At 35.4% G+C, this 435,605-nt stretch carries 438 protein-coding genes, 3 other RNA genes, 21 pseudogenes, 10 riboswitches and 6 other annotated features; of the genes and pseudogenes, 107 read left to right on the top strand and 355 right to left on the bottom strand.

The window, feature by feature from the left end; genetic code table 11:
• Nucleotides 1-121: 121 nt before the first annotated feature.
• Together ORL93_RS13490 and ORL93_RS13485 are read right to left on the bottom strand one after the other, a co-directional pair.
• Nucleotides 122-1,171 (bottom strand): annotated as a pseudogene (locus ORL93_RS13490) (IS4 family transposase); the annotation flags it as partial.
• A gap of 161 nt (nucleotides 1,172-1,332) precedes the next feature.
• Nucleotides 1,333-2,322 (bottom strand): ketoacyl-ACP synthase III, encoded by a 990-nt coding sequence (locus tag ORL93_RS13485; RefSeq protein ID WP_018783354.1) that lies wholly within the window; start codon nucleotides 2,320-2,322, stop codon nucleotides 1,333-1,335.
• A 146-nt stretch (nucleotides 2,323-2,468) separates the two neighbouring features.
• Between ORL93_RS13485 and ORL93_RS13480 the strand changes: the two are divergent.
• Both ORL93_RS13480 and plsY read left to right on the top strand, forming a co-directional pair.
• Nucleotides 2,469-2,660 (top strand): annotated as a pseudogene (locus ORL93_RS13480) (hotdog family protein); the annotation flags it as partial.
• Between the two features lie 117 nt (nucleotides 2,661-2,777).
• Nucleotides 2,778-3,410, top strand: coding sequence for a glycerol-3-phosphate 1-O-acyltransferase PlsY (plsY, locus tag ORL93_RS13475; RefSeq protein WP_098135982.1), 633 nt, complete (start codon nucleotides 2,778-2,780; stop codon nucleotides 3,408-3,410).
• Between the two features lie 798 nt (nucleotides 3,411-4,208).
• Here plsY and ORL93_RS13470 read toward each other — a convergent pair.
• Nucleotides 4,209-5,435, bottom strand: a complete 1,227-nt coding sequence (locus ORL93_RS13470) for a phospholipase D-like domain-containing protein (RefSeq protein WP_098161036.1) — start codon at nucleotides 5,433-5,435, stop codon at nucleotides 4,209-4,211.
• Nucleotides 5,436-5,762: 327 nt separating this feature from the next.
• Between ORL93_RS13470 and ORL93_RS13465 the strand changes: the two genes are divergently transcribed.
• Entirely contained in the window at nucleotides 5,763-6,008 is a 246-nt protein-coding gene (locus ORL93_RS13465) for a hypothetical protein (protein WP_097794138.1), read from the top strand.
• 34 nt (nucleotides 6,009-6,042) lie between these two features.
• Here ORL93_RS13465 and ORL93_RS13460 read toward each other — a convergent pair whose 3' ends face one another.
• The 7 genes and pseudogenes from ORL93_RS13460 to ORL93_RS13435 form a co-directional block, all read right to left on the bottom strand.
• The gene (locus tag ORL93_RS13460; RefSeq protein ID WP_098017375.1) at nucleotides 6,043-6,549 is read right to left on the bottom strand and encodes a DUF3189 family protein; all 507 of its coding nucleotides are present in this window, start codon (nucleotides 6,547-6,549) and stop codon (nucleotides 6,043-6,045) included.
• 144 nt (nucleotides 6,550-6,693) lie between these two features.
• Nucleotides 6,694-7,071: pseudogene (locus ORL93_RS13455) on the bottom strand (DDE-type integrase/transposase/recombinase); the annotation flags it as partial.
• Nucleotides 7,072-7,099: 28 nt separating this feature from the next.
• Nucleotides 7,100-7,234 (bottom strand): annotated as a pseudogene (locus tag ORL93_RS31510) (sporulation protein YhbH); the annotation flags it as partial.
• Nucleotides 7,235-7,465: 231 nt separating this feature from the next.
• Nucleotides 7,466-8,554 carry a CDP-glucose 4,6-dehydratase gene (gene rfbG, locus ORL93_RS13450; RefSeq protein WP_098161037.1) on the bottom strand — a complete coding sequence of 363 codons (1,089 nt, stop codon included), beginning with the start codon at nucleotides 8,552-8,554 and terminating at the stop codon, nucleotides 7,466-7,468.
• 26 nt (nucleotides 8,555-8,580) lie between these two features.
• The gene (locus ORL93_RS13445; RefSeq protein WP_098017402.1) at nucleotides 8,581-9,540 is read right to left on the bottom strand and encodes an NAD-dependent epimerase/dehydratase family protein; all 960 of its coding nucleotides are present in this window, start codon (nucleotides 9,538-9,540) and stop codon (nucleotides 8,581-8,583) included.
• A 119-nt stretch (nucleotides 9,541-9,659) separates the two neighbouring features.
• Nucleotides 9,660-11,726, bottom strand: coding sequence for a hypothetical protein (locus tag ORL93_RS13440; protein WP_040119404.1), 2,067 nt, complete (start codon nucleotides 11,724-11,726; stop codon nucleotides 9,660-9,662).
• A 16-nt stretch (nucleotides 11,727-11,742) separates the two neighbouring features.
• Nucleotides 11,743-12,492, bottom strand: a complete 750-nt coding sequence (locus tag ORL93_RS13435) for a sugar phosphate nucleotidyltransferase (protein WP_098161039.1) — start codon at nucleotides 12,490-12,492, stop codon at nucleotides 11,743-11,745.
• A gap of 354 nt (nucleotides 12,493-12,846) precedes the next feature.
• Here ORL93_RS13435 and ORL93_RS13430 point away from each other — a divergent pair, with 354 nt between their 5' ends.
• Nucleotides 12,847-13,146: a hypothetical protein gene (locus ORL93_RS13430; RefSeq protein WP_098161040.1), complete on the top strand. Its 300-nt coding sequence runs from the start codon at nucleotides 12,847-12,849 to the stop codon at nucleotides 13,144-13,146.
• Nucleotides 13,147-13,471: 325 nt separating this feature from the next.
• Here ORL93_RS13430 and ORL93_RS13425 read toward each other — a convergent pair whose 3' ends face one another.
• From ORL93_RS13425 to ORL93_RS13385, 9 genes are all read right to left on the bottom strand, one after another.
• Complete coding sequence (locus tag ORL93_RS13425) at nucleotides 13,472-13,675, bottom strand: DUF1657 domain-containing protein (RefSeq protein WP_006094476.1); 204 nt, start codon at nucleotides 13,673-13,675, stop codon at nucleotides 13,472-13,474.
• 675 nt (nucleotides 13,676-14,350) lie between these two features.
• Nucleotides 14,351-14,743 (bottom strand): RidA family protein, encoded by a 393-nt coding sequence (locus ORL93_RS13420; protein ID WP_098160438.1) that lies wholly within the window; start codon nucleotides 14,741-14,743, stop codon nucleotides 14,351-14,353.
• A gap of 409 nt (nucleotides 14,744-15,152) precedes the next feature.
• Complete coding sequence (locus ORL93_RS13415; protein ID WP_265959133.1) at nucleotides 15,153-15,626, bottom strand: hypothetical protein; 474 nt, start codon at nucleotides 15,624-15,626, stop codon at nucleotides 15,153-15,155.
• Nucleotides 15,598-17,730 carry a site-specific integrase gene (locus ORL93_RS13410; RefSeq protein ID WP_265959132.1) on the bottom strand — a complete coding sequence of 711 codons (2,133 nt, stop codon included), beginning with the start codon at nucleotides 17,728-17,730 and terminating at the stop codon, nucleotides 15,598-15,600. The genes ORL93_RS13415 and ORL93_RS13410 overlap by 29 nt, the downstream gene beginning before the upstream one ends.
• Nucleotides 17,727-18,407 carry a site-specific integrase gene (locus tag ORL93_RS13405; protein ID WP_257130755.1) on the bottom strand — a complete coding sequence of 227 codons (681 nt, stop codon included), beginning with the start codon at nucleotides 18,405-18,407 and terminating at the stop codon, nucleotides 17,727-17,729. The genes ORL93_RS13410 and ORL93_RS13405 overlap by 4 nt, the downstream gene beginning before the upstream one ends.
• Nucleotides 18,408-19,028: 621 nt before the next feature.
• Nucleotides 19,029-20,243, bottom strand: a complete 1,215-nt coding sequence (locus tag ORL93_RS13400; RefSeq protein WP_018783455.1) for a multidrug efflux MFS transporter — start codon at nucleotides 20,241-20,243, stop codon at nucleotides 19,029-19,031.
• 160 nt (nucleotides 20,244-20,403) lie between these two features.
• The gene (locus tag ORL93_RS13395) at nucleotides 20,404-21,267 is read right to left on the bottom strand and encodes a GNAT family N-acetyltransferase (RefSeq protein ID WP_265959131.1); all 864 of its coding nucleotides are present in this window, start codon (nucleotides 21,265-21,267) and stop codon (nucleotides 20,404-20,406) included.
• 14 nt (nucleotides 21,268-21,281) lie between these two features.
• Nucleotides 21,282-22,631, bottom strand: a complete 1,350-nt coding sequence (locus tag ORL93_RS13390) for a HAMP domain-containing sensor histidine kinase (RefSeq protein WP_265959130.1) — start codon at nucleotides 22,629-22,631, stop codon at nucleotides 21,282-21,284.
• Complete coding sequence (locus tag ORL93_RS13385) at nucleotides 22,628-23,299, bottom strand: response regulator transcription factor (protein WP_265959129.1); 672 nt, start codon at nucleotides 23,297-23,299, stop codon at nucleotides 22,628-22,630. Before ORL93_RS13385 ends, ORL93_RS13390 begins: the two co-directional genes overlap by 4 nt.
• A 177-nt stretch (nucleotides 23,300-23,476) precedes the next feature.
• Between ORL93_RS13385 and ORL93_RS13380 the strand changes: the two genes are divergently transcribed.
• From ORL93_RS13380 to ORL93_RS13370, 3 genes are read left to right on the top strand one after another with little or no spacing between them, the layout of a single operon-like run.
• Nucleotides 23,477-24,409 carry an ABC transporter ATP-binding protein gene (locus ORL93_RS13380; RefSeq protein WP_003206779.1) on the top strand — a complete coding sequence of 311 codons (933 nt, stop codon included), beginning with the start codon at nucleotides 23,477-23,479 and terminating at the stop codon, nucleotides 24,407-24,409.
• Entirely contained in the window at nucleotides 24,384-25,100 is a 717-nt protein-coding gene (locus ORL93_RS13375; protein ID WP_265959128.1) for an ABC transporter permease, read from the top strand. Before ORL93_RS13380 ends, ORL93_RS13375 begins: the two co-directional genes overlap by 26 nt.
• Nucleotides 25,100-25,828: an ABC transporter permease gene (locus ORL93_RS13370; protein WP_006094465.1), complete on the top strand. Its 729-nt coding sequence runs from the start codon at nucleotides 25,100-25,102 to the stop codon at nucleotides 25,826-25,828. Before ORL93_RS13375 ends, ORL93_RS13370 begins: the two co-directional genes overlap by 1 nt.
• A 59-nt stretch (nucleotides 25,829-25,887) precedes the next feature.
• Here ORL93_RS13370 and ORL93_RS13365 read toward each other — a convergent pair whose 3' ends face one another.
• Complete coding sequence (locus tag ORL93_RS13365; RefSeq protein ID WP_018766677.1) at nucleotides 25,888-26,601, bottom strand: DUF554 domain-containing protein; 714 nt, start codon at nucleotides 26,599-26,601, stop codon at nucleotides 25,888-25,890.
• Between the two features lie 461 nt (nucleotides 26,602-27,062).
• Between ORL93_RS13365 and ORL93_RS13360 the strand changes: the two genes are divergently transcribed.
• A complete protein-coding gene (locus tag ORL93_RS13360; RefSeq protein ID WP_265959127.1) occupies nucleotides 27,063-28,160 on the top strand; it encodes a CapA family protein in 1,098 nt (365 codons plus the stop codon).
• A 45-nt stretch (nucleotides 28,161-28,205) separates the two neighbouring features.
• Here the strand turns inward: ORL93_RS13360 and ilvA are convergent, their stop codons facing one another.
• From ilvA to ORL93_RS13330, 6 genes and pseudogenes are all read right to left on the bottom strand, one after another.
• Nucleotides 28,206-29,468, bottom strand: coding sequence for a threonine ammonia-lyase IlvA (gene ilvA, locus ORL93_RS13355; RefSeq protein WP_265959126.1), 1,263 nt, complete (start codon nucleotides 29,466-29,468; stop codon nucleotides 28,206-28,208).
• A 32-nt stretch (nucleotides 29,469-29,500) separates the two neighbouring features.
• Nucleotides 29,501-31,174, bottom strand: coding sequence for a dihydroxy-acid dehydratase (ilvD, locus tag ORL93_RS13350; protein ID WP_016114381.1), 1,674 nt, complete (start codon nucleotides 31,172-31,174; stop codon nucleotides 29,501-29,503).
• A 43-nt stretch (nucleotides 31,175-31,217) separates the two neighbouring features.
• The gene (locus tag ORL93_RS13345; protein ID WP_018783448.1) at nucleotides 31,218-32,231 is read right to left on the bottom strand and encodes a ketol-acid reductoisomerase; all 1,014 of its coding nucleotides are present in this window, start codon (nucleotides 32,229-32,231) and stop codon (nucleotides 31,218-31,220) included.
• A gap of 15 nt (nucleotides 32,232-32,246) precedes the next feature.
• Entirely contained in the window at nucleotides 32,247-32,477 is a 231-nt protein-coding gene (locus ORL93_RS13340; RefSeq protein ID WP_018783447.1) for an ACT domain-containing protein, read from the bottom strand.
• Nucleotides 32,474-34,198, bottom strand: coding sequence for an acetolactate synthase large subunit (ilvB, locus tag ORL93_RS13335; protein ID WP_098160432.1), 1,725 nt, complete (start codon nucleotides 34,196-34,198; stop codon nucleotides 32,474-32,476). The genes ORL93_RS13340 and ilvB (ORL93_RS13335) overlap by 4 nt, the downstream gene beginning before the upstream one ends.
• Before the next feature lie 24 nt (nucleotides 34,199-34,222).
• Nucleotides 34,223-34,726, bottom strand: a pseudogene (locus ORL93_RS13330) (aminotransferase class IV); the annotation flags it as partial.
• A 514-nt stretch (nucleotides 34,727-35,240) separates the two neighbouring features.
• Nucleotides 35,241-35,486 (bottom strand) — a binding site (T-box leader).
• 240 nt (nucleotides 35,487-35,726) lie between these two features.
• Between ORL93_RS13330 and ORL93_RS13325 the strand changes: the two are divergent.
• Both ORL93_RS13325 and msrA read left to right on the top strand, forming a co-directional pair.
• Nucleotides 35,727-36,485 carry an SDR family oxidoreductase gene (locus ORL93_RS13325; protein ID WP_003202700.1) on the top strand — a complete coding sequence of 253 codons (759 nt, stop codon included), beginning with the start codon at nucleotides 35,727-35,729 and terminating at the stop codon, nucleotides 36,483-36,485.
• A 91-nt stretch (nucleotides 36,486-36,576) separates the two neighbouring features.
• Nucleotides 36,577-37,113, top strand: a complete 537-nt coding sequence (gene msrA, locus ORL93_RS13320) for a peptide-methionine (S)-S-oxide reductase MsrA (protein ID WP_018766685.1) — start codon at nucleotides 36,577-36,579, stop codon at nucleotides 37,111-37,113.
• Nucleotides 37,114-37,187: 74 nt separating this feature from the next.
• Here msrA and speB read toward each other — a convergent pair whose 3' ends face one another.
• On the bottom strand, nucleotides 37,188-38,132 hold the full coding sequence (speB, locus tag ORL93_RS13315; protein WP_006094454.1) for an agmatinase: 945 nt from the start codon (nucleotides 38,130-38,132) through the stop codon (nucleotides 37,188-37,190).
• 517 nt (nucleotides 38,133-38,649) lie between these two features.
• On the opposite strand from speB, the gene ORL93_RS13310 reads away from it, so the two are divergent.
• A complete protein-coding gene (locus tag ORL93_RS13310; RefSeq protein WP_097794153.1) occupies nucleotides 38,650-39,726 on the top strand; it encodes an N-acetylmuramoyl-L-alanine amidase family protein in 1,077 nt (358 codons plus the stop codon).
• Nucleotides 39,727-39,883: 157 nt separating this feature from the next.
• On the opposite strand, the gene ORL93_RS13305 is transcribed toward ORL93_RS13310, so the two are convergent.
• Nucleotides 39,884-40,522 carry a FusB/FusC family EF-G-binding protein gene (locus tag ORL93_RS13305; RefSeq protein ID WP_097794154.1) on the bottom strand — a complete coding sequence of 213 codons (639 nt, stop codon included), beginning with the start codon at nucleotides 40,520-40,522 and terminating at the stop codon, nucleotides 39,884-39,886.
• A 142-nt stretch (nucleotides 40,523-40,664) separates the two neighbouring features.
• On the bottom strand, nucleotides 40,665-40,928 hold the full coding sequence (locus ORL93_RS13300; RefSeq protein ID WP_003206761.1) for a CD3324 family protein: 264 nt from the start codon (nucleotides 40,926-40,928) through the stop codon (nucleotides 40,665-40,667).
• 291 nt (nucleotides 40,929-41,219) lie between these two features.
• Between ORL93_RS13300 and ORL93_RS13295 the strand changes: the two genes are divergently transcribed.
• Nucleotides 41,220-41,537, top strand: coding sequence for a polysaccharide deacetylase family protein (locus ORL93_RS13295; RefSeq protein WP_265959125.1), 318 nt, complete (start codon nucleotides 41,220-41,222; stop codon nucleotides 41,535-41,537).
• Nucleotides 41,538-41,588: 51 nt separating this feature from the next.
• On the opposite strand, the gene ORL93_RS13290 is transcribed toward ORL93_RS13295, so the two are convergent.
• Nucleotides 41,589-42,926 (bottom strand): sodium-dependent transporter, encoded by a 1,338-nt coding sequence (locus ORL93_RS13290; protein WP_003203801.1) that lies wholly within the window; start codon nucleotides 42,924-42,926, stop codon nucleotides 41,589-41,591.
• A gap of 303 nt (nucleotides 42,927-43,229) precedes the next feature.
• Nucleotides 43,230-43,453: a binding site (T-box leader), on the bottom strand.
• 230 nt (nucleotides 43,454-43,683) lie between these two features.
• Here ORL93_RS13290 and ORL93_RS13285 point away from each other — a divergent pair.
• Nucleotides 43,684-45,318, top strand: coding sequence for a putative polysaccharide biosynthesis protein (locus tag ORL93_RS13285; RefSeq protein ID WP_265959124.1), 1,635 nt, complete (start codon nucleotides 43,684-43,686; stop codon nucleotides 45,316-45,318).
• 52 nt (nucleotides 45,319-45,370) lie between these two features.
• On the opposite strand, the gene cysK is transcribed toward ORL93_RS13285, so the two are convergent.
• The 5 genes from cysK to ORL93_RS13260 all read right to left on the bottom strand — a co-directional run bounded on the left by cysK (nucleotide 45,371) and on the right by ORL93_RS13260 (nucleotide 52,430).
• On the bottom strand, nucleotides 45,371-46,288 hold the full coding sequence (gene cysK, locus ORL93_RS13280; protein WP_098160431.1) for a cysteine synthase A: 918 nt from the start codon (nucleotides 46,286-46,288) through the stop codon (nucleotides 45,371-45,373).
• A 15-nt stretch (nucleotides 46,289-46,303) separates the two neighbouring features.
• Nucleotides 46,304-47,512, bottom strand: a complete 1,209-nt coding sequence (locus ORL93_RS13275) for an MFS transporter (protein ID WP_097794156.1) — start codon at nucleotides 47,510-47,512, stop codon at nucleotides 46,304-46,306.
• Between the two features lie 375 nt (nucleotides 47,513-47,887).
• Nucleotides 47,888-49,450, bottom strand: coding sequence for a Vga family ABC-F type ribosomal protection protein (locus tag ORL93_RS13270; protein WP_265959123.1), 1,563 nt, complete (start codon nucleotides 49,448-49,450; stop codon nucleotides 47,888-47,890).
• A 330-nt stretch (nucleotides 49,451-49,780) separates the two neighbouring features.
• A complete protein-coding gene (hflX, locus tag ORL93_RS13265; RefSeq protein WP_003206751.1) occupies nucleotides 49,781-51,040 on the bottom strand; it encodes a GTPase HflX in 1,260 nt (419 codons plus the stop codon).
• A 583-nt stretch (nucleotides 51,041-51,623) separates the two neighbouring features.
• Complete coding sequence (locus ORL93_RS13260) at nucleotides 51,624-52,430, bottom strand: polyphosphate kinase 2 family protein (RefSeq protein WP_098134988.1); 807 nt, start codon at nucleotides 52,428-52,430, stop codon at nucleotides 51,624-51,626.
• Between the two features lie 114 nt (nucleotides 52,431-52,544).
• On the opposite strand from ORL93_RS13260, the gene ORL93_RS13255 reads away from it, so the two are divergent.
• On the top strand, nucleotides 52,545-53,366 hold the full coding sequence (locus ORL93_RS13255) for a YwqG family protein (RefSeq protein ID WP_097794159.1): 822 nt from the start codon (nucleotides 52,545-52,547) through the stop codon (nucleotides 53,364-53,366).
• Nucleotides 53,367-53,765: 399 nt separating this feature from the next.
• Here the strand turns inward: ORL93_RS13255 and ORL93_RS13250 are convergent, their stop codons facing one another.
• The 3 genes from ORL93_RS13250 to ORL93_RS13240 all read right to left on the bottom strand — a co-directional run bounded on the left by ORL93_RS13250 (nucleotide 53,766) and on the right by ORL93_RS13240 (nucleotide 56,775).
• Nucleotides 53,766-55,049, bottom strand: coding sequence for an MFS transporter (locus ORL93_RS13250; protein WP_097794160.1), 1,284 nt, complete (start codon nucleotides 55,047-55,049; stop codon nucleotides 53,766-53,768).
• 272 nt (nucleotides 55,050-55,321) lie between these two features.
• A complete protein-coding gene (locus ORL93_RS13245) occupies nucleotides 55,322-55,834 on the bottom strand; it encodes a hypothetical protein (RefSeq protein WP_018766695.1) in 513 nt (170 codons plus the stop codon).
• A 374-nt stretch (nucleotides 55,835-56,208) separates the two neighbouring features.
• A complete protein-coding gene (locus ORL93_RS13240; RefSeq protein WP_006094441.1) occupies nucleotides 56,209-56,775 on the bottom strand; it encodes an undecaprenyl-diphosphatase in 567 nt (188 codons plus the stop codon).
• 243 nt (nucleotides 56,776-57,018) lie between these two features.
• On the opposite strand from ORL93_RS13240, the pseudogene ORL93_RS13235 reads away from it, so the two are divergent.
• Nucleotides 57,019-57,331 (top strand): annotated as a pseudogene (locus ORL93_RS13235) (RNA-guided endonuclease InsQ/TnpB family protein); the annotation flags it as partial.
• A 162-nt stretch (nucleotides 57,332-57,493) separates the two neighbouring features.
• Here ORL93_RS13235 and ORL93_RS13230 read toward each other — a convergent pair.
• Nucleotides 57,494-57,919, bottom strand: coding sequence for a hypothetical protein (locus ORL93_RS13230; protein WP_097794161.1), 426 nt, complete (start codon nucleotides 57,917-57,919; stop codon nucleotides 57,494-57,496).
• A gap of 58 nt (nucleotides 57,920-57,977) precedes the next feature.
• Entirely contained in the window at nucleotides 57,978-58,574 is a 597-nt protein-coding gene (locus tag ORL93_RS13225) for a DedA family protein (RefSeq protein WP_033796992.1), read from the bottom strand.
• A 477-nt stretch (nucleotides 58,575-59,051) separates the two neighbouring features.
• Between ORL93_RS13225 and ORL93_RS13220 the strand changes: the two genes are divergently transcribed.
• Entirely contained in the window at nucleotides 59,052-59,453 is a 402-nt protein-coding gene (locus ORL93_RS13220) for an SMI1/KNR4 family protein (RefSeq protein ID WP_097794162.1), read from the top strand.
• Nucleotides 59,454-59,553: 100 nt separating this feature from the next.
• Here ORL93_RS13220 and ORL93_RS13215 read toward each other — a convergent pair whose 3' ends face one another.
• From ORL93_RS13215 to ORL93_RS13200, 4 genes are all read right to left on the bottom strand, one after another.
• A complete protein-coding gene (locus ORL93_RS13215; RefSeq protein ID WP_265959122.1) occupies nucleotides 59,554-61,305 on the bottom strand; it encodes an MFS transporter in 1,752 nt (583 codons plus the stop codon).
• A gap of 34 nt (nucleotides 61,306-61,339) precedes the next feature.
• Nucleotides 61,340-61,879 carry a PadR family transcriptional regulator gene (locus tag ORL93_RS13210; RefSeq protein ID WP_097794164.1) on the bottom strand — a complete coding sequence of 180 codons (540 nt, stop codon included), beginning with the start codon at nucleotides 61,877-61,879 and terminating at the stop codon, nucleotides 61,340-61,342.
• 298 nt (nucleotides 61,880-62,177) lie between these two features.
• Entirely contained in the window at nucleotides 62,178-62,822 is a 645-nt protein-coding gene (locus ORL93_RS13205; protein ID WP_097794165.1) for an alpha/beta family hydrolase, read from the bottom strand.
• Nucleotides 62,823-62,976: 154 nt separating this feature from the next.
• Complete coding sequence (locus ORL93_RS13200; protein WP_006094433.1) at nucleotides 62,977-63,297, bottom strand: hypothetical protein; 321 nt, start codon at nucleotides 63,295-63,297, stop codon at nucleotides 62,977-62,979.
• 343 nt (nucleotides 63,298-63,640) lie between these two features.
• Here ORL93_RS13200 and ORL93_RS13195 point away from each other — a divergent pair, with 343 nt between their 5' ends.
• Nucleotides 63,641-64,102 carry a hypothetical protein gene (locus ORL93_RS13195; protein ID WP_003196732.1) on the top strand — a complete coding sequence of 154 codons (462 nt, stop codon included), beginning with the start codon at nucleotides 63,641-63,643 and terminating at the stop codon, nucleotides 64,100-64,102.
• A 43-nt stretch (nucleotides 64,103-64,145) separates the two neighbouring features.
• Here ORL93_RS13195 and ORL93_RS13190 read toward each other — a convergent pair whose 3' ends face one another.
• The 4 genes from ORL93_RS13190 to ORL93_RS13175 all read right to left on the bottom strand — a co-directional run bounded on the left by ORL93_RS13190 (nucleotide 64,146) and on the right by ORL93_RS13175 (nucleotide 68,677).
• Nucleotides 64,146-65,408 (bottom strand): MFS transporter, encoded by a 1,263-nt coding sequence (locus ORL93_RS13190; RefSeq protein ID WP_006094432.1) that lies wholly within the window; start codon nucleotides 65,406-65,408, stop codon nucleotides 64,146-64,148.
• A 107-nt stretch (nucleotides 65,409-65,515) separates the two neighbouring features.
• The gene (locus ORL93_RS13185; protein ID WP_265959121.1) at nucleotides 65,516-67,147 is read right to left on the bottom strand and encodes a YndJ family protein; all 1,632 of its coding nucleotides are present in this window, start codon (nucleotides 67,145-67,147) and stop codon (nucleotides 65,516-65,518) included.
• Nucleotides 67,144-67,764, bottom strand: a complete 621-nt coding sequence (locus tag ORL93_RS13180) for a DUF4166 domain-containing protein (protein WP_097794167.1) — start codon at nucleotides 67,762-67,764, stop codon at nucleotides 67,144-67,146. The genes ORL93_RS13185 and ORL93_RS13180 overlap by 4 nt, the downstream gene beginning before the upstream one ends.
• Before the next feature lie 4 nt (nucleotides 67,765-67,768).
• The gene (locus ORL93_RS13175) at nucleotides 67,769-68,677 is read right to left on the bottom strand and encodes a DoxX-like family protein (RefSeq protein ID WP_265959120.1); all 909 of its coding nucleotides are present in this window, start codon (nucleotides 68,675-68,677) and stop codon (nucleotides 67,769-67,771) included.
• Nucleotides 68,678-68,877: 200 nt separating this feature from the next.
• A riboswitch (Lysine riboswitch) is annotated at nucleotides 68,878-69,064 on the top strand.
• A gap of 230 nt (nucleotides 69,065-69,294) precedes the next feature.
• On the opposite strand from ORL93_RS13175, the gene ORL93_RS13170 reads away from it, so the two are divergent.
• The 3 genes from ORL93_RS13170 to ORL93_RS13160 all read left to right on the top strand — a co-directional run bounded on the left by ORL93_RS13170 (nucleotide 69,295) and on the right by ORL93_RS13160 (nucleotide 72,476).
• Nucleotides 69,295-70,524, top strand: a complete 1,230-nt coding sequence (locus ORL93_RS13170; protein ID WP_097794168.1) for an aspartate kinase — start codon at nucleotides 69,295-69,297, stop codon at nucleotides 70,522-70,524.
• 144 nt (nucleotides 70,525-70,668) lie between these two features.
• Nucleotides 70,669-71,388, top strand: a complete 720-nt coding sequence (locus ORL93_RS13165; RefSeq protein ID WP_097794169.1) for a response regulator transcription factor — start codon at nucleotides 70,669-70,671, stop codon at nucleotides 71,386-71,388.
• A complete protein-coding gene (locus ORL93_RS13160; RefSeq protein ID WP_097794170.1) occupies nucleotides 71,385-72,476 on the top strand; it encodes a sensor histidine kinase in 1,092 nt (363 codons plus the stop codon). The genes ORL93_RS13165 and ORL93_RS13160 overlap by 4 nt, the downstream gene beginning before the upstream one ends.
• A 188-nt stretch (nucleotides 72,477-72,664) precedes the next feature.
• Here ORL93_RS13160 and cyoE read toward each other — a convergent pair whose 3' ends face one another.
• The 6 genes from cyoE to asnA form a co-directional block, all read right to left on the bottom strand.
• Nucleotides 72,665-73,588 carry a heme o synthase gene (gene cyoE / locus ORL93_RS13155; RefSeq protein ID WP_018783264.1) on the bottom strand — a complete coding sequence of 308 codons (924 nt, stop codon included), beginning with the start codon at nucleotides 73,586-73,588 and terminating at the stop codon, nucleotides 72,665-72,667.
• A 253-nt stretch (nucleotides 73,589-73,841) separates the two neighbouring features.
• On the bottom strand, nucleotides 73,842-74,660 hold the full coding sequence (locus tag ORL93_RS13150; RefSeq protein WP_097794171.1) for a DUF4097 family beta strand repeat-containing protein: 819 nt from the start codon (nucleotides 74,658-74,660) through the stop codon (nucleotides 73,842-73,844).
• Between the two features lie 21 nt (nucleotides 74,661-74,681).
• Nucleotides 74,682-76,202, bottom strand: a complete 1,521-nt coding sequence (locus ORL93_RS13145) for a hypothetical protein (RefSeq protein ID WP_098124821.1) — start codon at nucleotides 76,200-76,202, stop codon at nucleotides 74,682-74,684.
• A 37-nt stretch (nucleotides 76,203-76,239) separates the two neighbouring features.
• Complete coding sequence (locus tag ORL93_RS13140) at nucleotides 76,240-77,130, bottom strand: ABC transporter ATP-binding protein (protein ID WP_098160425.1); 891 nt, start codon at nucleotides 77,128-77,130, stop codon at nucleotides 76,240-76,242.
• Nucleotides 77,131-77,424: 294 nt separating this feature from the next.
• Nucleotides 77,425-79,440, bottom strand: a complete 2,016-nt coding sequence (locus ORL93_RS13135) for a class I SAM-dependent methyltransferase (RefSeq protein WP_098160424.1) — start codon at nucleotides 79,438-79,440, stop codon at nucleotides 77,425-77,427.
• A 376-nt stretch (nucleotides 79,441-79,816) separates the two neighbouring features.
• Nucleotides 79,817-80,800 carry an aspartate--ammonia ligase gene (asnA, locus tag ORL93_RS13130; RefSeq protein WP_006094420.1) on the bottom strand — a complete coding sequence of 328 codons (984 nt, stop codon included), beginning with the start codon at nucleotides 80,798-80,800 and terminating at the stop codon, nucleotides 79,817-79,819.
• A 70-nt stretch (nucleotides 80,801-80,870) separates the two neighbouring features.
• Nucleotides 80,871-81,131, bottom strand: a binding site (T-box leader).
• A 603-nt stretch (nucleotides 81,132-81,734) separates the two neighbouring features.
• Here asnA and ORL93_RS13125 point away from each other — a divergent pair.
• The gene (locus ORL93_RS13125; protein WP_003196698.1) at nucleotides 81,735-81,872 is read left to right on the top strand and encodes a DUF3934 family protein; all 138 of its coding nucleotides are present in this window, start codon (nucleotides 81,735-81,737) and stop codon (nucleotides 81,870-81,872) included.
• A gap of 131 nt (nucleotides 81,873-82,003) precedes the next feature.
• Here the strand turns inward: ORL93_RS13125 and ORL93_RS13120 are convergent, their stop codons facing one another.
• On the bottom strand, nucleotides 82,004-85,219 hold the full coding sequence (locus ORL93_RS13120; protein WP_098160423.1) for a DEAD/DEAH box helicase: 3,216 nt from the start codon (nucleotides 85,217-85,219) through the stop codon (nucleotides 82,004-82,006).
• 160 nt (nucleotides 85,220-85,379) lie between these two features.
• Nucleotides 85,380-87,053 (bottom strand): ribonuclease J, encoded by a 1,674-nt coding sequence (locus ORL93_RS13115; protein WP_265959119.1) that lies wholly within the window; start codon nucleotides 87,051-87,053, stop codon nucleotides 85,380-85,382.
• A 108-nt stretch (nucleotides 87,054-87,161) separates the two neighbouring features.
• Here ORL93_RS13115 and ORL93_RS13110 point away from each other — a divergent pair.
• A pseudogene (locus ORL93_RS13110) lies at nucleotides 87,162-87,389 on the top strand (hypothetical protein); the annotation flags it as partial.
• Nucleotides 87,390-87,447: 58 nt separating this feature from the next.
• Here the strand turns inward: ORL93_RS13110 and ORL93_RS13105 are convergent.
• From ORL93_RS13105 to ORL93_RS13080, 6 genes and pseudogenes are all read right to left on the bottom strand, one after another.
• A pseudogene (locus ORL93_RS13105) lies at nucleotides 87,448-87,909 on the bottom strand (LysE family translocator); the annotation flags it as partial.
• Between the two features lie 96 nt (nucleotides 87,910-88,005).
• The gene (locus ORL93_RS13100) at nucleotides 88,006-88,938 is read right to left on the bottom strand and encodes a response regulator (protein WP_097794177.1); all 933 of its coding nucleotides are present in this window, start codon (nucleotides 88,936-88,938) and stop codon (nucleotides 88,006-88,008) included.
• Nucleotide 88,939: 1 nt separating this feature from the next.
• The gene (locus tag ORL93_RS13095) at nucleotides 88,940-90,253 is read right to left on the bottom strand and encodes an ATP-binding protein (protein WP_006094415.1); all 1,314 of its coding nucleotides are present in this window, start codon (nucleotides 90,251-90,253) and stop codon (nucleotides 88,940-88,942) included.
• 73 nt (nucleotides 90,254-90,326) lie between these two features.
• The gene (gene malS, locus ORL93_RS13090) at nucleotides 90,327-92,060 is read right to left on the bottom strand and encodes an oxaloacetate-decarboxylating malate dehydrogenase (RefSeq protein ID WP_095995493.1); all 1,734 of its coding nucleotides are present in this window, start codon (nucleotides 92,058-92,060) and stop codon (nucleotides 90,327-90,329) included.
• Nucleotides 92,061-92,112: 52 nt separating this feature from the next.
• Nucleotides 92,113-93,552, bottom strand: a complete 1,440-nt coding sequence (gene aspA, locus ORL93_RS13085) for an aspartate ammonia-lyase (protein WP_265959118.1) — start codon at nucleotides 93,550-93,552, stop codon at nucleotides 92,113-92,115.
• A 24-nt stretch (nucleotides 93,553-93,576) separates the two neighbouring features.
• Complete coding sequence (locus ORL93_RS13080; protein WP_003196680.1) at nucleotides 93,577-94,848, bottom strand: cation:dicarboxylate symporter family transporter; 1,272 nt, start codon at nucleotides 94,846-94,848, stop codon at nucleotides 93,577-93,579.
• A gap of 379 nt (nucleotides 94,849-95,227) precedes the next feature.
• Here ORL93_RS13080 and pyrH point away from each other — a divergent pair, with 379 nt between their 5' ends.
• Nucleotides 95,228-95,971 (top strand): UMP kinase, encoded by a 744-nt coding sequence (gene pyrH, locus ORL93_RS13075; protein ID WP_003196676.1) that lies wholly within the window; start codon nucleotides 95,228-95,230, stop codon nucleotides 95,969-95,971.
• Between the two features lie 173 nt (nucleotides 95,972-96,144).
• Here pyrH and ORL93_RS13070 read toward each other — a convergent pair whose 3' ends face one another.
• Nucleotides 96,145-96,813, bottom strand: a complete 669-nt coding sequence (locus ORL93_RS13070) for a nucleoside/nucleotide kinase family protein (protein ID WP_265959117.1) — start codon at nucleotides 96,811-96,813, stop codon at nucleotides 96,145-96,147.
• A gap of 310 nt (nucleotides 96,814-97,123) precedes the next feature.
• On the opposite strand from ORL93_RS13070, the gene ORL93_RS13065 reads away from it, so the two are divergent.
• The gene (locus ORL93_RS13065) at nucleotides 97,124-97,546 is read left to right on the top strand and encodes a GNAT family N-acetyltransferase (protein WP_097794179.1); all 423 of its coding nucleotides are present in this window, start codon (nucleotides 97,124-97,126) and stop codon (nucleotides 97,544-97,546) included.
• A 100-nt stretch (nucleotides 97,547-97,646) separates the two neighbouring features.
• On the opposite strand, the gene cls is transcribed toward ORL93_RS13065, so the two are convergent.
• Nucleotides 97,647-98,858: a cardiolipin synthase gene (gene cls, locus ORL93_RS13060; protein ID WP_003196670.1), complete on the bottom strand. Its 1,212-nt coding sequence runs from the start codon at nucleotides 98,856-98,858 to the stop codon at nucleotides 97,647-97,649.
• 85 nt (nucleotides 98,859-98,943) lie between these two features.
• Here cls and ORL93_RS13055 point away from each other — a divergent pair.
• Nucleotides 98,944-99,228 (top strand): annotated as a pseudogene (locus ORL93_RS13055) (lipase family protein); the annotation flags it as partial.
• A gap of 63 nt (nucleotides 99,229-99,291) precedes the next feature.
• Here ORL93_RS13055 and ORL93_RS13050 read toward each other — a convergent pair.
• The 5 genes from ORL93_RS13050 to ORL93_RS13030 all read right to left on the bottom strand — a co-directional run bounded on the left by ORL93_RS13050 (nucleotide 99,292) and on the right by ORL93_RS13030 (nucleotide 104,400).
• Nucleotides 99,292-100,437 (bottom strand): ABC transporter permease, encoded by a 1,146-nt coding sequence (locus tag ORL93_RS13050; RefSeq protein WP_097794180.1) that lies wholly within the window; start codon nucleotides 100,435-100,437, stop codon nucleotides 99,292-99,294.
• Between the two features lies 1 nt (nucleotide 100,438).
• Nucleotides 100,439-101,548, bottom strand: coding sequence for an ABC transporter permease (locus ORL93_RS13045; RefSeq protein ID WP_097794181.1), 1,110 nt, complete (start codon nucleotides 101,546-101,548; stop codon nucleotides 100,439-100,441).
• Nucleotides 101,549-101,581: 33 nt separating this feature from the next.
• Entirely contained in the window at nucleotides 101,582-102,520 is a 939-nt protein-coding gene (locus ORL93_RS13040) for an ABC transporter ATP-binding protein (protein ID WP_265959116.1), read from the bottom strand.
• Between the two features lie 133 nt (nucleotides 102,521-102,653).
• A complete protein-coding gene (locus tag ORL93_RS13035) occupies nucleotides 102,654-103,757 on the bottom strand; it encodes a sensor histidine kinase (protein ID WP_265959115.1) in 1,104 nt (367 codons plus the stop codon).
• A gap of 4 nt (nucleotides 103,758-103,761) precedes the next feature.
• The gene (locus ORL93_RS13030; protein ID WP_003196658.1) at nucleotides 103,762-104,400 is read right to left on the bottom strand and encodes a response regulator transcription factor; all 639 of its coding nucleotides are present in this window, start codon (nucleotides 104,398-104,400) and stop codon (nucleotides 103,762-103,764) included.
• A gap of 218 nt (nucleotides 104,401-104,618) precedes the next feature.
• On the opposite strand from ORL93_RS13030, the gene ORL93_RS13025 reads away from it, so the two are divergent.
• Genes ORL93_RS13025 through ORL93_RS13010 form a run of 4 tightly spaced genes read left to right on the top strand, consistent with a single transcriptional unit; the run spans nucleotide 104,619 to nucleotide 107,629 of the window.
• Nucleotides 104,619-105,164, top strand: a complete 546-nt coding sequence (locus ORL93_RS13025; protein WP_309534111.1) for an RNA polymerase sigma factor — start codon at nucleotides 104,619-104,621, stop codon at nucleotides 105,162-105,164.
• Nucleotides 105,161-105,613, top strand: a complete 453-nt coding sequence (locus tag ORL93_RS13020) for a hypothetical protein (protein ID WP_098160417.1) — start codon at nucleotides 105,161-105,163, stop codon at nucleotides 105,611-105,613. Before ORL93_RS13025 ends, ORL93_RS13020 begins: the two co-directional genes overlap by 4 nt.
• Nucleotides 105,606-106,676 carry a hypothetical protein gene (locus tag ORL93_RS13015; protein ID WP_018782474.1) on the top strand — a complete coding sequence of 357 codons (1,071 nt, stop codon included), beginning with the start codon at nucleotides 105,606-105,608 and terminating at the stop codon, nucleotides 106,674-106,676. The genes ORL93_RS13020 and ORL93_RS13015 overlap by 8 nt, the downstream gene beginning before the upstream one ends.
• A complete protein-coding gene (locus ORL93_RS13010; RefSeq protein ID WP_097794185.1) occupies nucleotides 106,673-107,629 on the top strand; it encodes a LiaF transmembrane domain-containing protein in 957 nt (318 codons plus the stop codon). Before ORL93_RS13015 ends, ORL93_RS13010 begins: the two co-directional genes overlap by 4 nt.
• A gap of 86 nt (nucleotides 107,630-107,715) precedes the next feature.
• Here the strand turns inward: ORL93_RS13010 and ORL93_RS13005 are convergent, their stop codons facing one another.
• From ORL93_RS13005 to ORL93_RS12990, 4 genes are all read right to left on the bottom strand, one after another.
• Nucleotides 107,716-108,963, bottom strand: a complete 1,248-nt coding sequence (locus tag ORL93_RS13005) for a DUF445 domain-containing protein (protein ID WP_097794186.1) — start codon at nucleotides 108,961-108,963, stop codon at nucleotides 107,716-107,718.
• 191 nt (nucleotides 108,964-109,154) lie between these two features.
• Complete coding sequence (locus tag ORL93_RS13000) at nucleotides 109,155-110,510, bottom strand: D-serine ammonia-lyase (protein WP_265959114.1); 1,356 nt, start codon at nucleotides 110,508-110,510, stop codon at nucleotides 109,155-109,157.
• A 179-nt stretch (nucleotides 110,511-110,689) separates the two neighbouring features.
• Complete coding sequence (gene kdpA / locus ORL93_RS12995; RefSeq protein ID WP_033796032.1) at nucleotides 110,690-112,357, bottom strand: potassium-transporting ATPase subunit KdpA; 1,668 nt, start codon at nucleotides 112,355-112,357, stop codon at nucleotides 110,690-110,692.
• A gap of 109 nt (nucleotides 112,358-112,466) precedes the next feature.
• Nucleotides 112,467-112,608, bottom strand: a riboswitch (cyclic di-AMP (ydaO/yuaA leader).
• Between the two features lie 238 nt (nucleotides 112,609-112,846).
• Entirely contained in the window at nucleotides 112,847-113,401 is a 555-nt protein-coding gene (locus ORL93_RS12990; protein ID WP_097794188.1) for a TlpA family protein disulfide reductase, read from the bottom strand.
• Nucleotides 113,402-113,570: 169 nt separating this feature from the next.
• Between ORL93_RS12990 and ORL93_RS12985 the strand changes: the two genes are divergently transcribed.
• Nucleotides 113,571-114,269, top strand: coding sequence for a Type 1 glutamine amidotransferase-like domain-containing protein (locus ORL93_RS12985; protein WP_003196629.1), 699 nt, complete (start codon nucleotides 113,571-113,573; stop codon nucleotides 114,267-114,269).
• A gap of 69 nt (nucleotides 114,270-114,338) precedes the next feature.
• Here the strand turns inward: ORL93_RS12985 and ORL93_RS12980 are convergent, their stop codons facing one another.
• Together ORL93_RS12980 and ORL93_RS12975 are read right to left on the bottom strand one after the other, a co-directional pair.
• Nucleotides 114,339-115,748: an MATE family efflux transporter gene (locus ORL93_RS12980; RefSeq protein WP_265959113.1), complete on the bottom strand. Its 1,410-nt coding sequence runs from the start codon at nucleotides 115,746-115,748 to the stop codon at nucleotides 114,339-114,341.
• A gap of 30 nt (nucleotides 115,749-115,778) precedes the next feature.
• Entirely contained in the window at nucleotides 115,779-116,543 is a 765-nt protein-coding gene (locus ORL93_RS12975) for a DUF2087 domain-containing protein (protein ID WP_006094400.1), read from the bottom strand.
• A gap of 894 nt (nucleotides 116,544-117,437) precedes the next feature.
• Between ORL93_RS12975 and ORL93_RS12970 the strand changes: the two genes are divergently transcribed.
• Nucleotides 117,438-118,658 (top strand): macrolide family glycosyltransferase, encoded by a 1,221-nt coding sequence (locus ORL93_RS12970; RefSeq protein ID WP_265959112.1) that lies wholly within the window; start codon nucleotides 117,438-117,440, stop codon nucleotides 118,656-118,658.
• 95 nt (nucleotides 118,659-118,753) lie between these two features.
• Here the strand turns inward: ORL93_RS12970 and ORL93_RS12965 are convergent, their stop codons facing one another.
• The 7 genes from ORL93_RS12965 to ORL93_RS12935 all read right to left on the bottom strand — a co-directional run bounded on the left by ORL93_RS12965 (nucleotide 118,754) and on the right by ORL93_RS12935 (nucleotide 126,309).
• Entirely contained in the window at nucleotides 118,754-119,002 is a 249-nt protein-coding gene (locus ORL93_RS12965) for a hypothetical protein (protein ID WP_018764369.1), read from the bottom strand.
• A 96-nt stretch (nucleotides 119,003-119,098) separates the two neighbouring features.
• Nucleotides 119,099-120,487, bottom strand: a complete 1,389-nt coding sequence (gene fumC, locus ORL93_RS12960; protein WP_018782480.1) for a class II fumarate hydratase — start codon at nucleotides 120,485-120,487, stop codon at nucleotides 119,099-119,101.
• A gap of 108 nt (nucleotides 120,488-120,595) precedes the next feature.
• Complete coding sequence (locus tag ORL93_RS12955; protein ID WP_003206694.1) at nucleotides 120,596-121,381, bottom strand: TerC family protein; 786 nt, start codon at nucleotides 121,379-121,381, stop codon at nucleotides 120,596-120,598.
• Nucleotides 121,382-121,573: 192 nt separating this feature from the next.
• Entirely contained in the window at nucleotides 121,574-122,977 is a 1,404-nt protein-coding gene (gene nhaC / locus ORL93_RS12950) for a Na+/H+ antiporter NhaC (RefSeq protein ID WP_097794194.1), read from the bottom strand.
• A gap of 457 nt (nucleotides 122,978-123,434) precedes the next feature.
• Complete coding sequence (locus tag ORL93_RS12945) at nucleotides 123,435-123,965, bottom strand: cysteine hydrolase family protein (protein WP_097794195.1); 531 nt, start codon at nucleotides 123,963-123,965, stop codon at nucleotides 123,435-123,437.
• 462 nt (nucleotides 123,966-124,427) lie between these two features.
• Nucleotides 124,428-125,318, bottom strand: coding sequence for a TIGR03943 family putative permease subunit (locus tag ORL93_RS12940; protein WP_265959111.1), 891 nt, complete (start codon nucleotides 125,316-125,318; stop codon nucleotides 124,428-124,430).
• A 16-nt stretch (nucleotides 125,319-125,334) separates the two neighbouring features.
• Nucleotides 125,335-126,309, bottom strand: a complete 975-nt coding sequence (locus ORL93_RS12935) for a permease (protein WP_306482356.1) — start codon at nucleotides 126,307-126,309, stop codon at nucleotides 125,335-125,337.
• Nucleotides 126,310-126,496: 187 nt separating this feature from the next.
• Between ORL93_RS12935 and ORL93_RS12930 the strand changes: the two genes are divergently transcribed.
• On the top strand, nucleotides 126,497-127,684 hold the full coding sequence (locus ORL93_RS12930; RefSeq protein ID WP_097794198.1) for a GTP-binding protein: 1,188 nt from the start codon (nucleotides 126,497-126,499) through the stop codon (nucleotides 127,682-127,684).
• Nucleotides 127,685-127,769: 85 nt separating this feature from the next.
• Here the strand turns inward: ORL93_RS12930 and ORL93_RS12925 are convergent, their stop codons facing one another.
• A complete protein-coding gene (locus ORL93_RS12925) occupies nucleotides 127,770-128,084 on the bottom strand; it encodes a DUF3784 domain-containing protein (RefSeq protein ID WP_265959110.1) in 315 nt (104 codons plus the stop codon).
• A gap of 157 nt (nucleotides 128,085-128,241) precedes the next feature.
• Here ORL93_RS12925 and ORL93_RS12920 point away from each other — a divergent pair, with 157 nt between their 5' ends.
• Both ORL93_RS12920 and ORL93_RS12915 read left to right on the top strand, forming a co-directional pair.
• Nucleotides 128,242-129,207, top strand: coding sequence for a DMT family transporter (locus ORL93_RS12920; RefSeq protein WP_003196604.1), 966 nt, complete (start codon nucleotides 128,242-128,244; stop codon nucleotides 129,205-129,207).
• A gap of 16 nt (nucleotides 129,208-129,223) precedes the next feature.
• Nucleotides 129,224-129,895 (top strand): GntR family transcriptional regulator, encoded by a 672-nt coding sequence (locus ORL93_RS12915; RefSeq protein WP_006094393.1) that lies wholly within the window; start codon nucleotides 129,224-129,226, stop codon nucleotides 129,893-129,895.
• Nucleotides 129,896-129,957: 62 nt separating this feature from the next.
• Here the strand turns inward: ORL93_RS12915 and fbpA are convergent, their stop codons facing one another.
• The 5 genes and pseudogenes from fbpA to ORL93_RS12890 form a co-directional block, all read right to left on the bottom strand.
• Complete coding sequence (gene fbpA, locus ORL93_RS12910; protein ID WP_003196601.1) at nucleotides 129,958-130,128, bottom strand: Fur-regulated basic protein FbpA; 171 nt, start codon at nucleotides 130,126-130,128, stop codon at nucleotides 129,958-129,960.
• Nucleotides 130,129-130,319: 191 nt separating this feature from the next.
• A pseudogene (locus tag ORL93_RS12905) lies at nucleotides 130,320-131,149 on the bottom strand (cation diffusion facilitator family transporter).
• A 279-nt stretch (nucleotides 131,150-131,428) separates the two neighbouring features.
• Nucleotides 131,429-132,529 (bottom strand): DUF4179 domain-containing protein, encoded by a 1,101-nt coding sequence (locus ORL93_RS12900; protein WP_265959109.1) that lies wholly within the window; start codon nucleotides 132,527-132,529, stop codon nucleotides 131,429-131,431.
• Nucleotides 132,526-133,092, bottom strand: coding sequence for a sigma-70 family RNA polymerase sigma factor (locus tag ORL93_RS12895; protein WP_265959108.1), 567 nt, complete (start codon nucleotides 133,090-133,092; stop codon nucleotides 132,526-132,528). Before ORL93_RS12895 ends, ORL93_RS12900 begins: the two co-directional genes overlap by 4 nt.
• Nucleotides 133,093-133,346: 254 nt before the next feature.
• Nucleotides 133,347-134,141, bottom strand: coding sequence for a PP2C family serine/threonine-protein phosphatase (locus ORL93_RS12890; RefSeq protein WP_003196590.1), 795 nt, complete (start codon nucleotides 134,139-134,141; stop codon nucleotides 133,347-133,349).
• Between the two features lie 162 nt (nucleotides 134,142-134,303).
• Between ORL93_RS12890 and ORL93_RS12885 the strand changes: the two genes are divergently transcribed.
• From ORL93_RS12885 to ORL93_RS12875, 3 genes are read left to right on the top strand one after another with little or no spacing between them, the layout of a single operon-like run.
• On the top strand, nucleotides 134,304-134,714 hold the full coding sequence (locus ORL93_RS12885; RefSeq protein WP_006094388.1) for a MarR family winged helix-turn-helix transcriptional regulator: 411 nt from the start codon (nucleotides 134,304-134,306) through the stop codon (nucleotides 134,712-134,714).
• Nucleotides 134,698-135,027, top strand: coding sequence for a DUF3147 family protein (locus ORL93_RS12880; protein WP_097794201.1), 330 nt, complete (start codon nucleotides 134,698-134,700; stop codon nucleotides 135,025-135,027). Before ORL93_RS12885 ends, ORL93_RS12880 begins: the two co-directional genes overlap by 17 nt.
• 14 nt (nucleotides 135,028-135,041) lie before the next feature.
• A complete protein-coding gene (locus ORL93_RS12875; protein WP_097794202.1) occupies nucleotides 135,042-135,974 on the top strand; it encodes an alpha/beta hydrolase in 933 nt (310 codons plus the stop codon).
• A 46-nt stretch (nucleotides 135,975-136,020) separates the two neighbouring features.
• On the opposite strand, the gene ORL93_RS12870 is transcribed toward ORL93_RS12875, so the two are convergent.
• The 8 genes from ORL93_RS12870 to ORL93_RS12835 form a co-directional block, all read right to left on the bottom strand.
• Complete coding sequence (locus ORL93_RS12870; RefSeq protein ID WP_018782488.1) at nucleotides 136,021-136,413, bottom strand: hypothetical protein; 393 nt, start codon at nucleotides 136,411-136,413, stop codon at nucleotides 136,021-136,023.
• A gap of 97 nt (nucleotides 136,414-136,510) precedes the next feature.
• Entirely contained in the window at nucleotides 136,511-137,095 is a 585-nt protein-coding gene (locus tag ORL93_RS12865) for a histidine phosphatase family protein (RefSeq protein ID WP_033794541.1), read from the bottom strand.
• A gap of 142 nt (nucleotides 137,096-137,237) precedes the next feature.
• Complete coding sequence (locus ORL93_RS12860) at nucleotides 137,238-138,326, bottom strand: serine hydrolase (protein ID WP_097794204.1); 1,089 nt, start codon at nucleotides 138,324-138,326, stop codon at nucleotides 137,238-137,240.
• A 135-nt stretch (nucleotides 138,327-138,461) separates the two neighbouring features.
• Complete coding sequence (locus tag ORL93_RS12855) at nucleotides 138,462-139,088, bottom strand: cupin domain-containing protein (protein ID WP_003196576.1); 627 nt, start codon at nucleotides 139,086-139,088, stop codon at nucleotides 138,462-138,464.
• 171 nt (nucleotides 139,089-139,259) lie between these two features.
• On the bottom strand, nucleotides 139,260-139,421 hold the full coding sequence (locus tag ORL93_RS12850) for a hypothetical protein (RefSeq protein WP_003196574.1): 162 nt from the start codon (nucleotides 139,419-139,421) through the stop codon (nucleotides 139,260-139,262).
• Nucleotides 139,422-139,586: 165 nt separating this feature from the next.
• Nucleotides 139,587-140,381, bottom strand: a complete 795-nt coding sequence (gene ucpA / locus ORL93_RS12845) for an SDR family oxidoreductase UcpA (protein ID WP_003196572.1) — start codon at nucleotides 140,379-140,381, stop codon at nucleotides 139,587-139,589.
• Between the two features lie 161 nt (nucleotides 140,382-140,542).
• A complete protein-coding gene (locus tag ORL93_RS12840; RefSeq protein ID WP_018782492.1) occupies nucleotides 140,543-141,067 on the bottom strand; it encodes a DUF4398 domain-containing protein in 525 nt (174 codons plus the stop codon).
• Between the two features lie 134 nt (nucleotides 141,068-141,201).
• Nucleotides 141,202-142,470 carry an MFS transporter gene (locus ORL93_RS12835; protein WP_097794205.1) on the bottom strand — a complete coding sequence of 423 codons (1,269 nt, stop codon included), beginning with the start codon at nucleotides 142,468-142,470 and terminating at the stop codon, nucleotides 141,202-141,204.
• A gap of 119 nt (nucleotides 142,471-142,589) precedes the next feature.
• On the opposite strand from ORL93_RS12835, the gene ORL93_RS12830 reads away from it, so the two are divergent.
• The 5 genes from ORL93_RS12830 (at nucleotide 142,590) to ORL93_RS12810 (ending at nucleotide 145,595) form a co-directional block, all read left to right on the top strand.
• Entirely contained in the window at nucleotides 142,590-143,804 is a 1,215-nt protein-coding gene (locus tag ORL93_RS12830) for a helix-turn-helix domain-containing protein (protein ID WP_040119388.1), read from the top strand.
• 68 nt (nucleotides 143,805-143,872) lie between these two features.
• Nucleotides 143,873-144,052, top strand: a complete 180-nt coding sequence (locus ORL93_RS12825; RefSeq protein ID WP_006094378.1) for an H-type small acid-soluble spore protein — start codon at nucleotides 143,873-143,875, stop codon at nucleotides 144,050-144,052.
• A 226-nt stretch (nucleotides 144,053-144,278) separates the two neighbouring features.
• Nucleotides 144,279-144,614 carry an antibiotic biosynthesis monooxygenase family protein gene (locus tag ORL93_RS12820; RefSeq protein WP_006094377.1) on the top strand — a complete coding sequence of 112 codons (336 nt, stop codon included), beginning with the start codon at nucleotides 144,279-144,281 and terminating at the stop codon, nucleotides 144,612-144,614.
• Between the two features lie 3 nt (nucleotides 144,615-144,617).
• Nucleotides 144,618-145,223, top strand: coding sequence for a dienelactone hydrolase family protein (locus tag ORL93_RS12815; protein ID WP_006094376.1), 606 nt, complete (start codon nucleotides 144,618-144,620; stop codon nucleotides 145,221-145,223).
• A 12-nt stretch (nucleotides 145,224-145,235) separates the two neighbouring features.
• Nucleotides 145,236-145,595, top strand: a complete 360-nt coding sequence (locus ORL93_RS12810) for a hypothetical protein (protein ID WP_040119387.1) — start codon at nucleotides 145,236-145,238, stop codon at nucleotides 145,593-145,595.
• A gap of 30 nt (nucleotides 145,596-145,625) precedes the next feature.
• On the opposite strand, the pseudogene ORL93_RS12805 reads toward ORL93_RS12810, so the two are convergent.
• The 8 genes and pseudogenes from ORL93_RS12805 to ORL93_RS12770 all read right to left on the bottom strand — a co-directional run.
• Nucleotides 145,626-145,841, bottom strand: a pseudogene (locus ORL93_RS12805) (hypothetical protein); the annotation flags it as partial.
• Between the two features lie 83 nt (nucleotides 145,842-145,924).
• Nucleotides 145,925-146,095, bottom strand: a complete 171-nt coding sequence (locus tag ORL93_RS12800; protein WP_003196553.1) for a DUF3951 domain-containing protein — start codon at nucleotides 146,093-146,095, stop codon at nucleotides 145,925-145,927.
• Nucleotides 146,096-146,157: 62 nt separating this feature from the next.
• Nucleotides 146,158-146,469: an AzlD domain-containing protein gene (locus tag ORL93_RS12795; protein ID WP_033796026.1), complete on the bottom strand. Its 312-nt coding sequence runs from the start codon at nucleotides 146,467-146,469 to the stop codon at nucleotides 146,158-146,160.
• On the bottom strand, nucleotides 146,460-147,185 hold the full coding sequence (locus tag ORL93_RS12790; protein WP_040119386.1) for an AzlC family ABC transporter permease: 726 nt from the start codon (nucleotides 147,183-147,185) through the stop codon (nucleotides 146,460-146,462). Before ORL93_RS12790 ends, ORL93_RS12795 begins: the two co-directional genes overlap by 10 nt.
• Nucleotides 147,185-148,015 (bottom strand): TrmB family transcriptional regulator, encoded by an 831-nt coding sequence (locus tag ORL93_RS12785; RefSeq protein WP_003196548.1) that lies wholly within the window; start codon nucleotides 148,013-148,015, stop codon nucleotides 147,185-147,187. Before ORL93_RS12785 ends, ORL93_RS12790 begins: the two co-directional genes overlap by 1 nt.
• Nucleotides 148,016-148,129: 114 nt before the next feature.
• A pseudogene (locus ORL93_RS12780) lies at nucleotides 148,130-148,272 on the bottom strand (alanyl-tRNA editing protein); the annotation flags it as partial.
• A 209-nt stretch (nucleotides 148,273-148,481) separates the two neighbouring features.
• A complete protein-coding gene (locus ORL93_RS12775) occupies nucleotides 148,482-148,895 on the bottom strand; it encodes an NUDIX domain-containing protein (RefSeq protein ID WP_040119384.1) in 414 nt (137 codons plus the stop codon).
• Between the two features lie 99 nt (nucleotides 148,896-148,994).
• The gene (locus tag ORL93_RS12770) at nucleotides 148,995-149,900 is read right to left on the bottom strand and encodes a DNA-binding domain-containing protein (protein ID WP_040119383.1); all 906 of its coding nucleotides are present in this window, start codon (nucleotides 149,898-149,900) and stop codon (nucleotides 148,995-148,997) included.
• Nucleotides 149,901-150,081: 181 nt separating this feature from the next.
• Between ORL93_RS12770 and ORL93_RS12765 the strand changes: the two genes are divergently transcribed.
• Entirely contained in the window at nucleotides 150,082-150,684 is a 603-nt protein-coding gene (locus ORL93_RS12765; RefSeq protein WP_040119382.1) for an HD domain-containing protein, read from the top strand.
• Between the two features lie 208 nt (nucleotides 150,685-150,892).
• Here ORL93_RS12765 and ORL93_RS12760 read toward each other — a convergent pair whose 3' ends face one another.
• Entirely contained in the window at nucleotides 150,893-151,684 is a 792-nt protein-coding gene (locus ORL93_RS12760; protein ID WP_040119381.1) for a PspC-like choline-binding domain-containing protein, read from the bottom strand.
• Between the two features lie 333 nt (nucleotides 151,685-152,017).
• On the opposite strand from ORL93_RS12760, the gene ORL93_RS12755 reads away from it, so the two are divergent.
• Entirely contained in the window at nucleotides 152,018-152,482 is a 465-nt protein-coding gene (locus ORL93_RS12755) for a VOC family protein (protein WP_018782499.1), read from the top strand.
• Between the two features lie 279 nt (nucleotides 152,483-152,761).
• On the opposite strand, the gene ORL93_RS12750 is transcribed toward ORL93_RS12755, so the two are convergent.
• From ORL93_RS12750 to ORL93_RS12700, 10 genes and pseudogenes are all read right to left on the bottom strand, one after another.
• Nucleotides 152,762-153,511 (bottom strand): GNAT family N-acetyltransferase, encoded by a 750-nt coding sequence (locus tag ORL93_RS12750; protein ID WP_018782500.1) that lies wholly within the window; start codon nucleotides 153,509-153,511, stop codon nucleotides 152,762-152,764.
• Nucleotides 153,512-153,614: 103 nt separating this feature from the next.
• Nucleotides 153,615-154,043 (bottom strand): NUDIX hydrolase, encoded by a 429-nt coding sequence (locus ORL93_RS12745; RefSeq protein WP_003196533.1) that lies wholly within the window; start codon nucleotides 154,041-154,043, stop codon nucleotides 153,615-153,617.
• Nucleotides 154,044-154,060: 17 nt separating this feature from the next.
• Nucleotides 154,061-154,858 carry an ABC transporter permease gene (locus ORL93_RS12740; protein WP_040119379.1) on the bottom strand — a complete coding sequence of 266 codons (798 nt, stop codon included), beginning with the start codon at nucleotides 154,856-154,858 and terminating at the stop codon, nucleotides 154,061-154,063.
• Nucleotides 154,859-154,860: 2 nt separating this feature from the next.
• Nucleotides 154,861-155,844 (bottom strand): annotated as a pseudogene (locus ORL93_RS31275) (ABC transporter ATP-binding protein).
• A gap of 11 nt (nucleotides 155,845-155,855) precedes the next feature.
• The gene (locus ORL93_RS12725; protein ID WP_040119378.1) at nucleotides 155,856-156,665 is read right to left on the bottom strand and encodes an ABC transporter permease; all 810 of its coding nucleotides are present in this window, start codon (nucleotides 156,663-156,665) and stop codon (nucleotides 155,856-155,858) included.
• Nucleotides 156,656-157,627, bottom strand: coding sequence for an ArsR/SmtB family transcription factor (locus tag ORL93_RS12720; RefSeq protein ID WP_040119377.1), 972 nt, complete (start codon nucleotides 157,625-157,627; stop codon nucleotides 156,656-156,658). Before ORL93_RS12720 ends, ORL93_RS12725 begins: the two co-directional genes overlap by 10 nt.
• Before the next feature lie 132 nt (nucleotides 157,628-157,759).
• Nucleotides 157,760-158,344: pseudogene (locus ORL93_RS12715) on the bottom strand (DJ-1/PfpI family protein).
• A gap of 98 nt (nucleotides 158,345-158,442) precedes the next feature.
• A complete protein-coding gene (nfsA, locus tag ORL93_RS12710) occupies nucleotides 158,443-159,177 on the bottom strand; it encodes an oxygen-insensitive NADPH nitroreductase (RefSeq protein ID WP_040119376.1) in 735 nt (244 codons plus the stop codon).
• 197 nt (nucleotides 159,178-159,374) lie between these two features.
• A complete protein-coding gene (locus ORL93_RS12705; RefSeq protein WP_018764335.1) occupies nucleotides 159,375-159,692 on the bottom strand; it encodes a magnetosome magnetite crystal formation protein family in 318 nt (105 codons plus the stop codon).
• 112 nt (nucleotides 159,693-159,804) lie between these two features.
• The gene (locus ORL93_RS12700; RefSeq protein WP_040119663.1) at nucleotides 159,805-160,383 is read right to left on the bottom strand and encodes a YdcF family protein; all 579 of its coding nucleotides are present in this window, start codon (nucleotides 160,381-160,383) and stop codon (nucleotides 159,805-159,807) included.
• 182 nt (nucleotides 160,384-160,565) lie between these two features.
• On the opposite strand from ORL93_RS12700, the gene ORL93_RS12695 reads away from it, so the two are divergent.
• Nucleotides 160,566-161,243, top strand: a complete 678-nt coding sequence (locus tag ORL93_RS12695) for a DUF421 domain-containing protein (protein WP_018782509.1) — start codon at nucleotides 160,566-160,568, stop codon at nucleotides 161,241-161,243.
• Between the two features lie 21 nt (nucleotides 161,244-161,264).
• Here ORL93_RS12695 and ORL93_RS12690 read toward each other — a convergent pair whose 3' ends face one another.
• Both ORL93_RS12690 and ORL93_RS12685 read right to left on the bottom strand, forming a co-directional pair.
• A complete protein-coding gene (locus tag ORL93_RS12690; RefSeq protein ID WP_040119662.1) occupies nucleotides 161,265-162,623 on the bottom strand; it encodes an MATE family efflux transporter in 1,359 nt (452 codons plus the stop codon).
• Nucleotides 162,624-162,719: 96 nt separating this feature from the next.
• Entirely contained in the window at nucleotides 162,720-163,553 is an 834-nt protein-coding gene (locus tag ORL93_RS12685) for a MerR family transcriptional regulator (RefSeq protein ID WP_003196509.1), read from the bottom strand.
• Between the two features lie 293 nt (nucleotides 163,554-163,846).
• Between ORL93_RS12685 and ORL93_RS12680 the strand changes: the two genes are divergently transcribed.
• Nucleotides 163,847-165,004 carry a cation:proton antiporter gene (locus ORL93_RS12680; protein ID WP_040119375.1) on the top strand — a complete coding sequence of 386 codons (1,158 nt, stop codon included), beginning with the start codon at nucleotides 163,847-163,849 and terminating at the stop codon, nucleotides 165,002-165,004.
• A gap of 138 nt (nucleotides 165,005-165,142) precedes the next feature.
• On the opposite strand, the gene ORL93_RS12675 is transcribed toward ORL93_RS12680, so the two are convergent.
• From ORL93_RS12675 to ORL93_RS12645, 7 genes and pseudogenes are all read right to left on the bottom strand, one after another.
• The gene (locus ORL93_RS12675) at nucleotides 165,143-166,495 is read right to left on the bottom strand and encodes an aspartate aminotransferase family protein (RefSeq protein ID WP_033796022.1); all 1,353 of its coding nucleotides are present in this window, start codon (nucleotides 166,493-166,495) and stop codon (nucleotides 165,143-165,145) included.
• 190 nt (nucleotides 166,496-166,685) lie between these two features.
• Nucleotides 166,686-168,236, bottom strand: coding sequence for a solute symporter family protein (locus ORL93_RS12670; protein ID WP_003196504.1), 1,551 nt, complete (start codon nucleotides 168,234-168,236; stop codon nucleotides 166,686-166,688).
• Between the two features lie 2 nt (nucleotides 168,237-168,238).
• Complete coding sequence (locus ORL93_RS12665; RefSeq protein WP_018764329.1) at nucleotides 168,239-168,577, bottom strand: DUF485 domain-containing protein; 339 nt, start codon at nucleotides 168,575-168,577, stop codon at nucleotides 168,239-168,241.
• 192 nt (nucleotides 168,578-168,769) lie between these two features.
• A pseudogene (locus tag ORL93_RS12660) lies at nucleotides 168,770-169,382 on the bottom strand (sterol desaturase family protein).
• Between the two features lie 83 nt (nucleotides 169,383-169,465).
• Nucleotides 169,466-169,759, bottom strand: a complete 294-nt coding sequence (locus tag ORL93_RS12655; RefSeq protein ID WP_006094347.1) for a hypothetical protein — start codon at nucleotides 169,757-169,759, stop codon at nucleotides 169,466-169,468.
• 19 nt (nucleotides 169,760-169,778) lie between these two features.
• A complete protein-coding gene (locus ORL93_RS12650) occupies nucleotides 169,779-170,411 on the bottom strand; it encodes a LysE family transporter (RefSeq protein WP_040119373.1) in 633 nt (210 codons plus the stop codon).
• Between the two features lie 141 nt (nucleotides 170,412-170,552).
• Nucleotides 170,553-171,281 (bottom strand): YqcI/YcgG family protein, encoded by a 729-nt coding sequence (locus ORL93_RS12645; RefSeq protein ID WP_003196494.1) that lies wholly within the window; start codon nucleotides 171,279-171,281, stop codon nucleotides 170,553-170,555.
• Between the two features lie 269 nt (nucleotides 171,282-171,550).
• Here ORL93_RS12645 and cspB point away from each other — a divergent pair, with 269 nt between their 5' ends.
• Together cspB and ORL93_RS12635 are read left to right on the top strand one after the other, a co-directional pair.
• Nucleotides 171,551-171,748 carry a cold shock-like protein CspB gene (gene cspB, locus ORL93_RS12640; protein ID WP_003196492.1) on the top strand — a complete coding sequence of 66 codons (198 nt, stop codon included), beginning with the start codon at nucleotides 171,551-171,553 and terminating at the stop codon, nucleotides 171,746-171,748.
• Between the two features lie 120 nt (nucleotides 171,749-171,868).
• Nucleotides 171,869-172,117 (top strand): DUF2564 family protein, encoded by a 249-nt coding sequence (locus ORL93_RS12635; RefSeq protein WP_003206638.1) that lies wholly within the window; start codon nucleotides 171,869-171,871, stop codon nucleotides 172,115-172,117.
• 31 nt (nucleotides 172,118-172,148) lie between these two features.
• Here ORL93_RS12635 and ORL93_RS12630 read toward each other — a convergent pair whose 3' ends face one another.
• The 3 genes from ORL93_RS12630 to ORL93_RS12620 form a co-directional block, all read right to left on the bottom strand.
• Nucleotides 172,149-172,325: a zinc-finger domain-containing protein gene (locus ORL93_RS12630; RefSeq protein ID WP_003196489.1), complete on the bottom strand. Its 177-nt coding sequence runs from the start codon at nucleotides 172,323-172,325 to the stop codon at nucleotides 172,149-172,151.
• Between the two features lie 12 nt (nucleotides 172,326-172,337).
• Nucleotides 172,338-172,997, bottom strand: coding sequence for a ribonuclease H family protein (locus ORL93_RS12625; protein ID WP_040119372.1), 660 nt, complete (start codon nucleotides 172,995-172,997; stop codon nucleotides 172,338-172,340).
• Nucleotides 172,998-173,667: 670 nt separating this feature from the next.
• On the bottom strand, nucleotides 173,668-174,153 hold the full coding sequence (locus tag ORL93_RS12620; protein WP_097794211.1) for a QueT transporter family protein: 486 nt from the start codon (nucleotides 174,151-174,153) through the stop codon (nucleotides 173,668-173,670).
• 6 nt (nucleotides 174,154-174,159) lie between these two features.
• Nucleotides 174,160-174,204: riboswitch (PreQ1 riboswitch) on the bottom strand.
• Nucleotides 174,205-174,335: 131 nt separating this feature from the next.
• Between ORL93_RS12620 and ORL93_RS12615 the strand changes: the two genes are divergently transcribed.
• From ORL93_RS12615 to ORL93_RS12605, 3 genes are all read left to right on the top strand, one after another.
• Complete coding sequence (locus tag ORL93_RS12615) at nucleotides 174,336-175,208, top strand: aldose 1-epimerase family protein (protein ID WP_040119370.1); 873 nt, start codon at nucleotides 174,336-174,338, stop codon at nucleotides 175,206-175,208.
• Between the two features lie 95 nt (nucleotides 175,209-175,303).
• Nucleotides 175,304-175,690 carry a reverse transcriptase-like protein gene (locus tag ORL93_RS12610; protein WP_003196481.1) on the top strand — a complete coding sequence of 129 codons (387 nt, stop codon included), beginning with the start codon at nucleotides 175,304-175,306 and terminating at the stop codon, nucleotides 175,688-175,690.
• Nucleotides 175,691-175,703: 13 nt separating this feature from the next.
• The gene (locus ORL93_RS12605; protein ID WP_265959107.1) at nucleotides 175,704-176,609 is read left to right on the top strand and encodes a DMT family transporter; all 906 of its coding nucleotides are present in this window, start codon (nucleotides 175,704-175,706) and stop codon (nucleotides 176,607-176,609) included.
• 2 nt (nucleotides 176,610-176,611) lie between these two features.
• Here the strand turns inward: ORL93_RS12605 and ORL93_RS12600 are convergent, their stop codons facing one another.
• Nucleotides 176,612-176,872 (bottom strand): DUF6123 family protein, encoded by a 261-nt coding sequence (locus ORL93_RS12600; protein WP_003196477.1) that lies wholly within the window; start codon nucleotides 176,870-176,872, stop codon nucleotides 176,612-176,614.
• Between the two features lie 374 nt (nucleotides 176,873-177,246).
• On the opposite strand from ORL93_RS12600, the gene ORL93_RS12595 reads away from it, so the two are divergent.
• Complete coding sequence (locus ORL93_RS12595; protein WP_265959106.1) at nucleotides 177,247-177,807, top strand: cysteine hydrolase family protein; 561 nt, start codon at nucleotides 177,247-177,249, stop codon at nucleotides 177,805-177,807.
• 51 nt (nucleotides 177,808-177,858) lie between these two features.
• On the opposite strand, the gene ORL93_RS12590 is transcribed toward ORL93_RS12595, so the two are convergent.
• From ORL93_RS12590 to ORL93_RS12550, 9 genes are all read right to left on the bottom strand, one after another.
• The gene (locus tag ORL93_RS12590; RefSeq protein ID WP_080740246.1) at nucleotides 177,859-178,710 is read right to left on the bottom strand and encodes a GNAT family N-acetyltransferase; all 852 of its coding nucleotides are present in this window, start codon (nucleotides 178,708-178,710) and stop codon (nucleotides 177,859-177,861) included.
• A gap of 220 nt (nucleotides 178,711-178,930) precedes the next feature.
• Nucleotides 178,931-180,910, bottom strand: a complete 1,980-nt coding sequence (locus ORL93_RS12585; RefSeq protein WP_265959105.1) for an acetoacetate--CoA ligase — start codon at nucleotides 180,908-180,910, stop codon at nucleotides 178,931-178,933.
• Nucleotides 180,911-181,176: 266 nt separating this feature from the next.
• The gene (locus tag ORL93_RS12580; RefSeq protein ID WP_040119365.1) at nucleotides 181,177-181,428 is read right to left on the bottom strand and encodes a hypothetical protein; all 252 of its coding nucleotides are present in this window, start codon (nucleotides 181,426-181,428) and stop codon (nucleotides 181,177-181,179) included.
• Nucleotides 181,429-181,539: 111 nt separating this feature from the next.
• Nucleotides 181,540-181,680 (bottom strand): FbpB family small basic protein, encoded by a 141-nt coding sequence (locus ORL93_RS12575; protein WP_006094338.1) that lies wholly within the window; start codon nucleotides 181,678-181,680, stop codon nucleotides 181,540-181,542.
• A gap of 247 nt (nucleotides 181,681-181,927) precedes the next feature.
• Nucleotides 181,928-182,794 (bottom strand): 5'-3' exonuclease, encoded by an 867-nt coding sequence (locus ORL93_RS12570; RefSeq protein WP_018782519.1) that lies wholly within the window; start codon nucleotides 182,792-182,794, stop codon nucleotides 181,928-181,930.
• Nucleotides 182,795-182,928: 134 nt separating this feature from the next.
• The gene (locus ORL93_RS12565; protein ID WP_265959104.1) at nucleotides 182,929-183,660 is read right to left on the bottom strand and encodes a P-type ATPase actuator domain-containing protein; all 732 of its coding nucleotides are present in this window, start codon (nucleotides 183,658-183,660) and stop codon (nucleotides 182,929-182,931) included.
• A gap of 394 nt (nucleotides 183,661-184,054) precedes the next feature.
• Nucleotides 184,055-184,218: riboswitch (M-box (ykoK) riboswitch) on the bottom strand.
• Between the two features lie 67 nt (nucleotides 184,219-184,285).
• Nucleotides 184,286-184,672 (bottom strand): DUF350 domain-containing protein, encoded by a 387-nt coding sequence (locus ORL93_RS12560; RefSeq protein ID WP_040119363.1) that lies wholly within the window; start codon nucleotides 184,670-184,672, stop codon nucleotides 184,286-184,288.
• Nucleotides 184,669-185,901 (bottom strand): glutathionylspermidine synthase family protein, encoded by a 1,233-nt coding sequence (locus ORL93_RS12555; protein WP_265959103.1) that lies wholly within the window; start codon nucleotides 185,899-185,901, stop codon nucleotides 184,669-184,671. Before ORL93_RS12555 ends, ORL93_RS12560 begins: the two co-directional genes overlap by 4 nt.
• 3 nt (nucleotides 185,902-185,904) lie before the next feature.
• On the bottom strand, nucleotides 185,905-186,216 hold the full coding sequence (locus tag ORL93_RS12550) for a hypothetical protein (RefSeq protein WP_040119361.1): 312 nt from the start codon (nucleotides 186,214-186,216) through the stop codon (nucleotides 185,905-185,907).
• Nucleotides 186,217-186,298: 82 nt separating this feature from the next.
• Here ORL93_RS12550 and ORL93_RS12545 point away from each other — a divergent pair, with 82 nt between their 5' ends.
• On the top strand, nucleotides 186,299-186,748 hold the full coding sequence (locus ORL93_RS12545; RefSeq protein WP_018764313.1) for a hypothetical protein: 450 nt from the start codon (nucleotides 186,299-186,301) through the stop codon (nucleotides 186,746-186,748).
• Between the two features lie 240 nt (nucleotides 186,749-186,988).
• On the opposite strand, the gene ssrS (ORL93_RS12540) is transcribed toward ORL93_RS12545, so the two are convergent.
• From ssrS (ORL93_RS12540) to ORL93_RS12520, 5 genes are all read right to left on the bottom strand, one after another.
• A non-coding RNA gene (gene ssrS, locus ORL93_RS12540) (6S RNA) lies at nucleotides 186,989-187,172 on the bottom strand.
• Nucleotides 187,173-187,193: 21 nt separating this feature from the next.
• Nucleotides 187,194-187,376, bottom strand: a non-coding RNA gene (gene ssrS / locus ORL93_RS12535) — 6S RNA.
• A gap of 115 nt (nucleotides 187,377-187,491) precedes the next feature.
• Nucleotides 187,492-188,325, bottom strand: a complete 834-nt coding sequence (locus tag ORL93_RS12530; RefSeq protein ID WP_040119360.1) for a sulfurtransferase — start codon at nucleotides 188,323-188,325, stop codon at nucleotides 187,492-187,494.
• 2 nt (nucleotides 188,326-188,327) lie between these two features.
• Nucleotides 188,328-188,600 (bottom strand): DUF2533 family protein, encoded by a 273-nt coding sequence (locus ORL93_RS12525; protein WP_003196439.1) that lies wholly within the window; start codon nucleotides 188,598-188,600, stop codon nucleotides 188,328-188,330.
• Between the two features lie 56 nt (nucleotides 188,601-188,656).
• Nucleotides 188,657-189,112 (bottom strand): GNAT family N-acetyltransferase, encoded by a 456-nt coding sequence (locus ORL93_RS12520; protein WP_018764311.1) that lies wholly within the window; start codon nucleotides 189,110-189,112, stop codon nucleotides 188,657-188,659.
• A 71-nt stretch (nucleotides 189,113-189,183) separates the two neighbouring features.
• Between ORL93_RS12520 and ORL93_RS12515 the strand changes: the two genes are divergently transcribed.
• On the top strand, nucleotides 189,184-189,438 hold the full coding sequence (locus tag ORL93_RS12515; RefSeq protein ID WP_040119359.1) for a DUF3931 domain-containing protein: 255 nt from the start codon (nucleotides 189,184-189,186) through the stop codon (nucleotides 189,436-189,438).
• Between the two features lie 3 nt (nucleotides 189,439-189,441).
• Here ORL93_RS12515 and ORL93_RS12510 read toward each other — a convergent pair whose 3' ends face one another.
• Nucleotides 189,442-193,101 carry a dynamin family protein gene (locus tag ORL93_RS12510; RefSeq protein ID WP_040119358.1) on the bottom strand — a complete coding sequence of 1,220 codons (3,660 nt, stop codon included), beginning with the start codon at nucleotides 193,099-193,101 and terminating at the stop codon, nucleotides 189,442-189,444.
• A gap of 490 nt (nucleotides 193,102-193,591) precedes the next feature.
• Here ORL93_RS12510 and ORL93_RS12505 point away from each other — a divergent pair, with 490 nt between their 5' ends.
• On the top strand, nucleotides 193,592-194,755 hold the full coding sequence (locus tag ORL93_RS12505) for a DUF418 domain-containing protein (RefSeq protein ID WP_098160396.1): 1,164 nt from the start codon (nucleotides 193,592-193,594) through the stop codon (nucleotides 194,753-194,755).
• 19 nt (nucleotides 194,756-194,774) lie between these two features.
• On the opposite strand, the gene pbuX is transcribed toward ORL93_RS12505, so the two are convergent.
• The 3 genes from pbuX to ORL93_RS12490 form a co-directional block, all read right to left on the bottom strand.
• On the bottom strand, nucleotides 194,775-196,097 hold the full coding sequence (gene pbuX, locus ORL93_RS12500) for a xanthine permease PbuX (protein WP_040119356.1): 1,323 nt from the start codon (nucleotides 196,095-196,097) through the stop codon (nucleotides 194,775-194,777).
• Nucleotides 196,098-196,099: 2 nt separating this feature from the next.
• Nucleotides 196,100-196,693: a xanthine phosphoribosyltransferase gene (locus tag ORL93_RS12495; RefSeq protein WP_016114144.1), complete on the bottom strand. Its 594-nt coding sequence runs from the start codon at nucleotides 196,691-196,693 to the stop codon at nucleotides 196,100-196,102.
• A 106-nt stretch (nucleotides 196,694-196,799) separates the two neighbouring features.
• Nucleotides 196,800-196,901: riboswitch (purine riboswitch) on the bottom strand.
• 126 nt (nucleotides 196,902-197,027) lie between these two features.
• A complete protein-coding gene (locus tag ORL93_RS12490; protein WP_040119660.1) occupies nucleotides 197,028-197,774 on the bottom strand; it encodes a type I methionyl aminopeptidase in 747 nt (248 codons plus the stop codon).
• A gap of 439 nt (nucleotides 197,775-198,213) precedes the next feature.
• Between ORL93_RS12490 and ORL93_RS12480 the strand changes: the two genes are divergently transcribed.
• Nucleotides 198,214-198,687 carry a cytochrome c oxidase subunit II gene (locus ORL93_RS12480; RefSeq protein WP_040119355.1) on the top strand — a complete coding sequence of 158 codons (474 nt, stop codon included), beginning with the start codon at nucleotides 198,214-198,216 and terminating at the stop codon, nucleotides 198,685-198,687.
• A complete protein-coding gene (locus ORL93_RS12475) occupies nucleotides 198,684-200,333 on the top strand; it encodes a b(o/a)3-type cytochrome-c oxidase subunit 1 (RefSeq protein ID WP_018782524.1) in 1,650 nt (549 codons plus the stop codon). The genes ORL93_RS12480 and ORL93_RS12475 overlap by 4 nt, the downstream gene beginning before the upstream one ends.
• 90 nt (nucleotides 200,334-200,423) lie before the next feature.
• Here ORL93_RS12475 and ORL93_RS12470 read toward each other — a convergent pair whose 3' ends face one another.
• From ORL93_RS12470 to ORL93_RS12365, 22 genes are all read right to left on the bottom strand, one after another.
• On the bottom strand, nucleotides 200,424-200,975 hold the full coding sequence (locus tag ORL93_RS12470) for an SMI1/KNR4 family protein (protein WP_235356818.1): 552 nt from the start codon (nucleotides 200,973-200,975) through the stop codon (nucleotides 200,424-200,426).
• Nucleotides 200,976-201,073: 98 nt separating this feature from the next.
• Nucleotides 201,074-201,553 (bottom strand): GNAT family N-acetyltransferase, encoded by a 480-nt coding sequence (locus ORL93_RS12465; protein WP_040119353.1) that lies wholly within the window; start codon nucleotides 201,551-201,553, stop codon nucleotides 201,074-201,076.
• A gap of 84 nt (nucleotides 201,554-201,637) precedes the next feature.
• Complete coding sequence (locus ORL93_RS12460) at nucleotides 201,638-203,155, bottom strand: carboxypeptidase M32 (protein ID WP_040119352.1); 1,518 nt, start codon at nucleotides 203,153-203,155, stop codon at nucleotides 201,638-201,640.
• A 147-nt stretch (nucleotides 203,156-203,302) separates the two neighbouring features.
• Nucleotides 203,303-205,240, bottom strand: coding sequence for an ATP-dependent DNA helicase (locus ORL93_RS12455; protein ID WP_040119351.1), 1,938 nt, complete (start codon nucleotides 205,238-205,240; stop codon nucleotides 203,303-203,305).
• A 133-nt stretch (nucleotides 205,241-205,373) separates the two neighbouring features.
• A complete protein-coding gene (locus ORL93_RS12450; RefSeq protein ID WP_003196411.1) occupies nucleotides 205,374-205,559 on the bottom strand; it encodes a DUF3921 domain-containing protein in 186 nt (61 codons plus the stop codon).
• Nucleotides 205,560-206,103: 544 nt separating this feature from the next.
• Nucleotides 206,104-206,415, bottom strand: coding sequence for a hypothetical protein (locus ORL93_RS12445; protein ID WP_265959102.1), 312 nt, complete (start codon nucleotides 206,413-206,415; stop codon nucleotides 206,104-206,106).
• Between the two features lie 70 nt (nucleotides 206,416-206,485).
• Nucleotides 206,486-206,743: a hypothetical protein gene (locus ORL93_RS12440; RefSeq protein ID WP_265959101.1), complete on the bottom strand. Its 258-nt coding sequence runs from the start codon at nucleotides 206,741-206,743 to the stop codon at nucleotides 206,486-206,488.
• 39 nt (nucleotides 206,744-206,782) lie between these two features.
• Nucleotides 206,783-206,974, bottom strand: coding sequence for a hypothetical protein (locus ORL93_RS12435; protein ID WP_265959100.1), 192 nt, complete (start codon nucleotides 206,972-206,974; stop codon nucleotides 206,783-206,785).
• Between the two features lie 377 nt (nucleotides 206,975-207,351).
• Nucleotides 207,352-207,759 (bottom strand): hypothetical protein, encoded by a 408-nt coding sequence (locus ORL93_RS12430; RefSeq protein WP_265959099.1) that lies wholly within the window; start codon nucleotides 207,757-207,759, stop codon nucleotides 207,352-207,354.
• Nucleotides 207,756-208,052, bottom strand: a complete 297-nt coding sequence (locus ORL93_RS12425) for a hypothetical protein (protein WP_265959098.1) — start codon at nucleotides 208,050-208,052, stop codon at nucleotides 207,756-207,758. Before ORL93_RS12425 ends, ORL93_RS12430 begins: the two co-directional genes overlap by 4 nt.
• Nucleotides 208,052-208,435, bottom strand: a complete 384-nt coding sequence (locus ORL93_RS12420) for a hypothetical protein (RefSeq protein WP_265959097.1) — start codon at nucleotides 208,433-208,435, stop codon at nucleotides 208,052-208,054. Before ORL93_RS12420 ends, ORL93_RS12425 begins: the two co-directional genes overlap by 1 nt.
• A gap of 12 nt (nucleotides 208,436-208,447) precedes the next feature.
• Nucleotides 208,448-209,266, bottom strand: a complete 819-nt coding sequence (locus ORL93_RS12415; RefSeq protein WP_265959096.1) for a hypothetical protein — start codon at nucleotides 209,264-209,266, stop codon at nucleotides 208,448-208,450.
• A gap of 40 nt (nucleotides 209,267-209,306) precedes the next feature.
• Entirely contained in the window at nucleotides 209,307-209,930 is a 624-nt protein-coding gene (locus tag ORL93_RS12410; RefSeq protein WP_265959095.1) for a terminase small subunit, read from the bottom strand.
• Nucleotides 209,923-210,246: a hypothetical protein gene (locus ORL93_RS12405; RefSeq protein ID WP_265959094.1), complete on the bottom strand. Its 324-nt coding sequence runs from the start codon at nucleotides 210,244-210,246 to the stop codon at nucleotides 209,923-209,925. Before ORL93_RS12405 ends, ORL93_RS12410 begins: the two co-directional genes overlap by 8 nt.
• A 2,641-nt stretch (nucleotides 210,247-212,887) precedes the next feature.
• Entirely contained in the window at nucleotides 212,888-213,766 is an 879-nt protein-coding gene (locus ORL93_RS12400) for a hypothetical protein (RefSeq protein WP_265959093.1), read from the bottom strand.
• A gap of 801 nt (nucleotides 213,767-214,567) precedes the next feature.
• Nucleotides 214,568-215,566 (bottom strand): tyrosine-type recombinase/integrase, encoded by a 999-nt coding sequence (locus tag ORL93_RS12395; RefSeq protein WP_265959092.1) that lies wholly within the window; start codon nucleotides 215,564-215,566, stop codon nucleotides 214,568-214,570.
• Between the two features lie 27 nt (nucleotides 215,567-215,593).
• Complete coding sequence (locus ORL93_RS12390) at nucleotides 215,594-216,736, bottom strand: THUMP domain-containing class I SAM-dependent RNA methyltransferase (protein ID WP_265959091.1); 1,143 nt, start codon at nucleotides 216,734-216,736, stop codon at nucleotides 215,594-215,596.
• 180 nt (nucleotides 216,737-216,916) lie between these two features.
• Nucleotides 216,917-217,308: RNase P RNA component class B (gene rnpB / locus ORL93_RS12385), an RNA gene on the bottom strand.
• An 87-nt stretch (nucleotides 217,309-217,395) separates the two neighbouring features.
• Nucleotides 217,396-217,731 carry a cell division regulator GpsB gene (gene gpsB, locus ORL93_RS12380; protein WP_016114126.1) on the bottom strand — a complete coding sequence of 112 codons (336 nt, stop codon included), beginning with the start codon at nucleotides 217,729-217,731 and terminating at the stop codon, nucleotides 217,396-217,398.
• A gap of 97 nt (nucleotides 217,732-217,828) precedes the next feature.
• Nucleotides 217,829-218,383: an SLOG family protein gene (locus ORL93_RS12375; RefSeq protein ID WP_040119349.1), complete on the bottom strand. Its 555-nt coding sequence runs from the start codon at nucleotides 218,381-218,383 to the stop codon at nucleotides 217,829-217,831.
• A gap of 56 nt (nucleotides 218,384-218,439) precedes the next feature.
• Nucleotides 218,440-218,961, bottom strand: coding sequence for a CotD family spore coat protein (locus ORL93_RS12370; RefSeq protein ID WP_191664147.1), 522 nt, complete (start codon nucleotides 218,959-218,961; stop codon nucleotides 218,440-218,442).
• 151 nt (nucleotides 218,962-219,112) lie between these two features.
• Nucleotides 219,113-219,649: a YppG family protein gene (locus ORL93_RS12365; protein WP_265959090.1), complete on the bottom strand. Its 537-nt coding sequence runs from the start codon at nucleotides 219,647-219,649 to the stop codon at nucleotides 219,113-219,115.
• Nucleotides 219,650-219,824: 175 nt separating this feature from the next.
• Between ORL93_RS12365 and ORL93_RS12360 the strand changes: the two genes are divergently transcribed.
• Nucleotides 219,825-220,016 carry a YppF family protein gene (locus ORL93_RS12360; RefSeq protein ID WP_265959089.1) on the top strand — a complete coding sequence of 64 codons (192 nt, stop codon included), beginning with the start codon at nucleotides 219,825-219,827 and terminating at the stop codon, nucleotides 220,014-220,016.
• A 23-nt stretch (nucleotides 220,017-220,039) separates the two neighbouring features.
• Here the strand turns inward: ORL93_RS12360 and ORL93_RS12355 are convergent, their stop codons facing one another.
• The 3 genes from ORL93_RS12355 to ORL93_RS12345 all read right to left on the bottom strand — a co-directional run bounded on the left by ORL93_RS12355 (nucleotide 220,040) and on the right by ORL93_RS12345 (nucleotide 222,101).
• Nucleotides 220,040-220,366, bottom strand: a complete 327-nt coding sequence (locus tag ORL93_RS12355) for a YppE family protein (RefSeq protein WP_006094321.1) — start codon at nucleotides 220,364-220,366, stop codon at nucleotides 220,040-220,042.
• A gap of 33 nt (nucleotides 220,367-220,399) precedes the next feature.
• Nucleotides 220,400-220,642: a hypothetical protein gene (locus ORL93_RS12350; RefSeq protein WP_003206610.1), complete on the bottom strand. Its 243-nt coding sequence runs from the start codon at nucleotides 220,640-220,642 to the stop codon at nucleotides 220,400-220,402.
• 433 nt (nucleotides 220,643-221,075) lie between these two features.
• Nucleotides 221,076-222,101: a DUF2515 domain-containing protein gene (locus tag ORL93_RS12345; protein ID WP_040119346.1), complete on the bottom strand. Its 1,026-nt coding sequence runs from the start codon at nucleotides 222,099-222,101 to the stop codon at nucleotides 221,076-221,078.
• A 103-nt stretch (nucleotides 222,102-222,204) separates the two neighbouring features.
• Between ORL93_RS12345 and recU the strand changes: the two genes are divergently transcribed.
• Together recU and ORL93_RS12335 are read left to right on the top strand one after the other, a co-directional pair.
• On the top strand, nucleotides 222,205-222,807 hold the full coding sequence (gene recU / locus ORL93_RS12340) for a Holliday junction resolvase RecU (RefSeq protein ID WP_003196400.1): 603 nt from the start codon (nucleotides 222,205-222,207) through the stop codon (nucleotides 222,805-222,807).
• Between the two features lie 65 nt (nucleotides 222,808-222,872).
• On the top strand, nucleotides 222,873-225,572 hold the full coding sequence (locus ORL93_RS12335) for a PBP1A family penicillin-binding protein (protein ID WP_265959088.1): 2,700 nt from the start codon (nucleotides 222,873-222,875) through the stop codon (nucleotides 225,570-225,572).
• Between the two features lie 23 nt (nucleotides 225,573-225,595).
• Here the strand turns inward: ORL93_RS12335 and ORL93_RS12330 are convergent, their stop codons facing one another.
• The 17 genes from ORL93_RS12330 to ORL93_RS12250 all read right to left on the bottom strand — a co-directional run bounded on the left by ORL93_RS12330 (nucleotide 225,596) and on the right by ORL93_RS12250 (nucleotide 241,088).
• The gene (locus tag ORL93_RS12330; RefSeq protein ID WP_265959087.1) at nucleotides 225,596-226,114 is read right to left on the bottom strand and encodes a YpoC family protein; all 519 of its coding nucleotides are present in this window, start codon (nucleotides 226,112-226,114) and stop codon (nucleotides 225,596-225,598) included.
• Nucleotides 226,115-226,118: 4 nt separating this feature from the next.
• The gene (nth, locus tag ORL93_RS12325) at nucleotides 226,119-226,766 is read right to left on the bottom strand and encodes an endonuclease III (RefSeq protein ID WP_006094317.1); all 648 of its coding nucleotides are present in this window, start codon (nucleotides 226,764-226,766) and stop codon (nucleotides 226,119-226,121) included.
• Nucleotides 226,767-226,781: 15 nt separating this feature from the next.
• Nucleotides 226,782-227,489, bottom strand: coding sequence for a DNA replication protein DnaD (gene dnaD, locus ORL93_RS12320; protein WP_016114116.1), 708 nt, complete (start codon nucleotides 227,487-227,489; stop codon nucleotides 226,782-226,784).
• 144 nt (nucleotides 227,490-227,633) lie between these two features.
• Nucleotides 227,634-228,821: an aspartate transaminase AspB gene (aspB, locus tag ORL93_RS12315; RefSeq protein WP_003206480.1), complete on the bottom strand. Its 1,188-nt coding sequence runs from the start codon at nucleotides 228,819-228,821 to the stop codon at nucleotides 227,634-227,636.
• Nucleotides 228,822-228,839: 18 nt separating this feature from the next.
• Nucleotides 228,840-229,316, bottom strand: a complete 477-nt coding sequence (locus ORL93_RS12310; RefSeq protein ID WP_040119343.1) for a cell wall elongation regulator TseB-like domain-containing protein — start codon at nucleotides 229,314-229,316, stop codon at nucleotides 228,840-228,842.
• A gap of 7 nt (nucleotides 229,317-229,323) precedes the next feature.
• On the bottom strand, nucleotides 229,324-229,494 hold the full coding sequence (locus tag ORL93_RS12305) for a YpmA family protein (RefSeq protein ID WP_000412180.1): 171 nt from the start codon (nucleotides 229,492-229,494) through the stop codon (nucleotides 229,324-229,326).
• 412 nt (nucleotides 229,495-229,906) lie between these two features.
• Nucleotides 229,907-232,699: an ATP-dependent DNA helicase DinG gene (dinG, locus tag ORL93_RS12300; protein WP_265959086.1), complete on the bottom strand. Its 2,793-nt coding sequence runs from the start codon at nucleotides 232,697-232,699 to the stop codon at nucleotides 229,907-229,909.
• Nucleotides 232,700-233,068: 369 nt separating this feature from the next.
• Complete coding sequence (gene panD, locus ORL93_RS12295; RefSeq protein WP_006094314.1) at nucleotides 233,069-233,452, bottom strand: aspartate 1-decarboxylase; 384 nt, start codon at nucleotides 233,450-233,452, stop codon at nucleotides 233,069-233,071.
• A gap of 13 nt (nucleotides 233,453-233,465) precedes the next feature.
• Nucleotides 233,466-234,314, bottom strand: a complete 849-nt coding sequence (gene panC / locus ORL93_RS12290) for a pantoate--beta-alanine ligase (RefSeq protein WP_265959085.1) — start codon at nucleotides 234,312-234,314, stop codon at nucleotides 233,466-233,468.
• A complete protein-coding gene (gene panB, locus ORL93_RS12285) occupies nucleotides 234,314-235,150 on the bottom strand; it encodes a 3-methyl-2-oxobutanoate hydroxymethyltransferase (RefSeq protein ID WP_265959084.1) in 837 nt (278 codons plus the stop codon). The genes panC and panB overlap by 1 nt, the downstream gene beginning before the upstream one ends.
• A 383-nt stretch (nucleotides 235,151-235,533) precedes the next feature.
• On the bottom strand, nucleotides 235,534-236,514 hold the full coding sequence (locus ORL93_RS12280; RefSeq protein WP_033796006.1) for a biotin--[acetyl-CoA-carboxylase] ligase: 981 nt from the start codon (nucleotides 236,512-236,514) through the stop codon (nucleotides 235,534-235,536).
• Complete coding sequence (locus ORL93_RS12275) at nucleotides 236,499-237,692, bottom strand: CCA tRNA nucleotidyltransferase (protein WP_018780976.1); 1,194 nt, start codon at nucleotides 237,690-237,692, stop codon at nucleotides 236,499-236,501. Before ORL93_RS12275 ends, ORL93_RS12280 begins: the two co-directional genes overlap by 16 nt.
• Nucleotides 237,679-238,824, bottom strand: coding sequence for an N-acetyl-alpha-D-glucosaminyl L-malate synthase BshA (gene bshA / locus ORL93_RS12270; protein ID WP_018764288.1), 1,146 nt, complete (start codon nucleotides 238,822-238,824; stop codon nucleotides 237,679-237,681). Before bshA ends, ORL93_RS12275 begins: the two co-directional genes overlap by 14 nt.
• A complete protein-coding gene (gene bshB1, locus ORL93_RS12265; protein WP_026008439.1) occupies nucleotides 238,821-239,525 on the bottom strand; it encodes a bacillithiol biosynthesis deacetylase BshB1 in 705 nt (234 codons plus the stop codon). Before bshB1 ends, bshA begins: the two co-directional genes overlap by 4 nt.
• 11 nt (nucleotides 239,526-239,536) lie before the next feature.
• Nucleotides 239,537-239,932, bottom strand: coding sequence for a methylglyoxal synthase (gene mgsA, locus ORL93_RS12260; protein WP_006094308.1), 396 nt, complete (start codon nucleotides 239,930-239,932; stop codon nucleotides 239,537-239,539).
• Nucleotides 239,933-239,946: 14 nt separating this feature from the next.
• A complete protein-coding gene (gene dapB / locus ORL93_RS12255) occupies nucleotides 239,947-240,747 on the bottom strand; it encodes a 4-hydroxy-tetrahydrodipicolinate reductase (RefSeq protein WP_006094307.1) in 801 nt (266 codons plus the stop codon).
• Nucleotides 240,747-241,088, bottom strand: coding sequence for a nucleotide pyrophosphohydrolase (locus ORL93_RS12250; RefSeq protein WP_044880798.1), 342 nt, complete (start codon nucleotides 241,086-241,088; stop codon nucleotides 240,747-240,749). Before ORL93_RS12250 ends, dapB begins: the two co-directional genes overlap by 1 nt.
• A gap of 504 nt (nucleotides 241,089-241,592) precedes the next feature.
• On the opposite strand from ORL93_RS12250, the gene ORL93_RS12245 reads away from it, so the two are divergent.
• On the top strand, nucleotides 241,593-242,474 hold the full coding sequence (locus ORL93_RS12245) for a YitT family protein (RefSeq protein ID WP_018780978.1): 882 nt from the start codon (nucleotides 241,593-241,595) through the stop codon (nucleotides 242,472-242,474).
• A gap of 105 nt (nucleotides 242,475-242,579) precedes the next feature.
• Here ORL93_RS12245 and ORL93_RS12240 read toward each other — a convergent pair whose 3' ends face one another.
• The 32 genes and pseudogenes from ORL93_RS12240 to ORL93_RS12090 form a co-directional block, all read right to left on the bottom strand.
• The gene (locus tag ORL93_RS12240) at nucleotides 242,580-243,218 is read right to left on the bottom strand and encodes a uracil-DNA glycosylase (protein WP_018780979.1); all 639 of its coding nucleotides are present in this window, start codon (nucleotides 243,216-243,218) and stop codon (nucleotides 242,580-242,582) included.
• Nucleotides 243,219-243,419: 201 nt separating this feature from the next.
• On the bottom strand, nucleotides 243,420-244,103 hold the full coding sequence (locus ORL93_RS12235; protein WP_018764284.1) for a zinc metallopeptidase: 684 nt from the start codon (nucleotides 244,101-244,103) through the stop codon (nucleotides 243,420-243,422).
• A gap of 104 nt (nucleotides 244,104-244,207) precedes the next feature.
• Nucleotides 244,208-244,996, bottom strand: coding sequence for a sporulation protein YpjB (gene ypjB / locus ORL93_RS12230; RefSeq protein WP_040119339.1), 789 nt, complete (start codon nucleotides 244,994-244,996; stop codon nucleotides 244,208-244,210).
• A gap of 78 nt (nucleotides 244,997-245,074) precedes the next feature.
• On the bottom strand, nucleotides 245,075-245,761 hold the full coding sequence (gene lit / locus ORL93_RS12225; RefSeq protein ID WP_018764282.1) for a lipoprotein intramolecular transacylase Lit: 687 nt from the start codon (nucleotides 245,759-245,761) through the stop codon (nucleotides 245,075-245,077).
• Nucleotides 245,762-245,788: 27 nt separating this feature from the next.
• Nucleotides 245,789-246,379 (bottom strand): lipoprotein heptaprenylglyceryl N-acetyltransferase LhaT, encoded by a 591-nt coding sequence (gene lhaT, locus ORL93_RS12220; RefSeq protein WP_040119338.1) that lies wholly within the window; start codon nucleotides 246,377-246,379, stop codon nucleotides 245,789-245,791.
• Between the two features lie 124 nt (nucleotides 246,380-246,503).
• On the bottom strand, nucleotides 246,504-247,271 hold the full coding sequence (qcrC, locus tag ORL93_RS12215) for a menaquinol-cytochrome c reductase cytochrome b/c subunit (RefSeq protein ID WP_003206500.1): 768 nt from the start codon (nucleotides 247,269-247,271) through the stop codon (nucleotides 246,504-246,506).
• Nucleotides 247,272-247,328: 57 nt separating this feature from the next.
• The gene (qcrB, locus tag ORL93_RS12210) at nucleotides 247,329-248,003 is read right to left on the bottom strand and encodes a menaquinol-cytochrome c reductase cytochrome b subunit (protein ID WP_000932700.1); all 675 of its coding nucleotides are present in this window, start codon (nucleotides 248,001-248,003) and stop codon (nucleotides 247,329-247,331) included.
• Entirely contained in the window at nucleotides 248,004-248,516 is a 513-nt protein-coding gene (gene qcrA / locus ORL93_RS12205) for a menaquinol-cytochrome c reductase iron-sulfur subunit (protein WP_040119337.1), read from the bottom strand.
• A gap of 139 nt (nucleotides 248,517-248,655) precedes the next feature.
• Nucleotides 248,656-249,117, bottom strand: a complete 462-nt coding sequence (locus ORL93_RS12200; RefSeq protein WP_018764280.1) for a YpiF family protein — start codon at nucleotides 249,115-249,117, stop codon at nucleotides 248,656-248,658.
• A gap of 164 nt (nucleotides 249,118-249,281) precedes the next feature.
• Nucleotides 249,282-249,818 carry a ReoY family proteolytic degradation factor gene (locus ORL93_RS12195; protein WP_003206504.1) on the bottom strand — a complete coding sequence of 179 codons (537 nt, stop codon included), beginning with the start codon at nucleotides 249,816-249,818 and terminating at the stop codon, nucleotides 249,282-249,284.
• A 73-nt stretch (nucleotides 249,819-249,891) separates the two neighbouring features.
• On the bottom strand, nucleotides 249,892-251,154 hold the full coding sequence (locus ORL93_RS12190; protein WP_040119336.1) for a tetratricopeptide repeat protein: 1,263 nt from the start codon (nucleotides 251,152-251,154) through the stop codon (nucleotides 249,892-249,894).
• Between the two features lie 121 nt (nucleotides 251,155-251,275).
• A complete protein-coding gene (aroA, locus tag ORL93_RS12185) occupies nucleotides 251,276-252,559 on the bottom strand; it encodes a 3-phosphoshikimate 1-carboxyvinyltransferase (protein WP_040119658.1) in 1,284 nt (427 codons plus the stop codon).
• Nucleotides 252,560-252,890: 331 nt separating this feature from the next.
• Nucleotides 252,891-254,003 carry a histidinol-phosphate transaminase gene (gene hisC / locus ORL93_RS12180; protein ID WP_018780985.1) on the bottom strand — a complete coding sequence of 371 codons (1,113 nt, stop codon included), beginning with the start codon at nucleotides 254,001-254,003 and terminating at the stop codon, nucleotides 252,891-252,893.
• Nucleotides 254,004-254,017: 14 nt separating this feature from the next.
• Nucleotides 254,018-254,128: pseudogene (locus ORL93_RS31270) on the bottom strand (chorismate mutase); the annotation flags it as partial.
• A complete protein-coding gene (locus tag ORL93_RS12175; protein ID WP_040119335.1) occupies nucleotides 254,076-254,369 on the bottom strand; it encodes a chorismate mutase in 294 nt (97 codons plus the stop codon). The gene ORL93_RS12175 and the pseudogene ORL93_RS31270, both read right to left, overlap by 53 nt.
• A complete protein-coding gene (gene aroB, locus ORL93_RS12170) occupies nucleotides 254,366-255,457 on the bottom strand; it encodes a 3-dehydroquinate synthase (protein ID WP_003206512.1) in 1,092 nt (363 codons plus the stop codon). Before aroB ends, ORL93_RS12175 begins: the two co-directional genes overlap by 4 nt.
• Nucleotides 255,457-256,629 (bottom strand): chorismate synthase, encoded by a 1,173-nt coding sequence (aroC, locus tag ORL93_RS12165; protein WP_018780987.1) that lies wholly within the window; start codon nucleotides 256,627-256,629, stop codon nucleotides 255,457-255,459. Before aroC ends, aroB begins: the two co-directional genes overlap by 1 nt.
• 520 nt (nucleotides 256,630-257,149) lie before the next feature.
• Complete coding sequence (gene ndk / locus ORL93_RS12160; RefSeq protein WP_003206516.1) at nucleotides 257,150-257,596, bottom strand: nucleoside-diphosphate kinase; 447 nt, start codon at nucleotides 257,594-257,596, stop codon at nucleotides 257,150-257,152.
• A 125-nt stretch (nucleotides 257,597-257,721) separates the two neighbouring features.
• A complete protein-coding gene (gene hepT, locus ORL93_RS12155) occupies nucleotides 257,722-258,684 on the bottom strand; it encodes a heptaprenyl diphosphate synthase component II (protein ID WP_265959083.1) in 963 nt (320 codons plus the stop codon).
• Between the two features lie 32 nt (nucleotides 258,685-258,716).
• Nucleotides 258,717-259,430 carry a demethylmenaquinone methyltransferase gene (locus ORL93_RS12150; RefSeq protein WP_265959082.1) on the bottom strand — a complete coding sequence of 238 codons (714 nt, stop codon included), beginning with the start codon at nucleotides 259,428-259,430 and terminating at the stop codon, nucleotides 258,717-258,719.
• Nucleotides 259,431-259,460: 30 nt separating this feature from the next.
• Nucleotides 259,461-260,216 (bottom strand): heptaprenyl diphosphate synthase component 1, encoded by a 756-nt coding sequence (locus ORL93_RS12145; RefSeq protein ID WP_098160386.1) that lies wholly within the window; start codon nucleotides 260,214-260,216, stop codon nucleotides 259,461-259,463.
• 383 nt (nucleotides 260,217-260,599) lie between these two features.
• Complete coding sequence (gene folE / locus ORL93_RS12140) at nucleotides 260,600-261,169, bottom strand: GTP cyclohydrolase I FolE (RefSeq protein ID WP_003206523.1); 570 nt, start codon at nucleotides 261,167-261,169, stop codon at nucleotides 260,600-260,602.
• 122 nt (nucleotides 261,170-261,291) lie between these two features.
• Entirely contained in the window at nucleotides 261,292-261,564 is a 273-nt protein-coding gene (locus tag ORL93_RS12135) for an HU family DNA-binding protein (protein ID WP_001043860.1), read from the bottom strand.
• 352 nt (nucleotides 261,565-261,916) lie between these two features.
• Nucleotides 261,917-263,395, bottom strand: a complete 1,479-nt coding sequence (gene spoIVA / locus ORL93_RS12130; RefSeq protein ID WP_016114091.1) for a stage IV sporulation protein A — start codon at nucleotides 263,393-263,395, stop codon at nucleotides 261,917-261,919.
• A gap of 247 nt (nucleotides 263,396-263,642) precedes the next feature.
• Nucleotides 263,643-264,353 carry a hypothetical protein gene (locus ORL93_RS12125; RefSeq protein ID WP_026008435.1) on the bottom strand — a complete coding sequence of 237 codons (711 nt, stop codon included), beginning with the start codon at nucleotides 264,351-264,353 and terminating at the stop codon, nucleotides 263,643-263,645.
• A 109-nt stretch (nucleotides 264,354-264,462) separates the two neighbouring features.
• Nucleotides 264,463-264,666, bottom strand: coding sequence for a DUF2768 domain-containing protein (locus ORL93_RS12120; protein ID WP_265959081.1), 204 nt, complete (start codon nucleotides 264,664-264,666; stop codon nucleotides 264,463-264,465).
• A 565-nt stretch (nucleotides 264,667-265,231) separates the two neighbouring features.
• Nucleotides 265,232-265,483, bottom strand: coding sequence for a stage VI sporulation protein F (locus tag ORL93_RS12115; protein WP_018764271.1), 252 nt, complete (start codon nucleotides 265,481-265,483; stop codon nucleotides 265,232-265,234).
• A gap of 116 nt (nucleotides 265,484-265,599) precedes the next feature.
• Nucleotides 265,600-266,622: an NAD(P)H-dependent glycerol-3-phosphate dehydrogenase gene (locus tag ORL93_RS12110; RefSeq protein WP_006094267.1), complete on the bottom strand. Its 1,023-nt coding sequence runs from the start codon at nucleotides 266,620-266,622 to the stop codon at nucleotides 265,600-265,602.
• A gap of 18 nt (nucleotides 266,623-266,640) precedes the next feature.
• Nucleotides 266,641-267,951, bottom strand: a complete 1,311-nt coding sequence (gene der, locus ORL93_RS12105) for a ribosome biogenesis GTPase Der (protein ID WP_003206531.1) — start codon at nucleotides 267,949-267,951, stop codon at nucleotides 266,641-266,643.
• Nucleotides 267,952-268,075: 124 nt separating this feature from the next.
• Nucleotides 268,076-268,261: a capping complex subunit for YIEGIA gene (locus ORL93_RS12100; protein ID WP_016114087.1), complete on the bottom strand. Its 186-nt coding sequence runs from the start codon at nucleotides 268,259-268,261 to the stop codon at nucleotides 268,076-268,078.
• Nucleotides 268,258-269,151: a YIEGIA family protein gene (locus ORL93_RS12095; protein ID WP_003196321.1), complete on the bottom strand. Its 894-nt coding sequence runs from the start codon at nucleotides 269,149-269,151 to the stop codon at nucleotides 268,258-268,260. The genes ORL93_RS12100 and ORL93_RS12095 overlap by 4 nt, the downstream gene beginning before the upstream one ends.
• Nucleotides 269,144-269,754: pseudogene (locus tag ORL93_RS12090) on the bottom strand (YphA family membrane protein). The gene ORL93_RS12095 and the pseudogene ORL93_RS12090 overlap by 8 nt, the downstream one beginning before the upstream one ends.
• Before the next feature lie 118 nt (nucleotides 269,755-269,872).
• Between ORL93_RS12090 and ORL93_RS12085 the strand changes: the two are divergent.
• Nucleotides 269,873-270,007, top strand: coding sequence for a YpzI family protein (locus ORL93_RS12085; RefSeq protein WP_003206535.1), 135 nt, complete (start codon nucleotides 269,873-269,875; stop codon nucleotides 270,005-270,007).
• A gap of 53 nt (nucleotides 270,008-270,060) precedes the next feature.
• On the opposite strand, the gene ORL93_RS12080 is transcribed toward ORL93_RS12085, so the two are convergent.
• The 5 genes from ORL93_RS12080 to ORL93_RS12060 form a co-directional block, all read right to left on the bottom strand.
• A complete protein-coding gene (locus ORL93_RS12080) occupies nucleotides 270,061-270,252 on the bottom strand; it encodes a response regulator transcription factor (protein ID WP_080547189.1) in 192 nt (63 codons plus the stop codon).
• 226 nt (nucleotides 270,253-270,478) lie between these two features.
• Nucleotides 270,479-271,528, bottom strand: coding sequence for a type 2 isopentenyl-diphosphate Delta-isomerase (gene fni, locus ORL93_RS12075; RefSeq protein ID WP_098160385.1), 1,050 nt, complete (start codon nucleotides 271,526-271,528; stop codon nucleotides 270,479-270,481).
• A gap of 12 nt (nucleotides 271,529-271,540) precedes the next feature.
• A complete protein-coding gene (gene rpsA / locus ORL93_RS12070; protein ID WP_006094253.1) occupies nucleotides 271,541-272,689 on the bottom strand; it encodes a 30S ribosomal protein S1 in 1,149 nt (382 codons plus the stop codon).
• Between the two features lie 354 nt (nucleotides 272,690-273,043).
• Nucleotides 273,044-273,721 (bottom strand): (d)CMP kinase, encoded by a 678-nt coding sequence (cmk, locus tag ORL93_RS12065; protein WP_097794222.1) that lies wholly within the window; start codon nucleotides 273,719-273,721, stop codon nucleotides 273,044-273,046.
• Nucleotides 273,722-273,854: 133 nt separating this feature from the next.
• Entirely contained in the window at nucleotides 273,855-274,028 is a 174-nt protein-coding gene (locus ORL93_RS12060) for a DUF5359 family protein (protein ID WP_003196311.1), read from the bottom strand.
• A gap of 206 nt (nucleotides 274,029-274,234) precedes the next feature.
• On the opposite strand from ORL93_RS12060, the gene ORL93_RS12055 reads away from it, so the two are divergent.
• Nucleotides 274,235-275,209, top strand: a complete 975-nt coding sequence (locus tag ORL93_RS12055; RefSeq protein ID WP_003196313.1) for an asparaginase — start codon at nucleotides 274,235-274,237, stop codon at nucleotides 275,207-275,209.
• 28 nt (nucleotides 275,210-275,237) lie between these two features.
• Here ORL93_RS12055 and ORL93_RS12050 read toward each other — a convergent pair whose 3' ends face one another.
• From ORL93_RS12050 to ORL93_RS11995, 12 genes are all read right to left on the bottom strand, one after another.
• On the bottom strand, nucleotides 275,238-276,221 hold the full coding sequence (locus tag ORL93_RS12050; RefSeq protein ID WP_097794223.1) for a YpdA family putative bacillithiol disulfide reductase: 984 nt from the start codon (nucleotides 276,219-276,221) through the stop codon (nucleotides 275,238-275,240).
• 112 nt (nucleotides 276,222-276,333) lie between these two features.
• Nucleotides 276,334-276,864: a peptidoglycan recognition protein family protein gene (locus ORL93_RS12045; protein WP_003206547.1), complete on the bottom strand. Its 531-nt coding sequence runs from the start codon at nucleotides 276,862-276,864 to the stop codon at nucleotides 276,334-276,336.
• Nucleotides 276,865-276,942: 78 nt separating this feature from the next.
• Nucleotides 276,943-277,179: a DUF3961 domain-containing protein gene (locus tag ORL93_RS12040; protein ID WP_026008432.1), complete on the bottom strand. Its 237-nt coding sequence runs from the start codon at nucleotides 277,177-277,179 to the stop codon at nucleotides 276,943-276,945.
• A gap of 140 nt (nucleotides 277,180-277,319) precedes the next feature.
• A complete protein-coding gene (locus tag ORL93_RS12035; RefSeq protein WP_033798763.1) occupies nucleotides 277,320-277,541 on the bottom strand; it encodes a hypothetical protein in 222 nt (73 codons plus the stop codon).
• A gap of 98 nt (nucleotides 277,542-277,639) precedes the next feature.
• The gene (gene gudB, locus ORL93_RS12030; RefSeq protein WP_003196304.1) at nucleotides 277,640-278,923 is read right to left on the bottom strand and encodes an NAD-specific glutamate dehydrogenase; all 1,284 of its coding nucleotides are present in this window, start codon (nucleotides 278,921-278,923) and stop codon (nucleotides 277,640-277,642) included.
• Nucleotides 278,924-279,182: 259 nt separating this feature from the next.
• Entirely contained in the window at nucleotides 279,183-279,785 is a 603-nt protein-coding gene (locus ORL93_RS12025; RefSeq protein ID WP_006094247.1) for a genetic competence negative regulator, read from the bottom strand.
• A gap of 77 nt (nucleotides 279,786-279,862) precedes the next feature.
• Nucleotides 279,863-280,762 (bottom strand): MerR family transcriptional regulator, encoded by a 900-nt coding sequence (locus ORL93_RS12020; RefSeq protein ID WP_097794225.1) that lies wholly within the window; start codon nucleotides 280,760-280,762, stop codon nucleotides 279,863-279,865.
• A 29-nt stretch (nucleotides 280,763-280,791) separates the two neighbouring features.
• The gene (locus tag ORL93_RS12015; protein ID WP_006094245.1) at nucleotides 280,792-281,565 is read right to left on the bottom strand and encodes a metallophosphoesterase; all 774 of its coding nucleotides are present in this window, start codon (nucleotides 281,563-281,565) and stop codon (nucleotides 280,792-280,794) included.
• A 137-nt stretch (nucleotides 281,566-281,702) separates the two neighbouring features.
• Complete coding sequence (locus tag ORL93_RS12010; RefSeq protein WP_006094243.1) at nucleotides 281,703-282,185, bottom strand: LysM peptidoglycan-binding domain-containing protein; 483 nt, start codon at nucleotides 282,183-282,185, stop codon at nucleotides 281,703-281,705.
• A gap of 22 nt (nucleotides 282,186-282,207) precedes the next feature.
• Nucleotides 282,208-282,771, bottom strand: coding sequence for a CPBP family intramembrane glutamic endopeptidase (locus ORL93_RS12005; protein ID WP_097794226.1), 564 nt, complete (start codon nucleotides 282,769-282,771; stop codon nucleotides 282,208-282,210).
• Entirely contained in the window at nucleotides 282,752-284,299 is a 1,548-nt protein-coding gene (locus ORL93_RS12000) for a RecQ family ATP-dependent DNA helicase (RefSeq protein ID WP_097794227.1), read from the bottom strand. Before ORL93_RS12000 ends, ORL93_RS12005 begins: the two co-directional genes overlap by 20 nt.
• Complete coding sequence (locus ORL93_RS11995; protein ID WP_142308392.1) at nucleotides 284,289-285,350, bottom strand: YpbB family protein; 1,062 nt, start codon at nucleotides 285,348-285,350, stop codon at nucleotides 284,289-284,291. Before ORL93_RS11995 ends, ORL93_RS12000 begins: the two co-directional genes overlap by 11 nt.
• Before the next feature lie 319 nt (nucleotides 285,351-285,669).
• Between ORL93_RS11995 and ORL93_RS11990 the strand changes: the two genes are divergently transcribed.
• The gene (locus tag ORL93_RS11990) at nucleotides 285,670-285,918 is read left to right on the top strand and encodes a ferredoxin (protein ID WP_003206564.1); all 249 of its coding nucleotides are present in this window, start codon (nucleotides 285,670-285,672) and stop codon (nucleotides 285,916-285,918) included.
• 117 nt (nucleotides 285,919-286,035) lie between these two features.
• Here ORL93_RS11990 and ORL93_RS11985 read toward each other — a convergent pair whose 3' ends face one another.
• Entirely contained in the window at nucleotides 286,036-286,614 is a 579-nt protein-coding gene (locus ORL93_RS11985) for an ECF transporter S component (protein WP_033796014.1), read from the bottom strand.
• Nucleotides 286,615-286,777: 163 nt separating this feature from the next.
• Nucleotides 286,778-286,915, bottom strand: a riboswitch (FMN riboswitch).
• A gap of 266 nt (nucleotides 286,916-287,181) precedes the next feature.
• Here ORL93_RS11985 and ORL93_RS11980 point away from each other — a divergent pair.
• Nucleotides 287,182-287,865 carry a hypothetical protein gene (locus tag ORL93_RS11980; protein WP_003206567.1) on the top strand — a complete coding sequence of 228 codons (684 nt, stop codon included), beginning with the start codon at nucleotides 287,182-287,184 and terminating at the stop codon, nucleotides 287,863-287,865.
• A 29-nt stretch (nucleotides 287,866-287,894) separates the two neighbouring features.
• On the opposite strand, the gene ORL93_RS11975 is transcribed toward ORL93_RS11980, so the two are convergent.
• The 14 genes from ORL93_RS11975 to ORL93_RS11910 all read right to left on the bottom strand — a co-directional run bounded on the left by ORL93_RS11975 (nucleotide 287,895) and on the right by ORL93_RS11910 (nucleotide 301,616).
• A complete protein-coding gene (locus ORL93_RS11975) occupies nucleotides 287,895-288,509 on the bottom strand; it encodes a peptidoglycan DD-metalloendopeptidase family protein (protein WP_033796015.1) in 615 nt (204 codons plus the stop codon).
• 83 nt (nucleotides 288,510-288,592) lie between these two features.
• Nucleotides 288,593-289,165 (bottom strand): cob(I)yrinic acid a,c-diamide adenosyltransferase, encoded by a 573-nt coding sequence (locus ORL93_RS11970; RefSeq protein WP_265959080.1) that lies wholly within the window; start codon nucleotides 289,163-289,165, stop codon nucleotides 288,593-288,595.
• 415 nt (nucleotides 289,166-289,580) lie between these two features.
• The gene (locus ORL93_RS11965) at nucleotides 289,581-291,356 is read right to left on the bottom strand and encodes an ATP-binding protein (RefSeq protein ID WP_003206574.1); all 1,776 of its coding nucleotides are present in this window, start codon (nucleotides 291,354-291,356) and stop codon (nucleotides 289,581-289,583) included.
• The gene (gene resD / locus ORL93_RS11960) at nucleotides 291,356-292,072 is read right to left on the bottom strand and encodes a DNA-binding response regulator ResD (RefSeq protein WP_026008430.1); all 717 of its coding nucleotides are present in this window, start codon (nucleotides 292,070-292,072) and stop codon (nucleotides 291,356-291,358) included. The genes ORL93_RS11965 and resD overlap by 1 nt, the downstream gene beginning before the upstream one ends.
• A 355-nt stretch (nucleotides 292,073-292,427) precedes the next feature.
• Entirely contained in the window at nucleotides 292,428-293,585 is a 1,158-nt protein-coding gene (ccsB, locus tag ORL93_RS11955; protein WP_018764253.1) for a c-type cytochrome biogenesis protein CcsB, read from the bottom strand.
• A 14-nt stretch (nucleotides 293,586-293,599) separates the two neighbouring features.
• Nucleotides 293,600-295,225: a cytochrome c biogenesis ResB family protein gene (locus ORL93_RS11950; protein WP_265959135.1), complete on the bottom strand. Its 1,626-nt coding sequence runs from the start codon at nucleotides 295,223-295,225 to the stop codon at nucleotides 293,600-293,602.
• A 149-nt stretch (nucleotides 295,226-295,374) separates the two neighbouring features.
• The gene (gene resA, locus ORL93_RS11945) at nucleotides 295,375-295,896 is read right to left on the bottom strand and encodes a thiol-disulfide oxidoreductase ResA (RefSeq protein WP_265959079.1); all 522 of its coding nucleotides are present in this window, start codon (nucleotides 295,894-295,896) and stop codon (nucleotides 295,375-295,377) included.
• Nucleotides 295,897-296,082: 186 nt separating this feature from the next.
• Nucleotides 296,083-296,811, bottom strand: a complete 729-nt coding sequence (gene rluB, locus ORL93_RS11940) for a 23S rRNA pseudouridine(2605) synthase RluB (RefSeq protein WP_018764251.1) — start codon at nucleotides 296,809-296,811, stop codon at nucleotides 296,083-296,085.
• 288 nt (nucleotides 296,812-297,099) lie between these two features.
• Nucleotides 297,100-297,630: a spore maturation protein SpmB gene (gene spmB / locus ORL93_RS11935; RefSeq protein ID WP_018780997.1), complete on the bottom strand. Its 531-nt coding sequence runs from the start codon at nucleotides 297,628-297,630 to the stop codon at nucleotides 297,100-297,102.
• Entirely contained in the window at nucleotides 297,627-298,223 is a 597-nt protein-coding gene (spmA, locus tag ORL93_RS11930) for a spore maturation protein SpmA (RefSeq protein WP_016114058.1), read from the bottom strand. Before spmA ends, spmB begins: the two co-directional genes overlap by 4 nt.
• Nucleotides 298,216-299,337: a D-alanyl-D-alanine carboxypeptidase family protein gene (locus ORL93_RS11925; RefSeq protein WP_098160378.1), complete on the bottom strand. Its 1,122-nt coding sequence runs from the start codon at nucleotides 299,335-299,337 to the stop codon at nucleotides 298,216-298,218. The genes spmA and ORL93_RS11925 overlap by 8 nt, the downstream gene beginning before the upstream one ends.
• 109 nt (nucleotides 299,338-299,446) lie before the next feature.
• A complete protein-coding gene (locus ORL93_RS11920) occupies nucleotides 299,447-300,361 on the bottom strand; it encodes a superoxide dismutase (RefSeq protein WP_003206588.1) in 915 nt (304 codons plus the stop codon).
• Between the two features lie 350 nt (nucleotides 300,362-300,711).
• Nucleotides 300,712-301,203, bottom strand: coding sequence for a DUF3907 family protein (locus tag ORL93_RS11915; RefSeq protein WP_018764247.1), 492 nt, complete (start codon nucleotides 301,201-301,203; stop codon nucleotides 300,712-300,714).
• 23 nt (nucleotides 301,204-301,226) lie between these two features.
• Nucleotides 301,227-301,616, bottom strand: coding sequence for a hypothetical protein (locus tag ORL93_RS11910; RefSeq protein WP_003196277.1), 390 nt, complete (start codon nucleotides 301,614-301,616; stop codon nucleotides 301,227-301,229).
• A gap of 219 nt (nucleotides 301,617-301,835) precedes the next feature.
• Between ORL93_RS11910 and mprF the strand changes: the two genes are divergently transcribed.
• On the top strand, nucleotides 301,836-304,418 hold the full coding sequence (mprF, locus tag ORL93_RS11905; RefSeq protein WP_003206592.1) for a bifunctional lysylphosphatidylglycerol flippase/synthetase MprF: 2,583 nt from the start codon (nucleotides 301,836-301,838) through the stop codon (nucleotides 304,416-304,418).
• A 5-nt stretch (nucleotides 304,419-304,423) separates the two neighbouring features.
• Here the strand turns inward: mprF and ORL93_RS11900 are convergent, their stop codons facing one another.
• Entirely contained in the window at nucleotides 304,424-305,206 is a 783-nt protein-coding gene (locus ORL93_RS11900) for a hypothetical protein (RefSeq protein ID WP_141556412.1), read from the bottom strand.
• Nucleotides 305,207-305,635: 429 nt separating this feature from the next.
• Between ORL93_RS11900 and deoD the strand changes: the two genes are divergently transcribed.
• The 4 genes from deoD (at nucleotide 305,636) to ORL93_RS11880 (ending at nucleotide 309,309) form a co-directional block, all read left to right on the top strand.
• The gene (gene deoD, locus ORL93_RS11895) at nucleotides 305,636-306,343 is read left to right on the top strand and encodes a purine-nucleoside phosphorylase (protein ID WP_000110708.1); all 708 of its coding nucleotides are present in this window, start codon (nucleotides 305,636-305,638) and stop codon (nucleotides 306,341-306,343) included.
• A gap of 187 nt (nucleotides 306,344-306,530) precedes the next feature.
• Nucleotides 306,531-308,345, top strand: a complete 1,815-nt coding sequence (locus ORL93_RS11890) for a sensor histidine kinase (protein ID WP_097794232.1) — start codon at nucleotides 306,531-306,533, stop codon at nucleotides 308,343-308,345.
• 107 nt (nucleotides 308,346-308,452) lie between these two features.
• The gene (locus ORL93_RS11885) at nucleotides 308,453-308,983 is read left to right on the top strand and encodes a tyrosine-type recombinase/integrase (RefSeq protein ID WP_018764243.1); all 531 of its coding nucleotides are present in this window, start codon (nucleotides 308,453-308,455) and stop codon (nucleotides 308,981-308,983) included.
• Between the two features lie 131 nt (nucleotides 308,984-309,114).
• A complete protein-coding gene (locus tag ORL93_RS11880) occupies nucleotides 309,115-309,309 on the top strand; it encodes a DUF3924 family protein (protein WP_003206602.1) in 195 nt (64 codons plus the stop codon).
• A gap of 116 nt (nucleotides 309,310-309,425) precedes the next feature.
• On the opposite strand, the gene ORL93_RS11875 is transcribed toward ORL93_RS11880, so the two are convergent.
• From ORL93_RS11875 to ORL93_RS11865, 3 genes and pseudogenes are all read right to left on the bottom strand, one after another.
• Complete coding sequence (locus tag ORL93_RS11875) at nucleotides 309,426-309,635, bottom strand: hypothetical protein (RefSeq protein ID WP_179863329.1); 210 nt, start codon at nucleotides 309,633-309,635, stop codon at nucleotides 309,426-309,428.
• 64 nt (nucleotides 309,636-309,699) lie between these two features.
• A pseudogene (locus ORL93_RS11870) lies at nucleotides 309,700-310,833 on the bottom strand (RNA-guided endonuclease InsQ/TnpB family protein).
• Between the two features lie 428 nt (nucleotides 310,834-311,261).
• A complete protein-coding gene (locus tag ORL93_RS11865) occupies nucleotides 311,262-312,107 on the bottom strand; it encodes a DUF72 domain-containing protein (RefSeq protein ID WP_097794691.1) in 846 nt (281 codons plus the stop codon).
• 134 nt (nucleotides 312,108-312,241) lie between these two features.
• Between ORL93_RS11865 and ORL93_RS11860 the strand changes: the two genes are divergently transcribed.
• Complete coding sequence (locus tag ORL93_RS11860; RefSeq protein ID WP_006094211.1) at nucleotides 312,242-313,495, top strand: ATP-binding protein; 1,254 nt, start codon at nucleotides 312,242-312,244, stop codon at nucleotides 313,493-313,495.
• A gap of 125 nt (nucleotides 313,496-313,620) precedes the next feature.
• On the opposite strand, the gene ORL93_RS11855 is transcribed toward ORL93_RS11860, so the two are convergent.
• The gene (locus tag ORL93_RS11855; protein ID WP_006094209.1) at nucleotides 313,621-313,749 is read right to left on the bottom strand and encodes a hypothetical protein; all 129 of its coding nucleotides are present in this window, start codon (nucleotides 313,747-313,749) and stop codon (nucleotides 313,621-313,623) included.
• Nucleotides 313,750-313,895: 146 nt separating this feature from the next.
• On the opposite strand from ORL93_RS11855, the gene ORL93_RS11850 reads away from it, so the two are divergent.
• A complete protein-coding gene (locus ORL93_RS11850) occupies nucleotides 313,896-314,333 on the top strand; it encodes a hypothetical protein (RefSeq protein ID WP_097794693.1) in 438 nt (145 codons plus the stop codon).
• Between the two features lie 69 nt (nucleotides 314,334-314,402).
• On the opposite strand, the gene ORL93_RS11845 is transcribed toward ORL93_RS11850, so the two are convergent.
• Nucleotides 314,403-316,442 carry a transglycosylase domain-containing protein gene (locus tag ORL93_RS11845; RefSeq protein ID WP_098160702.1) on the bottom strand — a complete coding sequence of 680 codons (2,040 nt, stop codon included), beginning with the start codon at nucleotides 316,440-316,442 and terminating at the stop codon, nucleotides 314,403-314,405.
• A gap of 312 nt (nucleotides 316,443-316,754) precedes the next feature.
• Here ORL93_RS11845 and ORL93_RS11840 point away from each other — a divergent pair, with 312 nt between their 5' ends.
• From ORL93_RS11840 to ORL93_RS11830, 3 genes are all read left to right on the top strand, one after another.
• Complete coding sequence (locus ORL93_RS11840) at nucleotides 316,755-317,375, top strand: DUF47 domain-containing protein (protein WP_000231447.1); 621 nt, start codon at nucleotides 316,755-316,757, stop codon at nucleotides 317,373-317,375.
• A gap of 11 nt (nucleotides 317,376-317,386) precedes the next feature.
• Nucleotides 317,387-318,385, top strand: a complete 999-nt coding sequence (locus tag ORL93_RS11835; protein ID WP_006094199.1) for an inorganic phosphate transporter — start codon at nucleotides 317,387-317,389, stop codon at nucleotides 318,383-318,385.
• Nucleotides 318,386-318,502: 117 nt separating this feature from the next.
• A complete protein-coding gene (locus tag ORL93_RS11830) occupies nucleotides 318,503-319,303 on the top strand; it encodes a sulfite exporter TauE/SafE family protein (protein ID WP_018764237.1) in 801 nt (266 codons plus the stop codon).
• Between the two features lie 292 nt (nucleotides 319,304-319,595).
• Here the strand turns inward: ORL93_RS11830 and ORL93_RS11825 are convergent, their stop codons facing one another.
• Nucleotides 319,596-319,820, bottom strand: a complete 225-nt coding sequence (locus ORL93_RS11825; RefSeq protein WP_097794695.1) for a hypothetical protein — start codon at nucleotides 319,818-319,820, stop codon at nucleotides 319,596-319,598.
• 373 nt (nucleotides 319,821-320,193) lie between these two features.
• Here ORL93_RS11825 and ORL93_RS11820 point away from each other — a divergent pair, with 373 nt between their 5' ends.
• Nucleotides 320,194-320,706 carry a Crp/Fnr family transcriptional regulator gene (locus ORL93_RS11820; protein ID WP_033798759.1) on the top strand — a complete coding sequence of 171 codons (513 nt, stop codon included), beginning with the start codon at nucleotides 320,194-320,196 and terminating at the stop codon, nucleotides 320,704-320,706.
• 21 nt (nucleotides 320,707-320,727) lie between these two features.
• Here ORL93_RS11820 and hmpA read toward each other — a convergent pair whose 3' ends face one another.
• Nucleotides 320,728-321,936, bottom strand: a complete 1,209-nt coding sequence (gene hmpA / locus ORL93_RS11815; protein ID WP_098160704.1) for an NO-inducible flavohemoprotein — start codon at nucleotides 321,934-321,936, stop codon at nucleotides 320,728-320,730.
• A gap of 308 nt (nucleotides 321,937-322,244) precedes the next feature.
• Between hmpA and ORL93_RS11810 the strand changes: the two genes are divergently transcribed.
• Entirely contained in the window at nucleotides 322,245-322,442 is a 198-nt protein-coding gene (locus ORL93_RS11810; RefSeq protein WP_016131282.1) for a hypothetical protein, read from the top strand.
• A 53-nt stretch (nucleotides 322,443-322,495) separates the two neighbouring features.
• On the opposite strand, the gene ORL93_RS11805 is transcribed toward ORL93_RS11810, so the two are convergent.
• The gene (locus ORL93_RS11805) at nucleotides 322,496-323,347 is read right to left on the bottom strand and encodes a YhfM domain-containing protein (RefSeq protein ID WP_018781006.1); all 852 of its coding nucleotides are present in this window, start codon (nucleotides 323,345-323,347) and stop codon (nucleotides 322,496-322,498) included.
• A 111-nt stretch (nucleotides 323,348-323,458) separates the two neighbouring features.
• On the opposite strand from ORL93_RS11805, the gene ORL93_RS11800 reads away from it, so the two are divergent.
• On the top strand, nucleotides 323,459-324,235 hold the full coding sequence (locus tag ORL93_RS11800; protein WP_098160705.1) for a class I SAM-dependent methyltransferase: 777 nt from the start codon (nucleotides 323,459-323,461) through the stop codon (nucleotides 324,233-324,235).
• Between the two features lie 35 nt (nucleotides 324,236-324,270).
• On the opposite strand, the gene ORL93_RS11795 is transcribed toward ORL93_RS11800, so the two are convergent.
• Nucleotides 324,271-324,480, bottom strand: a complete 210-nt coding sequence (locus ORL93_RS11795) for a hypothetical protein (protein WP_016114037.1) — start codon at nucleotides 324,478-324,480, stop codon at nucleotides 324,271-324,273.
• 306 nt (nucleotides 324,481-324,786) lie between these two features.
• On the opposite strand from ORL93_RS11795, the gene ORL93_RS11790 reads away from it, so the two are divergent.
• On the top strand, nucleotides 324,787-326,325 hold the full coding sequence (locus tag ORL93_RS11790) for a bifunctional metallophosphatase/5'-nucleotidase (protein WP_018764232.1): 1,539 nt from the start codon (nucleotides 324,787-324,789) through the stop codon (nucleotides 326,323-326,325).
• Between the two features lie 43 nt (nucleotides 326,326-326,368).
• Nucleotides 326,369-326,629 (top strand) — a binding site (T-box leader).
• Nucleotides 326,630-326,686: 57 nt separating this feature from the next.
• A complete protein-coding gene (brnQ3, locus tag ORL93_RS11785; RefSeq protein ID WP_006094185.1) occupies nucleotides 326,687-328,042 on the top strand; it encodes a branched-chain amino acid transport system II carrier protein BrnQ3 in 1,356 nt (451 codons plus the stop codon).
• Nucleotides 328,043-328,069: 27 nt separating this feature from the next.
• Here the strand turns inward: brnQ3 and ORL93_RS11780 are convergent, their stop codons facing one another.
• From ORL93_RS11780 to gltP, 9 genes are all read right to left on the bottom strand, one after another.
• Nucleotides 328,070-328,333, bottom strand: a complete 264-nt coding sequence (locus ORL93_RS11780) for a DUF3992 domain-containing protein (RefSeq protein WP_003196240.1) — start codon at nucleotides 328,331-328,333, stop codon at nucleotides 328,070-328,072.
• Nucleotides 328,334-328,603: 270 nt separating this feature from the next.
• Nucleotides 328,604-329,236 (bottom strand): response regulator, encoded by a 633-nt coding sequence (locus ORL93_RS11775; protein WP_003196238.1) that lies wholly within the window; start codon nucleotides 329,234-329,236, stop codon nucleotides 328,604-328,606.
• 1 nt (nucleotide 329,237) lies between these two features.
• Nucleotides 329,238-330,290: a sensor histidine kinase gene (locus ORL93_RS11770; protein WP_003196236.1), complete on the bottom strand. Its 1,053-nt coding sequence runs from the start codon at nucleotides 330,288-330,290 to the stop codon at nucleotides 329,238-329,240.
• Complete coding sequence (liaF, locus tag ORL93_RS11765; RefSeq protein WP_016114031.1) at nucleotides 330,290-331,030, bottom strand: cell wall-active antibiotics response protein LiaF; 741 nt, start codon at nucleotides 331,028-331,030, stop codon at nucleotides 330,290-330,292. Before liaF ends, ORL93_RS11770 begins: the two co-directional genes overlap by 1 nt.
• Before the next feature lie 108 nt (nucleotides 331,031-331,138).
• On the bottom strand, nucleotides 331,139-331,801 hold the full coding sequence (locus tag ORL93_RS11760; protein ID WP_003196232.1) for a PspA/IM30 family protein: 663 nt from the start codon (nucleotides 331,799-331,801) through the stop codon (nucleotides 331,139-331,141).
• A 44-nt stretch (nucleotides 331,802-331,845) separates the two neighbouring features.
• Entirely contained in the window at nucleotides 331,846-332,202 is a 357-nt protein-coding gene (locus tag ORL93_RS11755; protein WP_003196230.1) for a lmo0954 family membrane protein, read from the bottom strand.
• A 200-nt stretch (nucleotides 332,203-332,402) separates the two neighbouring features.
• The gene (locus tag ORL93_RS11750; protein ID WP_265959078.1) at nucleotides 332,403-333,719 is read right to left on the bottom strand and encodes a Na+/H+ antiporter NhaC family protein; all 1,317 of its coding nucleotides are present in this window, start codon (nucleotides 333,717-333,719) and stop codon (nucleotides 332,403-332,405) included.
• 94 nt (nucleotides 333,720-333,813) lie between these two features.
• Nucleotides 333,814-333,918, bottom strand: a riboswitch (SAM riboswitch).
• Between the two features lie 150 nt (nucleotides 333,919-334,068).
• The gene (locus ORL93_RS11745) at nucleotides 334,069-334,587 is read right to left on the bottom strand and encodes a ribonuclease FAU-1 family protein (protein ID WP_018781009.1); all 519 of its coding nucleotides are present in this window, start codon (nucleotides 334,585-334,587) and stop codon (nucleotides 334,069-334,071) included.
• A 65-nt stretch (nucleotides 334,588-334,652) separates the two neighbouring features.
• On the bottom strand, nucleotides 334,653-335,924 hold the full coding sequence (gltP, locus tag ORL93_RS11740) for a glutamate/aspartate:proton symporter GltP (RefSeq protein ID WP_097794699.1): 1,272 nt from the start codon (nucleotides 335,922-335,924) through the stop codon (nucleotides 334,653-334,655).
• A 497-nt stretch (nucleotides 335,925-336,421) separates the two neighbouring features.
• Here gltP and ORL93_RS11735 point away from each other — a divergent pair, with 497 nt between their 5' ends.
• Both ORL93_RS11735 and ORL93_RS11730 read left to right on the top strand, forming a co-directional pair.
• Nucleotides 336,422-337,663 (top strand): murein hydrolase activator EnvC family protein, encoded by a 1,242-nt coding sequence (locus ORL93_RS11735; RefSeq protein ID WP_003196224.1) that lies wholly within the window; start codon nucleotides 336,422-336,424, stop codon nucleotides 337,661-337,663.
• A gap of 164 nt (nucleotides 337,664-337,827) precedes the next feature.
• Nucleotides 337,828-337,992: a hypothetical protein gene (locus ORL93_RS11730; protein ID WP_165774932.1), complete on the top strand. Its 165-nt coding sequence runs from the start codon at nucleotides 337,828-337,830 to the stop codon at nucleotides 337,990-337,992.
• Between the two features lie 83 nt (nucleotides 337,993-338,075).
• Here ORL93_RS11730 and ORL93_RS11725 read toward each other — a convergent pair whose 3' ends face one another.
• The 12 genes from ORL93_RS11725 to ORL93_RS11670 form a co-directional block, all read right to left on the bottom strand.
• A complete protein-coding gene (locus ORL93_RS11725) occupies nucleotides 338,076-339,434 on the bottom strand; it encodes a sodium-dependent transporter (protein ID WP_097794700.1) in 1,359 nt (452 codons plus the stop codon).
• A gap of 111 nt (nucleotides 339,435-339,545) precedes the next feature.
• Nucleotides 339,546-339,791 (bottom strand) — a binding site (T-box leader).
• Nucleotides 339,792-339,967: 176 nt separating this feature from the next.
• Nucleotides 339,968-340,585, bottom strand: coding sequence for an NAD(P)-binding protein (locus ORL93_RS11720; RefSeq protein ID WP_097794701.1), 618 nt, complete (start codon nucleotides 340,583-340,585; stop codon nucleotides 339,968-339,970).
• Entirely contained in the window at nucleotides 340,560-341,312 is a 753-nt protein-coding gene (locus tag ORL93_RS11715; protein WP_097794702.1) for a sirohydrochlorin chelatase, read from the bottom strand. Before ORL93_RS11715 ends, ORL93_RS11720 begins: the two co-directional genes overlap by 26 nt.
• Nucleotide 341,313: 1 nt before the next feature.
• A complete protein-coding gene (gene cobA, locus ORL93_RS11710; protein ID WP_265959077.1) occupies nucleotides 341,314-342,087 on the bottom strand; it encodes a uroporphyrinogen-III C-methyltransferase in 774 nt (257 codons plus the stop codon).
• A gap of 249 nt (nucleotides 342,088-342,336) precedes the next feature.
• Nucleotides 342,337-342,549: a DUF3906 family protein gene (locus tag ORL93_RS11705; RefSeq protein WP_006094165.1), complete on the bottom strand. Its 213-nt coding sequence runs from the start codon at nucleotides 342,547-342,549 to the stop codon at nucleotides 342,337-342,339.
• A gap of 11 nt (nucleotides 342,550-342,560) precedes the next feature.
• Nucleotides 342,561-344,183 (bottom strand): nitrite/sulfite reductase, encoded by a 1,623-nt coding sequence (locus tag ORL93_RS11700; RefSeq protein ID WP_097794704.1) that lies wholly within the window; start codon nucleotides 344,181-344,183, stop codon nucleotides 342,561-342,563.
• Between the two features lie 11 nt (nucleotides 344,184-344,194).
• Nucleotides 344,195-344,788, bottom strand: coding sequence for an adenylyl-sulfate kinase (gene cysC / locus ORL93_RS11695; RefSeq protein WP_265959076.1), 594 nt, complete (start codon nucleotides 344,786-344,788; stop codon nucleotides 344,195-344,197).
• Between the two features lie 12 nt (nucleotides 344,789-344,800).
• Complete coding sequence (sat, locus tag ORL93_RS11690; protein WP_097794705.1) at nucleotides 344,801-345,937, bottom strand: sulfate adenylyltransferase; 1,137 nt, start codon at nucleotides 345,935-345,937, stop codon at nucleotides 344,801-344,803.
• 45 nt (nucleotides 345,938-345,982) lie between these two features.
• Entirely contained in the window at nucleotides 345,983-346,687 is a 705-nt protein-coding gene (locus ORL93_RS11685) for a phosphoadenylyl-sulfate reductase (protein ID WP_097794706.1), read from the bottom strand.
• 85 nt (nucleotides 346,688-346,772) lie between these two features.
• Nucleotides 346,773-346,916 (bottom strand): YezD family protein, encoded by a 144-nt coding sequence (locus ORL93_RS11680; RefSeq protein WP_003196202.1) that lies wholly within the window; start codon nucleotides 346,914-346,916, stop codon nucleotides 346,773-346,775.
• Nucleotides 346,917-346,985: 69 nt separating this feature from the next.
• Nucleotides 346,986-347,094, bottom strand: a riboswitch (SAM riboswitch).
• A gap of 106 nt (nucleotides 347,095-347,200) precedes the next feature.
• Entirely contained in the window at nucleotides 347,201-348,517 is a 1,317-nt protein-coding gene (gene lysA / locus ORL93_RS11675; RefSeq protein WP_265959075.1) for a diaminopimelate decarboxylase, read from the bottom strand.
• 331 nt (nucleotides 348,518-348,848) lie between these two features.
• A riboswitch (Lysine riboswitch) is annotated at nucleotides 348,849-349,031 on the bottom strand.
• A gap of 88 nt (nucleotides 349,032-349,119) precedes the next feature.
• Nucleotides 349,120-349,512, bottom strand: a complete 393-nt coding sequence (locus tag ORL93_RS11670) for a DUF3888 domain-containing protein (RefSeq protein ID WP_097794708.1) — start codon at nucleotides 349,510-349,512, stop codon at nucleotides 349,120-349,122.
• A gap of 207 nt (nucleotides 349,513-349,719) precedes the next feature.
• On the opposite strand from ORL93_RS11670, the gene ORL93_RS11665 reads away from it, so the two are divergent.
• Together ORL93_RS11665 and pssA are read left to right on the top strand one after the other, a co-directional pair.
• Nucleotides 349,720-351,606: an LTA synthase family protein gene (locus ORL93_RS11665; protein ID WP_265959134.1), complete on the top strand. Its 1,887-nt coding sequence runs from the start codon at nucleotides 349,720-349,722 to the stop codon at nucleotides 351,604-351,606.
• Nucleotides 351,607-351,986: 380 nt separating this feature from the next.
• On the top strand, nucleotides 351,987-352,694 hold the full coding sequence (gene pssA / locus ORL93_RS11660) for a CDP-diacylglycerol--serine O-phosphatidyltransferase (RefSeq protein ID WP_026008425.1): 708 nt from the start codon (nucleotides 351,987-351,989) through the stop codon (nucleotides 352,692-352,694).
• 30 nt (nucleotides 352,695-352,724) lie between these two features.
• Here pssA and ORL93_RS11655 read toward each other — a convergent pair whose 3' ends face one another.
• The 21 genes and pseudogenes from ORL93_RS11655 to ORL93_RS31265 all read right to left on the bottom strand — a co-directional run bounded on the left by ORL93_RS11655 (nucleotide 352,725) and on the right by ORL93_RS31265 (nucleotide 371,376).
• A complete protein-coding gene (locus ORL93_RS11655; RefSeq protein ID WP_097794710.1) occupies nucleotides 352,725-353,696 on the bottom strand; it encodes a 2-hydroxyacid dehydrogenase family protein in 972 nt (323 codons plus the stop codon).
• Nucleotides 353,697-353,846: 150 nt separating this feature from the next.
• On the bottom strand, nucleotides 353,847-354,011 hold the full coding sequence (locus ORL93_RS11650) for a DUF4025 domain-containing protein (RefSeq protein WP_003196190.1): 165 nt from the start codon (nucleotides 354,009-354,011) through the stop codon (nucleotides 353,847-353,849).
• Nucleotides 354,012-354,080: 69 nt separating this feature from the next.
• Complete coding sequence (locus ORL93_RS11645; protein WP_265959074.1) at nucleotides 354,081-355,103, bottom strand: histidinol phosphate phosphatase domain-containing protein; 1,023 nt, start codon at nucleotides 355,101-355,103, stop codon at nucleotides 354,081-354,083.
• A 12-nt stretch (nucleotides 355,104-355,115) separates the two neighbouring features.
• Nucleotides 355,116-355,439, bottom strand: a complete 324-nt coding sequence (gene hisE / locus ORL93_RS11640; protein WP_006094152.1) for a phosphoribosyl-ATP diphosphatase — start codon at nucleotides 355,437-355,439, stop codon at nucleotides 355,116-355,118.
• A 12-nt stretch (nucleotides 355,440-355,451) separates the two neighbouring features.
• Nucleotides 355,452-355,757, bottom strand: coding sequence for a phosphoribosyl-AMP cyclohydrolase (gene hisI / locus ORL93_RS11635; protein WP_016114006.1), 306 nt, complete (start codon nucleotides 355,755-355,757; stop codon nucleotides 355,452-355,454).
• Nucleotides 355,754-356,512, bottom strand: coding sequence for an imidazole glycerol phosphate synthase subunit HisF (hisF, locus tag ORL93_RS11630; protein WP_018764211.1), 759 nt, complete (start codon nucleotides 356,510-356,512; stop codon nucleotides 355,754-355,756). The genes hisI and hisF overlap by 4 nt, the downstream gene beginning before the upstream one ends.
• Entirely contained in the window at nucleotides 356,506-357,225 is a 720-nt protein-coding gene (hisA, locus tag ORL93_RS11625) for a 1-(5-phosphoribosyl)-5-[(5-phosphoribosylamino)methylideneamino]imidazole-4-carboxamide isomerase (protein ID WP_097794712.1), read from the bottom strand. Before hisA ends, hisF begins: the two co-directional genes overlap by 7 nt.
• Entirely contained in the window at nucleotides 357,198-357,827 is a 630-nt protein-coding gene (gene hisH, locus ORL93_RS11620) for an imidazole glycerol phosphate synthase subunit HisH (protein WP_006094151.1), read from the bottom strand. The genes hisA and hisH overlap by 28 nt, the downstream gene beginning before the upstream one ends.
• Entirely contained in the window at nucleotides 357,828-358,412 is a 585-nt protein-coding gene (gene hisB, locus ORL93_RS11615; protein WP_006094150.1) for an imidazoleglycerol-phosphate dehydratase HisB, read from the bottom strand.
• On the bottom strand, nucleotides 358,412-359,701 hold the full coding sequence (gene hisD / locus ORL93_RS11610; protein ID WP_265959073.1) for a histidinol dehydrogenase: 1,290 nt from the start codon (nucleotides 359,699-359,701) through the stop codon (nucleotides 358,412-358,414). The genes hisB and hisD overlap by 1 nt, the downstream gene beginning before the upstream one ends.
• 14 nt (nucleotides 359,702-359,715) lie before the next feature.
• Nucleotides 359,716-360,351 carry an ATP phosphoribosyltransferase gene (gene hisG, locus ORL93_RS11605; RefSeq protein ID WP_018764206.1) on the bottom strand — a complete coding sequence of 212 codons (636 nt, stop codon included), beginning with the start codon at nucleotides 360,349-360,351 and terminating at the stop codon, nucleotides 359,716-359,718.
• Nucleotides 360,327-361,589, bottom strand: coding sequence for an ATP phosphoribosyltransferase regulatory subunit (gene hisZ / locus ORL93_RS11600; protein ID WP_265959072.1), 1,263 nt, complete (start codon nucleotides 361,587-361,589; stop codon nucleotides 360,327-360,329). Before hisZ ends, hisG begins: the two co-directional genes overlap by 25 nt.
• A gap of 349 nt (nucleotides 361,590-361,938) precedes the next feature.
• Entirely contained in the window at nucleotides 361,939-362,517 is a 579-nt protein-coding gene (gene leuD, locus ORL93_RS11595; RefSeq protein WP_265959071.1) for a 3-isopropylmalate dehydratase small subunit, read from the bottom strand.
• Entirely contained in the window at nucleotides 362,495-363,889 is a 1,395-nt protein-coding gene (gene leuC, locus ORL93_RS11590; RefSeq protein WP_098160719.1) for a 3-isopropylmalate dehydratase large subunit, read from the bottom strand. Before leuC ends, leuD begins: the two co-directional genes overlap by 23 nt.
• Nucleotides 363,889-364,953: a 3-isopropylmalate dehydrogenase gene (leuB, locus tag ORL93_RS11585; protein WP_265959070.1), complete on the bottom strand. Its 1,065-nt coding sequence runs from the start codon at nucleotides 364,951-364,953 to the stop codon at nucleotides 363,889-363,891. The genes leuC and leuB overlap by 1 nt, the downstream gene beginning before the upstream one ends.
• Nucleotides 364,954-365,038: 85 nt before the next feature.
• Nucleotides 365,039-366,559 carry a 2-isopropylmalate synthase gene (locus ORL93_RS11580; RefSeq protein WP_265959069.1) on the bottom strand — a complete coding sequence of 507 codons (1,521 nt, stop codon included), beginning with the start codon at nucleotides 366,557-366,559 and terminating at the stop codon, nucleotides 365,039-365,041.
• 1 nt (nucleotide 366,560) lies between these two features.
• A complete protein-coding gene (ilvC, locus tag ORL93_RS11575; RefSeq protein ID WP_006094145.1) occupies nucleotides 366,561-367,571 on the bottom strand; it encodes a ketol-acid reductoisomerase in 1,011 nt (336 codons plus the stop codon).
• A gap of 27 nt (nucleotides 367,572-367,598) precedes the next feature.
• Nucleotides 367,599-368,111, bottom strand: a complete 513-nt coding sequence (ilvN, locus tag ORL93_RS11570) for an acetolactate synthase small subunit (protein WP_016113993.1) — start codon at nucleotides 368,109-368,111, stop codon at nucleotides 367,599-367,601.
• Nucleotides 368,108-369,808, bottom strand: coding sequence for an acetolactate synthase large subunit (gene ilvB / locus ORL93_RS11565; RefSeq protein WP_265959068.1), 1,701 nt, complete (start codon nucleotides 369,806-369,808; stop codon nucleotides 368,108-368,110). The genes ilvN and ilvB (ORL93_RS11565) overlap by 4 nt, the downstream gene beginning before the upstream one ends.
• A gap of 72 nt (nucleotides 369,809-369,880) precedes the next feature.
• Nucleotides 369,881-370,109, bottom strand: a binding site (T-box leader).
• Between the two features lie 16 nt (nucleotides 370,110-370,125).
• Nucleotides 370,126-371,022, bottom strand: a complete 897-nt coding sequence (gene ilvE / locus ORL93_RS11560; protein ID WP_097794719.1) for a branched-chain-amino-acid transaminase — start codon at nucleotides 371,020-371,022, stop codon at nucleotides 370,126-370,128.
• Nucleotides 371,023-371,179: 157 nt separating this feature from the next.
• Nucleotides 371,180-371,376, bottom strand: a pseudogene (locus ORL93_RS31265) (hypothetical protein).
• 57 nt (nucleotides 371,377-371,433) lie between these two features.
• Here ORL93_RS31265 and ORL93_RS11555 point away from each other — a divergent pair.
• Entirely contained in the window at nucleotides 371,434-371,673 is a 240-nt protein-coding gene (locus ORL93_RS11555) for a DUF3911 family protein (RefSeq protein ID WP_016113990.1), read from the top strand.
• 193 nt (nucleotides 371,674-371,866) lie between these two features.
• Nucleotides 371,867-372,106, top strand: coding sequence for a YkuS family protein (locus ORL93_RS11550; protein WP_003196153.1), 240 nt, complete (start codon nucleotides 371,867-371,869; stop codon nucleotides 372,104-372,106).
• 351 nt (nucleotides 372,107-372,457) lie between these two features.
• On the opposite strand, the gene ORL93_RS11545 is transcribed toward ORL93_RS11550, so the two are convergent.
• On the bottom strand, nucleotides 372,458-372,547 hold the full coding sequence (locus tag ORL93_RS11545; protein WP_016113989.1) for a hypothetical protein: 90 nt from the start codon (nucleotides 372,545-372,547) through the stop codon (nucleotides 372,458-372,460).
• 115 nt (nucleotides 372,548-372,662) lie between these two features.
• Nucleotides 372,663-373,064, bottom strand: coding sequence for a GerW family sporulation protein (ytfJ, locus tag ORL93_RS11540; RefSeq protein ID WP_018764198.1), 402 nt, complete (start codon nucleotides 373,062-373,064; stop codon nucleotides 372,663-372,665).
• A 345-nt stretch (nucleotides 373,065-373,409) separates the two neighbouring features.
• Between ytfJ and ORL93_RS11535 the strand changes: the two genes are divergently transcribed.
• Nucleotides 373,410-373,772, top strand: coding sequence for a hypothetical protein (locus ORL93_RS11535; RefSeq protein ID WP_003196147.1), 363 nt, complete (start codon nucleotides 373,410-373,412; stop codon nucleotides 373,770-373,772).
• Nucleotides 373,773-373,805: 33 nt separating this feature from the next.
• Here ORL93_RS11535 and ORL93_RS11530 read toward each other — a convergent pair whose 3' ends face one another.
• The 3 genes from ORL93_RS11530 to ORL93_RS11520 all read right to left on the bottom strand — a co-directional run bounded on the left by ORL93_RS11530 (nucleotide 373,806) and on the right by ORL93_RS11520 (nucleotide 376,613).
• Nucleotides 373,806-375,149: a TrkH family potassium uptake protein gene (locus tag ORL93_RS11530; RefSeq protein WP_006094139.1), complete on the bottom strand. Its 1,344-nt coding sequence runs from the start codon at nucleotides 375,147-375,149 to the stop codon at nucleotides 373,806-373,808.
• A 716-nt stretch (nucleotides 375,150-375,865) separates the two neighbouring features.
• Nucleotides 375,866-376,021 carry a hypothetical protein gene (locus tag ORL93_RS11525; RefSeq protein ID WP_016113985.1) on the bottom strand — a complete coding sequence of 52 codons (156 nt, stop codon included), beginning with the start codon at nucleotides 376,019-376,021 and terminating at the stop codon, nucleotides 375,866-375,868.
• 172 nt (nucleotides 376,022-376,193) lie between these two features.
• Nucleotides 376,194-376,613 carry a MarR family winged helix-turn-helix transcriptional regulator gene (locus ORL93_RS11520; RefSeq protein ID WP_003206336.1) on the bottom strand — a complete coding sequence of 140 codons (420 nt, stop codon included), beginning with the start codon at nucleotides 376,611-376,613 and terminating at the stop codon, nucleotides 376,194-376,196.
• Nucleotides 376,614-377,119: 506 nt separating this feature from the next.
• Here ORL93_RS11520 and ORL93_RS11515 point away from each other — a divergent pair.
• Entirely contained in the window at nucleotides 377,120-377,563 is a 444-nt protein-coding gene (locus tag ORL93_RS11515) for a YrvL family regulatory protein (protein WP_006094138.1), read from the top strand.
• Between the two features lie 67 nt (nucleotides 377,564-377,630).
• Nucleotides 377,631-378,185 carry a thioredoxin family protein gene (locus tag ORL93_RS11510; protein ID WP_006094137.1) on the top strand — a complete coding sequence of 185 codons (555 nt, stop codon included), beginning with the start codon at nucleotides 377,631-377,633 and terminating at the stop codon, nucleotides 378,183-378,185.
• Between the two features lie 27 nt (nucleotides 378,186-378,212).
• On the opposite strand, the gene bacA is transcribed toward ORL93_RS11510, so the two are convergent.
• The gene (gene bacA, locus ORL93_RS11505) at nucleotides 378,213-379,007 is read right to left on the bottom strand and encodes an undecaprenyl-diphosphate phosphatase (RefSeq protein ID WP_003196138.1); all 795 of its coding nucleotides are present in this window, start codon (nucleotides 379,005-379,007) and stop codon (nucleotides 378,213-378,215) included.
• A 193-nt stretch (nucleotides 379,008-379,200) separates the two neighbouring features.
• On the opposite strand from bacA, the gene ORL93_RS11500 reads away from it, so the two are divergent.
• From ORL93_RS11500 to ORL93_RS11485, 4 genes are all read left to right on the top strand, one after another.
• Nucleotides 379,201-380,559: an MATE family efflux transporter gene (locus ORL93_RS11500; protein WP_097794721.1), complete on the top strand. Its 1,359-nt coding sequence runs from the start codon at nucleotides 379,201-379,203 to the stop codon at nucleotides 380,557-380,559.
• Nucleotides 380,560-380,633: 74 nt separating this feature from the next.
• Entirely contained in the window at nucleotides 380,634-380,807 is a 174-nt protein-coding gene (locus ORL93_RS11495) for a hypothetical protein (RefSeq protein WP_006094135.1), read from the top strand.
• 18 nt (nucleotides 380,808-380,825) lie between these two features.
• Nucleotides 380,826-380,975 carry a hypothetical protein gene (locus ORL93_RS11490; RefSeq protein ID WP_003196135.1) on the top strand — a complete coding sequence of 50 codons (150 nt, stop codon included), beginning with the start codon at nucleotides 380,826-380,828 and terminating at the stop codon, nucleotides 380,973-380,975.
• A gap of 228 nt (nucleotides 380,976-381,203) precedes the next feature.
• Entirely contained in the window at nucleotides 381,204-382,112 is a 909-nt protein-coding gene (locus tag ORL93_RS11485) for an aminoglycoside phosphotransferase family protein (protein WP_097794722.1), read from the top strand.
• Here the strand turns inward: ORL93_RS11485 and ORL93_RS11480 are convergent.
• The 5 genes from ORL93_RS11480 to ORL93_RS11460 all read right to left on the bottom strand — a co-directional run bounded on the left by ORL93_RS11480 (nucleotide 382,109) and on the right by ORL93_RS11460 (nucleotide 385,180).
• Complete coding sequence (locus tag ORL93_RS11480; RefSeq protein ID WP_016113979.1) at nucleotides 382,109-382,270, bottom strand: hypothetical protein; 162 nt, start codon at nucleotides 382,268-382,270, stop codon at nucleotides 382,109-382,111. The genes ORL93_RS11485 and ORL93_RS11480 overlap by 4 nt on opposite strands.
• 97 nt (nucleotides 382,271-382,367) lie before the next feature.
• Complete coding sequence (locus ORL93_RS11475; RefSeq protein WP_097787086.1) at nucleotides 382,368-383,141, bottom strand: hypothetical protein; 774 nt, start codon at nucleotides 383,139-383,141, stop codon at nucleotides 382,368-382,370.
• 23 nt (nucleotides 383,142-383,164) lie between these two features.
• Nucleotides 383,165-383,611, bottom strand: coding sequence for a flavodoxin (locus ORL93_RS11470; protein ID WP_016113977.1), 447 nt, complete (start codon nucleotides 383,609-383,611; stop codon nucleotides 383,165-383,167).
• Nucleotides 383,604-383,756, bottom strand: coding sequence for a hypothetical protein (locus ORL93_RS11465; RefSeq protein ID WP_167535671.1), 153 nt, complete (start codon nucleotides 383,754-383,756; stop codon nucleotides 383,604-383,606). Before ORL93_RS11465 ends, ORL93_RS11470 begins: the two co-directional genes overlap by 8 nt.
• A gap of 245 nt (nucleotides 383,757-384,001) precedes the next feature.
• Nucleotides 384,002-385,180, bottom strand: a complete 1,179-nt coding sequence (locus tag ORL93_RS11460) for a M20 metallopeptidase family protein (RefSeq protein WP_371399140.1) — start codon at nucleotides 385,178-385,180, stop codon at nucleotides 384,002-384,004.
• Nucleotides 385,181-385,494: 314 nt separating this feature from the next.
• On the opposite strand from ORL93_RS11460, the gene ORL93_RS11455 reads away from it, so the two are divergent.
• The 5 genes from ORL93_RS11455 (at nucleotide 385,495) to dltD (ending at nucleotide 389,813) form a co-directional block, all read left to right on the top strand.
• Complete coding sequence (locus ORL93_RS11455; RefSeq protein ID WP_006094128.1) at nucleotides 385,495-385,641, top strand: teichoic acid D-Ala incorporation-associated protein DltX; 147 nt, start codon at nucleotides 385,495-385,497, stop codon at nucleotides 385,639-385,641.
• Between the two features lie 12 nt (nucleotides 385,642-385,653).
• Complete coding sequence (gene dltA, locus ORL93_RS11450; RefSeq protein WP_018781030.1) at nucleotides 385,654-387,168, top strand: D-alanine--poly(phosphoribitol) ligase subunit DltA; 1,515 nt, start codon at nucleotides 385,654-385,656, stop codon at nucleotides 387,166-387,168.
• Nucleotides 387,165-388,331 (top strand): D-alanyl-lipoteichoic acid biosynthesis protein DltB, encoded by a 1,167-nt coding sequence (gene dltB / locus ORL93_RS11445; protein WP_018781031.1) that lies wholly within the window; start codon nucleotides 387,165-387,167, stop codon nucleotides 388,329-388,331. The genes dltA and dltB overlap by 4 nt, the downstream gene beginning before the upstream one ends.
• A gap of 70 nt (nucleotides 388,332-388,401) precedes the next feature.
• Nucleotides 388,402-388,641: a D-alanine--poly(phosphoribitol) ligase subunit DltC gene (gene dltC / locus ORL93_RS11440; RefSeq protein WP_003196126.1), complete on the top strand. Its 240-nt coding sequence runs from the start codon at nucleotides 388,402-388,404 to the stop codon at nucleotides 388,639-388,641.
• The gene (gene dltD, locus ORL93_RS11435) at nucleotides 388,638-389,813 is read left to right on the top strand and encodes a D-alanyl-lipoteichoic acid biosynthesis protein DltD (RefSeq protein ID WP_018781033.1); all 1,176 of its coding nucleotides are present in this window, start codon (nucleotides 388,638-388,640) and stop codon (nucleotides 389,811-389,813) included. Before dltC ends, dltD begins: the two co-directional genes overlap by 4 nt.
• A gap of 17 nt (nucleotides 389,814-389,830) precedes the next feature.
• Here the strand turns inward: dltD and ORL93_RS11430 are convergent, their stop codons facing one another.
• Nucleotides 389,831-390,928, bottom strand: a complete 1,098-nt coding sequence (locus tag ORL93_RS11430) for an NAD(P)H-dependent flavin oxidoreductase (RefSeq protein ID WP_265959067.1) — start codon at nucleotides 390,926-390,928, stop codon at nucleotides 389,831-389,833.
• A gap of 117 nt (nucleotides 390,929-391,045) precedes the next feature.
• Here ORL93_RS11430 and ORL93_RS11425 point away from each other — a divergent pair, with 117 nt between their 5' ends.
• Complete coding sequence (locus tag ORL93_RS11425; protein ID WP_003196122.1) at nucleotides 391,046-391,954, top strand: S66 peptidase family protein; 909 nt, start codon at nucleotides 391,046-391,048, stop codon at nucleotides 391,952-391,954.
• A gap of 354 nt (nucleotides 391,955-392,308) precedes the next feature.
• On the opposite strand, the gene ORL93_RS11420 is transcribed toward ORL93_RS11425, so the two are convergent.
• The 3 genes from ORL93_RS11420 to ORL93_RS11410 form a co-directional block, all read right to left on the bottom strand.
• Nucleotides 392,309-392,707 (bottom strand): SseB family protein, encoded by a 399-nt coding sequence (locus ORL93_RS11420; RefSeq protein WP_003196121.1) that lies wholly within the window; start codon nucleotides 392,705-392,707, stop codon nucleotides 392,309-392,311.
• Between the two features lie 112 nt (nucleotides 392,708-392,819).
• Entirely contained in the window at nucleotides 392,820-393,389 is a 570-nt protein-coding gene (locus ORL93_RS11415) for a cysteine hydrolase family protein (RefSeq protein ID WP_097794724.1), read from the bottom strand.
• The gene (locus ORL93_RS11410) at nucleotides 393,389-393,811 is read right to left on the bottom strand and encodes a carboxymuconolactone decarboxylase family protein (protein ID WP_371399141.1); all 423 of its coding nucleotides are present in this window, start codon (nucleotides 393,809-393,811) and stop codon (nucleotides 393,389-393,391) included. The genes ORL93_RS11415 and ORL93_RS11410 overlap by 1 nt, the downstream gene beginning before the upstream one ends.
• A 126-nt stretch (nucleotides 393,812-393,937) precedes the next feature.
• Here ORL93_RS11410 and ORL93_RS11405 point away from each other — a divergent pair, with 126 nt between their 5' ends.
• Both ORL93_RS11405 and ORL93_RS11400 read left to right on the top strand, forming a co-directional pair.
• Nucleotides 393,938-394,396 carry an Lrp/AsnC family transcriptional regulator gene (locus ORL93_RS11405; RefSeq protein ID WP_003196118.1) on the top strand — a complete coding sequence of 153 codons (459 nt, stop codon included), beginning with the start codon at nucleotides 393,938-393,940 and terminating at the stop codon, nucleotides 394,394-394,396.
• Nucleotides 394,397-394,492: 96 nt separating this feature from the next.
• Nucleotides 394,493-394,675: a DUF3913 family protein gene (locus tag ORL93_RS11400; RefSeq protein WP_003196117.1), complete on the top strand. Its 183-nt coding sequence runs from the start codon at nucleotides 394,493-394,495 to the stop codon at nucleotides 394,673-394,675.
• Between the two features lie 59 nt (nucleotides 394,676-394,734).
• Here the strand turns inward: ORL93_RS11400 and ORL93_RS11395 are convergent, their stop codons facing one another.
• Nucleotides 394,735-395,748: a CPBP family intramembrane glutamic endopeptidase gene (locus ORL93_RS11395; RefSeq protein ID WP_029426983.1), complete on the bottom strand. Its 1,014-nt coding sequence runs from the start codon at nucleotides 395,746-395,748 to the stop codon at nucleotides 394,735-394,737.
• Between the two features lie 228 nt (nucleotides 395,749-395,976).
• Between ORL93_RS11395 and ORL93_RS11390 the strand changes: the two genes are divergently transcribed.
• On the top strand, nucleotides 395,977-397,434 hold the full coding sequence (locus ORL93_RS11390) for an alanine/glycine:cation symporter family protein (protein ID WP_255262411.1): 1,458 nt from the start codon (nucleotides 395,977-395,979) through the stop codon (nucleotides 397,432-397,434).
• A gap of 30 nt (nucleotides 397,435-397,464) precedes the next feature.
• On the opposite strand, the gene ORL93_RS11385 is transcribed toward ORL93_RS11390, so the two are convergent.
• From ORL93_RS11385 to ORL93_RS11290, 20 genes and pseudogenes are all read right to left on the bottom strand, one after another.
• Entirely contained in the window at nucleotides 397,465-398,241 is a 777-nt protein-coding gene (locus ORL93_RS11385) for an ABC transporter permease (protein ID WP_097794726.1), read from the bottom strand.
• Nucleotides 398,241-399,143 (bottom strand): ABC transporter ATP-binding protein, encoded by a 903-nt coding sequence (locus ORL93_RS11380; RefSeq protein ID WP_097794727.1) that lies wholly within the window; start codon nucleotides 399,141-399,143, stop codon nucleotides 398,241-398,243. Before ORL93_RS11380 ends, ORL93_RS11385 begins: the two co-directional genes overlap by 1 nt.
• Nucleotides 399,144-399,157: 14 nt before the next feature.
• The gene (locus tag ORL93_RS11375) at nucleotides 399,158-399,949 is read right to left on the bottom strand and encodes a hypothetical protein (protein ID WP_018781040.1); all 792 of its coding nucleotides are present in this window, start codon (nucleotides 399,947-399,949) and stop codon (nucleotides 399,158-399,160) included.
• Nucleotides 399,946-400,644 (bottom strand): ABC transporter ATP-binding protein, encoded by a 699-nt coding sequence (locus ORL93_RS11370; protein WP_003206361.1) that lies wholly within the window; start codon nucleotides 400,642-400,644, stop codon nucleotides 399,946-399,948. The genes ORL93_RS11375 and ORL93_RS11370 overlap by 4 nt, the downstream gene beginning before the upstream one ends.
• Nucleotides 400,644-401,021, bottom strand: coding sequence for a GntR family transcriptional regulator (locus ORL93_RS11365; RefSeq protein WP_018781041.1), 378 nt, complete (start codon nucleotides 401,019-401,021; stop codon nucleotides 400,644-400,646). The genes ORL93_RS11370 and ORL93_RS11365 overlap by 1 nt, the downstream gene beginning before the upstream one ends.
• 127 nt (nucleotides 401,022-401,148) lie before the next feature.
• On the bottom strand, nucleotides 401,149-402,366 hold the full coding sequence (locus ORL93_RS11360; protein WP_097794728.1) for an acyl-CoA dehydrogenase family protein: 1,218 nt from the start codon (nucleotides 402,364-402,366) through the stop codon (nucleotides 401,149-401,151).
• 13 nt (nucleotides 402,367-402,379) lie between these two features.
• On the bottom strand, nucleotides 402,380-403,567 hold the full coding sequence (locus ORL93_RS11355) for a CaiB/BaiF CoA transferase family protein (RefSeq protein ID WP_097794729.1): 1,188 nt from the start codon (nucleotides 403,565-403,567) through the stop codon (nucleotides 402,380-402,382).
• A 99-nt stretch (nucleotides 403,568-403,666) separates the two neighbouring features.
• Entirely contained in the window at nucleotides 403,667-405,049 is a 1,383-nt protein-coding gene (locus ORL93_RS11350) for a putrescine aminotransferase (protein ID WP_006094114.1), read from the bottom strand.
• Nucleotides 405,050-406,543, bottom strand: coding sequence for an aldehyde dehydrogenase family protein (locus tag ORL93_RS11345; RefSeq protein ID WP_265959066.1), 1,494 nt, complete (start codon nucleotides 406,541-406,543; stop codon nucleotides 405,050-405,052).
• A 202-nt stretch (nucleotides 406,544-406,745) separates the two neighbouring features.
• On the bottom strand, nucleotides 406,746-408,875 hold the full coding sequence (locus ORL93_RS11340) for a sigma 54-interacting transcriptional regulator (protein WP_098135130.1): 2,130 nt from the start codon (nucleotides 408,873-408,875) through the stop codon (nucleotides 406,746-406,748).
• A gap of 137 nt (nucleotides 408,876-409,012) precedes the next feature.
• Nucleotides 409,013-409,261, bottom strand: coding sequence for a biotin/lipoyl attachment domain-containing protein (locus ORL93_RS11335; protein ID WP_003196104.1), 249 nt, complete (start codon nucleotides 409,259-409,261; stop codon nucleotides 409,013-409,015).
• A gap of 27 nt (nucleotides 409,262-409,288) precedes the next feature.
• Nucleotides 409,289-409,579 (bottom strand): SAV0927 family protein, encoded by a 291-nt coding sequence (locus tag ORL93_RS11330; protein WP_265959065.1) that lies wholly within the window; start codon nucleotides 409,577-409,579, stop codon nucleotides 409,289-409,291.
• Nucleotides 409,580-409,597: 18 nt separating this feature from the next.
• Nucleotides 409,598-410,896, bottom strand: coding sequence for a Glu/Leu/Phe/Val family dehydrogenase (locus ORL93_RS11325; protein WP_003196102.1), 1,299 nt, complete (start codon nucleotides 410,894-410,896; stop codon nucleotides 409,598-409,600).
• Nucleotides 410,897-411,115: 219 nt separating this feature from the next.
• A complete protein-coding gene (locus ORL93_RS11320) occupies nucleotides 411,116-412,465 on the bottom strand; it encodes an APC family permease (RefSeq protein ID WP_265959064.1) in 1,350 nt (449 codons plus the stop codon).
• 415 nt (nucleotides 412,466-412,880) lie between these two features.
• Nucleotides 412,881-413,849: a class 1b ribonucleoside-diphosphate reductase subunit beta gene (gene nrdF, locus ORL93_RS11315; protein WP_003196100.1), complete on the bottom strand. Its 969-nt coding sequence runs from the start codon at nucleotides 413,847-413,849 to the stop codon at nucleotides 412,881-412,883.
• A gap of 181 nt (nucleotides 413,850-414,030) precedes the next feature.
• A complete protein-coding gene (locus ORL93_RS11310; protein WP_003196099.1) occupies nucleotides 414,031-415,419 on the bottom strand; it encodes a ribonucleoside-diphosphate reductase subunit alpha in 1,389 nt (462 codons plus the stop codon).
• Nucleotides 415,420-416,467: 1,048 nt separating this feature from the next.
• Nucleotides 416,468-417,166, bottom strand: a pseudogene (locus ORL93_RS11305) (ribonucleotide reductase N-terminal alpha domain-containing protein); the annotation flags it as partial.
• Nucleotides 417,153-417,512: a class Ib ribonucleoside-diphosphate reductase assembly flavoprotein NrdI gene (gene nrdI / locus ORL93_RS11300; protein WP_006094109.1), complete on the bottom strand. Its 360-nt coding sequence runs from the start codon at nucleotides 417,510-417,512 to the stop codon at nucleotides 417,153-417,155. The pseudogene ORL93_RS11305 and the gene nrdI, both read right to left, overlap by 14 nt.
• 545 nt (nucleotides 417,513-418,057) lie before the next feature.
• Nucleotides 418,058-418,369, bottom strand: coding sequence for a hypothetical protein (locus ORL93_RS11295; protein ID WP_006094108.1), 312 nt, complete (start codon nucleotides 418,367-418,369; stop codon nucleotides 418,058-418,060).
• A gap of 24 nt (nucleotides 418,370-418,393) precedes the next feature.
• Nucleotides 418,394-418,588, bottom strand: a complete 195-nt coding sequence (locus ORL93_RS11290; RefSeq protein WP_003196093.1) for a hypothetical protein — start codon at nucleotides 418,586-418,588, stop codon at nucleotides 418,394-418,396.
• 217 nt (nucleotides 418,589-418,805) lie between these two features.
• Between ORL93_RS11290 and ORL93_RS11285 the strand changes: the two genes are divergently transcribed.
• Nucleotides 418,806-419,384, top strand: a complete 579-nt coding sequence (locus tag ORL93_RS11285; protein WP_003196092.1) for a GNAT family N-acetyltransferase — start codon at nucleotides 418,806-418,808, stop codon at nucleotides 419,382-419,384.
• A 37-nt stretch (nucleotides 419,385-419,421) separates the two neighbouring features.
• Here ORL93_RS11285 and ORL93_RS11280 read toward each other — a convergent pair whose 3' ends face one another.
• The gene (locus ORL93_RS11280) at nucleotides 419,422-420,024 is read right to left on the bottom strand and encodes a histidine phosphatase family protein (RefSeq protein ID WP_018764170.1); all 603 of its coding nucleotides are present in this window, start codon (nucleotides 420,022-420,024) and stop codon (nucleotides 419,422-419,424) included.
• 94 nt (nucleotides 420,025-420,118) lie between these two features.
• Nucleotides 420,119-420,277, bottom strand: a complete 159-nt coding sequence (locus ORL93_RS11275) for a hypothetical protein (RefSeq protein ID WP_097794735.1) — start codon at nucleotides 420,275-420,277, stop codon at nucleotides 420,119-420,121.
• 232 nt (nucleotides 420,278-420,509) lie between these two features.
• Here ORL93_RS11275 and ORL93_RS11270 point away from each other — a divergent pair, with 232 nt between their 5' ends.
• A complete protein-coding gene (locus tag ORL93_RS11270; protein WP_003196089.1) occupies nucleotides 420,510-420,695 on the top strand; it encodes a YkvS family protein in 186 nt (61 codons plus the stop codon).
• A gap of 47 nt (nucleotides 420,696-420,742) precedes the next feature.
• Here the strand turns inward: ORL93_RS11270 and queF are convergent, their stop codons facing one another.
• From queF to queC, 4 genes are read right to left on the bottom strand one after another with little or no spacing between them, the layout of a single operon-like run.
• Nucleotides 420,743-421,240, bottom strand: a complete 498-nt coding sequence (gene queF / locus ORL93_RS11265) for a preQ(1) synthase (RefSeq protein WP_018764169.1) — start codon at nucleotides 421,238-421,240, stop codon at nucleotides 420,743-420,745.
• Nucleotides 421,241-421,268: 28 nt separating this feature from the next.
• The gene (queE, locus tag ORL93_RS11260) at nucleotides 421,269-421,985 is read right to left on the bottom strand and encodes a 7-carboxy-7-deazaguanine synthase QueE (RefSeq protein WP_097794736.1); all 717 of its coding nucleotides are present in this window, start codon (nucleotides 421,983-421,985) and stop codon (nucleotides 421,269-421,271) included.
• Nucleotides 421,978-422,472 carry a 6-carboxytetrahydropterin synthase QueD gene (gene queD, locus ORL93_RS11255; protein ID WP_097794737.1) on the bottom strand — a complete coding sequence of 165 codons (495 nt, stop codon included), beginning with the start codon at nucleotides 422,470-422,472 and terminating at the stop codon, nucleotides 421,978-421,980. The genes queE and queD overlap by 8 nt, the downstream gene beginning before the upstream one ends.
• A complete protein-coding gene (queC, locus tag ORL93_RS11250) occupies nucleotides 422,472-423,134 on the bottom strand; it encodes a 7-cyano-7-deazaguanine synthase QueC (RefSeq protein ID WP_018764167.1) in 663 nt (220 codons plus the stop codon). Before queC ends, queD begins: the two co-directional genes overlap by 1 nt.
• A gap of 93 nt (nucleotides 423,135-423,227) precedes the next feature.
• Nucleotides 423,228-423,271: riboswitch (PreQ1 riboswitch) on the bottom strand.
• Nucleotides 423,272-423,691: 420 nt separating this feature from the next.
• Between queC and ORL93_RS11245 the strand changes: the two genes are divergently transcribed.
• A complete protein-coding gene (locus ORL93_RS11245) occupies nucleotides 423,692-424,900 on the top strand; it encodes an ATP-binding protein (RefSeq protein ID WP_097794840.1) in 1,209 nt (402 codons plus the stop codon).
• A gap of 8 nt (nucleotides 424,901-424,908) precedes the next feature.
• On the opposite strand, the gene ORL93_RS11240 is transcribed toward ORL93_RS11245, so the two are convergent.
• The 4 genes from ORL93_RS11240 to ORL93_RS11225 all read right to left on the bottom strand — a co-directional run bounded on the left by ORL93_RS11240 (nucleotide 424,909) and on the right by ORL93_RS11225 (nucleotide 428,828).
• Nucleotides 424,909-425,025 (bottom strand): DUF6254 family protein, encoded by a 117-nt coding sequence (locus ORL93_RS11240; protein ID WP_000018497.1) that lies wholly within the window; start codon nucleotides 425,023-425,025, stop codon nucleotides 424,909-424,911.
• A 276-nt stretch (nucleotides 425,026-425,301) separates the two neighbouring features.
• A complete protein-coding gene (locus ORL93_RS11235; protein WP_003196082.1) occupies nucleotides 425,302-425,835 on the bottom strand; it encodes a DinB family protein in 534 nt (177 codons plus the stop codon).
• 139 nt (nucleotides 425,836-425,974) lie between these two features.
• Nucleotides 425,975-427,669: a M3 family oligoendopeptidase gene (locus ORL93_RS11230; RefSeq protein ID WP_003196081.1), complete on the bottom strand. Its 1,695-nt coding sequence runs from the start codon at nucleotides 427,667-427,669 to the stop codon at nucleotides 425,975-425,977.
• A gap of 712 nt (nucleotides 427,670-428,381) precedes the next feature.
• On the bottom strand, nucleotides 428,382-428,828 hold the full coding sequence (locus ORL93_RS11225; protein WP_003206377.1) for a MarR family winged helix-turn-helix transcriptional regulator: 447 nt from the start codon (nucleotides 428,826-428,828) through the stop codon (nucleotides 428,382-428,384).
• Between the two features lie 210 nt (nucleotides 428,829-429,038).
• On the opposite strand from ORL93_RS11225, the gene ORL93_RS11220 reads away from it, so the two are divergent.
• Nucleotides 429,039-430,562: a DUF3149 domain-containing protein gene (locus ORL93_RS11220; RefSeq protein ID WP_097794738.1), complete on the top strand. Its 1,524-nt coding sequence runs from the start codon at nucleotides 429,039-429,041 to the stop codon at nucleotides 430,560-430,562.
• A 29-nt stretch (nucleotides 430,563-430,591) separates the two neighbouring features.
• Here ORL93_RS11220 and ORL93_RS11215 read toward each other — a convergent pair whose 3' ends face one another.
• A complete protein-coding gene (locus ORL93_RS11215; protein ID WP_006094100.1) occupies nucleotides 430,592-430,873 on the bottom strand; it encodes an aspartyl-phosphate phosphatase Spo0E family protein in 282 nt (93 codons plus the stop codon).
• 552 nt (nucleotides 430,874-431,425) lie between these two features.
• Between ORL93_RS11215 and ORL93_RS11210 the strand changes: the two genes are divergently transcribed.
• On the top strand, nucleotides 431,426-432,193 hold the full coding sequence (locus tag ORL93_RS11210) for a divergent polysaccharide deacetylase family protein (protein ID WP_006094099.1): 768 nt from the start codon (nucleotides 431,426-431,428) through the stop codon (nucleotides 432,191-432,193).
• A gap of 41 nt (nucleotides 432,194-432,234) precedes the next feature.
• Here the strand turns inward: ORL93_RS11210 and cbpA are convergent, their stop codons facing one another.
• The 4 genes and pseudogenes from cbpA to ORL93_RS11190 all read right to left on the bottom strand — a co-directional run bounded on the left by cbpA (nucleotide 432,235) and on the right by ORL93_RS11190 (nucleotide 435,414).
• Nucleotides 432,235-432,858 carry a cyclic di-AMP binding protein CbpA gene (gene cbpA / locus ORL93_RS11205; RefSeq protein ID WP_018764164.1) on the bottom strand — a complete coding sequence of 208 codons (624 nt, stop codon included), beginning with the start codon at nucleotides 432,856-432,858 and terminating at the stop codon, nucleotides 432,235-432,237.
• A 123-nt stretch (nucleotides 432,859-432,981) separates the two neighbouring features.
• Nucleotides 432,982-433,611, bottom strand: a complete 630-nt coding sequence (locus ORL93_RS11200; RefSeq protein WP_003196074.1) for a class II aldolase/adducin family protein — start codon at nucleotides 433,609-433,611, stop codon at nucleotides 432,982-432,984.
• A 472-nt stretch (nucleotides 433,612-434,083) separates the two neighbouring features.
• Entirely contained in the window at nucleotides 434,084-434,866 is a 783-nt protein-coding gene (locus tag ORL93_RS11195) for a DeoR/GlpR family DNA-binding transcription regulator (protein ID WP_003196072.1), read from the bottom strand.
• Nucleotides 434,867-434,894: 28 nt separating this feature from the next.
• A pseudogene (locus ORL93_RS11190) lies at nucleotides 434,895-435,414 on the bottom strand (type 2 periplasmic-binding domain-containing protein).
• Nucleotides 435,415-435,605: the final 191 nt, after the last annotated feature.

The following is a 435,605-nucleotide window of genomic DNA, read 5'->3' as shown; positions in this document are numbered from 1 at the left end:
CATGTGATGTCAGAGGGCTTCGCCATGTCGCTTTCACTTCATGGTGCCTCTCAGGCTACGGGAGTGGAGTCTATTCTCCCGATTGGACTTTCACCAACTAGATAATGTGTCCTTATCTGGACACGCCGATTTGCCAACGCAAAGAATACCAGTCATGTACCTGTCCCATCGGGACAATATCTGTAGGGGTGTTTGTCATATATACATTGATACCACTGAGTCGTTTACTACGAGAAGAATACTTCATTCCTTTCTTTTTTTCTCTTACAGCTTGATCCTGTAATCGTTTTTGTTGTTGTTCTTTGGTTAGTCGATGAACAATCACACGAGTTGAGACTTTATCATTCATTCCTACATAAGCGTTGAATATTTCACATGTTTGTCCTGGTTGAAAAGAGTTCATTAACGTTTCCATATCTATCTGTATATACTCTGTACCTTTCTTGATTCTGCCATCTTGAAAATAATCAGGGTTAGAATTTTTTTGATAAATACGTGTATTCGATTTGATACGTGAGATATAATATGCCTTTTTATCTTGTATATGTTGAAGATCTTTCAAGTGAAAATAACCTAAATCACGGATAAATAAATCATTCGCTGTCACAGTTGGGGCACATAGAGAACCATAGGTTCGATCATGTTGTTTACCTGGGCCTGTATGAATATGTAGGAACTGCCCACTTAATAAATCATACTCAAGCTGAATCTTCATCCCAGCTGTATGACTGCATCCTCCTGCACCTGGATAAACAGATGAAAATACATCGGGAAGTTGAAAGGCAGTTGAATCTAGGATACGAATACGCTTGAAAATAGAAGCGTATGGAGAAGTGAGCATCTTAGTTGAAGATAACTTTTGATTGAGAAGTTCGGCTAACACTTGTTGTAGAAATTGCACGGCTGTGGCATTAAATCGTTGATTCAGTCCTTCAGGACTGATGAGCACTTCTGTTGATGCTTCTAAACAGCTACATAAATGAGTTAAAGAGGTTTTAGCGACATTTTGACTGATCCATACACATATAGCGACTAAATCTTTTGCTTGGTACTTACTAGTTCTTTGTACAAAACCAACATTTCTAGCAAGATCTCTTAAGAAATTTGGAGATAAAAAGTTTTGAATCTCTTGAGCAAATAGTTGTAATTCATCCGATACAGAAATAGACATACAAAAAACGCCATCCTTTCCTATGATTCTACAGAAAGGATAACGCCTTTTTTGCTTTAGAGGTAGTGCAAAAACTTAGCTTTATAGCGATGGAACAGAATCCCTATAAAGATTTTTAATGTAATAAAATACGTTTATGTTACTATTGGATATTTCATCTCCTATTCCCTTGCTAAATGCCATTTAATGATATGTCCAGCGTGTGTAAGACCTCCTCCAAACCCATAGAGTAAGAGAGTGTCCCCTTTTTTCACCTTTCCTTCATTCATACCTATGTCTAATGCTAATGGAATGGAGACAGAAGAAGTATTTCCCATGTATGTTACACTTGTTAACGTTTTATCCAGTGGGAAACCTGATTTTTCACATATAGATTCAATCATTCGTAAATTAGCACTATGTGGAACAAACCAGTTCACCTCTTCCAGTTGTAACTCTGCTTGACATAACAATTCTTTAATACCAATTGGTAGTGTCCGTGCTGCCCACTTATATACTTCTCTTCCATTTTGAACTATCTTCCCATGTGTTCTTAAAGGATTTCCAAACATGGTAGTAGATAAATTTTTACGATATACATGCATGCCTCCTTCCCCATTTGTCCCAATATGGGTAGCTATAAAGCTAGACTCTTCTTCAGCTTTCTCTACTAAAACAGCTGCGGCTCCATCTCCAAATAAGATACATGTAGTTCGATCTGTATAGTCTGTAATCTTAGATAAGGTTTCTGTCGTTACAATTAAAATCTTGCGATGAAGGCCAGATGTAATTAAACCATTCGCCAGATGTAATCCATATGTAAAACCAGCACAAGTCGCATTGAAATCAACAGCACCTGTATGTTGAATATTAAAATACTCTTGTATTTGGCAGGCTACACTTGGAAAAGTGTAGTCAGGCGTAGTTGTTGAAACGAGAATACAATCCACGTCGACAAGACTTTTATGATAACGTTCCACTAAGTTTTCAATAGCTTTAAAAGCTAATGTAGAGGCATATTCGTTATCACCAGTAATTCTTCTTTCCTTCATCCCAGTTCTTTGTACAATCCATGCATCATTTGTATCTACTAATTTTTCTAAATCATCATTGGTCAGCTTTTTTTCAGGTACATAGGTACCAATAGCTGTAATTCTTGCTTTTGATTGCATACATTTATCCCCCTTTACTATTTTCACACTTAGTTATATAATCAAATAATAGTACTAGGTACTAATTATTGTCAATATTCGAACATTTTATTTCTGGAAATTAAACTAACTAAAATATCTAGCTATGGTATAAAGGAGAGACATTCATGCTCAATATTCAACAAATTGAAGAAATTATTCCCCATCGTTATCCCCTTTTATTAATTGATCGGATTATTGAAGTAGAAGAAGGAAAGCGTGCAGTTTAGATCCAAAATGTTGTAACTAATGAAGGATTTTTGACCAGTCATTTTTCTGACTATTCAGTCATGACCGGCGTCCTTATTGTAGATGCCCTTTTAACATGAATAAATAAGTAGAAGTTTATTGAAAAATTTTCTGGAGAAGAACAATGCTAAAACCCTGTATTGATGTAGAAAAAAAGAAATTCAGAATAATGTAAAGGGAGAAGAGTGATGATTGATATTTTAAAGATTTTTGCGGCCTTAGTTTTGGGATACCTTTTAGGAAGCCTTAATACAGCGGTGATTGTAGGGAAAATATACGGCAAGGACATAAGAAGCCATGGAAGCAAAAGCGCCGGGCTTACCAATACTCTGAGGGTACTTGGGAAATCTGCTGCGGTGTTTGTTCTTGCGGGAGATATATTAAAAGGGGTAATTGCCTGTTATATAGGCTTGTTCCTTAGCGTTTACTTTTATTCGGGAGAGGCTAAAGATTGCGTAAGCCTTTTAGCGGCGGGCGCAGGGGCGGTTATAGGGCATAACTGGCCGGTATATTTTGGGTTTAAAGGAGGCAAGGGAGCACTTACAGCAGTGGCTGTACTGTTTATGGTTGACTGGGTTATGGCCCTTTTATGCCTTGGCTTTTTTGTGATAATAGTAGCTTTAACCCGTTATGTCTCTTTAGGTACAATATGTGCTACATTGCTTGTTGCGGTCATTTCATTTATTCCTGTTTTTGGGAATACCTTATATTTTTATATATTTGCATTCCTAATGGCGTTTATGGTTATTTTCAGGCATATGGAAAATATACAAAGGCTGCTTTTAGGAACAGAAAATAAACTTATTTTTCCACAGCGTTGAGCATGTCGTCAAAATAGAAAAAATTGGGGTTAGTTAACCGTTTAAGGAGGACGGCAACGATTCTTTACTTTTGGAGCCACTCAAGAAAAATGTACTTTATAATCCTATTTTTGGTATATCTCCTACCTTAGTAGTAATAAAGGGTTAATATAAGTAATCACATCATGCGTAAATATTAACGTACACATTGAATAGAAGAAATCAAAAAATACGTTATCCTTTCCTATGATTCTACAGAAAGAATAGCGTATTTTTTATTTTAGGGGGGTATTTTGTTTTGTTAGCTTGATAGCGATGGGGTAGCACCACATCGCCATCAAGCTAAGAAATTGGTTGTTCCTCAAAACGAAAAAATCGAGCTAAATTCTCATAAATAACTGTAAAATAATAAAATTGTCGTTTTGGGGACACTTCAAAATACTAGATTGATGGATATGTGGTGCTACTCCCTTATAAACAAAAGAAATCCCTCTAAACTAATTAGAAGGGTTTCTTTTGTGTTCAGCTTAGATACATTCTATGTAGAATCATTGAAATACACTAATTCACTACAATTTATGTTATTTTTTAAATACTCCAAAGTAAACTTCCGAACATTAGTTTACATTCAAATCCTCATAAATATTAGGCTTATCCCAATCCCCCTAATATCCTCAAAATTAGGAAGAAAAGTATACATTTAAAATATGATAAAGTGAACCTTTAATCAGTGGGGGTTTTATTCATCCCCCACTGATTATTAGCCTTCACCAATCGGGCTTTTACGGGCAGTTTACCTCCCACCTAACTCCTTTGTTTTTACAAATAATACTCAAACATTTTTGCAACCTTTTCTTTCATTTTTTCTTTTATAGATAATTGATTGACGTCAGAGGATGTTACTCGCTTTGAATTTTGTAAGTCTGCATGAATGACTGGCTTTATTTTAGAAATATAGACAGGGTCATGGATATAACAGTTCATTTCTTCATTTAAATGAAACGAGCGCGAATCAAAATTCACGGTCCCAACCATCAATACGTTTTCATCAATCAAGAATGCTTTACCGTGTAACACCCCCTCTTTATAACCATATACTTCCATTCCTTGTTTTAACGCTTTTCGGATATATGGGTACGCTGCTTCTTTAACTAACAGTGCATCCGAATGAGGTGAGAACAGAATTTTGACACGAACTCCCCTCTTTCTTGCATCTACTAATGCGTTCCAAATAGTTTTGTCTTTTGGTATAAAATAAGGTGTTACTATAATGATGGACTCTTTTGCTTGTTGAAACAGCCTTGCATAATCTTGCCCAAGTTTTTCTCCGCTGTAATATGCAGTAAATCGATGCGAGGTTGTTCCCTTTTCCTTTGTCGCACTGTGTATCGGAATCGGTTTCTCTGAGTTTTTCTTCCAGTCTAAAACAAATTGGTGTTCTAGATCTTGAACTCCTTCTCCTCGTATTTGAAGGTGATAATCTCTCCAGTGACCGAGTTTTGCTTTTTCTCCTAAATACTTCTTGCCAATATTAAATCCGCCAATGTACCCAATCCTTCCATCAATAACTGAAATACGACGATGATTTCGATGATCCAAAGAAGGAGAAAGATAAGGAAAAGCAGGCTTATTGTAATACGTAAAATGCACTCCTTTTTTAACTAATAATTCTCTTTCCTTTTTCTTTAGTAAAATTCCTCCTAGCCTATCCACTGCATAGTATACTTCTACACCTTCCTGACTTTTTTGCCTCAACAAATCTAGAAACTGATGACTTACTTTATCATCAGCAATAGAGAAGAAGCTAATATGCACGTAATGTTTTGCTTTCTTTATATCTGAGAATAATTGATTGTTTAACTGTTTCCCATCTGTATACATAGTAATATCACTTTGACGAATAGGGTACTGGCTAGGCTTTTGGGCAAATCTCCCACTTTTTTCAGCTACTGTTCTGTCAATTTCATCCCAAACAAACAAAACAAAACATACGCCGATAAATACAAAGAGGAGCAATCGGAAAATTTTACCTATCTTTTTCAGCATATCTAATCTCCTTTATATATCGTTGTTTTTTCTGTTAGTTTTTGTTATCGGGACAAAATTATTCCATAGCCATCCATGAAGCTAGTCTTTACCATAGAACATGTAAGTAAATTACGTTCTTACATGGTAGATTTTCTTATGAATTTTCTATTCAAGTCAAGTTAACATAACCCCACTTATCAGTAGTATCCGAAAAAGCCAACCTCTTATCTTTTTCGGATAAGGGATCCCGCCACATCACTATCAAGCTAACAAAACTAAATTTCCTTAAAATGAAAAAAACGCTATTCTTTCTGTAGAACCATGGGAAAGGATGGCGTGTTTGGCATGAACTTATCGACTTTTGATAAACTAGAATTGTTTTCTAAAGAGTTACAACGATATATGTCACCTGATGCTTTAGAACAATTAGCTAGAGAGAGCGGGTTTGTTTTATCTGTAAAACCTTATGATGAACGCGCGGAAGCTGATTTATATTTTGAAATGTATTTGAAAGAACGCGGCTTATTTATCGGCGATGAAGAACACGAAATTGATAAGGTTGTGATTCGAAAGAAAGTTGAAATGTTATAGAAAAAAGCAGGATAGCAATATATCCTGCCTTTTTTCATTTAAAAGTCTTATTCTCTAATATAACAACGTAATCATTTGTCAGTCTACCAGCTTCTTTTGTATAATCCACCAGTCTTTGTACATTGTCACAACAAATCTTTGCGCCCCATACAAGTAATGGAACACCAATAAAATCAATATGTAATCTTCTAGAGAATAAACCACCAAACGTCATAGGAAGTGGAACAGTTGGTGACGTATTTGAAAAAATGATTTTTTCGTTGTTTTGATATTGATGTTGAAGAATTTCGCCTAGATTTTTCATAGATGGTACCACAACTTTCGATGCCCCGCACCCTACTGTATAAACAGGATTGCCTCCCTCATCTCGGCCATGAAAAATAATTTTCCCCATATCAGAAGTTTTAAGTTTATTAAAATAGTCCACATTTAAAATTTCTTCTCTCGTTAATTTTCGATTAGTTGGTAGTTTGTTTAAATGATACGCTGCAGCTAGTGAGGTTGTATGCGTTCCACCATAATCAGTGTAAATAAAAATCATATTCTCATTCCTTTGTCACTTACATTCAATATTGATTAGTATCACCATTTCATCATTTACTAATCAAAAACTGATATATTTGGTTCTGGAGCAAAGATAAAATAAAAGGGAATGTGGCACATATATTTCTAACGGGATTGTATTTTATACTGTCAGCCTCAATAATTGATGGATGAATTCTTTTTGATTTTGGACAGACTGATTCCTTAAATTAATCTGTCTCTTTTTCATCATATGCATGACTTCCACACCACTCAATATATCGGTTGCTGTTTAAAATGATTTGAATCCCATCATAGAGCGTACGCGTTTCTTAATAAAACGACGATCTTGTTCCACAATGTTATTTAGATATTTTATCTGCCTGATTTGGATGCCTAGTGGCATCTTTTTTTCTTTCTTCATTTTTTCTATGGCGATTGGATAATCTGGATTTTTATCAACTGTAATCACACGGGGGAGAGGGACATGAAAAGACCGCAAAGCTTTCTTGAAGAATCGCTTTGCAGCCCTATGATTTCTATACATTTAATCATTTTTATATTTTAATTTATTTCTGAAGGAACTTTTTAAGGCAGTAAAAAATATCCTTTTTATTTTTCACTATATAATACCTAAACTTCTCATCTTCAATGTTTTTATAAACAGAAAAAAGGGTAGATGATGAGCGATTATACTGGTTTAATTAGCAAGGATGTAACCAAATTTAAATAGATTCTGTTCCCAAAACTCACTTGTCATGACTTTTTTGTTTTGTTTATTCTTTTTCTTTTTCTTTTTCTGGTTCTGTTGCAAAGTTTTTAAAAGTAGGCTAAACCTTTGCAAAATAGAGTAAGGAGAATTATAGATAGGATATTTTAAAGGAATGATACATTCCGAAGTATATAATGAGAAAGGGATTATAGCTTTTCTTTTCTTAAGACTGCACATATTGTTTAATTTGATCAACACATAAATTTCTCAGCTCTGTACTGGAGTACGCCTTGTAATTTTTATACCAGTCTACTGTATGGTCTAAAGTCTGTTGAAGGGACCATTTTGGTTCCCAATTGAGCTTGAATTTTGCTTTGCTTATATCTAGGTTTAGGAATGTTGCCTCATGAAATTCTTCTGGATTTACATTTGAAGATATCCAATTCCCACATCCCCAGGACTTTATCATACCGGTAACAAGCTCTTTTACTGAGACAATATTATTTAGTTTTGGACCAAAATTCCATGCACCAGAAAAAAGGACCCCATCAGTTAAAATTTTTTCTGCTAGAAGTAAATATCCACTTAAGGGTTCAAGTACATGTTGCCAAGGTCTTACTGCATTAGTATTTCTAATGCAAATTTCTTGGTTTGATTCCAGTGCTCGTATACAATCAGGAATAATCCTGCCTATTGACCAATCTCCTCCGCCAATTACATTGCCAGCACGAACACTTGCGATTGCTTTTTTATGGTGCTCATATTTTTTTTCTGGAAAATAAGAGTTGCGGTAGGAGGAAATTAATAGTTCGCAGCATCCTTTGCTAGAACTATAAAGGTCATGTCCACCCATTGGGTCATTTTCACGGTATCCCCAAACCCATTCATTGTTCTCATAACACTTGTCACTTGTAACTATAATTCCTATTTTAGTGGATTCATGTAAACGAATTGCTTCTAATATATTCATTGTTCCCATAACATTTATATCATACGTATCTTTAGGGTGCTCATAAGAATATTTAACAAGTGGTTGTGCGGCTAAATGAAATACAATTTCAGGTTTATATTCTTTGAAAAGCTTATTTAATTTATTATAGTCTCTAATATCCCCACGAACATCAATTATGTCGTTTTGAAGGTTTGTTAAATTAAAGTTATCTTTTTTATTTTTAGGATCTAAAGAATATCCAATTACAGTCGCGCCTAATTCTTTTAACCATATGGATAACCAAGAGCCTTTAAAACCAGTGTGTCCTGTGATTAAAATCTTTTTTCCATGAAATACATTCTTAAAGCTATTATTGAACAATTGATTCACACCTTAGAAATAGATTTTCATACATTCGGATATAGATGTGTATTATGTTTATACCAATTAACAGTTTTAATAATACCTTCTTCAATACTTATACGTGGTTCCCAAGAGAGCATACTTTTAATTTTATTAATATTTGGTTTAGAAATCCTTCTTTCATTCGTTCTATAGGATAACGCACCATAATTGGGTCTTTTATTAGTCTGCAAGTGTTTAAAGAGTAATTCCACATAATATTTTAAAGGGTGAGTTTCACCGCTTCCAATATTAAAAATCTCATTTTGTATAGAATTATTTTCAATTGTTAGCATACAAGCATCTATAATATTATCTACATAGCAGTAATCTCTTAATTGATTACATAACGTTAAGTTTACATTTCTATTCTGTAATACCTGTAAAATAATATAGCAAAAAATTTTATGTGGTTCTTCACCTTCTCCGAATACTCCAAAGGGTCTTAAGGTTATAAGATCGATATTGTTTTCAGCCGCGACTTGATGAGCAATTATAGTGGCTGCAGCTTTACTACTTCCATAAATATCTACTGGTGTTAATTCCATATCTTCCTTAATAGATTCTGTTTTATTTCCATACTCAGAACTGCTTCCAATATTAATAATCTTTTTGCAATCTATAGACTTTGTTGCCTGAATAATATTAATTGTACCTAAAACATTCGTTTCAATAGCATTCATGTAATCTTTATGAGCTGAATTTACTCCGTATGCAGCAAAGTGAAAAATATAATCAGGACGGATTTGTTTTATAATATTTTGAACTTGTATCTTATTGCGTATATCTACTTCATAAAGTTTGATACTTTTTAATAGGTCTTTAATACGCCAAGGATTTGATGACTTTCTGGCTAAAATAACGATTTTTGCTTGTAATTTCAATAATCTTCTTACTAAATGAGAACCAATAAAACCGTATCCGCCAGTGATAAGAAACGTTTTATTTTTAAAATGGTCAATTATATTCATATAATTTCATTTGTCTCCTTACAAATTTTTGAGTAAAAGGAATAAATAATTTTACTTAAGAAGTTCGTGTGAATTAGGGAATAATACTAGTTATATAAAAGAGAGAATGGATTTCATCTAAAAAATGAGGGAGGATATTGGAAATAGTTTTTTACAGAGGACTCATCTAAGTTTCCAACAAATAAAGGGGTAAGAGAAAAGATATTATTAAGTACGCGACAAGTATTTTGTATTTTTTCGATATAAGGAATATATATATATTCTAAAATTGACGGATCTATTTCTACATGTTCTTGTTTCCATAAATCAAATTCATTTTCATTAATAATTTGCATACTCCCAAAGTGAAAAGCGATTAATTCATCTTGATCTATAAAAATCCTGTTTTCTGTGTTGGTTATAGAAGAATGGTTGGTTAAAATTAGATTCCAAGGTGCAGCGTTAATACCCTTTTGAGTCATGATTTTAATGTTAGAAAATAAATCGGGAATGTGATTTAAATATTTTTGATCTCCCCATCTATTCATCTCAACATCATATACATCCAAACAATATTCCAGGCACTTATCTTTCCACCATGTTAAAATATCTTTACTGTTTTGATTATTTTTAAATCCTATTAGGCCGGCCTGATACATGCCATGTGCATTTTCCAGTTCAGTAGTGCCTCTCTGTGGACAAAGAAATACAGAATACTTCCACCATTCATCTAAAATTATAGTAGGCTTTGTAAAGAAAAACATATCTGCGTCACAGTATATAATGTGATCAACTTCAGAATAATATTTAAGAATATGAAGGCATAGAGGGGCTTTTAATGTCCAGCAGTATTCCTGCAAACTTCTTTCATTCTTTATACTTAAGAGTTCTTGATTTTCTATGTCTTTCACATGAATCAGTATTGCATGCTCCAATTTTAAGTTTGTTAGAATTTGATAAGTAAAATTATCCATACAACAGATCCACACAATAAAATTTGTGCCATGGCTTTCTAGGGAATAATAGCAAGTCAGACCTTGAATTAAACGTTTTTGACTTATAATCATTGAATAATTCATAAAATGATTTGATAGATTCATTTTTCTTCTTAACTGTGAATCTTTATATAAAGTTTGCGCCTCATTTATGTCTTTAACACTTAACAGGCGCTGTGTTTTTTCACCTAATTTTTCTGTCAATTTTGTGAGGATAAACTGAATTTCTTCTAGATAGGGGGTATAGATAAGGTGTAATATATTATTCGGTATTGAAATTTTACCTAAAGACCAAAGGTCAAAATCCTGTTCATTGAAAACGGTAATGCATGCAAAATGATATACAATTAGTTTATCTGTTTCAATGTATACCTCGTTTTGATTTTTATCAATTATATAATTGTTATTATAAATACAATTCCAAGGTGCGGCATTTATACCTAGATCGCTTGAGATTTTTACTTTTGGAAAGTAAATAGGAATTAAATCTAAATATTTTTGGTCACCAAATCTTCCTTTATCAGGATTAGCACTACACCAATCTAAGCATTTATCTTTCCACCATCGTACGCTTTTTAATCCGTAGAAATCGTTTTTAAACCCAATTAACCCAGCCTGATATTTCCCATATTTTTCTTCTACCCAGTCACGGTCTCTCTGTGGACAAAGATAAATAGAATTGTCACCCCATTCTTCAAATATCGTGTTAGGATCAGAGAAGAAATATAAATCACTATCACAATAAAGAACAGATGGCAAATTATAATTTACCAATAAATATTCAATAAGTACGGACTTTAAAGTCCAACAATATTCACTGACTGTCCTATTTCTTTTAATATCTTTCAAATTTGGATCTTCTATATCATCTACCTGCAAAAGATTTACATTATTCAAGTTCATTTCTTTCAATGTTGAATAAGCAAACACATCTATACAACAAATCCATAATGTAAACGTTTGTGAATTTTGCATTAGAGATTGGTGCAAAGCAATTATTTTCAAGACGTATTCTGTTCCAACTATGGCACAAAAATGATTTTCAGAGTGAGGCTGTTTATTATAAGGTAGAGGATAGATTTGTTTGCTTGTAGTTTTTTTAGAGTGGTCAATAGCTGAAGCATCTGAAGATAACGGAAAATCCTTTTCTATTTTAAAGGGAGTATAGCGGTGCGGCCAACCTTTCTTTCTATTGTTAAAACGCAATGTTTATTCACTCCTTTCAACTATTTTTGTTAGGGTTCCAGCTTTCATTTGCATCTTTAAGATCTTTAGGTGTGTCTACACTAATCCAATAATCATTGTGCTCATAAACTGCAAGTTCCTTGTTTTTTATTAAATTTAGTAGAGGTTCTTCTTCAAGCATACAATCATTATCATTCAAATAATCGAATATTCCTTTATTAAATACAAAAAAACCTCCATTTATTACAGCATTAAGTAAGGGTTTTTCCTTAAAATCCACAGCAATCCCGTTTTCAATCTGTAAAAGACCATATTGACTACTTTTTTTTATACCGGTTAATGTTGCGATTTTTCCTTTGTCTTTATGAAATTTTATAAGTTCGTTAATATTTATCTTTGCTAATCCGTCACCATAAGTTAATAAAAACATTTCATCCTGTATATGCTTTTCAAGTTTTTTCAATCTGGTTCCGGTCATTGTTTCAATCCCTGTATCTATAAATTTTATATTCCACTGTTTTGGTTCTTCAAGCAACTGGTAATGATTATTCTTTAAATCTAAATTAAAATCATGTTCTTTCCATATATAGTCCATGAAATATTCTTTGATTTTTTCACCTCCATACCCTAATGGTAGGACGAATTCATGATGTCCAAACTTGCTATACCAATTCATTATATGCCAAATGAGAGGTTTTCCTTGAACATGAACTAATGGTTTGGGTATATTCCCCAGAATACCTTGCATCCTCAATCCTTTTCCACCACATAAAATTATGACTTTCATAGTCTTCTCTCCATCCCCTTCAGTTATTTAGCTAATTTAAATTATGCTATCACTATATAAATGGTATACACACTTGTACCATTAATTTTACAGAAGATATTTTCCATAAAAATACTGGTTAAAATACAAAATAAAGCCTACTCAAATGTATGAGTAGGCTTATTGCCTTAACATTACTTCAAGGTTACAAATGGATTTCAAAATCTAATAAGCATAGACATATCACTAAGCTAAACATACAAAAACCGGATAGGGATCCATTTATTTCATCATTATGAAACAAGCTTAGTCCATTCTTTTAGTGCACTCATAGAATAAAGGGATATAAATCTTATTAAAAAGGGTTGGATTTCGATGTCTTTCGAACGCAGAAGACGTGGAAGATTTGATAGACGAGAAAGAGAGTTTTTCGATGAAAGAGAATGTTTTGAGGAAAAGAATTGCTTTGTTGAGCGCAAAAGACGCTCAAGATTAGATCCCATACGAGAGGGAGATAAGATTCAAGTGTTCTCTGGTAGCAATCGAATCGATGGAACAGGAGTTTTTATTAAAGTTGAAGACAGATTTCTTGTTTGGGTTGATGAATGTGCGAATATTAATGTTACAAGCCTAGATGTTATTAGTGTTTGTAGAGAACATTCTTGTAATGCTTGAAGCATAACATTGCCATAAATCTTTTATTACCCCATAATCTTGCCTCAGGGACAAAGATAGTAGCAATCCATCTCAAACTTTTAAAATCAACACTTCAAATCCAAAAAAACAAATTGGGGTTCAGCCCATGCCCATCAAGCTAGTATTTTGAAGTGTCCCCAAAACGACAATTTTATTATTTTACAGTTTTTTATGAGAATTTAGCTTAATTTTTTCGTTTTGAGGAACAACCAATTTCTTAACTTGATGGGCATACGGCAGAACCCCAGATATATAAATCTAACTATGATAAGACCTCTGCAAAAAATCTGAAGATTACTGCGTTTTATTGATTATACTGAGGCTCATCTTGTTGAACCTCCTGAACACGTGGTTCTAAAGAATCAATAATTATCTGCGCTTGCTGAGCTGCATTTTGATACAGTTGTTTTGCTTGCTGATTGTCAGTATCAAGAACAAATCCTTCTAAACATGCTTGAGCACTTTTTAATCCAGAAATAGTTTGCTTAAGCTTAGTAATTACTGTCATAATTAAATTCCTCCTTATAATTATGAATTCACTATTTAGAATAGCTATTTTCTACTGAAAATATGATTTCTAAATCTTGGTTATCTTTATAAAAGGGGTAGTGCCACATCGCTATCAACTTAAGAAAAGTAAACACCCCCAAAACAAAAAAATGAGCTGATTTCTCAAAATAACTAACTGTAGAGAAAGAAAATTTTCATTTAGGGGGTACTTCAAAACCTTAGCTTGATGGCGATGGGGTCTCGCCACATCGCTATCAAGTTAAGAATTCTAAGTCCCCCAAAAACGAAAATTTTATCCTTTTATAGTTATCCATAGGAATTTAGTTCATTTTTTGTTTTTAGGCGTTATAAAATTCTTAAGTTGATGGCTGTGTGGCACTACTCCATCACTATCAAGATAAGAAATACAAATACCCCCAAAACGAGAAAATTGACATCTTCATGTGAAAATATACAATTTTTTTGTTTTGGGGGTGTTATAAAATTCTTAAGTTGATGGGCATGGGGTCTCGCCAACAAAACGCGAATTTTGTACGCTAAGCAAATTTTCATTTAAAAAAGTCGAATTCCCGTACACTAAGGATTCGACTTTTTTAGATTGATTTATTCAATTAAAGCTCCCGATAATACAATAAGATTCATCATATAATTAATTATTGTTTATCAAAAGAGATTAATTAATTTCCTTACATGCCCATGCGTCTATCTCCACTTTAAATACAGGAGCTGCTAATGCCACCACATAAATCATAGTAGTACAAGGAAGATGTTCACCTAGAAAATCTCCAATAATTTCCCTTCTCTTCTCTGCATTAAAATCACCTACTAAATAAAATACTATCTTCGTTAAATCTTCTACGTTCATATTAGCAGCCTTAAGATTTCTTCTAATATTATCTAGAGCTAATTGTAACTGCTCCAATGGATCATCTGGAACCATTCCATCTATTTCCATGCCTAATTGACCTGATAATGTGAGCCATTTATTGGGACCTGTTACTTCTATTTGATGTACATATGGTGCTACTGGTTTATGTACTGTTTCTGGATTTCGGGATTTCTTCAACTAGAATCATTCCTTTACTGAAATTTTATAATAATCTAAATTATTATATCAGTTTTTTGAGTTTGGTGTTAACCTGCCTTGTTAGCTAAATTATATTTCTTCATAAACTTTTTTGTAACATATTTATCCAATTTATTTTCTCTAAAAGTACCGAAAACGACCGTTTAAAGAACTCTATTTAGTTCTAACAAAGCTGAAATAAATACGGTCAAAAACCAGTTCTAAAACTCATTACCAAAAACAAAGTTCCATAACAAACATTAAATGTCGTTTATGGAACTTTGTTAAAGTACGGTAAAACCAAGTTTTTTAACTTAGGAATCCCTTAGCGTACGAAATTCGCGTTTAGTTGGCGAGACCCCTAGCTGGTTTAGTTGAAGAAGGGAGGGTGATGCTTACCGTGTATCACCTACTTAAACAATTCAAAATAATTTGCCACCCATTTTGAATTGTTTTCTGCAATATATTGTTCTGCCAAAATCAATCGCTGTACAAGCTCTTTCTTAGACATCTTCATATACTTTCGTTCCGTGTTTTCTATGCTTCGGTCTGAACGTATACGTCGATAATCAACAGAAGTAAATGCAACTGAACGCTTTTGTGTAGACTTGTTGATATTTAATTTTTTCTTATATGAGTTGCTATGCTGCTTATAATACGCATTCAATTCTTGATTTGTACTAATCGTGTTACGATGAATCCCTTTCCCTTCGGGATCAATGTCTTTTGACTTCTCTGATACAGTCTTGAGTGTAACAGGGAGGTTTTGTTTGACCAGAAGGTCAATTGCCTCCTTCCCTAACAAGAGAGAACGCTGGCTTCGAGATTCATGAACCTCTTTGAGCCACGTTCGGTTATCTTTTGAAGGAAACGTCTGGTTCATATGTCTGTTCCTCCCGATATTTCTCAATCAATTCAATTTCCTTTAACTCGTTTCTCGCAAGTTTCCGCATCTGTTTCGCCTTATTTACTTCAATCGTCAAATCCAGGGAAGCATACCGCTTTTCCATATCCTTAGATAAATCAACCACTTCAAGGAGTTCATGTTTCTTCTCAGGTTGCGGAATTTTTGCTACACATCCTAAACATGCCATTTTTACAGGACATACTTTATCTGTAACGCAAGTACCGCCCAACACATTGTTATATACACCTACTTTGGCCTTGTGTTCCTCCCACTCCCGCTGAAGTTCTTCAGGACTGCGAAGAATCACTTCATCTAAGTCAACATAGTTTAAAATTACGCTGTGTAATTCTCCAACCTTTTCAGCTACTTGACTTGGAGTGGGTTCAGAGTAATACCTTGTTACATTCAAATCACGCTGATGAAGGATTTTCGCTACAATATCAACGGGAATTTCCTGACGTTGAACAGCTTCTGTTGCGAAAGCGTGACGCAGTAAGTGTGTTTTAATGATCACAGGTTTTCCTTCTTGTGTCTCGAAATGCAATCCATGCAAGAGAAAACGGAGACATGAATGAATGGTTCTATCCTTAAGTCCTTTCTTGTTATATTGAAAGAAGTAGGGCTTTGTCTCTGGAAATAGGTGTTTCCTGTCACCTTGATACTTTACACTTGGCATTGCTCCATTATAATGTTTTTTCAGCATCTTATTGACTCTTTTCATTAGTTCGAAGGTTTGCTTGCTAATTATGTAAGACTCAACCGTATCTCGTCCTTTTGGGACAGCGTAGAAGGAATATTTTAAATCGCCATTCACCCTCATGGCTTGTAGGCAATCTTTTGCACGGTTAATTTGTAATAGTTCATTGATTCTCGCTCCTGTTGTCGTCAGAATGTCTACCGCCAATAGACCGAAGGTTGATGCAGCATAGAATGGCTCCATATCGAATAAAATACCTTCGGCTTTGTCTCTTTGTTGAGTAACAAAAGTAGTTTGAGATAGAACTCCTTTGTGATGAGATTCGAAAGGGCTAGGATTGCTAATTGATCCTTCTTCGCCATATCCCCATGAGAATAGGAGTTCTCGTTTCTGTTCAAGCCCTTCATCCATCACATTTTGAAACCACTTTCCTAATACGCCTTCTTGCAAGATTTCTGCAAACCATAGACCTTCCGCTACATCATCATCTTCTAATCGTTCGGCTTTTACAAACTCTACAAAGTAATGATTGTTGGCCTCCGAATATGTCCTTGTTCGCTGTTCAGCTGATGTTACAATAAATTCTGTAAATTTCTCTTTCTGGTACAGAACAAAGGAAGGTTTGTCCCATAAGCGGAAGTAAAACCGCTCTCCGATGCGTTCAGGTTCATCATAATGAAATTCTATGGGTAATGTGACCTCTCTCTTTTCCGCTTGTTTACAGGCTGTCAGAAAGGCTTCTCGCAATCGTTTCATCTGATTCCATCGAAAGTTTGCTTCCGCCCGAATTTGAGGAAGGTAAGGGAGAATGACATCCGTCTCACTCTTGCGAGTGTTTTGAGCTTGTTCTCTTGCTTGTTTAGTGAACGTAAAATCTCGGCTATCAAACAAAGTCTTAGGGAGTAAGAATTGCTGAAAATACTCCCGTTGTTCTTGATTTAACTTTGCTATAAGCCATTTGTTAGTCGAGTAGGAAATTGATTTATAACGACTTAAAAACCTTGCTCGCTGGTCATTTGAATGTTCGGGATAAATAAGGCCTTTCAGGTACTGGTACATGTGTTTTTCTGTATCAAAATCAGCAAAAGTTTGCAATTCATAAGTATGGAATATATCCTTGAATCTTGGACACAATGTGCGAAGTTGGTTTGCTATGCTATTAGTATCTAAATTTCTATCTCCACTAATAAGCATATATAATAGCAATTGATTTTGCCAAGGCGTATCTAGACACTGATTTAGAAAGTATTTTACAGGGGATTCGTCTAATTTATCTAAAAGAAACACCCCTCTGTTATCCTGCAAATGAAGAAAGTGTTCATACACTTTTCCTATTAATTCATTATAAAATGGGGAGGTAGGTAAATCTGTTATTGTTGTCATAATTCATCCTCCAAATCATCCAGTAGAGCCTGTATATCCACTTCTAACTCCATGTCTTTTACTGTGTTTACAACAGTCAGAGTAGGCTTTTTTGTTCTTTTTTGTTTTGGCTGCTTTATGTATTCCTTTTCTTTCTCTGCTATATGTTCCAGCATCTTGTCATGGAAACCTCGATGCCTTTCCTCGTCAAAGTGGTGTTCATACACTTCAATCGTGTCTTTTTGTTTCCATTTCATGTATTTAATAAGTTCATCTTTACGTTGAGCAATTTCTGCATCCGTTTTAGAGACATTATAAATTTCACGCATACTTGTCGTAACAAACCAATGTCTTATTTTGTGCGGATTTAACCTTATGTCCATCAACGTCATTACCTTATTCCAGTGCAGATACCAGGTCTGATATGACAACGGTGTTCCTCGTTCCGTCAGAAACATGGGTGCATCGTTAGGTAGGGAATCAAAATCCTGCCCTAAAGGGTCAAATATTTTCCGCTCCTTGTTGATATATTGAAACAGGAGTTTCGTGGTGTCTTTACTAAAGCGAAGAAATTTCACTCTGCGACCATGACTCCCTTTATTAAACGTGCTGACTTCTTGAAAGGACTTACGGGAACGATAGTCCCCAATCGTAAGTTCAATAACTTCAGATGCCCTTGCTCCTGTCTCAAATAACATACGGGCGTGACCTTCTCTCGCAATGACCAATTTGCATGATTACCTGTCTGTTTGACTTTATGGTAGAGAAGAGGATCATCAATGATTTCAGGTTGCCATTCCTCAACCTCTTGTTGTGCCACTGGCGGACTTTTCTGAGAATCTTCTTTTACAAATCCTATTTCTTTCTTAATATGTACAAAGTCGCTTTCAGGAATCTTCCATCCTTGCTTGTCGCTATTGCGAAATGCGTTCGGAAACTTGCCAGAGCGTAGCCATCACTTAATTGTTTCTTCATGTTTCCCTAAAGCGGTCGCCATCTCTTTCACTGTATATACTTTCATCTAAACACCTCATATAAGACTGAAAATTCAAAAAAACAATATAAATTCTTATTATAACTAAAGTAATTGTTGCTGTAAATGCGCTTTTCATGAGGATGTGTTGTTGTTGTAAATGAGGTCATGCAGAGGTCTGTAAAATTAAAAAAGTACACCACTTTCAATAAGTGATGTACCAATATTTATATAATGTGTAACATTATATAAGTTCTTTACTCTTAGTAAGGAAAGAGAACTATTAATCATTCTTTATTTTACAGAGTAGCTTCATCCTTTTTTACAACTTACATATTTCACCTTGTTAACTAACTTTCAAATGCTCTTTTTCTGACACCACTGCACCTTTACTATTGAAATATACCCAAATGCAAGCTAAGAATAAAAGCGATGCTGTAGAGAAGAATACATATTGAAACCCGGCATGTGCGGCAATTTGTCCACCGAGTACTGGTCCAATCATATTTCCTAAAAACTGAAAGGATTGATTATATCCAAAAATACGTCCAGTCACATGTTGTGGTGTATGTTGTTTAAGTAGAGTTTGTACGGAAGGTAACAATCCAGCTTGTGCAATCCCTAATAGAAAACGCAATATGAATAATTGCCAAGCAGCTGTCACAAATGCTTGTGGAATAAAAACAATTCCTGCAACGAACAATGCTACAACTAACGTTTTTTGAGGGCCAATATGATCCGATAATCTCCCTAGTTTAGGAGCTGCTAAAATGACTGCTAGACCTGTTGCAGATATCACTGCCCCCGCAATTATCTCAATATGATCCGTATGAGGCCCCGCTAAATGTTTCACATACAACGTAATAATAGGTTGTATGGACATATTTGCAAGTTGAATCATAAAGGTTACTACAAATAGGCTTATAATAAAATGTTTCGCCGGAACCATCGTCCATACTTTTTTTGGTTGCTCTTTTTTTGCTTGAACAGAATGATTCGATTCATGTAAAAAGAAAAAAACAATTAAAAATGAAAGAAATAAAAAAGCACCCGTTACTAAAAATACATGACGCATTCCGATTAATTCAGACAAATAGCCACCAAGCATCGGGCCAAGTAAGGAACCACTTACACCACCTGTTGATATAGTAGAAATTGCCCAGCCTGAATGCTCTTTCGGTGTTTCTGCTGCTATAAATGTGATTGCAGTCGAAAGAAATCCTGACACTGCCCCCATTAAAAAACGAAGTGCAACTAATTGATATACATTTGTAACAAATCCCATAAGCGTCATAATCATTGCCATACCAAGACTCGCACGAATGAGCATCAATTTCCGACCATGTATATCACCGAGTTTCCCCCATATTGGTGATACAATCGCACCCATTAAAAAAGTTACACCGAATGCAAGTCCTGACCACTGTGCAATTTCAGATGTACCCGTTACTCCTAGATCCTCAATATAGAAGGATAAAAATGGTATCACTAAACTCATACCGGCTGCAGTGGTAAAACACCCAAGCCAACAAATGATTAAATTTCTTTTCCAGCTGGCCATTTTTGCACCTTCTTTCTTAGATACCCATTCTACACCCTTTTCTTAAAAAAGTTTAGCAATATGATTCATAGATCAAACCTTATTCAAAAACTACAATAACATGTAAGAACAATAAACAACACTCCTATTGCTTCTGTGACATTTCTAATCAAAGCAATCTCTATATAATATGTATTACTTGCGCACCACAACTCTCCTCATAAAACTCAATCGGACCTGCCTGACCAATCACTGCATATTCATAACCAATTTGCTGCATTTCAGCCAAGCATCTATGTAATAGTTCTCTTCCTACACCCTTTACACGATTATTTTTAGCGATTCCCATCGGTCCAAACAGCCCCTTCTTTCCTCTTACAACATCATAACAAGCAAAACCAATAATCTTCTTCTCTTGCACTGCGATATATATTGGCATTTCTTGATATATTTGAAAACCATTATGAATTGCATCGATCCATCTTTCTCCAAATTCAAACATAACAAATTGAAGAAGTTCTTCTAAATCAGATTGAACAGCTCGTCTAACATTGCAAACGGCATGTTTCATACTTGTTGATATTTCACAACTATTCAAATTTACAGTCATATCTCTTGGTACTGAAACAATCTGTAAAATACTTTGTTTCATATCTTCGTCTATTAGACTTGCTATTGTCTCATCTTGCTGAAGGATCACGCTTAAAATATGTCCTTCATTCACATATAATTGATTAAATCGCGCCATCTTATGTTTAGCTAACTGTAATATCTCCATTGTTTTATAAGAAACTTTGTATCCTTGTACTTCTATATATCTTTTATCTTGAAAGCCCCTTTGTTGTAATTGTACAAATTTCGTTACAAAATCTAGCCCTATATTATGAAATAAATACATATATAATTCACTACAAACCCCTGTTCCTTCTTTATAGGCTCCTATAAATAAATCTAACGGGCGAATGATATACTCATTATATTTAGATTCTTTGCTTGCAATTTGAAAGATTCTATTTACACGCTTTGTGAATCGAAACTCTTCCATGTATATTCTCCCTTCTACGGCAATTTTTTAAATATACACTTCGCTCCTGTATCATCAGATTCTATACTCCAGTCGATACCCATCTCTTTCGCCATAACAGCAATAATAGATAATCCAATTCCCGCACCTTTATTTTGCGAATGAATATTTTGAAAACCTGGCCCATGGTCAACAACTGTAATTGTTTTTTCCCCATGGTTTACATATACCCCTATAAACTTCCCATCATCTGCATGCCTAACTACATTTTGAATTACATTATCTATAATTCTTTGAAACCAATTTTCATCGATATTCCAAAACAATTGCTTTTCTGGAATCACAATATCAACCTCAAAACCTTTCTCATCTAATATGTCATACCATGATGCAACAACCTTTCTCATTAAACGTGTCATATCCCTTCGTTCCGGATGATATGGATATTTCTTTGCCCTTATTAATGAATACGATAGTAAGTTCTCTATTAACTCCGCTAAGTAATTAATTTTTTCATCCATTCGTACGATTGTTTTCTGTCCTTTGACTGAGATAACTTCTTCTTTTAAAGAATCTATTTGTGCACGCATTGTCGTTAATGGCGTTCGCAAATCATGAGAAAGATCGGCAATTAGTTTTCTACGAAATTGCTCCTCTTCCTCCTCCTTCAATCGACTTTGCTGTAAAGCCTCTACCATACGATTAAAAGACTCTTCTAATAAGCCGATCTCGTCTTGCTTTGATATAGAAATTTTTGACGGAAGTGTCTGGTCTTGCGGAAGTTCCATTGCTTTTTGTAGCTTTAATAATCTTTTTCTAATCTTAAGAAAAAAGATGATAGAGATAATGATAAATGTTGTGAAGCATCCAATAATAACCATTTCAAAAACAATTTCATATCTTTCACGTATTTGAGCAATTGGTGCCTTCACATATTTCCTCGGAATTTGAAATACCATAAATGCCCCTTGCTTCTCTTTTCCAATGTAAGATACAACTGTAAATGGATCCCCTTCAAAACTCCTTTTCATAAATGCAACTGCATCACTTGCACTCCACTCCTGTGGAATATTTTGTTTTTTAGGAATTTGAAGGTTCGTTTTCCCTTTATTATCTACCCAAAACATTGATCCTTCTGGATATTTCCCTTGAAATTCTTGAAAAGTTCGCTCAATTCCTTCAGGATTTTTTCCGTGTAAATCTGTCGCTTTATTTCTCCATTCCTCTTCTATTTGCACACTAGAATACGCAACTTTAAAATCCTCTATCCACTCGATATATTTAATGAAGAGAAACGAACTGAGTGGGACAATGAGAGGTAACAATATAATCGCTATAAATATGATAAATAAGTACTTTCGTAATAGTGATGTACTTTTTATCATACTTTACACCGATAACCTATTCCACGTATTGTTTCTATTATTTGAGGACTACTTGGATTTCTCTCTATTTTTTCGCGTAAATGACGGATATGAACCATCAATGATTTATCTCCTTCTATGTAGGATTCATTCCATACTGCCTCAAAAATTTGTTCTTTCGTTAATGTACGATTCATATTCTTCATCAAATAAAAAAAGATTTGATGCTGCTTTCCTGATAAAACAATTTCTTCACCCGTGTCTATATCAACAATCCGGTATTCTTTCATAAATACTTTTAAATGTTTCACATGTTGCACTTCTGCTCCATCTTTGTTATACCGCCTTAATAAAACTTCAATACGTGCCATTAACTCTTTTGGATGGAATGGCTTTGTTATATAATCATCAGCAAATGTTAATCCATATATTTTATCTTCTAATGTTGTTCTTGCAGTTAACATAATAATAGGGGTATCTGGATATTCACTTTTAAAACGTTGACCTAGTGTAAAACCATCAAGGCCTGGCAACATAACGTCTAAAACAATTACATCTGCTATTTCACATACTTCATTCGTACCATTCTCTGAAGTAAACCATGCAACTTCATACGCTTGTTTCTGCAGTTCTCTTTTGACCCATTCCCCAATCTCGTGATCATCCTCAACATATAAAATGTGTGTCATTTCTTCACCTTCATATACAAATTTAACCTTTCTCTTCCATCATAAGGAATACAACACGATTTGAAAACCAGCACACTCCAAAATTAGGGAATACTGTATAAATTTAAACAAATCTTAAACTCTTCTAACATTATCATTAACCTTTATTTCCTATACTTGATTTGAGGTGATAGGAACATGAATTATATTTTGAAAACGACAGGGTTAACAAAAAGATATCGAAATGATTATGTAGTACATAACGTAGATTTAAAAATTCCAAAAGGAGAGATTTATGGATTTCTCGGGCCTAACGGAGCTGGCAAAACAACTAGCATTCGCATGTTATTAGGTCTTATTAAACCAACGCAAGGAAAGGTCGTGATATTTCAACAAGATTTAGCTAAAGAACGCTTATCCATATTATCTAAAATTGGAGCTCTCGTTGAAAATCCATCTTATTATGCCCACCTAAATGCCATTGAGAATTTAGAGGTTTACCGGATTTTAAGAAATGCTCCGAAAGAAAAAATTGAGGAAGTGTTACAAATTGTCGGTTTACAACATGCTGCCAAACAAAAGGTAAAAGAATACTCATTAGGAATGAAACAACGGTTAGGAATTGCAATTGCCTTACTTGGTGATCCACAGCTATTAATTTTAGATGAACCGACAAACGGACTCGATCCAGAGGGGATTCATGAGATTCGTACGTTAATTAAGCAATTAGCAAAAGAAAGAGGAATTACCATCCTTATATCTAGTCACTTATTAAGTGAAATTGATCAAATGGCAACTTATGTTGGTATCATTGCAAAAGGAAAGCTTATTTTTCAAGACAAAATAGAAACATTGCGCCGCCATGCTCAGCACTCTATTTCACTTATGACAGACAAATCAGATGCAGCTTGGAAAATCATTCTCGCTAAGGGGATTCCTTCTATGCAAGAAGAGCAGCGAATTATTCTATCAAATGTATCAAATGAAACTGTTGGCGAAATTGTAAAAACACTTGTAACACATAACATTTCTGTATTCAGAATTGAAGAAAATAAAAAGTCACTCGAAGAGATATTCTTACAGCTTATAAAGGAGGAAGAGACACATGTACAAACGCCTCTTTCAATCTGAGCTTTTAAAAATAAAAGGGAAGTGGATTTGGTTTTTAATCTTTTTAGGACCAATAGGTGTTATTTCTCTTCAGGCATGTAACTTCTTTCTTCGATATGATTGGTTGACAAAGAAATATGCGAAGGACTTATGGAGTGGCCTCATTTCTGAAGCTCAACCGCTTGCTCTCACAACTCTTATATTAGGAATTACGATTGTTACTTCTTTAATTGCACACATAGAGCATCATTCTAGTTCATGGAAGCATCTCTTATCCTTACCTATTTATAAGCGACATATTTTTCTAGTAAAATTCATACTGGTATTTTTCCTGCTTGCTGTATCTTGTTCTTTATTATTAATTGGCATAGTTGGATTGGGTTTAGCATTACAATTCGATGCTTCCATTCCATGGCTTTCTATATTTAAAATGAGTTTCTATCCTTATTGGTCGGCACTGCCAATTGTAGCGCTACAACTATGGATTGCTATCATATTTCAAAACCAAAGTATCGCATTTACAATCGGGCTTTTAGGAACTATTTTCACAATGTTTTCAGTAGCTCTTCCCAATTGGTTCATATGGAGATGGCCAAGCCTACGTATTGACTGGGGGTCTCCACTTCTATGTGTAGCAATAGGCCTAATCGTTGGTATATGTATGTTATGTATTGAAACAGCAGATTTTACTAGAAGGGATGTGCATAAATAATGCTTTGGCTTAAAACCATACAAGCTGAATTTTATAAAATTAAAAAAACCAAAATATGGACATTACTATTTTTAAGCCCGATTTTAGCAGGAGTAATAGCTTATGCAAATGCCTCAAACTATCCCGATTATAAACATTGGGAGTTAATTTATAATATCATGATAATGGTACATGGTATGTTGCTTCTTCCATTATTAACAGGCATTTTCACTGCATTTATTTGCCGATATGAACATTCAAATGGTGGTTGGAAACAACTTTTAGTACAACCTATATCACGATATCACGTCTATATTATAAAATTTCTCTTTATTCTCTTATTTATAGGTGCGATGCAAGTCTTCTTCATTATAAGTTATATTAGCGTTGGACAACTTTTGCATGTCCCTGGGCCATTCCCTCTAGCTACTATAGTAAAAAGTGTAGTAGGCGGCTGGATTGCTACCCTCCCTTTAATCGCCTTACAATTATGGGTTTCAAGTATTTGGTCCAGCTTTGCAGCACCGATTGCTTTAAATGTTATAGCTTCCATACCCGCTATGATAATTGCGAATTCTGCAAGGTTCGGTCCCATCTATCCATGGTCCCAACCTTTTCTCGCTATGCTTCCTAAAGAAGGCTCTGGGCTGTTTTATATCTCTGTTCAAACACTAGTATTTGTCGTAATCGGGAGCTTTGTGATTGTATTTATAGGTGGCTTTGTTCATTTTATGAAAAAAGCATATTAATTTTTTACATACAAATAGCCCAAAACTATTTCAAAACAGGATTGGGCTATTCAGCCTAACTAAACATACAAATCATATCCATATATAATAGAAACAATAATCCCAACTACCACTATCCCAGGCAATAAATTTGCCACTTTAATTTTAATAAAACCAAGTAAATTGAGTCCAATTGCAAAAATCATAATCCCACCAGTCGCAGTCATTTCTACGATAAACTGATTCATTAGCTTCTCTGGTACAAAACTATTAATTTGCGTCGCGAAAATCGCAATACCTCCCTCATATAAAATGACTGGTATTGCTGAAAATAGTACGCCTATTCCAAGCGTTGTCGTTAAAATAAGCGAAATAAATCCATCAATAATTGCTTTTGTAAATAGCACATCATGATTTCCACGAATACCGCTATCCAAAGCTCCAAGTATCCCCATTGCTCCGATAGCAAAGATTAATGTAGCTGTCACAAATCCAAGAGATATACTCCCTTCTCCTTTTGAGCCAACCTTTTTTTCTAGCCAATCCCCTAAACTCTTTAACTTTCCTTCTAACTCCAACCATTCTCCAATCACTGAACCAATAACAAGACTTATAATTACAACAAGAAAGTTTTCGCTTTTTAATCCCATTTGAAGACCAAGTACAGTAACAGCTAAACCAATTGTATGCATAACTGTCCCTTTCATACTTTCTGGAATATTACTTAATAGTTTACCTAATATAGTACCAATTAGTATACAAATTCCATTCACTACTGCTCCTAATATAACCATTATGCCTTCTCCATCCTCTTCAAGCATTATTTTTCAAATTTTTATATCTAACATACAACAAAATACACGGGATTTTAACGGAATTTTCAAAACTCTACAAGTAAAATCGACTTATGTATTGTATTTTTTCCTCGTTTCATGTTACCGTAATATTACACTATGAGATGAGCTCTTAATACATAGCTATCATCTGACATAAGCATCTTTCATCTTACATACCATGTCTAGCATACATAAAGTGAAACTTTAATCAGCTCTCACCAATCAGACTTTTACGGGCAGTTCATCTCCCACCTTAACCTCTTTGCTTCCGCTGAATTTTAAGACGGGAGTGTTACTGTCCATAAATAGCGGGATAAACTATTAAGCACTTACTCATTTTTGTACATATTATATGAAACTCTCATCATTGAACTTTCTAAAAGGAAGTCATGATATAAAAAGAAAAAGGAAAGATAACTATGACACCTTTATTTAAACGATTTATTTTAATAGTAATTCTCATTACACCGATTGTTTTATTGATAAATAACTCCTTTACATCAAAAGCAAAAGATACAGCTGGCGTAGAAAATAAAACGAAAAAAGCAACGGACACAAAGAAGAAAGAGAATCCTGAAATTACAATTACTTTCTCTGGTGATACGATGTTCGATTGGAATTTACGACCAGCTATTCAAAAAAACGGTGCTGATTATCCGTTCCAGCATGTGAAAGATGAAATAACCAAAGCTGATATTTCCTTTATAAACTTGGAATCTGCATTTACAACACGGGAGAAAAAGGCCCCTGGTCAGTCATTCTGGATCAAAAGCGATCCTTCCACATTACAAGCTATTAAAAACACAGGCTATGACATTGTGAATATTGGCAATAACCATACGCTCGACTATGGACAAGATGGTTTAATGGATACGATATCTCATGTAGAAAAACTAAAACTCCCTTATATTGGAGCTGGAAAAAATGCAGATGATGCATACATAGCTAGAGAAATCACAGTAAAAGGGAAAAAAATTAAATTCCTTTCCTTTGTTCGTTTTATGCCTGACTTTACCTGGGTAGCTGGTAAAGACAAGCCAGGTGTTGCAAATGGATATGATATCAATCTAGTAACAAAAACGATTAAAGAACAAAAGAAAGACGCCGATTATCTGATTGTGTATATGCATTGGGGTGTTGAAAAATCTAATAGACCTGTAGACTACCAAAAACAATATGTACCGAAAATAGTCGAAGCTGGTGCTGATGCGATTGTTGGAAGTCACCCACATTGGTTACAAGGATTTGAATACTACAACAAAGTCCCTGTCGCTTATTCATTAGGAAACTTCTTATTCCCTAACTATGTAAAAGGAAAAAGTGCTGAAACAGGTGTATTGACCCTTACATTTAAAGGAAAAGATGTACAAATGTCAATTAACCCTTATATCATTCGTAATGATCAAATTTCACCAGCCACCCCTGAGGAAAAGAAAAAAACACTACAATATTTACAAACCATTTCAACTGATGTAGAAATTGATGAAACTGGAACAATCAAAAATAAACGTAGTTAGAAAAAAGGAAGCTTTTCACTAAAAAGCTTCCTTTCTTTTTGTATATTAAATTAACAAATCAAACAAAACAGGATTTTTATTTAACTCCATAAATTGAATATTATTTTCTCGAAAACGGGTAATTAACGGTTCATAATCTTCTTTATGTTTTAGCTCCACTCCAACGAGTGCAGGTCCATTTTCTTTATTATGTTTTTTAATATACTCAAAACGAGTGATGTCATCCTCTGATCCTAATCCTTTATCAAGAAATTCTCGCAATGCTCCTGAACGTTGCGGAAATTCAATAATAAAATAATGTTTTAACCCTTCGTAAATGAGAGAGCGTTCTTTCATTTCCTGCATTCTATCAATATCGTTATTTCCACCACTTAACGTACAAACAACGGTTTTCCCTTTAATTTCGTCCTTATAAAAATCGAGTGCTGCAATTGAAAGAGCACCAGCTGGCTCCGCAACGATTGCATTTTTTTTGTACAATTCTAAAATCGTTGTACAAATTTTCCCTTCAGGAATCAATACAATATCATCCAATACGTCTTTACACGTTTCAAAGGTTAATTTCCCTACCTTTTTGACAGCTGCTCCATCAACGAAACTATCGATTTTTTCTAGGGCCACGTTTTCATTTTGTAAAAAAGCTTCTTTCATCGATGCTGCTCCCTTTGGTTCCACACCGATTACTTTTGTCGTAGGACTCACACCTTTTACATATGTACCAATACCTGATGCTAAACCACCGCCACCAATTGCTGTGAAGACATACTCCACATGTTTCTCCATATCGTGTAAGATTTCAACAGCGACTGTCCCTTGACCCGCAATTACATATGGATCATCAAACGGATGAACAAACATCATGCTATTTTCCTCACAATAGCGCTGCGCTTCTTGGAAAGAGCTATCAAATGTGTCCCCAACTAACACAATTTCCGCATAAGTACCACCAAAAAATTGTACTTGAGATACTTTTTGCTTAGGTGTTGTTGTTGGCATAAAAATTTTAGACTGAATCTTCAATAAATTACACGTATAAGCAACCCCTTGCGCATGATTACCAGCACTAGCACATACAACCCCATTTTGTAATTGTTCTTTCGATAAGCTTTGAATTAAATTGTAAGCACCTCGAATTTTAAACGAACGAATTACTTGTAAGTCTTCTCGTTTCACATATACATCACATTCATATTTCTCAGATAAAACTGAATCCCGCTGGAGCGGTGTTTTATTGACGATATCCTTCATATGATTATGAGCCACAAGGATATCTTCGATTTTCACTCTCTCCCTTACATTTTGCACCATCTCGTATCATTCCTTATCTCTTTTATATAGATTTAATCAAAATTTTGCATTTTTAGCACTGCACCTGTATTCGCTGATGTTACCATTTGTGCATAGCGCCCAAGCCATCCTGTTTTCACTTTTAACTCTGGTTTTTTCCATTCTTTTCTCCGTTTTTCTAATTCTTCATCACTTACTCTCACTTCAAGTAAACGTTCCTCTACATCAATACATACAATATCGCCTTGCTCGAGAAGTGCAATCTCTCCGCCAGCAGCAGCTTCTGGTGAAATATGTCCTACTGAAATGCCGCGTGATGCACCTGAAAACCGACCATCTGTTAATAGTGCAACATCTGCGCCTAATCCCATACCAGCAATTGCTGAAGTTGGAGCTAACATTTCTGGCATACCAGGTCCACCTCTTGGGCCTTCATAACGAATAACAACAACATCTCCTTTTTTCACTTTACCTAGCATAATCCCTGCAAGCGCCTCGTCTTGAGACCCAAAAATAACACATGGTCCTTCGAAACGTTTCACTTCTGTTGCACCACTTTTAATAACAGCACCATCTTTTGCAAGGTTTCCTTTTAATATACGCAGACCACCTTCTTCACTATGAGGATTTTCAAGAGAGTGAATTACTTCTTTATCTTGAATTTCTGCATGAGCGATGTTTTCTCGTAATGTCTGGCCAGTAGCTGTAATACGGTCCAGATGGAGTACACCTTCTTTTCTACTTAACTCTTTTAAAATAGCGCTGATACCACCTGCACGATCAATATCTTCCATATGCCAATTAGAAGCTGGGCTCACTTTACATAAATGTGGAACGCGTCTTGAAACTGCATCAATTCGGCTCATATCATAATCAAGTCCCGCTTCCTGTGCGATTGCTAACGTATGTAATACCGTATTTGTTGATCCTCCCATCGCCATATCTAATGCAAATGCATCGTCAATCGCTTCTTCTGTTACGATATCTCGTGGTTTAATATCACATTCAATTAATACTTTTAATTTTTCAGCTGCTTGTTGAATTAGTTCTTCACGCCTTGGGTCTGTTGCTAAAATGCTACCATTCCCAGGAAGCGCAAGCCCTAATACTTCACATAAACAGTTCATTGAATTTGCAGTGAACATACCTGAACAAGAACCACAAGATGGACAACCGTGATCTTCAATATCCTTTAACTCTTCTTCTGAAATTCTCCCAGATTGATAGGCACCTACCCCTTCAAAAACGGAACTTAAGTCGACTACTTCTCCTTTTGATGTTTTCCCTGCAGCCATTGGACCACCAGAAACAAATACAGTCGGAATGTTAACACGTAATGCGGCCATCATCATACCTGGTGTGATTTTGTCACAGTTCGGAATACAAATCATCCCATCAAACCAGTGTGCATTTACTACTGTTTCCACTGAATCGGCGATAATTTCACGGCTTGGGAGCGAATAGCGCATACCGATATGCCCCATCGCAATCCCATCATCTACCCCAATTGTATTAAACTCAAACGGAACCATACCAGCTGCACGTACCGCTTCTTTTACAAGACGACCAAATTCATTTAAATGTTTATGACCTGGAATAATTTCAATGAAAGAATTACAAATTGCTACAAACGGCTTATCAAAGTCTTCATCTTTTAAACCAGTTGCTTTTAATAAACTACGATGTGGTGCTTTGTCAAATCCCTTTTTAATCATGTCACTTCTCATCTTTTCAAGTCCCTTCTGTTCATTTTCACTTATCTATCTCCTACTACTTTTTCACTAACTCTTTCCCCTTTGGCTGCTGGATCCAAGTCATCATCTCTCGTAATTCTGCTCCTACTTTTTCAAGTTGATGATTTTGCTCTGCCTTTTTCATCGCATTGTAAGTTGGACGTCCTGCTTGATTTTCTAAAATCCATTTCTTTGCAAATTCGCCTTGCTGAATCTCCGCAAGAACTCGTTTCATTTCTTTTTTCGTTTCATCTGTAACAATTCTAGATCCTGTTACATAGTCACCAAACTCTGCTGTATCTGAAATAGAATGGCGCATATTCGTTAGACCACCTTCGTACATTAAATCAACAATTAACTTTAGCTCATGTAAGCATTCGAAATATGCAATCTCCGGACGATATCCACCTTCTGTTAACGTTTCAAAGCCTGCTTTCACAAGTGCAGTTACCCCGCCGCATAATACAGCCTGTTCTCCAAATAAATCCGTCTCTGTTTCTTCTTGGAATGATGTTTCAATTACACCAGCACGTGTACAACCAACTCCTTTGGCATATGCAAGAGCTACATCAAAAGCGTTTCCAGTCGCATTTTGATAAACGGCAACTAAAGCTGGAACACCATTTCCTTCTTGAAATACGCGGCGAACAAGATGTCCTGGACTTTTTGGCGCAACCATCGCTACATCTACGTAACTTGGTGGCTGAATTTGTCCAAAGTGAATATTAAATCCATGTGAGAAAAGCAACATCTGTCCTTCGCGAAGATTCTTTTCTACTTCATTTCGATATACATGCGCCTGCTGTTCATCTGGCAATAATACTTGTACAACGTCTGCGGTTCTTACCGCTTCTGAAACTGACATTACTTCAAAACCATCCGCTTTCGCTACGTTAAAAGATTTTCCTGGACGAACACCCACTACAACATGAACACCGGAATCACGTAAATTTTGAGCTTGCGCATGACCTTGTGACCCATAACCAACTACTGCCACCGTTTTCCCTGCTAATACCTCTAAATTTGCATCTTTTTCATAATATGTTTTCATCTTCACATACACTCCTTATAATTTATTTACTTGCAAGACATCAATTAACTTTTTTAACTGATTTACGAGCAATATCGCTTCATTTTCTGTACAAACTGTCGTAAGTTTCATTTCCGAAATCTCTCTTGTTTCTCCTTCATTTAAATTTAAAAAAGAAATATTATAACCACGCCGAGCAAAAATTCCACTTACTCTTAGTAAAACTCCAGGATCGTTATTGACAACGAGTGAAAAAGTATGACTCATTCTTGCCACCTCTTCATAATCATTTCATGATTCCCTTTATTAGGAGGGACCATTGGAAATACGTTTTCGCCCTCTTCTACACAAAAATCAACAACAACTGGTCCTTGATGACAAAATGCTTCTAACATGACTTGTTTCGCTTCAATCGGATTTGTAGCGCGCAAACCTTTTACTCCATATGCTTCTGCTACTTTTACAAAATCAGGCGATCCAATCTGTGATTCTGATAAACGATTTTCATAGAACATCTCTTGCCATTGTCTGACCATACCTAAAAACTTGTTATTAATAATAAAAACTTTCACTAGAATATTGTTTTCTGCAATTGTTTGCAATTCTTGAATGTTCATTTGAAATGAAGCATCTCCCGCAATACAGACAACTGGCTTATCCTCAAATGCAAGCTGAGCACCGATTGCTGCTGGGAATCCAAATCCCATCGTTCCTAGTCCACCAGATGTTAGAAATGTTCGCGGCTTTTGCGCCTTATAAAAATGTGCTGCCCACATTTGATGCTGCCCAACTTCTGTGGTCACAATTGCTTCACCATTTGTTAATTCACTTACTAAATGAATCACATGCTGCGGCTTTAATTTTGATTCACTCTGTTCATATGACAGCGAGTATTCTTCTTGCCATGTTCTTACTCTCTCTACCCATGAATCAGTTTGGCACTCTATTCGCATATCTACCAACATGTGCAACGCTCGCTTCACATCTCCAACGACTGGATATTCTACTTTCACATTTTTATGAAGTTCCGCTGGATCAATATCGATATATACCTTTTTAGAATGAGGTGAAAATAGTTCTAACTTTCCTGTTACTCGGTCGTCAAAACGAACACCTAAGGCAAGAAGTAAATCGCATTCCGTTACTGCCATATTTGCGGCATACGTACCATGCATGCCTAGCATTCCTAAAAACAGTGGATCTCCCGGCGGATAAGCGCCGAGTCCCATTAAAGTCGAAACAACTGGAATACGGTTCTCTCTTGCAAATGTTAGAATCTCTTCAGATGCATCTGCATGAATGACACCGCCGCCGATATACAGTAGCGGGCGATCTGCTTTTGAAATTGCCTCCGCCACGCTCTCCAGCTGCATTTTGTCTGGTTCGATCCGTGGCTTATAACCAGGAATTTGAACTTCTCCTTCAAAAACATTCGTTACAATAGAATTTTGAACATCCTTTGGAATATCAATTAACACCGGACCCGGTCGTCCACTTTTGGCAATATAATATGCTTCCTGCAATATACGTGATAGCTGATTCACATCTCGTACTTGATAATTATGCTTTGTAACCGGCATTGTGATTCCCACAACGTCCGCTTCTTGAAAACCATCTTTTCCAATGAGAGGTGTTGCTACTTGCCCTGTAATTACTACTAAAGGAATCGAATCCATATACGCATCTGCTAAACCAGTAACTAAGTTTGTAGCCCCAGGGCCGGAGGTAGCAAATACTACCCCGACCTCTCCAGAAGCTCTCGCATACCCTTCTGCTCCATGAATAGCTGCTTGTTCATGACGCGTTAAAACATGTTTCAAACCACTGCGATACAGCGCATCGTAAACTGGTAAAATAGCTCCGCCCGGATAGCCAAACACTGTTGTTACACCTAATTTCTTTAAACATTGAATAACATGTCCGGCACCTGTTACTTTTTTTACTTCTCCATGATCCACTTCATCACACACTGCATGTTGTTCCTTCATTTTGCTAACTCCTTCCCCTATTCGTTAAGCTAAGCTTTCTGCTAGTCCCGGAACGCGCACTCCTCGCTCTCTCGTTAACTTTTTAAATTCTTCTGTTAACTGTTTCGTTACTTCTCCTGGTTTTCCAATTCCGATTTCTCTTGAATCCACTCTTACAACTGGAATTAATTCAGCAGCAGTTCCTGTTAAAAACACTTCATCCGCTACATATACATCGTGACGAGTAAATGGTCTTTCTTCACAAGGAATATTTAACCTTTCACAAAGTTCAATGACACTATTCCTTGTAATCCCTTCAAGAGCCCCTAAATATGCAGGTGGCGTTACTACTTTTCCATCTTTCACAATGAACACGTTATCTCCCGATCCTTCACAAACATATCCTTGTTGATTTAACATAAGTGCTTCTAGCACACCTGCTTGTGCTGCTTCAATCTTTACTAATACGTTATTTAAATAATTCATCGACTTAATACGTGGATCAAGTGCATCTGGCATGTTACGCCTTGAAGCAACAGATACAACAGCCTTTTCTTTTTCTACTAATTCCCCATTCATATAGATATACTGGTTACCCATCTTACATCGCTCCTCTTTTTTATCTCTTTATGTGCAATCCATCTTTTTATCGATTGCTGAGAAGAATGCATTTTATCAGAACATTCTGTATATTAATTATAAAAATATCCTCGCCTCAACAATCGATTTTCTACAAACGTGTAGCAATCCATTGCTGAGACGAGGGAATCGTGGTACCACTCAGCTTCCTTATACTTCTCGCGAAATATATGCTCTGTAAGTCCTATTAGACTTTTGTTCTTTTACCGGGAACAACTCCGCTGCTCTCTACTCATTTTTTTCAAGGACAGTGCTCTGAGGTGATCTTCAACCGATACAATTGTTACCACCCTCACAGCCACGGGGCAGCTCTCTGAAACAATTTGTATCGTTTACTCTCCTCTTCTTTGCATTCTTCTATTCTCTTTTCTAAAGTAAAAACTCTCGCCTCAGCAATCAATCACTACGTCATAGTAGCTTTGATTGCTGAGGCGAGAGTTTCGCGGTACCACTCAGCTTCCTTATATTTCTCACAAAATATAAGCTCTGTAAGTCCTATCAGACTATCACCCTTTTACCGGGGATGAAACCGCCGCTCTCTACTCGGTTTCCCTTTCGCAAGCGATGCTCCAAGGTGATCTTCAATGATTCGATCGTTACCACCCTCACAGCCATGGGGCAGCTCTCTGAAACTTTCATAATCATCTACTTTCCTCTTCTTTGCATATACAATATATAAAAATTAGAAAATTCTAAATTAACTTTTAAGTTATTACACGTATTATAGGACTTCATTCTTTTCATTGTCAACATGTTTTTTGAAAAATTTTATTTTAAATTATAATCCGAACTTTTTATCAAAATAAAAAAGGAATGAATCTCAATTCAACACTCATATATTACTTAAGGCTTGTCTATTAGAAAAGACAGCTTCATACATATGTAAAATTATTAAGGAGATGATGTGAATATGTTAAAAGGAAAAGTTGCATTGGTTACTGGAGCAAGCCGTGGAATTGGACGCGCTATTGCAAAACGCTTAGCAAACGACGGTGCATTAGTTGCTGTTCATTATGGAAATCGTAAAAGCGATGCAGAAGAAACAGTGCAGGAAATTCAATCAAATGGCGGTTCAGCTTTTTCTATAAATGGTAACCTCAAATCGTTACATGGTGTAGAATCTCTTTACCAATCTTTAGATGACAAATTGCAAAAACATACAGGTGAAAATAAATTTGATATTTTAGTAAATAACGCAGGAATCGGTCCGGGAGCCTTTATTGAAGAAACAACTGAAGACTTTTTCGATCGAATGATTTCCGTGAATACAAAAGCCCCATTTTTTATTATTCAACAGGCATTGTCACGTTTACGTGACAATAGCCGTATTATCAATATTTCATCAGCTGCAACACGAATTTCTTTACCCGATTTCATTGCCTACAGCATGACAAAAGGCGCGATCAACACAATGACTTTTACACTAGCAAAGCAACTTGGAGCAAGAGGGATTACAGTTAATGCGATACTACCAGGCTTTATTAAAACAGATATGAATGCTGAACTCTTAAGTGATCCAATGATGAAACGATATGCAACTGAAATCTCTGCTTTCGGCCGTTTAGGAGAAGTAGAAGATATTGCAGATACCGCTGCATTTCTTGCTTCCTCTGACAGCCGATGGGTTACTGGACAATTAATTGATGTGAGCGGTGGTTCTTGTTTATAAAAAAACATATAGTTTCAAATCTTTTTTATTGCGCAATAAAACAATTTATATAATACTAGATAAAACATATCTATTTAGGAGGATTACAGCAATGACAGAAAAAACATACGAACTCGCAACCTTTGCAGGCGGCTGCTTTTGGTGCATGGTAAAACCATTTGATGAACTTCCAGGTATTCAAAAAGTTGTTTCAGGCTATGCTGGTGGCCACACCCCAAACCCAACATACGAACAAGTAAAGTCTGGAACATCTGGGCATTTAGAAGTTGTTCAAATTACTTTCAATCCTTCTATTTTCTCTTATCAAAAATTACTAGATTTATACTGGCCACAAATTGATCCAACTGATGATGGCGGGCAATTTTTTGACCGTGGACCATCCTATCGCACAGCGATTTTTTATCATAATGAATCGCAAAAAGAGCTAGCCGAAAAATCAAAGCTAGCAATAGCAGAAAGCGGTATGTTTAAGGATCCAATCGTGACGGAAATTCGTTCAGCTGCTCCTTTTTACGAAGCGGAAGAATATCATCAACATTTTTATAAAAAAAATCCTGAGAAATATGCTCAGGAGCGTAAAGAGTCTGGTCGTGAAGATTTTATTAAGGAAAATTGGCAACAGAAATAATAAACAGACATCTTTAAGGCTGATGAAAAATTGTTTCATCGGCCTTTTTATATTTCAGTATAATAATTAACTCCTTACTTATTCACTTCATTTTTTAACTGCAACGCAATCAAACTAGCAAAATCATGTACTAGTGTCGCAGCTAATAAAGAAGTAATTTGAGCTTGATCATATGGCGGTAACACTTCCACTAAATCGAAACCAATATAATTAAAACCACTTAATGAACGCACCATATTTAATGTCTCACGACTGTTAAATCCCCCAACTTCTAATGTCCCTGTACCAGGCGCACAAGATGGATCTACAAAATCAATATCAAACGTTAAGAAACACGGTGTATCGCCAATCGTTGTTCGCATTTGCTCAAGGATACTTTCAAAACCACGATTACATAATTCTGCTGTTGTAATAACGTTATATCCTAAGTCATTGCTAGCTTCTATATCACCAGGATGATTCAATGTTCCACGAATTCCAATTTGAAATACTTTGTCTGGCTGTAGTAGCCCTTCTTCATGTGCACGTATAAACGGCGAACCGTGCCAATATTTTTCCTCATAATATGTATCCCATGTATCTGTGTGCGAATCGAAATGAATCATTGCCACAGGTCCATGAACTTTCGCTGCCGCACGAAGGCTTGCTAATGTAACAGAATGATCCCCTCCAAGACCTATCGGGATAATTCCTTGCTGCATTAACCCAAAAACGGCTTCCTCTATTAAATCATAGCTGCGATGAATATTATGTGGAATCACAGAAACATCACCAATATCAATCGCATTTGTGTCATCAAATGGGTATACATGGTGAATTGGATGATATGGAAATAAGGTCATCGATGCCTGACGAATTGCTTGTGGAGCAAAACGAGCACCAACGCGAAAAGAAGCAGCAGTATCAAATGGCATTCCTAAAATAGCAACTTTTGCTTGCTCATTACTTGATGGCAATCTCATAAATGTACCTGTCGTACAAAACTCTGGTTTTACATCTGGTGTTAGTGGATATTTCATTTCTCATTTCCCCTTTTCAAACATAATTTTTTGCATCCGAAAGAAACTTTTTTTATATGAATGTTTTTTATTAAAATGCAAAAATCATGCCATATAGAAAATGATTCGTTACCCTCTATTCACTCTTTTTCTGTCTATGCATAATTGCATAGCTTATTCTAATCAACATACAAAGTATGAAAAATAGTTTTTATTAAAAGACAAGAAATTTCATAAATCACTTATTAAAAGAGTGCGTTTATAAAATGGCACACATGATATAATAGGCGTTTTTATTTTACATATATAATTGTAATTGGTGCGGTCTATTCAAGGGATGATAATGATTCAAGAAATAAAGTAAATTACTTAAATTGCAAACCCACTTAATTTATGACAAAAAAGCAAATTAAATTTCAATAAATCAAAAAATATTACATTTATATTACAAGACACATTGATTATTTCAATATTACAGAATATAATTCTTTTGTGAAAATAAAAACTAAAATTATTCATTATTTGGGGGATATGGAAAATGAAGAAATCTATTTTACCAATTTTAATGACTGCAATGTTTGTAGTTCCTACAGTTTCTCATGCAAAAGAAAATGTAGTTGTTCAGAATCATACATATGCAATTGAGCAAGGTGAAGAAAATGGGGCTATGGTTCCACATTGGTCAAAATATGGAGGTTCTTGGTATTACTTTAATGAAGATGGTAATACAGCTAAAGATTGGAAAAAGATCGTCGGCACTTGGTATTTCTTTGGTAAAGATGGAATTATGGTTACAGACTTGAAAACTATTAATAAAAAAACATATTATTTTAATGATAATGGAGCTATGATGACAGGTTGGAAACAATTTAATGGACCTGTGTCTTATAACGGAAAATGGCGTTATTTTAATGAAGATGGCTCCATGGTTAAAGATTGGAAAAATATTAAAGGCACTTGGTATTACTTCGATGAAGAAGGATTCATGGCCACAGGTAAAAAAACGATTATAGGACAAACATTTTACTTTAATGATAATGGCAGCATGGTGACAGGTTGGAAACACTTTGGTGGTTCCGACGGATGGCATTACTACAATGAAGATGGTTCCATGGCTATAGGAGAAAAATTGATTAATGATAAAGGGTATTATTTTAATGATAATGGGACTATGGTGACAGGTTGGCGTGAGATTACTAGTGGGCCCTATAAAGGCACTTGGTATTACTATAATGAAGATGGTTCCATGGCTACAGCATGGAAAAATATAAAAGGGACTTGGTATTTCTTTTATGGAGATGGGACTATGGCTACTGGCTGGTTAAAAGAAGGATCTACTTGGTACTATCTAAATGCAAATGGTTCTATGGCTACTGGCTGGTTAAAAGAAGGATCTACTTGGTATTATCTAAATACAAATGGGACTATGGCTACTGGCTGGTTAAAAGAAGGATCTACTTGGTATTATCTAAATACAAATGGTTCTGTGGCTACTGGCTGGTTAAAAGAAGGATCTACTTGGTATTATCTAAATACAAATGGTTCCATGGCTACTAGCTACCTGTTCATTGATGGAAAGTGGTATCACTTTGCAGATAATGGCGTTATGATCTAAGTGAATTTCAATGGGTAGAGATTTACATCTCCTACCTATTGAAAAGTATCCCTAGACCTGTTCCCTCTATTCTTTAGGGAACAGGTCATTTTTGTTTTCTTGAACTCACACACAATTATAGTGATGAATGTAGTTTAGTACGATCTTTTGCAATAATTTATTTCCTCAATCTCTCAATAAAGTCATGTAATTTATCAAGCGAAGTCATATTCTGATTACATGCTATACTATCTTTACAAATATAGTTTCCTTTTTTAACAAAAGTACCTGGTACATCACCTTTTATTTCAACTAAAAACAGACCTACTTCTTCGTGACCATGACACAATGAACAAATACTCTTTTTATTTATACTTTGAAATGTTCCCTGTAGGCCAACAAACTTATTTCCGTTCTTTGCTATAATAAACTTTCTGCCCGTTCCTTTATCAATCCAACCTAAATACGACATTTCTTTCATATTTATTTCTTCTATTTCAGGAAGCTTCAATTTTTTAGCTTTAGGAAATATTTTTTTTAACGCTTGTGGTGTAATTTCCTGAAACGGAATAACATATGGATTTAACTGAAGTAAAAACGATTCTGCGTTCTCTCTATTTTCAACTGCCAAAATCGTATCGATTATTTTTTTTTGTTCATCAGTAAGATTTTCAAAAACATGTAACACTTTTTCTATTGCAAGAGACTTCAGCGCAGCAATAACACCTCTATCGTTTGCTGTTGCGTGTCCATGCGCTAGAATATGAGTTTGTGATTTTATAAAATTATATTGATCACTTCTAATAAATGCTTCCATTATTATCACTCCATACAAATTGTTGATCTCTTTTTATTGTATACAATACACTTATTTTATAAAATGTCGAAAACGATTCATAAACAAAGTATACACAAAAAGCACTGATTATTTCTAATTGAATAATCAGTGCTTTTCATTATTATTTTGAATACACGATTTTTTTTATCGTTTCCGTAGAAAGAAAGTATTCCTCTGCTAATTGATGAATGGTAGTTCCACTTTTAAAAGCATGTTTAATGTCTCTATTCCGCGCATCAAGTTGCTTTCTTCCGCCAGATCGTGTACCCCATTTATAATGTTTAGTTTCTTGTTTGGGAATGTAAATTGTTTCACCTTGTACATACTTTTGAATTTCTACAATTAAGCTTTCTGGTAAAACAGTCGCTGCCTTTACGTATTTCATTTCTGCTCGCCCCTTATTTTTTATGGTTCATTTCAATAAGGTGCAAAGCCAAATATAAAAGAAATGATACGAGCTCATTTTGGCGATTGAATATTACTTGTCTACCTCACGCAAAGTATCGCCATTTCCATACTTGGCTTTGCATGAGACGCTGCAGTGTCTGGCAATTGTATTGTAATCGCCATATCAACACCTCCTAATATACCTTTTGATTCAACTTTATTATATGATAAATTTTCCTCACTTGCATCCCACTACTTTTTAAAATTAAAAATAATGTGAGGGCGCTTTATGAACAAAAGAATCATTACATCATTGATTATACTAACCACTCTTCTCTTCCTACTCTTTGGAACTTATAAATTAATGAATTCACGAACGTATCAACTATTTGGTAAATTAACAAATCGGGTAGAAACAAATCAAAAAGTCGTCGCCCTAACCTTCGATGATGGTCCTACAAAAAATGTAGAACCTGAATCTATCATTTTATTACATTCCATGTATGACGATTCTAATAAGGCCTTAAAGACCATTGAAAGCATTTTAGATTCTTTATCTAAAAAAGGCTATCAATTTGTTACAGTAAACGAATTGCAGAAAAGATAATTCTATAATTAAAAGGCTCTAGCATAACGTTATGCTAGAGCCTTTTGTACTTTAAATCACTCCAATTACATTTAAAAATACGATAATAATTGCAATTGGTGCGATATAGCGAAGTAAGAATAACCATAATACAAATAATTTATAGCCTTTATTTTTACTGACACCCAGTTCTTTCATTAATACATCTTTCTTCATTTTTAACGGCACGAAGATTGCAACTAATAATACACCAAGCGGCATAAGAACATTACTTACTGCAAAGTCTGCTAAATCAAACACTGTTTTTCCAAAGAGCTTCACATCACTTAATACACCATATGATAGTGCCGATGGAATTCCAACAACAAAGATTAGTAATCCAACAATCAATGCCATTTTTTCACGTTTTCCCTTTCCTTTTTTCGTTAAGGAAGCAACACTAATCTCTAACATAGAAATTGCAGATGTTACAGTAGCAAAAAAGAATAGTAATAAGAAAATAATGAAAAATAGTTTTCCAAATGCCATTTTACTGAAGATAGCCGGTAATACAATAAATAGTAATCCCGGTCCTTGAGATGGCTCCATTCCAAATGCAAATACAACCGGGAAAATTGCAAGTCCCGCAAGTAATGTAATAACAAGTGTTAAACCAACAATAGAAAATGCTGAACGCGGTAAATTTTCTTCTTTCGGCAAGTACGAGCTATACGTTACCATTACTGCCACACCGACAGATAATGAGAAGAACGATTGCCCCATCGCATATAAAACAATCTCAGACGTTACATGCGAAAAATCAGGTTGTAAGAAGAAACGTACCCCTTCTCCCGCTCCATCTAATGTAAGCGCACGAACAATTAACACAAAGAACAAAACGAATAGTGCTGGCATAAAGTATTTATTTACTTTTTCAACACCATTTTGCACGCCTTTACTTACGATAAAAATAGTAATAAGAATAAATAATAGCTGTGATCCAACTGCTAAATATGGATTGGAAATGATTTCACCAAATGTTGCTTCGTATGCACCATTTCCTTCCCATAGTCTACCTGTAATTGCATTCCATAAATATAATAAAATCCAACCTCCTACAACACTGTAGAAAGAAAGCAATATGAAACATGTTACAATCCCTAACTTACCAACCCACGGCCATAATGTTTTAGGAGCGATCTCTCTATACGCATCAACAGCCTCTTTTTGCGTACTTCTTCCGATTGAAAATTCTGCCAATAATAAAGGTAAACCAATCAGTAAAGTAAAACCAATGAATATTAGGAAGAAGGCACCGCCCCCTCCAATACCGGCCATATACGGAAACTTCCAAATTGCGCCAAGGCCAATTGCTGAACCTGCTGCAGCTAAAACGAAACCTAATTTCGATGTCCATTGCTGTGAATTCATCTTTCTATCTCCTCTCTTCTTCTATTTTTTCTTGTTATTACATTTCATACTTACTCGTATTGTTCTATCCTCTTCCCTTTCTAATACAACCACTTCCCTTCAGAAACAAAAAATCGCCCCTACAGTAACGTAGGGACGATAAAAATATCGCGGTACCACCCTAGTTGTGAAGAATAATAAGAAACCGCCGAAATAAAAAAAGCCCCTACGAAAACGTAGGGACGATAAAATATCGCGGTACCACCCTAGTTATGAAGATACAACTAAAATAACCCCTAAATAAAAAACGTCCCTACGCAAAAACGTAGGGACGATATATATCGTGGTACCACCCTAGTTGTGAAAAAATTCTTCACCACTTTATTTTATAACGGTATATACTACCGTCTTTCATTTCCTCACAATGTGAGATTTATGAAAGATGCTCCAGGACGAACTTCATGAATAATCTATATACTGATTCGCACCAACCATCAGCTCTCTGTCATAGGGAGATTTTCACTACTTTACCCTTTCATTGCCCAACTATATGTTTTCCGAATTGATTACTATCATTTTTATCATACAATAAAAAGAGTGTCAACTGATTTTTTTGAATTTTTATGTATTAATTTGCTATTTGTTGCTATAAAAATTCAAAATATGACTTTTTGATGAATACTATTGCACGACTTATGGTTTATGCTTTATAAAATCCACTGACAGGTTTATAGTAGTATAGGATGATTGTAACAGAGCACGAGTAGGAGGAAAGGTTTTGTCTACTTCAAAAGTTTTAAAAGGTACAGCTTTACTAAGCGGAGCCACAATGATTTCGCGTATTTTAGGCTTTATATACTTCTTCCCCTTTCAACTATTAGTTGGTGAACAAGGGGTTGCTTTATATGCGTATGCATATTCTTGGTATGGCATCTTGCTTAGCTTTTCAACAGCCGGCATTCCAATTGCTGTGTCGAAATTTGTTGCTAAATATAATGCATTAGGTGACTATAACACAAGTAAGAAACTGTATAATTCTAGTGTAAAAATCATGCTGCTTATGGGTTTCGCTGGATTTTTAATCTTATTTATCGGAGCACCTTACGTATCGCAGTTTATTATTCGTTCCAAAACACCTGATCCGGGGTTTATCGCTGATGTAACACTTACAATGCGAGCATTAAGTTTTGCGCTCATTATTGTTCCAGCAATGAGTGTAACACGTGGATACTTCCAAGGATTCCAACATATGAAGCCAAGTGCTGTTTCTCAAGTTGTGGAACAAATTGCACGTGTCATTTTCATTTTAGTAGGTAGTTTTATCGTTTCAAAATTACTAGGTGGTTCCGTTGCTTCTTCTGTTGCAGTCGCTACATTCGGAGCTGTTATTGGAGCAATTGCCAGCGTTTCAATTTTAATCATGTATTGGAAAAGATATAATCATTTAAAACCACCTGCAGGCGAACTAAAAACAAGGGCTTCAAACGTTTCATTAAAAAGCATTTATATGGAGCTACTTCGTTACGCAATCCCTATTGTTTTTGTAGGGATCGCTATTCCACTTTATACTTTAGTGGATCAATATACAGTTGCTGATGCACTAAGAGCAATTGGAACACCGCTTGAAACTGCGAATGCGATTTTCGCTTATATAACGAACTATGCTCAAAAATTAATTATGATTCCCGCTTCGCTCGCAACTGGATTTTCACTTACGATTATTCCAGCGATAACAAAATCATTTACAAGCGGGAAACTAGAAGAATTACAAGAACAAATTACAAAGATTTTCCAATTATTATTATTCTTCACAATCCCTGCTGCATTTGGACTCGCTAGCATCGCATATGATGCATTCCGCATGGTATATATGAGTCCTGATACCGCTTTAGGCGGGTCTCAATATTTAATTTCTTATGCACCATCAGCAGTATTAAGTGCGATTTTCACTGTTTCAGCAGCCATTTTACAAGGCATTGATTATCAGCGAAAAACAATGATTGCATTCTCAGTTGGTATTCTCGTAAAAATCTTAGTGAATACGCCACTTCTATATCTATTAGGTGGGCATGGAGCAGTACTTGGCACAATTCTTGGATATCTCGTTTCTGATATCATTATGCTATATTGCATCGTCAAATTTGCAAAGTTTGATATTGCAGAAACAGCTAAAACAGTATTTCTTATTACAATTTACTCCGCAGCAATGTCCGCTGTCGTAATAGGATTAAAAGCGATTATCGGATGGTTGATCCCTGGACAACCTTATATCGAATCATTGCTAATCGTTATTATTTGCGGCGTGGTTGGAGGAATTGTCTATCTTACTTTCGTATTAACAAGTGGCCTAGCATCACATATTCTTGGTGATCGGATTGGTCGTTTACCTATATTAAAAAAATTAGTAAAATAAAACAAAGAAGAGATTGTATATGATACATACAATCTCTTCTTTGTTATGTTTCTTATTCAAACAATCCCATACTTAAATAACGCTCTCCCGTATCAGGTGCAATACATAACACTTTCTTACCAGCACCTAATTGTTTTGCTATCGTGATTGCAGCATAGACCGAGGCACCTGAAGATGGTCCTACTAATATTCCCTCTTGTTTTGCTAGATTTCTCATTGTACTAAGCGCTTCTTCATCCGCAATTTGAATAATTTCATTATATATTTCCGTATTTAAGTTTTTCGGAATAAACCCTGGGCTTGTTCCAACTAGTTTATGAGGACCCGGCACACCACCAGATAAAACAGGAGATCCTTTCGGTTCAACTACTGCAATATATAAATTTGGTAGTTTCTCTTTCAATATTTCTCCTGTGCCAGTAATGGTTCCACCAGTTCCAGCAGTTGCTACAAATGCATCTAGCTTTCCATCCATTTGTTCATAAATTTCAAGAGCTGTTGTATAGCGATGAATATTCGGGTTTGCTGGATTTTCAAACTGCTGCGGAATAAAGCTATTTGATATTTGTTTTTGTAATTCTACCGCCTTCGCAATTGCTCCTGGCATTCTTTGTTCTGCAGGTGTCAAAACAACTTCAGCCCCATATGCCTTAAGCAAGTTAATCCGTTCTTTTGACATATTATCTGGCATAATTAAAATCGCTTTGTATCCTTTAGCAGCTGCGTTCATCGCTAAACCAATCCCTGTATTTCCACTTGTTGGTTCAATAATCGTATCACCTGGCTTAATGAGCCCTTGCTCTTCCGCCATATGAATTAAATTATACGCCGCTCGGTCTTTCACACTACGAGATGGATTAAACATTTCCAATTTCACATACACATCTGCCGCATCTTCTGGAACGAATCGCGATAACCGTAAGACAGGTGTATCTCCAATTAATTCTGTAACATTTTTACATAGTTTCATAGCGCATCCCCTATTCTATTGTGTTTTTCGATCGCTTGGTAGTAACCATGACGTAAGTCCAATTAATGGTAAACAACTACATAATACCATAATAAATTGCAGACTATACACGTCTGCTAATTTCCCAAGAACAACGGCACCTAATGCTCCAAGGCCAAACGCAAGACCGACAATTAACCCTGACACCATTCCAACTTTTCCCGGAACAAGCTCCTGCGCATACACAACAATAACACTAAAGCTACTGGAACTAATAAAACCTATACATAAAAATAATGGCACAACCCACGCTAGAGAAACATGTGGTAATAAAAGTGCAAGCGGCGCAGAACCTAGCATTGAAAATACGATAATATTTTTCTTACCAAATCGATCTGCTAATGGCCCACCAAAGAATGTACCCAGTACCCCAGCAATCATAAAAGCAAATACAAAGTACTGTGCATTTTTAATAGACAAACCATAATGCTCGATTAAATAAAACTGATAGAAGTTCCCAATGCCAGCTCCATACCAAGAACGAACAAAGGTTAAGAAAACAAGAAGAACAATTACAAACTTAATATGCTTACTAACAATTGCATTCTCCGCCTCAAGTGCAGCTCGTTTCTTTCTTCGCACCGCACCATTTACTAACTCATTTTTGTACCAATTTGAAACAAAAATTAATAACACAATACCTACCGCTGCAAAAGCCGTGAATCCAAGTGATCCAAATTGCCCAAGCGGAACAAAAATTAGCGCTGTAAAAATTGGTGCAAGAGAATTCCCTGTATTTCCTCCTACTTGATAAATTGACTGCGCTAACCCTCGCTTTGCACCAGCTGCCATATAAGCAACACGTGCGCCTTCAGGATGAAAGACTGCTGATCCTAATCCGATAAATAAAACTGAAATAATAACGATAATAAAGTTTGGTGCGAACGCAAGTCCAATCATCCCAAGCATACTCGAAAACATACCGAGCGGTAATAAAAATGGAGATGGCTTCTTATCTGAATACATCCCAAACACCGGCTGCATAATCGATGACGTCATATTTAACGCGAATGCAATCCATCCTACCTGCATATAAGACAAATTCATCGACTTTTCCAAAATAGGAAACAGTGCCGGTACAACAGCTTGCATCGAGTCATTTAAAAAATGACCGAAACTAATCGCAAATAAAATACGATATATCGTTGGTGAAGCTATTTTATTTTCCTTTGAAACTGCCTGCATAATTCACTCTCTCCTTCCCTAAAAAACAGAAAATGTAACTAATTAACATTACACTTACTGTAATAATTTCTGATTTTTAAAACATTTTCTATTCTATACTGGTTTTATTTCTTTTTCCAGCAACACAACTTCGATTTCATCTATATACATAAAATCATTAAATTTATATATTTTTATAAAGTTGAATGGAAGAAGTTTTCTTTAGATTATTTTATATCAGCAAAGATGAAGAAAGAGACAAACAAGATTGTTGCACTCTTACTTCCATGATCAGTAGTTCTATCCGCATGTTAGCAAAAACAAAAGACAACACCTAGCTCAAAAAAAGTACATCACTCCATTAGTCGTGATGTACTTTTTTCTAATCAACTTTAATTATAATTCTCGTTTTTCTTTTAAAAGTTTTTGAAATTCTATTTCTAATTCTTCGGACGGTTCAATACTTAAGCGACTTAGCACTTCCGATATTTTTGTTTCAAGTAAAAGAAGCTTATCTTCTTTCGTATCTCGCGTCTTTTCCACTTGATTGAGTTTATATTGCTGATAATTCCCTTCAAATAATTCAATCTTTTGATTACGGATTGTTAAAATGCGCGTAGCAATATTTTCGATAAACCGGCGATCATGCGAGACAAAGATTACACTTCCTTCATATTCTTTTAGAAGAGACTCTAACGCTTCAACAGCTTCCATATCAAGAAAGTTCGTCGGCTCATCTAACACTAAAGTATTAATATCACTTAAAAATAGCTTTGTCAGCGCTACTTTCACTCGCTCACCACCACTTAAAACCCCTACCGGCTTATAAACATCATCTCTGAAAAAATGCATTCTCGCAAGAACCGTTCGAATCAGTGTTTCATCCTGTTTTGAAGAGAGTTGGACATTTTCGATAATTGATTTCTCCGTATCTAATATGTTTAAGTTTTGACTAAAATAGCCAATTTTAACAGCTGGTGAAAGCTTAATGCCATACTCTTGGTTCATGATTTTTTTGACAAATGTCGTTTTCCCACTTCCATTTGAACCGATAATCGCTAATTTATCACCGCCCCGAATGTGAAAACTTGTTTTGCTCCAAAGCACACGTTCCCCAACTTTACCTGTTACACCATCTACACGAAGAATAATCCGGTTTTTAAACGTTGCTGCATTTGGCAAATTCATCTTAATTGGTGAGAGCCCCTTTACTTTTTCTACCTTTTCAAGTTTTTCTAATCTCGTTTCGATGGCCGTTGCTGTTTTTTGTAGCTTCTTTTGCTTTTTGGCAAAGTATGGCTTTGCTCCTGTAATTCTCGCTTCGGATTTACTTACCTTTTTTGGCGCCTTTGTTGCTCTTTCAGCTTTTTTCTCTTTTAACTTTAACGCTTCTTCCAACTGCTTTTTCTTTTTCTCATACTTTTCATACGCTAATTGTTCTTGATTTAGCTCTATTTCTTTTTGTTTTACATAATCACTATAGTTGCCTGTATACTCTTTTATTTTCCCTTCATTCAATTCCCATATCGTTGTACAAAGAGCATCTAAAAATGCACGGTCATGCGAAATAATGATAAATGCCCCTTGCCAACTTTTCAACTTTTTCTCCAACCATTCGATATGTTCTGTATCAAGATTTGTAGTCGGTTCATCTGCAAGTAAAAGCTCAGCATCTTTCATAAGAGCTTTTTGGACATATTCTTGCGTCACTTCCCCACCACTTTTTGTTGTATCTGTTCGTTTAAGCTGCGGCAAAAGCTCACACCTAGTACGTTGAATAACATTTCCTTCTTCTGGAGAAATTTTTCCAGCCAACATTTGAAATAACGTCGTTTTCCCGCTTCCGTTTTTACCAACTAACCCAATTCGAGCATTTTGATGAATTTGCAATTGGTCCACATTTAGTAATAAACGATCCTGTACATAGTACTTTATATGATTAGCTTCTAATAAAAACATAGTAACATCCCCTTTTATCCAGTTTAGGAGACAAAAAAATGCCCCCTATATCCATTCAGAATAGGAGGCATAATTATATATAGGTGTACACCAAAAGAGACTATCCCTTTTAGATCCAACTATACAAAGCCAATCCTATTCTGAAAAACGCAAATTAAAGGCATCACAAATAACAGTATAATCATCTGTTAAAAATAACCTTCAATTGTTTGTTTTCGTAAATAGGATTAGTACTTCATGTAATTGGGTCACCCTTCCGTTCTTTCAATTTCATTAACACTATTTTTAGTATAGCTAGAAATTTCAAATAAAATCAATGTTTTTTTCATTTTAAATAACAAAACGCTTATATTTTTCAAAATCACTCGTCTTACATTCGAGTGAAAGTTTTGTACCTTCATTTTCATAGCTCGTAGATACAACATGAGCATGATCATTGAAATAGGATACAACTTGCCCTTGATCATAAGGAATTAACATCTCACACTTTGTATACTCTTTGTAAATGTAAGAACGAATCATTTCTACAAGCTCTTCAATCCCAATTTGTTGTTTTGCAGATAGATATACTCGGTCCTCCTGGATTTTCGGAATTTCAACATCCATCATATCTGATTTATTATACGCATAAATCGTTGGGATGTTTTCAACACCAATTTGTTTTAATGTTTGGTTTGTAATCTCAATTAATTGTTCATAATTTGGATTTGCATAATCCACTACATGAATCAATAAATCCGCCTCCGCTACTTCTTCTAACGTTGAACGGAATGCTTTCACAAGATGATGCGGTAATTTGCTTACAAAACCAACTGTATCTGTTAATAAGAATGATTTATTATCTGGAAGTTCAATATTGCGTACGGATGTTTCCAAGGTCGCAAATAGCATATCCTTTTCAAACACTTGCTTCTCAGTCGAACCATTAAAGATTTCAAGCATCGTATTCATAATCGTTGATTTACCTGCATTTGTATATCCTACTAATGAAACAACAGGAATTTCGTTTTTCTTACGCTGTTTACGCTGCGTTTGACGTTGTGCAACAAGCGCTTCTAATTCTTTATTTAATACTGCAATTTGCTCTTCAATTTTACGACGGTCCAGCTCTAATTTCTTCTCACCGACACCTTTATTCTTCGTACCAACGCCGCCGCTCTGTCTTCCTAAAGATTCACGAAGACCGATTAAACGCGGCATCATATATTGTAGGTGCGCGACTTCAACTTGCAACTGCGCTTCTTTCGTCTTAGCACGCTGCGCAAAAATATCTAAAATTAAAATGGTACGATCAATTACTTTACAATCTAAGTCAGCTTCTAAATTTCGAATTTGTGAAGGCGATAACTCATCATTAAAAATAACCATATTCGCATCTGCTTCCTTCACAAAAGCAGAAACCTCTTCAATTTTCCCTTTTCCAATATAATGTGATGGATTCACGCGATGTAAATTTTGCGTAACTCTCCCTATAACTTCCACATCACAAGCTTCTGCAAGATTCGTTAACTCCTCCATTGAATATTCAAAATCACTTTCACTATTTAAATTAACTCCAACTAATATCGCTTTTTGTACTAGTTCTTCCATATATTTATTCCTCCATTTCGATTACGTAAAATTAAAAAACACAGGTCACTGCCTGTGTTTTTCGTAAACGGATGAGAGTACACCAAATAAACAAAAGAAAGCAACATTGCTTCCAAATTGCTACATGGTCAATACGTCACAAATGATATACGTATCCAAAAACATATACGTATATCACATCATTCTATTATAAAGGCAAAACAAAAAGAGGGCGTATTCGTCCCTCCCTCTTTTCACATATCAGTTCAATAAAGGGTTCCTTTAAAATAGGCAGACCAATCCCGTTCACTCTGTACACAGACAGAGCCTTTGAGCGCTATTCAATTATCGGCACAAAGCTTTGAGACGTAATCTGATTAAAATCAAAGGAGACCCCTCCGTTCATTAAAAGTTACATAAATCTTAGCATAATTATGTAGTTTTCACAACATTAAACTTCACTTACGGGCATAAATAAAATCATTATTTTTCTAGTGTATTCTTCATTTTTTTACGCATAATTTAATAAAGTTCTCGTTTTTTATTTTGCAACACTTTATGGGTGAAATCTATAATTAATGAATCGAATTCATCCCATACAAGCTTAACGACCTATATCTTGCACGTGTTCAATCTCTTCTTTTTCTTCTTTCATTTCATAATAGTATGATGGCAATTCTATTCTATGCTGCAAGAAATAATCCTCAATCAATGAAATGATCACTTTCAATGTTTTCACACGCGCATATAATTTATCGTTACTAGCGATAATATTCCATCTTGCATTCGGTTTATCTGTTTTCTCAAACATTTCTTCCATTGCCCGGGCGTATTCATCCCACTTTTCACGATTGCGCCAATCTTCATCTGTAATTTTCCATCTCTTAAGAGGATTTTTCTCTCGATCTTTAAATCGCACTAACTGCTCATCTTTACTAATATGATAGAAGAATTTTGCTACTATGTAATGATCATCTGTTAATAATTTTTCGAAATCATTGATTTCATCGTATGCTCTATTCCATTCTTCCTTTGTAGCGAATGCCTCTACACGCTCTACCAATACACGACCATACCAGGAGCGATCAAAAATTGTGATTTGACCATACTGAGGAATTTTCCTCCAGAAGCGTTGCAAATAATGATAACGTTTTTCATGAGGAGCAGGCGCACCAATTGGATTTACTTGAAATCCACGCGGATCCAGATGCTCAGTAATTCGTTTAATTGCCCCTCCTTTTCCAGCCGCATCCCAACCTTCCATCGCCATAATAACGGCTATTTTTTCTTTTTGTAAAATTTGCTGCAACGCTAATAAGCGCTTTTGATACTTTTCAAGCTTCTTATTATACTTTGATTTTGATTCCATTCTTTTCGTTAAATCTACTTGAGCAAGACGATCTTTTGTCATAAAATAATCCCCCTTTCCCTACACTAACGCTATTTTAACATAATTTTCAATATTTTTGATTATTTCCAGAAAACACAAACAAGTTGTTGTACAATAAGAGTGGGGTGATACATTATGAAACAAACACTACAAAACGTGCTCGAAAAATATAGTGCCATGCATCTAGAAAAACATATTTCAAATTCTCTTGAGCCAACAATTCAAATTCGTCTACGTAAAGGATCTGATGAGCAAATAGCAGTAGGAACCTCAAAATTAGGAGGGTTTCCAGACTTACCTGATGAATTAAAGATTCCAACATACAACGACATACCGTTACACTTTATTGGACAGCTGAATTTAGAAGAAATACAACCTTATCACAAAGGAAACCCACTGCCTACGAAGGGCATGTTATATTTCTTTTATGACGCAGAAGAACAACCATGGGGGTTTGACCTAAGAGATATTGGAGGGCATCGCGTTCTGTACACGGAAAATATAGAAAACCTAAAACGACGAGAACTTCAAACAGAAGTGTTCCCTCCTTCCATCATCTCCTTTCAAGAAACTTGGACATTAGCAAAAGAAAAAGTCGGAGAAACAGGTTTATCAAATGATGATGAATGGGATCTTTATAAAGAAATAGAAGAATTGTATATCGATGGATTGCATCATTTACTCGGCTCCGCACAAGCTATACAATCAGAAGCAATGGCGGAAGAGTGTCATCTTGTTACAAACGGAATCTATTTAGGAAATGGGTACCCCTCAGATCAAGAGATAAAACATTTGCCTGGCAGCGCCCAAGATTGGATGTTACTGTTACAACTTGATACCAATGATGAATCTGAAATGGATTGGGGAGACACTGGCTTATTATATTTCTGGATCAAAAAAGAAGATTTATTGCAAAGAAACTTTGAAAATACATGGTTGATTTTGCAATGTTGTTAAATCAACCATGCATTTTCAACATATCTCCTCTGTTTCTATACTGTAATTCGTATAAAGCGAAAAAGAATAGAAAAAATGGCCAACTTTTTCTACAAAGTTGGCCCATCTATTATAATTTCAGTTCTTCTATATGAAAAAGCTCAATAACCACTTGTGTACTCCTCTAACCCTTAGTTTTTGCATCACATTACTAATATGATTGCAGACAAGCCTTCTACTAAAGTACACCTTTTATCAGCGGAGGGCTTCATCCTCTACTAAGCTATTAAAAGAAGATATACCTCTTACAATTTTATGAGATTCATTTTGTGCAGTAACTTCTTTGATTTCTTTTAGTAACTATTTATCCATCTCTTTTTCTCTGTCAGTACAAATCAATCTGCAAAACTTTCAGGACTTCTATTTTATTTCATGTTCTTCACCTTTTCTAGACCATATCACAACAGGAATGAGTAATAAGGCTAACGCCCCTCCAGCTAATGATAATGCCGCATAACTCGAATTCGCTACCACCATGCCGGACATTGCTCCCCCAGAAGCTCCTGCCAATGCAATAAAAACATCCACTTTCCCTTGTGTCTTTGCACGCGTTAAAGGTTCTGTTGCATCAACAATTTGAGCAGTACCACTTATTAAACCAAGATTCCACCCTAATCCAAGTAAAGAAAGGGCAACAATCAGGAGTATTAAAGAATCGCTTGGTGCAATGGCAGCTACCACTCCCGCACTAAGTAGTATAACTCCGGAAGCAATACTCATTGCCATTCGACCAATCTTATCAACAAGAATTCCTGTAACAAGTGATGGAAGGTACATTGCTCCTACATGAAATCCAATAACAAGGCCCACTTCATTTAATCCATGACCATGGTGTTCCATATGTACGGGAGTCATAGTCATAATCGCAACCATGACAACTTGAGTAAGTATCATAACGATGGCCCCAACTGTAATGCCCCTTTTATTTGCTATCGATTTCTCAGTTATCGCACGCCCTTTATTTGTATGTTCCTGTTTATATGTTTCTATCCTGTTCGCTATTATTAATGGATCTGGACGAAGCATAACGAAAAGTACGAGACCTGCTAACAAAAATGCAGCTGCTGATAATATGAACGGACCAGCAAGTTCAGGAACACCAATAGAAAGAGCAAAGTTCCCCATTACCCCTACCAAATTGGGTCCTGCTACCGCACCAAAAGTCGTCATAACCATTGTAATACTAATAGCAGTCGCCCTTTGCTTCTTATTTGCTAAATCCGTACCGGCATAACGGGCTTGTAAATTTGTGGCTGTGCCTGCACCATATATAAGTAAGGAAGCAAGTAAGAGAATAATACTATTTGTTAAAGCTGCGATTACAACACCAATAGCACCAAGCCCTCCTACCATAAATCCTGTCGCAAGCCCGATCCGGCGTCCATAACGCTGAGAAAGCCTTCCTACTACTAAGGCTGCTCCTGCAGATCCCATTGTAAACATGGCTGCTGGCAATCCCGCGAATGCATCTGTTCCAAGCATTTGCTGCGCAAGAAGTGCGCCTACCGTAATTCCAGCAGCCAATCCCGCACCACCAAACATTTGTGAAATACTTACGATCACTAATGTTCGTTTATATATCTTTTGTTGTTCTTCTACTGTATACATATGATTCCTTATTGAACCATCAGCTGTATCAAGCATTTTCTCACCTTCTTTATGAAAGATTTTCCTTTTTTAAATGTACTATGTTTAATGTTTCATATTCAATAACATTTTCATCCGTTCTTTTCTTTCTAAAAGAGAAAAACAAAAAAACTGCCCAAATGCTTTGATTTAGGGCAGTTTTTTCTTAGGCACAAATGTTTTTTATTTATTAAACTAAGATTCTCTCATTTATTTGCAAACTCTACACATCACATTGTTAATATGATTACGAATAAGCCTTCTTGTTACTAAATTTATCTTCAATTCTTTTATCTACCCCATTTATTCTCCATTACTTTAAAATACAAATTTTCAAACTCACTAAAATATTTACCATAAAACCCTAACATTTCAATGTAAATGTTAACAACTTCAACTAAATCAAAATGATCGCCATTTTTAGCTAATTCATAACTATCATCAACACTATATAAATCACGATATTCATCTTCCCAATACAAACCTCTGTTGACTAAAAGTCTAGTTGTGGATTTAATTGACTCTTCAATCATTAGCTCATTTCGTACTAACTTTTCATGAATTACAGAAAGAGTTAATTTCACAGCATACTCTTCATCAACTATTCTACTAAACTCAAATAACTTCCCTTCAATATCATCTATCTTTTCTTTAGACATTAAGGATATCTCAATTATTTCATATGGCGGGCTGTCACTCACTTCAATCACTTTATCACACCATTGAATTACTTCTTCTTTGCTCCACAATCCGCAACAAAGCCCTAAGCCATAAATACTAGTTAGTTTTTGAATACAATCCAAAACTTCTCACCTTCAATTTCTCATATACATTTTCATTTAGTTTTAAACCCAGTATACGATACATTCATTTAAAATTATAATGTTTAAATTTAATATTATAATATACATTACATAAATTCTTTACAAATGCTTTCTATCCCTTTGAAGATTTTGATGCATATAGAACCTTTCTGAGGAATGAGAAAAAGTATTGAGTAAAATTCTCTATAATAAAATGAACCAACCCTCGATGATATCGATGATTGGTTCATTTACATGATTTCACAATAGAACATTTTTCAATATATACTTACTAAAAATCGTGTAACTATTTTTCTATTGCTGACTATTCTCTCATGCACACGTTAGCACTTACTCCACCGATTCGACTCTTTTCAGCTCGTTTTCCCTTGAAAAATAGGTTTCGCAATTAATGTAGCGAAAGGTCGTATTTTAAATACAACGTACTGCGTAAATAATGCTATTAATATTCCATGTACACATCCTGCAATTACATCCAATGGATAATGTACTCCTACCCATATTCTCGAAAAAGCTACACCAAGTGCTAAGAAAAACCAAGTATATTTAAAACGATAGGCAGATAGCAATAGTGTAGCTGCAATTACAACAGCTGATGTTGCATGATCACTTGGAAAAGAAGAATTGGCAGCATGATCTACAAGTTTTGTGATGTTATGTGAGACAAAAGGACGCTCTCTATAAATAAATATCTCGATAATTCTATTGATGGAATACGCTAAAGTAAACGCAACAATCGATTGAAAAGCCATTACACGAAATTGAGGTTTATTCTTTATCCATAACAGGATGAGTAGTAACACGAAAGCATATTGTACATATTCTGCAAATATAATCATTACATCATCTATCAGTGGATATTGCTGTACCTTACTATTTATAAAGTTGAACCATTCATAATCTAAGTCTTTAAAATTCATTACATAATCTCCTTTATTGCTATAGAGTCCACGCTACATTTCAACAAAATATACCTTTGGACTCTAATAAATTCTTATTATATTTTTTTATTGTTTCCACCTACAAATCATAATCTATTCAATTTTAATAAGATTACTCACAATGTACTATCTTATTTTGTGACATAAACATTACATTTTTGTAAGGTTCTTTTTTCATTTTGATAGTTTAACTTATTTAAAATGTTTATATGAAAAGATTTATCGGTGATTTGTATAGAGAATCTCGATATCCGAAATATGGTTCGGAATCGAAAAATGTCAAAGTCGATTTCTGATGTGGGCTAGGGTGCTTTTGTAAAAGTGCGAAAAATTTGGAGGTCTACTTGTAAAAATAGATCCAGCATACACATCACAAGATTGTTCAAGCTGTGGAAATCGCGTAAAAAAATCCCTATCGATTCGGACACATATTTGTACAAAGTGTGGAACGATATTAGACCGGGATCACAATGCGAGTCTAAACATTTTGCAAAAAGGATTAGAACAATTACATGTGAGAACGACGGAAGACTGAAACTGAAGGGCAAGGTTGTGTCCAAACAGTATAAACGGCGCCTGTGGAGAATATGTAAGACTGCTTGGGAAACCCCAAGCAGCAACCCTCTATGAAGCAGGAAGCCCCTTCTTCAAACAACTCATAAGAGTGTTAAGAAGGAGTCATTCACAAGTCAACTACTTAGCTCATTCTAGATATTGTTTGAACTATAGTTTGAATTCCGGTTGAAATAATAGATGCATTTATATTTCTTGCATCTATTTTAATGATATTTTCTTTATAAAAATTTGATAAATAATTTTCATCAATAGGCCTCAATAGTACATGTTCAGCATGTAAACGTTGAATCAAATCAGTTGCATTCATATTTTGCGGTAAGGCAAGATGTAACTTTGTATCAAGAGAAATCGGCCTTTTATAGTCAATGCTAACTTCACAATCTTGGAGTTGTCTTTTAATTTCTTGATGTAATAGTATCGATTTTTTTGCATATTTTTTTGCAAGTCGCTTACTGTGCGTATGAAACATGCCACTTTTCAAATAAATCTTCAGCGCTCCTTGTGTAATAAGGCTTGTATCATAATCAATTACTCGTTTTAATGCCAAAAAATTACTGAGAATATCTTGAAGTGGGAGTATTACTGCTCACGAATAACGGGATAACTTAGTTTCTATCTTTTTTGAAGCGAAAATATACAAAAATCAAACCCACAAGGATAACTAGCACAATTAAAAGAATGAGGCTATAACGGTGAGCATAGTGTACTACATGACGCCACTTTTCTCCCAGTTCTAATCCTAACTTGATAAAGGTGAAACTCCATAATAATGCTCCTGAATATGCATAAAGGCAAAAAGTCCAAAATCGAAAACGAGAAATACCAGCTAAATAGGCAGTAACATGGCGAACCCCAGGAATAAAATAGCCAATAAATAATAAGGCAGGACCAATCTTCTGAAACAAAATCTGTGTTCGATTTATTTTATTTTCTGTAATATGTATTTTCGGACCAAATTTCTTTAAAAACGGAATCCCAAGTTTCACTCCTAACACATAACTAATAGAAATACCAATTGACGAACCGATACATGCACTTAGTAATGCAAGTAGAAATTTCATTTCCCCTTTATATACATAGTACCCTACAAACGTTAACAACGTTTCATCAGGTATCGGTAACCCGATAATTCCACCCACTAAAGCAATAATAATCCCGAAATATCCAAAATGCGAAATGAGATAATGTAATTGTTGTTCTATTGTAATCACCATCCATACCAATTACGAACTGGTATCTCAATCATTGAGACACCTTTTTAAACAAAAAACATTATATACCTCCTAGTATTATTCCAATAAACCCCATTAAAATTCTAACCGTATAACTTATTTCCGAATATAAAGTGAAACTTCCATCAGTGGGAGTCTTCACTTCCCCGCCGATGATTAGCTGAACGAATCGAGCTTTTACGGGATAAAATGTGTTACTCCACTTTTTTCTATATTTTCAAAATGAAATTGTATTGATTTCTCTTTTTTATCCAAATATAATTAAATATGGATTTTGTATTGTGCTAATAATAGCCTTTATTTCATAGTGTGTATCTCTAGAATTAGAAATATAAAAGATAAATAAGCAAGTTATATAAGATTTATGGTTTATAAGAAAAATCAAAGTTAACAAAACAGATAAAATTATAATATGGGGTTACACAAAAACGTTTGGAGTGTGTACATATGGTATACAAAGATATTCTAAAAAAGATCCATGATGCACCAACTGATTATGATTTTAGTAAATTAACTGAATCCATTATTGATGAAGAATCTATGCTTAATGGTATACCCCAAGATTACATTATCTTCTTAAAAGAAGTTGGATACGGATCTGTTTCTAATGCGTATTTTATGTTCTATGGAGGACTTATTGAAGCGGATGAAATATATGACGCAGATGAAAATCCAGAAATAAAAACTGTTTTATTATTTGGTGATAACTTTGCTGGCGATGCGATAGGCTTTCAAACTACAAATAGCTGGGAAATTGTTGAGATTTGGCATGAGGACTTATCAATCGTACCGAGAGACGAAACGAGTTTTAAAGAATTAGCTCAAAGCATATTTTCAAAAGAGCTTTAAGCGATTAGTCACTTTATCTAAAATAAAAAAAGCATTCCACCATTGCAGCTGTGGAATGCTTTTCTCTCATTAATCAAATCATATTGATTCCTTATTTACTTCACCATCCCTTACTCGCTAACCCTTTTCTTCTCCTACCAAGTCGAAACTTTCCTTTATAAAACACCAAACTCACCAAACCACAAAGTAAAATAATTGGTGCACTTACTTTATATAAATCTGTAAAGCTCATTGCCATCTTATTTTCGGCATAATGACTAACATCATTTGAGAATGCAAGGATATCTTTCTTTATACTTTTTTCTTTTTCTTCCACTCCTTTTGTTACTTGCCTTGTAATTTCTTCTCTTTTTCCTTCTCTATATTCCACTGGAACTCCATTTAAAGCTTCATTCACTTTTTCATGAATCAATTTCTCTTTTTGTTCCTTACTCAAGCCGAGATTGTCTTCACTTTGTTTTTTTTCAGCATTTGATTCTAAACTTTTATTTCGGATTTTTTCTTTTGTTATTTGCAATATTTTTTCTTGCTCAACCTGATCCACATGAATATTACGAACTTTCTCTTCAGCATAACGATAAACATTGTCTTTATTTACAGATAGATTATGAGTTAAAGTTGATACAAATATAGCAACAGCTAATACAATCCCTACTTGTCTCAACATCGATACAATGCTTTGGGAAGCGGTTAGTAATTCCCCTTCAAATGAAGAAGCACTTAAAATCGTAATGGGACCTACGACTAAACCATATCCAGCACCTAATATCATACAAGGAATAATAATATCTGCACTTGTTGAATCTACTCCTATCATTTGTAACCAATAATACGCTATGCTCATCACTATGAAACCCGATAAAATAATAAAAACTTTCCCAAGCTTTTTAATTAGCGTTGCAGATAGTGGGGAAACAATAAATATCATTGCTGAAATAGGTGTAACTAAAAAAGCCGCTTCCATTTCTGTTCGATATTGTATTTTTGTAAGAAAAGTCGGAAGTAAGACAGTTACTCCAACCAAAAATAGATTGCTTAATATGACCACAATAGATGCTCCAACAAAGGTTCGATCTTTAAATAGCTGCAAATTCACCATAGGCGCTGAAACTTTTCTTTCGACTAAAATAAATAACAAGAGAGAGAGAATACTAGTAATATAGCAAATCCACGCTACGTTACTCAGCCAACCCCATGTGTTCCCCTTAACTAATACAAGGGTGAAAAAGAAAATTGCAGAGCTACTTAATACTAATCCGATCCAATCTATTTTGGATTTAATACATTCTTCATTTTTTATTTGTAGCATAACAAAGCATAAAACAACTCCAATTACACAAATCGGAATATTGACAAAAAATACCCATCTCCAACCTAAATTTCCTGTAATAACCCCACCTATCACTGGTCCGATTGCCGCCGAAAACCCTTGTGTTACTCCTAAAATACTAAGCGCAATGTGTCTCTTAGCTAACGGAACTGCTGATACTCCAATTACCATACTCGTCGGAAATAAAATCGCGGCTCCTATACTTTGAATAAAGCGAGAAAAGATAAGAAAATCTCCAGTATTCGCAAATGCACAAAGCGCCGATCCACCACCAAAAACGATTAAACCAATGATGTACATCTTAGCCTTTCCAAAAATATCAGCAATACGTCCTAACGGGATTGCTAGCACCGCAATTGTCATTGTATACACATTTAATATCCAAGACATTTTTTCTAATGACGTATTTACACTAGATTGTATTGCTGGTAAAGCGATGTTCATAATGGTGGTATCAATCATACAAAGAAAAATACCTAAACACATCAAAAACACTATCTTAAGCCCCCTTGATTGCTCCATTGCAATCTCCCCCTTTATAAATTAGCACTTCTTTTTATTCCTTGTTTTCCCTATCTTCTTCCAGTGTAAGTTGGACTAATTTCTTCTTTAATGTCTCAACTTGCGCAGCATACGATGCAATACCAACATCAAGCGAAATCTCCTCTACAAATGTTATACCCTCTCTCCATTTCTCATATTTCAAGCGAAGATCTGCAATATATGCTTCTTTCCTTTCAATTTCTTCTTCAATCCATCTCTTCATTGTCTCTCCATCAGCATAATTACCAAAATACATTCGCATTAAAAAGTCCGAGCGTAACACATCCTTCTCTACATCAGTCTTCATATATTGATAAAACTCTTCTCTTCCTTCATCCGTTATGAAGTACATTTTTTTATTTGGCTTTCTCTCTTGCATAATAACCTCTTTTTTGATTTTCCCTTCCTTCTCTAACTGCCTTAAAGTTGGATAAATCATACCAAAGCTTCCATCGAAAAAATGAGTGAACACATCTTCAAATACAATTTTTATGTCATAGCCAGACAGCTCTTTTTCCATCAATAGCCCTAAAACAACGTCTCTTCCTTTCATTCAAGACACCTCGCAATTCATATAATCAACAATCATATCAACAATGTTAATATGATTGTTGATTATACATTATATTTTAGTATTTGTAAAATGTAACCAATTAAATTTTCATTTCATACCCTGTAAAGAATTTAAAACAAAAGACTATGTAGAAAAATCCTAACGGGTTCGGATTTGAAGTACAAAATTAAAAATAACCATTTAAAAAGAGGTGCAATTAGCACCTTTTTTTAAATGGTTATTTTAGCAAGTGAACTAGCACCCAAATTGGTGAACTTTTGATAATATCAGTTTATCACTAATTTGTCCTAACGGTTTCTTGGAGTTTTTCCATTACCCTTGATAAAGCTAAAATTGAATTTGTTGTTTCAAATTCTCCAACATCTAAGGAATGGTTTGCATTTTGGACAACATCAATCTTTAAATTTGATTTACTTAATTGGTCAATTTGATTTGAATTGTAATGATGGTCTTTATCCCCGATAACTAAAAGCCCCTGATGATGACTATTCAAGATTGAGTCAAAAATCGAATCAGACTTTATCAGAGGAGTGAGTAAAATCATTTTTGACTTTAAGAATTCATCTCTCTTCATTAAGTCATTCGCAATTGGAATTGTTCCGAGTGATTTTCCTAAAAAAATCGAATTGTTGTATTGCCCATTTTTTAAAGCATCTAAAATCACAGGATTAATATCATCCATTATTATTTTGGTTATTTCTTCAATATTTTTTTTCATTGTTTGCTCATCATAGGCGTAATGGATATGGACAACATCGATTTTGTTTTGGAGCATTACCATCGTCGAATAATAAAACAAGGGTTTATCATAATTGTAACCGGAACCTGAAAACATAAAGCAAATCGTTTTGGAACCCATTTCTATATGTGTATAACTAATCGCTTTATCGCTTGTTTGTATCTCCTTTTTCTTTCCTTTCATCATTTTCCCCTCCGAAACTTTTATAATATTATAACATAAATTACCAACTTCTCTTTTTATTTTTCTCAACTTTCGCAAAAAATAAAAAAATCAATATCACAATAATAATCCCGCCTATAAACATTTCTTAATTTACTCATTCATAACCTCCTTACTACTTAGAATTCATATTTTGTCTCTGATAATCAAGAGGAATATCCACCGCAAATTCTCTATCTGCAATTGGTGTATTTACAACAAAGGACTCCGTTTCTAAATAACCCACTACCTCTCCTTGTTCATTTCGATTTTCATATTTCAAAACAAGTCCTGTATTTCGATCAAACCAATAATGAAATATTTTTGCTTGAAATTTTTTAGCATTAGCACCTATAAATTCTCCTTGAACTACAATTGTGTCATAACCCCTATACGTTTCATGTTGGTTTACTATATTCCCCTCCTTCGCCAGCTGAATTAGTAATGTTTCCTCCACGTTTTCACCTCCCCATATTCATCCTATCTATTTATTACCTACCAACTTGAAAAAAGTTCATTTTCTTCCTGTAGAATTACATATAAAATAAAGCTAATCCTTCTATCAACTAAGAAAGATTAGCTTTATAACTCGTGCATATACACAATAAGATAATTTTCTACCTTCCCGTCCAGTGCTTTCTTATCACTTCTACGACAATTCCCGGGTTATCCCAGTGCAGCATATGTGTCGCGTCACTTTTCTATAACTGCTAAATCAAATATACATGCATAACTTCTTTAAAATTAGAAAATGCTAACAAAATCAAAACTATCCGCTATAGCGAATTGGAGAATCATACATGACAAGAAAAATATTATTCTTACTTGCTTTCATATGTTTTGCAGTTCCACTTCAAACAAGCGCTTTTACTTTTGCAGAACTCCCTGTTACATCAAAATCTAAGCAGTGGTATATTGAAGTTGATAAGGCTAAGGATCCTCAAGCATTACCATCAAAAGCAGATATGTTTCATTCATACAGCTTGCTTGTAAAGAATATCGGTAAGGACGTATCTAACGTATCAGTTGAAATACGTCACAATAACCCGAAATCAAAAGCCTCTTTCAAGCCTTTCAACAAGTCTGATATGAGCGTGTCATATAGTCAAACTAGTTTTACAAAAATGAAATTCCCATTATATGAAGACGCCAATTCATTTGATATTGTTATTAGCTGGGAAGAGAAAGATTTTAGTTATAATGGTCACCCCGAAAAAGCAGAAAAACAATTTACGCAAACATTTGTATTTCAGGAACAGTGAGCTCTACCGTTTAACAGGGCTTACTGTTTTTTGTTAACCTATATTAATCAAACTTGCGAATGCTCGGAACAAGTAGCGCGATTGCTACTACGACAATTGCTGCAATAGCTAGAATGATAATTGTCACAGTACCACCAATTATATTCGCCAACCAACCGACAACTAAATACCCTAACGGCAATAATGCAAACGATCCTAACATATCAAGACTTGCTACCCTTCCGAACGCTTCTTCTGGCACGAGTTCTTGCAAGCTCGTTTCCCATATTAGGCCAAAAATCATAATTCCAAACCCCTCTAATGCCATTAACCCTATTAATCCTGGTGCCCAAGAAACAAAAGGCATTAGTAAAAGTGACATCCCACTAATGAGAACACCTCCATAGGCAAGCAATCCTCGTTTATGCCACCTCTGTCTCCCGCCAAAAATAAGAGCTGCCACAACAGCCCCAGCTCCAGAACACGCCATTCCAAGTCCATAAACAAACGGTTCAAACTGATGATGTATATTAAATAGCCAAGGGATTAATACAACGATAATTCCTGCGTAACAAATATTAATAAATGAAAATGCTAAAATTGTAATCCAAAGCCACGGATGGCTTTTTAAAACAACAATACCTTCTGTAAAATCTTTTTTGAGATTCATTTTTTGATTTGTTTGTTCCTGTACTTTTTTAGCTGTTACGTCTTTTAAAAACAATAAACAAATAAAAGATAACAAATAAGTCAATGCATCTAACCCAAACCCGATTCCAGCCGATGCAACTGAAACAATAAGCCCGCCAAGCGCTGGGCCTATTAAACGAACGCCTTGATTACTCATTTGCGTTAATGCGTTAGCTGCATTCCGAATTTCTGGCACGAAAACCCTTGCTCGCACCGCTGCATATGCCGGTTGAAACAGGCCTTCCATTAGTCCATATACTGCTACTAATACATATAGAATATTGATTGTTAAAGTGTCTGTAAAAATAAGTGTCGCAAGTGTTATCATCACTATGCATCGAACAATATCAGTAAATAACATTAATTTAACTCGATTCATGCGATCAACGATTAACCCAGAAAACGGTAAAACAAGAATATTCGGAAGCATATACATAGCCATCGTCATCCCCATAACCACCGTTGAACCTGTTAATGTATATACTACTACTGGAAGAATTACCATTGTAACCGAGCTTCCAAGTACAGAAAGCAGCTGACCAATCCATAAGAAAGTAAACTGCCGTGATTTTGTAACAGGTAACAATAAATTACTTACATAACTCCCCTTATTTTTTGTCTGTATTTCTCCTTGCATATGTATCCCCTTCCTCTAAATATCTTCCTTCTTTTTCCTTTTATTATAACATTTATTTTTTTCTTTCTTTTCTAATAATTTAGTTTTTAGATATATCAAAAAAAATTTCAACGACATCTCCCTTCCGTTCTCTCAATCTCATAATCAATCTCTAAAAACCTCACACCAAACACCCACATTTGATGGTGCGCTGTCAAAATCTGATCAGTTTTTTCTTTTATCGTAAAAGTCTCAGCTAACGGTAATCGAATCGTAAAGAAAGGGGTATGTAAATAAATCCCTTCGTCTCCTTTTGTACTCTCTCTTAACTGACTAGTAATGATAAGATCTTTGTTATCATTACGTAATTTTAAAATACCCGTCATATTAGAAAATGGTAGCGGCAAAGCAATATTCATATATGTATCTCCTCTATATGTATGCTGTGAATAAAGAGCTACAAAGATCGTTTCATCCTGCTCATTTTTTCGAATCCATGCCCTCACATCTTCTCTACCATCTCGTTCACCTTTTACCGCAATGATATTACCATACATAGCTTCCCATCTATTGCCCATTCCTAAATGAATTTGCTGTATATGTCTACTTATTTTTTCATAGAGAAAGGCAAAGGGCCGAAACCAACGAGACCACTTAATGTTTGCTTTTAATTGATAATTTTTCGTATGCTCATAAAAATCAATGATAAGTGGAGATACTTTTCTTTCATCAAACCCCATACTATGAAAATCACTCATTTGCTCTACAAGACCTGTATACTCTTTCTTCTTTATGAAATCCTGTTGCAAGAAAAGCGTTTCCCCCACTTTCATCTTCCCTTTGATACGACTCATCGGTTTTCCATAATGAATGTAAGCTGGCACATTCTTTTCAATCATCCAGCCAATAAAAGCAGGCAATGTTACACCAATTCCATTCACAACACCATGAATCCAAACCATTTGCGTAATTGTGATCGTCATAACTTGCTTAAAGTTCCCATATGAGTATACTAACGAAAATAAAATCGTTATCATAAGTGTACTCGATGAAATGATAAGAAAGATTTTTGCAATTATCGAAGTGAATTTTGTTTTCCATACATAAACACCATAAGCATAAAGTGAGATGAGATAAATTAATACCGCAAAGAACTCGAATGTTCTTGAATAAGTAATACCAATCGCTACTGTCATCGGTGAAATAACAATAATAACCGTGATAAATTTATATAGTTTACTTTTCTTTTGTTGCTTTCTCCCAAGTAAACCTACAGATAAAGGTAGTAAAAAGGCTGAATAATGAAAGTGAGCTGCCGTAAGCAAAACAATATCTGAACTAAACTGCATAATGGATATATTTGCTACAGAGGCAAAGAACCAAAAACCACCTAAAAACAAATAAATAAATCCGCTATCAATTGCCGTCTCTTCTAAAGGCTTCCATCCTCTTTCTAGTAACCTACTTACGCCGAATAATGCAATAATGCCTGTATATATAAACCAAATCATTGCAAATAAAAAATAATCTGTTATGAAGGCAATCATCGCACTGATTGCAGCAACCGGATAAAGTAACAATACAAATTTATAAAATAAAACCTGTGATCCATCTCTTTTTTCCTTATCAACAATGCATAGTGACATTGGTATAAATAAAAAAACAGATAACACTATGATACATTCAACGGGATTTAGTTTCGGCCATTCCAATATAATAAAAACCATATAACAAATAAGGCCAAGAATTATATTTTTCATCTAGTCTGATCCCTTTCTACAAACGTTCCCTTATATGAGAAAAGCGGACCAAATAATGGATTTCGTACTTGAACATGAATTTTGTAACAGTTTAATACATCATCATAGCTCTCTATAACTTTCGCCTCTCCATATAAAAATTTGGGTAGTGGTATTTTCTTCCCAAGTATGTAAAACCATTGTTTTTTTGATGAGATATGCATTGCTCCTTCTTCATCAACATAAAAGGCAAGTGTTGATACGAGCAAGTACGGTTCACCAAAGTAATCAATAATTTCATTCTGTTTTGTATTCAGGTACATAACGGCATTGAAATAACGTTTTTTGTTATCAAACCGAAACATCCGATTCCACCTTACAAAAGCATTTCCTTTCGCATCCTCTTCAGCAATATTATGTATTGTAAACGGTACTTCTTTTCCTCTTTCTGAAAAGAACATGCGAAACTTAGATGCAACTCTTAAAAGCATTTTGACAAGAAACGATCCTTCATCAATTTCATCCATTTTCCCTTCACCTATAAAACTATTGTTTTCCGTAATTGCATAACGTTTTTGTAATTTCGGGTGTAGCTGCTGATAAGATTCTCCTAATAATACTTCATAGATGCTAGCCACGCATTTACCCCCTTCTTTTTCTCTTACAATTTTTCGCTCTTGGTAAATCACTACTGTTCATATACCCAATAATTGATAATCCAATTAATATAAAATTTAAGGCAATGGGGTTAAATGGTTGGATAAAACTCAAAATATTTGTGAATCCTGCTACTATGGTTAGACCAATTAAAATAATAATGTGCAGCAGCAATAACTTCTGTTTTTGAAACGGCAACAACCATATGATCCCGAATCCTATTTCTAAAAAGCCAATTATTTTAAGCGAAAGAATGCTATTTTCGTTTGAACCAATAAGTACAGAAAGCATCTGTACCTCTTCTGGGTGATTAAATAATACTTTTGGTATAAGCCCTTGATACATCCATACAAAAGAAAGTAAAAAACAAATAAGCCAATACGTAATCGATTTTCTTATTAACAAGCGAGGATGCAACCCTTTTTCTAACCATAATTTTAAAGCATCAAAGCTCCATGCTGTCGCCCATCCTAATAGCGGCCGAAATACATATGAATCTATAATCCTCCCTACACCACCAAATCTCGTCTCATAATCATACTGCGTTTCAAAGCAAATCATTTCTCCATTCGGTGTATATTTCCAATAGCCTCTTCCTATTTGTATCAATGAAAGTCTATTGTCTGTCCAAAATTTTAGCGAAGATATTCTTTCTCCTGTTTCCTTTTGGAATTCCCCTACCGATTCCCCTTCACCAACTATTTCAAGCCCAAAACCGATTTTTGTTTTGTATAAAAAACGTTGTGGTTCATCATCTTGTTTCTCTAAATATGATATTTCAGTAAAGCGAGCATCCCACTCTGTATGTAACATCGGATCTTGCGTATACTTCCATAATTCATCCATTGATGTTACCATTTCTGTTTGAACATAAATCGGTTTCTGCCTCTTCATCCTCTCTCCCTCCACTCCCTCTATATCACTAATGTATACGTAAAATTCGATTCTATCTATATTTTTCAAATAATTCTTTCATTACACGAAAAGACTTAATTTTCAAAATATTAACAAAGCACTTGATTTCCTAAAATATTTTAATTATTATAAAACAAATGTTACCAAACAACTTTATAAACCAAATACTCTCGCCCAAAACGTGAGATAGAGGTTGCAACGCTTATAAGTATTCTAAAGGAGACACAGAGATGTCGATGAATTTAGAAAAAAGGAAGTGTTGCCGAAATTAATAAATTTCTCTGCATTTATTAATTGGGGCTGTTTTCGAATAGAAACAGAACTGTCATATGTACAGACGTGTATATATGAAGAGCTATCTACAAAAAAGAGATATCATGCTTTATATGATATTCTTTTTTGGCGGTTTTTTTATTAGCTCCTTTTTCTGTTTCCCTTTTCCTGTAACAGCACCATCCTCACCTATTTGAGATGGTGTTTTTTTGTTTTTCTTTCCGGTAACTACAGGAATATTTAGGGACTTATACATCTCTCTTATATGTTTTTTACACCTTTCCTGATTAATTAATAAAAATGGATGAAAGAAGGAATTTGTAATGGAAACGATTGTTCAAAAATTCGGTGGTACTTCTGTCGGAAGTATTCAGCGCATTCAACATGTAGCAAATTTAATTATTGAAGAATATGAACGAGGGAACGGTGTTGTTACAGTTGTATCTGCAATGGGAAAAAGCACAGATGAGCTTGTCGCACTTGCTACTGCTATTACCGAAAATCCGAGTAAACGTGAAATGGACATGCTTTTAACAACTGGCGAACAAGTTACCATTTCTTTATTAACAATGGCGCTGCAAGCAAAAGGATACGACGCTATTTCACTAACTGGGTGGCAAGCTGGTATTACGACTGAATCTGTACATGGAAGTGCAAGAATCTCTGATATTAATACTGAACGTATTCAATCCCTTTTACAAGAAGGAACAATTGTAATCGTTGCTGGCTTCCAAGGACTAAGTAAAGAGAACGAAATTACCACACTAGGCCGCGGTGGTTCTGATACAACTGCTGTTGCACTAGCAGCTGCGCTGAAAGCGAAAAAATGTGATATTTACACAGACGTAACAGGTGTATACACGACTGATCCACGCGTTGTAAAAGACGCATATAAATTAGATGAAATTTCTTATGATGAAATGTTAGAGCTCGCAAATCTTGGTGCTGGTGTACTGCATCCACGTGCTGTTGAATTCGCGAAAAATCATAACGTAGTTTTAGAAGTTCGTTCAAGTATGGAACAAGAAAACGGAACAATTGTAAGGGGAGAATGTAACATGGAACAACAATCAATCGTAAAAGGTATTGCATTTGAAGATAATATTACACGCGTAACAATTAAAGGATTAGAACAAGGAGCACTTTCAACTGTTTTCTCTACGTTGGCTACCGCTCACATTAATGTTGATATTATTATTCAAAGTATTACAAATGAAGGTACTGTACATCTATCCTTCTCTATTCATTCGGGTGACTTAAGAGAAACATTAGAAGTATTAGAACAAAATCAAGAAGCACTTCACTATGAATCTGTAGAATATGAAAATCATCTAGCAAAAGTATCAATTGTTGGATCCGGCATGGTATCCAATCCAGGTGTTGCCGCTGACATGTTCTCTACATTAAAAGACGAAAATATTCATATTAAAATGGTAAGTACATCTGAAATTAAAGTATCTGTTGTCATTGATCGCCTATATTTAGTAGATGGTGTAGAATCTCTTCATCAATCTTTTATGGCAAAAATTGAACCGATGGTACAAATGAATTAATTTCATTTTCAAAAATAACAACAAGGAATATTTCTTTGTTGTTATTTTTTTATCTAGCAAAATAGTATTATGTTACACTATTACATGTGAAATATTTTCCAAATCATTTTAATGAGACAAAAAACATGTAAAGGCGGATACATAATGAGAACAGAAAATATTCTTTTAGTAGATGACGAGCAAGGTATACTAGATATGTTAGTACTAACCTTAAAGAAAGAAAATTTTATTCATGTAACAACCGCTCTAAACGGAAGTGAGACGTTAAACTTAGTTAAAAATCATCCATTCGATATTATCTTACTCGATGTTATGCTACCAGATATAGACGGCTTCGAATTATGTAGACAAATACGGAACTATACAAATACCCCTATTCTATTTGTGACAGCGCGCTCTAGTGACTTAGATAAATTAACAGGCCTCGGAATTGGTGGGGATGATTACATAACAAAACCATTTAACCCTTTAGAAGTAGCTGCTCGAATTAACGTACAATTACGCAGACAACAAATGTTAATACATCATCATAAGAAAGAACACTCTAATTTACATTTTGAATCCTTTTCTCTATATCCAAGCGAGGGACTGATAACAGTAAACGGAAAATCTGTACATTGCACTGCTAAAGAACTAGAATTACTTACTTTCTTATGCACACATCCAAATCGGATTTTTACAGCTGAGCAATTATATGAACAAGTGTGGGGACTTACTTCTATGGGTGATGATAAAACAGTAGTCATGCATATTTCTAAATTACGTAAAAAAATAGAAGAAGATCCTAAATCCCCTACATACATTGTTAATTTGAGAGGAATTGGCTATAAATTTATCCCGCATACTAAGGAGCAACAAAAATGAAAATTGGTTTCCGACTAGGCTTTCATTTTATTCGTAGTTTATGTATCGGTACTTTTTTTATGGGGATTTTCATGGCCATCTTCATGGAAGGCATACTACCTCTTATCGGAATAAGCAAAGAGAACAAAGACACGGAAGCTCTTATCGTTTTTTGCCTCTTTGTATGTACTCTTATTTTAGGCGCTATTTTATATGGATGGCATATCGGGAAACCTTTATTTCGAATAATTTCATGGATTAACCATCTAGCAGAAGGCTCTTATGTAACTCCAGAAAGTACGAAACAAATGTACAATAAAAAAACAGGAAAATTAAAAGGCCCTTATCGCTTATATAAAGACGTCTTTCTAAATATAGAACATTTAACAAATAGATTACGAGAAATAGAGAATGAACGAGAACAACTTGAGAAAATGAAACGCGAATGGATGGCAGGAATCTCTCATGATTTAAAGACACCTCTCACTTATATTACAGGATACAGTGCACTTATGTTATCATCCGACCATGAATGGAGTGAGGAAGAAAAAGAGAAGTTTCTGCAAGAGATTCAACAAAAAGGGGACCATATGAAGGAGTTAATTGAAGACTTAAACCTCTCGTTCCGCCTTCATGATTCACAAATCCCGCTAAAAAAAGAAGAAATAAATATCATTGAATTTACAAGAAGAATGATAGCTGATATGACAAATGATCCACGATCTGAACACTATCATTTTAGCTTTCACGCAGACAAAACGAACATTATTATTCCTATTGATACAAAATTACTACATCGCTCTTTGCAAAATTTATTTATGAACGCCGTTTTACATAACCCTGTAGAAACAAAGATCCATACCTCGATTCTATTAGAGGACACTGTACATATTATAATAGAAGATACTGGCGTCGGTATGGATGAAATGACAGTTCAAAATCTATTTAAACAGTACTACCGAGGTACAACTACAAACGTTTCAAATGAAGGAACTGGTTTAGGAATGGCTATCGCCCAAAAAATTATAACGGCACATGGTGGAACCATTCAAGTAAACAGTGAAATAGAAAAAGGAACAACGATTCATATTACCCTTCCAACTCTATAGTACTTATTATCGACAAAAATATAGTTTTATTAAAGTGACGATTACTTTCGTTCAATTTAGTAGCACAAACGTAAGTAAAATTTATTCACACGCTAAAAAACCAATCTCTCATTCTAATACACGAGAAATTGGTTTTTTTATTCTTTACAAATTAAATTGTTCTAAAACTTTTCATTCGTTACCTATATTCATCTTCCAAAAAAGACACCTATAAGGGAATAGATAATGATCGTTGAAAATAAAATCGTCATATGGAAAAGAGAAAAAATAAACAATGATTTTGCCCATTTCTCTGAATCCATCTTTTTATAACCATAAATGCTTAAAACAAGCCATAAAATACTTAAAAGAAGCGCTACTAGCATAAGACCAATGCTTAAAGATCCTAAAAGAACACTTATTCCAATTAAAACAATTAAATAGATATTCGTTTGTATATATGTTCTTTTAACACCTTTGACTACTGGAAGCATCGGAACCTTTGCAGCCTTATACTCATCATGTTTGCGAATAGCTATGGCGTAAAAATGAGGCATTTGCCAAATAACCATTATGATAAAAAGCCCAATAATAGCCGGATGCATTATATCCGGATAAATAGCAGCCCAGCCAATGAGTGGTGGCATTGCCCCTGAAACACTTCCAATTTCTGTGTTGTAAATTGTTCTTCTCTTACTCCACATTGTATACGGTACAACATACAAAAATAAGCCTAAAAACCCTAATAAGGCTGCTAAATATGTGGTTAGTGCAAGAAATACTAACCCGGAGATTGTCATCAATATTCCAAGCCATAATACAGCCTTAGGGCTTATTTCTCCGGTTACAGTTGGTCTCTTTTTGGTTCTCTCCATAATCGAATCAATATCACGATCATACAGATTATTAAAAGCCCCTGCTGCACCTATGATTAAAATAGAACCTATGAAAGCAAATATAATCTCTGGAATTTTCTCAAACGGGCTAATCTTATATTTATATAAAGCCAATGTTAACCCAGCAAACATTGGGACCAAATTCGATTTAATAATTCCGGTTTTAACCGTTTGGGCTAAAATGTTCGATAACTGTCGTTTCGAATTCGAATTTGTTAATTCTTTTTTCCTTCGCATGACACCCTGTACTCCTTTTCATTAGACGTTTTTACCATGTATATAGTATTAATATACTCCCCGGTATATTAATACTATATGATATTCCTGTCAAGAAAAAGAGAGTATACAGTGCACCGATGAAGAGCAATCTAGAATAATTTAAAAAGTTTATATAAACACACCTATAAAGAGATTTATACTGTACAAACATATTCTAAGTAGAGCGAGAGTATCCATTCAGAATGTATCTTTCATAATCGAACTTTATTTTTTAAAGCTGTTTCACACTCTCATTACGTTTTAACTCAATCGTTCCTGTCATAGACTGCACCGTTAACTTTGTATCATTCCCTTTTCCAGTTCCTATACGACCTTTTACCTTATGATTGTTTCCTTTTTCACCAGTTGAAAGTGAAAATTCATTTTTTATTTGGCCCGTACGCGTTGACAAGTCAACCTCTAGATTTTTTGGCTCTCTCTTAAAGTTTATATTTATATGAGATGATTCGGTTTTTATTTTACTTTCATTTTTTAAATTTGAAACAGCGGATACATTCACCTCTCCCGTATCGTTTTGAATATCGAAGCTTCCTTCCACTCCCTGTAACGTAATCCCTCCTGATTTGGAAACTCCTTTTATATTGTTTCCTTTATACTCTTTTATTGTCATATCACTTGAATCGCTATACAAATTCAATTGTTCAGATGCTATATTTTCACCTATTACCTCACCTGACTCTGTTTTAACATCTATTTTTTCATATGTTTTTTCAGGAAGGTATATATGCACAGTAGCTGTTTTTAAATTTACAATGGATGAAGAGTGTTCTGTAATAACTTCTAATTTCTCCCCATTCTCTTTCACTTTTACATCTTTTATCTCTCCTATATCAACTTTAATATCTGTTTCTGTCGTAGAATGGAGTTTAATATTTTCTCCTACTGTTTTTATATAAATCTCATTTATATTTTTCACGGCGAACTGTTTGGAGACTGGCGCTTCACTCTCTTTTGTACCACAAGCCACTATACTTAAAGTCATTAGACTTATAGATGAAAATAAATATATTTTCTCTTTGATTCCCTTCATTACATCACCCCTCTTGACTACTTACTTGAATATTAGCCGTAGCCTTCCCATTTGCTGTAACTGCCCAATTAATGCAATACTTAGCAATAAGATAGATAACCCCATATACAAAATAGCGTATGATGTTGATATTCCTAAGAAGTCTACATATGGAAGATGATTAACTGGCCCTAAATACCATAAAAGTATATACATGACTTCAAACAATTTATGCGTTCGGCTCCACACTCCAAATACTAACGCTAGCGTTGGAATGAACACTATACCGCTAAGCCAAGAAAACAAGAATGAAATATCTTCAATTAATATAAATTGAATGATAAGACCACTGGAGATAATGAGACCCACGATAACACCTGAAATCCATGTTGCAAAAAACTTATACAATGGGGAACAACTCGAAATAATAATTTGATCCGTACCATAGTATTTTTCTCTCGTCATCATCTGTGACCAAATTGCAATTGGCCAAATTATAATAATAGGTAGCCATCCTTTTGATATATCTACCGGACATATCAATCCAAATGCTATAAGCCCAATCGCAATTACATACCACCAAATCGTAAACCCTTTTAACATAATCGATAGCTCCGCTTTAATTAAACGAAACATACTAATGCTCTTTGTTTTCGTTATAGAAGTGAATATAAAAGAGTTATGATTTTGTTCATTCACAGCGATTGTTTTCTTATTCCCTTCAACCTCTCTTACCTTTTCCTTTACTTTGGTAAATGTAAGAAATCTATTAAACACAAGGGACGTTAGCCAAATTAGTAACATCGCCATTCCAATCCAAACCAAACTTGTTACAAGTATTTCTGCATCCCAAGTCAATCCATCCCAGTGAAATGTTTTAATCTTTCCCTCTACCGGGTTATACCCGAATCCTCCACCATTTGTTCCTCTTAAAAATTCATATTCTCTCATTGCATCATGTATCATATCAGAACGAATGATTCCTAAACCAAATACATCTAAATAACGATTTGACATTTCAAACGACATAATCGCTAATAACACCCACAAGAAAAAGAACACAATATTGCCTACTACACCTTTTAGACCAGGAAACACATCAAAAAAAGTTGTGAATGCCGCTAGAAGCAATAATGAAGGAAATACAATATAAAAGAGTGGATATAAATAACCACCTAATTGAAACGAAAGGTCTTCCCCACGTATAAATTGCATTACCATAAAAGCAATGATAAATACCGTCTCAATGACCACTAAAACAATAAAATTAGAAATCGTTTTACTAAAAATATATTGAAATTTACTTATAGGTGAAGCGGCAATCAATTGCCCTACTCCTAACTGTTGATCGTCTGAAATTTGACTTCTTAACATATAAAAACCAAGCAACCAAATAAATAAAGTAGAAGTCATTGCTCCCATACCACCAAGCCAATTTGAATTATATATTCCTCTAACTCCACCAAGATAAAATATTTCATAGCCTGCTGAAGCTGCTGGCACACAAGCATATCCCAAAAAAATCGTTAATCCAATTACAATTAGAAATGGATAACTTCTCATTTGTCTAATTAAATTGTTTTTAATGAAATAAAATAGATTATATACATTGTTCAATTTTATGCCCTCCTTTCAAAGAAACATAATATAAGTAAGCATCCTCAAGAGAGGCTGCGATTATATGTGCTTTAGCACTAGGCGCATTGCTGGAAACGATGCGTGTATGAATTCCATCACTCCGGTGAATCGCGCTGCTTACTATATATTTCTTTTGAACATGATGTAACTCAGAAGCTGGTATAACCCACTCCCATACTTTTCCCTCTACATGCTTTAATAGTTGTTCAGGTCTCATATGAGCTAATACATTTCCTTTTGATAATAAAGCAATATCTGTCGCAATTGATTCAATATCCGTTACAATATGCGTCGATAAAATAACAATTCTATCCGTAGAAAGACTAGATAATAAATTTCTAAATCTAATTCTTTCTTCAGGATCCAATCCTACTGTCGGCTCATCTACAATCAATAATTTCGGGTCATTTAATAAAGCCTGTGCAATTCCAACTCTTTGCCTCATTCCACCAGAGTACCCACCTAATAATCGTTTCCGATCATTCGTTAAGTTCAGCGCTTCAAGCAGTTCATTGATCCGCTTTTTAGAAGAACTCATTGATAAACCTTTCATCGCTGCGATATACTCTAGAAATTCGACCGCGTTCATATTTGGATAGACGCCAAAGTCTTGCGGTAAATATCCGAGCTCTGAACGTAACAACTTCGGTTTCTTTTGAATATTTTCCCCATCCCATATCACGCTACCATCCGTCGGTTGTTCAATTGTTGCTAACATACACATAAGTGTAGACTTCCCCGCACCGTTCGGGCCTAAAAGTCCTAATACTCCTGGTTTTAAATGTAAACTACAATCATTCAATGCTATTTTCTCACCATATTTTTTTGTTACGTGGTCAATTATTAATTCCATCACGTTACCTCCTCACTTTATGAAACAAGTGTAAATTTTTATCACTTACGTTTTCTTATTTTCATTGTAGGTGGTGAAAGTAAAATCTAAGTAAAATCTAGGAAAAATTAGTTTAAAATATAAAACTAGTAAACATAATTTCTAAAGCTCAATTTATACATGCTCATAAAAAAAGATTCCGAAACAGATTATATGTAAATCCGTTTCAGAATCTTTTCTGGAACGAGGCAGCGAAATCGAATTTTGCTAGCCCCATCTTCTATCTTTTAAGTAAAAAACATGATTCCGTCTCTTTTATCTTTTCTCAAACACAATCAAACATGTACTATTCGGCAATGCTATTTGTTCACCATGTTCACCATACAATGTAACCTTTTGCGATAAATGTTCTATATAACCTTCTAGAAGGTACTGCTTGGCCTCAATTACTTTTACATTCTCTGAGCCTACAACACTCTCTACAAAATCAATATATTCTTGAAGTGTGAATACACCAAATTGTTCTTGCACCTCATGTGGATACGCTTCTTCTCCCCACGTATACGTATATAAAAATTCCATTGCATCATTAACTGGCATTCTTACTCGATCCACATCTAATATATTCATCTTAATTTGTCGCCCTTGAAAATCACGTTGATAATTTTTTAAGAAAGGCATAGCGGTTTCATCATGAAAATGTAATTCACACCATTCTTTACTTTCTGTCTTTACTCCATCACGAATAATCCAACGTCCTCCAGAAGTCAATACTCGAAATACACTTCTCACTAGACGTTCCATTGTCGCAACATTAAATTTCTTACCATCTGTTTCTCCGTAAGAAAAAATCTCATGATTTACTGAACCACAATGAACTGTAGAAATACTTTCCGGATGGAATGTATCTGCAAGATGTAAAGCATCGCCTAGTGTAACTTCCCAGTTGTAGCCTTTTTCGTATTTATCACTTGTTAACTTCTCAATTACATTTCGTGATAAATCTATTCCAATAACCGATTTATTCGGATAAATCTCTTTAAATTTATTCATCATTACGCCCCCACCGGGACCAATTTCTACTATTGTATCTCCTACTACATATGGAAGAACCACAACTTTATCATCTACACTTCCATTCATATGCGAAAGATATTCTTCCTCATTTTCCAATCGATCAAACACATCCCGGCGTAAGCCAAATATTTCACATAACATCATGACAGCTTGTTCATAATGAGCATTATTTTCTTTTTTACAGGCTAAACAAAATTCGATGAGTGTTTTTCCAACCTCACTTGTTCCAAAACCAATTGTTAATACGTTTTCAGTTTCCTTTAATTCAGGATACATTTCTGATTGAGGAATTCGACTCATATTTAGCAATTCTACTATTGATACACTTCGCAATACTTTTTCAATTGCTCGTTTCGTATAAATATTTAAGTATTTATCTCCCTCTCTCTCATAATACAATGCGTCCATAAGAGGCTGGAAACTGATATGATCTATATTCTTCTGAGTAATATGTTGGTAGGCTAATGCAAATACTTTCACGAATTCTTCAAAACTAAAATGAGTTAATGCTGCTTCTACATACCAAAGGTCATAATCAAATAAAACTGTAAACATTTCTTCTAACCTATCATTCATAATTGAATCATACTCTTGAACAAAATATGTATCGTTAGGTGAAGCATTCGTACGTAACCGCCGAATTCGCTGCTTTACACTATATTCAATCAGTTCTCCGCAAAGTATTTGTTCAATACGTTCATATACCTCTTCCTTCACTCTTATCCATAACTTATCAGATACCCCGGTAATAATACATTCATTTAAAACACGAAGCACTTCACGCAGTTCATCTTTTTGAATCACACCTCGCTGCCATAATCTTACCAGTTCATCATGAGAAGTCATGGATACTTCTCCTCGTAATACTTGCCCTATTAATCCATGCGTACGAATAAGTGTAAACGTTACATCATCATATGGAAAATAGCGTCTATAAATATAAGCTGAATCTTCGTTATGTGCTAAAAACGATACCCCTAAATCCTTCCACTTCTTGCGCTGCGTTACAGAACCACACTTCGATACTTCACTCCAGCATAATACAGTTTCTACACGAGCACGAATACCGTATGAAGCATTCATTTTTTCTAAATGCCTTAGCGTCCGTTCCACATACTCTAATATACTTCGGTAATTCCTTTCTACACTCACCACTCCATATTCTTCCAACAAAAATCCTAACCATATATTCGCTTCTTTCGTATACATGTTTCCATTTCGTACTTCTTCTATTGCATGTAAACTATGTAACATACTTTTCTCCCCCTTTTGGTTATCCAATAAACATTCTGTCAGAGACATATATAAATTAAATGCGTAACCTGTATCCTAATAGCCGAACTACTACATACATGTTATTTCAAATTCCAGTCTATCATACAATTAGTTGTTATTTTTTTGATAATGTACAGCATTCCAATTTACGAAACATAAAAAACATCCAAAAATATCATGTGTCTCTTTTTTCTGCTTTATATACCACAGAAAAAGATATCTCTTGATATTTCGGATGTTTTTTGAAGAGTTTCATACCTCAAAACTAATGAAAAGATAGAGCTAATTTAAATCATGTTTGGTAAACTTATGAATCAACAGTCCCCGTTCAAAAAATAATTCGATGCATTCTTTATTAAAACAAGTGAATGTTTTCCTTCTTACACGCTTCACGCATTTCATCAGGCCATACAGAAGTTTGAACCTCACCGATATGCGCTTTACGTAAGAAGTACATGCACATTCTTGATTGTCCAATGCCACCACCAATTGTAAGCGGGAGCACGTCTTCTAAAATTCCTTTATGGAAATCGTAATCACGTTTGAAATCTTCGCCTTTCTTCGTTAACTGTTCATCAAGTGATTTACTATCAACGCGAATTCCCATTGATGATAATTCAAATGAAGATTGCAGTACTGGATGCCAGAATAAAATATCTCCGTTTAATTTCCAATCGTCATAGTCAGATGCGCGTCCATCATGCTTTTCACCAGAGCGAAGTGCATCGCCAATTCCGATAATAAAGACTGCACCATGCTCTTTCGCAATCGCGTGCTCACGATCTTTCGGCGTTAACTCTGGATATTTATCTTCTAATTCTTGAGATGTGATAAATACGATATCTTCCGGTAAATACTTCCCGAGGAACGGATATTTTTCAAACAAATGATCTTCTAAATCTTTGAATATTCCATAAATTGTACGTACTGTTTCTTGTAAGTAATCCACTGTACGCCATTCTTTTCGAACAATTTTCTCCCAATCCCATTGGTCAACGTAAATGGAATGCGTTGCATCAAGTTCCTCATCACGGCGAATCGCGTTCATGTTTGTATATAAACCTTCACCAGCTTCGTAACCATATTCATGTAGTGCAAATCGTTTCCATTTCGCTAGTGAATGAACAATTTCTAATTCTTCTCCTGAGTGAAGCATATCAAATTCAATTGGACGTTCTACACCGTTTAGGTGATCGTTTAAACCTGATTTTTTCGTTACGAATAATGGTGCAGATACGCGGAATAGTCCAAGACGTTTTGCTAATTGATCCTCAAAAAATGTTTTAACTTCCTTAATTGCGATTTGTGTCTCTCTTACTGTCATTAATGATTGATACATGTTGGTTTCCTCCTAAAATGTTTGGATGTAGTGGAAAGAAGCCAACAAAAAAAGCCCTTCTTTCCCAAAAAACTGGGACGAAAGGCTTTGGTTCCGCGGTACCACCCAAATTAGCAACAGAGGTTGCTCACTTATTCAGTACGGAGATTAGAGAAATCTCGATACTGTTCTTCTTGTAACGGCGAAGTTTCCGGCTAAGTCTACTTTCCTCTAAAGGATTTCGGTTAGCGACTCCAGGAGGTTCTTCATAACAGGCTTCGTATCAGGCTCACACCACCCCTGACTCGCTTTGACTACATCCTACTACTACTCGTCCTTTCATAGTCGTTTTGTTGTCACATCTCTGAAACATTTTATTAATGATTATTCTATACAAAAAAACAAGAAAGTCAACAAAAAGTTTGAAAATATTTTTCAATTCTTTATTTTACGGCTTTATTGATTGTTGTAAATAAAACATCTTTATAAAGTAAAACTTTAATTAGCGGTGGGGGCTTCATCCCCCACCTATCTCCTTTGCTTTTGCTGAATTTTGAGGTGTGAATCTTACCGTTCACGAATAGCGGGATAAAATTTATCGCTTCTTTTGTGGCTTCAATCCAAAAAATAATTTACTCAACGTAACCATCATGTATATGACAAGTAGTGTAATTGTCCGAAAAACAGAATCCATTGTATTTCTCATAAATTTCATTTTCTTTATAATTTTTATCATATGTAATAACATTCTACAATTCGAATAAATCTATACAAATTTCGATAATGATTTCATAATGCATCAAATTACTTCCCATTTTATGATATACTAGAGCATTCAGTTGTTTGTTCTGATCAGCAACTGTTAGGAACAAACATAGTCATGGATCGAGATTATATTTCAAAGACATTGACTACTATCAAAGTAGATTTTCTATAATAATAACGGAGTGATTATATGAGTAAAACGAAAGCTAAAGCTAAGAAGGGGACAGGTCAAGGAACAGGAAGTAAAGGCTGGAACCGCTGGCAATCTAGCGCTAAGAAAAAGAAAAATGCGAAACCTTATAAAAGTAAAGGTACAAAAAATAGTTAACAAAAATATATGATCCACTTACTTTGCTCGAAAAAGAATGTAATTATTACGTTCATAATGAAAAAAGCTATTCTTTGGCATTTACGAAAGAATAGCTTTTATTTCCTTAAAACCCTCTAATATTTACGATGTTAAATCATAAGAATCTCTCTAATTTCTTCCTCCGTAATCGAAGATAGCTTCTCCTGACCTGGCTCAATCACTTCTGCAATTAAATTCTTCTTGCTCTCTTGCAACTCATTCATTTTTTCTTCAATCGTGCCATGCGCTACTAATTTGATCACTTGTACAGTATTCTTTTGTCCCATTCGATAAGCACGGTCTGCCGCTTGCTGTTCGACTGCAGGATTCCACCATAAATCGTACAATATAACGGTATCCGCTCCTGTTAAATTGAGACCAGTACCACCAGCCCTTAAAGAAATAAGGAACAAATCCCCCTCTCCTTCGTTAAACCGATTGCATAACTCTACACGTTCAAACGCCGGAGTATTCCCATCTAAATAAAAATACGGGACAGCTTGACGGTTTAACTCCCGTCCAATGATGGAAAGCATCTTCGTGAATTGTGAAAATATAAGAATTCTCTTCCCTGTACTTCTGCACTCCTCCACAATTTCTAGAAGCTGTTCAAATTTAGCTGAACTCCCCCTATAGTCATCGACAAACAAACCTGGGTGGCAACAAATCTGCCGAAGTCTCGTCAAACCAGCCAAAATTCTAATTTTGTTTTTACGCAATGTATCTTTGTTTAAATGCTTTAATGTTTCTTCTCTCAACTTTGCTAAATAAGCTGCATAAAGCTTTTTTTGATCTGGTAGTAGTTCAGATGATTGTAAGTGCTCTATTTTCTCTGGTAATTCTTTCAAGACTTCTTCTTTTAAACGACGTAACACGAACGGCTTCACCCGTTTTGCAATGTTTTCACGCCTCAAGTCTCCAAACTCTTTTCTTCCTGGAAGCAATTCCGGGAATACTACATAGAAAATAGACCAAAGTTCCTCTAATGAATTCTCTACAGGAGTTCCAGTCAGTGCAAAACGATACTCTGCTTGAATCGCTTTCACTGCTTTTGCAGTTTGCGTCGTATGATTTTTAAATGCTTGTGCTTCATCAAGAAATAACGTATGGAATGGCTGTGCATATAACTTTACATCTCTTCGTAACAAAGGATACGACGTAATAATAACGTCAAACTTTGTAGCATCTTTTAAAATATTTCGGCGTTCTGTTTGATTTCCATCCACAATAATAGCTCGAATATCTGGAGCAAATTTCTTTAATTCACTTAGCCAGTTATAAACTAAAGAAGACGGCGATACGACTAATACAGGTAGCTTCTTCTCTCGAATTTCAGGCAAAATAGAAGCGATAAAAGTAATGCTTTGCAGCGTTTTACCAAGTCCCATATCATCTGCTAATATGCCACCAAAACGATAATATGCGAGTGTCTTCATCCATTCAAATCCATATTTTTGATATTCCCTAAGGACTGTAGCTAAGCTATCTGGTACAGTAAACTTTAGATTTTTAGGGCTTTGAATGTTTTCTACCAACTCTTGAACAGATTGATCTACACTCAAAACATTTCCTTCTTGAAGTGAACTCATCCATTTTACACTGCGCACGAGCGGTACATTCACTTCTTCTCCTTTTAGAATTTCTTTGCGAATACCCGATTCCTTTATAAACTGGTTAATCTCATTAAACTCCTCGCTCTCTAGGGATAGCAAGGAACCGTTCGCTAATCGATAATATTTACGTTTCTCCTCAAGTGCTGCTAATACACCTTTAATCTCAGCTTCCGGAATTCCTTTTATATCAAAACTGAATGATAACCAATCCATTCGCTCTTTCCGCCTTACCCTTATGAGAGGTGCACTGTTTCCTCTATGAATGCGCAACTTAATAGCTGTAGTCGCATAAATCTCCAGTAAACCTTTCAATTTCGGAACAACGTGATATAAAAAATTATATTCCGCTTCCTCATTATGCATAAAATAACCGCCTTCTGTTTTCGCGAAGGCACTCTCATTCATAATTTCTAAAATTTCTTGTTCTTTTTTCTCCTCCCGATTGAAAACTGAAGGTTGTCCATCCTCTTCTAACGGATTGATAACAACATTTCCATATTGGAATTCTAGTCCTGCCAGTAACCGATCCTTGACTCGATCTAAAAACAATTTGGCTTTGAGAGGTGTTTTTTCAATACGTTCCGATACAACCTCATCAATCCGAACGTTACCAAGCTTCATTAAACCTGGTACTACTTTCGCTACGAAATGTTCCATTTTCTCAATTGAAATATGAAATTGATTACTTCTAGAACGATTCATGATTCTCTTTAATTCAATAAGCCGATTACAATCCTCCACGTTTAAACGATATAGCTTCCCTCCAAAAAGAGCATAACTATATGTATCCATTACTTGAACTTGTTGTAACCCACTAATCTCAAGTATATATCCCCCATTTACACCTTTATTGAACTCAAAATTTATAGGTAATAATCCTTTTGAGACATGTACACCATGAAATGATTTTCCATCATGCTCAACCGTTACAAATGAAGTAGCGGAAAGCAGTGAAAGCATATAATCCCAGGACGCAGGTGGAATTAAAATCATACTTTCATCTTGTTCAGCGTTTATTTGCAACGATTCTACATACATTTTTTCATTTCGGTAAATTTGAATCAGTTGTTGAATAACAGCATCCGTTTCTGGCTGAAAACTATAAGCATCTGACGTGTAAGTAAAATTATTTGAACATATGAAAGGCTCTCTTTGTTCCACTCTATTAAGAAACTCTCTAAGCTTATATACAGTGTATAACTTCTCTAACTTTACCTGAATACCAAACAGCGCCCCCCCGTTTTTAGAAGATACTGGAATACAAAAGAATTCCACATCAAGTATTTTTCGTGTATCAAATCGGTGTTGCTTACTTTTAGGTCGCAGTGGCTTTTCATCAAATAAATCCAACATACCACTCGCTAGTTGAGCATCTTTAGAGTTCATGGGATCTTTTTTTGAATTAACTTCTAACGATTGTCCACTTCGTTGAAAATTATTTATATATAGTAATACAGCTGCAATATGTTGACAATATGTATGAAAAGAAGCAAGTGAAGGACAACTGCATTCCCCAACAATATCACCATTATGAGCGGTTTCTATCTTGACATAGAAATCTCCGTTCCCCTTCACTGTTGCCTCGCAAATATTTCTCTGAGTATCGTAATTAGTAATATCAACCTTGTCTGTCTTATAATAGGCCTCACCCTTTTTATATGAGGTTTCTCCACATAATCGTTTAATTATTGTTTTATTTAATGTAAAGCTCATTATTTTGACCCTTCCCTAAAAATAAAAAATTTATCTTTCTTAACGTTATATAAAAAAAACATTAGAATACAAACATTTCTAATGTTTTTTATCTACTCTTATACAACATTTTACATGTATACACAGTAATATCAAACAGCAATTACTTAAAACAGTCCGTTTAAACTTCAATTATTATAGGAAGAATCATTGGTTTTCTTTTTGTATGTGAGTATACAAACTGTCCAAGTACTTCTTTTATTTCTTTCTTAAGAACATTCCATTGACTAACATTTTCTTTTTGTAAATTGTTAATGGTTGTTACAATCAATTGGTTAATCCTCTGCAAAAAGTCTTCCGAATCACGAACATATACAAATCCACGAGAAATCATATCCGGACCAGAAATAATTTTCCCTTCTGTTTTACTAAGTGTGATAACTATAACAAGCATACCATCTTCAGAAAGCTGTTTACGATCGCGTAAGATTGCGTTTCCAACATCTCCAATACCCAATCCATCTACGTATATATTTCCTGCAGGTATTCGTCTGGATTTCCAAGCGACTTGATTCTTTATATCAACAACATCACCATTACTAATAACATAAATATTCTCTTTCTTAACACCAACGGACTCTGCTAATAGACTATGATGATGTAACATTCTAAATTCACCATGAATAGGAATGAAATATTTAGGTTTCATTAAAGTAAGCATTAATTTTAATTCTTCTTGATAGGCATGTCCAGAAACATGCATTCCCGTTGAACTGCCCGATCCATAAATAACATTGGCTCCCAATAAAAATAAATTATCTATAATACGTGAAACATTACGTTCATTTCCTGGGATAGGAGTTGCGGCTAAAATGACAGTATCTTCAGATAGGATATCTACCTGTCGATAGTTTCCACTGGCTAAACGGGATAAAGCAGCCATAGGTTCACCTTGACTTCCAGTACAAAGAATAGCTACCCTTTCTGGGTCCATTTGATTGATCTCATTTGCTTCTATTAACATTCCCTCAGGAATATTCAAATAACCTTGTTCTAAAGCAACAGACACTACATTAACCATACTCCTCCCAAGCAAAGCAAGCTTTCTATTCGTTTTTATAGCCGCATCTACCACTTGCTGTACGCGATTAACATTAGAAGCAAATGTAGAAACAATGACTTTTCTACGAGCTTTGATGAACGCTTCTTCAATGCGCTCACCTACAGATCGTTCTGATGGAGTAAATCCAGGGCGTTCTGCATTCGTACTTTCCGAGAGCAGAGCTAAAACGCCACCACTTCCGATTTTAGCCATTTTATGAATATCTGGGTATTGATTATTTACAGGAGTCAAATCAAATTTGAAGTCGCCTGTATGTACTACAGTACCTTCTGGTGTATAAAAAGCAATACCAAGGCAGTCAGGAATACTGTGATTCGTTTTAAAAAACGTCAAGCTTATTGAACCAAATTCAATAACCGATTCAGAATCAATAACAAATAATTGCGTTAAATTTTGAAGCCCATGTTCTTTTAATTTAATTCCAATTAAACCGATTGTTAATTTTGTTGCATAAATTGGTACATTCAATTGTTTTAATAGATACGGGATACCGCCAATATGATCTTCGTGTCCATGTGTAACAACTAAACCGCGAATTTTATCCTTATTTTCTTGCAAGTATGTAGTATCCGGGATAATCAGATCAATTCCTAATAAACTTTCATCTGGAAACTTAGAACCGCAATCAATTACCACAATATCATTTGAATATTGTATGGCATACATATTTTTCCCTATTTCATTTACTCCACCTAAAGCAAAAATGGATAGTGCATTTTCTACTGTGCTCAAAGTTAATCCCCCTTTGGGAAAACATTCAAATATATTCGAAGAAATATGGAATTCTTTTTTATGATTAACCCATCTAACTAAAGATTATTCTGATTTATAGCCGAATAAATATTTTTTCATATTTACATGAAAAGAATGGTTTTACATGAAGATGAAGATTTACGTCCGTCATCTAACATACATCATCGTGATAAATATGCTATGGAGTTTTCAGATGAATATGTGGATCACTCTAAGATACAAAAAGTGCATTCACCTGGAAAAGTGGAAGATACGAATGATAAAATAAATAATAGAAAAGGTGGCTTTTGCCATTCCAAAAAAGACATACTCTAATTATATTTTTAAAAGGATAGCTAAGGCATAATTATTTTCTTCCTTGGCTATCCTTCTCTTATATGAGATCCCCACCCCCTTTAATTGCTTCATATCCAAACCCAACTAAAACAATTCCCGCAAAAATAGAAATCCATTTCATCATACGGTTATTTACAAATCTTCTTCCAAAATGAATAGAAGTCGCCATAAATAAGTCCCAAATCATAATCCCAACAAATATTGTAATGCTGTACAATAACGCTTGTTCTTTGCCTACTGCACTAATCGCACTTGTTAAGACAGCTCCGTAAATGCCAATCCAAAATATAATATTAAGTGGATTAGAAATTGCAATTAAAAATCCTGAAGCAAATGATTTCATTGGGTGTTCTCTTTCTCCATTCCCTTTACTCTCCACCTGCTTAGAAGCATCTTGTATACTTTCATATCCAAGATATATTAGCGTAAAAAAGCCAAATATCCAAATAATTAACTTCGCACCAGGTGTTGTTAAATAGACAGAAACACCAAAATAAATTTATATTCAATTACACCCTTTTATTACTATTAAATGGATAATATTCAAAATTTTAATCATAGAAAAAAGGACGCTCATTTGTAAGCATCCTCTTTTCTATTCTACCTCCATCAACCTTTTCGCCTCAAAATACAACACTTGAATAAACTTCTTCGTATTAATTCTCGTATGCCCGGAAGTTGCTAGTTCTTCCTTCGTCATTTCTGTCATACGTTTACGAACAATGGTAAAATCAAAAAATTTCGGAGCGTAGCTTTCAAATTTAGGGTTTGAAAAATCAGTTAAACCCAGAGAGGCCAAATGATTTAATGACTGATAAATCGCTCGGCGCACCCTTTGTTCTGAAGCTTTTCTTTCTTTATCAATTTCCGTTTCTGAGGCTGCACCACCTAATTTTTTGACCGTAATATAGTGAAAAATATCTTTCAATGCTGGAAAACCAAATTCAAATGTTTTTTCTTTTTCTTGTCCCAATAAATATTCCAACATACTAAGTAAATCTTTACTTCCATTCTCTCCAGCAATACCAAGTTCTGATAATAAATAGCGACCTGAGTCCATTATCTTCTTCTCTTCTAGCAACGGTTCATTTCGCACCTGCGGTTGTTCCCATTGAAAGACGTTATTCAGTGATTTTTGAATATCTTGTATAGATCGCTCCAGACGAATACGATCCATCACTTTTCGCACAACAGATACAACCTCAATTTTATTTAATGGTTTCGTAATATAATATTCAACACCTAGAGAATACGCTTCTCCAATTAATTGTTTCGACTCAACTTGAGAAATCATAATTATTTTCCCTGTAAACGACGGTGCAATATGACGTACTGTTTCAATGCCATCGCGAATTGGCATTAATAAATCAATAAATAAAATATCTACCTTTTTAAAATTCAACTGATCTACTTCAACAAAAGCACCATCTTCCGCTTCTCCCACTACTTCTCCAAGATCACCATCTTCAATAATTTGTGATAGCATAGAGCGGAATACTTCATCATCATCTACGATATAATAAAACACTCTATTCCCCCTCTCGCGTTAAACTAGACTCTGGTAAACGGACAATAAACTTGCATCCTCTGCCGCTCTCCCTGCATTGCAGATTCACTTCTCCCCCAAGTTCTGTAACCATCTCTTTTATATAAGAAAGACCAATTCCTGTAGATGGTGTACCTGTTTGATCATACTTCGACGTAAAACCTGGTTTAAATACGAGTTTTTTATATTTTGGTGAAATACCGGGACCATCATCTATTACTTCAAACATTATATTTCTTTCTTGTTTATATGTCTTTATTATAATTGTACCAGTGTTCTCAATTGCTTCAACAGCATTTGCAACTAAATTATTTAATATCGACAATACAGTATAAACATGATATTCCTCATGCTCACCTTCTATGTTTTTAGAAAATGTTATCTCTTTCCCTAATAGCTGGGCGTACTTCTCATTTATCCTGACAATCATTTCTGTCAATTCATGACCTTCTATGTATTCAGAAAGATTTTTATCTAATAAAAGCTTTGATAACCCCGCAAAAATTCTTTGATTGTCTTTTTTTATTTCGTGTACTTCCCCAGCAATTTTTAATACTTTTTTACTATGTATTTCTATGCCACCCGCATCATTACTAGCTTGTAAATTTCGATATAATTGATATGCTTCTTGTGTAATTAATTCTGCATTTTGAAGTGTCTTTTTTAAATGAACAGATTCCACATATAAGTTAGAAAGATGCATTAACATTTTTTCATTTTCTTTCCGGACTTGTGCTTCCTTTAATTTCGTTTCATATAGACTCATCATATTTAAGAAACCAAGGGCAAAGAAGCTTCGAAAAACAGCGATAATAATCAATTTATTTATTTCAGAAATCGTAATTGTTGTACCAAGCACTAAAACATGATAAAAAGTAAGTTCTGACATACTTGCTATAATCTCAATTGTAATCCCAAGGCACCCTATTATAAATGGTTTCTGATGAAATTTATTCACTCTACATAATGAAAAAAGACTTCCATACACAAAATAATAAAAGAACACTGGATAACGCAAATAAAAAGAATCAGTTATATGAAAAGACCCTTGTAGCATCCAATCAAGACAAATCCGAACTCCTACCACCGATAACCCGACGAATACACCGGCTACTGCCGCTGGTATTTTACGTAAAAATAACAATAAAAAGAAAAAGATTGGCGTCCCAAAACTTACACGAAAGGTATCATTAAACGGATGAAAATTTAATTCTCCGGCAATTGGAACAATTAATATCAAAATAATTAAAAGGGACATATCTTTCTTCCACAATTGATTCCAATTCAAAGATGCCACTTCCTATTTATGAAATATATTTTTCAAAAATTGAACAAGGAAAGCCCGCTTATAATATAAACGGGCTTTATTTCTATATTGTTACCTGTTTAGCTGCTTTTACTTGGCGATATTCAGGTTGCCACATTGCCTCTTTAACAGCTTTTCTGATATCGTTATCACTGAATTCCTCACGAGTAACCCCTTCAGCAACCGCTGCTTTAGCTACTTCAATTGCTACTATCTCTGAGATGTTACGTAGTTCTTCTACCTCCGGAAGAATAGGTGCTCCTGGTTGACTTGTATCTACCATGCTTGCCACTGCTTCTGCTGCTGCTGCAAACATACCATCTGTCATTACACTCGCACGAACAACAATTGTTCCAAGACCAAGCCCTGGGAAGATAAGCGCATTATTTGATTGTCCGATTACATACGTAACACCATCATATGTAACTGGCTCAAATGGGCTTCCAGTTGCCACAAGTGCCCGTCCTTCTGTCCAATGTATTAAATCTACCGGTTTTGCTTCTGCAAGCGGTGTTGGATTCGACATTGGTAAAATAATTGGTCGTTCTACATGAGAAGCCATTTCTTTTACAATTTCTTCTGTAAATGCACCAGCTACTGTTGATGTACCAATTAAAATTGTTGGTTGTACATGTTTCACAACTTCTGCAAGCCCAACCGTTTCACTTTGCTTCCATTCGTTCACTTCAGATTCCATACGTGTATATGGGAGTTGGAAATCAAGAAGACCTTCCATATTATCTGTAAGTAAACCATTACGGTCAATACACCAGAAGCGCTCGTTTGCTTCTTTCTCTGATAGCCCAGCACGAACCATCGCATCTCGCACTTGATCAGCGATTCCAATTCCAGCTGTACCAGCTCCAAAGACAACAACTCGGTGTTCACAAAGTGGGACACCTGAAGTTTTCACTGCTGATAATACAGCTGCAAGTGAAACTGCACCAGTTCCTTGAATATCATCATTAAATGTACATACATGATCACGATATTTGTCTAAAATTTTACGTGCATTGCGTGAGCTAAAGTCTTCCCAGTGCAACAATGCTTTTGGAAACTTGTTACATACAGCTTTTACAAATGTATCGATAAATGTATCATAGGCCTCGCCAGTTATACGAGGATGACGGTTTCCAATATAAAACGGATTACTTAAAAGATCCTCACGGTTCGTACCAACATCTAAAATAACAGGTAATACACGACTAGGATCGATTCCAACTGCTGCTGTATAAACTGCTAACTTCCCAATAGCAATATTAATACCACCAACACCCCAGTCACCAATTCCTAATATTCCTTCACCATCTGTTACAACAACTAAATCAATATTTTCAGCTGTTGCACCAATGTTAGAAAACGCTTCTTCTATGCCAGAAGGATCATTTATGGATAAATACACTCCACGTGGTTTACGATACTCATGACTATATCTTTGAATGGCTACACCAACAGTTGGCGTGTACACAATTGGAAGCATCTCACGTAAATGATCTGTAAGTAAACGATAAAATAACACTTCATTACGATCATGGAGTGCTGTTAAATATACGTTTTTTAATAAATCGTCTGGCTGTGAACAAAACTGTTCATACGCACGGCGTGCTTGTTCATCCAATGTTAATACCGCAGGTGGTAATAACCCTTTTAGCCCTAGTTCTTCTCTTTCTTCTTCTGTAAAAGCAACCCCTTTATTTAAAAGTGGTGTAGCTAATACTTCTACTCCTCTTAATGTCGTTTCTAATACACCATTAGAGGTAACTGTAAATTTACTCATACCATCCCTACCTTTATTTATATATGCCATTTCTATATTGTAAACAAAAAAGAGGGGAATGTCCCCTCCTCTTTTAATTTTTCTTTAAAAGAGTTGCTCCCGCAATCCCCGGATGTGTCATTTCATATGGATCTAAAATTAAATCTAACTCTTCTTGTGACAGCACACCATTTTTTAAGCAAAGCTCCCTAACAGATTGCCCTGTCGCAATTGCTTCTTTAGCAACGCGAGCCGCTGCTTCATAACCAATATGTGGATTCACTGCCGTAATAATTCCTACACTTTTCTCAACATATTCTTTCAAGTGTCCTTCATTTGCTTCAATTCCTTTTAGACAATTATCTGTAAAGGCACGGAAACCGTTATTCATAATACTAATCGATTGAAGTAAGTTGAAAACAAGTACTGGCTCCATAACGTTTAGCTCTAATTGACCCGCCTCTGACGCAAGACAAATCGTATGATCATTACCGATTACTTGGAACGCGATTTGATTAATCACTTCTGGCATAACAGGGTTTACTTTCCCTGGCATAATAGATGAACCTGGTTGACGAGCTGGAAGCATAATTTCTGCAAGTCCAACACGTGGACCAGATGCCATTAAGCGTAAATCATTCGCGATTTTGGACATGTTCATCATACATACTTTCAGTGCAGCTGATACTTCCGTATATGCATCTGTATTTTGCGTTGCATCTACTAAATCTTCCGCTCCAACAAGAGGTAGTTCACTAATTGAAGCTAAATGTTTTACCACCGCTTCAATATACTCAGGATCCGCATTTAATCCTGTACCAACTGCTGTTGCTCCCATATTTACTTCATATAAATGTTGACGGGATTGCTGAATTCGTTTCATATCACGTCCAATTACACGAGCATATGCTTTAAATTCTTGTCCAAGACGAATTGGTACAGCATCTTGTAAATGTGTGCGCCCCATTTTAATCACATGGTCAAATTGCTCTGCTTTTAATTCGAATACATCATGCATATAGCCCATTGTTTGTAGTAACACTTCTAGTGCATTTAATGTCGCAATATGAATTGCTGTTGGGAATGCATCATTTGTTGATTGTGCCATATTCACGTGGCTATTTGGACTAATATAATGATAGTCTCCCTTTTCCATTTCTAATAATTCAAGGGCACGATTGGCAATGACTTCATTCGCATTCATATTCATAGAAGTTCCTGCTCCGCCTTGAATCGGATCCACGATAAAATGATCATGCCATTTCCCTTCAAGAATCTCTTGTGCTGCTTCGGCAATTGCGCCACCTTTTTTCAGTTCCAATCTTCCTACATCAGTGTTCGCCAGTGCGGCTGCTTTTTTTACAATTGCCAAAGCTTTAATTAAACCTTCATGGATTTTATACCCTGTAATTGGAAAGTTTTCTACAGCACGCATCGTTTGAACTCCATAATAAGCATGCGTTGGCACTTCTTTTTCACCTAAAAAATCTTTTTCAATTCGTACATTTTTTGTAGTTCCAGTTAATGTTGCCATTATTACTCACTCCTCATCTATTTCTTATGCTGCTTCTGTTTGTTTGACTGTTTCTACATATTGTTTCGCTTTCTCATGATCAAATTCGCCTTCCCACTTCGACATCACGATGGCCGCTAATGCATTCCCTAATACATTGACAGATGAGCGAATCATATCTAAAATGCGGTCGATACCAGCAATTAACGCGATACCTTCTAACGGTAATCCCATTGAACCTAATGTTGCTAATACAACAACAAATGAAGCACCTGGAACTCCTGCCATTCCTTTTGACGTCAGCATGAGAACAAATAACAATGTAATCTGCTGCGTTAATGGCATGTGCACTCCATACATTTGAGCGACGAACAATGCTGCTAATGCTTGGTAAATAGCCGAACCAGTTAAATTAAATGTATACCCTGTTGGAATAACGAAAGAAGCAACTGCCTTCGGACAACCGAACTCTTCCATTTTTCTCATTATATTAGGTAAAACAGCTTCTGAACTTGCTGTTGTAAACGAAAGAATAAGTTCTTCTTTTAAAACTTTCATTAATGTAAAAATGTTTATCCCTACCATTCGTGCATTAATACCTAATACAACAATAACAAATAGTATAACAGTTACATACACAGCTAGCACTAATTTTCCTAAAGGAAGTAGTGTTGCCACACCAAATTTTGCAACCGTAACAGCAATCAGTGCAAATACACCAAATGGCGCAAACTTCATAACCTGATTTGTAACCCAAAACATCGCTTCGAGCACACCTTCAAAGAAATTAAACACCGGTTTTCCTTTTTCCCCAATTGCTGCAACTCCTAAACCAAATAACACAGAGAAGAAAATAATCGGTAATAAGTCTCCTTGTGCAATTGATTCAAATACGTTCTTTGGTACGATGTGAACAATCGTTTCTGCAAAACCTTTTTTCTCTGTTGCATCAGCCGTCTGTTTATATGATGAAATATCACTTTGCTGTAAGTTATTCATATCAACACCCGTTCCTGGATGGAACACGTTTGCTGCGATTAATCCCATTAAGATCGCGATTGTTGTGATAATTTCAAAATAGAGAATTGTCTTACCGCCTAATTTTCCGAGCTTTTTCATATCCCCTACACCAGCTACTGCAACAATCAGCGCTGAAATAACGATCGGTACTACAATCATTTTAATTAAATGGATAAATATATCCCCAATTGGTGTGATATAAGAAATTGCTGTTTTATTGCCATAAAAGATTGCCCCTACTACAATCCCTAAGACAAGTGCAACAAAAATCTGTGTTGCTAATCCGAATTTTTTCATATATTTTCATCCCTTCATGCGAACGCTTTCAATTTGTATTTACAAAAGCTTACTCACATAATATAGGCGAACCTACAAAATCAGACAAAAAACTACAGATTCGTCACAAAAAATTCGAATTTTTTTCTTTAAATATTCATTGACACCCTTTGAAGATAAAAAAATGAAAATAACATTGATAAAACATCAAATTATTTTATATAATCTAAAAAGTAAGTTTATTTGAACGTAAATGAGATGAAAAGGAGTTGATATTATGAAGAATCATACAAAAGATCTCATTATAGCTCTTCCTTTTTCTATTTCATTTTCTCGTAAAGGAGCAAAGGCATTCGCCTCTGCTCCTTTTTTATTGCCATATGTATAGGAGGGAAAATCCATGAAACCATACAAACGTGTTCTAATTAAATTAAGTGGTGGTGCTTTAGCTGATCAAGATGGAAATAGTTTCGGTTCCAAACGTTTAGAACATATCGCAACGGAGATTTTATCAATCGTCGATTTAGGTATTGAAGTTTCTCTTGTCGTTGGTGGAGGAAACATTTTCAGAGGAAACTTAGCTGAAGAATGGGGGATTGATCGCGTTGAAGCAGACAATATAGGGACATTAGGTACAATTATTAATAGTCTCATGCTGCGCGGTGTATTAACAAGTAAGACAGATAAAGAAGTACGCGTTATGACATCTATCCCCTTTACAGCCGTGGCAGAACCCTACATCCGTTTACGGGCTGTTCATCATTTAGATAAAGGATATATCGTTATCTTTGGCGGCGGGAATGGGCAACCGTTCGTTACGACAGATTACCCGAGTGTCCAGCGAGCAATCGAAATGAATAGCGATGCCATTTTAGTTGCAAAACAAGGTGTAGACGGTGTTTTTACAAGTGACCCAAAACGAAATAAATCAGCAAAAATGTATCGTCATTTAAATTATAATGATGTCGTTCGAAACAATATAAAAGTGATGGATCAATCAGCCTTATTACTTGCTCGCGACTACCATTTACCAGCTCATATCTTTAATTTTGATGAACCTGGAGTTATGAAAAAAATATGCTTAGGTGAGCATATTGGCACATTAATTAATCATGAGTTAACGGAACTCGTAGAAGAAAAGTGACTTTTTCTAGAGTAAAAAAACTGCAACTTTGACTTTAAAAATAGGTGCGGTATTTTCCGCACCTTACTCTTTCTAAAAAAGTAGTATCATAACAATATAAAAAAACTGTGCCCCAATTATACACAATTCATGAAACGCCCTTCCAATAACTGTTATCAGTATCACTGTTACAATCACAAACTCTTAAATAAAGCCTTCGGTGCTTCAATATCATTATTAATTAAAACTACCTCTGCACATTCCTTCGGTCCATGCTCTTCTATATACATATGACAAGCAGCGTGATACCTTTGTAAAAACATTCTCTCTGCCTTTTCTTTATTCCAAAAGTTTTTTGCTTCTCGACTCGAACCACGTTCTCTCGCAATTTCAAAATCCGTTTCTACGAATATTTTATAATCAAATAAATGTTGCAACTCTTTTTTTAATAAAAAAGTACCATCAATTATAAATACCATGTCTTTTGAAGCAAGTATGGGATCTGGTTCAATGTACATATCCGTTTCTAAATCATGTGATCTCATATCATATCGCATATCACCACCAGGCCCTAACGGAATCAATAACCGCTCAGCAAATGCCTTATAATCATGAGCATCTTCATAATATCCTTTAGCCGATTCCTTACCTTGTGAATATCTAACTATTCTTGAATTATGAAAATTATCTATACTTGTTCGAACGGCTTTTCCTCCCTGCAAATGAATTTCTTTCTGTAACTCATTTGCAAATGTTGTTTTCCCAGAAGCTGTTATACCACTAACACCGACTCTTAAGGGATGATCTAATTTAACCATGAACATACGCTCTACAATCTCACGAATAATAGTTTGACGACTCAATTCCATCCTCCTCAATCATCTTTGTTTATCCTTCAAAAGATATTTTGATGAAAAAATACGTTTCGAGTATGAAATTTCATACAATTTATTCTCGCTTTTTAATTGTTATATGGTTTGAACAATTAAAATAACACTCTGAATGGTATTACTTTCAACACATTCACAATAGATGTTTTAAAAAACAATAACCAGAATATTAGGATATTTATGTTAAAATAAGTATATTGAGATGATGAAGATACGTATTCAAGAAAAAGTAATTCATTTTATATTCTAAATCATTTCACAAAAATTGCAGGAGGAGAAATTAATGAATTTACATATTACGAAAGAATTAAATGGAACTGATAAAAACAACGTTAACAATCGGCTTTATGAATATAATTTAAAGTATTTCCCAGTGGATTTAAGAGGTAGATACCAAGAGATTAATTTATTTCTTAAGGATGAAAACAGCAAGGTTCGCGGAGGAATATTAGGTGAAATTTGCTGGAATTGGTTAGAGATTCATACTTTTATAATTGATGAAAACATACGCAAACTAGGTTATGGGACTAAACTTTTATTAGAAATCGAACAAATAGCTTTAGAAAAGAATTGTGATTTCATAAAAGTGGATACTTTAAGCTTTCAAGCATTAGACTTTTATAAAAAGCACGGTTATCAAGAATTTGGTGTCCTTGATAATGTCGGCAGAGACTATAAACATTACTATTTAAAAAAAGACTTATAGATCATTTAATTTTTGAAAACTTGGATTGAAAACACTACAATGAAAATTAAAATGCTCAGAGAATAAACTCTAAGCATTTTAATTTTCATTTATATGATTCCTATAAATAATAATTAACCAACCATGCTATTTTTTCTTTACACTTCTCTAAAAATGATAAATTTGCAAAGAATGATGAAGTTATCTCCTTTGAATCTTGAAAATCTTGTGTTAACGCTTGATTTATTTGTTGAATCATCGGGCCACCATATACATAAAAATCCATCTCATCATTAATATGAAAACTACGCGAAGTGAAATTTGTTGTACCAATCACAGTTATTTCGTTGTCGAGTATCATTGCTTTCCCATGAAACATCCCCTTTTTATATCCATATACAGTGATTCCATTTTCAATTGACTGACGAATATATGGGTAGGCTGCTTCTTTAATAAGCGGAACGTCCGGTTTGTAAGACCAAAGTATTTTTACCGATACTCCCCGCTTTCGTGCCTGAATTAAAGCATTCATAAGTTCTTTATCTGTCGGTATAAAATAGGGCGTGGCAATCACGATAGAACGCTTTGCTTCTTTTATTAATTCCATATACTTCGTAACAACTTTATGTCCATTATAACTAGACATAGTGTGTAACGTCTTTCCTTTAATAGTAGATTGAGCTGTTCTTGCAATTTCTTCTGAAGTATCCCGTTTCCAATCTAACGCAAACTGCTCCTCTAAATCTGTTACCCCTTCTCCCTGCAATCGCACATGATAATCTCGCCAATATCCAAAGCGCTTATCTTTCCCTAAGTATTCATTACCTATATTAAAACCACCACTATACCCTATTTTCCCATCTATCGTTGTAATACGGCGATGATTACGATGATGGAGCGAATAAAAAAAGAATGGGAACTCCGGTTTCCTGCTGTATGTAAAATGGACACCACTTGCCTGCAATTCATTTTTATATTTTCTTTCAAAAGATAAATCATTAATCCAATCAACCGATAAGTATACTTGTACCCCTTCTTCTGCTTTTTCCTTTAACAAATTTAAGAAAGTATGGCTACTTTTATCATTCGAAATGATATAGAAATACGTGAAGATAGAATCTTTCGCTTCTTTTATATCGGAAAAAAGCTGATGATATAGCGTTTTTCCCTCTACATATAATTGAAAATCACTATAACGAGGAGCATACTCTTTCCGTTGGTTTTTATCAGCTTCCACTTTCCTTCCTAGCGTTACATCAATATGCATCCAAACAACTAGAAAAATCACTGCACTAATGATAATAGAAATAATACGTAATATCTTTTTTGCCATGTCAGTCCCCTTTAGCTTAGACTCACTTTCATTATATAGTGTTCAACAAAATCTAATTTTAATGCTCAATAAAAAGGAGGACGCTATGAAAAACAATACAAGAAAAAAACCTATCGTTTTTGTCCCAGGACTATTTGGCTCTATGAGCAATATAATTATTCCCAGCACAGGTGATTGGAATTTCGGAATCTCTGCGTTTGTATATGAGCCTTTCATCATGATGTTAGAAAACATGAGATACGAAAGAAATAAAAATCTTTTTATCTCTTTTTATGATTGGCGACAACGAATTCAGACCGCTGCTCAAAATTATTTATTAAAAACCATTAATTTAGCAAAACACATAACAGGATCCCATAAAGTAAATTTGAAAAGATACTTTAGATTACAAACATACAAAAAGGGATGCGGCACCATACCGCATCCCTTCCTATTACATAAAATTCCTCGCGTCATTATTACGACCAAACTTATAAATCGCAATTAAGAAGAAGGCAATTGCAAAAGCAAACAAAATTAAAATGTTTAAATATAAATCTGCAAATGGCGTCCCTTGTTGTAATTTTCCTATCGTATCTAATAACCAACGTTGAGGGAGAAAATCAGCTATTTTTTGCACGGATGTTGGCATAATTTCAAACGGAAAGAAGCATCCGGCAAGTAAGCACGTTGGTGTTATTATAATATTTTGCATAGCATTTGCAGAAGTTGCATTTTTCGCAAAAGATACAATGGCTAGTGACATACCAATTGCTACTAAAGCAAATATCATCAGTACGCCAATCATGACCATAAATGGCATATTGATATTCGTATGAAAAACGTTCGTCATAAATAACACTGCGACAACAATTTGAACGACTAAAACAATCATATTAACAGCTACGTTAGATAATATAAATTTTTTCCCATCTATCGGTGTTGATAATAATCTAAAATACGTTCTATTCTCTTTTTCCTTTAAAATGAGTTCTGATAAATTCACCGCTGAAAACAACATAAACATAATGAGATAACCGACAGTTTGATTCGTCATATCTTTATTTTTTGAAGTATCTTGAAGCGTCTCAGCTTTTACTTTAAATGAACTTTTTTGATAACCCGCATACATGTTATCAAACGTACTTTGATCATTTTGCGCGACTTTACTAATAGCAACTATATTATCAATATAATTATTCAAGTATGATTTTACAAACCCTGTTACTTGATCACCTTTTATCGATGCAACCTCAATATGACTCGGTTTCCCATCTCGAACACTTTGTGAAAAACCTTTATTTAACGTAATTACTCCATCAAGTTTTTTCGAAGTAAGCTTATCTTCTACTTCTGATTCCTTAATCTTACTCACTTTCACATGATTTAATCCCTCTAAAAACTTCACCGTATCATTTGCTATATACTGATTTTCTTTATTTACAACCCCAATGTTTAACGTCCCTTGCCCTACATTTCCATATATCGAAAAAGAAATTAAAGACCCTATTATTGGTAAACCAATAATAATTAGTAATCCTTTTTTATTTTTCAAAAGCACAGATAATGTTTTTTGTATAAGCCATAAAATATCTTTCATACTATAACCCCTCCCGTCTGCGTAATGCGATAATCGCAAGCAATAAAAAGAGTGCTGAAATACCAAGATTTAAAACGATAACGGGTAATGCAGCTCCTATGTCATTTGCATAAACAATTTTCATAATCGCTGTATTCGCCCATGTTAATGGTGATAAATTCGTAACTACATTTTCTTCAACTACGAAATATGCTCCTCCAAAAATAGAAGCTAATTGCACAACAACCATAATAATCGCTTTAGATGCTTCTCCTGTTTTTGTAATATATCCAATTCCTAATCCAAAGCTAATTGCAAGCAAGACTTCCGTTAATAAAATAAGAAAGATTACTCCAAGATGGTCACCCCAATTCGCCTTATAGACAAATTTACTAAAGAAAACGACGAGAAGTAGACAAAGCGTATTTGCTACAAGACTACCAAATATTTTCCCTATAAAAATTTCTGCTTTACTAACAGGTGCCGCAATTAAGCGATCACCCGTTTTTCTAATTCGCTCTCCACGAATTAAATAACTTGCTCCCATCGCTGCATATAAAGCAATCATTGTCGTCATTACAATTGCATAGTAATCCATAGAGCTTGGTTTTTTAGCAGCTTGTAAAGATGTTTCTTTTATATAATCATCATGATTTCCATTTGAGATAACTGTGCTAACCTTACTAAGATCCACTTTCGCAACTTCTACTGCTACATTGTACTTATCAACAAATGTCGTAAGCATCCCTTCAATGATACTTCCTTCAACACTATTTCGATCACTCTCATATAATTTCACACCGTCTTTATTCATTTCTAAATATCCGGCATATTTATTTTGTTTCACTTCTTCTTTGCCATCTATTTCATTTGAGGCTTTTTTAAAGTGAATTCCCGATTTACTTGTTTCTTTCGCAAATGCTTCAAATGATTGAGAGAACGTACTACTTGCTTCATCTTTATATAATACTTGTATATCTTTAATAGACTGGCCTTCCCCCTTAAATGCATTCGTTAAAGCTGTTCCTAATACAAGCATAAGCACAATTGGGAATGCCAACATAAAAACTAATGTTCTAATATCCCGAAAGTCTCTTTTGATGTGCATAATCGCAATATTGAAGATGTTCAATCGATGAACCTCCCTTTTTCTCTTAATAAAAATTTATTTATCTCGTAAATTTCTGCCTGTCAGTGTAAGGAATACTGTTTCTAAGTTAGGCGCTTGTTCTTCTAACGAACGGATCTCAATATCATGATTAATAAAATGTTGAATAATTTTGTTTAAATTATTCAACCCTGCATCAGAATGCACTTTAATCACGTTCTCTTCGATTTGAACAGCTTTGACGCCATTAATCTCTTTTAATTTAGCTACTTCTAGCTTTTCGACTGACTTCACTTCAATCCAAATATCCTTTGTATCTGTAATAATCGCTTTTAATTGTTCTTTCGTACCTTCTGCAATTACTTTACCGTGATCTACAATTGCAATTTTTGTACAAATTTCTTCTACTTCTTCCATATAGTGACTTGTATAAATAATTGTGCTCCCCATCTCATTTAATTTTCGTACAGACTGAAGAATGTAGTTTCTTGATTGCGGATCAATTCCAACGGTCGGCTCATCCATAATAATTAACTTCGGATGATGCGCAATGGCACAAGCAATGTTAAGTCTTCGTTTCATCCCACCCGAAAAGTTCTTTGGATAACTTTTATGTTTATCACTTAGTCCTACAAACTGCAATGCTTCTTCTACTCTCGCTTTTAATTCTGCACCTCGTAATCCATACAAACCCGCAAAGAATTTCACATTTTCATAGGTGGTTAACTCCTCATAAATTGCTATATCTTGTGGTACAATTCCAATGTTCATTTTCGCAAAACGATTATGTTTCTTTGTATTTTTTCCTAGTATGCTAATCTCACCTTCATTACTTCTTAACAATCCAGCAATCATATTAATTGTTGTACTTTTACCAGCACCGTTTGATCCTAGAAATCCAAATATCTCTCCTTCTTTAATAGCTAAAGACATATTATCTACTGCGATGAAATCACCAAATTTTTTTGTTAAATTTTTTATTTCTAATGCGTTCATCATTTCACCCCTATTTCAGTTTCTCTGCTGTTATTATAAACAAAAAGAATGAACCTGCTCAGTGCAGAAGTTCATTCTTTTCACATGAGAATATTCACTTTTTTCATATGAGATCATTCATCTCAATCATGTCTTACTGAATCGGCAACAACATTGTTACCGAAAAGCCATTCGTTCCATCTACAATTATTTTCCCATTAACAGACGCTGTTCTCTCCTCTATCCCAATAATACCGAGTCCTTTTTTAACAAAGACTACACCCTTCCCGTTATCTTTCACCTGTACCTTGACCATCTTGTTAAGTACATGAATATCTATTGAAATAACTGTCGCATCAGCATATTTCATCGCATTCGTTAACGCCTCCGTAATATTTTCACCAATGATTTTCCATTGGATAGGGGAAATTGTATCCAAATTCCCTTTATACACAAACGGAATTTTTATATCATGCTTGCCCGCAAACTCATCTATGAATAATTTCATACGATGAATTCCAATTTGTTCAGTTGGTGGTTTCATATTTTTAAGGGTAATTCTAATATTTTCAATCCCATCTTTAGAAATATGAATCGCATTTTGTAGTAACTCCGTAGCTTTGTCTTTATCTATTTCCATCAATCTCTTTGCTGCTTCCATTTGAATAAGTGCACCTGTCATGGAGTGACCAATTTTATCATGAATTTCTTGTGATAATCGATTTCGTTCTTCTAATTTAAATGTGTATTCTGATTGCCTTATGTATTCTTTATTTTCATGTAAACTTTTTGTGAGCCGCTGCATATCTTTTCGCATCTTATCATTTTGCTTTTCAAGCTTTAGTAATCGTACTATGTAACGGTCTGCCATCGTTAAAACAAGAAAACAAAATGCAGTAATGAGTCCATATGTCATTTGAACACTTTCATCCGCAAAAACGATAGGGAGAATCATAATGAAAAAGATCTGCCATTTCTTTTCTATGTAATAAGATACAATTTCGTATAAGTTCAAAGGTAAAAACAAAATAAAAAACGGATGAATCCTCCATGTAAACAAAGCGATAATACCGATTGATAGTCCAATTAATATTTTTTTATACGCATCTTTTTTTAAAATAGAAATTGTCACGTTTACACAAAGGTACGAAAGCAAAGTAAATATAACCCACGGTAAGTTCATAACATTTGAGTGAATATAACTGAACACTATATATAAGAAGACAATTAATTTACTTACAATGAACCAAAACTCCATAAAGTCAGTCTACTTTCCCTGTTAAATAATAAATCGCAATTTGCGTACGATGTTCAAGACCCGTTTTCCCTAAAATAGACGTAATATAATTTGCAATTGTTCCTTCTGATATAAAAAGCTGTTTTGAAATTTCTTTATTAGAGAAACCTTTTGCAATTAATGCAATAATACTGAGTTCCCTCTCTGTAAAAAGAGTCTTATCTATTTTCGACTCCTCTTCTTTATTTTCCAGTAAGTTACACTTAATTTTATCAAGCACTACGTCTTGCATAACAGTTTGCCCGTTATATACTCCTTTTATCGCATCACGAATGCGCTCCGGGTCGTTATTTTTTAACAAATAACCTTTCGCTCCGTTTTTTACTGCCTCCAAAATATACTCATCATCATCAAATGTCGTTAAAATAAGCGGCTTTGTTTTTGTCTCCTCACAAATTAGCTTCGTCGCCTCTACACCATTCATATTTGGCATTCGAACATCTAAAAGTGCAATATCTACATCATGTTTTTTGCAATAATCTAGAGCCTCTTGCCCATCATTTACTGTTTCTAGCACTTCGAATTCTTCGTATGTACTTAAAATAATTTTCATGCCTTCTCTAATAAAAGAGTTATCATCGGCTATCAATACTTTTATTTTCATGTTTGTTAGTATAGGAGTTCCTCTACTAACATTCACATCCTTTCTCCATGTAACATTTCCCTATTTCTCATTATATACTTCTCTATAACATTTTTTCACACCTTTTGAAGTAGCCTCTTCTCTTAAAATATATTATTCTTTTTTTACATCATGTGTAGGGGGACTTCCCATTTCTTACGTCTATATAATAGAATGCGTCAAAAAGGAGGGAGAGAACCATTGAGGAAAAACAATTAATTGAAAAAGCACAACAAGGAAGTGAACATGCTTTTCGTATCCTTGTACAAACATATCGTCATTATATTTTCCAAGTTATTTTTGCTATTTTAAGACATGAGGAAGATGCACAAGATATCACACAAGAAGTATTCGTAAAGATTCACGCCTCTCTCCCTAACTATCAATTCCGCGGATTAAAAACGTGGATGGCACGGATTGCTACAAATCATGCCATTGATTATAAGAGAAAGAAAGAAAGGGAAAAAGTAGAGCTCTCCTTATCAAACGAAACTCAGGAAAATATAAAATCCTCTCATAATATTGAGGCATTGTTACTGACGAAAGAGCAAAAATTGCTGATTGCTCAAAAACTAAGAGAACTTCCAGAGAATTATCGTGATGTCGTTCTCGCACATTACTTAGAAGACAAAAGTTATCAAGAAATTGCTACTCAACAAAATGCTGAAATCAAAACAGTCGAAATGAAGCTTTATAGAGCAAGAAAATGGATCAAAAAACATTGGAAGGAGGAAGATTTTTTATGACGCATTTTTCAAAAGAAGCTTGGTGCAATTACACTTTAGATCTTCTATCACATAACGAACGTGAATCTATGGAACAACATCTTTATGAATGTGATCATTGTTTAGCACTTTATATGGAAATCATTGATGAACAAAATGAAAACCTTCCAATCATAAATGGTGATTCATTTACAAATGAGGTTATGAAGCAAATCAAATTCGAAAAACTTAAGTCTGAAGAAAAAATGAGTAAGAAGCAACCAAGACAAATAAAGAGTACGCTCATTCACTACATAATTGCAACTGCAGCTACTTTAATTTTTATGGCAAGCGGTTTATTCCATTATATTTTCACAGTGACTTCTAGTTTTGAACAATCTTCCAAACAAAGTGGGGTTTCGATTTCAAAACAAATTTTAAACAAAACTATACACACTTCAAAAACGAACGGAGGTTCAAAACATGAATAAAAACCCATTTTTAGCGCTAGTTCTAGGGTTGATTCCTGGGCTTGGACATTTATATTTAAAGCGAATTGGTCGTTTTATTATATATGGTGGTAGTTCATTATTATTATTTCTCGCTGCGATAGGCTTTACTATTAACTTCGGAAATCACGGGATTGTTTTCCTTATCCTATTTTTATTAGCACTTGTATGGGGAATAAATATACTAGACTTAATTATTTCTATAGTGAATCAGTCATGGAAAAAAGAGAAAGATCTAACGCAAGAAGCAGCACGTGAAAGTGAACGATTTTATATCATTCTCTTATCCATCATCCCTGGACTTGGGCATTTCCAATTAGGACTTATGCAGCGTGGACTTACATTTTTAGTCGCTTTTACAGGACTAGGTAGCATGATTATATTCGTTACACTATTAACATCTCGTGAAAGCTTTCTTATCTTTCTCGCTACGTTACCTGTTCTATGGATTTATAATTTCTTCGATGTCGTCCAGCAGCTGCAGAAAAAAGAACGTGGGGAAATATTAGTCGATCGTACTATTTTCGAAGATTTTGAGGAGCACCGAGAACAAGGAAGGAAAAGTAAAACATTCGCTTCTATTTTAGCGATGTTCCCTGGAGCGGGTCATATGTATTTAGGCTTACAGCGCCGTGGTCTTCAACTAATGGCAGCCTTTTTACTTGCCATTTATATGCTTGATTTATTAAGACTTTCCGCCTTCTTATTTTTAGTACCTATCATTTGGTTTTATAGCTTTTTCGATACATTACAGCAAACATCCAAATACGGAAAAGAAGATTTACAAGACACACCTATTATCGATTATTTTATTAATCATCAAAAATGGCTTGGTATCGGACTCATCGGGTTAGGATGCTATTATTTACTAGATCAAACACTCCTCCCTATTTTTGACGATTATTTCGCTACTATATTCAATATTCATATTAGTGAATTATATTATCGCTATTTCCAAACATCTATCGTTGCCCTCCTTTTAATTGGTGGTGGCTTTAAATTATTACTAGGGAATAAAGAAGAAAAAGGCGGTGCTAAAGAATGAGAACATGGCGTGTAGGAACGATATCTATGGGGATTTCAATTATCACATTAGGTTGTTTCTTATTATTTTCAACTATAAAAGGTATACAAGTATTTGATAACTTCACAGCATGGTGGCCTATTCTTTTCATTGTGCTTGGCATCGAGATTTTACTATACGTTATATTCTCTAAAAAAGAGCAGCCTATTATTAAATATGATATATTTAGTATTTTCTTTATCGGCGCATTAGGGACCGTTGGAATTTCATTCTATTTCTTATTATCCACTGGATTACTAGAGGAGATTCGTTATTCCATTGGAACAACTGAGCAAACGAATAACATCCCAGAAGTGCAACATGACATCCCTGATTCTATTAAAAAGATTGTAGTTGATACGAGTAATACTCCTCTTACAATAGAAGGTAGTAACATTAATAAAGTGCATTTATTAGGAACATATGAAATGACTATGAAAGCAAATGAAAAGAACAAACTAAAACAGGAAGATTTCATTGCCATTCACACAGTTGGTGAAACAATGTATGTGACATTAAAACCATTACCTGTTCACCATAAATTCTTTGCTTCACAGTCAAGAATGACAGCAACACTTGTCCTCCCGCAGAATAAAAATGTGGAAATTCGCGGTTCTGAAAGAGAACTCTCTCTTTACCCAGGCCAATTACAAAGCAATTGGTCTGTACAAGAAATATCAAACGTGTCTGTTCATCTTGTAAAAGATAGCGACATAACACTATCAGCAGTAACAAATCAAAAAGATTCTCATGGGAATACACCTTGGGAACATGTAGAAGAGTTAACGAAAAAGGTGAATAATTCTTCAAAAGAAAATCCAGATTCAAATCAGCAAGAACAATGGTATAAAAACACACTAAAGCTCGGAAACGGAACACATCAGCTAAACATTCAAAAAGCTTATAATACAAACATAAGCCTTCTTGAAGAATGAAACGCTAGCATATAATTGAGGAAGGAAACTTCTTCGGATACTAAAAACCTTCCACATGCATTTCATATCATGAGGAAGGTTTTTTTCTATATAAGTGCTTTAATCCCTTCCAAAACTAACCCAATCATAAACCCGCAAACAGCACCATTCACACGAATCCATTGCAAATCTTTGCCGACGTTATTTTCAATCATTTCAATCAATGTTTGATCGTCTAACTTATCAAGGTTTTCTTGTACAAGCTTTCCAATCTTGGAATGATTATTTTCAACAAGATTTACAATTTGCTTTTGCAACCAGCCTTCTATTTTTTGAACTGTTACTGGATCTTCTTTCACTTTGTTCATTTGCTTCGTTAAAAATGGAAGAAGATATTGATCTGCAAACTCTTCTTTTTTAATAAAAGCGACTGCTCTTACCTGCGCTTGTCCTAACAATTCTTTTATCTTGTCAGCCGCATTCCAATTTGCGATCCAACTTTCTTTCCAATTCTCTAATTCCTGTAATACCGCTTCATTTTCCTTCACATTAATAAGTTCTTGACGAACTTTCACTAATATAAGTTGTCTTGTGGTATTATCAGGATTTTGTAAACTACTAATATTACTAATCACGAACTTCTGCAATATGCTTCCGATTTTTTCTTCATCTACAATATTCATGAAAGATTTTAGAGTAAATTGCAAGAATCCATCCACTTTTATATTTTCCATCGCTTTCATGCCTAAACTTCCAAGTTGATAACGGGCTTCATCTTGAGCCGTCCACTCTTTCGCTTTAACTAACATGTAATCAAGTGTTTTTTCATCATATTCTTGTACAACCAATTGATCAATAAGGACTTGCAGTATATTTCCTGTATTAATCGTATGTAAATATGTTTTTAATTCTTTTTCAATTACAATAGCTAACTTTTCGATATCAATTTGAAGAATCGCTTTTTCAGCAATTGTAACAATCCCTTTTTTCACAGCATCAGATTGCAGCTCTCTTTCTGCAATCTGTAACACCATTTGTGCTAACTTCATTTCCTTCACTTTATTTGTTATGCTTTCTTTTGTCAGCCAATCATTCTCCAGTGTGGAAACGAGGCCTTTCGTAACCCGTTTACGATTTTTTGGAAGTAGGGCTGTATGCGGAATTGGAATTCCCATTGGATGACGGAATAGTGCCGTGACTGCAAACCAATCAGCAAGCCCCCCTACTAATCCTGCTTCAAATCCACCTTGTACAATTGTTCCTATCATCGATTCCTGAAATGGAATAGTCGCCGCAAACCCTACTCCCATTACCCCAAGTGAAATACCCGCTAAATATTTTGACTGTAGTGACATTGTATATACACATCCTCTTATTTATGTAAAATGAAGCTTTCTATTGTATAACGAATTTATTAAGCTTATATCGTCAAGTCCTTACTTTCAAAAAAACCCTATATCTATACTATAATGAACCACGTTAAAAATAACAAAAAAATTCGAATAAAAAAACACGGGGGTTAAACTACCCTCGTGTTAAATTACTTCTAGTTCTCTAGCGCTAAATTCAAGCCTTTTTGATAATATTGCTTCCTCACTTCTTCAGGAACCATACTTCCACCAGTCCCCCAAATAATATGTGTACCCTTCCTCACTTTTTCTGTTAAATTATGCTTCAATAAATAATCGGTTCCCTCTTTACATAATTTCATTGGTCCTATCATCCCTGCTAGTGCAGAAGGTTCTAAATGGAGCCCCTCTGTATCGACTAATTTCTTAAGTAACTTATACAACCGTTCATCGCTAACTGTATAACTACCACTTAAAAAAGGTTCCATAGTTTTACCCACAAATCCAGATGGTCTTCCTACAGCAAGTCCGTCCGCGTCTGTGACATTATCAATGCCAATATCTTGTACAGAAATTTTATCATGAAGTCCAGTCATTAAACCAAGTAACATACATGGAGAGTGGGTAGGTTCTGCAAAGAAACAATGGGCATTGTCTTTATACAATAACTTTAAGCCAAATGCTACTCCTCCAGGCCCACCACCTACTCCGCACGGAAGGTAAACAAATAAAGGATGTTCATCATTTACTGTTATCTCTAACTCTTCTAATTGTTTTTGCAAACGAGATGCCGCTACCGCATATCCTAAAAACAAATCATGGGAGTTTTCATCATCAACAAAATAGCAACTAGGGTCTGCATTTGCTTGCAGTCGCCCTTCTTCTACCGCTTTACTATAATCAGCTTCGTATTCAATCACTGTCACATTTTTACTTCTTAACAAATCTTTTTTCCACTCTTTTGCATCGGCTGACATATGAACAGTCACATTAAAACCTAACTTAGCACTCATAATACCTATACTAAGACCTAAATTTCCAGTCGAGCCTACTGCAATTGAATATTGCGAGAAGAAACTTCGAAACTTATCACTATCTAAAATCGAATAATCATCTTGTATCGTTAACATTTGATGTTGAAAAGCTAATTCCTCTGCATGTTTGAGAATTTCATAAATTCCCCCTCTTGCTTTAATAGATCCTGATATAGGAAGATGACTATCACACTTTAACAATAATTCACCTAATATAGGTTGTTGATAATCCTGTTCTAAGGATTGTTTCATGGAAGGAACTCTCACTAAAGGTGATTCTATGATACCGTTCATTCCTTTTGTTTCTGGAAAAACCTTAGCAATATATGGAGCAAAACGTTTCAACCTTTCCTCTGCATCCCTTACATCTTCTTGAGTGAGGGGGGATTTTTTAATTCCCGTTTGAAATTTTTCGATATTGAGATTAATCCAAAATACTTCTTCCATCGAAATGAGCCTGCTTAGTAAAGGATATTGGCCTTTCCATTTTTGTATATCTTTGCTTTCAATCTCCTTCATTTATCTAATCCTCCTAATTTTCTTATAGCAATTTGCACAATAAAATTATATTAAATTAATTTTAATACAGTTTAACATATAATCATCTTTATGTTAATTTTATTTACTTTAGTTAAATTAAATTTAACACCTTGTTAAAGAGAATGCATTAGTAAAAGCCTAAACAAATTAAAGTTTCACTATGATATTGTAAGAAATTCAGCAACCGGTCCTAGTATAAGTACCGGCAGAAATGTTAAGGCACCTATTAAAAAGATAGTCCCAAGTAGAATTCCTCCAAATAACCGATTATCTGTTTGAAAAGTTCCTCTAGTCTCAAGTACAACCTTTTTCCTTTTGAGTCCAACTGCGACGGCAAGCATTGTAATCACACCTAAATATCTACCAATATACATAACAATTCCCGTTGAAAGATTCCAAAAAGGCGTGTTATCCCTTAATCCTTCAAATCCGGATCCGTTGTTAACAGCAGATGACGTGTATTCATATATAATTTGCGTTAAACCATGAAAACCCGGATTAGAAATTGCATCTGTTCCTAGATTCGTAGAAAATGCAATTGCTGCAGTTCCAAGAATAAGTAATGGCTGAGACACAATCGTGACTGCTATTAACTTCATTTCTTTTCCTTCTATTTTTTTGTTAAGAAACTCCGGTGTACGTCCCACCATTAATCCGGCTAGAAACACAGCAATCATTGCATACATGACGACATTCATAAACCCAAGTCCGATCCCTCCAAACACGGTACCTAAAAGCATGTTTATAAGTGGAACCATTCCACCAATCGGTGTTAATGTGTCGTGTGTTGTATTAACACCACCTGTTCCAGAGGCACTTGTAACAGTTGCATATAAAGCAGAAGAGATGACGCCAAGACGAGTTTCTTTCCCTTCCATATTTCCTTGTGAACTTTCTATCCCTAATTGATTTAACAATGGATTCCCCTTCAATTCAGATATAGCAAGCGTACAAAATCCGATAATCAAAAGAATGAACATTGATATAAAAAACATTCTACCTTGTTTCCGATTGCCAACCATTCTTCCGTATACAAATGGAAAAGCCATCGGAATTAACATTTGTAACATCATTTGTAGCACGTTACTTATCATATTGGGATTTTCAAAAGGATGCGCAGAAACTGTTCCAAAAAAACCTCCTCCATTGTCACCAAGTTCTTTAATAGAAAGCAAAGACGCTACCGGTCCACGAGGAATTTCTTGTGCCGTTCCTTCCAACGTTTTCACAACAATTGTTGGATCCAGTGTTTGCGGTGTCCCTAAAACCACAAATATCAATGATGCCACAAATGAAATTGGCAATAATACTCTTGTAATTGCTTGTACAAAATCAACAAAGAAGTTTCCTATTCTTTTCCCCGCTAGTACACGAATAAACGTAATACCAATTGACAATGAAGTTGCAGGTGCCGCAAACATCATAAATGTCACACCTACCATTTGAGAGAAATATGATAAACTACTTTCTCCCCCATAGTGTTGTAAATTCGCATTCGTCATAAATGTAATTGCTGTATGAAATGCTAATGTTGGTTCTAATCCTAAAAAGTGATTCGGGTTTAATGGAAGAATCCCTTGTAATCGAAATATCGAATATACAACCAAGATACAGAAAAAATTTGTGCTCATTAAGCAAAACATATATTGTTTCCAAGTCTGACTATGCCCTTTAATCCCAGCAACTTTAAATAAGATGTTTTCCAGTGGGCCAAATACCTTTTGAAATGGTTCCTTACGCTGAAAAGCATTGTATATATAGTCTCCCATCGGTTTTGCAACAATTACGAATAGGCCAATTGTAATTAGACTTGTAAGCCAGTTCATCCTCTTTCCCCTCTCTGTTTCCATTACACCCAAAAACAAATGTTATATTTTACCATTAAGAGAATAAAAAGAAAACACCAGGTTGCACCTAGTGTTTTTTACACACACAAGCCCCCCTCTCAAAACGCTGACGAGGTTAGCTGTCGGATTCGGGCCTTGAGAGTAGCCCTACCTATAAAAGGATTCACCCCTAGTGACAATGCACAAATTTGGTTCCCCCGCTCCTGAAGTGGATTAAGCGGTTTATTATTTGGCTGTAAAATCTACATTGAGCTATTCTGATTGTTAATATACTCCTCTAAATGATAGTTGTAAAGAGAGAGAAAACAAAAAAGAAGGAATCTTCTCACAATAAACTCCCAATACATATGAATAATGCTAATCTCTATAAATATAGTAGCACATGAAATAGTGAAAAATAGTATCATTGGAAATCACCCACTTCCATTTCCTATCCCTATGAGAAGCTTTGTAACCTTTATCCCCCTCTTACTTCTCAATTAATTGTTTGAATTTCTTTTCCAACTGATCCGGAGGTAATACTCCACGCGCTTGATCTATAATAATCCCATCTTTATCAACAAAAAACGTTGTTGGCAGTGAAACAATTTTATAATCAAGTCCCGCCACCCCATCCATATCTAATAAAACTGGGAACTTAAATCCAAAACGATCTGCAAACGCCTTTGCTTCTTGTACTGCATCTCCAATCGTTGCATTCACCGCAAAAATTTCGATTTCACCTTTATATTTATCGTAAAGACGAACTAAGTCCGGCGCTTCCATTTCACATGGTCCACACCATGACGCCCAGAAGTTGATAACATACGGTTTTCCTTTTGCATCATTTAATGAATAAAGCTTTCCGTCTAATCCTTTTAGTGTGATTTTCGGCGCCTTAAATCCTACTTGAGGTAATACTTCTTTCTCTTGCAGTGCTGCTTGTTTTGCTTTCCGTTCTTTTTCTTCTTGCTTGGAATTATAAAAGTTAACTCCAGCCCAAATAAGTGCTCCAGCTAGTATAATTACAATTAATTTTTTCACTATTTTTCCTCCTATTATCGAGTTCACTTTTTATTTAACTTCGGTATATCACACACCTTTCCTTTATTCATTCATACTTTTTACTTTTCATCTTTTGTTGCAGAAGGAAAGCCACTCTCCTGTAGCGAAATTTTATCAATAATAAAAATCTATTAGGTGGTGCTTCATTATGAAGTTAGCTGTAATTGGCGGAGGTTATCTCGAACAGACAGATCATTTCCATATAAATCAACGACTTATAGAACTAACTGGGAAACAATCTCCAAGAGTATTGTTTATCCCAACAGCAAGCAATGATGATGAAGGTTATATAAAAGAATTTAGAGAAACATTTGAAAAGCAGTTAGGGTGTGATGTTCACATTCTATGTTGCATAAAAGAAAGCTATAGCGAAGATACAATAAGTGAAATGATTCATTTTGCTGATTTCATCTATCTAGGCGGAGGAAATTATATCAATATGCTTGAAAAGTGGAAAGAAAACAAAATAGATGAAAAGTTAATAGCAGCCCTACACAATGGAACATTCATTGCAGGATATAGCTCTGGTGCTATGTGCTGGTTTACAACCGGCTTCCGTTCTAATTATAAAGGAGATGGCTATATAGAAAGCGATGGCTGGAATATGGTAAACAAACACTTCTGTCCCCATTACAATCAGCCAGATAGAGCAACTGCTTTCCATTTATTCTTACAAAATCATGCATGTGATATAGATGGAATTGCTTTAGAGGATAATTGTGCTTTATATATAACAGAAAATTCCTTTGAGATTATCGGAGATCCAGAGAAAGCTTGGGAATTCTATATGAATGATGGAAAACTCATAAGACACCATTTTGATGTAACTTTGAAAAGTTATTTATGAGTTGTACTCATACAAAATAAAAATGTCCCTAAGCTTTCAAGCTTAGGAACATTTTTATTTACTTTCAATCTAACTAACAAGTCGCGTAATCCGTTTCTTCTGCCATGAAAGTTTATAATACCCATATTGTAAAAGTAAACTCACAATAAATGCTGCTGGATATCCAATCCATATACCCTTTATACCAAGACTTGTATGATACGAAAGGTAATAGGCAACAGGAACTTCTACAAGCCAAATTGATACAACACCGATAATAGTCGGCCATAGTACGGTTCCACTTGCCCGCATTGTCGCACCAATAATTTGCGCATGACCGAAAATTAAATAACTCCATAATGTAATCATCACTAAACTATGAGCAATTTCGATTGTATTTGGACTTGTTAAGAACAATGATAAAATTTCTCTTGAGAACAAATAAATAAGAGCAATTAATACCCCGCCGATGATATAATTCATCACAATACCTGCCCGAACAACTTTCTGTAATCGATCAAATTGATTCGCACCAATGGATTGTGCAGCAAAAATGGATACTGTAATTCCAAGACTCACTGCTGGCATTTGTACATAACTTGCCACTTGGTTCACGACTCCATAGGCTGCGGTCGCATCAGAACCGAAGCGATTTACAAATGCAATGACTGCAATCTCAGATAACGAAACTAATATCATATTAATACTTGCTGGAATACCAAGACGTAGTAATAACTTTAATAATTCCCAATCCATCCGAAGATATTTTCGTACTGTTGCATCCAATTGCAATGGATGATTTTTCTTCTTTAAATAAATAAGCATTACAACAAACGTTATAATCGTTGATATAACAGAAGCATAAGCTGCTCCATAAACATCAAGTTCCGGCAATCCTAACCAACCAAAAATAAGAACAGGCAACAATATCATGTTCAATACTGTACTAACAATTAAAAAGTAAAATGGCGTTTTGGAATCTCCTGTACCTCGCATAAATGTTGTATATGCAAAATATAAGAATAAGACCGGCATTGAAATAAATAAGATACGTGCATAGTGAACACTCATATCAATAATGTTTTCTGGTGTACCCATAAGGCGCATAATGTCCATTGCGAATATACTTCCAACTATCGCTAAAATGACTCCAATAACAAATGTAAAGGTCAATGTTGTACCAACGATTGCTTTTAAACGCTCTTCATTACGAGCACCAAACGCTTGCCCAATCAAAATTGAACTACCAGAGCCAATTCCAATTACAAATGAAACAAGTAGAAAGAACAATGGAAAGAATGCAGAAATGGCAGCTAAATCATTCACACCGAGCCATCGTCCTACCACTACCATCCCAAACAATTGTCCAACTGATTGTAATACATTACTTAAAAGTAAAGGAACTAAGAACATGGACATTGATTTCCATATCGGTTTCTTTTCCTTCTCATGATTTTGTGATTCTACACCTTCTTGGGTGTTATCTGTAGGTGATTCCAAAATTCATTTCTCCTTTCTTTTGTCTTTTTCTTATAATTTAACCCAATATTTACTTCCATCAGCTGTTCGATCTAGAAAACCATATTCAATTAAATACCTTCTCAAGGTTACAAAATCCGGATACACACTTTCTAAAATTTGATTCACTTCTTTTTCTGTATACTTCTCACTACTATCAAACTTTTTCACTAAATGTCTCAATATGATAAGTTTACGCTTTTGTTTCTTCGGAAATTTAACAAGCGGCCCATTTAATCCTTCGGTAAAATGCAATTTCAACACTTCATCATTCTCTTCTTCCGTAATGTTATATCTGTCATCCACCATTGTAGCTGTGCGGTGAATCGGTAAAAATTTAGACTGCACTTTTGATTTTTCTTCCGACAATTCCATCAGCGTTAAAAACACCTTAGCCTGTTTCATCTTCTCCCGTAATGTAAATCGATGATTACGAATTGTCGATGTACTGCCTCCATCCATCTCTTTCACAATTTCTTTATCATTTAAACCCATATAAAAAAACTGCACCATTTTCTTTTGTAAATCTGTTAAACCTGTAAACTTCTTATCCAGACTTAATAAATATGCGAACATAGATGTATGTTCCTTTTCAATATGCAGCTGTGCAAATTTCTCTGCTTCATATAAAACATTATGATCTTGATAAATAACACCTTTTATAAAAGTTTCTCCGCAAGCTAAGCAAATGTATTCTTCTGTATCCTCTTCAAATACATATCCTTTTTTCAGTTCTTCAACGGAAGCATCCCAAAACTTCTCTGAAATATCACTCATACTAAACAATCCTCCAAAAAGTTTATCATTAACCTAAACAAATTACGATATCGTTTATCTACTTTATCATATTATCATAAACTTCACAAACATTTCAACATTACGTTTGCTTATTTTATAAACAAATTTAAAAACGTTTGTATACAATGTGAACTAAAAGGAATTTTATAGTTAATAAAAAAACAAAAATCCGTGAAAAGATTTTTGTTTTTTTACGCCCATTATATCGCCTTATTTACGCTTCATGTTCATTTCTATATCATGATCAAAAGCAACAGATTACTGTTTCACCACAACATCTATCAAGATCTTACTTACTTTTATGATTTCTTTTTTATTCGTTAGTTGGTTCCAATCCCCTCAAAATCTATTCGAATATTCACAACCATTCAAAGTGAAAAGCAGTTGAGTTTTTCTTCATCTCCCACTGAGTATTATCCCTCACCAATCCGACTTTTACGGACAGTTAATCCCCAGCCTAACCTCTTTGCTTTCGCCGAATTTTGAGATGAAGGTTTTACTGCCCGCAAATAGCAGGATAAATGAAACTCCCTCTTATTTCTTATCTATCTGTTTCTCAAGATAACATTACTGCTTCCGCTCTATTCAATCCGCTCCATATAAGTGCAATCTATACCCCCACACAAAATATTTTTTATTTTTATAGACAAAATCAAAAATAGTTTGTTATAATCCGGACAAAAGATAAATATGTTTAATTTTTAATCCGACGTTATTCATCTGAAAATATAATATACATCCACAAAAAATAGAGATTTTATTATGACAATCATCATATTTTGTACGTCGCACTGCTATAGGAATCATTACTGATAAAACCTGTATTCTCTTTGCTAAGGTATGTATCAAACTATATTTACTGGAGGGGTAAAGATGAAAAAAGCGCTTTACATCAACATGGGTGGAGAAGGACATGTAAATCCAACACTTGGATTAGTAAATGATTTAGTAAAACGAGGAGAACATATCACCTATTATTCATCCAATCATTTTGAAGAAAAAATCAAAAAAGCCGGTGCCCAGTTCCGTCCCGTTGATCAAAAGGCACACAGAAAGCTTGCAGAAAGTATGGGTCTTATGGCTTCCCAGCCTCAAGAATATTTATTGCAATTTCTAAATGCAATGGAAATGATCACCGACCCCATCCTAGAAGAAATTTCCAACGAAACGTATGATTATATTATATACGATGCACAGTCTTTACCTGGAAAATGGATTGCCCACCAAAACAAATTATTATCTATTGCAACTTGGACCACTTTTGCATATTCACAAGATCAAAAAATAAATATGTCCCTGACAGGAATAGATGATATGGAACAAAAACAAGAGCATTTGACCATGCTAAAAGCATTTTTACAATTAGAAGAAATCGCCAAACGCAAACAATATTTAGAAAACAAATACGAACTTCCATTATCTTACAACTTCTTACTTTGTCCTGGTTCAGGAGATTTAAATATCGTCTTCACTTCTTCCTATTTCCAAAGGAATAGCAGCGCTTTTAAGAATAACTATATTTTTGTCGGACCTTCCATTACTAAAAATGAAACTGCAAACGATTTTCCAATGAATCTATTAAAAGACACACATGTGATTTACATTTCTATGGGAACGATAATGAACAACCAGCCAGACTTCTATCAAAAGTGCTTTACCGCTTTAAAAGATTTAAAGGTTAAAGTGGTGCTTAGTATAGGCAAACAATTAAAAGCAGAGCAGCTAAAGAATATACCCGATAATTTTATTGTTCGTAACTATGTTCCTCAATTAGATGTACTTCGCCAAACTGATGTCTTTATTAGCCATTGTGGAATGAATAGCACCAGTGAATCACTTTATTTTGAAGTACCCTTAGTTATGCTTCCTATCATAAATGATCAACATACGATTGCTGAACGAGTGAAAGAACTTGGTGCAGGAGCTATGTTAAATATTCAACAACTATCGGCGGAGGATATCAAAGAAGCTGTTAGTGAAGTGTTAAGGAATCCTATTTATAAGAACAATACGAAAAAAATTAGTCAATCATTTCGTAACGCGGGTGGTTATTCTAGGGCTGCTAATAAGATTTTCAAATTTACTCGTTCATGAAAATCATTAAAGATCCATGTTTTCACTAACATAGATCTTTTTTCATAGCCCATAAGCATTATCTTGTAGCTCCAATTACCGGATTTACTTTTAATCTAAACTCTTTTCCTTCTCTCAATAAATTTAAGTGTAACAAATCCTACGATGAAAGATAAAAAAACGAAGAATAATTGTATGTAGTCAACATCAAAGAAGTGATTAGCAGATACTGCTGGAGTTATTGTTGCAACGCTCGTCCAATCCCGTGAATCCTGCATGTAAAAGTATGTGAATATAGTTCTTGGTAACAATTGTAATACGATAAATGTGATCAGCACCGCTAGTGTAGAAATGGCGTATTTCATTCTCCTCACCTGCCTTTCATTTCAAATATTTTACCATGAAAAAAGAGCCAAGATTCTAAAATTAGAACCTGGCTCTCTCTCCATTATGAATTAAAATTATTCTTTCGGCGCAATCATTTTCTTTGGATCTACAATTTCATCAAACTGTTCTTCCGTTAATAATCCTGATTGTAATGCTGCTTCTTTTAACGTTAATCCCTCTTTATGAGCATGTTTAGCAATTTTCGCTGCATTTTCATAGCCAATATGTGGATTTAATGCTGTAACAAGCATTAAAGAACGATTTACATTTTGGTTAATCACTTCTTTATTTGCTTCGATACCAACCGCACATTTATCATTGAACGAAACTGTTGCATCAGCTAATAAACGAGCAGATTGTAAGAAGTTATATGCAATTACTGGCTTAAATACGTTTAACTCAAAGTTACCTTGGCTCGCCGCAAATCCAATTGTTGCGTCATTTCCCATAACTTGCGCTGCAACCATTGTTAATGCTTCACTTTGCGTTGGATTTACTTTACCTGGCATAATAGAGCTTCCTGGCTCATTCGCAGGAATAATAATTTCACCGAGACCACTACGTGGACCGCTCGCAAGCCAACGTACATCATTAGCAATCTTCATTAAATCAGCTGCTAATGCTTTTAATGCACCATGTGCAAACACAACTTCATCATGACTCGTTAATGCATGAAACTTATTCGGTGCAGACACGAATTGTTTTCCTGTAAACTGACTAATTTCCTCTGCGACCATCTCACCAAATTTAGGATGAGCATTAATTCCTGTTCCAACTGCAGTACCACCAATCGCAAGTTCCTTCATATATGTATTGCTATCCGCAATCATACGCTCTGTTTTTTCAAGCATACGATGCCAACCGCTAATTTCCTGTCCTAGCGTTAAAGGCGTTGCATCTTGCAGATGCGTACGACCAATTTTAATAATATTTTGAAACTCATTTGCTTTTTTCTCTAATGTTACTTTTAATTTTGTAATTGCCGGTAACACTTGGTTTTCCACCGCAATCACACATGCAACGTGAAGTGCTGTCGGGAATGTATCATTTGAACTTTGAGACATGTTTACATCATCATTTGGATGAATATGCACATCAAGCCCTTTTCCCTTTAAAATTTGATTCCCCCGGTTTGCGATTACCTCATTCACATTCATATTTGATTGTGTACCGCTACCTGTTTGCCATACAACAAGCGGGAAATGTTCATTCCATTTTCCTGCTAGGATTTCATCCGCTGCTTCTACAATCGCCTGCGCTTTTTCTTCTGATAACTTTCCTAGTTTCTGGTTACTAATCGCAGCACTTTTCTTTAAAATTGCAAATGCTTGTACAATTTCAATCGGCATATGCTCCGTTCCAATCGGAAAGTTTTCTTTACTGCGTTGTGTTTGCGCTGCCCATAATTTATCAGCTGGAACTTTCATTTCTCCTAATGTATCTCTTTCAATTCTGTACTCCATGTTTTCATCCCCTTGAAAATATAATAGCTACGCTTTTATTGTAACAGACTTCCCTTCAAATGATAAGGATTCTCACTCCTGTTTATTCATAATTCTATATTTAAAAAATTATGTTTCAGATGAATCGGGAGATAAAAACCAACCAGAAACGCCAATCGCAATTAATACGATATAAAAAATAGCTTTCCACGTAACCGATTGGGGAAAATCCTTATTAATTATTCCAACCATAGGGTGTGCTAGCGTTGAAATAATAAGTTTCACACCGACCCACCCAACAATCATAAAAGCTGCCGTTTCAAGACCTGGTCTTTCACGCAATATCTTCACGAAATAAGTAGCTGCAAATCGCATAATAATTAAACCAATCATTCCACCAGTTAAAATAACGAAAAATCTCCCTGCATCAAGGCCACCTATCATTCCTTTATTCAAGGGTGTAATTGTCAGTGTAAGGGCCACTGCTGCTAAAATCGAATCAATCGCAAATGCAGTATCTGTAACCTCTACTTTCAGAACTGTTAGCCAAAAACCACTTTTCTTTTTTGGAGTATTTTCTTCAATCTTTTTTTCGTGCTCTCCGTACTTTTCTCTTTGCCACTTCTTTTTTCGATATACTTTAACCAAACTTCTAGCAGAGAGAAACAATAAATAAATTGCACCAATCGCTTGCATCTGCCATACATTCACGAGAAATGAAATTAAAAATAATGACCCAAATCGAAATATGAATGCTCCGAATAATCCATAAAATAAAGCCTTTTTTCTATCATCTTCAGGTAAATGTTTAACCATAATAGCAAGTACAAGAGCATTATCTGCAGATAAAACTCCTTCTAATGCAATAAGAATTAATATAACTCCCCCATACTCCAGCAGTAATGATTCAGTCATATTTCTCCTCCTGTTTTTGATACTATATATTTTGCTTTTTGATAAGGGAAATATACTAATCTCATTAGAAACTGAACAACCCGTAAGTTCTAATCGAACTTACGGGTTAACTTCGTACTATACGATGAAGAATTGTCATCTTCTATAAAAATTAAAAAACTCTAATACACCAATGGAAGGGATGATTTTATATTATGACACTTGCTTCCCTCTTTCAGCATCATCAACATACCAAATGAATTTCCCTGTATATCCGTATATAACTGCCAATGCTAATGATACAAAGCTCATCCACATGAATGGAATGTATGATAATGTTGCGACCCCTAATATACCAGCCATGTAAATCCCATTATCAGACCATGGAACCATACCTGAAGTTAGCGTTCCGCCCACTTCTGAGTTACGAGCCAATATACGACGATCGAGCTTTAATTTATCATAGCTGTCTTGCATAATTTTTGGAGTTAAAATAAGTGATACGTACATTGCGCAGCCGAATACGTTTGCCAGGAAAGCGACGATTAATGTGGACAGTGTTACATTTCCTGCAGAGTTTAGTTTCTTCTCAAATTTTGATACGATTACTTTTAAAACACCGAGTTTTTCAAGTAACCCTCCGAAACCTAATCCAAAAATAATAACTGCTACTGAACCAAGCATACCATTGATTCCACCGCGATTTAGCAACTTATCAATGAAGTCCACACCTGATTCAATAGAAAAACCGTTATATGCTGTTCCAATTGCCTCTCCAAAGTGCATACCTTGGAACAGAGTTGCCCAAACTGCACCGAGAAGCGCTCCCATTGCAATTGTTGGCATTGATGGTTTTTTCATTGCTAATAGTGCGATGACAATAACTGCTGGTACAAGCATCCATATTTTAATATCAAATTGCTTTAATAAAGCTTCTTTTAAAAATTCCACTTTGTTTAAATCAACATTATCTCCACCATACATCCATCCGGCAACTGTAAACATAATACCGGTAATAATATATGCTGGTACATCTAATACAAGCATAGCTCGAACATGTGCAATAACATCTACTTTTGCCATTGAAGCAGCAAGTACCGTACTATCAGAAAGCGGAGATAACTTGTCTCCAAAGTATGCCCCTGAAAGTACTGCTCCAGCAACTAGTGGAAGCGGTAAACCAAGACCTTCACCGATTGCCATCATGGCAATACCAGCTGTACCAACTGTTCCCCATGATGTACCTGTTGCAATGGAAGTAATTGAGCAAATAATTAAGGTTGCTAATAAAAATACACTCGGATGAATAAATTCTAATCCGTAGTAGATCAATGTCGGTACAACACCGCCAGCAATCCATGTCCCAATTAATGCTCCTACAGCAACTAAGATGAGAACAGCTTCTAATCCGTTGGAAATTCCTTTTGTAATTGCATCTTGCAATTCTTGATAACGAAACCCTAACCTTAGTCCAAGCGCAATTACTAAAAACCATGAAATAAATAGCGCTAGTTGAATCGGCAAATTAAAGATCGTTTGAAAGGAAAAGACAACAGCAAGAAATAGTAATAAAAGAATAATGATTTCTGGAATTGATGGTAATCTTACACTTTTCATTTGCTTCTCTCCTTACAAGTCGATAACATGATGTATGTCGCCTAATATGTACTTTTGTATATAATGCACAAAGACAAACTATAATTTTCATATTATTCCGATTTGTTTTTTTAGTATAATAAATATACACCTTTTCTATTGTAAAAGTAGAGCGGACATTTCGCAATGAAAATTATAAAAAATATTGTATTTTTATTTATCATTTTAACCGAGAAGACCCCCTCCTCTAAACGAAGTGAAGGTGGGGGTAGTTCAATACTTACCAAAAAGCCTTATTAAAAAGAAAGTCTAAAAAATAGATTTTAAAATAGAAATCATATGTACAACAATTATTCCATTTTCTAACATTGTTATTTTAGAATTATGTACATCGAAAAATAACATATATGAATAAACAGAAATATCCGCGCTATATTATTTGCCATTCTTAAAAATTCATCCGCAATCAAAATACCCACTAAAATCTAATTTGCTCAGCAGATTTAACATGAGCGAACCATTGTCCAATTACTTGGTTATGATGATCGATAATTTGGGATGCAGATAAGATTGTGGAGTCGTATGTACTATGTCCATCTTCTACAAGAGTAAGATCATATCCAAAACTATAAGCACGTCTACATGTTGCATCCACACAAATCTCAGATTGAATTCCTGTCACTACAATTTGTGTTATATTTCTTTCGTCTAGCTCCTGTTGCAGATTCGTTCTATGAAATGAATCTGGGTGATTTTTCTTAAGAACAATATCCTCTGCTAATGGAGCTATAGATTTATGAATCCCCCAACCTAAAGTCTTTGGTTCAAGTGGTGAACCAACTTTCCCATTATACTTCATATAAAAAACAGGTGCTTGAGCAGATCGAGCTTTTGAAATTAACAACTGAATATTTTCTAACAATTCCTTTCCTTTATATAAAGGTTGCTTCTCTTGAAAAGAACCTGTTTGTACATCAATAATGAGTAATGCTACACAATTTCTTATCATAAAAATACATCCCTCCGAAAGTTTTCCTTCCCAATACAATTACAAAACATATTCACTTATACATTCATATTTTTAATCTATCCAAAATACGCTATCCAATTACGTATAATTGTTTAATAAAATAAAGGTGTAGAGTTTGCTGTAATTTATAAAGTGACAATTCTCTTCATCCCCACTAATTATGAGTTAAAGTAATTGAGGTTTCGGAAAAATAATATCCTGAAGACCAATCCATAAAAAAGCTTTCTTTACCCTAATGAGTAAAGAAAGCTTTTTTATTTAATGTACCAGATCTTTTCTTTTAAAATCATACAGGCTTAATACTCTTTATATATGTTTTGTAATTCTTTTTTTCGATTACTAACTTTCACAAACTTATCCATATGTCGCTTTAGAAAGAAGATACAGTGGGTATGCCTTCACCCCTTATTCCTTAGCAATGCTAATAGCTCTTTCAAATTATCATTGCGGCAAAGCATCATACACATATGGATCCTTCGGCTTTTCCACCTTTTCTACTTTACTTACTTTTACAAGTGGAAACAACGTCCCTTTATATGTCGTTTCATCTAATGTCCCTGTGACTTTCACCCACGTCTCTTCTGACAGAGTGTTTATTTCGTCTCCAGAAACAATCATTCCCCGCACAGAAACATCTGCAATACAACATGTAATGCCGTACCGAGCAACCACTGTTTTATCTCCTTTCACTTCTTTATCATTATATATAAAACCAGTAAATGTAATTTGTTTCCCCTTAAATCCAAGAACATCCTGACCAATTACATCCATCGTTTGAATGTAATTTTTATCATCAACTTGTATTGTTTTTTGTTTCAGCACATTTCTTGCTAATTCTTCTGATGACTGCCCTGATGCAGGAAGATTTTGAATCGGCTCCTCTTCTTTATCAACTAATAACTCTCTCCAATCAGAACTAACCTGTTTCGTTTGTGGCACTTTCTTCTCTACACTCTTTGCCTGTGCATTCTGATTCATTCCTCGCTTTGATGCGAGACTACCATCAATCGTTACATTCGAGAATAAAAATGCACTAACAATAGGAACAAGAAACAAGGCGTATAACAGAAAAACACCCATTTTTGATTTCGGCACTGTTTGAGGTTCACAACAACCACAAGCATTTTGTTTCTCTTCACCATTTTTCCATACTTGTACACATCCAAGAAGAAGTGAAACTGCAAAGGCCGCATATGTGAACTTTATCATTTTCGGTGCAATGAAATGGTCAATATTCCCTGTTACAAGAAGTTTAAATAACAGCATTGCAAAACCAATTAAAATGATACCGCGAATATAACTATGGCATCTTCTTTGTTCTTGATTACGCATTTTTCCCCCTCCTTAATCACATTATCAGCTGAACAACAATATACACAGCCACGATTACAATCCCAATAAACGCGAATACAAATTTCTTTTGGAAATAAGCAAATAACATAAATGTATTTTTAAAATCAAGCATTGGACCAAATACAAGAAATGAAAGAAGAGCTTTAGTAGAAAATATATGACCAAAAGATGCTGCGATAAAAGCATCAGCTGCTGAACAAAGGGATAATACATACCCAAATCCCATCATCACAAATGGTGAAATTACTTCACTATGTGCTACTGCATCAAGAGCATTTCGATCTAAAAACGTTTGAAATAAACTTGCCAAGCACGCACCAATTAATAAATATTTCCCTGTATCAAAAAACTCATCAACTGTATGATTTACAACATCTTTCCAACTCTTTTTTTGTTTTTCATGTATTGGAACTATTACATCCTTTAATACATTTTTCCCATGGTAACAGTAGTACACAACTAATCCAATAAGAAGTGCAACTAGAAAAGTTATACCAAAGCGAGCATATATAATCGACGGATTTGTTTGAAACGCATAAAAAGTTGATAAAAAAACAATTGGATTCATAATGGGAGCACTCACCAAAATAACAATACCAACATGAAGTGGTAACCCCTTTTGAATGAGCCTTCTTACAATAGGAATGATGACACATTCACACATTGGAAATATAACGCCTACAAATGCCGCTGGTAGCATCATAGCGATAGGTGACTTTGGTAGTACCTTTTGAATCATATCTTCCGTCACAAATACTTGAATAATGGAAGAAACAATAACCCCTAATAAAATAAACGGGACTGCTTCAAAGAAAATACTTAAAAAAATTGCATTTACGTTTAACCATTCTTTTGGAATACTCTTGTGCAAGTTTGATAGGCTTGTAAAATCTACAAAAAATAACAAAAAAAGAAAGATAACAATGAGGATCGTACCAATTAACTCCTTTGATATTCTATTAAAAACCAACTTCCTCGCCTCCGTTTTATTCATATTTAAACGTATGCTTGTCCTCTTCTTCTATGACAAATCCCAAACATTTTTCATACTTCACTTCTATTCGTAAATCGTAATCATTATGATTTATTGTTGCATTTCTCTTTAAAATTATTTATCATAAAACGTAATGTTTTCGATTTAACAGGAGGAATATACAATGAAAAAAATACCCATTACCGTTTTAAGTGGTTTTTTAGGTTCTGGAAAAACAACATTATTGAATCATATTTTGACAAATAGAGCGGGCTTAAAAGTAGCTGTCATTGTAAATGATATGAGCGAAGTAAATATTGACGCTGCTCTTGTGAAACAAGGAGGTTTTTCTCGTACAGAAGAAAAATTAGTAGAAATTCAAAACGGCTGTATATGTTGTACACTTCGAGAAGACTTAATTATTGAAGTAAATCGCCTTGTAGAGACAGGAGATATTGACTACATTGTTATTGAATCTTCCGGCATTAGTGAACCAATTCCTGTTGCACAAACATTTACGTATATAGATGAGACACTTGAAATTGATTTAACGAACAAATGTCGTCTCGATACAATGGTTACCGTAGTCGATGCAAACCGATTTTGGGATGATTTTGCAGCTGGTGAAAGTTTACTAGATCGAAAGCAAGCAATTGATGAAACAGATACTCGAGAAGTTATCGATCTACTAATTGATCAGATTGAATTTGCAAATGTTATTCTTTTGAACAAAGTGGATTTACTAGAAAAAGAAGATAGTATGGAACTCTATCGCCTCTTACAAAAATTAAATCCTGGAGCAAAAATCATTGAATCTTCATTTAGCGTGGTTCCACTAGATGAGATTTTAAATACAAATTTATTTAACTATGATGAAGCAAGTCAAGGAGCTGGTTGGATTCAAGAGTTAAATAATGATCACCATACGCCAGAAACAGAAGAATACGGCATTAGTTCTTTTGTTTATCGCCGCAAACGTCCATTTCATCCTGTTCGACTTATGAATTGGTTACAAAAATGGCCATTAGATATTGTAAGAGCGAAAGGTTTTTTCTGGCTTGCATCTCGTAATCACATGATGGGGCTTCTCTCTCAAGCTGGCTCTTCCATTACCATTCAAGGAGCTGGTGAATGGGTTGCAACATTACCTGCAGCTGAGCAACAGCAAATACTTAGGGAAGAACCAGAAGTCTTAAAAAATTGGGATGATCAATATGGGGATCGAATAACAGAACTAGTCTTTATTGGAGTTGAAATGAATCAATATGAAATTGAACGCTCTTTGGATACATGCTTATTAACCGGGGAAGAAATGAATCAGGAGTGGGATGATTTTGTTGATCCAATTCCCCCTTTTACCGTTGTCTCATAATACAAAATTCATAAGATTACTAACTATAAAGTGATTTCAAAAACAAGATGGCTTCCTCAAAAGGTTACCATCTTGCTTTCGTTTATCATTCAGATTTATGAGGCTTATTTATTACATTAGCCCATATAACAAGTACAATTGTACTTATAACAACAAAAATCCCATACCCAACCCCTGCAGCATCACCAATTGATTCTAGTCCAAATGGTAACAGAGCGGTAGTAATTCCTATTACGTAAGAAAAAATCCCAGATATTTTTGCAAGTTTCTCTTTATCCCCCACGAAAGTCTCTTCTTGGTATCCTGCAATGAGAAATAATCGCTTTTTTATATGAATTTGGTATCCCATAATAATGATTAACATGCCCATAAGAAAACTGATTATAAATCCACCGATCATCAAATCCCTCCTTTACAATATTTTACCATAATTATAACTATTACATGTCTATCTTTAATATTAAAAAATTCTGTTTATTTTTAATATTACTCGTGATATATTACATATTGTATTCAATATTTCAATTAGATTTTCTTTCTGAAAGGAGGACCCAGCTATGGATTCAGGAAGATTGAAAGGCATTATTATGGTCATTACAGGTGCTAGTTTATGGGGATTATCCGGGACCGCTGCACAACAACTGTTTCAACAAGAAAATGTTTCTACAGAATGGTTAGTTACAATTCGATTACTTATATCCGGAATTATTTTGCTCTTATTCTCCTCATTTGGCAGTAAAAAATCAGAAGTACTTGGCATTTGGAAGCAAAAAGCTGAGGCAAACAAAATAATTCTGTTTGGATTGTTAGGTATGCTTGCTGTACAATATACCTATTTTGCTTCTATTCAGGAAGGAAATGCTGCAGTCGCAACATTGTTACAATATTTAGCACCAATATTTATAACTGTTTACCTTATCTTTAAATGGAATATTCGTCCTACTAAAATCGATTTTATTTCTATCGTACTATCTTTAATCGGGACCTTTTTCTTGCTAACGAATGGATCCATTGATAATTTAGCTGTTTCAACACCAGCTATCGTTTGGGGCATTTTATCCGGTTTATCACTAGCATTCTATAGCCTTTATTCAAAGGAATTATTAGAGAAATGGTCTTCATCTGTCATTGTTGGATGGGGGATGATTATTGGAGGAGTTGGTGTAACCGTCTTACATTTTCTCTCCACGAACGAGTTTATCTTATTATCTGGCATGAAATATTTTCAGCCTAACAATCTTTTTCTCATTACATTCGTTGTTATTTTCGGCACACTCATCGCATTTTATTTATATTTAGACAGCATACGATATCTTACACCGAAAGAAACTACATTATTTGGTTGTACAGAACCACTTGCAGCTATCATTTCTTCTATTCTCATTTTGCATGTTCCGTTTCAATCGTTCCAATTTTTAGGCGCTCTTTGTATTATTGTAATGGTACTTGTACTAAGCCAAAAGCCAGATGAAGGAAAACCGAAACTACGACTTGCCGTTACGAAAAAACAAAACATAAAATGAAAGGAACTGTTCGATCATGCCTATTCCTCAAAACTATCGAAAGCAAGAAAGAGTATCTGCTAAATCCCTCGTTTTAAACCAACTACAAGATTGGATTATTGAAGGTGTTTTACAACCTGATGAAAAGATTAATGATGGAGAGCTAGCTGAAGCTTTAGGTGTGAGCAGAACACCGGTTAGAGAAGCACTGCAAGTGTTAGAACTTTCAGGACTGGTCGAGATGGTTCCAGGACAAAAAACAAAAATCACCCCTATAAAATTAGAAGATGTATCTGTCATTTATGAAACGATCGCTGGCCTTCATACCATTATTGGAAAACAAGCAATTCATCAAATAAACGACACCGACCTGATAAGACTTTCTGAAATAAACGAGGCATTTCAAAATGCTATAGATGAAAAAAATTCAAAACAAGCATTAAACTTAGATATACAATTTCATAATACAATCGTATCAATCGCTAAAAATACATATATCGAGCCTTTCTTAGCAAACATACAACTTCATGTGTTACGTCTTGAATACCTTTTTTTCCAAAACTTCATTCCTGCACGTAAATCGATTGAAGAGCACAATTTAATAATTGAGGCATTAAAAAACCAGGATGCAGCACAAATAGAACAAATCATGTCTCAAAACTGGTTACGACCAATGAAAGAAATCCAAAAAATAATCTCTATGAAATAATGAAAAGAGCCGTTTACGTGTTCTCTCAACACAAACGGCTCTTCCTTTACAATTCTATATAACTATGCGCGAATCTCGGCATATTTCTCAATGTCCCTATACTCTTTTTCTAGTTCCTCTAAAGAAAGCTCGTATAATTGTCGATCGAGAATTTTAAACACACCCGCCCCAATTAACTGATCAATTAACTGCCTCTTACGATTTTCAACAGCAAAACGGAGTTGACTACTCATCTTTTAAAAACTCCTTTCCACAATCATTGAAAATGATAATCTCTATCAATTACCACTTTGATTATAAAAGATGATATTTTAGAAGTAAAGTAATATCATGAAATATTTACCTTACAAACTGTTTGTGGCCACATTATATATATGTATGTTTCCTAAGATGGTTTATGACACTTTTTATCATCTTTTTTCTTTCATACTTTGCAAAGTGGTTCTTTATGGATAGAGTCCCTCTCTATTTCTATTTGAATCGTAACATGTTCTACATGAAAACTGTCCTTCAATAAACGTATTGCTTCTGCTAATACACTTTGTGCTTCCTCACCTTTTTCTATAACAAGATGACACGTTAAAACTTGAAAATCTGATGTAACCGACCATATGTGTAAATCGTGCACTTCTTTTACAATTGCAATGTTTAATAATGTATCTTTCACTTCTTCCACATCAATATATGAACGGTTTCATGTGTTACACGCCAGCCACTTATAATGACTAAGATGGAAACGAGGATACTGGCAATTGGATCGGCAACTGTCTAGCCAAAAAATTTAATAAGTAGCGCTGCAATAATTGCTCCCACTGATCCTAATAAATCACCTAAGACATGCAAAAAAGCACTTCGTACATTTAAATTTCCTTTCACATCTCCGCCTCGCATTAAAATCCATGCTGACGTAATATTAATGAACAAACCGAAAACAGCAATCATTAACATGCCATTGCTTGCAATCTCTACTGGTTCATGAAAACGGCGAATTGCTTCGATAAAAATGTATATCGAGATAGCAATAAGAACGCCACCATTGCACAATGTGGCTAATATTTCAATTCGCTTATACCCATATATTTTGTCTAAAGTCGCCTTTTTTTCTCCAATTTTAAAGGCAAGTAAACTTAAAGCAAGAGAGACTGCATCACTTAGCATATGCCCAGCATCTGATAAAAGTGCTAAACTATTCGTTACAAATCCACTAATAACCTCAGCAATCATAAAACTTGTCGTTAATATGAATACAACCATTAACGCTTTTTTATTTTGTGAATGACCATGATTATGTGAATGTCCCCTATAAATACCCCTTCAATAATAATTCCAGCATTCTATTATGCAACAAATATTACTAATTTATCATGATTTATCCATTTCAATTCATACACCACGAGTCACTCCTTTACTTAATTTCTTCGTGATTGTTAACACCAGTTCCTTGTTTCCCCGCAAAAAATATAACTATTTATTGTTTATAGTGGTTTCATGAAAAAGGACTGCCTTGTGTAAACAAGACAGTCCTTACACCTATTACTTCTTCAAATCAATCACAATATCATCTAAAACAATATCTTTACTTTTTGCTTCTTTTTTAGGTACTTCAATCTTCTTCTCTTTTCCACCACTCATTTCTACCCCGCCATGGTTTTCAGGAGTATGAACTCGCAAATTAATCCGGGGAGTAATAATTAGTTTCGTTGCATTTTCATTGAGCTTTTGAAATGTATCACTCCAATGAATATTATAGGAATCCTTACCTGATCCACCATTTCCTTCTCCAGAATAATGATTACCTAAATCATCTTTAACTTCCAACTCAACATCTACAGCATCCCATTCCTTCCTTGTATTTTTAGAAACTTCTTGATTGTAATAAAGAATAAACGTTATCGGTGACACTGCCACCTTTTCCATATTTACTTTTACGCCTTCTTTTTCGGAACTTCCACTAATTATTTTTTCTTTACTATCCATTGCCTTTACAGTAAGAGCAAAATTCCAATTCCCTTTTATTTCTTTCTTTTTATCCGGTATTTCTATTTTGTCTATATTCCATCTAAGGTTTATTTTGTCTTTTTTATTACTGCTATGATGTGTCTTTGTCGCCATACCTACATACTTTTTATCTGCAACTTTAGAAATTTGAGAACTTCCTGTTCCTCCATCAGACCCCATTATATCTAACCCACCTAATATAATTGGGTCATCTCCTAAATCTTGCTCACTTTCCATTGAATATGTTATTGATACAGTTCGTCCATCAGAAATCACATCATTGATTGTTATTTTAATCCCATTACTTTCCCTCACCATATTTAACTCAGTAGAAAATTCTTTATAATTTTCATAAAGTCCCGTTCTACCATTATCTAAAAATCGAAAAATATTACCTACAATCGGAAGCCCTCCTGCATAAGTAGGAAATCCAATTCCAAGTGTTGCAACTGACAACCCTACTAAAATAGATGCAACAGCGACAACCTTTTTCCAGTTCTTCGTTTTTTTCTTTATATATATAGCCTGTTTTAAGTTACGTTTCACTTTTTCCTTTTCAAATTCATAAGCCTTCATTTCCTCTAATTCTTTTTCATCTATATCAATGTCATTTAACAGCTCGTAAATGTCTTTCATATTACACTACCTCCTAAACTAAGATTCGTAGCATTTTTTTGTAATTTCTTTTTCCCTCGATAAATCCGATTATCTATCGCCGCTCGCGTTAAACCGAGCTTTTCTCCTATTTCCTCCGTCTTTAACCCTAGAAGAAATTTCATGATAAAAATCTTTTGATCTATAGGCTCTAATTGATTAATTAACTTTATCAGTTCATCCCTAGCTTCCATTATAATCAGTTCATCTTCTATCGATTTTCCTGTATTTACATCAAAATCATCTGAGGTAACCTCAACTTCCTTAATGGATTTTCTATAGTAATCAATTGCTTTAAACTTAGCAACCACTGCAATCCATTTCTTAAAATCTTCCGGCTCTCCATGAAACCTGTTTGCATTATTCCAAACTGAAAGAAAAATATCATTGATACATTCGTCTATAAGTCCATCATTTTTAAGCGGAATAAGAACCTTATGTACGATTGCTTTTATTAATGACAAATAAGTATCGACAATAAACTCTAACGCATCTTCTTTTTGTCGCTGCAGCCTTTTTATAAAATTTTTCTCATTTGATTTCATTTCGCAATTCCCCTTATTTTTTTGTAAAAGCTTTTACACCCTATATAACGTACAGGAAAATTTTTTCTCTCATATTTATAATCATTTTTTCATTTTCATAGAGTAAATGTGTTTCCACATATACAATAAACCTTCGATACACTAGAAATATACTGAAGGTTTATTTGCATTGGATTATTTAAATTTTACGTTTATTCAAGAAAAAGAAAATGAGCTTAGAATGGATTTATCCTAAGCTCACTTTATGAAAAATATTAATTCGCATATTCTCTATTTTCTGTATCAATTGACCACCCAATGATAGTCGCACAATCTCTTCCCTTCCATTCAAGCACATTCGCTAATGCAGGTTCAATCTGAAGAGAATCTCCTTTATGCAGTACTTCAAGTAAAGATTGATCATCATCAAACGTTTGCTTATCACACTCTAACACACCGTCTGTCGCCAAAACAATATGATTCATTCCCTTCTCTAATCCACGAACCCCAGAAGTGAAGCAGGGCGAATTAGCAGCAAAAACATTTTTCCTTCCAATATATTCATAAAATTTACGTTTATTTAATCTCCCTTTTCCATTCTGTAATTGTTCCGAATGAAATAAATAAGCAAAGCACTCTCCTACTGATAACCAATATAAAAATTCACCTTTTCGTAAACAAATTAAGCACGCGAGTTCTTCATTCTCTTGTTCACATTTCTCAATAAATAACTCATCTGTAAATAACGCTAATAAATACATATGTGTATGATGAAACGCAAGATGAACTGGATATGAGAATAATTCTTGTAATTTCTCTTTTCTTTCAGAAATTGCTTCTATTATATAATGTATATTTTTCGTTTTATGATGAGCATCAAAGATCATAACAAATTCAAATTCTAATTGCGGATCCCACCAAGCTAGTACTGCATCTCCTCTTTCATACGCATCACTCTCTTGATTCCCGCCATATACACCAACTGAAAGAGGACCACATTTTTCAACATGTATTTGGTCTAAATACATCTTTTCATGACTAATCCATTTAAATGTATTCACTTCTATCATCCTCTCTCTTGCTATTTGTATGCCTTTACATTAAGAGTACCGTATATTTCAAGAAAAATAAACTTTTTCAATAATTTTTATGCAAATAAAGGAATTTACTTCTTGCAAAACGAATATATCGTATTATAAGATATAAATAAAAAATGGAGGAATATTATCATTATGAAGAACATCAATCAAAATTGGGAAACCATTTATTATCATTTACGGTATGAATATGAAGATAATCTTTCTCACCAAGCCATTCGGATTCTTCAAATCATTTCCCGAGAAACGGAGACTACAATTGGTAAAGTTGCATCTGAATTAGGCTTATCTCATAATACAGCATCAGAGCATGTGAAACGCCTTATTCAAAAAAGATTCGTTATAAAGGAGCGAAATAAACAAGATGAACGAGTCGTTAATCTAACATTGACTACAGAAGGTAAGGAAGCGTTAACGAAACATACATTATTAGATGAAGAAAAATTAAAAGTATTAGAATCTCAATTTTCAAAAGAAGAACAGCAATTAATTGAAAAGGCTTTTTCATTACTAGCAAAGGAGTCAAAATATGCATTTCCTCGTTAAAGTAATCGTTTCCGCCCTCATCATCGGTGGTGTAACTGAGTTTGCCAAACATTATAGTACAATTGGTGGTTTTATCGCTGCCCTTCCACTCATCAGTTTGCTTAGCTTGTTTTGGCTTTCATTTGAAGGTGGGAGCAAACAAGATTTAAGTCAATTTACTTTAGGAGTATTATACGGATTTCCTGCATCAGCACTTCTATTATTTGTTGTTTATATTGGATTAAAAAATTCTTTTTCACTCAGTTCCTCTGTACTATTCGGTGTAGGCATTTGGTGTATCGTATTTGCTTTTCAAAAAACATTTCAATCTTAGTGGAGGCTATTACCATGAATCGTTTTGTAAAAGTACGTGGAAAGAAAATAGAAGTTTGCACAATGGGAAATGGCTCTCAGACCGTTGTAATTCAAACAGGGATGGGATGTTCCTTTTATGATTGGTTCCAAATTGCAGAGAAGCTTTCTTCAAATTATACCGTAGTTCTATTTCACCGCCCTGGTTATGGGAAAAGTGAACTTGGTAACGAACCACGTACAACACTACAAGCAACAAAAGAATTACAGGAACTATTACATATGTTAGCTATTCGACAACCCATAATTTTAGTTGGTCATTCTTATGGAGGGTTATGTGCGCAACATTTTGCTATGGTACACCCCAATCAGTTAAAAGCTTTGATTCTTGTTGATTCTACTTCTGTAAACTTACATCGATTAGATGAACTGGATTTACCTACCTCTGATCAAACCGATTCGGATGATATATGGCTACAAAAATATAGGGATTATTCCAATATGAATGCCGACGCACTTCGTGCAGAACTAGACTCTACATTAAATCAATACAGTCACTTGTCACCATATAAACAAAAACAATACGTGAAATTCCTTACATCACCTTTCTTATATAAGGCTACTACTTCTGAACTTTCAGAGTGGAAATCTTGTGCACATAGAATAAAACAACTTAGAGTCACATTAAAAATACCATTAATCGTCATTGGAAGAGATCCCAATCATTCTATCGGGCAAATGATTCAAGAAGGAATGCCTAATGAAGAAGCTAAAAAGCTTGAAAAAACATGGCAAGAACTTATTCAAGAACAACGTATGCTCTCCCAAAACAGCCGATATATTCTCGCTCAAAATGCTAGTCATGGAATCGAAAGTGATCGCCCTGATATCATAATTCAGGCAATCCATTCCTTCGAAGTAAGTGACGTACATGACCCTGAAAACAATGAGCATTCTAGAATTAAATAAACATGCAAAAAAGAAAGCAGCCTTCACTGCTTTCTTGTCTTTTCATCTATTCATAACCTTCCTCGTCTTCATCACCATCATAATACGAGTTTCCATTATTCACATATATAGGTCCATTCGCAACATCAATACGAAGTACCCATGCCCAAGGTACAGCTAAGCGTTTATGTAATGCCCGCCAAAACCCTATTGACTTTCTTTCATACTCCTGGAACTCCTGAAGTATATCCTTGTAGGAGGAACCGTCTAGCTGAATATTTGCTTCTAGTAAACGAGAATAGGCATAGTGCTGTAATTCGAGTTCGGCAGCAACTTCCATCTCTTCTGGTGTTGCCATACCAATAATTGTTCCATCAGGTGGCACAATTTCATATACGTTATGAACTTCAATGAGCCCTTCTGGTGGATGATCTACTAACCCCTTCTCTTTCTCAAACATGTAAACAGCCTCCTTTATCATGCATTTTTTTATGTTACAAAAGCATACTTCTCTAACAAACCCGTTCTTTCCTGCTTTCTCGATAAAATTTTACAAATTATTCACATGATGACCTGTTTCTATATTTCAGTTTACTTTCTACTCTTGCAGTAGAAAGTAAACTCTCTTCATTAAAAGTCAATTTATATACATCTGGCATGTCGAGTGTTTTCCAAAAATGATAATCATATGTAGAATCAAAATAATTCATTATTAATACCATAATATTTCCATGGGTACCAACTACAATATTTTTCCCTTTATATTGTTTTAATATATTTTGAATACATGTAACACCACGCTTTTGTGCAATATCATTTGATTCCCCGCCTTTAAACGAGAAGATGGGATTCTCCCACACCTTCATAATTGCTTCCTCAAAATCTTCTACCGGTTCTTTACTTAGTAGTCTCTCACGCAATTCTTCTTCAATTTGTATTGGCAATTGGAATTGGTTTGCAACCCCTTGAACCGTTTGAATCGCTCTTTTGTATGGACTAGAAATTACAACATCAATTTTCTCTTCTTTTAATAACTCTGCCACACTTTGCGCATCATTCCGTCCTTTTTCGGATAATGGACGTTCTCTTTCTTCCGGTGTATATATAGAATGGGCGTGACGGACAAAATATATATGAGTCATGAAAACCCTCCTTTTATTTCCTCTTCTATCCCATTGATTCTATTAGATATAGACCAATTCCTTTCAATATTTTTTGCTGTATAACAAACAAAAGGCACTTCATGAAAAAAGCACCTTTTGTTTACATAATAAAATTATATTGTTATAACTTTTTTCTAAATTCCTCACTCATTACTACAGATCGAATAAAATAATCTAAGTTATTCTTAAGTTTTTGTAATTCCATAGAATCTAAATCATTAGACATAAAGACTATTTCAACCTTGTTTCCTTCTTTATCTGTACCATAAAAACTATTTGTCAATACAAATGGAGTTGAACCTCCTTTTTTACCAGCATGTTCATATATACTATCTCCAACAGTCCCATTAAAAATCTTCTCAATCTCATCTTGCATTGGCTTTGGAAAAGCATTTCTATTATTGATTTTCCCTATTAGACTCATGTAGTCTTTTGCAGTTGCCCTTACTAACCTATCAGACCAAATACGTTGAAATTCCATGTCAACTTTTAATGGTATATTGTGTTTTTTCCATTCCGCTTCATCTTTCATCCATTCATGTATTTTCAAAGCATGCTTTCTATATTCATCCATAGACATTTTACGTAACACTTCTAATGATTGATCTTTAGGTACATTCAGTTCTTTTTCTACATACCCTCTCATATATAAGGGGGATGTATATGGATAGAATACATCATGGCTATTTAGCTCTAATTCTTTTAAGCTATTATTTATTCTTTCGAGTCCTAATTTTTCTAATAAATAGGTTGTATTTGCATTAGAACTAAAGTGAATCATACCTCGGGCTACTTCTTCTAAAGAAAGCTTTTCATTTTTTATTGCATTTCTTATTTTTGCATCCTCTAACCATGCAGGATGCGCTCCAGCATCTGTGTCTGGTACGTAGTATTTTTCTAAATCTTGTAATGGAATTTGCTCCTGTGGATTTATCTTTTCTTCTGAAACTTGTTTTGCAAATTCCACTGCTACTACTATTTTTGCCATACTTGCTAACGGTAGTTTTTTATTTTCATTCACAGTAGCTAAAATTTCACCATTTCTTCTAATCATTAATGAACATGTTTGCTCATTCTTATGCTCTTTTATGTAATCTAGCACATAGTTTGGATCTTCTTTTGAATAGTAATATTCCATAATCGCTAAAATCGCTATGATGATTGCTATAATAATAAAAATACTCCATCCTATAACCTTTAACACCTTCACTATATTGCTCCCCCTAACAAAATACCTTTTATCAATATATTCATTATGTCAAATGTATAAGGGGGTTTTATGTAAAAAAATCCAGTGTTTTGCTAGAAACACACAAATGAAATAGCCCTCACTCGAGAACAAGGGCTACTCTATCTCACACGAAGTCACCTCTCCGTTTAATACAACCACTATATCAGACCGCTGTTCATCCGTAAAACGCTTTAAATTAGGTGGTCCAATCACAACAGATTCTTTAATAGGTGCAAGATCCTTAGCTAAATGTTCAGCATTAACACCGTAAGCGACTTGGAATACTTCTGGTGGGGTCATTCTAAGGACATCTGAACCCTCAGCTGTTTCAAATTGATCATTATTGAAGAAGAGATGTAAATGGGCTTCTTCTGATACAGCCGTAATCCAGTGCCACCAACCCATTGGAATAAATACCGTTTGCCCAGCTTTCGCTCGATAATTTTGCAGTTGATTCGTTTCTGGATTTAAAATAGAAGTAATTGCTTCTCCAGAAACGATGACATCTAATTCCCAAGCGTTTGGATGCCAATGTGGTTCCCTCATATGACCTTTCGTCATAAAAAGATCGACAAACGCTCCTCCAATCATTGCTGGTAATTGTGTTGAAGTCACTTCATAAGCAATATTTTTATCATCTCGTTTAAAAAATATATTTTCCCGTGAGTCAAAGAAAAGATTTGGTGTCCCAGAACTTTTCTTTAAGTTTTTATTATCTGGAACATATCCTGAATTAGCCATTCGATCCCTCTTTTCTATTCCCAACATTTCATACTTAACATTGTATCGTATGGAAGAAATCAAACTGATGTGCCTATCTACTATCGTTTTTACATAACAAAAAAACATGCTCCACAATGCTAGCATGTTTTGTGATATCCTTCACATTGTTTAACTAAAAAATAAACCTCTTTACTTACCATGATGTAACATTAAATCGCCAAGTTCTTCTTCAATATGATTTAACTTTGCAATCCCTTCTTTCCATTTGTGGATATAACGTGAAACTCCAAAAACAAATAAAGCAATAATAGTAGAAAGAATAATACCATATACGATAGCTACTGTACTCATAAGTTACACTTCCTTGTAATAGGTTATACATTTATTATATTCCTTTTTTTGATGAAATAGTGGAAATTCAAGTTATTGTAACAAAATTGATTTTTCTAATTATACAAAAAAACACCCTAATAGGAGAAACCCTAAAAACATTAAGATTCCTCCTATATTTAAATATTACTCCACACCAACAGAAACTGTTTCTGGCAATGTACTTCCACCATCAATTACAATGTGTGTTCCTGTTATGTAACTTGATTCGTCAGATGCAAGGAATCCAGCTAATTGTCCTACTTCTTCAATTTTCCCTAAACGTCCTAACGGAACACCTGAAGCGATTCCATCAATAACACTATTCGGTTCATTTGGATCAGACTCATTTGCAATTTGCTCTGCCATTGGCGTCATAATATAGCCTGGACAAATCGCATTTACCGTAATATGATGCTTGGCTACTTCACGTGCTAACGCTTTTGTAAATCCCCAAATAGCGGCCTTGGTTGTCGCATAAGCTGTTTCTCCTTCATCTGCAACTAGCGTTCCTGTTACAGAAGACATGTTCACGATTTTTCCATAGTTTTTCTCAATCATATATGGCAAGACTGCTTTAGAGAAGTTCCACACACCGTTAATATTTACTTGAAATTGAAAATCACGCATTTCATCTGACATCTCTAAAAAGTTAGCAAGACGAATAACTCCTGCGTTATTCACTAATATATCAATCTTCCCATATTTTTCGTATACATCTTTTGCTATTTCTTTTACAGCTGCAAAGTCAGTTACATCTACTTCGTAACTAGCTGCTTCTAACCCCTTACTAACAATTTCTTTTGCTGTTTCATGAACCTTTTCTGAAATATCAACAAGTAATACTTTCGCTCCTAATTCAGCAAATACATGGGCAATTCCAGCACCATTCCCCATTGCAGCACCGGTAACAAAAGCAACTTTTCCATCTAATTTTCTCATTTCATAGCCCCCTTATGATTTGTAGAAAACTTTTCCAACAATTTTATTATACCAAATATTTCCTGTGTTTTTTTATTTCTTTCATTTGTTAAAAAATGTTCAAAAAGAAAGGCTGTCATAAAAATGACAGCCTCATACATACCTTTTCAAATACTATTCTATTAGTTTTTCTTCGCTTCTATTTTTTCTTGTGCATTTTCAGCTTTATCCAATACTTCTCCAGCTTTCTTCTGCTTTTCTTTTACTTCATCAATACTATCTACCGCTTTAATTACTTTATCAATTCCTTCTTCGTCCACTTTTTTCTGCTTTGCAATTCTTTCCTTTTCTTTTTCTTCAATGTCTTTTGCCTTTTGAAGCATATTTTCTGCGTTTGACTTTACAGATTTCTCAAGGGATGCATCCTTTTTCTTTTGTAATACTTGGTTCGCGTCATCCTTTGCTTCTAAATATTTACCATCTTTTAACGCCGTTGCACCATGATCCATCAGGCTAGCAACTTCTTTATAGGCTTTTACCTCGTTCGTAGATTTTTCTTTTTCTGCTTTTTCAAACCACATAATTGCGTCACTATATTTCTCATCTTTTAATGCCTGCATACCTGTATCAACTTGGATATCGTAATTACTGCTACATCCAGCCACTATAAACAGTACAAAAAGCATTACAACCATTTTGTATTTCATGTTGTTCTTCTCCCTCTCTCTTGCCATTCAACATGGATTTCTAAATTTAATTTATCATAACTAAAAAACACTTTCAAAAAAGAAAAAACTTCATTTCCTTCAAAATGAAGTTTTCCTAGAAAAACATTGTACATCTATGCTGATACATCCACTTGTTTTTTCACATCCATTTGTTTCATCCCTAATAATACTACCATCCATACTCCAATAGCCGAAATAACCATTACCATACTAGTTGGCATTATATCTAATAAAAATCCATACAAAATAATTCCAAGAGGCGTAATTGCCGTAGAAATTGTTTCAATTAATCCAAAAACCCGTCCTAGATATTGTGAATCAGTTGTTTTCTGAACATATACTTGAAGGGGAACATTGATGGAAATGCTCGTCATTCCAAAAATAAGCATAAAAATTATATAGTAAATAAAACTTACCGTCCCTGGAATTGTAACTAATAACGGAAATGCAGTACACAAATACAAACCCGCTAAGACAAATAAACTAATGCGAACTGCGCGAAATAAATTATTCATTTCCTTACGAACAGATAAAACAATTGATGCAACCAACATTCCTACCGCCAACATTCCTTCCACAACACCTAGTTGCTGAGACGATAAACGTAAGTTTTGAATGATAATATACGGAAGTGCAACAAACAGTGCACTTCCAAAGAAATTAATCCAAATAAACACTTTTAACATCGTATACATATCATCACGTCTTTTTACATATAAGAATCCTTCTTTAATACTGGATAAAAAATCAGCTTTCTTCTGTTCTGCTTGTACTTTATACAGATCAAATACAATAAAAAACTGTACAATTACCGCTAAAAAAAATGTAATACCATTTAAAAGAAAAAAGAATTTCATTGAAAACAAACCAAACACCATTCCACCAATAACTGGTGCTAAAATAGTCGAAAGTGCTGTCGCTGTTTGGTTTAAAGAACTCGCTTGTTGAATACGTGCACTGTCAACTAAAGTTGGAATAGAAGCCGTAAAAGAAACAGAATAGAAACTTGCACATATCGATAACAGTGCTGCAGATACATAGATGAATAGAAGTGAAATGTCAAATAAAGTAGAAAGTGCAAACATCGTGAACATAATAAGACTACTTAATAAATCCGCACCAATAACAACCCACCGTCTGTTTATTCGGTCTGCCACAGCCCCTGCAATTGGTCCACATACCATTCTTGGAATAGAACCACAAATAAGCGTAATTGCAAAACCTACTCCTGATCCTGTTGTTTTTAAAACATATAACCCCATTGCAAACGTATAAATCCCAGCACCTAATAAAGAAGTCATTTTTCCAATCATCATCAAAATGATATTTCTCGTTGCGATTTTGATTCTTGGATCATTTTGACTTATACTTACATCCCCCATTACGCCACTCTCCCCTAAAAAGTTAAATTGTGTTAAACTTATTATATAATCATTTTTCAAATTTTAACAACAAAAAGTTTAATTGTATTTAACTTTTTTTATAATAAAGGAGCAACGATATGGCTACTCTTGGTGAAAAAATTAAAGCATTGCGAAAAGAAAAGCGTCTTACTCAGACACAATTAGCTGGCTCAGAGCTAACGAAAAGTATGCTGAGTCAAATTGAAAATGGGAAAGCAACACCTTCTATGAAGACATTACAATATCTTGCTAGTCAGCTTGAATGTGAAGCAAGTTTTTTACTAGAGGAGGACAACGAAGAAGTAACAAAGCTGATTCCAAAAATGGAACAAGCTATAAAAAATAATCAATTTGAAGAAGCGTATCGTACACTGCTACCTATTGTTCAAAAAGAACTACCACCTACTTTAAGTACAGCTCGTTTATATAAACAATTTATAAGCGTTGCATTTAATATGAAAGATTACAGCATACATTCCTATATTGAAAAAGCCGTAGAAATTTTTCAAAAGTATACTTTATATCGTGAAAGTACACAAACTAGTTTAAAGCTGTGTTATGTATTATTTGTCCATAAAAAATATAAAGAATGCCTAGAACTTCTTACCTCTATTCGAAAAGAGTATGAAGCAAAACAATTAGAAATGGATCTTATTATACAAATAGAATTATTCTTATGTGAGGCAATTGTTTTACTCGCATATGGTGATTATGAAGGGTGCGAAAAAATTATCTTACAAGCTCTTGACTTCTCAAAAGAAAATCAAGTGTATTATAAAACAGATGAATTTTATCGAATTCTCTCCTACCAAAATGTAATAGTGGCAGATGAAAATAAATATCTACACTATATAAAAAAATCCGAACAATTTGCCGTTTTCACAGAAAATATTTTATCTATTGCGATTATAGATATTTTAAAAGCTTATTATTATAATACAATAACAAATGAATATACATTAGCTCTCAAACATCTAGATTTATTTAGAACAAAACTTCAAGATAAACCGCTCTTTCAAGAGGACGGGGTTTATTACCTAGAAAAAGGAAAGGCTTTATACGGCCTTAAGCGATATGAAGCAGCATTAGAAACATTACAGCAAGCGACAATTCCAGATTATATGTTTCACCCACTAGACCAAGCATGGATTATAACTGGGGGGGCTTACCGTGCCCTTTGTTATATGGAACTCAAAAATAAGAAAAAGGCGCTTCGAGAAGCAACAGAAGCTTTTCATGCTATACAAGAATTCCCTGATTCGACATTTACTGCGTTTATTAAAGAAACATTACAAATAATACAAAAACTTTAAACCCATCTCAAAATGGTATATTATTCCTCCTTTTTAGCAAAAATAATAAAGATGGGAGGAATGTAAGAATGAATGTACAACGTGCAAAAGAGCTTTCCGAGTCATCAGAACAAGCGCATGTTAGTTTTCAAGGCATGCCCGTTATGATTCAACATGTTGATGAAAGCAATGAAACCGCCCGCATATATGATGCAACGAATCCAGATCGCGAATTAACAGTTCCAGTTAATAGCCTAGAAGAAATATAAGAAACTCCACTTCAGTTTTATTTGAAGTGGGGTTTTTCTTGTATGCCGTATGATTTGTCTTTCCAAATATTTTTATCATCACTGCACGAATAACGTAAATTTCTATTTTTTCAACAGTTATCCTAATATGGTACGGGATATTTCTCAAAACATTTTTATACTCAAAAGACATACTATTCAATCTTTATGATATGATACAATCCATAAGTATATTTGGAGGGATACGATGAGGGATACAAAGCAAAGTAACGAACCTTATTATGCAGTTATATTCACTTCCCAGCTTTCACAAGACACGACTGATTATGGCGATGTCGCTGAAGAAATGGAAAAACTCGCTAAAGGGCAACCTGGCTTTATAAACGTTGACAGCGTACGGGATGCATCTGGTCTCGGTATTACAATTTCATATTGGGAGTCACTTGAAGCAATTAAACAATGGAGAGAAAATGCAGCACATACTATAGCAAGACAAAGAGGTCGTGAACAATGGTATGAAAGCTTTCATATGAAAATATGTGTTGTAGAAAGAGAATATAATTTTCAGAGGAAAGGTTTATAATCAATGAAGAACAAAGTAGCTCTGATTGTTGTTCACGAAATATACGGCATAAATCAGCATATGCAGGATGTCATATCCAGGTTTTCTTCACCACAGGTAGATATCTTCTGCCCAAGTCTTTTACAGCTAGATGCTCCTTTTCATTATAATGATGAACAAAAAGCTTACTCCCATTTTATGCAAAACGTTGGATTTCAACATGGAAAAGAAAAAATTGAAGAAATGATTATACAGTTTTCAAAAAATTACCCATATATTGGACTCATAGGTTTTAGCATTGGCGCAACCATCTCTTGGCTATGCAGTAACAATCCAAAAGTTAATTTTATTATTGGCTGCTATGGCTCTCGCATACGAGACTACTCTTATATTATTCCTACATGTCCTACTCTTTTAATTTTTCCAGAAACAGAATTGAACTGTTCCATTTCTTCTCTTATTACGACATTGCAAAGACAAGACAACTCATTTCTACATATACAACAGTTCCCAGGAAATCATGGATTTCTGGATCCTTATACTACAAACTATAACGAACAATCTACAAAACAAGCATATGAAATGATTGATTCATTTCTTCTAAAAACTATAACGAAACAAATGTATTAAAGGAGTTTTGCTATGTCATTTACATTACTTTTACTTGCTTTCGTTATTCTAATCATTCTCATAACGTTAGCTTTCATTTTTACAACTCTTCAAAATCGTAAATATTTAAACCGTCCTTATCGACATTCCTTTATCGTTATGACCTTATTTCTTGGACATTGGATTTTAGTTTTGACTAGTTTTTATACATTACTCCCTAATTATATTAGCGATTTTATTTTTCTACCAATCTGGTATTTTCTTTGTATTTTAGGATTTATGGTTTTCATAAAAGAATGGAAAAATAATCGAATTATTTCTGTATCCGTCGGTGCTTTCTCTTTTATCAGTCTACTCTTCGGCATACTATTACAAGGAATTGCTAAAATGTAAGTTTGTTTTATAGGAGCTGATTTTTAAGAATCAGCTCCTTTTTCTACACGTAAATAGGAAGCATTTCGCAAACGATCGTTCCATCCATACAGGAATGAATAGATATAGTGCATAGGCTATAGTCATCCAAATTGCGAAAGATAGAACTTGTTGTGATGAAAGCGTCGAAAAAATACTAGAGGAAGAATAAAGAATGAAAGTATCTAAAAACAACCCTATCCCGGTGCCGAAAATCCCCCACCTAACTTCTTTACTTTTTCTGAATTTTGAGATGGGGTCTTACTGCCCGTTAACGCGGGATAAATAAAAAGAGGAAGAAAAGCCTAAAATCAACTTCTCTTCCCTCTATTTTTTTTATGAGATTGTATTGTCATGGAATCACAAGGTGTGTAGTAAATTTGTGGAGTTGCTTTATTAACAAGCATTGTAAAAGTAAGCAGACCAATGATGAAGAAGATAAAAACTATAAACAAAATAGCACCTATCGTTAAAAGAATCATAACACCACCCCTATTTCATTCATGATATTACACTCTTCGATATACTATGAAAGAAATCCTTGTTATATAAACAAACGTAACAAAATAATCACAATCACCCCAGTTAACACTGTTCCTAACAGGCTACGTGTATAAACAGCAACAAAGAATGTCGGAATTGCTGCAATTATATAATCCCATTGCATCGTTTTATTCATAAAGAGCACTTCAGCAAGGAGCGCCGCCAATATAGCAATTGGTATATAACTTAACCATTTTAATCCCCAATCTGGAATTTGTATTTTACTAAATACAATGAGCGGTAATAGGCGCGGAATTAAAGTAACCAGACCTGCTCCAATTAAGAGTAATAACACATCGATTCTTACTTCCATCTTTCAATCACCACCCCTATTGTTGCTGCCGTAAGTGTTGCAATTATAACTGCTACGCTTGCCGGAACGAAAAAATGTATGCTATATGCGATTACAATTGCCACAATCGCAACACCGAGATGAATGACTAATTTTGGATGACTACTCATTAACTGCAGGACAAATAATCCAATAAACATAGCTGGTAAAGCATAATCCATACCATACGTATGAGGGTTTGGTATCCACTCACCAAAAATACCACCGATGACATTCGCAATGATCCAGTTTAAATATGCTGTCACATTTAAACCAAGCATCCATCTCTCGCTTAGATACTTCTTTTTTGAAGCTTGCTGAACCGCAAGACCAAATGTTTCATCTGTAATTTGCGAGCCAATTATCATATTTTTCAAGAAAGGAACCTTCATTAAATACGGGGCAAGCGCAGCACTCATTAACAGATGACGTAGATTGACAAAAAATACGGTGAAAATAATTGCAGAAGTAGGTGCTCCAGCGGCAAACATACCAGCGAGTATAAATTGTGAGGAACCAGCATAAATCAAAGTAGACATTAATGCTATTTCTGTTAACGAAAACCCTGCTGTTTTTTCAATTACACCAGCTGCGATACCAATACTTAAATACCCTAGTACAGTTGGTAAACAATCTTTCACTCCCTGTTGAAATGTTTCATTCCCGTGCATTGTCATCTGTACTTCAGCCCTTGCCATCACTCTTCCCCCTTCGTTTCTTGCATCAAGCGTTTACCCGTTACAACGTGAACTAAATCTGCATTACCACGCCATAATGCATCTAATTTATCAGGACCAAATTCCTGTGTAATTTCTTCAACCATAATGTCATGACGAATATATTCTGTTGCGACAAGCACTAATGCTGGATCATATGTTGTAACAGCCCATGATGTACTATGTTCTGAAAAATTGGCAATAAGCACCTCTTTTCCATCTCGTGCAACAATTGTTAAATGCCCCCCCATCCGCTCTTTCACAACATCTGGAGTCATATAATTATGATGAAATGTTGTTCCTATTTTTGTTTGAGGTGCCCCAAAAAGTATCGAAAAAACATGTACACCTTCTTGTTCCTTTTTGTGAATAAGAGGCTCCAGCTCGCTCACTTGCTGTTCCCATACAGAAATCCATAACTCTTCTTCTGCACGCTCAATAATGTTACTTATTTCCTTTAAAATTCGTTCATCCGTACGAATATGGGAGATTACATCTACTTGACGCTCCTGCTCTAAACAATTTAACTTCTGATCAAGGAAATCAAATGACTTTTCAAAATCTTGTCGCATTCGATTCATTAACTCACTTGCCGATACTGGAACGTACTTAACTGGTTCTGAGGGTACTAAATGCACTGCGCCTTTATCCATTAATTTCCCAAGTACCTCATAAATCATGGAACGCGGTACACCCGTTTGTTTACTAATTTCATATCCTGTCGCAGGATAATGTTTTAATAAACCGATGTATGCTTTACATTCATATTGTGAAAACCCTAACTTTTGCAATTCTTTCATGACTTCATCCACTGTAATCCCTCACTTCAATTTACCTCTATTTGCATTTACATGACAGCGCGTACTTCAAAACGACGATTTTGCTTTCTTTACTTTTACAGCTTCAAAAGTATTCTCACCTTATGTAAGTACGCCTGTATCGCATTCTTGTCCTCCGCCAGTTGGATAAAATATCGTTTCTTTTACAAATACTCGGTTTCCATCCACTCTTGTTACTTCTGTTTGACAGTTTTTTTATATGCATCCTGTAAAAATAATGCCTCTGTCATGTTCCCACTCCTTTAGTAGTTATTACTATACCTACTAATATAAAAAGAAAAAAATGTACATTCAATAAAATTCTGAATTTTGATTCAATTAACAAGAAATAAGCTATCTTTAAAACAAGATAGCTTGATTACATTTATCCCGCTGCTAATCCTCAGCGAAGGTTTTCTTCCTCTCTACTAAGAGCTCGATACATTATATTTCCATATACTTATTTAAGTTTCTCATATTCCTTCAAAGCATTTTGTAAAGTTAAGGTTAATGGTTCTGGAAGACTATCTAATGAAAACCACCCCACTTCACTAATAGCATGTTGTCCCAGATTTTCTGCTATCCCATTCGTTACTTTTGCAATATACGTCGGACATACCCAATGTGCTTCTTCTTCAGGTAAAATGTGATTCGTCACACATAATAACGATGTGAGTTCAATTTCTAACCCTACCTCTTCTTGAATCTCCCTGACAACTGTATCTTCTGCTGTTTCCATCCATTCCACTTTTCCACCTGGGAGACTCCAGTGCGCTTGCTCTGGTGCCTTCTTTCTCCGTACAAGTAATAACTCGCCTTGCTCGTTTAAAAGAAACGCTCCAACACCGACGCGTGGATGTAACTTTTGGTTCATATTAACTTCTCCTCTTAATTTGTAAGTTTTCTTGATTTTAACATAAAAATAATAGAGCTACTTTCTATCAGCTTCATAAAAACCAATAGAAAGTAGCTCTCATTGTTTCATAGATATTATTTGTTCTTTTGTATCCATTTTGTCATGATGAAGTTTGTTTTTCTCCAAATATTGTTTACACATATTCACAAAAGCTGGTAATGTTCGAATTTGATCAATATCAGAGCTCTCAATAAAACGATTCATTTGATTTGTCATTTCGTCCATACTAGAAATAACCTCTTCTTTTTCATATCTCAATCTCTCATTTTCAGCACGAAGATTTTGAAGCTCTTTCTGTATCTCATGTGTATTATTTTCTTTTGTATGCCCAGCTGCCATACTCGAAAGTTTGTAAATCCCTTCCATAAATTGATATAGTTCTTGTTTCTTGCCCTCTACACCAATTGTTTCAAAATTATCGACAATCCCTGATAATATAGTAACCAGATTATTCTCTGTCTTTTCACTTTGGACCACTATACTTTTTACTCTATTCTCCTTCTCACAAACATACTGTTCTGGCTCGTGCTTTTTCTTACGCCCCGGCTTACCCTTTTTTATATTTTCAAATGGCAGCTCTTGATTTTTTAATTTATAATACGTATTCTGCAGTTGACTTTCTGTTTTCGGAAATAATTGTAGATTCTCTTTACTAATTGCCTTTGAAGTATCTGAAATATTTAAATTGTAATGCTGACAAAATTGATACGTAGCATATAAAAGTTCTAATTCAGATTTCAACCACATCATTTGAGATTGTTCGTATGCAAATAAACCACCCATTTTTTCAATCTCTCTTTGAAAAGCTATCATTTTATCATATAAGTCCATTAATTCTGCATACGTCACATGGAACTCTCTTTCTATTTTTCTACATTCCTCTTCCACTTTCTGAATATTTTTTATTCCATTTACAATATTTTTCAAAAGATCTAGTACATGAATTGCTGTCTGTTGGTACATTTTATATTCACTCCCACTCAGCATTTTTGCAATTTCAACTTCTTCTTTGTCTTTTGTAAAAATAAAAAAATATTATGGGAATATTTTATAATATTTCTGAATTATTAGTCAAACGAACGTAAAATTGACACATTCTATTTTTATATTAATATTAGTTTATAGCAATATGAGGGGGATCCATATGGAACATAACATTTTAAAAGTCATTGCACTAGCAGAAAAACTTAAATACGAAATGCGACATAGCTGGCTTTCTAATGGTCGACAAGAGAGTGTTGCGGAACATACGTGGCGTATGTCCCTTATGGCTGTTTTAGTTCAGCCTTATTTAGATAAAGAAGTAAACATGGAAAAACTATTAAAGATGGTTATTATCCATGATCTCGTGGAAGCAGAAGCCGGGGATATTCCTGCTTTTGACACAATGAACAGCGAACAAATACAATTACAAAAACAAGAAAATGAACAAAAAGCCATTTTGAATATTAAACATACATTAGAAGGTCCTCTTGGGGACGAACTGTACAATTTATGGATAGAGTTTGAAGCAAAAGAAACATACGAAGCGAAAGTGGCAAATGCTCTTGATAAACTAGAAGTTAAAATTCAGCATAACGAAGCCGATATCGATACTTGGATTCCCATCGAACATAAAATGACGTTCCAAGTTGCCAAACATACTGACTTTGACTCATTCTTATCAAAATTACAAAAAATTATTGAACAAGAAGGCGAAAAAAAATTAATTGCTGCTGGCATTGATGTCGAGGCATGCAAACAGTAGCAACTCACTGTTTTTCATACTTTTTTGCAGATGATTAAAGAAGTATATACCGTTTTATAGAATATTAAATTACAAAAGGTGACACACATTAATGATGTACAATGTGTGTCGCCTTTTAATTTTTATGTTTTCACTTTTTATGCTTGGATAACATTTCAGTTGTCATCTTTTCCTGTCAAAATCTTTTAAGATAGTTAAAGAGTTCTCTTTAACTCATAACACCATTATCTTTGAATGAATACCATTTTCCATCAATGAAATGTTTACCTATCGCCATTGCACCGTTAGACTGTAAATAATACCAAGTCCCATTCTCTTGTAACCAGCCTGTTTTCATCATGCCATCTGCATTCATGTAGTACCATGTATTATTATCTTGTACCCAACCTGTTTTCATCTTAGCACCAACAAAGTAATACCAGCTTTCTTTATAGCTTAGCCAGCCATTATAAGCAGCTCCGTTTCCGCTAAAATAATGCCAATGGTTGTCAATTAAATTCCAACCTGTTGCCATTGATCCATCAGAAAGGAAATAATTACCATCTGGATGTGAACCTATCCAACCTAATAGCATTTTATTATTATCTGGATTTAAAAAGTATGTCTTACCATTATATTCAAAAAAATCCCAGTGTAGCTTTCCCCCTTGGTGAACGTAATACCAATCTCCCTCATACTGAAGCCATCCTTCATTGGTATATAGCGCACCGTCTGCTCCTAATAAGTAACCATTATATTGCTCTTCAATACGACCCGTTTTCATTTTTCCATTTGCATCAAAGTAGTACCATTTTCCTCCATCTTGTAACCAACCAGTTTTCTTCATACCATTTTGATCATAGAAATACCATGTGTTTCCATCTTTTACCCAACCTGTTTTCTGCATCGTCTGTTCTGTTTTTGGAGTAATCTGTTTCACAGTTTCTTGTTTTTCTGCATGAGATACTGCAGGAGCTACAAGCATTGTAGACATTAAAATAGGCAAAATAACTTTCTTCATTTTCCATATCCCCCAAATAATGAATAATTTTAGTTTTTATTTCCACAAAGAGAATTATATTATTATATACAAATATAATCAATATTTTTTGTAATGAAATCGTAATATTTTTAACTTTATAGAAAATATATTCATTTAAAAGTAACTTTAAATGCATTTTTGAGATATTAAACAGATTAATGTATACTTTTTGTAATATAAAATAAAAAGAATGGAGAATATTTCATACTTTTGTATGAATCATTCTCCATTCTTTTTATTGATTTAACCTAGAAGGACATAGATTACAATTACAAATAAGGACAATATATTATCTAAAGAGGAGGATTATTTATGATCAAAGGATTATACGAATCACATCTACCCGTTCGCAGCCTAGAAAGATCCATACCATTCTATGAATCATTGGGATTAAAACTATATAAAAGATATGAGGATACTGCCTTCTTTTGGATTGTAGAAGAACAAAGTTGGCTCGGACTTTGGGAAGGAGAAGAATATAAAACGCCGTATCATCCTTCCCTTCGCCATATTGCGTTTCAAGTAGACTTCGAGTTTCTTCATACATCTATTAAGTGGCTGAAAGACCGAAATATTACGCCCGTTCCATTTAGTAATCGAACTACCATTGGACCTTTTGTTCGCCCTAACCAAGGCAATGCTTCTGTCTATTTTAAAGATCCAGATGATAATAGTATTGAGTTTATTAGTTTTGTTAATGTTCCAGATGAACTAAAACATATTACAGAAAAACTTTCTTTAGAAGAGTGGACTACACTATCACGATCCTATTTGTAGATGATTTAATAACTAAATATCATCGGTACCTCACTGGACAATATGATTGCTCAAATAATTAATGTGAAGGCTTTTTTATTAATAGTGTTTCTCCCATCATTTTGGCATTACACATTTATAAAGAAAAGCGACTTTTACAAGTCGCTTTTCTACATCAAATATTTCAAAGTTAAAAGTACACCCACTGCAATTACAAATATATTGAAAAAAATATACCATGCAGAAAAAGAACAAATACATTCTTTTCCCTTGAGGTATTTCTTATTTTCTTTAGTCAAATTAAAATTGATACTCGTATACAATATAATCAAAAATGTTTGTAAACCCTAGGCTCTCTGCTATAGCAATTGAAGGTTTATTCACTTCCATACAGTCCCAATAGGGCACATACCCTTGTTTGAAACATTCTTGAACAAATATATGTGCGACTTTCTTGGCAAGATTCTTCCCTCTATGTTCCAAAATTGTCTCGATATTTACCGCATGCATATTCCCACTTACAAATCCTGAAAAACAAAGACTCACCACTTGATCCTCATGCAAAATCACATACCCAATTCCTTTTTCAAAAAATGATTCCATCGAATTCCAAAATGATGTAATTTGTGAAACGAAAAATGATTGCTTGAGCAAAGAGTATGTCACAAGATTTTCCTTCGTTACTTTTAATACTGTATATACCTCATCAATGATTGGTTCATTATATGTTTTGTACGCACTTTCATATAATTTGTATACTTTTTGATTGGATTCCTCGTATGATTGTTCACATAATATTTCTCTAATTGTACGATCCCACCCTACTTGATGACCAAATCCTTCAAACCACTTCAAGTCCAAACAGGCTGCTTCTTGTGCAATTTGTTCCCTTAAAACCTTTTTTATTTCAAGGTTAAACATTTTGTTATTTGCCTCACCAATAAATACAAAACCATCTAAATTTCCAAGCCAAACTAAACCAGACCGTGGTTCGCTCGCATTGTCAACAAATATACGGCCCGAATTATTCCCTTCAATGATAGCTTGCACTTCTATATGCCTTTCCTTTTGTAGAAGATGTTTGCAATTCATAAACTGGTCTTTCTGCAATTCGTATATCATCTTTTTTCTTTCCTTTCATGTGTATCAGCGCTTAGGTTTCATCACCTGCTGTACAATCTATGAATCCCTGCAATAACTTTCTATCTTCTAGAAAAGAAAGGGTAATACCTGCTATTTCTTCACTGCTTTTCCAAGCCACTTCATAAATTAATCCATCTGGATCGCATATTTCTTTATTTCCTCCAATCACTTCTACCTCATAATACACAATGTGAACATCATATCCATTACTATTCCCCTTCTTTTCGTACATACTTTTAATGACACGTACATCATATCCCGTTTCCTCTTTCACTTCTCGTATACAACACTCCTCAAATGTTTCCTCTTCCAATTTCCCACCAGATGGAATAGACCATTTTAGTTCTGCTTCTTTTACATCTGGGCGCCCTTGCAATACCATTAACAATTTCCCATCATTATTTTTACATAATGCCGCTGCACCTTGAAATATTCCCATTTCTCTCTCCCCATTCCTTAAAATAAAACCATATTTCCTGTTCGTTTCGCATGCTTTTCTGCTTTTCGAACAAGCACATACGATATTCCAATTAAAATGATTAATAAGCTAGCTAATAAACCTAACTCTGGAAATACATTTATAATACTTTTTCCTTCCATTAATAATGAACGGAAAATTTGAAGTACATACGTTAATGGAAACAAAGCTGCTAGTACTTTGCCCCATAGTGGTAATACAACAATGGGAATGCGTACACCCGCAAAAAATTGCATCGGTTCTTCTAATATTGTAAATAGAATACTAGCATCTCGTGAAAATAAAAAAATCGTATTTAAGCACCCCCCACACACAACAGCCGAAATACATAAAATCATAAAAGCAAATACAATATTTTCAACTGGTGGTATCGGTGTGTCATTCAGAAACAATGCGATGAGAATCGAAAACATCGTAAACATCCATACTCCTTCTATTAAATTTGCTCCTGCCCGGCAATACATCATCCATACACGCGATGCAGGTGTTAAAAATATAAGTTCAAGTGTTCCATTTTGGCGTTCCCATGACATTTGCCATGCCGATTGAACAAGGCTCCAAAAGAAAACATATCCAATATAACCTGTAATGAGAAAAAAACTAATCTGCTTTGGATCCATCCATTTGGCAAGTGTACTACTATTTGAAGTATCAAATGGCTTCACCGAAAAATAAGCAGTTGTAAATAATAAAACCGGCCAAATGAATAAAGAAAAATAAACCATCTTACTATGAAAATGATTGCGGTGACTTTTTTTCCATTCTGCAAAAAACATATTCACGCACTCACCTCATTTGCAATTTGTAATATTGCATCTTCCAACCTTGCTTTATGTGTTTCTAACTGTAATATACGGATTTGATATTTTGTTAATAATGATAAAACCGTTGTTGTCATATCAAAAGATGCCTTTAGTTCATATCGTATATGTTCACCCGTATGTTCTTTTTCATATTGAATTTCCTTCAGCCCTAAAGAATACTCTAATCGTTCTATCGTTTCATTCTTCATTTCAGGAATCACAATTTCTAAACGATATTCACGGACAATAGACTGGATAATTTTATCGGGAGTTCCTTCATAAAGAAGTCGTCCTTTTTCAATAATATAAAGGTGATCACAAAGTTCCTCTACTTCTTCAAGATAATGGCTCGTTTACAAAATACCCTTATTTTGTTCCTTCGCCAATCGATATACCATTTCTCTCAGCTTTTTCGCTACAGGTGCATCAAGTCCTAATGTTGGTTCATCAAGAAATAAATAATCTGGATCATTAATAAGACCTCCTGCGATTTGCAAACGTTGCTTCATTCCCTTTGAATATCGTTCTACAGGCGTATTAGCAACTTCTTTGAGCTCTACTTGACCAAGGAGAAACTGAATACGTTCCTCTAGTTCGGCTCCTTTTAATCCATACAAACTCCCGAAATATTGCAAGTTTTCTTTACCTGTTAAACGCCAATATAACATGCGTTCTCCACCTGCAATCATATTGATCTTTTTCTTTACAAGTAAATCTTGTTTTGTACTATCTATACCATCAATTGTAATGGCACCTGAAGTTGGTTCAAGAAGCGTAGCTAGCATTTTAATCGTTGTTGTCTTCCCAGCCCCGTTTACACCTAGCAATCCTACAATTTCTCCTTTTTGAATTGTTAAATCCAAACCATTTACCGCTTCAACTACTCTTCTTTTTTTACGAAAAAAACCTACTTTCTCTTTTAACTCATACCGCTTTACAAGTTGTATTGCTTGTATCATGATAAGCCCTCCTATGCAAAATGTTTTTCAATCACATACTTTTCCATTCGTTTCATCGCATATACACCCGCAATAAAATACGCAACTCCTAATCCCAATAACCACATAAGTTCAATTTGTATGGAAGCTAAATTCCCACCTTCAATCATGCACAATCGAAATGCTGATAAACCATGTGAGAGCGGCATCAATACACTCATAGGCTGTAAAAATGTAGGAAGATAACCTACTGGAAAAAACACACCACTGACAAGGCTCATAAAAATAAACAATGTATTTTGTGTTAAATATGTATCACGAAAATAGAGCATAAAAGCCCCCAACACTAGTGCTTGAGCGAATATAGCAAAAAAGAAAATAAATAATAAAAATACCACTGGTATCATATTTATTTCTCGAAACTGTAATCCAAAAAACAAACCAAAAATAAAAATCGTGATAAATTCAAGTCCCACACGCAATATCCCTTGCGCAGCTGCTCCTAGAAAATAACCTTGCCGAGATGATGGCGTTAATAACAAAACATCCAGCGTCCCTTCACGCAGTTCGGTTATCAATGTTCGGCTCACAATCATTAATAGAGAAACAGAAAATGAATAAAAAACAGCTCCTAATATAACGTACGAAAGATAATCATCCGTCTTCCCTAACTTTGCAAAATTAGCATCTAACTTTCCTTGAAACATAAAATGATATGTTAGATAAGCAAACAATACGATATATACACCAGTTAAAATATGCCCTAAAAAAAATGACCATGGGTACGCTCTACGCATCGTATAGAAATCACGACGAAATGTAGCCATAAACGTTAGCCACATGTTCTCCCCTCCCCTAATTTTTGAACAATTGGGAAATCCATAAATTGATCTAAATCAACACGAATTTGTTCTAATCGTTCTCGATTTGTTTTATAAAATACGTAATAACCTTTTCGTTCCTTTTGTATAAGACCTGTAGACTCTAACATTTTTAAATGATTGGAAACCGTTGATTTTGTAAGACTATACCGCTCTGTTAATTGCTGTGTACAAAAAGATTGAAAGGATAAATCTCTTAGCATTTTTAATCTCGTTTCATCTGATATCGCTTGTAGAATTCGCAAAAGATCCTTTGGTACTTCATCTGTATACGACGATGCGATTTCCACCTCATAATAGACTTTTATATGAGTAGAAATAAGATTATCTATTAGTAAATGAGGTGCGACAAAAGTTGATGGATATAATGTAATTGCTGATAAATCCTCATAACGATATTGCCAAGTACGGGCTTTTAAAAAGGTTATTTCCTTTTCATCAATTAAAAATCTCGGATGCAAATTTTTAGAAAGGGACAACGGGTTTTGTTTGATTGTTTCTTTCACATCATATACAGATCGTTCTAGCCATGGTTCTATTTGAAATAACTCTCGTGCAAAATAGCGCTGATGATATTGATATAAAAAATTACAAACTAATTCTTTCTCTAGTTTAGGAAAAAATGATTGAAAGCCTTTTGTATCCGTTACTCGTAATTTTTCAATCCCTTCTTCAACATAGACTTCAGCCTGAAACTCAGAGCACCAATCTATAAAATGTAACCAGTCATCGCTTTTCTCATTAATCTCATATAATATTTCTTTTTCCTCCTGATCCATCTGATTTAATACATTTTCTGCCCACTCTAATCGTTTTACATGATGGATAGGATTAGATAAAACATGTAAGCTTAATAACATTTCGCGAAATGGTGAATATACAACTTTGACATGTCGTTCAAACCATGATGTAACTCGCAACATAAATTCCCCTCTCTTTGATTCGATTTCTATCGAATCAATTTTATAATTTTGCAAAATTATTCAGTATATTAATAACTTACAATGTAAACGTCAATGAAAAATTAGAAATATTTTCATAAAATAAGACCTCAGCTACGCTAAGGTCTTATTACTTAATTCTTTTATGTTTTTAAAATACAGGAGTGTTTCTTTCTCTTCTCCCTCATCAAACAAATTGAGTTATTTAATGATTTCAGCTGCAAACTCGACATAAGCAGAGCCAACTGCTGTAATGATTTTCCCATCCACTGTTACATCTATACTTTGTTTATACTTCCACTCATGGAGATGTGCTAGACTCTCCACTTCTGGTGTTAAAGAAGTTGAAAATCTTTTATTTAGCAACACATCAGCTGCTTGTAATAAAGCGGTTCCTGCACAAATACCAGCTAACCATTTATTTTGTTCATTTATCTCTCGGGCAAGCGATAATAACTTAGGATTTTCTAGATGATGAAAGATATCTCCGCCGGGGACAATTAAAATCTCATACTCTTTTGCAATTATGCCATCTATGGAAATATGCGGTTTACACTGGAAACCTCCTTCTCCTGTAACAATCGCATTATCTACACTTGCTGTGACAATTTCAAATCCCTTACTCTTTAAAAATAAACTCGCTAGATTCACTTCAAATTCTGCAAATCCATCAAATAGAAAAAACAATGCTTTTTTCATTTCATCAGCCTCTTTACTTTCGACACACTTATACATATTCGAAAGTAAAAAACTTCTCCTTCTAAAAACAAACCTGCTAATGCAGATTTGTTTTTACCTTATCTTCTATTAAACCCTTTTTTACTCAAAAACTCCTTCATATGCATTCTTTTCTCTTTTGACATAAAAGCACTCATTGATCCTGTCCATGTTACATCCTTTTGATTTGTAGATCTTTCCTTATAATATTCATTAGTCGTACGGTCATATTCCTCTAGTAATTCATCATATTTATTTTCGTCATATAAGTTTTCATGTAAAATCGCTTCAACTGGCAAACGCGGTTTCACTGCATGACTTTCATCAGGTACTCCAACTGTCATCCCAAATACCGGGTATACTTTATCTGGTAAATGGAGCAGTTCACTCACTTCTTCTGGATTATTCCTGATTCCTCCAATATAACAAATGCCATATCCTAGTGATTCTGCAGCGAGCGCTAAGTTTTGTGCAAATAAGGATGCATCTACTGTAGCTACAATAAAGTCCTCTGCACCATCATGTTTAATCTCTGTTCCATGTTTCTCACATGCTGTTTCTAAGCGCTTTAAATCTGCACAGCAAACAAAAAATGCCGCGCAATCTTTCACATGACGATTACCTGATAACTCTGCCAATTGCACCTTTAAATTTTCATCTGTAACGTACATAACTGAATACGCCTGAACAAAATGTGATGATGCTGCATACTGCGCTGCTTGTACCATTCTTTCCACTATATTCTTAGGAATTGGTTCTTGTTTATATTTCCGAACTGATGTATGTTGCTCCATTTTATGTATCATCTCATTCATAGTAAAGCCTCCTTATTTCTTATTACTGAAAAATTAACATATCCTTTTCATTTATCACAACTTTTATGCCCATCTAAAAACTTCTATATAATATGCTCTTTTTTCACCTCAATTAAAGCAGAACCCTTCAAACCTATACAAAAAGAGAACGAATTTTTAACCATTCGTCCTCTTTCATTCTTGAAAAAATAAATCGTTTAAGCTGCTCTCAGCACTTTAACACCTTTAACAATATTCCAAACAAAGTAATAAATACCTACAATTGCAAAAGTTACATAGGTTACAATCATTCCGATTCCAACACTTGCGGATTCTCCAAAACTTAAACCGAATACACCTGAAAATGCCAATCCACCAAACAAAATTGCATATGGGAAAATGTGTGTCCAAAATGCCTTTTTCGCATGATATTTCACATCATCTTCTGCAATAAAGTAGACGATGATTGGGAATAGAAACGGTGCAAAGAAAATACTAAAATAACAAAGTGAAGATAAAATATTATTGCCTTTCATACGATTCACTCCTAAAGTTTCGTTGTTTTTGTTACCTTTATTATGGCACTTCACTACTTTAGGAACTATCGTTTTACCTTTCAATCAGATTACATTTTCGTAAGATTTATTACTATATACGATTCGTTAGCCAATACTGTGTAATCGCAAAATATTCCCTCACATTTGACTGAATAATAATCGATTTAGGTGTTTTCGCAGGAAGTCCATTTACCTTCAACCCTTGTTTTTCAGCAATTTTTTTGGCCCGAAACATATGAAAATCATTTGTAACAATCATCCCTTTTTTCTTATTTGCTGGAATAAGAGACTTTGAGAATTCAATATTTTCATCTGTATTTGTAGAACGATCTTCCATTATAATTCTTTGTTCTGCAATATTTCGCTTCATTAATCCTTGTTTCATAGCTAGTGCTTCTGAAATGTCTTCTCCTTTTCCTTTACCACCGGATACAATAACAATCGTTTGTTCATGTGTTTTTAAATATTCCGCGGCTTTATCAATACGATATTGTAAAGAATAAGAAGGCTCTGTTCCTTTCACCTTTGCTCCTAAAAGAATCATGTAGTCTGCATCGTTCGGTGCTTCCATATGACCATGCTTATAAATGTTATATTGTAAAAATCCTATATAACCTACTATAATCATTATCACAACTAAACTATACTTCATTATCTTTTTCTTCTTTATCATTTACATTTACTCCTATTTTTTCTATTCTCCCATCATAATATGCTTGTAGTTGTTTTTATAGATTAAATTTCCAATACACCCTAAATTAACCTTTAAAAGTAATATTTTTAATAAATATGGGAATATTGGATTAGGTATACACAATTTATAATGTGAATTTGCATTAAGGGGTGTAAACATTGATTGTTTTTTTATGTAATGTAGCATTCGTATTTTTACTATTTCTCTTATCACTTAAACTGCTTGGAAAATCTGCACTTGCACAACTTACACCGCACGATTTTGGAGCAATTATCTTTTTATCCTATTTAGCTTTTCAAGCTATACCTGTTGATGGCGCTTTGCAAGCTATTATAGGTATGCTAGTAGTTACATGTCTCCATCTTTTCATTACAAAATTAAGCTTAATAAATAAATTGAATCGCTTCATCCTTGGACATCCCATTATTTTAATTAAACATGGAGAAATTATTTTTGAAAATCTAAAAAAAAGTAGATATCCAATCGCTGAATTGTTATCCAACCTTCGCGTAGCAGGATATCCTAGCGTACATGAAATCGAATATGCGATTTTAGAAGCCAATGGTGCGATTAGCATTTTACCTAAAAGAGAACTTATTCCACTCACTCCAAAGGATATACATTTAAATGTCAAATATGCAGGACTACCAATTGCACTCATTGTTGATTCGCACATTCAATATGATAATTTAAAGTTAATCCATAAAAATGAGAAATGGCTCCGTAATGAATTATTAGAAAAAGGGATTAAAGATATAAAAAACATTGCATTCGCTTCTGTTCAAGAGGCTGATGGTTCCTTTGCATTTAGTCTAAAACATAAGAAATCCCCTTAATTGATTAAGGGGATTGTTCTATCAGGCCACATGTTCTCTTTCTACATTTCGTACTGATACAGGATGAGAAATACGATTCATCCCAAATACAACAATCGCTGTTAACACTTCAGATACAGGCATTACAAGCCAAATTCCATTTACTCCAAACAACTTTGGCATAATCCATAAGAGTGGAATAATGAGTAATAAACCGCGGCTCAAAATAATCAAGATAGACTTTCTTGTTTGTCTCACCGATTGGAAATACTCTCCATATACAATGTTATAACCAAAAAATACATATTGAATAAAGAACAGACTCATTCCTGTTACAGTTAGTGTCAGTAACTCTTTTGATTGAACATCAAATAAACCAATAATGTATTTCCCAAAGAATAATCCGCTCACAATTGCTACACATCCAAGTACAACAGCTGTTTTGACTGCAAAGTTTAGTCCTTCCTTCAACCGTTCAGGTAAATTTGCACCGTAATGAAAACTTGCAATTGGTTGCAATGCCGCTCCAACACCTAAGAATACTAATAGCATCATGGAGTGAATACTATTCACTATTGCATAAGATGCTACACCTAATTCTCCTGCATATTTCATAAAGGTTATGTTAAAACCAATCGTTACAATCGCTACTGTTATTTCTGCGGTGAAACTTGGAAAACCAATCACCATAATTTGTTTGACTGTATTCCATTCAAAATGAAATTTCGTCCATTTTAAAATGCTACTTTTTCTAAAGAAATGACTTAATAAAACAAGAAAACCAATTGCTGCTGACAGGATAGTCGCTGCCGCCGCTCCTGTTACACCCCAACCAAAAATAAAAATAAAAATATAATCAAAAGCAATATTTAACAACGCTGTTACAACAAGTCCTGCCATCGCTAAATTTGGATTTCCGTCGTTTCGTATAAATGTACTTAAAATATTTTCTAATACGTATATCATTCCAAATGTTAATAATACAGTTAAATAGTCTAATGCATATGGTAAGATTACTTCATTAGCCCCAAATAAATAGGCCAAATCTTCTATTCTCCATAAACAAATGATCATTAAAGCACCAACAATTACAACAGCTACTGTCATAGACTGAGTAAAAATGGATCTCGCTCGCTCTATTTTATTTTCACCTAATGCTATGGAATATAGTGTAGCTCCGCCCATTCCAATCCACAATGATATAGAGAAAAAAATGGAAAAGGCCGGGATAGCAACGTTTACTCCCGCTAAGCCATTCGCTCCGACTCCTCTGCTAATCATAACGGCATCGATTACAATATTCACCGACATTAATACCATTCCAAGAACCGCTGGTATTAAATAAGATATAAATAAATTTTTCATTGGTTTTTCTCTTAATTTCTCAGTTGTTTCCATAATAAAATGCTCCTTTTCAATTCTCTGTTCACATTTTAAACCTTCAAGCAACTTGAAGGTCAAGTGAGAATTCAAAATACATTTTTGTTATACAACCTCTTACTTCTTTTTTATTACCGGGATTTGTATTTCTGTAACTTGCTCTTCTGGATTCTCCGTCACAGAACAGTCAATTAAAGCGAGCTCAATTGCATCTCCAGACACTTCATATCCTTTCTCCTTGATATCCATTAACAGCTTCTTATAAGTTCCATCCGTTTTTTCATATGGCCCATGGTGATAAGAGCAAGCGAACATCCCTTCTTTAATTTCATCTGAAGTAATAATTTGAAACGGCATATAATCAAGGAGAATAAAAACACTGTTATATGCTTGAAATTCATTTTGAAGCAACCCTTCTTTTGACACTGTCACACCTAGGTCTCCTGAAAATAAACTATCATCTATTTGCTTCATATTTTTTTGGAGTGAATGGATATAATATTCAAACATATCATCCGTTATATTTGGTGCAATAGCTAACGCTGTAATTTTTCTCTTTGGTAATTTTTTAAGTGTCACATTATTAGCTTTTGACTTTGTAGCTTCTTTCATCAAATCGATTTTATGCTTCATTTTAGCCAATGCATATTCAATTTCTCTTTGTTTTTTTAACATCATCTCTTGTTGTTTTTTAAGTAAATTTAAGGCATAAGATGGGTTTCTTTCATCAATATATTCCTTTATTTCTTTTAAAGAAATATTTAACTGCCGTAAAAATTTAATTGTATCTAAAAGTGCAAATTGGTCGATTGTATAATATCGATACTTTGTTTGTGGATCAACAATGGATGGATGAAAAATACCTTTTTCATCGTAATAACGTAATGTTGACTCCGCAATATTATGCATTTTTGCCATTTCTCCAATAGTAAAGCGTTGATTGAATAACATATTTTCTACTCCGTTTCTTTCAAATAAATTGATTCGTTAAAAACAAATTTGTTTTTCTTCCCCTTCATTATATAGACATTTATTCCTTATTCAAAATGAATCATCCCCATGAAAATCTTCCGATTTAACATTGATTTTTCTTGAAATTTATTATATATTTATTACAGGTTCAAATTACAAGTTCAAAAGAACTCGTATAAAGACCTCTTGTTTAATGTGTTTTACATATTAGTACATTAGGCAAACTCCGAGAAATCGTTTAATAAAAACAAAAAATGAAAAGGAGAGATGAGATGGAATTTTTCTTTCAAATTGCGTTAATTTTACTAAGCACCAAAATTGCTGGTGACATTAGTGTGAGATTAGGACAACCTTCTGTACTCGGGAAATTAATTGTTGGTATTGTAATTGGTCCGGCGGTATTAGGTTTAGTTAACAATTCAGATTTACTCACACAGTTAAGTCAAGTAGGAGTTATTCTCCTTATGTTTATGGCAGGTCTAGAAACAGATTTAAAAGAACTAAATGAAAATCGCAATTCATCTTTAGCTGTTGCTGTTGGCGGTATTATTCTTCCATTTGTAGGTGGTTATGTTTCAGGACTAATTATGGGTATGGAACAAGCAAATGCTGTCTTTTTAGGATTACTTCTATGTGCAACAAGTGTTAGTATCTCTGTACAAACACTTCGTGACTTAGGAAAAATGAAGACTCGCGAAAGCACAACAATGTTGGGAGCAGCTGTATTTGATGATATTCTTGTTGTTATTTTACTAGCATTTGCCATGAGTTTCTTAGGCTCAGGTGATGTAAGCTTAACAATGATTATTTTGAAAAAGGTTGTTTTCTTCCTTTCTATCATCATAATCGGTTGGAAAGGTGTTCCAATGATTATGCGTTGGTTATCACCACTACGCGTATCAGAGTCTATAATTAGTGCGGCTCTTATCATTTGTTTCGCTTTTGCATATTTCGGTGAACTATTAGGAATCGCAGGCATTATCGGAGCATTTGCAGCAGGTATTGCTATCTCTCAAACAGATTACAAACATGAAGTAGAAAAGAAAGTAGAACCAATCGCTTATGCAATGTTCGTTCCTATCTTCTTTGTAAGCATTGGTATGAATATTACGTTTGCAGGCATTGGAGATAAAGTATGGTTTATCTTGGCTTTAACTGTAATTGCTGTATTAACAAAACTGATTGGTTGTGGCTTCGGAGCGCGCATGACAGGATTTGATTTACAATCATCTACAATCATTGGGTCCGGAATGGTTTCACGCGGTGAAGTTGCTCTTATCATTGCAGGACAGGGGCTTACTTCTGGACTACTAGCACAAGATTACTTTACAGCAATTGTAATTGTCGTTATTTTAACAACAATGATTACACCACCAATGTTAAAATATTCTTTCGGTGTAAAAGATAAGCAATTAAAACAAAGTGCATAATAGCTATATAGAGTACTAGTTTCATAATATAAAAAACGAGATGATTCTCTTCAAAAGACAATCATCTCATTTTTTATCATTTTAACCGAGAAGTCCCCCTCCTCTAAACGAAGTGAAGGTGGGGGATGAATCGTTTTTTTAAATACGTTCCATCGCTGTCTTCAATGTCCCGACAACAAAAGCAATTTCTTCACTTGAAATAATAAGAGGCGGTGCTAACGTTAAAACATTATTATAGCCTGCTGTTGTCATTCCGTTACGTCCAATGATTAATCCTTTTTCTTTACAAGCATTCACTACACTGGCAATTTTATCATTATCAATTGGTTCTTTTGTTCCTTTGTCATTTACCAGCTCAATGCCAACTAGCAACCCTTTCCCTCTAATATCTCCAACAAGTGGATGATCATCTCCTATTTCTTCTTTTAATTGCTCTAATAAAAGCGATCCCATTTGTGCAGAACGCTCAATTAAATTTTCGTTTTCCATAATCTCTAAGTTTTTAAGTGCTAACGCACAAGCTGCTGGATTGCCACCAAACGTGTTAATATGACGGAAAAATTCATATTCTCCCTTTCCTTTAAATGCTTCATAAATCTCTTTCTTCACTGCTGTTGCTGATAACGGTAAGTATGCACTTGTAATCCCTTTTGCCATTGTAATAATGTCAGGCTTTACATCATAATTCATAAAACCAAACGCTTTTCCTGTACGACCGAAACCACAAATTACTTCGTCACTAATTAGCAATGCACCATGTTTTTGACACGTCTCATGAACAGCTTTCATATAATCTTGCGGGGGCATCAAAATTCCTCCGCCTGTAATAATTGGTTCCATAATCAATCCAGCTATCGTTTCACTTAGTTCCCACGTCATAACACGATCAATTTCTTTCACACACTCTACATCATAAATATTTTGTGACGAAATCTCTGGCATTCGGTAACAATCTGGTGGCGTAACATGTAAAAAGCCAGAAGCAAATGGCTCATACTGATACCTCCGCTGTGCCTGTCCTGTCGCTGCCATCGTCGCCATTGTATTTCCATGATAACCACGATAACGTGACATAAATTTATAACGGTGTGACTCTCCCTTATGAGCATAATATTGACGAGCAACTTTAAATGCTGTTTCATTCGCTTCCGATCCACTGTTAGAGAAGAAAATAACATACTCTCCTCCAAGCCATTCATTTAACTTTTCAGCAAGCTGAATTGCAGGTTCATGAGATTGTGACATTGGAAAATATGATAATTTTTGCAATTGCTCATACGCTGCTTCAGCAAGCTCTTTTCTTCCATATCCACTATTCACACACCAAAGCCCACTCATCCCATCTAAGTACCGTTTCCCCTCTATATCTTCTACCCAGCATCCTTCTGCTTTTGCCCCAACCATTGTACTATTTGGACTAAAAGGACGCATTCCATGCCACACATACTTTTCATCCTTTGCTAATAATGCATCTGATTGTTTCGTTTTCATCATACATTCCACCTTCCAAAACAACTTATATTTTCCCAAGCTGTACTGGCGCCATGATGAGATAAAACTTTTCCCTATTTATTTTCATTCCACATGAACAAAATAAATCCTACCGACTGCCGAGTAATATTTTCAAGCAACATTACAAAACAAAAGAGCTCTCCAAGCAACTGGAAAGCTCTCTTTCTTCTTAATGCGCAGACACGTCACTAACTCCATGACCTGTGTTAGATTTAACAAGGATTTCATCGAACTTCGCTGCATCTTCTTTCTTACTTGAAAAGATTGTCCCTAAATACGCTGCTAAAAATCCAAGTGGAATAGAAATAATTCCAGGTGTTGTATAAGGGAATAATGCTTTTCCAACAAAGATTGCTTTCCCAGCTTCAGGATTCCAAACATTCGGGCTTAGTGCCACTAATACGATAGCTGATACTAACCCAACAACCATTCCACAAATTGCTCCTGTTGTATTAAAACGTTTCCAATAAATTGTAAACAAAATCACTGGTAAGTTAGCACTTGCAGCAACCGCAAATGCTAACGACACTAGAAACGCAACATTTAACGTTTGAGCAAATAACGCTAAAATAATAGATAATACAGCTACACCAATTGATGCATAGCGTGCCATGGACACCTGCTCTTTTTCTGTTGATTTTCCTCGGCGAATAATTTCATTATAGAAATCATGTGCGAAAGCTGAAGCGGCTGTTAAAACTAAACCAGCTACAACGGCTAAAATCGTCGCGAATGCAATTGCAGAAACGAATGCAAATAAGAAATCTCCCCCAAGTGCTTTTGCTAATAAAGGTGCTGCCATATTACCAGCTGGATTTGCCTGAATAATTGCAGCATTCCCTACAAATGCAGCTGCACCAAAACCTAGGAAAATGGTCATAATATAAAATGCACCAATTAACCACGTTGCATATACAACAGACTGACGTGCTGTTTTCGCGTCACGAACAGTGAAAAAGCGAACAAGAATATGAGGTAAACCAGCTGTTCCTAAAACAAGACCTAAATTTAAAGAAATCGTATCTAATCCATTTTTATATTTCACACCTGGATTTAAAAATGCCTCTTTTAGAGGTGTTGCCGTTTTCATCTGCGCAAACATTTCTGTCACGCTAAAATTAAATTTAGCAAATACAATTACTGAAATAATAAATGTCCCTGCCATTAGCAAGACAGCTTTTACAATTTGCACCCAACTCGTCGCTGTCATACCTCCAAAAATCACATACACCGTCATTAACGTTCCAACAATTAAGACGGATGTCGTATATTCAATCCCTAATAATAATTTAATAAGTGCTCCTGCTCCCACAAGCTGTGCAATCATATAGAAAATTGAAATCGTCATCGTATTTAAAGCTGCAACTCCGCGCACTTTTCTCGCATCAAAACGTGCTGCGATCATATCAGCTAATGTATATTTCCCTAAGTTTCTAAGCGGTTCAGCAACCAGATATAATACAACTAAATAGGCAACAAGAAAGCCTATGCTATAAAAGAAACCATCAAATCCAGTTAATGCGATTGCGCCTGCAATCCCTAAAAAAGAAGCAGCTGACATATAATCTCCCGCAATGGCCAAACCATTTTGCCACCCAGTTAAGCCTCCTCCTGCCGTATAAAACTCGCTCGCATTTTTCGTCTTTTTCGATGCAAAATATGTAATGACGAGCGTACCAAGAACGATAATTAAAAAAAGTGCAAACGCCGTTACGTTCAAATTTATCCCCTCCCTTTTTGTATATCTTGAAGAATTTTTTGCGAAGTCTTGTCGAACGATTCCGCTTTTTTGTTATACATCATACATAACGACCACGTCATAACAAATTGTGTAAAAGCAAAGATCCACGCCCATGTAACATCTCCAAACGCTGGTGTATTCAACACTTTTGAATAAGAAGTCAAAAGCGGCAGAGCAATAAAAAAGCTTAAAAAGAAAATGCTCATCGGAACAATAAACTTTCGCTTCTTTTCTAGCAATGCTTGAAATTCCGCTGACTGGACCACTTCTGTATAATTTACCTCACTTTGCAACTTACGTGCTGAACTCTCTCGTTTCATTTGTCCTCTCCCCTTTCCTTCAATCCTTAAATAAAATTCCCCCTCATAAACCGAAAACTAAATTTTATAAATATTCAGAAACTTACATTTATTTTAGACAATCTCTTCTCCTCTGCAAAGATTTTTCGATAGACATTTTTCGTCATATTTTCCTAATTTTTTAATATATTTTTTTAAAATAAAAAGAAGTGCTCATCGCACCACTTTCTTGTCCTTCTCTTTTTCTAAGTTACGTGCCGTCCTACTTAATTCAACATCTTTTCCGTTTTTATAAGTTCCAATTAAGAAATCATAAACTGGATTCGACACACCAAACCAATAATTTTCATTTTTATAATGATGCAAAATATGTTGTTTTTTTAGCCATCTACCAAAACCAGTCAAAGGACGGATTGGTCTATGCGCTATATAATGTTTCCATTCATAGACGAGCAACATGATAATCATCCCAATTCCAAATGAAAATGTAATCGTTATATTACTTGTAAGTCCATACAGAATGAACAAATAAATTGCAAATCCTGTCATGCTATACCATACTGGTAAAAATAATAGCTTTAAATCATCCGGGTACACATGGTGATCATAATGTAATCTCTTTAACATTTTTAGGAGGTTTCATATGAAATAAAAACCGATGTGTTATATACTCATTGATTGTATAAAAAACGATTCCCGCAAGACATGTTAAAATCGCCACCCCTGTAAATAATTGCATTTTCAAAATAATGATAAACAATATAAATACTCCAAACATAATCACAATATCATGTTGGAAAAAGAACTCCTTCATCACCCTTTTCATTCATCCTATCCCCTTTCTTAGAAAAAACAGCCATAACATATCGTTACGACTGTTTTCATTCTATCTATCTTATTCTCTTTTACTCACAAATTTGCTCGCTGTTCTATTGTAGAGAAAAAATTTTGCGAACCAAATATATTTTGTTTCGGTATAATGTGTTCAACTGCAAAGACAGTTACTTCACCTCCCTGTACCTCTCCAATAATCAGTCCCAGTATTGCATGATTTACAGCAAATGTTGGCTGCTTTGTTTGAAGTAGTCTTTCAACAGTTTGAAGAACGGCCTCATATAAAGGGTCCCTATCCGTTATTTCTTTTCGAATTTTTGGTGCTAATGTAATGATAATTTCTTTTCCATTAACTGTGGTTCGATACATAAAAATCTCCCCTTCAATCTTATATGAACAACTGTAAAGCTTTATACGCAAAATGAATCGAATACCCGACTAAGATAAAACCAGCTCCAGCTGTAATATAACCGAGTACCTTTGGTTTAAGCAATGTGCGTCCAAAATGAACAGAAAAGGCAATATTTAAATTCCATAAAATAATGCCACCAATTATGCAAAGACTATATAAAAAGGCCTCTTGTTTTGTTACTTTCGTGAGCAGTGAATTAAGCGTACTCCCATATACACCAAACCAAAAGACAAGATTTAACGGATTAGATACCGCAATTAAAAATCCTGCCATAAAGGATTGACGAAGTCCACCTACCTCTTCTTGTTTATATTCCATATTTGAATGTGAAATTCCTTGTTTTACACTTTGAAATCCTAAATAAAACAATAAGAAAAAACCTATACAATACATAAATGCTTGTACATATGTATACATAAATACAGAAGATAATCCAAAGTAAATAAGCAGCATAAATAAAATATCTGCACTCATGCCTCCTATCCCAACAAGCCAAGCATGCCAAAACCCACGTTCGATCCCTCTTTTTAACATTTCAATATTAATTGGCCCTACTGGTGCCGCTAGTGAAATTCCTAGTATAAATTGCTGTATAATTGCTCCAAACATCGCTCTATCCTTTCTATATCATTTTACTATTAGCTAATGTAAACAGTACTAAAAATAGACTAACTTTTATAAAAAATATACATATATAAAATGCCCTTTTTTATCCAAAATATGCAAAAAAGCCATCCTTAATGATGGCTTTCATTTTAGTACTTTATGATGAAATGGACATTTCCCTTCGATTGGTTCGATGTCATCTCCAATAAAATATTGTTTCCATTCCTGATGATTCGGATCACCATAATGACTAATATTGGGATGTTTCGGCAGCTGATCCCACTTTTCCACTCGTTCTCTAACCGTTTGTCTGGAATATGCCCCTTTCGGTCGATCTCCTTCTAATCCATCAAATATGATCCGTGGCTGAAATCCTATAATGAGCGAATTTCCTAAATGCCTCGTTTTTCTCTGTTTATAGGCAGGAGCATTCCCAAATGCAAACATCGGCTCCCCACCAAATGAAAATTCCCATAAGTAATGATCTGGATTTTTTGGAATTTGCTCTGGCCATGGCTGTTCATCCTTTTCATGTAAATATTGTAGCACTCTCCAAAAGTACATGCGGTAATATTCGAGCGATCTTTCTTCACACTCTGGCTCAACAAAAAGAAAAAAACCTCTTCTTACAACTGGTCGCTCATTCATTAACTGTAAAAAAGAAAACAGAGTCTTGGGTAAATGACTCCAATCATCCTGAGATAAAAACGAGTAACGAAGTTCATTTTTCTTTAAGGCCGTTAAGCCAAAATAGCACGGAAAAGTTGGCTCTAATACAACATTAGAAAAATTCTCAAATTCTTTTGAAACCCAACTTGGTATATCACTCCTAGTTTTAATTTCTTGATTATCTAACAAATAAGACTTACTCATTCTCTCACCTCATTATGTACAGCATTCATTTAAGCATATTAAGAATAAAAGTTGTCCTATACCATTTTAAAAACTTGTGTAAAAAATTATTTGAAAATACAAAAATATAAAACCGCTTACTTGACTAAAATCTACCATTTCGTGTATATTTAAAATATCATTTAGCAGAATATTCGATAATATGGCATTTTCAGTTTTATGAATTCGCAAATATTTCAAATGAAATTCACTAAATGAAAAAGTAATCGTTTTTTAGGAGGAATTGTAACATGCAAGGAAAAGTAAAATGGTTTAACAACGAAAAAGGTTTTGGATTTATCGAGATTGAAGGTGCTGACGATGTATTCGTACATTTCACAGCTATTCAAGGCGAAGGCTACAAAGCTTTAGAAGAAGGTCAAGAAGTATCTTTCGACATCGTTGAAGGAAACCGTGGACCACAAGCTGCTAACGTAGTAAAACTTTAGTCCAACATATAACAGGAGGTTACCTTATTTGGTAACCTCCTTTGTTATTCCTTTGTATATTTCCTTTTTGCAGAGTAAAAACTATGTGAAATGTGACAGAATACAAAGGAGGAATCGACAATGGGTTCACATGTAAATGATTTTGAAGAAGTAAAATTCCGCGTAGAAACAGCACAAAAAATGGTAGGTTCTGCAACAATTACAATGGATCCTGAATCACTGCAGCATGCGACAACTGCAGTAGAATCTGCACGCTCTCAGCTTGAAACAATGAAATCTGTTGCAACAGATTTAGACGAGCCTTTCTTAATGAATGAAGAAAAAAAACTAAGCCTATGCGAACACCAATTGAAAGAAGCTAAGCATTAAAAAAACATCCAGAGCTACCTCTGGATGTTTTTTATGATAATTGATTGCCATATTCTTTTAACTTCGCTCCCACTGTGCATTGCCGAATACAAAAAGAATGGGCATAGTACTTACTTTGTGTTTTTCTATAGTGTTCTTGTAAAAAACATCCTTCACAATACGTCTCTAATAAATCATTTACCTCTATAATGAGCTGCTTCTTATTCACCAGTGCACCTCTCTATTCTGCTACTTCCTTATGACTATCGATCGGTGTCCCTTCCAATGCTTGCGCGGCCAATTGATGTGCTTCTTTATTTTGTTTTCTTGTTACTGGCTCACAGACAAGCTTCAATTTCATTTGCTTTGCTTTTTGTTCAATTTGATCTAAATAGTGATTCAAATGTTCATCATAGCATGGCCACTGTCCAGCTAATTGCTGAAGTACGACTTGAGAATCACCATGAAGCGTAACTGATTCATATTTGATTCCTAATTCTTCTAATACATCCATTCCATATAATAACGCTGCATACTCTGCCTCATTATTATCATATATACCTTCTATGTAAGCATTTCGACGAACACGATACACTTTTTTCCCTTTTTTATAGTACACGCATATTCCAAGTCCCGCCTCTTTCGTTTCGATGTCATACCCTCCATCAAAGTAAATGCGAATTTCTTGCGGATCTTCTTCCACTTGTTTACTCAATTTTTTCATTTCTTTCAGCGTCCATTCCGCGCCCATTTCATCGTAAAATACGAGTTCTTTTACTCTTCCCGTTTTCTCAAAATCCACTGCAAATTGGAGAGCTTCTTCCATACTCATATAATCTGTTAGTAATTCTGTTTGAAGACCATGTTTTGTTTTATACAACCAATTCATTTTATACTTCATACTATTTTCCCCTTATATAAGACTTCATATTTTTATTTTATTATATTTTACCAAGAGTCACAGTATTATATGCGAATGAATCAAATCATATTGTAAGTAACTACCATTATCTGAACTTAACTTAGACTGCTCTCCTAACTCACAAGAAAGAGGAGCGTCCGTATGATTAGAAGGGCTTCATCCTCCATCAAAGTTCTTTGAACTCCTCAAAATTTTGAGATAAAGTGAAACTTCCATCAGTGGGGTTTTTCTTCATCCCCCACTGATGGTTAGTTGAACCAATCGGGATTTTACGAGCAGTTATCCCCCACCTATCTTCCTCATTTCTCTCTGGATCTTGAGGTAGGGGTCTTACTGTCCGTTAATGCGGGATAAAATGAAACTTTAATCAGTCCTCACAAATCGGGATAAAGCGATTACTTATAGAAATACTAACTTAGATTTAGCCCTTATCCTCTTCGAAAACAAAAAAGAAAATTCAGACACGTGTTATAGTAATGAAAAAACTATCAATTCTAACATCACAATCATTAAAGTTCCTAATCCAACAAATGCAATTTTTTTCTGAATCTCGGTTTCTTTACTGCTATTAGATATACTGAGAGAACTTACTCATATACAAATAAAGAGGCTACCCAATCCTTTCGATTTGGTTCAGCCTCTTTATTTATTACATCACCTTTTCAAATTGCACTCGTTTATTAATCCAATACATAACAGGCATACCAATTGCCATCACGACAAATTCACCAGCTGCACATGTAAGCCATGTAAGTAAAAATGGCAGATCGAATGCAAGATGAAGTTCAATCGCTATCATAAACATTGTAATTGTAAAGATAACTGTATTAAAAATCATGCGCGCCCAAACACCCTTAATAAAACGCATGGAAATAATAGTAGCAAGAAGTGCAAGAATGGATTGCCCCACTCCAAATACTAAATCATACGCAATCATAGGTGAGAAAAAGAGATTTGTTAAAAATACCCCTAAGACAATTCCATAAATTGATTTCTTATTAAATACAACGAGATGATTAAACATCTCCGAAATACGAAATTGTACATTCGTAAAGCCAAACGGCTGAATAAGTGCTGAAACAGCAATATATAATGCTGCTAAAATACCATTACCAACTAATGTTTTTATATTCATGACAAAATCTCCTTAGTTTTTTTACGTGGGATGGTTTCGAACCACGTGATTCGTTTTTAAACAACAATTTTATATTGTACGCAATAGCAAACCATTCGTCAATAGATTCCTACCATCCACTACCCTTTTTCTTATAGACCACGTATAATAAAGAATATGAAAGATTTAGGAGGTTTCACTTCATGACAGCAACAATTCAAAATGAAAAAGTGATCGTTTCCATCTCTGAAAAAGGTGCAGAGTTACAAAGCGTTCGCTTAAAAGAAGACAACACAGAATATATGTGGCAAGGAAATCCTAACTATTGGGGGCGCCGTGCACCAATTTTATTCCCAATTGTCGGTAGATTAGTGGACAATATATATTATGTAGATGGTAAACCTTATTCATTAACACAGCACGGCTTCGCTCGCGATCTCACATTTTCAGTAAAAGAGCAAAGTGAAACAAAAATTACTTATGCAGTCACTAGTAATCAAGAAACTTTACAAAAATATCCGTACGAATTTGAGTTACGTGTTTCTTATGAACTAGACGAGCAAAATATACATGTTACTTATGAAGTTATCAACCCTACTTCAAAAGAAATGTTCTTTTCTATCGGAGCACATCCAGGCTTCAATTGTCCTTTAATAGAAGGTGAATCATTTACAGATTACCATTTATCATTTAATGGCCCTGAACATTTAAAAACAAACGTTCTAAAAGGACCATTTCTTTCAAAAGAAAAACAACTAATGGTTGAAAACAAGACAGAATTACCACTTACATACGATTTATTCAAAAATGATGCCCTTATTTTTGAAAATATGAATACAAATGAAATTTCCATTCGCTCTCATAAACATAATAAGTTTGTAAAAGTAGCATTTGAAGGTTTCCCATTCGTTGGTGTGTGGACACTAGAAAATGACGCTCCTTTCTTATGTATCGAACCGTGGTATGGAATTGCTGATGAAGTAGAACCAGCTAAAGATTTCAAAGAGAAAAAAGGCGTACAATCCTTACAAGCAAATGAAACGTTTACATGTCGCTACAGCATTACAATTGGATAAAGTACATTTTTCATATTCTATCCCCCGCCCCTAGAAGTTTTTAGGCGGGGTGATTACTATCAGCTAACGCTATATAATAATGGAGGTATTCAATTTTGATTGAAGTATATATTGATGGTGCATCAAAGGGAAATCCAGGTCCTTCTGGTGCTGGGGTTTTTATTAAAGGTGTGCAGCCACCTGTGCAATTATCACTGCCACTTGGAATCATGTCCAACCATGAAGCTGAATATCATGCATTACTGGTCGCATTAAAATATTGCATGGAACATAATTATAGCATTGTATCTTTTCGCACAGATTCACAGCTTGTTGAACGTGCTGTAGAAAAAGAATATGCAAAAAACAAAACGTATGCACCACTTTTAGAAGAAGCACTAGCGTACATCAAAAGCTTTGATCTTTTCTTTATAAAGTGGATTCCAAATAGTCAAAACAAAGTTGCCGATGAATTAGCAAGAAAAGCCATTTTACAAAATTAATGGGGGTTTTAGTGTGAAAAAAAGATGGATTGCTCCTCTCGCTTTATTATTTGTCTCCTTTATTTGGGGAGCCACATTTGTTGTCGTTCAAAATGCAATGTCATTTGTTGGGCCATTTACTTTTAATGGTGTTCGCTTTTTATTTGCTGGAATCATTTTATTATTTGTCCAATTTATATTCTCGAAAAAAACTTCAAAACAAGAAGTTCAACATAGTAGCATTGCTGGTTTAATTATCGGATTTTTCTTATTTATCGGTTATTTATTACAAACATTTGGATTACTCTATACCACTTCTTCTAAAGCAGGATTTTTAACTGGACTCAGCATTGTTATGGTTCCGATTCTTTCATTTATCTTTTTAAAACAAAGAGTTACACCTTTTATCATACTTGGCATTACTGCTGCAACAGCAGGCTTATATTTACTAACCGCTGGTGATTCTTTTCAATTGAATATTGGTGATATACTTGTTCTCGGCTGTGCAATTGCTTTTGCAGCCCATATTCTCATTAACGGAGTCTTTTCTAAAAAAATATCCCCTTTATTATTAAGCACATCTCAAGTATTATCTGTTGGAATTTTCTCTTCTATCTGCGCTTTTTTATTCGAGGATTGGAAAAAGTTATTTTCAATCTCTTTATGGACGAATTCTGCTTTTTTATTTGCTCTACTTGCAACATCCGTGTTCGCAACATCCATCGCTTTTTTTATTCAAACAGCTGCGCAAAAACACACCTCTCCAACAAGAGTTGCCATTATTTTCGCAATGGAACCTGTCTTTGCTGCATTAACAGGTGTTCTTGTCGCAAACGAACAACTTTCTATTCCCACAGTACTTGGTTGCCTTTGTATTTTCTTAGGCATGATCTTCGTTGAACTTCCTTCAAAAGCAAAAAAAGAAGCGCAGGCTGCGTGATGTTACGCTTGTAACGTCCACATAAAAGCCTTTGCGCTTTTTTTATCAGTAATTTCCTCTTCCTTCAAACGCTCCAATAAAGCGATAAAATAACTACCATCAAATTGTAGTTGATGTTTAATTGTTGCCTCAATCGCTGCATTCACAATCCCATCCGACGCACCAGTATACCCTTGACCAAACATAATAAACCCTTGTGCGTCCTCTGATAATTTAAATCCTTTTGTGTGTAAGAATGAAAGATATTCTTGTACCGTTTGCATGCTGTTCCCACCTACCAAAAAATTCTCCACTTCCTATCATACATTTTTTTAGGCTTTATGAGAATGAATTTTCTTTGACAATCTCTCTTAGATTTCTTGATTTCCTAAAAGATAAAAACAACACTAAATACTTCACTAATTTTCACTTTCTCTCCTTGGTTATATTGTAAGGTATTACATGATGTGAAGATCAATAAAGAAAATGAAATAATTCCCTTATATAAAAAGGATTCATGTACAGCATCACGAAATAAATAAAGTGTAACTTTAATCCACGGGAATTTTCTTTATTCCGTACCTGTCTCTCTATCTATATTCTAAACATCGAGACAAACTTATTACCTACAAATCACGAAATAAAAAGGAGAAATGTAATGAAACAAGCTCTATTAATTATTGATGCTCAACAAGAACTTATTGATGGAAACGAGCAAGAATCTGCAGTATTTCATAAAGAGCAATTATTAACGAACATAAATATAGCCATTCAAAAAGCAATTCAATCCAATGCTCTTATTATTTTCGTCAGAGATACTGATGTTGCTTCTGGTATGGGGAAAGGATTTCAAGTACATGAGGAACTCAGAATTCCGCATGCAGCACAAATCATAGACAAACAAGCAACCAATTCATTTTATAACACCTCTTTACACGCCATTTTAAAAGAGAAAGATATTGGTCATCTCGTTATAGGCGGCTGCAAAACAGAGCATTGTATTGATACTGCCGTTAGAACAGCAACTGTACAGGGATTTGATGTCACTTTAATTAAAAATGGGCATTCCACGAATGATTCTACGATTTTATCAGCCAAAAAAATTATTGAACATCATAATAAAACACTACATGGTCATTATAATGTGGATCATTTTTCTGTTGTTAGAGATGTCGAAGAAGATCTATTTTCCCCTATTCATAATCAATATCGAGAATAGAAAAATCACATTTATAAATTAAAAAGATTCCTTTTAAAAAAGGAATCTCTTTCATCCAAATATCTGTGCAGCAATTCCATATAATTCACCATTTCTTTTCAAAAATTGAGTGCTGTTTTTCAACATAATTGGTGGTTGATTTACCTTTTGAAATCCAACTGTCTCGAGCACTGTCATAAAAAATTCTTTTCCTTCTGGTACATCAATTCTAAGCTTTCCTTTATAATCTTTTGCCAAATGATGAACAATTGTAGTTGCGATATGATCATTCGGCGCGACAATTGATCCTATAATTCTATTTTCTGGAGTTTGTACGCTCATTCCATATCCCACAATATAATTTTCTTTGTCTTTTACAACTATACATTGCTCAGATTGTTCAATTCTTCTCTGTATAAAATTACTTCTATTTACCCCGAAAGCGGCTTCATCTAACTTCACAATCCAATTACTATCTCCCTTATCATAATCCATAAAAATATGTTGCTCATTTCTATCGTAATCTTTAGGAGTTACATACTGATTACATATATACTTTGAAACATGACTAACCACTTGAAAACCTAATCTCTCATATAAAGGTCTTCCTTCTTCTGTAGCAATAAGCATAATCGATGTCTTTTCTGAAACACTTCTTATACAAGCCTCTGTAATTTTTCCTCCAATCCCCTTTCCTTTATACTGAGGATGTACAATAACCATACCAATAGATGCTAGTTTCTCTCCATATAGGATGATAGCTGCACTAGCGATTATTTCACCTTGCTTATTTTTCCCACCATATATAATTCCAGAATTAACAATTGTTTTAATTTCTTCTGAGCTATAATCCCATCCAACTGATTCAGATAAATTTATAAGATGCGGTATATCATTTTCCTGAATTCTCTCTATTGCAATCACTATCTATCCTCCTTCTATATTCCATAAATGAATGTCTCAATACAACTCCTTTGAAACTTTAATCAGTGGGGGTTTTCTTCATCCACCACTGATTATTAGCCCTCCCCAATCGTTTTTTTACGGGCAGCCCGCTCCCCACCTACCTTCCTCGTTTTTCTTTGAATCTTGAGGTGGAGATCTTACTGCCCACGAATAGCAGGATAAATAAGGAAAAACTCTATTATTCTTGCTCATTGATAATTCGTGCTAAATCCATAAAAAAGCTTAATGATTCAGGATTCGCCATGGAACCTTGATTGACTACCTTTTCTGCCGGAAATCCTAATAGAATTTTGCGGATTGGGACTTCTAGTTTTTTTCCACTCAATGTTTTCGGAATTTGCTCTACTACGTAAATTTCGTCAGGGGCAAACCGAGGCGAAACTTTTTGTTTTATTTCAGCTCTTATTGTTTCTTTTAAGTTATCACTCATATTTACTTCAGGTCTTAATACCACAAATAGCAGCATAAATGATCTACGTCCAAGGAGCTCTAAATCCACTACTAAACTCTCTATAATGGCATCCAGGGACTCAACTACACGATAGATTTCGCTCGTCCCTAGACGTACCCCTAGCCGATTGATCGTAGAGTCTGATCGCCCGAAAATGACACAGCTGCCTTTATCATCAAATTTAATCCAATCACCATGTCTCCAAATCCCTGGATACATCTCAAAATAACTTTCAAGATAACGCTTATTATTGTCATCTCCCCATAAATATATAGGCATAGATGGCATTGGAGAAGTTATAACCAACTCTCCAACTTCATTAGTAATCGAATTCCCTTCATCATCAAATGATTGTACGTTTGCACCTAAAGAACGAGTTTGTATTTCACCTGCATAAACAGGCAATATAGGAGAGCCACCAACAAATGCAGTACATACATCAGTTCCTCCACTGGTCGAAACAAGCCATACATCTGTTTTCACATTTTCATATACCCATAAAAACCCTTCCACAGGTAGAGGTGAACCAGTTGAACAAATAGCCTTTAACTTAGAAAAACTGTTTCTTTCTTTCGGCTTAATCCCTAATTTCATACATGCACTTAGGAAACCGGCACTTGTACCAAAGAAAGTCACGCCAACTTCTTCGGCAAGATCCCATAATCTATGTATACTAGGATAAGATGGGCTGCCGTCATATAAAACAATTGTACCTCCAGCTAAAAGACCACCCACTAAAAGATTCCACATCATCCACCCTGTCGTTGTAAACCAAAAAAACACATCATCTCGGTTAACACCTTGCTCAACTAATAATGTCTTAAGCTGTTCTAATAATATTCCACCTTGACTTTGTACAATTGGCTTTGGCAACCCTGTCGTTCCAGAAGAAAATAAAATCCAAAGAGGATGATCAAATGGGACCTTTTCGAAAACAAGATCACAATCTCCTCGCAATAGGTCATTCCAATACATTGTACGATTATTCAATTCAGAATCATTACTGCCAACATAAGGGATTAAAACTGTCTGCTTTAAGGTAGGTAGGCTCGATTGAATTTCCGAAACATTTGTTATTCTATTCCGAATTTTACTATTATAGGAATACCCGTCGACTGCAAATAAAATTGTCGGTTCAATTTGTTTAAATCGATCAATAACAGTATTTGTCCCGAAATCAGGAGAACAGCTGGACCAAACCGCTCCAATGCTGGCACATGCTAAAAAAGCAATTATAGTTTCAGGAACGTTAGGCATATAAGCCACAACACGATCTCCTGGTTTAACCCCTAATTCCTTTAGAGAATTGGCCACCATCGCTGTCTTTTCCTGAAGTTCTTTCCAGCTTAATTCTGTTCTCGGAGTGGTTTCTGATTGAAAAATTACTGCCGGTTTATTTTTTCTTGCATTTCGAAAAATATGTTCCGCATAATTTAAAGTAGCACCCGGGAACCATTTTGCCCCGGGCATCTTTCTTGATTCTAAAACTTGATGATACGGTGTAGTAGAAATAACTTGGCAATAATTCCAAATACTTTCCCAGAACGCTTCAAGTTCTTCAACAGACCATTTCCATAGTTCCTTTTGATTTCCAAAAGATAGCCCCTTCTCTTGTTTGAGCCATTTCATGAAAAGACTGATACCTGAGCTTTCTATTTGTTGCTGTGATGGCTCCCATAACAGCACACCTTCAGTAATCGCTTTCATTATTATTCCTCCTTAGCTATCAATTTTTTAAAGAAGTAAATAATAACTATATACAGCGTATGCTCTTAAAAAACCTTTTTTCAGAAGGGAGAGTTCGTGATTTAATAAAATGAAACTTTAATCAGGAGGGGACTTCTTCATCCCCCACTGATTATTAGCCTTCACCAATCAGGCATTTGCGCGCAGTTAATCCCCCACCTAACTTCTTTGCTTTCGCTGAATTTTGAGATGGGGGTCTTACTGCCCGCGAATAGCGGGATAACAAATTACTTTATCAATATTCCATTCAATTCTTTCTGAAATATCATAATTTCTAAATCACTTTTTAACATCTTTTCAATATCGTATTTCATAATACACTCTCTTACCTCTGGTTGAAACATCACAGTGGTATCATATTTATCTTGAAACCACTTTTGTTTTCTTAGTAACTTGAATTTTTTGTTAACGATCCCTTGTTTTTTTGATGGAACAGAAAGAATTAATTGTAACGCCACCTTTTCTATTAACTCACTCATTTCATTCCCCTTCTTTCTCCGTTACACCCCCGCCCTTAAGTATGATCCATATATAAATAAAACCCCTTCGAACCATAAATGAAGGGATTTTACATAATTTTTTTATCTTATTCAGTTACTTGATACACGATATGATACATGCCTTTTTTCGATTTTTTCTTCTATTTCTCTTATATTCTCTTTATCGCTTAATAATAATTGTTTATTCTCTATCAATAATTGTTTAAATGATTTTCGTATTTTTTTTCGCATATTTAATTTCCTCCTTCACTATTACAAATAACTTATCAAAGGATCATTTATATAAAAGATAAGTAATTATCTGTGTAGTCTTATAATAAAAGATTCGTGTGAAATCTATTTGAATTCCAAATGAAAACTAAGTATTTTTTCTGATAACTTTATCGATTAAAAGAAATCACATAAAAAATAACGCCTAATCAAAATATATTTGATCAGACGTTATCTATAGTGGTAAGCAATCTCTCTAGCATTGCTTTTACAGCATATTTATAAATATTTCAGGTCTTCCCCAGTTCATTTGGTCGCAAACAAATCGTACTTTCTCTTCATCAATTGTATGCAGTCCTTCTTCTAGCGAGCATGAAATCGGAACTTCACAATGAATTTGTGCTAATTGTAATGATATGTTTAAATTCTCCAAATCATTTTCAATTTTTGTACGCTGTGCTTTTGTTAATGCCGCTATATTTTCTAATACTGCCGCTACGGTTCCGTGTTCTTGAATTAGTTTATATGCCGTCTTTTCGCCAATTCCTTTTACACCTGGATAATTATCACTCGTGTCTCCCATAAACGCTTTGGCATGAACGATTTGCCAAGGCTCTACGCCTTTTTCTTCCATAATCTTCTCTGGCGTATAATACTCATAGTTTCCGATACCCTTACGAAGAAGCATTACCCTAACATTTGTATCAACAAGCTGTAATAAATCTGTATCGCCTGTTAAAATATATACTTCTGCCTCACTAGCGTATTCTTTTGCCAACGTACCAATACAGTCATCAGCCTCATAGCCTTTCAGTCCAATTACAGGAATAGATAACTTCGATGTCATCTCTTGCACGAGATCAAATTGCGGAATCAATTCTTCTGGTGGTGCTGCACGATTTGCTTTATAGTTTGAGAAAGATTCTGTTCGGAATGTCGTACTTCCCATATCCCAGCACGTTACAATATGCGTCGGTTCAATCGCTTGCGCCGCTGTTAATAAATGTTTCATATAACCATGAATCCCGTTTGTTGGGGTACCATCTTGTCGTTTCATAAATTGGCCGTAAACACTTGTTGCGTAAAAGGCACGAAATAATAGTGCCATGCCATCAACTAACAATACTTTTTTCATAATTCCTCTCCTACTAACAAAAAATAATAACCTCACGTTATCACGTAAGGTTATATAAATAGATTACCATTCTACGTTTCTGTTCAACTTTATCTATTATACAATGTTTTCATATATTTAGCACCATTAATAGTTTAACATGTTTGACTACAGCATGTATGAAGTAATCCAGAATACGTGTTTTTACCTGTTGAAACGACCACAGCCTTCGCAGTTCCATTTACAACACGTGTGCCTTTAAAACATACATTTTCAAGTTGAAGTGGATTGTAATCTTTCATTCGTTTTAACGGAATAAAACGTTTGCGTTCAAGATGATAACAGCTTTCAAATTTCTCTACATTCGTTTCTTTCCCTGTTAGCACCGATTCATTTACTAACAAATCCTCTGCAAAAATAATACGTACATCAGCTGGAACTGTATCACCTGCTGAAAGAAAAATCATATCCCCGGGAACTAGCTCCTCAACTGGAAGTTTCATTATTTTTGATTCGCTATTCATCTCCGCAGTTGTACATCCTTCTATCCTAGAAACAGTAACCATTACAATCTCACACTGATTTTGATTATGAACACGTTGCTTTGTAAATCCAGGGAGCATTTCACATAGTTTCATCATTACATCAAAAAGAATTGCTCTTTTTGAAGGTAATTCATTTTTCCCGTACACATGCATGCGTTTCTGCGCTTCTTTAATAGAAAGACCATCTCTTGTCGTTTTAAAATAAGCAAATACAGACTTTACATCTCTTGTTGCAATTTCAATTAACAAGTCTTTATTTTGTTTTAACATAGATTGCTCTTTCTTCATTCTTTTACTTTGTTTATGAGACATGTTACCCACAAGTTTATTTACATATAACATATTATCGTCTCCTCCTTTACAACATAGGAAGAAACGCTTTGTTTCTCAATTTATCTCACTTTAACAATGGATATCCCTAAACTCAGTTAAAGTGTCTACGCTCAACTCATAATTATTTCAGCACATAACTATAAGCTGACCGCTATTTTAGTGATAAATTATAGAGGGAGGAACAAGTCGTTTCCTGCCTACATCATATATTTTTGTTTTGCAGTATATGGGTAACGGAACCGAGTCAGAATTTGACATGCTCCTCACCTCCTCTTTCATTTGTTAGTCAGTATTTATACTATGGAAATGGTCATAGTTTGTTAATAAAAAGACCTTTACTCATAAGCGAGTAAAGGTCATTACATACATAAATAAGCGATTCCTAATCAACATAGAAATCTGCGAACCTCTCCCTCGCCGAGTTTTAGCACTGTATAGCATAGGTACATTACCAGCTACGTTAAGAAAAACCTTAATTCGATCATTCCTGTTGACCCATTGGCGTCTCTCGACATTTTTGGGCAGTAGCATTTCTCTATACAGGAGCCTCACCTAACAGAGACTTATTTTTTTATTACATAGAAAATGTTACTCCTATTTAAAATAGATGTCAACACCTTCAGTTAAAGGTTTTTCAATACGTTAAACACCCAGCAATCACGATTCCGATGGAAATTGATAAAAACATAAGGAAAAGTCCGACAGCCTGATTATCTTCTTCGATGCTTTGATTGATATTAAAACGCGGTGTGAGCCATTCAGCTAAATAAAACACAATAATCTGTGCTAAAATTCCAATCGCTCCCCATAAAACCATATCCAAAAGTGAAATAGAATTAGCTGCGGTCGAATACAAAACAATAGCAAGACCAAGAAGTCTTCCTCCAAGTGCATAACTTGCTGCTTTATTACCTTTCGCCATTAACGAAAATTCCTTGACTTTCGTTGTCACTTCCATAAGAAACAGACCGATACATAAAAGACCGATTGAAATCGCTAAATAAAGTAAGAAATTTATCATTTATAATCCTCCTTTTTAATTCCTACAGGTAAATAATAAGATTCATTCCCCGTAATTTTTTCACCGGCACGTATACCGATACTACTTGGTTTTCCTGCAATTAAAAACGATCCAAACACATACGACAGCTCCTCGTTTCCCCTTTCAGTCTCAAGTGAAACAACTGGAAGCTTTATATATTTTTGAAATACAGGAAGTTCTTTTTTATACGTTTGATATGAATTTTGATTAACAATATGGGTGTCTTTGTCACGAATTGTAACCGTGTCGCCTTCTCTACCGAACGAGGGCTTTTGAACAAAAGAACTTTTCCCTAAAAAAGGATCCTGTTCTAGGTAAGTAGGGAGCATATATTTTTTTATCCATTGTCGTTCCTCATTTGTATAAAAAGCGCCCGCCTCGGCCAATCCCCAAATCAGGCATTGAATCGATTTTGGCTGAAGCAGAAAGGATGAGATAGGATTTATAATAAAGAGATTTCCTTCCTTTACAAGTTGCAGTAGCTCAATCCCTACAAGATCTCCGGTTTTGGGATCCCTGTCCTCAACCAAGTCTTCAATAGGATATGTCTGACGATACAAAATATCAATTGGCACACCGTCTCTGTCGACCAAAGCATCGTCAGTAATTCTGAGTTCTGGCATTGACATCATTTTGTTTTTAACCTGACATAGCTGACTCAAATACGCAGTCGTATTCCAATCCTCTATATTTTCATGATGGGCTGTGAAGACAACGTTTGGACTTTCTATTCCTTTAGCAGCCTCCATCACAGCTTTTGTGATACCAGAAGAGAGAAGACGTTCCTGATTCTTATTCGGATCATGATAATCTAATTCTTTACAAACCACTCCATTCATTTGAAAGCATTCCACGATAAAAGTTGGAGTATCACTATTAAATTCAAGCATTTTGATACCACTATCCTTCAAAACAAAATCAAACCGTGAAATAATAGATTCAGGAAACAGAGATTTCATTCTAATAAAAGGCAAACTTGAAGATGGAAAACCAAATTCAAGAAGCTGAGCGTCAGACAAGGTTCGAAGAAGCCTAGCAGTCTTAAAAAATACTTTCCCCATTCTTTCTGTTGCTAATTGCAAATCTTGGATTGTTTGTTCTGTTATTTCAAAAACATGAAAAAGGCTATACTCACTCCCGTATAAGTCAGACCAAAAGTGAGGGAACCTTGAATAAAATTCACTTCGTTTCTTTATGTAAAGCGACATAATTTAACCTCCGAATCCACCCTTTGAACCGCTTCCAATTCCCCCTTTAAAATTGGACGAAGCTTGGTAGGACTTAAATTCAGATGAATTTTTGAAGGTGGATTTATTTTGATAGTATGTACTACCGTAATAATAATGCCCATGATAACTTGAACGGTTGTCATCACATCGCCACACACCAAGTTCATCATCCCAATCCCAATCAGCACAACTCTTATTCTTCGGTTTTGGAGGGAGATCTTCTGTACATCCAGATAAAGTGCTAGTCATTAAAGAAGTAAGAACACCTGTTACTAACCATTTGGTTTTTGTCACTTTCCAACGCTCCTTTGTATATTATTTTTTTATTATAATAGAATTCATGATAAAATAGAAGAAAAAGGAAGAGGGAGTACAATTGCGGTTAGAATATCGACTCAATGATGAAGCGAAACAATACCCTGCCCTATGGAGCTACGCGAACATTCCTGTTTCCGAAACCGTCGCAAGGATGACTTGTGAGTATTTCATTAAAGAAGGAGATACATATGTCGTAACAGCGACCGCGATGGATCCTGATGGAACAGCAGTATTATATGTCCAAAAAGAAGCGTTCTTCGATGATCCTTCAGAACCTACATATTCCCATATAGGTTTTGAGATTAGAGAACTACAAGAGGCAAATTCAATTTTAATAGAAAGTAAAGATGTATGGAACCATGACGAGATTTTAACGTATCTCCATTCAGATATTTTGTACGTTCAAAAAGACGGAATATTTATGGAACTCGCCTTAGATTCCAGAGAGATTGATGAAGACCGAAAGTGCTATGTTTATTATGGAAATTTTACAGGTGGGCACAGATAAAGTGAAACTTTAATCAGTGGGGGTTTTCTTCATCCCCCACTGATTATTAGTTGAACGAATCGGGCTTTTACGGACAGTTAATGCGGGGTAACAATCAAATGAAACTCCCATAATTGGGAGTTTCATTTGATTTCTAATATTTTTATGCTCTCCACACAATGAAATTCTAATCATTTCCATAGTCCCGATAAAAGGTTCCTAAAACAAAAAAACCTTACGTATAAAACGTAAGGTTTTTTATATAGCCCCACACATGCCGTTCTCTCTAGATGTCCATAAACCTGCTCTCACAGGTGGATGTTCTCATAAATGCTTTCAGCTTCCTTCTTAAAAAGATGGCATGCTGTTTACATTTAAATATTGAACTTCCGTATTATACTTATTGGTTTAAGACATACATAAGCTACGTACACCGTAGGAATTTTATATAATGTTAGTTAAAATAAGACCCCCGCACGTGCCGTCCCTCGTAAATGTCCAAAAACCCGCTACTCGCAGGTGGATGCCCTCACAGCTACCGTACATCTTCCTCCACATGGAAGGCTTGATGATGGTCGCTAAATGTTGAGCTTCCGTATAACTAACATCGGTTTTAGACATAAATAAGTTACGTACACCGCAGGATGTTTTATTTACTTGTCGTTATCTTATCACATTGCATGCAATGTGTAAAATGTAATGTTTTGAAGCAAATTCTTGCTTGTGACCTTATTTTAATACAAAATATTTTTGCATGCAAGAGGTTACTGTCCTTCTTTTACAATTTGGTTTTCTGGATAAGAAATCCAATCACTCCAGCTTCCAGCATATAACTTCACGTTACGAAAACCAGCTGTTTGTAACGCTAATACATTCGGGCATGCTGTTACACCAGATCCGCAATAGACGATTGTTTCCTTCTCTTTACTAAGATAGCGGAAACGATCTTCTTGTTCCTCTTTATCTTTGAACTGACCTTCCGATGTGATTCCATCTTTCCAAAAATAATTTTCTGCTGTTGGAATGTGACCAGCTTTAGGATCAACAGATTCTTCAGCGCCAGCATAACGTTTTGGCTCTCTCGAATCAATTAACGTAACATCTGCATTTGTACGAATTTTTTCTTTCACATCTTTCATCGTTACAAGCATGTTGTCTTGCACATTCGGTATGAATTTTTCCCGTTCAATGATTGGAACTTCAGCTGTTGTAGATAAATTTTGGTCTTTCCAAGCAGGAAACCCACCATTTAACACATATGCTTTTTGATGTCCTACATATGTTAATAGCCACCATAGACGTGAAGCCATTGCACCAGCTTGACTATCATATGCAACCACTGTCGTATTTTCATCAATACCAGCCTGAGAAAGCTTTTCGGCAAAATTCTCAAGACTTGGGAGTGGATGACGACCACCATGCTCCGTAACAGCGCTTGATAAATCAAGATTTAAGTCAAAATATAATGCATGGGGAATATGTTCTTTTTCATACTGCTTTCGTCCCCAATTTGAATCAGCTAAGTCAAAACGACAATCGACTACACGGACATGTTCATCTTCTATGTGATCACGTAACCATTCGACTGTAACAATCATGCTTAACGACCTTCTTTCTCTTGCAGACGACCTACATACTCCATAACCATATCTTCTGTTACAATTTTACGTTGCGGTGCAACACCTCGTTTAGCAAGAGCATTGATTTGCTTCGTTACCATATTAATTGCATCTACTGAGAAATGTTTTCCATTTGACGCAAGTGCTACTGCTGCTTCAATTGCCGCTTCACGCTGTGCTTCTAACTGTAAAAATGTTGTCACAATTTCATTTTGTTTACGAGAATGTGCTGTAATTGCTTTATGTACTTCCATCTTCTCTTCCCCCTAAATAATTTATACTTTCTCGCCAATTCTTCATAAGAAAATGACTAGAGTTCTATTGTAAGCCGAATCATATCTCGGCATACAATCCCATTTTCAATAATCTCTTCTTCATAATGCTTCGAAAAGTAATCAAAATCAATAGAAAAAATACGAAAACCACATTTTTGATAGAAAGCAAGCTGTGAAATACTAGAATTCCCTGTCCCTACCTCAAGGTTATGCATGTGTTTTTCTTTGGCAGTTGCAATTGCATGCTGTAATAACTGTTTTCCAAGTCCTTGCCCTTGTATTTCTTCTGAAACAGCGATATTCATAATTTCCATTGTTTGCGGTCTTGTTTCAAGTAATACATATACGCCTATAACATTTTCTTCATATTTTGCAATATATAAAAGACCTCTCTTCAAATATGAATTAATTTGCCTCTCACTGGGATCAGCAAGCAACAATAATGACATCGGCGCCTTATCTTGCGAAATACGTTCCATGACAATTTTCATGAAATTTCCCCTTTCTCTCTTGTTCTAAACCCTCCTTGTCTACCATAAGTAATACAAAGGAGGGATTCACCATGGACAACAATGAGAAAAAATGCAACGTCATCTCGATTGATGGAAAGAAAAAGAAAAACGGAACATATTCCCACCCAAAATTAGTTGTAGATGGAAAAACATATGAGTTTTCTTCATTCGTCTTATGCGGTGAAACACCAGATGGCAGACGGTTAGTTCTGACTCATATGATTTCTACAGATGAATTTGCAGGATTCGTAAAATCTCTGGATACTGTATTACAAAAGAAAATTGAACGAATCTTTTTTTCATAGAGCTTATAAAATATGAATTTCTTTTTCGATTGCTGCTAACTGTTTCTGTAATTGTTCCTTACTTTGTTCATATAGCGACACATCAATTGTCTCTGCTAAAGCGAATAATACGCTTGCATAATATTGCTTAACATCTTCCTGCATCACTTTTTTGAATAAGTCCCATTTCAATTCCCATTCTTGTTTATAATGCTGGATAAATATCTCTTCTTCATCAGCTACATATTGGGATACGACAGGCTCAAGTGATTCCTTCGTATCTTCCTGCATTGTTGCTTTATCATTTTTTTCAAAGAAACTTTTCTCATTTTTGAAATGAGATAATGCCTTTTTAAAATGCTTTATTTCTATAGAAGGAAACGGCTCTTTATGCGTAATAACTTGGTATTCATAATCTGCTGTCCCATTCATAGAAATAGATTCGTTTTCCAACTTACATTTCACTGCAATTTCATCTTTTGCACGTTGCATCGCTTCATCCATCCATTTTTCAAGACGTAGTGACGTTGCTCGCATTTCCTGTAATAAATCATGTTGGATAAAGGCTACAAGTTCCATGAGACATTCTTGCAACTTAATTTTCACATTTCCATCTGTTCGAAGGGATGCTGGGTTAATAAATTCAGTAAACACATCGTTATAACGTAAAAATAGACGTTGCTGCACATAATATAACAGTTCTTTCACTTCATTTTGCATCGCTTGCTCTTCTGCAAGTACACTATACGATGAAATAATATGAAGTAGCTGCTCACGTTCTGCTTCATATTTTTTTATTTGTTTTTCTTTCTCATCGTTCCCTTGCTTTGCTCCTTGTATCATATTTACAAGAAGCTGCTCAGCACTTTGCAATGCGCTATATAAAGAATGGACAGATACGAGCATTAAATCACGCATCATAAAGGATGTAAATGATTCTTCAAACTTTGTAATCCCCGAATTTTTCAAGATACCATACTTTTCTTTTGCAATACTCTTTCCTTGTTTCTCCTCAAGTGCACATAAGCTCGAAATTGCAAATAGACGTGGATTTCGGATACCGTATTGCAGGAGCTGGTCTGCTATATAGCCTTTTACCATTTCAAGTTCATCCTCAGACTGAGCTAAATCCGCTGCGTTAATTAAAAAGAACATTTTATCAAGCGCAAATGTATCTTTGACACGGCCAAGTTGAATTAAAAATTCACGATCCGCCCTTGAAAAGACATGATTGTAGTATGTTACAAATAAAATCGCATCAGCGTTTTTAATATATTGGAATGCAACGTCTGTATGTCGAGCATTAATAGAATCTGCTCCTGGTGTATCAACAAGTGCAACGCCTTGTCTCGTTAAAGCACAATCATAGTATAATTCCATATATTCAACAAAACATGATTTCTCTTCATTCGCTACATAATCAGAGAATTCCTCTAACGTAACTTGCACTTGTTCTCCCAAATGATTAGAAACTGCTTGATATCCCCTCTGCACTGCACGTAAAAAACTAAATGTTGTTTTCTGCTTTCCACTTGGTGACGGGTATTGTAGGATTGTATCTATTTGTAATAACGCTTCTTCAAATGTCTTTATTTCATAATGAAACAATTTATAAACTGCTTTCATATCTTCTAATAGCGCCTGCTTCGATTTAAACTGAACAATTACTGTGCCGTGAGGTTTGTCTTCTGTAATCGGTAAAATCTGATTAATCGTCGCCGTTGTTGGATTTGGTGATACCGGGAGTACATTCGCACCAAGCAATGCATTTGCAAATGATGATTTCCCTGCACTAAAAGCTCCAAATAACGCTACTGTAAATTGCTTTGTTTCAACACGTTTTCTTTTCCCGACAACTTCTTGATGCAAATGTTTAAGTGTAGGAAGAGTTTCTAATATTGTTTCCGCATCTTTTACTTGTTCTAATATACGATGAATATTTAATGTTGCTGTTGTTTTTACATTTTCTTCCTTATACGAAATGCTATCACTTTGTACCTCTTGTTCTTGTAATGTAAACTTCTCATTTACAACCTGTTTCTTCCCTTGTAATACTTTTTCTACTTGCAATTCATTTGGCACCGGTACATGATCGCTCCAAATACCTTGTAAGTAATTCTCGTATTTATCATACGCCTCAATATATTGTAATTTTGTTTCTTTTGCTGTCTGTAACATAGTATATTGCTCAATTTCTTGTTCAATATGAGCAATCTCTTTCTCCATCTTTTTCCGTAAAACGCCCGTGCTTTGCTCAAAAATTTGCTGTGCTTTCATAAAGTAGCGTTTCTTCAGCTCATTCGCAACATCCGCTGTATAAAGAAGCAAGTAATCTCCTGTAAACCCTGCACCTTGTTTAATGGTTTCTGCTAATAATTCTGGACCAAAAGAAATTCGCAGTGCATATATGTCTTTTCCGACTTCTTCTGTAAACATCCCTTCATCTTTTAAGAAAGCCACAATAAACTCTTTCACATGAAAATCAATCTGTGTTTCAACGCTCTTCCCTAGTGCTGAATAAAATGCATCTAAACGCCGCTGTTTTTCTTGCTCTGTTTTTCCTTTTGCAAATAGCAAACCAACTTTAAACTTCGTTAGCTTCGTTTCTAAATATTGATTTGCTAGCTCTCTCATTTCAAATGGCATTAAGTAAGCATTGTCTAATATTGCTTGCAATCCTTTTATAAATTCATTTTTCACGTCCGATTCTTTACTAGCCACACGTCGTTTATTTTCAATAAGCTCTTCTTTCTTTTCCATTACGTCTGTAAGCGATAGAGGTGATGCTAATTCTTTTTGGTATGGCATTAATTGTTTTTCATTTTCTGCAAGAATAAATGAAAAATGTTCTTGTAATAAATATGCCGTTTCTCTTTCCATACCATTGCCCACATACTGCTCACGCTCTTTCATAATCGAAGAAAGTAATTTCTCTAATCTTTGTATTTCATTATACGGATGGTTCATCATTCGTAAAGAAGTATAAAAAATACCATCTACTTCAATATCCCAGTTAGAAAACGATTGACTCACACTTTGCCTATAATCTTCAAATGATAGCTCATTTTCTTTATGCTTATCGATTTGATTGATAACAAGATAAACTGTTTTATTACGCTGCTTTAATTCTTTCACAAACTGCAAATTCACTTCTGACTGAACATGGTTATAATCCATCATGTAAAAAATAACATCCGCAAGATGGAGTGTTGATTCTGTTGCTAATTGATGCGCATCATCTGTTGAATCAATTCCAGGTGTATCAACGAGCATAACGCCATCAGGAATTGGCGCATCATTTCGATAAATATGAACGCCAATTATTTCATCACCATTTTTACAAAGCTGTTTCAATTCTTCCGCCGAGTATGCACCATCATATTCATAATGCTCTCCAGATTTCACTGTCACAACAACACGGTCCTGTCCCTTTTCAATTTTAACAACGTTAGCGCTTGTCGGAATCGGACTTGTTGGTAATAACTGCGCTTTATATAAGTGATTCATCATTGTCGATTTTCCAGCAGAAAAGTGACCGCAAAAAGCAATCATAAGCTGTTCTTGCTTATATTTTTGAATCACTTCAAACAACTTCAAACTATTTTCCGTATCACCATGCTTCTGCCATTCTTCATAAAAACAAACAAGCTTTTTCATACTGTTTGTCTGTACTATGTTTGTCATCCCCTTGTTCCCCTTTATTCCAAGATGTATATACCCTACTATCATACTAAATTTTCAGGATATTCTCATTAAAAATAAAAAATCCCTTTCATTCTTTTGACAGATGAAAGGGATTCTATGTAAGTTTGTTCATTTTGTTGCTCCGACTCCATTTAACACATATTTTGTAACGACAGCATACACAGCCACCGTTCCTGCAACTAATGCATATACCATATTTAGCACACCAACCTTTTTTGATAATGATTATCACTTTTGAGTATATTTTATCATTAAAGAGAATCATTATCAATATTAATTTCTAAAAAAGAAGCTCCTTGAAAATAAGGAGCTTCTTTACTACCTGTTTTAAAGGAGTGAAAAACTTGCTGTGCATCCTTATTATATCTCATAACAAACATCTTAACAGTTTCAAAAATTGGAAATCCCCTCTATCTCCTTTTGATAACATTTTGTATAATAAAAGGGCTTTATTCAAAGGAGGAAAATAATGGAACAAAGCGTTTCGAACGGTGAGAGGATTCATTCTATCGATATTATTAGAGGGATTGCTGTATTTGGTATTTTTCTTGTTAACTGGCCTGTTATTGCTGGTGTTGACACTAGTGAAATCACAGGAGGTTATGAAGGAATAGACCGTTATATTCGCCTATTTTATGACATGTTTATTCAAACAAAATTTTATACTATTTTTTCATTTTTGTTTGGACTAGGATTTTACATTTTCACGCAGCGTGCTGAGACAAAAACAGATCATCCAAAAACATTATTTGTTCGTCGTCTCCTCATCTTATTATTATTCGGCTTCATGCATTATGTCCTTTTATGGGATGGGGATATTTTACATAGCTATGCAATTGCAGGATTTTTCTTATTTTTATTTTATAAAAGAAAGTCTCGTACTGTTTTAATATGGGCTTTAGTTCTATTAGGACTTTTCCAGTTTTTCATGCTACTAACGAGTTTACTCCTTATGTTTATACCAATAGAAGAATTAAGAACTCCCCACCCCATTATGCCTTTAGAAAATTGGGAAGTACAAGTGCAAGATCGCTTTACAGACTTTTATTCTGAAGTAATCCAGACAAACCTTTTTATACTTCCAGAAATAGTTGGATTATTCTTGCTCGGCTTATATGCCGGCAAAAACGACATTTTCCGCCGAACGAAGGAACTAGATCCAAAACTAAAAAAGTGGCAAATCATTATATTCGTTTTAACATTACCTATTTGGTTCTTCATGATTCGCTACTTTGTGGCAAAACAACCATATGAACCAATCTACATGAGAGGTTTTACAATGCTTAGTGGTAAAACTTTATTTATCTTTTACATTTTCACACTTATGCGCTTATTACAGAAGGAGCGTTGGCAGAAGCTATTACGTCCATTCCAATATGTAGGACGAATGGCACTAACAAATTACATTTCAAGCACAATCATTACATTGCTTGTGTTTGGTCTGTTTTTCAAAAATTATTTACCAGTACCATTATGGATCGGCCCAATATTTTGCATCGGCTTTTATACATTACAAATCTGTATTAGTCGCTGGTGGCTCTCTCATTATCAGTACGGTCCACTTGAATATATTTGGCGCCTTGGCACATATGGAAAAATGATGCCTCTAAAAAAGAAAAGCAAGGTCTCTTAATGAGAACCTCGCTTTTTGTTTATGCTTCTGTTACAGCACTTTGCATTGGAATTTGCTCTTCTTTTGTTTTCGCTTTGCGCTGCGGAATCATATTAAACACAATATTTAAGAGTACAGCTGACGCACTTCCAAGTACAATTCCGTTATCTGTTAAAATACGAATACTTTCTGGAAGTTGAGAGAATAACGTTGGAACGACTGTTACGCCAAGGCCAATTCCAACAGAGCATGCTACGATTAATAAATTTTCTTGATTTGCAAAGTCTACACTACTTAACATTTTAATACCGTATGCCATAACCATCCCAAACATTGCTAGCATGGCACCACCAAGTACTGGCTTTGGAATAATCGTTGTGATAGCTGCAATTTTTGGAATAAAACCAAGAACGATTAACATCCCACCGCACGTATAAATAATGACGCGATTTCGTACACCTGTTAATTGAACAAGACCTACGTTTTGCGAATAAGTCGTATATGGAAATGCATTAAAAATACCACCTAAGATCATCGCTAATCCTTCGGCACGGTAACCCTTTGTTAGCTCTTTTTCACCAATCTTTTTGTTACATATATCGGATAAAGCGAAATACACGCCAGTTGCTTCCACAATCCCAACACAAGCAACGAGAATCATCGTAATAACCGGCGTTAACTCAAATGTTGGTGTGCCAAAGTAAAACGGTTGAATACCGTGAAACCACTCTGCTTCTCCAACAGCCTGCAAGCTCACCTTTCCCATAAATGCTGCAATAATCGTACCAAATAAAAGACCAAGTAATATAGAAATAGAACGGATAAAACCATCAAAGAAGCGGTACATAATTATAATAAATAGTAAAACACCAAATGCTAACGCTAAGTTTTCTAGACTTCCAAAATCCTTACTTCCAACTCCTCCAGCCATGTCATTAATAGCCGCTGGAACTAATGTAACTCCAATAACTGTAACAACAGAACCCGTTACTACAGGCGGGAACAGTTTCACAAGCTTTCCAAATAATTTTGCAAAAATAACAACGAACAATCCTGCTGCAATAATTGCTCCATATATAGAAGAAACACCGTACTGTTTACCGATGGCGATCATCGGTCCAACTGCTGTAAACGTACAACCAAGTACAACAGGAAGGCCAATTCCAAAAAATCGATTCGATAAAGCTTGTAAAATTGTTGCGACACCACACATTAATAAATCTATGGATACTAAGTATGTTAATTCTCGTTGATTTAAGCCAAGTCCTCCACCAACAATAAGTGGAACAATTATTGCTCCTGCATACATCGCAAGCATATGTTGCACGCCAAGGGATGCGATTTTAAATGGGTGTTGCTTCATGACTATTTCACCTCCGCAGTCTCATGCTGAACAAATGTAACAGTACCGTTATCAAGTGATGCAATTTCTGCAAGTGATTCTACACGAACACCGTTCTCACGTAGTTTCTTTCCTCCGTCTTGAAATGCTTTTTCAATAACAATTCCAATCCCAGCAATACTTGCACCGGCTTGCTCTACTAAACTCATTAAGCCTAAAGCAGCCTGACCGTTTGCTAAAAAGTCATCAATGATTAATACACGATCATTTTCATGGATATGATTTCTAGATAATGAAATCTCATTCGTTTCTTGTTTTGTAAATGAGTATACTTTTGCAACATACATATTATCTTGTAACGTTAACGATTTCCGCTTTCTTGCAAAAACCACTTTTACACCAAGCTCTAAACCTGCCATAACCGCTGGTGCAATACCCGAAGATTCAATCGTCACGATTTTTGTAATATTATCTTCCTTAAAACGCTGTGCAAACTCTTTTCCTATTTTTTGCATAAGTACTGGATCAATTTGATGATTTAAAAAGGCATCTACCTTTAACACATCACCAGATAAAACCTTTCCTTCGTTTAAAATCTTTTCTTGTAATACTTTCATGTTTGCTCCCCCTCTTATGCAAATAAAAAACTCCAAAAGCAGCCACCACTCGTTACAAGTGAGAGACGTGCTTTTGGAGCTTCGCAAAAAAGAATGCTAAACCAGCAATATATTCGTCCTCACCCATAGTCAAAGTATTTACGGTACTTCGGTAGAAACTTGCAGGCCATATCCCCGCGATTATATGAGTGTAGCTAACCTATTTATTTTATAGAAGGATTATAACGCACTTTTTTTACTTTGAAAAGCGTTTCTAGAAAAAAACACGTACAAATTTTACAAAAACATCTTTTTCGTTCGAGTTTTGAAACCTCTTACATTTCGTATTCTTCTACTAGAGACTCGTTAAAATAACTGGTCCATCCTTTGTAATTGCTATCGTGTGCTCGTATTGCGCTGCCAATTTTCCATCCATCGTCCGGGCAGTCCATCCATTTAAATCTACTTTTGAATATCGCATACCTACATTTACAATCGGTTCGATCGTTATTACCATTCCTTCTTGTAATTCTGATCCTTGACCTGGCTTTCCAAAATGAAAAATTGCTGGTTCTTCATGGATTTCTTTACCAATTCCATGCCCTGTAAAATCCCTTGCGACAGAAAACCCTTCCGAAGCTACATAACTTTCAATCGCATATCCAATATCACCTACACGATTTCCGATTATCGCTTGCTCAATTCCTTTATATAAAGCATTTTCCGTTACTAGTAATAACTTTTCTGCTTCATTAGAAATATCCCCTATTTTATGAGTCCATGCAGAATCAGCAAGAGCACCATTTAAGTTCACTACCATGTCAATCGTAACAATATCACCTCCCTTTAATGAGTGAGTAGTCGGAAAACCATGACACATTTCATCATTCACAGATGCACATATTGCATATGGATAATTGTTATATCCTTTTTGTTCAGGTGTCGCACCATTCTTTTCTAAATACGTTTCAACAAATGTATTAATTTCCAATGTCGTGATACCTGGTTTTATTATTTTCGCAATTTCTTGATGACACGAAGCTAGTAAATTTCCCGATTCGCGCATCAAATTTATTTCTTTTTTCGTTTTTATTGTACTCATGAAATCTCCCCTCGATAAAAGCTTTCCAAATTTAATCATACACATCCTCCTCAACAATTTCAAAAGAGCATTCATTTCACATTTTTTTCACAAATTAACATTCCAAAACTTGTAAGAATCCGCGACTTTATAAGTTCTCATCATAGACATAGTTTTTATTGTATCAATGAACACTTTTTGAAAGCACATTCGGACGTGATGAAATTATCTAAATTTTTTGTATTATAAAAATGTAAGATTTCATTTATCCAAGGAGGGGTATCATGGGGGAACATAATTTACATCAGACAGAAACTGAAAACACTCAAAAAAGTTCGTTAAAAGGAACTTTAATCTCTGTTTTTTTTATTGGTTTTTTCATTATTTTCACGTGGTTTAGCGTCTATCAAATTTTTGTTAATCGGCTATAAGATATAGTTCTGAAAAGGGAGATGGAGATATGCACTTACATAAATACGAAAAAATTTGGCTCATTTTCGGTGTCGGCTCACTGTTCGTATTTTTGGCTGTTTTAGGGATTAGTGCTTTTTATATGGGTAACAAACCACCGAGTTGTTTAACTACAATTGACCCAGAAAAGGTTCAAGCGACCGCACCATTTGATCAACCCGGCGTTAAACAAGTTGGAAAAAATCATTATCAAGTGACGATTGTCTCACAAGCTTTTTCTTTTACACCAAATACAATTAAAGTACCAAAAGGTGCAAAAGTAGATTTTGTCGTTGCAACAAAAGATGTTGTACATGGTTTTGAAATCGCAGGGACAAATGTCAACATGATGATTGAACCTGGATATGTAAGTACCGCTTCACAAGTTTTCCAAAAATCTGGAGAGTATTTAATTGTCTGTAATGAATATTGTGGTACTGGCCATCATATGATGAGCGCGAAAGTAGAGGTGACCGACAAATGATTGCACTGCAGGATAAAATAAGCAAACGAGATGCAAAATTAGCAATGGCTCATATTCACATCGCATTTATCGCCCTGTTTTTAGGTGGGTTATGCGGATTACTACAAGTTCTTGTCCGTTCAGGAAAATTCAATTTACCTGCTGGTATTGGTTATTATCAAGTGTTAACAACACACGGTGTTTTACTCGGGCTCGTCTTAACAACGTTCTTTATTATCGGTTTCTTATTTGCTTGTATGAGTAAAACAACTGGTGTCCTCTCAAAAGGTGCCCGACAAACAGGCTGGATCGGTTTTTGGCTTATGACAATTGGAACAACAATTACTGCAATTTTTATCCTACTCAATAAAGCTACTGTACTCTATACGTTCTATGCTCCATTAAAAGCACATCCTGGATTTTACATTGGCCTTACCCTTGTTATTGTTGGAAGTTGGTTCAGCGGATTTGCAATGTTTGCTCAGTATCGTACATGGAAAAAACATAACAAAGGAAAAATAGGTCCTCTGTTAAGCTTTATGGCTGTTGTGACAATGGCACTATGGCTTGTTGCAACACTTGGTGTAGCGGCAGCAGCACTTATTCAATTTATTCCATGGAGCCTAGGCTTTATTGATAAAATTGACGTCCTGGTCAGCCGAACACTATTTTGGTACTTCGGTCATCCGCTCGTTTATTTTTGGCTCCTTCCTGCCTATATGGCTTGGTATGTCATTATACCGAAAATTATTGGCGGTAAAATTTTCAGTGACTCACTAGCTCGTTTGTCATTCATCTTATTTTTACTATTTTCTATGCCTGTAGGATTCCACCACCAATTAACAGAACCAGGTATTGACCCTGGGTGGAAATACTTACAAGTTGTATTAACATTTATGGTTGTCATTCCATCTTTAATGACCGCCTTCTCTTTATTTGCAACCTTTGAACAGTTTGGGCGTTCAAAAGGAGCTACTGGACTATTTGGATGGCTTCGAATGCTCCCATGGGGAGATGCTAGATTTTTCGCTCCATTCGTCGGTATGTTAATGTTTATTCCAGCTGGTGCTGGTGGACTTGTCAATGCAAGTAACCAACTAAACCAGGTCGTTCATAATACTGTATGGATAACTGGGCATTTCCACTTAACATTAGCAACATCTGTTGTATTAACATTTTTCGGAATCGCCTATTGGTTAATTCCACATCTAACAGGACGCGTCATGACAAAGGAAATGAACCGGCTTGCCATGATTCAAACTTGCGTGTGGGCTATCGGTATGTTCTTCATGTCTGCTGGTATGCACTTTGCCGGGTTACTCGGAGCACCTCGGCGTTCTGCTTTTTCTACATATGGAAATTCGCAGCAAGCACTTGAATGGATTCCATATCAAATTGCGCAAGCAGTCGGAGGCGCCATTTTATTCGTTGGCATTGTTATCGCAATTATTATTTATGTGGATCTTGTCTTCTTCGCTCCAAAAGGACAAACGGAATTCCCAATTGGTGAAGTAGCTGATGCATCTGAACGGACACCGATGGTTTTCGATAATTGGAAGCTTTGGATTGGCATTACAGCTCTACTCATTTTATTCGCTTATACCATTCCGTTTATCGATATGATTCAAAATGCTCCGCCCGGTTCAAAAGGGTTTAAATTATGGTAAGTGAAAAGCAGAGGAGATATCCCCTCTGCTTTATTTCGAGAATAGCTATTTAATCATGTACCTGCAGGCTTAATAAGTATATTCCTTTTCTTAATATTCTTCCTTGATTTGTTCGCTATCATCATAGACTTCCCCATTTACAAGCCCTCTAATAAAACTCTCAAAGTCTTTTGCTAACCATGTAATTTTATAATCATATTCTTGATCGATATGTACAACACAAGGCTCTCCTTTCGGGCCGCACTCCCTATAATCAAGAAATATCATATCGTGTCCAGCCGAGGGACAATCACAAATAGCTACTCCTATTTCAGGATATCCCCATTCTTCAATCCAAAATTCACTACCAAATTCTCCACCTAATGAAGAACTTTTTTTATATCCAATACCATAAATACCAGTTATAGCAACATGATCCTCTGCCCAACTTGTAGGAACATCTGTAGGAAAACAATCGTTTATTGGAATTCCCCCATTATGCTTCTTCATTAACCAAATATAAGATTCAGGTAGCTTATACCCTAATTCATTTTCTAGTTTAGAAATCATTTCATCTGTAGGATATTCAGAAATATATTCATCTCTTGCATATTCGCTGTCATCCCAAAAGTTATTAAAATCAAAATTATCAAAACAACCCACTTTTATATCCCCTAAATTTCAAAAAAATGTATTTTTTATATACGATAGCATCCATAAAAAACATAAATCACTACTAAGCAAATCGTTTCAAAACTATTTTATCTTGATGGACATAAAGCCACATACATCATTTTTAAAAATTCAAAGCGACTTCCATTTGTCTCTTGAATAAAATCTCCAATTGCTTCAAAACCTGCTTTCTTATAAACATTAATTGCCCTTTGATTAAATGTTGCCACTGATAACGTTATATACTTAGGTTGATATTTTTTTTCACAAAAAACCAGACCTGCCTTTATAAATACCAAACCTAATCCATTTCCAGTCAGGTTTGGTTTCATTCCAAGTCCAATATCCACTGTATGTATATCTACTTTATTAAAACTAAAAAATCCAACAAGCCTATTATTCTCACTAACAGCAAAAGTCGTTTCTCCGCGTATTTTAGGATCTAAAAACTCCACTAAATCTTCTTGATCGGCTTCCATATCATAAAAAGAATACTTATCCTCATAGTGCCATTTAAACGCAATTTCTTCTGCTTGCTCTTGTGTCATCACTTCAAAAGTATAATTCACTTCTCTTCCTCCTTAAGCAACGCACATATACAGTAAAATGTTAATTCATAAAAAGGAGCTGCATTAAAGCAGCTCCTTTTCTTTTTATAACCCATAAATCTCTTTATATTTCGCTTCTAAATAATCCGCTAAATAATTTGCATTTAACCCTTCACCTGTTATATCCTCTAATATTTGTAATGGTTTTTTCGTTTTACCATATTGGTGAATATTTCTTGTTAACCATTCACGAATTGGTGTCACATTTCCTTCTTCTAGCAATGCATCGAAGTTTGGAATTTCCTCTAACATCTTATGTTTAAATTGCGCTGCATACATATAACCAAGTGCGTAAGATGGAAAATATCCAAAAGATCCATCTGACCAATGTACATCTTGTAGCACACCCTGTGCATCCGTTTCTGGACGGATACCTAAATAACTCTCCATCTTGTCATTCCATGCTGCCGGCAAGTCTTTTACTTCTAATGTTCCATCAAATAATTCTTTCTCCAGTTCATAACGAACCATAACGTGAAGCGGATATGTAAGTTCATCTGCCTCAATACGTATAAAGGAAGGCTTTGATTCATTAATCGCATCATAGAATTCATTTACAGATACGTTTTCAAATTGCCCATCACTAAATTGTTTCAATATATCATAATTTTTCTTCCAGAACGATTTATTACGTCCAATAAAGTTTTCAAAGAATAGCGATTGCGATTCATGAATTCCCATCGATGTACCACTGCAAAGCGGTGTTCCTTCTAATTCTTCTGAAATATTTTGTTCATATACAGCATGTCCACATTCATGAATTGTTCCGAAAACTGCCATGCGGAAGTCATTCTCATCATAACGAGTTGTAATGCGAACATCCCCTCTATTTAATGTAATTTCAAAAGGATGTATCGTTTCATCAAGACGGCCAGCCTCGAAATTATAATTTAATTGCGTTAGTAACTCTAAAGTAAAATTCTTTTGTTGTTCTTTTGAAAAATGTTCAAATAAGACATTTGTTTTTAATTCTTTATTTGATTCGCCAATATCTTTTACAAGTGGAACAATACGCTCACGTAGTTGTCCAAATACATGATCTAACACTTCTACTGTCATACCTGGCTCATACATATCTAAAAGCGTATTATACTTATAAGTTTCATAACCCCAATATGTAATAAATTTTTTCTTATATTCAACAATTTTTTCTAAGTATGGTCGGAACATTTCAAAATCAGATTTTTCACGTGCTTCTCCCCAAACACTTTCCGATTTTGCTTGCAATTTAACAAACTCTTCATACTCGGCCTGTGGAATTTTTTTATTTCGATCATACGCTTTGCGGCACTCTTCTACAATTTTCTTTGTTGTTTCGGAAATTTTATTATCTACTATTAGCTGTTCTAATTCTTTTAAATATCTTTCCATCTCATCAGAAGTTGATAATAAAAATACCTCTGATGAAAGCATTCCTATTACCTCAGAGCGTTGATCCACACCTTGTTTCGGTGCTCCTGTACGTAAATCCCAAAATATTAGGCTTAATGCTTCCCCATAATTATTTATCTTTTTCACGTGTGCTAAAAACTCTTTTTCTACTTCATATGTAGCGATTGTCATATTTTATTGCCTCCTTTTTCTACCTCACCTATATTTCGACATAAAGATATAAAGTCCTTTTCCATATAGAAAGAAAAAGCTTAGCAAACGCTAAGCTTTTTCCATTGGTGAGGAGTGCCGAAAACCGCTACTGATTACAGTTTCACTTTATAGTACCGTACCTTCTACTGGAAGTACTTTCTTTACAGCCTCAATAACCTTTTCATTTTCATTCTCTGATAAGAATAACGAAATAGTACCTTTATCTTCGCTCGTACGAATTAAACGTCCAATTCCTTGACGAAGACGTAAAATCATATATGGTACATCTACATCCCAAAACGGATCATTAACATGCTTACGTTTCGCTTCAAACACAGGATCGTTTGGAGGGAATGGTAGCGACCAAATAATGACATGTGATAGTGAAGAACCCGGAATATCTAAACCTTCCCATAAATGAACAGCGCAAAGCACAGTCTCTTGTTCATTTTGGAAGCGGGAAACAAGCTGACTAATCTCTTGATCTCCTTCATATAAGAACGGAACAGACATTTGTTCTTTATTCACATATTCTTTGAACGCCGCAAGTTCTTGTGTTGTGCGGAATAATACAAGCGTACGCCCATTTGTTTTTTGAATGTTCTCAAGCGTATACTGACATTTTCGTTCCCATTCATTTTCCTGGTTATACGATGGTAAGTATACTTTCATTTGCTCTTCATAATCAAATGGAGAAGCTACTGAGAATGATAAATAATCTTTTACCCCTAAACTATTTGCTGTAAATGCGAATGAATCATTTTCAGATAATGTAGCAGAAGAGAAGATATACGGAATCTTTTTCGAGAATACTTTCTCCTGTAGCACTTCTTCTACCGCACGTGGCATAATAACTAACGTAAAGGCACCATCACCTTCTTCTCCCCATGTAATTACATTTTTCTCATGCATAAAGAGACGAAGTGAATGTTCCAGTACATCTAAATGCTCATCAACGATATTTAAATCATAAGTGTTTACTGTATACATTTCACTTTCAAATACAAGAGCATCACCAACTTCAGCAATTTTTGCATAAAGTCGTTTCGCTTCTGTAATCACTTTTTCTGTTACTGTAATTTCTAAACGATCTGATCCAGCAATTTCTTTTTTACTTTCTCTTAATACATCAAAGAAACGCTCTGTTTGCCAAATTGTCTCTTCTACTAAATGAGCAAACTCTTCTCGAATATCATTTTGTAATAATCTTGTTAAGAGTTGCTCCATCATCGTTTGCTTTAATCGATACGTCAGTGCTTTTTGCGCTGCGTATTCCACAAGGTGTCCTTCATCAAAAACAACGCAACTGCTTTCTGGTAAAAGCGGCATTTGCCCTTCGCGTTTACGAGCATCATATGTCCAAATATGATCCATATAGAAATCTTGAGAGCAAATAATTAAATCTGCTGCTTTACGGTAATGTTCACGAGAGAGCGTTTGACCACAACGGTGACGAGAATCACATGTGAAGCAGTCTTGGAAATAATCCCAAGATACCTTTGACCATTCTTCGTCATTTAATAATGGAAACTCTTTTCGATCACCGTAATGCGTAAAGTTTTGCATTGTTCCATGATCAAATACAAACTGAGGTAATTCATAATATAGATCTTCAATTACTTCTGGAGCTCGTCCACTCATTACATCTTCAAGTTTACGTAAACATAAATAATTATCCATTGATTTCGCTAGACGTACATCAACAGATAACCCTAATGCTTCTGATAATTTCGCAATGTCCCCTTCTTCTTTCACAAGCTGCTCGATTAGCGTTTCGTCTGCACAAGCAATAATAGCTGGCTTTCCTGTATAACGCGCATAACAAATTGCATATAAAAGATACACAATCGTTTTTCCCGTTCCTACACCCGCCTCTGCGAACATAACTTTCTTCTCTTGAAACGCTCGTTCTAATTGGAATGCCATAAAAATTTGTTCATCGCGTTCTTCAAAACCTTTTTCTGGGAGGATATCGTAAAACACATCTCCAATCCACTCATTCAACTTATCATAAAAATTATCTTGTTTCCCTACTTCAAATGGTAATCTCTTCTCAGTAAACATCCTTAGCCTCCAACCAAAAAGTTTTTCTATAAAAAGATATAGCAACTGCTATATCTAAATAGCAGTTGCTTTCCCCTGTTGCAATACATAGAAATGAGCGAAAAAAATTTTCCTTTATATAAAGGAAAATTTTTCACTCTATTAATGACTTTAAGTAACGCTTATCAATCAATGTCTCATATGATAATGCAGATAAATATTCTTCCTGTGCTTTCTGTATTTCATCTGCAACTACACCCTGAAGATTAATTTCTTTTCCAAGCTCATCATACGTACGATGAATGGCCTTTTGAATCATCGACAATTGGAAACCATCCATATTTATTCCTCCTTTTGCACATTACATAATAGCCAGTATATGCGCGTCAAAGAGGTTTTATACTATGAATTACGAGGTGGGCGTTTACCAAAGTACTGGTAATAGTCTGTACGAGCCCAAATCTAAATAAGTATTGACTTTTTAGCATTTCCTCAATTCTATTTTCCGTTCAACTTTTCAGTTATATCCATAATAATACGGTCTTTATTGAAAAACAACCTTTTTATAGTAACATCACTTTAACTTAACATCAAGATAAAACAACATTTAATATTTGACCTGAGGTAAACAATGTTTCCATCAGCTTTTCGTCCCCATTGACGTATCATGCTCTATCGCCGACTACTATTTTGAAAATAAGATGTAGACATGCTATAGTTAACACGGGAGCGAGTAAGCATATCATTGCAAATGTTTGGATACTCATAAAATTATCTCCTTTTGTGGAGTCCCTTCAGGTGCAACTGAGGAGACTCCTCTTTATTTTGTTGTCTCTTTCTACATTTATAATTACTTTCTACAGTTACAGTTTTATTTAGATGCATCAACTATGTGTAGCACCAACTACGACGTACTTACCTCGTTCGGGGTTTTGAATATCCCATACTAGTTGATGCACAATCTCTGTAATACGGTGCTTACACTTGAAGAATACTTCCGCATGTTCATCTAACGGCTCATAATCCTCGATAGCGATATCAATTTCACCTAAGCGAACCAAATATGTAAGAGGGAATTCGTTCTTATCAACAGCTACGATGCCCACAGAGTGAAGCTCATTGGCTAACTCAAGTAACATATCCGATACAGTTAATTCTTCGTTTACTCTTAACATAACAACTTTTGTGTTTTTCATTTCAATCTCTCCATTTCATATGTTTTATAAGTTAGGGCAACTCATAAGGCGAAGCCGGGAGATAATCCCGTCACTTCTCCTCCTTGAAAGTGTATGGCTTCTTTCGTGGAATAATCGACTTGTCGTCACTCTCAAGTTTAGTTAAAAAGCTAGCCACAAGCTCATCGATTGAATCATATCGTCCAACTCCGTTATTTCTCTCAATGACCTCTTTCGCCTTCTTTAGAGCTGTAAACAGTCTATAGAGTGCTTGTCCGTCTGACGGTGAATCAATCTCAAAGTGTTCGGCGATTCTACGATAGTAAGCTTGATGCTTAGATTCTGCCATTGTGTCACCTCCCTTAGAAGTTGCCTTAACTTCTTGAATTCATCTTAACATAGAGTTACCGTAACTTACAACCTCTAATTTACACAAAATAAAAAACAATCCGATATCAGAAGTCTTTAACGTATCCTCAACTTTCTCTTCAATGTTCAACAATTGAGTACGAACCTCTTTAGCAACTTCTGAGTCACGTAAAAGCATTCCAACTCTTAAGATTGCTCTTCTTGTGAACATTGTAGATGAGGGTGTACGAGATGTTAGTCCGTATTTTTCTAAGTCTCCCTCATGTTGAGTGATACTTTAGTGTCATTCTTAAAGGAGGAGACTAAATCTTTACCGTCCATAATCTTATACCCATATGTTTCAAGGTTACCGACATTATGTAGGCGACCTTTAAGTGACTTAAGTTCAGTACCTTTCTAAGTCTCCCTCATGTTGGGTGATACTTATTTTAGACGGTGACTTGATGTCACTCACTAAAGTTTCCCAAACTTCTTTACCTTTAGGATACTTGGTTTTCCCAAGTCACTCTCAATTTGAGCGTCACCTATTTAGAAAATCTTTTCGAGCAAACAAAAAGACACCCAAGTGAATGAGTGTCTTTCGAGTTTCTATCGTAGCAACTGCCGAGCTAATTGTTTAGTAATAGAGCCTGCCATGATGTCTCGGTCATCTTGACGTAGACTATCGTTTCTCGTGTCCGGCTCTCGAGCAACCGTCTCCTTAAAAATATCTGCTTTACACATAAATATGTACTTGTCGTTAGCTTTGAGAATCTGTAGGGATTTGTAACCTCGCTTCTCGTATCGTGTCAATTGGATTCTATCAATGAGGATCAGCTTTCCGTAACGGTGGATACTTCCAAAGGATTCTCCATTGTGATTAATACGATATAGCAATGACTGAGCTTCCTCTTCCGATACGACAAAGCTCTTTCCACATTGTGTTGAAACTGGGTAGATTTCGATAGGGGTTTCATTGAGGGTTAAATTTTGGTGGTTTTCTAACGTGGTAATCATTTTGTAGATTCTCCTTCAAAGTATTTTATAAGGTTTTCGATGAAAAGAGTCCCGCCGCGTACCTTAATCGAAAGGAATGAATCATTCGGGAGTGCTACATGTGTCATACCATAGTGTACGATAAATCCTTGGAGATTCTTATCACTATTGTGCTTGCATGTAGTCCATTCACCGTGAGATAACACCTTTACATCGCTTCCCTCAAATGGGAATACAATAGCGTCACCATCCATGCAATTTAATTGTTTAGTTTCTCCTTTGTTAGGGAGAGTTTCAAGTTTATAAATAGTCATTAGTTAATAGCTCCTTCTTTAATGTAATTTTCACTATAGGGTTGGTTCTCACCGTTCTGTAAATCTCTAGCACCTTGTACGGTTATATATTCCACAGGTGAATGTAAATCCATTAGCTTATAAATGTCTTCTTGTACGTCCAAGCTTCCGTCAACTTCAATGTCGATATATCCACCTTCGGGAGTCTTGATTTCTTTCATGCTTCCCTGGACGATAAGTCCAGTCCACTTAGAGTTGTATCTATAGTTGATAATATTTCCGTAGTTTGTGAATGGAGTGGTCTTATCAAAGGGAACAAAAGGGATGACAATCAAGTCACCACTTTTGCACTTTAGAGATAAACGCTCTCCCGTAGAGATACGGCTTATCTCATGAACAGTCATTTATTCAGCACCTCATATGTTGATAGTAGTTGAACGTGGAGCTGATTCTCTTGATGCCATTTCTTCAGCGTCAAACTGTGTAGCGAGTTTTTGCATTAGGCCCATTTCTTCTTCAGATTTATGAGTTGAAAGATTTGGGTTGTTTTCCATTTCAGCTAGTACCTTCTCAAAAGGTAAGAACTTATTAGATTTTTCGGAATCCATCAAGTGCTTCTCTAGAAGATTACGCTCCATGCTCAACTCCCGAATGTTTTGTACCGTCATTGCTTCACGTAGGCGTTTTACACTGCTAGGAACAGGAAGAGTACCAGACATCTCGGCAACCGAGTCATAATACTTATGAGCATCAGGGTAATAGTGGGGAGAATTCATATCAAAGGTCGGAGCTGATTCCAATTCCATTAAGATGTCCATTCTTTCATTATTTTCAGCAAGGGCTAATAGGCTAAAGAACTTTTCAGATAGATTTGAATTAAATGCTCCAAGCTTTAATTTCTGGAACATTACAGGATTTTGATTCTTGAGAAGGTCTCGTTGAGTTCCGCTCAAGTCCTTGAAAGTATCATTTGTAATTACCTCTACAGAAGCGATACGGCTGTATCCGTCTGTAGTTAACTTAACAGGATTACCGTCAAGCATTGTGATGTAGTCAGATGGTTTTGTGTTTCCAAACTTAATGAAGCGAATGCCCTCATTGATTTCACGAATCTTTTCACGTTGCTTATCAAGTTTAGCGTGGACTTCTTGAATTTTCTCTTTAGCAAGGCTTCTCATTAGCTGTCCTTCTGGACTGTTATAAAATAATTCCATTTCGTTTAAGTGTGCTGACATATAAATCATCCTTTTCTATTTTGGTTTTTTGATATTCAATTTAGTTTTGTACATCTATGACATCATCTGAGATGTCTTTTCTAACGTTTGGATATTGCTCTGCATCTGCAAACTCAAGTCCTTCAATGTCTACCACAATAGTTTGAAATCTGCCGTCAAGTAACTCATGAGATGGTCTATCGTAAAGGATTCCTTGGTGTTTGCTCAATACTTCTAGATACTTGAATTTGTCCTTTGTAGGGACCTTAACTTTTCGTATCTTACTAGCCTTCATATCAATAATCTCATCATGTTGCTCATCACGGATAACGCTCGTAGCAAATTCAAGCAACTCATTATGAGATGCCACAGTGTGCCAGCTCCGTTGATTGGTCAAGGCTGTATAAGCTTTCCTAACTTGAGTATGGTTCATCAATTTGTGACCGTAATCTCTAGTGACACCTGCAATCTTAGCAGCCTTCGGAACGTTTAAGTTGGATTCGCATAAAGCATGAACAAATTTGAGTTGCTTTGGAGTGAGTTTCTCAAGATAAGGAGATGCATCAAGCATGTTCATCCGAGAATTGTCTTCTTTAGAGGGAGATAGTGCCATTGATTCATCTTCTGGGGTTTCTTCTGGGAGGTTGTCGTCATCTTCAATGCTTACATCAAAGTGTTCAGTCAAGTTTCTCACCTACCATCATAAGTAAAGCATTTGCACCGTCAAGGATGCGATTAGCTTCATCAATGAGTTGTTGGTCCACTGGATAAGGGAGAAAGCTGAATAGTTTCGCCAAAACCTCTTCAGTGGTCTTATCTTTGCTGATCCCCTTGAATGAGCGGTAAAGGTTTTGCTTTGGTACTCCAGTGACTTCACAAAGCTCACTTAAGTTCGTACCGCCGAATGTATTCAAGTAGATTAAAAATCTTAGTTGCTCACGATACTTGGGTCTAGCTTCGGGGAGCATGATATTTATTTTCATATGTTTCATTCCTTTCATGTTTTCGCTTTGTAGTGCTGAAGAGAACCACCGAGAAATTAATCTCAGTAGTTCAATCAGAACTTCCCATAAAATAGATGGACCTTCCAAGTCATCTATACTTTACAGTGTGTTGCATTGGGTAAACGCATCTTGCGGAATGCATTTAGTGGTGGGAAACGCTAGAATGTCTTCACAACATCTAAGTGAAAAGCTTAGTAGTTTTGTATCCGTAGATACGTTGATAGAGGGATTTCCATTCCCTCTGAGAGTTTTAACTCCCTTGAAGGTTTCCGACCTTCCATCGAAGTAAGCCAACCTATGAAGCTTACCCGACATATAAGAAAGAAAACTAATGAGTGTATCATGCCTATTGATACGTGGAACCACCTATGATGCTTTACGAACGCTATTGAACCAGAATAGTTTCGGCATCTAAGCAAGTAATAAGCTTGCAAGTGATTTATTTCGGAGATTTACTCCGATGGAAAAACGGAAACGTAGTTGATGAAATGAAATTGTGAAAGTGGTAAAACTTGAAGTTGTAAAAAAGAAGGGGTGTGACTGAAAAGCGAAAAGGAGGAATAAAACTCTTCAGCCACAATAAAACTGGAAAGGTCGAAATTGATGCGTAGCATGAGCTACTAAAATGACAATAAGTAGAAGTAAAGTTTTGGAGAAAGGAAAATGTAAAGGAATAAAGTTGACGGTGCGAGAGATTGCGACATCTTGAACGCTTGTCCCCTTTTCCCTCTATTAACTAGTATACTACTTTGGCACTCAAGTGTCAATACTTTTGCCTAAACTTTTTATTATAATCTATAATATATATATCCGTCAAGCACATTTTGAATGTTGGAGAAATAAAGTAGGAGACCCACAATATTTGAGCAACCTCTCGAGTTTAGGAAGACAAACAATTTGGCTGTCTCCTCTAAATGTTTCCCTCATGTTGAGGGTGAGTATGTTACCGCTCGTCACAATATGACGACTGCTTATAACAACTAACCTCGAAAGCGCTGAACGTGTTAGAGAAAACTTTCGGAGGGAAAGCCCGAACACATATAGCTATATTTACTATATTGACTACGTACCAGCCACCAGTAAATTTTTACTTGTACCCCCGGGGTGGTAGCCCTTCGCTCAAAAGTTTTTTTATTTTTGTAAGCATCAGCACAAAGCTTATCCTCATCCGTGTATCAATCAATAAGAGAAGCAATAGAGTAAGCATCATAGGAGATAGTGAGACGGTAGAGTGTGGTGCATCAGTGGTAGTGATGGGAGGGAGTAGCATCATAGGTAGTACTATATGTATGGAGGTAAGGACATACAGTAGAGCGTGGAGTGTGGGAGCTGTGAGAGGGTAGCCACCAGAGCTACCACAGTACAGTATGCGCTTATATGTATAAGCTTAATAGTATTACATTAAGTTAAGGCTCATGCTCAAGAGAACACAGCACCAGAGATATCACACCTATCTGATCCACCTGCTCAATGTACCCTTATTAAGTGGGCACTTTAATGTGGGGTTTAATGCCTGCTCTTTAGTGTGGCTTTAAAGTGTGCCGTTTAGTTTGGCAAACAAGCACCTGTTTAATTTGATAAGGATGTGCCTATTTAATATGGATACCTCAGTGGGTTTAGTTGTAACCAAAGCAGTCACTTCCTTTAATAAACATTACGTAAACTAACTAAATATAAGTGAGAGGTATTCCGTTCCCAGTAGAATAGGCTTTCGGTATCTACCTTTAGAGTATGAATAATTATGTGGGTACAGCATCTTTGGAGTTTATGCACCGTATTCACTAATATGCATCTTATCTATCCGTTTATTCACTATTCTATTCAGTAATTCTACTTCGTGGATTCACTTTGGGAAGTTGAGTTCATTATACCGTAGAGGGTATCCTTTGGAGGTTGTGTCTACTTTTGAGCGGGGATTGCTTCTAAGTTTAGTACACTATGTCCTAATGTTGGGCAATATCTTACTTACCTTTTGTTAGTTACTTCCTTAATATAGTGAAGTATATTCCACGGACGTTGGCACTCTTTTGAGGTCAATCGTTCTCTTTTGAGCCAAGTCAACTTTTAAGGTAATAATTCCCAAATAGTGTCAAGGCTTTTACCTTTACAGTTTAATCACCCTTTTGAGGAATCATCTCCACAGTTTCAATAAAACAATTGAGATTCAATACTTTTATGATTGTACTTTGGAGGGATATCTTAATTGATATTTCAATTGTGTAATATCTTATCGCTACGCTTAGTCTCTGTGTTCCGCTAAAGCTACACACTATCCGTCTTATTCAATAGATTAATGAAGTATATAGTACGGCTGATGTAACGTAGTGGAATATGACGTGGGAGACTGTGTCGACCCTTCTGTTCCTTTAAAGATTATCCTCACATATCGCCTTCGGCTAAATCATTCTAAAAACCATTATATATTATATTACGTCAAAATCGAAAAAAAACGCTGTATCCCTTGGTAGAGTAAGCGTGAATGCACTTTTAGACCTCGGCAAAATTTTTACCTTTTTGAAATTCCATTGAAGGTGACATACTCATTTGATATAATAATTACATAAAGTAAAAACCCCATCAGCGTAGGAACTGACGAGGTTTTGTGTGCCATCTGTAGGAGGAGGGCAATACTTAAATTTTAATACTTAATATAGTTTCTATTCGATAAGGCTGTCTCTTTGATAGCCTTTTTTATTTTGCTTCTATCGACTTCTTTAGTAGTCTTCGTGAAGAATTCTTCCGATGCTATCAACACTTTTGTTATCTTTTTAGTTTTCCTATCTCCGAATTCAAATCTCTCAAGAATATCCAAAGCGATCAATTTATTAACAAAGCGATTTCCCTGTTTAGGCTTCATATCAAATAGGATTTCAATATCTTTCGGGCGTAGTATTTCCAAGTATTTCTCATTCGGCTCATATGGGTTTCTGAATAGGACTTGGAGTTTTGGGTGCATGAAGTTGATCAGCTCGCTAAGATATCCCAACTCTTCTAAGCTTAAATCCTTCGATACTTCTCTCACACTAGATTTAATTACCTTTGTAAAGTTTGGAACTTTCTTACCGAGTGAGCCGATACGATAGAACTCGTCAGATAATGTATAATTCTTAGCACTTCCGTTCCCTTCGTAGTGTTCTGTAAGCATTCCACACTCAACGGCTTCTTGAAGTACTCCACTTATCGAACGGACACTCTTGCACATCTTTTCAGCTATCTCATTCATACTTAGTGGGTTATACTTTCTATCAACTATTAAACCGTTTGATTTCACTTCAAGCATTGTTGATAGTACAAATACAAGTCCCTTAACCTTTGGAGATACATCTTTTTGAAAGTGCGCGTCACACATTTGAACTGAATAAGGTCTCAAGTCAGTTTCATATTCTAACTCTAAAGTATTCTGCATTTCTCTATATTTCCTATGTACTTCTCGTTGCTCTGGTGATTTGACATCCCATCCTTGCTTTTTAAGATTCCTAGATTGCTGATGATTCTCTATTCGTTTATTTAAATCCATATTACATGTTCCTTTCTAGTTATAATTTGTCTATTCTATCATTATACTAAAATATTCCACATTTTAATAGTCACTACTCTAATAGTTACTAGTATTTTCGTTTACAATTAGTTTATGATTAAAGGTTGACTTTGCGGTTACTCTTTTGCAATCATCCGAGGAAACGGCTTGGAACGGTAAGAAGGCGCACTTATCCCCTAGCTCAAGAGATAAAGATAATCTCAAGAGATAGAGAAAAAGCACGCCTACATGTTTTATATTTCCATCCTCGTTACGGATGTCACGTATAAGATTCGTCGTCCCTTCCTACTTCGGTTATTTCTAACCGCCTTATCTTTCCACTGCAGAGCTTCCCACAGTGCTAAATACGATAAGACTCCCGTATGTCGTAACATACAAGCTCGTCCACTCCACGCCTTTCGCTTTCACTGGTAGCGTTCACCTAGCCTACACATACATGGAAGGGATATGCATTTGGTTGTGTAGCGCCTTACTTTATGACATCGGCTAGGCTCACCTGTTCAAGTTTTTAGCGTGGCGTTAGGTCATTCCCACGTTCGGAAGTCCTGCACCTTAGCACCTAAAAAAGGCAATACTTAAAAAGCCTTGCATTCCTCAAATTTTTTCGATAGAATGAAGGTACTAATTTACGGGATTTCCGTTATTTAATTGTATTCGGAGATTGTCCGGTATTTAATTGTCGTTAAATACATGGATTGTTCGTGATTTAGTTTTGCTGATTCTCAAAATTGCTTTTGAAATCTTGGAGCCCCAGTTGTCGCTGTGGCTCTTTTCTTTTGCTTAAATATCTATAAAATTCAATGGGTTATATTTGTCGTTTACACCATGTAAGGCATGACCGTATAGCTTAACGTATCGGTCAGTCATTTGCAGGGTTTCATGTCTCATAAGTCTCTGTAGGTTCAAAGAGTCCATCCCCATCTTCAAACACTTAGAAGCGAAATACCTTCTAAACGCATGACAGGTAAGCCCATCCATCTTTAAATCTTTTTTTAGTCTCTTAAACAATGTAGAAATCGCTTCAGTAGACAACTGACGGTTTGTCTTATCAGGGAACACATAAATAATCTCTTCTTCCTCTTCAAAGTAAAACTCCAGAAACATTTTATACTCAGCTAATTCCTTTTGTAGCTTCCTTGTATACGGAATAGTCGCCACACTTCTTTTCTTCCCATAAGTCATAATTGTTCGATTTTTCATATCAACATCTGACCACTTTAAATTGACCAATTCCTCTCTTCTGAGTCCTGTCGAGACCAAAAGAACGATTACCATTCGATTACGCATCAGAGCGAAGTTAGAGCCTTTAAAATGCCCTCTGTCGAAGTGCTCAATGACTTTCTTTACTTGCTGATCAGTCAGAACGTCCCTCACAATGTCTTCTTTACTAAATTTGATTTTCTTAAACGGGTTCTCTTCAGCTACTTCCTCTTCTTCTAAGTATCTAAAGAAAATTTTAAGCGTCCGAGTTTTACCGTTGATAGTAGCTACATTATTTTTAAGCTCATACTTACAGTACACAAGAAACTCCTTTGCTACCTTGGAAGTAATTTTATTTATAGCGAATAATCCTTTTTCTACACAAAAAGATTCAAACTGTCGCAGAATCCCTCTATAAGACTTCAGCGTATGAGAACTTAAATTTCTCAACTCTCTGTCCTCTAAGAATTCATTAATCGCAAATTTAAGCAACAAAAAACCCCCACCCTTTCTTCCATCCGGAAAAAGAATGAGGATATTACTGGGCAGATATTTAATAATAAGTTCTAAGTGAACCAATTATTATAAAGCCTCTTAAAAGTCTAATTACTCTTGATTACGAGGTGGGCGTTTACCAAAGTACTGGTAATAGTCTGTACGAATAAAACCGTTAAATAGTTTACGCTTTTTCGATGCATCTTTTCCATAACATTTTTCAAACGCTTCATAGCTCGTTAATAAATACAGTGACCACGTATCTAATGGGCGGAATACTTCTCCCATTTCTTTATATAATTTTTCAACAAGCGCTTTTTCACTTAAACGTTCTCCGTATGGAGGATTCGTTACAACATAGCCATATTCCTCTTTTGTTGTAAAATCTTTTACTTGCATTTGTTTAAATGAAATTAAGTCACCCAGTCCAACTTCATCAGCATTGTCCTGTGCAACTCTTATCATACGGTGGTCGATATCTGATCCAATAATTTGCAATGGTTGATCATAATTCGCTAAATCTTCTACTTCTTGACGAGCATCACGCCAATTTTCTTTACCAATCCAACCCCATGCATCTGATGCAAACTCACGGTTAAAACCAGGAGCAATATTTTGACCAATTAAAGCTGCCTCAATCGGAATTGTTCCAGATCCACAAAACGGATCAACAAACGGACGATCTGGCTTCCAATTTGTAAGTTTAATTAAAGATGCCGCTAATGTTTCTTTCAAAGGCGCTTCCCCTTGGTCAAGGCGGTATCCACGTTTATGAAGACCAACGCCACTCGCGTCAATTGTCAATGTTGCAATATCTTTTAGCATCGCAATCTCGATACGGAATAAAGGACCATCTTCTTCAAACCAAGTTGTACGTCTATATGTTGTCTTTAGTTTCTCAACAACAGCCTTTTTCACAATACGTTGACAATCTGAAACACTAAATAATGTTGATTTTAAAGACTTCCCAATTACAGGAAACTCTCCATTTTCTGGAATGTAATCTCCCCAGTTCAATGCTTTTGTTTTTTCAAACAATTCATCGAATGTTGTTGCTTTAAATTCACCAACTTTAATTTTCACACGATCTGCAGTGCGTAACCATAAATTAGTGCGACAAATCGCTTTTGCATCCGCTTCAAACGTTACTTTTCCGTTTTCTACTTGGCATTCATAACCAAGATCGCGAACTTCTCTTGCAACTAAAGCTTCAATTCCCATTGCTGCTGTTGCAATTAAAGTAACTTTTCCCATTTGCATTCACCTCTTATGTATAATCAAACAATAATTAATAGCTTTTCCTTCTATTAATTATTAAATATTACGAAGTATTTTCTTATTTACCATTTTAACTCACAAGTTATAACTTCATACAAATAAAAAGCCCTCCTCTTACAAAGGAGAGCTGAGTCATTCCATAATTGGTTCATAACGTTCTGTAAGCCATGTTCTGTTCCTTTGTACTGCAAACGGCCCACGCCTCGTACTCCGGTGGCAATCATCTATCTACAGGTTACTCGAACCTGTCCTTTTCCATCGTTCATTTCCTTGGAAAAGATTCCCCTACCATTATTTGGGTTTCTCGCTCGTGGGGTTTACCTCGTTCCACTCCTATCATTTCTTCAAGGACTTCGTCACTGTGGCACTTTAAAGGTAGTCAAACCATATCCAAAAGGACTTAGGTTTTTTCCCTGCCGTTAATCCAGCCTTACAGCCAGAATACCCTAGCTTATGAATTGGCTAGGCACGAACACTACAACCATCTCAGGTCGTGCGAGCATGGACTTTCCTCTACAACGTTGGCGTTGCAGCGATTACCCAAACGTTATGACAAACATTAGTATAGTGGAAACAAAAAGATTTTGCAATGCTTTTTTATATGTAAAATGCTTTAATCTTTTTCTGTCCCTAGATTACTCGTATAACTTACTTCCAAATACAGCTTTTTCCAGATTAGATAAACGCTTTAAAATATCCGTGTTCGTATTGTTGTATACAGGTTGTGCAACCGGTGTTGGAGCTGGTTGTTGCGGTACTTGCACTGCCGCTACTTTTTGCTCTTCTAATTCACGTTTTAAACGAACATTTTGTTGCTGTAATTGCTCAAGTTCCTTATGAAATGCCTCATAATCCTTAATAATCATATCAAGAAACTTATCTACTTCTTCTTGCTGGTAACCTCTCATACCTGTTTTAAATTCTTTTTCCAAAATATCTTTCGCTGTTAATTTAATTTTATCCGAAATCATTTTCTTCACCTCAAATTTTTACCAAAACTTTCATTAACTAAATTTTTTCAGAAACAATGTCTTTTGTCAATCCTATATACATGAGCTATATTACATATTACTCGGCATTTTCCCACTGTTCCTCTTCTATTATATCTTGTAAATCAGAAAAAAGAATGAAATAACTGTGATAATTTTCTATTTCGCCTTTTTTCTTTGCTGCTTCTACTATGTATTTAGGACTTCCTGGTTTTTCTTCATCATACACTGCCAAAAGTGCATTACTTTTTTCAATAAAAAATTGATTTTTTAATCGAAATTGCTCAGGACTTTCATATTTTCTTTTCGTAATACTATCAACATGATCTGCTTGCCCTAGAATAAACTCATATAGTTCTCGATTTCCCTCTTTCCAATTTTCCTCTTGTTCTAAAAAAGGAGTAAACACAGCAAGCTTTAAATTAGGATATTCTAGCTGCAAGTCAAAAACAACTTCAGCAGCCCATAACTCTACTCCTAACTGCCCACTAATAATAACCCATTCCAACCCTTCTTCTATAAAAGCAAGTAACTTACGATGCAATGCTTTTTTTATACAAATAACGCCTGGATGATCATCCTTAAATATCCCAAGTTCAAATGGTTTATATCCTGTTACCGCAACAACTTTCATATCAACACTCCAATAAAAAGAAAAGAACTAGCATTTTGCTAGTTCTAACATAACATTTACTTTTTAAACATTCCACCTACATTTGGTCCTGGTCCGTATGGAGATACTTGTGGTCCTACATTTGGTCCTGGTCCGTATGGAGATACATGATGCCCATGGCCACACGGTCCACCGAATCCTCCAACTCCAGGCCCGCCGAATCCTCCAACTCCAGGCCCGCCGAATCCTCCAACTCCAGGTCCGCCGAATCCTCCAACTCCAGGTCCGCCGAATCCTCCAACTCCAGGTCCGCCGAATCCTCCAACTCCAGGTCCGCCGAATCCTCCAACTCCAGGTCCGCCGAATCCTGGAGCAACAGGTTCTACAACATTCACATTTGAAACTGTTTGCGGGAAGAAATGTTGACTTTTAACTTGTTGATGATGAACATGTGTTGTATGAGTTGGGTGAATATGTGGTACCACCGTTGTGGAAAAAGTGTTCGTTACACATTGCTTTGTTGGATGAACGACAGGAGGTGTTGTGCAAATAGGTCCTACAGGTTTATGCCCTCCAAAACAAGGATGACAATGATACATAGTTTTTTTCTCTCCTCTCTCATTAAAAAATCTGACTACACTTTACAATATGAGAAAGGGGTAAAAGCCGCTTGTTATATATACCCATTTATTTAATGGAAATTTGTCTATATAATAGCCATTTAAATATGATAACTTGGACACGCAACTATCATCCTTTAGCAAAAAAGCCGCCAACTTGTTTTACAATCCCAGTGACTTGATTCATAGCATTCATCATTTGGCCTGCTGTATTCATCATTTTATTCACATCATAGTTACCATCTGACGTCTTAAATTGAGATACGAAACTAGAAAATTGACTTGGCTGCTGTTGTTGCTTTTGTTTATTCATCGTTGGATATGGTTGAAAAGGCTGTTTCGGTGGGTAAAACATTGATGGCTGATTCATAAAGGATTGTGGTTGCTGTGGTACATAAGATTGTGGTTGCTGTGGTACATAAGATTGTGGTTGCTGTGGTACATAAGATTGTGGTTGCTGTGGTACATAAGATTGTTGATTCATATAGGACTGTGGTTGCTGATTCATAAAGGATACTTCAAATGGCTGATAATAATTCGTTTGATTTCCATAATAAGGTGCAAATGGGTGCATATTATAGCGTAAATATGGATCTTCATTATATTGATAAAAATCCGGTTGTGTATACGAATTGATGTGTTGGTATACATTAGATTGCTGAAACATGCATTCTCCCCCTCTAACTAAGTTTCTACATATAGAATATGTACCTATAAAATAAAATGTGTAACCTTATAAATGTCTATTTTTGTCGGAAGTTTAAATTTTTAAAAAAATAAGAAAGTAAGCCTTTTCATGTTATGATAATGAAGAAGAAGATTCTCATTGGGGAGGAATCAACATGATATTAGGGGATTTAAAACAAGCTTTCGCTCAAAAAAAGGGGTACTCTACAGAGGATATGAATGAGTTGTTTGATTTTGCTAGACATCACTATTTAGAAGGAAAAATCTGCATCTCAGAATACCGAGTATTAATACGTGAATTAGAAATAAATGGGGCGAAACCCACACATACAACTGTAGAATCATAAAAACAAGAGGGTTTTCCCTCTTGTCACTTACATTGTTCTATTATATTCTGCAACGTGTATAAAATCGCCTGATGTGTTTCATAAAACCGCTTACCTTTTCCCTTATTTACAAAACATTGCAGTGCATTATTTTGTAAATTCTCATACACTTGGTCAATTTGTTGCACATGTATATACTTAGGCTTTTCATGTTTTATCCATTGATAAGCTAATTCTTTCCACACTTCTAACTCTTGATCAACCATATCCACAAAAGGCTTCATATCTTGATAAAAATCAAATTCTTTCTCTTCTCTTTTTTTTATAATCGTTTCATCATTGTACTGTATTAATTTTATTGAAGACTGCATTAATTTTCCATAATCCAATTTATTTCCACCCTCTTATGCACTTACTATGACGTTTTGAAACGTTTGAAGCCAACTTCCTTTTTCTTCGTGATGTAATAATTTATCCTCCATATGTTGAATGTGCATTTCTGTTATTTCTCCTCGATTACATATATCTTCACGTTTATCTTTTAAAGAATGATTAACTCTAAGTGAAACATTCATTTCCAGCAAATCAAGAGCACTTAACATTTGATCCATTTTTTTCATTACATTTTCCTTCTGAACCATCGCCATTTATAAAACGCCTCCTTCTTTGCTTTTCCTTTGTCATGTTATTTCGACGGGTCACTTACCACTCCTGCACAACTGACAAAACTAGTTGATATTCGGCAAAGAAATCGGTTTGTATGAGTTTTATAGAAGTGGTAACAATACAAAAGGGAGGTGTTTACCATGGCTAAAAATAAAAATAAAAATGAGAAGAAGAAAAAACAAAACACACAGCAAAATAAACCTGAAACTGGAAATCCGAAGCTAGATGGTCCGAACTTTCCTGCTACATAAAGTAAAACTTTAATCGGCGGGTCTATTTCTCTTACCTAGCTTCCTCAATTTCCCCTACATTTCAATTGGAATCATACTGCCCTATTGAAACTGTATAAAAATATGAATCGATTTATGTAATCCATTCGTCCCGACTCCCTGTCAGAGAGCGGGACTTTTCTTATTATATCATGAAGTCATTGTTCCTTTTAAAAAAGCTATTCAATGAAGAAAAAAGATGTATTTGTTGTTGTTTTTGTAAAAACCATTCTGTAATATTAACTTCTTCTTTCAGTTCCTGAAAGAAAAACAATGCCTCAATATCCATTTTTTTATGGAACCAATCTTTCGTTACGTTATGGTGATGTAAAACAATTGAGAAAGCATCTCTTAACTGCGGTGTATCTTTTTCTTTTGGAATTATAAAGTACCGCTCGTAATCCATTCTTGATCCTGTAGGAAACGTTCGCAAGGAAAAATCGTAAAATAACGTTTCATATTTAGGATGAAATAATAGCCAAGCTAATTTCTTTCCGAATTCTATACGTTTTTGTAATGTTTCAAATTGATAAACCGAAAAACCATATAGTTGTCCTTTTGTAGTCGGAAAAATTACAGCACTAAAATGAAAGAGCTCTTGAAATTTAAACAGTAAAGTTTGGAATACGTGCTTTTGAAAATATGGGTGTTCAATAATCGGCTTTTGAATCCTATTTTGTTCATTAATAATAAGTGCTGTAATAAGACGTGTGAGATCTCTTTTATTCCAAAAATCATTCCATTCCTTCTCCATAAAAATAGATACGTTAAAAAACTGTAATAAGTGAAAGATTGGTTTATTCATTTTCTTGCTGTACTCGTATAACAACAATTGTGGGTATGCATCTGAAAAAATAAGCCAATTTGCACTTTCATAAGTAAGGAACAGTTGCTTCCTCATTCTTTCAGATAAAATATTCGGATAATATTCCCCTGCTAAATCTGTCATATTCCACCCAGAATTTCTCGAAACCATACTCGCCAAAAATGACCATCGGATTTCTTTATTTCTCAAGTAATATTCTTGATAAGCCTGTGTGCGTGAAATATTATCTATATTTGCTAGAGCCGTCTGTTGTTTTATATATGCTATTAATTGTTTCTCTTCTATTGTACAAGAAAGTCCACTGCGCTCTCTATTTATTTTCTCATACTCATTCTGCATATGCATACAGGAATCACCACATCTCTCTTGAAAAAAATCGCATCTTTTTTGTTTTTTTTGATATAATCACCTTTGTAAGTAATTCTAGGTAAGTTGGGGTGGACAAACTATGACCATTCGTTATCCAAACGGAAAAAGGTATAATCAAGCGTTACAACCTCAAAAAACACAATTTAAAAAACATACTTATAGCAATAGAGGTATGTCTCTGGAAGAGGAACTAAATGAAACAAATCAATATTATTTAACCCATAATATTGCATGCGTACATAAAAAACCCACTCCTCTTCAAATTGTAAAAGTTGATTACCCCGCTCGAAGTGCGGCGGTTGTGAAAGAAGCTTATTTTAAACAGCCTTCTACAACAGACTACAACGGTGTATACAAGGGGAAATACATTGACTTCGAAGCGAAAGAAACAAAAAATAAAACAAGTTTTCCGCTACAAAATTTCCATCTTCATCAAATTAAGCATATGGAACAAGTAATAGCTCATAACGGAATTGCATTTGTTATTATTAAATTTACACTTTATGACGAGTTTTATTTACTTGATGCGAAACATGTCGTTTCATTTTGGAATCGCCAAGATGCTGGTGGACGCAAATCGATTAAGAAACAGGAAATCGAAGAGCACGGATACTTGTTATCATGCGGTTATCACCCTCGAATTGATTATATTCGTGTACTAGACATGGCTTATTTTTCGTGATAGAGTCAACAATAAGGCTCTTTTTTCGACTTTTGGGGAAAAAATGAAAGGTAGGAGAAAGTATAATGTCAGAAAATTATCGTTCTCGTACAGAACGAAAACATGCACAACATCAAAAACAAGAAACAAACCAAACGGAGAAACCAAAGAAAAAAGGTTCCTTTTTCAAGAAATTTTTAATTGGTTGCCTACTTCTTGGCATTGTTGGTCTTATAGCTGGAGTTTCCGCCTTTTTTGTAATGGTACAAGATGCTCCAAAGCTAAATAAAGCAAAACTTGTCAATCCGCTATCAACTAAATTTTATGATAAAGACAAGAATTTCTTTTATGAATATGGTGCCGAAAAGCGAACGAATATTACTTACGATCAAGTTCCGAAAGTAGTAGAAAGCGCATTCCTAGCGACAGAAGATGCTCGCTTCTATCAACATAACGGAATCGACGTTAAGCGTACTGGAAAAGCAATCCTTGAAAATGTCACAGGTGGTTTTGGTTCTCAAGGCGGTAGTACAATTACCCAACAGGTAATTAAAAACTATTTTCTAACGATGGAAAAAACATCAAAACGTAAAGTACAGGAATGGTATTTAGCTTATAAATTAGAGCAACAATATTCCAAACATGAAATTTTAGAAATGTACTTAAACAAAATCAACCTCGGCAATCGCTCTTATGGGGTTGCAACAGCAGCGAAAACTTATTATGGCAAAGACTTAAAAGATTTAAAATTACACGAAGCAGCGATGCTTGCTGGATTACCTCAAGGTCCAAACATTTATGATCCAACAAAGAAAGAAAATATCGATCGAGCAACAAAACGTCGTAACGTTGTATTAACATTAATGAATCGACATGGCTTTATTTCAAAACAAGAAATGGATGAAGCGATAAAAATTCCTGTAACAGAAGGACTTCTTCCATCTAAAGACGTAACCGAAATGCCTTATCAAGCCTTTTTAGATGCAGTCGTAAAAGAAATCGAAAAAGAAATGCCCGATGTAAATATTGGATCTGACGGATTACAGATTTATACGACAATTGATACAAAGGCACAAGAATACGCTGAACAATTACTGGATGGGGATATTATTAACTATCCAAACGATCGTTTCCAAGGTTCTTTCGTATTCATGGATACAAAAAATGGTGAGGTTCGTGCAATTGGTGCTGGCCGTAAAGAAAATAAAACGACATTTAAAGGACATAATATGGCCGTTGATATGCAGCGCCAAGTAGGTTCGACTATGAAACCAATTTTTGACTATGGTCCTGCTATTGAATATATGCAATGGTCTACATACCATCAATTAAATGACTCAGAATATACGTATTCCAACGGTAAAAAAATCCGAAATGCTACAAACAGCTATAAAGGTGATGTATCTTTACGTGAAGCATTGAAAAAATCATTAAACATCCCTGCTTTAAAAACAGCACAAGCAGTTGGATTAGACAAATCAAAAGGATTTGCTGAAGGACTTGGAATGACTTTCAAGGACAACACAGTATACGAATCAACAGCCATTGGTAGTAACAGCGCTTCCCCATTACAAGTAGCTGGTGCATATGCCGCCTATGGTAACGAAGGAAATTATAACAAGCCACATTTCGTAACAAAAGTTGTCTTTCCTGATGGAAAAGAGAAAAACTTTAAACCAAAAGAAATACGAGCAATGAAAGACTACACAGCATATATGATTACTGATGTTCTTCGTGATGTTGTAAAACCAGGTTCTGGTGGTACAGGTCCAACAGCTTATGTATCAGGAATTGATGTTGCTGGTAAAACAGGAACACAGAACTATGATCCAGATACATTAAAAAAATATAATATTCCAGAAAGTGCTAACAGAGATAGTTGGTTTGCAGGTTATTCACCGCAATATACGATGTCAGTATGGACAGGATATGAAAAAGATTCTGAAGAAAACTATATTGCAGATAAATCACCTTCAGTCCGAATTGCACAGCAAATATTCAAAGAAATGATGAGTAAGTTTGCTACAGATACATCTCGTTTTGAACAACCTTCTTCTGTAGAACGTGTAAATGAAGAACTCTATGTGAAAGGTGCAAAAAAGGATGCTGTTAAACAGATCAAAGTAGATCCACCAACTGGTGTAACGCCATCTTATGATGCATCATCTAATACGATTACATTAAACTGGTCTGGTTCTTCAGACGCTGAAGCTTACTCAGCAAGCTATAAAGCAAACGACGGTTCTAGTGGTAGCCTATCCGTGAGCGGTACAAACGCTTCACTTGGCGGGGTGAAACCAGGTGTAACTTACAGCTTCTCAGTAGTAGCGAAAAAAGGAACAGGTACAAGCGATGCAGCTGGTGTATCCTTTACTGTTCCTGGCGAGAGTGCAGAAGCTAAGAAAAAAGCTGAAGAGGATGCTAAGAAGCAACAAGATGAGCAGAAAAAATTAGAGGAACAGCAAAGAGCTGATAAAGAAAAAGCCGATAAAGAAAAAGCTGATAAAGAAAAAGCTGATAAAGAAAAAGCTGATAAAGAAAAGGCTGATAAAGAAAAAGCCGATAAAGAAAAAGCTGATAAAGAAAAAGCCGATAAAGAAAAAGCTGATAAACCAGATACACCAGATAAACCAGATACACCAAATACACCAAATAAACCAGATACACCAGATAAACCAGATACACCAGATACACCAAATAAACCAGATAAACCAGATAAACCAGATAAACCAGATAAACCAGATAAACCAACAACAGGTGGCGGAGAAGTTAATCCAACACAATAATACAAAGAAGAAGTCACCTTTCTCTAACGAGATGGTGACTTCTTTTTTTGTATGATTTTTTTTGCATACAGCTTTTCTATTTCTACATACAACTGTGCCAATTGAATATAGGAATGATAATGATTTGGTTGCTCTATAATAAATGAATAACGTTCCATAAAGTTAATCGGTTTTATTTGTAGCTCATCAATCTTGTTTTTAATATCCTTTAACCCTGACACTGGTTTTCCGTTTAACCAATATATACTCGATAATAAATGAGCTGCAAAGTGAATCATTGGCCTTTTTGCTTCATTTCGCTTTCGATCCTGAAAAAATATCGATATATCCTCTTTTTTGTCTTTCCATATATCTAATACAGCTGGAATTCCCATTTCTATTTCATTCCATGGCTCATATTGTTTTCCTATATCAAATAAGAAATAATGGCTTTCTAGCAATTGCACAAACGATTCATCTGTATGATATATAATCTTATCTATCTCCCCTTCAAAAAAAGGATTACATTGAAACTCATCCGGTACTTGTACAACTTGTTCCATCTTTTTATTTCCCCTTCATTCGCTTCTTACCTTCACGACACACTTCTAGTAGCCGGCATTCTTCACATTGCGGCCGCTGTGCTTTGCAATGATAACGTCCAAAGAAAATCATTCGGTGATGCGTAACTCCCCACTCTTCCATTGGCACTTTCTTCATTAATGTTTTCTCTACCTCTAGAACGGAATCTTTCCAACGGCAAATAGCCAAGCGTTTACTTACACGTTCCACATGTGTATCAACAGCGATAGCTGGGATACCAAATGCTACAGAAACAACTACATTTGCAGTTTTTCTACCTACCCCTGGTAGTTTTGTTAGTTCATCCCGATCCTGTGGTACCTCTCCATTATAGTCTTCAAGCAACATTCGGCATAACTTTTGAATATTTTTCGCTTTGTTCCGGTACAATCCAATTGAACGAATATCCTGTTGCAACTCTTCTAAAGACACATTTAAATAATCTTCAGGTGTCTTATACTTTTGAAATAAACTTTTCGTTACTTTATTTACAAGGACATCTGTACATTGTGCAGATAATGCAACTGCAATTACAAGTTCAAATGGATTATCATGATTTAATTCACAATGTGCTTCTGGATACATTTCTGCCATTGTATCTAAACAATAACGAATTTGTGTCTTGTTTAACATACCTTTCCTCCTATATCACTGCTCCAACCAATTATAAAAAGGCACTTTCCCCGTATATTTGGTCTCTTGTTTCGTTACTTGCTGCGAGCGTTGTTGATTCGCTCTAAATTTCCGTCCTTGATCTTGCGCTTGATCAACTGTCTTAATTCCATTCTTTTTCCACTCAAAGAGAATACGGTCAATATATCGGAAATTAAGTTTCCCACTCATTACAGATTCTCGAAGAGCTGCTTGAATTAAATTCGGATGATGTTGATCCTGATCTTGCCACATCGCTAATGTTTCACATTCAAAAGGCGATAATGGTCTCCCAAATTCCCGTTCAAAAATTGTATATAAATTCACTTGAAGTTTCTTTTGTTCTTCTTTTTCTTCTTCTATTGTTTCATTCATTAAAAAATGCAAGATTTTTTCCCAAAGTGGTTGCAACGAATAACTTTCGCACATCATAGCTTCAGATTTTTGACTACCTTCTAATGCTAAAAAGCCTTTTTGAATTAACGCTTGAATGATTTCCATACATTTCATTTCTGTTATTGTCATTCGTTCTGCAATCTCTGAAGGAGTTGGAAAAGAATTACCCGATTCTAGAAAAGTATGCACATGGAGTACAACCATAAATTCCATCTCATTTAAGCCTAATTTTTTATAATGCATCATAAGCAATTTTGGAATTGCGACGCTGCCTTGTTCAAACCATTGTAACATCATTTTTTTCTTCATGACCATACACCTCGCTTTCTAGTATAACACACCTGTTATAATTTTCTTTTACCACAATTCGTCAAAAAACCTCCCTATAGATAGGGAGGTCGTCTTCATTTGTTCAAAGTAACTTATGTGGTAAAAATGAAAGTAATTAGCCTTTTAAGCCTGTACTTTACTTCTCATAAACGTATTAATTCGCTCTAACGCTTTCTCTAATTGTTCAAGAGATGTCGCATAGGATAAACGAACATTGTTTGGTGCACCGAACCCTGTTCCTGGAACAAGAGCTACTTTCTCTTCTTCTAACAATGCTTTTGCCCACTCATCAACGGTTTCATATCCAGCTAACGCTACAGCCTCTTTTACGTTCGGGAATAAATAAAATGCACCTTGTGGTTTAATACAAGTGAAACCAGGAATTTGAATTAATTTATCATAAATAATGTTTAATCGTTCTTCGAATGCTTGACGCATCATTTCCACAGGCTCTTGCGACCCAGCATACGCAGCAATTGCGCCGTATTGAGCGATTGAAGTAGGGTTTGACGTACTATGACTTGCTAAGTTCGTCATCGCTTTAATAAGCTGCTTATTTCCTGCTGCATAGCCAATACGCCATCCTGTCATGGAATGCGATTTAGATACACCATTAATAATAAGTGTTTGTTCTTTTAATGCATTAGAAAGCTGGGCAATTGAAGTATATTCCACGCCGCCATAAACCAATTTCTCATAAATCTCATCAGAAACAATTAAAATGTCGTGCTCTAAACATACTTCTCCAAGCTGCTGTAATTCTTCTTTGCTGTAAATCATCCCTGTCGGATTGCTCGGTGAATTTATAATAACAGCTTTCGTCTTCTCTGTAATTGCCTCACGTAGCTGCTCTGGCTTAATTTTGTACTGATTGTCTTCTAGTCCTTCTACATAAACTGGCTTACCACCAGCAAGCTTTACTTGTTCTGGATAACTTACCCAATAAGGAGTCGGAATGATAACTTCGTCCCCTTCGTCAAGTAGCACTTGAAATAGTGTATAAAGTGCATGTTTTGCTCCATTACATACGATAATCTCAGTTGGATCATACGCTAATCCTTGATCACGAGTAAATTTCTTCGCAATTTCTTGTTTTAATGTTGCTAATCCACCAGTTGGTGTATATTTCGTATGTCCTTCTAACATTGCTTTATGTGCAGCATCCATAATATGCTCTGGCGTATTAAAATCAGGTTCTCCTGCTCCTAATCCAATTACATCATGGCCTTCAGCTTTCAATGCTTGTGCCTTTGCTGTAATTTCTAAAGTTGAAGACGGTGTTAAAGCAGCTACTCGCTTTGCTAATTTCATTTGTGGTTCCCCCTGCATCTATTTTTCAATGCTGTAATATCCAGCATATTTCCCATCTTGAAATTCTAGATAATAATACGTATAACGACCTTCTTGATCAATATATGTAATTTCCCACAACGGAACATCGTTTTCAGCACCTAATTTTGCCTTTACCAATTCTTTGGGCTTGCGTTCCCCAGCCACAATTTGTAAAGCTTTCTTTTCAGAAATGCCCTCGTTCTTTTTACGTACTAGAACATTCCCTTTTTTCTCAGGTACCCAAACAATGATTTGTTCTCCTTTTTCATCTACACCTTGTACGACTGCATATGAAGATTTTCCGTTATAATAATCAACCGTTTTTACTTTCGTAAGCTTTGCTTTTTCTTTTGCAATTTCTATAACTTTTGACTCTTTCGGAATTTTCTTTTCCATTGTCGCATTATAAACATGCACCCCATATAATCCAATGGCAACGATAACGATAATGATGGCAAAGATCCACTTCTTCATTGCATCACTACGTTCTGTATATCGTAAATACTGCTGTTTCTTTTTCGTTTTCGTCTAATGCCAATCCGAACATGAGGTCCTGCTCTTTTAAAGTGCGATTCAAACTATCAACAATTTTATATAAGTCAGACGAATATTTAATACGCGTCGTTGATAGCACTTCGATTTTCTTCTCCATGAAAACTCCTCCGTTACACAAAAATTTCTAATTATAGAAGAACGCAATACGGTTACAATAAGAGTACATTCTTTACAACCCCTGCTTCATCACCCATCTATTATAGCAGGACATGTTCAGCAAAAAAAGGTTTCAAATTGAAAACCGAAACATTTGTATACAAGAAGTAAGAAAAAATAAATTTCCTCCTACCCACATTTCATGCCTGAAGTACGTCGTACTTCAGGCATATTTTTTCACTTACTGTTATTCCTTTAGCTATTTACCGATAGTAATTCCACCTACCTCAAAGTTATCTAAAAAATAACAAAAATGAGGTAGGATATACTACCCGTCAAAAAACGATTGGCGAAGACCAAGAATCAGTAAGAAATGAAGGAACCTCAGTGATTACAGTTTCACTTTATCCGCTTTATTCTTCTAAGTGATCTAACAGTTCTTCTAACGACCCTTCATAAAGAGGAACATTTGGAATAGATTGCATAAATCTTTTTCCGTAGAAAGAGTTGGTTAAACGACGATCTAAAACAAACACCGTTCCAGTATCCGTCATTGTACGAATTAATCGTCCAAACCCTTGTTTAAAACGAAGAATTGCTTGCGGAAGTGCCAGTTTCGTAAATACGTCGTCTCCTTTATTTTTCAACCATTCACTTTTGGCTTCCATCATTGGCTGATGAGGCGGTGTAAATGGTAACCGAACAATAACAAGATAGCTTAATGCATCTCCAGGAATATCAATCCCTTCCCAAAAACTACTTGTTCCTAACAAAATTGCTTTGTCGAACTCTTGAAATTTCCGAACTAAACGACTTCGGCTACGATTATGAACACTTTGTGTTAGTAATACAAAGTCTTCTAATTCATCCGCTTGTTTTAAATTTGTATATGTTTCCTTTAGCATTTCATAGGATGTAAACAAAACGAGCATTCTTCCATTTGTCGCTTTAGCAATCTTCATAATATGATGTGATACTTCTCTTATATACACATCCTCGCTTACTTGCTTAATAAGAGGAACATCAGTAGAAACCATTAGCTTTACTTGTTCCTCATAATGAAACGGCGATGGAACTGTTAATGTGTCTGGTGCAAAGTCATATAATCCAAGTTGTTCCTGTATATAATCGAATGTATTATTAACAGTTAAAGTCGCCGAAGTAAAAATAACGCTTCGCTTTTTTGTTAAGAACTCATCCGCAAACCTTTCTCCTATATGGACAGGTTGTGCATATAACACAGTGGAATGAATTGTACCTTTCGTTTCCGTTTCCATCCATGTCACATACTCTGTTTTTTCTAATATAAGCAGCTGCAATGAGTCGACCATTTTACGCAATAATTCAATTAAATGCATAAACTCGCCTGTAACAACATGCATCTCCCATTCGATTTTACTTTGTAATAAGTCCCCTTGTTGCTCTAGCGCAGTAAGTATTTTTCTCAATTCATATACGAAGCGATTTGTTAACTCAGCTATACTTCTCCATAGCTTTCCATCCTCTTGGTCCGCGTTATATCGATAAATAAGCGGCATATTATTTGCCCCTTGTTCTTGCTTTGTTTGCTGAAATATAAATGTACGTAACATTTGAAATAATTCATCAGCATCGAATTTAATTTCCTTTAACCTATGACTCACCATTCGAAAAGCTGAGCGTGACGAATGATGAGATTTTTTCATCAATTCATATACCTTTGATAGCACATCGTCCGTCTCTAACGTACCAAAGCGTGATAAGATTAATTGAAAGTACATGCATGAAAACTGCTCTCCAAGTGTCCTAGTCGCTGTTTCTTCGATGTGATGAGCTTCATCAAAAATAATATGTTCACAAGATGCCAAAAGTGGATCTTCACTAACAAAATCTTGAAATAGTAAAGCGTGATTTGTAATAACAATATCTGCAAATAACGCTTTATTTTTTGCTCGTTGATAAAAGCAGCGACTAAACCAGTTGCTTTGCATGCCGCCCGGACTGTACGTATCACTACAAATGCGATCCCACAGTAACTTCCCGCCTTCTGGAATATTAAGCTCGTCACGATCACCAGTCTCCGTTTGCAATAACCATACTAATACTTTTGCTTTCGTAAGCGCAGCATCATAGTTTTTCTCTTCTTCTTGCAATGCATATTCAAATTTATGTAAGCAAAGATAATGTTTTCTTCCTTTTAAAAGAGCCACTTCGAATGGAAATGGTAATATACTTTCCAATAAAGGAATTTCATTTTCAATCATTTGTTGTTGCAGTTGTACCGTTTGCGTACTAATAACAACTGGCTCTTCTCTTCTCTTTGCAAAATAAATACTTGGAAGTAAATAAGCAAGTGTCTTCCCTGTACCTGTTCCTGCTTCAATTAATGAAAAACGAGAATCTCTTAATGCTGTATATATTTCCTTCATCATTCGCTGCTGACTTTCTCTTTGTTCAAAATTTGGCATCTTTAGCTCAAGTTGTCCCATTGACTTGTGTAAAAAAGCATCAAACTTAGATAAACAATCATCACCGATTTCTAATGAATAATTTCGTTTTCGAAGCGCAATATTTCGATATACTTCATATTCCTTTGCATCTTCTGTACCAAGCATCACTTTATTTAAAATATTTTCTGAAATGATATTCGCTATATCACTTTGGAATACATCGCTTAGTTCATATAAAGATTGTAATGTGACAAGCGGTAGTTTTTCTAATTGATTTAGAAATTGTAAAAATAATTCCGCTGTCACAAGAGCATCACTATCCGCACGATGCGGTTGATCATGTTCCAATTCATGTTTTTTTGCTAAATCACGCAATTTATAGCTATCAGCTGTCGGCAATAAAATTTGTGCCAATTCAACCGTATCAATTTTTGGACAGTTTACTTCTCCATATCCAGCCTGTTTTAATTCTTCCTTCAAAAAATTCCAATCAAAGTGAACGTTATGTGCAACAAAATAAGCACCCTGTAATAGTTCGGCTACCATCGGCGCTACATCGCAAAATAGCGGGGCTTGTTTCACGAGATTTTCATCAATCCCTGTTAATTCTGTAATAAATGGAGGAATCTCTCTCTTCGGGTTAACAAAAGACGAAAAGATTTCCAATATCTCTCCATCTTCTACTACAACAGCTGCAATTTGTGTAATTCTGTCCTTCCCATCTTTCCAGGAGTTCCCTGTCGTCTCTAAATCGACAACGACATAACGCTTACTCATATGTAACACCTCAATTTCTTACCCTTTCAAACAACAAAAATTCATATATTGTTACTATACCACGTTTTATATCATCTTAATGAAAAGATGGACAAAAAATAGAAGAGCCTGGTGTTGAAAAAAGGACTCTTTCTATTCATTCGAGTATATAGTTTCAAAAAAATCTTTAATCTTCTTTATTAATGAATAATTTTTCCGAACCGTTTTTTTACGTGTATTTACATAAAGTAAGCTTCCATCTGCGGGATTTTACATGCTATTATCCTCACTCACCTATTTGCGCGCCTCTCTGAATCTTGAGGTAGATGTCTTACTGCCGTGATAGCAAGATAAAATGAAAAGCTACCTCATATGAGATAGCTTTTCATTTTATAAAATCGTACCTGCTTTTTCAGCACCTAACATTTCAACAATTTGATTGTTATCATCTAACACCGCAATTTTTGGTACTTGTTTATCTACATCTTCTGTCGCTACGAGACCGTAACAAATAATAATAACTTTATCTTCAGGTTGTACAAGTCTTGCAGCTGCACCATTTAAACAAACAACACCGCTGCCACGTTCTCCTTTAATTACATACGTCTCTAAGCGAGCTCCATTGTTATTATTTACAATTTGTACTTTTTCATTTTCTACAATCTCCACTGCGTCCATTAAATCTTCATCAATTGTAATACTACCTACATAATTTAAATTTGCTTCTGTTACAGTCGCGCGATGTAACTTCGCTCTCATCATTGTGCGAAACATAGATGACTCCCCCTTATTCAACCGTTAATGTAATATTGTCAATTAAACGTACATTATCAAACTTCACTGCAATTGCAAGAATAATACGCCCACCAATTGTTTCAACTTCCGTCAAAGTTGGGTACGCATATAGATCTGCATAATCGACGATACCTTGTGTATTTTCCTCAATATATTCTTTCACAAGACATGTAATGATTTGTGGATTACGCTCTCCAGCTTCAATTCGTTTTTTCGCTATACATAAGCTTTGATATAAATGTGGTGCTTCCTCACGTTCTTTTTCTGATAAATATACATTACGAGAACTTCTTGCTAATCCGTCCTCTTCCCTAACGATATCAACAGGTACAATTGTGATTGGAATATTGAAATCACGTACAAATCCTTGGATAACAGCGACTTGCTGTGCATCTTTCATACCGAAGTAGGCACGCTTTGGCATTGTAATATTAAATAGTTTCATCAATACAGTCGCAACACCTGCAAAATGAATCGGTCTTTGCTTACCACATAATACGTCTGTACGCTTTATAACTGCAACCTTTGTTGTCTGTTCTGCAGGATACATTTCTTCTACGCTCGGATAAAATAAATAATCCACCCCGGCTTCTTTTGCTACTTTCTCATCTCTCTCGATATCCCGAGGATAGCGATCTAAATCTTCATTTGGTCCAAATTGTAATGGGTTTACAAATACGCTTAAAATAACAACTTCATTTTCTTCCCTTGCTTGACGTAATAAAGTTGCATGCCCTTCGTGTAAATATCCCATCGTTGGAACAAAACCGCTATCTTTACCACTTGCACGAATTTCACTAGCAATTTGCTGCATCTCTTGCACTGTTGTTACAATTTTCATCACTGTTTCCCTCCGTATAATGCTACACATTCTTCCTCTTTCATTGTGAATGAATGTTGTTCTTCCGGAAATTGTCCTGCTTTTACTTCAGCAACATATTGCGCAATTCCGCGTACAATTTCTTCTTGAACTGATGTATATTGTTTCACAAATTTCGGAACACGCTCCACTCCATACGAAATGAGATCATGATAAACAAGTACTTGACCATCTACTTTACTACCTGCACCAATACCTATTGTAGGAATCGTCAGCTGCTGTGATATAAGCTCTGCTAGTTGCATTGGTACGCATTCTAAAACGATTGCCATTGCACCAGCCTCTTCACATTTCTTAGCATCTTCTAACAATTTCTTTGCACTTTCAGCATCTTTTCCTTGCACTTTATAGCCACCTAATACCCCTACAGATTGAGGTGTTAAACCAAGATGAGATACAACAGGAATTCCTGCATTCGTTAAGAAGCGAATGATTGATACTACCTCATCCGCTCCTTCTACCTTCACTGCATGTGCTCCGCTCTCTTGCACGATGCGGCGCGCATTATGCATCGTTTCTTGCAAAGATACATGGTAAGACATAAACGGCATATCCGTTACAATAAAAGTTTCCTTTGCTCCGCGGCGCACTGCTTTCGTATGATGAATCATATCATCTACCGTTACTGGAATGGTAGAATCGTATCCAAGTACAACCATTCCAAGGGAATCCCCTACTAAAATCATATCAACTTCAGCTTCTTCTGAGAGCTTTGCAGATGGATAATCATACGCAGTAAGCATCGTAATCGGCTCACCGTTCTCTTTCATTTTTAAAAAATCTGTTGTCGTTTTCAAAAACTACTCCTCCTTTATTCAGGAGAGAGGAGATGGCCGAAATCATATAAAAAACCCATCTGACCAAAAAAGGGCAGATGGGTTGTGTTAGTCGGCAAAATTCATCCCTCTGTCCCAGTCCGTTGTTGGATCAAGGCAGAATCCAAATTATTTTTCTTCATTGCTTGAAATAATGGTGCAGTTCACTCAGATACTGCCCATATTCGAACTAATTATAGCAAACTAAGAAATAAAATTGCTACATTTTTTTGAAAAAATAATTTTCTATTCCTATTACAATATGTGAAATTTCAAGAATAGCAACGAATATAACAGTAAACAATTCTATTCTTACTGTCATCCAATGTACAAATAAAAAGAAGCTCCCAAGCAGGAACTTCTCTCTACTTAATTTCTATATCAGCAGAATGAATATGATGAAGTTGACCTTTATCATCTTCTAACATAAGTACACCATCCGCTGTAATTCCTTTTGCTACACCTGTAATCGTATCTTTCATCGTTCGGGCCGTAATTTCTTTTCCAATACTTATTGCATAACTTTCCCAAAGTAGTTTAATAACCGAAAAACCATTTTTTACATATTCTTGATATAACTTTTCCATTTGTAAAAAGATCTGTTGCATAAGCTCTGCTCGCACAATTGGTTTTCCTGATTCAATTGCTAAAGATGTTGCAATTTCTTTAATCTCATCTGCAAAATGTTCTTGCCCTTGATTTGCATTAATTCCAATTCCCATAATAACAGCATTAATCTTATCTGGGTCAGCCTGCATCTCTGTTAAAATACCGACAGCTTTTTTTCCTTCAATTAAAATATCATTGGGCCATTTAATTCCCACATTCACACTTGTACATTTCTCAATTGCTTGTGCTACACTAACTGCTGCTAATAAAGTAAGCTGAGGAGCATGATGAACGGGAATAGCTGGACGTAAAATAATACTCATCCAAATCCCTGTCCCTTTTGGTGAGTGCCATTTTCTACTCAAACGGCCGCGTCCTGCTGTTTGCTCTTCCGCAACGACAATTGTTCCCTCCGCCGCCCCTTCATAAGCAAGTTTTGCTGCAATATGCTGCGTAGACTCTACAGATTCTTTAAAATAAACAGTTCTCCCTATAAATTCTGTCTGTAAGCCTAATTGAATTTCATTCGCTGTTACTTTATCTGGCTTACTAGCAATCCGATATCCTAGACGGCGCACAGCTTCTAGTTCATATCCTTCGCTCCGAAGATCCTCCATATGTTTCCAAACAGCTGTTCTTGAGCAGCCAAGCTTGTCACTGATTGTTTGACCAGATACAAACTCGCCATCTGCTGCAGAAAAAATCTGCAGCAATTGTTTTCTTATAGTAGATTGCATCCTTGTAGCCACTCCCTTATTTTCTCTTTCTCATTTTCTAATCGTTCTTGTAAAATTTCTTCTTCGATTCTTTGCAACACTTCTGCCACCCATGGTCCTGGCGTTTTTTCTGTCCAACCTAACAAATCATTACCGCTTACTTTCATTTCCTGACGATTATGAATGGATAATGAATCAAATAATGACTGTACCTGATTTACAGAAAATATATCATATTTTTTTATAATAGCTTGATATACTCTTTCCGTCATTAAAGCAGTATGCAAACCTGTCTTGTATAGAAAAACTGCATCCCAAGACTTTGTTTTTCTAGAGCGGATTGCTAATATAACAGCTACAATATCTTTTATTTTTTTGTTTGAAAATTTCCATTGACGTAAGAAAACTGATGGATGTTCTTCACCAATACAATATAAGAAAAATGCCCACGCCTCGATATCGGTTTCAAAAAAATCCCAGTTATATTGCATAGCTTTTAAAATTCTTTCTTCTGACATTTGTAAATATGGTAAGTGCGTAACTAGTTTCGTCTCTACTAGTTGTTGAAGCCCATTTACACAATATTTACCCGTCAACAGCTTTTCAAACTCAACTGTAATTCTTTCAATCGCTATATGTTCCAGTAAATGTCCATACTCCTCAATCGCACGTTTCGTTTGTTCCTCTAAAAAGAATCCTAAAGTACTAACAAAGCGAATACCCCGCATCATACGTAGTGCATCTTCTTGAAAGCGATCCGCAGCATTCCCTACTGTTGCAATTTCTTGTTTACGAATTGCCTCTTGCCCCGCAAACAAATCAATGATGTTTCCTTCTTCATTCATCGCAATCGCATTCATAGTAAAATCTCGTCGTTTTAAATCTTCTTCTAATGAACGAACAAACTGAACACTACTTGGTCTGCGAAAATCTTCATAATCACTCTCCGTTCGAAATGTTGTCACTTCATACGGAATACCTTCTTGAACAACAATAACCGTACCATGTTCAAGCCCAACAGGGACATGTCTTGGGAATAAATGCATCACTTCTTCTGGAAGAGCTGATGTTGCGATATCAATATCACCAATTGGTCTATTGATAATAAAATCACGCACACTTCCCCCAACAAAATATGCTTCATGCCCATGTTGTTTCAATGTCTCAATAATTGCTCCAGCTTGTTTAAATCGTTTCATTTTTGTCATCCCTTAGTATGTCATAATAAATTGCCTCATATTGTGAAACAATATTTTCTGAACGAAATTGCTCATATACAGCTTCCATGGCACGCTGTGCCATATTTTGATGGAGATCGTCGTTTTTAAGCAATTGTATCGCTTGCTTAGCTATACCTTTGATATCTCCAACTTCACATATATATCCCGTTTCACCATGTTGAATAACTTCTGGAATACCTCCAACACGCGTACCAATACATGGCACACCACACGCCATTGCTTCTAGTAAAACGAGGCCAAAGCTTTCTTTTTCTGATAAAAGCAACATTAAATCGCTCATTGCAAGAAGCTCAGCAACATTATCCTGTTTTCCTAAAAACAAAACATGTTCTTCAATATGTAAGCTTTTCACCAACTGTAAAATTGTACAAAATTCTGGCCCATCACCAACAAGTAATAATTTCGCTGCCACTTCTTTTACAATTTTAGCAAATGACTGGACAACATCTTGTGCACGCTTGACCTTGCGAAAATTCGAAATATGAATTAATACCTTTTCATCTTCACGTATGCCATACTCTTTTTTTAGTTGGGACATATCTCTCTTAAAATAGACACGCTCATCAATAAAATTATATACAGTTTGAATTTCTTTATTTGGCTTTACAAGCTCATGTGTTTCTTGAATTAACGAGTGAGATACAGCTGTAACAACATCAGATTGCTCAATACCAAACCGTATTAAATTATTTAGAGAAGGATCTGAACCAAGTACAGTAATATCAGTTCCATGTAACGTCGTAACGATTTTAATATCGTCTCCAATCATTTGCTTTGCTAAGTATGCACAAATTGCATGTGGTATTGCATAGTGTACATGTAAAACATCCAAGTTTTCTCTCTGTGCAACCTCTGCCATTTTACTTGCTAATGCTAAATCGTAAGGTGGATATTGAAAGACAGAATATTGATTTACCGTTACTTCATGAAAATAAATGTTTGGATATACTTTATTTAATCGGAATGGAACTCCAGAGGTAATGAAGTGAATTTCATGACCTCGTTCAGCCAATTGTTTTCCTAATTCAGTTCCTACAACCCCAGAACCACCAACAGAAGGATAACATGTTATACCTATTTTCAATTTCATTTACATCCCCCTATTAAATCAGCATGTAATAAAACTGGCTTTTTACTCATAAATCCTTCAGCATACATAACTCCAACTTCTTTTCCAAACATTTTCTCACGAGCGATTACTGTTTCGACATAACCTTCTGTTAAAGGTGTCTTCACACCATCACTTCCTGCTGTAAATTGGCTTTCATAGGCTTCTAACGCGGCTATCTTTTCAGAAAGATGTTCGCTAATATCAATGCAGAAATTCGGTTTATGAAAACCATTAATCATATAATAATAAAAAGATTGTACGCGATGTGGTGACATTTCTGGCATATATTTACGAACACCTGCTGAAAACACAGCTTCTTCCACAAGTCTCGCACAATTCGCATGGTCTGGGTGACGATCTTCATAGTATGGTGCAAAAATAAGCGTTGGCTTATATGTCCGAATAATTTTTACGATTTCTCTTATATATTCTTCTTTCATATACAGACCGCGGTCTGGCATTGCTAAATTGATTCGCTCTGTCACTCCCATGATACGAGCGGCTGCTTGTGCTTCTTCTTTTCTTAGTTCAACCGTCCCATTTGAGGATAAATCGGCTTCTGTCAAATCACAAATGCCAACTTCATATCCTTGTTTTGTATATTTGGCAATAGTGCCAGCCATGCCGATTTCAACATCATCGGCATGGGCACCAAACGCTAATATATGTAATCCTCTCATAATTTGTTCCCTCATTTTCGTAACTTTCGGTAGTCTAAATCTCCTCGCTCTAATGCATGCATTAACATCTCAGCACTTGCCATATTCGTTGCAAGCGGAATCGCATACACATCACATAAACGAAGCAATGCATTTACATCTGGCTCATGTGGTTGTGCTGTTAGCGGGTCCCGAAAGAAAATCACCATGTCTAAATCGTTTTTTGCAATCATTGCACCAATTTCTTGATCGCCGCCAAGAGGACCAGATTGATATCTTGTGACTGTAAGTCCTGTCGCTTCCATAATGCGAAGGCCTGTTGTTCCCGTAGCAAAAAGTTCATGTTGTTCAAAAATTGGTTTATATGCGTATGCAAACGAAACTATATCATCTTTCTTTTTGTCATGTGCAATTAAGGCAATCTTCATCCGTCTCCCCCCCTTTAATCGATGATCTTCTCTAATCCATATACAAGATGGTCAAGATTCATTACTGTTTCAATAGCTAATTTTACTCCAGACATAAATGATGCTCTGTTGAATGAATCATGACGAACTGTTAACATTTGTCCGTCTCCGCCAAACAATACTTCTTGATGCGCAATAAGCCCTGGTAAACGCACGCTATGAATATGAATACCATCTACATTTGCACCACGTGCTCCTTTTAATTGTTCTGTTTCATTTGGATGACCTTGTTGTTTTGGTTCACGATTTTGACGAATTAAATCTACCGTTTTTACAGCTGTACCTGATGGTGCATCTAATTTTTGATCATGATGTAGTTCAATCACTTCAACATCTTGGAAATATTTCGCTGCCATTTGAGAAAACTTCATCATAAGTATTGCACCAATTGCAAAGTTTGGAGCAATAATAGTACCTACCTGTTTTTCTTTCGCAGTGTCTGTTAAATGCTGAAGTTCTTCTTCTGTAAACCCTGTCGTACCAATAACGGAACGAAGACCATGTTCAACAGCGAGTGTAACATGTTCTTTGCCGACTTCTGGTGTCGTTAAATCTAGCAATACATCCGCTTCTACTTCATTTAAACAAGTATGTAAATCCGCATAGATTGGTGCATGTAATGTAGGCATTCCAGGAAGATTTGAAATCATTTCACCACCATGCTTATAATCAACTGCTGCTACTAATTGAAAATGTGGTGTTCTTTCCATTAGAAGTACCGCTTCGTGTCCCATACGTCCTCTTGGTCCAGCAATAATCACTTTAATATCTTTCATTATTCTTTCTCTCCCTCTTCAATACGTGTCCAGCGATCTTTATCACGTGTATTAAATTTATCCATTACAATGTTATGTGCTGTTTCTAAATCAATATGTAAGCTATTTGCCATGCAGATCATAACAAATAATACATCTCCAAGTTCTTCTTCAATTGTTCGTTCTTTTTCAGTCGTTTTCTTCGGCTTCTCACCGTAATAGTGGTTCACTTCCCTTGCAAGTTCACCCATTTCTTCTGTCAAACGAGCCATCATTGCAAGCGGACTGAAATAACCTTCTTTAAATTGACTAATATATGCATCTACTTCTTTCTGCATATCTTTCATCGTTTTTTGTTCCATGTTGTTCACCTCTAATCCTTCCTCTTTCATGTTAGCCAATTCATGGCGATTTGACAAATATTATTCCTCTTTCGTCCCTATTTGCCACGTATTTTTGGATAGACTATAATAAAGTGAAACTTTCTTTTGCAAATGTTCTTCTTGTAAAAGATTAGTTGAACCAATCGGGCTCTTACGGTTGGTTAGTCTTTTCTTCTCGCCTTACTCCTTACCAACCGTTAGTGCGGGGTAAAGTGAAACTTTCTTTTGCAAATGTTCTTCTTGTAAAAGGTTAGTTGAACCAATCGGGCTCTTACGGTTGGTTAGTCTTTTCTTCTCGCCTTACTCCTTACCAACCGTTAGTGCGGGGTAAAGTGAAACTTTCTTTTGCAAATGTTCTTCTTGTAAAAGGTTACCTCTTACCAATTACAATCATACAAATGACTTACTATTCTTATCGTTTTTCTTCGTCATTAGCTATTTCAACGGAGCGAAGTAACAATTACATATTAGGGGGCTTGCTACATGAAAACCAACTTAAAGATTCGAAACATTATATTTATTTTGATTGGTTCCGCTATCTTCTCTTTTGGCATCGTAAATATTAATATTGAAAATCACTTAGCAGAAGGTGGCTTTACAGGAATTACGTTATTGCTTTATTTTCTCTTTTCGCTTGATCCATCTTATACAAACTTAATCTTAAACATCCCTCTCTTTTTTGTCGGTTGGAAATTACTCGGCCGAGCAACTTTCTTATACACATTAATCGGAACATTTAGCGTCTCCTTATTTCTATGGATTTTTCAGCGCTACGAATCATTAAATTTACATTTAAATTTGCAAAATGATATGACATTAGCAGCCCTGTTCGCTGGAGCATTTATTGGGATTGGTCTCGGAATTATATTCAAATACGGTGGAACAACGGGTGGCGTCGATATTATTGCTCGATTAGCTCATAAATATGTTGGCTGGAGCATGGGAAAAACAATGTTTATGTTTGACGCTGTTGTCATTGTCATCTCCATTCTTACATATCTATCTTATCGCGAGGGCATGTATACGTTAGTTGCGGTCTTTATCGGAGCAAAAGTCATTGACTTTATGCAAGAAGGAGCATATGCAGCAAAAGGAGCAACCATTATTTCAGATAAAAACGACGAAATTGCTGCCAAGATTTTATCCGAGATGGAGCGCGGGGCAACCTTTTTAAAAGCAGTTGGCTCTTATACAAAGATTGAGCGAAACGTACTTTATTGTGTTGTGGCAAAAAATGAAATCGTAAAACTAAAGAATATTATTACTTCAGTAGATCCTCATGCATTTGTTGCAGTAAGTGATGTACATGATGTAGTTGGTGAAGGCTTTACATTAGACGAAAATAAAAATCCATTACATAATTAAACATGCTAGATCTCTAACATTACTACACTTTCCAAATACACAACTTAAAAAGCTATCGAACCCGATATCTTTTTAAGTTGTAAACCCCTATAAAGAAAACTTCTACTATATATACTTCCCTAATTTTTCTAAATCCTCATAAATCAAATCCAACAAGCCTCTATTATAAAAAATTGATGCTGGATGAAATGTCGGAAAAATATTATATATCTTCTCGGTCCATATAAAATCTGTACTTTGATTATTTTTTAGTCTTCGTACTGGCTGCTGCAATAATTGTCCATGAACATCAGTAATTTTTTTATCTGGTCCCACTAAACGCTTTAATGCAATATTTCCAAGTGTGACAATAACCGGTGCTTGCACGTGCTCCATCTCATAATCTAACAAAGGAGCATGTATAAGTATTTCTCCCTGATTTGGAGTTCGATTATATTTCTTCTGAGCAACTTGCCCGCTCCGCTCTCTTTTCTCTCTCCATATATAAGGCCGGCTACGTACAGTGCTCGTAATATATACTTCTTCCCTTGTAAGGCCGATACGTTCTAAAAATCCCATTAACTCCTTACCTGCTCTTCCACTAAACGGAATGCCATTATGAATTTCTGTTTCTCCTGGCGCTTCTCCAACAAGCATTAGTTTCGGCTTTTCAGGACCTTGTCCACATAAAAAACCTTCTAATGGATAGGGAGCACTAAGTTTTTTCACATGCAGTACTAATGAATCTGGATATTGCATTTCCATCACCTTCACTCATAATCACTTTACCTATGCTTCTTACTATTATAACTTGCTCTTTAAATTTCATTATGCTACTTGTTATCAATTTACAATAATAAACAAATTATAAAACAAAATTCATCGCTTCTCTCTGAAACTTAAGGCTTGAGTCTTACTGTCCACAAATAGCGGGATAAAGAAAAAGACTATCGAAATCGATAGTCTTTAATCATCGCTACGCTGCATCCCTGTATAAACTAATACTAGACGAAGCAATTCAAATACCGCTACTGCCGCCGCTGCAACATATGTTAAAGCTGCTGCATTTAATACTTTACGTGCTTGCCCATATTCGTCTGTTGATACAATTCCAAGTGCTTCAATTTGCTGCATTGCGCGTTTTGAAGCATCAAACTCAACCGGCAATGTAACGAGCTGGAAAACTACACCTGCTGCCATTAAAATAATCCCTAGTAACAATAGCTTTGTCATCGATGCAAATATACCAATCATAATGAACACCCATGACATGTTCGATCCGAAGCTTGCAACTGGAACTAAAGAATGACGAAAACGCATAAACTTATAATCTTTCGCATCTTGAATCGCATGCCCTACTTCATGAGCTGCTACAGCTGTTCCAGCAACTGAATGACCATAATAGTTATCAGTTGACAAGCGAACCGTTTTGGCTGTTGGGTCATAGTGGTCTGACAAATGCCCTGGTGTTTCTTCTACAGCTACGTTATACAAACCATTTTCATCTAAAATTTTTCGAGCTACTTCCGCTCCTGTCATACCCGATGTTGAATACACCTGTGAATATTTGCTATAAGCACTGCGTACTTTTGACTGTGCATACAACGGTATGATCATAATGATCGCGAAATAAACTAAATAAAAAGCCATTATGAACCTCCATTGAAGTCGTAATTATAGTACTATCCATTCTATTTTCTTCTTTATATATTGTCAATAAAGAAACCTTACAATCCTTGTCTATATTAGTGATCTTATCGATTTTTAGAATGTATCCCACTGGTACGCTTCGCTTTCTCTCCCTTATATTTTCTCCAACCGACGTACGTTAATGTAAAGAAAATAAGTCCACCTGTAATTGTCATAAACCATATGAGAGAAGAGTCCACTTCATCTTTCTTTGCTGTTTGAAATATTTTTTGTAAATCTCCTTTTATAATCCCTACTTGCATTTGTCCACTTTTATTTTTTAACATCACATTACGGAATTCATCCAAATACGATAAATGCGCATTTACACGCTGTGATTGATTTTCCGGCAATGCAATCATTAAACTTGGATAAATCACATCAAATTCATGCAAAAATGTATTTAATGATTGTTGGAATCGTTCATCATCTTCTGTTTGAAGTGCCTTTTCAACTTTAGCAAAAGCCCCCATAACACGTCCTTCTCGTTCTATCCAAAGCGGTTGATACTTAGATACTTCCGCATCTACCACCAATTGTAGTGCCAATACATCATCTATTTTTATTTGCTGATCTAAACTTTCTTCCTCAAGCGATCGCTGTGCCCTGTCATACGCTAAAGAGATTACCCGAAAATGCATGGGTGTTAGTTTATTTTCCTTTTCATTCTCCCGCAATACAAATTGTTCTGAAAAATGTTGCAATACTTGCGTTGCTTTCTTATATTCTTCTTGTTTTACAAGTTGCAAGGAATCATCTAATAGCCCCGTTAACTCATTCCATTTTTCAGCGTATATACGTACTGGAAACAATATAATCAGAAATGCTATCATTCCAATTAAGACTCTCTTCATTCCGGTCCCCCCTATAACTACTAGTACAAAATATGTTAAGGTGGACAAGAATAGAACAGAACGAAACCGAAAAATATTTTATGAATAAAGATTTTCCATTGAAGACTTCCGCTTTTTTAATAAATATCTATACATACAATAACAAAAAGCACTCCCACATAAAATCAATATTAAAATTACACATGCTGCATGCATAAAAAACTGTTCTGGTAGCATTAAAATAATAGGATCTGTTTCACTATCAAATTGCCAATAATCATTGCTAAAAAGAAGTTTATGGAATAGTACAAAACTCTTTTCAAAATTAATTGCAATAGGCAAAGTAAGCGCAATCGGAAATATAATGGTCAAAATTGCGCCATGTAATAAAAACTTCATCTTTCGTTTACGCAATAAATACCCCCCGCCCAATAAAGCAATACTGAGCGCCATACACATCCCGTATTGAATCTTCACTAAAATATTTTTCACATCAACAAAATGAATTCTTCCACTTGTTGACATATCTAGTGTAGGCAATTGTAATGATTCATGATAAAAAGGAGAAAGGTATGTCATCAGTACATCATAGTTCTTCTTAATTTCTGATTCTGTCATATTTGCTAAATCTGGTATATTTAAAAAATGTATATCTGCATAATATAACCATTTCCCATATACAACAATTGTAGTTGCAATAGCAAAAATAGAAAATGCTATACAGTATGAGACAATAGTAGTTATCAAACGATCGAATATTCTTACACCTATCTTATTTTTATTCATTTTCTTTCTCCAATTCCTCATTTAATTTCATAACGAAAACTGTTTTCGATTTTTTCTCAAACAATAATAGTATGTAATAGCTAATACAACAATACTTAACCAAAATGTAAAGTAACCAATCTGTTCTACAAACAAATGCATAATACCATATCTCGGCATTTGCCAAAACAAATAGTCGATTACATCATTATGTAACGTCCATATACCTGCTACAATAAAATGCCACTTTTTTATACGGTAAAACGGGGCATATAATAAACCTTGTATAGCCATTGCAAAATGAGAAAGCACCAACATATAACTCATAAACTCAAGATTGCCCTTAACCATAAACATAATCCCATTTACAACAACAGCCCAAATACCATATTTCATTAAGGAAACGATTGCTAAAGCTTCTATTAGTCCCCAATTTTTATTACACAAAAAGGCCAGTAATACAAAAACAAAGAAGAAACTTGCAATAGGACTATCGGGAACAAATGGCCAAAATATCAATGAAGTTTCCATCAGTTGATCTCCATACCAAATAAAACCATATACTGTCCCTAAAATGTTAATGATGAACAAAAGTAGTAAAACCGAACGCTGTCTTAATAACGCATACACGTAGACCAATATGTATATACAACACCTTTCAAACAAAGTAACTTTTTTATTCTCTAAAACGCTATGCTTTTATTATAGCAAACTTTGTGTTACAAACAGAAAAGCTGACTACAAATTCGTAGTCAGCTTTCAATTATTTTTTATTATATTTCGTAATAAATTCTGAGAGCTTCTTCAACTCTTCATCTGTGCCCTTAAATACTCCTTTAGGCATCGCACCTTTTCCATCTTTCGCAATCTTTGCAATTTCTTCTGGTTTTAACGTTAAATTCTGCAGCGCTGGCGCCGCTGCACCACCTTGCAAGTTATCACCATGACATGTTAAACATGTATTTTTTTGCATCAATTTATAACCTTCATCATTTTTATCTACTGGTGTCGTTTTCACAATCGCACCTTGTTTTTTTGCAGCTTCCCAGTCATGATGTGCCACAGACTCCCATGTTAAAAAGATGATAGAAGCAATTGCTAAAAGCATGAATCCAGTTGCAACTGGCCGTTTCAATGGACGTCTTTCAGGACCTCGATCGAGAAATGGCGCCAATAGTAATGCTCCAAATGCAATCCCTGGCATAATAAACGCGCCGATTACAGTAAATGAGCCTGATGCATATGAGTACTTTAAAAGCTGATACAGAAATAAGAAATACCAGTCTGGAAGTGGTATATAGCCTGCATCTGTAGGATCCGCCATTCTCTCAAGTGGCGACGGGTGCGCCACCGTTAAACATAAATAACCGATTAAAAAAACCGCACCAACCATCCATTCTTTCAACAAGAAGTTCGGCCAAAACGCTTCTGTTTTCCCTGGATATTCAGAATAATCTTTCGGGATATTCGGTTTACGTGCTACAGGTACTCGTGAATCTCCCACAAACTTCATCCCTTTGCCGCGATGCATAATCTCCCTCCTTCAATTCAGTTTTTCTCCTATTCTTTCAAATTAGCAATCTCTTACTTATAGCGGACCAGAAATACCTTGTTTGCGAATCATGATGAAGTGGAAGGCCATTAAGCCTAGAAGTGCTGCTGGTAAGAAGAAGACGTGAATAGCAAAGAAGCGAGTTAATGTTTGAGCTCCGACAATTTCGGAGTGACCAGCAAGTAATGTTTTAATATAAGGGCCGATAAGCGGTGTTTGCTCCGCAATTTGAATCCCTACTTTTGTTGCAAATAACGCTTTCATATCCCATGGTAATAAATATCCGGTAAAACCAAGACCTAGCATAACAAAGAAAATAAGAACACCGACAATCCAATTTAATTCACGAGGTTTCTTATATGCACCTTGGAAGAAAACCCTAAGTGTATGTAAAAACATCATTACAATTACAAGGCTGGCACCCCAATGGTGCATGCCACGTACAATTTGTCCATACGCAACTTCATTTTGTAAATAATAAACCGATTCCCAAGCATTTTTAATATCCGGTACATAATACATTGTTAAAAACATTCCTGACAAAATTTGAATTACAGTAACAAAAAACGTAAGTCCTCCAAAGCAGTAGACGAATGCAGAAAAGTGATGTGCTGGATTTACATGTTCGGGTACTTCATGGTCGGCAATATCACGCCATATCGGTGTAATATCTAACCGTTCGTCCACCCAATCATAAATTTTATTTAACATCTATTTCGCACCCCCTCTTGGCTTTGCTTTTCCTAAATAAAGCGTTCCATCCTTCACTTTGGATTCATACACATCAAGTGGAGCAAGAGGCGGCGTTCCCTTTATGTTTATGCCATCTTTTGTGTAACGTCCCCCGTGACATGGGCAAAAAAATTGATTAGGATGCGACTTGTCTGAATTCCAGTTAACCGTACACCCTAAATGTTTACACACTGGAGAAAACGCTACAATGTCTCCGCTTTCATCTTTATGCACCCAAGCAGATTTTGGTTCTTCGGACTTGTACCATCCATCAACCTGCTTTACCTTAAAGTCAAAGCGTTTTGGTTCTGTTGTAACCTCTTTAACTTGCGCAACAGCAACCATCTCTCCCCCCGCTTCTTTCCTTAAAACTGGATCAAGTGCAAAGCGCGTCATTGGCATTAAAATTCCAGCTGCCATAAAACCTCCTACACCTGTAAGCGTGTAGTTTAAAAATTGTCTTCTTGACACACGATGTTCTTTCTCGCTCACGAAAATTTCCCCCCTCTATCAGAAATTGTCCCCTCGTGACAAAACAGTATAAAAAAATAAAAACTAGGACACTATCATGATATAATACCCACATGCGCAGGTCAATATCATACTACTCATAATCATAAGAACTATCTGCTTATTTTTTATTTTCCCACTTTTCTGTCAATAATTCCATTATATTTTTTACATGCGCATGAATTACTTCTCTTTTCGCTTGATCACTAAATTCCTCTAGCGACAAAGCAGGTAACCAAAACAAATGACCTGGTAACGTATCTACACCCTCTTTCCATGCAAAGTCACTTGTAACATAAGCAATATGTTTCAATCCTTGCTCCTGCAAATGACTTGTCCAATCTTGTAAACGCCCTTTCTCTTGCTTTTGCTGCTCCGTTAAGTACGTAAACGGCGGTAATAAAAGCACTCTTCCTTTATATTCTCTTTCTAACTCCATGCTTAAAGTTTCAATAAATTCCCCTTGCGCTACAACACTCTTCATTTCTTTTGCTACTGAAATAGAAAGAAGGGGTATAATACCAGTATCCACATACTCTCTAGCTTGTTCAAATTGCTCCGCATCTTTTACAGCCCATTTCATCATAATTCCCTCCTTTGCCCATTATCTCATTCTAAATGACAGAACTTTCACTTTATATCTATTAAACCATACTAAAACAGGTAAAAAAAGAAAAACTACCTATATTAGGTAGTTTTTCTTTAAATAGTTAGAAATTTGTCAAAATTAAAGAAAATTATCATTCCCTACAAACTTTTCAATTCCTCTGTTAACTTACAAAAAGCTTCCTTATCTTGATTGTCCAGCGCTTCATCAATTTGCTTTAAAAGTCGATCTCTTCGAAATGAAAATACACTCTCTTCTAAAAATCGTTCTGCAAGTAAACGATCTTTTTCATTTACTTCAATATGCTTTGGCAAGTACGGATTTTCTTCTAATACTGCTACATAATTTGCATTTTGGAACGATGATTTAAAATTAAGTTGAATATAAATATCCTCATCTCGATTTAAACGAATGTCATGAAATGATTTTTCTGCATCCGTCGTCATAACATTTTGTTTAAAGAAGTGAAACGGTGTATCTTTCACACAATTTGCTGACATCACTAAACCACGAGGGCAATATTTTGCATGTTCTACGAAGTGGACTTTGTGCATTAATTGATCATGACTCATTAAATAATTTAAAATCCATACACATTCACGCTGTTTCAGTTGATAATTGTTTAAAAACCATTTTACAAAATCCTTCTTCTCGTTTACAGAAACAGGGGTATTCATAGCTCTCAGTCCCTCCTCTGTCTTTCTCTTTTCTTATTTAGATTCAAGAAGCAGCATTCACTTTCCTTCCAACTTATGAAAAATCCTCTAAATTATATAGCAATTCTTCGATGTGAATTTGTGTTGGATCCAGTTGTAGTAAGCGTGTAAATACTTCTTTCGCTTCTTTTCGCAACCCTTCTTCTAATAGGAAATAACCGTACTCTTCCAAGAAATCCGGATGATTCTTAAAAGAAGTATATGCACTCTCATAGTGTTTTAATGCATCAGAATACATTTCTAATTGTTTTTTCGCAAATGCCAGATCCCAAAGTAATTGTGTATCTTGTTCTCCACTATCCATTGCATTTTCTACAACAACAATTAGTTCTTCATATTTCTCTTGTTCTTTTAAGATATATGCATATTTTAATATCGCACCTAAATGTCCTGGATCAATCTGTAATGCTTTTTGAAGCAATTCTTCTGCTTCTGCTAATTTCCCTATCTTCGCTGCAATATTTGCAAGTTCTACATAAAGAGGCACAGATAATTCATCAATTTTAATTCCTTCATGAAGTGTTTCATAGCTTTCTTGAAGCATTCCTTCTTTTTCATAACATTTAGCCAAATACATATATAAGGATGCATATTCTGGGTCTAGTTCTTTTAATTCTTTCCAAGCTCCAATCGACCTTTGATACTCTTCACCTTGATAAAGTGTAAATGCATACCCAAATAAAGAATGAATATCTTTTTGTTCTTCTAATCCTTCTTCATAGTACGTAATTGCTTCTTCCCAGTTTCCAATTGCACTTAGCGTTTCAGCTAAGCGAAGGGCAATTACAACACCTCCCATTACTTTGTGATCAGAAAGTAATGACTGGTAATAAGCAATCGCTTTTTGCTCCTCACCTTTACTGCTATAAAGTTCTGCTAGTCCAAAAGTAATAACAGGCTCTTCTGGCATCATTTCTTTTGCTTTTAATAGTTTTTGCTCTGCAACATCATCGAAGCCCTGCATTTGAAATAGATCCGCAACAAGTAGTAAAGATTGAACATACAGTTCATCGTCTTCAGAGATATCATGAAGCACTTCAATTGCCTCATCTTCTTTATCTAAATCAATATATAATTCTGCTAAAAATATTGTAAACTCACTTTCTTCTGGATATAACAAACGTAAATCTTCTGTAATCGCTAACGCTTCATCAATAAATCCAAGCGTATGATAGTAGCGAGCAATATCATACTTCTCTTCATCTGTCCCTTGTTTTACCAATTCTTTTAATTGTGTTAATCCTTTTTCCGCTTCCCCATTTTCAATATAAGAAACAGCCTGTTCAAACTTTTGCATAAATGTCTCCTTTAATTCTTATAATATTCTCTTCTGTTCATTAATCATAAACAACTGTTGCCATGTAAGCAACTCAAAGAAGCAGAAAAGAATCTTCCCAAACTGAAAAGATCCTTTTGCTTCACAGAGATTCTAACTGTTCAAAAAAATTCGGATAGGATACAGCAACTGCATCACCATTTTCAATTTGCATTTCTCCTTCTGCTATACAAGACGCAATTGCAAGCATCATGCCAATGCGATGGTCCCCATGACTATTAACAATATTCCCTTGTAACTTCTGATTCCCATTAATAATCATACCATCTGGTGTCGCTTCAATTTCCGCTCCCAGTTTTCGAAGCTCATCAACAACCGTATTGATGCGATTCGTTTCTTTTACTTTTAACTCCTCTGCATCTTTAATAATTGTTGTTCCTGTCGCCTGTGTCGCCAGTAAAGCAATAATAGGAATTTCATCAATTAACCTTGGAATAAGTGAACCGCCAATTTCAATTCCTTTCAGTTCAGAAGTTTCAATTGTAATATCTCCACATGGTTCAAACTCTTCATTTCGAACATTACGAATTGAAATAAGCGCTCCCATTTCTGATAACACATCCAGAATCCCTGTTCTTGTTGGATTTAAACCAACATTTTTCAATACAAGTTTACTATTTGGTACAATTGCACCCGCTACTAAGAAAAAGGCAGCTGAAGAGACATCACCTGGAACCTCTATTTCCGTTCCTACAAGCGATTGCCCCCCTTGTAAAGAAACAGTTCGCCCTTCTACATTCACTTCACAACCAAATGCACGCAGCATTCTTTCCGTATGATCACGAGATTGTAACGGTTCTGTTACTGATGTCACCCCTTCTCCTTGCAATCCTGCAAGTAAAATAGCTGATTTTACCTGCGCACTTGCTACAGGAGAATGATAGTGTATACCTTTTATGTTTCCTCCACGAATCGACAACGGCGTATATTGTCCATCTTCCCGACCTTCAATTTGTGCATCCATTTCACGAAGAGGGGCTGTAACACGTTTCATAGGACGTTTTCCAATAGATTCATCCCCAATTATAGTACAATGGAAAGGAGCATTCGCTAAAATACCAAGCATGAGACGAATAGTGGTTCCTGAGTTCCCTACATCTAGCACCTCTTTCGGTTCCTGTAATCCAGCTAATCCTTTTCCATATACAATGACATCGTTACCATCTTGCTCAATCATTATTCCTAATTTCCGAAAGCAAGCAATCGTACTTAAACAGTCTTCTCCTAATAAAAAATTTGAAATTTTTGTTGTTCCCTCTGCTATCGCTCCAAACATCACAGCGCGGTGTGAAATAGATTTATCTCCAGGCACAGCAATCGTTCCATTCAAACCATTTTTCCGCCTTATGAGTCTCCTCATTTTTATCACCCCTATTAAAAATAATATATACTTTTGTACACCTATATCATCTATATATATCCATTTTGATTTTCCAACATATAAGTCGCGGCTATAAAAACAAAAGAAGATCCCCACTCATTTTCTCTCTTTGTTTTCACTTGGCATGGGACTGACTGAAAAAAGCTCTGACCGCTTCTATGCACGACCGGATCCTCTCTCCCTCCTAAAAAGAAATGTTTTATGGCGGTTTTCCAATTTGTATGTATATATCTTTATTGTACTGCTTTCCTTCTTCATCGTGCAAATATGTATAGCCTAAAGAAAACGACTCCTATAATGGGAGCCGCGCCTTTTCTTAAGAATATGTTTCTTCTTTCTTTTTTTGCTCTTTCACAAGTTCCGTCAGCAATTCAATAATCTCATCATTCTCTTCTTTTAAACCAACAGTAATACGAATACCATCTGGCAAGCCAAACGCAGCACCTGAACGAACAATATACCCTTTTCTCATTAATCTTTCAAATGCTTCATTACCAGGAATCCCAAGCTTTAAGAATATGAAATTTGTTTGTGATGGATAGTAAAAAACGTCGTACTCCTTACAGAACGTATAATATTGATTTAATCCTTCAGCATTTTGCTTCACGCACTCTTGTAAAAATTCTTGATCTTCTATCGCTACCAAACCAACAGCTTGTGCAACAGCTGATGTATTAAATGGTAATCTTGCTACTTCTAATTGCTGTATGAGTTTTTCATTCCCTACAGCATAACCAATACGAAAAGCAGCTAAGCCATATGCTTTTGAAAATGTACGTAACACCATGAGATTTTCATACTCTTCAAGAAGTGGCAATGTTTGTGGATACTCTTTCGCTCCTGCATATTCATAGTATGCTTCATCCATAATTACGAGTGTTGACTTCGGAACCGCCTCTAAAAATGAAAGTAATTTTTGCTTTTCTACATATGTTCCTGTTGGATTGTTCGGATTACAAATCCATACGATTTGCGTTTGTTCATCAATTTGCTTTAGCATCGTGTCCAAGTCATGAATACCGTCCTTAAGTGGCACTTCACGAACCTCTGCCCCTTCAATTACAGCATGGTGATAGTATTGTGAAAATGTTGGATTTGCCATCACAACATTTGTACCTTTTTCTAATAAAGCGCGACTAACCATTTGAATTACTTCATCCAGACCGCTACCAAATAAAAGTTGCTCTGGTTTCACATGAAGGTGTGCGGCTACTTTTTCACGAAGTTCAAAAGCTGCTCCATCTGGATATAAAGCATATTGTGTGCTTAATGAAGCTAAAGCTTCCGTTACACGTTTTGAACAGCCGAACGGGTTTTCATTAGATGCTAATTTTACAATTTTAGATAATCCATATTCTCTTTTTACTTCTTCAATGTTTTTGCCAGGTACATATGCTTTCAAAGTTAACAATTGCTCTTTTACTCTCATTTTGATTCCCCCTGTCATTTTACTAGATCAGACCGCAGTACAATCGCCTTTTCTACATGCATACACTCTACTTCATGCTGCAACTGTCTTGTCGTGACTGTCATCATCACACGAATACACTTCTGCAAAGCATTCGGTACATCTATTTCTTTTACACACATCACCGGTAATAAGTAAAGCCTTCCAAGTCGCTTCCTGAAAACATGCATTTATGTCAGCTGTTGTAGAAATTAACACCGATACAATATCAGCCGGATAGATTCCACTGTCATTTGCTATTCTCTTCACTAAACGCTCTGTTGCAGTCAATATCTCCTCAGCTTCATTATGTTCGACTGTAATCGCGCCGCGAATTGCGCGAATCAAATAGATTCCTCATCTCTTTGAAATGCTTCTAATGTAGTATGGACAGTCTCATCTGAAATAGATACGACATTCACTACCCCATATTCCTGCATAAGTACCATACGAATTATTCCTGCGTTCGCTTTTTTATCTTGCTTCATCACTTGCACAAGGCGTTCTATATTTAGATTCCTTGGCATATGCGGATAACCATACTGAGAAAACCACCGCTTAATTTCCTTATAACCAAGGTCTACTTTATAAATTTGTTCACTTAAGAATATCGCGAATAACATACCAATTGCTACTCCATCGCCATGAGTAATTTTCCCATACCCCATCTCTTTTTCAAGGGCATGTCCTAATGTATGTCCAAAATTCAAGTGAGCACGCACACCTTTTTCAGTTTCGTCTTGCGCTACAATATTTGCTTTTACAGGAATTGCTCGCTGTAATATATAAATTAATTTTTCATCCCGTACATCTTCTAATGTTTTCACTTCTCGCTTTAACCAATGATATAATTCAACATCACCGATAAAAGCATGTTTAATCGCTTCAGCAAATCCTGAACGCCACTCTTTTTCCGGTAATGAATTTAAAAATGGTGTATGATATAGAACTGCTTCTGGCTGATGAAACGCTCCGATCATATTTTTTCCTAGAGGGTGATTAATGGCAACTTTTCCACCAACTGCGCTGTCATGTGCCAGTAACGTTGTTGGAACTTGAATAAAGCGAATACCGCGCATAAATGTCGCCGCAACAAAACCAGCTAAATCACCGATCATTCCTCCTCCAAGTGCAACAACTAAAGAATGTCGATCCATCCCATTTTCAAGCGCTGACGTATGAGCCGCATAAAAGTTTTCAAATGACTTTTCTTTCTCTCCACTTGGAACAACAAATGAAAAAACATGTTTTTCTACTTGCAATGCATCCATAACTTCTTCTAAATGAAATGATGCGACAGATTCATCAGAAATGACCATTACATTAGAAACAGTCGGTTCCATATTTCGAACAAGCGCTGTCAAATGTGACAACGCATCTTTTCCTACATATACATCATACTCTTTAGACTGCGTCTGAATATGTATTTTCTCCATTAAAATTCCCTCGCATATTCATTATGTTTCTTAATATTTTCACGAATACAATCCATACGATCTGCTCCAAATTGTTCCACTAAAGCTACTGCTAGTTCCCATGCAACAACTGCTTCCGCCACAACACTAGCTGCTGGTACAGCACAACTATCAGAACGTTCAATGCTCGCTGAAAAAGATTCTTTCGTATCAATATCAACACTTTGAAGCGGCTTATATAGCGTTGGAATGGGCTTCATGACGCCGCGTACGACAACCGGCATACCTGTTGTCATGCCACCTTCTAATCCACCAGCATGATTTGTTCGTCTCGTATACCCTTTTTCTTGATCCCAAAGAATTTCATCGTGCACTTGACTTCCTGGCTTATGTGCCGCTTCAAATCCAATGCCAATTTCCACACCTTTAAAAGCATTTATACTCATTACTGCCGCTGCTAATTTCGCATCGAGTTTTCGGTCATAATGCACATAACTCCCTACTCCAATTGGCATTCCCTCTACAATCACTTCAACAATTCCACCAATAGAATCTCCACTTGTTTTTGCATCATCAATTGCCTGCATCATCTTTTTAGATGCTTCCTCATCTAAGCAACGAACCGGGGATGCTTCTGTAATTTCTTGTAGTTGTTCTATTGAGTCATATGTAAGCTTTTCTGCCTGCACACCGCCAATTTCAATTACATGTCCAGCAACCTTTACACCTAACTCTGCTAAAAGTCTTTTCGCAACAGCTCCTGCTGCAACTCGAACTGTTGTTTCACGTGCTGAAGAGCGTTCAAGTACATTTCTCATATCACGGTGTCCATATTTAATTGCACCATTTAAATCAGCATGACCAGGTCTCGGTCTTGTAATTTGTCTTTTCATTTCTTTTGCTTCTTGTTCAGTTAACGGATCTACTCCCATAATCTTTGTCCAATGGGTAAAATCTCGATTTTCGACAACGAGTGCAATTGGAGACCCAAGCGTAAGTCCATGTCTAACACCACTGACAATTTGTGCTTGATCTTTTTCAATCTGCATACGTCTGCCACGTCCATAACCTTTCTGCCTTCTTGCTAATTCTTCATTTATATCATCTGCTACTAAAGATAACCCTGCTGGAATACCTTCTAAAATTGTCGTAAGCTGCGAACCATGAGATTCACCCGCTGTGATGTATCGCATCGGATATTCCCCTTTTCTTGTAATTATTTTATCCCACATTAATGATAGGATGAGGACTTGACCGCTTCTACGCATGAGCGGATGCTCTCTCCCACCTAAAAAGAAAGGTTTTATGTCGTCTTTCAAGTTGTATGTATATAGTGAAGATATAGGATTGCCCTATTTTCTACTATATAACTCCATTTTGTTTTTTCAACATATAACTCGTTGCTATGAAAAACTAAAGGTGACCCGCACTCGTTTTCTCGCTTTGTTTTCACTTGGCATGGAGCACAAAGAGGGGCTGACCGCTTCTACGCATGAGCGGATGCTCTCTTCCACCTAAAAAGAAAGATTTTATGTCTTGTTCAAAAGTTATTCTTCCTTCATAGAGGTTTTACTTTATGTATCAATATATCATACCGGGCCTTACTTCGTAACTATTTGAAACTAAAAAAGTGCAAGAAGAGTATTTACACTCTCCTTGCACTTTTCACTATTACCACAGTAATTAAAGCGTTTACAAATTATTTTAAAATAATTAGTAAATCCATTGATTCATTAATTTTGAGTAGTCTACTAATTCTTCTTCTTTAAAGAAAATACCAATCTCACGTTCTGCACTTTCTAGAGAATCAGAACCATGGATAATATTTTTCGCAACTGTTACACCAAAATCGCCACGAATTGTACCTAGTGCCGCTTCATGAGGTCTTGTTTTACCCATCATATTACGAGCAGTATCTACTACACCTTCCCCTTGCCATACCATTGCAAAAACAGGACCAGATGTAATGAAATCTACTAATTCACCAAAGAAAGGTTTTTCTGTGTGCTCAGCGTAATGTTTTCCTGCAATTTCTGGAGTAACTTGCATTAATTTCGCACCAACTAATTGAAAGCCCTTTTTCTCAAAGCGAGCTACAATTTCCCCAATGAAGGCACGTTGTACGCCGTCTGGTTTTACCATTAGAAATGTTTTTTCCATAAAAAATCTCTCCACTTCTGAATTATGTATGTAATTGTATATCCCCACACACATATTAACACCCTTATCACAATTGTGCAATAGTTTTGAAATAGAGAGATTTTTTTATTTGTAAAAGAAAGTCATTAAAATTTTCGTTTTCCAATATACTTTGCAACATTTTGCAACGCATATTTTGCCTGTCCACGTGGCAAAGGTTTTATTACCTCTAATGCTTTATGTAAATAACGTTCACTAAATGCAAATGCCCGATCAATTGCTGGACTTGTTTTAATATCGTGAATAATTTCTTTCATCTCACTTGCAGTTGTATTTTCATGTACGGATACAATTTTTGCACGAAGCTTTGGATCTTCCATTGCATACAAAGCTGGAAGTGTGACATTTCCTTGCAATAAATCTCCACCAGCAGGTTTTCCTAATTTTTCTTCTGTTGAAACAAAATCTAAAATATCATCAATAATTTGATACGACATTCCAACAAAATAACCATACCAAAACAAACGATTTACAGTATCACCACTTGCCCCAGAAGCAATAGCTCCCAACTGACAACTAGCCGCAATCAACAATGCTGTTTTTCTCTTAATCCGTCGTAAATACGTTCTTAAATTTTGATTATAATCATACTTATCCTTAATTTGTTCGATTTCACCCTTACACACTTCCAAAATTGTATACGATAATGCCTGGTGAGCTTCTGGAACTTCTAAATTCGTAATGCACTCTAGAGACTTTGCAAACAAATAATCTCCCGTATACATCGCAATACGATCTCCCCATTTTGCATTTACAGTTGCACTACTTCTTCGTAAGAGCGCTGCGTCAATTACATCATCATGAACAAGCGAAGCCATATGGATGAGCTCTAGAGCAACTGCAACATGTTTAATTGCATCTAACTTGTAGTCTCCGAATTTCCCCGCAAGTAGCACAAATACAGGACGAATTCGTTTACCACCAGCTTCGATAAGCTGTAATGCCGCATCTTCTATTAGTTGTTGCTCTGAGGCAACAACCTTTTTTAATTCTTTTTCTATTACATCAATATCCGATCGTAAAAAAGAGTACATAAGTTGTAACTTCATATTGTTCACCTTAACCTAAAAACGTCTTTTTTCTATTTTAATTTCGGTTTTAATCCTAAGTGCATAGCTGCTACACCAAAAGTAAATGGTTTCACTTGCACATGCTCAAGTCCTGCCGATTCAAACATCTTCGCTAATTCTTTCATCCCTGGGAATGTGCTAGCAGACTCCTGAAGCCATGAATATTCCTTATAGCTTTTTGCAAACATTTTGCCAAACAAAGGCATAATGTATTTGAAATACAAAATATACATCTGGCGAAAACCAATCATCGTTGGTTGAGATGTTTCTAAACAAATCACTTTCCCGCCTGGCTTTACTACTCGCGTCATTTCTTTTAATACATGCATATAATTAGGAACATTACGTAATCCAAACCCAATTGTTACATAGTCAAATGTATTATCTTCAAATGGAAGTTCCATTGCATTTCCATGCAGAAGCCCCACTTGCGTCAATCCTAATGCCTTTACCTTTTCTTTACCGACAGATAGCATATTTTCACTGAAGTCTAAACCATGTACCTCTCCGTTTGGACCAACAGCATTAGCAAGTGCAATTGTCCAATCAGCAGTCCCACAACACACATCTAACGCCTTACTTCCAGGTTGTACATCCATAATTTGCATCGTTTCTTTTCGCCATGCTTTATGCCTTTGAAAACTTATAACTGAATTCATTACATCGTATTTATCAGAGATTTTTTCAAATACGTCATGTACTCTTTCTTCTTTTGATTGTTGCATGCGCTTACCCTTCTTCCAATATAAAATTGCTTATGTTTTCAATTTATCTTTTAAAGCGGAAACTATCTCATCAATTTCTTTATGGCTTTGAAGAAATGATTTTTCTTGTTCATCCATTTTTTTCAACCACTCTGTAAAGACCGCTTCCACATTTCTGTCATCATCATTTGATAGAGTTGCTTGAACCGCTTGAAAAACAGGTGCAGTTTTTCTTTTAGCATGCAATTGATACTCTTTTTGAAGACGCTTATTCCCTAGCATATACGCTATAAACGGTTTCCAATGTGATAAATGAAAATGATCACATGTTTTTTGTAAAAGTGCCGATTCGATTGTCATAACACTTTTGACTACTTCATCAACTGTTTCATATGCCCTCTGATATAACATAATTTTATGTTCATTAATTTCTTTAATCCCTTCGGCAAGTGCACGAATTAATACAATATCACAATTCATTGAAAGTAAATAATAATACAGTCCACTAAAGTAATCACCTGCAAGTACTGTAAGCTGACGACGCTTATGAAATCCACTTGTTTCTTCATCTGCTTTGTTTGATACTTTTTCATGTGTATCAAGAGCGATTTGTACAAGCATAATCGTTAAAACATAGTGATCAATTTGTTCTTTATGTAAATTTGCATTTTTTAAAGCAGCGTATAAAAGCACTACCTTTTCTTCATCAATAAATGGTTCTTCAATATAGTTTATAAAATAAGGATGGCGCAGTTTTGATAGCAACTGCTCCTTTATATCCGCATACCCTCCGTAGATGTCACACACAAAAAATCACCCTTGTTTTCTAATTCATAAAACCTATTATAACACATACATTCTATTTTCTATAACCAAAACTTGGGGAATCAAGATAAACTATATGTTAGATTTCTATTCATACAATACGCATAAAAAGCAAAAACTCATTCACCTATAAGTTTATGGACAGCTATCAAAATATATGTAATTTTTTAAAGACTATATCTCTCACTCCATAAACACAAATTAAAATGGAATTCTCATTTCTCCTTGCTCATTATAAGAATTTAGATTTCACAGGCAGTAATCCCCACCTAGTTTTGTTGGATACAGACAGTATTTCCTACAAACAACCGGAATCAAAAGTAAAATAATATAAATAAAAAAGAAAAGCAGTTTCCCGCTTTCCTTTACTTTGCCTTAATAAAAGACAAAATTTCGCTACGTGCCGCTGCATCATTTTCTAACACACCGCGCACTGCTGTAGTTACCGTTTTTGCACCAGGCTTTTTCACACCGCGCATTGTCATACACATATGCTCCGCTTCAACAACTACCATAACACCATGTGGTTCTAGCACTTCCATAATAGAATTAGCCACTGTTGACGTAATACGTTCTTGAAGTTGTGGGCGACGTGCAATTGTATCTACAGTACGAGCTAATTTACTTAGACCTGTTACTTTTCCACCACGTGGAATATATGCAACATGAGCAACTCCGTAAAACGGAACAAGATGGTGCTCACACATCGAATAAAATGGAATATCTTTTACTAATACAAGCTCCTCGTGCTCTTCTCCAAACACTTTATGCAAATGCTCCTTTGGATCTTCATGCATACCTGAAAATACTTCTGCATACATTTTCGCAACACGTTTCGGTGTATCAAGTACTCCCTCACGATTTGGATCGTCTCCAATTGCCTCTAGAATAAGACGCACTGCTTGCTCGATTTGTTCTAAGTTAACTTTTGCCATCCGCTTAACCCTCCCGAAAAACCTAAAAGTGATACGAACACATTCTAGCATATTTATGATTTTAAAAGCAAAAAGAAGAGTTTCCAAAAAGGAAACTCTTCTTCCCTGTTAATATGTAAGGATTATTTAACCGCATCTTTTAACGCTTTACCAGGTTTGAATGCAGGTACTTTACTTGCAGCGATTTCAATTTCCTCACCAGTTTGTGGGTTGCGTCCTTTACGAGCCGCACGCTCACGAACTTCGAAGTTACCGAATCCGATCAATTGTACTTTATCACCTTGTTTTAAAGCTTCTAAGATAGAATCAAAAACAGCGTCAACTGCTTTTGTTGCGTCCTTTTTAGAAAGGGAACTTGCTTCTGCAACAGCATTGATTAAATCTGTCTTGTTCATGCCATTCACCTCCTCCCAAAGATAAGACTGTATAATGATCATAAAATGAGTCTTACTTTCATTTGTAGGCAATTTTTACAAATTCTATACTACAAAGATGTAGATAAATCATTATCAACGCCTATATTATACGATTCTCCTGTATAATTCAATATTTTTAAAGAAATTGTTACCTCGAAAATGTGAAAAAACGATGAAACTTGACAATATGCTACAAAATATTAGATAATGACTATTTCTTTTCTCCTCTCCACCTACCTTCCTCACTTTTCTCTGAATCTTGAGACTGGAGTCTTACAGCCTGCAAATAGCGGGATAAAAAAGCAAAAACCCCCTGCTCGCAGGGGGGTCCTTATAAAATAATGGCAATCAATCCGCCAGATCCTTCGTTAATAATTCTTTCTAGCGTTTCTTTTAATTTGTAACGAGCATTTTCAGGCATTAAAGACAATTTTGCTTGAATTCCTTCTCGAACAATTGAACTAAGCGAGCGTCCAAAGATATCAGAATTCCATATAGAAAGCGGATCATCCTCAAAATCTTGCATTAAGTAGCGGACAAGCTCTTCACTTTGCTTTTCAGTACCAATAATTGGCTCAAATGTAGATTCAACATCAACTTTAATCATATGAATAGACGGTGCAACCGCCTTTAATTTCACACCGAATCGCGATCCATGACGAATAATTTCTGGCTCATCTAGGCTCATATCAGCTAAGGCCGGCGCAGCTACGCCATATCCTGTTTGTTTGACCATTCTTAAAGCCTCTGAAACTTGATCATACTCCGTTTTTGCATGAGAAAAATCAAGCATAAGCTTTAATAAATGATCTTTCCCTCTAATTTCTACACCTACAACTTCTTTTAATATTTGATCGTACAATTCATCTGGTGCATATAAATCAATCTCTGCAACACCTTGCCCCATATCAATCCCAGCTAAACTCGCTCGATCAATAAACTCATATTGACTAAATTGCCAAACAACACGATCTACATCACGAAGCCTTTTTATATCTTTAACTGTCTCTTGAACAGCTTCTTGATAACTTTGACGTAACCAATGTCCCTCATTTAATACCATAACCCAGCTTGGTAGATTCACATTCACTTCCAAAACAGGGAATTCAAATAAAGCTTCACGAAGTACATTGTAAACATCTGTTTCTCTTAAACTCTCCACACTCATTGCTAATACAGGAATATCATGCTCCTCTGATAAACTTTGACGTAACTGTTCTGTATCTGGATGATACGGCTGTACTGTATTAATAATCATGATAAACGGTTTACCCACTTCTTTTAACTCATTGATAACACGTTCTTCTGCTTCTATATAATCTCGTCTTGGAATTTCTCCAATCGTTCCATCAGTTGTAATGACAACCCCAATAGTAGAATGTTCTTGAATCACCTTACGCGTTCCAATTTCAGCAGCCTCATGAAACGGGATGGGTTCTTCATACCAAGGTGTATTAATCATGCGTGGGCCATTCTCATCCTCATACCCTTTCGCTCCAGGAACCGTATAACCAACACAATCTACTAATCGAATATTTACTTCAAGACCGTCATCAACATGGATGGAAACCGCTTGGTTTGGAACAAATTTCGGTTCTGTTGTCATAATTGTACGTCCAGCAGCACTTTGAGGTAATTCATCTTGTGCTCGCTGACGATCTGAATCATTTTCGATATTTGGAATAACAACAAGCTCCATAAATTTTTTAATAAACGTTGATTTTCCTGTTCGAACAGCTCCTACAACCCCTAAATAAATATCACCGCCTGTGCGCTCGGCAATATCTTTAAAAATATCGACCTTTTCCAAGTGATTCCCTCCCTCAAAATTTTTGGGAATAATCCAATTTGTATTCACATACAATATCCTTCACTGATGTCTCCTATCATATGAAACAACATAAAAATATTCTAGAAGTGTGGACAATATATCATATGATTTTGTCCTAAATTCATATGACTATTTAAAAAAAACTTTTTGTTTGCATCATAAGTTGTAATACATGAAAAAACCTTTCTTCTAGAACTTATTCGCTAGAAGAAAGGTTCATGACTTATCATTTAAAAAAAATTGGTTCTCCGTTTCTTACTGTATACGGTAAAGAGTATGCGGGCACAAATGGTGTATCTTTTAAAAGCATATTACGAATATCTTCCCCCTCTTTCAACTTTTCTCCGTTTTTTTGTAACATTTCATATAAATCCATTCGATAATCAACAAAAATTTCCCCTTTTTCATTAATTACAAGCGGTAATCCTTTTCCAGAATATGGACTTGTCACTTGAGGCACATCTTTATATCCCATCTTTTTGAAATCTAGCTCATAAACACCATCTGCAATAACCTTTTTAAAAGGAGGATATTGATGTTCATCACGATACATTTGCAATTTCAACTTAACATCCCGAATTTGTTCTGCCATTCTTACATCGATTAATTTTACCGTTGGATTTGTTTCTACATCTACTAATACATATTGATATACACCACCACTTTCATATGCATTTCCAGGTGCTTCTTGTATATAACGTGGTGCAATTTTTTGAAAATCAATTGGATATTTTTGATAAATTGGTGTGCTCATATCACGCGTTTTAATTGGCAATAAACCATTATTTTGTTCCTTATATGTATTGACTGCCTTTTGTACAGCTTGCAGCTGATCTTCATAAGGGACAGCATTCTGTTTCATATTTTCTCTAGGATACATACATCCTGACAAAAGGCTTATACAACAAAATATTAAAATAATATAGTTTTTTTTCACAGACAATCCATCCTTTATTTTCTCGCTCACATCTATTAAATCTTGTTTATTCATTTCCACCTACCTCTCCACAATCTATTTGAAAACAAAGAGTGGCGATTATTCATTCTTATTGTTCGACTGGCCCACTAAATACAACGAGGAAAATAACAATCCCAGATACAACCATAAGTATATAAGCAACCAGCGCTGTAATACCTTTCAAAATTTTATTCTTTATTTTATGCCTACTTAATAAAATAAAAGCTACTGCAATAAACATGAATCCCATTGCTCCTAAAGAAAACCACATTTTTATAAGTCCTTCAGACATATACACACCCCTTAATTATTAATCTATTTTTATACTATTTTAACAAATTAAAAATTTTAGACAAATAGAAAAATAATATATGACCATTCTTTTTAGCTGGTAAAGAGCATCCGACCATACATAGAAGCGGTTAGATCCTTTTTCTGCCCCATGCCAAGTAAAAACAAAAGGAGAAAGCGGGTGGAGACTCCCTTTTATTTTCACAGCTGAGACTTATATGTTGGAGAATATTTATGTATACGTACAAATTGAAAAAACGGCAGAAAGCGTTTCTTTTCTGGCGGAAGAGAGCATCCGACCATGCATAGAAGCGGTCCGCCCCTCTTCCTGTCCATGCCAAGTGAAAACAAATAAATAAAATGAGTGTAGGTCACCTTTCGTTCTTCATAATGGCGAATTATATATTGGAAAATCAAAATGGATAAATGTAAATAAAAAAACAAAAATAAAACCGAAGCGAATGTATCATCCTCGCTTCGGTTGACCAAATACGCCCACAAACAGCTCCAATCCCATTTCTTCATAGCTATCGTATGCAATCCTCGAACCCTTTGTTTCTCATGCTTTATTTTTTAAACATTTTACTTAACGAGCTAAAGTCTGTTGGCATATTATTATTAATAATCGCTTTTACAATTTGATCTTCTTGCTCTTTTGGTACCTCTCGCCCTGCCATTACTGCGACCTGATGGATTAATTGGCGTAGTATTTTCTCATCGCGTAAATTTGCATTTTGTACAGATGATGCTAATTTAAAAATATCGTCTTTATTTACTTTCGCTTCTTTTTCAATATTATTGAAAATGTTATTATCCATTTTCTTCACCCTCTCTTCAAGTTACAATCCATCGTATGCAAAAAGAAATAAATGGTGAAAAAACCCAGAAAAATAAAAAGCTGTATACGTGCTTTTTTCACGCATACAGCTTTTATTTACAATAAATCAGGTATCGCTTCAACTTCATGTTTACGAACACGCCCCATCAATGACCCTACTGCATCTTTCACATTATTTCCATTGAATAGTACATCATATAAGGCTGCCGTAATTGGCATTTCAACTTTCATTTTCTCAGCCATCTCATATGCAGCTTTCGTTGTTCGTACACCTTCAACTACCATACCCATACTATCTAATACTTCTTCTAATGAATATCCTTTTCCAAGCATATTTCCCGCACGCCAATTTCGGCTATGGACACTTGTACAAGTTACAATCAAGTCACCCATTCCCGTTAAACCAGCAAATGTTAACGGGTTACCACCCATCTTTCTTCCTAAACGAGCGATTTCCGTTAAACCACGTGTCATAAGAGCTGCTTTTGCATTATCACCTAATCCAAGGCCATCCGTTATACCCGCGGCTAGTGCAATAATATTTTTTAATGCCCCACCGAGCTCTACTCCGACAATATCAGGATTCGTATATACTCGGAAATAACTATTCATAAACAAGTCTTGTACTTCTTCAGCTGCTTCCATACGTTTAGCAGCTGAAGTAACAGTTGTCGCTTGACGAAGCCCTACCTCTTCCGCATGGCTTGGTCCTGATAGGACAACAACATCTCGAATAAGATGCGCTGGAATTTCTTCTTCAATCATTTCTGAAATACGTTTTGAAGTTCCCGGTTCAATCCCTTTACTTGCATGAATCCAAGTAATTGGCTGTGAAACAATATCTTTCATATTTTTCAATACTTCTCGATACGCTTTCGTTGGCACGACTAAAAGTACTGTATCTACATCTACTAATGCCTCTTCTAAAGAAGAGTAGGCTACGATTGTGCTTGGCAATGTAATTCCTGGGAGATACCGGCTGTTCTCATGTTTCATATTGATTTCATCCATGAGCTCCGAACGATTTCCCCAAATACGTACATCATGACCATTGTCAGCTAATACCATCGCTAACGCTGTACCCCAGCTACCTGCTCCTACTACTGTGATTTTTTTCATAAAATCACATCCTCTCCATTAGTCTCTTGCTCTAGAAATAATTCGAATTGGCGTTCCTACGAAGCCAAACGACTCACGCAAACGATTCTTTAAGAAGCGCTCATATGAAAAGTGCATTAATTCTGGATCATTTACAAATACAACAAATGTTGGTGGTTTCACCGCGACTTGCGTTGCGTAGAAGATTTTCAAACGTTGTCCATTATGCGTTGGTGTTGGATTCATTGCAACAGCATCCATAATCACGTCGTTTAATACGTTTGTTTGTACACGAATACTATGACTTTCATTAACTTCATTAATAACTGGTAATAATGTCTGTGTACGTTTTTTCGTTTTCGCAGATAAGAATACAATCGGTGCATAATCCAAGAATTGGAAATGCGCACGGATATTTTCTTCAAATGCTTTCATTGTCTTTTCATCTTTTTTAACTGCATCCCATTTATTCACAACAATAATTACTGCTCTTCCTGAGTCATGTGCATAACCAGCAATTTTTTTATCTTGTTCAATAATTCCTTCTTCACCATCTAAAACGACTAAAACAACGTCAGATCGTTCAATCGCTCTCAATGCACGAAGTACACTATACTTTTCAGTACTCTCGTATACTTTCCCTTTTTTACGCATCCCCGCTGTATCAATAATAACGTAATCTTGACCATCTTTACTATATGGTGTATCAACAGCATCACGGGTCGTTCCTGCTACGTTACTTACAATTACACGCTCTTGACCAAGCAATGCATTTACAAGTGATGATTTCCCTACATTTGGACGCCCAATTAATGAGAAACGAATTGTTTCGTCATCATATGCCTCTTCTTCAATCTTAGGGAAATGCTTTGCTGCTTCGTCTAATAAATCACCTAAACCTAATCCGTGTGTACCTGAAATTGGGAATGGCTCACCAAATCCTAATGCATAGAAATCATAAATATCATTACGCATCTCTGGATTATCAACCTTATTCACCGCTAGTACAACCGGCTTTTTAGAACGATATAAAATCTTTGCTACTTCTTCATCTGCAGCTGTTACACCATCACGGCCATTTGTCATAAAAATGATAACATCCGCTTCATCAATCGCAACTTCTGCTTGTTGACGAATTTGTGTCAAAAACGGCTCGTCTCCAATATCAATTCCACCTGTATCAATAATGTTAAATTCATGATTTAACCATTCTCCCGCACTATAAATACGATCTCGCGTTACGCCTGGGATATCTTCTACAATTGAAACTCTCTCTCCAACAATTCTATTGAAAATAGTAGATTTCCCTACGTTCGGGCGTCCTACTATTGCCACTACTGGTTTCGGCATATAATTTCATCCTTTCAACTTGCTTCTGTTTATTATGTAAAAAACCCTTCTTTGTGCAAGAAGGGATTTGCATTCCAGAATATTTCTCATCGTATCAAAACATCTCATATTATAGCACACGTTACTAATGTTTCACAATAATATATACATTCTCTTGTAAGCGGTGTGCGATACCGTCTAAAATCGCTTCTAAATTATTTGCTACAAATTCCATTTCTTCTTTTGAGTCACAAGTAAATAAAGGTGCCCCCCCAGCAAACTTTTCTGGCGTCGTTGTAATTACAGCAAGAATATAGCTTTCTAACATCATCGTATATCTCCCCTTCCTTTTGGGGCCTCTGATGACATATGAACCGCGCTTTCTAATGTTGGCACATTCCCTATTACTGCAATCGCTTTTTTTACATCTTGATCTTGCGGGAGTACAAATACCCCTACTCTTCCATCTTCTAAATCGCGCTTAGCTAAGGGGACTAACGCCGGGGTTCCAGAATCTCTAAATATGCCTAATGCAACCGATACATCATGTAAGATTGCTTGTCGTTGTCCAAGATTGGAAATTGTTATTCTTGCGTCAATGGACTTAGGCTTTAAAATAAAGCCCATTCCATACTTCATAATTTCTTCTTGCCTTGCGGGCAATCCAATATTCATAATATAAATATTATCAATATATAGTCCTGCTCCCTCAAAGCGGAGAGGGACATGCTCAATGTCTACAAGATCACGTAACCTTTTACCAGACATCAATATTTTGGCAATAAAGAATCCTGCTGTGCCAGCAACTACACCAGCTATCCACGAATGAAACCCTATATATGTAAATGTTGTCACAAATGCTGTTAACATCGCTAAATAGTTGCGACTTTCAAATACAAGAGCTATCCCCTCAATATATGTGTTTCCACGCGGCACAAGCTCATACCCATCTAATTGCTGCAGTGTATTCCTTTCCATATTTCGAACATCTCGAAATTGAGACGCAGCTAATGTTAAGAAAGTAATCGCTGAAAAATCCTTCTTCAAAATGGATGGTATAGCAATTGCTCCTAAAGCTGCTGCAATTAATCCCATAGCAATGTGAATGATTTTTCCATGTAAACGTGTCGGATACTGCCTCGTATCTGTACGAAGCATCAAAATTCGCGTTACTGTTCCAGCAATGACGCCACATAAAATGGCTGGTGTATATTCAGTCATGTATTACCCTTGCCTTTCTTTTACATGTTTTTTTCTAAATTGTCCTCTATACGCCGATAATTTTGCGATATAAGACATCATCATAACCAGTAGTGTAGAAACAGCAATGATATCAAAGAATGTCAAACCACCAAATTCGTATGGAAAATGAAGCCTGCGAAAAATAAATGTTACCAATATTTCTCCTTGTAGTGCTCCGGCATATAAAGAACATAGACGCAATAAACGATCTCGATGTAATACAATTGATGCATATACAAGAGTACCGCTTAACATAAAAATTCGATTAATAACAATCCAAATCGGATCATACACCTCTAATAAATGAAAGCTTGTATATAGCATAGCAATGATAAGTGCCGACAATAAGGCATACATTTTTTTCCACACAGAATATAGAGCAATCCCCAAAAAGGAAATAATACCGAGTATAAGAGCGTTTATTGATACAGTGAAAGAAGCAATAGATACCGTTATCTGTGAACAAATAATAAATATTAATATAGCAGCACTAACTTTCCAACGAATTTCATCTTTTTTCAAAAAAAACGTTGTAACAACCCAGCCCACCCACGCTAAAAAATAAAAATAACTTCCATCCATATTTTCTCCTCCTATCATTTCCATTATGGGAACTTTTTATGAAAACTAATCCTTTTCTTCTTTTTGCATAGTTTTTCTTATAACAGCAACACTTTCTATTAAGGAGGTGTAGATAACGATGGGAAAAGACCGCCAAGAAAAGAAACTAAAACAATCGCGCCGTGTCGAGTCTGACCGCGACCAATCGCTGCAATATCCTGGAGCAACTGGGCTTGATACACCAGAGCAAGCTCGCAAGCAAAATCAGCATTAAACAAAATGAAAAAACAGCCGACATCGGCTGTTTTTTCATTTTCCCACAATACATTATGTTATTAATCCATGCTCCAACGCTTTCTTTATTGCTTCTACACGATTAGAAACTTGGAGCTTAGTATATATATTAATAATGTGTGTTTTAACCGTTGAAATTGAAATAAAGAGTTTCTTACCAATCTCTTTATTTGTCGCTCCAGTAGCTAGAACAATTAACACCTCTAATTCTCTCTGACTTAGCACTGTATTTGTTACTTCTTCACTTTTAAAGATAGTGCTTTAAAAGTTTCATAGCACTTCGTTACTTTATCCACTTCAATAATCTTATTCATTTCATCTTCCCCTTTCCTCTTCATTGTACGAGGCGGGTACATAAAAAAAATCAACCGAACGGTTGATTCTTTCGGTTGATTTTTTATTCTTATCTTATTCTGATTTATAAATAACCTGCAAAAAAACTTAAAAAACATTACCTATTGCTATAGCACGTCGTATCAATCCCACGTTGCGATAACCAATGATACGTGTCACCCTTCACAATAAGCGGCACTCGCTGAAGCTCAGAGAGTGTTCTCGCTCCAAGAGCCGTCATTATAAATTGTAAATCCGTATGTAAAAGTTCTATTTCATCCATTAATTTCTGGGCACCATCATTCATCAATATACGTAAAAAATACCCAGCAAAAGCAGTCGCCCGTGCCCCTAATGCAATTGCTTTTGCTACATCAAGCGCAGTTTGTATACCGCCAGATGCAATAAGAGAGAGGTTTTTATTTGTAGAGGATGCTTCTATGATTGAAGCTACCGTCTGAATGCCCCAATCATTAAAATAAGAAAGCATTCGCTTCCTTCGCTCATTTTCAACTGCAGCAAAATTTGTGCCACCATATCCACCAACATCTACAGCCGTAACACCAACATCAGTTAGCTGCTGTACCGTTTCTTTACTCATACCAAAACCTACTTCTTTTACTATAACTGGAACCGGAGAACTTGTAACAATTTGTTCAATCCGCTCTAATACGCCTGTAAAATCCCGATCACCTTCTGGCATCGTTAGTTCTTGAATGACATTCAAATGAATTTGCAAAGCATTCGCTTCAATCATATCAACCGCTCGTTTTGCCTGTTCAACGCTCGCTTCACTACCCAAATTTGCAAAAACGATTCCATTTGGATTTACCTTTCGAACAATTCGATAAGAAGATGCTTCTTTTTCATCTTTTAACGCAGCCATTTGAGAACCGACAGCCATCGCAAGGTTATGCTGCTTAGCCACGTGTGCTAACTGTTCATTAATATGTAATGTGTGATCTCCACCACCACCAGTCATCGCATTGATAAAAATCGGCGAACTTAATGAAAGTTCGCCGATTTCCGTTTCAAATGTAATGCTTTCATAACTTGAATTTGGCAAGCTTTGATGGACAAAAGCAATGTCATGAAAGCCATGTATACGAGACTGTCCGGTGGAAAGAGCGTATTCAATATGTTCTAATTTTCGTTTTGCCCTTACCACTTGTACCCCTCTTTATTTCTTTAATTTTTTCAGTTGTTCACCAATAATATCACTAAATTGGAAAGTTGCAGACTCAGAAGTCGGCTCATATTGGCTATAATCTTCTGTTTCATTATTTTCTTCAACAGCTTCTTTTATACTTAAAGAAATACGTTTTTCTGCTGCATGTACTTCAAGTACTTTCACTTTCACTTCTTGTCCCATTTCTAATACTTCATTTGGATTTTTCACGTGACGATTTGCAATTTGCGATACATGCACAAGTCCTTCTACACCTGGTAAAATTTCAACGAAAGCACCAAATGTAACAATTCGTTTCACTATACCTTCTCGAATATCACCCGCTTTAACTTCAGCAGAAACGTTTTCCCAAGGTCCTGGCTGAGCCGCTTTAATCGATAAAGAAATACGCTGCGTATCTGCATCAACCGATAATACTTTGACTTTTACACTTTGTCCTTGTGTTAACACATCAGAAGGCTGTTCAACGCGGTCATGAGAAATTTGTGAAATGTGTACTAAACCATCTACATTACCAACATTCACAAAAGCACCAAAGTCAGTTAATCGTTGAACTGTACCTTCCACAACGTCTCCTTCTTTTAAAGAAGAAATCGCTTCTTTTTTCTTTGATTCTAATTCCTGTTCTACAACTGCTTTATGTGAAAGAATAACACGATTTTTTTCACGATCTAATTCAACAATTTTCACCGCTAATGTTTTTCCTTTATAATCAGTAAAATCTTCTACATAGTGCATTTCTACAAGTGAAGCTGGAATAAATCCACGGACACCAAGATCCACAACTAAACCACCATTCACAATATCTTTTACAGTAACATCAAAAACTTCACCTGAAGTGAATTTTTCTTGCAACTCTACCCATGCTTTTTCTGCATCAACAGCACGTTTCGATAATACAAGATCATCATCTTCTAATTTAATAACTTTTAATTCAAGATTTTGATCTAATTTTACAACATCGCTCGCTTTTTCAATATGAACGTTAGCTAATTCACTAATCGGAATAACGCCATCTGTTTTGTATCCAACATTTACAAGAACTTGTTTTTCTTCAACCTTTGTTACAGAACCTGTAACAACGTCACCCACTTGTAATGCTTTTGAATCCACAACTTCTTCATTCATTTTTTCTACCATGGAAATACCTCCCTACAGAATTGACAAAGCTTTTTTATGTATATACGAAATGAAAACAAATGTTTTCATTTGCATGTTATAAGAAATTTTTAGCATATACTCGCTTCCAATACATACAACAACCTATTTTTTGCTATACACTTCATAGAAGATATAGAAGCCTATATAAATAGTATACAGCAAAATCTCCTTGAATAAAGTATGTTTTAAAATATAATAGCGAATATATTCTGACAGTTTCTCTTCTTTTACTAACTTCTTACAAATTGACTTATTTGTCAAGGAAAGTGTTTCACTATTCTCTGTTATACTAATATTTTTAAAATAAAAAAAGAAAGAGGATTCCCTCTTTCTTTATTTTGCAAACGCTCCAGAAACAATATCCATGATTTTTTGGACAACTTCTTCAATTGATAAAGAAGTTGTGTCTAACTCCAATGCATCATCCGCTTTTTTTAACGGAGAAACTTCGCGCTCTGAATCTAATTTATCACGCTTGGCAATTTCTTTTTTCAATTGCTCCAAACTAGAAGCGAAGCCTTTCTTCGTATTTTCAAGGTGTCTACGCTCCGCTCTCTCTTGAACAGAAGCAAGCATAAAAATCTTCACTTCCGCATTAGGTAGCACATGCGTACCAATATCACGACCATCCATTACCACCCCGCCCTTTTCTGCTAGAGCTTGTTGGCGGCGCACCATCTCTTCGCGAACAAGACGATGCTTGGCAACAATTGATACGCGATTTGTTACATTCGGTGTACGAATCGCTTCAGATACATCCTTGCCGTTTAAGAAAACTAGTTGTGTATTTTCACCTTGCTGAAAATCAATATTCACATTTTTTAAAACTTCCATTAAACTTTCTTCATTTTCAATATCTACATTTTGTTCCAGAGCAGCGTATGTAAGCGTACGATACATTGCACCTGTGTCAATATAGACATAAGAAAGTTCTTTCGCAACAACCTTTGCAACTGTGCTTTTTCCAGCAGCTGCTGGACCATCTATCGCAATTGAAATTCGTTTATCCACTGTAACACCTCATTTTTTTCACTTATAAAACAAAATGAAAAGCAGGTACAAATCCCCTGCTTCTCTACGCTTGTTTCATACCGATTAAACCCTCAATTATTGTAGCACAATCCTTACTAGAAGAAAATGAAAACTACTTATTGACTTGTAAAATATCAGTTATATTTTCACTTGTAACTCCTTCATAATAAACGATTTTTGATAAATATTTCACTGTGGATTCTTGCATGAAAAGCAATTGAATAATGCAGAGACAAATAAATTGAATCAATAATATACGAATTAAAGCTCCCTCAATTTTTTTCAAAGAAATATCCTCTTTTCATTTTTCTCACTCATTCTAACAACTCACGATAAAAAAATTAAGAATCCATTCCCTTCAATTATTTCCAAAATAAAGTAGTCAACTTTATTTTCATTTCTAATACAAACTTTTATACATTTCCATTGTCGAATCTAGTAAAAACATGGTATGTTCTAAATGTATTTTTTGACTAGAAAGGGGTATAAGCATTGAAAAAAATCCTAGTTTTACACACAGGTGGAACAATCGCAATGGAAGAAGATAAAGAAACTGGGGTTGTACAACCAGGGGAACAAAATCCTCTTTTAAAATTCATTCCAAATTTAGCGGATGATATTGATTTAATCGTTGAAGATGTCTTTCATCTTCCATCTCCTCATATGACTCCTAGCGAGATGTTACAATTACAAATCATCATTGACGAAAGAGTAAAACATGAAGATATCCATGGCGTTGTCATTACACATGGTACAGATACATTAGAGGAAACTGCATACTTTTTAGATTTAACTGTACAAGCGAACATTCCAATCGTTGTAACAGGTGCAATGCGCTCTAGCAATGAATTGGGTGCTGACGGTTTATATAACTTTTTATCAGCTGTAAAGGTTGCAAGTAGCAGCGAAGCGCTTGGAAAAGGTGTTCTTGTCGTGTTAAACGACGAAATTCACTGTGCAACAAATGTAACAAAAACACATACAAGTAATGTTGCAACATTCCAAAGCCCTCAATACGGACCAATCGGTATGGTGACAAAACGCGGCGTTGTCTTCCATCACGCTCTCGTAAATCATGAAACATACATGATTGGGCAAATTTCTAAAAATGTTGTTGTGTTAAAGGCATACGCTGGTATGGATGATACATTATTAGCAGCAATTGAAAACCTACCGGTCGATGGGATTGTAATCGAAGCACTTGGTCAAGGTAATTTACCACCACGAACGCTTTCTAGTTTACAACGCTTAATAATTAAAGGAATTCCAATTGTTCTCGTTTCTCGCTGCTTTAATGGAATTGTCCAAGACGTATATTCCTATGAGGGTGGAGGAAAACAATTAAAAGATATGGGAATTGTTTTCACATACGGTTTAAATGCCCAAAAAGCTCGTATTAAACTACTTGTTGCTTTAGAATGTACTCATTCTCAAGATAAAATCCAACAAATGTTTATGCACGATTAAAAAATAAGCTGTCGAAAAATTCGACAGCTTATTTTTGTTCTCTTGATACAACTGTTTGTGTAATTGCTCCACCATGAAATCTTCCATTCTCAATAAAAATTTCATTCGCATTATTTCCAGCTGCAATAACACCCGCAATAAAGATATTCTCCACATTCGTTTCCATTGTTTCTTCTGTAAATATCGGACGCCCTGTTTCTTTATCAATTTCTACTCCCATTTTTGTTAGGAAACTATGATCCGGGTGGTATCCCGTCATCGCAAATACAAAGTCATTTTGAATTGTAAATAACTCTCCGTTGCTTGTATACGTAAGCGTATGTTCGGTAATTTCTTTTACGTGAGCATGAAACTGCATTTGAATCGTACCATTACGTACTAACGCTTCAAATTCAGGTAAAATCCACGGCTTAATACTCTGCGAATATTCTCCCCCGCGATATAACACCGTTACACGTGCTCCAGCTTTTACAAGTTCTAGCGCAGCATCTACACTTGAATTTTTCCCTCCTATTACAACTACATCTCTGTCAAAATAAGGATGTCCCTCTTTAAAATAATGAGATACTTTCTCCAATTTTTCTCCAGGAACGTTCATATAGTTTGGATTATCATAATATCCCGTTGCCACTACGATATATTTCGCAGCGTATGTTTCCGTATTTCCATCACGCTTCATCGTACTTACTCTAAAGAAGTTCCCATCCTTTTGCACTTGTTCTACGCGTTCAAATGCATTTACTCGCACACCTTTACGCTTTACCACTTCACGATAATACGCAAGCGCTTGATTACGAACTGGTTTGCGGTTTTCTGTAATAAAAGCAACATCACCAATCTCTAACTTTTCACTAGAGGAAAAAAACGTTTGATGAGTCGGATAATGATAAATCGCATTCACAATATTTCCTTTTTCAATTACTAGTGGATTGATTCCCTGTTGCTGCAGTGAAATCGCTGCTGCTAATCCACACGGTCCGCCCCCGATTATAATAGCTGTTTCTTTTTGCATACTCGGTTCACTCCTAGTCTTCTGCCTCAATCTCTATTTATTACAAAACAAGAAAAAACCTACTTTCAGCAGTAGGCACCTATCTTTATTGTATTCATTTTTCATATATTTGTCATCTAAACGATACGTACATTCGATAGACGTCCGCTAAAAATTGTCTAAATCGTATTCCTTGTTGTCCCAATACATTTTCTGGATCAATCTTCCTCGTAGGATCAAGTGTTTTATGAGATACAATATCCTTTTTAGGATTTAAATTGAATGTATGACATAAATAAGCATGGTACCATGTAAACCTCGTGTAAGAATCCCAAAAGTTAACATTACCTCCATAACACATTTCAACACCAATTGCTGCTTTGTTCGCATCATAACCAAACAAATCATTGTCTGTTGGTACATTATATCTTACATGATACGCTACCTCATCAATTGGGATAATTTCTAAAATGGTTGTATCATCTACAAAGGTATGCGCCGATGCTTTCGGTTGTATTTCGTTAAAGTAATCTCGATTTCCTATCGCATTGCTGCCAGGATTCCCCGTATCATGGCTTACAATGAACCTCACCTTCGAAAGGCGGATTCCTGGTCGGGAGCTTCCGTACCCAATATAATTTCGCTCTATAGGGAACATCACCATGTCTATCAACTCCGCTCTAGAAAATTACCTTTCTTCTTTATATATGTATTCAACCTCGATATCTATATAGTACATTTCTTACACAAAGAGAAAATCAAAAATATTCGAAGTAAATACCATAAATAATAAAATACTTACAGCCGTTCCATAAAACCCATAAAACCAAACACAGTCTTCTTTTGTATCTAAACCGAAAAATTTATTTACGGATTGTAACAAAGAGGAACGTTTTACATGTTTTTTTCGTAAAACCTCTACCCGTTCCATAACATCTGTTGGCATCATAAATCTTTGGTCTGCTGTCATTTTCATTATTAATCTCTCCTTATCTTGTTTCCGTTTTGTTTATCTAAAGAGAGTATAGCACAAACGTTCTATTGGAACAAGTGTTCTTTTTTATTTTTTGTAATCGATCATCCATTTTTAACAATATTACACCTATTAACAGTAATTATTTAACCGAACCACTTTAAAAGTAATATTATAATTCCCCAGACGATAGCTATCACTGGCCCAACAATACATACTCCAAACAACAAAGACATAATTCCTTCTCCAAATATTTGCAGTACACTCGCCCTTTCACTAGAATTCCTTTTCTTTAACCTTTCTTCTAAATATACGATTCTCTTTTCCAATTCATCCACTCGCTCACTCACATCAATCTTCGTTTGCAATTTTATCTCCACATTTTCTATGATCCTTATTATGTACTTCAATAAAAAAACGTGGTTTCCTTGAAGGAAACCACGTTCTCTCTAAACTCTTTATTCTATTATACCCAGCCTCTAAAGCGGCTAGCTTCTGCCATTTTACGTACACCAACCATATAGGCTGCTAAACGCATGTTCACTTTACGAACTTGTGATGTTTCGTAAATAGAATCGAATGATCTTACCATTACTTTTTCTAAACGTTGTTCTACTTCTTCTTCTGACCAGTAGTAACCTTGGTTATTTTGCACCCATTCGAAGTAAGATACAGTAACACCACCAGCACTTGCTAATACATCAGGAACAAGTAAAATACCGCGTTCTGTTAAAATTTTAGTTGCTTCTAATGTAGTTGGACCATTTGCTGCTTCTACAACAATTTTCGCTTTAATATCCGCAGCATTCTCTTCTGTAATTTGGTTCTCGATTGCAGCTGGAACTAAAATATCACAATCAAGTTCTAATAGCTCTTTGTTTGAAATTGTATTGTTGAACAATTTCGTTACTGTTCCGAAGCTGTCACGACGATCTAGTAAGTAGTCGATATCCAATCCATTTGGATCATGTAGTGCACCGTAAGCATCAGAAATCGCAATTACTTTTGCACCAGCATCATGCATAAATTTAGCTAAGAAGCTACCAGCGTTCCCAAACCCTTGGACAACAACGCGAGCGCCTTTAATATCGATACCGCGTTTTTTCGCAGCTTCGCGAATACAGATTGTTACACCTTTTGCAGTTGCTGTTTCACGCCCATGAGATCCACCTAATACAAGCGGTTTACCTGTAATAAATCCAGGCGAATTAAATTCATCGATGCGGCTATATTCATCCATCATCCATGCCATAATTTGTGAGTTTGTAAATACATCTGGAGCAGGAATATCTTTTGTTGGACCAACAATTTGGCTAATTGCTCGTACATATCCACGGCTTAATCTTTCTAATTCACGGAAAGACATTTCACGTGGATCACAAATGATACCACCTTTACCTCCACCATATGGTAAATCAACAATACCACATTTTAAACTCATCCAAATAGAAAGTGCCTTCACTTCGTTTTCTGTTACATTTGGATGGAAGCGAATTCCACCTTTCGTTGGACCAACAGCATCATTGTGCTGTGCGCGATATCCTGTAAATATTTTAACAGTCCCGTCATCCATACGAACTGGAATTTTCACTGTCATCATACGAATTGGTTCTTTCAGTAATTCATATACCTCGTTTGGATAACCCAACTTTTCTAGGGCTTCGTTAATAACAATTTGTGTTGAATTCAACAATTCAAAATGTTGCTCCCTTTGTTGTGTTTGTGTTTGAGCTCCCTTTTCGGCTACCATAGTAAGTAAACCCCCTGTAATTTCACTTGTTTAGTAAACCTTCATTGCCTAGTATACACCGTTAAATTTGGAATGCAATAGAAAACGCTAACAAATGTATACAAACTATTCTTTATTGCAAGCGTTTTCACTATTATTATAGTCCTTTTATCGCTTTTAGAAAAGTAAAATACTTAAATATTTAAATGTTTTTTATATCACAATGTATTTTAGTCTATCTAATATCGAAAAATACTAACAAAACCTCAAGCTATTTCTACTAGCTGAGGTTTTGTTTTAAGACAAAATACTTGTATATTTGCTGAATTGCTTGAGAATCCATTAATTCTTTTCCATATTCCATAATACGATAAATTGTTGCTGTAGAAGAATTACCGTATTCTGCTAAAATCGCAATAATATCTGCCTTTAATAATGGTGTTTCTTCTTCCATCCAAAGATAAAAACGCCCATCCCATGTGTAGAGTTTCCCTCCGGTTACACCGAGATTATACAAACGATTTGCCAACGTAATCACATCTTCAAACGTTGCAAATTCATACAATATATGTTCACTCTCATCTAGAGTTACTTGCATCTCAATAAACTCATCACGAAACTCATCTTCTGTATCGGTTTCGTGATTTTCTTTTGTGACAATTACAACCATTCCTTGTGCTTGTAAAGAAAAAACTTCAACCGCAATTGGACCATCCGCTTCAAATCCAAGTTCTTTATTTGCTTCTTGCATCATATCGCGAAATAACTGTTGCACTTTCGGAGCATTTTTCCATAAATCCTCCTTCGTCAATCCTCGCTCAGATAAATCGTCAAACGTTAGGAAAATTTTGATTTTATTATAATTTAAACGTTCCAGCCTCATCTTGTAACCTCCCTACGTAACCGTTGTATCTAATTTTTATTATATGAAATAGAAAATAGATGGTTCTTTTCGAACAACTATTCCGACGTATTTAACCATTTATCCCATTCTTTTTTTGTATCACCAATGAACACATTTTGAAGTCCAATCTTGTCTTCATCTGAAACAAACTGACTTGCAAATCCAACAAGCCCTATGCAGATCTTTGAATTCTGACTTTGCAACTTCTTAATCAAATTTAGTGCGCCTTTCAAATATCGCTCTTTTGAACATGATATAAACACATATTTGGGTGCAAATTGCTTAATAACTGTATGAATCCCATCTTCCTCTAGGCCTGTCCCAAAATATGTTGCTTGATAGCCTTTCAAACGTAAATATATTGTGAAAACAAAAAGGTTTAATGTATTCAATTCTCCTGGTGCGCATATAGCCAAAGCTTTTGGCAAAATAAAATTAGTATGCGTATTATGATAAATCATTCCAATGCGTGAACATAAAAATGAATCTATATACCGCTCTTGTACAGCTGTTATCTCATCATTTCTCCGCATAGTCTCCAATTTATCAATAATCTTAACAAATATATGAGTGATTACTTTTTCTGTTGTATAAATAACAAATGCCTCGTTTAATAATTCACGGGCATGCTTTTCATCAAATTTTAACAAATAATGAAGGATATCGTCTACTAAAAACACTTCTGTACTGTACGCTACTTCAACTAAATTGTGATTTTGCAATCGATTGCTCTCTAATAACTGGACTGCTTGACCAATCATAAATCCTTCATTCACTTTATACATTAACCATTTTAAAATTCTCACATGCTCTTCTGTATATAGGCGATGCCCAGCATCATTGCGCTTTGGAGCAATAATATGATATCGTCTCTCCCAAGCCCGCAGCGTACTCGGCTGAATTCCAAGCATATTCGAAACAGCTTTTATATTATATTTCCCTTTTAAAGTTGGCATGTTTTTCCCACCTTTAAACCGAACATCTCTTATTTTTTTCCTTGCAACGTAATTAAGTGCGTTTGGGCTGGAGCTCGAAAACGTAGTGGTATCAATGTCGTTCCATACCCATTACTCACAAATAAAGTTGTATTCGGATACTTATATACGCCGCCTTTTAGATATCGTTTAAAATGAAATAGACGAATTTGTCCCCCATGGGTATGACCACTTAATACGAGGGAAATTTGTTCTTGTCCAGACATTTTGTTTACAATAACAGGATTGTGGCTAATAAGAATACGAAAGCCATTTTCTTGACAATCTGCTAGTGCCAAGTCTAAACGATCCCGTTCTAATCCAACATCATCCACCCCTAATAAGCAAAGCTTGTCGCCAGAATCTGATTCAAACAGCACTCTTGTATTATCTAAAATTTTCACACCATGTTCTAGTAATAACGCATCTAGTTCATGATAGTCAATTTCATAATCATTATTTCCCCATACAAAATATATAGGACCAATTTTACTTAATGTTTGAACATTAGCAGCAATTTGTGATAACGATACACCTTTCTCAGCTAAATCACCGCCAATAATAACAAAATCAGCTTTTCCTTTTACATTTTCAATTAAAGAAGGCGAAACAATTCTCCTATGAATATCTGAAATGAAAAATATCCTGACCTTTCCAAAGCTTTCCGGGAAATTTACAAATGATAAAGTGTGTTCTAGCAATGTATTACGCAATGCTTCTCTATACATCATAAAAAGACAAATAAAGCCAATACATATGAACGTGCCACCTAAAATCCACAACATATATTTTTCTCAACTTCCCTCTCAACAAAATGTAATTTTATCAAGCTATATTGCAATAAAGATGAATAAAATCTCATCCGATACAAAATACTTCATTCACCTTTTCAACCACTCATATAACCATTATTTTACAGCTACTATTCCTTCTCCGTTTTCTTTTTGACAGGAATTTTCAATTCTTTTCCCACTTCTAACTGATTGTCTTGTAAATTGTTATAGCGTTTAATGATTGTAGCCCCATCTTCATTGGGAAAATACTGTTTCCCAATACTTTCAAATGTCTCACCCGCTTTTACAATATGCGTTTCAAATTTTTCTGGCTGCTTCTTTTTTCCTTCACCATGTTTATTTGAATCGAAAAAAATCACTTCAAACGCATTTGTTCCAGGGACATCATTCTCTTTTGCACTTTTCACTTCGATATACTTATCCGTATACCATAAAATACTAAGTGGTAACAAAATAAATAAAAATGTTAAAACTCGAACAAAAAAGTGGTTAATCTTAAATTTAGATTTTTTCTTTTCTTTATTTCTATGAACCTCACTTCGCGGCGGTAAACCTTCTTCTGTTTGCTCTTCTTCCAATTCTTCTTCAAAATCGGGAATTTGTTTCCTCATGCTGTTCACCACCACCTTTCATTTATTTTCTTAATTGAAGTCCCATTATAAAATCAACAAGAAAGTGTGCAAAAATTGTTATAAACAAATTTCCTGTCCATTGAAACACATATCCAAATACAAAACTAATCATACATACAAAGCAAAATAAGAATGGCTTCATCACATATCGAATATGTAAAACAGCAAAAATAAGGCTAGCAATTACAAGTCCGAAATGCGTCTGTAACACACCCCGAAATAAAAATTCTTCAGCAAATCCAATAACAAACGTAATAACTAATAATTGTATGACAGAAATCCCTTGGAACATCCGCTCATTAATTCCACCATCATCAAACCACGATTCTGGGAACACTTGCATTGCAATATAATCAAATAAGATGACACCACCCGCAACTCCACTACCTATTATAAGGATGGAAACAGGTTCCCATTTCCACAAATCATAAAATTCATTCCTATTTGGAAATAATATATAGGCTAACGCGCAGCCAACACCTATAATTATTAATTGTGTTATATAGAGGTTAAGCCGTATTTCTTTCGGACCTATGTCTTCAATACTACGCCTTTGAATGTTCATCATTCCTCCGTTCTCTCATACCAAAGAGCAATTGTAACTCCGCTTCCCAATTATAGTCGAAAATTGATTGTCTTGCTCGTCTTTTTTTATAATCTTCTTTGGAAATACCGCAGTAGTCACAGCAGTTTTTTACCTCAGCTTCCTTCTTATATCCAAATTGATGTAGCATTTGTTCCCGTCTACACCCTTTAAACTGGAGCCACGATTTCATATTTTCTAATTGCCTATATTTATTCCGAAGACGCCCGTCCACTTCTAACATCAATTTTTTCATTTTCTCATCTGACAAGGATTCCATAATGAGCTTCTTCTGTTGTATGATTTTCATCTTTTCTAAATGATAACGTACAAAACGCCAATGCTGCTCACTAAACCTTGCGGCATTATAACAAATTTCTTCCACATCTTCCATTGGCAATACTTTCGTTTGGAACATCTTCTCTTGTAGTAAGGAAAATAAAAATTGAATTTGCTGTTTATTTGGTAATTCATCCTCAATGATAGAAACTGGTAGATCATGATCCAATGGACTACAAAGTAGAATCGCAATACTCATCTCTCCATCTCTTCCCGCTCTACCGATTTCTTGTAAATAAGAAGCAATATTTGCTGGATAATGAAAATGAATAATATATCTTGTATTCGGCTTGTTTACCCCCATACCAAATGCACTTGTACATATAACAAGCTGCAGTTGATCATTCATAAATTGTTGCTGAATTAACATCCGCTCTTCATGTTCCATTCCACCATGATAAAATGCAACATCTACTATACCTTTACTCCTTAAATATTCTGTCAGGCGCTCCGTCCAAGCCCTGCTAGAACAATAAATAATTCCTGGTCCTTGTAAATAAGTAACTTGCGTGAGAAGCGCTTCCTTTTTTTCTTCTATTGTTTGTACAAATTGTACTTCCATTGCAATATTTGGACGATCAATCGAATACACATGCTCTGCTACATTCGTAAGTTTTAAACTTTTTATAATATCTTGTAATACTTCTTTTGTTGCAGTAGCTGTTAATGCTAATACCGGAGGATGTCCAATAGCCGCTATAACTTGATCTAATTTTTTATAGTCTGTTCGAAAATCGTAACCCCATTGCGAAATACAATGTGCTTCATCAACGACAAATAGCGAAATATGAATCTTTTTTAGTTCTCTTATTATTGCTTCAGTTTGCAGCATTTCGGGCGAGACAAAGACAAATTTATAAGAAGATAATCTTTTTATCGCTTCTTTTTTCTCAGTTAATGTACGGAAACTATTAAACGCAATCACACGATTCTTTACTATATATTTAAGCTGCGTTACCTGATCTTCCATTAAGGATAGTAATGGAGAAACAATCAGTACTGTTCCATCTTGCATAAGACCTGGAAGTTGATAGCACATTGATTTTCCTCTTCCAGTTGGAAGCATCGCCACAACATCTTTTCCTTGCAACAAATCCACAATAACCTCTTTCTGTCCTTGACGAAATTCGTTATAACCAAACCACTTATACAGATAATCCTCAAGTCTCATTTACACCCTCCATCTGTGCTAACACAAGACGAATTTCAAAATAAGAAACTGTTTCTCCTACCGCTTGCTTTAATACACGCAACTTACGTGTTTGTAATGTTTCAATAATGCGCTGCACATGCTTAATTTTATTTTTCCCAATGAACATTTCAATAGAAAAATCTCGTTCTCGTAATGCAATTTCAACAAAATGATCCTCTATTGTTGCAACCTTTAAATTTCTAATCGTTGCAATTTCATCTAAAGAGAGCCCTTGTCTCCAAAGCTGATATGTTTTCTGCGTGGATAAACTAAACAAATCTGCCCTTTCATTCGGATAAGAAATAATTTTTGTTAATAACGGAAACTCTTTTTCATCCTCTCGAACAGATTGAATAAAGAAATGAATGGTACCCCAAAATAAGAGATAGATGCGAAATACATCTTGGTTTGTAATTTCTGCAAGTTGTTTTAATGTATATCCAATCCGTTCATACCCAGTTAGTCGATATGTAAAAATCGTTGCTTCTATTGGCAAAGTATCTTTCAACAGCATATGTATCTCTTTCCACAAACCTGCCGCAAGTTCACTTCTTGTATACGGTATCCCGATGAGGAACTGCTTGACCCACATCATGATCTCTGTATCTTGTTGAATAGGAATAAATTTCGCATTTTGCTGTTGTAAATTTGACACAGTTTGAATAATTAATGAAAGTCGTTTCCAAAAAAGTTCGCCAAGATCACCATAGTGTAAACCATGTAAATACTGTGGAAAAGAAAGTGTTTTTTTCCAAGTTTCCAGTTGTTCCTTTCCAGCATCAGTTAAAATGTACGTATTTTCATGTACATTCTGAATCCATTCTTTATGCAATACATGTTCAATTTCCTGATCATAATCAGAACGTTGTAATGATTTGTATATTCCAAACAGAAAAGAAATGTGAAATATATTTCCGTCTTGTAGTGTTTGTGAAGAACGTTTTCCTTTTAAAAGGTGATAAATGGAAGAAACAGTTCGTTCACCATTTAATTGTTTTATGCAATATAGTAAAGTATATTGTAACTGCATCACCGCTTCCACCTTTCAATTACATTTATCCCGCTATTTGCTGGCAGTAAAAGCCCGATTGGTGAAAGCTTTCTATCGATAGGGATGAAGAGAACCCCACTGATAGAAGTTTCACTTTATATTCTCTATTGTATCAAACTGTACAGCATTTAGGCATTTTGAAAATCTTGTGAAATAAATCAAAAATAAGTTGACACTCTAATTGATAAGCATTATCATTATAATTTTATGTTGAAAAGTTTGAAAAACCGTTTTACAATAAGGTTATAATTTTTATAGCGAATATTTTCACATACATATTATCAGGAGGGAAAAGAATATGGCAAAATATACAATTGTTGATAAAGACACTTGCATCGCATGCGGAGCTTGCGGAGCTGCTGCACCAGACATTTATGATTACGATGATGAAGGTATTGCATTTGTAACATTAGATGATAACCAAGGTATCGTTGAAATTCCAGATGTATTAATTGACGACATGATGGACGCATTTGAAGGTTGTCCAACTGACTCAATTAAAGTTGCTGACGAATCATTCGATGGCGACGCTTTAAAATTCGAATAGTCTTTTTATTAACTTCAAAAAATCCCCCTCATTTTATGAGGGGGATTTTTTGTTATTCATCTAACTTACAATTTAAAAAGCCATCAGCGATATTCTCTCCTCTGATGGCCAAAATTTCTATGCATTTTTCATTTTTGCAAATACCCATACTTTTAAACGTGAAAACAGCGCTACAAACACAACTGTTACAACAATTCCTTTAATTAAATTAAATGGTAGAATTGCCGCTACAATCATTTGTCGCATACCACTGCTAGACATAGCAGGCTGATTTAAAAACCAAGTGTACGCTGGTAAAATAATGAAATAATTTAACACACTCATAATGATAGACATAGCAACCGTTCCTAACATTAACCCTGTTGTTAAACTTTTCACTGTGCGATGCTTACGAAATAAGAATGCCGCTGGACCAATAAATAGACATCCCGCAATGAAATTAGCTACCTCTCCAACTGGAACTCCGGTTAAACTTCCTTGAATCCCATAGTGAAGGATATTTTTTATCCCTTCTACAACTACACCTGCAATCGGACTAAAAATAATCGCTGCAATTAAAGCTGGCACATCACTAAAGTCAATTTTTAAAAATGGCGGAAGTCCTGGAAATGGAAAATCCAACATCATAAGCAAATACGCAATACTACTCAGCATCGCCACACTCACCATTTGTACTACACTGTTTTTTTGTTTCATCATTCTCTCTCCTTTTCCATCGATCATCTCATGGAAAGTGGAAAGGTTCTGCTATGCCTATTTTTTCATGATACGAAAAAACCCTTTGTGGTTTACACAAAGGGAGAATTTTTAGGCACATCAAACAGACGTTCAAAGAGCTATCTTTTTTGAACGCTTGAACCTCCATCTTCTCCCATCCAGACTGTACTGTCGGCTTTGGAATCTCACCAAATCCTGCCTTAACGGCTCGCGGGCTTAGAACGAAAAGCAACTGTTCATCACCGCCGGTCGGGATTTTCACCCTGCCCCGAAGATAGACCGATATTCTATTTTCTTCACCATTATACAACAACATCATACAGTTGTGAATAAAAATGTTTATAACTTACGAATAGTAAGCATCGTTCTATATAAGATTTGTCTTATCAATACTCAATAAAAAAGCTATCGAATTATTTGACAACACAATCCATATTTTTTACAATCTGACTTTTTCCTGCGTAATTCCCTAGTCATTCATACAGAAAAGTGATAAGATGTTGAATTGTTAAGATAAGAGCATTTTCTTAATACGGAGGAAATGTCATGAAGAAAGAAAAAAGACACTCTATTCAAGAAACGATGAAAAAAAACTTAAGAAAAGAATACTTTTATTTAAAAAAGGAATTACTTTTCTACTGTCCAATTGATTTAGGCACATTTTCAAGAGAAACATACTATGCTACTTTTGACAAAGAAGGAATTAGTGTATATCAGTATGATAAAACAACAGAAAGTAAACTAAAGCTACGCGAGCGTCATCTGTGGAAAAGTTGGGATAAAGTGAAAATTGATCACTATTTAACAACATCACAATTTGTTTTCCAAGGAAAACGAAATTGGATTCTCTCTCTCTTTCATAAAGGGAAAGAGGCCCAAAAAATAATTAAAGAACATACTTCTTTACAAACAGAAGTTGTTTCCCGATCCTTTTTGAAAAAGCTTCCTGGTTTTCGTTCCAATACAACTTTAAACAAATATATAGGCAGCATTTGTTATACAGCACTTATTGCATTTTTATTAAAGTGGATAATTCCATTTCAAGTACAAGTTGCCTTGTATTCGTTTTCTATCGGCTGTATGCTCCTTGGTCTACTTTGCTTTACAATCGGACTAATCGAACCAACCATTGTATTATTTCGAACGAAGGAAAAAACAAGGACAAAGGTCTTTTATTATTATAGCTATTTAGCCATTTCTGGATTTATATGTGTCTTTATTTTTTGGTAAAAAAAGAGCTAGTCCTACTAGCCCTTTTTTTAATTCATATATAATTTTTGATTTGGATAAATTCGATCTTGTTGTAATGCATTTTTTACTTTTATCTCATGAACAGTCATGCCAAACTTACGGGCAATACTGACCAATGTATCCCCTTTTTGCACAATATACATCGATGATGAAACCACTTGATCCCTTTCTTCATTTAAAACAAACAATGGATTCATTGCATTTCTTTTCCCAAATGTCCAAGCACCTTTATGAACTTCTAAGTGCAGATGTGCACCTCGTGATTCACCTGTGTTTCCCACTTCACCAATTACCTCACCTCTTGTAATATGATTCCCTTGAAATACATATCTCTTATTTAGATGGGCGTAAACGGCCTCATATTCTCCATGCTTAATAAACACTACATTTCCATAACTATTTGAAAAATAGGATTTTGTCACCGTTCCACCTCGAATAGCTGCAATCGGTGTTCCGATTGGAGCAGCTATATCAATACCATAGTGTTTTCCATTTCTTGTTCCAAAATAGTCACTAATTCTTCCATCTACCGGCCATGTCCATCGTCCGTCCTCAGCATAAGCATATAATTGAGAACTAAAAAACAATCCAAAGACAAGTATCCCGACTTTTAAGCCTTTCATATACATCCTCCGTTTTTTAATAACCGCCACACTTTCTCTATTGTGGTATATTACGGAAAAAAGTATACAAAAAAGAAAGTGAATTACTCCACTTCCTTTTTACGAAAAACAATTGCACTTCGTTTATATTCAACATCTTTCACCATAAGGCGAGCATTTATCACCCTAGCTATCGCGAATAAATAATCAGATAATCGATTGACATATCGTAATACAACTTCATTTATTCCCTCTTGCTTTCCTAATGATACAATATAGCGCTCAGCTCTCCGCGTTACCGTACGTGCAACATGGGTCACCGCAGATGCTGGGCTCCCGCCAGGTAAAATAAAACACTCTAATGGCGGCGCTTCTTCTATGTAGTGATCAATTCGTCCCTCTAAATATATGACCATTTCTTCTGTTACTTTATAAGGTAATTTTTGCTGCACAATTGCTAAATCCCCACCGCAATCAAACAATTCATGCTGAATCTTTTCAAGCTCCTCATGTATGTCTTGAAAGCATTCTTCTTGAAGCATAGTCATCGCATATCCAATATGAGAATTCGCCTCATCAATTGTTCCATATGCTTCTACACGAATATGATCTTTATCAACTCGTCCACCTATAATACTCGTTTGTCCTTTATCTCCTGTTTTCGTATATAGTTTCAAATATTCTACACCTCTCTTTTTAATTTTTATTCATTACACGATCCATCAAATGTAAGTATACATTGAAAAAACGACTTAAACCTTTCTTTTTTTGATGGGAGAGAGCATCCGACCATGCGTAGAAACGGTCAGTACCTTTTAGCCCCATGCCATGTGAGAACAGAAGGAGAAAATGAGCGGGGACCTTCTTTTATTTTCATAGCCGTGAGTTATATGCCAGCAAATCAACATGGATTTATTCTTTCCTTAGTCTAAGCTTCTTGTCTTTCAATCAACTTTCATAGAGAGACTACCATCTACAAATCGTACAATAAAACAAAAAGCTCTAATATTCTTCATTCCATTGAGAAAATATTATAAACTCAAAAAGAATAAAAAATACTAGAACTTCAGTATTCACTCACAACAATATCACTTATATCGATTGACCTGGTAAATATACAGAGAATATTGTTCCTTCTCCAACGACACTTGATATAGAAACTTTACCATTATGCCCTTGTACAATGTTTTTAGCAATTGCAAGCCCTAAACCAGTACCACCTGTTTTCCCACGTGTTCTTGCTTTATCAGCTTTATAAAAACGATCAAACAAGAACGGAATGTCTTCTTCAGGAATACCAGCACCTGAATCTTGCACTTCAAACATGAGTCCATTATTTTTCGTATCAATAATAAGCTCAACATGACCACCTGCATTTGTATGCCTGATTGCATTGTCAATTAAGTTCGTTAATACTTGCTCCATACGATCTGGATCAAACGAATGTTGCTCAATTGGATTACGGAAATCAACTGTTAACCGCACATTTTTTTCTTTTGCAATCCCTTGAAATTTGCGTCCAATTTTCTCAACAAATGGATGAATATCCACTTCAGATATATGCAATTCAACATGACCACTTTCCATACGCGCTAAATCTAAAAGCTCATTCACAAGGCGACCTAAACGAACTGACTCATCATAAATAATTTGTACAAATTCATTTATTTCTTCTTTTGTTTGAACAATATCATCCAAGATTGCCTCACTATACCCTTGGAGCATAACCATCGGTGTGCGCAATTCATGAGACACATTCGCAATAAAATCTTGACGCATTTTTTCAAGGCGACGCTCTTCTGTCATATCACGAAGCACCGCCACAGCACCGCGAATTTTTGTTTGATTATATAGCGGCGTCATAAGGACAACGTAGTTACCCTTTTGTAAATTAATTTCAATGACTTGCTGTTGCTCACTTTCTACTACAAGATGAAACAACTCAACAAGTTCCGGCGGTAAATTCCTACTTAATTCCAACTCTTTTTCTTCTTGCCAAACTTGTAAAAAATGCTCCGCCGGCGGATTGATAACAACAACCTCACACTCTTGATTCAGCGTTACAACTCCATCTGCCATACTGCTTAAGATACTAGAAAGTTGTTCTTTTTCTTGCTGTAGTGCATTGATATTAAACTTTAATTGTTTTCCCATTTGATTTAACGCCGTTGCTAGCTCTCCTATTTCGTCTTGCGAAACCATAGGTGCTTTCGTATCAAATTTCCCGCGCGCTACTTCAAAGGCCACTTCACGCATTTTACGAAGTGGAGCTGTAATTCGTGTCGATAAGAAAAATGCAAAGAACGTTGTTAAAATAATCGCAATTCCCGCTGATAAAAAAATAAAATCTGTCGCTTTTTCCATACCTTGTTTCGGAACTTGCAATGATTGATACACAAACACCGCACTATGATTTGATGATTGCAGCGGCTTGCCAACAATCATAATATCATTTTCAGAGTTCTTCTTCGTTTTGTCATCAGACACTTTTTTTATTTTTTCTTTATTTTCTTTTTTATCTATAAAAACAGCTGCTAAATCTTTATCCTTTTTCAGATCTTCTATTGTAAGATCTACCAATCCTTCTTGTTTCGGTGAAGAAGAAACTTCATGATCCCCCTTCACAATAATAATCCGTGAGAGCGGATCAGCAAACTTATACGCGATATTCTCAATCGTTTTTTCGTCTGCACCTTCTTCAATTAATTCCGAAACACTTGTCGCTACTTTTGTAAGCCTGTTTTCACTCATTTCAATATAGTAATTATCAAAAAACTGCGAAAGCAAAATGGCAACAAAGCCAAGAACAAATGAAACAAGAAGCAATATGGTCATCCATAGCTTTCCTACTACACTTCTCCAAAGCATCAGTCGTTCACAACCTCAAACTTATAACCAACACCCCATACAGTTACGATCATCTTCGCCGCATCAGCTGATTTTTTACTTAATTTTTCACGTAAACGCTTTACGTGCGTATCTACTGTACGCAGGTCTCCAAAGAATTCATATTGCCATACCTCTTTTAATAATTGCTCACGATCAAATACTTTATCAGGAGCCTTTGCTAAAAATAGTAACAATTCATATTCCTTTGGTGTTAAATTGACTTCATCACCATCAGCAGTAACGCGATGCGCATCGTTATCAATTGTTAAATGCGGGAATACAATAATATCTTTTGTTGTTGTATCTTGTGTAAAGAATGTTGTTGTCACAGAACGTCGCAAGACCGCTTTTACACGAAGGACCACTTCACGTGGACTAAACGGCTTTACGATATAATCATCCGAGCCAACTTCAAATCCTTGCACCCTGTTTACTTCTTCACCTTTAGCTGTCAGCATAATAATTGGTGTCGCTTTTTTCTCGCGAATCCCTTTACACACTTCAATTCCATCTTTTCCAGGCATCATGATATCCAATAAGATTAAATCATAGTCATTTTGCAATGCTTTTTCTAAGGCTGTATCACCATTGTCAGCCTCATCGATTGTATATTGTTCTCTTTCTAAATACATTTTTAATAAACGACGAATACGATCTTCATCATCCACAATTAAAATTCTTGGTTCATTTTCCATTGCTTCCCGCTGCCCGAAAAAAACATGACAACGGTTCACACCTACCCTTCTACGATATAATACTGTTTTTACTTTTATCTCATAATAGATAATTCTAAAGCGTCCAACTTCCACCTTAACAATTATACTTCACAAGAATAATAAAGTTTGTTCATTTCTTTTCCAAAAATATGTATTTTTTTTGAACAGGACATTTAGTCCTCGACATCATTTTACAAAATCAACCTTTATTTTGCCATGTTTTTCTCAAAAAAGAAAAGAAATTGACAAAAATAAAATAGGAAAGTGACAACCACTTTCCTATTTTATTACGCTTAACTGAACGGTATGTCCCCTCTAAAAAAGAGAAAAAACCTTACGCATATGAGTGTAAACCAGCAATAATTAAGTTTACAGCTATAAAGTTAAACATTATAATGGCAAATCCAATTACCGCAAGCCATGCCGACTTCTCACCATGCCAACCTTTAGATAGACGTAAATGTAAAACTGCAGCATAAAAGAGCCATGTAATGAGTGCCCATACCTCTTTTGGATCCCACCCCCAAAAGCGCGTCCATGCAATTTGTGCCCAAATCATCGCAAAAATTAACGCTCCTAACGTAAAGACTGGAAATCCAATTGCAATAGATCGATATCCAATTTCATCAAGTAAATCACTGTTAACATTTTTCACTACTGGCTGAAGGGCCGCTGATACTCTTTTTCGTAAAATTAATCTTAATACAAGATATAGTCCCGTTCCAACAAGCAGTGACCAAATTACTGTATTTAATTTCTTTGCATTTATTATAGCAGGCATTTCTGCAATCGGTTCAAGTTTTCCAGTTGTTATTAACTTCCCTTCATGGGGTCCAACAAGTGCAGGCAGATTATATTTCATCTCGACTTTTTGTTCATTTTTATCCACCCATTGAAACTTTGCTTCATATTTCGTTGCCGAATAAACTGTTGTTACCGCTATGAATCCGACAGCGCAAACGAGTGTAAACACAACTGTTTCTAACCAAAATGTCCGTTTCGTCCTTTTTGACTGATCTACATTTTTAAGCAAATATATGACACCTGTAATAAAACTAATTGCTAAAATAGCTTGTCCAGCTGCGGCCGTTGTTACATGAATATGTAGCCAATTACTTTTCAACGATGGAATAAGCGGTGAAATTTCTCTCGGAAACATACTTGCATATGCAATTAACAAAAGGGCTACTGGTAAAGCGAATAATCCGACTATGCTTACACGATACATGAAATACATAACAATAAAAGCACCAACAAGCATCATGCCGAAGAATGTACCAAACTCAAAGAAATTACTTACTGGTGCATGCCCTGAAGCGATCCACCTTGTTACAAAGTATACAGTTTGAGCGACAAATCCTAAAATTGTTATGGTTATACCTATATTTGCCCACTTCCGACCTTTTTCTTTAATCGCCCCCCCGAAGAACAGTGTTGCAATTAAATAGAAGATGAAAGCGGCAAATAAGAAATTACTGCTGATTTGCACCATATATTCTCCCCACCTTAACTAATTTTTTGATCATTTACTTTGTCGTATGGTTGTGGAATTGTTGTTCCTTCAAGCACTTTCTCAATATCTTTCCGCAAGCCAAACCAGTTTTTATTTGTATGGCCAGCAATCCACCATTCATCTTTAACACGTTGTATCCAGATACGACGATGATTCCAATACATCCCTTGAATCACACCAACCATGAAGATAAATCCTCCGATTCCAAGAATCCATAGTGTCAAATCTTTTCTCACAATAAGCCCCGTTGCATTTCGCATTTCTACTCCTGCAAAGGTCATTTTATATTGATTATTTCCTTCTGGTTCTATGTTTTGTTGTATACCTACAAAACTCACTTCTCCTTCTGGCGTCTCTGGTGTAAACATTTTAAAAACGAAAGCTGGGTTGTTCGGAATCTTTGTTTTTGTATTTGGCTGACCATTCTCATCAAAATAAAAATCAGGAAAATAACTTAATAATTTTATAGAATACCCATCTCCTAAATCGTATGTTTCTTTTGGATTTTCTAAGTTAACTTTAATGGGTTTCCATTTTTTCTGATTGTCTTTTTTCTGTAAAGAAAAAGACATACTACCAAATTCATTTTCTTTAAAATCTAGTTGATATAGAGCAAACTGATCAAATTTTAACGGTTCATTCACTTTAATTTTAGATTCCTTTACCTTTTCTAACTTTGGTTTTTGTCCAGCTATATTTTCTTCTACAGCTTTATACAATACAGCATTTGTTTGGTAGTTTTTAGCGATCATTTTATCGCCTACACGCTCAATCGCATCATTAAATACTTTATCATCTTTACTCTTGTCATAAACTTCTTTTATAAACTTTTCATTCTTCAAATAATATTTCCCATCAGTTCCTGGGATCTCTTTTGTTTCCCCATCACGTAGCCACAGTGCTTCATCCACATACATACTCGGAAGAAAACGTAGCATTGCTCCGAATAGAAAAATGATAAGACCGATATGATTCACATATGGACCCCAGCGAGAAAATCTTCCTTTTTCCGCTAAAATATTTTCGCCTTCGACTCTTACATTGTAATTTTTTTTCTTTAAATTGGCTTGAATCTGTTCTAAATCCCCCTCTTTTGGAGAACCTGTCCCATACAATCGTTGTCTCTTTAAAAAACTTGGGTGTCTTTTTACACCCTGCTTTTTTAAAGCTTTATAAAGCGGAATTACACGATCTAAACTACATATCACAAGTGACACACCAATCGACGCAATTAAAATTATATACCACCATGAGTTATATAATTTATTAAAACCCAATTGGTAATATAGTTGTCCAAGAAAACCATATTCCTGTTCATAATATTCACTTGGTGTAACACCTGGAGGTATATACATTTCTTGCGGAAATATGGTTCCAACTGCTGATGCTAATAGAGTGATAACAATGAGCCATACCCCCACCTTTACGGAAGAAAAAAAACTCCAAACTTTATCTACTATCGTTCTCGTATGAATAAGAGAGCGCCGGGCACTCCCCTCATATCGCATATCTAATAACCTCGTATCTTCCTTGTTTTCAAAAGGTTTCCCGCAAGCTTCACAAAAAATTGTGCCTATTGGATTTACATGTCCACATTCACACTTTATCTGTTCCAATATTCTCACCGCCTCTTGTTTCTATTTATCATTGTATCTTCCAAATGCAAGTTACCACAATACTCAGAATTTTCAAGATAGGTACTAAGACGAAGCAAAGCACCTTCATCTATCAAACTCTTTTACTATTCGTTATGTAAAGGCTTTCTTTACTAAGGAGTAATTTTCTTTAAATATTCCTCCATTTGTTCCTTTGTTTGTGTACCAGTAATTTTCTCGATTACATTTCCTTCTTTATCAATTAAAAATGTTGTTGGCAGTGGACCAACGCCATATGTACCAATTATTTCTTGCCCTTTATCAATCGCAACAGGGAACTTTAATCCATATTGATTCACAAAATTTTTCACCGCAATATTCGTTTCATCTGCATCTAATGCGATGATTTCAACGCCTTTTTCTTTATATTTAGGATATAATTCATTCATATAAGGCATCTCTTTTTCACACGGTTTGCACCACGTTCCCCAAAAATTTAAAAATATCCCTTTTCCTTTCAGGTCATTTAGCTCGATTTTTTTTCCTTCTAAATCTGAAACAACAAAGTTAGGTGCTTTTTTCCCGATTTGCATTTTTTCCTTATCAACAAAAAAACCTTGATAAAGTGTGAATCCTACTGCCATGCTTAAAATAAGCAAAATGAGAATGCGAAATAGTAAGCGATTCTTCTTCATACTCTCTCCCCTCTCTTTGATGAATTTATATGTAAAAAATTTCTGTAACTACTAACTTGTCCTTTATTTCAAGCATTTGTTTATTTTAATATATATGCCTCCATAATCACTCACCAAAACGATCGGTTCAACTAATCATCCATAGGGGATAAAACTCCCCCACGGATGGAAGTTTCACTTTACCACTTATCTCGGCTTTGTAGAAGCAAGCGCACGTAATTGTTTTACTTCATGAGGTGATAACTCTCTTGCATCACCAGGGCGTAGACTTCCTACTTCTAAGAAAGCATAGCGTTCACGTTTTAATTTCATTACTTTACAGCCAAGCGCTTCAAACATACGACGAACTTGGCGATTACGTCCTTCATGAATCGTTAATTGTACAATTGCCATCTCTTTACGCTTATCCCAAGAAAGGATTTTCACACGTGCTGGTGCTGTCTTTCCATCTTCTAATACAACACCTTTTTCTAGCATGCGAATTTTCTCTCCTGTTAATGGGCCTTTTACTTTTGCAACGTATGTTTTCTCAACTTTATATTTTGGATGCATCAATATGTTTGCAAAATCACCATCGTTTGTCATAAGAAGTACGCCAGACGTATCATAGTCTAAACGACCAATTGGGAATAGGCGCTGTGTGATTTCAGGGAAAAAGTCTGTAACAACTTTTCTTCCTTTGTCATCTGATACGCTCGAAATTACGCCAGTTGGTTTATATAGTAAGAAATAAATAGGTTCTTCTTTTTCAAGAGGGATATTATTTACTTCTACTTTATCTTGAGGAGTTACCTTCGTTCCTAACTCAGTCACTACTTTACCGTTAACTTTAACTTTTCCTTGCTGAATAAGTTCTTCAGCTTTTCTTCTTGATGCAATTCCTGCTTGCGCAATCACTTTTTGTAATCGTTCCATTTCCATTATTCACCTCAAATTTATCTTACCTTCATTAGAAGGAGTTGGCAACCGCCAGAACATATAGCAGCCAGCCTAACATATCGTAAACAACATAGCTATGTTTCTAAACTTATAAAGGCCGAATTCGGTTTCAATTCTTTTTTATTGTTTACCCTCATATAGTTGTTCACAACAAAAGTTCATTATTTTGTCAAAAATATTCCACAAAAAAACCACTATTAAGCCTACCCTTAATAGTGGTCGTATACGTATTATAAGCGAATTAACTCAAAAAATGAATACCGATTACTGAAACAATAAAGAAACAAATACAATAGAACAAATAATCCCAATTAAATCTGCAAACAACCCTACCTTTAAAGCATCACCCATTTTACGAATACCAACAGCTCCAAAGTACACTGTTAAAATATAAAACGTTGTATCTGTACTTCCTTGCATTGTGGAAGCGAGCCTACCAATAAATGAATCTGGTCCATATGTAGCAATTAAATCTGTAGTAATACTTAATCCTGCCGAACCAGAAATGGGGCGTATGAGCGCAAGTGGTACAATTTCTGCTGGCACGTGAATCATATCCAACACTGGCTTCATTACAGAAATCATGGCATCTAAAGCCCCAGATGCCCTGAAAATAGAAATGGATACGAGCATCCCCACCATAAATGGTAAAATAGAAATAGCAATTTGGATTCCTTCTTTCCCACCTTCTACAAATGATTCGTACGTTGGAACTTTTTTTATCGTGCCATATAATAGAATAAAACCAATCACACAAGGTATCACCCATAATGAAATTGTATTAACAATACTCACTTTTTCCGCCCCTTTCTACTCCGTCTGCGGTAAAAATAGCGGTCAATCCAAATAGCCCCAATCATCGATAGTACTTGTGCAATAAACGTAACACCAACAATTTCAGTCGGATTCGCCGATTCATACGTCATTCGGATTGAAATCACAGTAGTCGGTATCAATGTAATTGCGGATGTATTCAAAGCTAAAAATGTCACCATAGAACGACTTGCTGAATCCTTTCCTCCATTCAGTTCCTTAAGTTGTTCCATTGCTTTAATACCAAGTGGCGTCGCTGCATTTCCTAACCCAAAAAAGTTTGCCATCATATTTGACAAAATAAATCCCATCGAAGGATGATCCTTTGGTACTTCTGGAAACAATCTTTTTACAACTGGCATAAAAAATGAGACTAATTTCTTTAATAAGCCCGCTTCTTCAGCAATCTTCATTAACCCTAGCCAAAAGACTAAAACACTAATCAGCCCAATACAAATGGTTACTGCATCTTTTGACCCTTCAAAGACTGCTTTATTCACTTCCTCCATCGTTCCGTTTATCATCGCATATACAATCCCAATAACCGCCATCGCCACCCATACGAGGTTAACCATCTGTTCCAACACCTAACATATGAGAGAAGATTTCTATCACATCATTCCAATATACTCCAGTTGTAGCAACCAACTTTCGCTTACTATAAAACAAATTACGTTCCCCTACTTTTTCTTCATTAATATAAACTATTGTCTTACCGACTTTCTCTCCATCTACTAATTTTGCACTCCTATCAAGTTCAACCTTTAGCATAACCTGTTTCTTCTCATCTTTCGTTAGCGGTATAGCGAAATCATTTTTTATATAAACATGATTTGTATACTTCTTTTCCTGCAGTCCAGAGAGCGCTCCTTGCCCTAGAACCTTCGTTAACTCATATTGCTTAAACCCTTGATCAAACAAATACATATGGTCGTCCCAATCATTAGACGCATTAAGTGTCACTACAATTAAATCTAATCCATCTTTCGAAGCTGTTGTAACAAGTGTACGCCCTGCTTTTTTTGTAAATCCCGTCTTGCCTCCTGTTGCAAATTCATAATAAGAAGTTACAAGTTTATGCTTGTTTTTCCATGGATAATCCCACATTTTCGATTGATATGTTTTTGTTCCAAAAATTTTCCGAAACATTTCATTTCCCATTGCATAACGTGTTAAAAGTGCCATATCATATGCAGACGAATAGTGCGTTCCATCCCCATCTAGACCATGTGGATTTGAAAAATGTGTATCTTTCATTCCTATTTGTTTCGCTTTTTCGTTCATCAAATAAACAAACCCCTCTATGCTTCCCCCAACATTTTCAGCAATTGCTTGTGCTGCATCATTACCGGAACGAAGCATTAAACCATAAACTAAATCCTCTAGCGGTACTTTTTTTCCAGGTTGTAAATAAATTGCCGACCCCTCTACTCGAACAGCCTTATCGCTAATACGTACAACTTCTTTCATTTTCCCTGATTCGGCAGCGAGTAAGGCAGTCATAATTTTCGTGATGCTAGCAATTTTTTGTGATTCATGTTCTAACTTTCCATATAACACACGTCCTGAATGTTCTTCCATCAATATGGCATTATGGGCGCTTACATCATTCATTTGTGCATATGTATGAATCGGTAGAACACTTGCACACATTATAATAAGTGCAATTACAATCCAAGTTCGTCTCATATTCCCCCACGTCCTTTTGGCACTTTTTGTACAAGTGTATGCTTGGCCCCTTAAAATATGAACGAAATATTCTTTTCTATACCAGCAAAAAAGACGCACAAATATGCGTCTAATACGGTGTCCACTCAAGCTGTTTCGCACTTTCAAATCGCTTTTCCACATCGGACCAATTCACAACATTCCACCAATTTTTAATGTACTCATCTTTCCGATTTTGGTATTGCAAATAATATGCATGTTCCCATACATCAAGCACAAGTAACGGTATCGTATCCCACTGTGTGAATAATTGATGAAGGGTACTTTGTAAAATTTCTAATCTTCCCGAGCGAGGTACCCACACAAGAATAGCCCAGCCAGATCCTTCTACCTTCGATGCAGCTTCTGTAAAATGCTTTTGAAAACGTAAAAAACCCCCAAAATCTTTCTCGATTTCTCGAGATAATGCACCTCTTGGACTTCCCCCTCCATCTTTTTTCATGTTATTCCAAAATATCGTGTGCAAATAATGACCTGAACCGTGAAAAGCCGCTTCTCTTTCCCAATGCTTGATTAAATCAAACTTATTTGTTTTCCTTGCTTCTTCCATCATTTTTTCTGCTTTATTCAGCCCTTCCACATAACTCCGATGATGTTTATCATGATGTAGCATCATAATCTCTCGAGAAATATATGGTTCCAGCGCATTATATGGATAGGGTAACGGAGGAAGCGTGTGACCCCCAATTGGAACAGATCTCTCAGTATACGTTCTTTCATATAACTCATATTGCTCATTTTCTTGCATAAATACTTCTTGTAAATGATTCTGGATGTGTTCCACATCATCACTTATCTCATACAGGAATTCAGCATCTGTTTCATACTCATTTTCTTTCATACGGTCTAATAGCATTTGAATTTTATAAGCAAGCATATGGACGTCATAAACTTCAGTTGCACGACTATCTAATACGTGAAGAACGCTTTCACACCAATTTTCTACTTCATGAAAATAATCCGTAAATACACCTTGCTGATTCATACGACACCTCCTCTATGCTATCCACTTTAACTATATTCAGCGTCCGCATCGTATATACCGTACAAAACAGCAAAAGAAGCTAGTCTTTCTCTAGCTTCTTTGAGTATTCTCTAATACTTATATAAAACATATACTAGAGCTATTCATCCCTACAATCAAAGACAGTAGTTCCCTCATCTTATTATATACATCCATTTTAATTCCCCAACATATAAGTCGCGGTTATAAAAATAAAAAGGAACCCCTACTCACTTTCTCCTTTTGTTCTCACTTCGCATGGGGCTGAAAAAGGATCTGACCACTTCTATCCATGGCCGGATCCTCTCTCACACCTAAAGAAAATGGTTTTATTAATACTTGTGTAACATCTTTGTTTGATAGTCCGTTTCGTAATATTCCAGCTCCTCACGCATTGTTTGAAACTTTCCTTCTAATTCTTGCATTACTTTTTCAATTGAGCTAGGCGGTATTTGTTGAAAAGCAATGGAATTTTTCCCTGTATATGCCGAGCGACTATTTTCATACCACTGATCACTTTTTGGCGAAAAGAATTCAGCAATTACTTGATGATAGATTTTATATAATGTTCTCTCAGCAGCCGTTTTTCGAAATGGTTGACTACTCAATAAAACAAGGCACGCATCCAAGCCTTCTTCACAAAATACAAGGAGTCGTCTTAATGATGATAATAAACCTTCATAATAATGTTTATTCCCTTCTGGTGACTCTTCTAATAAAGAAGGTAATGTATGATAATTAACAAAATCAGTCATTAAATCAATAACTTCTTCTAAAAATTCAGAAACTTGATGCGTTTGATTTTCAACCATTGAATTAGACATATCCTTTTCTCTCCTTTTCCATTTTACGCTATTTCTACTTTTTTATTTTTATGTAACTCAGCCATTATGTCTTGTACTTTTACCACTGTTTTATCATCAAAATTTTTTTGAAAATCTTCTATCCTGTTAATATATACACGCTTTTGCCCACGAAATTCTTTATTTTTAATAAAACAAGCTAGAGCAACGATATCACGTAAATATATGTCTTGTTCTTCTATTTTAAAAACTGGATTTCCTTCAAACGGAGTAATTCCTTGTAAAATTTCTTCAAAATAACGGACATATAATACAGAAAATGTTTTTTCTTGTTCACCCAAAATATAAGTTACTTCGGATCGATTAAAGAAATCTTCTGATGTATTAGGTTGTGCTTTTTCTAGCTCATGGCCTGCGTAACCTACTATAACCATCCGCTTTCCCCCTCTTCCTTATTTCGTTCTATTTCAACTTACTTTTCTGAATAAACAAAACTTTAATTTATTATTAATTCTTAGCAAAAAAATATATAACATTTCTATATTTATATAAAAAATAGTTTTTATATCCTGCAATTTACCTTTTTATTTTTCATGAAGTTTGTCATAATAAGAATATTGTCTCAGTTTTCTTATGCAAGGAGAGTTGTATTTATGTCGTTTTCGTGGAAACGTTTCTTACAAATCGGAAAAATTATTTTCCCATTTGTTGTCTTGACAATTGTATTCTTTCAAGCTCGGAAAGAATTGTCAGGTATTTCATTTCGAGAAGCAATTGAAACAATTAAAAACATTCCGACTGGAGGAGTCTTTTTAGCTATTACGCTCGGTGCGTTTGCTGTTTCAACAATGTTCTTTTATGACTTTGTTATGCTCCGCTATTTAAAAGCAGATGTACCTGTTCAAAAGATTTTCCGTGTTTCTTGGATTGCTAACACCTTAAATGGATTTATCGGTTTTGGTGGACTTGTTGGAGCAGGTATACGGACAATGTTATATCGGCCTCACGTAAAAGAGAATGGTAAACTTATCAAAAGCATCGCTTGGATGACAACTGCTTTTATAAATGGATTATCCCTTCTCTCATTCCTCGGTCTTATAGGAATACTAGATACAAGTTTTATTTTACATGAAAAACCTTGGCTATGGCCTGTCCTCATCTTTTTTGCTCTTTTTGTACCGCTATATATTGGATTTTCCAAAATTAAAAATCGAAAAAAGCAACACATAGAAGGACAGGAAGAAATCAAAGAGAAGAACCCAACCGTTCTATATTCACTTGTTTCATTAGTGGAATGGCTTTCTGCCGGCATCGTCATGTATGTTATTTTAATATTATTTGGAATTGACATCGATTTCCGGAAATTTTTAGGGGTTTATGTTATTGCAGCATTAGCAGGGGTTGTTAGTCTTGTACCCGGTGGTCTTGGTTCCTTTGACCTTGTCTTTTTAACTGGATTAGGACAATACGGTATCGATACAGGCGTATTATTACCTGCCATGTTATTATACCGCCTCGTATACTATATTTTACCATTTTGTCTCGGGTTAATTTTTGCCGCTTTTGAAATGACCGGAGCTGCCCTAAAAAAGATTGAAGATAAACCATTTATTGCACCCGCCTTAGAAACAACAGGTGTCATTTGGACATTACAACGTGATTTTTTAGGAAAGCTAGGTCCATGGGCATCAGCTGCTTTAACAGTCTTTACCGGCCTAATGGTCATCTTATCGACCATTTTACCGACGAGTATAAATCGTGCTCACGCATTACACATTTTAGCTCCAAAACATCTTATTCAATTTTCTTTTAGCTTATCATTAACATTTGGAATTCTGCTCCTTATTCTATCAAGAGGTATTTATTATGGAACAAAACGTTCCTACTATATGACTATTGTTTCTTTAATTGGAGCAGCCATTTTTAATACACTGAAAGGAATCGATATTGAAGAAACCTTTATTTTACTAATCGTGCTAGCCGTATTATATATGCTTCGCAAAAGATTTGTACGTGAAAAAATGTCAGTTTCGCTTTCCGATGTAGTAAAAGTATTTATATTTTTACTACTAACATTATACTTGTATAAAAACTTAGGCATCCTATTCGCAGGAGCAAAAGAAGCTTTCAAGCCCGATTTTGTCGTTCGTAATATTACGCAAGTAAAGAGAAGTGCACTTGCAGCTGCTTTCTTTGTTCCAACTTTTTTACTCATCGGTTCTCTTATCGCGAATCGCTATCGTAGTGTATTCCCTGAGCAATCAGCAAACGATAAACGTCTGCAAAACTTCTTAGATGAATATGGCGGAAATGTACTAAGTCATTTAGGTTTTTTAGGAGATAAACAATTTTTCTTTAGTAGTGATGGAAAAGCACTTCTTTTATTTTCAACAACAGGAAAACGACTTGTTGTACTCGGCGATCCAATTGGGGATCCGTCTTCTTTCCGTAACGTACTACAAGAATTTTTAGCTGAAGCGGATCGATTTGGATATATTTGCGTTTTCTATCAAATTGAAAGCAAATGGATGAGTTTATACCATGATTTTGGCTATAACTTCTTTAAACTTGGTGAAGAGGCTGTTGTTGATTTAAATACATTTACTATATCAGGGAAAAAGCGTGCTGGATTACGTGCAACTTTTAACCGTTTTGAACGTGAAGGTTATACCTTTTCCATTCATCAACCACCATTTTCAGACGAGTTATATGAAGAATTAAAAAATGTTTCAGACGCTTGGCTTGGGGGAAAAAAAGAAAAAGGTTTTTCTCTTGGATACTTTGATCGTGAGTATATAAGTCGCGCCCCTATTGCAACTTTATCTGATGCTGAGGGAAAAATCATTGCATTTACAACGTTTATGCCTGTTTATCAAACTGGTGAACTTTCTATCGATTTAATGCGTTATTATCCAGATGCACCTGGCGGGATTATGGATGCAATCTTTATTCATTTATTCCAATGGGCAAAAGAAAACAGTTATCATTCCTTTAACATCGGTATGGCCCCGCTCTCTAATGTTGGTTTATCCACACAATCCTTTTGGTCTGAGCGCGTCGCTGCAGCAATTTTCAATAACGTTCGTTATACATATAGTTTTAGTGGTTTACGGCATTTTAAAGAAAAATATAAACCGGCGTGGAGTGGAAAATATTTAGCATTCCGGAAAAATCATTCCTTGCCAATTACAATGCTTGCCGTAACAAAATTAATAGGAAAACGAAAAAGCAGCTAGCATCACTAGCTGCTTTTTCGTTTCTGAACTTGGAGTATAAACTCTTTTTCATACTTTTTTCCGTTTATATAAAATGTTCCCCATATTTTATACGTCCCTTCCTCTGGGAATGTAATACGATATTGCAATTGCTCTTCTTCATTTACAGGGACTGCATATAAAAAATGTTCTCGTTTTTCATCGATTATATAAAGCGTCGCTTGTTCTCCAGTATTGGAATTAAATTTCACACTTTCTCCTTTTTTTATTTGCAGCTGAAATGTCAATGTAGCTGCTTCATTTGGATGTAGCGCTCCAAATAAAAGCGACATTTGGTAATCACCAATTTTTTTGGTGAGCACTGTATCTTCTATTACATTCTTTTGTTTCTTCTCTTTTTCCTCTTCCCCAAAATTCTTCCTAGAAAAGAACTGTTCTGTTTTACCATGATCCTCATATAAGAAAATCGTATATGCTTTATCTTTCGTTTTGCCTGAGGATAGCTTATATGAACCATTTCCAGCAAATGCAGGAGTGATTCGCTGAATTCCCTTTAACTGCTCGTCCACGATAATAGCTCTAATACGATCATTAACTCCACGAATTTCGTTGTTATTTTTATTAAACAGTTGAAATGTAATATCTATTTTTTCATTTCCCTTTCTATTTTTTATATCCCATTTTACCTCTCGAATGTCCCCTGCTGTTTCTGTCGTTCCTTTATACTTTTGCATGTAAAATCCACCAGCTACAATAAATAGTAACGCAATTAGCCCAATGACAAGATTTTTCAAACAATCACCTGCCATACTTTTTTTATAAATTGTAACATAATTCTGACTATTGCACCTATAAAAAGAACATTGCTACATCTTCTTTCTACATATGTCCATTTTGATTTTCCAACATATAAGTAGTTGCTATGAAGAATAAAAGGTGACCCGCATTCGTTTTCTCTCTTTGTTTTTACTTGGCATGGAGCAGGAAGAGGGTCTGACCGCTTCTATGCATGGTCGGATGCTCTCTCCCCCCTAAAAAGAAAAGGTTTATATCGGTTTTTCAACTTGTATTTATATATTTCTTTTTTACAAAAACCCGCTATGTAATAAATAACAACCTATTGAAAACGTTGAATCTTGCATATACTACAAATAAGAAAAAGATTTTAATTGGTAGGATTCCTAGTGTATAATGCAGGTGATGTTGATTTATATCTATACATAACAAGGAGGATTTTTATGAGCGTTCATATTGAAGCAAAACAAGGTGAAATTGCTGAATCTATTTTACTACCTGGTGATCCACTACGTGCAAAATATATTGCAGAAACATTTTTAGAAGATGTAACTTGCTATAACAATGTACGTGGTATGTTAGGATTCACTGGAACTTATAAAGGAAAACGTGTCTCTGTTCAAGGGACAGGCATGGGTGTTCCTTCTATTTCTATCTATGTTAACGAATTAATCCAAAGCTATGGAGTGAAAAACTTAATTCGCGTAGGTACATGTGGCGCGATTCAAAAAGATGTAAAAGTACGTGACGTAATTATTGCAATGACGGCTTGTACAGACTCTAACATGAACCGTTTAACATTCCCTGGATTTGATTTTGCACCAGCTGCAAACTTTGATCTTTTAAAGAAAGCATATGATGCAGGAACAGAAAAAGGATTACATGTTCGCGTTGGTAATGTTTTAACGGCAGATGTATTCTACCGTGAAAGCATGGACATGGTGAAAAAACTTGGTGAATACGGTGTGTTAGCTGTAGAAATGGAAACAACTGCTCTTTATACATTAGCAGCGAAATACGGTGTAAATGCATTATCTGTATTAACAGTAAGTGACCACATCTTCACTGGAGAAGAAACAACATCTGAAGAGCGTCAAACTACATTTAATGAAATGATTGAAATCGCTTTAGACGCGGCAATTCAACAATAATACACAAAAGAACTTGTCATACGTCTGGCGAGTTCTTTTTATTGTTTTCTAAATCAAATAATTACTTTATATGACTTTTAATAAAAAACTATTCCACATAGAGACAGATTTTCAGCATCTACTTTCTTTTATCGTTTGTTATAATAGAGAAAATATTTATGCGAGTATTCTTTTATGAGGTGAAGACGTGAAAAAAAGAAGCATTGTCTTTAAACTATTTTTATTAACATCAACATTATTTACTGTTACCTTCCTCCTTTTTTTCGTTGGGCAATCATTGTTTTTAGAAACATTTTATATTAATAAAAAGGTTCAAACTGTCCAAACTGCCTTTGAAAAGTTTTTATCAAGTTATGAAAAGAGTGAGGGAACATTTGAGGAAATAAGAAAACTCAAACAAGAATTTCATGAAAAAACAAATGCCGAGGTTGTTTTATTAGATCCAAATGGAATTATAAAAGATGAAAATAATTACTATATTGAGATTGTGGATAAATCAAATAAATCGTATTCCATTCCACTCAACAATATTTTAACAATCGATGAATATACGAAGTTTATGAATTTACAGTTAAAGAACAATGATATCATTCGCATAGATGGACTTTTAAAAAAAGACGTAATTATACCTGTTACGATTACCACTCGTTATAATACATGGAAAAATGATAACATCATTTCTGACTTTGAATTATTCAATATTGATTGGCCAAACGCTAAGAAAAATAACTATGCAAAAGACACAAGACCTGGCGTCCAGAAATTTGAAGGGATTGTATCCAAAATACACCTTCCTTCCAAAAACGACCTTCGTCTCGCAAATAATTTAGAGACATTACAAGGAATTCAGCATTGGGAACTATCTGTAATGCTAGGTAAAACAAATTCAAATGAATTGACAACATTTACAATCGGAGAAGAGGAGAATGGAAAAAGTCAAGTTTTTGTAAAGCCAGTTATCGAAAACGGTAAAATTAAAGAATTTGCTTTTGCGATGACCTCCTTACAGCCTGTTAATGAAGCAATGCTCGTTTTAAAAGATTATTACGTTTATGCCTTAATTGTCGTATTTCTCGTTATTATTTTATTGTCCTTTTATTATTCAAAAATCATTGTTAAACCGCTTATTAAAATGAATCGTGTTACAAAAAAAATGGCTAATTTTGATTTCACTGAAAAATTACCGGTTTCAGCAGATGATGAAATTGGCGGTTTGTCTAGCAGCATTAATACATTATCGGTAAACTTAAAAGACCGAATAGACCGATTAAACGTCGCGAATACAAAATTACAACAAGATATCGAACGGGAACGCCAATTAGAAAAAACTAGAAAAGAATTTATTTCTGGCGTATCTCATGAATTAAAAACACCACTAAGTGTTATTAGAAGCTTTGCAGAAGGTATTAAAGATGGCGTCAGCAAAGATAACACATACTATACGGATGTTATTTTAGAAGAAACAGAAAACATGAATCGACTCATCGTCGAAATGCTAGAATTAGCAAAACTAGAATCTGGCACGTATAAACTAGAAATGAATACTTTTTCACTTGGTGAACTTGTCCAACAAGTGTATACGAAGCTATTATTTAGTATGGAAGAAAAACAATTACAAGTAGAAATCGATGCAAATCCCTCTATATACGTTGAAGCGAATCGCAATCGCATTGAGCAAGTTGTTGTGAATTTACTCAGCAATGCAATTCGCTATACACCTGATGGTAAAGAAATTCGTATTCGTGTTATAGAAAATGAAGAAAAAGTAAAAGTGGAAATTGAGAACACCGGTAATCCAATCCCAGAGGAAAGTTTACAAAAGATATGGGATCGCTTCTATCGTCTAGACGCTTCCCGTAGCCGCCATACTGGAGGAACTGGACTTGGTTTATCAATTGTAAAAAACATTTTGGAACTACACCATGCCAAATATGGTGTATATAATACCAATGATAGTGTCGTCTTTTATTTTGATTTACAAAAAATAAAAGAAGTCAAATAATTTGTCTTAATTTCACGAGGAGTTCACATGAAATTCACACTCTCCCTTTATAGTAGTAAACAAGTTAATCCTTTCCTTTACACATATAAAAGAGGAGAGTGCGTGAAATGAAACAAGCAGGACAACCTATTCAAAACGAAAAACAATTAGAAAAAATCAAAAATATACTTTTACAATCTTCGAAACGTGATGGCTTATTATTCGTATTAGCTGTAAATTCCGGTCTAAAAGTAAGCGAGATTTTACAATTAAAAGTTGGTGATGTCATCGATGAGAATGAAAATGTTCGTCACTCCATTTTATTTTACAATGAAAAAGTTAAAAAACATAAATGGTTCGCTGTAAACGAAGACTTACAGCATGCAATCGAAGATTATATGAGAGAACGTAAAACATGGAAACGAAATGAACCATTATTAAAGTCTCAAAAAGGAACAAAATCCATTACAAGACAGCATGCATGGTATATTTTAAACAAAGCTGCAAAAGAAGTTGGTTTAGAAGGGATTAGCTCACATACACTTCGAAAAACTTGGGGATATTGTGCATATAAATCTGGTGTTGATATTGCATTTTTACAACACTTCTTTGATCATAGTACCCCATCAAAAACTTTAAAATATATCGGTATTGCATAAAAAACAGCCATGGTTCTTATACATAAAAAAGGTTACCAACTTTAAACTTGGTAACCTTTTTTATGTTTCATATTCTCTTTTCTTGTTTCTCCTATATTGTAGTGGTACTCTAATAACAAGGGGGAGAAATTATGAACACATTAACAATTGAATTACCAAAAGAAATAGCAGAAAAACTCGGTTTATTAAAACAGGCTTATCAAAAGAAAACAGGTGCTACAATCTCAGAAAGTACACTCGTTCAATCACTTATCTCGAAGGAGTTTATTCAAGAAATCACTCCTTTTGATTTACAACAATATGTAATAAAAAAAGAACAGCGCTAAGCGCTGTTCTTTTTTATAAACCATACAACTTTATTGCACACGGTTAAGCTTTGTTTTAAATACACATTAAGCGTACCAATACTTCTTATATACACCAGGACCATCTATTTCAACTTTTAAACTTTTAAACTTTTCGATGCGTTGACGCTCCAAAATGAATTTACTAATAAAGGCCTTCCGATTACTATTACGCCTGCACGTTGATTCCTTAATATTTCTTCAGCTTGTTTACCACTTTCAAGTGAATGACCCCTCCTTAACACTCTTACGAGTCGTTTGAAGAAGGGGCTTCCTGTTTCATAGAGTGTTGCTGCTTGAGGATCCAAGCAGTCTTACATACTCTCCACAGGCGTCGTTTATACTGTTTGGACACAACCTTGCCCTACAGTTTCAGTCTTCAGTCGTTCTCACAAATAATTGTTCTAACCCTTTTCGCAAAATGTTTAGACTTGCATTATGATCCCTGTCTAATACCGTTCCACACTTTGCACAAATATGCGTCCGAATAGAAAGTGATTTTTTTACACGATTTCCACAACCAGAACAATCTTGCGATGTGTATGCTGGATCTACTTTCACAAGTAGGCCTCCAAATTTCTTGCACTTATACAAAAGCATCCTGCGAAAAGCACCCCAGCCCGCATCCGAAATCTACTTCGATACTTTCCGATTCCGAACCATATTTCGGATATCGAGATTTTCTATACAAATCACCGAATACATTTGCGTTAGATGATAACTTAATTTATGCAAAAAATCTTTTCTTTGGTTCGCTACCTTTTCGTGAAGGCTCCGAATCCGTTCTACTTGTTTCTTATAGTTCGCAGAGCCTTTCTTTTTCTTCGAAAGGTTACGCTGCGCTTTCTTCAGTAGCTTTTCTTTTTGCAGAAGAAATCTTGGATTTTCAAATACGATTTCATTGAAAAGAGCAGCATATTTATTCAGTCCCACATCTATACCAATCGCATTTTCTATCGTAATAGAGGAAGGTACAACTTGTCTTTCGACACTAAAAATAGCGTACCATCTCTTAGATTGGCGTTTTATAATCAATTGTTTAATGGTTCCTTCTATTGGACGATGCAGATGGATATCCATTTCCCCTAATCGTTTGTTATATAATTTTCCGTTCTCTGCAAATGACATCGCAAAGCGGTGTTTCCCATTCGGTTTGAATCCAAATTGAGGGAAAGTGAGACTATTATAGTCTTTATACTTTTTCAATTTTGGATAACCCACATCCCCACGAAAAAAGCCATCATATGCCTTTTCCAATCGTAAAAATACTTCTTGTAAAGGCTGTGATGGCACTTCTTTGAGAAAAGGATACCTCTTCTTATCGATGACTTGTTGTTTTTGCATGTCAGAACGTGTATACAATTGTTTGTTTTCCTTATATTTTCTTTGTTTATCTAAAAAAGCAGAGTTATAAGCTTGACGACAATATTGTAGCCAACCATCTAACGTTTCTTTTTGTTCTTTGGTTGGGAAAATCTCGTATTTTTGGCTTAGCAACATTGTCATCCCCTCCCCCTTTTTTCGATATAGTTTTTCAGATTCCTAAACACGAAATAGAATGTACGTTCCCTTTTCTGCTAGTATACACAAAGTTACATAAAAAGGAAATAGAAACTTCGTGCTATGCACGACCAACATTCATCCCCTCCCTACCACCTGGGCTATGCCCTACACGTGCTTGAGGAATGGGACTTCTGTTGGAGTACTGTTAAACTTTATTCAAAACCCACACCAGGCTATTTCCACATAAACATCAAGTTTTTTATTTTATTTACGAAAAAATATTGACAACGATAATGATAACCATTATCATTTATTAAGAAGCCAACAATTGATGAATCAACCAAACGCTCAGTAACATTGTTACCCCTCTTTTTCATATAGAAAAACACTGTACATTCCCCCTGTTTGTACAGTGTTTTTCTTTTTTGCGTTTATTCAAATAAATTGAGTTGCTCCGGTTTTGGTTCGCCGTATGTAATATGCATCATCTCCATGAGTTGTTTTGCATTATCAGCAGCATCCCCGCCTGAATTATTATTAAATAGTACATATATGTTTTTTGTCTTTTTCTGCAATGTATGTAATCGCTCTGTCCATTCTTCTAGCTCTTGTTTATTATAACGATATAAGCAGCGAACTGCTCGCCAATTTTCTCCTTTATCAAGCCATCCATGAATATTACGACCATGAAAGCGTATCAGTGCCATTTCAGGATGAGTTGCTTCTAATACAAGTGGAACAGAACCAATGCCAGCTTGTGGTTCATCACAGATCGTATGAATCCATTCTTCCTGTTCTAAAAATTGCAACGTTTTATCATGCATACTAGGATGAAACCACGTTTGATTTCGGAACTCTATGGCACACGGTAAGCCTTCCATCTTTTCTTTTGTATAACGAAGTAAATCTACATTTTTCTTCTGACAATCAAACCAAGGTGGATATTGGAATAATACCGCCTTTAATTTATGCGCTTCTTGAAGCGGAATAATCGATTGTTTAAATATTTCAAACATCTCATCAATATTTGAAAATGGAATCTCTCCTTGCATATGTCCCGTCATCCCTTGATACGCTTTAACAACAAACGAAAAATTTTTTGGCGTTTCCCCCGCCCATTTCATATAATTTCGAACCGGTTGCATAGCATAAAATGAACTATCTACTTCAACAATAGGGAAATACTCACTATATGTTCGCAATTTATTTCTATTTTCATAGGAATCTGCATATAAAGAATCATGATCTCCCCATCCTGTTAATCCAATAGAAATCACCTTTCCCCCTCCTTATCCCATTTCTATAAATCTGTACACACCTAATTAACAAAGTTTCAATCTTCTTCAAGAGCATCTTTATAAAATATGATATACTAGATGGAAGAATTTTTAAATTGAGGAGTTATTTATTTATGATTCAAGAGGATACTACTTTATCTCATGAAAAGCAAATAAAAGAATTAGAAAGAAAAGTACAGTTTTATGAGCAGTTGGTGAATCAACTACCACATCATTTTACATATAAAAACTCACAACTAGGTTTACAGTTACATAAAAAAGGGACTTCTCATTCCATCAATCGCATACCAAAGCAAGAGAGAGAATCAAACCTTGTACTAACTTGCGATTCCTTATTTCTATTTGAGCAACTTGAAAAGCACTTTGTTCATATTTTTGATGCATTTTCGCATCATGTCACCTTTATTGACAATAAAGGCATCATTACATTATGTAATCAATCTGCAGTAGATGATTTGGGAATATCACGGAGCGATATCATCGGCAAACCGATTCAACAGTTATTAAACCTACCTGAAGAAAAAATTAAGGCATTAGAAACATTAAGAAGCGGAAAAGAAATTTATAACGAAGAAGTGTTAGATACAAATTATGGAATTTCTAATAACCGAATTATTCGTGACTATAATGGAGAGATCTTCCGTGTGATTAGTGTCTTTCATTATTTAAATACCGAACGTGATGCCGAAAAACTTGCATTAGCGGGTCGAATTGCAGCTGGAATTGCACATGAAGTTCGTAATCCACTTACAACAGTACGCGGTTATTTACAATTTTTACAAGAAAGTGTTTCACCTTCTAATAAAGAGCTTTTTCAAAATTTACTCATTCCTGAATTAGATCGTGCCAATAGTATCATTACGAAATTTTTATCTATTTCAAAAGCACACGAATTTAAAAGAGAACCATTTCCCATCAATACTTTTTTACGTGAATATATCCAACAGCTACTAGCTAGTGAAGTATTTTTGCATAACATTTCTATTGAATATAATTTATCCTCCGATTTAGAAGACATATTAGTGAATATTGATCGACATGAGCTCGTTCAAGTTTTCCTAAACTTATTTCAAAATGCTGTGGATGCAAAAAGCGATAAACCTTTGTCCATTCAAATCACTAGTCATCGTTTGGATAATTTTGCTCGCATTACTTTCCAAGACAATGGAACTGGTATTCCTCCAGCGATTCAAGACTATATATTTGATCCATTCTTCTCTACAAAAGATGCAGGAACTGGACTCGGATTATCAGTAACAAGAAAAATCATTCAAAATCACAATGGAACTTTAAAAGTTTCTAGTAATGAAAACGGAACAACATTTATCATCTCAATTCCATTAGCACAAAAAGGGGCTGGCTTATAGCATCTCCCTAAAAATAATCAGTGGGGATGAAGCCCCACTGATATAATCAAATAAATATATTCAAAATATGCGATTTGTAAACTTTCAGCACACGTCATTAGCTCTCCGCCAATCCATTCCCCTAATCAATATGTATTATCTATTCCTCTTTCATGAGAAATGCCACAAAGCTTAATTCGTTCGATGTCTATTCCTGTTTCTTTTTTCACTTTTCTAACTGCTGTCTCTTCCTCCATTCCAAATCTAACATACATACACAATAAGGAATAACTAGATGCTATTCATCTCATCTTAAATATTTGATTTCCTTCTTTACGTTTCTTTACTTCAAATTTACTCTAGCTTAACGCTTATTTTGTATGATAGATAAAGAAGACAATGATATGAAAGAAGGATGAAAATGAACGTCTTATTGTCAATACGCTTTTGGATTTCCCTTATGTCATGTATATTTTTATGCTCAGCATTCTTTTTAACTTTAGAATATACGGCTACATCAAAAGCAGCAGAAAACAGCAATATAGCTCCATATGAGCTACTATATGCAAAACAAAATACAGTCCCTCTATCCTCTTCCTCATCTAAAGAAAAAAAAGTTATCAAAGGAATGATTATTACAAAAGCTGCTTCCCATCATGACCTGAATCAGATTGCTAGAAAAATTAAAGAACAATATAAAAATCAGAAAATCGATGAAATTACATTATCCATTCACAATAAAAATATTGGAAAATACGAAGAAGACCTACCTTATGAGCCAATTAGCAAAGGAACAATTTCCATTATTTACACTTCACAATCCCATTCCAACGTAATCATTCGTCTCAATGAACAATAATACACCTGCTAAAAATTTTTTCCCTTCATAAAAAAAGAGACGAATATAATCATTCGCCTCTTTTTATTTTTACAAAAATGGAATCCACTCTTTTACTTTATCAATCCATTCTTTTTGTTGTTCTCTTCTCTGTTTTTCTTCTTCTTGACGCTTTTTCTCTTCTTCTTTTCTTCTCTTTTCTTCTTCAATTGTCTTTAATTGTTTCGAATAGTCAGCCTCTGATATAAGTGATAATTGAAATGCTTTTTGACTAGGGTTTTCATCAGCTTTTTTCATAATATCTCGAAACATTGTCGTTGTAATTTGACTACCACCTGGCACATAATGCTCACTGTCTGTTTTATCATATCCTATCCAAATAGCTCCCACTAAATCCGGTGTATAGCCAACAAACCAAGAATCTTTCGCTCCGCTGCTTGGACCATCCACAAGCTGAGTGGTTCCCGTTTTTCCAGCAGTATCAATATTTTTCACCTTTGCTTTTTCACCCGTTCCTTTTTCAACAACACCCTTTAATAAGTACGTCATTTTTTGAGCAACTTTCTCACTCGTTACACGGGTTTCTTTTTTATACCATTTCCCAACTGTTTCTCCCTCAGCATTCTGTATTTCCCGGATTGCATGCCCTTCAACTTGTACACCATCGTTAGCAAAAGTAGCATAAGCTTGAGCCATTACAAACGGAGAAGTTCCAGTATGCATTCCCCCTAAAGCAATAGGAAGAGTACGGTCTTCTGCTTGTAGTGGGATACCAAAACGCTCTAATGACTTCAAACCTTTTTCCAATCCAATTTGTTCTAACAACCAAACAGCTGGTACATTATAGGACTTAGCAATCGCTTCATACATTGTAACATCACCATGAAAAGCATGATCACTATTTTGGGGCGCATAATCTTTTATATTAAGCGGCTCATCTTTTAAAACATCATACACTTCATATCCTTGTTCTAGTGCTGGTACATATACGGCAAAAGGTTTTAGGGTTGAACCAGGTTGCCTTTTTAATTGCGTTGCACGGTTAAATTGCAAAAATTGATACGTCCCCCTCCCGCCGACTAGTGCGGGTACACCACCAGTTTTCGGGTCCATCAAAACAACGCCCGTTTGCATAAGCTGATCAGCGTTACTCCCTTGGAAATAATTATCATTATTCACAACATCTTCTACTGCTTGTTGTTTTTTCGGATCAAGTTCTGTATAAATACGATATCCACCAGCTAAAATTTCATTTTGCGTCAATTCATATTTCTCCATTGCCTCACGTACAATATAATCCACATACTGCGAATATTTTCCTTTATACTTATCATCAACACCTCGTCGTAATGCAAGGCCTGTCTCTTGCTCTTTCTTGTATTGATTTTCTGTAATATACCCTTGCTCTTTCATTAGTGCTAAAACAACATTCCGTCTTTCAATTGACTTATTAAAATTTTTATATGGTGAATAGGTTGATGGTGCCTTAATTAATCCTGCTATTGTCGCAGCTTCTGCTATTGTTAAATCTTTTACTTCTTTATCGAAATATGATTTCGCTGCTTTTTTTATCCCCCAAGCTCCTTCACCAAAATAAATTTGATTCATATACATTTCAATAATTTCATCTTTTGTATACGTACGCTCTATCTTCTTCGTCAAAAAATACTCTTTAAACTTACGTGAAAATGTACGTTCTTGTGTTAAAAATACATTTTTCGCAAGCTGTTGTGTAATTGTACTGCCACCAGCAACTACTTCTCCCGCCGTAATATTTTTTAATAGGGCACTCATAATCCCACTATAGTCAATACCATGATGGCTAAAAAACTCTTTGTCCTCTACTGCTACAACCGCTTGAATCATAATATCGGGAATATCTTTTCTTTTAATACCTTCCGCCTTGGAAGAAGATAGCTTTGCTGCCACTTCTTTATTTGTATCATAAATAAGTGTTGGCTGCGGAACAGCCTGTTTTAATGCAGATATGTCTTGAATGGAGATCATTATATTTACCGCAATAAATAGGGTAACGAAAAAACCGCCAAAAATTAATAATATATTGCGCAATTTCTTCCTCTTGTTGAACCACTCAAGCATTTTCTTGAAATGAGTGTTGTTCAATTTCATTTATTCACTTCCTTCATTTATTTACACTTTCATCAGGAAAAGGAAGAAACTCCCTCCTTTTGAATTTATTATAATAACGTAATAGTTCTTCAAGTGTAAAGTATTTCTTTCTCATTCATACTTTTTGCAAGAAAAGGACATTCTACAAGTAAGATATTCATTAGTCGTTATTAATATTATTAATGCATCAATATGTATTATGTTAAGTTTTTGTAAACTTTTCGATAAAATGTTTTAAAAACCGACAGTTTTTTGTTAGAATTGACTAGCCAATATATTTTACATATATTACTTTTCGTGGGGGTAACAATAATGGTATTTAAATCTAAAAAAGATAAATTTTCTGAAATGTTAATGAATGTTTCTGAAAATTTAAAAGAAGGCGCGCAATTTTTCGTGGAGTATAAAATTAAAAATGCTAGCGATTTAAAAGAATTTTCTATGCGCATGAAAGAATATGAGTCAAAAGGTGATTCATTTATTCATGAAATCATTATGGAGCTAAACAAAGCGTTTATTACTCCTATTGAACGTGAAGACATCCTGCAACTTGCAATGAGCATGGATGATGTACTAGACGGATTAGACCACAGTGCAGGTTTATTCGAAATGTATTCTATTACAGAGGCAGATGAATACATGATTAAATTTGTGGAGGCAATTAATCAATGTGCGATTGAAATTGCAAATTCCGTTGAACTTATGTCGAATAAGAAATTAGTGGACATTCGCACAAATGCAATTAAAATTAAGGATTACGAATCACAGTGTGATGATATTCGTCGTCACGCCATTAAACATTTATTCTCTCGTGAAAAAGATCCGATCAAGATCATTCAATTCAAAGAGATTTATGAAGAGCTAGAAGAAGTTGCTGATAGCTGTCAAAGCGTTGCAAACGTATTAGAAACAATTATTATGAAGAACGCGTAAGGAGTTTGATCATGGATACAGTCTTGATTTTAACTGTTTTAATAGTCATTTGTGCTTTAGCTTTCGACTTTATTAATGGATTCCATGACACAGCGAACGCCATTGCGACAGCTGTTTCTACCAAAGCTTTGAAGCCACGACAAGCCATTATCATGGCAGCTATTATGAACTTTTTAGGTGCAATGACATTTACAGGTGTAGCAAAAACAATTACAAAAGACATTGTTGATCCTTTTGCTTTAGAACATGGATCATATGTTATTTTAGCCGCTCTGCTTGCTGCAATTGTTTGGAACTTAATTACTTGGTACTATGGAATCCCAAGTAGTTCTTCGCATGCAATTATTGGTGCAATCGCAGGTGCTGCAATTGCTGCTGCTGGTCTAAGTGCAATTAATTTCAAAGGATTTATTAAAATTATTGAAGCTTTAATTATTTCACCAATCGTTGCATTTGTTATTGGTTTTATCGTGTATAGTATTTTTAAAGTTGTCTTTAAAAACTTTAATTTAACGAAAACGAATCAAAACTTCCGTTTATTCCAAGTGTTTACCGCAGCACTACAAGCTTATACACATGGTACAAACGATGCTCAAAAAGCAATGGGTATTATTACAATGGCATTAATGACAAATGGCCTTCATAATTCTGGAGATATTCCTTTATGGGTTCAATTCTCATGTGCTCTTGCAATGGGTCTTGGTACTTCTGTCGGTGGATGGAAAATTATTAAAACTGTTGGGGGACAAATTATGAAAATTCGTCCTGTAAACGGTGTAGCTGCTGATTTATCATCATCTCTTGTCATTTTCGGAGCAACATTTATTCATTTACCAGTTAGTACAACGCACGTTATCTCTTCTTCTATTTTAGGGGTAGGTGCTTCACATCGTGTAAAAGGTGTAAAATGGGGAACTGCAAAGCGCATGTTAATTACCTGGGTGATTACACTTCCAATTTCAGCTTCATTAGCTGCTCTATTCTATTATCTATTACATTTAATTTTCTAATCAAAAGTCGTCTTCCTTATTTTTCTAGGAAGACGACTTTTTTGTGAACAATCTTATTTCTTTTCAAAAAGTGTGTATAATGAATGTTGGATTAGTTATACAGAGGAGTTGGCAATTTTGGAATATATCATGTTACTTTTCATTGGATTAATCGCAGGAACAGTCGGAAGCCTAGTAGGACTTGGCGGAGGAATTATCATCGTCCCTTTACTAATTGGACTGCATAGTTTATCACCACAACTCGCAGTTGGAACATCAATTGTGACCGTAGTTTTCACTGGTCTCTCCTCTACTCTTACTTATATGAAACATAAGCGAGTAGATTATAAAAGTGGACTTATTTTATTTATAGGGAGCGGTCCTGGAGGGATTATTGGATCGTGGGCAAACAAATTTTTGAATCAGGATTCTTTCTCTTTATATTTTGGAATTTTCCTTATTTTTGTATCTATCCTTCTCTTGTTACGTGATAAATTGAAACCTCTTTCCCTCTCAAATGCAACTGTTATTAAACGATCTTTCACGGATTCTGAAGGTAAAACCGTTTATTATCAATTCCCACCGTTTCTTTCGATTATTATCGCATTTGTAGTTGGTTTCATATCTGGATTATTTGGAATTGGTGGCGGTGTATTGCTCGTTCCAGCAATGATGCTTCTTTTTGCATTCCCTGCACAAATTGCTGTTGCAACTTCAATGTTTATTGTCTTTTTATCAGCAATTGTAAGTTCTTTGACTCATATTTCTCTTGGCAATGTAAGCTGGATTTATGCATTGATTCTTATTCCAGGCGCTTGGATTGGCGGAAAAATCGGAGCTTACATTAATACAAAATTAAGCGGTAATGCGATTATCAATTTATTGCGTATCACATTAATTATTCTTGGAACCAAACTGATTATCAGTTCTTTCCTCTAACGCGTTCTTTTTAGAATGCGTTTTTTCATACGCAGGAATACAAAAACATCCCTAAAATAAAACATAATACTGTACACACACACAACAACATCAAATTTGAAACATGTAATTTGTCCATGGTGATCACACTCCTATAGCTGGGCTGTTACCCCTATGATAGCGAAAAAAAAGACACTTTGCCTTTACAATATGCTAACAATGCAAAATCAATTATTACAAACTTTATCTATTTATTACATAAATTCGTATAATCAATCGATTCAACAAAAAAAAGATGTCATATTGACATCTTTTAGTGAAGGAGTGACCACCCCATAAAATCTTCATGGACTTGACGTGCTCGTTTATCATTTCTATCATACAATTCAGCGTAGCTATCCGTTTCTTCGTCATAAGCCATTGTATAAATAACTTGACCATCTATTTCAACTGATAGAACGACTCCACCTTTCATCTCTTCCACATGTATGACAGCATTAGCTGGAATTTTCATATCAGTCATTTTCGCATCTAACAATATACTAAACCCCCTACAGCGTATTCATTGCTAGTACTATTACACACTAAATAGTATACTACTGTAATAGCATACGTTTCGTCAATAAAATTGCTGTTTATAACAATATAAATACAAATTGAAAAACTGACATAAAACCTTTCTTTGTAAGTGAGAGAGATCATCCGACTATGCATAGAAGCAATCAGCCCCTCTTCTTGCCCCATACCAAGTGAAAGCAAAGAGAAAAACGAGTGCAGTCACATTTTGTTCTTCATAGCAACGATTTATATATTGGAAAATCAAAATGGATATATACATCACCTTTTGTATTTAAATTTATATGTATATCACTTACAATAAACTAATAGAACTAAATAATGGGGTGCTAACATTGATTCTACATAAAGGGGATATACTATTTCGTCAAGGTGAAGAAGGACCTTTATATTTTATTAAAACTGGTCTATTAAAGGTCGTTCGGTTACAAGAAGACGGAACGCCATTTTTATTTAATATTATCGTTCCTGGTGAGACAATTCCTCACCATTCTTTAATTTCACCGAAAGAATATCATGGTACAGCCATCGCTTTAATTAAGACAGAGGTCCAGCCCATTGTATGTAATACATGGTACGAAAAACTACAGGAGAATCCAGAATTATATGCTGACATCGCCATGCAACTACAAACGAAATTGCGAATGATGCAGCAACGAATCGATCAATTAACAACTGTTTCTCCAAAAGAACGTCTCCACCGTCTACAAGAGTGGTTCGCACTTTATTTGGGAGAAATCCCTATTTATGAAATATTAACACAAACAGAAATTGGACAACTTATCGGCGTACGCCGTGAAACAGTAAATCGCTTGTTACGAGAACAAACAAAAAACGAGGTAAACTAACACCTCGTTTTTTTGTTTGCCTTATGATAAGCTTGCTGCCGGTCCGAAAAATTCATAATGAATGTGTTCAGGTGAAACTCCCCATTCTACTAAAGCCGCATTAATATGCTTCATAAATGGTACCGGGCCACAGAAGTAAAATTCTGCTTCAGACGTAGGAATGATAGATTGCAGCCAATCTAAATCAATGAAACCTTCTTTATCAAAGTTTTTCATTTGTAGGTCTTGTTCTGTTGGCGAAGAGTAACAAGTGTATGCTTCTACTTGTTCATAGTCGCTCGCTACTTGCTGTACATACTCTTTCATCGCATGCACATTGCTATTTAATGCTGCGTGAATAAAGTATACCTTACGATTTGAAGTTTGCTCAATTAATGTATTTAACATACTCATCATCGGCGTAATACCAACACCGCCACTGATTAACACAACCGGTAAGTTTGAATCCATATTTAATACGAAATCTCCTGCTGGTGCACTTAATGGAAGAATATCTCCTTCTTGGATGTGATCATGTAAATAATTAGATATCTTTCCATCCGGTGTCTCTGTAGCTGTTTCTCGTTTTACACTAATACGATAATAGTCTTTGCCAGAAGCATCTGATAAGCTGTATTGACGATTATGTGTATATGTTTCACCCTCTATATTTAATTGGATCGTTACATATTGACCAGGTAAGAATGAAGATAGCTTCCCTCCATCTTCTGGTTTTAAATAAAATGATGTGATTACGTCGCTCTCTTTCTCTTTTTTTACAACGATAAAGTTACGGAAATCTTTCCATCCACCTTCTTTTTCCGCTGCCTCTTCATACATTCCTGCTTCGACACTAATAAATGCATCAGCAATTACACCATACGCTTCTCCCCAAGCATCTAACACTTCTTGTGGTGCTTCTGCAACCTCTTTAATTGCTTGTAGTAAACATTTCCCTACAATTGGATAGTGTTCAGCTTTAATTCCTAAACTTCTATGTTTATGAGCAATTTGTTTTACAACAGGAATAATAACTTCTAAATTATCAATATACGTTGCTGCTGCATACACTGCGCTTGCTAAAGCCTGTTGCTGTCTTCCTTTTTTCTGATTTGTATGGTTGAAAATATTTAATAATTCTGGATGTTCCGAGAACATAATTTGATAAAAGCGTGTCGTAATTTCAACACCTTTTTCTTGTAATAATGGTACTGTTGATTTTACAATTTCCATTGTTTTTTCACTTAACATTGTATCCCACTCCTCTATTTCCTTGTCTATTGTTATTGTAAACGAAGCCAAAATGGAAGGTTGTGATTTTAATCACTATAAACATGGTGTTTTTGTGAAAAATATATGAACGATTTAGATTTATCCCGCTATTTGTTACTAAACTAACGAATTAAATATACACCTTTATATTTTTCCAAAAAAGAAATAAGCTAACCAAAATTTTGGATAGCTTATTTCTTTTTTTGTAGAGCGTGTTCAATTATTAAAAATGACGTTTATTTCATCCAATTTTAGCCAAAACTAATAACGAAAGGAGGTAGACAAAAATGAGATTACAATCTTTCATGATTAGTGCCCTTTCTTTTTTAGCTTCGGCATTAATCTTTTATACAGTTGGCTATGTCTTACTATTAGATTTGTTACCAAAGCATCTCTTTATTATTCTTATTATTCTTTCTGCTCTTATGATTTCCTATCTTATTACACGAAAATCGTTAAATGAGCCGTCTACCAAAACAAAATAATAGAGTGAACCTTTTAGGTTCACTCTATTATCATTTCCTAGGAAAGTTTTTGACTATCTTTGCAAATTCATTTTTTCACCATACTCTTTTACAATTTGAATAATATTTTGAAACGTACCTACTTTTTCTTTTTTATGATTCAATACTTGTAAATCATAATGATCATAATAAGTTTCTAATGCTTTTAACTGGGAAGTTGATGCCCCCTCTATAGGTACAGTAAGATTCACTTCATATTGTTTATATCCTTCTCTAACTTTTTCTCCTGCAATAGTTTCACTCATTTTCTTTCCGACTACCTGTTGCATTTTTTCAGGAAAGATCAATTGAAAATAATACTCCCCTTCTTTTTCTAAAGTTTTATATAAAGAATCCGAGATTGTATAAAATACTGTGTATTTTATTTTTTTCTCATCTGTTTTAATATGAAAAGCAGTAATTTGCATGTCCTTTTTTGTCACTTCTATTAAAGCGTTCACTTTTGTATCATCATTTTGTTGCTCAGTAGCACCTGGAAGTATAGATAAAAGTTGCTCTGTATCAGATTTTGTAAGCATATACGTCTCTTTTTCATCCTGCAGCCACCCTTGGCGAGATTCCCCTCTTAGCCATGCACGATATATTTTCTTCTTTCCGTTTTTCTCAATTTGGATTTCGTACTCTGGTTCTCCAAAACCCCCTGTTATTTGTTGTTTCTCAGCTTTATTAATAATATCTACCACTTTCTTTGCTTCCTCTTGCTTTAAAACCTTTTCAAGATTTCCTTTTTGTATAATTGTTACTTGTATACTTTCCTGCATAGGATTCACCGTCTCTTCTACTTGTTTTTTCTCCTTTTTTTGTTCAACTTGACTACACGATGCTAATAAAAAAAATAGTAAGAAAAACATCCATTTTCTTTTCAACTTTTTCCCTCCTATCTAGAACAATAAGAAAAGCTTATTGTTCTTGAAAATGAAACAAAAACGTTATGTATGATGAAATAAGATATACTAAATACGAAGGGAGGTTTTCACATGTCCATTAATTTTCATGATGCTCATAATAAGTACACCTACGCCACGCGAAAAGCAGATTCCTCTTGGTGTGAAATGATTCAAAATATAATTGATGTAAGTGGTAAAAACATAATTGATATCGGCTGCGGTGGTGGTATTTATACGAAAGAACTGGCTCTTATGAGAGCTAGCAAAGTCATCGGCTTCGATTTCTCAAAAAAAATGTTGCAAGCGGCAACAGAAAATTGCGCTTCCGTCCCAAACATCTCATTTATTCATGGTGATGCCCACCATATGCCATTTGCTAATGAAACTTTTGATATTGTGGTTTCTCGTGCTGTTATCCATCATTTACAAGACATCCCGAAATTTTTACAAGAGGCCTCACGTATCTTAAAGAAAAATGGAATGCTCATTCTTCAAGATCGTACCATTGAAGATTGTACAATTCCTGGAAGCCCAAAACATATTCGTGGGTATTTCTTCTCCATCTATCCTAAACTCATTCAAATAGAGGAAAAGCGAAGACCAAAAGCAACGCACATACAACAACTAATCGCACAAAACGGCATGTATCCACTTCCCCTTCAAACAATGTGGGAAGTGCGAAAAATCCATGATTCTATTGAAACATTATTACAAGATTTATCACCACGCACAGGCCGATCCATTTTATACGAATTAACAGACAATGAACTTTCTCAATTACTCCATCACATTCACTCTAAACTAAACAATATAGCTCCGATTATTGAACAAGATCGTTGGACTATTTGGAGTGCCACAAAATTTTAAGAAAGCCTCACATAATTTTGTGAGGCTTTCTCCTTTCATAACCTAATTTTGCAACATTCTTGATACCCTCCACTTCTGGCCTGTGCACTTCCACACTTTGGACATACTAAGTATCTGGATTGACTTGTCAACAAACTTCCTTTTTGAAAAAGTAACACTTCTGCTTGTTTAAATGACCGCGAATAATATAACCATATGAAACCACAAATTACTATAATTCCGAACAATACACCCATCGCAAGCATTTCCGTCACCTCTTTTTGGTTTGTTCTTTCCAGCAAGTGGATTGTAGTATTATTCTCTATTAATAAAAAAGATTCCTGCCTTCCTGTTCTAATTGTCATATTTCTCAAAAAATTTTCACATAACCTCTATACTTTTACGTACTTTTTACAAAAGATTCCCTTCCACTTCTCATACAATAAAGTGAAACGTCCATCAGTAAGGCTTTTCTTCATCCCTCACTGATTATCAACTCTCACCAATCGGGTCTTTACGGGCAGTAAGTAAAAATCCACACCCTAAAATAATTTTAATTGAGGAGTGTCAATATGAACTATTTCTTATTACTCCCTTTTCTTATCAAACTAATTTTTTCTTTTCTATCCCCTTCTTCTCCACCTACCGACGTATCCGTGCAAATTCTCGGCCTCAATGATTTCCACGGCCAATTAAATACGACTTCAGCGTTGCACGATAAAGCTGTAGGGCGTGCTGATTACATATCTGCTTACATTCAATCCTACCGCGATAAAAACCCTAACACCTTACTTGTTCATACAGGAGATATGATTGGTGGGAGTCCTCCGATTTCAGCACTTTTTCATGATGAACCAACGATGGAGTTTTTAAATAATCTTCAATTTGATGTTGGTACAATAGGAAACCATGAGTTCGATAGGGGTCCCATTGCTCTGCAACAACTAATTAATGGCGAATCCGTTACACAAACAAGTTCATTTTCAGGTAGCTCCTTTCCTTATATATCCGCAAATATTGTATACAGTGAAACGAATCAACCACTCTTCCCCCCCTATATAATTAAATGGATTGATGGGATTCCAATCGCCTTCATCGGCGTTTCTACAAACGATACTCCTTTTTTAACAATGTACAACGATATGTCTTCTATTCGTTTTTTAGATGAAGCTTCTTCGATTAATCTTTATGTGTATCAACTACAAAAGAAAGGCATTCATGCATTTGTTATTCTTGCCCACCTAGGTGGTAATACGACAGAAAGTAATACAAATGGACCTTTAGCTGATTTAGCTAATCAAATAGATCCTGATGTTGATATCATTTTTGGTGGCCATACCCACTCCTATATAAATGGAAATGTGAACGGCAAATTGCTTGTTCAAGCCTACTCATACGGAAAAGCATTTTCAAACGTCACCTTTACATTAAATCGTAAAACGAAAGATATTACGAAAAAAGCGGCAACAATTGTCCCTGTCTATCAAAATGCAATTTCTCCTGATTTACACACAAGAAACTGGATAGATTCTTACGCCTCAAAAATCCAATCTAAAGTAGAGGAACAACTCGGAATAACGGACCATGAGTTAACTCGTAATCAAAATGAACACGGCCAATCAAATTTAGGAACAGTTCTCGCAATAGCCCAGCGCCAAACTATGCAGGCGGATATTGCTTTTGTAAATCCTGGGAGCATCCGGCATAATTTAAAAAAAGGAACAATTACATGGGAAGATACCTTCCTCATACAACCATTCGGCAACAAATTAATTAAAATGTATTTGTCTGGAAAAGAAATTCGAAACGTCTTGCAAGAGCAATGGAAAGAAGAAACTCGCATGCTACAAATTTCAGGGATTCGTTATAGTTGGAAAAATAACATCGTCCAAACAATTTCATTAGATGACGGAACACCATTACGCGATGATCAAATATACTCTGTAGTAGTCAATTCTTTCTTAGCAAATGGAGGAGATAAATTTTTGACATTTAAAGAGGGAAGAAATCGCTCCGAAGGCCCGACAGATCAGGAAGCTTTTGCAAATTTTATTCGTTCTATTTCTCATATAGATACACTCCCTCAAAATTTTTTACAGAAAATCTATTGACTTTATGAAAAAAACATGTAAAAATACTGTCAGAATACTTGAACAAAATTCATTGACGAGAACGAGTACGTTATATAAAGCTGTTCCCCAGAGAGTTGGCATCTTGCTGAAAGCCAACGTTCAGCTCGTAACCGAAAATCATCTCCGAGAAGTAGAACCGAAGGATGTAGTAAGTTCTTACCGGTCGTCCCCCGTTACAAGGAACACGTATCATGTTGTACGTTGCAAAGCCGCATACATATAGATGTATTTCTACGTGTATGAACTAGGGTGGTATCGCGGGTAAATATAACTCGTCCCTTTTTAAGGGGCGAGTTTTTTGTGTTCTTACGAATGAATTTTTATAAAAGGAGGAAACACAATGAACACTGTATCAAAAAAACATGTTTTTTTCACAGGTCTTATGCTATTTTCTTTATTTTTTGGAGCAGGTAATTTAATTTTCCCTCCAATGCTTGGACAAAACGCTGGTGAAAACTTCTGGCCAGCAATGCTCGGGTTTTTACTAACAGGAGTTGGCTTACCGTTATTAACTGTTATTGCAATCTCTCTTTCAGGAAATGGAATGCAACAACTTGCAAGTCATGTTCACCCTTTATTTGGAATTTTATTTACAGTAGTTGTATATATTGCAATTGGCCCTTCCATGGGAATTCCACGTGTCGCTAACGTCGCTTACGAAATGGGTGTTAGTTCTTTCTTACCAGAAACAATTCGTACTAGTAGCTTATCCTTATTTATATATACGGTCATTTTTTTCACTATCGTATTTTGGCTTAGCTTAAATCCTTCTAAACTCGTTGATCGTATCGGAAATGTGCTAACACCTATTTTACTATTCTCTATTTTCTTATTGTTTGCAAAAAGTGTTTTCACACCACTTGGAAATTCAGGTCCAGCGATGCAAGAGTATCAAACTTCTCCTATTTTCAAAGGATTTATGGAAGGATATTTAACAATGGATACGATCTCGGCACTTGCATTTGGGATTATCGTCGTGAATGCAATTCGCTCAAAAGGTGTAGAAGATCGTAAAGCTGTTGCAATTGCAACGACAAAAGCAGGACTTATTGCAGCTACAGGGCTCGTACTCGTATATGGAGCACTTGGCTGGCTAGGTGTAACTAGTGTTTCACTTGGATATGCAAAAAATGGCGGTCAATTACTTACTGTTATTGTACAACAGTTATTCGGCCCATATGGCCTTGCCTTATTAGCGGTTATCGTTACACTGGCTTGTTTAACAACATGCGTTGGACTTGTATCAGCATGTAGCCAATATTTCTCAACATTATTTACAAAATTTTCTTACAAAGGGATAGCAGGTATCATTTGTGTATTAGGACTTCTAGTAGCAAACCTAGGCTTAACAAAAATCATTGCAATCTCTGTTCCAATTTTACTAGTTGTATATCCAATTGCTATCGTACTCGTACTATTATCATTACTCCATAAGTACTTTGGTGGTTACCGTTCTGTTTATGTTGGTGCTTTAATCGGGGCTGCAGTAATAAGTATGTTTGATGGGCTAAAGCAAGGAAATGTATCTGTTACATTCATTACCTCTTACTTTGAATTCATTCCATTTTATAATGAAGGAATTGGTTGGTTATTACCAGCGATTGCTGGAGCAACAATCGGGCTTGTAGTCGCAAAATTAAAGAGCACAAAACCAATACCACTAACTGAAACTCCTTCTGAACCTAAAGTGTCTTAGTGAAAAACTCCCGATTAAGGGAGTTTTTCACACTTGGTAGGAAGTATGATTGAAACTACTTATTTTATACGCTTTCGTATAATACTCAAGGTTTGTATCAACTGTTTCTACTTTCACAACATCATAGCAATCTGTTTGTTTTACTAGAAATAAATAATATTCTTCTGTCGCTTCAATTATCGCAATACAACCTGTTTCAATATCGTATTGCACCTTAAGTGCTTGCAATGCATTCACGTAGTTTCCTAACTTTTTATTTTTACCCATTTCAAATACTGTTTGAACTAACATACACAATCTCCCCCTTTATATGTACTATTTCTAATCTAATGATAACGCTTACAAATGAATGCATCAATAACGTAAAACTTTAATCAGTGGGGTTTTCTTCATCCCCCACTGATTATTAACCCTCACCAATCGGGCTTTTACGGGCAGTTGCTCCACCCCTAGCCTCTTTGCTTTCACTGAATTTTGAGGTGGAGATCTTACTGCCCATAAATAGCGGAATAAAGGAAACTTCCACCAATGAAACAAGTCATATACAGTGGAAGCCACATTTTATTTCGTTAATTGATGTCGAAATGCATAAATAACAGCCTGTGTACGATCGCTTACATTCAACTTGTTTAATATATTACTTACATGTGTCTTTACGGTTTTTAATGCAATAAATAACTCATCCGCAATTTCTTGATTACTCTTTCCCTCTGCAATTAATAATAAGATTTCAAACTCTCGTTCTGTTAAATCTTCATGAAGTGGCTGTTCTTTCTTTTGACGCATACGGGACATCATTTTCCCAGTAACTTTCGGCTCAAGTACTGTTTCCCCATCATAAGTCGCTCGTACTGCATCTGCGATATCGCTCGCTCTTGATGTTTTTAATAAATAGCTCGTTGCACCTGCTTCAATAACAGGATATAGTTTTTCATCGTCTAAAAAACTTGTCACGACAACTATTTTTGCTTCCGGCCATTCTTGAATAATGGCACGCGTTGCCTCAACACCATCCATTTCATCCATAACAAGATCCATTAAAATAATATCTGGCTTTAATGCTAATGCTAATTCTGAACCTTTTCTCCCATTTTCAGCTTCGCCAACCACTTCGATATCCGGCTGAGTTGATAAATACGCTGATACACCCATCCGCACCATTTCATGATCATCTACAAGCAGTACTTTAATCATGCTACTCCCCCTCTCTCTCTATTATAATTGGTACTTTCACTTCAATTTGTGTACCTTTATTCGGAAAACTTAGTACCTTTAGTGTTCCACCAATTTCATGAACACGCTCTTGAATAGACCTCAGACCATATGATCCAGCTTTATTGACACCTACTTCAAACCCAACACCATCATCAATGATTTTTAAAATTGCATATTGATCGATTTGACGAAGACGAACTTCTGTTTTCTTTGCCTTCGCATGCCGTAACGTATTGGATAAAGCTTCTTGCACAATACGGAATAAATGATCTTCCACACCTTTTTTCAATTGAATTGGCTCAATCAACCATTCAATTTTCATATGCTGTTTTCTTGAAAGCTCTGTTAGTAACTCTTCTATACCTTCTGTTAATTTTTTACCTTCAAGTTGTACAGGACGTAAATGAAGCAGCAATGCTCTCATTTCTGATTGTGCATTTACGACCATATTTTCCACAAGCTGCAATTGCTTTTTTGTTGTTTCTGGAATTTGAGCTACCTGTTCATTAATAGCTGACATCATCATAGACATTGCAAAAAGCTGCTGACTCACTGAATCATGCAGTTCTCTAGCTAATCGATGCCTTTCTTGAGAAATAGCTTCTTGTCTCATCTCTTCATTCCAATGAGCTCGTTCATTCGTTACTTTTTGAAATAATCCGGCTTGTTCCTCTAATCGCTTAGCAAGCGCAATTACCTTTCTCTCTACTTCATGAAATTCATCCTCTGCAGTAAACGAAACGTCTTTTGGAAAATTACCTCGCTCTACTTCAAATAAAAAAGTATTTAAACCTTGAATACGCTGCTGCATATAGTAACCAATTGCATATCCAACAATTCCCCCAATAAGAAGACTTGTGCTCATAATGAACAAGCTAATTGGAACAGAAGCAATGGATTCTTTCCACAATAAATCGTATACGTCTTCTCTACTTTTCCATACATATACAATCGTACAAATAATTGCAATACTAACAGAAGATAACATAGAGTAACGAATATACATCCATGAAATATTCTTTTGCTTTTTCATTATACTTTCCTCACTTCCGTATCGCCTACGACAAGCGAAGAAATTATTTTAATACGCCGAGGAGCTTCCCTATACTGTTCTGTTTTGAATGTAACATTTCGATTAAATCCTGTCTCTTCATGTCCTGGAAGTAATACTCTACCAACAATAACAGAATGATTTAAAGATAATTCAATATCGTACGGAACATACAAACGAATGTTACCAATAACGCCACGAATAACGATAACCGTTTCTCCTTCAGGAATCATTGCCGTCGTCAAGTCAATTTCAACATCACCGACTCCGTACTGGACATTAATATCCTCTAATTCATAAATATGATCCATCATTCTTACGTTACCTACCATCATATTTTTAAGATATGGTTCTGTACGATAGATTTGTTTTTCTTCATCTATATATCCTTTTTCCTTAATTTCTACCTGTACAGTTTTTGGCTTCTGCTGTCCTTGTATAAGCTGATAACCGATGAAAGCTAAGCAAGTAACTACAACAAGCACGAAGGCTGCTGATGAAAACAGGAAGAATAAAAAAATAAGTCCTCCGACAAATAAAAACACATTACCTCTCACATAGCGATTTTTTTTCCGATAATGTCTTCCGAACATAATCATAATAAATGCAAAAATAAGAGCACCCGGTTCAAAATGTCCGAGAATCATATCAAGAAAAAGACCAAATCCAAATATGATGAGGAGCATCCCCACTAGTTGTGATTTTGAAAATTGTTTCTTCATTTCAGCTCCCCTCCTTCTTGTCACATATAAATAGAAGAAAAAGGTATTGCTTTCCAACACCTTTTCTTCTATCACTATATCATAAGCTCGTTTTATAATGTACTACAATTATTTTGTTACTTCTTTTGTTAAGGATACTTCATCCTTTTCTTTCATTTCACGCTCAAGCTTTGCAATTTTCATATCAAATGTATCACGCTCATGATCTTCATTCATGCGAAGTTCTAAATCACGAATGTGATCTTCAATTTCTTCAAATCGTAAGAATGGGTTGTTCTCATCCATTTTATGAAGAGCTGTATTCATGCGACGGTTCGCATGAGCCATGTTTTCACGTGCCATTAATTCCATACGCTTTGCATTCATTTCTTTTAGTTTATTTTTCATTTCAGAAAGACGTCGTTCTAACTCATCAATTTGCTCCACTACACCTGCATACATTTCTTCTAGTCGAGCTACTTGCCCTTCATAATATGCTACTTCTTCTAATGCACGTTCATGCAATTGCATTTCCCCTGCTTCTTGTGCAATTATCGCCTGTTTTGATCGCTTATTTACGAAATAACGAGCCTGCTCAAGTTCACGAGCAAAATTAGATTTTAGTGTTTTATGACGCTGAATTAACTTTTCAATTTTTGTTACTTCACGCTCGCTATCGCGTAAATATTGATTTAACATAGCGATTGGATTTTTTCTTTCTTTCTCATCTAAAACATTATGAAAATCTGCTAAAATTGCATCGCGTACACGTCCGAATAAAGATTGTTTCATTATAATCTTCCTCTCTTCTACTTTATGATTTAAATTGTTTTATATTAGTTTTTCATTAACTTGTTCCACTCATCTTCAAAGTTGCTATATCGTTTAGAGCCTTCTGAAGCAGAATCAACTACTACATCTTTTTCTTTTTTCCACTCACGGTATCCATAGTATAGAACTACTAATGCTACGATACCGATTAATGCTGGGGAATGGGAAAGGGCAATTGACAAGCCGATTAAACCGACAATACCCCAAGCTAACTTTCCAAAAAATGATTGTGCTCGCACAAATGATTTATAGCTCCAGTACACAATCCCTGCTCCAATTGCGAATCCTACAATACCAGCAAGACTACCAAGAGCAATCAAAGCCAAAATACCGGCCGCGATAAACGCTAAAAATTGTTTCATCTTGTGCTTGCCTCCCTTCGATTTGATACTCTTATCTTAACTATTTTTTTGACTTTCCATAACGAGCTTAAGAACCGTTTTCGAATCAGACTTAAGACCTATCCCGGGTCAGCCCTACATTAAGATGCATATAAAGTTAAACAAAGCGTATATACGCTTCATAAAGAAAAGAGGATGCCTTATATAAGACATCCTCTTCTTTACGCTGTTTTATGATATTCTTTTTTTTCCGCTACCTTCGAAAACCGCGGAAAACCAATTAAAATGGAGACTATACCACATACTCCAACTAAAATTGGATAAAACGCATATGGTAACAGTTCAATTGGAGATAATGCGGCAAATCCTGCTGCTGTTAACATTTGTGCACCGTACGGAATTAATCCTTGTATGCAGCAAGAGAAAAGATCTAACACACTCGCTGATTTTCGTGGATCAATTTCATATTGATCGGCAATATTTTTTGCAAGCGGTCCTGTGAAAATAATAGAAATTGTGTTATTCGCTGTACACATATTCGTCATACTCACTAAACCGGCGATTCCAAACTCCGCGCCTTTTTTCGAACGAATATTACGTGTTAATATATCCATTAAATATTGAATACCACCATTATATTGAATGAGTTCAACCATTCCACCGATTAAAATTGCTAGTAATACTAACTCCATCATACCGCCAATGCCAGTCGTTACACTTTTAAAGAAACTCGCTAATGTATAACTTCCATCTATTAGGCCGATAATGCCAGATAATACAGTTCCACCTGTTAATACGATGAGCACATTCCATCCAAGCAACGCTGTAACAAGTACACCTGCGTATGGTAAAATTTTCACCCAATCAAACATATGAGCTTTAATTTCTGTATGATTCCCTAATGTAATAACTACTAATAGTACAATCGTTATAATTGCAGCTGGCAGTACAATTAAAAAGTTCGTTTTAAACTTATCTTTCATTTCTGTTCCTTGCGAACGAACAGCTGCAATTGTCGTGTCAGAAATAAATGATAGATTGTCACCAAACATTGCCCCACCGACAACTGTTGCCATCGTTAACGCAATAGAAATATCTGTTTGCTGGCTAATCCCTACAGCAATTGGTGCTAACGCTGCAATAGTCCCCATCGAAGTTCCCATCGCTAGTGAAATAAAGGCCCCTATAACAAAAATCCCAGCAACGATAAACCCTTGCGGTAAAATAGATAGTGCTAAATTAACTGTAGAGTCAACTCCACCCATTCCTTTTGCTGTTTCAGAAAACGCACCAGCAAGTACAAAAATCAACACCATAATCATAATATCCGGATTACCAGCCCCTTTGGCAAACCGTTCAACTTTCACTGTAAAGCTTTCCTTACGATTCATCACTAACGCTGTTCCTACAGCTATTAAAATCGCAACAAGTATCGGCAATTCATAGAAATCACCTGTAATAATGCCAGAACCAATAAATAGCCCCAAAAATATTCCAAGCGGTAATAACGCCAAACCATTCCCTCTCGTTTGTTTCAAAATAACATCTCTCCCTATTTCTAAACCTTTTCTATTCAATAACAAAAGACCTCTTCCGAAAAGAAGAGGTCTTATAATTCTATAAGAAACACTCTCCTCATCTTTCAAGCACATGCTTGCTGGATTTGGCACAGCACTCCATCGTGAGTCCGCTGCCGAGGCATCGTAGGGCCAGTCCCTCCGCCTCTCTTTATAAGAAGGTTTCATATTTTATTTTTAATAATAATTTCTTTCCTAACTTTACTCGCTTACAAATCAAAAGTCAATTATTATTTGTATAAAAACAGTTGGTATTTTTTTGATATTTATACAAAAACACGAATAAATCAGCATAAAGAAAGGAAAATAGTCATTTTAATTTTTGAATTTCTTTTTCTAAAATTGCAATCCAAGGAAGCTTTTCTTTTTCAATTTCCTCCATAAGCCATTTGGCCGTATCCCACGCTACATTATGTTCTTCTTCAGAAATATCTCCAGCTATATACGCTTCTTCTAATTCATCTTCATCCAGTAAATATACCTCACCATTAGGTAATAACACTACATCCAAATATAAATCGTCGAAATAGGGCATACCTCGCCCATCTATTCTAAATTTTTTTGCCACATCAATATAATACTGCACTAAGTTCTTCTTTTCATCGAGCATAGCTGTAATCGCGAAGTTCTTATCATTTATAAAATACTGCACCCATGTGTATCCATCATTTACAATGCAAAGTTCTTGATTATTATATTGCTTGTAACTAGGCTCTGTCACTTTGGGCGTATGCAGTATCCCTAACATTCCTTGCTCTATGATCTTCACTTCATATGTTTTCTCTATTAGCCGTTCCCAGGACGATCCATCTCCGTATTTCCGTTTCATTATTCTCTCTCCTTTACTATGCAAAAAAGCCCCCACATCTTATGTGAGGGCTTTTACGACAATTATTACGCTGCTTGTTTCTCTGAAATCTCTTTTAAATAGGCTTGTCCTTTTGCATCGTCATATTGACCTTCCCACTTAGACATAACAACAGCTGCTAAAGAGTTACCTACAACGTTAACTGCTGTACGAGCCATATCTAAAATACGGTCAATACCTGCGATAAATGCTAAACCTTCTGCTGGAATACCTACTGTACCAAGTGTCGCTAATAGTACAACGAATGATACTCCTGGTACACCGGCAATCCCTTTAGATGTAACCATTAATACAAGTAATAATGTAATTTGTTGTGTAATGGATAAATCAATACCGTACATTTGCGCTAAGAAAATTGCCGCAATCGCTTGGTATAGCGTCGATCCATCTAAGTTAAACGAGTAACCAGTTGGAATAACGAAAGATGTAATTGCTTTCGGACAACCGAATTTCTCCATTTTCTCCATCAGTTTCGGTAAAACCGTTTCTGAGCTCGCAGTAGAATACGCTAAAATCAGCTCATCTTTTAAAATTTTGAAGAATTGGAAAATATTAATCTTGAATAATTTTGCCGTAAGTCCTAATACAACTACGACGAAGAAAATCATGGATCCATAAACGACGATTACTAATTTCCCTAACGGAATTAATGAAGCTAAACCAAATGTAGAAACTGTAACACCGATTAATGCGAATACACCAAATGGTGCGAACTTCATAACTTGGTTTGTTACGTAAAACATTGCATCTGCTACGCCTTGGAAAAATTGAAGAACCGGTCGTCCTCTTTCACCAACCGCCGCAACTCCTAAACCAAATAGTACAGAGAAGAAAATAATGGCAAGCATATCGCCATCAACCAATGATTTCATAATATTCGTCGGAACGATATTTACAAATGTATCTGCAAACGAATGACTTTGTACTTGAGCTGTCGTTTCTGCATATTTAGAAATATCAGTCTTTGTTAATTGATCCATATTCACGCCTTTTCCTGGTTGAAAAATATTCGCTACCAGTAGGCCAACAACAATCGCAATCGTTGTAATAATTTCGAAGTAAATAATTGTCTTTCCGCCTAATCGACCTAGCTTTTTAACATCACCAACTCCTGCAACCCCAACAATGATGCTCGCTACGACGATTGGTACAACAATCATTTTAATTAATCGGATGAAAATATCACCAATTGGTTTTAAGTATCCTACCACTGTGCTATCGCCATAAAAAATTGCCCCAACTGCAATACCAAGCGCAAGACCTATTAAAATTTGCCATGCAAGTCCTATCCTTTTCATACTTGCTGCAACCCCCTTCTTAGATGCATTAACTCTCCCCTTCTCTCGTTCTATGAAACTAAGAAATTAAGAGTATTACATATTATTCGACAATTCACTACATTTTGTCCCTGTTAAAAATCATAAATCAAAAAATGAAATCTGACAACAAAATAAATTTGTGTGAATACAAATAATTTTCTTGACAAAAATAAAACTCGTGTCAGAAAACCTAACATGAGAACGATTCCTCACTATTCACTTATAGATTTTAAAACAAAGCTTTATTGTGTAAAATGAAATCATTTTTATTCATTTTACGTGCTGCTAAAATTAAAAAATTCGATTCTTAATACCAATTTCAACTTTACAATTAGACGACAAACTCTCCTAAAATATTCTTAATTCCGACAATACTTAGCAATTTTATAAAATTTTCTTTACAGTATGATTACAACAATAGACACCCTTCTTCTTCTTATGATATATACATTCATAGGGAAAGGAGCTAGACAACAATGAAAAAATTTGCAACTTTCAGCGTTTTAGCAGCAGGAACTATTTTTGTTTCTCCGTTACTTTCACCAGTACACGCGGAAACAAATCAAGATAAATTATCTACAATTGAATCAGAATTAGAAGGACAACAAAGCGACTTACAAAATAAATCAGCAGAGAAAGAACAAATTGAAAAAGAAATACAAGAATTACAAAAAAAGATTGATGAACTAACTATTTCTATTAATAAAAATGAAGCTGATTTAAATGATACAAAGAAAGAAATTAGCAAGACTCAACAAGTCATTGCTGAGAAAAAGAAACATATTGAGCAATTACAAACAAACATAGATACACGTCAAGATGTCATTAAACAACGACTGCAATCTATGCAAGAAAAACCTCGCACAAATATCATTACGGAAGTGTTAACAAATTCAAATAACATCGCAGATCTTGTTGACAATATATATTCCGTAAGTTTGATTTTAAATAATGATACCGATATTGTAAAAAAACAAACAAGTGATCAAGAGGCTGTAACAGCAGAAAAAGAGGCTGTTGAGAAAAAGGAACAGCAATTAGAGGAATCCAAACAAAAATTAGAACATAAGCAACAAGAATTGCAAGCGAATCAACAGCAGCAACAAGCGCTCATTAACGATTTACATACGAAAGTATCCAAAGTAGATTCTGAGATTGAGGGATTAGAAGAATCGAAAAGCATTTTAGAAAATCAACGACAAGCGGTTCAAAAAGCAATTGAAGAAGAAAAACGAGCGGAAGAAGCTCGTAAAGCTGAAGAGGCACGCAAGGCAGAGGACGCAAAAAAACAATCTGCACCTACACCGCAAGATACGAACAAAGGTGGATTTATTAAGCCAGCCGCTGGTTCAAAAACTTCTGGATTCGGCGCTCGTTCCCTAGATAATCATAAAGGCATTGATATCGCAGCCGCTGGAACAGTTCCAATTATCGCCGCTGCAGACGGTGTTGTTATTCGTTCCGAATTATCATCCAGTTATGGAAACGTCGTTTACTTATCACATCGTATAAACGGAAAAACTTATACAACAGTATATGCTCATATGAGCAGCCGTTCTGTATCTAATGGACAAACTGTAAAACAAGGTCAACAATTAGGATTTATGGGAAACACCGGTCAATCTTTTGGACAACATTTACATTTTGAACTTCATATTGGCGAATGGAACGTGGGTAAAACAAATGCAGTTGATCCTTCTAGTTATATCGGATTATAAAGTGAAACTTTAATCATTGTTTTTTCCTCCGCATGTGGAAATTTTGAGGCATGGGTTTTATTATCCCGAAAGCAACGGTTTTGTCCCCCAAATTTTTTTAACACTTTGTAGGCATTTTACATAAACTAAAACAAAATGCCTATTCATCTAGGGGGGGGATACACATGAATACAGAACAACAAGCAGAACTACAAGAAGCCCAAGAAACATATGTTGGCCGATTATTTACGCTTGGTAGTGCGATCCTATTTTTAATTGGTTCCGTTATATCAATTGCTACAGCTTATAAAACATATACTCGTTTATTAAAAACATCTACATTACAATAAATTGAAACTTTAATCAGCGAGAGTATTACTGTCCGTGAATAGCGGGATAAAATAAAAAAGGCAGGGAATCTCCCCTCGCCTTTTTATTTTGCAAACATCTTAAATATACCAATTGCATTTAAAAATACGATTACTACTGTAATTGGAATTATATAACGTAGTAAGAAAAACCAAATGTTAAATAATGTTTTTCCCTTTGTTTCTGTAACTTCTAATTCTTTCATTAGTAAATCTTTACTCATTTTATTCGGTACAAACAATGAAATTGCTAGTACCCCTAACGGCAGCAATACATTGCTTACCGCAAAATCCACTAAGTCAAAAAATGTTTTTCCAAAGACTTTTACATCACTCATAACCCCAAATGATAGAGCGCATGGAATTCCAACCGCAAAAATTAGTAATCCAATAACAAATGATGCTGAAGGACGTTTCTTCTCATTATCTTTCGCTACAGATGCAACAACAATTTCAAGCATCGAGATTGCAGAAGTTAAGGTTGCAAAGAAGAATAAAATTAAAAACATAATAAAGAAAAATTGTCCGAATGGTATTTTTGCAAATACTGCCGGGAGAACAATGAACAATAAACCTGGTCCTTCTGTTGGTTTAACCCCTAACGCGAAGATCGCCGGGAAAATCGCTAGTCCGGCAAGCACTGTAATAAAAACTGTTAAGCTCACAATTGATGTTGCTGATTTGGCTAAATGCTCTTCTTTCTTTAAATATGAGCTGTATGTTACCATTACCGAAGCTCCTACTGTTAGTGAAAAGAAAGATTGTCCCATCGCATACAAAATCGTATCTGCTGTTAGCTTTGAAAAATCCGGTTTTAAGAAAAACTCTACACCAGCCCATGCACCATCAAGTGTAAGAGCACGAATAATAATAGCAATAAACAAAATAAATAATAGCGGCATCATATACTTACTTGCCTTTTCGATTCCTTTTTCTACACCTTTACTTACAACAAAAATAGTACAAAGCATAAAGATTAACTGAGCACCTACTGCGCTAGCAGGATTCGAAATTGTTTGTTCAAACAATTTTCCATATTCAACTGCCCCACTCCAAAAGCTTCCTGTCACACTATAATATAAATATAATAAAATCCATCCACCTACGACGCTATAAAAGGATAATACACTAAAACAAGTGACAACACCCATACGACCAATCCATGGATATAATTTACTATTTGGTACTAACAATTTATATGCAGTAACCGCTTCTTTTTGTGTACTACGACCAATAACAAACTCTGCTAAAAGAAGAGGCATACCAATAAATAAAGTTAATAATAAGAAGACTAGAAAAAACGCTCCCCCTCCGCCATTACCTGCAACGTACGGAAACTTCCATATCGCTCCAAGTCCTACTGCGGCTCCGGCTGCTGCGAGTACAAAACCTATTTTCGATGTCCATTGCTGTGTTTCTTTCATTGTAAATTCTCCTTTTCTGAACATTCCCACTTTTCTTAATTATACACTTTCATTTCATACTCGCACACCTCCTTTAGAAAATAAAAAAGCCCCCTACACGCTACTATGCATGTAGAGGACGATATATGTAATAATACCGTGGTACCACCTCGATTGGATTAAACAATCCCACTTGTTCAGGTACAGGAAAAATTCCGATACCCTATCCTTGTAACGGCGGAACCCGGGGTGCCTACTAAATAGTTCAGCATACCTCTCGCAAGCCCATTCTGTATATTTTATCGTACCAGGCTCACACCTTATCCCAGCTCTCTGAACGCATCAAATATACGTACTCTTCTTGCTCATCGATTTCATCTATTGAAGTTACTTGTGATTATAGAGTAGATTGCTATATTTGTAAAGAGGAATTTAATTTGTCCGGCTATATAAAAGTATCTGACCGCTTCTACGCATGGCCGGATGCTCTCTTCCACCTAAAAAGAAAGGTTTATCTCAGTTTTTCAATTTATATTTTAAGCAATACGTGTATTCTATTCTACACATACTCTTTCAGCTAACTCTTGTAAAAACCTTCCTCTTTTCTGCTGGTTTTGAATATACTCAAGCTTCAACACTTCTTGCAATAAAATATTCTGTTGTCTTTTTTCTAGTCGTAATTGTTTCACCTTCATCCTTACTTCATATAAGAAATCAAGATAGTCTTCATATGTCTCATCATATTTCATCGCAATATCATCCCGAATTTTTTTCGCAAGTTTTGGACTTGCACCTCCAGTAGAAACGGCAACATTGAGCTTTCCTCTATGCATAGTTGCTGGAAAATGAACATTTCCACTTTCAGGATTAGTAATCACATTCACAAGCTGGTTTAATGATGCATCTTGTGCAATATGCTCATTTAATATTGCATCACTTGTAGCTGCTACTACTAAAAATGCATCTTCTAGATCACTTTTTTCATAGTCTTTTTGAAACCAGTGAATTTTCTTTGATTCTACAAGCTTCATTAAACTCTTATCTAAACCACGACTCACTACTACTATATTCGCTCCTTCTTTTAGTAAAGGCGCGATTTTATATGATGCCACTCGGCCACCACCAATGACAACAACTCGTTTATTTCTAATTCGAACTGTAAGTGGATACACGCTCATCTCCCCTTAAAATTTCTTCCGTTTTCTGAATCAACATTTCTTGAAATACATGATTTTTCCCCAAATAAGGACATACATGTATACTCGAATAACTATAATTGCGAACCTCTCGTTCAATATGTTTCATTAACAATCCTGTAAATAGTAGGTAAGGAAGAACAACGATGTTCTCATTAGCTCGGTTTACAACTGCTTTTAACTTTTCCTCAAATCGCGGCTCCGCTGCAGCTAAATAACATACTTCTACCTTTCCAACTTTCTCTTCTTGTTCAAACAAAAAAGCAATACGCTTAATATCTTGTAACGTCTCAGGATCACTACTCCCCCTTGCAACAAGCAATAGCGTCACTTCATTTTCATACTCTTTAATGCCACTTCCCTTATACGCAGCCGATACGAGTGATTCCGAAACACCAAACGGATTCCCGTAAGTCATTACAATGTGAGGATATTTATTTTTCATTTTTTTTAACTCATTTGGGATATCTTCTTTCACATGCCCTGCTGCTAATAAAAAGACCGGAACAACAACAATTTCTGTTGCGCCTCTTCTTACGCAAGCAGCAAAGCCTTCTGAAATAAAAGGCTTTGCTAACTCTAAAAAACATAGCTCTTGAATAGGAGCTGATACACGATTCATACAAGAAGAAACAAAGTCTATCGCTTCCTCTTTCGCCTCTCGCAACCTACTTCCATGGCATATATATAACACAGCTTTCATTTTATAACACTCCGCTTACTGGATACGTAATGTCAGCCTGGCGTTCAAACCAATGAATTTTTTCACGAAAACGAACAACTTCTCCAATCACAATCATACTCGGATTTTGAATCCGCTCTTTTCCAGCAATCGTTACAATTGTTCCTAACGTTCCTGTAATGGTTCGCTGAGATGATGTAGTTCCCCACTCCACAATAGCAACTGGCGTATCTTCTCCTTTTCCATGTTTCAAAAGCTGTTCACATATATAAGGAAGATTGCTTACTCCCATATAAACAGCAAGCGTGTCAACACCTTTCGCTAAGCTTTCCCACTTCACTTCTTCAGCCCCCTCTTTCCGATGCCCTGTCACAACAGCGAAACTTGCGCTCGCGTCCCGATGTGTAACAGGAATACCAGCATATGCTGAAGCAGCAATCCCAGCTGTAATACCAGGTACAATTTCAAACGGAATACCATGCTTTGCTAACGCTTCCGCTTCTTCACCACCTCTTCCGAATACAAATGGATCTCCTCCTTTTAAACGCGTTACAATTTTTCCTTTTTTCGCATATTTAACAAGAAAAGCATGAATCGTTTCTTGTTTCATGGTGTGATAGTTTGGTAGCTTCCCACAATATATTAAGTCTGCATCTGGCTTTGCATAAGAAAGTAATTCCTTATTTACAAGACGATCATATAAAATGACATCCGCTCGTTCGATACACTTTACCCCTTTCACAGAAATTAACTCTGGATCTCCCGGCCCCGCACCAACGATATATACTTTTCCCATCATCTCTCCTCATTTCTACTATAAGGTGAAACTTCCATCCCTATTACAAATAGAAGTTACTATATAAATCCATTTTGATTTTCCAACATATAAATCACTGCTATAAAGAACAAGAGGTGACCCGCACTCGTTTTCTCTCTTTGTTTTCACTCGACATGAGGCAAGAGGAGGAGCTGACCGCTGCTATGCATGGTCGAATGCTCTCTCCCACCTAAAAAGAAAGGTTTGATATCGGTTTTTCAATTTGTATTACACTGTCTCCTGCTCATGAATGACAAATGCTGCACCTTTTCGAATCTTCTTCTTTTCATATAGAGAGATTTCCTTCACTTCTGGAAGCGGTAAAAAATACTTCTCTAGTTCTACTTCCACAAGTTTAAACGCCTGTTCTTCACTTTGCGCAACAACCACTACAGGAACAACACCATTTGCCAATACTGCTTCAAAACGATACAAATCCATATTGCTCCCTCCTAAGATGCAATCACTTCTTCTAAAATATGATTTAAGGCCCCTTGTAAATCTTCTATACCAACGCGTCCTACAAACTCATAAAATGTTTCAGCTGGCAGTTTATGTTCTTTAAAATATGTTAAAAACGATACAAGAACATTGGGAAGGTCTTCTCCATCAATCTTTCCTTTTAATTTTTGATTATAGACACCACCATCTAATAACGTACCACCTACATAAATTTCAAATGCTTCAACAATTCCTTTTTCTTTCGTTTTCAATTTCACCCCTTGCAAACCAATGTCCGCAATTTGTCTTTGTCCACATGAATTTGGACATCCTACCATATGAATACGAACCGGAACATCTAAAGCAAACTGTGTATCTAAATAATCTGCAATATTACGTAGTCTTTCTTTCGTTTCTACTAATGCAAGGTTACAATACTCAATACCTGTGCATGATACCGCATATCCGATGAAAGATTTTGGACTTGCAGAAATAGATTCAAATAAAGGTTCTTTTAACAGTCCTTCTACATTACCTTTCGGAACATTCGGAATAATGAGGTTTTGTGAGTTACATGTACGAATTTCACCATTTCCGTACTGTTTCGCAATTCTAGCAATTTCAAAGAACTCCTCAGAGCGTAAGCGACCAACCGGTACGTTAAAACCAACGTATGATAAATCCCCTTGTTTTTGCTTATGAACACCGTAGAAATATCCAGCATTCCATCCTTTTAAAGCACCCTTCCCCTTATCATGTAAATGTCCTGTATATTCTAATAATTTTTCTTTGAATTTTTCCGGTCCCCAATCCGCAACTAAGAATTTCAAACGTGCCAAATGTCGTTTTTCACGATATCCAAAATCACGGAAAACAGTAGCAATTGCAATCGCAACTGTTTTCACTTGCCCAGGAAGTATGAATAAATCTAGTTCTTGTGCTAAATACGGACGGGCAGATAACCCCCCGCCTACTCGTAAATGAAATCCCTCCACCGTTTTTCCATCAATCTCTTTTGTAGCCGGAATGAAGGCAGCACAGTTAATTTCAGCATTTGCTGCATTATATACGTTTGTACTGATCGACATTTTAAACTTTCGAGGTAAGTTTGAAAATTCTTCATTATGTTGAAAGAAATCATATACCTCTTTTACAATTGGTGCTGTATCAAATAGTTCATCACCATCAATACCAGCAAGGGGGTTCCCAATAATATTTCTTGTAATATCACCACAAGCTCCCGCTGATGATAATCCTACTTTTTCTAAGCGGTTAAAAATATCTGGTATTTGACCAATTTCAAGCCAATGGAATTGAATCGCCTGTCTTGTAGTAATATCAAGAACATCACGACCATAATCTTCCGCAATTGAAGCCAATACCTCCACTTGTTCATTCGTTAAAATACCAGAAGGAATATTAACGCGCATCATAAAATACCCTGCCTCTTTTGGACGTTGTAAATATAACCCCGCCCACTTAAATGAATCCCACTCTTCTTTTGGAATAGAATCAAATCCATTTTCAGCATAATACGGAATAGCTTTAAAGATTTCTAAGCCATCTTTTTCTAATTTCTTTTTCTCTGTAGCATTTAACTTTTCATTGTTTGCCCACACTTTGTCATAACTCATTTTTATTCCCCCTATATAAAGCTACGCTCTTGTAAGTAACCGATGATTTGTTCTGCACATTGTTCAATCGAATAAAGCTGCGTTTCTACAACCACTTCTGCTCCAAACGGCTCTTCATATGGCGAATCAATGCCGGTAAATTGCTTAATATCACCTTGCCTCGCTTTTTTATAGAGCCCTTTCGGATCACGTTTCTCACATTCTTCTATTGGACACTTTACAAACACTTCGAGAAATTCGTTCTTTTCAAGAATATCCCTTACTTGCTGGCGATCCACTCGAAATGGAGAAATAAATGCTGTTAATACAATTGTCCCTTGATCTACAAATAACTTCGCCACTTCACCAATACGACGAATATTTTCTGTCCGATCACTTTCGGAAAATCCTAAATCTTTATTTAAACCATGACGAATATTATCGCCATCGAGTACATAATTACCAATATTTTTTTCAAATAATTTTCGGGCAACCGCATTTGCTACTGTTGATTTTCCAGAAGCTGATAAGCCTGTGAACCAAAGGACAAAACTGTGGTGACCACTTTTCTTTCGTCTTTCCTCTTTTAAAACAGATGCTGTATGCCAAGTGATATTTGTTTCCATCCTACTCTCTCCTTATTTTGTAACGACTTCTTTTTGTAAACCACGAATTAATATTTCTATAACTTCTTTACGGCTAAATTCACTTGGTGGAATTTCTCCATTTCGCAACATTTCTCTTACTTTCGTCCCTGATAAAATAACATGTTCTTCTTTACTGTGCGGACATGTTTTTGTAGAAGCCATCGCCTCACATTTTGTACAGTAAAAACTATGTTCAAAGAAGAGTGGTGCAATCCCTAACTCTTCTACTGTAAAATTCGTAAAAATCTCTTGCGCTTCGTACGTACCGTAATAATTCCCTACCCCAGCATGATCACGTCCCACAATGAAGTGTGTACAACCAAAGTTTTTTCTAACCAGTGCGTGAAATATCGCTTCACGTGGTCCCGCATAGCGCATTGCTGCTGGAAAAACACTTAAAAAGACACGGTCACTCGGATAATAATTTTTCAAAAGCACTTCATAACTTTCCATACGTACATCAGCTGGAATATCATCTGATTTCGTTTCACCAACGAGCGGATTTAAAAATAAGCCATCTACAATTTCCAGTGCAGACTTTTGAATATATTCATGTGCACGATGAACAGGATTTCTCGTTTGAAAACCTACCACTGTTTTCCAGCCACGTTTTGCAAACTCTGCACGTGTTTCACTTGGATCTAAATGATAAGAAGCAAACTTATCATTTCCAAACCGCTTCACAAGCGTAATTGTTCCTCCAACATAAACATTTGGTCGATCATATAACTTTTTCACACCCGGATGGACAGTATCAGTCGTTTTATAAACAAGCAATGCTTCCTTGTCTTTATCCGGTGTAAAAATATCTTCTATTTGAATCACACCATATGTGGTCCTTTCTTTGACAAGACGAACCTCTTCACCAATTTTTAATTGCTTCGCCTTCTCTTCTGTTATTGGTAGTGTAATAGGTATACTCCATACATCACCACTTACTAAACGCATGTTTTCTATAACAGATTGATAATCTTTCTTCCCTAAAAATCCAGTAAGCGGGCTATAACCACCTATTGCAATAAGCTCTAAATCACTTAAAGCAATTTTGTCCAATTCAATTTCTTTTGTAATCCCCTTTATTTCATATGTTTCATCAATACGATTTACTAATATTTTGGTTTTACTCATTCCCCTGTCCGCCTCTTTCACATATATTTAAAATCAACCATGTCCTTATTGATCATGAAGGCCACATTCCGTTTTCATCTTTCCAGCCCATCGTCCATCCCTTGAATCTCGCTCCTCTCCCACAGGCAACGTACATTTTTCACACCCTATACTTGGATAACCCATGTCGTGCAATGGATTATAAGGCAAATCATGCTTATATACATAACGCCACACTTCCTTCCACGTCCAATGAATAAGCGGACAAATTTTAATAGATTGGAAGCGGTGATCCTGATTTATAAACCTTGTATGTTTACGCGTTTCAGATTGTTCCCTTCTTAGCCCTGATATCCACGCTTTTCCATTCGATAAAGATTCTTCAAGTGATAAAATTTTCCTTAATTTACAACAAAGATTCGGATTATGTTCCCACAAACAATCCCCATGCTTTTTTGCTTGCTCCTCAAGTGTTAGCAAGGGTTGCTTTTCAATAATTTCAAGATCCGGAAACCTTTCGCGCACCCGTTTAATTAAATCGTATGTTTCTTGAAAATGAACGTTTGTATCTAAAAATACAACTTTTGCAGATGGATTTACTTGGTTTATAAGATGTAACAACACCATCCCCTCTACACCAAAGCTACATGCGTATACAATTTCATTTTCATAATGTTTATAGGCCCACTCTAATACTTGTAACGCTCCTTTTGTTTCATCTTTCTCAAAAAAAGAAACGAAATCCTCTTTCCACGTTTCATACGTCAGCATGTTCTCCCCCCCTGTAACGCAAAAAGACGGTTTTAACCTAATAAAATAGATTAAAACCGCCTCTAGTTTTTCTAGTCAGCGCTTTTTACTTTAAGCGTACCTTTTCACTTTTTTCAAGCTGAATCACTTTTCCATCTTGCACAACAATTGTAATAGAACCATATTTCATATCCGCAAGCATCGTTTGAATTTTCTCAGCTACTTCGTCAAAATGTCCACGCACTCCCACGAACAGCCCCCCTTTTTATTCATAAAAAAAATCTTTTCCATTTCGAAAAGACTGTTCGGTAATATATTTACCTTATCTTTCAAAATGGATGCCATTTTGCTGGACTTAGCACCTTGCTTCTTATAAGCAGGTTGCTGAGCTTCGTAGGGCCAGTTCCCTCCGCTTCTCTTGATAAGCTTTGTATTTGTATTTTATCATAATTCTGATTTTTTTCAATCCTAGTTTTCCGATATATTTTATATTTTTAAAAAGGGGTTGCTCTATTTGAACAACTCCTTTTATCATTACACAAGCTCTTTTATACGTATGCGATCGTTCCCAATTATATTTTCATATGTTTCACGTTCAACAACAATTTGTGATGCCCCACCTTTTGCAAATACTACAGCCGGTCTGCGAATACGATTATAATTATTAGCCATAGAATATCCATATGCTCCTGTACAAGAGATCGCTAACAAATCTGCTGTAGCAACTTGCGGCAGTTCTATATTCCAAATAAGCATATCTCCACTCTCACAACACTTTCCAGCAATTGAAACAACTTCTTCAGCCTCTTCTTTCCCTCGATTTGCTAGCATCGCCTCATAACGAGCTCCATATAAAGCTGGTCTTAAATTATCTGTCATTCCCCCATCGACTGACACATATTTACGAATGCCAGGGATATCTTTTACAGCTCCTACTGTATAAATTGTTGTTCCTGCATCCCCAACAATACTACGACCTGGTTCAATCCATATTTCAGGAAGTGGATAATTATTTCTTGTAAATTGTTCTCTCACTGCATCTGTTACAGCATGCACATATGTTTCAAGGGTAAGTGGTGTATCAGCTTCCGTATAACGAATACCAAAACCTCCACCAACATTTAACACCGTTACAACATAACCAGTCTGCTCCCTTATCTCTTCTAAAAAATTATGCAATACTTCAACCGCTCGAACAAATCCTGCTGTTTCAAAAATTTGTGACCCAATATGTGAATGAATACCTAACACATTATAATTTGATTTCTCTAGCGCTATTCGAATCGCCTGCATTGCCTGACCAGCCGAAACTCCAAAACCAAATTTCGAATCATCTTGCCCTGTTGTAATATATTCATGTGTATGCGCCTCTACTCCAGGTGTAACTCGAATTAATATATTTACAATTTTTCCATACTGCTGTGCTAAGTCATGTAATATTTCCATTTCAAAGAAATTATCTACCACAAAGCAGCCAATATCTGCTTGCAGCGCCATGACAATCTCTTCTTCGGTCTTATTATTACCATGAAAATGAATGCGTGATGCAGGAAAACCAGCTTGCAAAGCAGTATACAATTCGCCCCCAGAAACAACATCTAAAGACATATTTTCTTCACGAGCTACTCGGCACATCTCCATGCACAAGAACGCTTTACTTGCATACGCTACTTGGTAAGAGAATCCACTTTCCTGGAAAGCACGATGAAACGCGCGGCATTTTTCCCGAATAGAAGCCTCATCGTATACATAAAGTGGGGTCCCATACTGTTTAGCTAGCTGCGTTGTATCGCATCCTCCAATTTCTAAGTGTCCTTGCTCATTGATTCGGCTTGTGCCGTGTAAATACATTTGAATTCCTCCCTTATTTCCTCTAAAACTCATAACCCCAATCTTCTTCTATTCATTGCAGCGCGTTTTTAGATAAAGTGAAACTTTAATCAGTGGGAGTTTCATCCCCAATGATTATTAGCCTTCACCAATCGGGCTTTTACGGGCAGTTGATCCTCCACCTAACTTCTTTGTTTTCTCAGAATGTTAAGATATGAGATCCTACTGCCCGTTAAAGCGGGGTAAACAAAAAACGCGCGGAACAATGTTCACACGCGTTTCTTATTAGGAATAATGTATCATGAAAAAATAAACGAGTTGTTATCTTCTCAAATAAGAAACCGCATCAACATCTCCAAATAGCTCTCCATAAAATAAAATCTTATGACAGTACTACATTTATTCAATGCAGTCCCAATATATGAATGACGTGGTCACTCTTATATTTCGGCAATAGTTCCTTTCAATCTATGATCACAGATTCCACTAAATCTCCCATAGCTTACTCTTTCCTATCGCGGCCTCTACCTTTGAGAGTAGATGAGGTAAGTCTATTTAATTTTCAAACATCTTATATTGGTATTAACAATACCAAACGAATAAATTATTTGTCAAACAATTTTTCACATTGTTTTTTTACAATTTAATTTCGTATCATCTGGTAAGCGCTTTATATCTATTTTTTTCACAGTCCATTCTCCCTCATCATTATTAAACGTAATTCTTATTTTTTCGAATGGCGGAAGTACTTTCCCACCTATGGCTTCATATTTCGTCACTTCAATTACCGCTTGAAATAAATATGTACCACTATACATTTGTTTCAAACTAACAATCTTCGGGCATTCATACGGTTTTTGTTTCCCATAATGCTTCTCAATCGCTACATTTATTTGCGGAAACAAAACAGAATAAAGAGCATCTTCTAATAATGGTGCATCATATTGTGCAGCAAAAACTGTAGGGGTAGAAAAGAATAAAAAACCACTACATATGAAACAAAATAACTTTTTCATCATAACCTCCGTATCAAAATGCGATATGGTTATTGTCTCCGTTTTCTCTTTTTCTAACCAATTCTTATAAAAATTATCCACAATTCTGCTTTGTTTTCGTATAATAGTACATAAAGATATACGACTGTTCGTATATTTAAAGTGAAACTTCTATCATTAGAACTACAATCACTAGAACCGTCACTTACAGTAGGAGAGGAGTATGTTATGCTACAACATTTGTTTCCAAAATTACGATTTGCACTTGTTGCAGTCGTTTTATTATGGATAAAAACATATATAGTGTACAAGCTAGCCTTCGATATTAAAATTGATAGCTTCTTTGAAGAAATGATGCTTTTGTTTAATCCAATTGCTTCATTGCTTTTATTTTTTGGTCTAGCTTTATTAGCATCAAAGTATCGAAATCGAATTATTATTGGAATCAGCTTTTTGCTGTCATTTATTTTATTTGGAAACGCGATGTTCTACGGTTTTTATAATGACTTTGTCACATTCCCTGTTTTATTCCAAACAAATAACATGGCTGATTTAGGAACCAGTATTAAAGAACTATTTACGTACAAGACATTACTTCTATTTGCGGATGCAATTATTCTAATGTTTATTTTACGTAAGTTCCCGAAATTTTGTGATAATACGCCACTATCTCGCTCTGAAAAACAAAGCTTTTTTAGTGGTATAACAGCTCTGTTAGCATTGCAAGTTATTGTTTCTGTCGTTCATAAACCGCAGTTATTTTCACACTCTTTTGATCGTCAAACCGTTGTGAAAAATCTAGGTTTATACACATATCATCTATTTGACATTACACTTCAGTCTAAATCTTCTGCAGAGCGTGTATTTGCAAGTGGAGACGGTTTTTCTGAGATTAAAAACTACGTGAATTCAAAAGATAAACAAGCTGATAAAAGTTTATTTGGAGTTGCAAAAGGAAAAAATGTCATTTTAATTTCAATGGAATCCACACAAAATTTTGTTATCAACAAAAAAATAAATGGAAAAGAAATTACCCCATTTTTAAATCAATTTATAAAAGATAGTTATTACTTCGATAACTTTTATCATCAAACTGGACAAGGAAAAACATCCGATGCCGAATTTATTGTAGAAAATTCATTATATCCATTAGACCGTGGCTCTGTATTCTTTACACATGCAAACAATGAGTACACAGCAACTCCTGAGCAGTTAAAAAAATATGGATATTATTCCGCAGTCTTCCATTCGAATGATAAAACTTTCTGGAATCGTGATGTAATGTATCCAGCACTCGGATACGATCGTTATTTTAACCTAAATGATTATACAGGAACAGAACAAATGTCTGTTGGGTGGGGACTAAAAGATAAAGAGTTCTTTGAACAATCGATCTCCAAGCTTAAATCTTTACCACAACCGTTTTATACAAAATTTATTACATTAACAAATCATTTCCCATTTCTTTTAAATCCAGAAGATCAATATATTAATGAGTATAATTCTGAGAGTGGTGTACTAAATCGTTATTTCCCAACCGTTCGCTATACAGATGAATCTCTGAAACTATTTATCAATCGATTAAAAGAAGAAGGGTTATACGATAACTCAGTTATTGTTATTTACGGAGATCATTACGGTATTTCTGAAAATCATAATGCTGCTATGGCACAATTTCTCGGTAAAGAATCCATAACTCCATTTGATTCGATGCAATTGCAACGTGTACCACTTATTATTCATGTACCTGGTCAAGAAGGAAAAGTTATTTCTAAAGTATCTGGACAAATCGATATAAAACCAACATTGCTCCATTTACTTGGTGTCAAAACAAACCAATCCATTGAGTTTGGTACCGATTTATTTGCAAAAAATGAGCAGCCACTTATGATTATGCGTGATGGTAGTTTCGTAACAAACGATTATGTTTATACAAAAAATATGTGCTATAAAAAAAGCACAGGTGAATCTATTGATTTAGCAATTTGCCAGCCATATATTGAAAAATCAAAAACAGAATTAAGTTATTCTGATAAACTTATCTATGGCGATTTATTACGATTTGATCCTAACAATAAATACAAAACGGGAACAATGATAACTAAATTTGAATAACCCTAAAAGCAACCTTAAATGATAACAATTTGAGGTTGCTTATTTCTTAATTAAATTTTTACCCTTTCATAAACATGATGATCTTATCTAACAAAATCTCTCCCCAAACTCAAAGCTCAGTAGAATTGAACTACCCTCACCTTCACTTCGTTTAGAGGAGGGGGTCTTCTCGGTTAAAATGATAAAAAAGTTAGACAAGGGATAAACTACTCATGAAGGCCTGCCTTAATGAACCACATCACTGAATACGATTTCACTTGATGAAATCTTTCACAAAATGGGAATTTTTTCGTACGTGGAAAGAAATTTATGTTATGATAAAACAAGTAAACTTTCATACACTAATTAAGAATTTATTACAGAAAGCAAGGGATCAGATTTTGTATAGAGCAGCAATTCCAAACTTATTTACGCTCGGAAATTTATACAGTGGATTTTTATCAATCGGCTATGCATCTTTAGGGTATTATAAACCAGCTGCTATTTTAGTACTAATCGGGATGATGTTAGATAGTCTTGATGGTCGGGTTGCTCGTTTATTGCGTGTTGATTCACAAATGGGAAAAGAACTTGATTCACTCGCAGATGTTGTAACATTCGGTGCTGCGCCTGCAGTTTTAATGTACTACACTTCCTTTTCCAATTACGGAATTATCGGACTATACATAGCAGGCCTATTCCCTCTGTTCGGAGCATATCGCTTAGCAAGATTCAATGTAACGCCTTCCTCTACTTCTATGAAATATTTCACTGGCGTTCCTATTACTGCAGCAGGAGGACTTGTTGCCTTCTTAACATTGTTTTCACATACCATTCCAAAAATTGTCCTCATTACAGTATTTGTAACGTTTGCATTTTTAATGGTAAGCCGTATTCGCATCCCAAGTTTAAAAGATGTGCCAATTCCACGATACAGTATCATTGTTACACTATTTTTAATTGGCAGTATTTATACAATGTATAAAACAAGTTTTGGCAACATTTCAGTATTTCTATTCATTGCTATTCCACTTTATATTTTGTTTATGTTATCTCAATTTATTAGGCAAAGACCTTCTCATAAAAAACGAGCAAATAAAGAAAAATAGAAAGAACCCTTCCAGTTGGAAGGGTTCTTTCTATTTTGTAACAAATTCCTTTTGGTTTACAGGTGTTAATGGTTCTTCTCCTTCTAATACAGCTAAAATGTTACGCACTGCCATTTCAGCCATAGCGTCACGAGTTTCAAATGTTGCGTTTCCAACATGCGGAGTAAGGACAACATTTTTCAGTCCCTTTAATCTCTCTGTAATTTTCGGTTCAAACTCAAATACATCAAGAGCTGCCCCTTCAATTTCATTTGTCTCTAACGCATGAGCAAGCGCTAGTTCATTCATAATTGGACCACGTGCAGCATTTATAATATATGCTGTTTTCTTCATCATTTTAAATTGTTCTTCATTAATCATATGATGAAGACTTGGATTATACGCACAATTAATCGTAATAAAGTCTGCTGTTTGTAATAGTTCTTCTAATGTTACATATGTTGCTTCTAATTCACTTTCTGTCTCATACTTACGGTTTGGACCTGTATAAATCACATTCATTCCAAATGCTTTTGCACGTTTCGCAACTGCTTTTCCAATTTCACCAAGACCGATGATTCCAATTGTTTTCCCATATACTTCTCGGCCAAGGAAAAAGAGTGGTGCCCAGCCATTAAATCCCACTGTACGACATAGTGTATCTCCTTCTGGAATTCGTCTTGCAGCCGCTAAAAGAATAGCAAATGTTAACTCTGCTGTTGCTTCTGTTGAAACTTTCGGTGTATTTGTAACCACAACTCCTTTTTCTGCTGCATACTTGTAAGCAATATTATCGTAACCTGCACCATAGTTGGCAATAATTTTCAAATTTGATGCTGCATCAATCACTTCTTTTGTTACCTTTGTAGAAAGTAAACTTAACAGTGCATCTTTATCCTTAACTCGCTTTGCTAATTCTTCGGTACTGATTAACTCTTCTTTGTCATACATTTCTATTTCATGATTTTGTAATAACTGTAATCCGATTTCTGGAATATTTCCTGCTACTAATATTTTCGCCATTACTAAGCACCTCTTCTATTTAAAAATGAGAACTTCCTTACATTTTATTGTAAGAAATCTATGTCAAAAAAGCCAAGAAATTTGATTACAGTTTTGAAAATCGACACTTTTTCTCATAAGAAAAGGGGAGATGGATATCTCCCCTTTTACTTATTGTTCTTCACTAGATTGTTTTCCCAGCTTTGCATCAATCGTTCCCTCTGCTACCGTATCACTAATTTGTTCTTGTACTACAGAATCAACTTCCTCGTTCGTTTGGGAAGTATAACTTTGATTCGTCACTTTCATACTCTGTTTATTATTTTGTTTTACCATTTAAAACCCTCCTTTATCATTCTTTCTTATTTTGAGCAAAAAGAAAGGTTTTCATCACGAAATCATGTTTTACTTTGAAACAATTACCGCTTCTTCTTCAAGCAGTTGCATCTTCCTCACCCGTTTTTCAAATGTAGCAACATGAGAAATACCATGATTACGTAATGTTTCCACATTTTCTTGGACATAATTTCCTAAATCATTTGGGTAATGAGCATCTGATGAAAGAGTAATTGGCACTTTATATTTTGCCAACACTTGTAAATAAAGTGGACTTGGACACATCTCTCGAACAGGATAACGATAATATAATCCAGCATTTACTTCCGTTGCTGTATTTGTTTCTATTAATGCCTTAGCAATTCTTTCGTAATGTGGAATCTGTACATTTTCATCTAATCGATAATTAAATACTTTTATATTATCAAGATGCGCTACAATATCAAACACTCTCGAACGAACGGCCTTTTCAACTGTTGTGAAAAATACATCATACAATGTATTTAGCTGATGGTTTTCGAAATATTCTTTCGCATCTGGGTTATCAAATCCCCATCCATCAATAAAATGCACAGAACCAATTACGTAATCCCAATCTCCTAATACCAATAATTTTTGTAATTCATCTTCCCCACCCATAAAATAATCAGCTTCAATCCCTAGACGCAGTACTACTCCTCTTTTTCTCCAGCGCTCCTTTGCCTCTTGGATTGCTTTTGTAAAATCAGAAATCGATGCTACTCGCACTTGATCTAGCCATTCTTTCTGCAGACGACCGAGCTTTGACTCACTAATGTCTACATATTTCTCATAATATTCCTTCGACTCATAAAAACGATATAAGTGATCAACAATACCAACTTCTTTTATTCCTTTTCGCAGTGCTTCTTCTAAATAGAAATCAATCCACTCTATTGTAAATGGACCCTCTTGTACTCTTTTTTGCAAGCGTTCTTGTGTTTTCATAAGCCATTCAATCGAATGCCGCTCTTCTTCTAACGGTTGATAATATTCTATTGATTGATTTATTCTCGCCAACCACCCTAGCGAATACGGCCCCTCTTCTAAATGAAGGTGATAATCCACTTTCATCGTTCCCCCCCCTTATAACGTATCAATTTCTTTACGCTCTCCTGTTTTTGAGAGCTTTCCTTGTCTCTCTTTCACTTCTTCTAACACATCTTCTAATGGAATATTTTTTGCGGCTAGTAAAACAAAGCAGTGATAAATCACATCGACCATTTCTTTTATAAGTTCTTCTTTATCATCATTTTTTGCAGCGATTACCACTTCTGTACACTCTTCCCCTATTTTTTTTAAAATCTTATCTTCACCTTTTGTAAATAAATAATTTGTATATGATTCCGAAATTGGACTTTCTTTACGCTGCTCGATGGTTTCATATAAAGACTTCAGTACGTCTTCCATCCTCAGGTCCCCCTATATGATTTTATAATGAAAGCATGTTTTCTCTCCTGTATGACAAGCTGGTCCTACTTGCTTAACAATAATTACAATCGAATCTTGATCACAATCTAAATAAAGAGACTGAACATACTGCATGTGCCCAGACGTTTCTCCTTTGTTCCATAACGCTTGCCGCGAACGTGAATAAAACCATGTTTTCTTCGTTTCTAACGTTTTTTTATATGCTTCTTCATTCATATATGCTAGCATCAAAACTTCTTTTGTTTCTTCTTCTACCACAACAGCTGGCAACAATCCCTTGGAGAAATCAGGTGTCATATTCTCACCTCAATTTTCGCTTCTTGTAATTTTCGCTTCACCTCTTGCACTGTTGCCTCACCATAGTGAAAAATAGAGGCTGCTAATGCTGCATTTACCGATGTTTTTTGAAACACCTTTACAATATGCTCTGCGCTTCCACATCCTCCTGACGCAATAACTGGAATCGAAACAGCTTCTGAAATTGTTTCTGTTAAACGAATATCATAGCCATCCTTCGTCCCATCTGCATCCATACTCGTAAGTAAAATTTCACCAGCTCCTAACTGTTCTATCTGTTTTGCCCATTGTACAGCATCGATTCCCGTATCAATCCGTCCACCGTTTACATATACATTCCATTTATTTTCTTTTACTTCCCTTGCATCAATTGCGACCACAATACATTGAGAACCGAAATGTTCGGCACCTTCCTCAATTAAATTTGGATTTCGTACTGCCGCTGAGTTAAGTGAAATTTTGTCCGCGCCTGCTCTTAGCAAGGCATACATATCTTGAACAGTTGCAATCCCGCCACCTACTGTAAGCGGAATAAACACTTTCGACGCCGCTCTCTCTACAACATCTATAATTGTTTTTCTCCCCTCATGCGTCGCCGTAATATCTAAAAAAACAATTTCATCTGCACCTGCTTTATTATACAAAGCAGCTATTTCAACAGGATCACCAACATCTTGTAATCCTACAAAATTCACGCCCTTTACAACGCGGCCGCCTTTCACATCTAAACATGGAATAATTCGCTTCGTTAACATATCTTTGTCACCTGCAATGCCTCTTCTAAATCAATTGTTTTTTTATATAGCGCTTTTCCAATAATAACGCCATATACATTCATATCGTTTAACTTCTGTACATCTTGCAATGAGCATACACCGCCCGATGCAACAATACGGATTGCCACCGCCTTCTGTAGTAATTGCAATTGCTCAAAGTTCGGACCCTCTAACGTACCGTCTTTTGCAATATCTGTAAAAATGATTGTTTGTACGCCGACACTTTCCATTTTCTTCGCAAGGTCGATATAAGAAATTTCAGACACATCTAACCAGCCTCTCGTTGCAACGTAACCGTTTTTCGCATCAATACCAACAATAATGTTTTCTCCATATAAACGAACTGCTTCTTCTAAAAAAGGACGATCATACAATGCTGCCGTTCCTAAAATGACTTTTTTCACTCCTACTGACAGTAACATTTCAACCGTTTCGAGAGAACGTATTCCTCCGCCTACTTGAACCGGAATTCGAACTGCTTTACATATATCCTCAATTACGGAAAGATTCATTGATTGACCTGCAACCGCTCCATCTAGATCAACAATGTGCAATGTTCTTGCTCCTAATTTTTCAAACAATAATGCTTGAGCACCTGGATCTTCATTCATAACTGTTTCTTTATTAAATTCTCCTTGATAAAGCCTAACACACCGTCCTTGTTTTAAATCGATAGCTGGGAAGATTTCCATGATTCTACCACTCCTTTAAAATTTCTTAACATTTGTATTCCGATATCACCGCTTTTTTCAGGGTGAAACTGTGCCCCAAATATATTTCCTTTCGCAACAATCCCTGGAATATCAATCTTATAGTCACTACTGCCACATACAATCTCACTTGGACAATCTGCATAGTAGGAATGAACGTAATACACAAATGAACCATCTTCTACTTCATTCCACAACTTAATTTCTCGTTTCTTCTTTAATTGATTCCAACCCATATGCGGGATTTTATAAGGAACTTCCAGCTTTCGAATTAGTCCTGGCAACAAACCTAACCCTTTCGTTCTCTCTATTTCTTCACTTTCTTCAAATAAAAGCTGCATCCCTAAACAAATGCCAAGGAGTGGTTTTCCTTGCACTCCAATTTCTTGAATCACTGAAACAAGATCTTTTTCCTGCAAAGCGATCATCGCTTTTGGAAAAGCCCCAACTCCTGGTAAGATCACACCGTCACTTTGTAATATCCTCTCTTTATCATCTGTTACAATATGCTCAGCCCCAATACGTGTTAACGCTTGTTCAACACTGCGAATATTCCCCATTCCATAATCTACAATTGCAATCAATTACAACAGTCCTTTCGTAGAGTTTACACCAACAATTTTGTCATTTTTGTCTACCGCTTCACGCAGTGCACGTCCAAATGCTTTAAATAACGCTTCAATTTTGTGGTGGGTATTACTGCCATATAAAATGCGAGCATGTAGTGTTATATTCGCTGCATGAGCAACCGCTCTGAAAAACTCTTCTGTCAGTTCTGTATCAAAATCTCCTAACTTAGGGTTTTTCAATTCACCTTGAAAGACAAGATAAGATCGTCCACTTATATCAATCGCTACAAAACCTAATGCTTCATCCATTGGTACATATGCTGCTCCATAGCGGTTAATACCTTCTTTATTTTGCAATGCTTCTTTCAAACAGTTTCCAAGCACAATCCCAACATCTTCAACAGTATGATGAGCGTCAACAAACACATCACCTTCTGCTTCAATTTGCAAACCAAATCTGCCATGCTTCGCAAACAAAGTTAGCATATGATCAAAGAATCCAACCCCTGTTTGAATTGAAACGTCTGTACTTTCATCTAAGTGTAAACTCAGTTTAATTTTTGTTTCTGTCGTTCCCCGTACTTGACTTGCCTCACGCATTATTTCTCCTCCTCAAATCGAATTTGAATTGCTCTCGCGTGCGCGTGTAATCCCTCTTTATCGGCGAGCGTTGTAATATGGTGTTGAACGTTTTGTAACGCTTCTTTTGTATATGATACAAAGCTCGATTTTTTCACAAAATCATCAACTGATAACGGCGAAAAGAAACGCGCTGTTCCGCTTGTTGGCAGTACATGATTCGGTCCTGCAAAATAGTCTCCAAGAGGCTCTGGGGCATACGGTCCAATAAAAATCGAACCCGCATGCTGAATATATGCCAAGGCATTCATCGGCTCATTTATATGCAACTCTAAATGCTCCGGTGCTATTTCATTCGACAATTGAAACGCGTGATTTAGCGAAGGAACAACGAGAATTGCTCCGTTTCTTTTTATCGACTCACGAGCTATTTCACTTCTTGGTAATACTCGAAGTTGCTGCTTTATTTCTCTTTCTATCTCTTTAGCAAGTTCTACACAAGTTGTAATACAAATCGCTGTTGCCCTCACATCATGCTCAGCTTGAGATAATAAGTCTGCTGCGATAAAAGACGCATTTCCAGTTTTGTCAGCAATTACAACGATTTCAGATGGTCCAGCAATCATATCGATATGAACAGCTCCAAATACCTCACGTTTTGCAAAAGCCACATATATATTCCCTGGACCGACAATTTTATCGACTTTCGGAATCGATTCCGTCCCATATGCTAATGCCGCTATAGCTTGTGCACCACCTACGGTATAAATTTCATCTACACCGGCAATTTCAGCAGCTGCTAAAATATGTGGATCTATTCCCTCTTTCCCTGGTGGTGTTACCATTACAACTTTCTGGACACCGGCAATTTTAGCAGGTAATACATTCATGAGTACCGATGACGGATAAGATGCAGTTCCTCCTGGTACATATACACCAACTGTTTGCAATGGTCTAATCAGTTGCCCACGAATCACACCTTCGTTTTCACAATCTAAAAAGGATTGCCTTTTTTGTTTTTCATGGTATGAGATGATGTTTTTCTTTGCGCATTGCAATGCTTCTAGAAATGAAGATTCTACATATTCACTCGCTTTTTCAATTTCTTCTTTTGCAACATGTAACTTTTGTAATTCAATTCCATCAAAAGTTTTTGTATAAGAAAATAGAGCCTCATCTTTCCTTTCTCTCACCCGCTCAACAATTTCTCTTACGCGTATCTGTACAGTTTCTTCTATTATATTAGCCTGTTCTCTTAACTGTTTTATTCTCTTCAGCGCTTCCGTGTAGTTTTCAGATATTACCTCCACCCAGGGTCCCTCCTTTATTTATCTGCAGTGATTACACACTCCATATTATTGATAATATCGAATATTTCGTCTTTTTTTGTTTTTAAAGCAGCTTTATTTACAATCATGCGAGCTGATATTGAATACATTTCTTCAAATACAATCAATCCATTTTCTTGTAATGTTTTTCCCGTCTCTACAATATCAACAATCGCATCTGCTAATCCAAGAAGTGGAGCGATTTCTACCGAACCTTCTATTTTAATAATTTCTACATCTTCTCCCTTATCACGAAAATAAGTGGAAGTAATATGCGGATATTTTGTAGCAATTCTCTTTTTCCGATAGCCTTTCGGATTATATGTTGGGATAGAAGCGACACAAAACTTACAACATCCTACTTCTAAATCCACCATTTCATATATATCTTTCTCATATTCCATTAAAATATCTTTTCCAACAATACCAATGTCTGCAACACCATGTTCCACATAAGTTGCAACATCTACTGCTTTCACTAGAATGAATGAAACATTCCTACTAGCGCTTTGGAATACAAGCTTTCTTCCTTTATCCATCAGTTCCGAACAATCAATCCCAATCTTTTCAAACAGTGGAATGACATGTTTCTCAAGCCTCCCCTTTGTTAACGCAATTTGAATGTTACGCATGAAGTTTCCCCTTCTTTCTGTATCACCCATTTTTCTTTCCACACATATTCCACTAATGCTTTTCCAGTCGCTTCGATCACTTTTATAATCCCTTCCTTCTTCGCAAACTGAAATGTATCTTGCAAATTCTCAAACATAGACAATTCCACTTTCCACCCATCTTTCTGAAGTAAACCACATAGTCTTTCTGCTTCTGCTATCCTATCCAAAGAATAATGAATGATCATATCTAATTTTTTTCGTTTGAATTGTTTTTGCTGTTCTTGTAATGTCCGGACAATTTGATTTACTTGTACAGCTAAGCCGACTGCTGACATCGGTTCTCCAAAATTACCAAGCAATTCATCATATCTTCCGCCACTAACAATTTCTCCCCCAACATCATATATATAACCTCTAAAAATAACTCCTGTATAATAATGCAAATGTTGAATCATCCCAAGATCAATTGATATATACGAACCATATCCTAATTTTTCAATCGTTTTATAGATTTCTTTTACCCGCGCGATTGCTTGCTTCATCTCATAGTTTGAAGCAAGCTTTTCCGCTTCTTCAATTACTTCGAGTTTTCCGAATAATCTTGGTAATTTTTCAAGTAACTGTACAGTTTCATCACGTCGATCTAAATTCTTTTCTTGTAAAAAACGGGATAACTCTGCATAATTTTTACTTTCAATATACGTACGTAAGAGCGACTCCTCTTCTTCTCCAAATGACAGCTTTTTAACAATACATTTGTATAACTGAACTTGCCCTAATTCTATTGTAAAAGCCTGAATCCCTACAGCCTGAAGAGCATGAATTGCACTTACGATACATTCAATTTCAGCACGTATATTATCAATCCCGATTATTTCAATACCTGTTTGAATGATTTCATTGTATTTTCCAGATAGTGATTCATTCGCTCGAAACACGTTCCCGCTGTATGTTAATTTTACAGGCGCTTCCTCACCGTGGGTTCCTATTACTCTTGCAAGTGGAATTGTCATATCAGGCCTTAACACGATAATGCGTCCCTGTTGGTCAAAAAACTTATACATTTTCTCTTCATCTATCGGCCGATTCCGAAAAGAAAAGACATCATAAAATTCAATCGTAGGCGTTCGTATTTCCTCATAGCCTCTTTCTAAAAAAGTACGTCGTAATTTTTGTTCAACTTCTTCTATTAATGTACACTCTTCAAATACATAATCTCTTGTTCCATCTGGATTTGCTCGTTTCCATTTTGTCATACTGCTTTACACTCCTTTCAATTCTGTTCACCAAACTTTCTCCTTCTAGTGTATGCACACTATAACAATCACGAACAAAATAAAAAGAGCCTTGTAGAAAAAATACCTACAAGGCCCCTTCATAGGGTGTAGGTACAACGGGAATAACCCTTGTACCTACACGTTGTTCACGCTAGGTTCAAGGGTTTATGTATGATGATGTAGTTGTGTAAGCATATTGATAGATTGTAATGTAAACATTATCCTTACTCCCTTTCTCCTCTTATTTTCACATAGTATATAACACGGAATTCAGAATGTAAACAAAATTCAAACTTTTTGTGTTTTTTATTACAGCTCACTAAACAAATTAGCGAGCTGTTTCTCGTTCATATTCTTCAATGTTTTGTTCATATTGAAGCGTGATTCCGATTTCATCTAAACCACTTAATAGCTTTTCTTTCCACATCTTTTCGATTGTAAAATGAAAACGATGTAGCGGAGTTGTAATCACTTCATTCTCTAAATCAACTTCTATCACATCTCTTGGACCCACAGCTGCTAGCTTTTCACGCATTTCCTTTTCCATAATGATAGGAAGCATACCATTTTTCGTACAATTCATATAAAAAATGTCTGCAAATCCCCCCGCGATAATAACACGAAATCCATAGTCAGCAAGTGCCCATGGCGCATGCTCTCTTGATGAACCACAGCCGAAATTTTCACCTGTAATTAATATGCTTGCTCCTTTTCGCTCAGGTGCATTTAGTGGGAAATCTGGATTCTCTTTCCTGTCGTCCTCATAACGCCATTCATCAAATAAAAATTTCCCAAAACCAGTTCGTTCAATCCTCTTTAAATACTGTTTTGGAATGATTTGATCTGTATCAATGTTATCGTTCATTAGTACAGCAACAGTGCCTTTATGAATATGAAATGGCTCCATCATAACTCTCCTTTCTCACATCAACGAAATGACCATAAAGCGCTGCTGCGGCCGCCATCGCAGGGCTGACTAAATGTGTTCTCGCACCCTTCCCTTGTCGTCCTTCAAAATTCCGATTGGAAGTAGATGCACAATGCTCTCCCTCAGGCACTTGATCTGGATTCATCCCCAGACACATAGAACACCCAGGCTCTCTCCATTCAAATCCAGCTTCTTCAAATATACGATGCAGTCCTTTTTCCATCGCTGCTTTTCGTACTCGTTTGGATCCTGGTACAACAAGTGCTCGCACTCCTTCTTTTACCTTCTTTCCTTTTACAACAGCTGCGGCAATTTCTAAATCTGATAAACGGGAATTTGTACAGGAACCAATAAATACATGCTGAACTGGAATTTCAAATGCACTTTGTCCTGACTGAAGCCCCATATATGCAAAAGCTCGTTCATCATTTTTATCACGTGTTTCTGGTAACTGTTCATCAATACGCATACCCATACTCGGGTTTGTTCCCCATGTTACATATGGCGCTAGTTCAGCAACATCTACCAAAATATAAGTATCATATATTGCATCTGGCTCAGTATAGAATTCCCTCCAATTCGCCACTGCCAAGTCAAACTCTTCCGGCGCATACTCACGCCCTTTTACATAAGCAAATGTTTTCTCATCCGGCGCAATAATCCCTGCTTTTGCTCCACCTTCAATCGCCATATTACAAAGTGTCATACGCTCTTCCATTTCCATATTTGTAATTGCTTCTCCGTAAAACTCCATCACATATCCAGTTCCAACTGCTACCCCATATGTAGCCAGAAGGTGTAAAATTATATCTTTTGCATATACTCCTTTAGGTAATTTCCCTTTTAATTCAATCCCCATCGCTTTCGGCTTGCTCTGCCACAATGTTTGAGTTGCTAATACATGCTCGACTTCACTTGTACCTATCCCAAACGCCAACGCTCCAAAGGCTCCATGTGTTGCCGTATGACTATCGCCACATACAATGGTCTTTCCCGGTTGTGTAAGTCCTAGCTCTGGACCAATAACATGAACAATCCCTTGATTTTCATCATCAATATCCGCCAACAGAATATTAAATTGCTTACAATTTTCACGAAGCGTATCTAATTGTTGCTTAGCAATACGATCTGTAATGTTCCAAACATCTTTTGTTGGAATATTATGATCCATCGTTGCAAATGTTAAATCTGGTCTCCGAACATTCCGATTTGCAAGCCGCAAGCCCTCAAAGGCTTGCGGTGATGTTACTTCATGCACGAGATGAAGGTCAATATATAATAAATCTAACCCATTTTCATTTGTTGTAACAACGTGTCTCTCCCACAGTTTATCTAGTAACCTTTTTGCCATTATCTCCCTCTCCCTACTAGCGCTTGTTCTTCCATTTCTTGTAGTACATATTTTGTAAAAGACGATGTTGTTTCATTTCCACCTATATCAGCTGTACATTTCCCCAATCGGAGAACAGCAGAAATTGCTTCTTCAATCGCTTCTCCTTCTCTTCTTAAATCAAAAGATTGCCCAAGCATCATTGCAACTGAACGCATCATTGCAATTGGATTCACTTTATTTTTCCCTGCAATATCTGGTGCTGATCCATGAATTGGTTCATATAGCGAAGGTCCATTCTCTGCATGACTCGCCGATGGAAGCATCCCTAAAGACCCTGCTAATACAGAGGCTTCATCACTTAAAATATCCCCAAATAAATTCTCAGTTACTATGACATCAAACCGGCCCGGATTACGAATCAACTCCATAGCAGCTGCGTCTACTAAAATATGTTCAAGTTCAATATTCGGATAGCGAAGTGCTACTTCTTCTGTTACTTCCCTCCAAAGTTTACTCGACTCTAAAACATTTGCTTTATCAATGGAAGTAACTTTTTTACGACGTTTACTTGCCAATTGAAAAGCGTAAGAAACAATGCGCTCAATTTCATGACGATGATAAGTAAGTGTATCTGTTGCTACCTCTTCTGTTTTTTCTTTTGGAAAGGAGAAATAAATCCCTCCCGTTAACTCACGAACGACAACAAAATCCACCTCATCAGCCGCCTTCAATGGGGATAAATGAGCAGTTGCTGCATCTACAGTGACAGGACGAACATTAGCAAATACACCAAGCCCTTTTCGAAGCGCCAGCAATCCTTTTTCCGGTCTTTCTTTCGCTTCGTCCCAGCGAGGTCCACCAACCGCACCTAGTAATACAGCGTCACTCGCTAAACATGCTGCTAATGTTCTTGACGGCAATGGTTGCCCAAACGAATCAATCGCAGCGCCTCCAAATTGTTCATCTTGTAAATAAAAACGGTGAGCATATAACCTTTCTACCATGTGTAAAACTTCCTTGGCACTCTCCATAATTTCTGGTCCAACACCATCACCCGCTAAACAAACAATACGTTTTTCCAATGATCAGCACCCCTTTTTTATAATTTTACTGATTATTCAGAATTCATTTTCGATAAGTAGGGGTATCCCCCCACTTATCAAAACATTACTTTGCAAGGAATAACAAAGCCTTTAATTTTCCCGCTGCATGTACATAAGCTCTAGCTGATGCTTCTAACACGTCTTGCGCAACACCAAAACCTGCAACTTGATGTGTTCCTTCTTTCAATTCAACATGAACATGAGCAAGTGCATCCTGTCCCTGTGTAATGGATTGAATGCGATAATCAGCTAACTCACACTCAAGTCCTAGAATTCTTTGAATTGCATTATAAATCGCTTCAATACTACCTGCTCCTGTTGCTGCATCTTCGTACACATTACCTGCCTCATCCTCCAGTGCAACTGTTGCACATTGTGTACTGTTGGATACAAAATGCACTTGTAATTGTTTAATGTTATACTGCTGTGTTGAAAATGCTGTTTCTCCTAGTACTAATGCACGTAAATCTTCTTCTGTAACCTCTTTTTTACGATCTGCTAATCTCTTAAATGCACTAAATGCTATATCTCGCTCTTCTTCCGTAAACTCATAACCGAGTTCTTTCATTTTTTCAGTAAAAGCGTGGCGACCAGAATGTTTTCCAAGTACAAATAAATTTTGTGCTTCTCCAATTAGTTCTGGCTCAATAATTTCATATGTCGTTACTTCTTTTAATACACCATCTTGATGAATACCTGATTCATGCGCAAATGCATTCGCTCCAACAATCGCCTTATTTTTTGGAACTACCATACCCGTTAACCGGCTTACTAATGTACTTGTTGCTTTAATCTCTTTTAGTGTTATAGAAGACTCGGCTTCATAATAGTCTTTTCTAATGTGCAAAGCAACTGCTACTTCTTCTAAAGCAGCATTACCTGCACGCTCTCCAATCCCATTCATCGTCCCTTCTATTTGCAGTGCCCCACCTTCAATGGCTGCCAATGAATTTGCTACTGCCATACCAAGATCATCATGACAATGACAAGAGAAAATAGTTTTTTCATAAGAAGGAACATATTCTTGTAAATATTTAAAAAGAGAATAATATTCTTCTGGATTTGTATAACCTACTGTATCCGGAATATTAACAACATCCGCTCCAGCTCGAATCGCAACTTCCACAGCTTCTGCTAAAAAAGAGCGAGCCGTTCTCGTTGCATCTTCTGCCGAAAATTGCACTGTAGGAAATAAGGATTTCCCTAAAGTTACAGAGCGATGAATACTATCTAATACATCCTCCTTTGACATACAAAGCTTATATTTCATATGAATATCACTCGTTGCCAAAAAGACGTGTAACCGCGGAGATGATGCACCTTTCAATGCTTCATACGCTCTCTGAATATCACTTTCCTTCGCCCTTGCTAGACTCATAACGGAAGCATTTCGAATCGTTTCCGCAATTCGTTTTACTGAGCGAAAATCACCTTCAGAAGCTGCTGCAAATCCTGCTTCCATCACATTAATCCCGAGTTTTTCTAACTGCCTGGCAATCTGTAACTTTTCTTGTTCATTTAAATTGACTCCGGGTGATTGTTCGCCATCACGAAGCGTCGTATCCATGAACAAAATCTGTTTCATATTATTTAACCCCCGCCTTTACTTTCGGTTGTACAAACGGCATCATTTCACGTAATTTACGCCCAACAACTTCAATTTGATGTTCATTTTCCTTAGCATTCGTTGCATGGAAATGCGGTTTTCCTGCTTTATGCTCTGCAATCCACCCTCTTGCAAATGTGCCATCTTGAATTTCTTTTAACACTTCATCCATCGCTTTCTTCGTATGTTCTGTTACAACGCGTGGTCCTGATACAAAATCTCCCCACTGCGCTGTATCAGAAACGGAATATCTCATATTTTCAAGTCCGCCTTCATACATAAGATCAACAATGAGCTTTAGTTCATGTAAGCATTCAAAGTAGGCAAGTTCCGGCTGATAACCAGCATCTACTAATGTTTCAAATCCCGCCTTTACAAGTGCAGTAACACCTCCGCAAAGTACAGCTTGTTCTCCAAATAGATCCGTTTCTGTTTCTTCTTTAAATGTAGTTTCTAATACTCCAGCCCTTGTTGCTCCAATTCCATCTGCATAGGATAATGCTTTTTCAATGGCTGTTCCTGTTGCGTCTTGATATACAGCAAATAACGCTGGAACCGCTCCGCCTTCAGCAAAAGTCCGACGTACTAAATGTCCAGGTCCTTTTGGCGCTACTAGAAATACGTCTACATCTTCTGGTGGTGTAACTTGATTAAAATGAACGTTAAATCCATGAGCAAACACAAGTGCATTTCCAGCTTGTAAATTCGGTTCAATTTCTGTTTCATACACTTCTGGCTGTAGTTCATCAGGCAAAAGAATCATTACTACATCCGCAGATTTTGCAGCTTCTGCCACTGAATATACAGAAAAACCATCCTCTTTCGCCTTTTCCCATGACTTTCCTTTCCGAAGTCCAACTACTACTTCAAAACCATTATCACGTAAGTTTTGTGCATGAGCGTGACCTTGTGATCCATATCCAACAATCGCTATTTTCTTCCCTTTTAATACATTTACCGCTACATCTTTCTCATAATAAACTTTTGTCATATTCTTTCTCCCCCTATATTAAAATGATTAATGAATTAACATAATTTGTTTATCTTGTTTTTTCATACTCCGCGTAAATGCAGTAACACCTGTTCTTGCAATTTCTTTTAAACCATATGGACGCATTAGCTCTATAAGAGCTTCTACTTTTTCTTGTGTACCCGTTACTTGTACGACAATGGAATCCTTTCCAACATCTATTACAGCGGCTCGGAACGGTTCAATTAAACTATATAATTCTGCTCTCGATACACTTGTTGTCGCTACTTTAATAAGAGCCAACTCTCTTGCAATCATTGCTTCTTCTGTTATATCAGATACTTTTAACACATCAATTTGTTTATGAAGTTGCTTGATCAGTTGCTCCACTTGTTGCTCGTTTTCAACATGAACAACAAATGTCATCCGTGAAATATCAGACGACTCTGTATGTCCAACCGAAATACTTTCAATATTAAAATGCCTCCTGGTCATAACACCCGTAATCCGATTCAGAACCCCACTTTGATTTCGAACTGTCGCCGTAACAATCCTTTTCACTGTCCCTTCACCCCCTCCATTTGATGAACTCCTTTTCCAGGAGCAACCATCGGCATAACTTTTTCAGACTGTAGCACCCTGCAATCAATTACAACAGGCTCTTGCAAATCAATCGCTTCTTGCAACTGTCCCTTCGCAAGTAACGGATTTTCAATTCGCACCCCTTTTATGCCGTATGCATGGGCAAGCGCTACGAAATCCGGTTGACAAGAGAGCAACGAGTGAGAATATCTTTGATTATAAAATTCGTCTTGCCACTGTCTTACCATCCCTAAAGCTTCATTATTTAAAATCAAAACTTTAACCGGTAAGGAATGTTCTTTCAATACACTAAGTTCTTGTAATGTCATTTGAAAACCCGCATCACCAACAATCGCTACAACTAATTCTTTTGGTCTGGCAATTTGTGCACCAATGGCAGCTGGAAATCCAAATCCCATTGTGCCAAGCCCTCCTGATGTCACCCACTTATCTGGGTCTTCAAGTGGATAATATTGAGCAGCCCACATTTGATGCTGACCAACATCCGTCGTGACAATTGCTTTTCCTTTTGTAATTTCATACAACATATCAATTGCTGATTGTGGTTTAATCACTTCAGAATCTTGATCATAGAAAAATGGATATTGTTCTTTTCTGCTTTTTAAAAGCGATAGCCATGCACTATGATTTTCTTTTCCTCTTTTACAGGAGAGCAGTGCCTCCAAAGCATGTTTCGCGCTAGCCACAATCGGAATTTCTGTAGGAACGTTTTTTCCAATCTCTGCTGGATCAATATCGATATGTACAACTGTAGCCTCTTTAGCAAAGTACTCTAAATTTCCTGTAAGACGATCGTCGAATCTTGCTCCGATATTTATGAGTAAATCACACTCATACAAAGCCATATTCGCTGTATAAGAACCATGCATTCCTCCCATTCCAAGAAATAATTTATCATTTGGCGGAAATCCACCTAGTCCAAGAAGTGTATGAACAACAGGTATACGATACATTCGTGCAAAATCTGTTAATTCTTTTGCAGCTTTCGCATGAAGTACACCTGCTCCGGCTAAAATCAACGGTTTTTCAGCAATATCAATCGCTTGTAATAATTTGTTGATTTGCAATGGATTCGCCTCATAATTTGGTTGATATCCCGGTAAATCCATTTGCACGTTACTACATCGCTCACCTTTTTCTACTACCATATTTTTAGGAAGATCGATAACGACCGGTCCTGGTCGACCCGTTTTCGCAATATGAAATGCCTCTTTAATAATTCTTGGTAAATCTGATGCCTTGCGCACTTGATAATTATGTTTTGTTACCGGCATCGTAAGTCCCATAATGTCCGCTTCTTGAAAAGCGTCACTTCCAATCAACGTTGTAGCTACTTGACCTGTAAAAACAACAAGCGGTAAAGAATCAATCATTGCATCTGCAAGACCAGTAATCACATTTGTCGCACCTGGACCACTTGTTGCAATGACAACGCCAGGTTTTCCTGTAATTCGCGCGTACCCTTCTGCTGCATGAATCGCTCCTTGCTCATGTCTTGTTAAAATATGAGGAATTTCGCAATCATAAATTGCATCATAGAGCGGCAATACAGCACCTCCTGGATAACCAAAAATAACTTCTACATCTTCCTTTCCTAACGCTTCTAACAACAGCTGTGCACCAGTTGCCATCTTTTCTTCCGTTTTTGAAGACATTGCTCTTACGAACCTCCTTTAAAATTGTTTTTTACAATAAAAAAATCCTACGTCCACACTCCAGCTATGTGCTGAAGGGACGAAAGATTTCGCGGTACCACCCTTCTTCGCAAGAATACTTCTTGCCTCAGTGACTCGGGGATGAGTCTAGCTAATAACGGAGCTACCGTCTAAACCTAGGCAAATGCTTCAGTTTAGCACTCAAGGGCGATGTTCGTCGACGTGAACCATCGGTTTCCAGCAACCACCGACTCTCTGTGAGGCTTCACAATCAACTACTCCTCCCTATCAACGCTTTACAACTTTATAATGAGTTATCATCCAACTTTATTTGCTTCGTAAATTTTCTCTCCATCTTCTACAACTAATTTACGAAACTCTTCTAATAAACGATTTGTATGTGGACCCGTTTTCCCAAGCCCAATCGTTCTTCCATCAACTGTCGTAACTGCAATAACTTCAGCTGCAGTTCCTGTTAAAAATACCTCATCAGCTACATATACATCGTGTCTTGTAAATAATTCTTCTCTTACGTCATATCCAAGCTTTTCTCCAATTTCCAAAATAGCGTTTCTTGTAATGCCTTCTAATGCCCCTGCAGAACTTGGTGGTGTAATTAATTTATTTCCTTTTACAATGAACACATTATCGCCAGACCCTTCTGCAACATAACCTTGTTCATTTAACATAAGTGCTTCTTGCACACCAGCAAGCTTCGCTTCAATTCGAACTAAAATATTATTTAAATAGTTCAAAGACTTTACTTGTGGTGTTAATACGTCTGGGCGATTACGACGTGTGGCAACTGTCACAACCGGTATACCTTTTTCGTAATATTCCGACGGAAATAAAGATAACTGTTCCGCAATTACAACTACATTCGGTTTCGAACAAGAATCAGGATCTAGTCCAAGATTCCCAGCACCTCGTGATACAACTAAACGAATGTATCCGTTAGATAACTTATTTTGACGAATCGTTTCAACAACAATATCTGTCACTTCTTCTAACGTATATGGAATTTCCAACATAATGGATTTTGCTGACTCGTATAAACGAATAAGATGTTCTTTGAGCCTGAAGACATTGCCACTGTAGACACGAATCCCTTCAAACACTCCATCGCCATATAAATAACCATGATCATATACTGAAACTTTTGCTTCATCTTTTGGAACAAATTCTCCATTTAAGAAAATCCATTGCTCATTCACTTAAAAGCGCCCCCTATGTTCTATGAATTTTTTATTGTTTCCTAGTTTACTCTCCTTTTTAAATAAATCAAGACAATTTTTAGAAAATTTATAATTTTTAATTTATATACATCCTTGTTTATATTGATTTATCAACATTGTTAACGTTTACAACATGTCAAAAATTTTTTTCGCCATTTTTCATCCTAAAAAATATTTGCTTAAAAGAAGGAGTTTTGTCAAATGATGCGAATCTATTGTATTCAATAAACGGGCGTCCGATTTCGTATATTCGGGAATAAAAACAACTTTTGATTGAAAAGGAGGAAAATAAGCAAAATAACATTGTATAAAAATAACAATCATATTTTTCATGCAGCTTTCATAATCCTATTTAAAAAAACAAATTGTCAAATGAAGGAGGAAAATAATATGGCATGTGTACAAATTAAAGGAACGAGACAAGAGGTAGTAGAAATGTTACAACTATTTGATTTAATGGATACGAAAGGTTTGTGTAAATTTAATAATTACGTAGAGGTATCTCCAAATGAAGAACAGAATAACAACTTCACTGCCTCAATTGACATTCAATCAAATGATGAATCTGCTCAAGATCAATTAAATGATCAGTTTGTAAGTCAAATGCTCACAGGTGTATATAACGACTAATACATTACGTATTTTTTCTTCCCCTTTCTAATCGGGCTTTTCTGAGCAGCTATCCCCCACCTCTTTGTTTTAGGAGGGGGATTTCCCTGTTCGTAAATATTAAATACATCAACATTTCTACCATATTTTCCTTAAAAACATAAATATTCCCTAAAAAATGGAGCATATTACTAGATGGTAGGAGGTGAAGAGTATGGCGAAAATTGGTGTTGAAAATTCTTTAACCGATGTTCAACAAGCTTTAGAACAACAAGGACATGAAGTAATTTCACTACGTTCTGAAAATGACGTGCAAGGGTGCGATTGTTGCGTCGTAACTGGACAAGATTCTAATGTAATGGGAATTAGTAATGCAGTAATAAAAGGGCCCGTTATTGAAGCAAGTGGCTTAACAACCGATGAAATTTGTCAACGAATTGAAAGTAGTTTATAAAAAAAAGAAGCCTCCTTATAACAAGGAGACTTCTTTTTTTATATTCACCTAAACGGGAAAGTAACATATACTGGATGAAAGCCCTACCTCTCTCTCATCAACACGGTTCCTCTGACCGCTCCTGATACACTAGCATGTGTATAAGCTTACAAATACAACTTTTTGGGTCTATTCACAAAAGTTGTTGGTAAAATTACCCGATCTTTCGCAAATTTTTCATATTGCATTTACAAGAAATATCCAATATATACTAGCTGTAACCGAGACACGAAATATCATCATAACACTTAAAAATAAATTCGTCAATATTTATTTTAACAAATTAAAAACAGACATCACAATCTGTCTGTTTTAGAATGGAGCCTTTTCTTTTACTACATACACAACAAATCCGCTTACTAACATACATAAGCCGACAGCAAAATTCTTGATGTTAATCATAACTACCTCTCCCTTATTTCATAAATCATATATATTTACATTCCAATTATATTTGTCGTTTCTGAACACACTTTTTCTAATATATCATAATTCCTAAAAAATGCAAGTTTACTTTTTAACGACCGTTTACAAACTTATCTATAGTACTTGGAACTGTACTCAAAGCCTTTTCAATCAAGTGTGTGCCACTATGTAAATGTAACACTTGTACACCACTAGATCCTACTACTAAAAACGCAACAGGATCAATTGAAACTCCTGCACCACTTCCACCTCCAAACGGATGCCCTTGTTTCGCCTCTTTTTGTTGTCCTTGTCCTGCCAAACTTTTCCCTACAGACGTTTCCCCTTTAAAATCGCTTCCCCCTGCGCCAAAACCAAAGGCAACTTTTGAAACAGTTAAAACAACCTTTCCGTCCGCTGTTGAAACAGGGCTTCCGACAATTGTATTTACATCGACCATCTCTTTTAAATTTGTCATTGCCGTTTTCATTAAGTTTTCAATTGGATGTTCCATCATTTAAACCACCTTTTTCCTCTTAATTCTTTTTTATACTTTCCAAAATAGAGGAACTCATACCAAGTTTTACAATTCATGAAAAAACACTGTTCCATTTTCAGCTTAGAATCTAAAAACAATATACATATCCTTCACTTCAGTCAGATAAAGTGAAAATTTAATCAGCCCTCACTAATCAGACTTTTACGGGCAGTTTATCTCTCACCTAACTCCTGTGCTTTCACTGAATTTTGAGGTGGGAGTGTTACCGCCTGCAAATAGCGAAATAAAGTAATGATATGCCTATCTATTTCTTGCCGGATAAAAAAGAAAAAGATATACATACTACTAATGAACCTTGCTATGAAAGGAGACTTTACGTTGACTGATAAAATTAATGAACAACATAGAACCGAAGAAGGGGACTATAAAGAAGAGTACGCAGCAGAGGTTGCTCCTCAGCATATCAACTATAACGATAAAGACGATGTAAAATCAAAAACAGCAGGATCCACAGCAGGGTTTATCGCTCTTGCTCTTGCTGTATTATCACTCTTTACATTTCCTACACTCTTCGGACTTGTTTCTGTTTTACTAGGTATTTATGCCTATAATCGTGGAGCTACTGTAACCGGTGGCATCGCTGCTATTGTGGGCGGCATTGCTGCTATTGTTGCTCTGTTATTCCGCGCTGCAATCATCGGTTTATTGTTCTCACTTTTTTAAAGAAAAAAGGTATCTCGCTTTTTGCGAGATACCTTATCCTGTGAAAACATCTTCTGATGGGTATCGAATTTTTTGTTTAGCTGGTCGCGCTAGAGAGAATACAAGCGTTAACGGACCAATTAACCCACAAAACATAACAAACATAATGATACATTTTCCAATTACAGATAACTTAGCCGTAATTCCCATTGATAACCCCACTGTACCAAACGCTGAAATTGTTTCGAATAAAAGTTGAATAAAACTAAAGTTTTCTGTAAGCATTAATAAAAATACTGCTGTAAAAATAAGAATTTGACTGGCAACTACAATCGCTAACGCTCTCGTTACCGTTGACATTTTGATTGTACGATGAAATAAAACAAAGTCTTCCTTCTTTCTAAAAAAGGAAATAACCGATGTAATTAAAATAACAAATGTTGTTAACTTAATTCCGCCACCTGTCGACACACTTCCTGCACCGATAAACATTAAAATCATCGTAAACAATATTGATGATTCTTCCATTCCTCCATAATCAACCGTATTAAATCCTGCTGTACGCGGTGTAATCCCCTGGAAAAATGAAGCCCATATCTTTTCACCTAAAGATAGTGATCCTAATGTTTTCACATTATTATACTCCAATATAAAAATCACAATCATCGCAATAACATTAAGCGCTACTGTTCCAACAATCATAATTTTCGAATGAAGTGATAGTTTCTGAAAACTACGGCTATACCATATATCAATTAACACGGTAAAACCTAAACCACCTATAACAATTAAAGAACAAATTCCAATATTAATAATAGGATCTCCTACATATCTTGTTAAATTATCTGGCCATAGTGCAAATCCCGCATTATTATAAGAGGCGATAACATGAAAAATACTATAATATAAACCTTTGCCGAAACCAAATTCCGGGATAAATCGAATGGATAAAAAAACAACTCCTACTAACTCAATACAAATAGAAAAAATAAAAACACGCTTCACTAATTTTACAAGACCACCAATATTCGTTTGGTTAAACGCTTCTCCAATTAATAATCGATGACGTAAACCAATTTTTTTCCCTAACACCCATACAATTAAAATTGCGATTGTCATTAATCCAAGACCACCTGTCTGAATTAACAACATAATGATAATTTGACCAAACATTGTAAAAGTACTAGCAGTATCTACAACTCCTAAACCGGTTACTGTCGCTGCCGAGGTTGCTGTAAAAAACGCATCTACCCAACTAATTGATTCTTTTGTCGCGAATGGTAGTTTCAATAACATTCCCCCGACAACAATTAAACAAAAAAAGCCCATTGCTAAAATTTGCGGCGGACTTAATCGTATAAAACGATTATAAAATCCTTGTTTTTTTGTTGCTTCCATATCACTAACTCCCTTAATAAAGTAAAACCTCTTTCCATACACTAATCGTTCGTTTTGACCGGACCAAATCTTACGGAAAGTAATTTTTCACCTAACTTTTTTTCAATTCCTCATACTTTTAGAGCAAACTCATTATTTTGGATAAATCTTTATAATCTCATAATATAGTTGAGCATAATCCTTTTTTCCATAGATTTCAACTGAAAAATTCCCATACCTTTCACTTCGAATTCACATTGAAGTCACACCTATCTTTTATATTATATCTATCGAAGCTGTTCCTCCCTAATAATGAGACATTCCCCAGTGTCTCGAACAGCTTTCCATCCCTAATTAAAATTGACATAAATTGTCCCCTTCCATGGCCATCTTGTATTAACGAGATGGTCTATTTTTTATCCACTATTCATTAGACTATGGGACCTCTAACTATGTTCTACCTTCCCTCTATTATTTAAAAAGAGGGAAATTTTTAAAATTCCCATACCTTTCACTTCAAGTTCACATTGAGGTCACATCTATCTTTTATATTATATCTATCGAAGCTGTTCCTCCCTAATAATGAGACATTCCCCAGTGTCTCGAACAGCTTTCCATCCCTAATTAAAATTGACATAAATTGTCCCCTTCCATGACCATCTTGTATTAACAAGATGGTCTATTTTCTTATCTTAAAATACAATTCAAATTTCCTAACAAAAAAGGAGTGAATCTATTCACTCCTTTTTTGACTTACTTCCTTTGTTCGAACGATATTCTTTTCCCTTATTATCATTACCAGTTATAAACTCCGAACTAAACTCTTGTTGAAACTGCCCTGTTTTTGGTGAACCTTGATTTCCACTTCCTTGACTCCCGTTGCGATTCGTCATCTTTCTTCCTCCTTTCATCTTCCATCATTGTTAGTATGTCTTTCCTATCCCAATCATACACATCGCATTCTTCTATGTAACAAATTTCAATTTTTCATTTTAGTATGAATAAAAAAACCTCCCTAAAACAAGGAAGGATTCTCGATTAGCCATAGTTCATCTGGCTTTTTTTCTATATAAGTTTTTTCGAAATAGATATCATTAGATGCATTTCTTCTTCAGATAGGGCCGAAAACCTTTCTTTTAAATACTGTTTTTTTGCCAATTCCATTTTTGCAACTAACTCTTTTCCTTGTTCCGTAATTTCCAAATATACAACACGACGATCAGATGTAGAACGTGAACGCGTTACAAAACCTTTATTAATTAGCTTTTCTGTAACAGCTGTAATATGACTGTTTGATACATGTAGTTCATTTGCTACGCGAGAAACCATCTCTTTTTCATTACGATTTAATATACGGAGCACGAGAAATTCATTCCATGGTATGTAATCTCCAAAAATTTTTCCCATATCATTCCGCAATGAACGAAACATAGCAAAAACATTTGCAGATAGATCCTCCATTAATTGTTCGCGATTATGAGACACCGTTTACATCTCCCTTTTATTTCATATAGTTAAATAAAAACATTATGAATTATATTACCTTATATTTTACATTTTGTCATCTTTTTTCCCATACAATCACTCATAATGTATTCACTTATTTGATAGATACACTCCCAAAACAAAACCCAATAGTAAAAATCTCCGTTATTCACTAGAGCACGTATCATTTATTATCTATTTGGAAATAAATGATACAGGTTGCTTTTCTAACATGCTGAAACTCACATCAGCCACAAAAAGGGTGCGATTCGTCGCACCTTTTTTGTTTTCACTTCCCATCAAGTATTCATGATATAATAAAATATGAATTTTTTTCCTTTTATCCCGCATTAACGGGCAGTCAGACCCCCACCTCAAAATTCAGCGAGAGCAAAGAAGTTAGGTGGGGGCAAAACTAGATTGATGAGGGCTAATAATCAGTGGGGGATGAAGCCCCCTACTGATTAAAGTTTCACTTTATAAGATGAACTTTTTGGGGGTATATCATGAATCCAGACGAAGAAAAGTTTTCAGATCTAAGTGGAAAAGATAAAACGATTGTTATTAGTAGTATTACCCTTCTTATAATTATTGCTTTTGCACTCATTTTCTTTATGTATGTCGGAGTTTTTCGCCTCATTGGTGTAGAATATACATCACGAACTGCACTGCTTCTCTTTTTTTTATTAGCCCTTATACTAGATGGAATTAGTAGTTTCTTGATTTTATTTTTCAAAGTACTTTTAACACCTCTGCTCACGCACATGTCAAAATGGCTATCCTTTTTACTGCTTTCCCTCATAGAAATCTCGCTTGATTGGCTCGTTATTCATACTGCAGATGATTGGATAGAAAGTATAACGATCTCTAATAAAGCTGAATTACTTATTGTCCTTTTCTTTTTTATCTTGGATAAATTATGGTCTACTGATAACAAAAAGAAAGAGTAAGATTACAAGCATTTCACGATAAAAATTGATACAATAAAAACAAAAATATACTAAAGAGGTGTTACATATGACATTACAACAATGGGCTGATAAAGGTATGTCCTTTGATACATACGTAAATAACATGACTGTGAACCAGTATGAATTACTACATATTTATAATAACTTTTTAATTCCGAACGAATTGCTTCCTGTTTTAGAAGAACGTCAAAACGACGGATGGCGTGTTATTGTACTATCCGCTGATTGGTGCGGAGACGCTCTTCTTTGCGTACCTGTTATGAAACGTATTTGCGAAGTTTCCAATATTGAAATGAGATTACTCATCCGTGATGAAAATTTAGAGTTAATGGATCAATATTTAACAAATGGAACAGCCCGTGCCATTCCAATCTTTATTTTTATTGATAAGGATGGAAAAGAACAGGCGGTTTGGGGACCACGTGCTCCAAAAGTGCAAGAATTAGTAACTTCTATGCGTGCTACATTACCTGAAAAAGATGATCCACAATTTGAAGAAAAACAGAAAGACATGTATGCTAATTTCCGTGCTACATTAGCTGACGACACTTCACTTTGGGAACATGCGATGGAAAATATGATTGAAAAAATAGTAAAATAAAAAAACTGCCAAATGGCAGTTTTTTTATTACATAATGAAGAAATAATAGAACACCGCAGCTAAAATAAAACGATAATAAGCAAATGGTGTTAACTTTACACGAGCTAATAATTTTAAGAATGAAACAATCGCAAGCATTGCTACAAGGAAAGCCGTAATAAAACCAGTTGCAAATAATGTGATATCTGCTGAACTTAATACGTCCCAGCTTTTAATTAAATCTAACCCTGATGCTGCAACCATCATTGGTACCGCTAAAATAAATGTATATTCAGCAGCGGCTGTATGAGATACACGAGCTAATAATCCACCACTGATTGTAGATCCAGAACGTGAAAATCCTGGCCACAGTGCTAAACATTGGAACATTCCAATTGTGAATGCTTGTTTATACGTAATCTCGTCCAATGTTTTCGCTGTACTTGGTCTTGAAAATTTCTCAGCAACAATCATTAAAATACCACCAACGATTAAACTGATAACAACGGGGCCTGGTCCAAATAAAACTTCTTTAATTTTACTATGGAATAAAACACCAAGTACTCCTGCTGGAATCATACCGATAATGATATGTAATAAATTTAAAGATGGTCCTTGTGTTACCTTGCCAATCCCAACTAATGACCATAAACGTTTCCAAAATACAACGACAACCGCTAAAATCGATCCCAATTGGATGACAACTTCAAATACTTTTGCTCTATCATCATCAAATCCAATTAAATGTCCTGTTAAAATCATATGTCCCGTTGATGAAACCGGTAAAAATTCCGTTAATCCTTCAACAGCTCCCATGATTAAACCAATTAACCAATCAGCCACGAGTAGTGCCTCCTTAATACCTTATATATACTTTTTTCACACCTTATCATAATACCTTATCCAATTTCAAAGTGCATCTATTTTTTCATTCTTTCAAAATATAACAATACATTCACATATGTGTATTTCTTTTCTATTTTCTTATTAAATTGTATGATAGAAAGAGTTTGGTCCTACATAGAAAGGAGCTTTTATGAAAGAAACCAATTCATTTTCACAAAAAATAAAACAATTTGTATTACTATTTTTCCCGATTTTTGTAACGCAAATGTCTTTATTTGCAATGAGTTTTTTTGATACAACAATGTCAGGGCATGCAAGTGCTACTGACTTAGCAGGGGTCGCAATTGGAACAAGTATATGGATTCCGATTAGTACGGGATTAACAGGAATCTTAATGGCTACCACGCCTATTATCGCTCAACTTGTTGGCTCAAAACAAAAAGAGGATGTTCCTCATATCGTGATACAAGCCGTGTATTTGGCAATCGGAGTTAGTTTACTTGTTATTCTCATTGGTTTCTTTGCCGTTTCACCAATTCTAAAAGGCATGCATTTAGAAGAGCAGGTCGAACACATTGCTTCTCAATTTTTAAGCATTATTGCAATTGGTATCATCCCTTTATTTGTCTATACTGTATTACGTGGGTTTATTGATGCATTAGGAAAAACACGTACAACAATGATTATTACATTACTTTCCTTACCTATTAACATCATTTTAAACTATGTATTTATTTTCGGTCATTTCGGCTTTCCGAAACTAGGAGGCGTTGGTGCAGCAATTGCTTCTACCGCAACATATTGGTGCATTTTATTTATTACGATTATTATTATCCGTACGAAAGAACCGTTTACATCTTTTGGTATCTTCAGGCGCTTATACCGACTTTCTATTTCAAGCTGGAAAGAATTATTAAAACTTGGGGTACCTATCGGATTTGCCATCTTTTTTGAAACGAGTATTTTCGCTGCCGTAACACTCATGATGAGTAATTTTAGCACAACAACAATCGCTGCACATCAAGCAGCAATGAACTTTGCTTCCCTTTTATATATGACACCTTTAAGTTTAGCAATGGCTATGACAATTGCAGTTGGTTTTGAAGTTGGAGCAAATCGCTGTGAAAACGCAAAACAATACAGTTTTATTGGAATTGGTTTGGCACTTGCTTTTGCCTTGTTATATTCTATCTTACTCTTTTTCTTTGACGATCAAATTGCATCTATTTATACAACAGATATTGCTGTTCATGATTTAGCAAAAGAGTTTCTCATTTTTGCGATTTTATTTCAAATTTCCGATGCAATTGCTACTCCAGTGCAAGGTGCACTCCGTGGTTATAAAGATGTGAATGTTACCTTGATTATGACACTTATTGCCTACTGGATCATTGGTCTACCTCTAGGTTATATATTAGCAACCTATACTTCTTTGGCAGCTAAAGGTTATTGGGTTGGTCTTATTATAGGGCTAGCATTTGGAGCTACCTTTCTGCTTGTTCGTCTCTTTCAAGTACAACGTAAATATACATCACAAAAGAGTCGCTAATCCTAGCGGCTTTTTTCATCATGCATAGTTCCTCTTTAAACGTGTAACATAATAAAAAAGAAAGGTGTAAATCTATGGATGAAAAGAAAAAACAGCAGTCCTACGATGAAGAGTTTGCTCCTGAAATCTCACCTGGATACAGGCAAGATATTCATAAACCGCCTCAATATAAAAATACTTCCTTTTTAGTTGGGATTGGTATTTTCGGGACAATATTACTTGTACTCATCATTTTCGTCTACTTTTAATGGGAAGGGAACTATATTATGACTAAACAATCCTCACTCTTTTCTAAAAGAGTTGTAAAAACGCAAAAAGGTTATGCTGGTGATTCTATAAATGTGCATAAACAAGTCGAACAAGGCAATCTAGAAATTGCAAAAAAAGAAATTGGACAACAAAACGAGAACCTGTGAATACAAAAAATGTCCCCACTTTTCGGGGACATTTTTATTCTACACGTTGCCGTTGCTTCGCAATTTTAAACGTATTATCTTCTTTTATAATCTTCATTCTATAACTTAACTGCATTTCATTTAAACGTTATGTCCCTCTCTTTTTTCAATATATTTATTCCATATTATCACAGAGTTTAAAAATTCTGATAATATTAATGCATATATCCAAAAAAAGGAGAGAATCATATGACATCTTATATGCGAGATATCCAGCAATCACTACCCAATATTCCTATACACTCTTATGAACAAAACGATAATGGCTGGGATAATGTAGCCATTATCATTAACAATGAATGGCTCTTCCGTTTTCCACGTAAATCCCAGTATGCAAAACGAATACCTCGCGAAAAAGAACTATGCGAAATACTTTCTCAATCGTCACAAGAGATAAAGGTCCCAAAATACCACATCTTATATAAAAATGAATTAGATTTAATTCCATTTTGTAGTTATTATAAACTCATTCATGGGGAGCCATTAACAGTACAAACAATAGAAAGATTAACTGTAAAAGAGCGTGAAACAGTTATCTCGCAGCTTGCTATCTTTCTCGCTTCTTTACATACCATTCCAATAGAACATGCTGTAAAATGGGGGTTTGATACTGAGAAACCTATCTCATATTGGCGACAGATTCAAACGAAATTACACGTTCATCTTGCTTGCACACTTACATTGTTAGAAAAAAAAGCTTTTGATTGTTTATTCGAGGATTTTTTTGAACATATGTATGCATCTGATTTCCAAAAAACAATGATCCACGCTGACTTTACACATCATCACATTTTATTTGATGGGGAGAAAAGAAGCATTGCTGGTATTATCGATTTTGGTGATGCTCAAATTGGAGATCCTGCCTTTGACTTCGCTGGATTATATAACAATTTTGGTAGTGAATTTACAAATGCCATATATAAACGGTACTGTACTCTCACTCCCCATCATGATTTATCTTTCTTTAAGCGTGTCATTCAATTTTATCAGTATAGTCCATTACTCCATAACCTTGTTTATAACTTTGAAACAAATAACGAACAGGAGATACAGAAGAATCGAAAACATTTACAAACTATACTTCGGGGAAGGAGTTAACTTCTTTCCCTATTCTTCTTTTCCTCGTATATCATTAATTTTTTATCCATTTCTACAATTAATTTATACATTTGAAACGCCTGCAAAATTTGCAATTGGACCCAAAAAGGAGCCTGTTGTTCTTTTAACCATTGAAATACTTTTACTCCATTTCCCATTAAGTATTCCTCCCATCATAAGTTCCCCTACGTATATACCGTAAATGATGAAAAGCTTTTCATGTCAATACCAAAAAGAGATGCAAATTTGCACCCCCTAATGTAGTATAGTATTCTTCGCTATCAATGCATCTTGCATCTCGTCTACTTTGCATTCATTACGAAAAGCACATCCAATACATTCAGAACAAAATGTACGTTCTGTGTAATATTCTGGTTGCTGTAACATTTCTTTCATTCTATATAAATCGTTCATTCCATCCATAATATCTTGCTCTTTTGGAACAGATTCGTACCTAGTTCCTTCTATTAAATTAACAACTTCAATTCTTTCGGGAAGAATCCCAAAAACTTTGTAGCTAAACACTGCCGTAAGCTTTTGAAAAAGAGCAAGCATTTCTTCATTTGCATCAACAACATACTTTTTAATTACAAACGATTGTGTAGACCATTCACCCACTTCAAACGTTAATGAAATGTGCACACCTAACTCGTCCATATATGTTTGTAACTTCTCATATAAAAATAAAGGTGGTGTTTTACTCGCATCATTTTTCACAAACTGTATTAGATGGTCCGTTAACTTTGCAAGAACAATATAATATTCTGCTTTAGAAGCGAACATTCCAATACGCACTTTATCCCAGTGTTTCTCTAATCGTTTTAACAACAGCATTGTTGTTTGTTTTTCTACAGGTGATGTGTAATAGTCAATAATAATTTGATTTACAATCGATTGAACCATTTGTTTCCATTCAAACGAAGAAGGTTCTCTTCTTTTTATATAGCGAAAATAAAACTTATGTGGACAACGCATAAAATCATATAAATGATAATCTGTCATCGTTTTAATTGATATTTTCCCCTGCACCCATCTTCATCTCCCTCTCACCATTAAGAAAGGTGTTTTACAAATTCAGCACCAAACTGAAGACATTTCTCTACATCTTCATCTTCTGGCGTTAGTTCTACTTTTAGCCCTTCCATTACAACTTCAGCACCGCGCTCTTGTAACTTTTCTATTAAGATATCAACAGCTGCCCCGTATTTCGGATAAGCAGAATCACAAGATCCAAATACTGCTGCTTTTTTACCTGCTAAATGAATTTCTTCCATTTCGTCATAAAAATCTAAGAAATCATCAGGAAGCTCACCATCTCCCCACGTATACGCTCCTAAAATAATCCCATCATATTCCTCTAATATAGACGCTTCTGGCGTCGTCATAATATCAATCACTTCAATATCATTGCCTGTTTCACGAATCGCTCCAGCTATATGATCAGCCATCTCCTCTGTATTTCCACTCATACTTGCAAAAATCATTACAAATTTATTCAACTGAATCTCTCCCTTGATTATGTATCGCTTCTTCTTCCTTGTTTCCTTTCTTCTCCTCTACATATTCAGCACGAATTACACGCCGTTGCCATTTTATATCTTTATTTTTAATTTCCCTTTGCCCAAGGCGAAATATCTTTTTCATCTCTCCCTCATCCATTCTGCACTTGCGAATACATTGATAATAATTATCAATTTCAACTATACTTTTAGATTAAATGAAAATGATTATCAAAGTCAATAACTATTTTTTAAAAAATAATGAAAAGGTACAAGCTTGTCCGCCAGCTATTCATATACTATAAATGAGCATAGTTCTTTCTCAGCCCTCTCTAACGGAAAGAAATAGAAGCAACTGCGATAAGCGCAGTTGCCTTTTTTTGTACTCTTTTAAGCTTTTAGTAAATTCATTGTCGCCTGTAAAAATAACTCTGCCCCATTAATTAAAGCTGATTCATCCACATCAAACTTTGGATGATGATGAGGATAACAAGTTTTGATTTTCTCATTTCCAGTTCCTAATTTAATAAAACAGCCTGGCGCTTTTCTTAAATATGCCGAGAAATCTTCCCCTCCCATCGAAGGAGCTAGCTTTACAATTCTCTCCTCTCCAAACAACTCTACCGCACTTTCTTCTACTATTTTTGTAATAAACGTATCATTGATAACCGGGTCATATCCATAGCGATATGTATACGTATACGCTGCACCATGTGCCTCTGCAATCCCCTTAGCAATTTGTTCAATCATCTCTTCCGATTCTTTCCTTAGTTTTTGATCAAAGGACCGGACTGTTCCCATTAAATATGCTGTATCAGGAATAATATTATCTGCTGTTCCCCCGTGAAATTGTGTTATGGAAACAACTCTTTGCATAAAAGCGCCTGTATTTCTAGATACAATATGTTGTAAGTTCGTAATGATTTGCGCACCAACTGCTATCGGATCTACTGTTTCTTCCGGCCTAGCAGCATGGCCACCTCTTCCTTTTACTTCAATCGTAAATACATCGGGAGCAGCCATCATAGGCCCATATACAACTCCAACCTTCCCCGTTTCTAATCCAGACATTACATGTAGGCCGATAATATAATCCACATCATCCATCACACCAGCTCTCACCATTTCCTGTCCACCACCAGGATACACTTCTTCAGCATGTTGAAATAAAAGACGAATTTCTCCTTCCCAATCCTCATTCTTATTTGCTATCGCTTCTGCTGTACCTAATAAAATAGCGGTATGTGCATCATGCCCACATGCATGCATAACCCCTGAAATAACTGATGCATATGGTTTAGACGTTTCTTCCTGAATTGGCAGGGCATCCATATCTGCACGAATTGCTATTACTTTGCCTGCCTTCTTTCCTTTTTTCTTTGCCATCACACTATACCGCGTCGGTCTTGTCACCTCGAAAGCTGAAAATGAACATAATGTATCATATATAAATTGTGAAGTTTTTTCCTCGTGGAATGATAGTTCAGGAAATTGGTGAAAATGTCTCCGCCACTTTATAATATTTTCCTCTGACACATATGTCTGCCATACCTTTTTCAAACGCTCCATTCCTGACAACCTCCTTTTCATTCTTCACATTTCTTATTTCACTGTGATTATTTAATTTCCTTGTAAGATTTTCATTTTCAAAAAATCGATTTATACACTCACAACTCATTAAAAAAAGACAAATCCATTACAAATTCATATAGAATGTAATATAATTGCTAAGTTAGGGATTTTCTTTTTTAGTATTTAGTGCTACTATCAAAAAAGAGCCTTTTTGTCTTAATTTTACCTAAAATGTGGAATTTTGTTTTTTTCACAATGATGTAGGACATGATACCTACATATAGTTACTATTTCATAAGAGAGGGAAAGACATGGAAAGATTAAAAGAGATATGGTCTCGACCACTCACACAATGGTTTGCAAAGACGGTTTATTACCTTGCAATTTTATTTGCACTACTTTGGTTGTATGGATTCCATGATACAAACACAAGTACATTTATTTACAATGAATTTTAGGGTGGGAACGTTATGAAGTTATTAGAACAAATCGAAAAGTGGGCGACAGAAACGCCTGATCAAACCGCTTTCGTTTGGCGAGATGCGAAAATTACGTACAAACAATTAAAGGAAGATTCTGATGCATTGGCGCACTGGATTTCTTCTGAGTATCCAGATGATCGTTCACCAATTATGGTTTATGGCCATATGCAACCTGAAATGATCATCAACTTTTTAGGGTGTGTGAAAGCTGGACATGCTTACATTCCTGTAGATTTATCTATTCCAGCTGATCGTGTGCTACGTATTGCTGAAAGTTCTGGTGCGAAATTACTTCTATCTCCGGTAGAAGTTGCTGTAACTGACTTACCAGTTCGCATCGTATGTGAAGACAACTTAAAAGACATTTTCTTTACTCATAAAGGGCAAACGCCAAACCCTGAGCATGCGGTAAAAGATGATGAGAACTTCTACATTATTTACACATCAGGGAGCACAGGTAACCCGAAAGGTGTGCAGATTACTTATAATTGCCTTGTTAGCTTTACAAAATGGGCTGCCCAAGATTTCAACTTACAAACAGGACAAGTATTCTTAAACCAAGCACCGTTCTCATTCGATTTATCTGTAATGGACATTTACCCATCGCTAGTAACAGGTGGTACACTTTGGGCAATCGATAAAGATATGATTGCACGTCCAAAAGACTTGTTTGCTTCTTTAGAGCAATCGGATATTCAAGTATGGACTTCCACACCATCTTTCGCAGAAATGTGTTTAATGGAAGCTTCTTTCTCTGAAAGTATGCTACCAAACATGAAAACATTCTTATTCTGCGGTGAAGTATTACCAAATGAAGTAGCTAGAAAATTAATTGAGCGCTTCCCGAAAGCAGCAATTATGAATACGTACGGTCCTACAGAAGCTACTGTTGCTGTAACAGGCATTCACGTTACACAAGAAGTTGTTGATAAATATAAATCTCTTCCTGTTGGCTACTGTAAATCAGACTGTCGCCTTCTTATTATGAAAGAAGATGGCACGATTGCACCAGATGGTGAAAAAGGTGAAATCGTAATTGTCGGTCCAAGCGTAAGCGTTGGTTATTTAGGAAGCCCTGAATTAACAGAAAAAGTATTCACAATGATTGATGGTGAGCGCGCCTACAAAACAGGTGATGCTGGCTATGTAGAAAATGGTCTTCTATTCTATAATGGTCGTCTTGATTTCCAAATTAAGCTTCATGGTTATCGAATGGAATTAGAAGAAATCGAACATCACCTTCGCGCGTGTTCTTACGTAGAAGGAGCAGTTGTTGTTCCAATTAAAAAAGGTGAAAAATACGATTATTTATTAGCGGTTGTTGTTCCTGGAGAGCATTCATTTGAAAAAGAATTCAAATTGACATCTGCAATCAAAAAAGAACTCAATGAGCGATTACCAAACTACATGATTCCACGTAAATTCATGTATCAATCTTCTATTCCAATGACACCAAATGGAAAGGTAGATCGCAAAAAATTATTGAGTGAGGTTACAGCATGACCGCATATGGATCATTTTATTTTTTCGCTATAGTGGGCATTTTATTAATACCTACTATCATAGCTGGATTAAAAGGTAAAATGTTGCGTAAATATAATGCCGTTCTAACGTTAGTAATGCTTGCACTTATTTTCTCTGACAAACCGAAGCAAGCAATGATGTTAGCAGCATTTATCATTTGGCAATACATCCTTATTAAAGGCTATTTATTATTAAGAAAACAAAATAATAATACGTCCATGTTTTACATGGCTGTTATTTTATCGATTTTGCCACTAATTCTGGCAAAAATCGCACCATTTGTACATGAATTAAAATTCATTGTATTTGCTGGTATGTCTTATGTAACATTCAGAGCAGTACAAATGGTATTTGAGATTCGTGACGGTTTAATTAAAGAATTCTCATTCTTTAATTTCTGGGAATTTGTTCTGTTCTTCCCAGCTATCTCGACTGGACCTATTGATCGTTATCGTAGGTTCCAAAAAGATATTCAAAAGCCACCAAGTGCTGAAGAATATCAAAAGTTACTCTATACAGGTATTAATCGTATTTTCCAAGGTTTCCTGTATAAGTTTATTATCGCTTATTTATTGCAGAAGCATTTTGTTGATGCAGTATTTGCGAATCAAGATACCATTTTCTCTAATGCGATTTATATGTATAGTTACAGTTTATACCTATTCTTCGACTTCGCAGGCTATAGTGCATTCGTAATTGGTGTCAGTTATATGATGGGTATTAAAACACCAGAAAACTTTAATAAACCATTTATTAGTCGTAACATTAAAGATTTCTGGAACCGTTGGCACATGACCTTATCATTCTGGTTCCGTGATTTTATTTATATGCGCTTTGTCTTTTTCGCAACAAAGAAAAAGCTACTTAAAAATCGCTACACGATTTCATATATCGGTGCATTTTTAAACTTTTTCATTATGGGCGTTTGGCATATTCTAGGTGAACATGTTTACCAGTACATTATTTACGGCCTTTACCATACTGTTTTATTTATTTCGTTTGATATTTTCGAACGAAAAAACAAGAAACATAAATTTTGGCCAAACAATAAATTCATGCATGTTCTTGCAGTAGTGATTACGTTCCATTTCGTATGTTTCGGTTTCCTAATCTTCTCTGGTCACCTTAACAGATACTTTTAATGAATAGCTTCTTTTCTTACAGCTAAGAAGTTACACATAATATATTTCGGATATAAAGGAGATTTTAAAAATGGCAGAATTTAAAGATCAAGTATTAGATATTTTAGAAGAAGTTTGTGAAAATGATATTGTAAAAGAAAATCCAGATGTACAATTATTTGAAGAAGGTATCCTTGATTCTTTCGGTACAGTATCTTTATTAGTAGAATTCCAAGAACGTCTAGATATCGAAGTATCTATTTCTGATTTTGATCGTGATGAGTGGGCAACACCAAACATGATTATTAAAAAGTTGGAAGAAATCCGATGAAAAAAGCAACTTTTGGACCGATGCTCTTAGCATTGGCCCTTTTTGCTGTATTCTTACTTATTCCAACACGCTTTCTACTTCCGCTTGTCAGTGATAAGAAAGTAGAAGAGGCGGCAACTTCTCTAAAATCAGAGAAAATACAAAGTATGATTTTACAGCAAAAAATGTTAGAAGATCCGAAATACCTTCCGATGTATGGTTCATCGGAATTTGCGAGAATGGATGCTTTTCATCCATCCAATTACTTTAAGGTAAAACCTGAAGGATTCACACCATTTCTTCTTGGTCGTGGCGGAACGCAAGACCTTATCCATGTGCTAAACTTTGCATCTACAATGGATCAATTAAAAGATAAAAAAATGGTCTTTGTTCTTTCACCACAATGGTTTGTACCACAAGGCATTGATGAAACACACTTTGCACCTAACTTTTCAAAACAACAAGGCTACCATTTCATTTTTAACAATGATTTAAAGCCTGAAATGAAAAAACAAATTGCAAAACGTTTATTGAACTTTGAAATTGTAAAAAAAGAGACGTTATTAAAAACATCTTTAGAAGGCATTGTCTATGATGATACTAAACATAAGATAAAAGCAATTGCAGCGAAACCATTTGCTTATCTTTACCGTAATATTTTAGATCGCAAAGACATATTTACAGTGATGTTCGATATTAAACCGCATAAAGAACAACTTGATCCAGCATTGAAACAAATGAACTGGAATGAAGCACGTAAACACGCGGATCAAACTGGTGAATTAGAATCAAAATCAAATCAGTATGGTATCGAAGATGATTACTTCAATAGCAAAATTAAAAAGAAATTGAAGCAACGCAAAGATTACTTAAAAAATGACGCTTATGATCACTCTCCAGAATATGAAGATTTACAAATTGCGCTCGATTTATTAAAACAATCTGGTGCAAAACCACTCTTCATTTCTGTTCCTGTAAAAGGTCCTTGGTATGATTATGCTGGATTCCCGAAAGAACGACGCGAATTATACTATAAGAAAGTTCATGAGCAAATTAAACAAGCTGGCTATCCAATTGCTGACTTTTCAAACCATGAGTATGACAAATACTTCTTAAAAGATCATATGCACTTAGGCTGGAAAGGCTGGGTATACATCGACGAAGCGATCCAGCAATTTTATAAAACAAACTAATAAAAAGACCGCTTGAATTATTCAAGTGGTCTTTTTGTATATATGCTTTGTAAATTTTCTACGGTTACCTTTACTTCTCCCAACACTCGTTCAACAATTTGCTGAGCTGATTCTTTTCTTGCTAATGAAGAAGCTTGTCCAGCCCAGAGTGACATATATTCCCCTTTGTTTTGTTTTGCAGCTTCTTGACGTATTTTAGCGGTTAATACATTTTGAACTGGATACATTGGGAGCATTTCTTCTTTTTCTTCATGTTGTTCTATAAATGTATTTCGAACCCCCCTTGCATATTTTCCAGAAAATGATCTCGTTACAGTTGTACTCGTATCTGTACTGTGCAGTACCGCTTTTTTATGTACATTATGTGTAATACTTTCTTCACTTGTTAAAAATGCTGTTCCCATTTGAATGCCTTCTGCACCTAGTGCCATTGCTGCAACAAGACCTTGCCCATTCATAATGCCTCCTGCCGCTACAATTGGGATATTTGATACTGCGGCTACCATTTGTGGAATTAATGCAAATGTACCGATCATAGAATCTTGTTCTTTCCCAATAAAAGTCCCGCGGTGTCCTCCAGCCTCGCTACCTTGTCCAACAATTACATCTACCTCTAATTCAGCAAGCACCTTCGCTTCTGCCACATTTGTAGCTGTTCCAATTATCTTTATGCCCTCTTTCTTCAACGATACAATTTCCTCTTGTTCTAACGTGTGAAATGCAAAGCTTATAACCGGAACTTTTTCTTCCTTTAACACGTGCAATTGTTCTTTATAACTTTTCGGAAGTTGTAATGATTGATTATACTCATCTATACCTAATTCTTTTCGTATCGGCTCTAATAAATTTCTTGCTACTTGTACTTTTTCTTCCTCAATTTGTATTTCTTTCGTAAGTAACAAATTTACTGCAAACGGCCTATCTGTTAACTCTCTTATTTTATAAATAGATTGACGAATTTGTTCCGGACTCATATAACCAGCCCCGAGCGTTCCTAGGCCGCCGCTATTACACACAGCCGCAACAAGCTCTGGTGTCGTAATTGCACCTGCCATACCAGCCTGAATAATTGGATACTTTATTTGTAATACATCATTTACTCTGCTTGTAAACATCCTTCTTCCCCTCCCTATGCCCTCTTATATCTTCTCGACTCAACAAACTTTTCCCTTCTTTTAAAAGGATCGAACTGCTTATAAACGAATATATTAAAAACGAAGGAGGAGATTTAAATGATTCAGCCAAATGTCTTACAACAAGGCGATACGGTAATGATTATTGCTCCAGCAGGCCCTCCAGTAATAGAACACGTCCTTGCAGGAAAAAAAGTATTAGAAACAATGGGCCTATCCGTAATAATTGGTCAAAGTGTTTACGAGAAATACGGCTATCTAGCTGGAAATGATGCAATCCGCCTTCAGGATTTACATGAATCTTTTTCCAATCCTGAAGTGCAAGCTGTTTTTTGCGCAAGAGGTGGATACGGAAGTGGTCGTCTCCTTCCTCATATTCAATATGAACTCATTCGAAACAACCCGAAGATTTTTTGGGGATATAGTGATATTACTGCTTTACATATTGCCTTTTCACAATATGCAGGACTCATTACATTCCATGGACCTATGATTGAAGAATTAGGAAAAGGAGTGAATTCTCTTTCTTTATCTTCTTTCAATCAACTATTCTATCCGTATTCAACTATTTTACCAGCAGCAGAATGCATTACCACTACATCTACTTGTACAGTTTCCGCACCATTAGTTGGAGGTAATTTAACCGTTTTAGTAAGTACACTGGGTACCCCCTATGAAATCTATACAGCGAATAAAATTGTATTACTTGAAGATATTGGAGAAGAACCGTATCGTATTGATCGCATGTTCAATCAATTACATTTAGCAGGAAAATTGAATGAATGTGCAGGAGTTGTATTCACAAGCTGCCATGATTGTATAGCCTCAAAGCAGTCTCTATCATTACAAACCATATTGTATAACTATCTCGCTCCATACAATATTCCTGTATTATTCGGCCTTCCTATCGGGCATATACAGCCAAATGTCGGAATACCACTCGGTGTTACTGCCACAATGGACACGGAAAGAAATACACTTTCTATCCCTTCAGGTGTGAAATTTTAATCATCCTCACTGATTAAGATTTCACTTTATATTAGGTTAGAAGGAAATACTCTATATAATTTTTCATTCACAGCAAAAAAAGGAAGAGCGTGTATCGCTTTTCCTTTTTACTATATATATCCATTTTGATTTTTCAACATATAAGTCGCTGTTATGAAGAAAAAAGGTGACCCGCACTTACTTTCTCTCTTTGTTTTCACTTAGCATGGGGGAGGAAGAGGGTCTGACCGCTTTTATGCATGGTCGGATGCTCTCTTCCACCTACATATTAGGTTTTATGTCGATTTTTCAATTTGTATTTATATATATTTCCTTATACCGAGTTGACTATAAGGAGTGCTGACAACAATTTTTTTACTGATAATAATTAAATATACGCCCAGATGCTATATCCGCAACCTCTTCTGGAATAAACGTTTTGCTAAGCTCTGTACCAACATTCAATACCGCCGTCGCTTCTTGATCTAGATTTTCAAATAATTCTTTCCCACGTATCGTAATAAGGGGCGTTTCTTCCGGCAACACATCTTTCACAAATTCCAATTGTGTAAAGAACGGTACGATCCATCTACCCTCTCCTTGGAAATAACGCAAACGAAGTGTTCCTTCTGATGCAGAATCATCCGCCTCTATAGATCCAGCAACATAAAAATGAGTTGTTAGCAACAATTCATAAAATTCCTTTTGTTTTTGTTTATCCTCTTCTGCTAAAACGAGTACTGTTTCTATTTTCTTTACTGGAATTTGCTCCATATGCTGCCACCCCTATTTTCAAAATAATTATACTTTAATTATACGAAATATTCTTATTTTTTTCTACATAATTATTCAAATATTTTATTGAAATAGTATCAATCATTCATCGTTACAACTGAACCAATCTTACCTTCTCTAATATTTCCGATGTTGTAACGATGGTAGCGAATTCCTCATGAAGATTTACGAGGGTCATATTATGAATTTCTTCTGCACAATATTGTAAACCATCCGGCCCTTTTCGATTAAATGTAGCTGTTGCATCACTTACTAAATACGTTGAAAAGCCTAAATTTCCAGCCATCCGTGTTGTTGTTTCCACACAGTGATTCGTCGTTAACCCAACAATAATAACCGAGTTACAGTTCTTCTCTTTTAATTGCTTTTCTAAATTTGTTCCCATGAATGCACTGTTCACACACTTTTGAATAACTATCTCCCCTTGTAATGGCTGTACTTCCTCTTTAAACTGACTTGTTTCTGCATTTGGATGAAACATCGATTCTATATTTTCTTTGTTTACATGTTGTATATGAAAAAGCGGCAAATCTCTTTGTCTCCACTCTTCTAATAAACTTTTCATATTCTCTTCTGCAAAAGGATTATTTCGCTCGCCCCAATAAGGTAGATTAAACGCTTTTTGTACATCAATAATAACAAGTGCTGACTGTTTCAGCATTATTCCTTCTCCTCTCCTGGCCGTAATTGAAATAAAAATCCAAGTTGTTGTGAAGCAGTAATAAAGCAAATATATACACAGAGCTCTACAATCTCTGCCTCACTCCAATACTGTTTCAACACATCAAACATCTTATCATCTATCGCTGAACGATTATGTACAAATACATGTGCAAAGGTTACAGCAGTACTAATCTCTTCTACCTTTTGCACATCATCTGGCTTTCCTTTTGCCATGCAATACAAACACTCATTTCCAAAAGCAAGTGTTCTACGTACTTGTTCTTTTAATTCTGCAGAAAGTGCCCCTTTTTCATATAATGTATTTTCTAATACACTCCAAGTATGTAGTATATCTGGACAATGCCCTAATGATTTTTGAAACTTTGTTTCTCCTACATCTGATAATGAAATTCTCTCCATCATTTCTCCTCCTATTCCTTTCTGTTTTATTGTAAAATAAAGTATAGCCTTTTCACATTTCATATGAATCTTTATTTATATATTTTCTTTACAAAAATTATTATTTTACTGGAGGTATAGTTACATATGCAATTAGATCGTGTAGATCGTAAAATTTTAAATGAATTATATAATGATAGTCGCCTCTCTATGCGAGAATTATCAAAACGCGTAAACTTATCCGCGCCTTCTACTGCAGAACGTGTTCGTAAGTTAGAAAATGAAGGAGTCATTCAAAAATATACAATTGATATTGATTATAAAAAAGCCGGGCTCGTCTTAGATTGTATTTTAGAAATCACCTTAAAAAATGGTGATACAACGCGCATGCAACAATTTATTCAATCGTACCCATCGGCAAGCTTTTGCTATCGCGTAACTGGAAGTCTTTGTTATATCGTTAAAATTTCTGTTCCTTCATTAGTTGAACTTGAAGAGTTTATTAATGATGTTTCTTCATATGCAACAACTGTTTCTCATATCGTATTATCGGAAGTATCCCTTACTCCTGATATCGAACATATTTTTCCAGAAGAACAAAATTAATTTTTATTCAAAATATAATAAAAAACCCCTTACAAAAAGAATAAAAATGTTTTATTATGTATTAAAATACATAAAGTTCGAGAAAGGGGCATTACATTGAAAATTTGGTTTTACGAAAAAACGATACAAGAAGATGATTTACTTGGAATTTGGGATAATGTTCCCACCATCCCTCGAATTGGGGAAAAGGTGGAAATTTTAAAAATGGTTCGTACAGTCACAGATATTAAATATGTAAAAAACGGAAACAACTTCCACGTTGAAATTGTTATCCATTAAAATAGCAGCTCTCCTCATTTATATTGGAGAGCTGCTATTTTTCATTTCCTATACTCTTATCAGTGTTCTGCCTTTGTTATAATAATTTTTTCATTCTCTACTACAACCGTTACATAATCATTCTCTTCTAATCTCAACTGATTCACAGCCTCATCTGGCAACTCCACAGCCATAAGTTGATCCGTTAAAATGACTTGACTATACATTTTATTTTGTTGTAATGGTACAACTGCCTTATCTTCATTGATAAAACGAAGAGGTGGTACCCCCACTTCTTTTACAGTTCGCCAATTTTTACGAATAAAAGGTGCCAACCATAATAAACTGATCAGAATTACAACGAGTCCAATCCATAAATTACTTTGTCCTTGTAATTCAGCAATCGAAATGACATCATCTGTTCCTTCACCACTCGTTAATTGGATGGTAGTTGCTATACAATTATTCAACGCATGAACAGCAATATTCGTCCATATATTTTTCGTTTTTATGTAAAGAAGACACATGACAACACCAAATACAAAAGCACCGACTACATCAAAATGTCCTAAACCAAAAATAAGAGAGGACACAATTACAGCACGTTTTATCCCCCACTTAAACGTCATACGCTGTAAAAAGAAACCTCGAAAGATAACTTCCTCCATAATAGGTGCAAAAATACATGCTGAAATAAAGCTAAAGATTTTTGTATATGTGCTACTCATATCAATTACACTATCATCACTTAATACACCCATTAAGAAATCTGGAACAAGATGTGCTAATATGTAAAATTGAATAAAAGATACACCGAATGCAAAAATCATTCCCATTGCGGTTGCAACTATGATTATCTTCCAGTTTAACCGTGATGGTTTATCAAAGAAGCTAGTAAATATAACATTATTTTTTCGTGTTTTTAAATATAACCATAGTAGTGGAAATACAAAAAACACCGAAATTTGCACTGCAACATCCATGACATTTTCTGAAGCGCCCACAAAGGATAGCGGTAGCACCATTACTACTATACCCAAAATCATCCATGCAAAAAAATTCCGAAGTCGTATACGTGAAAATGCGTATTGAATAAAAAACACCCCCAAGATGATATATTTATATTTTAATATGAATATCATTAAAATTCTTCCTATTTTTCTCAGTTCGCTTTTAAATACTATACCTATTAAAATATATAATAAGGAATCTATTTTGTAATTTCCTCTTTGCAAGATTTTCTGTTATAATGTTAAACGTCGCTTTTTATACCTGTTTTTTCAAAACACATTATCATGATAGGAATAAGGAGGATTACGCACATGGATTTTTTTGAAAATGTCATTACTCCGATTCATAAGTTTATTACAACAACAAACGAATATTTATGGGGTTATATTTTAATTACATTGTTAATCACTGTAGGTTGTTATTTTACAATAAGAGCTGGATTTGTTCAATTCCGTCACATTCGTGAAATGGTCCGTTTGCTAGGCGATGGCGCAAGCCCTTCTACACGTAAAGCACAAAAAGAAAAGCATGGTGTTTCTTCATTCCAAGCGTTTTGCATGAGTACAGCATCACGTGTTGGAACAGGTAACTTAGCTGGTGTAGCAATTGCTATTTCTACGGGTGGACCAGGTGCTGTCTTTTGGATGTGGCTTATCGCTATGATTGGCGGCGCATCTGCTTTCGTTGAAAGTACACTTGCACAAATTTATAAAATTAAAGACGGTAAAACATTCCGTGGTGGACCAGCATACTACATGGAAAAAGGTTTAAACAAACGCTGGATGGGTATGATTTTCTCCGTTTTAATCACAGTTAGTTTCGGTTTAGTCTTTAACGCTGTACAAGCAAATACCGTAACATCTGCATTCGATGGTGCTTTTCATATCGATCCAAAAATAGTTGGAGTTTCATTAGCTGCCCTATTATCTGTTATTATTTTTGGTGGCGTAAAGCGAATCGCACGTGTTGTAGAAATGATTGTACCAGTTATGGCAATCATTTATGTTGCAGTTGCACTATTTGTTGTCATGACAAATATTACATTGATTCCAGAAATGATAAAAGAAATTTTAGCACACGCATTTGGCATAAAAGAAATCGCGGGCGGTAGCTTTGGTGCAGCTGTTTTACTTGGTGTCAAACGTGGTTTATTCTCCAATGAAGCTGGTATGGGTAGTGCACCAAACGCAGCTGCGACTGCTAACGTAACACACCCTGTTAAACAAGGTTTTATTCAAACACTTGGTGTCTTTACAGATACATTATTAATATGCAGTTGTACTGCTTTTATTATCCTTTTATCAGACGTTCATACTGGAACAGATTTAAACGGTATTCAGTTAACACAAGAAGCGTTAAAAGCACATATTGGTCCTTGGGCTCCAATCTTTGTCGCTGTAGCAATCTTCTTGTTTGCTTTCAGTTCTCTAATCGGAAATTACTATTATGGTGAGACAAATATCGAGTTCTTAAAAGGAAGCAAAACAACACTTATGATTTACCGCATCGCTGTAATTGGTATGGTATTCCTAGGTTCTGTTGCAACCATTCAAGTTGTTTGGGATTTAGCCGACCTATTTATGGGCGTTATGGCAATCTTCAACTTAGTTACAATCATATTCTTAAGCAAATACGCATTTGCAGCATTAAAAGATTATATGAAGCAAAAAGAGGCTGGAAAAGATCCTGTCTTCTACGCCGACAGCATTCCTGGTTTAGAAAATACAGAATGCTGGGATCGTGAAAAAACAGAAGAAAAAGTTGGTTAAGAAAAATCCCCGCGAGCGGGGATTTTTCTATTATAGCACATCACGCTTTTGGAATAATGTACTTGATGCAACGAGTAATACTACAAAATAAGCAAGTACTAGCAGTAAAGATGTTGTGAAATTAAATTCTGTAAATGGTGGTTCAGCGCCGCCACTAATTAATTTGTTGCTGTCGTACATACTTAAGTTCAAATGGAAAAACACAACAAATTTCACAGTACCTTTTCCAAACATCATAAGTGCCATCTTAATTGGCCCTTGTAGGAAAAATAGGAACAATGTAATAATTAATGGCAACACAGATTTTCTAAATACATTTGCCAAGAAAAAGGCAAGTGTTACAAAGAAGAACGGTGCAAGAAGTTGATATGAGATTGATTTAAGCAATATGCTTAACGTTAAATCTGTTTTCCCTCCGTCCATTGCAATTGCACCGATAATCATTGCAATTAACATACCAGCAAAGACAACAAATAACATTGTTAGTAATACAGAAATGTATTTAGAAAATAAAATCATAATTCTTTTTCTCGGACGAATTAATAATTGCTTAATCGTTCCTTTTTGAAACTCCTCTGTAATCGTACGAGAAGCAATCGTAATACCGAAAATTGTTGCAAATAAAATAACTAAACTAATATCTGACTTCGTAAAATCTAAATATGTTCCATTAAAATCTTTAGCTTCACCCCATTTTAATATTGCGAGGACACCTAAAATTTCTAATGCAGCAATTACACCTATTAAAATATACATACCTTTTTTTGCATGTAATTTTAGCAATTCATTTTGAATTAATTTAAACATTACGCTCTCACTCCCCCTGTAATCGCTAAGAACTCATCTTCTAACGTTTTATTTTGTACTGTAACGCCATATACAAGTACATCAGCATGCACAAGTTGTTTTACAATTTGCGGAATCTTTTCTTTCGCTACAGATGTCTCAACTACGCTCCCTTGTGCCTTACCTTTAATAATTTCATTCGCTTTCTGAATTTGATCTACCTCAAATGCCACTACAACCGTTTCACCATGCTTTGCTTGCTCATGTAAGTTATACTCTTGCACAAACTGACCTTGCTTAATAATAACTACACGATCACACATCAATTCAATTTCGCTTAATAAATGACTTGATACGATGACAGCGATATTTTCCTCTTTCGCTAATCGTTGTAAATAATCACGAATTTGGCGAATACCCGCTGGATCTAATCCGTTTGTCGGTTCATCTAATATTAAAATTTTCGGATTATGTAAAAGTGCTTGCGCAATACCAAGACGTTGTTTCATTCCAAGTGAATATGTTTTCACTTTTTTATGAATGGCATGCTCTAATTCAACAAGCTTTACAATTTCAACGATACGTTCTTTACTAATTGGTGTAATTGCCATATTTGCAAAATGCTTTAAGTTTTGCATCCCAGTCATATAATCATATAGTTCAGGATTCTCGACAATCGCGCCAATTTGCTCTAGTGCCTTTTCACGCTCTGTACGAATGCTATGACCACAAATTGTAATATCGCCTTTTGTCATTGAAATCAGACCAGTCATCATCCGAATTGTCGTCGTTTTCCCGCTTCCATTCGGTCCAAGAAATCCATATACTTCCCCTTCACGAACCTCAAATGAAAGACCACGAATAATTTCATTTTTCCCTATTTTTTTATGGACGTTTTCTAATTTCACTACTACGTTTCCCAATGATTGTTCCTCCTTTAGACTTCTAGTTTTTTGTCGATGATATGACTTGTTATTACCATCAATAAAAAAGTTAATAATAAACTAAAAATTAAATAAGAAATATTTGAAGCATCATTAAAATAAAAAGATGTTTCGAAAAAACCATTTTTATCTATAACTCCAACATTTTTTATCGAAAATACATATATATTTATTTTGTCTAGCATATTAGTTATAACAAACTGGATTCCACCGAAAACAACAAAGAAAATTATAAATAACATTTTATTTAATGAGGATTTCACATTAAATAGTTTTACAACTATGATTATGAAATACAGAGAAACTAATGTACTCACTAAATCTATAATCCATAAGAAGATAGAGAACAAATGGTGTAAAAGCCCATAATTGTATAACCTATTAATGGCTTGTTGTACCCCTCCATTTGCTTTATTCTCATATATATTGATAGAAAGAAGATGTAAAAAAGCAATTCCTATTAACGACAATAGAGTAAACATTATTATAAAAAATAATAAATTCGCATATATATATTTCTTTGATGGGATGGCAACATATTGAATCATAGACCCTCTTACTATTTTTCTGAAAGAAGAGATCGCCAATAAGAAGATAGAAAATGCAGTCATACAAAATAAGAATATAAATATGATTAATGCTATATCTTGTCTATTTGAAACCCTTATCCCTGAGGACCCCTTCATATTAAATAATAAAATTAATGAAATAGTAATAAATCCAAAATAAATTATCCATACCTTCTTTTTATTACAATTATATAAATATCGAAGAAGTGAACTCATTTCCTGAACACCTCCTTAAACAACTCATTTACAGCTTTTCCCCTCTGAAAACGAAGCTCTTCTACATTCTCATGCAGTACAATCTCACCATCCTTCAAAAAGATAACCTCATCAAAAATGTTTTCAATTTCGCCAATTAAATGGGTCGAAATGATGATAGTACAATCTTCACGATAAAATTGTAATATAAGTTCTAGCACATGCTCCCGTGAAACAGGGTCGATTCCGCCAAGTGGTTCATCTAATATATAAAGTTTTGCTTTTCTCGAAAATGTTAAAATCAGCTGTAGCTTTTCAACCATTCCTTTTGACAGTACTGTAATTTTTTCTTCTAGCGGTATTTTAAATTCAGCTATCGTATCAACCGCCTTTTGAATATCAAAATCTTGATAAAAGTCTCTATAGAAAAATAAAGCCTCTTTTACAGTCATCCATTCATCAAATACTGGTCTATCAGGCATAAATGAAACAATCTTTTTTGTTTCTAAACCTACTTTCTCACCTGCTATTGTGATATTTCCTTCCGAAGGGTGCTGCAAACCTGAGATCATTTTCAATAATGTTGTTTTTCCACTACCGTTATCTCCAACAAGACCAACGATTTTTCCTTCTGTAATCTCTATGTTTAGCTCACGAATCACTGCTTTTAAACCATATCGCTTCCATAAGTTCTCTATTTTTAATAGCTCTGTCATCAGTTCCCCTCCCTTTTCTCATCTAATGAAGAACGAAGAATCGAGAGAATTTCCTCTTCTGAAAATCCTAAATTATCCATGCCATTTATAAATGAATGAAGCAGTTCCTTTGCCATATCTTTGCGCAGCTCCATAATTTTCTCCCCTTCGCTCGTTACATATCTCCCCATCCCTCTGCGTGTTACAACGATACCTTCTCTCTCTAGTTCTTGAAATGTACGCTGAATTGTATTTGGATTGACTTGTAACTCACTCGCTAATTCACGTACAGAGGGAATTTTGTCACCAGGTAATAAATGACCTGTTACAATTTCCTTTTTTATGTATTCCATCATCTGAATATAAATCGGTATGTTAGGAGAAAACTCAATTTTCATTTCTCCCCTCCTTTTGTCTTAGTGTACTAGTTAAATAGTACACTAAGATAAAAGGGATGTAAATACTTGTAAGTTAAAAATATAACAAAAAAAGGTAGTGCAACCTTCGTTGCACTACCTTCCTATTTTATTTCGTTACCATTTCTGCTTCACTTTCTTCAAAAGGCCACTTCGGTAACATATTACGGAGTTCCTTATCAGAGCGATAACCCAGTGCGTATTCTGCCTGCATAATAGTATGAATCTCACGTGTTCCTTCGTAAATAACTGGAGCTTTTGCATTTCGCAAATATCGTTCTACTGGAAATTCATTTGAATATCCATATGCCCCGTGCACCTGCACTGCATCATTTGCCGCTTCAAATGCAGCGTCACAAGCGATCCATTTTGCTAAAGAAGTTTCACGTGTATTACGTTTCCCTTCATTTTTTAACCACCCAGCTTTATAAACCAATAAACGTGATATTTCAAGGTTTGCAGACATTTTCGCAATCATTTGCTGCACAAGCTGATGTTTCCCAATTTCTTTCCCAAATGTTTTTCTCTCTTCACAATACTTTACACTTGCCTCCAAACTTGCTTGAATCAGTCCGCACGCACCTGCTGCTACTGTGAAACGTCCATTATCTAATGAAGCCATTGCAATTTTAAACCCTTCACCTTCTTCTCCAAGAAGGTTTTCCGCTGGTACTTTTACTTCATCTAAAAATACTTCACCTGTGTTGCCAGCTCGAATGCCAAGCTTTCCTTTTATCGCTTTTGTCGATACTCCAGGAAATGTTCGTTCTACGATAAAACAAGAAATACCGCGGTGCTTTAATTCCGAATTTGTTTTCGCGAATATTAAAAAGTGATCTGCCACATCACATAACGAAATCCACGTTTTTGATCCATTTAAGACGTAATAATCGCCTTGTTTTACCGCAGTCGTTTGCATCGCAACAACATCTGATCCTGCATTTGGTTCTGTTAAACCGAAAGCCCCAATTTTTTCACCTTTCGCTTGTGAAACAAGGTACTTTTGTTTTTGTCCTTCTGTTCCCCATTGCAGAAGTGTCATACTATTTAGACCTGTATGTACAGATACAGCTGTACGGAAAGCTGTGTCACCGCGTTCTAATTCTTCACAAACAATAGCCAGCGTATTATAATCCATACCCACGCCGCCATATTGTTCTGGGATACAAACGCCCATAAATTGCAGTTCTGCTAAACGCTTCAAGATTTTTTGTTCAAAATGTCCTTTTTCATCCCATTCTTTAATATATGGAATAATTTCATTATCTACAAAGGACCTCACTACTTTTCTAACACTTTGTTGTTCTTCTGTTAACGAAAAATTCATTTGTACTGCCTCCTTATATCCATTGATTTTTTGTCATTCTCGTAATGATTTCCTGAGAATACCCTAATTTTCGCAAAATCTTTTCTGTATGTTCCCCGTGGAGTGGTGGATATTTTTGCATCTGTACTGGTGTCCTTGAAAGCTTTAATGGTGAACCTACAAGTTTAAGATTTTCAATTGTTGGATGTTTCATATGAACCGTCATATCTCTCGCCACGGCTTGCTCTGTTTCTAGCGCTTCTTTCACATTAAGAATTGGTCCATTTGGAATTCCTGCTTCATCCAAAAGTTGTTTCCATTCCTCTTTCTTTTTCTTCTTCATTTCAATAGCAATCATATTGACGAGCTCATCTTTATGCTGAAGGCGACTTGCATTTGTTTTATAACGTTCTAAGCTGGATAAATCTTGTCTACCTAGCAACAAACAAAACTTATGAAACTGCTCATCGTTTCCGACCGCAACAACAAGATCACCATCCTCCGCTTCAAATACTTGATACGGAACAATATTCGGATGCTGATTGCCAAGTCTCTCTGGTAATTCATCTGTACATAAATAATTGCTCGCTACATTTACTAATGCTGCTAATTGGGAATCAAATAAAGAAATATCAATTTCTTGCCCTTCTCCCGTTCTATTTCGGTGCTGCAGAGCCGCTAAAATCCCGATACACGTAAAAAGACCTGTGAGAACATCTGAAATTGCAACCCCTACTTTTGCAGGCTCTTCATCCTTTCCTCCTGTTATACTCATAAGCCCACTCATTGCTTGAATCATATAATCATAGCCAGGAAGATGTGAAGCAGGACCCTTTTGACCAAACCCACTAATAGAAGCTAGAATAATGTCTCCCTTCACTTCTTGTAACACATCATAACCAAGTCCCATTCTTTCAAGTGTCCCAGGCTTGAAATTTTGCACAACGATATCAGCATGAGAAACAAGCTTTTTCAAAATATCCTTTCCCATTTCTGATTTTAAATTTAATGTAAGCGACTCTTTATTACGATTCGCACAAAGAAAATAAGCACTTTCTCCTTCTACAAAAGGCGGTCCCCATCCTCTTGTATCATCACCATTTCCTATATTCTCAACTTTAATTACCTCAGCTCCTAAATCACCGAGAATCATTGTACAAAAAGGACCGGCAAGAACCCGAGATAAATCAATAATTGTAATCCCTTGTAGTGCTCCCTCCAACTCCTTCTCCTCCTATAGTAAAAACCAGCAAAACCAATGAGAAAAAAAGGAGACATGTTGGTTTTACTGGTTTGTATTTACAAGCTATTGTGTAAAAAATTATTGTACTTTTACTTGTGCCAACACTGATTTAAATGCATTGATTACTGTATCTACTTCTTCATAACTAATTGTAAGCGATGGCTCAATACGAATTGTTTTCGAATTAATTAACGTTCCTGCAACAAGAATTCCTTGATCAAACATCGCCTTCGATACTTCATAACCAATTTCATCCTTATGGAATTCAATCCCAATCATTAAACCTTGGCCACGGATTTCAAATACTTTGTCTTCATGTCCTTCCGCTGCCTTTTTCAACCCTTTTAAGAAATACTCCCCAACTTCCGCAGCTCGTTCTGGTAATTTATCTTCCAATAATACATGGATTGTTGCAATTGCAGCAGCACATGCAAGTGGATTTCCACCAAATGTTGTTGTATGCATGAATGGATTTTCAAACCAGCTTTTGAATACTTTTTCTTTAGCAACAATTGCACCCGCTGGCATTACGCCCCCGCCAAATGCCTTTGCAAGACAAATAATATCCGGTACAACATCATATAATTCTGCAGCAAACATTTTCCCAGTGCGTCCCATTCCTGTTTGTACTTCATCAAAAATAAGTAGTGATCCGAATTCATCACAAAGCTCTCTCACTTGTTTCAAATAATTTTCTGGAGGTAAAATAATACCGCCCTCTCCTTGGATTGGTTCTAAAATAACAGCTGCAACATCTTCTCCAACTAAAGCGCATGTTTCAAATGTTTTTCTCATCATATCAATATCACCAAATGGGACGTGACGGAAGCCTGGAATTAATGGTAAGAATGGTTTACGGAACATTCCTTTTGCTGTTCCAGATAAAGAACCAAGACTCTTACCGTGGAAAGCACGTGTTGTGGAAATAAAAGTTGTTCGTTCACTGTACATTTTTGCTAGTTTTAATGCTGCCTCCACACTTTCCGTCCCACTATTTGTAAAGAAAGCATATTTCAAATCACCAGGTGTAATATCCGCTAAAATTTTTGCAAGAATCGCACGAAGTGGATCTAGTAAATCCTGACTATGCAATGCTTGACGCTTTAATTGATCCGTTACAGCTTTTACAACTTTCGGATTACGGTGTCCAACATTATAAATCCCGAATCCACCTAAACAATCAATATATTTTTTTCCATTGATATCCATGAAGCAAGATCCTTCATCAGACCATTCTACTGCTGCAAATTGCCCATCTTTTGTTACTGTTTTTCTATATGCGAGGAAGCCAGGATTTACGTGTTCTCTAAATCCATCTACTGTTTCTTTTTGGATCCAGTTCGCCTCTTCTGCAGAAACTTTCTCTTTTTCAATTAGTTGCAGTACTTTTGTAATATAATCATTTACACTCGTATTCTTCACATCTTGTTCATTAGATTTACTTTTCACATTCGTTCCCATCTATTTCACCTCTACAGTCTTTTTATTTGCAAACCAACCAATTGGTTCTACTTCTAGATTTATATTAATCTGCTTAATTTCTTGGAATTCCTCTAAACCAAACGTTCCTAAGCTACGACCGATACCACTTTGTTTATATCCGCCCCAAGGCGCCTCGTTGTATGTTGGGTGGTAACTATTAATCCACGTAATTCCTGCACGAAGCTTGCGGATTACACGCATCGCTTTAGCACCATCAACTGTAAATACACCTCCAGCTAAGCCGTAATCTGTACCGTTTGCTAGTTCAATTGCTTCCTGTTCATCTTTAAATTTTTGGATTACTACAACAGGACCAAAAATTTCTTCCTGCACAATACGCATATCAGATTTTACATTGACAAAGACCGTTGGTTCAATAAAGAAGCCATCACCTTTCCCATCCGCCAGTATACGCTTTCCTCCGCAAACAATTTCTGCTCCTTCATCTTTTCCAATCTCTATATAGCGTAATACTTTTTCCATATGCTCCTGACTTACAAGTGGCCCCATCTCTGATTCTGGGTTATCACCAGGTCCAACATTAATTTGCTTTGCTCGTTCTACGAAACGATTAACAAATCTATCGTAAACGCTTTCTTCTACAAGAATTCTTGATCCTGCTGAACATACTTGTCCAGCACCTGCATAAATACCAAACAGAGCATAATCAACAGCTGTTTCAAAATCTGCATCTGCAAAAATAATATTTGGAGATTTCCCGCCTAGTTCTAGCGAAATCTTTTTCATATTATCTGCCGCTGTTCTCATAATGTGCTTTCCTGTTTTTGTTCCGCCCGTAAAGGAGATCATATCAACTTTATTACTTGCTGCAATCTCATTTCCTACTATTGGCCCGGCGCCCATTACCATATTGGCAACACCTTTTGGCAATTCTACTTTTTCTATTATTTCGAATAATTTCATTGCAGTGATTGGTGTAACCTCAGAAGGCTTAAATACAATTGTGTTTCCAGCTGCTAAAGCAGGTGCAATTTTCCAAACACTCATTAGTAACGGATAATTCCAAGGAACTATTAAACCACAAACACCAACTGGCTCTCTCACTACCATAGCTTGCATCGGATCAGCTACATGATACGTTTGTCCGTCTGGCTTTGTAATCAACCCAGCATAATAGCGGAAACAAGCTGCCGCATCTCCAATATCTCCTTCTGCCTCTCGATATGTTTTTCCATTATCCATTGTTTCAAGACGCGCAAGTTCTTTCAAATTTTTATCAATTTCATCTGCTATTTTAAATAAATAAGATGCTCTTTCCGCAGCAGAAGTTTCTGACCAAATTCCGCTATCAAAGGTAGCTCTTGCCACTTCAATCGCGTATTTCGCATCCTCGATCGTTCCTTCAGATGCATATGCGATAACCTTGCCATTCGCAGGGTTAATAATCGGTCTTTTCTCTTGATTACTAGAATCTCTCCATTCACCGTTTAGATACATTTTTAAATCTAGCACTGTATATAGCCCCCTTTGTCAATCATTCATATATTATATAAGCAATTATTGTGCCAACATTTGAAATATGAAGCAATCATACAAAAACTGACGATTTCCTTAAATAACCTATACAAAGTTATGCATTTTTGCATAGATTATTACATTTCGCATAATTACAACAAAGAGAAGGGGCAGTCTATGTAGACTCCCCCTTTCTCCTTTAAAAATACGAAATTGTATCAATTGCTATTTCCTTTTCATTCATGATTTTTTGATATTTACGACTAACAGAAGACTGGCTTATCCCAAGAGCCTTTGCTGCCTTTGTTGTCGTTTTATACTGCTTCATTGCAAGTAAAATTAATTGTTCTTCTACAGAATGCAATGCTTCTTGTAGTGGCAAAACTCTTGTAATCACTGGCTTTGATTTTTTAAAATCATATCCAGGATTAAGGAATTTACTAACAAATTCAGCATCAATGACTGAATCATCTGCCGATACTACTAAACGTTCAATCATATTCTGTAATTCTCTTACATTTCCTGGCCATGAATAAAACTCTAGTAAATTTAGTGCATCAGGAGTTAAATGATAGTTTTTATTATATTTTTCATTTAACTCTTGTAAAAAATGAAACGCGAGTAGTGGAACATCTTCCATTCGTTCTCTAAGCGGTGGAACTTGCAGTGGGATGACATTTAAGCGATAAAATAAATCTTCCCGGAACGTGCCCGCTTCCACCATTTTTTCAAGACGTTTATTCGTCGCGGCAATAATTTGAACATTGATTTTCGTAGGTATTGTGCTTCCAATTGGAATTACCTCTTGTTCTTGCAATACTCTGAGTAATTTTACTTGCAGATGTAAAGGCATTTCTCCAATCTCATCCAAAAATAAAATTCCTTGATCCGCCCGCTTAAAATACCCTTCTTTTCCATTTTTATCAGCACCAGTAAAAGCACCTTTCGTATAGCCGAACAGTTCACTTTCTAACAATGTCTCTGGAATCGCACCGCAATTTAATTTTAAAAATGGCTTTGAAGATCTGTTTCCAAGTTGATGAATCGCTTGTGCAATCACTTCTTTCCCAACACCTGATTCTCCAGAAATAAGAACATTTGAAGAAAAATCAGCTATTTTTTTTGCTTGAGTAATAATTTGCTCCATTTTCGGACTACAATAAATAAGTTTCTTAAGAAAGCGATCTTTATTTTTAAAACTGTCCAACTCTTTCTTATATTGTTCGGATATCTTTTTTATCTCATGTAATTCCGTCTTTAATCGCGTTGCTTCTGTAATATCTCTTGAGGCAATAATAATACGATGAAGCTCTCCATTTTCATTAAACACAGGATTTCCAACGGCTAATATCTTTCTACCTTTTTTTGTCTCTTGTACAATCGATACCTTTTTTTGTTGTTCCAACACTAATCGTGTAACTGATGGACTAAATAACCCTTTTTTCTCTAAGTCTAACAAATTTTTTCCTAAAAGATCCTTCAAATCTCTTCCCCAAAAATCATTGATAACGGTTTCACTATAACGGATTAATTCCCCTTTATGATTAACTACTAATATTTCATCATAAATGCTAGATAAAATTGCATGTAAGTCTTTATTTAAATCCTTTATATATTCAATTTCCATAGCCATATCCTCAACCATCGGTAAATCTTGCACAATAATGACCATTCCTTCGATTCTTTGATCGAAGCTTGGTATAGGACTGTAGTCAACTAATACTCCCATCTCATTTGTTATTTGTAATTGATTTAAAATCGTTTTTCCTGTTGCAAATACATTGTTAATATGTTCCCCATTAAAAATCTGTTCTGCTGGTGCATTCATTACTTTTTCAGGAGTAGATTTAATCATCTTCAAACCAGATTCATTACAATTTACAATTTTCTTTTCACGGTCTACTACAAAAATCCCCATTGGAATAGAAGTTAAAATAATTTTCAGTAGATCCACACTTTTATTTTCTTGTTTAAATAGTTCTGCAAAAACATCTTCTCTTCTTATGTATCCCGTTAACTCTCCTCTTTCATTTTTCACTATGGCAATAGGTGCCCCAATAATTTGAAAGAGAGCTGTTAAGGAAATATTTTTGCTAAGATGACATATTGTATCTAATGAAACAGCATTTGAAAGTAACATTTTAGTCGTTAAGCGCTCACTTCTTGATAGCAGCTCCTTAACATGGACGTATGCAGATAATTGATCTTCTCTTTTTAAAAACAGAAAAGATTCTTTCATATTTTCAGCGTCTATATTCCATTCCTGTTCAGATTGATCGATCGATATGGAAACAATAGGTCTAATTTTATCATGAGCAATGGAAAACATTTTGTTACTCCTCCTTTAAACTGCTTAACTTGTATTGTATCATTAAAATTGGATTTTTTTAATTAATCTGACAATATGCATTTTTTACTTACTTAAATAAAAAAAGAAGATGGATAGTTCCATCTTCCTCCCTAAAATTAATCACTACCACTAATTAAAATATCTTCTTGAATATACGCTAATACCATCCCTGGGATTACTTTATCTCCTGCTTCTACTTCTAAAGATTGTACTTCTCCGCTACATCCCATTTTAATTACTTCCAGCTTACCATTCATATTTTTAATCGCAAACAGTGGTTCCCATTCATAAATTCGAGAGTCCTTATCAATAGCAACTTTTTCAACTGTTCCATAGCATGGGCTCGTAACTATTTCATAATACAAAATAAATCATTCCCTTCCTTTATTCTATTAATATTGCTCTGTCAACATTTGTGACTGGAGAATCATATGAAAAAAGCTTTGAAAATCTTCTACATCTTCTATTTCAATTCCTAGCTTAGGTGCCCAGTATTGCTCTTCTTCGATATCTTCCTGACTTAATAAAAGCATTCTTCCATTTTGAATAGATGTGACCATTGCTTTTCCAAAAAATTGCTGTGAATACGTGACTGCTATATCATAGCGATGATGATTCGACACAATACAGTAATAACCAATTGGTTGCTTTTCAATTTGTTCTAATAAAATGTCCAGTTTCATTTGATTCCTCCCTTTAACTTAAAAATGCAACCATCCTCTTAGACGCGACGCTTCTACAATTTTACGAACCCCTTCTATATAAGCAGCAATTTTCATATTTACCCCAAACCGTTTTGAAGTGTTAAATACATCAGAAAAGCTAGATGTAATTTTTTCTTTTAAACATTGGTCTACATATTGCTCTGTCCAATAATATCCTTGGTTATTTTGGCACCACTCAAAATAAGAAACAATAACACCTCCAGAGTTCGCTAAAATATCCGGAACAACTAAAACATCTTTCTCTTCTAATATTGTTATCGCCTCTTTCGTTGTCGGACCATTTGCAGCCTCAATGATAATCTTACACCCAAGTCTTTCTGCATTATGTTTCGTAATTACTCCTCCAATTGCTGCTGGAATGAGTACATCACATTCTTTTTCTAGCAACTCTTGGTTAGAGATTGTTTTACTAAAGAGGTTCGATACAACACCAAAAGAATCTCGATTCTCTAATAAATAAGGAACATCTAGACCGTCTGAGTTATAAATGCCACCTAAAGCATCAGATACTCCTACTACTTTCACACCAATATCATATAAATATTTTGCCAAATGACTTCCAACGTTTCCAAACCCTTGAATGATTACCCGCATATTTTGAATTGGAATATGTTTTAATTCACTTACTAATTGGAGCGTGTATAATACCCCTTTAGAAGTAGCTGTTTCTCGTCCTTGTGATCCTCCTAGCATTAACGGCTTTCCAGTAATAAAACCAGGAGAATCAAATTCCCTAATATGATCATACTCATCCAGCATCCAAGCCATAATCTGAGCATTTGTATACATATCAGGAGCTGGAATATCTTTAGTAGGTCCAACAATTTGGCTTACTGCTCTTACATAGCCACGGCTAAGTAACTCTAATTCTCTAAAGCTCATCTTCTGCGGATCACAAATAATTCCGCCCTTTGCTCCTCCATATGGAAGTCCTGTAACTCCGCATTTTAAGCTCATCCATCCGGCCAACGCTTTTACTTCCTCTGCTGTAACATCTGGATGAAACCTGATACCACCTTTTGTTGGCCCTGCTGCATCATTATGCTGAGCACGATATCCTTGAAATACCTTTGTTGTTCCATCATCCATTCGAACAGGAATACTTACTTCTAAAAAACGCATCGGCTTCTTAAGAAACTCGAATACTTCCTCTGGATAATGCAAAACATGGAGTGCTTCTTTTAATATGGATTGAAATTCCTCTAAAGCATTTTCCGACTCAACTTTTTCTTGAATAGATTGTGTTACATCCTCTTTTTCTGATTGAATTGCCACGATAACACCTCATTTATTTATTTTTACTAGTGTTATAAAGCAATAATCGTGCCAACTGGAAATATAATGTTTATATTATCGTTTCAACCTCAACTCTTTCTCTTATTTACAAAATGTCTCACGTTCTTTATGAATAGTTGAATGATTTATGCATTATTGCATAATTGTAGCCTCTACAAAATAAAAAACACCGGATAAATCCCGATGTTTTTTATTATTTTACATTTCCTGCACTTCTTCAAAATGCATTTGCGGAGGTGCTGAACGAAACATGTTCGTAATATATAAAAGATAACCGATTCCAATGGCAGCCCAGCTAAGTCCAAGAATAAGCGAATGAATATTGAGGTTAAACCATAACACAGCCACTGTACCTGCACCTAAAATAGGCATAACTAAGAAATTCAAAAAATCTTTTGTTGTTTTATATCTTTTTTGCTTTATAACATAGTAGGCAATTACAGATAAATTAACAAATGTAAATGCAATAAGCGCTCCGAAGTTAATAAGAGCTGCTGCTGTTTCTAAATCAATAAACATAGCAGAGAGCGCAATAATTCCCACAAAAATAATGTTATATACTGGAGTTCGCAAGCGAGGATGAATGTATCCAAATATCTTCTGCGGAATTACATTATCTCGCCCCATTACGTATAATAATCGCGATACACTTGTATGAGAAGCTAAGCCTGATGCTATTGTTCCCATAAATGTTCCTACTAAAAAGAAAGTTTGAAATAATTTTCCGCCGACGTATAATGCAATTTCTGGAGCTGCTGATTCTTGATCTTTAAATACGGATGCATCTGGAAAAAAGGATTGTGTAAAGTACGTAGTGACAATGAATAAAATTCCGCCAATTAAAGCAGTAAGAAAAATAGCTCGAGGAATCGTCTTCTTTGCGTTTGGTGTTTCTTCTGAAAATGTAGTTACTGCATCAAAACCTAAAAATGAAAAACAAAGAATTGTTGCCCCTGCAACTAACGGTGATATTTGTATATCTGATTGAAAAAACGGCTGAATGGAAAAGACTTCTCCAGTTCCTTCTCCTGCTATCAATCCTTTTATAACGAGAACTACAAACACAACCATTACTAGCACTTGAAATGTTACTAAGAACGTGTTGAAATTGGCAGTAACATTTACACTAATAATATTGATAAGTGTAATAAGTAGAACAAAACCAATGACCCATGCCCAATCTGGAACACCTGGAAAAAGTGCCGACATATAAATTCTTGTTAATAGTGCATTCACCATTGGTAAAAACAAATAATCCAATAATGCTGACCATCCAACAAGAAACCCAAGCCTTGCACTAATTGTCTTTTGTGTATAAGTGTAAGCAGATCCAGCAGTAGGAAAAACCTTTACCATTTTTCCGTAGCTTGCAGCTGTAAATAACATCCCTGCTAATGCAATAAGATAAGCTCCAGGAACATGCCCACCCGTTTTTTCAGAAACGATTCCAAATGTATCAAACCCTACCATTGGTGTCATATACCCAACGCCTAGCATAACAATTGACCAAAGTCCTAATGAACGCTTTAACCCAACTCCTTTTCCCACCTATCATTCCTCCTACTTTCTCTATCTAATTTTCATGTACAGATTGATAACTAAACAGAAAACGCTTTCAACGAACCGTATATGTCATATAATGCATTACAAAACCCCTTTCTTTATTCTTTAAATATTCATGCAATTTTTGAGCCAAAATTGTCTTTGTTAAAAAATTTACTAAACAGCCATATTTTTTTATGCTCCAATGAAATTACAGGTGGGATTATTTTTCTAATTGCTTCGTTAATTTTCTATTCATTTTGACATAACTTATTCAATCTCTCATACCAATAAATACAAATGAAGTGAAACTTTAATCAGTCGGCGAATAAAAACTTATCATGAGATAATAACATTATGTAAACTATTCATAACAAAAAAGCTGCCTTTATATGAAAGACAGCTTTTTCAATCTTATCTATTAAAAATCGAATACGAAATCATCGTCTGATAACTTTTCAACATTTGTTGCTTTTACATAACCATTCCCTTTTACAGAGAAGAAATCATGGTTTTTCGTATCTGTACGTAAACCGTTTAATACGATTGGGTTAATTTCTTCTTCCTCAAAGCGTGGTTCTAATCCTAAGTTCATAAGCCCTTTATTCGCATTGTAACGAACAAAGCGATTTACATCTTCAACAAGACCAATGGATGTATAAATTTCTTCTGTATATGCCATTTCAATTTCATACAGTTCCATCAATAACTCTTGTGTTTCTTTTTGCACCTCTTGTTGTTCTTCTGCAGAAAATTCCGCAAAGATTTGCTGTGCTAAAATACCAACGAATACGCCGTGAATTGACTCGTCACGAATTATTAAGTTAATAATTTCACCACTCGCTGTTAATTTTCCTTGTCCTGCTAAGTAAAGCGGATAGAAAAATCCGCTATAGAACAAGTAACTTTCTAAAAATACACTTGCTACCATAGCCATGTATAATTCTTTTTTCGTTACTTGTGGCTTCAATAAACGACGATAGTAACCTGTAATAATACCTGCTTTTTTCTCAAGCAATGGATGGCTATCTACCCATTCAAAGATCTCATCAATTTCTTCTTCCGTTGCGAGTGTCGTAAAGATATGACTGTAACTCTTCGCATGTACTTCTTCCATAGCACCCATGAAAGCTAATACACTTTTTGCTTGCAAATTCTCAAGATGAACAAGTACAAGTGGCATCCCTTCGCCGCCTTGCTTTGTATCTAAAAGTGTTAAACCACCTAATACACGCTTATACACAATTTGCTCTTCTTTTGATAATTGCACCCAAGTATTTTTGTCAGAAGATACCGCAATTTCTTCTTCTGTCCAAAACTGAGCGATGTTTTGCTTCCAAAACATTAAACTAAAATCGTCTTCTTTTTTGTTCCAGTTTACCGCGCGCATTGAATCGCCCCTTCTCTATCAATAAGCTTTTCTAACATGCGGTAAAGCTTTCAGTTTGTAATGAAAACTTAACCGCATGTTAGACGTCTTAAATTTTATAACTAAGCATGAGCAGGGTCAGAAAAACCCTGCTCATGATGTCTTACTCTTTATTTTGTATATCAATCAATTATAGTTTGCATCAAACTGTACAAGCAACGCACTCTTCCACGCTTAACTTACGTGTTCTTGTATAATACAAACTCTTTAGACCTTTTTTATGTGCATAGATGTAATAACGTGCTAATTCACGCGTAGAAATATCGCTATTTACATAAAGAATTGTACTAATTCCTTGGTCAATATGCTCTTGAATTTCTGCGATTAAATCAATTAGTTTAAACTGATTCATATCGTAAGAAGATTTATAATACCAGAACGTATCTTTTGATAAATACGGCATTGGGTAATATGTTGTCGCATTTGCATACGTTCTTGACTCAATTTGACTTACGATCGGCATTACGCTTGAAGTTGCATTTTGCACGTAACTGATCGATTGTGTCGGAGCGATAGCCAATCTATATGAGTTGTATAAACCGTGCTTCTGTACTTCCTCTTTTAGACTTGTCCAATCTTCTTTTGTTGGAATATAGATTCCTTCAAATAACTGCTGTACTTTATCAGTTACAGGACTATAGTCTGTTGTTTCATACTTTTCAAAGTATGAGCCATTTGCATAATCCGACTTATCGAAGTCTTTAAATGTTTCGCCCTTTTCTTTCGCAATACCCATACTCTTTTCAATGGAGTAGTAATTTAACATCATAAAGAATGTACGAACAAATTCTTTCGCTTCTGCACTTTCATAAGCAATTTTATTTTTCGCTAAATATCCATGTAAGTTCATAGCACCAAGTCCAACTGAATGAAGCTCATCATTTGCTTTTTTCACAGTCGGCGCGTTTGGAATAACAGTCATATCAGAAACAGCTGTTAATGCTTCCATTCCTGCATGAACTGCTTCACGAATTTCTTTATTCTCCATTACGTTTACAATGTTTAATGATCCTAAGTTACAGTTAATATCACGGCGGATAATGTCATCTGTACCATAGTCATTAATTTCAGATGTTTCTTGTAACTGGAAGATTTCCGTACAAAGGTTTGACATCTTCACAGTTCCAATATCCTTTAACGGATGTTGTTTGTTCGCATTTGATTTAAACATTAAGTATGGATAACCAGACTCAAGCTGAATCATAGCAATTTTAATGAGCATATCACGTGCACTAATATCAAGTGGCTTCTTCTTCACATTCGGATTACTCATCAGTTCATCATACATTTCATCAATATCTATATCATCTAAATGTTTTCCGTACTCTTTATATACTGTATAAGGTGCGAAAACATGGAATGGTTCGTTTTTCTCTGCAAGCTCAAAGAACTTACTCGGAACGATAATACCGATTGATAGGGACTGAATACGGCTCTTCTCGTCGGCATTTATTTTTTTTGTATCGAGGAATTCTATAATATCCCAATGGAAAATGTTTAAATATACTGCTCCGGCACCTTTTCTTTGCATATTGTTACTCCATACCTTTAAAACGTATGGGGGATAGTCATTTCTGCTATCCTCTCTATATCGCTATAGAGTTCAGACCATATCTTCTTCTCACCAAATTCTTTGTTTAACCACTCATCGTATTTTTGATGTACATGAATATGACATAAATCACAAAGTGGCAATAAATTCATCATAAGGTTTGCTTGATCAAAGCTTTCAAAAAACGGAATGGAATAATGTGATGTAATCTTAGTGTATTTATATCATATTTTTCTAAACACCTTTGACAACGAAAATCATAAAACTCAAACATATACTCTCGCATCCTGGACCAGTTTTTCCCATACTTGTTCGTTGTGCCGTAATTCAGCTCCACAAAAAATTTATTATTACAACTTTTTGAACAAAAAACTTTTGAATCTCTAACAGTATATGCTGGCCTAGAAAAAGGGTTTTCACAGTAAGAACATATTAAATTTACAAGCTGACTTCTATTCAATGTCCACCTACACTCATGCGAACATGTTTTTGTTACACTTTTATCAGAATAAAATTCACTCGCACATATAACACAAACTAATTTATATCTTTTAGTTTGACATTTCTTACTACAAAACTTTTGATTTATCCTTTTTCCTACAAATGATTTTCCACATCCAAAACATATTAAATTATAGTTTGTATTAATAAGTGCAAGCTTCTTCCGACACTCTAATATTCCACACGTTTTGGATCGTTCCATCTCTCTTTTATTATTCTGATTAACCTCATATTTACTTTTACAAATAGGACATATTTTTGTTATAAAGCTCTTTTTTCTCCCCATAACTGGATACACCCTTTGAATTTGGTTGGTTTGAGAAGCCAGGTTCGAGCTATATAGTCACCTACATAGCCACTTGGTCGTTGAACCTTCTCCCTATCTAATAGACTTAGGAGCTCGGCTGCTGATTTCCTGCAATCTTGGATTTTTAGGGGGCGCTACGTAATTTCTTCGTAGTATCCTACCTAGATATACTCAGGCGTTCCAGCAATTGACCCGGTTTTATAGTTGAGCCATAAGTTAACCCAACTGATTCGCATATGAAAACGAATCTTCAAGCAATTTCATAACTGGTACAACACCGCTTGCTGCGTTATCAATACCTTTAATTTGCTCACCGCGTGCGCGTAGCTTAGAAAGGTTTAAAGCGACTCCGCCACCAATTTTTGATAGCTGCATCGCCGTATTAATATTAAATCCAATCGAATTTAAGCTATCATCCATCTCTAACAAGAAACAAGACACCATTTCTCCTCTTCTGCTTCTTCCTGCATTCAAAAAGGTTGGTGTCGCTGGTTGGTAGTTTTGTTTTACAATCATGCTTGCAAATTGTTTTGCTTTATTAACATCACCGCGTCCTAAGTATAATGACACAATTGATACACGATCTTCGTAGCTTTCTAAGTACTGTTTTTGATTATTTGTTTTTAATGCATAATCCTTATAAAACTTAGATGCCGCCATATAAGATTGGAACTCGAAGTTTTCACCGTATGCAACGTTGTATACTTCCTCTACTTCCTCCAACTTATACTCGTCCAGAACGTTGTAATAGTAATCGTGCTTATTCATATACTCGATTCGCTCTGCCACGCTATCAAAATGAACGGTATTCGCTCTCGCTTCTTCCATAAAGACTTCTAATGCTTCTTTATCTTTATGAAGCTGGTAGAAACCGTCTTGCATTTGCGTGATTTCATTATTCAGTTCAATGTGTCGCAATCTCCCGCACCCTTTCTTTAAAATATTCTACATCTTTATTTGTTCCAGATAACTCAAATTTTGATACAATAGGTACTTCGTATCTGGATGAGATTTTATCTGCACTTGCTCCGAACATATCTCCCCAGTTGCGATTGCCACTTGCAGATACGCCTTTTAAATTTGCATTATTGCGTTCTAAAAATTCTAAAACACGTTCCGGCACATTTCCAAAACCTGTTGTATACGTAATAAGAACAAAATCTTCGTCTAATACTAGATCGTCATTAATTTGAACGGCCGGCATATTTAATTTGTGGATGAAACGCTTCACGTTTCCTGTCATAGAATCATATGCAACTAACATTTCCGACCCTCCCCTTCTTTCTTTAATATCTAGATGTCGTTTCATGATTTCTCTATATATTGTATTACGTTTCAAAACAAGACACAAGATATATGTATAAATTCTTTCTTTTTTTAACTTTTACTTTTCGACATGACAAGTCCTTTTTTTCAATACAAAGACTATGAAACAACATTCTAAAACTCATGTCAATAAAGTGCTTTTCGAAAAAGTTGTCAACGAATTTAATCATATTTACAAAAATGTTATCAATATGTTTTGTCAAAAAACAGTAAATGCTGGAGAAATATATTTCTCCAGCATCACATAAAAAAGAACAGAATTTACGAGATAATCTGTTCGAAACCGGTTACACATTATTCAGATCACACAAGTAAGGAATTCTCTCTCTTGTGGATTAAACATTTATTAAATCGAGTACATATACTTTCTTTTTTGTTACACAATAAAACATATTATTGTAATGAAAAGGACAATTATTATGGCACACCAATTTATTCGTTAGTGTGATGAGAATTTTAAAAAGACTGTACACAAAGCACCGCTCATTCGCAATGTTCAATACGTAAAATATCCTTTATAAATAAATGATGAAAATTTTCGTCTTTATCTTGCATTGTAAATACTGGCGCTTCTTCATCAAAATATACAACCATTCCCTCTACATATTGATTCATAAGCTGAAATTTCACAGTTGCTCGAATGTGAATTTCTTGCTCATATGCTACTTTCAATTTTTCTATAACTTCTTCTGTACGTTTCTCAGGAAACATAACCATTCCTACGAATCGTTTTCCTGTACCATCTTTCCACATGTAGTCCCAGTGCGGTAAAATACCTTGTTTAAATTCTCCCATAATTCTCCTCTCCTTTTCCTTCTATTAAGAACGCGGTGTTTCTATATATGTATAAATAATTTTCCCGCCGTGCTGTGCATTCCCACTGAAATGTTTAAAATCTTCTCGATTTACTACAACTTCACGAAACGTATAAAATACATCCTTAGTTACAATATACTCTTCTATCTCTCCATTTTTCAGTTGATCTAAAATTGTATTTGCTAATTGTTTATCCATGTATTTCACCTCTCTGCAATATTTTATCCTATCTTTCACAAGTCGACAATGTTAAATTTCTTACATTCACAGCAAGTATCATATACTACCATAACGGTTCATCTATACTGAATCAATTCGATATTCAAGCTTATCCTATAAAATTCAAGAAATTGATGAATAACTGGTTGAAACTTTATTTTATGTTACAATAAGAATGACAACTAGGAGGGATAATATGATTCGGAAAGCAAAAAAGACAGATGCGAAGGCAATATCTCCTTTATTGTATAACGCTCTGCATGAAATTGCTGAAAAAATCACAGGTGGGAGAACAGGAACAGAAGTCTTGACAGGGCTTGAAACTTGGTTTTCAAAAAAAGAAAATCGACTTAGCTACGAGAACTGTTTCGTTGAAGAACAAGATGGACAAGCAATTGGAATCATCGTAGCCTATCATGGCAGCCATGCAAAACAACTAGATACTCCCATTGTAAAACACTTACGAAAAATCCATCAAGATTCATCTATTACGCTAGAAAAAGAAGCTGAGCTCGATGAATATTATATTGACACATTATCCGTTTCAAACACATATGGCGGACGAGGGATCGGCTCAAAATTGATTAAAGCAGCAGAAAATGATGCCTATGAAAAAGGCTATGAGAAAATCGCATTACTTGTAAATTTAGAAAACAAGCGAGCTTTCTCTTTATATAAAAAACTTGGCTACCAAGAGGATAAAACGGTTATGCTTGTTGGAGAGCCATATGCTCATTTAGTGAAACCACTATATAAAAAAGCTTTCGTTTCTTAAAAAAAAGCACACGATTCTTTATTGTAATCGTGTGCCTTTATGTTAAATTGGTATTCAATATATTTCCATTCATTGCTTCATGAAATGTATATTCTGTACAACTCCATGGCTTCCCATGAAAAATAGGCGGACCAGACCATCCTCTAGCACGTAGCTCAGCCCCAATCATCGTATTAAAATAACTATGCCCTATGAGCGCAATTTGCCCATGTACTAACGCATATCCGACTAATGTATCAGCTGCTTGCTTCGCTCTTCCTTGTACTTCACGATAAGACTCAACACCTTTAGAATATCCAATCATCCATAATGTACGCCCAATAAATGTCCATACTTCCGGTTTGCACTTCACCCATTTCGGAACAAAGAAACTAGATGGTACTTCTGCCTCTCGAAAAAGGGAGCTTTGTATAAAAGAAAGAGAATTTGTTAATTCTGCTGCTGACTGTACCGTACGTTTTTGATCACTCGTTACAATAAGCTTCGCAGATTCGATTACTTCAACCGTCTCAATTGGTATGTCCATACTTTTTTCCATACCGTCTAAATCGTACCGCTCCATCCATTTGTGGAACGATGATACTGTCATTGATTCTGTAACATTGTTCAAGCGACCGTGACGAATAAAAGAAATTCGCATCTTCTCCACTCTCCATTCACCGCTCATCACCTATATTATTATGCACTTTTTCTTATTATCATCATACCATGGAGAAAGAGAAAGTCATACTTCCTTACATATCCGCACCGCTCTCATGAGTGACAGAAGCATGCATACCATCTAATCCATCAAAATATGTATCTGTTTCATGGATACGCATTATTTTTAATTGTTTATATGAAAATAAGAATAAAAGGATCATTATAAAACTTCCAACAATTTTAAACAACATTTTTACCGCCCCCAGTTTATTATACCCCTATATACTGATATAAGCACTTTTTTATCAATTCCCTCTCCTAAAATAGAAAAATACTTTATACATTTCTTATGAAAAATGACTATTTTTTGAAATTTTATCATGGAAACATTTACAAACAGGGGAATATAGTTCAAAATAAAGGGAAATAAAAAAGAACAATATTGTTCTTTTTTTGGTAAAACTGTAACAAGGAGAGTTGCTTATGAAAACCGCAGAAACTGGAGATATTATCGAATTTAAAGGTGGAATGCAAGGCCGTGTTCAAAAAGTAAATAAAAACTCCGTTATTGTCGATATAACAATCATGGAGAATTTTAGAGAACTAGATATGGAACCTCTTACAGTTGTAAATCACAAAAACTATACAGTTATCAATCAACATGCGTAATATAATAGAAAAAAAGGATCTGCATGTATCATACAGATCCTTTTTCATTAACGATTATCGATTGTTTCAGGATATAAATCGTGATTCATCATGCGATATTCTGCCATTTTTTCATATTTTGTACCAGGACGACCATAGTTACAATATGGATCAATCGAGATACCACCACGTGGTGTGAATTTCCCCCACACTTCAATATAACGTGGATCCATTAATTTGATTAAATCATTCATAATGACATTCATACAATCTTCATGAAAATCTCCATGGTTACGGAAACTAAATAAATACAATTTTAATGATTTACTCTCCACCATTTTTTGCTCTGGAATATAACTAATATAGATCGTTGCAAAATCTGGTTGTCCTGTTTTTGGACATAAGCTTGTAAATTCAGGACAGTTGAACTTTACAAAATAATCACGGTTTGGATGATTATTTTCAAATGTCTCTAAAATTTTTGGGCTATATTCAAATAAATATTTTGTATTTTGGTTTCCAAGTAACGTTACATCTTTTAAATCTTCATCTAATCTTCCTGCCATTTTTCATACATCCCTTCAATTCCATTCCTTATACGCCTCGTTTATTTCCCCACACTAACGCGTGAAGCTGAGGTAATACTTTTGCGTCATTCATTTCTTTGCAATGAACAGCTTTTTCAATGAGCCATTCATATTTTTGTAGTAAATTCCTAATAAGAATTGCATCATCCACTGTTTTCGTATCATCATTTCCAACTTGTAAGAAAAACGGTACATGTGGATAACGCTCATGCACTTTTATCGCATATTCAAAATCGTGATCATCAAATACAACGACTTTTAAGCTAAAATCTTTTCCTGCTAATCTTTCAATAACAGAATCCAGCATAATAAAATCAGTTTTCATCTGTGAGCTTGGGGGCTTTGGCGAAATTGTTATTTCGTCAATATGAAGCAACCATTCCTGCCATTTACTTCCTTGCGTCTCAATGGCGGTGCGAATTTGTTTTTCTTGTAATAAAGACATAAAATCGTCTATATTTTTCAACAACACTGGATTCCCACCTGAAATCGTTACATGTGAAAAATTTTCTCCACCAATTTCTACAAGCTCACTCCATATCTCTTCGGGAGTCATTTGCCGAATTTGTTCTTTCGCTGATCCATCCCATGTAAAGGACGAATCGCACCACGCGCAACTATAGTCACAACCTGCTGTACGAATGAACATCGTCTTTTGTCCAACAACCATTCCTTCACCTTGAATGGTTGGCCCGAAAATTTCCAGAACAGGAATTTTACTCACCGATCATCCACTCCCGTCTTACTTCTGCATAACTTGTTGGTGTTTCAAATAGACGAACAAATTCAACCCGTGCTCCTTTATATTCATTTGCACGGTCTTCTTTTATAAGTGCCTCTGCCATCTTCTCATATATCCAAACGACCATATTTTCAGCTGTCGTATTCATCGCTGGTAATGTTTCATTTAAATAACGATGATCCAAATAAATTTCTATTTCATTTTTCCAAATTTCTTTTATATCTCCAAAGTCAATAGCAAGTCCAATCTCATTTACATATCCACTAATTCCAAAAACAACTTTGTATGTGTGACCATGTAAATTTTTACATTTCCCCTCATAACAGTGCAAATGATGCGCTGCATCAAATGTAAATTCCTTACTTACCATCACTCGTTTATTATGATATTTCAGTTGTTCACGTTGAATGTCCTTGTCCACTTTTTGTAAATTTTCTACAATGCGAAATCCAAAAAAATTCTGTTCCATTATGCGTTCGCTCCTTCGCGTTCTTGTAAATACGTATCTAAACCTGCTTTACGAAGTTTACAAGCTGGACATTCACCGCAGCCATCACCGATTATTCCGTTATAACATGTTAATGTTTTTTCTCTAACAAACTCAAATGCGCCAAGTTCGTCTGACAATTTCCATGTTTCTGCTTTATCAATCCACATAAGTGGTGTATGAATAACAAATGGATAATCCATAGATAAATTTAAAGTAACGTTTAACGATTTCACAAATACATCACGACAATCAGGGTAACCGCTAAAATCTGTTTCACATACGCCCGTTACAATATGACGTGCTCCAACTTGTTTTGCTAGCACAGCTGCAAATGATAAGAATAGTAAATTTCGTCCATCTACAAATGTTGATGGCAATTCACCTTCTTCATGTGTAATCTCCATATCCGTCCTCGTTAACGCATTTGGAGCAAGTTGATTTAATAGGCTCATGTCAAGTACTGTATGTTTAATTCCTAACTCTTTCGCAATATCAGCTGCACAGTCAATTTCTAACTTATGACGTTGATTATAATTAAATGTCACAGCTTCGACTTCTGCGAACTGCTGCATTGCCCAAAATAAACATGTTGTACTATCCTGGCCACCACTAAAAACGACAACTGCTTTTTCTTTTTTCATCTCACTCATTCTCCTTCTCTACTACGAATAAGAAGAAAGAACGTTCTTGAACTGTCACAATAAAAAAACAAAACAATACCTAAGGATATTGTTGTTTCCATAGTTTTTTATAGAGGGAGTTCGCGAACCTCTCCCATGTTATACATGGAATTTCTTCTTTCATTAACAACACATATTGTAACATACTGCACATATCCAGAAAAACATCTGATTTTTCTGTCTTTTTTTCAGGTTTAAGATTCATTTTCTTGTATTTTAATAGTATGATTATACTTATATAAATCCATTTTGATTTTCCAACATATAAGTCGCTGCTATAAAGAACAAAAGGTGACCGCTACTTATTTTCTCTCTTTGTTTTCACTTTGCATGGGGCAGAAAGAGGAGCTGACTGCTTCTATGCATGGCCGGATGCTCTCTCACCTAAAAAGAAAGGTTTTATGTCGGTTTTTCAATTTGTACTTATATAACACCATACATATGAGAATAGGGAGGAGATAAACCTGAAACTCTTTATTATTTATCTCTTTTTAAACATATTATCCATCCTCGTTATGATGCTAATATATCACTCATTTTGGAATCAAAAAGGGAAACATTCACCTAAGTTAAATTCAACCGTATTTATATTATTTTGCAGTGCTGCAACAATTCTTTGTATTTCTTTTGCAGCAAGGATGGATAATGGATTTCAATTTGATATGCGTCATATTGTATTAATTGTTGGTACGTTAACAGGAGGTCCTATTGCGGGTGGATCGATTTTAGCTGTATTAAACATATACCGTTTTTTGTTAGGAGGCATAGGAGTTTTTCCATCTATTATAGCTTCCATTTGCTTATATATTATTCTCCTTGCCACATACAGACTCTTTCAAAGAGGGAGCAATCATATAAAAGTAGTACTTGCTATTTTATATAGTTTTGTATACGTATTTAGCTGGATTCCTTTTTTCCTTGCTGAAGTTTCTAGCACTGAATATTACCTCCCTCATATTATTGTGTATGAATTATGTACCATCATTGGTACCATTCTTATTCTTTATTTACTAAACGTACTACAATTACAAATACGCCTACAAGAAGAACTAATTAACGCTGAAAAATTTCACCTAATCGGAGAAATGGCTGCCTCTATCTCTCATGAAGTTCGTAATCCTTTAACTTCAACGAAAGGTTTTTTACAACTCCTACAATCCGAAGAATGCTCTGAAGAAGATCGAAAATTATATACAGAAATTGCTATACGTGGTATTGAACAAGCAAATCACGTACTCACAGATTATCTAACATTTGCAAAACCAAGTATAGAAAAAGAACAAGTATTACAAATCGAAGATGAATTACTTCATGCTGTATCTCTCATTACTCCACTAGCTAATTTGACAAATGTTCGTATAACTTACACAAAGCAAAGCAACATCTTTTGTATTTCTGGAGAAAAACAAAAATTTAACCAATGCTTATTAAACATTTTAAAAAATTGTATTGAAGCCATGCCAAAAGGGGGAGATCTTATTCTCACATTAATACCGAGTCATACACAGATACAGTTGGCCATAAAAGATACTGGTATTGGCATGGATCTAGAACAACTGAAACGTCTTGGTTCTCCCTTCTATTCAACGAAAGAAAAAGGCACTGGACTTGGGATGATGGTCGTATTCAGCATCGTAAAAGCAATGGGTGGAAAAATCGATATTTCAAGTGAAAAAGACATTGGTACAACCTTTCTATTAACTTTCCCACTCATACAAAAAACGTGATGAAATCATCACGTTTTTTCCGTTTCATCAACAAGTTCCGCAAAAGTCTTTACTTTCCCATGCGGTTTTTGATTTTCTTTTCGTGCCTTCCAACTACGCTCTTGCTCTTTCTTTTTGTGTGACATGCTTTCAACTCCTTCTATGTTCTCTTTATGTATTATTCCAAAATAAAAGATAAAAATATGCATCAATCCAGTTTCTTCATCCTCCACTAATAATTAGTCCTCATTAATTAGGATTTTATAAGTGGTTTATCCCCTACCCATCTTCTTTTTCTGCATCTTAAGGAGTGGATATTACTACCCTCGAAAAGCAGGGATAAATAAGAAGAAGCGAGATAATTACTACCTCGCTTCTTCTTATTTATTCAATATAGTTCCCATGTAAATGGGAATTTTTCTTTACCTTTGCAAAATCGCATATTTTGCTTCTTTTAACTGTGTAAGATGGCGTTGTTCATGTAAATCAAGGAATTGAATCCATTGATATAGATTAAGCTCCTGAAAAACAGGATGTTTTAACGAATTTTCGAACAATTCTTTTTCGTCTATAATACTATGCAGCGTATGCAATAATTCTGCGCGTGAATGTTCGAGTAATTGAATTCCTTGTTGTTTTTTCATTAATGTTTCTGTTGGTTGCATTTGTTGAGGTGCTTCTCGTTTATATGTTCGATCAAGAGTAAGTTGGAGATCTTTGAGTGGAACTACTTTTTTGTCTTTTTTCTGTAAAGCATACACAAGGGATGAAGTGACAGATTGTTCAATTAGGTGTAGATGATGCATAATTTGAATGATACTCCATTTATCACGGCGCGGTTTTACATTCACTTCCGTATCATTTAACATCTCAATTTCTGATAATAGTGTGTTTCTTGTAGATTGTAACGATTGCAGCAAAGTTTCCAAACTAATATTCATATTAGATTGAAGCATAATTCTCCCCCCTCTTTTTTGGTAAAAAAAGGTGTTTCCAACTTAGAAACACCTTTTAGATAAATCTGAATTTTCTTATATTATCTCATTGTTTTATAAATGTGTCGATTACAAAATGTGAAAAAAACAAGGTTGATTTTTACAATTTTGTGTCATCCACTGCATGTAACCACGTTTGAATCTCAGTGATTACGCCTTGCACACACCCATCTGTAAATGGAGATGTCAAATTCGCAATTTCTACTAATTGTAAGAAGGATTGACTTCCACCCTTTTGACAAAGGTTCACATAGTCTTCCCACGCTTCTTGTCTATTGTCTCTTGCTCGCTTCCAAAATTGCAGTGCGCAAATTTGAGCCAATGTATAATCAATATAGTAGAAAGGTGAGCTATAAATATGCCCTTGACGCTGCCAGAAACCACCACGTTCTAAATAATCATTGTCTTCATAGTCTCGATGTGGTAAGTACTTTCTTTCAATATTACGCCATGCCGCTTTGCGATCCTCTGGAGATGCTTCCGGATTTTCATATACATAATGTTGATATTCATCAACAGATACACCGTATGGTAAAAATAGAAGTGCTGAACTTAAATGAGAGAAATAATATTTATCCGTATCTTCCTCAAAGAATAATTTCATCCATGGCCACGTGAAAAATTCCATACTCATAGAATGAATTTCACACGCTTCGTACGTTGGCCAATTGTACTCTGGAATTTCAAACTTCCGGCTCTCATATACTTGAAACGCATGACCTGCCTCGTGTGTTAACACATCAATATCACCTGATGTTCCATTAAAATTCGAGAAAATAAACGGAGCTTTATAATTTTCAATGTATGTACAATAACCGCCACCAGCTTTTCCTTTTTTCGCAACTAAATCTAATAATTCATTATCTAGCATAAAGTTGAAGAACTCATCTGTTTCTTTTGATAATTCTTTATACATTGTCTTCCCATGATTAATAATCCACTCTGCATCTCCCTTTGGAGTCGGATTACCTGTTGCATATTCAAAATTCTCATCATAGTAAGCAAGCTTTTCTACACCAATGCGTGCTTGCTGCCTTTTTCGTAATTCTGTCGCAACTGGAACGATGTAATCTAGTACTTGTTTACGATAATTTGCAACCATTTCCGCATTATAATCTGTGCGATACATTCTTGCATATCCAAGTTCAACAAAGTTTTTAAAACCAAGTGTTTTCGCAATCTTCGTTCTTACTTTTACAAGTTCATCATAAATACTGTCTAACTCTTCTTCATGCTCTTCTAAAAAACCATAATAAGCTTCACTTGCTCTTTTACGCATATCTCTATCCGTATGTTGCATAAAAGGTCCAAGTTGTGATAATGTTCTCTCTTCTCCTTCAAAATCAATTTTTGCAGCCGCTAAAAGTTGTGTATATTGCGAAGATAATTTATTTTCTAATTGTAAATCTTTCACAACCTCATCTGAATATGTTTTTGAATTACATTCTGCTAAAGCAAATAATTGTTTCCCATAATAAGCCTCCAGTTCATCACGAAACGGAGAATTCATCAATGCTTTATAATATTTCGTTACATAGCCTTGTACAATCGGAGAATACTCATCAAAAAAATCTTGTTCTTCCTTATAAAAGGGATCCGTTGTATCAACAGAATGGCGGATATAACAAATATTTCCCATTGTACCAAAATCATTGCGAATCTCATTAATTACACCAATTACTTGCTTTTGCTCTTCTATCGTCTTTACATTCTCAAACTGTTCTAAAGCTACAGTGAATTTTTCTTGCAACTCTTCCGTATTTGGGCGTGTATATTCATAGTTCTTAAATGACATGAATATGCCTCCTCTCAATTATATGTACCCTTACTATAATTCCATTTCCTTTTCTGAATCTCCTTTTATTCTTCAACAGAATCCATTAGAAACTGTAACATTCCATCCATACTTCTTGTAGAACGGTGAATGAAATTACTACCTATATAAAATGAAACTTCCATCCGTGAGTTTTTTCTTTATCCCTCAAACCCTCACCTATCTTTCTCGCTTCTCTCTGAATCTTGAGGAAGAGGTTTTTCTACCCGTAAATAGCGGGATAATCAAAAAAGCCTTTGACCATTTTACATCGAAAGCTTTTTTAACATGTTATATAAAACCATTTTGATTTTTCGACATATAAATCGCTACTATGAATAACAAAAGATGACCTGCGCTCTTTTCCTCTCTTTGTTTCCACTTGGCATGGAGCAGGTAAAGGATCGGGCCGCTTCTACGCATGGCCAGTCGCTCTCTCTCATCAAAAAAAGAAAGGTTTTCTGCCGTTTTTTCAATTTGTACTTATATAAATTGAAATTCCCATCACTACTCGGGACTTTGCGAGATAACCCTTTGTTAACTTCCAACACATAAAGTCATGGCTATGAACAACAAAAGGAAATTACTACTCCTTTTCTCCTTTTGTTTTCACTTGGCATGGGGCTGAAAAAGGATCGGGCCGCTTCTACACATGGCCGGTCGCTCTCTCCCATCAAAAAAGAAAGGTTTTCTATCACTTTTCATATTTCCCAACTTTTTTAAGCAAAGATAACAGCTCATTTTTCTCATCTTTTGTTAACATTCCAAAGGAATCCTGTATAACTTTTTCATGCTTTGGAAAAATAGAAGCGATGAAGGTCTCTCCTTCTCCTGTTAACTGTGCATATATAACACGGCGATCATTTGGGCATGGAATTCGTTTCACAAGCCCCTTTTTTTCTAACTTATCAACAACATACGTAATACTTCCACTTGCAATTAAAATACGCTCTCCAATTTGTTGAAGCGGCTGACTACCTTTATGATATATCAATTCTAATACAGCAAACTCAGTTGGATTTAGTCCGTTACTTTGTATTGATTTATTTGTAGCATCCATAACAAAGCGGTGCACACGCGATAATGCAATAAACAATTTCAAAGATTGAGAAATCTCTTCCCTCTCATCATTCAACTTCATACGATTTCAACCCTTCACTTAAATTCACAAAAATTCGAGACAATCTACCAAATAAAAAGTTTTTCCATAAAGCAAAATAGCTATCAATGGTTCATCTTTGTCTCCGAATGATCGCTCAATCATTTCTCATTTTTACTCTTTCCCACATGCTAAGTACTAACTTTCACACATGAAATAAAAACATGACAATTTTAACACAGTTTATATATAATGATAATAAAAAAAGGAGTAGCAATCTTGAATGGAAAATTACGAAGCATAACTTTTTATATACTGCTTGTTATATTACCGACACTGGGAATCGGTGCAACTTTCTATTCTTATCACACCTACCAAATGCAACAGGAAAACAAACAAGCTGCTCATACTGTTTTATTTTTATATAGGGACTACTTAGATCACCGTATTGGTGAAGCAATTTCCGCCTTAGAGATGCTTGCTATGGTCGTAAATACAGAAACAGAAAATACAAACGGAATTCAGCAAATATTACACGATACCGATGAAAAAGACGAGCGTTTTTCTGGATTATATTATACAAATAAAAACGGCCTAATTACTGTAGCATCAAAAGGTTTAACAACACCAATTCAGGTTGCAGATCGGTATTATATAGCAGAAGCTTTTAAATCAAAAAAAACAACTGTATCATCTGTCATTACAGATCGGGTTCTTGGACACCAAGCTATTATGATTGCCACACCCATTTTTACAAAACACAAACAAATTTCTGGTTTATTGTTGGCTAGTTTACGCTTTGATTATATATCGTCTGCTTTAAATGCTATTAAACCACAATATCATTTTGAAGTAACCGATGAGCATGATGTAGTCTTTTTAACAGATGATAATAACGAACCAACCGGGCAACATACAAACAAAATTTCTACTCCACTACAAAAATTAAAATGGAAAGTTGCTGTTTCTCCATTACCTATTCATAAAACAACTTTATACAAAACCGTTGCGGTAGAATGTCTGGTTACTTTATTTTTAATGACAATTTTATTTTTACTCGTTCAATATATTTTGCTGAAACGACAAACAAGATTGGAGAGACAACAAAATGAAATACAAAAAATTGAATTAGTTGGTACTTTTGCAGCTAGTACAGCTCATGAAATCCGTAATCCACTTACTGGAATTAAAGGTCTTGTAACACTCTTAAAGGAAAAACATATACAAGAACAAGACCAATTTTATTTTTCTGTTATCGAACAAGAAATAAAACGTATCAATGAAATTGTTAGCGAATTTCTTATTCTTGGTAAACCAACAGCGATTATCGAAAAAAAGTATGATGTAAGGGATATTATCAAAGAGGTCTCATTAATTATTCGATCCGAAGCAAATTTGCATAATATTATATTCACCTTGCAGTTACCAGATCATCCTGTTCATATCCGTTGTTCAAAAGATCATATGAAACAAGTGGTTTTAAATATTACAAAAAATGCAATTGAAGCTATGTCATCTGGTGATGTATTAACAATTCAGGTAACCAGTAATAAAGAGCACGCACAATTACACATTATTGACACAGGAAAAGGTATTCCAAAGCATATTCAAAAACACCTCTTTCATCCGTTCTTTACCAGTAAAGATACCGGAACAGGTCTTGGTCTTGTCATATGCAAACGAATTATAGAAATGTATGATGGACAAATTGTGATTGATAGCACAAAAAATAAAGGAACCACAGTTCATATAAAGCTTCCATTAGATTCAGCATAATTATCCTTCTCTGCGGAGGGTAATTATGTTTATTTCATAAAAGCAGTCACAAACATTTTCCAAAAAGCACTTGATTTCCCTTCATATTCTATTTGAAAAAAGGGTACCTTCATAAATGCGAACCATCTTGGTGTTTTTTGTTCTTTATATCGTTGATACTGTACAATAAGCTTGTCCAATTCTTGACTCACTTGAATTGTTTCAGTACTGTTTAATCCGTTTGTTAAACCTAAATGAATCATTTCTTCACGCTTCATATGAATATCACGCGAAAGTTTTTCCATTGTGTACTCCCGTTTTGCTGTAAACATCCATATCCCCCTCATTATTCTTCCATACTCTCTACTTCATTTTCACTCCATACATTCAGACTACAAATGTATATTGTAACCGAATTAGAATACTCAGAAATTCTAACATTTTCTCCCTGTAATTTACAAATCTTTATCCTCACTTTGAGAATTATTACAAATTATTCTATCTTTGTAAATACATTCGCAATAATAGACATTTTTTTCATGGTATTTTTTCCAAACGACAAATAAACTCTACTTTTACATTTTTGATTTCCAGTACTTCGACATTTTTCTCGTTTAATTTATGTAAAAAACGCAAATCATAATTATAGATTTTCGTTTCCATCTTCACAAATACAGTACCTTATTTTATTAAAAAAGATAAATTTTCTATAAAGGTAAACCTTAATCAGTGCGAACTTTCTTCATCCCCACTGATTATTAGCACTTACCAATCAGGATTTTAGTGCAGTTCATGCAAATTACATATCTAATTTGTTTCACTAACTAGAAATTTGATAAAGCTTTATTTATAACAAATCACCCATTCAGAAAGGAATTTTTTATATGCGTAAACATATCATTATTTTTTTCATTTTATTATCTACTGTCATTTTTCCTTTTCAAACGTATGCCCATACAAATAAAGTTGCCATTGTAATCGACGACTTTGGAAATAATATGAAGGGAACTGAAAGGATGTTATCACTTCCCATTCCACTTACTGTAGCTGTTATGCCCTTTCTTCCATCTACAAAACAAGATGCAGTAGCTGCACATCAAAAAGGGCATGAAGTTATTATTCATATGCCAATGGAGCCTATTAAAGGTAAAAAAGAATGGCTTGGTCCTAAAGCCATTACAACTGATTTAAGTGATCATGAAATTGAAAGTCGGGTCGAACAAGCGATTCAAGAAGTACCACATGCAATTGGGATGAATAATCATATGGGTTCTAAAGTAACAGCTGATGAAAGAATTATGCGAATCATACTATCAGTATGTAAAAAACATGGCCTATTTTATTTAGATAGTAAAACAAATCCCAATAGCGTAGTACCAAAAATCGGAAAGGAATTAGGAGTTCCTATTGTAGAAAATCAATTATTCTTTGATGATGTTTATACATCATCTCATATTACAAAGCAAGCACAGTTACTTCTACAAAAAATTAAAGAAAAACCTGTCGTAGTAGCAATTGGTCATGTCGGCCCTCCTGGGGAAATTACTTCTCGTGTTATTGAATCCACCATTCCTAAAGTACGTGAACATGCAGACTTTATTTTCTTATCCGACCTTGTCCTCTCACCACCACCTGTCTCCAAACAAAAATAGAGAGCAGCTATATGCTGCTCTCTATTTTTCATACTACTACCTTATATATAATCTACATGACTCACGCGAAATCCTTTTTTCTCTATTTTTGCAATTAATGATTCTAATGCTTTTTCACTTAAGTCATCTGTAATGTTCACAATAACACGACGAATATATTGATCACCATTGTCCAATGTAAATAATCCACCAATATGATAAGACCTGAGCAACGTTCCTAACTCCTTAATTGTCCCCTTACAATCTTGCGTTGCGATTGTTATTATATAACCACCCGTTTGCATCCCAAATGAATCTTCAATGACATCAAATATATTAGAATGTGTTAAAATGCCAACAAATTCATTGTACTCATTCAATACAGCTAAAAATGGAAGACGCCTAATTACATAAAAGGCTCGAAAAAAAGAATCCTTTTCAAAAATAAATGCAGATTTATCTTCCATAATATCTTTCACACATACATCTTCTAAACCCTCATTACATTTACGTTCTAAAATATCTACTTTATAAATGATCCCTTTAAATCTCTTCTCATCTTCTGCAAGTACAGGGATTGCTCTATATCCCTTCACGTCCATAATTTTTAACGCCTGTTCCCCCGAATCATTATCCTTACAAAATGTCACCTGTTGTTTCGGCAGAAAATGATATTTAACTCGCAAAATACGTTCCTCCTCACATGACGACATGTAATCTATATATAATAAGGAGACCCATATTTTATGAGTGAAATTATTTTTTAAAACGCTTTCATTTATTAGTTTGCACGTGACGAATTATTCTCTTTATATAACTGAACTCTTAGTTCCTTTAATCATCAATAATTTCACGTGATAATTCATTAAATACTCTAACCCTTCTAGCCATTTTTTCGTCTCTTCTGGCGAGTTTCCCCATACAATCATTCCGTAATTATGAACAAGTATAGCACCGCCGCCTTCTATAAAATTAGGAACATGATTCTCTAATAAATCAGCAAACTTCTTTTCATTTTCTACAATCGGAATCGTAATCTCTGTAATTCCTTCTTTTCCAAAAACACGTTCTACAGTGCGTTTTTCAAATGTAACTGCTCCTTCTTTTCCATATAACTCTGATATTAAATGACTATCTACAGTTTGAACTTGCAAAATACACTCCGCATTACCTTTTTTATAAATATCTGCATGCATAAACGATTCAACTGCTGGTTTTTCATCATTTGCAAATACAGGCTCGCACATACTATTTACTACAATAAAATCCTCTTCTGCAAATAACCCTTTGTCTCTTCCTTCAATATTTACTAAAAATGTTAATGGTTCTTGTGATGTCCGCATAGATAAACTAATTTTTGTACCATAAAACCAATCACGGAGAGCCAATTCCATTTTTACATCTCTTAACTCTTTCCACTTCTTTAAAAAAAATAACATTTCGTCACCCCCATGAGAATATTACTGTAATGGTTTAGCCATTTCTATGTAAAAGAAGTATTTTTTGATTATTCCAAAAATTTAATTGAATTATCACATGAGAATCTCTTTTTGTCAATACAATTTCTTCATCTACCTGAAAATTAGGCACGTGTTACACAACAAAAAAAGCTCTTTCACAGAGCCTTTTTGTTCATCATTTGAAGCATCTCACTCTTCTCTTGCTCATTAATAATGCCGATCTTTTGTAACATATTTGTATACAATATAAGTTTATTATACAAGCGTTCCGACACCTTTTCCCCTTCTTTCCTCTAGTCAACTTTTTTTCTGTTGGTAAATTATATGAAGGAAACCGAAAAATGTGTCCATTTTTTTTGCACTGATACAAAACTTTTCAAAGTACCTCTCTCATCTATGTGTAAAACAATAAAACAGTAGGCCCTACAACTTTCGGATTGGAAACCTATATTTAACTAATCGTCCAGCGAATATTATTTTTTGTAATAAATTCTTCAAAACTATGAGGCATTTTTTTATCGCAAATTACGTGCCCAATATCAGAAAAACCGGCGATTCGATAATTTCCTTTTACCCCCAGTTTTGTATGATCACATAGAATAAACGCCTTTTCCGCTAATTGAATCATCGCTTCTGATAACTTAGCTTTTTCCAATTCAAAACTCGAGATTCCAAAACTAGGTAACAATCCATCAATTGAAATAAATGCCTTATGAAAATGAAACTGACGAATGACTTGCTGTGAAATAGATCCTGATACACGACAGTGTTTTGGAGATACCTTTCCTCCAATAAATAATACTTCACCATCAAACATTTTTTTATTTATAGAAGAAATGAATTGGGTTGCAACAGGAAATGAACTCGTCACAACAGTTAAGTTTTTCCGATGAACGAGATACGGGACCATTTGCAGGGGCGTGCTTCCATCATCGATGACAATGACATCTCCATCTTCTACAAAAGTTGCTGCTTTATAGCCAATTCTTTTCTTTTCCTCAATATATAGCATTTCTCTTTCTAGCATAGGGGGCTCTATCCCTGCTCCCGGAAGTTGAACCGCTCCCCCGTATACTTTCTTCAACTTCTTTTCCCGATCAAGCTCTTCTAAATATCTGCGAATGGTTTCTGTTGATACTGAAAATTCACTTGCTAGCTCTGAAACTTTCACTTTTCCCTTAAACTCTACTTTTTCAAGAATACTACGCTTTCTCTCTTCTCCAACAATAGACATAACTTCACCTCATTTTTCTCTCTCCCACTTACTTTTTCGGTTCTGCTTTTTGCCCAAATTCTTTTTCCCAACGTTCTAAAGTTTTATCGCGATTATCAGCCGCCCATTTAAAATCGTTATTTTTATATAACTTGTCTGTTACATCTTTTGGGAAACCATCCGGAAGTTTATAATCATTTTTAATCGTCGCGAATCCATTTTTCTGGCTTTTTATCATCTTTAAATTGCGGAAGTACACGATCTACACCTTTTGGAGAGTATTCTTTCAACATTTCTTTCTTTTCTAGAGCTAAAAGACTAGAAGCTGCTGTTCCCCATACAACATCTGCTTGTGTATTTTTCCCTTCTGCTAACAATTTCGCTGTAATAACCCCTGTTGAATCACGAACAATATTTAATTTCACATCTGGGTATTTCTTTTTAAAGGAATCAAGATAAATAGGTACAAGTTCTTCTTCAATTGCTGTGTAAACTGCTAATGATTCAGACAGTTTGTCATCTTTCACTTTCGCCCCGGCAGTTTCTTCTTTCTTAGTACCACATCCCATTAATAAAGAAAATATTCCCCCGATTGCTACAGCTTTACAGAGTGTTTTTTCACTTTTTCTCTCTCCTCGTATATTATTTTTTAGTTACTCTTTCAAGCGACGATTTAACACAATGTTCTCTTGGACGTCCGAGGATATTCCTAGATAATGAAAGTAAGGATCATTTGGGACAATTCTCCCTCTCCCTGTAG

Source organism: Bacillus sp. DHT2, assembly GCF_026241455.1.
Classification (GTDB): Bacteria; Bacillota; Bacilli; order Bacillales; family Bacillaceae_G; genus Bacillus_A; species Bacillus_A pseudomycoides.
Note: the sequence above shows the minus strand (reverse complement) of the source record. Positions and strands in the feature narration are given on the sequence as shown.

Excerpts from the sequence above, each read along its gene's own strand:
- ORL93_RS13485 (WP_018783354.1), bottom strand. The coding sequence starts at position 2,322 with ATGCAATCAAAAGCAAGAATTACAGCTATTGGTACCTATGTACCTGAA.
- ORL93_RS13375 (WP_265959128.1), top strand. The coding sequence starts at position 24,384 with ATGTACAAACGCCTCTTTCAATCTGAGCTTTTAAAAATAAAAGGGAAG.
- ORL93_RS12120 (WP_265959081.1), bottom strand. The coding sequence starts at position 264,666 with ATGTCTGAAGGACTTATAAAAATGTGGTTTTCTTTAGGAGCAATGGGA.
- ORL93_RS11975 (WP_033796015.1), bottom strand. The coding sequence starts at position 288,509 with ATGAAAGGCTTAAAAGTCGGGATACTTGTCTTTGGATTGTTTTTTAGT.
- ORL93_RS13050 (WP_097794180.1), bottom strand. The coding sequence starts at position 100,437 with ATGAAAGATATTTTATGGCTTATACAAAAAACATTATCTGTGCTTTTG.
- ORL93_RS13290 (WP_003203801.1), bottom strand. The coding sequence starts at position 42,926 with ATGAATTCACAGCAATGGACATCGAAATTAGGTTTCGTTTTAGCTGCA.
- ORL93_RS11225 (WP_003206377.1), bottom strand. The coding sequence starts at position 428,828 with ATGAAGTTGAATGATGAGAGGGAAGAGATTTCTCAATCTTTGAAATTG.
- ORL93_RS13435 (WP_098161039.1), bottom strand. The coding sequence starts at position 12,492 with ATGAAAGTCATAATTTTATGTGGTGGAAAAGGATTGAGGATGCAAGGT.
- rpsA (WP_006094253.1), bottom strand. The coding sequence starts at position 272,689 with ATGGTAGAAAAAATGAATGAAGAAGTTGTGGATTCAAAAGCATTACAA.
- ORL93_RS11510 (WP_006094137.1), top strand. The coding sequence starts at position 377,631 with ATGACATTACAACAATGGGCTGATAAAGGTATGTCCTTTGATACATAC.
- ORL93_RS11775 (WP_003196238.1), bottom strand. The coding sequence starts at position 329,236 with ATGATTAAAGTACTGCTTGTAGATGATCATGAAATGGTGCGGATGGGT.
- ORL93_RS12775 (WP_040119384.1), bottom strand. The coding sequence starts at position 148,895 with ATGAACCAAAAGTTACATCCACGCGTCGGTGTTGGAGCGTTTCTTTTA.
- ORL93_RS13260 (WP_098134988.1), bottom strand. The coding sequence starts at position 52,430 with ATGACAAAAGATCGTCTTGCTCAAGTAGATTTAACGAAAAGAATGGAA.
- ORL93_RS13030 (WP_003196658.1), bottom strand. The coding sequence starts at position 104,400 with ATGAAAATAAAAGTATTGATAGCCGATGATAACTCTTTTATTAGAGAA.
- ORL93_RS13125 (WP_003196698.1), top strand. The coding sequence starts at position 81,735 with ATGAGTAAAACGAAAGCTAAAGCTAAGAAGGGGACAGGTCAAGGAACA.
- ORL93_RS13020 (WP_098160417.1), top strand. The coding sequence starts at position 105,161 with ATGACGCATTTTTCAAAAGAAGCTTGGTGCAATTACACTTTAGATCTT.
- plsY (WP_098135982.1), top strand. The coding sequence starts at position 2,778 with ATGATTGATATTTTAAAGATTTTTGCGGCCTTAGTTTTGGGATACCTT.
- ORL93_RS13465 (WP_097794138.1), top strand. The coding sequence starts at position 5,763 with ATGAACTTATCGACTTTTGATAAACTAGAATTGTTTTCTAAAGAGTTA.
- ORL93_RS12890 (WP_003196590.1), bottom strand. The coding sequence starts at position 134,141 with ATGATAGAAGTGAATACATTTAAATGGATTAGTCATGAAAAGATGTAT.
- ORL93_RS11420 (WP_003196121.1), bottom strand. The coding sequence starts at position 392,707 with ATGGAGCAAATTCCAGTAAAGAAAATAGAAACAGTACTCGTTTTAGCA.
- liaF (WP_016114031.1), bottom strand. The coding sequence starts at position 331,030 with ATGAAGAAACAATTTTCAAAATCACAACTAGTGGGGATGCTCCTCATC.
- ORL93_RS11980 (WP_003206567.1), top strand. The coding sequence starts at position 287,182 with ATGAAGAAAGAAAAAAGACACTCTATTCAAGAAACGATGAAAAAAAAC.
- ORL93_RS11285 (WP_003196092.1), top strand. The coding sequence starts at position 418,806 with ATGATTCGGAAAGCAAAAAAGACAGATGCGAAGGCAATATCTCCTTTA.
- ORL93_RS12895 (WP_265959108.1), bottom strand. The coding sequence starts at position 133,092 with ATGAAATCAAATGAGAAAAATTTTATAAAAAGGCTGCAGCGACAAAAA.
- ORL93_RS11800 (WP_098160705.1), top strand. The coding sequence starts at position 323,459 with ATGTCCATTAATTTTCATGATGCTCATAATAAGTACACCTACGCCACG.
- ORL93_RS12615 (WP_040119370.1), top strand. The coding sequence starts at position 174,336 with ATGACAGCAACAATTCAAAATGAAAAAGTGATCGTTTCCATCTCTGAA.
- ORL93_RS13470 (WP_098161036.1), bottom strand. The coding sequence starts at position 5,435 with ATGCTGAAAAAGATAGGTAAAATTTTCCGATTGCTCCTCTTTGTATTT.
- ORL93_RS13240 (WP_006094441.1), bottom strand. The coding sequence starts at position 56,775 with ATGAATTTTAAAGACTTAGATTATGAATGGTTCAACTTTATAAATAGT.
- ORL93_RS11275 (WP_097794735.1), bottom strand. The coding sequence starts at position 420,277 with ATGTTGTTTAAAATTGTTGGAAGTTTTATAATGATCCTTTTATTCTTA.
- hisA (WP_097794712.1), bottom strand. The coding sequence starts at position 357,225 with ATGGAAATCTTCCCAGCTATCGATTTAAAACAAGGACGGTGTGTTAGG.
- brnQ3 (WP_006094185.1), top strand. The coding sequence starts at position 326,687 with ATGAACACTGTATCAAAAAAACATGTTTTTTTCACAGGTCTTATGCTA.
- lysA (WP_265959075.1), bottom strand. The coding sequence starts at position 348,517 with ATGTATTTACACGGCACAAGCCGAATCAATGAGCAAGGACACTTAGAA.
- ORL93_RS12965 (WP_018764369.1), bottom strand. The coding sequence starts at position 119,002 with ATGAAATACGCCATTTCTACACTAGCGGTGCTGATCACATTTATCGTA.
- ORL93_RS12195 (WP_003206504.1), bottom strand. The coding sequence starts at position 249,818 with ATGAATACCCCTGTTTCTGTAAACGAGAAGAAGGATTTTGTAAAATGG.
- ORL93_RS12495 (WP_016114144.1), bottom strand. The coding sequence starts at position 196,693 with ATGAAAGTATTACAAGAAAAGATTTTAAACGAAGGAAAGGTTTTATCT.
- nth (WP_006094317.1), bottom strand. The coding sequence starts at position 226,766 with ATGTTAAACAAGACACAAATTCGTTATTGTTTAGATACAATGGCAGAA.
- dapB (WP_006094307.1), bottom strand. The coding sequence starts at position 240,747 with ATGAAAGATATTAAAGTGATTATTGCTGGACCAAGAGGACGTATGGGA.
- ORL93_RS12460 (WP_040119352.1), bottom strand. The coding sequence starts at position 203,155 with ATGACAATCGCTACATATGAAGTAGAAAAAGAGTTTTTAGCACACGTG.
- ORL93_RS11480 (WP_016113979.1), bottom strand. The coding sequence starts at position 382,270 with ATGGGAAATGGAGTAAAAGTATTTCAATGGTTAAAAGAACAACAGGCT.
- ORL93_RS12955 (WP_003206694.1), bottom strand. The coding sequence starts at position 121,381 with ATGACTGAATCATTACTGCTGGAGTATGGGGGAGTTATATTAATTCTT.
- ORL93_RS12635 (WP_003206638.1), top strand. The coding sequence starts at position 171,869 with ATGGGTTCACATGTAAATGATTTTGAAGAAGTAAAATTCCGCGTAGAA.
- ORL93_RS12110 (WP_006094267.1), bottom strand. The coding sequence starts at position 266,622 with ATGAAAAAAATCACAGTAGTAGGAGCAGGTAGCTGGGGTACAGCGTTA.
- ORL93_RS12555 (WP_265959103.1), bottom strand. The coding sequence starts at position 185,901 with ATGTCGCTTTACATAAAGAAACGAAGTGAATTTTATTCAAGGTTCCCT.
- hisZ (WP_265959072.1), bottom strand. The coding sequence starts at position 361,589 with ATGACAAAATGGAAACGAGCAAATCCAGATGGAACAAGAGATTATGTA.
- resA (WP_265959079.1), bottom strand. The coding sequence starts at position 295,896 with ATGAAGAAGAATCGCTTACTATTTCGCATTCTCATTTTGCTTATTTTA.
- panC (WP_265959085.1), bottom strand. The coding sequence starts at position 234,314 with ATGAAAATTGTAACAACAGTGCAAGAGATGCAGCAAATTGCTAGTGAA.
- ORL93_RS12565 (WP_265959104.1), bottom strand. The coding sequence starts at position 183,660 with ATGTTATATGTAAATAAACTTGTGGGTAACATGTCTCATAAACAAAGT.
- queC (WP_018764167.1), bottom strand. The coding sequence starts at position 423,134 with ATGAAAAAAGAAAAAGCAGTTGTCGTTTTTAGTGGTGGCCAGGATAGT.
- ORL93_RS12370 (WP_191664147.1), bottom strand. The coding sequence starts at position 218,961 with ATGTATCATTGTCATCCTTGTTTTGGAGGGCATAAACCTGTAGGACCT.
- aspA (WP_265959118.1), bottom strand. The coding sequence starts at position 93,552 with ATGGCAACATTAACTGGAACTACAAAAAATGTACGAATTGAAAAAGAT.
- ORL93_RS12810 (WP_040119387.1), top strand. The coding sequence starts at position 145,236 with ATGTCATTTACATTACTTTTACTTGCTTTCGTTATTCTAATCATTCTC.
- hisC (WP_018780985.1), bottom strand. The coding sequence starts at position 254,003 with ATGAGAGTAAAAGAGCAATTGTTAACTTTGAAAGCATATGTACCTGGC.
- fbpA (WP_003196601.1), bottom strand. The coding sequence starts at position 130,128 with ATGAGTAGTCAACTCCGTTTTGCTGTTGAAAATCGTAAGAGGCAGTTA.
- aroB (WP_003206512.1), bottom strand. The coding sequence starts at position 255,457 with ATGGAGAAAATACATATTCAGACGCAGTCTAAAGAGTATGATGTATAT.
- ORL93_RS12045 (WP_003206547.1), bottom strand. The coding sequence starts at position 276,864 with ATGGTGATGTTCCCTATAGAGCGAAATTATATTGGGTACGGAAGCTCC.
- ORL93_RS11795 (WP_016114037.1), bottom strand. The coding sequence starts at position 324,480 with ATGCTTGCGATGGGTGTATTGTTCGGAATTATAGTAATTTGTGGTTTC.
- ORL93_RS12875 (WP_097794202.1), top strand. The coding sequence starts at position 135,042 with ATGAATCGTTTTGTAAAAGTACGTGGAAAGAAAATAGAAGTTTGCACA.
- ORL93_RS12095 (WP_003196321.1), bottom strand. The coding sequence starts at position 269,151 with ATGACTGAATATACACCAGCCATTTTATGTGGCGTCATTGCTGGAACA.
- ORL93_RS11985 (WP_033796014.1), bottom strand. The coding sequence starts at position 286,614 with ATGAAACAAAAAAACAGTGTAGTACAAATGGTGAGTGTGGCGATGCTG.
- ORL93_RS13190 (WP_006094432.1), bottom strand. The coding sequence starts at position 65,408 with ATGCAAGGAGAAATACAGACAAAAAATAAGGGGAGTTATGTAAGTAAT.
- dinG (WP_265959086.1), bottom strand. The coding sequence starts at position 232,699 with ATGAGTAAGCGTTATGTCGTTGTCGATTTAGAGACGACAGGGAACTCC.
- ORL93_RS11240 (WP_000018497.1), bottom strand. The coding sequence starts at position 425,025 with ATGTCACACAAAAAGAAAGAGCAAGAGCGTAGTTGGAAGGCACGAAAA.
- ORL93_RS12245 (WP_018780978.1), top strand. The coding sequence starts at position 241,593 with ATGAAAACCAACTTAAAGATTCGAAACATTATATTTATTTTGATTGGT.
- ORL93_RS11770 (WP_003196236.1), bottom strand. The coding sequence starts at position 330,290 with ATGAAAAAGCAAAAGAATATTTCATGGATGTATATTCGTTACTCTATG.
- ORL93_RS12720 (WP_040119377.1), bottom strand. The coding sequence starts at position 157,627 with ATGTTGCGAGTTACATCATGGTTTGAACGACATGTCAAAGTTGTATAT.
- ORL93_RS11860 (WP_006094211.1), top strand. The coding sequence starts at position 312,242 with ATGATTCAAGAGGATACTACTTTATCTCATGAAAAGCAAATAAAAGAA.
- ORL93_RS13010 (WP_097794185.1), top strand. The coding sequence starts at position 106,673 with ATGAGAACATGGCGTGTAGGAACGATATCTATGGGGATTTCAATTATC.
- queF (WP_018764169.1), bottom strand. The coding sequence starts at position 421,240 with ATGGCAGGAAGATTAGATGAAGATTTAAAAGATGTAACGTTACTTGGA.
- ORL93_RS13390 (WP_265959130.1), bottom strand. The coding sequence starts at position 22,631 with ATGATAAAAAGTACATCACTATTACGAAAGTACTTATTTATCATATTT.
- ORL93_RS11310 (WP_003196099.1), bottom strand. The coding sequence starts at position 415,419 with ATGCAAAGAAAAGGTGCCGGAGCAGTATATTTAAACATTTTCCATTGG.
- ORL93_RS12940 (WP_265959111.1), bottom strand. The coding sequence starts at position 125,318 with ATGCGTAATCAAGAACAAAGAAGATGCCATAGTTATATTCGCGGTATC.
- ORL93_RS12010 (WP_006094243.1), bottom strand. The coding sequence starts at position 282,185 with ATGAGGAAACAAATTCCCGATTTTGAAGAAGAATTGGAAGAAGAGCAA.
- resD (WP_026008430.1), bottom strand. The coding sequence starts at position 292,072 with ATGGAAAATGAACCAAGAATTTTAATTGTGGATGATGAAGATCGTATT.
- ORL93_RS11685 (WP_097794706.1), bottom strand. The coding sequence starts at position 346,687 with ATGCTGACGTATGAAACGTGGAAAGAGGATTTCGTTTCTTTTTTTGAG.
- ORL93_RS13145 (WP_098124821.1), bottom strand. The coding sequence starts at position 76,202 with ATGAGAAGTTATCCATTTCTAATTGTAATTGGATTAACGATTTTTTTG.
- ORL93_RS11845 (WP_098160702.1), bottom strand. The coding sequence starts at position 316,442 with ATGAAATTGAACAACACTCATTTCAAGAAAATGCTTGAGTGGTTCAAC.
- ORL93_RS11245 (WP_097794840.1), top strand. The coding sequence starts at position 423,692 with ATGCTAATATATCACTCATTTTGGAATCAAAAAGGGAAACATTCACCT.
- ORL93_RS11880 (WP_003206602.1), top strand. The coding sequence starts at position 309,115 with ATGAACACATTAACAATTGAATTACCAAAAGAAATAGCAGAAAAACTC.
- ORL93_RS12870 (WP_018782488.1), bottom strand. The coding sequence starts at position 136,413 with ATGTTTGAGAAAGAGAAGGGGTTAGTAGATCATCCACCAGAAGGGCTC.
- ORL93_RS13300 (WP_003206761.1), bottom strand. The coding sequence starts at position 40,928 with ATGAAATACGTAAAGGCAGCGACTGTTTTACCAGAAAGCTTAATTGTA.
- ORL93_RS11405 (WP_003196118.1), top strand. The coding sequence starts at position 393,938 with ATGCAATTAGATCGTGTAGATCGTAAAATTTTAAATGAATTATATAAT.
- ORL93_RS12240 (WP_018780979.1), bottom strand. The coding sequence starts at position 243,218 with ATGGAAATGCAATATCCAGATTCATTAGTACTGCATGTGAAAAAACTT.
- ORL93_RS12855 (WP_003196576.1), bottom strand. The coding sequence starts at position 139,088 with ATGGCTAATTCAGGATATGTTCCAGATAATAAAAACTTAAAGAAAAGT.
- spmA (WP_016114058.1), bottom strand. The coding sequence starts at position 298,223 with ATGGTTAACCTCGTATGGGTGGCGATGGCGGTTATTGGGATTGTATAT.
- gudB (WP_003196304.1), bottom strand. The coding sequence starts at position 278,923 with ATGGTAGCCGAAAAGGGAGCTCAAACACAAACACAACAAAGGGAGCAA.
- ORL93_RS11215 (WP_006094100.1), bottom strand. The coding sequence starts at position 430,873 with ATGTTTACAGCAAAACGGGAGTACACAATGGAAAAACTTTCGCGTGAT.
- ORL93_RS12755 (WP_018782499.1), top strand. The coding sequence starts at position 152,018 with ATGATCAAAGGATTATACGAATCACATCTACCCGTTCGCAGCCTAGAA.
- ORL93_RS11230 (WP_003196081.1), bottom strand. The coding sequence starts at position 427,669 with ATGTCATTTAAGAACTATGAATATACACGCCCAAATACGGAAGAGTTG.
- ORL93_RS11725 (WP_097794700.1), bottom strand. The coding sequence starts at position 339,434 with ATGAAAGAAACACAGCAATGGACATCGAAAATAGGTTTTGTACTCGCA.
- ORL93_RS11735 (WP_003196224.1), top strand. The coding sequence starts at position 336,422 with ATGAAAAAATTTGCAACTTTCAGCGTTTTAGCAGCAGGAACTATTTTT.
- ORL93_RS13135 (WP_098160424.1), bottom strand. The coding sequence starts at position 79,440 with ATGTTACATAGTTTACATGCAATAGAAGAAGTACGAAATGGAAACATG.
- hisE (WP_006094152.1), bottom strand. The coding sequence starts at position 355,439 with ATGGAAGACGTACTGAAGTCTTTATATGAAACCATCGAGCAGCGTAAA.
- ORL93_RS12455 (WP_040119351.1), bottom strand. The coding sequence starts at position 205,240 with ATGTTTACTGAGAAGAGATTACCATTTGAAGTAGGGAAACAAGATAAT.
- ORL93_RS12355 (WP_006094321.1), bottom strand. The coding sequence starts at position 220,366 with ATGCAGTCTTCAATAAAATTAATACAGTACAATGATGAAACGATTATA.
- ORL93_RS12150 (WP_265959082.1), bottom strand. The coding sequence starts at position 259,430 with ATGCAACAATCAAAAGAAGAAAGAGTACATGACGTATTTGAAAAAATC.
- ORL93_RS12655 (WP_006094347.1), bottom strand. The coding sequence starts at position 169,759 with ATGTATCGAACCACAGTTAATGGAAAAGAAATTATCATTACATTAGCA.
- ORL93_RS12970 (WP_265959112.1), top strand. The coding sequence starts at position 117,438 with ATGAAAAAAGCGCTTTACATCAACATGGGTGGAGAAGGACATGTAAAT.
- ORL93_RS11515 (WP_006094138.1), top strand. The coding sequence starts at position 377,120 with ATGAATCCAGACGAAGAAAAGTTTTCAGATCTAAGTGGAAAAGATAAA.
- ORL93_RS12830 (WP_040119388.1), top strand. The coding sequence starts at position 142,590 with ATGGCTACTCTTGGTGAAAAAATTAAAGCATTGCGAAAAGAAAAGCGT.
- rluB (WP_018764251.1), bottom strand. The coding sequence starts at position 296,811 with ATGGAACGATTACAAAAAGTGATTGCGCAAGCAGGAATTGCATCAAGA.
- ORL93_RS12390 (WP_265959091.1), bottom strand. The coding sequence starts at position 216,736 with ATGGGAAAAGTTACTTTAATTGCAACAGCAGCAATGGGAATTGAAGCT.
- aroC (WP_018780987.1), bottom strand. The coding sequence starts at position 256,629 with ATGCGATACATCACAGCGGGTGAATCTCATGGTTCGCAGCTTACGACA.
- ORL93_RS12100 (WP_016114087.1), bottom strand. The coding sequence starts at position 268,261 with ATGATGTTAGAAAGCTATATTCTTGCTGTAATTACAACGACGCCAGAA.
- ORL93_RS12705 (WP_018764335.1), bottom strand. The coding sequence starts at position 159,692 with ATGAAAGGCAATAATATTTTATCTTCACTTTGTTATTTTAGTATTTTC.
- ORL93_RS11920 (WP_003206588.1), bottom strand. The coding sequence starts at position 300,361 with ATGAATCAGCAAGGTGTATTTACGGATTATTTTCATGAAGTAGAAAAT.
- ilvA (WP_265959126.1), bottom strand. The coding sequence starts at position 29,468 with ATGGTGCAAAATGTAAGGGAGAGAGTGAAAATCGAAGATATCCTTGTG.
- ORL93_RS12915 (WP_006094393.1), top strand. The coding sequence starts at position 129,224 with ATGCCTATTCCTCAAAACTATCGAAAGCAAGAAAGAGTATCTGCTAAA.
- ORL93_RS12760 (WP_040119381.1), bottom strand. The coding sequence starts at position 151,684 with ATGAAGAAAGTTATTTTGCCTATTTTAATGTCTACAATGCTTGTAGCT.
- ORL93_RS13250 (WP_097794160.1), bottom strand. The coding sequence starts at position 55,049 with ATGCTTGATACAGCTGATGGTTCAATAAGGAATCATATGTATACAGTA.
- ORL93_RS11645 (WP_265959074.1), bottom strand. The coding sequence starts at position 355,103 with ATGAAAGTGGATTATCACCTTCATTTAGAAGAGGGGCCGTATTCGCTA.
- ORL93_RS11850 (WP_097794693.1), top strand. The coding sequence starts at position 313,896 with ATGAACGTCTTATTGTCAATACGCTTTTGGATTTCCCTTATGTCATGT.
- ORL93_RS12190 (WP_040119336.1), bottom strand. The coding sequence starts at position 251,154 with ATGCAAAAGTTTGAACAGGCTGTTTCTTATATTGAAAATGGGGAAGCG.
- ORL93_RS12600 (WP_003196477.1), bottom strand. The coding sequence starts at position 176,872 with ATGCAAACGGTACAAGAATATCTTTCATTCTTACACACAAAAGGATTT.
- ORL93_RS13165 (WP_097794169.1), top strand. The coding sequence starts at position 70,669 with ATGAGAACAGAAAATATTCTTTTAGTAGATGACGAGCAAGGTATACTA.
- ORL93_RS13460 (WP_098017375.1), bottom strand. The coding sequence starts at position 6,549 with ATGATTTTTATTTACACTGATTATGGTGGAACGCATACAACCTCACTA.
- ORL93_RS11810 (WP_016131282.1), top strand. The coding sequence starts at position 322,245 with ATGAGATTACAATCTTTCATGATTAGTGCCCTTTCTTTTTTAGCTTCG.
- ORL93_RS11545 (WP_016113989.1), bottom strand. The coding sequence starts at position 372,547 with ATGATTAACATCAAGAATTTTGCTGTCGGCTTATGTATGTTAGTAAGC.
- ORL93_RS12930 (WP_097794198.1), top strand. The coding sequence starts at position 126,497 with ATGAAAAAAATACCCATTACCGTTTTAAGTGGTTTTTTAGGTTCTGGA.
- ORL93_RS11295 (WP_006094108.1), bottom strand. The coding sequence starts at position 418,369 with ATGGGAGAATTTAAACAAGGTATTTTACCGCACTGGGACTACATGTGG.
- ORL93_RS12275 (WP_018780976.1), bottom strand. The coding sequence starts at position 237,692 with ATGAAACGATTTAAACAAGCTGGAGCAATTATTGAGACATTGAAACAA.
- mgsA (WP_006094308.1), bottom strand. The coding sequence starts at position 239,932 with ATGAAGATTGCCTTAATTGCACATGACAAAAAGAAAGATGATATAGTT.
- ORL93_RS11495 (WP_006094135.1), top strand. The coding sequence starts at position 380,634 with ATGGATGAAAAGAAAAAACAGCAGTCCTACGATGAAGAGTTTGCTCCT.
- ORL93_RS12880 (WP_097794201.1), top strand. The coding sequence starts at position 134,698 with ATGCATTTCCTCGTTAAAGTAATCGTTTCCGCCCTCATCATCGGTGGT.
- ORL93_RS12400 (WP_265959093.1), bottom strand. The coding sequence starts at position 213,766 with ATGGATTTAAATAAACGAATAGAGAATCATCAGCAATCTAGGAATCTT.
- ORL93_RS12765 (WP_040119382.1), top strand. The coding sequence starts at position 150,082 with ATGGAACATAACATTTTAAAAGTCATTGCACTAGCAGAAAAACTTAAA.
- ORL93_RS11525 (WP_016113985.1), bottom strand. The coding sequence starts at position 376,021 with ATGACGAATCGCAACGGGAGTCAAGGAAGTGGAAATCAAGGTTCACCA.
- ORL93_RS11365 (WP_018781041.1), bottom strand. The coding sequence starts at position 401,021 with ATGAAAATTGAGTTTTCTCCTAACATACCGATTTATATTCAGATGATG.
- nrdF (WP_003196100.1), bottom strand. The coding sequence starts at position 413,849 with ATGCGCGCGGTAAACTGGAACAAAAAAGAAGACGATTTTAGTTTAATG.
- ORL93_RS11370 (WP_003206361.1), bottom strand. The coding sequence starts at position 400,644 with ATGACAGAGCTATTAAAAATAGAGAACTTATGGAAGCGATATGGTTTA.
- ORL93_RS11455 (WP_006094128.1), top strand. The coding sequence starts at position 385,495 with ATGGAAAGATTAAAAGAGATATGGTCTCGACCACTCACACAATGGTTT.
- asnA (WP_006094420.1), bottom strand. The coding sequence starts at position 80,800 with ATGTATCAATCATTAATGACAGTAAGAGAGACACAAATCGCAATTAAG.
- pyrH (WP_003196676.1), top strand. The coding sequence starts at position 95,228 with ATGAAACCATACAAACGTGTTCTAATTAAATTAAGTGGTGGTGCTTTA.
- kdpA (WP_033796032.1), bottom strand. The coding sequence starts at position 112,357 with ATGAACTGGCTTACAAGTCTAATTACAATTGGCCTATTCGTAATTGTT.
- cysK (WP_098160431.1), bottom strand. The coding sequence starts at position 46,288 with ATGAAACTATGTAAAAATGTTACAGAATTAATTGGAGATACACCTGTC.
- gpsB (WP_016114126.1), bottom strand. The coding sequence starts at position 217,731 with ATGATTTCGGATAAAATTAAATTAACAGCGAAAGATATTTTGGAAAAA.
- ORL93_RS12305 (WP_000412180.1), bottom strand. The coding sequence starts at position 229,494 with ATGGAGAAGAAAATCGAAGTGCTATCAACGACGCGTATTAAATATTCG.
- ORL93_RS12025 (WP_006094247.1), bottom strand. The coding sequence starts at position 279,785 with ATGAGGCTGGAACGTTTAAATTATAATAAAATCAAAATTTTCCTAACG.
- ORL93_RS12425 (WP_265959098.1), bottom strand. The coding sequence starts at position 208,052 with ATGACTATTTATAAACTTGAAACTCTCCCTAACAAAGGAGAAACTAAA.
- ilvC (WP_006094145.1), bottom strand. The coding sequence starts at position 367,571 with ATGACAAAAGTTTATTATGAGAAAGATGTAGCGGTAAATGTATTAAAA.
- ORL93_RS13215 (WP_265959122.1), bottom strand. The coding sequence starts at position 61,305 with ATGGAGCAATCAAGGGGGCTTAAGATAGTGTTTTTGATGTGTTTAGGT.
- ORL93_RS12420 (WP_265959097.1), bottom strand. The coding sequence starts at position 208,435 with ATGACTGTTCATGAGATAAGCCGTATCTCTACGGGAGAGCGTTTATCT.
- dltD (WP_018781033.1), top strand. The coding sequence starts at position 388,638 with ATGAAAAAAGCAACTTTTGGACCGATGCTCTTAGCATTGGCCCTTTTT.
- ORL93_RS11790 (WP_018764232.1), top strand. The coding sequence starts at position 324,787 with ATGAACTATTTCTTATTACTCCCTTTTCTTATCAAACTAATTTTTTCT.
- ORL93_RS11410 (WP_371399141.1), bottom strand. The coding sequence starts at position 393,811 with ATGGAGAGAATTTCATTATCAGATGTAGGAGAAACAAAGTTTCAAAAA.
- ORL93_RS12680 (WP_040119375.1), top strand. The coding sequence starts at position 163,847 with ATGGAATTTTTCTTTCAAATTGCGTTAATTTTACTAAGCACCAAAATT.
- gltP (WP_097794699.1), bottom strand. The coding sequence starts at position 335,924 with ATGAAAAGGATAGGACTTGCATGGCAAATTTTAATAGGTCTTGCGCTT.
- hisI (WP_016114006.1), bottom strand. The coding sequence starts at position 355,757 with ATGACACCTGATTTCTCCAAGGGATTGTTGCCAGCTGTTGTGGTAGAA.
- ORL93_RS12505 (WP_098160396.1), top strand. The coding sequence starts at position 193,592 with ATGGAACAAAGCGTTTCGAACGGTGAGAGGATTCATTCTATCGATATT.
- ndk (WP_003206516.1), bottom strand. The coding sequence starts at position 257,596 with ATGGAAAAAACATTTCTAATGGTAAAACCAGACGGCGTACAACGTGCC.
- ORL93_RS12625 (WP_040119372.1), bottom strand. The coding sequence starts at position 172,997 with ATGAAGTATAAAATGAATTGGTTGTATAAAACAAAACATGGTCTTCAA.
- ORL93_RS13150 (WP_097794171.1), bottom strand. The coding sequence starts at position 74,660 with ATGAAGGGAATCAAAGAGAAAATATATTTATTTTCATCTATAAGTCTA.
- ORL93_RS11535 (WP_003196147.1), top strand. The coding sequence starts at position 373,410 with ATGAAAGGAGACTTTACGTTGACTGATAAAATTAATGAACAACATAGA.
- speB (WP_006094454.1), bottom strand. The coding sequence starts at position 38,132 with ATGAAATATCCACTAACACCAGATGTAAAACCAGAGTTTTGTACGACA.
- ORL93_RS12115 (WP_018764271.1), bottom strand. The coding sequence starts at position 265,483 with ATGGATAATAACATTTTCAATAATATTGAAAAAGAAGCGAAAGTAAAT.
- ilvD (WP_016114381.1), bottom strand. The coding sequence starts at position 31,174 with ATGAGAAGTGACATGATTAAAAAGGGATTTGACAAAGCACCACATCGT.
- ORL93_RS11580 (WP_265959069.1), bottom strand. The coding sequence starts at position 366,559 with ATGAAACAGATTTTGTTCATGGATACGACGCTTCGTGATGGCGAACAA.
- ORL93_RS12350 (WP_003206610.1), bottom strand. The coding sequence starts at position 220,642 with ATGGCGATGGTTCAGAAGGAAAATGTAATGAAAAAAATGGATCAAATG.
- ORL93_RS11340 (WP_098135130.1), bottom strand. The coding sequence starts at position 408,875 with ATGTTTTCCATTGCTCATGATAAAATTAGACCTATTGTTTCCATATCG.
- ORL93_RS12360 (WP_265959089.1), top strand. The coding sequence starts at position 219,825 with ATGATATTAGGGGATTTAAAACAAGCTTTCGCTCAAAAAAAGGGGTAC.
- ORL93_RS12375 (WP_040119349.1), bottom strand. The coding sequence starts at position 218,383 with ATGAAAGTTGTTGCGGTAACAGGATATAAACCATTTGAACTTGGGATA.
- ORL93_RS11715 (WP_097794702.1), bottom strand. The coding sequence starts at position 341,312 with ATGAAAGCTGTGTTATATATATGCCATGGAAGTAGGTTGCGAGAGGCG.
- ORL93_RS11705 (WP_006094165.1), bottom strand. The coding sequence starts at position 342,549 with ATGGATTTGTATCGTTTTGAAGCAGTATTGGCAAATGGTGTTGTTCCT.
- cysC (WP_265959076.1), bottom strand. The coding sequence starts at position 344,788 with ATGGAAACAAATATCACTTGGCATACAGCATCTGTTTTAAAAGAGGAA.
- ORL93_RS11650 (WP_003196190.1), bottom strand. The coding sequence starts at position 354,011 with ATGGTAAAACAAAATAATAAACAGAGTATGAAAGTGACGAATCAAAGT.
- ORL93_RS12620 (WP_097794211.1), bottom strand. The coding sequence starts at position 174,153 with ATGAATATAAAAACATTAGTTGGTAATGGTATTTTAGCAGCATTATAT.
- ORL93_RS12490 (WP_040119660.1), bottom strand. The coding sequence starts at position 197,774 with ATGAGTACAATAAAAACGAAAAAAGAAATAAATTTGATGCGCGAATCG.
- ORL93_RS12020 (WP_097794225.1), bottom strand. The coding sequence starts at position 280,762 with ATGCCAACTTTAAAAGGGAAATATAATATAAAAGCTGTTTCGAATATG.
- ORL93_RS11490 (WP_003196135.1), top strand. The coding sequence starts at position 380,826 with ATGACTAAACAATCCTCACTCTTTTCTAAAAGAGTTGTAAAAACGCAA.
- ORL93_RS11900 (WP_141556412.1), bottom strand. The coding sequence starts at position 305,206 with ATGGCAGGTGATTGTTTGAAAAATCTTGTCATTGGGCTAATTGCGTTA.
- ORL93_RS13275 (WP_097794156.1), bottom strand. The coding sequence starts at position 47,512 with ATGCAGGCAGTTTCAAAGGAAAATAAAATAGCTTCACCAACGATATAT.
- leuC (WP_098160719.1), bottom strand. The coding sequence starts at position 363,889 with ATGGCAAAAAGGTTACTAGATAAACTGTGGGAGAGACACGTTGTTACA.
- ORL93_RS12900 (WP_265959109.1), bottom strand. The coding sequence starts at position 132,529 with ATGAAAGACATTTACGAGCTGTTAAATGACATTGATATAGATGAAAAA.
- ORL93_RS12595 (WP_265959106.1), top strand. The coding sequence starts at position 177,247 with ATGAAACAAGCTCTATTAATTATTGATGCTCAACAAGAACTTATTGAT.
- ORL93_RS11430 (WP_265959067.1), bottom strand. The coding sequence starts at position 390,928 with ATGTTTACAAGCAGAGTAAATGATGTATTACAAATAAAGTATCCAATT.
- ORL93_RS12815 (WP_006094376.1), top strand. The coding sequence starts at position 144,618 with ATGAAGAACAAAGTAGCTCTGATTGTTGTTCACGAAATATACGGCATA.
- ORL93_RS13140 (WP_098160425.1), bottom strand. The coding sequence starts at position 77,130 with ATGGAATTAATAATTGACCACGTAACAAAAAAATATGGTGAGAAAATA.
- ORL93_RS11330 (WP_265959065.1), bottom strand. The coding sequence starts at position 409,579 with ATGAAACTGGACATTTTATTAGAACAAATTGAAAAGCAACCAATTGGT.
- ORL93_RS13000 (WP_265959114.1), bottom strand. The coding sequence starts at position 110,510 with ATGAAGGAGATTGAAAGCAAAGATATACAAAAATGGAAAGGCCAATAT.
- ORL93_RS12135 (WP_001043860.1), bottom strand. The coding sequence starts at position 261,564 with ATGAACAAGACAGATTTAATCAATGCTGTTGCAGAAGCAAGTTCCCTT.
- ORL93_RS12520 (WP_018764311.1), bottom strand. The coding sequence starts at position 189,112 with ATGAAAATTGTCATGGAACGTATTTCGCAAGATAAGGCGCCGATGTCA.
- ORL93_RS12050 (WP_097794223.1), bottom strand. The coding sequence starts at position 276,221 with ATGCAAAAAGAAACAGCTATTATAATCGGGGGCGGACCGTGTGGATTA.
- sat (WP_097794705.1), bottom strand. The coding sequence starts at position 345,937 with ATGAGTAAAACCAAAATATTAGTAAATCGTATTGATGAAACATATGAA.
- ORL93_RS13210 (WP_097794164.1), bottom strand. The coding sequence starts at position 61,879 with ATGAAAGGAAGAGACGTTGTTTTAGGGCTATTGATGGAAAAAGAGCTG.
- ORL93_RS12770 (WP_040119383.1), bottom strand. The coding sequence starts at position 149,900 with ATGTACCAACAGACAGCAATTCATGTACTAGATCTTTTGAAAAATATT.
- hisG (WP_018764206.1), bottom strand. The coding sequence starts at position 360,351 with ATGCGTAACATTCAAATTGCGTTAACAAAGGGGAGGCTTGAGAAACAT.
- ORL93_RS11910 (WP_003196277.1), bottom strand. The coding sequence starts at position 301,616 with ATGGTTATAGTAGGTTACGCAGGCCATGAGCTAGAAAAAGCACAACCT.
- ORL93_RS13160 (WP_097794170.1), top strand. The coding sequence starts at position 71,385 with ATGAAAATTGGTTTCCGACTAGGCTTTCATTTTATTCGTAGTTTATGT.
- ORL93_RS13425 (WP_006094476.1), bottom strand. The coding sequence starts at position 13,675 with ATGACAGTAATTACTAAGCTTAAGCAAACTATTTCTGGATTAAAAAGT.
- ORL93_RS12925 (WP_265959110.1), bottom strand. The coding sequence starts at position 128,084 with ATGATCGGTGGATTTATAATCAGTTTTCTTATGGGCATGTTAATCATT.
- ORL93_RS12665 (WP_018764329.1), bottom strand. The coding sequence starts at position 168,577 with ATGAAACGAGAGAGTTCAGCACGTAAGTTGCAAAGTGAGGTAAATTAT.
- nhaC (WP_097794194.1), bottom strand. The coding sequence starts at position 122,977 with ATGAAAAGTGTAAGATTACCATCAATTCCAGAAATCATTATTCTTTTA.
- ORL93_RS11555 (WP_016113990.1), top strand. The coding sequence starts at position 371,434 with ATGGCATGTGTACAAATTAAAGGAACGAGACAAGAGGTAGTAGAAATG.
- ORL93_RS12795 (WP_033796026.1), bottom strand. The coding sequence starts at position 146,469 with ATGGAAGTAAGAATCGATGTGTTATTACTCTTAATTGGAGCAGGTCTG.
- ORL93_RS12645 (WP_003196494.1), bottom strand. The coding sequence starts at position 171,281 with ATGAGTAAGTCTTATTTGTTAGATAATCAAGAAATTAAAACTAGGAGT.
- ORL93_RS12570 (WP_018782519.1), bottom strand. The coding sequence starts at position 182,794 with ATGAAAAAAGTATTGTTAGTTGATGGCATGGCACTATTATTTCGTGCC.
- ORL93_RS13205 (WP_097794165.1), bottom strand. The coding sequence starts at position 62,822 with ATGAAAGGAAAGAAAAAGGAGATACAAACAAGCGATAAAGCGATTAGT.
- ORL93_RS12510 (WP_040119358.1), bottom strand. The coding sequence starts at position 193,101 with ATGACAAACATAGTACAGACAAACAGTATGAAAAAGCTTGTTTGTTTT.
- ORL93_RS11465 (WP_167535671.1), bottom strand. The coding sequence starts at position 383,756 with ATGAAAAAGATATTTCGCCTTGGGCAAAGGGAAATTAAAAATAAAGAT.
- leuD (WP_265959071.1), bottom strand. The coding sequence starts at position 362,517 with ATGGAGCCATTTCATATTCATAAAGGCACTGTTGCTGTACTAATGAAC.
- ilvB (WP_098160432.1), bottom strand. The coding sequence starts at position 34,198 with ATGAAGGAACAACATGCAGTGTGTGATGAAGTGGATCATGGAGAAGTA.
- ORL93_RS11990 (WP_003206564.1), top strand. The coding sequence starts at position 285,670 with ATGGCAAAATATACAATTGTTGATAAAGACACTTGCATCGCATGCGGA.
- ORL93_RS11655 (WP_097794710.1), bottom strand. The coding sequence starts at position 353,696 with ATGGCGAAAATATTAGTAGCAGGAAATATTCCAGAAATCGGATTACAG.
- ORL93_RS12580 (WP_040119365.1), bottom strand. The coding sequence starts at position 181,428 with ATGAGTGAGTTAATAGAAAAGGTGGCGTTACAATTAATTCTTTCTGTT.
- hepT (WP_265959083.1), bottom strand. The coding sequence starts at position 258,684 with ATGAAGTTACAACTTATGTACTCTTTTTTACGATCGGATATTGATGTA.
- ORL93_RS11730 (WP_165774932.1), top strand. The coding sequence starts at position 337,828 with ATGAATACAGAACAACAAGCAGAACTACAAGAAGCCCAAGAAACATAT.
- ilvB (WP_265959068.1), bottom strand. The coding sequence starts at position 369,808 with ATGTCTTCAAAAACGGAAGAAAAGATGGCAACTGGTGCACAGCTGTTG.
- ORL93_RS13370 (WP_006094465.1), top strand. The coding sequence starts at position 25,100 with ATGCTTTGGCTTAAAACCATACAAGCTGAATTTTATAAAATTAAAAAA.
- ucpA (WP_003196572.1), bottom strand. The coding sequence starts at position 140,381 with ATGAGAAAATTAGATGGAAAAGTTGCTTTTGTTACCGGTGCTGCAATG.
- ORL93_RS11210 (WP_006094099.1), top strand. The coding sequence starts at position 431,426 with ATGCGTAAACATATCATTATTTTTTTCATTTTATTATCTACTGTCATT.
- ORL93_RS11415 (WP_097794724.1), bottom strand. The coding sequence starts at position 393,389 with ATGCTGAAACAGTCAGCACTTGTTATTATTGATGTACAAAAAGCGTTT.
- ORL93_RS12435 (WP_265959100.1), bottom strand. The coding sequence starts at position 206,974 with ATGTTCACAAGAAGAGCAATCTTAAGAGTTGGAATGCTTTTACGTGAC.
- ORL93_RS12000 (WP_097794227.1), bottom strand. The coding sequence starts at position 284,299 with ATGAGACTTGAGGATTATCTGTATAAGTGGTTTGGTTATAACGAATTT.
- ORL93_RS12945 (WP_097794195.1), bottom strand. The coding sequence starts at position 123,965 with ATGATAAGAAATTGTGTAGCATTACTCATTATTGATGTACAAACAGGT.
- ORL93_RS11350 (WP_006094114.1), bottom strand. The coding sequence starts at position 405,049 with ATGGGAACGAATGTGAAAAGTAAATCTAATGAACAAGATGTGAAGAAT.
- ORL93_RS11390 (WP_255262411.1), top strand. The coding sequence starts at position 395,977 with ATGGATTTTTTTGAAAATGTCATTACTCCGATTCATAAGTTTATTACA.
- ORL93_RS12280 (WP_033796006.1), bottom strand. The coding sequence starts at position 236,514 with ATGCAATCTACTATAAGAAAACAATTGCTGCAGATTTTTTCTGCAGCA.
- ORL93_RS13015 (WP_018782474.1), top strand. The coding sequence starts at position 105,606 with ATGAATAAAAACCCATTTTTAGCGCTAGTTCTAGGGTTGATTCCTGGG.
- ORL93_RS11220 (WP_097794738.1), top strand. The coding sequence starts at position 429,039 with ATGATAATAAAAAAAGGAGTAGCAATCTTGAATGGAAAATTACGAAGC.
- cspB (WP_003196492.1), top strand. The coding sequence starts at position 171,551 with ATGCAAGGAAAAGTAAAATGGTTTAACAACGAAAAAGGTTTTGGATTT.
- ORL93_RS13380 (WP_003206779.1), top strand. The coding sequence starts at position 23,477 with ATGAATTATATTTTGAAAACGACAGGGTTAACAAAAAGATATCGAAAT.
- ORL93_RS12005 (WP_097794226.1), bottom strand. The coding sequence starts at position 282,771 with ATGAACATTCAAAGGCGTAGTATTGAAGACATAGGTCCGAAAGAAATA.
- ORL93_RS12200 (WP_018764280.1), bottom strand. The coding sequence starts at position 249,117 with ATGAAATGGGCTGTAAAAGATGCGGAGCAATTTGAACAAGCTAGAGAG.
- ORL93_RS13195 (WP_003196732.1), top strand. The coding sequence starts at position 63,641 with ATGACAAGAAAAATATTATTCTTACTTGCTTTCATATGTTTTGCAGTT.
- ORL93_RS11780 (WP_003196240.1), bottom strand. The coding sequence starts at position 328,333 with ATGTTAGTTCAAACAGTATTTGAAATGGGTAAAAATAAAAAGTTAGGA.
- ORL93_RS11270 (WP_003196089.1), top strand. The coding sequence starts at position 420,510 with ATGAAAACCGCAGAAACTGGAGATATTATCGAATTTAAAGGTGGAATG.
- ORL93_RS12440 (WP_265959101.1), bottom strand. The coding sequence starts at position 206,743 with ATGGCAGAATCTAAGCATCAAGCTTACTATCGTAGAATCGCCGAACAC.
- ORL93_RS12405 (WP_265959094.1), bottom strand. The coding sequence starts at position 210,246 with ATGAAAGGAATGAAACATATGAAAATAAATATCATGCTCCCCGAAGCT.
- ORL93_RS13270 (WP_265959123.1), bottom strand. The coding sequence starts at position 49,450 with ATGTTTTTATTAGAAGCTAATCATATAAAGTACTATGTACAGGATCGT.
- cyoE (WP_018783264.1), bottom strand. The coding sequence starts at position 73,588 with ATGCGAAGGAAAAAAGAATTAACAAATTCGAATTCGAAACGACAGTTA.
- ORL93_RS11500 (WP_097794721.1), top strand. The coding sequence starts at position 379,201 with ATGAAAGAAACCAATTCATTTTCACAAAAAATAAAACAATTTGTATTA.
- ORL93_RS12825 (WP_006094378.1), top strand. The coding sequence starts at position 143,873 with ATGAATGTACAACGTGCAAAAGAGCTTTCCGAGTCATCAGAACAAGCG.
- pbuX (WP_040119356.1), bottom strand. The coding sequence starts at position 196,097 with ATGAAGCAACACCCATTTAAAATCGCATCCCTTGGCGTGCAACATATG.
- ORL93_RS11360 (WP_097794728.1), bottom strand. The coding sequence starts at position 402,366 with ATGAATTTTTCGTTAACAGAAGAACAACAAAGTGTTAGAAAAGTAGTG.
- ORL93_RS11665 (WP_265959134.1), top strand. The coding sequence starts at position 349,720 with ATGCTACAACATTTGTTTCCAAAATTACGATTTGCACTTGTTGCAGTC.
- ORL93_RS12335 (WP_265959088.1), top strand. The coding sequence starts at position 222,873 with ATGTCAGAAAATTATCGTTCTCGTACAGAACGAAAACATGCACAACAT.
- ORL93_RS12745 (WP_003196533.1), bottom strand. The coding sequence starts at position 154,043 with ATGGGAATATTTCAAGGTGCAGCGGCATTATGTAAAAATAATGATGGG.
- panD (WP_006094314.1), bottom strand. The coding sequence starts at position 233,452 with ATGTTTCGCACAATGATGAGAGCGAAGTTACATCGCGCGACTGTAACA.
- ORL93_RS12415 (WP_265959096.1), bottom strand. The coding sequence starts at position 209,266 with ATGTCAGCACACTTAAACGAAATGGAATTATTTTATAACAGTCCAGAA.
- queD (WP_097794737.1), bottom strand. The coding sequence starts at position 422,472 with ATGGAACAGAATTTTTTTGGATTTCGCATTGTAGAAAATTTACAAAAA.
- ORL93_RS11755 (WP_003196230.1), bottom strand. The coding sequence starts at position 332,202 with ATGAAACAATTTTTAGCGTTTATCGCGGCCGGTATTTTGGCTTTGATT.
- ORL93_RS12820 (WP_006094377.1), top strand. The coding sequence starts at position 144,279 with ATGAGGGATACAAAGCAAAGTAACGAACCTTATTATGCAGTTATATTC.
- dltA (WP_018781030.1), top strand. The coding sequence starts at position 385,654 with ATGAAGTTATTAGAACAAATCGAAAAGTGGGCGACAGAAACGCCTGAT.
- bshB1 (WP_026008439.1), bottom strand. The coding sequence starts at position 239,525 with ATGAGAGGATTACATATATTAGCGTTTGGTGCCCATGCCGATGATGTT.
- ORL93_RS12515 (WP_040119359.1), top strand. The coding sequence starts at position 189,184 with ATGGACAACAATGAGAAAAAATGCAACGTCATCTCGATTGATGGAAAG.
- deoD (WP_000110708.1), top strand. The coding sequence starts at position 305,636 with ATGAGCGTTCATATTGAAGCAAAACAAGGTGAAATTGCTGAATCTATT.
- hisB (WP_006094150.1), bottom strand. The coding sequence starts at position 358,412 with ATGCGTGAGGCAAGTCAAGTACGGGGAACGACAGAAACAAAAATTAAA.
- ORL93_RS12865 (WP_033794541.1), bottom strand. The coding sequence starts at position 137,095 with ATGACTCATATATATTTTGTCCGTCACGCCCATTCTATATATACACCG.
- ORL93_RS13415 (WP_265959133.1), bottom strand. The coding sequence starts at position 15,626 with ATGAACCAGACGTTTCCTTCAAAAGATAACCGAACGTGGCTCAAAGAG.
- ORL93_RS13255 (WP_097794159.1), top strand. The coding sequence starts at position 52,545 with ATGAAACAAACACTACAAAACGTGCTCGAAAAATATAGTGCCATGCAT.
- ORL93_RS12480 (WP_040119355.1), top strand. The coding sequence starts at position 198,214 with ATGCACTTACATAAATACGAAAAAATTTGGCTCATTTTCGGTGTCGGC.
- dnaD (WP_016114116.1), bottom strand. The coding sequence starts at position 227,489 with ATGAAGAAAAAAATGATGTTACAATGGTTTGAACAAGGCAGCGTCGCA.
- dltC (WP_003196126.1), top strand. The coding sequence starts at position 388,402 with ATGGCAGAATTTAAAGATCAAGTATTAGATATTTTAGAAGAAGTTTGT.
- msrA (WP_018766685.1), top strand. The coding sequence starts at position 36,577 with ATGACAGAAAAAACATACGAACTCGCAACCTTTGCAGGCGGCTGCTTT.
- ORL93_RS12475 (WP_018782524.1), top strand. The coding sequence starts at position 198,684 with ATGATTGCACTGCAGGATAAAATAAGCAAACGAGATGCAAAATTAGCA.
- ORL93_RS11925 (WP_098160378.1), bottom strand. The coding sequence starts at position 299,337 with ATGAGACGAACTTGGATTGTAATTGCACTTATTATAATGTGTGCAAGT.
- ORL93_RS12365 (WP_265959090.1), bottom strand. The coding sequence starts at position 219,649 with ATGTTTCAGCAATCTAATGTATACCAACACATCAATTCGTATACACAA.
- ORL93_RS11965 (WP_003206574.1), bottom strand. The coding sequence starts at position 291,356 with ATGCTTTGGAGAAGTGTAGTAGGAAAGCTATGGATGACCATATTGCTT.
- ORL93_RS11700 (WP_097794704.1), bottom strand. The coding sequence starts at position 344,183 with ATGAGTTATGACAAAGTGTGGGCAAACAATGAAAAGTTAAATGCTACA.
- ORL93_RS13035 (WP_265959115.1), bottom strand. The coding sequence starts at position 103,757 with ATGGAGTTTTGGTTCATTGTAAGTAAATTAATTGTCTTCTTATATATA.
- ORL93_RS12310 (WP_040119343.1), bottom strand. The coding sequence starts at position 229,316 with ATGAAGAAGTGGATCTTTGCCATCATTATCGTTATCGTTGCCATTGGA.
- folE (WP_003206523.1), bottom strand. The coding sequence starts at position 261,169 with ATGGCAAAAGTTAACTTAGAACAAATCGAGCAAGCAGTGCGTCTTATT.
- ORL93_RS12450 (WP_003196411.1), bottom strand. The coding sequence starts at position 205,559 with ATGGATGGTTTCCAATTGTCGATGATTCAAAAGGCCATTCATCGTACG.
- ORL93_RS13365 (WP_018766677.1), bottom strand. The coding sequence starts at position 26,601 with ATGGTTATATTAGGAGCAGTAGTGAATGGAATTTGTATACTAATTGGT.
- ORL93_RS12920 (WP_003196604.1), top strand. The coding sequence starts at position 128,242 with ATGGATTCAGGAAGATTGAAAGGCATTATTATGGTCATTACAGGTGCT.
- ORL93_RS12530 (WP_040119360.1), bottom strand. The coding sequence starts at position 188,325 with ATGATTGTTACAGTCGAATGGTTACGTGATCACATAGAAGATGAACAT.
- ORL93_RS11425 (WP_003196122.1), top strand. The coding sequence starts at position 391,046 with ATGATTCAGCCAAATGTCTTACAACAAGGCGATACGGTAATGATTATT.
- mprF (WP_003206592.1), top strand. The coding sequence starts at position 301,836 with ATGTCGTTTTCGTGGAAACGTTTCTTACAAATCGGAAAAATTATTTTC.
- ORL93_RS12725 (WP_040119378.1), bottom strand. The coding sequence starts at position 156,665 with ATGTGGCTAACGTTTATGGCTACATTTCGTCGTGATTTCTATACGATG.
- ORL93_RS11760 (WP_003196232.1), bottom strand. The coding sequence starts at position 331,801 with ATGAAACAATCTTTATTCGGACGTGTACGCGATGCAATTTTAGCAGAT.
- ORL93_RS11885 (WP_018764243.1), top strand. The coding sequence starts at position 308,453 with ATGAAACAAGCAGGACAACCTATTCAAAACGAAAAACAATTAGAAAAA.
- ORL93_RS11460 (WP_371399140.1), bottom strand. The coding sequence starts at position 385,180 with ATGGAGCGTTTGAAAAAGGTATGGCAGACATATGTGTCAGAGGAAAAT.
- ORL93_RS12790 (WP_040119386.1), bottom strand. The coding sequence starts at position 147,185 with ATGGCAAGGGCTGAAGTACAGATGACAATGCACGGGAATGAAACATTT.
- ORL93_RS13410 (WP_265959132.1), bottom strand. The coding sequence starts at position 17,730 with ATGACAACAATAACAGATTTACCTACCTCCCCATTTTATAATGAATTA.
- ORL93_RS13405 (WP_257130755.1), bottom strand. The coding sequence starts at position 18,407 with ATGTTATTTGAGACAGGAGCAAGGGCATCTGAAGTTATTGAACTTACG.
- ORL93_RS11840 (WP_000231447.1), top strand. The coding sequence starts at position 316,755 with ATGGTATTTAAATCTAAAAAAGATAAATTTTCTGAAATGTTAATGAAT.
- ORL93_RS12985 (WP_003196629.1), top strand. The coding sequence starts at position 113,571 with ATGAAGTTAGCTGTAATTGGCGGAGGTTATCTCGAACAGACAGATCAT.
- ORL93_RS13310 (WP_097794153.1), top strand. The coding sequence starts at position 38,650 with ATGAAGAAATCTATTTTACCAATTTTAATGACTGCAATGTTTGTAGTT.
- ORL93_RS13385 (WP_265959129.1), bottom strand. The coding sequence starts at position 23,299 with ATGACACACATTTTATATGTTGAGGATGATCACGAGATTGGGGAATGG.
- ORL93_RS13040 (WP_265959116.1), bottom strand. The coding sequence starts at position 102,520 with ATGAACGCATTAGAAATAAAAAATTTAACAAAAAAATTTGGTGATTTC.
- ORL93_RS13185 (WP_265959121.1), bottom strand. The coding sequence starts at position 67,147 with ATGAAAAATATAATTCTTGGCCTTATTTGTTATATGGTTTTTATTATA.
- lit (WP_018764282.1), bottom strand. The coding sequence starts at position 245,761 with ATGAATAAAAATAAGATAGGTGTAAGAATATTCGATCGTTTGATAACT.
- ORL93_RS11915 (WP_018764247.1), bottom strand. The coding sequence starts at position 301,203 with ATGTCTAATTCAATGGTTGAAAATCAAACGCATCAAGTTTCTGAATTT.
- ypjB (WP_040119339.1), bottom strand. The coding sequence starts at position 244,996 with ATGAAGAGAGTCTTAATTGGAATGATAGCATTTCTGATTATATTGTTT.
- ORL93_RS12015 (WP_006094245.1), bottom strand. The coding sequence starts at position 281,565 with ATGTTGTGGATTTTAGGTGGCACGTTCATATGTATTGGCTTTATTTGT.
- ORL93_RS13170 (WP_097794168.1), top strand. The coding sequence starts at position 69,295 with ATGGAAACGATTGTTCAAAAATTCGGTGGTACTTCTGTCGGAAGTATT.
- ORL93_RS11995 (WP_142308392.1), bottom strand. The coding sequence starts at position 285,350 with ATGCAGTTACAATATACTTTACTATATTGCATAAAACAATTAAATGGT.
- ORL93_RS11195 (WP_003196072.1), bottom strand. The coding sequence starts at position 434,866 with ATGTCTATTGTTGGAGAAGAGAGAAAGCGTAGTATTCTTGAAAAAGTA.
- ORL93_RS11670 (WP_097794708.1), bottom strand. The coding sequence starts at position 349,512 with ATGAAAAAGTTATTTTGTTTCATATGTAGTGGTTTTTTATTCTTTTCT.
- ccsB (WP_018764253.1), bottom strand. The coding sequence starts at position 293,585 with ATGGTGCAAATCAGCAGTAATTTCTTATTTGCCGCTTTCATCTTCTAT.
- ORL93_RS12330 (WP_265959087.1), bottom strand. The coding sequence starts at position 226,114 with ATGGAACAAGTTGTACAAGTACCGGATGAGTTTCAATGTAATCCTTTT.
- bshA (WP_018764288.1), bottom strand. The coding sequence starts at position 238,824 with ATGAAATTGAAAATAGGTATAACATGTTATCCTTCTGTTGGTGGTTCT.
- ORL93_RS13005 (WP_097794186.1), bottom strand. The coding sequence starts at position 108,963 with ATGTCACTACAGTCAAAATATTTAGCGGGTATTTCACTTGGGGTAATG.
- ORL93_RS12850 (WP_003196574.1), bottom strand. The coding sequence starts at position 139,421 with ATGAGTACAGTAGCTATCGTATATGGTATTATTCTTTCTACTATTATT.
- ORL93_RS11550 (WP_003196153.1), top strand. The coding sequence starts at position 371,867 with ATGGCGAAAATTGGTGTTGAAAATTCTTTAACCGATGTTCAACAAGCT.
- qcrC (WP_003206500.1), bottom strand. The coding sequence starts at position 247,271 with ATGCATCGCGGCAAAGGGATGAAGTTTGTGGGAGATTCACGAGTACCT.
- ytfJ (WP_018764198.1), bottom strand. The coding sequence starts at position 373,064 with ATGGAACATCCAATTGAAAACTTAATGAAAACGGCAATGACAAATTTA.
- ORL93_RS12885 (WP_006094388.1), top strand. The coding sequence starts at position 134,304 with ATGAAGAACATCAATCAAAATTGGGAAACCATTTATTATCATTTACGG.
- ORL93_RS11835 (WP_006094199.1), top strand. The coding sequence starts at position 317,387 with ATGGATACAGTCTTGATTTTAACTGTTTTAATAGTCATTTGTGCTTTA.
- ORL93_RS11530 (WP_006094139.1), bottom strand. The coding sequence starts at position 375,149 with ATGGAAGCAACAAAAAAACAAGGATTTTATAATCGTTTTATACGATTA.
- ORL93_RS12740 (WP_040119379.1), bottom strand. The coding sequence starts at position 154,858 with ATGTTTTTTGCAGAATGGAAAAAAAGTCACCGCAATCATTTTCATAGT.
- ORL93_RS11855 (WP_006094209.1), bottom strand. The coding sequence starts at position 313,749 with ATGTATGTTAGATTTGGAATGGAGGAAGAGACAGCAGTTAGAAAAGTG.
- nfsA (WP_040119376.1), bottom strand. The coding sequence starts at position 159,177 with ATGAATGAGATGATACATAAAATGGAGCAACATACATCAGTTCGGAAA.
- qcrB (WP_000932700.1), bottom strand. The coding sequence starts at position 248,003 with ATGTTAAATAAAATTTATGATTGGGTGGACGAACGGTTAGATATTACA.
- ORL93_RS13360 (WP_265959127.1), top strand. The coding sequence starts at position 27,063 with ATGACACCTTTATTTAAACGATTTATTTTAATAGTAATTCTCATTACA.
- ORL93_RS13120 (WP_098160423.1), bottom strand. The coding sequence starts at position 85,219 with ATGAGCTTTACATTAAATAAAACAATAATTAAACGATTATGTGGAGAA.
- ORL93_RS12840 (WP_018782492.1), bottom strand. The coding sequence starts at position 141,067 with ATGAAATACAAAATGGTTGTAATGCTTTTTGTACTGTTTATAGTGGCT.
- ORL93_RS12560 (WP_040119363.1), bottom strand. The coding sequence starts at position 184,672 with ATGATAAATTTCTTACTTTATTTAGCGATTTCAATCGGTCTTTTATGT.
- ORL93_RS11385 (WP_097794726.1), bottom strand. The coding sequence starts at position 398,241 with ATGTTTAAATTAATTCAAAATGAATTGCTAAAATTACATGCAAAAAAA.
- nrdI (WP_006094109.1), bottom strand. The coding sequence starts at position 417,512 with ATGTTAGTTGCATATGATTCTATGACAGGAAACGTGAAGCGTTTCATC.
- ORL93_RS12345 (WP_040119346.1), bottom strand. The coding sequence starts at position 222,101 with ATGCATATGCAGAATGAGTATGAGAAAATAAATAGAGAGCGCAGTGGA.
- ORL93_RS13430 (WP_098161040.1), top strand. The coding sequence starts at position 12,847 with ATGTCTTTCGAACGCAGAAGACGTGGAAGATTTGATAGACGAGAAAGA.
- ORL93_RS12525 (WP_003196439.1), bottom strand. The coding sequence starts at position 188,600 with ATGGAAGTACATAAAGCAATTACAGCACATTCTCGTAAACAAAATGAA.
- ORL93_RS13220 (WP_097794162.1), top strand. The coding sequence starts at position 59,052 with ATGGTATACAAAGATATTCTAAAAAAGATCCATGATGCACCAACTGAT.
- ORL93_RS12085 (WP_003206535.1), top strand. The coding sequence starts at position 269,873 with ATGGGAAAAGACCGCCAAGAAAAGAAACTAAAACAATCGCGCCGTGTC.
- ORL93_RS12445 (WP_265959102.1), bottom strand. The coding sequence starts at position 206,415 with ATGAAAAACACAAAAGTTGTTATGTTAAGAGTAAACGAAGAATTAACT.
- ORL93_RS12975 (WP_006094400.1), bottom strand. The coding sequence starts at position 116,543 with ATGAGTGATATTTCAGAGAAGTTTTGGGATGCTTCCGTTGAAGAACTG.
- ORL93_RS12650 (WP_040119373.1), bottom strand. The coding sequence starts at position 170,411 with ATGTTTGGAGCAATTATACAGCAATTTATACTAGGAATTTCACTAGCG.
- hmpA (WP_098160704.1), bottom strand. The coding sequence starts at position 321,936 with ATGTTAAGTGAAAAAACAATGGAAATTGTAAAATCAACAGTACCATTA.
- ORL93_RS12235 (WP_018764284.1), bottom strand. The coding sequence starts at position 244,103 with ATGGCTTTTTATTTAGTTTATTTCGCGATCATTATGATCATACCGTTG.
- ORL93_RS13395 (WP_265959131.1), bottom strand. The coding sequence starts at position 21,267 with ATGGAAGAGTTTCGATTCACAAAGCGTGTAAATAGAATCTTTCAAATT.
- der (WP_003206531.1), bottom strand. The coding sequence starts at position 267,951 with ATGCCGAAACCAGTAGTGGCAATAGTAGGACGCCCGAACGTAGGGAAA.
- ORL93_RS13295 (WP_265959125.1), top strand. The coding sequence starts at position 41,220 with ATGAACAAAAGAATCATTACATCATTGATTATACTAACCACTCTTCTC.
- ORL93_RS11235 (WP_003196082.1), bottom strand. The coding sequence starts at position 425,835 with ATGCTTCAATCTAATATGAATATTAGTTTGGAAACTTTGCTGCAATCG.
- ORL93_RS12430 (WP_265959099.1), bottom strand. The coding sequence starts at position 207,759 with ATGATTACCACGTTAGAAAACCACCAAAATTTAACCCTCAATGAAACC.
- ORL93_RS12685 (WP_003196509.1), bottom strand. The coding sequence starts at position 163,553 with ATGTTATTCAATCAACGCTTTACTATTGGAGAAATGGCAAAAATGCAT.
- ORL93_RS12835 (WP_097794205.1), bottom strand. The coding sequence starts at position 142,470 with ATGGGGGATGTAAGTATAAGTCAAAATGATCCAAGAATCAAAATCGCA.
- aspB (WP_003206480.1), bottom strand. The coding sequence starts at position 228,821 with ATGAAATTAGCAAAGCGAGTAGCTGCTTTAACACCGTCTTCAACTTTA.
- ORL93_RS12800 (WP_003196553.1), bottom strand. The coding sequence starts at position 146,095 with ATGATTCTTTTAACGATAGGTGCTATTTTGTTTATAGTTTTTATCTTC.
- ORL93_RS12585 (WP_265959105.1), bottom strand. The coding sequence starts at position 180,910 with ATGAAAGCGATTACTGAAGGTGTGCTGTTATGGGAGCCATCACAGCAA.
- ORL93_RS12250 (WP_044880798.1), bottom strand. The coding sequence starts at position 241,088 with ATGGAACAAAAAACGATGAAAGATATGCAGAAAGAAGTAGATGCATAT.
- ORL93_RS11375 (WP_018781040.1), bottom strand. The coding sequence starts at position 399,949 with ATGAGTTCACTTCTTCGATATTTATATAATTGTAATAAAAAGAAGGTA.
- dltB (WP_018781031.1), top strand. The coding sequence starts at position 387,165 with ATGACCGCATATGGATCATTTTATTTTTTCGCTATAGTGGGCATTTTA.
- ORL93_RS13175 (WP_265959120.1), bottom strand. The coding sequence starts at position 68,677 with ATGAAGAGGCAGAAACCGATTTATGTTCAAACAGAAATGGTAACATCA.
- ORL93_RS12675 (WP_033796022.1), bottom strand. The coding sequence starts at position 166,495 with ATGAAAACGAAACAATCAGATGCATTATTAGCAAAGGATGAAAAGTAT.
- ORL93_RS11745 (WP_018781009.1), bottom strand. The coding sequence starts at position 334,587 with ATGAAACGGAAATACGGAGATGGATCGTCCTGGGAACGGCTAATAGAG.
- ORL93_RS13325 (WP_003202700.1), top strand. The coding sequence starts at position 35,727 with ATGTTAAAAGGAAAAGTTGCATTGGTTACTGGAGCAAGCCGTGGAATT.
- ORL93_RS11290 (WP_003196093.1), bottom strand. The coding sequence starts at position 418,588 with ATGGATAAACAATTAGCAAATACAATTTTAGATCAACTGAAAAATGGA.
- hisF (WP_018764211.1), bottom strand. The coding sequence starts at position 356,512 with ATGTTAACGAAGCGAATTATTCCATGTTTAGATGTGAAAGGCGGCCGC.
- fumC (WP_018782480.1), bottom strand. The coding sequence starts at position 120,487 with ATGGAGTACAGAATTGAAAGAGATACATTAGGAGAAATGAAAGTTCCA.
- ORL93_RS13340 (WP_018783447.1), bottom strand. The coding sequence starts at position 32,477 with ATGAGTCATACTTTTTCACTCGTTGTCAATAACGATCCTGGAGTTTTA.
- cobA (WP_265959077.1), bottom strand. The coding sequence starts at position 342,087 with ATGGGAAAAGTATATATCGTTGGTGCGGGGCCGGGAGATCCAGAGTTA.
- ORL93_RS11200 (WP_003196074.1), bottom strand. The coding sequence starts at position 433,611 with ATGTTATTTTTTTTAAAGAAGTGGAAAGAGTTAAGAGATGTAAAAATG.
- ORL93_RS11485 (WP_097794722.1), top strand. The coding sequence starts at position 381,204 with ATGACATCTTATATGCGAGATATCCAGCAATCACTACCCAATATTCCT.
- ORL93_RS13080 (WP_003196680.1), bottom strand. The coding sequence starts at position 94,848 with ATGAAAAAATTCGGATTAGCAACACAGATTTTTGTTGCACTTGTCTTA.
- ORL93_RS12575 (WP_006094338.1), bottom strand. The coding sequence starts at position 181,680 with ATGCGAAAAAAAATACGAAAATCATTTAAACAATTATTGATAGAGAAT.
- ORL93_RS13305 (WP_097794154.1), bottom strand. The coding sequence starts at position 40,522 with ATGGAAGCATTTATTAGAAGTGATCAATATAATTTTATAAAATCACAA.
- ORL93_RS13065 (WP_097794179.1), top strand. The coding sequence starts at position 97,124 with ATGAATTTACATATTACGAAAGAATTAAATGGAACTGATAAAAACAAC.
- ORL93_RS13400 (WP_018783455.1), bottom strand. The coding sequence starts at position 20,243 with ATGGCCAGCTGGAAAAGAAATTTAATCATTTGTTGGCTTGGGTGTTTT.
- cls (WP_003196670.1), bottom strand. The coding sequence starts at position 98,858 with ATGGCAAAAAAGATATTACGTATTATTTCTATTATCATTAGTGCAGTG.
- ORL93_RS13345 (WP_018783448.1), bottom strand. The coding sequence starts at position 32,231 with ATGAAAACATATTATGAAAAAGATGCAAATTTAGAGGTATTAGCAGGG.
- hflX (WP_003206751.1), bottom strand. The coding sequence starts at position 51,040 with ATGGAAGAACTAGTACAAAAAGCGATATTAGTTGGAGTTAATTTAAAT.
- ORL93_RS11280 (WP_018764170.1), bottom strand. The coding sequence starts at position 420,024 with ATGCGAATTTCTTTTATTCGTCACGGTCGCTTGAACAATGTTACAGAA.
- recU (WP_003196400.1), top strand. The coding sequence starts at position 222,205 with ATGACCATTCGTTATCCAAACGGAAAAAGGTATAATCAAGCGTTACAA.